This is a genomic window from Rheinheimera texasensis (assembly GCF_964031785.1).
Classification (GTDB): Bacteria; Pseudomonadota; Gammaproteobacteria; order Enterobacterales; family Alteromonadaceae; genus Pararheinheimera; species Pararheinheimera texasensis_A.
In genome coordinates this window covers 230,687-666,000 of record NZ_CAXIRE010000019.1, presented here as the reverse complement: position 1 = coordinate 666,000, position 435,314 = coordinate 230,687, and the positions used below count along the sequence as shown (strand labels likewise).

The following is a 435,314-nucleotide window of genomic DNA, read 5'->3' as shown; positions in this document are numbered from 1 at the left end:
CGGCATAGTTCACTCCGGATGTTGGTTTATTCATCCAGAGAAGTGTTACCTATGTCTTTGAACTAATGTGTCACCTATGAGTGTGAACCTTACCGTCGGCTTTTCTTTGGTTACTTTCTTTTGCTGAAACAAAAGAAAGTGACTCACCGTTAGGTGAACTCTTTGCTAGACGGACTTTCCGTCAAATCAAGAACATGGGTTAACGCCAATAAAGAAGGGGTCGCAGGGGCAATGCCCCTGCTAAACAAAAGCTTATGCCAGCCCTAAATCCCTCGTCATATTCTCATTGCGCTCGCGATGCACAATGACGTTGTCCTCGATACGAATACCACCAAACTGACGAAAGGCATCGACTTTGTGCCAATTGATGTATTTGCCTTGATCAGTGCCTTTCAGGTCCGCCAGCAGCGAATCGATAAAATACAGACCAGGTTCGATTGTAAAGACCTGACGCGGCTCGATTAAACGGGTGCAGCGCAGAAATGGGTGTTCTGCAGGTGCCGCGACGTGCGTGCCACGCTCATCCGCCATAAAGCCACCGACGTCATGCACCTGCAGGCCGAGGTGATGGCCGATGCCATGCGGATAGAAAGTCCGGCTGATGCCGGTTTCGACTATCGCTTGTGGCGACAGCTGCACAAAATCAAAGTCCGCCAGCACCTGCGCAATCAGTTCATGCGACTTTAAATGCACTTCCGTGTATTTAATGCCGGGTTTTAACGTATCCACTAACGCCAGCTGCACGGCATTCATGCTGGTGATTAAGGCCTGAAATTCGTCATCGCGTGCGCTGTAAGTGCGGGTGATATCCGCGGCGTAACCGTGGAAAGACGCGCCGGCGTCGATTAAAAACGCATGATGTTGTGCCGGCTTTTTCCGCTCCAGCACTGTGTAATGCAAAATAGCGGCGTTTTCATTCAGCGCAATGATGTTGCCATACGGCACTTCATTTTCGCCTTGTTGTACCGCTGCTAAATAAGCCAGCTGAATGTCAAATTCGCTGCCGCCACTGCGAAAACAGGCTTCAGCCGCGCGATGGCCTTGTACTGCGATGCGATTGGCTTCACGCATACAGGCGAGCTCATAATCGGTTTTGTAACCACGGAAATAATGCAGATAACTTAATACCCCTTCCGGATTGAGCTGGCTAAAACCGAGCGCCTGCGCCAGCTCCAGTTGCTCACCCAGATATGCCACATTGGCTTTGTCGTATGGCAATAAACTTTCTACTTTGGTCGGTTTATCAATCAGTTGAATATCAAAAAAGCCAGACCAGAAGTCATTTGGCGCATCCGGCACTTTGTGCCAGAAATCGACCGGCAGATAAAACACCAGTTTGGGTTTGTTCACACCATCGACAATCAGCCAGCAATGCGGGTTGTCCACCACCGGCAACCAGGCTTTGAATAGCGGATTAACCTTAAACGGATAATCCATATCGTCGAGGAACTGCCGTTTGGCCTGACCTGAGTGGATCACCAGCGCGTCCAGGCTCTCGCGCGCCAATACGGCTTTGGTGCGTTGTTGCAGTTCAAACAAATGGGCGGCGTACAGAGCCTGATATGCTGGGCGCATGAGTGTGTCCTGTGCTGATATTTTTCAGTAGCTTAACATAATTATGGTCTGGTCCGGCTTAACCGGTCTGGCCGACTTTCATCGTTGCCAGCGGCGCAAACACATCTTGTTCCTGATTCATCCGGATATTGTAAATCTGATAATAGGCCAGTACCGCTTTGACGTATTCGCGAGTTTCTTTAAACGGAATAGTCTCAATCCAGACATCCAGTTCCATCTCGCGGTTTTTCGGGATCCAGCGCTGCACATTGCTGTAACCGGCGTTATAGCTCGCCGTCGCAAATACCAGATTATTGTCATTGGCGCGCAGCAAATACCGCAGATAGTCGGTACCCATATCAATGTTGGTATTGGGATTATACAGCGCTTCCACTTTGACATTACGCCCGGCGATATGTTTGGCGGTGCGTGGCATGATTTGCATCAGACCATGGGCGCCTACCGGAGATTTTGCCGTCGGAATAAAAGTACTTTCCCGCCGGGTGATCGCCATGGCCCAGGCCGGATCAACATGCGCCGCTTTGGCATGTTTCTGAATTTCTTTGTTGTAGACCATCGGGAAACGCATCTCAACATCGTCCCAGTAACCGGCGTCCGCCAAGGCAAAAATCGCTCTGTCATACCAGCCATTGTCGTACGCCAGCTTGGCGGCGCTTAACTGCTGCTGCGGTGTACCGTATTTTTGCAAAAAGGTCAGTTCACGTTTAGCGGCATTGGGCCGGCCTAACTGTTCCCATTCCCGCATCCGCTGCATGCTGTCGCTGTTGCGAAAGGCCTGATATTGCTCTTTGCTGACCGGCACCGGTTTATGCGCCAGACTCGGTGGTAACCCCAATTTTGCCGCTGCCATAAAACCGTAATAACCGCGCGTCGCGGCCAGAGCTGTCAGTATTTGCTTGCTTTGCTCATGGTTGCCGCTTTGCTCGTAAGCGCGCGCCAGCCAATATTGCCAGCTGTCGTCCTTACGGGTGGCTTCCGGCAGCTCGTTCAGCACTTCGATGACGCGCGGCCATTGTTGCTGCCTTAGATACCAGGTAATTTGCCATTGCAGGAACAAATCGTCTTTCAGTTCGACCGGCACCATCGCCAGAAATTTTGCCGCGCGGCTGTCGTCTTTACTGGCGAGCGCGATAGCGAAATTGCGCGCCACATCAATACGTTGTGACTTGGTAAAATGCGGGTCCATTTCGTAACGTGCCCAAACCGCTAAAGCCTGATCCGGTTTTTTCCACACCAGCTTTTTCAGGCCGAAGGTCAGGATCTCGCGCTCCCACGGGTGTTTCAGTGGCAGGAATTTCTGCCGGCTGACTAAGGCCGGCTCTTCCAGTACTTGTTTCCATTTGTCGCCGAGGTACTGCAGTTTGGCCGGCATCAGCGTGCGCAGATACGGAATAATACGGTCATCGCCACCATCGGCGGCTTTGACTAAACGCGCCCACACCACTTCAGGTGTACGCTGACCGGCTTTTTGCCAGCGTTTAAACAGCGGGTCACATTCTTTGGGTAAAGATTCACCGTCCAGCCATAAATGCGTGACCTGAGGCCAGACTTGCGCCGGCGGTTCATTCAGCAGACGCAATTGCAGCGCCGTGCAGTCGAGCACTGTGTCAGTGCCCATTTGGTAGTGTTTCAGGAATGGCTGGGTCAGCTGCACTCCGGCCAGATACAACAGCCAGCGTTTTTTCAGCGGCCATTCCAGCGGTGTGCCTTTGTATTGTTGCAGGAATTTTTGCACCGCCTCAGTATTGCCTAAGGTGCGGCTGACATATTCCAGTTCAATATAAGGTTTCAGCGGATACGCATGTAAATCGCGCAGCATTTTTTCCGCCTGCGCCAGCGGCACTTTGTGAATTTTTTTCTCGGCCTGCAGAAAACGTTCGCGCAATACGGCGTCTGACGGCGCGGCCAATGCGGGGGCCAACACAGCACCGCACCACAAAACCACCACTGCCAACCCGGACTTCAATTGCCCCATGTTTCGAAAATCCACCTATAGTTAGTTGGTTGTCGCCGGCCGATTCAAACGCTCGTTTAAATAACGGTTGAATTTTTTCCTGAACCGCGACACACTGCTTGCGCACAAGACTCATCTGACCTGTTGCGACGATCTCAAAAAAGTATCTGTCACCTACGCGACGAAGGAGAACATCCATGATCTACCAGAGTTCCAGCATTACCGTGCAATACATTGCTGACGGTATTGCCGAGTTTACCTTTAACGCGGCCGGCTCGGTCAATAAATTCGACCAGCAGACGCTGGCGGACTGCCGTGCGGCCCTCGACCTTCTGCATAAAGACAGCGCCTTAAAAGGCCTGATTTACAGCAGCGGCAAAGACGCCTTTATTGTCGGCGCTGATATCACTGAATTCCTTGGCACCTTCCAACAAGCAGAAGAACAACTGGTGCCCTGGATTAAACAAGCGTCAGATGTGTTTGACCTGGCGGAAGATTTACCGGTTCCAACCGTTTGCGCTATTAAAGGCTTTGCCTTAGGCGGCGGCTGTGAATGGACTTTAACCGCTGACTACCGTGTTGCTGACACTACCACCAAAATCGGTTTGCCGGAAGTGAAGCTGGGCCTGATGCCAGGCTTTGGCGGCACGGCCCGTCTGCCGCGCATCGTCGGTGCCGACACCGCGATGGAGTGGATCACCACCGGCAAAGAGCGCGGTGCTGAACAAGCGTTAAAAGAAGGTGCAGTCGACGCTGTCGTCGCGCCGGACAAGTTAAAAGCCGCAGCGCTGTCGATGGTACAAGACGCCATCGCCGGCAAACTGAACTGGCGCAAAAAGCGTCAGGCCAAATTAGAGCCGCTGAAACTAAATAAAACTGAAGCCATCATGAGCTTCAGTACCGCCAAAGGCATGGTCTTTGCCCAAGCCGGCAAACACTACCCGGCACCAATGCTGGCGGTAGAAACGATTGAAAAAGCCGCCCGCCTCGACCGCGCCGGCGCTGTGGCGCTGGAAAATGCCGGTTTTGCCAAGCTGGCAAAAACCACAGCAGCCACTGCACAAATTGGTTTATTCCTGAACGACCAGCTGATTAAAGCCAAAGCCAAACAAGCGGCCAAAACTGCGAAAAAAGCCATCAATAAAGCGGCAGTACTGGGTGCCGGCATTATGGGCGGTGGCATTTGTTATCAAAGCGCGTCCAAAGGCGTGCCGGTCGTGATGAAAGACATCAACGACAAAGCGCTGGAACTCGGCATGGGCGAAGCCATTAAGCTGCTCGGCAAGCAAGTGGAGCGGAAAAAGCTCGATGCTGCCGGCATGGCCAAAGTCGTCGCTTCAATTCAGCCAACGCTGTCGCTGGAACCGGTCAAAACTGTCGATATCGTCGTTGAAGCCGTGGTGGAAAACCCGAAAATCAAAGGCGCAGTGCTGAAAGAAATCGAAACTGTAGTGGCAGCTGATGCCATTATCACGTCGAACACCTCCACTATTTCGATCAACGCGCTGGCGGCGAATCTGAACGACCCAAGCCGGTTCTGTGGTATGCACTTCTTTAACCCGGTGCATCAGATGCCACTGGTCGAAGTCATTCGTGGCCAAAACACCTCAGATGAAACTGTGGCGGCTGTCGTCGCTTACGCCGCCAAAATGGGCAAATCGCCGATTGTGGTCAACGATTGTCCTGGTTTCTACGTCAATCGCGTGTTGTTCCCGTATTTTGCCGGTTTCTCAAAATTACTGCTTGATGGCGCCAGTTTCGCGCAAATCGACAAAGTGATGGAAAAACAATTCGGCTGGCCGATGGGCCCGGCCTATCTGCTGGACGTGGTGGGCCTCGATACCGCGCATCACTGTACCGACGTGATGGCTGACGGCTTCCCGACCCGGATGGCGAAACTCGCCAACGACCCGGTCAGCGTGATGTATGCCGCTAACCGTTATGGCCAGAAAAATGGTCTGGGCTTCTATGCGTACAGCAAAGACGCCAAAGGCAAACCGAAAAAAGACCTGGACCCGGCTTCCACTGCGCTGCTGGCCAGTGTTGCAGCCGCGCCGCGTGAATTCAGCGCCGATGAAATCATCGCCCGCACCATGATCCCGATGATTAACGAAGCCATCCGTTGTCTGGAAGAAGGTATTGTGGCGACTGCAGCCGAAGCCGACATGGGCCTGATTTATGGCTTAGGTTTCCCGCCGTTCCGCGGTGGCCCACTGCGTTATGCCGATACCATGGGCCTCGCCAACTTCGTGGCACTGGCCGACCAATACGCCGACCTCGGTGAAATCTATCAGGTCACAGACAAAACCCGCGCCATGGCTCAAAGCGGCCAGGTGTTTTATCCGGTTTAATGGCGGAGAACTTAAAAATGAAACAAGCCGTTATTGTTGATTGTATTCGTACGCCGATGGGCCGCTCCAAGGCCGGCATTTTCCGTAACGTACGGGCAGAAGAACTGTCTGCTTATGTAATGCGTGGCATTCTGGAGCGCAATCCGGGCCTGCCACCGGAAGCCATTGACGACGTGATCTGGGGTTGTGTGCAGCAAACGCTGGAACAGGGTTTTAACGTGGCACGTAACGCCGCATTATTAGCCGGTATTCCGCATTCGGTGCCAGCGGTCACTGTGAACCGCCTCTGTGGCTCGTCAATGCAGGCGCTGCACGATGCTGTGCGCTCGATTCAGTGTGGCATGGGTGAAGTGTATTTAATCGGTGGTGTCGAGCATATGGGCCACGTGCCGATGACGCACGGCGTTGATTTCCATCCGGGCCTCGGTGTGTCTGTGGCGAAAGCCGCCGGCATGATGGGCTTAACCGCGGAGCTCTTGGGTAAAATGCATGGCATCAGCCGCCAGCAACAAGATGAGTTTGGCGCCCGTTCGCATCGTCTCGCGCATGAAGCCACGCTGCAAGGCCGTTTTAAAGCCGAAATTCTGCCGGTGCTTGGCCATGATGCCGACGGCGTGCTGAAGCAGTTTGATTATGACGAAGTGATCCGGCCGGAAACCACAGTCGAAAGCCTGGCCGCACTGCGCCCGGTGTTTGACCCGGCCAACGGTACTGTTACCGCCGGTACTTCTTCGGCACTGTCGGATGGCGCTTCGGCTATGCTGGTAATGAGTGAAGACAAAGCCAAAGCTTTAGGCCTTAAAATCCGCGCCCGCGTCATTGGTATGGGTGTGGCCGGTTGTGACCCGTCGATCATGGGTTATGGCCCGGTGCCGGCGTCGAAAAAAGCGTTAAAAGCCGCTGGCCTCGACATCAGCCAAATTGACTTCTTTGAGCTGAACGAAGCTTTTGCTGCGCAGGCGCTGCCGGTGATGAAAGACTTAGGTCTGCTTGAAGTGATGGACACTAAAGTGAACCTCAATGGCGGTGCTATTGCACTGGGCCACCCATTGGGCTGTTCCGGCTCACGCATTTCCACCACGCTGATTAACGTGCTGGAAAGCAAAGACGCCCGCTATGGCCTCGCAACTATGTGTATTGGTCTGGGTCAGGGTATCGCCACTGTGTTTGAGCGCGTCGAATAACACCTGCATCGGTATTGGCTTAAAGGCAGCTACGGCTGCCTTTATTTTTGTCCGGGCTGATATTTGAAATCAGCCGGCCGCGCCGTTACGATACCGCTTTTGGACCTGAACCGGAGTTTTGCTGATGTCCCCTGCTGCTGATTTGTTTGCCGATGCTGACCAGCAACTCGACGCTTTGGGCCTGCGTTGCCCTGAACCTGTGATGATGACCCGACTGACTATCCGTAAAATGCAGGCCGGTGAAACTTTGCTGATCATTGCCGACGACCCGGCCACCACCCGCGATATTCCGGCGTTCTGCCGTTTTATGGATCACGAATTAATTGCCAGTGATACCAGTACCTTGCCTTATCGTTATCTGCTGAAAAAAAACACAGCCTGACATTGTGTTTTCCTGCCGCTTGACTCAATACTGGGGCATTCTCAGCGGAAGGAAACTGCATGGTGCCTATTTCCCGCGCCGGTCTGGCCGAAGCCTTGTCTGTTGAACAGAATCGTCGTCGCTACATTCTGTTGTTTGTCAGCTACATCACCTCGGCCATTATGCTGGTGCTGGGCTTACGGCATTTGTTCAGCGAAGACTACCTGCTGCAATTTATTCTGTTTGGCTGCGCCTTTAGTTTTTTACTCAATGCCGCCTGGTTTCATGCCAGTCAACAGCTGGAAACGGCTTGTCTGATTGAAGGTATCTTGGTGTCCGCCTTTGTAGTTGGGCTGGTGGTCCACGGCGGTTTTGAACAGACGGCGCTGTTTTGGGTATTTCCGTTCCCGCCGATTTTATACGGTTTATTGGGCCGCAAACGCGGCACTATCCTGAATCTGACCTTGCTGGCGATTTTGGCGTTAGTGCTTTATGGCCCGGCATTGGGACAGGCACAATACCGGGTGGCTGAAAGCAGCCGTTTTCTGGCGTCTTTGCTGACCTTGATCCTGGCCTGCGGCATTAACGAACATTTCCGCGAGCGCAGCCACCACAGTATGGATTTACTGCAGCGCAGCAAAGACAATCAGGCCAATACCGATGCGCTGACGGGCCTCGCCAACCGGCGTTTTCTCGACCAGAGCATGCCGCAATATCTGCAGCAACAACCGGAATTGTTGTTGCCGATGGCGCTGATTCTGGTCGATTTGGACCACTTCAAACACATCAACGACAGCTTTGGTCATGCCGAAGGTGACAAAGTGCTGCAGCAAATCGCCAGGTTGTTTCGCGGCAAATTACGCCAGCCCGATATCGCCTGCCGGTATGGGGGTGAAGAATTTTTATTGCTGTTGCCGCATACGCAGCTGACTGATGCCGCCCGGGTCGCGGAAAAAATCCGCCATGCGGTGGCGCAGCAACGCTTTTTGCCGCAACACCCGGAGCTGGTGATCACCTGTAGTTTTGGCGTGGCCGTGCTAAGCAGCAGCCACGATTTTGACGAAGCCTTACGTCAGGCCGACCAACTGCTGTATCAGGCCAAAGCAGACGGCCGCAATCTGGTGCGTTGCTAAATGGCGCCCTTACAACGCTGTCTGGCGAAAACGATGCTGAAAACTGCGGCTGACCGGTAACGGCTCTGGCACGCCATGCAGATAAGCCCACATTTGTTCGGCATCACCGGTGCGCACATGGTCGAGCTGAGCCACGTTGATAATCAGGCTGCGGTGAATTTGCCAGAATAAGGCCGGGTCGAGCTGACGCAGCAGCAGGTGCATCGGCTGACGTAATAACGCCGTCCGGTCCGCCAGCACTACTTCGATATAACGGCCGCAGGCACGGAAATAACGAATTTGATCAACAGGTTGCAGCCAGATTTTATAGCCGGTCTGTAACTTCAGCCGCTGCACCGGCGCTTCGCTGGCCGTACTGGTCTGGGTCAGCTGCAACTGCTGCTGTAACCGACTGATGCATTGCTGCAACCGCGCATCTGAATAAGGCTTCAGCAGATAATCCACCGCGCCTTTATCAAAGGCTTTGACTGCGTATTGATCATAAGCCGTGACAAATACCAGCTGACAAGGTTGCACCGTCAGAAAGGCCACATCAATGCCGCTGAGCGCGCCCATCTGAATATCAAGGAAAGCCACGTCCGGCTGTAACTGCTCCATGGCCTGCAAAGCGCTGTGACCGTCGCGGCATAAGGCGACAATTTCCGCTTCCGGCCAGAATTTCTGTAATTTCAGCTGCAGGCTCTGCAGCAAAATTTCTTCGTCTTCAGCGATGAGGACCCTGACCACGCGCCACCTCCGCTGCTGTCATCACCCGCCAGGGGCACCGAACTGTGGCACAGGTTTGTTGGCCGACCTGCGTTTCCAGACAAAATTGTGCTTCAGCCCCATAAGCCGCCGCCAGCCGCGCCCGCAAATTACGCAGGCCGGTACCAGCCGTATGATGGCTCGGCTGCGCCGCGCTGTCACAGACCTGCAGCACCAGTTGCTGTTGTTCACGATATGCCCGCAGCGTCAAAAGGCCGGTGCCACTGGTTTTCTCCAGCCCGTGTTTAATGGCGTTTTCCACCAGCGACAATAACGCCATCGGCAACACCGCCACGTGGCGACACTCAGCATCGATCTCCAGCTGATACTGAAATCGGCCGGCAAAACGGATTTGCTGAATTTGCAGATAACGTTCAATGATGCCAAGCTCCGCCTCCAGCGCGATAAAGGTCTGGCGAAACTGCGGGATACTGTCACGTAAATACGCAGTCAGCTGCTCCAGCAATAATTTGGCTTTGGCCGGGTCCAGATCAATCAGATTGTGCAGATTGGCCAGCGTATTAAAGAAAAAATGCGGTTCGAGCTGCGCCTGTAACAGATGCAGCTCGGCCTCCAGCCGGTCTCGGGCGGCCGCTGTGGCGTCCACCGCCGCGGTCAGCGCTTGTAGTCTGGGGCTGATCACCCGCTGTTTCAGATAAAACGCCAGCAATAACAACCAGCTGGCCGACACCATAAAGTTCAGCATGTACAACAGGCCTTCGGCGACTTTATCGCGCTGATACCAGTCAAACACCCCGGCACAAAGCACAAAAGCCAGCAGATAAGTGCCCAGCACCAGACAGAGCAGGCGGCGGCCGGACACACTGGCCGTCTGTGGCTCCATCAGTAGCAGATACAGGCCCAACATGCTCAACGTGAGGCTGTTGTACAACAGCGCATATTCGCGCCAGTGCAGCAGCAACACGGCCATATCCCCAGCCTGATGGTTAGTCGTGGCCAGGCTGTTGAGCAGCGCACAGACAGTGTTAAAACCGCAGATCAGCAGCAGGTCACTGAGCCGCACCAGCTGCAGGCGCTGCCGCAACGCCTGCAGCCATGGGATATTGGTCAGGGTGGCCGTGGTCATCGGCCACCTCCGGCGCTGTGGCGCCATTGCTGCTTAGAACTGATAGCTAAATTGCAACGCATAATAACGTCCAATGGTATCAAACAGACCTGCAGTGTACCCCATTTCCCAGCTGGCGCCGCCGGTACTGGCCCCCGGCACTTGTGGCGTGCCGCGGTCAGTCAGATTCGACACCAGCAGGTCTATGCTGGCCGCATCACTGATGGCGTAACTGACGCCGGCATCGAGATACCACAAAGCATCAGTCTGCGACACCTGATACTCCTCGGCTTTGCGGCTTGGATTGGGTTGCTGCGCGCCAACATAATGCCCGGTCAGACGCAGCGATACCGGTGCCAAATCCAGCGTCAGCGTGTTCCGGCCGCGCCAGGTCGGATAGGCCATGCCGCCCAGCGTTTCCAGCACTTTGGCCGATGGATCGGACTGCAGCTTACGTTCCAGTAACCGGCCCCAATTGGCGGCAAACTTCAGCACGGCGCCTTGCGGTAAATAACTACTGCCAAGCGGCAACTGATAATCCAGCGCATAGTCCACCCCACGCGTGCTATGCCGCGCCAGATTTAAGTAACTCAGGTTCAGCTGCATATAACCGTCTTTGCGTTCAATCAACTGGCAGAACACGGAGTCGAGTGACGAACCGTCAATACAATTCGGATACACCTGGTCCCAGGGTAAAGTGCCGATTTTATCCTGCAGATTAATGTCCCAGAAATCGACGGTCAGATTGAGGTTCTCAGCAAACTGCGGCGACCAGACCAGTCCGCCGGTGAAGGTGTAAGCGCGCTCCACCTCCAGCGCCGGATTGCCCTGGGTCAGAATCAACGCGTCGTTGTAGTAATTCGGTGGGTTGCTCAGGCCGAGTTTGTTGCAGTTATCCTGACGGTACTGCGAGCCTTTATCCCGGTACGCGCTGTAACAAAGCTCGTAAACATAATTCCAGGCCTGGCTTTGTGGCTGGAAAATTTCATTGATATTCGGTGCCCGCACCGCTTTGGCGCGTGACGCGCGTAGCTTCAGGCCATCCACTGGTGTCCAGTCTATACCTGCAGTCCAGCTGTGATTGGTGCCGGCCAGATTATATTTGGCGGTGCGCCAGGCGGTATTGAGGTCCAGCTGTTGCGCTAAAGGTAAGTCGCTGAGTATTGGCACCCGCAGTTCGGCAAACAGTTCCGACACATGATAACGGCCGGTTTGCGGCAGGGCGCGGTAATTCATCGCGCCAATCCCGGCCAGCTGCACGCCGGATGGCGTGGAGTCGCTGCGCTCACGGCGGTGCTCAAGACCAGCGGCCAGCGCCACGTTACCGGCCGGCAAGCTGAATAAATCGCCGTCTAAGCTGGCACTCAGCACAGTTTGCGTCATTTTTTCCTGCGCGCGGTGTGGGTCCAGTTTCAGGTAACGAATGGCCTCTGCACTTAACGGCTGGAACACATTGATCGGTACACAACCGCTGCCGCAGACCCGGGTCTGGTAGGTTTCCGGATCGGTGTAACTGCCCCACACTGCTTTTTGCCAGTGTTCTTCGTTGTAATCATTGAGGATAGTATTGTCGAGTCGCGTCTCACCCTGTTGCGCAGACACTTGCCAGCGATAATCACCGGCCAGCGTGCCTTCCAGGCTCAGCACTGCCTGATACAAATCATAAGCATAATCGCTGCCCTGACGGCCCATTTCCGGGAAATGACCAGCGAAAAACAGCCCTTGCCCGGTGCGCGCCACTTCAGCTTTTTGTGCCACATTGTAAAACGCATAATCCGCAGGCAAACGGGTGACGCCATATTCGACCAGCGGCGCCACCCGGCTTTCGGAGTCGGTGTGCACATATTTAACATCGGCCGACATGATCAGGTCTGGCCGCACTTCTTGCTGATACAGCAAATTTGCGCTGAGTTTATCTTCAGGCACCGCCAGCCGCGCCCATTCGTAACGCGAATAAAACTGGCCATAATCATCGCGCAGGCCAATACCCGCCAGCGAATAACTGCTATCGTCGGCCACCCGCACGCCGTCAGGTAACATCGCCACCGAATTACCTTGAGCGTCCTGGCGGAAAATGCGGTCGCCCTGCAGGTAACTACGTTGGTTGCTGTTATACATCGAGACAAAACGGCCCAGCAGATACTTCCGGCTGGCGGTTTTATCCGGATTGGTCAGATAAGACAAATCATTGGCGACATAGTCGCGGTCGCGCCCTTCAATGGCTTTGCTGCTGTGATAACTCAGGTGATAGACCAGATTGCCATCCTCAATGTCCTGGCCATGTGTCAGGCTCAGATAAGCACGCTGACCATCACCGGCAGCAGCGCCTGAGTAGGAACTGGTCAGGCTGGTGCCGTGATATTGTTTTTTCAGGATGATGTTGACGACGCCGGACACCGCATCAGCGCCATAGATGGCAGAAGCACCGCCGGTCAGCACGTCGACCCGCTCAATTAAAGCGGTCGGAATGGACGACACATCGACAATACTGGTGCCCGGTATTGCCGGCACATGGCGTTTGCCATTAACCAGTACCAGCGTGCGGGTCGCGCCGAGGCCGCGTAAATCCTGCGTACTGGTGCCGGCGTAACCACCGGTATTTGACGTTTGCGGGCCGTTGGCCGGGATCATCGCTGGCAGCTGATTCAGCAACTGGTTGACGTTGACGGCACCGGATTTGACGATATCTTCGCTGCTGATACTGACCACTGGTGTATGGGTTTCCAAATCGGTGCGGCGAATACGGCTGCCGGTCACGGCGATCCGCTCCACGCCAGGCTTAGTCGCGTCGCTGGCTTGGGATGGATTTTGTGGTTGTGCCTGCAGCTGCGGCGACAGCGCGATCAGCAGCGTACAGAAAGCAAAACCCGGCGTTATGCCGGAGACAGAGGACTTTGACTGTTGCATGGGATGTTCCTGGAGTTGTTATTATCAGGCGCCGGGCAGAAACCCGGCACAGGCTGTTTTTTCAGCAACTCTGTGATAACAAAGGACCAGCAGACACAACAGCAGCAAGGACATGAACGGTGGTTTGCGGGGCATCAGCCGCGATGCCTTAGCCAGGACATCGCGGCGATAAGCAGATTTCAGCGCAGCGGTGACGCGTTGGCGGCACCACGGAACACTGCATTGATATAAAGCAGATGCATGCCGTCGACCGCAGCGCGGAAATTTGGCTCCTGGGTAAAGGCAATGATTTGACCACGCCCCAGCTCCTGCACCATCACCACGGCTTTATGGCCGATTTGCTGGCGGTTTTCGTCCCAGACAAAACCACCGGCCAGCACTTTATCGGCGCTGTCGAAAGTCACGACATTGCGGCCCTGGTCAATCGACAGCGGCGTGTAGATTTGATTGCCGACATAAATGGTTTTGACCTGCGGCGGCACCGCCGCGCTTAACCAGTGATTCTGGTCGACACGGGCATTGGCTAAAAAGCCCGGCACCCAGTCCGGGTCCGCCTGCCAGGGTTCCAGCAATTTCTGATAATCGGATTCGGCTTTTAGCACAGTGCCGGGTACTTGCGTGTCGTCCTGTGGTTTTTCGCGTTCGCTGGTTTTAAATTCCTGTTTGCTGGCCAGTAGCGGTTCTTTGCCCTGTAGCAGCCATTCATTAGCATTGCCAAGCGCAATCAGCACACCACCACGCTGGACAAACTGGCGCAGTAACTGCTGACCGCGTTCGCCCAAAGCGTTTTGGTAGCCGCTACGCGTCGACGGCAGAATGAGCACGTCATAACCCTGCAGCGCCGATTGCAGCATTTGCGCCGGCCGCAGCGCCGTCACCGGATAACCAACAAAACGCTCCAGCACAAAACGGGCACTGCCGGCGCTTAGCGGGTCAGTCGGCTCATCCCAGGCCATGGCAATCTTTACTTTAGGGATCAGCTTGACCTGATCTGAACCAAAATTTGGCCCGTCGGTTACCCAGCTGCTGTTGACGCCTTCCACCAAAGCACCGGAATTTGCCGCCAGCGCGCCAATTTTGTCGGCAAGACCAGGGTTATCGGCCTTGCTCAAAATCAGCGTGCCGGCCGGATATTGTTTGCCATTCTGGTGGGTGAAAGCCAGATCGGTACTTTTGACCTTAAACCCCTGCTGTAACGCCGCACTCATCAGCCGCGCCGCCGCCATGTCGCCCCAGGGTACCAGATAACCATAACTGGCGTCCGGTGTACTGACCTGGCCCGGCAAAATGGTTTCAGGGCCAACCAGCTGGCTTTGCACTTCCACCGCGTTGCTGCAACGGTTGACCTGCAGGTTATACATTTGTGGCAAGGACCAGGCGGTCACGTCATAAATCTGGTCCGGCAGATTATTGGCACGGCGCTCTTCCTGCTGTTTGATAAATTTTGCATCCATCGGCACAGTGTCATCCAGCACAGCGCGAATGAGCTGATAAGTCGGCTGCGCGGTATTGACCAGATAAGCGCCTTGTTGATACGACTGACCACAGGCGCGGAAGTCCTCTGTTGCCTGTTCCACTCGGATCCCATGCTGGCTTAACACGCCCATCAGCTTCTGATGACCGGCTTTGTCGCGACTGGCCGGGAAAATGTAACTGCCGATGCCGTCTCTGGTGCCCTGTTTCAGTGCCTGTTGCCGGTACTGATAAAAACGTTGCAGCAGCTCTTTGCGTTTAGTCGCTGCGGTTTCCAGTGTGGCGGTATAAGCAATAAAGTTACGCTGCACGCCGTCGGCAAAAGTCACCACAGAACCATCTTGTTTGCGATAAGCGTGACCCCGTGCCGAGCCCATCTCATAGGTCATCGCAATGCTGCCGTGATATAGCGGCCAGCTGGCGCCATAGCCCGGGAAAAACGCATCAAAAATTTCGCGGGTAAAGTAGTCATAACCAAGCGCGTCAAACTGTTTGGCATTGTTCTGACCGAACCACTGCAACGTTTCGCGTTGTGATGGCAGGATAAATGGATTGTAAGGTTCCGCTTCCGGGCTGAAGTAATAACTCTGGTCGCCACTCATCTCGTGTGAATCAACATACACCAGCGGAAACATCTGCTGCAGCGCCTTCACCCGTTGCTTAATTTCCGGTTGGGTCAGCGCCACCCAGTCGCGGTTCATATCAAACAGATAATGGTTGGTACGGCCATTGGGCCAGGGTTCGTTATGTTCGGCGGAAAAACGGTCGGCGGAATGCTCAAGGCCAGCGGTGGCGTAATAACGGCTGACAAAACGATGATGGCCGTCCGGGTTTTGCAGCGGTTCGATATACACCAGCGTGTTATCAAGGATTTGCGCCGCTTTGCCACTTTGTTCGGCGAGCAGGAAATACGCCAACGCCATCGCCGCATCGACCGGGCTGATTTCATTGCCATGTAAAGTGCTGGACACCCAGACACTGGACGGCAGCTGTTGCAGCAGTTGTTCGGCGCTATCCCCATTTAAGGTCCGAGGGTCAGCCAGACGACGCATATCGGCTTCGATTTGATCTAAGGCACTTAAATGCGCCGGCTTGCCAATCACCACATAAAACAGCGGCCGTCCCTGGGCACTTTTGCCATATTGCACCAGCTTCAGCCGGTCCGGTGCCGCCTGTTGCAGCTGGCGAAAATAATCCAGCACTGCGGCCGGTTCTGTGATGCGGCTGCCCAGCGCATAGCCCAGCGCCTGTTGCACCGTCGGCACAGCGCTGTTGTATTGGCTACCCGGAAAATACGGCAAGGTGGGCGTATTGTCGTTGGCAATTGCCTGTCCGGCGAACAATTGGCCAGCAAAGAGACATAAAACAGGGAGGATCCGGCGCATCAGCGAGAACTCAATCTGGTTAAAAAATACCAAGCTAAGGGGTCAGTGCTGCGCCGGCAAGCACCGCACAAAGTTTCTGCGACCAGCCGGAGTTTTGTTGCGATGGCGGTTTTGTCTTGCGATCAGTGAAGACGTGAATGGAGAACGCAGACTCGCCGTGAACCCATCCATGGGGGCTCCTCTGCGACATCCATGCCGCAGAGGGTCTGCTTATCCCCATCCACACTCTCACCTCACAGGCAACACGGGTCATGGCTTGCTTAAAACAACAGTTCTATTTTTCGTTGCCTAAAAAAATCCCCGCAACGCGGGGATTTTATAGATTGCATGTGAAATTAACGCTTATTGCAGCACAGCAATATCCGCCACCTGCAGGAACAATGCACGCAATTGCGCCAGCAATGCCTGACGGTTCAGGCGCACTTTGGCGTCATCGGCGTTGACCATCACCTGGTCGAAGAACTGATCGACGACGTCGCGCAGCTGCGCCAAGTGAGCAAGGCCTTCGCTGTAGCTGCTGAGGCTTTGCTGATAAGCCTGCTCTGCGACAATCGCCGTATACAGCGCTTTTTCGGCCGCTTCGGTTAATAACGCTGCATCGACAGTCGCCGGAATAGCTTCAGTCACTTTGGCCAGAATATTCGCCACGCGTTTGTTCGCCGCAGCCAGCGCCAGTGCAGCGTCCAGTTTACGGAACTCTGCTACGGCTTTGACACGACGGTCAAAGTCGGCCGGATTGGTTGGCCGACGCGCTAACACCGCCTGGATCACGTCGACGCCATAACCTTCGCCTTCATACCAGGCGCGGAAGCGGCCCAGCATAAAGTCCAGCACTTCATCAGCGACTTGCGCATTAGAAAGCTTGTCGCCAAAAGTGGTTTGGGCAAAGCCAATCACGTCGAGTAAATCCAGCGGCAGCTGTTTCTCAACCATAATGCGCAGCGCGCCAATGGCGGCACGACGCAGCGCAAACGGGTCTTTGTCGCCCTTCGGTGCCTGGCCGATACCAAAAATCCCGACTAACGAGTCAAGCTTGTCGGCAATAGCCACGGCGCAGCTGACTAACTGGCCCGGCAATGCATCACCGGCAAAACGTGGCATATATTGCTCGTTCAGCGCCAGCGCGACCGCTTCGGCTTCGCCGTCGATGCGCGCATAGTGCATGCCCATAATGCCCTGAGTTTCCGGGAATTCACCGACCATGTTGCTCATCAGGTCAGTTTTCGACAATAAACCCGCGCGTTTGGCGTGTTCAACATCAGCACCGATTTTGCCGGCAATGTAACCGGCCAGTTCGCTGATACGCTGTGATTTCTCCAGCAGCGTGCCGAGTTTTTGCTGGAACAACACAGTGCCGAGGCTTTCCAGCCGGTCGGCCAGTTTGGTCTTTTTATCCACACCAAAGAAGAACTGGGCGTCGGTTAAACGCGGCCGTACCACTTTTTCGTTACCCGAAATGATTTGTTGTGGGTCTTTGCTGGCGATGTTGGCAACAAAAATGAATTTATTCAAAAGCTTACCAGCTGCATCTTTCAGCGGGAAATACTTCTGGTTGTCTTTCATTGTCGACATCAGCGGCTCTGGCGGCACTTCAAGGAAACGCTCTTCAAAAGAACCGACCAGCACCACTGGCCACTCGACCAATGACGACACTTCTTCCAGCAGAGCATCGTCCATCTGGGCGATACCTTTTAAGCTTTCAGCAGTTTTCTCGACTTCAGCTTTGATAAAGGCTTTGCGTTTGTCGTAATCTGCCACGACATAAGCCTGTTCCAGCGTGGCCAAGTAAGCATCGGCATTAGCGATTTCGACTTTGCCCGGCGCATGGAAACGATGACCATGCGTGACGCGGCCAGCCGCTTTACCCAGAATGGTCGCCGGCACCACGTCGTTGCCATACAGCATGATGATGGTGTGCACCGGACGGATAAACTCAGCGTCATTGGCGCCCCAGCGCATTGGTTTGGCGATTGGCAGTTTTGCCAGTGCTGTAGCTACCACTTGTTCCAGCAGCGCGACTGTCGCCACACCTGTAACTTTGGCTTTGTGAATCAACCAGACGCCTTTATCTGTTTCCAGCCGCTCCGCTTCTGCCACTGTGATGCCATTCGACGCCGCCCAGGCTTGCGCTGCTTTGGTCGGCTCGCCATTGGCATCAAAAGCACCAGCGATAGCCGGGCCACGTTTTTCCACGACTTTATCGGCTTGTTGCGCCGCTAAAGCGTTGACGCGCACCGCCAGTCGGCGTGGCGCGGCGTACCATTGGCTGTCTGTGAAACTCAGACCTAATTTGGTCAGCTCATCCAGGATGTTTTGCTGCAACGCCGTTGCTAAGGTTTTTAACGACTTCGGTGGCAGCTCTTCAGTGCCAATCTCGACAAAAAAATCTTGTGCCACGATCAGGCCTCCTGCTTAGTGTTGCGGCATAACGGGAAGCCCAGCTTCTCCCGTGCGGCGTAATAAGCTTCCGCACAGGCTTTGGCCAGCGTGCGGACCCGCAGAATGTAACGCTGACGCTCAGTCACCGAAATGGCGTGACGGGCATCCAGCAGGTTAAAGGCGTGTGAGGCTTTCATCACTTTTTCATAGGCCGGCAGCGGCAGGCCCAGTTCAATCAGCTTGTGGCTTTCGGCTTCATGCTGATCAAAAGCGGCGAACAGCGCCGGTACATCAGCATGTTCGAAGTTATAAGTAGATTGCTCGACTTCGTTCTGGTGGAACACGTCGCCATAAGTGACGCGGCCCATTGGGCCATCGGTCCAGACCAAATCAAAAATACTGTCTACGCCCTGAATGTACATGGCGAGGCGCTCTAAACCGTAAGTGATTTCACCAGTGACCGGGCGGCACTCGAGGCCACCCACTTGCTGGAAGTAGGTGAACTGCGTCACTTCCATGCCATTCAGCCAGACTTCCCAGCCAAGGCCCCAGGCACCTAAAGTCGGCGATTCCCAGTTATCTTCAACAAAACGGATGTCGTGCACCAGTGTGTCGATACCGAGTTCACGCAGCGAGCCTAAATACAGCTCCTGAATGTCGGATGGTGACGGCTTCAGAATGACCTGGAATTGATAATAATGTTGCAACCGGTTTGGGTTTTCGCCGTAACGACCATCAGTCGGGCGACGGCATGGCTGCACGTAAGCGACGTTGCTTGGCTCCGGGCCCAGCGAACGTAAGAAGGTCATTGGGTGGAAAGTACCGGCACCCACTTCCATATCCAGCGGCTGCACAATCACACAGCCCTGACGCGCCCAATAATCCTGCAATGCCAGGATCAGGCCCTGAAAGGTTTTAATATCGTATTTGTGCATAGAAAGCGCACCTGCTCAGCTATTTCGGCAATAAAGACCGGAAAGTATACCGATTTGTGCGGCTTTTCTGTAGCGCAATGGCGCGGTTTTTCCGCGCTTTTTCTGATCAGGCCCCTCGCAAACGCAGGCTCCAGACAAAACAGCAAAAGAGCCGGCGGCCCCTTTGCTGTTTTGACTGTGAATCGCAGGTATTAATGCGTTGGTGAGACCTCCACCCGCTCAATGTCGCTGGACACCGGGTCCATCGCAAAATCGAGTTGTACTTTGGCTTGCTTCAGTCCGGTCGCGGATGGGCTATAGGCCCATTGCTGCAACGCGGTGACGGCTACTTTATCAAACACCTGCGCCGGCACAGATTTGATAATTTGCACATTCCGCACAGTACCATCAGGCTGAATATCAAACTCGGCCACGATATAACCCTCTGTTTTAGCTTGTGCTGCGGCGACAGGATATCGCGGCTCGACGCGCATAATTGGTTTCATGTCTGCAGCCGTGTCCGCCGCCTGTACTGGCTGTTGCAGCCATAACGTGGCACCGACTAAAGCTATCAGGGTCAGCGCCAGCGCTGTTTTGCTAAAACCCTGTTGGCGCTGTAACAATTGCAGCCGTTGTTGCATCATTTTTTTATCTCCATAGTGGTTTCTGAGCAGTTGCCAATGGGCAGTACTGCTTTGAGCATGGCTTTGTACATTACTTAGCAGCGCATAGCTGTAAGCAATCTTTTGCTGAGAACTGGCGGACGCTAATACCAATGCATCACAAGCCAGCTCCTGGTCTTGCCGGTAAGCGCGATAGGCCAACCAACATAAAGGGTGAAACCAGAACAACGTCAGTACCAGCAACGCCACCAGATTGACGTGCAGGTCACCACGGCGCCAATGCGTCAATTCATGCTGCAGGATTAACTGCTGTTGTTCGGGGTCAAAACGCTGTAGAAAGTCGACGGGAAGTAATACTGTGGGCTGTATGAAACCAGTCACATAAGGCCCTTCGAGTCCTTGACTTTGTTTGCAGTGCAGCGCAAAGCCGGGAGTCCTAACCACGGTAGCAGTCTTAAGCGCCTGGGTGATATCTCGTTGTTGCTGCCATACACCAAGCGCCATCACGCCGCCGCCCAATAGCCAGACGGTCAGCAACCCGGTCATCCAAATGCTGTCAGAGGGTAATTCCGTACTGATTTGTTGTATATCCAGCTGCACCCGATATACCGCAAAGTCGGTTGCTGGCATCCACTGCAGCGGTAACAGGGACCACAACAGCAGTAGCGGCACGGCCAGCCATAGACTGTATTGCAGGCGTGCTCCCAGGTAATGCAACAGCAGCGGCCTCAGGCTCAGCAAAACCATAAGCAGCAGTGTTAACGGCAGCGTTTGTGTCAGTAGCCAGTTCAGCATTATTTCTGCTCCTGTTCCCATTTTGCGATGAGCTGTTTGAGCTCGGCCACATCTTCAGCTTTTAGTTGCTGCTGCTCAGCAAAACCTGCCAGCAACGGCGCAATGCGACCAGATAACACCCGTTGGATAAAACTCTGGCTTTCCCGCAGCTGATACTCGGTTTGTTGCAGAACCGGGCTATATAAATAAGCGCGGCCATCTTTTTCAAAACTGACAGCGCCTTTGCCGACTAAGCGGTTCAACAAGGTTTTGACGGTCTTTTCGTGCCATTGACTGGCATCGGCCAATTGCTCCACCACCTGATTGGCGGTTTGTGGCGCTTGCTGCCACAGCACTTTCATCACTTCCAGTTCTGCCTGACTGATTTCTTTCATTGTTTGCCCCCGATAGTCCTGACCTTCGCCAGATTCTGCAGCATCGATTACGCTTGTAATATATTTACTATTACAGATGTAATCTTTGATATCAAGGCAAAGTTTGGCTTTTTTTTCAGCGTTTTTTTTCTGAGGCTTGGATCTGGTTTTTGCTTTGTGTTATCTTGCGCCGGTCATCAAAGCTGCCGGGGACGACCCCGGTCAGTCCATTCATTCAGGGACGGCCCTGCAAACCTGTATCAGGAGCCGTGCTTATGTCAGTCCCCTATTTTGCTTATCTGTGTTTAATTGCCGCTGCAGCCTTTGAAGTGCTGTGGGTATTGTGTGTGCGTTTGTCCGATGGGTTTACCAAGTTGCTGCCCGCAGGCCTTGCCGCGCTGTCGATGTTACTCAGTGTGCTGTTATTGGCCAAAGCCAGCCAGCAGCTACCGGTCGCGTTGGCCTACTGTGGCTGGGTCGGTCTCGGCGCAATAGGCAGTGCTTTGTTGCAGCAGTTCTACTTTCAGCAACCGCTGTCTCTCGCTGCCTGGTTCAGTCTGCTGCTGCTGTTGCTTGGCATTATCGGTCTGCAACTGACCTTAGCGCCCCAGCATTAGCGCTGTTGGCAGCACTCACCGATACTGGGTTTATTTGCTGCCGCAGCAAGACAATCGACCGCTTCTGGGTAATGCTTAGCAAGCGATTGATCTGAGGCTAAATGATGAACACGGCGAAGTTCCGGTATTATCTGCGATGGACTTTCGGCTGGCTGCTGTTGCAGCCAGTACTTTACCTGCCATCTACCAGCGAGGCTGCAGCCACAGAACCTGTGACTCTTGTCTATGCCAAGCCCATTCAGCAAGGCGACAGCAGCAAGTTGTACCAGGTCAGATTGTTGTCAGCGGCGCTGCAGCATGCCGGTATTGCACATCAGCTGGTTGAAGCGGAGGTACCGATGGTGCAGGACCGCTCTTTACGAACAGTCGCAGTTGAAAACGGGATTGACGTATTTTGGAGCGTCACCACTATAGAACGAGAACAGCTATTGACCCCAGTGCGATTTCCGATCGACAAAGGGTTATTCGGCTGGCGCTTGTTGCTACTGTCACCACAGACCGCAGCAAGGGCACCAGACTTTGATTCCCTGACAAACCTGAGGAAGCTGGTATTCACGCAGGGTCATGACTGGCCCGATACCGAGATTTTACGAGCCAACAAACTCAAGGTGCTGGTGTCAAATCAATACCACTCGATGTTTGAAATGCTGGCAACAAACCGGGTCGACGCTTTCCCCAGGTCCGTGCTGGAGATCTGGCGCGAACGAGCTGAGACCTCACAGCCGCTGCCGGTCGAACCGGCTGTTGTATTGCATTATCCCACAGCCCTTTACTACTTTTTCTCACCGCGCCAACAGCAGCTGGCGCAGCAGGTAGAACTGGGGCTGGAACGGATGTTGAAAAATGGTGAGTTTGAACGGATGTTTCAGCAAGAGTTCGCTGAGGCGCTGGCGCTGTCAAAGCTGGATAAACGCCAGGTGATTGAACTGAGGAACCCTTTGTTGCCGGCAGCAACCCCTTTGCAAAGGGCCGAGTTATGGTACCAACTGCCACACTAGTTAATTGCGGAGTTAAACCGGCAGCATAAACTGGTATATAAGACAGATATAAAAAAAGCAGACCGAAGTCTGCTTTTTGTCATTCTGGCGTTATTAAACGTCCAGGTTTGCCACCCGTAAGGCGTTCTCTTCAATGAAGGCACGACGTGGTTCTACCTCATCGCCCATCAGAGTATTAAACAGCTGGTCGGCGCCAATAGCGTCTTCGATAGTAACACGCAGCATACGGCGGGTATTTGGGTCCATCGTTGTTTCCCACAGCTGCTCTGGGTTCATTTCGCCCAGACCTTTATAGCGTTGGATATACAGACCTTTTTTCGATTCCGTGATCAGCCATTCCAATGCGTCAGAGAATTTCTCGACTGGCTTCACTTTTTCGCCGCGACGCACAAAACCACCTTCTTCAATCAGATCACGGATCGCATCACCAAGTGCAGCAATCCGGGTGTAATCGACTGAATTGATAAAGTCGTAGTGCAACACGTATTCGTTGTCGATACCATGCTGGCGGATGGTGATTTTTGGCAGTGTCAGATGACGTTCGCGGTCTTCGGCGACACCAAAGATGTAGCTGGAACCATCACCTTCCTGGTCTTGCAGACGTTTTGCTAACTGCGCGACCCAAGCCTCAACTTTAGCTGCATCTTTGCAAAGCTCAGCTGTAATACCTGGCACATAGATTAACTGAGTCAGCAAATTCTGCGGGATCTTGCGGCTCAGCCGTTCAATAGTCGCCATCCCTTTATGATACTGATTCACCAGAGCTTCTAGGCCGGCACCACTGATGCCGGGCGCCTCGGCGTTGACATGCAAAGATGCCTCATCCAGTGCCAGGGTCGTCAGATATTCAGTCATCGCCGAATCGTCTTTGATGTACTGCTCTTGCTTGCCTTTTTTCACTTTGTACAGCGGTGGCTGCGCAATGTAGATGTAACCGCGTTCGATCAATTCTGGCATTTGACGATAGAAGAAGGTCAACAGCAAGGTGCGAATGTGCGAGCCGTCGACGTCCGCATCGGTCATCAGAATGATGCTGTGATAACGCGTTTTATCTGGGTTGTACTCTTCGCGACCGATACCACAACCTAAAGCGGTGATCAGCGTGCCTACTTCCTGTGAGGAAATCATCTTGTCAAAACGGGCTTTTTCAACGTTGAGGATTTTACCTTTCAACGGCAGAATTGCCTGATTTTTGCGGTTGCGGCCCTGCTTGGCTGAGCCACCCGCAGAATCACCCTCGACCAGGTAGAGTTCAGATAACGCCGGATCTTTTTCCTGACAATCCGCTAATTTACCTGGTAAACCGGCGATATCTAATGCGCCTTTACGGCGTGTCATTTCACGGGCTTTACGCGCCGCTTCACGGGCACGGGCGGCATCGACAATTTTTGTAACGATGATTTTCGCATCGTTCGGGCTTTCCAGCAGGTACTCATTGAGTTTTTCATGCATGGTACTTTCAACGGCCGATTTCACTTCACTCGACACTAACTTGTCTTTGGTCTGTGAACTGAATTTCGGGTCCGGTACTTTGACCGAAATGACCGCAGTTAAACCTTCGCGTGCATCGTCACCGGTTGCCTGCACTTTCATTTTTTTAGCGTAACCTTCCGCCTCAATGTAAGTGTTTAGTACCCGGGTTAATGCCGAGCGGAAACCGGCTAAGTGTGTGCCACCGTCGCGCTGCGGAATATTATTGGTAAAGCAATAAATGCCTTCCTGAAATGAATCGTTCCACTGCATCGCGACTTCAACTGAAATACCGTCTTCACGTGTACTGCTGAAATAAAACGCTTTTGGGTGGATCGCAGTTTTAGTGCGGTTCAGGTATTGCACGAAGGCTTCAATACCGCCTTCATACTTAAAGTGATCAGACTTATCAGTCCGCTCGTCGGTCAGGATAATGCTAACACCAGAGTTCAGGAATGACAGTTCACGCAGGCGCTTCGCCAGAATATCGTAATGGAAATTGATGTCGGTGAAGATGGTATCGCTTGGCCAGAAACGAATTTCCGTGCCGGTACTGTCGGTTTCACCAATCACTTTTAATGGCTCGTCCGGTACACCCAAACGGTAGATTTGATTGTGAACCTGATTTTTCCGCCGAATCGTCAGCTCCAGCTTGTCTGACAGCGCGTTAACGACGGAGACACCTACACCGTGCAGACCGCCAGAAACTTTATAGGAGTTATCGTCAAACTTACCACCGGCGTGTAAAACGGTCATGATCACTTCGGCAGCCGACACGCCTTCTTCATGCATGTCGGTTGGAATGCCACGGCCGTTGTCGCGCACTGAAACAGAGTTATCACTGTGGATAGTGACAAAAACGTCACTACAATATCCTGCTAACGCTTCGTCGATTGAGTTGTCGACGACTTCAAACACCATGTGGTGTAAACCTGAGCCATCGTCGGTGTCCCCGATGTACATACCCGGTCTTTTGCGTACCGCATCCAAACCTTTCAGTACTTTAATACTCGAGGAATCGTAGTTATGTTCTTCGGCCATCTTTATCCGTCCGTTTAATCTGACCATGTTCCACGTGGAACATTGCCGCAGGCTGATTCAGCTGCGGCAATATTTGGTCAGGTTCAATTGCAGTGACAAACACCTGCGATTGAAGTTGAGCTAAAAAATTGAAAATCTGGCGTTTGGATTGGTCATCCAACTCAGACGCCAGATCATCGATTAACAACAAAGGCTGCTTATGGCCTCGTTTGGCAATGACGTTGCTTTGAGCAACCTTCAGCGCAAATAACAAAACTTTCAACTGGCCGCGGGATAACACTTCATCCACGAACTCACCAGCTATTTTGAGCCGCAGGTCAGCCTTTTGCGGCCCAAGCTGGCTATAACCAAACTTTAAATCAGTGGCAAAACTGTCTTGCAGTTGTTGCTGTAATTCTGCAGCATCCTGACGCCGGTATTGCCAACCTGCACTGAGTTCCAGTTGCAGATGTTGCAAACTCGGGACTTCGTTCGTCAGCTCTGTCAATTCCGCTGACAAGCTGTTGAGGTAGCAAAGTCTAAGTTGCTGCAGCTGCAATGCCAACTCAACAAACTGCTGATCCCAAAACTGATACTGCGGGCCATAGGCCTGCCTGCTCTTTAATAAAGCGTTGCGCTGTTTCAACACTTTATTAAAACGCAGCCATACATCATAAAAAGAAGGTTCCACGTGGAACAATCCCAAATCAAAAAACTGCCGGCGCTCTTTTGGACCACCGAAAAACAAGCGGAAGCTTTCAGGTTGCAGCAGCTGCACCGGTAATAAACTGGCGCAATCCGCTAAGCGCTGAACGGTTTCACCGTTTAGCCGAACTTGCCATTCGCCCTGCCGGTCGCGCTGCATGCCGAGGCCAACTTGTTGCATCGACCAATCCACCCGGGCGAACAAGGTATATTGATTCTGTTCATGCCGAATCACTTTATGTGGCTTGGCGGTACGAAAAGACCGCCCGTGTGCCAACAAATAAATCGCCTCAAGCAAACTGGTTTTGCCACTGCCGTTGGCACCGTATATCAGGTTCCATTGCGGATCAAACTCCAACTGCGCCTGCTGGATATTGCGAAATTCCAGCAGTTGCAATGACGCCAGCGCCATCGCTTACAACCGCATCGGCATCACAACGTACAAAGCGCCGGCGTTGCCAACCCCTTCAACCAAAGAACTGGAATTAGCGTCACTTAAATGCATCACGACTAAATCAGTATTCAATGTATTCAGTACATCCAGCACATAGCCGACGTTAAAGCCGATCTCCAGCGTGTCGCCGTTGTACTCAACTTCAATGACTTCTTCGGCCTGCTCATGTTCAGGATTATTCGCCACGATCTGCAATTCTTGTGGATTCAAAGTAAAACGTACGCCACGATACTTTTCATTGGACAAAATCGACGCACGCACGCAGGCGTCTTTTAACACGGCACGATGCGCAGTCAGCTGGCGAGAGCTATTTCGCGGCAACACCCGGCGGTAATCCGGAAAACGACCATCGATTAATTTGCTGCTGAAACTAAACTGGCTATCGGTCAGGCGAATATGATTTTGGCCAATACTGAGGCGGATTAGCTGATCATCAGCCACCAATAAACGCATCAGCTCAAGTACGCCCTTACGCGGAATAATCACTTGCTTCTGCTGTGTTGCCGTAACCGGAAGTTCCATTGAACTCAGCGCCAGACGATGGCCATCGGTCGCAACAGTACGTAAGGTGCCATTATCGACTTCAAATAACAGACCATTCAGATAATAGCGCACGTCCTGATTGGCCATGGAAAAGGCGGTATCGTCTAACAATTTGCGCAGCTGTAAACGGCTCAGCTCAAACTCAACCTCACCTTGCCAGCTCTCCAGATTCGGATAGTCGTTCGCACTTAAGGTCGCCAGTGTGAATTTGCTTTTACCGGTGCTGACGACACAATTTTCGCCTTGTAAATGCAGCGTCAGCACAGAAGAATCCGGCAGAGAACGGCAAATATCCAGCAACTTTTTGGCGGGGATAGTAACGCGTCCCGGCGTGATGACCTGCTGCGGAAACGCATGCGCGACCAACTCAATTTCCAGATCTGTACCGGTCAGCGCTATTTGATCCGCAGTAACATCCAGCAGCACGTTCGACAGGATTGGCAAAGTGTGCCGGCGTTCAATGGCACCAGACACCATTTGCAGCGGTTTTAATAAAGCGTCACGCTCAATAATAAAATGCATAACAAGTCCCTATTAAGACGACAAAGTACGGATCAAATTCTGGAAATCTTCTTTGATTTCGTGTGTTTCTTCTTTTAATGATTCAATTTTGCGACAAGCATGTAACACAGTGGTATGGTCCCGGCCGCCAAAAGCATCACCAATTTCCGGCAGACTGTGGTTGGTCAGTTCTTTCGATAAAGCCATCGCCATTTGCCGCGGTCTGGCAACAGAACGGGAACGCCGCTTTGATAAGAGATCAGCTACGCGAATTTTGTAGTACTCGGCGACGGTTTTCTGAATGTTCTCAATAGTGACCAGTTTGTCCTGCAGCGCCAGCAGATCACGCAGTGATTCACGCACAAAGTCGATGGTAATAGGCCGGCCGGTGAAATTCGCATTGGCGGTGATGCGGTTTAATGCACCTTCAAGCTCACGCACATTAGAGCGCAGACGTTTGGCGACAAAAAAAGCAACTTCTTCCGGCAGACGAATATTATTTTCCTGTGCCTTACGCATCAGAATGGCAACCCGCGTTTCAAGCTCAGGCGGCTCAATCGCAATAGTCAGACCCCACCCAAACCGGCTTTTCAGCCGTTCTTCAACACCGTCGATCTCTTTCGGATAACGGTCTGATGTCAAAATAATCTGTTGATTACCTTCAAGTAAGGCATTGAATGTATGAAAGAATTCTTCTTGAGAGCGGTCTTTTTTGGCGAAAAACTGAATGTCATCGATGAGCAGAGCGTCTACTGAGCGGTAATAACGCTTGAACTCTTCGATCGCATTATTTTGCAGTGCCTTGACCATATCCTGCACAAAACGCTCAGAATGCATATATATCACTTTGGCATCGGGCTTTTTCGCCAGAATGCCATTGCCAACCGCATGCAACAGGTGAGTTTTACCCAGACCAGTCCCGCCATAGAGAAACAGCGGGTTATAAGCAGAGCCTGGATTATCCGCTACCTGACTGGCAGCAGCACGAGCAAGCTGATTCGATTTACCTTCGACAAAATTATCAAAGGTATAATTAGTTCTGACATTGCTGCGCACAATAGTTTTTGGTGCAGGCTCGGCAACTACCGCCGGCGCAGCGACAACCGCAACAGGGGCGGCGCGACTTGGCACCGCAGCCACCGCTTTGGTAACTTTTTGACTGCTACCGACTTCGAAGCGCAGACGCGGCGAATGATCACCACAATAATCGTGGATCAGCTCATTGATCCGATTTAGATATTTGTCGCGAACCCAATCCAGCACAAAGCGATTCGGCGCATATAACGTTAAAGCGTCATGTGAACTATCAGCCTGCAGCGGACGGATCCACATACTGAATTGTTGTGCCGGCAGTTCGGACTGCAGCGCTTCCAGGCAATTTTGCCAAACAGACTGATACACCATATCTCCAGCAGCCCCGAATAATTGGTATTTGACAAGGCAGGTGTTGAGGAAAGACCCGCATTATGGGCTGATCTTATCCACAACTGCAATATTGACTTTCTGAAAAAGGCTTTAACCAGGGAGGTTTATAAATAAGACTTTGTTTTTTATTATTTTTTATCTTTTATACAATTTCATAATACCGCTAAAAACCCTAGGCATTTTCTGGCATATAGCTCGGCAAAAATTGAATTCATACACATTTTATCCCAGATTTTTAACCTGCCTGTGGACAACTGCAAAAGATCTGGGATCTGAACGGGAAATAACCAAGGATCAGATTGACAAGTAGTGGCAGAGTACTTAAAATTCGCGCTCTTTTTTAAATCGCTGCGTTTTGGTACTTACTAAAACTCAGATTCAGTTAGTAATTATCGACCGGACGGACGAAGAAAATGAGCAAAAGAACCTTTCAACCAAGCGTTTTAAAACAGAAACGCAACCACGGCTTCCGTGCACGTATGGCGGACAAAAACGGTCGTGCAGTATTAGCACGTCGTCGCGCTAAAGGCCGTAAGCGCTTAACTGTCTAGTCAGTTATTTAAAGCGCTGCGTGGTCAGCTATACCTTCAGCAGGGAGTTACGTCTGTTAACTCCCGGCGAATTCGATAATGTGTTCCAGAACCCGTTCCGGGTCGCTTCCCCACTCTTCACTATCCTCTGTAAAGCCAATCATACCGAACATCCGCGGATTGGTCTGACGATCGCAAAAAAACGTGCTAAATTGGCCGTCCATCGGAATCGCATCAAACGTTGTGCCCGTGACAGTTTTCGTCTGCATCAGCACGAACTGCCGCCGGTTGATATGGTGCTGATGGTGAAAGGTGATATCAGTAATACTGACAACGCCGAATTACACCAGCAACTGGAGCGCTTATGGAGCAAAATCGCCCGCCAGTACAAAGCTATCCAGCCAAAATCCTGATCACAGCGATTTATGGCTATCAGCGTTGTATCAGCCCGCTGTTTCCACCAAGCTGCCGCTTTACCCCCAGTTGTTCGCATTATGCCGTTGAAGCACTGCGACGTTTTGGTGCGATAAAAGGCAGTTGGTTAACCACCCAACGTCTATTAAAATGTCACCCTTTACATCCGGGTGGTGAAGACCCCGTTCCCGAAAAGCAAAAGAGATAAGCGCACACATGGAATCCCAACGCAGTTTATTAGTAATTGCCTTTTTGTTTGTCAGTTTTCTGCTGTGGCAAGACTGGCAAAAAGACTATGGCCCAAAACCTGTTGTTCCGGCAGCAACTGAAGTCAGCACTGCCACCGGCAATGCTGAACCGCAATTATCGGCATCAGGCCCGTTAAGCAGCGCCGCCCCTGCTGCCGCAATAGTCGCCACCGGCAAAGTCATCGAAGTCAAAACTGACGTCCTTGACGTCAAAATTGACACCCGCGGTGGTGATATCATTGGCCTGACGTTGCCGAAATACACACTGAGCCTGGAAGACAGCACACCTTACCCGTTAATGCGCCAGTTAAACGGTTTCAACTACACAGCCCAAAGCGGTTTACTGGGTGACGGTCCGGACGAAAAACGTACCGCCAAGCCGGTTTACAGCGTAACTCAGGATAAATTCAGCCTGACGGACGGCCAGACTGAACTGCAGGTCAGCCTGCAGCTGGAACACAATGGCCTGCAAATTGAGAAACGCTACACCTTCAGCGCTGGCAAATACGATGTCCGGGTTGATTACCTGGTGACCAATACCAGTACCGGCAGCAAAGTCATTCAGCCCTACCATTATCTGGCACAGACCTTCGATAACGGTAAAGAAGGCAATATGATGATGCCGATTTATCGCGGTGGTGCCTATTCAACAACTGAACAACGCTACGAAAAATTCGCCTTTGAAGATATGCAGGACCAGAACCTGGATCAGTCTACTAAAGGTGGTTGGGTCAGTATGCTGGAACATTATTTCGTTTCCGCCTGGGTACCGCAGGCAGAAGAACAAAACCAACTGTTTAGCCTGGTCAATAATAACGAGGGCATCATTGGTGTGCGCGGCCCGCAAAGCAGCATTGCTGCCGGTGAAAGCAAAACGCTGTCTGCAACTTTCTATGCGGGTCCAAAAGATCAAGCCAGCCTGGCGAAGATTGCACATGGCCTGGACCTGACTGTGGATTACGGCTGGTTATGGTTTATCTCGCAGCCACTGTTCTGGTTATTGCAACAAATTCATCATCTGGTCGGAAACTGGGGTCTGGCAATTATCGCCATCACTCTGCTGATCAAACTAGCAATGTTTCCACTGACCAAAGCGCAGTATGAAGGCATGGCGAAGATGCGTAATCTGAAACCGAAGATTGATGAACTGCAGGCACGTTACAAAGACGACAAGCAGAAAATGGGCCCTGCAATGATGGAGCTGTATCGCAAAGAAAAAGTGAACCCTATGGGTGGCTGTTTACCTATGCTGATCCAGATGCCAATTTTTCTGGCACTGTACTTTGTATTTGTTGAAAGTATTGAGTTACGCCAGGCTCCATTTATCTTCTGGATCAAAGATTTATCCGTGATGGACCCGTATCTGGTGCTGCCAATCATGTACATCATCAGTATGTATGCGATGCAAAAACTGACACCAGTGACAGTAACAGACCCGATGCAGCAAAAGATTATGCTGTGGATGCCGGTCGTGTTTGGTTTGTTCTTTATCATCTTCCCAAGTGGCCTGGTGCTGTATTGGGTCGTCAGCAACCTGATTTCGCTGGCGCAGATGTTGTTTATCTATAAAGGTATGGAGAAAAAAGGCTTACACGTTCGTAACGCCTGATTGCTCTGATAGAACTGATAATGGCCGTTACACTTGTAATGGCCATTTTTTTATATACAAAAACGAGGACTTTGGTATGTATGCAAATGATACGATCGTAGCGCAGGCAACAGCGCCGGGACGCGCCGGTGTCGGTATCATCCGGGTGTCCGGCCCACAGGCAGCCTCGATTGCGCAGGCCGTACTGGGGCGTGTACCAAAGGCCCGTGTTGCAGAATATCTGCCTTTTCGCGCCGCAGACCAATCGGTACTCGATCAGGGCATTGCACTGTACTTCCCGGGCCCTAATTCCTTTACCGGTGAAGACGTATTAGAACTGCAGGGCCATGGCGGTCCCGTACTGCTGGATATGCTGCTACGCCGCATCCTGCAGGAAGCCAATGTCCGTATTGCCCGCCCCGGTGAGTTTTCAGAACGGGCATTTTTGAACGATAAACTGGACTTGACCCAGGCTGAAGCTATCGCCGACCTGATTGACGCCAGCAGCGAACAGGCTGCCCGTAGTGCCATGCAATCACTGCAAGGCGAGTTTTCACGGCAAATCCATGCGCTGGTGGAGAAAGTTATCTATCTGCGGATGTATGTCGAAGCTGCGATTGATTTTCCCGACGAAGAAATCGACTTTTTATCCGATGGCAAAGTCGCCGGCGACCTTGCTGAGATCCGCACTGATCTGACCAAAATCCAAAAACAAGCAACCCAGGGCAGCATTCTGCGCGAAGGCATGAAAGTGGTGATCGCCGGCCGGCCAAACGCCGGGAAATCGAGTTTACTCAATGCATTAGCCGGCCGCGAAGCCGCTATTGTCACTGAAATCGCCGGCACCACACGCGATGTGCTGCGTGAACATATCCACATCGATGGTATGCCGCTACATATCATCGACACCGCGGGCCTGCGCGAAGCCACAGATAAAGTCGAGCAAATTGGTATTGAGCGCGCCTGGCAGGAAATTCTGCAGGCCGACCGGGTGCTGTTTATGGTCGACAGCACGACCACGGCAGCGACAGATCCGGCGGAGATCTGGCCAGACTTTATCGCACATCTGCCGGCAGAACTGGGCATCACCGTGATCCGCAATAAAGCCGATTTAACCGGCGAAACCGTTGGTTCAGACCAAAGCAGCAAGTACCCGCTGTTCAGATTATCCGCCAAGGATAAAACTGGTCTGGATGCGTTACGCGAACATTTAAAAGCCTGTATGGGTTTTGAAGCCAGTAACGAGGGCAGCTTTATTGCCAGACGCCGACATTTAGATGCACTGGCACGGGCGTCAGAACACTTAAGTATTGGCGAACAGCAGCTGCACGATCATTTAGCTGGCGAGTTACTGGCTGAAGAACTGCGACTGACGCAACAGCAACTGAATGAAATTACCGGTGAATTTAGTTCTGACGATCTGCTCGGCCGGATTTTCTCCAGCTTTTGTATCGGCAAATAACAAAAAAAGCCGGCATATCAGCCGGCTCGATCATGCCCCCTAACGCGCATAAGTCGCTGTCAGGGTCGCCTTTGCCAGCGCATTGGCATTGAGCATAAAACCAACCACTGCAGCGCTGGCGCCATCTGGTACACCCAAGGTCGGCGTAGGTAAAGCCCAGACCGTAAACTGATAACGATGCATACCATGGCCTTCTGGTGGGCAGGCACCGCCAAACTCTTTAATACCGTAGTCGTTATTAAAAGACCGGCAACCAGCCGGTAAAGCACCATTACCCGCACCTTGCGCCAGTTCGTTCACTTCAGCAGGAATATCCAGTACCAGCCAATGCCAAAAACCAGACCCGGTCGGTGCATCCGGGTCATATACAGTCACAGCAAAACTCTGTGTGCCATCAGGCGCATGCTGCCAGCAGAGCGCGGGGGATAAGTTAGGACCATCGCAACCAAAACCATTGAATTCAAAGGTTTTTGCCATGAAATGCCCTTCCTGAATATCTGGACTGGTAACAGTGAATTTGCGATTTTCCATAAAGTCTCCGGCAGCTTCTAAGTTGCATTATACGTTGATAGGCATCCAGCTGAATTACCTGGTCATAACCTGTCTGGGGTAAAAATCAGCACAAATGAAACCCGGGCATCGTTATTAGACTACCCGGTTGTGTTTCCTCACTCTGCCTGCTGTAACTGAGCACTGTATTGCTGCAGCCACTGATAAAACTGCGCTTTTGGCAATGCCCCGGATAACTGGGCTATAACCTTGCCGCGCTGTATTAGCATCAGAGTCGGAATAGATCTGATTTGAAACTGTGCTGCCAATTCCTGCTCAGATTCTGTATTGACTTTACCAAAGCGAAAAGCTGGTTCCAATTCAGCCGCGGCCTGCGCAAAGGTTGGTGCAAAACTCTGACAGGGTCCACACCAGCTGGCCCAAAAATCCAATACCAGTGGTAAATCAGATTTTTGGCTCAAATTGGCAAAGTTCGCCATGGTTATGTCAACCGGCTTACCAGTGAACAGACCTTGTTTACACAAGCCGCATTTCGGCTGCTGAGTTAAGCGCTGCTGCGGCAGTCGGTTTAAACCGGCGCAGTGGGGGCACGCAATAATCATTACAGGTTCCTCTGGCTATTTCAGCAGGATTTGTGGGTCGAGCAATGAAACATCAAGGCCGGCGCTGTGTTTCGTGCAATAAAAAACCCGCCGGAATGCGGCGGGTTTACTCAAATCAACACTAACGGGCTGTTACGAGCCTTCGCGGGTGCGTGGTTTTTTCGGTGCGGCGCCTGGACGCGGGCCTGTGCCACGATCGGTGCGCTCTGGGCGATCTGCGCGATCGGCACCGCTGCGCTGGTAACGCTCTGGCCGATCAGCACGCTCTGGGCCTGGACCGCCAGTATCCACACTGATATTCAGTTTCTGTTTGCGTACATACACTTTTTTCAGATGCTGGAACACTTCAGTCGGCATATCACCTGGCAGCTCAACTGTGGAGAAATGATCAAATAGTTTGATATTGCCGATAAACTGACTGTCAATGTTGGCTTCATTGGCGATAGCGCCAACGATGTCACCGGCACGCACACCGTGCTCTTTGCCGACTTCAATCCGGTAATTGATGTAGTTACCTTGCAGCTCACGACGTGGTGGACGTGGACCACGCTCTGGACGATCACCTGAACGTTCCGGACGGTCACCACGTTCAAAACGGGCCGGACGATCACCACGCTCTGGCCGTTCACCGCGGGCATGAGGCTCACGGATCTCAGGGAATTGGCTGGCAACGTTTAACGGCTGGTCTTTTTGCGCCATAAACAACAACGCTGCGGCCAAATCTGCATCTGTCGTTTCCAGCTTTTCGCGCCAGTCATTGATCAGATCCTGGAAGAAACTCAGGTTTTTCGCTTCAATGGTGTTGGCCAGCGTTTCACGGAACGATTCAATGCGACGCTGTTCAATCACTTCACCGGTTGGCAGCGACATCTTTTCAATCGGCTGACGGGTGGCATGTTCGATAGTGCGCAGCAGGCGGCGTTCGCGTGGTGACACGAACAAAATCGCTTTGCCTTCGCGGCCGGCGCGACCGGTCCGGCCAATACGGTGCACGTAGGCTTCACTGTCATACGGAATGTCGTAGTTAATCACCAGACTGATGCGTTCCACATCCAGACCACGCGCTGCAACGTCGGTTGCAACAATCACGTCAATCTGGCTGGCTTTTAAGCGGCGAATAGTTTGTTCGCGGTTGGCCTGGTTCATATCGCCATTGAGGCAAGCGACTGCATAACCGCGAGCACCTAATTTTTCGGCGATTTCCTCAGTGGCACTTTTGGTCCGGACGAAAATGATGCTGGCATCATATTCTTCACCTTCCAGTACCCGGGTCAGAGCGTCCAGCTTCTGATTGCCATCCAGCATTACGTAACGTTGAGTGATCCGCTCAACCGTGCTGGTTTTTGATTCAATTTTGATTTCCTGTGCGTTGTTCAAATGTTTCTGAGCAATAGCACGGATTTGTGACGGCATAGTTGCCGAGAACATCGCAACCTGACGACCCGGTGGGGTGGCATCCATGATCGTTTGTACGTCATCGATGAAACCCATGCGCAGCATTTCGTCGGCTTCGTCCAGCACGATGGCGCGTAATTTGTCCAACACTAAAGTGCCACGATCAAGGTGATCCATGATACGGCCTGGCGTACCCACGATGACCTGAGAGCCGCGTTTTAACGAACGTAATTGCGTGGTGTAATTCTGGCCGCCGTATAAAGGCAGGACATGGAATGTTGGCATAAAGCGAGCGTAAGCCTGGAATGCTTCTGCAACCTGGATCGCCAGTTCGCGCGTCGGCGCCAGCACCAGGATTTGCGGTTCATTTTGCGTCGGATCTAACCGCGCTAATAATGGCAGTGCAAAGGCAGCGGTTTTACCGGTACCGGTTTGCGCCTGGCCTAATAAGTCCTCACCAGCTAACAGTTTTGGGATTGCGGCCGCCTGGATAGGAGACGGAGTTTCGTAACCCAATTCTGTGACCGCGCGCAGTATTGGTTCTGGCAGATCAAGCTGGGAAAAAGTCAGGGACTCGGACATAAGTTGTATTAACCTCAATAACACGCAGGCGCTTTAAAGGTATGTGCTATTGTAGTTTTACTGAGCCTGCATTGCAGTAAAAATACCCGGTGCCTGTTAAGAGCGATGCTCAACAGCCACAAATTCCAGTAGTATAGCCAATCATTTAACTGACCAGAGACGTACAGATGATTGAGATCCTCGTGGGCAGCCAAATGGGCGCTGCTGAATACACAGCAGAACAAGTGGCTGAAACACTGGTACAAGCGGGATTTCCTGTCAGACTGCATCTGACGCCCGTATTAGAACAACTGACCAGAAACTCAACCTGGTTAGTGATCACCTCGACCTACGGTGCGGGTGACCTGCCCGATAATATCCAACCCTTTGCGGATCAATTAGCACAAGATCAAACAGATCTTACCACAGTTTCTTATGCGGTGATCACTTTAGGTGACTCCAGCTACGATACTTTTTGTCTGGCTGGCGCTAAGCTCGCTGATTTACTGACGAAAAATTCAGCAAAAAATTTAGGGATCAGCCTGAATATTGATGCGCAATGTGCCGAATTACCGGAAGATCTTGCTTTAGCCTGGCTACCACAATTTATCGCCACGCAGTCGCAGACAAATATCACCGATAAAATTTGAATCAAAAAAAGGGGGAACATCTGTTCCCCCACAAATACACAAGTCACTGTCCAGAAACTGGATATCTAACGGTGGTGTTGGTTATCACGCCAACAGGTTCATCATCTGCCTGTATCAGCTCAATTACTTAATAACCTTTTGATAAATCCCTGATAAAACACCGTTCGAGCTATACAGGGTTGTCCACAAGCTGATCCCAACTTGATCACATCTGTGGATAAAATACGAATAACCAAGTGTATAAGCTGATGTTATCCTCTGAATGAATTTAATCGAATCTCGCCTTGTGGATAAGTATGCAAGTTGATCACAGGTTGATCGTCAACAGATCCATGACAGATCACAGCTTAGATCTTCTGTAAGATCTTGATCCTCATTTGAAAAAAGCGGTTATCAACCTAAAAACTCTTGCTTAGTAGTAAGAATAATAAAAAAGATCTCTTTAAAGATCTTCTTTATATATGGATCGCTTGAGATCCGAAGCCCGTTTAAATCATTCCGTTTCGATCAGGATCTGAGGTACAATGCGTGCCCTTTTTTAGGCTGTTGCAAAGGCGATGAGGCAGATATGTTGTTTCAACAAAACTACGATGTGATTGTGGTCGGCGGTGGACATGCCGGTACTGAAGCCGCGCTGGCTGCTGCACGGATGGGTATGCAAACGCTGTTGTTAACCCACAATGTTGAAACACTGGGTATGATGTCTTGTAATCCTGCAATCGGTGGTATAGGTAAAGGCCATCTGGTCAAAGAAATCGATGCACTGGGTGGCGCTATGGCGGTCGCAACAGATCACGCCGGGATCCAGTTTCGCACGCTGAACAGTTCAAAAGGCCCTGCCGTACGGGCAACCCGCGCCCAAGCCGACCGCCAGTTATATCGCGCAGCGATCCGGACTATCCTGGAAAACCAGCCAAACCTGCAGATCTTTCAACAAGCTTGTGATGATCTGATCGTGGAAAATGATCAGGTTGTTGGGGCTGTCACCCAGATGGGTCTGCAATTTAGAGCTAAAGCGGTTGTGCTGACCGTAGGTACTTTTCTGGCAGGCCAGATCCATATCGGTTTACAGAATTACAGCGGTGGCCGTGCTGGTGATCCGCCATCAGTAGCTCTGGCACGTCGGTTACGTGAACTGCCGTTTCGGGTGGGCCGGCTGAAAACCGGTACTCCACCACGCATTGATGCGCGCAGCGTTGATTTCAGCAAAATGCAGCCACAGCCTGGTGATACACCACTGCCGGTGATGTCGTTTATTGGTAAACAAAGTGACCACCCGCGTCAGGTGCCTTGTTATATCACTTACACCAACGAACAAACGCATGAAATTATCCGCAATGGCCTGGACCGCTCGCCAATGTATACCGGCGTTATTGAAGGTGTTGGACCACGTTATTGCCCTTCGATTGAAGATAAAATCAATCGCTTTGCCGACAAAGACAAACACCAGATTTTTATCGAGCCTGAGGGTTTAACCACTCACGAGCTTTATCCAAACGGCATTTCCACCAGTTTACCTTTTGATGTGCAGCTTGCTCTGGTTCACTCGATCCCGGGTCTGGAAAATGCGCATATCACAAGGCCAGGTTATGCCATCGAATATGATTTCTTTGATCCACGCGATCTGAAAACCTCGCTGGAAACCAAATTTATCAAGGGCTTGTTTTTTGCCGGCCAGATCAATGGGACTACCGGCTATGAAGAGGCCGGTGCTCAGGGGCTTTTGGCAGGTCTGAATGCGGCCTTGCTGGTCAAAGAACAGGATGCTTTTGTGCCAAGCCGTGACCAGGCCTATGTCGGGGTATTGGTTGACGATTTGACCACGCTGGGCACGAAAGAACCCTACCGTATGTTCACCAGCCGGGCTGAATATCGTCTGATGCTACGTGAAGACAATGCCGATCTGCGTTTGACAGCCAAAGGCCGCGAATTAGGTCTGGTTGACGATGTACGCTGGGCGGCCTTTAACGAAAAAATCGAGCAGATTGAACTGGAACGTCAGCGGCTGAAACAAAGCTGGATCCATCCGCAACACAGTGCATTGGAGCCTGTCAACGCGTTGCTGAAAACGCCATTGAGCCGTGAAGCCAGCCTGGAAGATCTGATCCGCCGGCCGGAAGTCACCTACAAAGATCTGATGCAGATCGAAGGTGTAGGCCCTGGTCTTGCGCTGCAGGATGCGGCAGAACAGGTCGAGATCCAGATCAAATACGAAGGTTACATCAACCGGCAACAAGACGAGATCGCTAAGCAGGAACGCAATGAAAACACCCGTTTGCCAGCCGGTTTTGACTATTCAGTAGTCAAAGGTCTGTCGAACGAAGTGGTGCTAAAACTGAACCAGGCACAGCCTGAAACTATGGGGCAGGCGTCCAGGATCTCTGGCATAACGCCAGCGGCTATTTCATTGCTGTTGGTCTACCTGAAGAAACAGGGACTATTACGAAAATCGGCCTGAGTCAGGAAAAAACATGCTTGAAAAATTGAAAAAGCTGGTCGCACAAACCAGCCTGCAGCTGTCAGATCTTCAGCTGCAGCAGTTGGTTCAATACGTGCAGTTGCTGGACAAATGGAACAGTGCTTACAATCTGACATCAGTGCGTGACCCTAATGAAATGCTGGTGAAACACATCATGGACAGCCTGGTCGTCGCGCCTTATTTGCACGGCCAGTGCATCATTGACGTCGGCACTGGTCCTGGTTTGCCTGGGGTGCCGCTGGCCATTTGTTGCCCGGATAAAGAATTCACTTTGCTCGACAGCCTCGGCAAGCGTGTACGTTTTTTAAATCAGGTCAAACTGCAATTGGGACTGAAAAACATCAGGCCTGTGCAAAGCCGGGTCGAAGAACACCATGAAAAATACGACAGCGTGATCAGCCGTGCTTTTGCGTCGCTCAGCGATATGCTGCACTGGTGCCAGCATTTGCCGGTCGCGAATGGCCAGTTTCTCGCCATGAAAGGTGCATTGGCGCAGGAAGAAATTGCAGCTTTGCCTGATTTTGTTAAAGTTGTCGGCAATGTCGAACTGACAGTGCCAGAGTTGGTCGGCCAACGTTATCTGCTGGTGCTGGAAAAAACAGCAGTCTGAACACGGACTAGGGACTTTTGTGGGAAAAATCATCGCGATAGCCAATCAGAAAGGTGGCGTCGGCAAGACGACAACTGCAGTGAATCTGGCGGCGTCTATGGCCGCGACCAAACGCAAAGTCCTGCTTATCGATTTGGACCCACAGGGCAACGCGACCATGGGCAGTGGTGTCGACAAATATGAAGTGCATGCCACGGCATATGAATTGTTGGTCGACGAAAAGCCGCTACCTGAAGTGGTAGTTAAAGAAACTGCCGGTGGCTATCACCTGATTGCCGGTAACTCCGATGTTACTGCCGCGGAAGTCCGGTTATTGGATGTGTTTGCCCGTGAACTGCGGCTGCGCAACGCTCTGAAGAATTACCGCGACCAGTATGATTTTATTTTTATCGATTGCCCGCCTTCGCTGAACATGCTGACGGTCAATGCGATGGCTGCAGCCGATTCTGTGCTGGTGCCGATGCAATGCGAATATTACGCGCTGGAAGGGCTGACGGCGCTGGTGGACACCATCAATAAACTGGCGGCTGTGGTCAATGCCGACCTGAAAATCGAAGGCATTCTGCGCACCATGTATGACCCGCGCAACCGGCTGGCCAATGACGTTTCTGAGCAGCTGAAGCGACATTTTGGCGAAAAAGTCTACCGTGCGGTGATCCCGCGTAACGTGCGTCTGGCCGAAGCGCCCAGTTTCGGTACACCGGTGATGTATTACGATAAAAGTTCAACCGGTGCCAAAGCCTACCTGGCATTGGCTGGTGAAATTCTGCGCCGCGCAGACAAAAAACAACCCAAAAGCACCCCAGCGGTGTGACGTGAAGGAATAAGCTGCGAATGTCTTTGAAAAAAAGAGGCCTGGGCCGGGGTTTAGATGCGTTATTGACCACGGGGAAGCCTGCCGCGCCGGCCGAAAGTCAGGCTGAAAACCGCCAGACTGAGTTACAAAAGCTGCCGGTGGAGTGGCTGCAGCCTGGTAAGTATCAGCCACGCAAAGACATGTCGCAGGATGCGCTGGAAGAGCTGGCAAGCTCCATTCGCGCTCAGGGCGTGATTCAGCCGATTGTCGTACGCCCGGTTGGCACCGACCGCTATGAAATCATCGCCGGTGAACGGCGTTGGCGCGCGTCACAGCTGGCGGGCCTCGCCGAAGTACCTTGCATTTTAAAAGACGTGCCGGACGAAGCTGCTGTCGCGATTGCGCTGATCGAGAACATTCAGCGCGAAGATCTGAATGCGATGGAAGAAGCGGTAGCCTTGCAGCGCCTGCTCAGCGAATTTGAACTGACGCATCAGCAAGTGGCTGATGCTGTTGGCAAATCACGCGCGACAGTGACTAATTTATTGCGGTTGAATCAGCTGGCGGATGAAGTCAAAACGCTGCTGGAACATGGTGACATCGAGATGGGCCATGCCCGCGCCATTTTAGCCTTGCCGGCTGAGCAACAACCGGATACCGGCCGTATTATTGCCGCGAAGCAGCTGACGGTGCGTGAAGCGGAAAGCCTGATCCGGCGTTTACTGGAGCCGGCTCCGGTCAAAGAAATCAAAGTTAAAGATCCGGATGTTGCCGCGTTGGAATCGAAACTCAGTGAACGTTTTGGTGCGCCGGTCAGTATTAGTTACAACCGCAAAGGCAAAGGCGAATTAGTCATCAATTACAGCAGTTTGCCGGAATTAGACGGTATCTTGCATAAATTGGGCCTGTCTGAGTCTGAAAATTAACCGGTCAGGTTTCAGAAAGTTCGACATTCGTAGTATTGGCGCGGCTTTTGGTTGCAAAAATAAGGCAGATAAGTATACTTGCGCGAGCTTTTTATCCCGTTGTTTTGCGTATTTTCGGGTGGTATTCAGTGCCTTTAACCACAACAAAACATCGTTATAAATTGATTTTACAGACCTTTTTGTGGCAGTCGCTGGCGGGATTCGCTGTGGCGGCGCTCTGTCTGGCAGCTTGGGATAAGCTGGCCGCAAAATCTGTATTGCTTGGCGTTTATTGTGTTGTTGTGCCGCACTGTCTTTTTACGTGGTATGTGTTTCGCTTTCGGGCAGACCTGCAGCCAGATTTGGTGCTTAAATCGGTCTACCGCGGCGAATCACTAAAATTTTTATTGTTGGCGTTGTTGGTGGCAACAGCGCTGAAACACGCGCTGTTGATCCCTTGGCTGTTTTTTGGCGGACTGGTGTTCGCCCTGATCTTACAGGCGTTGTTACCGATTTTGATTAACTACGATAATTGGGACTAACGATGGCATCTGGTGAGCTTACGAGCAAAGACTATATTACCCACCACCTGACCAACTGGAGCGTCGGCGAAGGTTTTTGGACCGTTCACGTTGACACCTTAGGCTGGTCAATCTTTATGGGATTGATTTTCCTGTTCTCTTTCCGCGCAGTGGCGAAAACCGCCAATGCCGGTGTACCTGGTAAATGGCAATGCGCCGTTGAAATGGTTGTCGAATTTATCGACAGTACGGTCAAAAGCACTTTTCACGGTAAAAACCCAATCATTGCCCCACTGGCGCTGACGATTTTTGTCTGGATCCTGCTGATGAACCTGCTGGACTTAGTGCCGGTTGATTTCATTCCATGGACTGCCCAACAGATTGGTGCTGCCATGGGTTATGACCCGCATCACGTCTACATGAAAGCTGTGCCAACCACAGACCTGAACATGACCATCGCGCTGGCGCTGGGTGTGTTTATCCTGATGATTTACTACTCAATCAAAATGAAAGGCATTGGCGGTTTTATTAAGGAACTGACCACTCAGCCATTCAACACGCCTTGGTTATACTGGTTCAACTTCATTCTGGAAGTGGTAGCCCTGCTGGCCAAGCCTCTGTCACTGGCGCTGCGGTTATTCGGTAACCTGTACGCCGGCGAGCTGATTTTCATCCTGATCGCGATGACAGGTTTATATCAGCTGCCAATGCACTTCGTCTGGGCTGTGTTCCACTTGCTGGTTATCCCGCTGCAGGCGTTTATTTTCACCATCCTGACGGTGGTGTACCTGAGCATGGCGCACGAGCACCACTAATAAAGATTTCTTTTTAACTTTAACTTTAACATTAGTAACTTTGGAGAACGTTATGGAACTCGTTATCGGTTTAAAATACATCGCAGTAGCTCTGTTAATCGGTTTAGGTGCGTTAGGTACTGCAATCGGTTTCGGTACTCTGGGCGGTAAATTCCTCGAGTCTGCAGCTCGTCAGCCAGAACTGGCTCCTAGCCTGCAAGGTAAAATGTTCGTAGTAGCGGGTCTTATCGACGCCATCGCGATGATCGGTGTTGCTATCGCGCTGTACATGCTGTTCGCTCTGTAATCGGACGCGAACCAGAACATTTACTTATGTCATTTAAGGAGAAGCGGTCGTGAATATTAACGCCACTCTCATTGGTGAGTTAATCGCGTTCCTGGTGTTCGTACTCTTCTGTATGAAGTATGTATGGCCACCAATTATCGGCGCAATTGAAGCTCGTCAGCAAAAAATCGCAGATGGTCTGGCAGCGAGTGATCGCGCCGAACAAGACCTGCGGTTGGCGCAAGAGAAAGCAAAACAACAGCTAGTCGATGCAAAAGCGCAAGCTTCTGCGGTGATTGACCAGGCGAAAAAACGCGAAGCGCAGATCATCGAAGAAGCTGCGGTTAAAGCGCAGGCTGAGCGGGACAAAATCCTGGCTCAGGCTAAAGCTGAAGTCGAAGCTGAACGCATCCGGGCGAAAGAAGAACTGCGTAAGCAGGTCGCTGCCCTCGCCGTTGCCGGCGCAGAGCGGATCCTTCAACGTTCAATTGATGAAGCTGCTCACAGCGACATCCTGGATAAACTGGTTGCAGAACTGTAAAGAGGAAGAGCCATGTCTGAACTGACGAATGTCGCTCGTCCTTATGCCAAAGCGGCGTTTGACTTTGCTGTCGAACAAAACGCTTTGGCGGCCTGGGCTGATATGCTGTTTTTCGCTGCTGAAGTAGTGAAAAATCCAGTGGTCGCCGAGCGCCTGCAAAGCAACAGTGCTGCCGACGCACAGGCAGCCTTTTTTATCCAGGTTTGTGGTGAACAGCTGAATAGCCACGGTCAGAACCTGATTAAGGTCATGGCAGAAAACCAGCGTCTGGCGGCACTTCCTGCCGTGTTAGCCGGTTATCTGCTGTTAAAAGCTGAGTACGAAAAAGAAGCCACTGTTGATGTGGTTTCTGCAACTGTACTGAGCTCTGCTCAGCAGGACAAACTGATCGCGGCGTTATCACAGCGTTTAGCCCGCAAAGTTAAGTTGAACTGTAGCGTAGACCCGGCGGTTGTCGGGGGTATGTTAATCAAAGCCGGTGATATGGTTATTGATGGCTCAGTTCGCGGTAAATTAGACCGTTTAGCCACTGCGCTGCAGTCATAATTGGGGATTAGAGCATGCAACTGAATTCCACTGAAATCTCTGAACTGATCAAACAACGTATTGCTCAGTTTGAAGTTGTCAGTGAAGCTCGCAACGAAGGTACTATCGTCTCTGTAACAGACGGTATCATCCGCATCAACGGTCTGGCTGACTGTATGCAGGGTGAGATGATCGAGCTTCCTGGTAACCGTTACGCTATCGCACTGAACTTAGAGCGCAGCTCAGTTGGTGCAGTAGTGATGGGTCCATATGCGGACCTGCGCGAAGGTATCAAAGTAAAAGCCACTGGCCGTATTCTGGAAGTTCCGGTCGGTCCTGGTCTGTTAGGTCGTGTGGTAAACACTCTGGGTGAACCAATCGATGGTAAAGGTCCGGTGGATGCTGCTGGTTTTGCACCAGTAGAAAAAATCGCACCAGGCGTTATCGACCGTCAATCAGTCGACCAGCCACTGCAAACTGGCTATAAGTCAGTCGACGCGATGATCCCAATCGGTCGTGGTCAGCGTGAGCTGATCATCGGTGACCGTCAGACTGGTAAAACAGCGCTGGCCATCGACGCCATCATCAACCAGAAAACCACTGGTGTGAAATGTATTTATGTTTGTGTGGGTCAGAAAGCTTCGACCATCGCTAACGTGGTACGTAAGCTGGAAGAGCACAACGCCCTCGCCCACACTATCGTGGTCGTGGCTTCTGCTTCTGAAGCTGCTGCACTGCAGTTCCTGGCGCCATATTCTGGTTGTACCATGGGTGAATACTTCCGTGACCGCGGTGAAGATGCGCTGATCGTATACGATGACCTGTCAAAACAGGCTGTTGCTTACCGTCAAATCTCTCTGCTGCTGCGCCGTCCACCAGGACGTGAAGCTTACCCAGGCGACGTATTCTATCTGCACAGCCGTCTGCTGGAGCGTGCATCACGCGTCAACGAACACTATGTAGAGCGTCTGACCAATGGCGAAGTGAAAGGCAAAACAGGTTCTCTGACCGCCCTGCCAATCATTGAAACCCAGGCTGGTGACGTTTCAGCATTCGTTCCGACCAACGTGATTTCAATCACAGACGGTCAGATCTTCCTGGAATCAGGCCTGTTCAACGCCGGTATCCGTCCAGCCGTTAACGCTGGTATCTCGGTATCGCGGGTTGGTGGTGCTGCTCAGACCAAGATCATCAAAAAGCTCGGCGGTGGTACCCGTCTGGCGTTGGCACAATATTCAGAACTGGCTGCGTTCGCGCAGTTCGCTTCAGACCTGGACGATGCGACCCGTGCGCAGTTGGACCACGGTCAGAAAGTGACAGAACTGATGAAACAGCTGCAGTACGCGCCAATGGGCGTGGCTGATATGGGTGTTTCCATTTTTGCCATCGAAAAAGGTTTCATGAAAGACGTCGAAGTTGCCAAGATCCTGGACTTCGAAGCGGCCCTGCTGGCTTATATGCACGCAGAGCACGGCGCGTTCATGGCTGATCTGAACAAAACCGGTAACTACAACGACCAGATCGAAGCGACCATCAAAGGCGCGATTGAGAAGTTTAAAGCGACTCAGACCTGGTAACCAATTCGGGTGGTGGCAACATCACCCGGTTCGTTGAAATTTTCGGAGATTAGTCATGGCCGGCGCAAAAGAGATAAAAAGTAAGATCGGGAGTATTAACAATACTCGTAAGATCACCAGCGCTATGGAAAAAGTGGCAGTCAGCAAAATGCGCAGAGCGCAGGAGCGGGTTGCCCACAGTCGTCCATACGCTGAAGCTATGCGCAAAGTGATCGGTAATATCGCCAATGGCACCATCGAATACCGTCATCCGTTCTTAACAGAACGCGACGTGAAATCCGTGGGTTACATTGTGATATCTACAGACCGTGGTCTTTGCGGCGGCCTGAATACCAACGAATTTAAGCGTGTATCACAAGACCTCAAAGCGTGGAAAGACAAAGGCGTTAAGGCTGAGTTTGCCGTCATTGGTAACAAAGCAACGGCTTTCTTCAAACGCTTCGGTGGCAAGGTGCTGGCGCAGCAATCGGGTTCAGGCGATAACCCACGTTTGGCTGATGTCATTGGTTCGGTCCGGGTCATGCTGAATGCATATTCAGAAGGCAAGATTGACCGTTTATATGTGGTTTACAACAAGTTTGTGAACACGATGAAACAAGAACCAGTGATCGAGCAACTCTTACCTTTGCCAAAAGCAGAGCTTTCAGCCAGAAAACACAGCTGGGACTACATTTACGAACCAGATCCGAAGGTTATCCTGGATAAATTACTGGATCGTTTTATTGAGTCTCAGGTCTATCAGGGCGTTGTAGAAAACGCAGCGAGCGAGCAGGCAGCGCGGATGGTGGCAATGAAAGCCGCTACCGACAACGCCGGCAGCCTGATGGACGAACTGAAACTGGTTTACAACAAGGCACGACAGGCAGCCATTACGCAGGAACTGAGCGAAATCGTCGGCGGTGCTGCAGCTGTTTAATGCTTGGTTAACAGGTTTGAGAAATTAGAGGAATTAACATGAGTCAAGGTAAGGTAGTCCAAATCATTGGCGCCGTTGTGGATATCGATTTTCCACAAGATGCGGTACCTGGTATCTATGACGCGTTAAACGTAACAAGCGGCGATCTGGCTGGTCTGGTACTTGAAGTACAACAACAGCTGGGTGGCGGTACTGTACGTGCCATCGCGTTAGGCTCCACTGACGGTCTGCGTCGTGGTGCTGAAGTTGCCAACACTGGCAAAGCTATTCACGTGCCTGTGGGTAAAGCCACACTGGGCCGTATCATGAACGTACTGGGCGAGCCAATCGACGAAGCCGGCCCAATCGGTGAAGAAGAGCGTATGCCAATTCACCGCGCAGCACCAAGCTACGAAGACCAGGCCGCTTCTAACGCCCTGTTAGAAACCGGTATCAAGGTTATCGACTTAGTCTGCCCGTTCGCAAAAGGCGGTAAAGTAGGTCTGTTCGGTGGTGCCGGTGTAGGTAAAACCGTAAACATGATGGAACTGATCCGGAACATCGCGATCGAGCACAGTGGCTACTCAGTATTCGCCGGTGTTGGTGAGCGGACCCGTGAAGGTAACGACTTCTACCACGAAATGAACGACTCAAACGTTCTGGACAAAGTATCACTGGTGTATGGCCAGATGAACGAGCCGCCAGGAAACCGTCTGCGCGTGGCACTGACCGGTCTGACGATGGCTGAGAAGTTCCGTGACGAAGGCCGTGACGTACTGTTCTTCGTTGACAACATCTACCGTTACACGCTGGCCGGTACTGAAGTATCTGCACTGTTAGGCCGTATGCCTTCAGCGGTAGGTTACCAGCCAACACTGGCGGAAGAGATGGGCGTTCTGCAGGAACGTATCACTTCAACCAAAACTGGTTCTATCACTTCTATTCAGGCCGTTTACGTACCTGCGGACGACTTAACTGACCCGTCACCAGCTACTACGTTCTCTCACCTGGACGCAACAGTCGTACTGAGCCGTAACATCGCATCTCTGGGTATCTACCCGGCGATCGATCCACTGGACTCAACTTCACGTCAGCTGGACCCACTGGTGATCGGTAAAGAACACTATGAAGTGGCCCGTGGCGTACAGTCAGTGCTGCAGCGTTACAAAGAGCTGAAAGACATCATCGCGATCCTCGGTATGGACGAACTGTCAGATGCAGACCGCACTACAGTATTCCGTGCTCGTAAGATCCAGCGTTTCCTGTCACAGCCATTCTTCGTTGCTGAAGTATTCACTGGCTCTCCAGGTAAATACGTTTCTCTGAAAGACACTATCCGTGGCTTCAAAGGCATCCTGGAAGGTGAATTCGATCACATGCCAGAACAAGCCTTCTACATGGTTGGTTCTATCGACGAAGCGATCGAAAAAGCGAAGAAGCTGTAATTTTACAGCTTTAGGAGAGCGAAATGGCGATGACAGTACAGTTGGACGTGGTAAGTGCTGAAGAGCGTATCTTCTCCGGCCTTGTTGAGTCCATTCAGGTTACTGGTAGCGAAGGTGAGCTGGGTATTTTACCTGGCCACATTCCACTGCTGACTGGCATCAAGCCAGGCATGGTGCGGATCGTAAAACAGTTCGGTGAAGAGCATCTGATTTATGTGGCGGGTGGCGTACTTGAAGTACAACCGCACACAGTGACAGTGCTGGCCGATGTGGCGATCCGTGCGGAAGACCTGGACGAGCAGGCAGCATTGGCGGCTCAGAAAAAAGCCGAAGAAGCGATGCAACATGCCGGCGCTGACTTCAACTATGCAGAAGCTGCGGCCCAGCTGGCCGAAGCGATTGCTCAGTTGCGTCTGATCCAGAAACTGCGCAAAAAGTAAGTTGTTTCTTGCTGAAAAAGCCACCTGCGGGTGGCTTTTTTTTTTGCCATTTATCTATGTTAATCTGAGGTATCCAACAACATTCTGTGGCAGGAAACACGACTGTTTTTCCTGATACTAAACAAACGGGTCGACAGATGGACCAAGACAATAAAAAGACTATTCATTGGGAAAAATGGACGGCGATCAGCACGGTAATCATGGCTTTATGTGCGCTGATCACATCGATATGGCAGGGCTATTCATTCCAGCAACATAACAAATTGTCGCTGCGGCCTTATCTCGAATTTGAAGCCAATATGGACCCGGCCGCTGAGGGCCGAACGGCTTTTGTATTGTTGGTCAATAACAATGGCCTTGGACCTGCTGAAGTGACGCAGGTGGACTTTGAAGTCGCGGGTAAAAAGCCGGACAGTGCTCACGGCATCTGGCCGGCGCTGGGCATCGATAACTCGAAGTTGTGTTTTGGTGCCGGTAATGTCGCCCGGTTTTATAAAGTTGGCGATCGGCAAATGGTGATCCGTGCTGCGGATGAACCTTGTACCTTAACACCGGTGCAGTTTGATCAGCTGCTAAAAACCCTGAAAATCACTTTGCACTACAAATCCTTGTACGGAGAAGAGTTTGTCGCATTCTGGCGGGGTGAATAGCTGCGGTGGTGTCTCGTTTACCGGCACTCAACACCGGCCCCTGTAATTTCAGTGCTGTTCGGTTAGAATGGCCTCATCATTATTAAAAGGATTGGCTCAGATGGCATTAAACGTCGTGATCCTGGCAGCCGGCAAAGGCACCCGGATGAAATCAGCTTTACCAAAAGTGTTGCACAAGGTCGCTGAGCGGCCGATGGTGCAGCATGTGATTGATACCGCGCGTCAGCTCAATGCAGCACAAATTAATCTGGTCTATGGCTATGGTGCTGAGCAGCTGAAAACCGGTTTAGGCGAGCAGCCACTGAACTGGGTGCTACAGGCCGAGCAACTGGGTACCGGCCATGCGGTGCAACAAGCGCTGCCTCATGTAGCGGATGAAGACGTCGTGCTGGTGCTTTACGGCGATGTGCCACTGACCCGCTTGGAAACGCTGCAGCAACTGCTGGCGGCGCGCAGCGAAAACGGCCTGGCAGTGCTGACGGTCCACCTGCAAAACCCAACTGGTTATGGCCGGATGGTGCGGCAAAACGGTAAAGTCGTCGGTATTGTCGAACAAAAAGATGCCAACGCTGAGCAGCTGAAAATCACTGAAGTAAACAGCGGCATCATGGCGGTGCCGGGCAAACAGCTGAAACAATGGTTGGGCAAATTGCAAAACAATAACGCCCAGGGCGAATTTTATTTAACCGATATCATTGCGATGGCGCATGCCGATGGCGTCGATATCGCCACGGCGCACCCTGCCAATCCGATTGAAACTGAAGGCGCCAACAACCGTGTGCAGCTGGCCCAGCTGGAACGTGCTTATCAGGCACGCAAAGCCGAAGAGCTGATGCTAAACGGTGCGAACTTACGCGATCCGGCACGCATCGATGTGCGTGGCGAAGTGAGCGTTGGTTCGGACGTGATGATCGACGTCAACGTCATTTTTGAAGGCAAAGTGGTGCTTGGCAATGGTGTAGTGATTGGCGCCAACTGTATCCTGAAAGATTGTACTGTTGGCGATAATACCGAGATCAAAGCCAATACCATGGTCGAAGCATCAACCATTGGTGCCGATTGTTCGGTCGGGCCTTTTGCCCGCATCCGGCCTGATTCAGTGCTGGCAGACGACAGCCATGTCGGTAACTTTGTCGAGCTGAAAAAAACCCGGCTCGGTAAAGGCTCGAAGGCCAATCACCTGACTTATTTAGGCGATGCGGTGATAGGCAGTAAAGTGAACGTCGGTGCCGGCACTATCACCTGTAACTACGACGGTGCCAACAAGTTCCAGACCACCATTGAAGATGGTGTTTTTGTTGGCTCTAACAGTTCCTTGGTGGCCCCGCTGACGCTTGGTAAAAACAGCACTGTCGGTGCCGGTTCTGTGGTGACGCATGATGTGGCGGCTGATGAGCTGGTGGTTGCGCGCACCAAGCAGCGTCATATCAGTGGCTGGCAACGACCGCAGAAAATCAAGAAATAAACAAAAGGCCGGTATCACCGGCCTTTTCTATCGGGAACAACAAGGAAATCACCGATGCAGGCATGGATATTAAGCGTCATTTTGTTGTTATGCAGCGCACTGGCGCAGGCTGACACTGCCGTCTGGCGGATCAGTAAAGTCTCTGATCAGCTGCTGATTGGTGGTACTGTGCATTTGTTGCCGCCGGCACAATATCCGTTACCGGCGGAATTTGATGCGGCCTTTCAACACAGCGATGTGCTGGTGTTGGAGACGGATTTGGCACCGATGCAGGATCAGGCCCGCGCCGCTTCGCTACAGCAACAGTTGCTGTATCCGGCAGGCACCACGCTGAGCAGTAAGCTGGCGGAAAAGACCCGCCAGCAGTTGCAGGATATCTTGCAACGGCACCGATTGAGCTTGCCGCAGGTTGAACAATTTAGACCAGGCATGCTGGTGACTCAGCTGACGCTGTTGGAACTGCAGCAACACAATTTCAGTGCACCTGGTGTTGATCAGCATTATCTGACGTTGGCGCAGCAGCAGAAAAAAACGCTGAAATATCTGGAACCGATTGAATTTCAACTGAGTTTATTGGCTGGTTTAGGTGAAGGGCGCGAAGATCTGTTTTTGCAGCATGCTCTGAGTGATGTCAGTGAAACTGCAAAAATGATGGCCAAAGCACTCAGCGCCTGGCGCAGTGGCGATTTGGCGGCGGTGGAGCAGTTGGTGTTGGCTCCGGTGAAAACTGCCGATGCGCAGACTTATCAGCAGATGTTTGTAGCTCGGAATCAGGCCTGGTTACCGCAAATTCAGGCTCTGTTCGGCAACAAAGAGCAAGAGTTCGTGTTGGTGGGATTGGGCCATTTAGCCGGTACTGAAGGGGTGTTGGCGTTATTGCAACAAGCCGGCTATCAGGTGGAGCCTTTTAAGTCAGGATCTGACAAAACCACTGAATAGGCTGCGTCAGCAGCTGCAGTTGTGGTGCGGCGAAGTAGCTATAAAGGCCAAGTTTGCTTTCCAGTAACAGCAATAGGGTATTGGCAAACAGCATCGCCAGCATAAACAGCAGAAAAACCTGACCGGCCTGACGCCAGCCGGGGGACTGGATAAGATCTGATTGGACAGAACTTTGGGCCATGATGCATATCCTTGTTGATGTTGAATCTGAACTTTGGTCGTACAGGTACGCAAAAAAGTTTAGGTCGGATGCGAAAATAAATCGTTTTTGTTGTGACCATCGCGCATTAGAGCGGGATGACAGGGGAAATTATGCGTTGGTTACCTGCGCTTGCGTTGTTTGGACTGTTAGCCTGGGTGATCCTGGAAGCAGACCTCGGCAAGCCAAATTATTTTATTCAACTTGGCGCTTCAATGCCTTACGGCGACAAAATCGGCCATCTATTGCTATTTGGCGTTTTGGCGTTGTTGCTGAACTTTGCCACCAAAGCGCGGCAAGTGGCCGTCGGGCCGCTGCGGCTTTATCTCGGCGTGGTGCTGACTTTGGGTTTTGCTTTGTTAGAAGAAGGCAGTCAGTTGTTGTTCCCATCACGCAGTTTTGAGCTGCTGGATATTTTGGCCGATTTACTCGGTGTCACGCTGGCAACCTTGCTGACCAGCGGGTTTTATCAGCTGCGAGCCCGCTATCGTCGTCGCGCTGCTCTACCAACGCAGCAAGGTGACGACGAGCCCTCAGCCAGTTAAGCCAAACTTTTCCAGCCGGTATAAAAACGCCTTATAGGGTAACTGCAGCAGTCGTGCTGCCTGCGCTTTATTGCCATCACAGCGCTGCAGCGCTTGCTGCAGGCAGCTTTTCTCCAATGCTTCAAAGGCCAGGCCTTCTGGTGGTAGCACAAAGCCGGTGGCTGGGGCTGGTCCGGCATCTGGCTGCAACCCCGCCAGCAGCTCCTGTTCGTCCTGTAACAGCACATAACGTTCAATCCGGTTGGCCAGTTCGCGTACATTGCCGGGCCAGCGATAACCAAGTAGTTGTTTGAGCGTCTGTTTACTTAAGTTCGGTGCCTGCTGCTGATAACGTTGTTGATGTAATTGCAGAAAATGCTCCAGCAGGCGCGGAATATCTTCACAACGCTCCCGCAGTGCCGGCATATGCAGCGGGACTACATTGAGCCGGTAAAACAAATCTTCGCGAAAACGGCCTTCGCGCACTGCCACGGCCAAATCCTGATGGCTGGCGGCAATGATCCGCACATTGAGCTTTATTTCCTGATGGCTGCCGAGACGGGTGACTGTGCCTTGTTGTAATAGCCGCAATAATTTGGCCTGCAGGCTCAGCGGCAATTCGGCGATTTCATCGAGAAACAGCGTGCCGCCTTCTGCCGCTTCAAACTTGCCAGCTTTGGCGGCATGTGCGCCGGTAAATGCACCTTTTTCGGCACCAAATAACTCGGCCTCGGCCAGGCTTTCCGGAATTGCGCCGCAGTTCAGTGCGATAAATGGCCCGTGCCGGCGCGGCGATAACTGATGCAGTGCGCGCGCCGCCAGCTCTTTGCCGGTGCCGCTTTCGCCACTGATGAGCACAGTCACATCAGTACCGGAAATGCGCTGAATGCGTTGAAACAACTGCTGCATACAAGGCGCATGACCGATGATATCGACCAGCTGTTGTTGTTCGCTGAGTGCGGCGCTCAATTGTTGGTTCTGTTTACGCAGGCTTCGGGCGCGCAGGCCTTTACGCACCGCCAGCAACAGTTCCTGTCGCTTAAACGGCTTGGCCAGATAGTCGTCGGCACCGGCCTGAATGGCTTCCACCGCATGGCTGACCGAGCCGTAGGCGGTGGCGATAACAAAACCGGCGGTCGGATAATGTGTTTTGCAGTAATCCAGCAGTTCTAAGCCGCTGAGGCTGCCGAGTTTCCAGTCGCTGAACACCAGCGCAATGTCTGGTTGTTGCTGCAATTGCAGAATGGCTGCCGGCACGCTGTCAGCATTGCAGACGCGATAGCCCTCGGCCTGCAATAACTCAGTGACCAATTGGCGCTGGCTCTGGTCATCTTCCACCACCAGCAGCTGCGGTTGCTGCAATGACAAGGGTTGATGTGGCTGTTCTGATGCTTGTGAGAGGGTCATTGGTTAATCTCCGTGCCCAGCCTTACCTGCGCCAATACGCCGCCTTCCGGTCTGTTTTGCAGCTGAATATCGCCCCGGTAATACATCTGCAGCAGGCGCTGCGCCAGATACAGCCCCATACCAGCGCCTTCGGCTTTGCTGCTGATATGCGGCTGGAACAGGCTAGCGGCAACTTGTGGATTGAGACCTGCGCCCTGGTCTGTGACCTGGAAATAAATGCCGTCAGGTGCCTGCCATAACTTCAGGCAAACCGTGCCCGGTTCTGGGCTGGCCTCGACTGCATTGCTGACCAGCACATGCAGAATAAAGCGTAATTCAGCTTCAGCACCCCGGCAACACAGTGCGGGTGCGTCCAACTGCAGCTGCTGCGCCGAGAATTCCAGGCAAAGGTCCTGCAGCACGGCTTTGAGCGCCACTGGCGTGCTACGGTCAACGCCCTGGCAGCTCAGTGTCAATAAGGTGCTCAGCGTGCGGTTGATATGCTGCATTTTTTGCTCAATCAGCTGCTGTAACGCAAGGTCGCTGCCGGATAGCTGCTCCAGCGCCAGTGCCATGGTGTGAATCGGGTTTCGCAGTGCGTGCACCAGACCGCGGCTCATTTCGCCCAGTTCCACCAGTTGCTGCTGGCGGGCCAACTCGGCTTTTTGCTGCTGCAAAGCGGCAAGCTCAGTGCTGGCCTGATTAAATTGCTGCAGCGCCTGGCGATATTCTGCCAATGGGGCCTGCGTATCGAGCTGAATACCGGCTTCGCCCTGACCTAAGGCGCGAAACCCCTGCACCAGCCGCTGTAGCGGCTGCAACAAACGCGAGCCAAACCAAAGCAGCAGCAACAGCGCCAAGGCGGTGGAGAGCGCCAGTGCCAGCATTTGATAGCCCAGATATTGGCTGATCAGCTGCTGGCTGGAACCAGTGGTTTTTAATTTAAACTGGCTGACCCAATGCTGCGGCGCTGCGCCTGGTTGTTTTAATTCAGACAGGGTTTGTTCCAGCTGCAGGTTTAAATCGAGGTCAACCGCTGCTGCGGCTTTGCCATTGCCGCCATGCTGCTGTTTCATCTGGACTATGGTGATGCCGTTGTCCAATTTACGCACTTCGACCTTTCGCTCTGTTGCTGCCAGTGCTGGTTGCGGCGCTGTCAGGGCTGCTGTCGGTACAGTGGCCTCTTTGCTGAACACCTGCACTGTGGCGTCGGACGAAAACACAAACTGATGCTGCAGTTTCTCTGCGGTGCGGGCCAGAATAAGCCGGCTCAGCGCCTGACTCTGTTCACTGAGCTCTTGTTGCAACTGCTGCTGAAACCACCATAGCGTCAGCGCCTGGCTGAACCCCATCAGGATAAACAGACTACAGACGCCGAGGATCAGGGCCTTGGGCAAACTAAATGACATGGTTATTCCTGTTACTGAGACCCGGAGCGAGCCGCTGTTGGGATTAAATGGCAAATTCGGTGCCAGTACGGCTGAATGCTGTCTGCAATTAACATACTGAAATCAATCACCTTTATTAAATGACATCAGTGCCTGCCGCAGCGGCTGGCGCATATCAGCACTTTGATCTCCTCATTTCGGGATATTTTTCCGGCGTTCGCAAGCTTAGAATTTTAAGTGTATGAAAATAAACAACAAAAATTCTGGCATCAAACTTCCTATGACAAAGGGGCAGAGTCCGCTGCCGGGCTCTTAATCCCAAGGAGTGAAATGATGAAAAAATCTGGCCAGTGTTTACCGAAGCTACTGTTCCCGCTGCTGTTGTTGTCGCTGACCGCTTGCGCGCAGGCTGGTGCCGTGCCGGCACCGACCGACAAAAGCCCGGACAAAGTCACCGAGAAAAAACAAACCAAAGTGCTGGTACTGAATGACGCCGACGGCAAAAGTTTTAAATGGGACAGCAGCCAAAGCCCGGCTGAACTGGATAAAGCGCTGGCGGAATTACCGGCAGAAAAACGCGATAAAATTCGCAACATTGTCGAACAAATGAAATCGACGGCACCGGGGGAACCTCAGGTGCTGGTGAACACTCTGGATGGCGATGATCTCAATGTGGATGTCAAAGTGATCACCGACAAGATGGTGATTCATAAAATGGTCGCTGGTGAAGGCCATGAATTTGAGCTGATAAAAAAGTTGTTGGCCAAAGGCAAATTCAGCAAAGAACAGCTGCAGGAGTTACAAAAGCAACTCGATAGTAAATTCTGAGCGGCCCTGCAGCAACGTCTGGAAAACCTGGACCTGGCGTTGCGCTGGTTGAATGCTTGTTTGATGGCATAACGTTGATAAAAAAGGGCAGCCGGCGCTGCCCTTTATCTTTGTTACTGAATCAACTCAAATCACCAGCCACACTGGCGGCCTTTGTTTTGCTCGTCCAGGTATGCCTGCAGCGGCGCAAAATAAGCCTGAATGGCTGAAGCGTCCATTTCCGGTTTGCCGGTTAAAGTGGCTAAAGCGTCCTGCCAGGGTTTGCTGGCGCCCATTTCCAGCATGGCATTCAGCGCAGTGCCCGCTTCTTTGCTGTTATAAATTGAACAGCGGTGGATAGGGCCGGCGTCTTTAGCAATTTCACACAGCGCTTTGTGGAACTGGAACTGCAGAATATGCGCGAGGAAATACCGGGTATAAGGCGTATTGGCCGGCACGTGGAACTTGGCGCCGGCATCAAAATCGGCTTCAGACCGGGCGACAGGCGCGGATACACCCTGATATTTTTCCCGTAATTTCCACCAGGCGTCGTTATATTGCTCTGGTTTCACCTGACCGGAAAATACCTGCCAGCGCCACTGATCAACAAGCAAACCAAAGGGCAGAAACGCCACTTTATCCAGCGCCATTTTCATTAACAGGCCAATGTCTTTGGATTCGTCCGGCACTTGCTCCAGCAGGCCAATTTGCTGCAGATATTTTGGCGTGACCGATAAAGCGATGGTGTCGCCAATGGCTTCGTGGAAACCGTCGTTGGCGCTGTCCTGATAAAACACCGGCTGATGTTTGTAGGCGCGCTGATAGAAGTTGTGTCCTAATTCGTGGTGAATGACCGCAAATTCTTCACCGGTTTTTTCGATACACATCTTAATGCGTAAATCGTCTTTGGCGTCCAAATCCCAGGCCGAGGCATGGCAAATCACGTCGCGATCGCGCGGTTTGGTGAACTGTGAGCGGCTCCAGAAGGTTTCCGGCAGCGGTGCAAAACCTAATGAGGTAAAGAAGCCTTCCGCGCCTTTTACCATTTTCAGCTCGTCATAACCTTTGTCTGCCAGTAACTTTGTCACGTCATAACCCGGATCTGAATTTTCCGGCGCTACGACATCATAAATATTTCCCCAGGTTTGTGCCCACATATTGCCGAGCAAATGCGCCGGGATCGGTTTGTCCTGTGGCACTTTGTCGGTGCCGTATTTTTCGCCGAGTTTGGCGCGGACATGGCAATGCAGCGCCTGATACAGCGGTTTGACTGCGCCCCATTGTTTGTCCAGCTCTGCGGCAAAGGCGTCGGCATTCATATCATATTTAGAGCGCCACATGGCGCCGGTATCGGCGTAACCCAGTTCCCGCGCACCTTCATTGGCAAGCTCTACCTGGCGTACATACAAAGGTTTCATCGGCGCTGCGGTGTCGTGCCAGCCTTTCCACATCTCGAGCTGTTCGTCGTAACTGCGCGAACTGGCCATCACGGCCGACATTTCACCCAGCGCCATTTCTTTACCGGCGGCGTTGGTGTATTTGCCTTTGCCATACATGGCATTGAGTTTGGCGACTATACCGGCTAACTCTTCAGTTTTGGCCGGATCTTTGGGTGCGGCTAACGTCAGTGCCAGTTTCAGTTTATCCAGCTGGCGGCGGGTGTCGGCGTCAACCTGAGTGTCGTTAAAACGCGCCGCTTCGTTGGCGAGCGCGACCACAGCTTCAGTCAGTTTTTTGTTGTAATCGGCCGACAACGCTTCAGTATCTTCAGTGATATAGGTATTGGCTATCCAGTCGGCGCGGTTGACTTCCAGCAACAACTTACGGGTTTGCTCCGAAGCTTTAGCGACAAAAGCTTTAGCTTCTTCTGCGGTCGGCGCTGCGGCTTGTGCCGGAGCAACAGTGGTTGGTTCTGCGGGTTTACTGGCGGGCTGGCAACCGAGCAAAGCGCCGGTAACCAACACTGCGATGAGCGTAGGTTGGAAAGATGTTTTCATATTTGTTCCTGAGTTTTTATTATCGTGGGTTTGAGCCCTGCCAGTATTGGCCTGCGGGGCGGTGAAAGCAAATCTGATCAGTCGGGCTTTCGTGAAAAATGTGACTACAGGGTAAAAAAAGACCGGGCGTTAGCCCGGTCTGTCATTTGGTGCTGTGTTCTGCCCAAGGGCAAACTGTCAGACCTTCGCCAGCGCCTGGGCTAAATCCGCCAGCAAATCTTCGATATCTTCCACGCCGATACTTAAGCGCACCAGCTTGTCGGTGACATTGGCGCGGGCACGGTCGTCCGGCGTCATCGCGGCGTGCGTGGTGCTGGCCGGGTGACAGGCCAGGCTTTCTAAATCGCCTAAACTCACCGCCTGGGCGAATAATGTCAGGTTATCAAGCAGACGGGCGCAGGCGTCAAAACCACCGTGTAATTCCAGTGCCACCATGCCGCCAAAGCCGCTGGCGGTGTCGGCAATGGCCTGATGGCCCGGATGAGCCGGTAAACCGGGGAAATACACCGCCGCGACTTTTTCTTGCGTGGCTAAAAACTCCGCCACCGCTTTGGCATTGTCACAATGCGCCCGCATCCGCAGCGGCAGGGTTTTTACGCCGCGTTGTAATAAATATGCTTCCTGTGGTCCCATCGGCACGCCGATATGTTTCAGCGCCACAGTGCGTACGCGCTGGATCAGCGGGCCGTTGCCGGCAATGACTCCGGCGATAATGTCGCCGTGGCCACAAAGATATTTAGTGCCGCTGTGCATGACTAAATCAGCACCTATGCTGAGCGGCTGAAACAGCGCCGGCGTCAGGAAAGTGTTGTCACAGACTGTGATAGCGCCAATCTGTTTGGCCACTGCGATGATTTTGCGGCTGTCGACAACTTTAAGCGTCGGGTTGGTGACCGGTTCCCACAACACCAAACGGGTATTGGGGTTGTGACGGCTGACAAAATCATCGTCCGAGCTGTAGCTGACCACTTTAACGCCGGCACGTACTAAGGTATTGCGTAAAAACGCGTCGGTGCCGCCGTACACCGGGTCGATAAAGGCCACTTCGTCGCCTTGTTGCGTCAGGGCATAAACGATAGAGCTGAAGGCTGCCATGCCGCTCGCGACTACCACTGCTTCGTCAGCGCCTTCTAAGGCCGCCAGTTTTTGCTCCAGCGCGCTGGAAGTCGGGTTGGCAAACCGGCTGTAGATATAACCCGGGTTTTTGCCGGCGAAACGGTCTTTGCCTTCCTGTGCCGTGCCGTAGCTGTAAGTGCTGGTCAGATACACCGGGGTATTTAAGGCGCCGGTGCTTGGGTCTGGTTGTTGGCCGGCATGGACCGCGAGCGTTTGCGTTTTCATTGGATTTACCTTGTAGACGAAGACCGGGCCAGCCGGTGTTGTTGCCGGCCAGCCTAACGAATCTGTGGAAAAAAACCGAGCCATCCGGACGCGCAGCTTGCTTGGTGGCTGGATCCGGATGGCTTGTCAGATGGGCTAACTTGCTTGCGACAGTTCCGGATAATGCCGGGCTGCGACGTCACGATGCGAGCGCAAGCGGCCTTTGAGCGTATTATCGCCAACCTGGCGTAATAACGGGTTGGCAGGATCTGTCGCAGGCCCTTGTGCTTCAGCGGCTAGTTCGGCCTTGAGTGGCAGTACTGGCACTGTCGCGTCCAGCTGGGCCGCCATAAAAAACGCCACTGAGTAGCGGTCCTGTTGCTGCGGGCTGGTGACGCGGTGTGTGGTAGCTTTCAAATAACCGTTGGAGGCCATTTCCAGCAGCTCACCGATATTGACCACAAAAGCACCGGGAACCGGTTCGGCCAACACCCAGCCGTCTGCGGTTTCCACTTCAAGACCGGCTTGTTGGTCCTGCACCACCAGTGTCAGATAACCTGGGTCTTTGTGTGCGCCAACGCCTTGTTTGCTGGCGTTTGGCGCTGCCACAGGATAACGGACAATTTTCATATGCTGGTAAGGGCCTTCCTGACCATTCAGGCCGGCAATGGTGTGGTCCAGTGCTTCGGCGGGCAATTCCAGCGCTTCTAACATAGCGCGTAACAAAGTGACAGTGACATCGGTCAGCTGCTGCTGAAAAGCCAGCAAAGCCGGTTTTAACGCCGGTAAAGCGGTTGGCCATTGATTTGGCCCGACTAAACGGCGCCACAAAGCATTGCTGGTGGGCAGGCCGACCACTTCGTCTTCACGCATGATGTCAAACTGTTCGCGCTGATCCGGCTGGCCACGCGTCAGCTCGCCGTTTAAGCGGGTGTAACCGCGAAAGTGTGGCGAGTTCAGCATCTGCACCTGAGTTTTCTCCGCCAGCGGCAAAGCAAAAAACTCGCGGCCAAGCGCCAGCATTTGTTGCTGCGATTCAAGGCTGATGCCATGACCGCTCAGGTAGAAAAAGCCGACATCCCGCGATGCCACACGCAGCTGGCGTAAAAACTCAGCCCGGTTTGCACCGTGATATTGCGCTAAATCCAGCATGGGTAAAGTGGCTGTGGCCATGATCAACTCCGCATCTTTAGTCTGCCGTCGTAACAGTACGGCGGTAATTGCGGCGCATTTAATCAGCAGATGAAGTGTTGAAAAAGCAGCAATTGATGCTTTATCAGAAGATTTTGTTATAACTGGATGTCTGGGTGTTTAGCAGTGTTCTTCATTGTGTGGTTATAAGCGGGTTTTAGCGGAAACACCTGGCTAAGACGCACAATTATGGAATATAAGATATTGATTTTTATGCAAATAAATGTGTGCTGTTTGATGTTCTGGATTGCCGGATGGCCAGACTTTCAGGTTTCCCGATACAACAGGAAGGTATTTATCAGAACAAAGTGGCATAAGTCGACGTAACGTAAATCCGATAGCGAATATGCCGATTGTTGGCATCGTCTAAAGTCACTGCAAGATTGGATCATGCTGCAGAGCTTGAGCAGGACTACTGTATCACAGTGATAAGCGGCACCAATCCATCAGCCAGATTGTACTGAAGCGTCATCTGAACATTGATTTCTGTCTGATCCGGAAATACCACCCAGGTTTCAACCGCTATTGGCGATTGCAAGGATGCTGACGCTACAAAATCGACATATTCGACCGGAACCATAGTGGCGAGATGTCGAAGGCTGGCATTTAGTGTGGCTATATTCTGCTGCAACGCTTGGTGTTGGCTTCTTACAACATGAGTGGTGTATGTGGCAAAAGCAGTTTTTTCTGCCTTTGCAACTGCTGCATCAGGATAAGGTGAGTGTGCAGGCAATACTATTTTTTCAGCAGCTGTTTTTTGCAATGCATGGATTGCCAGCTGAAAATCTGTTGCTGCCGCTTCAATCTGTGCTTCTTTCGCTGACGTTTGCTGTGATATTGCAATAAGCGGTGCTCCCGGTTGTCCGCCAGCCGCAACAGTGGCTTTATATGCGCTATAGTCTGCACCGGTGAGATTCAACACATCAATTGTATACACCCCGGGCATCCGCCTAGCGGCCTGTACTTTCGCAGATTCGAGCATCGCTGCCGTATTACAGCCATCACATAAAATGGTTGTGGCTGATACACGGATGGACTGAATGGCGGCAAACAGGGAAATGGCAAAAATGAGACGGAAATTCATCATAGTGACGTATTTACAATGCGGTAATTAATTGTAAATATTGTATTTTTTTATCTATTTAAAGTAAGTGGTGCGGGTGGAGTTCACCCGCACCACTTCAGGTCTTACATCTTGTAAGACACTGTGGTGTAGAAGAACTGGCCGATATTGTCGTAGCTGGCTGAACCAGTACCTGTACCGGTGGTGACACCTGGCAGGTTGCGGTCAAACAGGTTGTCGATACCGACGCTCCAGTTCACGCCGTTTTCAAACTGGTAACCCAGGCTGATATCGGTGATGAAGTAGCTGCCGTAGCCCATGATGTCGACCGGATCCGGGTTGGTTACCAGGTCCTGGTCTGAATACAGGCTAACCGCGCTTAAGTGACGGGTTTTCCAGGTCGCAATCCAGGCATCACGCGCATAAGATACCGAGAAGTTTTCCTGCCATACCGCTTCGCCTTCTGTACCGGCGTTCTCTTCATAGACTGAAGGATTGTCCTGGAATGAGAAGGTTTTGCGTGAATCCAGGTAAGTACCGATCACTTTGGTTTTGACCAGGCCGCCCATGACGTCAAAGTCATAACCAATTTCAAAATCGACGCCTTCAGCAGTTTGTGCAGCGACGTTCTGAGTGATAGAGGTGATCAGCTTCAGCTCACGGCTGGTGGCATCCCGTTTGATCAGGGCACAGAACTGGTTGTTGATACCGTTCGGGTTATCCACACACTTGTTCAGGATATCCTGCGCTGCCACAGAAGAAATAGCGTCGTCGATATCAATTGACCAATAGTCGACGGTGAAAGTCAGGTTCTCAATCAGCTCAGGCTGGTAAACAGCACCAACTGTGTAAGATTTTGACTCTTCCGGCTGCAGGTTCGGGTTGCCGCCAGACAGACCTTCGATGGTTGAAGCTGTCGCTGTTGGGTCAAATGTCGCAGGAATACCCAGTGCCTGACAGTTTTTCACCCGCAGTGCGCTTTGGTTGTACTCTTTGCCACATGGGTCATAAACACTGAAATAGGTCTGGTTTTGCGGGCCATACAGTTCGCCGATATTCGGTGCGCGCAGCGCGACTGAATAGGTCGAACGCATGCGCAATTCGTCAGTGATGGTCCAGTCTAAACCGGTTTTCCAGCTGGTGGCGTTGCCGATCGAGCTGTAATCAGCGACCCGTACTGCGGCATCAAAGGTCAGGTCCTGGATCAGGAAAACGTCAGCAACCAATGGTGCCGTGATTTCAGCAAAAGCTTCTTTGACGTTGAACTTGCCGTGTTCTTCCTGCAGCGCGTTTAAGAAAGTTGCGCCTGTGGCAGCAAATGCATCTGGTACTGAGTCACTTTGTTCATGACGGTATTCAGTACCGGCAGCAAAACCAACCATACCGGCCGGTAATTCAAACAAGGCGCTGTTGGCAACGCTGGCGTTGACGACTTGTTGCTTGATGGTGCTGGTTGACATTGAATTGGTGTTAAACCAGGCGCTGGCGGCCGGGTTCACTGCACCATTGCCAAATACGCTGGTTGGTACACAACCGGCGGCGCGGGCAGCAACGTCACGACAAACGATTTTACCGTCGGCATCTTTGATAGCATCAATCGACTGCGCGAAGTTTTTCCGGATCAGGTTATTGAAGTTTTGCTGTTCCAGTTTGGTCTCGCCGTACACTGCGTAGCTTTCATAGCTCCAGTCGTCGCTTAAATTACCATCCAGGCCAACCACAGCGCGGTTAGTGATCCGGGTGTTGTTTTCCATGCGGCGGCCGGCGTCTTTATTAAACCGGTGCAGATAAACCGCATCCAGATCGTTTTTCGCCATCAGCGCTGCCAGCGTCGGGTGGATATAAGCGTTGTCGGCAGTGATTTCCAGCGCGGTGTCATATTCAAAGAATGACGGTTGGCCGGCGCTGTCGCCTTTGCTCACCACATGTTTCACTTCGGCACTTAACAGGTGGTCGTCGTTCAGTTCGAAGTTGGTTTTGGCGTTGAAGTTGTAACGCTTAAATTCTGGCTGTAAGTCCTGATATTCTTTCAGGTCTAACAAATCACAGTTGCTGCAGCGGCCCCATTCACCGTAAGTGGTGCCGAGGTTTTGCAGACGGACTGAACCGTCCGGGTTAAAGGTGTACCAGTTCAGTGCGTCACCTTCTTCCAGATAGAAGTTGCCGTTGACTGATGAGTCATACCAGCCGGTATTTGGCAGCGTGATGCGATCCGGAATACCGTCATGGATAGTGGCGCCGGTCAGCGGGTCTTTTTTGTCTTTGCTGGCGGCGTTACGCACGTTCATGTACGGCGTACGGGTTAAAGAACGCTCTGTGGCATTCAGTACGCGTTGACCTGAAACTTCAGCGGCAAATGCGGCGTTACCACGACCACCAGCATAATCAGTGCCGTAAGAGAAGTTAAATTTGTGGTTGTTATAAGGGTTGTCGTTGGCTTTACCGCCAGTCGCGCTGACTTCCAGACCCTGGATGTTTTTCTTCAGTTTGAAGTTCACTACGCCGGTTACAGCGTCGGCACCGTAGACTGCAGAAGCGCCACCAGTGATGATTTCAACAGATTCGATCCAGGCTGTCGGGATGGTGTTGGTGTCCACAGAGGCTGAGCCTGCACTGGATGACACATGACGTTTGCCATCGACCAGTACCAGAGTACGGTCAGCACCCATGCCACGTAAATCCAGCAGGTTCAGGCCGGCAGTGCCGATGTAGTTGCCTGAGTTGGCCATCGAGTAGGTAGAGGCCAGCGCTGGTAATTCGTTTAACACTTCACCGATGTTCAGGGCGCCGGTTTCCATCAGTTCAGTACCGGAAATGGATGTGACCGGCGATGGTGCGATGGCGCCTTCACGCATAATACGTGAACCAGTCACCTGTACGCGTTCAACAGGTTCTGCGGTGTTGGTTTGCTGAGCGATGGCTGCAGTGCTTAATAATGCGGCTGAAGTGGCGGCGGCGCTCAGACTCAGTCTGATGGCCTGGGTTAATAATGGACGACGGAACATGTGTACCTCTGAATGCCTGCCGTGCCCGTTCCTTTGCAGGACCAGTAGCCGGCGAATGCTGTTTTGACTAAATTGCCCTGATTCGGGGCGGCGGATTCTATAGAAAAATTGGCTAAAGACCAGACCGGATGCGGTCAATGGCGTGAAACCAAACATCAATTGCACAGTAAATGCACTGCGGTAGCATTTACTGGCAACTTTTGGATTATTGTATTCACATTTTATTTATTAAAGATTTCATTTGTAACATTTGTTTTCATCGGTTACACAGTCCTGGCTGGCGGGTTCAGCGCCCACGTCTGCTGCAGGTTTGGCCGCAGTGACCTGATAACCGTCCATCTCCAACAAGCCCTTAACCACCGCGTATAAAATCTGCAGAAACATGGTTTTTTCCTCCGCTGAACAAATTCTGCACAATGATACGCAGGACATTTCGCGCTGATTAGCTGGTTATTTCAGGACAGATTGTTTCCAACAAGAAACAATCAGGCTATTTTGCTTTTGATACACTAGCTGAAATGTTCTGGTTGGAGGTTCTGATGTCATTACTACAGCGTTTAAGTGATATGGCGATTTTTGCCCGGGTGGCCGAAACCGGCAGTTTTACTCAGGCGGCGCTGGCACTGCAAATGTCCAAAGGCGCGGTCAGTAAAGCCATCAGCCGGCTGGAGCAACATTTGTCGGTGCGACTGCTGCAACGCACCACCCGGCAAATCCGTTTAACGGCCGAAGGCCAGGCGTTTTTTGCTTATTGCCAGCAGGTGGTGCGCCAGGCTGATCAGGCGGAACATCATCTGGACGAAATGCGTGACGAACCGGCGGGCACCATCCGCATCAGTGTGGCAGTGACTTATGGCAGCAAAATTATCGCGCCTTTGTTGCCGGAACTGTTGCAGCGTTATCCCAAGTTAAGGGTCGAACTGGATTTAACTGACCGGCTGGTTGATTTGGTCGGTGAAGAAGTTGATGTGGCGATCCGCTTCGGTCGTTTGGCCAGCTCAAGCCTGATCGCCAGGCCACTCACCAAATTGCCGATTGTGCTGGTTGGCGCACCGTCTTATCTGGCGCAGGCCGGCATTCCGCAACACCCGCGGGATTTGACCCAACATAGTTGTCTCAGCACGGATAACAGCCCACAGGAAAGATACTGGCGTTTTTCAGATCAGGGCCAGCCGCTGGAAGTGCTGACGCAAGGCCCCTTGCATGCCAACAGCAACAGAGCATTAAAGCCGGCGGTACTGGCCGGTGTCGGTCTGATGTATGTCACCCGATATCAGGTGGCTGATGAAATTGATGCCGGCCGGTTAGTGCCCATCCTGACCGAATACATGCCGGAGCCGCTGCCGGTGCATCTGGTGTATCCGCACCGGGTCCACATGAAAGCCGGGGTGAAAGTGATTCTGCAGTATCTGCAATGCCGGCTGAATCCACAGACCTATTGCCAGACCAGCACTGCGGCGGTGGCGGCTACGCCTGAAGTGCTCACCGCATTGGCTGGTTAGCAATAAAATACCGCGCATAAATATCCATTGTAAGCGCTTGCATAGATGCAGGCGCTCTGTCATATTGAAACTTCATGTAACCGCTTACATTTGTTGTTTTTCAGTCGTTGTTGGATAACAAATGCGGGTTCCACGTGAAACGGTGTGATGTGTTGTCTGTATCGCTGATATAGATCTTGGCCACTGAGCAGTGCAGCTGTTGCGCCCGGTTCAGCTTCCGGCTCTCCCGCAGTTTCCTCTGCCTGCCGTTTGTCATCCCGGCAAACAGAGGAAACTGTTTTTTCAGTCTGCAGCAGCGTGCGCCAACCGCAAAATCATCTCGGCGGCATCGCAATGACAATCAAAGCCACAGCGCACACATTCATAGCCATTCAGACTGTCTTCCCGCCATTTATCCGGATGGATTTTTACCAGCTCGCCACCATGTTTGCTGAAATACCGCACCGCCGCATTGCCCGGGCTTTGCACCCACAGATGCGCCACGCCGGCGACAGCGCCTTGTGCGATAAAAGCCTGCATCGATAATTTCAGCAGCGCGCCGCCAATGCCGCTGCCTTGCAGGTCTGGCCGCACTGTGTTGCATTTAAAATAACCGACCTGCGCCAAAGGCACGCGCCATAGCTCTGGGCTGCACCATTGATCCGGCTGCCATTGTCCAGGCGCAAACGCCAGTCGGAAACCGGCTAAACCTTTGCAGTCCAGCGCGACCACGCCGGCGTTGTGACCATCTTTGTGGCCTTGCTGATAATAAGTGCTGATCAGTTCTGCGCTGAGATAACCCTCGCCATGCACCTGATTGCCGAGCGCAATGACGGCAGCAAAGTGCGCCGGTGATAACGGCTGATAGTCGATGGCGCTGGGACTGCGCTGAGCCTCTGACATAACACATCCGGATGGCTTGGAAATTGTGTTTTATCTTGCCATGATGCGCTCTGAATTGCAGTAATCAGGATGTCCTATGTACGATCCGCTTCACGACCGCTCACCAGGCCAGAGCCAACCTTACCCATCCAGTTATTGGGCCGCACATTCCGGCGCTGCACCGGCCGATGATGGCGCTCTGACACATGACCTTGATGTTGATGTTGCGATCATCGGCGCCGGTTATACCGGGTTGTCCGCGGCTTATCATCTGGCGACTGAACATGGCGTCAAAGCGTTGGTGTTGGAAGCGAATCAGACCGCCTGGGGCTGCAGTGGCCGCAATGCCGGTTTTGTATTGAAATCCAGTGGCCGCAAACCTTATGCCCAGATGCAAAAGCAATGGGGTGAAGCGGTGATGCGCGGCGTCTATCATGAGTTTCAGGCTGGGTTAGATCGGGTCCGGCAGCTGATTAGCCTGGGGATTGATTGTGATCAGCAGGAACCTGGTTATCTGCGGATGGCCCATAAAGCCTCGATGGTGCCGACATTAGAAGCGCAGGCGCGGTTACTGGAAAAAACTTTTGGTGCTGAAGTTGAATTGTTAAGCCGCAGCCAGGTGCATCAGCGTTATGTCGCCGACGAACAGAGTTTTGGCGCCTTACGTTTTGCCGATGCTTTTGGTGTCAATCCGCTGAAACTGGCCTGGGGTTATCAGCGTCTGGCGCGCAGTGCCGGTGCATCAGTGCACACGGGCAGTCCGGTGCTGCATTGGCAGACCGATGGCCGCACGCAACTGTTGCAAACACCACAGGCGCTGGTGCGGGCCCGCAAAGTCATCCTGGCTACCAATGGTTATACGCCCAAACAGCTGCACCCTGGTGTGCAGGCGCGTACCTTACCTGTGTTATCGCAAATTATTGTCACCGAACCGCTAAGTGCTGAACAGCTCGCCGCCTGTAACCTGCTGACCTCTCAAGTGGTGATGGATACCCGCGCGCTGAAATATTACTACCGCAAACTGCCGGACAACCGAATCTTGTTTGGTGGCCGTGGGGCCATCACCGGTAGTGACGCCGAAAATCCATATTATGCCCAGCGGTTGCTTGAGGTGCTGAAACTGAGTTTCCCGGCACTGCGTGAGTTGAAATACGACTATCAGTGGTCGGGCTGGATTTGTATGGCGCTGGATGACATTCCGCATTTGTATCAGGCCGATGCGTACGGTGATGTGGTGTATAGCATGGGTTATTGCGGCAGTGGCCTGTCATTTTCGGTGCAGGCCGGCAAACGGCTGGCGGATAAAGTGATGGGGTTGTCGCAGCCAGATTTACCGCTGTATCAGTCGGCACTGCCAAAGTTCCCGCTGGCGCCGTTGCGCCGGGTTGGTCAATGGGGTTATTTCCACTATGGCAAATTGAAGGATCAGTGGTGGTGATGCAAGGGATACAGGTAATTTGGTAAATTAATTGTTGCAAATAATTTCTTGTAACGTTAGTGTGTTAACACTTCGCGGATTGGAGTGTTGAAATGGATTTGTTGACCATGGATTGGTCAGGCCTGGTCCTGACGTTTTTTTTGATCTACGGCATTTATGCCCCTTGCCTGTTAACGTTGCTGGACCAGCAGCACCGGCTGCCGATGCGTTTATTGGCGTTAATTCCTTGCCTGTTGCTGTCCTGGTTTGGTTATTGGCTGAGTCAGCGTCATCTGAAATACAGTGATTGAGCCTGAGTTTTTCCGATACACCTTTGCCAAAATGGCTAATATTTAGCGGTTTCGACACATTTAGCTGCTGCCGCATACTATAAATTTGTTTGATTTCATTTAGTTAGATATTGGTACTATCTTTGCCAGCACAGTTTATCTGAACTGCAAAAAAGGAAGTGCCAATGCCAGCCGCAATATCTTTGTTTGGTCGCCAGACCTGGCTTTACAGCCGCTTTGAATTACAACGTTTGTTTTTAACCCCGCGCGGCTGGTTTGCACTGGCGGCCTTTACCACTATCTGGTACTTCCTGTTGCGTTATCCGATTTATCAGGCCAGCGTGCAGCTGCAGGAACCGGAAATTCAGCAGATGCTGAGCAGCATGCTGGGGATGGTGGGGATGTATAACCTGCTGAACTGGTCCTTGCCGGAATTGTCGGTGTATTGGGCATTGACGGTGTTTTTTATGCCGCTGGCGGTGTTGTTTGCCACCGCAGATCAAACCTGTTCTGACCGCTCGCGCGGTACCTTACGTTTCCTCACTTTACGTTCCAGTCGCGATAGTATTTTCTTCGGCCGTTTTATCGGACAAATTCTGGTGCAGGCCCTGCTGATAGGTTTGTCGTTATTGGCAACGCTGGGTCTGGCGGTCTGGCGCGTCGGCGAACTGCCGCTGTCTGCTGTCAATGCTACTTTGGTGATTTGGCTGAATCTGCTGATTGTGCTGCTGCCATTTACTGCGCTGATGGCGCTGTGTTCGGCACTGGTCCGTTCCAGCCGGCTGGCGATTAGTCTGGCGATTGTCAGTATTGGTGTTATCACCGGTTCTTTGGGTTATTTGGTCTGGCATTTCCCGGATCTGCGGGTGGTGCTGGAGTATCTGCCGGGCGCACAATTGCCGATGTTACTGGGTGCACAAGGCTGGGATACGCTGAAACACTGTGGCTTGCCATTATTACAAACTGCGGTGCTGCTGCTGATTGGCCGTATCGTGATGCAGGAGAAAGCATTATGAGTTATCTGATTGAAGCCCGGAACTTAAGCAAATCTTTTGGCCAAAAAGCGGTATTGCAAGACCTGACTTTCAGCCTTCCGGCTGGTGAACCTATCGCGCTGATCGGCCCCAACGGCGCCGGTAAAACCACCTTGTTCAGTTTGTTATGCGGTTATCTGCCAGCCAGCAGTGGTGAGTTAAAAGTGTTAGGCCATAAACCCGGCAGCAGTGCTTTGTTTGGTCGGGTCAGTGCCTTGCCGCAGGATGCGATGCTGGACCCGAATTTTTCGCTACTGACCCAACTGAGTTTTTTCGGTCAGTTACAGGGCATGAGCAAAACCACTGCGCTGGCGGAAAGCCGTCGGGTGCTGAGTCTGGTCGATTTAGCCGGCAGCGCCGATTTAAAAGCCACGGCGCTTAGCCATGGTATGCGCAAAAGAGTGGCCATCTCCCAGGCGCTGATGGGCAGCCCGGAACTGGTGATGCTGGATGAACCGACCGCAGGTCTTGATCCGGTCAACGCCTTGCAAGTGCGTCAGCTCATCGCAACTTTGTCCGGCGAAGCCAGTTTTATCATCAGTTCGCATAACATTTTTGAACTGGAACGGCTGTGCGGCACCGTGTTGTACCTGGAGCACGGCAAACTGGTGCAACAAAGTGCGGTGCAAAGTGCGGCGACGCAGGGTTATGTCACCCTGACGCTGGAACCTGGTGCTTATACCGATGTATTGCCGCAACTGCGGGCGCTGCCGGGCGTGATTGCCGTCAGTGACAGCCAGAAATATGAGTATGTGCTGCAATTCGACGCTGAACTGGCGCCGGATTTTGATTTAACTTTGTTGATGGCATTGCGTCAGTTTGGCTGGCGTTATCGCCAGTTAACCAAAGGCCAGACGCTGGAGCAGCAATTGTTTGCGGTGACGGCGAAACAAGCCTGAATTTATTGGGCGCTCAGGTTTGCAGATACTTCAGTTTGTCGGCAACGCCATTCCAGGCGTCGGCATCGTCCGGCGCCGGTTGTACTTCGGTGATATTGGGCCAGATCTCACTGAGTTCGGCATTCAGTTCAATAAAGGCTTCTTGCCCCGGCGGCACCGCATCTTGCTGATAAATCGCCTGAGCCGGGCATTCCGGCTCACACAGCCCGCAATCAATACAAGCGGTTGGGCTAATCACCAGAAAATTGGGGCCGGCAAAAAAGGCGTCGGCCGGACAGACAGCGACACAATCTGTGTATTTGCATTTGATGCAGTTGTCAGTCACTACAAAAGCCATGACAGCAATTCCTGAAATGAAGGCCGGGAAATTCCGGCGAATTGTAATGCAGCTGCCTGAAATTACAAGGCTGGCCGCGGCTGGATAAAACCGGACAAAAGTGCCGGTTTCACGTAAAATAGCGGTTTTATTTCTGCTTTGTGAGCCAGCGCCACAGCGCTTTCGCCATGACACCAACAGGAAAGCCCGATGATCCGTATCAACGAATTAAAATTACCGCTGAATCACAGCGACGCTGACTTACCCGCCGCTATCTGTGCCCGGTTGAAATTAAAGCCTGAACAACTCCTTGAATTTACCGTGTTTAAACGCGGCGTTGATGCGCGGAAAAAATCCGATATTCAGCTGACTTACACGCTGGATGTGCAAACCGATCACAATGCCCGCGTGTTGGCGGCCTTTAGTAAAGATGACCAGATCCGGCCGGCACCGGATACCAGTTACCAGTTTGTTGCCAAAGCGCCGGCACAGCTGACCGAGCGCCCGTTGGTGATTGGTCTTGGCCCTTGTGGCCTGTTCGCTGGTTTATTGCTGGCCGAAATGGGCTTTAAACCAATTATTCTGGAACGCGGCAAAGAAGTGCGCGAGCGCACCAAAGACACCTTTGGTTTCTGGCGCAAAAAGCCACTGAATACTGAATCCAATGTGCAATTTGGCGAGGGCGGCGCAGGGACTTTCTCCGACGGTAAACTCTACAGTCAGGTCAAAGATCCGAAACATTATGGTCGTAAAGTACTGACTGAATTTGTCAAAGCCGGTGCGCCGGAAGAAATCATGTATGTCAGCAAACCGCATATCGGCACTTTTAAGCTGGTGACCATGGTGGAAAAAATGCGTGCGCGTATTATCGAACTTGGCGGTGAGATCCGGTTCAGTACCCGCGTCGACGATATTCTGCGTGACGGCGAGCAACTGACCGGCGTGCGGCTGAATGATGGCAGCGAGCTGCATAGCCGTTATGTGGTGCTGTCGGTAGGCCACAGTGCGCGTGACACTTTTGAAATGCTCTATAAACAAGGTGTTTATATCGAAGCCAAGCCGTTTTCAGTTGGTTTTCGCATCGAACACCGTCAGTCGATGATCGACGAATGCCGTTATGGCGCCAGTGCCGGCCATCCGTTATTGGGGGCGGCCGATTACAAGCTGGTGCACCATGGTAGTAACAACCGCACTGTTTACAGTTTCTGTATGTGCCCAGGCGGCACTGTGGTGGCTGCAGCCTCAGAAGAAGGCCGGGTCGTCACCAATGGCATGAGCCAGTATTCGCGTAATGAACGCAATGCCAACAGTGCTATTGTGGTCGGCATAGACCCGGAACGCGACTATCCGGGCCATCCGCTGGCGGGCATTGAGCTGCAGCGCAAGCTGGAAGCGCAGGCTTATGTGCTCGGCGGCAGCAATTACGATGCGCCGGCACAGCGGGTCGGTGATTTCCTCGCTGGCGTGCCATCGACTGAGCTTGGCGATGTGCAGCCAAGTTATACCCCAGGGGTGAAACTGACCGATTTGTCGCAGGTGCTGCCAGATTATGTGATTGCCGCTATTCGCGAAGCTATTCCGGCTTTTGATAGACAAATCAAAGGCTTTGCCCGTGCTGATGGCCTGCTGACCGGTGTAGAAACCCGTACTTCGTCCCCTATCTGTATCAAACGGGGCGCCGATTATCAAAGTCTGAATACCAAGGGGTTATTCCCAGCCGGTGAAGGCGCAGGGTATGCTGGCGGTATCCTGTCTGCCGGTATTGATGGCATTAAAGTAGCTGAAGCTGTGGCTTTGGCGATGACCGGCCAGACCATCACGGTCAGCCGGCGTTAACTGTATCTGATGCGTGACCGGCGCAATTTCCGGTCAGTAACCAAGGAGTAAGGAATGCGGAAAAGTCTGATCGCTGCAGCGCTGATTGCAGCTGGGGTATTTGCCTGGTACAAGTTTGGCGCCAATCAAAGCGCTGGCCAGCTGGGCGCGCTGGAATATGTACCGGCGGATACAGCGGTATTTTCCGCACAATTAGAACCGGTTGATTTGCCGAGTTATTTAAGCAGTATTGGCATGGGACCACAGTATTACAATGCGGCCGCACTGGCGCAGCTCGACGAGCAGCTACAGGCCGCGCAAAGCGGCAGTGAAAAATTCGTGCTGGCGCTTGGTAAACAATATTTATCAGCCCTGGCGACGCCGGCTGAGATCAGCAGCAAAACCGGCATCAAAGCGCAAATGCGCAGCCTGGTGTACATGGTGGGGTTAGCGCCGGTATTAAAAGTGGAGCTGGGTGACGATAAAGCCTTCTGGGCCATGTTTGATGCGATTGAGCAACAAAGTGGCCTGAGTCACAGCCCGCAGCAGCTCGGTGAGCAAAAGTACCGCCAGTACAAACTGAATTACGAAGAGCTGGCGCTGGATTTATTAGTCAGTGTCAAAGATGGCTGGGCGACGCTGACCTTCACCTCAGACAAACTGGATCCGTCGCACTTAGCCATCGCGCTTGGTACGCAAAAGCCGGAGCAGAACCTGCAAAACAGTGGTTATCTGCAGAAAGTCAGTAAAAAATATGAGTTAGATCAGGGCTCTGTTGGCTATCTGAGCAGTGTAGAGCTGAGCAAAGTGCTGACCAGCAAAGACGGCAACCGGCTGGCAAAAGACGTCGAGCTGTTGTTTGGCACTGAGTTAGGCGTGGCGTTGGCGCCGTGGCGTGAAGCCAGCTGTCAGACTGATGTGGCTGCAATTGCGACCAGCTGGCCGGGTTTATTTGCCTCTAATCGTTTCGAGATTGGCAATGGCGCCACCAAAGTTCACAGCAAAATGCTGATCCCAACCGAAAACAGCAAAACAGTCGAAGCCTTACAGCAGTTGCAGGGTTTTATTCCGGCCGGCTTTGCTGAGCTGAAAGGCCCTTCTGCGATGTTGTCTTTGGGTTTAGGTCTGGATGTTGGCCAGCTGTCAGGTGCAGTTGGCAAAATCTGGGAAAACCTGACCACGACGCAATATCAGTGCGCACCATTAGTTGAATGGCAAACTGCGCTGAAACAAAACAACCCGATGCCGATGTTGATGATGGCGGGTATGGCGGCCGGCGTGCAGGGCGTGTCGCTGCAGGTTAATCAGCTGGAATTTGATGCGGTACAACAAGTGCCAAAAACCGCTGATGCGCTGTTTGTATTAAGCGCCAGCAATGTGAAGCAGCTGTTTGACAGTGTCAAAGCGCTGCAACCTGAGCTGGCGACTGTCGAGCTGCCGGCGCCAGGAGAAACTTTGCCGCTGACTGACAAAATCCCGCAGCTGGCGATGCTTGGTGTCAAACCAAGCCTGATGGCGTCTGAACATCATCTGATGATTTTCAGTGGTGATAAAGCCCAGCAACAGGCCAAAACACTCAGCACAGAGCAGCTGAATAAATCAGGTTTGCTGGCATTTAGCCTGGACTATCAGCAGTTCTTCAGTGTGCTGAAAGGTACATTGGAAAGCACCGGCGAGCCGGTCCCGGCTGAACTGGCGCAGCTGATGCAAACCAATATGCAGGTCGGCATGCAGATGAAAGCAGTGCCGCAGGGCATTTTGCTGCAGTCGACGATGCAAATGGCCAAATAAGTTAGTTTCATTGTGGACGCTGATTATTATGTGCTGAAAGCTGCCTGAAATGGCAGCTTTTTCGTTTCCAGTGTTTAAGCTGCCCGCTCCTGCCAATTTTCCGACTACTTATCGTTAAATTCTCCGCTTGGTCGCTTTCCTCACAATTATCAAATGTTCATCAGTTCCGACGCTGGTTATCCGGCCATTTTTAACTGGCCTGGCAGCCTTACCGTAAGGAGTTTCAGGCATAAATTGAACCCTAACAAATCTAGATACATGGAGTTATCAATGAATTTTATCCGTCAGCTATTGATCATAAGTTGCTGTATTTGGCAAACAGACATGGTGTATGCCGCCAACCACGTCAAAACTTGCCTGGACTCGCCGATGCATCTGAAAGAAACGCCACGGCAAAACAGTTACTTTCACCTACAACTGAACGCGGGACAATACTGCTATTCGAACCAGTTTAAGTACACAAACGATGCTGATTATTCGCGATTAAATAGGATTGTCGGCGCTGTGCTGACTCCCGTAGCTGCAAAAAGGTTGACGCTGGAATCGCAGCTGAATCAAACCTGGCAAGCAGCAGTAGCTGAGCTTGCACAAGCAGAAAATCTGACAGTGACGGATTCATCTATGAATTTAGATGGCCCTCTTGAATTCAGAATCCAGGGCAACCCTGACGGTGCGGGGGAAATCATAGCTTCAGTAGGTGGGTTCACGCTGACAGCATTTGCCAGTGTAAAAAAAAACAGCCTGCTCAGGGCTTCGATTCGTGTCACTGTTGATCCTATTTTATTGAGCGGTAAATATCAGGTGTCGACAGGACTGTTCAGTCAATTGCAGTTTCAGCGATTGAATGTAAATGTTCGTTTGGATGTGGACAGCGTATTGGACTTAATCCCCGGAGTGAATGCGAAAGTGACACAAAAAATAGAGTCAAAGGTGGCGCAAGCGCTTAGTTTTGGCCTCACTACGCAATTGCAGATGCAGGCCGGGAATTATTCCAAAGTGCTTTTGGGTTTGGATCAGCAGCTGCCTTCGGGGACATTTATGCTAAACGGTCAGGATTACGGTGTCGTAGTAAAAGATGCTTTGAATACTGCAATTTCAGGCTTGGATATAAAGGTGTCGGTTGGCAATGCCAGCACCGCCGATGCTGTCCTGGCATTGAGTTTACCAAGGCAAGGGATAGTGTTGACAGCTGGCTACAAAGTATTTCCAGGTTGGAATTCATGTCGGGTCAAATTTGAGGATCTAATAAAAGACACGAATACCAGCATTCATGCACCGTTATGTAATTAGGTCTTTTACCAGGTTCTGACCAAGGTATACCTTCTTGTTTGTGCACTGCATCTTGTACAGAGCATTAATCTTTATAAGGTGCATGCACTAGTTTCCAGACTATATGCAAGTCGTCAAAACCTGCGGTTTGTCATGTAGAACATTCGATTGCTGTCATAGATAAATAGCCTAATGCGTTCGTTCTTGGCTAGGAAAACCACTGGCTCATCACCATATGGGTTTTGATGCGGACGATATCCGGATGGGCGTCAATCTGTTCACGAATTTGATGGATCCGTGCCATGCTGTCGGCTTCAACAAACAACATCAAATCAACTTCGCCGCTAATACCGTGGCAAGATTTAAGTTCAGCAAAACTGCGCAGAAAGGGAATGAGTTCCTGACAACGCGCTGCTTTGTGCTGCAGTTCAAAATAAGCCCGGACTTTCACCTCGCTGGGCGAACGCAGCACCACCTGATAACCCAGAATGACTTTTTGCTGTTCGAGTTTACGGATCCGCTCAGTCACGGCACTGCGGGACAGATGCACAGCCGCAGCAATATCCGAGACGCTTTGCCGGGCGTTTTGTCTTAACAGTTGCAGGATTTGCTGGTCAAATTTGTCCACGTGAGACTACTCCGGTGAAATTGCCGGCGGCACCGTCATTTTGCCGGTCAAAGCGGGCAAACTGGCGGTGTTGGCTGCGATACAATGTATTTTTCAGCTATTTGAACGGAAGCGTCAAATGAAAGCAACAGGCCAGATTGGTCGTTATCAGGGCGCAGCATTGCTGGCGACGACCCTATTGGGCACCGGTGTCTTTATTCTGCCGCAGGTGTCACTGGAACAAGCTGGCGGCGCGGCGATTGGTGTCTGGCTGCTGCTGACATTGCTGGCGGTACCTATCACAGTGATTTTTGGTGCTTTGGCCGGCGCTATTCCAAACGCGGCCGGGCCGGCGCATTTTGTCGGCGAAGCTTTTGGCGCCGTCGCCGGGCGAGTGATGGGGCTGATGTTTTTGCTGGTTGTGCCGGTCGGCGGTTCTGCCGCTTTGCTGATGACCTGGTCTTTTATTGAACCCTGGTTTGGTGCTCAGTATCAGCTGGCGGGGCAATTAGGGTTTTTGCTGGTGTTATTTCTGCTGAACCGGATTGGTTTTCAGCTGTCTGCGCGGCTGCAACTGGGCCTGACGTTGGCTATAGTCGCTGTGGTCGTGCTGCTGATTGGACTATTTCTCTGGCATGGCGCGCCGGCGCCGGCTATGGCGCTGACAGTGCCGGCCTGGAGCGGTATCAGCGCCGCGCTGGCATTAGGCTTCTGGAGTTTTTTGGGTGTCGAGGCGATGACACATCTGGCGCAGGATTTCCGCGATCCGGCGCGGGATATGGTGCCGGCTTTACTGATTGGGTTGTTGCTGGTCGGCTTGATTTATCTTGGCTGTAGCGCGCTGTTGTGGGCATTGGCCGGTCCCGGTGAATCGCTGACGATGGCGCAGGCCTTTGACCGGCTTTGTGGCGGTTATGGCCAATGGGTGATTGGCATTCTCGGTCTTTGTAGCGGTCTGGCGACGGTCAATGTGTATACCGCCAGCGTGGCCCGGCTGACCTGGAGTTTCAGTCAACAAGGTGTGTTGCCGGCCTGGTTTCAGGTGCTGAACCGGCATCAGGTGCCAGAGCGGGCGCTGTATCTGATCATCGGGCTGATGGCGCTGGTGATTCTGGGTTCGTCGCCGTTTAGTCAGCAGCTTGAAGCGCTGATTGGTTGGGTCAATGGTGTCTTTGCGGTGATTTATTTGATGTCGATGCTGGCGGCACTGAAATTATTGCCGGCACGCTTTCGGCTGACTGCCGCCATCAGCGCTTTGTTATGTTTGGGTTTGATGGCAACGCTGGGCGCTTTGTTGTGGTATGCCTTGCTGATTATCCTGCTCAGTACGCCGTTTTTATGGTGGCAACTGCAGCGAAAACATGCAGCAATTGTTGCAAAATGAAACAAAATACACACACATATACATATAAATTTATTTCATTCATTTTCTGTTTATATTTCTTTTGGTAGTTTCCGCTACGGGTCGCATGCTGCGGCCACGCAAATAAACAGATCATGAAGGGAATTACCATGTTCAAACCAATCGTACTCGCCTCTTTATTACTGACCGCCGCTGCACAAGCTGCCGACACTGGTGCTTATGCCGGCCTCGCTTTACATCGTCCAACCATCGAATTGGACGCAGGTCCGGTCGACGTAAACTGGAATCTGAGCAGTTTCAGTGTGTTAGGTGGTTACCAGTTCCATCAGAACTTTGCACTGGAAGGCCGTATTGCGGTAGGCGCCAATGACGATAAAGTCGGCGTACAGGGCAACAGTTTGACCGTCGGCATCGACCGCAGTTACGCGCTGTTTGCCAAAGCCAGTTATCCGGTTGCCGACGGGATGGCGCTGTACGGTCTGGCTGGTTACGACTACACCAAATTTAATGCCGATGCCGTAGTGGATGGTGAAATTGAAAACGCCGACAGCAGCGAAAATGGCTTGGCTTATGGTGTCGGTTTTCAGTACGACGTCAATGACAAGCTGACTGTGGCGCTGGAATATCTGGTGCGTCCGGATATCGAAGATGAAGAACTCAAAGCCAGCAACCGTGGTTTTGGCCTGACCGCCAGCTTTAAATTCTAAGTACTTTGCAATGCTGAAAAAACCGCCATCTGGCGGTTTTTTCTTAGGTGAAATATCGGTTTATGGCATTGTGTCTGCTGTTTTTTTACTCTAGTTTGGCTCTGTCGGCAGTGCTTGCCGCAGTCTCTTTGCGCTGAACATTTCAATAAGGGAATACAATGAAAACTATCACTTATCCGCTGCTGGCGTTAAGCGCGGCTTTATTGCTGGCGTGTGGTAAAGCGCCGGAAGCTCCGGCCAGCACTTCAACCACTGCAGCAGCTGCTGCGCCAGCCAAATTAAGTCAGTACACCCCTGAACAGTTTTATGCCACCAAATCTTATATCGGTAACGACATCAATGCTGCCGGCGACGCCATGCTGGTAGCGTCAGACGAAACCGGCGTCTTTAACCTGTACAAAGTCAGTATGAATGGCAAAAGCTGGCAAGCGCTGACCCAATCCACGACGGATGCAATGATGCCGGTCAGCTGGTTTCCGCAGGACGACCGGGTATTGTACAGCGCCGATCAGGGTGGCAACGAGCTACATCACTTGTATGTGCGCGAAATCGATGGTGCAGTCAAAGACCTGACGCCGGGCGACAAACTCAAAGCGATGTTTGTTGATTGGGCCGCCGACGGCAGTTTTTATGTGCTGACCAATGAGCGCGACGCCAAGTTTTTTGACCTGTACAAATACGACGGCAAAACCTATCAGCGCAGTTTGGTCTATCAAAACGATGCCGGTTATGACGTCGCCGGCATCAGTCCGGATGGTCGGTATCTCGCCGCGATTAAATCGCGCACCAATGCTGACAATAATTTGCATTTAATTGATATCTCTGCAGAAAAACCAACGGAAACTTTGGTCACACCACATCAGGGCAATATCAATCATCAGGTGTACAGCTTTAGCCGCGACAGCAAAACGCTGATTTTTGGCACCGACGAGCAGTCCGAATTCAGTCAGGCCATGGCCTTTGATATCGCGTCCGGCAAAGCCACGTTATTCAGCAAAGCCGATTGGGACATCATGTATATCGGCTTTAGCAAAGACAATAAATTCCGTGTCGAAGGTGTCAACGCTGATGCCGCCACCAAAGTCACTATTGTCGACCAGCAAAGCGGGCAGCCACTGATGCTGCCGGATTTACCGGCTGGTGATCTGCGCAGTGTCGAGTTTTCCGATGACGGCAAAACACTGAGTTTTTATTTAAATGCCGACAACAGCCCGTCGAACTTATATGTCTGGCCTGTTGGCAGTCCCAAAGCCGAACGTTTAACTCAGGCGCTGGATAAAGCCATCGATGAATCTGTGCTGGTCGTCAGCGAAGTGGTGCGTTTCCCAAGCTTTGACGGCCTGCAAATTCCGGCGCTGCTGTACAAACCGAAACAAGCCAGCGGTACTGCTCAGGTGCCGGCGCTGCTGTGGATCCACGGCGGGCCTGGTGGTCAGTCACGTACCGGTTATAGTGCGTCTATTCAGCATCTGGTGAATCAGGGATATGCAGTGCTGGCGGTAAATAACCGCGGCAGCAGTGGTTATGGCAAAACCTTTTTCCACCTCGATGATTTAAAACACGGTGAACATGACTTACAGGATATCGTTTACGGCAAAAAATACCTGCAGTCGCTGGACTGGATTGCCGACGATCGCATTGGTGTGATGGGTGGCAGTTATGGTGGTTATCTGACGATGGCGGCCATGGCGTTTACCGACGAATTTAAAGTCGGCATTAATATTTTTGGCGTCACCAACTGGGTGCGTACGCTGGAGAGTATTCCGCCCTGGTGGGAATCGTTCCGTGAATCTTTGTATGCTGAGCTTGGCGATCCGGCCAAAGATGGCGAACGCTTACGTCGCATTTCGCCGGTGTTTCACGGCGACAAAGTGAAAAAGCCGGTGTTGGTGGTGCAGGGCGCCAACGACCCGCGGGTGCTGCAGGTTGAAAGTGATGAAATGGTCGCGGCAATCAAGAAAAACGGCGTACCGGTCGAGTACGTGCTGTTCCCGGATGAAGGCCATGGCTTCGTGAAAAAAGCAAACCGTATCAGTGCGCAGCAAGCTTATCTGAAGTTTTTACAGACGCATTTGTAAAAGCACAAACGGCGGGCCAGACTTTAATCTGCAGCGCCGTGCAGCTACCAGCTTGATCTCAACAAAAGGCCTGCAGTCATCAGACGGCGGGCCTTTTTATTCGCAGGGCGCCGTCAACAGCACAAGATCACAACAGGAGTCGCCGCCGATGGATATGATTTTGCGGAAGATTATCGAAGGGGTCGCCAATACCCGTGGTGAGGCATTTTTTCAGGCGATCGCCTTGCAGCTCAATCAGGTGATCGCCGCCGATTTTACTTTTATCGCCCGGCTGGACCGCGAGGCCTACACCTCAAAAACTCAGGCGCTGGTGGTTGATGGGGTGTTGACCGACAATCTGGAATATTCGCTGGCCCACACGCCTTGTGCCAATGCGGCCGATGACAGTTATTGTATTTATCCCTGCGGCATTCAGCAGTTGTTTCCACAGGACCAGCTTTTAGTCGACCTTGGTGTGGAAGGGTATGTCGGCACGCCGCTGCATGATTTGCATGGCGGCGTGCTGGGTATAGTTGTCGCGATGTATCGCAGGCCTATTGAAAATCCCGAGCTTATCACTACTTTGTTCAGCATTTTCAGTGGCCGCATCGAAGCGGAAATGGAGCGGCAGGATTACGAAAAACAGCTGCAGCAGCTGAACAGCAAACTGGAAGAAAAAGTGACCCGGCGCACCGCCGAGTTATCGAAGGCGCTGACGGACCTGCAGCAAATGCAAAGCCAGCTGGTGGAAGCAGAAAAAATGGCGGCGTTGGGTAATCTGGTGGCCGGTATTGCCCACGAAGTCAATTCGCCGCTTGGCGTGGCCGTCACCACACAAGGCGTGATCGAGCGTCAGTTTCATCAGTTGGAACAGCAACTGGCGGCCAACCAGCTAAGCCGGACCCAATTAGAGCAATTCTGCAGTGCCATGCACCAGGCGCTGCCGCTGATGCAGCATAACTTGCAACGGGCGGCAGATTTGATCCAAAACTTTAAACGCACCGCCGCCGACCAGCATTCCAGTGAACAGCATCAGATAGATGTGTTGCAATACTACCGGCAAATTCTGACGACTTTGTCACCGCTGACGCGAAAAGCCGGTATCCAGATTGAACTGGACGCCGAGCCCGGTGTGCTGGTGACAACAATTCCCGGCAGCCATATGCAAATTCTCAGCAATCTGGTGATGAACAGTATTCAACACGGCTTTGCCCGACAGCAACAGGTGCAGGCGCTGATCCGGTTGGAAATTCGTCAGCAGGACAGCGGGTTTGTGGTGGATTATCAGGATAACGGTGGTGGTCTTAGTGCGGAAAGCCGGAAGCGGCTGTTTGAGCCGTTTTACACCACAGCCCGCGCCGATGGCTGCACCGGTTTGGGCATGTCGATTTTATACAATCTGGTGACAGCGCAGCTCGGCGGCAAAGTCAGTTTGCCGCCGGTGACACAAGGTTTTGCTCTGCAGTACAGCTTTGTTGATTTAAAGACTTCAGGGCATGCTCAACACCAGCTTCAGGCCGAGTAAAGCCATCACAGTGCCGGCGGTGCGGTCAATGCCGGCTTTAAATTTCAGATAGGCCTGACGTGGCGCTTCGGCCGACAGCACATAAGCCACCAGAATGTACCAGCCGCCGTCGATCAGCAAAGCCAGCAGTGGTAAAACAACATAAAACCACAGCGGTATAGTGGCCGGTAACAAGGCCGAAAACACGCTGGCAAACACAATGGCCGTTTTTGGATTACTGAGCTGGGTGAATAAACCGCCTAAAAAAGCACGCTTGAGGCTAATCATCGCCACCGGCGTGTCGGTCTGGACCTGCAACGGCGCTTTGGCCCCGCGGAAAATCAGATAGCCCAGATACAGCAGATACAAACCCCCTGCGACTTTTAAGGCCCAAAACGCCATCGGTACGGCGGTCAGCACCGCATGCACGCCGAGCAGCGCCAGCACAGCAAAAGTACCGGCCCCAAGCCCCATGCCACAGGCGGTGGCCAGACCGTGTCGGCGCGACAGCGCGATGGCATTACGTGCCACCACGATAAAACTCGGGCCTGGGCTCACGGCCCCGACCGCTAAAGCACTGGCAATCGCCACTGCAGACCAGATCGCATCCATTGGTGTCCCCAAAAACTTAGGTTGGGCAAAGCAGAAAACACAAATTACCCTGCGTTGTGGCGTGCCGCAAGCAACCATTCAACGACTGTCGCTTGAAATTGCCGGATTGCGCGCCCATGTCTGTGCGACAGGCATCGGGCCTTCCAAGGAGAGACAGATGATTTACCAACTGACAGTGCCACAATTTCACAAAATGCTGGATAACCTCAGCGCCATTTTGCAAAAAGCGGCAGCTTATGCCGACAGTAAAAAATTTGATGTGTCCGTGCTGTTAAACAGCCGGCTGGCACCAGACCAGTTTGCGCTCATTCGTCAGGTACAAATCGCCTGTGATACCGCCAAGCTGGGTGTTGCCCGCTTAACCGGCACTGTGGATCAAGCGCCAAAACATGCCGACGACGAAGCTACGCTGGAGCAGTTACAGCAGCGCATCCGCGACACCCAGGCTTATCTCGCGACTTTTAGCGCCGCAGATTTTGCCAACGCTGCCACGCAGGTGATCACGCAGCCACGTTGGGAAGGCAAAACCCTGAGCGGCGAAGAATTCCTGGTGCAACATGTGCTGCCGAATTTCTATTTCCACATCACTACCACTTACGCCATTTTGCGTCACAACGGCGTGGACGTTGGTAAAAAAGACTATCTGGGCCCTATGCCTTACCGTGCGGCCTGATTAGACTTAACTCCAGATTGAACCTGTTGCGGCCTGTTTTGGTCGCAGCGGGTCTTTCCGCGCTTGCGCCGTGTCGCGCTGGCGTTTTAGCATAACCACCCCCAGTCCGGAGTTGTTATGTCCTCATCTGCTGTGTCTGTTCGTTACGCCCACCCGCAGGCTGTGCTGTGGGTGGTATGCCTGATTGGTCTGATTGCTGTTGCCGGCATCGCGTTACCCTACCCGATTTTAGCGCCGCTGTTTGCCGCGACGACACACAACGACTTTAACCACTGGCTGGGCATCGCGCCGCAGATCTTGCTGGGTATTGCGCTGGCGGCTAATCCGCTTGGCATGTTGTTTGGCAGTGCCACGCTCGGGGCTTTGTCGGACCATTATGGCCGGCGCCGGGTGCTGGCCTTGTCGCTAACGCTGGCGGTCGCAGGTTATCTGGGGTCTGCCTGGGCGCTGGCGGCGGACTGGTATCCGGGTTTTGTGCTATTCCGTTTTCTGACTGGTTTATGCGAAGGTTCGGTCAGTATCTGCCGGGCTATTGCCGCCGATTTACATCCGCAAATTGAGCGCACCAAGGCTATCAGCTGGATGAACAGCGCTTTGTATGCCGCCTGGCTGGTCGGGCCGTTGCTTGGCGGTTTGACCATGCATTTAGGCAATCATGTGCCGTTTTTGATTGCAGCGCTGGCGATGTTGCCTTGTTTGTTGTTGTTATATTTCCTGCTGCCGCCGGATTTGCCGCTGTCGCAGCCTCAGCCGTTCTGGCGGCAATTGCGTCAGCATAATTCACTGAATTTAGTCCGGCTGCCACTGTTGCGGTTGGTGGTCGCGGCGCAATTGCTGTACACCATCGGCCTCAATGCTTTTTACGAATATTACCCGTTGTGGCTGGTTGAGCAGCAACAATTCAGCGGGCTGCAGATTGGTCTGATCACGGCGGTGTTGTGCGCGGTGATGACCACCGTCAGTGCGGTCGGTATGGCGCGGCTTGGCACCCGCTGGCCAGCGCTGCGCAGTGCCAAATGTGCGGCTGCCGGCGTTGCACTGATGTTAGTGCTGTTGCCTTTTACCAGCGGCCAGCTGGCCTGGGTCTGGCTGGTGCTGTGTGGCGTGCCAAACGCGATGTTCAGTGCCTGGTTTCAGGTTTATTGCACCGAACAATATGGTGAGCTTGGCCTTGGCCGGGTGATGGGATTGCTGACGCTGTTGATGTGCTGCGGTAACGTCATTATTGCGCTGGCCGGCGGTGTGATTGCCTTGCTGGGCGCCAGCTGGATCTTATGGACCGGCGCTTTGTTTATCGCTGCCGCCGCCTGGGCGCTGCGGCAACAGGAATTAAAGCCGGCCGGCTGAGTGCGGATCAATCATGCTGTTTTTGTTGCGCTGCGCTGGCTTTGCGCTCAGCTTCGCGTTTCATCAGCAGCAACGTCAGATAAATCTTGGTCGGCAGCGACAAAATCAGTCCCAAAGCACAGCATAAACCAATCAGGATAATGCCGTTCACGCCCATAGTTTCATGCAGTTTTAAACCCGACCACAGATAGTGGCCGAAGATCAGCAAGCTGATACCGCACAGCATGATAATTTTCAACAGGCGCAGGGTTTGTGCTTCGGTCATGACAAATCTCCCATCAGTTGTTTCTAATGTAGTTCCTTTCGGCTAAGGTTGAATTGATATGTATCAGTAAATCAGGTCATAGCATGGTTGCCACCGGCGTGGTGGCGCGGCTGTTTCCTGTGGCGTCTTAGTTTCTGAGTTGCGGGGTCTGTGATGAGCCGCTGTTGGTGTTTACTCCTGCTGATCCTGTGGTGCTGTGCGCAGGCAGAGCCGATGGCCCTGACTGATGCACAGCGTCAATACCTGCAGACGAAACAGAAACTTCGCTATTGCATAGACCCGGCGTGGCCGCCGTTTGAAAGTATTGACACACAAGGCCGGCACAGCGGGATGTCGGCCGACTATGCCCGGTTTTTTCAGAGTCAGTTGCCGGTGCCGCTGGAACTGCTGCCAACAACCAGCTGGCCGGATTCTGTTGCTGCAGTTGAACAGCGGCGCTGTGACCTGTTATTGCTGGCGATGGAAACCCCAAGCCGGAAAAAATACTTAAATTTCACCCGGCCTTATCTGGTGATCCCCAGTGTCATTGTCACCAAAACTGAGCATCGCCGGGTCAAAAGTGTCGCTGAGCTGGGGGATGCGCCTTATGGCATCCGTCGTGGTTTTGGCTTTGCCGAGCTGTATCGTCAACTGCACCCAACACTGAAATTTGTTGAAGTACAAAGTTACGAAGAAGGTTTGCTGATGGTGCAAAGCGGTCAGTTGGCCGGCATGTTTGGCAACATGGGCAGCCTCGGATATCTGCTGCAGCAATACAAAATCACCAATCTGAAAATTGCCGGTCGCTTGCCCGGCGACAGCGAACTCAGTATTGCCAGCCGGAACGACGAACCTTTATTAAATGAAATCAGCCAGTTATTAATTGAACGGATAGACCCGGCGCTGCAGCAGCAGATCAACAATCAGTGGCTGTCGGTGCGGATGGAGACTGAACCGGATTATCAGTTGCTGGCGCTGGTCAGTCTTGGCGCTGTGCTGATCCTGGCAGTGCTGACCTGGGCTTATCTGAAAGTGCGGCGGCTGAACCGGCAGTTATTGCAGGCCAATGTGCGGCTGGCACAGCAAAGCCAGCGCGATAGCCTGACCGGTTTATATAACCGCAAATTCCTCGATGAAAAACTGCCGGCCTGCCTGTCATTGTGTCAACGCGAACAAATCCCGCTGACGTTAGCCCTGATGGATCTGGATCACTTCAAACAACTGAACGACGTGCACGGGCATTTGTTTGGTGATGAGTGCCTGCGCCAGTTTGCCCGTTTGCTGCAGCAACATTTTGAGCGGCCCACAGATGTGCTGGTGCGGTTTGGCGGCGAAGAATTTATTTTACTTAGTGTTGGTGTGGAAGCGTCGGCCATGCAACAACTGTTGCAGCAGTTTATCCAGGATGTAGAATTTAAATCGGTACAGCTTGGCGCGCAGCAAAGCCAATATACCGTCAGTATTGGCTGGCTCTGTGCGATACCACAGCGCGGCCAGACCACGGCGCACTGGTTGGCACAGGCGGATGTGGCTTTGTATCAGGCCAAAGCCAATGGCCGAAACGGTGCTGTGCAGGCGCAGGCTGTTGCATAGTGTTCATATTCCAGAGGTTTTCCCGCTGCATTGGCTAAAAATCAGACTTAACTCGACAAGTCGTAACCCTCCTGCTTTGCTGTAATGCAGCAACAGTGTGTTGAATGATCAGTGTTTCTTGATATAGAGGGCTTTTATGAGCATTAGACAATTAAATATCCGCAATCGCTTGCTGACCGGTTTTTTGCTGTTAGGCCTGATGGTGATGTTACTGGGTCTGACCGCACTGCGAACTATGGCTGACTTACGCAGTGTGACCACCGAGATTGAAGAAAACACTATTCCGAGCCTGGAAACACTGGCTGGCCTGAATCTGGCAGCCAGCCGTTTACGTATTTATTCCTTGCGGTTATTACTGACTGAAAATGCAGCGGATCTGGCCGATTCCAAACAGAAAATTATCGACGCCCGCAGCGAAGCGACAACCATGCACAGTAAATATGAGAAATTAGTGTCGGTGCCTGGTGAGCGGGAAGAATTTCAACGCTTTGACCAGGCGATGGACAGTTACATCAGCTATCAGGACCGGGTGATTGCACTGGTTGAAGGCGGAAAAATGGCTGAGGCCAGAGAAGTGCAAGGCAAGGAAATGGTGGTGTTTGCCGACCAGATGACCAGTTCGTTATTAAAACTGGCAAAATTAAATCAGGATTTTGCCAAGCAACAGGCAGCAAATTCCGCCTCATCTTACGACAACAGTCGGATCACGACCTGGTTGGTGATTGCGGTGGCCCTGTTGGCGGCAGTCATTATCGCGGTACTGTTCACCCGCAGCATCACCAACCCCTTACAAAGTGCTGTGCAGCTGGCGGGCCGGATCGCCGACAACGACCTGACGTCGAAAATTGACAGTTCAGGCAGCGATGAACCGGCGCAACTGATGCAGGCGTTAGCCCGGATGCAGAAAAATCTGCGTGACACCGTAGCGCATATCGCAAACTCCTCGAATCAGCTGGCCTCGGCGGCAGAAGAACTGAATTCAGTGACCGAAGACAATTCCCGTGGTCTGCAACAGCAAAATGATGAAATTCAGCAGGCGGCGACGGCTATTACCGAAATGAGCTCAGCGGTGGATGAAGTGGCGGAAACCGCGTTACGTGCCTCGGAAAGCTCCACCGAATCAGCCCGCAATACTGAACTGGGCAAAACCCAGGTGCAGCAAACAGTGAATGCCATTATTCATATGAATGAAGATGTGGCGCAAAGTGCCAAAGTGGTGCAGGAACTGGCGCTGCAGGCGCAGGACATCGGCAAAGTATTAGACGTGATCCGGGCCATTGCGGAGCAAACCAACCTGCTGGCGCTGAACGCGGCCATTGAAGCGGCGCGGGCCGGGGATGCCGGTCGCGGTTTTGCTGTCGTTGCTGACGAAGTGCGGGCCTTGGCGGCGCGCACTCAGTTGTCGACCCGTGAAATCGAAGAGATGATCAAAAAAATCCGCGAAGGCACCAGCACTGCAGTGCAGGCGATGCAACAAAGTGGTGAAAAAGCCAGTCAGGCGTTAACAGTGGCCGAGTCGGCCGGCAAAGCGCTGGAGACTATCAACAGCCAGATTGGCAGTATCAGCGACAATAACCTGGTGATCGCCAGCGCCGCCGAAGAACAGGCCAAAGTGGCGCGCGAAATCGACCGCAATATTGTCAATATCAGCGATCTGGCAGCGCAAACTGCAGCCGGCGCCAATCAGACCAGCGCGTCAGCACATGAATTGTCGCGGCTGGCGGTGGAACTGAATTCACTGGTCAATAGCTTCAAAACCTGAGGGGACACGACTAAAACGGTGGTGTGCTGACTTGCTGGCACGCCGGGACTTGCTGTTGTTTAACCTGCTGCCAGGCCTTGCGGAGTTTTTCCAGCAAGGCCGGGTTGGTGGCAGGATGGGCGGCGAGATACAGGTATTTTTCCAGCGCATGTGCGGTAAATACCCGGCGTAAACGGGCGCCCCGGTCCGGTAATTACTGCACATAAATATCAGACACTAACATCAAATCAATGCGCCCCAACTCCAGCATCTGTTGCAGCTGGTGGTTGTGGCCGACCACCACCAGATTGCGGCTTTCGCGAAAACCCTGCTCGCGCAGATAGTGATAATTAGCCTGGCCGTTTTCCACACCCACCACATATTTCAGTGCGCTGTTCAAGCCGTCCGCCTGTACTTCAGGCCGCTGGCTGCTGGCATAAAATGACACCCGCATCGGGCACAAAGGAGCGATCCAGACAAACTGGCTTTCACGTTCTGCGGTGCGTAATAAAGAAAAAATCAGTGTATCCGGTGTGGAACTCGCGGTTTTAAAAGCGCGCGCCCAGGGCATCACGTCAATCTGGTAGGACTGCTGTGCTGTCGTCAGAATCTGCCTGACTATATCAACCGACCAGCCGGCAATTGTTGATTCCTGCATCTGCTGATAAGGCGGAAACACTTCGGTCACCAGCTGCACTGGTGCTGCCGTTGTTGTGCTGTGATGTAACAGCCATCCCCAGAGAAAAATCTGCCAGCGCATGCGTCTGTTCTTCCGCCAACCTGAATTTTTTTAGCATAGGTGTCGATGGCTTGAGGCGCCAGCTAGTCGACAGTTGTACCTATTTCCTCCTGACTGCTGGGGCTATATTTGGTATGATGGTTGCGTTTTTGTTAGCAAAAGGTCGTTGCGTGATGTGGAAATGGATGTCGATGTTGGTGTTGTTGGTGGTCGCCATATTGTGGTTTTGGCCTGAGGATCAGCCTCTGCCTGCTAAACAGCGGAACTTCGCCGCTGACAGTCAAAATCTGATGTCATCCCCCGCATCACCGGCAGCCGTGGAAGCAGAACAGCAGGAAGTTGCAGCCACCGCCACCAGTGCTTTATCGGCAGTGCAGAGCTGCCCGGCGCCCAAACAGCTGGCGGAGCAACTGACGACGCTGCGTGCCTCCCGTCAACACCAGAGTGAAGAACTAAAACGCCTGATGCAGGAAGCCCAGCTGCGGCCTGAGTTGCAGCTGCAATATTTACGTGAGCTTGGCGGCGATATTGCCGTGCTGCGGCCGCAGGGCCGGCAAACTCAGGATGGTTCGGGCCTCCTGATACAGCAGCACCAGCAGCTGGTCACAATCGCCGCCAGTGATTTGGCCCAGGTCAAACTGGCTACTCAGCAACATGATTACCGGGCGCTGCAAGACTGGTTGCAACAATATCCGCAACCGGCGGACATTGCCAAACTGGGTTATCTGGAGCTCACCTTGCTGCAGATTATTTTACAAAAAGACCCAGAACTGCAGCCGGTCCAGTTACAGCAACTGCTCGACAGCGGTTTCAGGGCCGGTTTTCTCGATTTATTGCTGGTCAGTCGGGCTGGCCGCGACCTGCAAATCGTCGATATGTTGCAGCAGTCTTATGGTGGCGAGTTGGCCATCAGCTGGCTGGAAAACCAAAGACTAATGAATCTGACGCTGCTGGCAGCAGAGCGCGCCGACACCACCTTGTTTGATTATTGGCTGGCGCAGGGCGTGCCCGCCGGATTTGGGCCGCCCGATGACAATGCGTTTGATTTGCTGCCGTTACCGGCCAGTCAGGCAGAACTGCAACAGCAATTGCCCTTAGTGCGCACTTTGCTGCGCCTGCAACTGGCGCCGGGATCGGCCGAGCGGCAATGGTTTTGGCTGCAACAGCTGCCAGAGGCGGAAGCAACACAACTGCGGACCTTGTTACAACATGAGCCGCTCGGCGCGGACCCGCTAGGGACTACTGCAAGTGCCACCGTCAGTCGCGAGTTAAGGCAGACCAGCCAGCAAATCAGCCAGACGCTGATGCAACTATGGCAATGTCAGGGTCAAAGCCAGTTACCCGCTATCATCACCGAATCAGCGCCGGACAGCGCTTTGCAGCAGATATTGCAGGTCAATGACAAAATACTGAACCGAGTCAGAACAGACGCGGACGAAGTGGCTCTGGTCAGAAAGTTTGAACAGACCACAACGCAGATGCAGCAATACATCCGCCAGGCAAACTGGCAGGGGCTGGATGCCTTTATGCAGACACAGGTGAAAGACCGCAACAGTGTGTATTTCAACAACCGCAGCTTTGCCCAGGAATTTATGCTGCATCAAATGCTGCAGCTGCAGGCGCCACCGGCGGAAATTGTCAAACGACTCAAATTCTTTGGCGACAAATTACCCCCTGCAGTGATCACACTGATTCAGTACAGCCAGGACCCCGAGCTTGCGCCTGCACTGCAAAAAGCGGGTTATCGCATCCCGGCTTTAGTGGTGCCAAGGCAAAAAGCTAAGGAGTAAGCAGCATGTGTTGCCAGTCCCGCAGCACCCGGCCGCGTTCTGTTTCGGCAAAACTTTGCAGCAGCAGTTGCTGATAATCTTTGCTTGTGGCCTGGTGACGAATGCTCTGGTTGAGTAAGGCGACGATTTTTTCGCCTTGTGGTGTACGCGAACAGGCAAAATGGACAGGGTTGTAAGGCTCAGCTTCTGCAAGCGGCCAGTAACGTAGCGCGCTGCCGCTGCGCGCCGCAATTTTCGGATATTCCAGCATCAGGTCAACAAAACCTTTGTGCAGCATCGGTAGCATACTGCCGACAAATTCACCGGCAGTGCTGCGGGTGTAAATGGCTGGGTGGCCCTGATTTTGTTGTAAAACCGCATCCAGCCTGTCGCCATAACTGCGGTTCAACTCAATACCAATCAACGGCGGTCGTTTGAGTTGCAACAGCTGCGCCAGACTAATGTTTCCGTTGGCATCCTGCAGCTGTTCCAGCTGGGTGTGCCAGCGCGATTGTGGCAATGACACCAGCGTGATCGCGCTTTCCAGCATATAGGGTAAGGTGAACAGGTAATCACGCTCGCGTGCCGCTGTTTTGCGCAGCCACGGAATACAGGCGTTGCCGGCGGTTTTGGTCCATTCACGGGCACGGTTGCGGCTGATGTCGACGAGTGTGTAAGGAGACGGGTATTGGCGCAGAACACGCAGTACCAGTTGGGCCTCGACCGATGGTGCAGCAGCTTGCGGTTGCAGGCTGGCCAATGTATCAACCAGTTGCAGCGGTTCGGCGGTGATATCCTGCCAGGGCAGCAGCAACCACAGACAACAAACACGCAACCACTGCATACAGGACCTCCGACAGAGCTTCGGCGTCCCGCCCGACCGGCCGCATCAGTTCCGGGATTGATGCTGCTTTTTCAGTTTGAAAAGCTGCTGAATACATAGCAGATAAGCGATGAGATATCCCAGATTCATGCCACCAACAGCACGTTCACTGATGGGCCAGCCATAGAGTTGCGTAAAAAGCTTCACCAGCGTGGCCAACATCACCGCGAACACCACACTGAGCATAGTTTGGCTTTGGACAAACTGCACCAGATAGGCGAGGCCGAGGCTCATCAGCATATATTGCAGATGCAGCGGATCCTGATACACAGTGCCTTTGGTTACAGCGACATAGAGCAGGCAAAACAGAAAACTTAATACAAAACAATAAGCAAGGTAGCGGGTGGCGTTTAGCATGATGCAATCCGTCAGCGAAAAACCGCAGTATGCCAAAAAACCGCTGGTGCTGCGCCGTTTTTGTCGCAGCACCAGCGCTGTGTATTCAACGGCTCAGCAGCCAGGTCAGCACGGTGCCGGCGGTCAGACCGAGCGTAAAAGCCGCAGCCACCCATAACGGCTGACGCGGCGAAGATCCGGTTTGGCCGCTCTCTGCCGGGCTGTCGGACAGGCTCAGTAATTGTTCGCGATCGACGGCAAAAGCGGCCGCCAGTGCTTTGCAGGTTTCCAGTGAGCCCAGCCCCTGTAATTCGACCCGTTGTATCGTGCGCAGGCTGAGTGCGCAAATATCGGCCAGTTGCTGTTGTGTCCAGCCGCGGTCGGTCCTGAGTTGTTTGATCAGTTGAGGATTCAGTTGCATGGCCGGCCTCAGTGCTTAAACAACATGGCGATTGCCGTGCCAAACACAAAACCCGCCGCCATGCAAAAGGCGATGAATAACAAACCCCCTTTGCGTTTTTTCGGGTCTTTGACCATCAGTTGGCTGTAGTTAAATTCATCGCTGTCGACTAAAGCGCCGCCGACATAAAGCTCTACACCATAGTGGCCAGTCAAAGCGCCTGCCAGACCTTTGGATTGCAGGCGGACCTCGGCGTTTTGCCCATCCAGCGCAAACTGAAAGGTGCTGCGACAGGAGGTCAGATTGAGTTTTTTCTCCAGTAACAGGTCGTCCAGATACAGCCATTCGCGACCACTGAACATACTGACTTCTAAACGGATTTCATGACCGGCATAATCAAACACACTGGCGACTCGGCTATTGGCGGTTGTTGTCATCTTCACAGTTCCTTTTGGTTAAACAGCACGGCTGCTGCAGTTGCTGTCTTTTGTATCCTGCCGGGATGCCTGGCGTGACGACAGTACAGCGTCATGGCGCCTAAATGTCATGTTTTGGCCGGCGCTGTCATGTCATTTAATGTGCTGATTAATAACAAAAAACATCAGGCGTTGCCAGCACTGGTGACGTTTGGTCTGTTTTCGGGTCCGGCTGCAATGTTATAGTACGGCTTTGCTTTTTCCTGCTTTGGAGCACCCGCAATGACTGAATCTGTGCAACGTATTTACCCTATCGGCACCCTTGGCACCCCCTGGGGCGCTGCGGAAAAAGCGTTGTGGCTCAGTCAGCAACCGGTCAAACGCAGTTATCAGGCTGAAGTGGTCAGCCCATTGCAGCAGATAATGTCTGCCCCGGCGCTGTCAGCGTGCGCTGAATTACTAAGCTATGGCACGCTGGATTACAGAACGCATCAATTAGGCACTTATCCGCTGTATGCCGTGAAAAGCCGTCAGTTTGATGCGACCAAACCGTTGTTATTAGTCACCGGTGGCGTGCACGGTTATGAAACCAGCGGGGTGCAGGGCGCGCTGCTGTTTATCCGCGAGCATTTTGCCCGTTATGCCAGCATCGCCAATGTGCTGGTGCTGCCGTGCATCAGCCCCTGGGGCTATGAAACCATCAATCGCTGGAACCCGGACGCCGTGGACCCGAACCGCTCTTTTGTCGCTGACGGCCCGTCGCAGGAAGCCAATGCGGTGCTGGCACTGCTGCAGCAGTTCCCGACGCCTTTGGTGCATATCGATTTACACGAAACCACAGATTCAGATAACAGCGAATTCCGCCCGGCCAAAGCGGCGCGCGACGGCACTGTGAACAATAACTGGAATATTCCGGATGGGTTTTATCTGGTCGGCGACACCGAAAAGCCTGCCGCTGAGTTTCAGCGCGTGATGATCGAAGCCGTCAGTAAAGTCACCCATGTGGCAGAAGCGGATGACAATGGTTGCCTGATTGGCGAAGCTTTACAGCAGTTTGGTGTGGTGAACTACGCGAAAAAATCACTGGCGCTTTGTGGTGGCATGACAGACGCGTTGTATGTCACGACGACAGAAGTGTATCCAGACAGCCCGCGCGCGACGCCAGAACAGTGCAATCAGGCACAGGTTGCGGTGATTTGCGCCGGTTTTGATTACGCCTTAGCGGCAACAGGAGTTTCGCTATGACCTTGCTGCGCATTGATTTAGTGTCTGATGTGGCTTGCCCCTGGTGCGCCATTGGTTATGCCCGTCTGCAGCAGGCGCTGCAGAGTTTACAAGGCGCCATTGCAGTGGATTTGCACTGGCGTGCTTTTGAACTGAATCCCGATCCGGCGTTAAAACCGGAGCCAATTTTGCCGGCGCTATGCCGCAAATATGGCGTGTCAGCGGCCCAAATGCAGCAATCGCAGCAGATGCTGATGCAGCTGGCGGCGGGGCTTGGCGTGAATTTCAGTGGCATGGAGCAGCGGCTGACCTGCAATACCTTTGACGCGCACCGGCTGCTGAAATGGGCGGGGGCTACTTATCCGGTGCCATCAGCGCAAAGCGACTCTGCACAACAAGCATCGGCACAAACCCAGCTGAAGCTGGCCTTGTTTGATGCTTATTTTGGCCGTGCCGAACAGGTCAGCGAACCGCAGGTGCTGCTGCGTTGTGTTGAAGCGGCCGGGTTGAACGCAGATGCTGCGGCGCAAGTGCTGGCATCAACGCAGTTTGCCGATGAAGTGCGCGCTGAAGAGGCCGCCTATCAGCAGGCTGGCATCAGTTCAGTGCCGGCTTTTGTTATCAATCAGCGGTACCTCATTTCCGGTGCGCAGGAGCCGGCGCAACTGGCCGAGACGCTGCGGCAAATTGCAGCCGAAATGAACTCTCCTGCCTGAACATCGCATTATCGTTTTATGCCCACCTCAGCGTGATTTCACCGCAGCCGGCTTGCCATTAAGCGCAGCCGGCGGCATTGCGGAAAAAAATAAGTGACCTCACATTTATTTTTCATTATGTTAACTCTGCTCAATAACCCGAGGGCGTGTTGATGTTTGGTGGTTAAGTTTTGTTCGAGTTGGCGGCGTTTTGGGTGCGAAACGAGGCGCGTGGCATAGTTATTCTATGTGAGCAACGAGTGACAAAGCCCAAAACGTCGCCAAACGAACCCTTCGGGCAGCGTTTGGCAGCTCTTTCTGCGGCGTTAGTGCTCGTTTGTGTAGAATAACTACACGGCTCTCGCACTGCCTTGCACAAAAAGCTGCCAAACTGCTGCAAAAACAAACACCAAACGTCAACACGCCCTCGTCATTCAAAGGTTGCTACAGCAACCCTCTGACCCAGCATGGAATTTTGACTTTATGTCCGCATTATTTTTAAAAACACCACTGGCGCTCGCTGTCAGCGCATCTTTGTTTTGCTCTGCTTTCGCGATGGCTGCAGCTGTTCCGGCAGACCGTGATGTATTACCCGCCGGCGCCAGCCCGCAGCAGTATCAGCTGACCATAGATCCGGATTTACAGAAACTGAGCTTTCAGGGCGAACTGACACTGGATTTTACCGCCAGCCAAACGCTGAACGAGCTGGTGCTGAACGCACTGGATTTAGCCATTATCGATGCCAGCATTGACGGTAAAAAGGTCGAAACCGAAGTGGTCGCCGCCACGCAGCGTGTGCATTTCAAAGCGCCGGTAAGCATTGGCAAACACCAGCTGCGCGTGCGTTATCAGGGCAAAATTTACGAGCAGTCAGCCGGTTTATTTGTCACTGACTACAGCAAGCCCGATGGCAGCACAGGCCGCATGTTGTCCAGCCAGTTTGAGCCGGGTGATGCGCGCAAATTAGCGCCGATGTGGGATGAACCTTCACACAAAGCCATCTTTAAAATCAGCATCATCGAACCCAAAGGCCAGCTGGCTTTATCCAATATGCCCGAGCAACGCCGCCAGCCGCTGCCGGATGGCCGCAACCGCGTTGATTTTGCGCCCAGCGTAAAAATGAGCAGCTACCTGCTGTATGTCGGCGCTGGCGATTATGAGCGTATTTCCGGCCGCTCTGGTGGCATTGAACATGGTGTGGTGGCGAAAAAAGGTGACGCCGTCAAAGGCGCTTTTGCCTTAAATGCCTCGTATCAGCTGCTGGATTATTACAACGACTACTTTGGCGTGCAGTATCCGTTGCCGAAGCTTGACCACATCGCAGTACCGGGCGCTGGTGGTTTTGGTGCGATGGAAAACTGGGGCGCCGTGATGTATTTCGAAGGCACTTTATTGCTCGACCCGCAATTCTCCAACACCAGCGACAAACAAGAAGTCTTTGCCGTAGTAGGCCACGAAATGGCGCACCAGTGGTTTGGCAATATTGTCACTATGCAGTGGTGGGATGATCTGTGGTTAAACGAAGGCTTTGCCTCCTGGATGGAATCCAAAGCCAGCCAGCATTTTTACCCGCAGTGGCATGCTGAATTAGGCGCGGTCGGTTCACGTAATTACGCCATGTTCCAGGATGCGCAGGAAACTACACACCCGATAGTGCAGCCAGTGCGTAACCTCGAGGAAGCCAACGCAGCCTTTGACGGCATTACTTATTCGAAAGGCTTGTCAGTCATCACCATGCTGGAAGCTTATCTCGGTGAAGAAGCTTTCCGTGCCGGTGTGCGCGCTTATATGCAAAAACACCAGTATGGCAATACGGTGACCAGCAACCTGTGGCAGGCGTTAGCGCAAGCTTCTGGCCGGCCGGTTGAAACTATTGCCAACGATTTTACCAACCAGATTGGCGTGCCTTTAATCACCGCAGTGAAAGCAGAATGTCAGCAGGGCAATACCAGGCTGACTTTAACGCAAGGCCGCTTTGGTCTTGATGCGGCGTCAAAACAAACGCAGCAGTGGACAGTGCCGGTCACAGCGCAAGTGGCCGGGCAAGCCGTCGCCCGCGCCGAAATTCGCGGTGATGCCGAGCAGACCATGACGCTGCCGGGTTGTGGTGCTGTCACTGTCAACGCCGGCCAGACTGGTTATTACCGGGTGGATTACAGCGACGCGCTGTTTGCCGAATTGGTGAAAGGCTTTGCACAATTACCAGCCGTGGACCAGCTGGGTTTACTGAAAGACAGCGTGTCACTGGGCTACGCCGGTTACAGCGACATCAGCCGTTATCTGGCACTGACGCAGCAACTGCCGGCTGATGCCAATCCGATCATCGCCACCGATGTGGTGCAGCAGTTAGAAGGCTTCACCGATTTATACCGGGGCTTGCCGGGTGAGCAGGCTTATAAAGCTTTTGCGCTGAAACAGGCGCAGGCGCTGTTTGCCAAAGTCGGCTGGGAAAAACAAGCCGGTGAATCCGACAATACCAGTATTTTGCGCAGCAGCCTGATTGGCGTGCTGGCGGAACTGGGCGATGCCGCGGTGATTGGCGAAGCGCGCAAAAGATTTGCCGCCAGTCAGACCGATAAAACCGTGTTGCCGGGCGATTTATACGGTGTAGTGCTGAAAATTGTCGGCACTGAAGCCACAGCTGCAGATTTTAACCAGCTGAAAACTTTGGCCGCCAACACCAGCAACAGCACCGAAAAACGCCGGTTATTGGGCGCGCTGGCGTCGGGCAAAGATGTGACACTGGCAAAACAAGCGCTGGCATTGTTACTGACTGATTTGACGCCAAAACAATTTGCGCCGGGTTTGTTAAACCGCGTGGCGCTGGAACACAGCCAGCTGGCCTACGATTTTTATCTGGCCAATCAGGCAGCGTTTGACGAGCGTTTAGATCCGCTGCGTCGCGACGGTTTTGATGCGTCGCTGTTAGGCGCGGCCCGCGATGCTGCCACTGCAACTTTGTTACGACAAAAAGCAGCGGCGGCGAAAACCAAGCCAGTGAAAACCGCCTATCTGGAAGCGGCCGCCGGCATCGACCGCCGGTTAGATCGGGTCAAGCGCATTCCGGCGCAGGTTGACGCCTGGCTGAAATCGCAACAGCTGTGACCTTGTTACTTCAGCCTGGTTTAGGCGATTCAGAGGCGCGACTGCGCCTCTACGTCGCCAAAGCACCGCCGATGGCCGAGTTTGCCGGGCTTAATACCTGTCTGGCGCTGTTGCCCGGCCAAATCGATCAGATTTACCAGCACTGCGGCAACGGCTGGCGCAAGGTGTTTAACGTCTATGCCAAGCTGGTGTGGGCTTTGCCGGCGCCGTGGCAGCCAGATCTGCAAGGCGCCCAAAGCTGGCAGCAATGGCGCGACCGGGTTTTATTGCAGGCCGGCTCCGGTACCGCGCTGCTGTTTGGTGCGAATGGCTTTGATCAGGATTGGTTTGGCGCAGATGCTGACATACAGACTTTACATATCATTGCCGGTCGTCAGCATGCGCGTGATTTATTAGCGCAAGGGCTATTACCGGAAACGCTGACTGGCGGTTTAGTCTGGCTGGATGAGGAGTTTGCCGTAGCGAAAAAATTGCGGCTGCTGGTTTGCCCTTATCTGGACTATCGCCAACTCAGTGACATAAAAATAGCGCGATTAGTACAGTTGGTGCGGCAGTGGCCGGATGGTGTTGATTTGCTCTAAAAACTGGCAAAAAACAGCCAACAAAAAGGGGCGGAATCTTGCGATTGTCGCCCCTTTTTATCGTGCCGGTTATACGAACCTTTGCCTTTTTTCGCTTTGACCACCCGGGTTCTGAACAGCGGGCTGGTGATAACGGCTTTAAGCATATTGTCCTGAATGTCGCCGCGTTGGTGTTCATGCGGCAGCGGTTTTTTCATCGTCAGACTCCTTTTTGATGTTGACGCGCTGGTTAAAAAACCAGCGCAGTATATCAGCTTGTCGGGTGTTGTATTTATGCTTCGTTTAGTAGTGGCCTGATGTCTGTCCCTAGTAGCAACTGCTCTATCAACGGCAACTTGCTGGCCGGACTGTGCGCCTGCAACGCCCGGACAAAATCCATCGCGCTGGCCGGCGGTAACGGATAACGGTGTTGTTGCCAAAGCTCACGCAGCGCTTTGAGGATCATGGCATCCCCCAGTTCAGCTCTGAGTCTGGCAAACACCAGCGTGGCGCGGGAATATTGGTCGTATGACTCTTCCGCATCAATCAGGCTGCTGGCCGCGGCCAGACTACCGGCCTGGGCGCGGGCAAACCGTTGTTGTTCAAAATCAACTAAGCCCTGCATTGCGGCCACGCCAAACTGCTGCTCGAGCAAGACCAGCTCAGCATATTTGGTCACAGACTCCACCAAAAAAGCACTGTCGCCGGCGACACCATTGCCGATGCCATGACCAAACCACTGATGCGCTGTTTCATGCGCGGCGCGCCGGTATACCTGGCTAAAAGGTGCATCGTCGGTTGGCATTGCGCGCAGGCCAACCCGGTGATTAATCAGCACCAGCTGCGGCAGTGCATAGCCGGTTGGGCCTATGTCCGGCATGATCACCAGTCGCAGTGCATCGCCCGGATAAGCGCCGATGTTCTGGCTGAACCATTGCACCGTATTTTGCATCGCCTGCATGGTTAAGTCGGTGGCGGCGTTAAATTCGGGACTGTAAATTTCCAGCGGCAGGCCCGCCGCTTCGCTGCTTTGTTTTTGCCACGGCACTGCGATTAAAGCCGGCAAATTGCGCACCGGCGCCTTAGTGCGGTAGTGGAAAAACTGCTGGTTATCCGCCTGCCAGCTGTTTAACAAAGCCCCGGCGGCAATACCCTGATAGCCAACCGGCACAGCGATGGTGGTATCCAGCATGGCCCAGTCATAATGCGCTGTGACTGGCGTGTGGCTGGCGGCCAGTACAGACGGCTGAGTTTCAGCCGCCGGCAGCGGCGCCAGGCCAAAGCGCGCACGTTCGGCATCGTCACGCAGACGCAATTCCGGCACAAAGCCAATTTGCGGCAGCAGTTGTAACAAGCGCAGGTAACTGAATGCTGGCCTGATGATTTGGTGGTCGGGGGCTGGCGTGATGCCCTGTTGCTGAACCCAATAATCCAATGTCAGCTCAGTCTGTGCGCCTGGAGCCAGTTGCATGCTGAGGACCTGCTGACCCAGCTCAGCGTTAATTTCCCCGACCACAGGTCCGTCTCGCAGCTGCTGTAACTCCGCAGGGATCTGCAAGCCGGGGAACCCCAGCAATAACTGTGTAATTGGCTGTGGATGTGGATTATGCAGCGTTAAGGTTGCGCTGATTTTGGCTTGCTGCAGCTGTGGGTCTAAGCTCGCCTGCAAGGTCACTTGTTGCACCACCGGCTGCGGCACTGCCCGCCAGTGTTGATATTGCTGTTCATAGGCAGCCCGTTTTGCCTGCCGTTCGTCACGGCTTTGCAAGGCGCCGGCCGCGTCGAGTTGTTGGTGAATATGCAGGCCCTGCAGCAGCGCTAATGCAGCAAATAGCCCGGCAGCGGCGGTCAGTGGCGTGAAGCTCGTAGCAAGACTCGGCCGGCTAAAACCAGTGCCGCGATGATAAAACTGCAATGCCAGCGCGCCCAAACTGGTTGCGAGCAAAGCCCAGAACCACAAATACGGCCAAAAGCCGCCGTGATAAACATCGCCGGCAAAACTTTGCGCTGTGCTGCCCAAAGCGCCCTGATAACCCCACAGACTATCCGGCAACTGCAACTGGCTTTGGCCGATGCGCCACAGCGGATGTTGCAGTTGTAGTAAATCCGGCAGCGGCGACAAACCAAATGCCAGTAAGGCTGCCACCGCCAGATTGGCCCACAACGGTTGGCGCAACAACGCATGGCAGACCAGTAATAACAGCGCCCAGCACCAAAGTGGTAGCAGGATCAACAGGCCCTGCCGGCCATATTCAGCAAGGTCTAACGGCACCTGCGACAGCATTTGTGCCACAGCGACTGCGGCCAGGCTCAACAACACCAGCAGCAACACCAGACCGGATAAAGCGATAAACTGGCTCATTAATAGCAGCGCAGCAGGCAGCGGCGTGGCGGCAATCAGCCCGTCGATGCGCTGCTGGCGGTTCAGCCAGCTGAGCTGATGCGCCCAGAAGGCAGCGAGTAACAGGCCGAATCTTGGGATCACATCACCACTGACCCGGTTGAGCGCATCCATGCTTCCCGGTACCAGCTGACTAAAAGCTTCGGCATAACCCAGGCCGCTATAGACTTCGCTAAACACCAACAAGCACAGCGCCAGCAGCGCCAATAAAGTGCTGTATTGATAACAAAGTTGCTGCCACTGCAGACGCAGCAATGCAGTCAACACTGCAACCGGGCGCAGTATATCCGGCGGGCAAGGCTGATACTCCAACGCTGCTGTGGTGCGCGGGACGTCGGTGCTTGTCGGTGGTTTGCTCTGGCCCGCGGCGACCGGACGGCGTTGCAATGCGCGCCAGCATAACAACGCCGCCAGCGTGATGATCAACAGCCGGTTCAGCCAGAAGTGGCTATCAAGCTCACTCACTCCGGCAGGCATCTCGCCGCTTTGGCGTAGCTGCGTGAGCACCGGCGTCAGCGCATAAGGGTCCAGATACACCATCAGCTGGCTGAGCAGCGGCGATATCGACTGACTGTTGGCCATCAGCGGCGAACCGGTGGCAGCAGCGAGCAGCATATAACCCAGCCAGACCGCCGCACCTTGCAGATATAACACCACAGGCGAAGCGCAACGACAGCTGCACCACAAGGCCAGCGCGGTCAACAAAGCCAGCGCTGGCAATTGCTGCACCAGCCATAACTGCCAGGACCAGCGCCAGATGTCGGTCACGTCGGCATAGGTTGTTGAAAACACCAGTGCCACTAACAACACAAAACAAAGCTGTAACAGCGCCGCACATAGCCAAAGTCCGAGCGCGCGCACCACCAGCCGCTGTTGGCGGCTTTGTGCGGTGACGTCAATCAACGCGCTGATGCCATGCTGGCTGTCACGGAGCAACAGCAGCGGCGCCAACACGCCAATCAGCAGCGGCTGAATCGTCATCAGCAGCATGCTATGGCGCAGCAGCAGCGCTTTGATTGGCTGCGCATCAACGGTGCCCGGATTCAGATGAACCAGCGTGGCAAAGGCCAGCGCGACGAATAAACTCAGCCAGAACAGCGGCTGCACCCGGTAAAACCGCCATTCGTTGTAAAGCAGAGACCAAAGCTTCATTGCGTCGCCTCCTGCTTTGTCAGCGCCAGAAAATAACGGTCCTGCAAAGTGGCGGCGACCGGTGAAAAATCCGGGCCAGGGCATTGCGGTGCAAAAACCCGTAGTAGCGGAATGCCACGCTGATAACTGCGCTGCAGCAGTTGCGCCTGTGGTGGCAGCGTGACAGAGGCGCCAAAAGCCTGCCAAATCTGGCCGTTGAGTGGGCGGATTAAATCCTGGGTGTCACCCTGCAGCACAATTTCACCTTGCAACAGGATGGCGACATTCGGACAGAGCTGCTCGATGTCATCAACAATATGGCTCGACAACAGCACCAACCGGTCGCGGCTGATTTCACACAAGACGTTATGCAGCTGCGCGCGCTCCTGCGGGTCCAGCCCGGCGCTCGGTTCATCAAGGATCAACAGTTTTGGGTCACCGAGCAGCGCCTGCGCGATACCAAAACGCTGGCGCATACCGCCGGAAAAATGCGCCACGGTTTTACCGGCCACATTGCTCAGGTTAGTCATTGCCAGTAACTGCGCTATTTGTTCGCGTCGTGCTGTGGCCTGATGCAGGCCTTTTAATACGGCGATATGTTCCAGCAAAGCGTGGCAGGACAGATGCGGATAAACGCCAAATTCCTGTGGCAAATAACCCAGCTGCGCGCGCAGCCGCTGTGGTTCATGTTGTACATCGATACCGTCAAAATGCAGCGTGCCGCTGTCGGCGCTTTGCAGCGTGGCAATAGTGCGTAACAAACTGGATTTACCGGCACCGTTGGGCCCGAGCAGGCCAAACAGGCCGTTGCCGGCCTTGAGGCTCAGCTTACGCAGCGCCTGGGTGCCGTCGGCGTAGGTTTTAGAGAGTTGCTGGATCTGTAACATGGTGATGCTTCTTGCTGTGGTTCATGCGCTTGAGGCTAAAACCACTGCACCTATGGCTCAAGCCGGCAATGACCAAGCCGCCTGTGGCGATGACCAAGCTGTGAAAATAGCCTGCAAGGGGTTCGTCAGGCCAAAAGCGGTTTTTGTCAGCGCACAGATGACAATCGCGCTTACGGCAGGCAGCATAAGGTCATCACTCTTGGACTATTATCTGTGCTGATGAAATTTGCTGATCGAATAAAAACGGACCATTTGCTGGCGCTGTTACCGGTGTTGTTGGCCTGGTTGTGGGTGCTGCTGTCGCCGCAGATGTTACCGGCCGATGTGGCCGCCTACAGTCCAATCGCACCGTTCTGGACATCCCTCTGGCTGTCAGCGCTGTTGTATCTGCCCTTGCTGCTGGCCCAGTGGGGCATCAGTGTCTGGGGGCAGACAGCACAGGCTGGGCAACAGTCGGCACGGCTTGGTCTGCTGTGGCTGGCCGCCTTTGCGTTCTACCCGGCGTGTTGGTGGTATTGGGGCCAAAGTGACACCATGGCGTATCAGTTCGGCAGCACAGACTGGCTGCTGGTAAGTGGTTTGTCGTTGTTGTATTGGTGCCAGCTGGCCTGGCAGCGCCGGCAACGCAGCGGGCCTTTAACCGGCTGGTCGCGGCTATGGTCGCTTGATGCGGTGCTGTTGCTGTTACTCGCGCTCTGGACGCTGGCCTGGGCTTGCTTATTAACCTCGCACCCGCCCGGTTTTGCTCAGCAGCCAATCCCGGTACATGTTAACTGGTCGCGCATCGCGGCGGAGCCGGGGCTGTGGCTGTGGTATTTGTGGCAATTTGCCGTGCTGGCCGCGGCGATGTTCGGCTGTTATTGGCTGACGCGGTATTATTTAATCCGCCAGGTGCTGGCGCAGCGGGGTCTGCTGACTTTTGTGCTGCTGAGTTTAGTGCTGATTTTATTAAGCTACGCGCCGCTGAGCTGGCTGTTATTACAATTGCCGATGAATCAGGGCGTTGCCGTGCCAGCTGTGCCGGGCGGCAGCCAGAACCCGTTTGACTGGTACAACTTTAATTTTATGCTGCTGCAATGGCTGCTTTCCACACCGATTATTCTGGCCTTTGAGCGCCAACAGCAGGACAGCGCGCTGGCGCAGCTGCGTCATCAACAGGTCCGCACTGAACTGCAATTGCTGCAGCAACAAATCAATCCGCATTTTTTGTTTAATACCTTAAATAATCTGTATGCCTTGTGCTTGCTGAAGTCCGACGCGGCGCCGCAGCTGGTGTTAAAGCTGGCGGATTTACTGCGTTATGTGGTGTATCAGGGCCAGCAGGAGCGCGTCCCACTTCACGCTGAACTGGATTATCTGCAGCATTATCTCGACCTGCAGCAGCTGCGGGTCAGCAATAAAACCACAGTGACTGTGGAGTTCCCGGCAGAAACCGGCAGCTGGCAATTACCGCCTTTGCTGCTGCCACCGCTGTTACTGATCATGTTGCTGGAAAATGCCTATAAACACGGTGTGGACACCAGCGCCGCTGCCAGTCAGATTTGGCTGTCGGCTACAGTCAGCCAAAAGAGGCTGGTGTTTATTTGCCGCAATACATGGCCGGCGCAGACTGCAAACACGACAGATACCGGCATGGGCCTGGATAATCTGCGCCGCCGTCTGCAATTGCTGTATGGCACTGATTTTATGCTAAAAAGCGGCCCGGATGCTGCCGGCTACTGGCATGCCGAATTACAACTGCCGCTCTGGCCGGAGTCGCCATGACCTTCAAACTGTTGATTGTCGATGACGAGCCGCTGGCGCATCAGGTGCTTTTGCATCATCTGCAGGCACACCCGGATCTGCAGCTGGTGGCGCAGTGTTACAGCGCCGCCGAGGCGATGGCTGTGCTGGCGCAACAACCGATAGATTTGATTTTGCTGGATATTCAGCTGCCGGTGCTGACCGGTCTGCAGATGCTGAAGTTACTGGCAAAGCCGCCGCAGGTCATACTGGTGACGGCTTATGCCGAATATGCCCTGGATGGTTTTGCGCTTGATGTGACTGACTATCTGCTCAAGCCGGTCAGTGGCGAACGACTGGCGTTGGCACTGGACAAAGTGCGCCGCCGCGCCGGTCTGCCTGCGCCTGTGACCACGCCGGCAGCTGCGGGGGGGAATGAGCATATTGTACTGAAGGTCGACCGCGAATTACGCCGTTTTGATCTAGCGTCAATTTGCTGTTTTGAAGGTTACGGCAATTACGTCAAAGTCTGGCAAGGCCAGCAAATGACGCTGGCCAGCAGCACGTTAAAAGCGCTGATGGAACAAACGGCGGCGGCTGGTTTTATCCAGGTGCATAAATCTTTTTTGGTTAATCCAAGCCATGTGCTTAGCCTCGACAGTCAGCTGTTAAAACTAAGCAATCTGCAGCAGATCCGTATCGGCGAAGCCTTTAAAGCACAAGCGCGGCGTATCTTCACGCCGCGCTGAGTGTTTATTTACAACCAGACCGCCAATAAACCCTGACGCCAGAACACCCAAACCGCAACCACAATCACCACTAAAATCAGCCACAAACCGGCGCTGCTTTTGTGCTCATAGGGGTCGGTCAGCGAACGACTGGAACCCGATGGCAAACTGGCCAAAGCGGTTAAACGAGTACCAAAGGCGATACTGAGTTTGGCGTTGGTATTAACCGCCCAGCCGTTGGCATCGAGCAGCGGTGCCAGATTACGCGCCCGCAGTTTAAACCAGGCCATCAGCATTGACGGGCCGGAGATAAACAGCACCACACCCAACAGTGCCAGCGGCATTTGCCACCAGACCAGGCCGAGGAAGCCGGTCACGACAGCAGCCAGCGCGGTGCCAATGGCGCCGATAGCCAAACCGATGGCAGCAAAAATACCGGCAAATTTGGCCACATCAAAAGGTGCGGCCGGTTTGGCGGGGGCGGGTGCGGCAGCGGTTTTCGCCGCATCACCGACGCCAGCGGCGCTTTGTGCTTCAATTTCTTTATCTTTGGCGGCAGCAAATTTCTGGATTTGATCGGAAATCATCCGGCCAATGCGCTGGTACGGCGTAAAAAAGGCTTCGCGGATACTGATGGGGTTGCTGACAATTTGCGTCACTGTCGCATCCCAGTCGATGCCGGCGCGGTCATAAAACACGCCGTTGCGGCCGACCATCAGGTTACCGGCATCACCGGCAGTCATCGCGGCAACCACGGATTTCTTCTCGCCGTTGCTACGCACACAATCCAGATATAACAGATACATCCCGCTTAATGCCGCCAGTTTGGCGTGTTTGCCGGCGTCGTTGACGTTCAGGCATAAATCGCAGCTGCGGCCGTCAATATACAAGCGGCCGTTCTGGAAAATCGCCGGTTTTTCTAAGCTGTAAAAGCTTTCAAAACTGACAAAGTTACGCAGTAAATCGCGCAGACTTAGCTGATAACGCACCAGCTGGTCGACGTCGAGCACCGACTCGGCTTCGGCTTGTTGCGCCAAATCGGCGTCGATTAACGCGATGGCGGCCGCTACTGTGTCGCTGTGCAGACAAGCGCTCAGCACTTCCGGCGCGAGGGTCGCCACCACAGTAGCCGGCTGCGCCGCTTTCCAGTCGGCATAAGGTTGTAAGGTGTTGCTCAGCAGCTGCCAGTCGGCGCTGCTGATGGCGTCAACATTGCCCCACAGGTTGCCGGCCAGCGACGCCAGACAGGCCAGAGCGTCGGCCCATTGCGGATGCACACCTTTTGTCAGCGGTAACATACCGCTGCTGTTCACAGTGGCGAGCGGCAGGTGGCTGTCCGCGCTGTTGCTGGCGTTCAGCAGCTGGCGCGACAGCGCAGCATAATCTTCGGCACTGCCGTTCAGCGCCGCCGTGGCATTGGCGTCATAAGCGGCCAGCTGGCAGCGGATAAAATAGTCAGTCACTTTGGCGTGCAGGCTGCTGTGCAGCTGCCAGGCTTCGTCGGTCGCGTCCCCGAGCACTTTGCTGACGGCTTCGCCTTGTTGTTGCCATTGGCAGAATTCCTGACCGGCGCTGACAAACTGGTCCAGTTGTTCGCGGTTAATGCCCGGCGCACCGCTGCGGTCTGGCGTCTGTATGCCCAGCTCCAGCAGGGTATTGATCAGTTGTTTCAGCGCGTCGGTGTTTGCCAGTTCGACGGTGATCACGCCGTCACCATTGAGCTGGTCGGCCGGAAAAATCAGCGCTAAATCAGCGGTGTCGGCCGTGGACAACGCGGTCGCATCGGGTTTACCGAGGTTTTGTAAAATCCGTTTGGCCGAGGCCAGCAGTTTTTGCCCGGCTTCACTTTGCGTGCAAATGGCGCTTAATGGCAGCTCTGTGCCGGTTAACAGCACTTCCGGCCGCTGCAGCACCGACAGTGCCCAGGCCACTGCCGCTTTGACTTCATCAATCCGCACCCGGCCATCATGATCGTCGTCCAAATAAGCCATCATCCGCGGGTCCAGCTCGAGCCCTTTGACCGGGCAACTCAGTGCCGCCCAAAGTTTTGGGTCCAGCGTCGCCAGCTGCTGCCAGTCTTCGATTTTATCCAGCCGGACCTGATCAAAACCGCCGGAGCGGAAAAAACGCCATTGATGTGCCATGTAACTTTCCTTATGAAATGACGCGCCGAAGCCAAACCCACGCGGCGCCTGAAGCGGAGCTATCAATATTTCATTGTTTGGGCAGACCTGCAACTGATGCGGCAACAGATCTGTACTTTGACATGGTGAAACGGGTCGGCCGGTGCAATGGTTCCTGCAGGGCCGGACCGGTATTGTAACGCCTCAGCGGCACTGCGTCGGCAATCGATAGCCAGCGGGGTTCGACGGATCAAAGCCATCGGTGAGGGTACAAAGAAATTGAATCAAATCAGCGATGTCGTTATCACTCAGTCTGTCACTACCATTGGCTTGCGGGCTGAATGGCGCATGCTGCAGCGGTTGTCGCCACAGTGCCGGCGAATCATGGTATGGCACATCCGGTTTATTCGCCACGGTCCGGTAAATTCGCGCCGGTTGTGTGTCGCGCCAGCGGTAAAAGTCCAGCACCTGACGGAGTTGCCTGTAAACGCCATTGTGAAAATAAGCCTGACGGATCGCCACATTGCGCAGGCCCGGTACCCTAAAGGCGCCGCAATGTTCAGCAAACTCGGCCGTTTTACGCATCGGGCCACATAGACCGAGATCATAAAACCGGTGCTCTGTGCTGTCGCCCTGATAGGCCCAGCCGCTTTGACCTGCAGCGGCTAAAGCGCTGTCAGTTTTAGCGTCTTCGTTGTAGGGAATTTGCCAGTTCCGTGGTACCGCATGGCGGACATAACTATGGTTGGTGAAAAGCTCCGGCTGGCCCGGTTGAGTGGCCGCAGAGCTGTGGCAGGCCGTGCAATTGCCGCGTTGTGGGTCGCGGAACAAGGCCAGACCACGGCTTTCAGCAGCGCTGAATTGCGCTTGTCCTTGTGCCACCGCATCAAACTTACTGTTGAATAACCGGAATGAAGAGTCTTGTTGTTCAAATGCGGCGATAGCCTGACTGACTTGTTGCACCAACACAGTCGCATCTGTGGACGGGGGAAATTGCTGCAGGAATGCCGATCCGATGGGCTGCTGCAAAATACGCTGCATCAACTGTGCGGCATCAGCGTTGGCCATTTCGTGCTTTGAAAATAAAGGTCCGGCAACCTGTGCGCTCAGATCTGCGGCCCTGCCATCGGCGAATTGTCCGCCAATGGGTGTGCCGCGCGCTGAGCTGCTGGCAAGCGGTAGCGCCAGTGCAGACCAGGAAAAGGTTGGGGTGAATGCCTGATAACCAAGTGCGGGGCTGCGACGAAATCCAGGCAGAGCCCGGTTCATTCCTCCAGGTTGGGTCGGCGCTGATTCCGCAGGGCTGTAGCCAAAGGCCGGATGATGACAGTCGGCACAAGTCTGCGCGTTCGCTGCAAGATCAGCACTGAAAAACAATATTTTGCCGAGCTGCGCCAGTTTACTCAGTTGCGGCGGCAGCAGTGGCAGCGTGATTTGTTGCTGCACCTGTTGGCCCTGATCGGGGTAGAACAGGGTCAGCCGGTCGCTGCCCTGACATCCTGTCGCCGAATAACTTTGTAGCCACTGTGGGCCGTCCGCTATCGGCGCTCCCCCCAGTGTGGCCAGATTTTGCCCGGCGCATTGTGAACTGATGCGCGGCGCCGGCACTGGCACGGGCCAGGGTTGGCCACGGCCATCGACTGGGGTCAAAACCAGCGTGGTCACGCTGTCTGCCGGGAGTGGCGACTGACTGAAGCTCACCAGAAACCGGAGTTCGGCGACTGCAGGTGGGCGCACATCATTTGTGGTATTGGTTGTTTCGCCGCCACCGCAACCGATCAGCTGTGTGATGATGAAGATAAACCCTGCCATTGGCCACTGTCGCATCGGCGGTCCCTGCACTCTCTGTGGTTGGTGAAAAAACATGCTATTGTCTAGCGCTGTCATTTGCAAATAAATTGTTGCATTATTTGGTTTTAAATGCGTGTTGTCGCCTGCTGCCATAGATGCCCCTGCATTTGCAGGTCAAGCAAGTTTTGCCGCAATAATCTATAGAGCAGCGGACCAGTCATCAGGCTGATTTAATCTTGCGCAGCTGATTAATTTGGTGCTTTGATCCCAAGGATTTGGCAGAACTGGAAGGTGAAAGATGGGGCTGGCGCGGTATTTGTTTTCTTGGATGATAAGCAGCTGCATAGTGGCGGGCGCGAATGCTAGCGCTGAACCCAGTCAGTCGACTGACTGGCGTTATCTGCAGCAACACAGCCTGTCGGAGTTGCAAAGCCAGCAGCAAGCGCTGCAACAGCGTTTTGCCCGGCTGAGTGCTGCAGAAGCCGAGCAGCTGCTGGCGCTGGAGTTAGCTTTTCAGTCGGCGGATCAGGCGGACTATCAGGCGAACCTGCAGCAGGTGCAGCAAGCCGTCGCAGCTTATCAGGCGCTGGTACAGCAGGTGGAAGCGGGCTGGGTGCAGGCGGCGTGGCTCGGCAATCGCTGGCTGCGTTTGCGGGCTGATGCAAAAACCGCAGCGGAACAGCAATTATTTATGCGGACTTTTCTGGAGCAATTTGAGCCAGAGCCAGACTTAGCCGCCAAACTACACAAAGCCTTTGCGGTGGCGTTACAACCGATCAAACAGCAGATATACCTGCAAAATCAACGCTGGTTACAACAGCAACTGCAAGCAGCCGGTTGGTTTGATATTTCGAAAACCTCAGCGGACGCGTCGCAGGCGGCCTGGCTGATGGTGCAACATGCCGATTGGGACCCACAATGGCAGCAGCAAGTGCTGCAGTTATTGCAACCCAAGGTAAAACAAGGCGAATTTCAGCCGCGTTATTTCGCGTATCTGGCTGACCGGGTCGCGATCAACACCGGGCAACCACAGCATTATGGCACTCAGGGGGCCTGTGATAATCAGTCTGGACAATGGCAACCTTTTGCGGTGGAAAATGTGGCGCAACTTGATTCAAAAAGGCAAGAGATGGAACTGGAGCCTATCGAGCAGTATCGGAAGAAGTTTCGTTGTACCAGTACCAAGCTGAAGCCGCAGTCTGGCGCAGCAGTCCCTCAAAGTAGAAAGTAATCGCAAAGGGTGAGCGCAGCGAGGTGCGCGGATGTTGTTGCTCATTACATCGCTGGCAACAGAGCCACTGCAGTGAGCGCCTCGTTCAATCCACTCGATGATATAGCGGCTGTCGTGCCAGCCGCCATACTCTGCCGATTATCCCCGCGCCAGCAACGGCCTCAGATACTGCCCCGTATAAGATTTTTCAAAAGCTGCCACTTGTTCCGGCGTGCCGGCGATGAGGATTTCGCCGCCACCGCTGCCGCCTTCCGGGCCTAAGTCGACTATCCAGTCTGCGGTTTTAACCACATCTAAATTGTGTTCAATGACTACCACTGTATTGCCGGCGTCGCGCAGTTTATGCAGCACGTTCAGCAGTTGCTGAATATCGTAGAAGTGCAGGCCTGTGGTCGGCTCGTCGAGGATATACAGCGTTTTGCCGGTGTCGCGTTTACTCAGTTCGCGCGCCAGTTTCACCCGCTGCGCTTCGCCGCCCGACAAGGTGGTGGCGGACTGGCCGAGCGTGATATAGGTCAGGCCGACGTCCATCAGGGTTTGCAGTTTGCGCGAAATCGCCGGGATGCTGTCGAAGAAAGCCCGCGCATCTTCCACCGTCATTTCCAGCACTTCGTGGATGTTTTTGCCTTTGTATTTCACTTCCAGTGTTTCGCGGTTGTAGCGTTTACCTTTACAGACATCACAAGGCACGTAGACGTCCGGCAGGAAATGCATTTCGACCTTTAATACGCCATCGCCCTGACAGGCTTCGCAGCGCCCGCCTTTGACGTTAAAACTGAACCTGCCCACCTGATAACCGCGTGACCGCGCTTCCTGGGTGCCGGCGAATAAATCGCGTACTGCGGTGAAAATGCCGGTGTAAGTGGCCGGGTTCGAGCGTGGCGTGCGGCCAATCGGGCTCTGATCGATGTCGACGCATTTATCAAAATGCTCCAGACCTTCAATAGCGCGGTGCGGCGCCGGGTCGTCGCCCTCGCCTTTGTTCAGCACTTTGTGTGCAACGCGGAACAGCGTGTCGTTGATCAGCGTTGACTTGCCGGAGCCGGACACGCCGGTGATACAGGTCAGTACGCCAAAAGGAATGCTTAAATCGACGTTTTTCAGGTTATTGCCGGTCGCGCCCAATACTTTGAGTTCTTTGCCTTTTTTACCTTTGTGCCGCGTTTCTGGCACAGCGATTTTGCGGGTACCAGACAGATACTGGCCTGTCAGTGAATCAGGCGCCGCTTCGATATCGGCCAGCGTGCCCTGCGCGACTATATTGCCGCCATGCACACCGGCGCCCGGGCCTATGTCGATGATATGGTCGGCGAGGCGCACCGCGTCTTCGTCGTGTTCGACCACAATCACGGTATTACCCAAATCGCGCAGGTGCGTCAGGGTGCCGAGTAGCCGGTCGTTATCACGTTGGTGCAAACCAATCGATGGTTCGTCCAACACATACATCACGCCGACTAAACCGGCGCCGATTTGACTGGCCAGGCGAATCCGCTGCGCTTCGCCGCCGGATAAGGTCTCGGCGCTGCGCGATAAATTGAGATAATTCAGGCCCACATTGACCAGAAACATCAGCCGGTCCTGAATTTCTTTGAGTACTTTTTCGGCGATTTTGGCTTTTTGCCCGGTTAGCGTCAGCTCAGTGAAAAACTGATGGCAGTCGCCAATCGACAACTCGACGATTTTCGGCAAATTGGTTTTACCGATAAACACATGGCGCGCTTCTTCGCGCAGGCGTGAACCGTCACAGACCGGGCAAGTGGTGGTGGCGAGATATTTCGCCAGCTCTTCACGCACCGCATTGGATTCGGTTTCGTGATAACGCCGCTCCATATTCGGCAAAATGCCTTCAAACGGATGTTTGCGCAGCACGATGTCGCCACGGTCATTTAAGTATTTGAATTCAATCTCTTTGCGCCCGCTGCCGCTCAATATCGCTTGTTGTTGCTCGGGCTTCAGGCTTTGAAACGGCGCGTCAACGTCAAAACCATAATGTTCGGCTAAGGATTTCAACATCTGGAAATAATAAAAATTGCGTTTGTCCCAGCCGCGAATAGCACCGCCGGCCAGGCTTAACGCCGCATCAACAATGACTTTATTGGCGTCGAAATATTGTTTGACGCCCAAGCCATCACAGGCGGTACAGGCACCGGCCGGGTTGTTGAAGGAAAATAACCGCGGCTCCAGTTCGGCCATCGAATAACCGCAGGTTGGGCAGGCGAAGTTGGCGGAGAAAATCAGCTCTTCAGCCGATGGGTCATCCATCGAGGCCACTTTGGCGATACCGCCGGATAACTCCAGCGCAGTTTCAAAACTCTCGGCCAGCCGCTGTTTGATGTCGTCGCGTACTTTGATCCGGTCAATCACCACTTCGATGGTGTGTTTTTTGTGCAAGTCGAGCTTTGGCGGATCAGACAAATCACAGACTTCGCCGTTGATACGGGCGCGGATATACCCTTGGGCCGCTAGGTTTTCCAGCGTTTTGACGTGTTCGCCTTTGCGGTCCTGCACCACAGGCGCCAGCACCATTAATTTACTGCCTTCCGGGAAGGACACTACTTTGTCGACCATTTCGCTGATGGTTTGCGCCGCCAGCGGTAGGTTGTGCGTCGGGCAGCGTGGCTCCCCAACGCGGGCAAATAACAGCCGCAGATAGTCGTAAATTTCGGTGATAGTGCCGACGGTGGAACGCGGATTGTGTGACGTAGATTTTTGTTCAATCGAAATCGCCGGCGACAGACCTTCGATATGGTCCACGTCCGGTTTTTCCATCAGGCTCAAAAACTGGCGGGCGTAGGCCGACAAGGATTCGACATAACGACGCTGGCCTTCGGCGTACAGCGTATCAAAGGCCAGCGAAGATTTGCCTGAGCCAGATAAACCGGTGATCACAATCAGTTTGTCGCGCGGAATTTCCAGCGAAATATTCTTCAGGTTGTGAGTACGGGCGCCGCGGATATCGATTTTATTCATCACAGTCTCTGTTTATGGCCTTGGGATCGGGCGGGAGCTATATGGCTGAGGATGCTGCCCGGATCAATGCTGCAGAAGGATAAGCAGGAACTGTATATAAATACAGATGTTTTCGCAAGTCTCAGGCCGGTGAAAAACCAGCCTGAGCCAGATGACAGTTATTGCAACAGGCGCGACATATCAACCAGTTCAAGGTCGCTGCTAACGCTAAGATAACGTTCGTAATAGGATTTATGTGCCGAACCGACAATCGCCAGCACTTTGCTGTGGGCACCGGTGATTTCGCGGATATTGGCCACCATCCGCATGTTGCGGGTTTCCCAGTAGGCCAGATATTTGCGGCCGGACTGGCCGCTTTGGTTATCGCCTGCCGCTGCGCCAAAATCGCCGGCCACCGCCAGCTGGCTTTCCAGCGGCGCATTTAGTTCGCGGTACCAGTCGAGTAAACTCACTGCCGGGTCGCTGCCAATTTGCTGCAGACGTTGTTCAAAGCCGTTTTTACGTTGGGTGGCGGCAGCGTTGTTCCAGATTTTTGTCATCTCAGCACCAAAGACTTTTTCATCCATTACGCCGATAGCGCGGTCGCCGGTATGGTCGTCGACCGGATAGACCCGCTCGTGGCCGAGTTTGACGGCGAGCGCAGCGCCAATGCTGATATTTTCATTATTGGACAACCGGCGTTTTTCCAGCGCCTGCACCAGATCCGGCGTCAGGCCATCGGCGGCTTTTTGTTCCGAAGGCGGCAGCCGTAACCATTGCACCAGCGCGGACACCGGGTCGCCGGCTGCCATCATCAGTGCTGAAAGCCGGCGACGCTCGGCGGCCGGGCGCTGTGCTTGTGGGGTTGCCAAAATTTTTTCCAGTTCAGCACTGGCCTGCGCCCCGGTTAGATTCAGCGCTTTGCGGGCGCCGCTTGGGTCATAACAATATTGTTCGGCGCTGTCCGGATATAAAAAGACATAGTCGCGCAGCAAATCACATTGCGGCCCGGCCAAACTCTCAATGGCGATTTTATCCGGCGCAAAAGTCTGCAGCTTCGCCAATAAAGGAGCTAAGCGCTGCTGGTTAAAATCAGCTGGTAATGCGCTTAGGTGTGCGGTGGCCAGCACGGCAATCTGGCTGAGCTGACCGCGTTTGGCTGCCGCCTGGTCGGCTTGCAATACTGCGCGGGCATGGTCGGTCAGCGGCCTTTCTTGCAACGGCTCTGCTGCAACTGCTGCGGTTTGCCACAGCAACAGGGTACTGAATAAGCAGCGTCTGAACATAAATTCTCCGGAAAATAGTCATGAAATCAACGACAAAATAAGCAGCTGCCACTATCTGTACAACGTGACAGAGGCGCCGGATTTGTAACAAAGTCTGCTGATGCATGCCCGCAGTCACAGCTTGTAGCCAGTGGTCGAATCGGTTTGCAATTGTTGCAGGCAAAGCCTAAGGTGAATTGTTAACGCTTTTTCTGCAGGCAGTATGACCACAGAACAAATTTACACTTTAGCGATGATGCAACTGGCACTGGTGATCCTGATTGCCAGCACCCGGGTGCATCCGCCTAAACCAGATGTGCCGAGCCTGCGTTTGTTTCAGATCTCCATCGCCTGTGATGCTATCAGCTGGTTGTTTTATTTGTGGCCGGTACAACCGGTGTTGCTGTTGATCTCCAGCATCGCTGCAGCGTTTAACTTTTGGTTATTACTGGCCTTCGCGTTAAAACGCTGCCAACGCAGTGTGCCCTGGTGGTTGCTGACGGTGATGATTCCGCTGCAGGCGGGGGGCTATACCTGGTTCAACCTGCATGAACAGCAACAAGCCTCAATGCATTTTATGACCTTCGTGACTGCACTGGTCACGCTACCAATTGCCTGGTTATTCTGGTTTCGCAAAGCAGGCCGCACAGTATCGGACCAGAGTTTTGCTATCGTGATGTTGTGCTGGTTTGGTGTCTGCGTGCTGCGCACTGTGACGGTGGAGGTGCAGCAGGACTGGATTTTGTCTGGTTATCTGGTATCGCAGGTGCTGTGGCCCGGCATCATGGCGGCTTATGGCCTTTTTGTGATCACTGGTTATCTGGAAGAAACGCAGCAACGGCTCAGGGCTGAAGCGGTGCTGGACCCGTTGACCGGGCAGCTGAACCGGCGCGGTCTGCATGAAGTGGTGGCCGGCAGCGTCAGCTACCTGCAGCGCAATCAGCAGCCGGCGGCATTATTGATGATAGATTTGGACCACTTTAAGCGCGTCAACGACCAGTTTGGCCATGATGGCGGCGATTTGGTTCTGGAACAAACCGCCAAAGCCATCAAAACCATGCTGCGGCAAAGTGATGTGCTGGCGCGCTTTGGTGGAGAAGAATTTCTGGTATTTCTACCGGCGGCCAATCGTGACATGGCCCAGCGCACTGCGGAACGTTTACTGGAAGGTGTCCGGCAGCTGGAGTGGCCGGCGTCGATGCCGGAAGATTATCAGCTGACGATCAGTATCGGTGTCAGTGTGTTTGGCCCGGATTATGACTTTGGCCGCACGCTGCGTCTGGCTGATCAGGCGCTGTACCGCGCCAAACAAAATGGCCGCGATCGCATTGAATTCGCCGGGACAGCTGCCGACTATTAAAGGCCTGTGGTACAATCCGCCGCTCTTTTGCTGCCCGCCTTTTTCTGCTGCGGGTACTGCCTGAATCGACTTGAGATCCATCAGATATGCAACATTTAACCGCACTGGAACGGCGGGCCGCGATTTCGCTGGCGCTGGTTTTTGCGTTCCGTATGCTGGGCCTGTTTATGCTGATCCCGGTTTTTGCCATCTACGGCAAAGACTTAGTTGGTTTTTCCCCGGTCTGGATTGGTCTGGCTATTGGTGCTTATGGCCTGACGCAGGCTGTGTTGCAAATCCCGATGGGCTGGTTGTCGGACCGGATTGGCCGCATGCCGGTGATGCTGCTGGGCTTGACCTTGTTTGCGGTGGGCTCTGTGGTCGCGGCGCTGGCGGAATCGGTATATGGCGTGACCTTTGGCCGAATTTTACAGGGCATGGGTGCTATTTCCGGCGCCGTGCTGGCACTGGCCGCCGATGTGACGCGCGAAGAACAACGTCCGAAAGTGATGGCAGTGATTGGCGCAACCATTGGTTTATCTTTCGCCGTGTCGATGGTTGCCGGCCCGGCGCTGGCCGCCTTTGGTGGCTTAAGTGCCATTTTCTGGTTTACCGCCGCGCTGGCGCTGGTCGGCATTGTCATAGTGCTGACGCTGGTGCCAAAAACGCAGCAGCAGGCCATCGACAGTGAAGCTTTAGCCCGGCCCGGTTTTATCTGGCAATTATTTTGTCACCCGCAGCTGCGGTTATTAAATCTGGGTGTGCTGGTGCTGCACCTGCTGCTGACGGCGATTTTTGTCGTGATCCCAACGCAATTGCTGGCTGATGGCTTAGCCGCGCCGCAGCACTGGCAGGTGTATCTGCCGGTGTTTGTCGCCGCTTTTGTGCTGATGGTGCCGCTGATGGTGTTGTCGATGCGTCGCCAGCAGGAAAAAGGCTATTTTTTATTCGCCATCGGCTTGCTGATTGTAAGTTTATTGTTAATGATGAATGGCGGGCTCTGGCCATTAGCCATAGCACTGCTGGTGTTTTTCACCGGATTTAACTATTTAGAAGCCAGTATGCCGGCGCTGGTGTCGCGTATTGCACCGGCTGGCCAGAAAGGCACAGCGATGGGCATTTATGCCAGCCTGCAGTTTTTTGGTGCCTTTTTAGGCGGGGTGTTGGGTGGCAGTATTTCCGGTCAGTTTGGTGCTGCCAGCCTGTTTGCCCTTGCCGGCGGAATTGGTTTAATATGGCTTTTTCTGGCCACGCGCATGCAAGTCCCGCAGCGGGCCCAACGCTTGTCTTATAAGGTTTCCGGCGTTGATGACGCTGCAGCCAAAACGCTGGTCCGCCAGCTCAGCAGCCTCGATGGCGTGCTGGAAGCGACAGTTGTCGTCAACGAACAACGCTGTTATTTAAAAGTCAGCTCTGCCGGTTTTGACCCACAACAGGTTGAAGCTTTGCTGAGTCGTCACAGTTAATCAGGAGAATGCGCATGGCGCGTGGAATTAATAAAGTCATTTTGATCGGTAACTTAGGTGCAGATCCTGAAGTTCGTTACATGCCAACCGGCGGTGCTGTGGCCAATATCACCATTGCAACTTCAGAATCCTGGACTGACAAACAGACCAATGAGAAAAAAGAACAGACCGAATGGCACCGTGTGGTGATCTATCAGCGTCTGGCCGAGATCGCCGGTGAATACCTGCGTAAAGGCAGCAAAGTCTATATCGAAGGTCGTCTGCGTACGCGCAAATGGCAGGATCAGCAAGGTGTCGAGCGTTTCACCACTGAAATCATCGCCAACGAACTGCAGATGTTAGACGGTCGTGGTGAAGGCCAAAGTGCTCAAATGGGTGGCGCACCAGGCGCCGGTGCTGCAATGGGCGGTGCCGCTATGGGTGGCATGGCCGCACCGGCACAAGCCTATCAGGCACCACAAAACCGCGCACCACAAGCCGCGCCTGCTGCACAGCAGAATTACAACCGCGCACCGGCTGCAGCACAACAAGGCTTTAACCAGCCGGCACCAGCAGCGCCAGCTTACAATCAGGCACCAGCCCAACCGGCCTACAATCAGCCACAGCAAGGTTTTAACCAACCACAACAAGGCGGTTTTGGCCAGCAACGCGGCCCGATGGAACCACCAATCGATTTTGATGACGATATTCCGTTCTGACTTAAACCTTTATAATAATATAACGTAAAAGTATAATATTTAACGCAGGTAATGAGTGAATTCAAACACTTACCTGCGTTTTTTACTTTGAAAAAGTGTAATCAAACAAATCATTAACATCTGCCGATTCTACACCTTTTATTTTATAACGTAAAAATTTGACTGCTTTGGCGGGGATTTTTTCGTCAAAAAGTCATGCATTATTATAAAAGTTTTATTTACTTTTCCCCCCTTCAATGTCGCCCCTCATGACGTGCTTGTTTGGCCTGCTTTTCAGGTTTTCCAATAAATACTTGTAACATAATAAAAGTATGTTCATGTTTTAACTTAGTTTTTTGACTTTTCAAAAGACAGTGCTACAGTCCTGGCAAGCACACCAGGAGGTATCAAGATGACGTATGCTTTAGGTCAGATAGTATTGGTCAATGGAGAGCGGCAAGTCCTCATCGATGATGAGCATGATCTTCCTCCGATCCTACCCAATCATTACTTCGCACAGATAATCAATCAGGCCTTTAGCACAAAGCAGCGTCGGGCCAGGACCGTCATACTGATTTTGAATTGGGCACGGGAATTAAAAATTGATTTGTTTGACCGGATCCGGTCGGGCGAAGGCTTCACATATGCTGAGCAGAATTCACTGGTGTTCAAACTCCGCTTACGGGCGGAACCTGATGAATACGATCCGTATGTCGGTGCTGATACTTATAAGGACCGATGCCGGGAGCTCCGGACTTTTTTTCGCTTTCTTGCGCGAACATACGGTGACACCCGTCTTGAGGCGGAACCCTATCTGATACGAGTGCTTTCCTGGATTGAAGATTTGTTCGATTTTTTAGCAGCTCATTACGTGGTGATTCCTCCTGCCAAACGTGAAGGATTCTCACATACTGAACGACAAGCCATGCTAGAATTGGTCCACCCATTGAATGAAAAAAATCCGTTCCAGTTGCGGGTTCGTGAACGAAACTGGTTAATCATCAATCTGCTCTTCGAAACAGGGATCCGAGTCGGCGAATTGCTGTCCCTCCGTTGTGACGCTGTTGTGACAGAGATGGACGTGAGTTACGGCATGTTGCACTTTCTGGTGGTCAATCAAAACGTATACCTCAATGAAGATCCCCGCAGCATACCGCCAGATGCCAAGACGACCTCAAGAAAGTTGCCTATTTCAGAAAAGCTGGCGATGAGGATTGATCACTATATCAAAACGGGCCGACGATATCGGGGGCGTAATGCGCAGCGGGCTGCGGCCTTTCTGTTTCTCAATTCTGATAATCGACCTGCACCGCTGAGTATCGGTGGGTTTTATAAAATTTTGTCTCGTATTGAATCCGTCGGAAATGCGGACAAGCCGGTGTTTTCGGATATTCAGGCGCACCGTTTCCGTTATACAACGATAGAGGATTTAATGCGGCTCTTGGACGTCAAGCAAGACAACGAAGAAGAGTGCAAGAAGATCCTGCGTTATATGGGGGGCTGGTCATCAACCAGTGATCAGTATGAACATTACGCAGCGAAACAAATCATATTTTCAGCACACTTGGCCTTGCTAAAACTTCACGATGAGCTTATTGTTAAATTCGACCGGTGAGTTCCCTCACTTGCTGGTGTTACTGGAGCTACCAAAAAATCCTCCAGAAACCATTTGTCGCTATCAGGCAAATGCAAAAAGGGCGGTGTATTTCACAATACACTCACTGTAACGGACAGAAGGTAAAAAATTCTCAAAGGGCTGACCGACAAAGCGGTAACCTTGAAAGCGCCTAATCAGTACAACAGTGTGATTAGGGTAAGGCATCAACCATTTTAAATTGGGTACGTTAGTTAATTACATCTTGGCAGACGCGCGAACCTTAAAGGTTCACGAGGGTCGCTAAACCGGAGTTTGGTCTGGTGAAGCGAAAAATAGCCGATGAGCCTTTGGTTCGTCTGGCGATTCCTAGGCTACCTGGTCGTTAGAGCAGTCACAAACATGCTCAATGACTGGATGATGTTCTATTGAATGTCATGAGTAGTCTATTTGCCGAGAGAAATGACTATGATGCAGTTTGATCGTTTTGCTCGCTCTTCTGAGCGTGAAGCCCGCAGTCTGCCGTTCATTGAACGCCGTCCTTACACTCCATTTAACATCCCTGTTGTTCAAGCAAGACTCCGGTCGGTTGATACATCTCGCGACGTTTGGAGAATCGGGGAAACAGCGTCTGAAGTGCTCAATTTTGAGCGACTCACGACCAAAGTTAATCCTCCAAAAAATCTGCAACGTGACTTTTTTGATGTCGATGTTGAGGACGAACACGAGGTAAGTGCTCAAACGGCAACTCCACTACCGGATGAGTTGCTCAACAACCTGAAGTATTTTCTTGCACGCCAGTTACCTGGCAAGTCCCCGCTTACGGTGGGCAGTATGTTCTCTGCTATTGTTCATTTCCTCTCTCAATGCGATTGGGAAGATGTGGGGGAAGCGTCTCTCACCGATGTATTGAGTGAGCAGCTTATTGATTACATTTATGTCAATCGCTCTCAATCAAATGAATATGCGCTCAACGCACTGCGGTACTGGTATCGGCGCAGCTACCGGATGGGTCTCTCGACATTTGAATACCAGACAGCCCAAGCGCTGGGTGTATTCAAATTCCGGGGAAACCTGAAAGGCGCCGATGTCCTCAGCTATTTCCCCCATCGAAGTCCGCTGACTGCACAAGAGTTGGATGCGTTGCACCAGGTCTTGAGGGAGGCTCAAATCGATGTCTCCCATGACAGTTACCGAGGGCTTCTGAGCGCATGGCTATTGATCAGTCTCGGACTTCGGAGCAAGCAATTAGTGCTGCTCATGAACTCGGACTTTTTAATTAATGTCGACCAGCACAGCGGCGAGAAGACCTACGTTCTGAACGTTCCTTCAGTGAAGAAACGACATGAATTACCTCGGTCGCGGTTCAAATCCCGGCAACTGCCCACGTTTCTTGGTGAAATGCTGGAAAAATACATGCATCACAAGGAATCAGAAATGGCGCAGCTTTCTGCGATGTTTGCGGACATTGGTGGAGACATCCCGCCATTCGCTAAGCAGCCAATTTTTGCAATTTCGCGTTGGAAAATAAAAAAGCGGTACGAGGAACGTCGCGTGCATCTGCCTTACCTCCAAAACCTTCCATCAGATTCTGTCTTAAACATGTTGCAGAAGATGTTTGGTGTGATTAACACGGTTCGAGTCCGGGACGGCAAAATGCCTTTTGATCTCAAAATAACGCCGCGGCGGTTACGTAAAACATTCGCAACCCGCGCAGCAGCGACCGGCGTCCCTATTATCGAGTTAGCGGAACTGTTGGACCATGAGGATCTCCAGCATGTCATGGTGTATTACCAGCTGGGATTGTCCTTTGCTCAGAAGCTTGACCGAGTGTTTCAGGAGCAATTCAAAGACATTTTGTCTTACTTCAAAGGTCAGATCAACCTCACGACGTTGATCAGCCAAACGGTACCCAATACTGTTTTTGGGCCTGACAAATTGCGTCGTTTGGTTGGTATTGGCATGTGTGCTAAAGGGGCGCCATGTGATTTGACTCCACCTAACGCCTGCTATGTGTGTCCGAAGTTCGAAGCCTGTAATGACCCAACGCGCCATCGTGAGGTGCTGGACAGTATGAAAGCAGATGTCAAAGTCTGCTTTGGCGAAGATGCGCCTCCAGAGCTACTCAATGCCCCACACATCAAAGCATGCGAAGAATTAGTCAACACATTGGAGGCGTGCCATGAGTAAGTCAAATGCACTGTTAAAACTTGACGTCATTCCCGCAGAGTTGAAGCAACTTTGGGCGCACGATGACTCTAAGGTGGAACACTATGAGAAATTTGTGTTCTATTGCCAGAAACAAATTCGCCACGTTTTTCCATCGGTCGACTGGTCGACGAATGTGTGGGAGATCTCTGAATACGAGTCAACACAATCGGCTCGGCGAGTCTCACACGATAGCAATGTTCTTTTCACCCGTTTTAACGGCTTGGGGAAACAGAAGAAAATAGCTGCGGAGGCGCAGGAGCCTTTTACGCAGCCGTTTCGAGATCTCGTGAAAGGGATCATCGTGTTAAACCATCTTGGTCGCGCAATAACACATGATGCGCACATGGTATGGATCCGTGCATTCCGATATCTGTATCACGTGTTTACAGAGCATCAGCTTCAGGCGATCCACCAGATCAATGGGCTTCACTTTGATCTCGCGATGAAAATGGCTATGGATCGGAATGAAGCCGAGTCCACACTATATCGGACCGGTGAGCATCTGAGCGCTATTGCCGACAAACTGAACCTGTTTGGTCTTTGCATGGTGTTTGAATGGCACAATCCAATCCCCAGGCCCGATAAAACTGGTGGGACAGAGCAACGTCATGTCCGCCAAAAGACGTCGCTTCAAGAAGCCGAGCAGCTCCCTAAATCCGCCTACCTGACTCATTTAGCAGCGCTGTGGAAACATTACGACGAACTGCAACCATCGGACAAAATACATGTCTGTATGGGGATCGTTTCACTGTGCACCGGTCTTCGGATGGACGAATTCTGCGGTTTACATGTGGGATGTATCCCGAGTAAAGAGGAATACGAATCGGCACCTCTTGAACTTACCTTTGACGGTCGGGTCGGGAAAATGTTGCGCATGAGCGTATTGGCTCGAAAGCGGTTTGTATGGGATTCAAAAATTATCCCCAATAGTCTTACCGACACCGTGTTTCTCGCGGTTGATCGTTTGAAGGCTCTGAGTACTGAAGCCCGGTATTATGCATTAATGCTACTCAATGAGTCGTACTGGCCTGCGTTGGATGGATTTGACGAAGATGAGATTGTTCTCGCCACAGATCTCGCCGCACATTTCAAATTAGAGAAAACGTCTAATTTGATCACACAGCTCGGGCGCCTTGGCATTACCCGACACATCAGCTCGGCCCCCAAACGCACAACCTTCTGTATTCGGGATATTCATCAGGGAGTATCCCGTGCGTATCGAGAGGAGTTGAAATCGGTCGCTGATGGCTTTGGTCCACAGGCGAGGATGATTAATTATTGGGACCTCTTGACGCTGCAGTTCAAGTTTGAGCACAGCAGAGGCTCAATCAAAATGTTCCCCATTCCGGTGTCAGGTACGCAGATCCAGGACGCTTTCCGGGGGCGTAACTATATCAGCCGGCTGTCAAAAGAAGAAAAGCGGATCGAGACTTTATTTGAACGCTATCAATTTGATGGGTTGGTCCTCGAACCAGGCGGTATTCGAACACATCAATTCAGGCACCTGCTAAATACCGTCTTACAGCAATCAGCCCAGTTTGATCAGGAAGATATCGCCAAATTTTTTCTGCGTGCAGGCGTTCGCGATAACGAATGGTATGACCACTCATCATCAGAGCATCTCGCTGTTCAGGGGGCGAGGAAGCTGCATGAATTCCAGGCGAAATTTGCACCGAAATTTGAATCGAAAAATAACGAGCTGGATGCCAGTCAGGTCGTTGGGTTGATCAGTCGGTTTCCGTTGCTTGGGCCTGAGGAATTGATGGCGGAGCTCGAATCCAGAGGCTCAAGCCATGTAATGCGTATTGGCCGCTGCAGGCATGACTACACGCAAGAGCCTTGCGGCAAACACTATGCCTGCCTCAACAAATGCAAACATTACCGTAGGCAAAAAGGCAATCCGCTAGAAATTGCACGACTCCATGAGATGAAGGCTGAAGCAGAGTTGCAAGTTGCGGCAGCGCAGTTTGATACGGACGACGGTCTGACGAACGCCCATGTGTGGTTAGCACACCATCAGCGACTCCTTGCGGGATGCGATGCAGCATTGTCGATTGAACAGGATGACCGGTACGAAGTAGGGCAAATCGTGGCGATTTTCCCCAATGGCCGCGATAGCTGTGAAGCCTTTTAAACCAACTTAAGCTGTTGCCGGCGCTTTGCGCCGGTATTAAGGAGTATTGATGCCAACCGTGAAATTAACTGATGCTGTGGTCGACAAGCTTGTGCATCTTTGCAACACCTATGCAAGCGGGGTGCTGGGCGAACGATTCGGCTGGCAGGATTTGGAGCGTGTCTGCGGTCTTCCTTATCAAACCCTGGGTAAGAATCCCCGTATTTTCCAAGCGTATCACGAGGCGAAGCAGGCGTTACGAAAGCTTCGGGGTGCTCAAGTAGCCATCGATCCTGTCAGCAAAATGAAACCTACCGAGCTGGAAAAAAGGTGTGCTCAATTAGAAGAGCAGAATGCCGCACTTGAAAAGAAGTTGAGACTGTATGAGCTGAGGTTTGCGACGTTCCTGCATAACATCGCCAAACAGGGGCTACAACCTGATGCTTTTGAGAAACCCATTCAAGAGAGCCTCAAATATGCAGCAAGGAAGAAGAATAACATAAAATCGATAAAATAATGTCGATTAAAATTGACATATGTCAATCATTGTCTACAATCTTAGTGAGGTGACCTGCCAAGAGACCTCAAACCCAATAGCATTGAACGCCATGGATGGCCCCACTAGGAGCGCCATTCATGAGACCCAGAGCCCCCCCACATCAAATCAACCATCTGCATTTGTGACGAAATGCCGGCATCCGCGACCACTTTGAATAGTATGGTTTTCGCAGGAGCCAGGGATACTGTCACGTGATGCGGCGTACGTGTTTATCAAGGTATTGCATTTGTAAAAGGCTCTGAGGGGAGCAGCCAAATGACAGAAATCACGACCATGAGCATGTTCATCAACATGCAAGAACGTCAAAAACTCTCGCGGCGTATTCAGAACGTTGTCGAGTCACTGTTAGCTGCACTGAACATTGACCCGTGTGGGCGGCAGCTGATTATGGCCTGCGGCACAGGTGAAGAGCGCACTAACCGCGAGGCCCTGATTGCCTGGATGAGGAAATCCATTTGTTGTGAACAGCGATTGGATTCGTTTTCAACGGAGCAGATCGCTCACGAGCTGCGGCATCACTTGGAGCGCTGTATTGGTTCTTGGTGTGATTAATGGTCCTGCTCGGATGGAACATGCTCCATCAGCTGCTGGACTGTAACGTCGAAAAATGTGCACAGCCGGTCGATGACATCTGTCGTCAGGTTACTGCCACGCTCGTGCAACATTTTTGACAGAGTGGCTCTGTGGATCCCTGTCGCCTCTGCCAGTTGGATGATCGTGAGTGTTGTGTCGTTTTTGAACTCGTAATCGTCCATGCAGCGACGTAGGTAGTAACGGATCATATTGTTCTCCTGTGATGAACGGATGATACACAAAACTACAGAGTAGGAAAATCGAACAAAGTACGATGTGGTGGATAGAATCATGGAATTAAACACGCAGCTATGCTGGCTCGGAAATCTGGTGTCAGAAGACCAGTTGAACGAAATCGCTCGGGGGATTAAACAAGATCGGTCCCACAACCGGTTTCTGTACCCATATACAAAACAAGGTGAGATCGGTTTTTTCCCACTCGAAACCGTTGAACAGCAGGCATTCTGTCAGCATTTGGCTCACCTTGGGTGTATTCCGTCCATGCTATTGGTCGGGTACTCGCTGTCGCTCGATTACATAGGAACGCCTAGGGTCATCTGCCCACTCGCAAGCGCGGAATATTTGTTTGCTGGGATCAGTGCGTTTTTAATACATCACCGTGATCCTGGGTTCGAACGCGAATTTAAATACTTTTGGGGCAACTATTGGTTCCATGAGATCTGCCGGCATGTGTTGGCGTGGTTTTTGGTGAATGCGCCGGACGACTATACGCACCCAGTGCGTGAGTTTTGCGAGTGGTGGGTAGCTAATACCGGTGGCACAATTCATCGCTTGGATTCGTGAGGACTTCACATGGATACCTACACAGCGGTTCCTGCGCATGAACGTAGGGGGTTAAACGGACTGGTGTTGATTGATATCAGCCGACTGGCATATTCATATGGTGTGGCAAACGATCGACCTGTGGTAGTGGCCAAAACGTCATTGCGCGGTGATTTCTCCGACGGATGGTGTTGCTACCTGGAGGAGTTCGGGACTAGAACCATTCTCCTTAAATCAGCAGACTCCGACATTTCGCCAGAGTCAGAAAACATTGACCTTATTGAATTACTTGGTCACGGACTGACGGTTATGCCGCAGCAGAAGTTGATTTTTGTGTGTCCCAGGTGCTGCGCGGGACTTACGTATGTTGACTTGAAATTGGCCTCTTCTTGTAGTTAATCCGTTTATCAATAAGCTGACCACGATTCATGGCGTTATCGGATCTATTAGTGGTGAGTTCGATAAATGAACGAAAAGCGATAGCAGTTATATCCTGCAACAGCTTTAAACCAGCGCAAGAAGCGGTCCTTACCAGTAGGCTAAGCAATCTTACCGTCAGCCCACCATAGGCGGCTAAGTGCCAATCGCTGACGATGGTAATAGAGATGGTCGAATCGCAGCTTTTCACTGAAAGTGGACATGACTTAGTCTGAATGTGAACTGCAACCTTCGAAAAATTTGAGAGATCAGCGTATTACCAGAACGTTAAAACAGCGAGCATCTTGTATTTATAAAGTCAGACATGAAAAAAAGGCCTGAATTAGTAGACCACTACACTCCCACCACTCGTCAACTAAACGACATTTTCAGGGATTTCTAACACAACGCTGAAGCAATTATCATCACTGATATGCCATGCCAAATGCATTCGATGGAGTTCTACTACTTTTCGTACTATAGATAACCCAAGGCCAGACCCAGCGATATCCTGATGAGCTGCATGCCGGAAAAAACGCTCTCCCAATCTCTTGATTTCCGGCTTCGAATTATCGAGGAACTGATTTGTAATGGTCAGTCTGTTTTGTGTGATCATTGCAGAATATACCACCCGGACCACGCTATTTGGACGGGCATATTTTGCTGCATTGTCCAGCAAATTACGTAAGACGCACTGAAATAGGGCGGGTTCAACAAACAACATGACTTCCGAGCCGACGTTAATATCCCAGCAGACATTATCCAGATGTTTGCCCTCGATTTGCGCCATCGCATCGGAAATCAATCCTAACAATGGTATATGTCTTTTTTCCAGATGATTGAAATGTTCTAGTTTATGCATTTCCATTAGTTGAAAAACCAAATGGGAGAGTCGTTTTGTGCTTTTTTGGATGGCTTCGTTTGCTAGCAGGATCTCGTCACTGGATTGCGCTTTGGCTAAGTTATCGGTGTGTAGCTGAAGGATACTTAGAGGCGTCCTCAGTTCATGGGATGCATCGGCGATAAACCGTTTTTCTTGAGTTATGTAAGATTTGAGTTCACCGAGCAAAGTATTCACCGCATTCTGAAAAGGCTGCAGCTCTCTGGGTAGCTCCATTAGTAAGGGTTTTAGGTCGGCAGGGTCGCTGCCTGCAAGTCTTGCTGACAATTCGCTGATAGGCCTGGTACCCCAATAGACTGTCAGCCATACCAATACAAAAATGGGAATTACAGCAAAACTAAGTGGTACTAACTGATCGACTGTGAGATGAAAGCTTAGCTCGTCGCGTACATCCTCACGTTGCGCAGTGAATATCCAGACCTTCAAATCCTTCGCAAATAAGCTAAAGCCAATCCACTCATAACCATCAAAATTCACGACATGGTAGCCGGCTTCCATCGGTTGCAGCGGGTGTGTGCCTGCGTTCGCAGAACGCAGCAGTAACTGCCCATCCTGGCTCCACACCTGTACGGCAATTTTACTCTCATATTTGTGACCTTCTGGATGGCGTTCTTGTGCGGAAGTACGTTCGACGCCATCTTCAATAATCCGCGGCACTTCAATCACGGTATCTAACGTGGTTCTTTCCGATGTCCTCTCGAACAACAGGTGCCGCACAAGTCGGCCGTACTGGGCGAGTTGCGCATCAAATAACTCATCTAATTCATGATGAGTACTATAAAAGGTACTGATACCAGTCACGCTCATCAAAAGCAAAATGACCCCATTAATACTGAGAAGTAGCATGCGCCGTAGACTTTTAATTTTCATCGTGGCTCTTCAGTGTATAACCAAAACCACGGATAGTTTTTATCACATAAGTAGCTGTTTTTTTTCGAATATTATGAATATGCACTTCCAGGGAATTCCCCTCATTATCACCATTCCAGCCGGTGTTAATTTCCTCAAGACGCTGTTTGGAGAGAATTTTCCCGGGATGCAACATCAATTCTTTCAGTAGTAAAAACTCACGGCTGGTCAGATGAACCGATTTATTTTGATAGTTGCAAGTATGCTGTTGGAGGTCCAAAACGAGTTCATTACTGATCAGAACGTCTTGCTGTCGCTGTTGATGCCTTCTGAGAATGACTCGCAGACGCGCTTCAATTTCCCTGACATCGCAAGGTTTGAGCACATAATCATCAGCTCCGGCATCCAGTGCTTCTATTTTGGTGTCCAGGTGGTCCCAGGCGGTCAGCACCAGCACAGGAAGTGCCTGTTGTGAAGCCCTGAGAGTTCTAATCACTGGTAATGCCACACCATCAGGTAAACCAAGATCGAGGATCATCACATCAAATGTGCTGCTTTGAGCAGCCTGTAATGCCTGTTTACCTGATACACAATGCTCTACGCGGTAGTGCAAACGCTCAAGCGCAACGATCAGTCCTTGCGCCAGCAACTGATCATCTTCCACCAACAAAATACGCATAAAGCAGACTCCGATTTAAAACAGGACAATGACCCAAACCGATGCCGCGGCCACAAGCATGGTAAGTACAGCAGCCGAACCTATATCCTTTGCCTTGCCACTAAGCTCGTGATACTCAGAACCGATCCGGTCAACAACGGTTTCTATCCCAGTGTTCAGGAGTTCAACAACCAACACTAATAGCAGACTCAAAATTAATAATGCTCTTTCAGCTTTGCTGACATCAACCCAAAGAGCCAATGGTAATAACACAAGCAGCGCCATCAACTCTTGTCTGATTGCAGCCTCAGAATGCCAACTGCTGACAAAACCCTGCTTTGAATAATTCGCGGCACTGATGAGTCTGCGCCAGCCTTGGTGATGATTCTTCATGTAACCTCCTTAAAGTGAATCATCATAAACAGTGAGTCTTAAGGGAATCTTAAGTTTGTCTGTTTAGGCTGCATTTAGTTTTTACAAAAGGACGAAATGAATGCAGCATGGTGTTTTCGAAAAACTGATGGCGGCTTCGGTCTGGGGACCTTATGTGCACCTGGTCAGAATGTTATGGATTGGACTGCTCACGCTAAGTCTGAGCCGGCTGGCCCTGTGTCTGTGGCAATATGAACGGGTGGAGCCGACACAGTCATTCGGTATGATCATGTTACAAGGGGTGCGTGCAGACTTTATTCTGCTTTGCTTATTTGCCGCCATTCCGGTGCTACTGTCCTTATTCCTTGCCTGGCCACCTTTCAAACGCGGCTGGTTCCGTTTTACCTATAGCTGGAGTTTGCTGGCATTAATTGCCATCGTCTTTCTTGAACTTTCAACCCCGTCTTTTTTACTGCAATACGATATCCGGCCCAATCGGCTGTATGTGGAGTACCTGAAATACCCCAAAGAAGTCTTCTCGACCTTATGGTATGGCTTTAGGTTGCAATTAGTGCTTGGGATTGTATTCACTGCGGGCCTCGCATTGCTGTTTCGGCGATTACTGCAGGTTGCTGATGAAGAGCTACAACTATGGTCAGTCAAGCTGCATAGTTTAGTGTGGCCGTTGGCTGTCTTTATCGTGTTTGCTGGGATCCGTTCGACCACCCAACATCGTCCTGCCAATCCAGCATTGTTTGCCATTACCGCTGATGCGATGGTGAATTCACTTGTGATCAATTCAGGCTATTCGGTTCTATACGCCATCTATAGCCTGAAGCATGAAGCAAGAAGTACTGAAGTGTACGGTAAGCTGGCAGATCCAGTGATGATTGCACATACCCGTGACTGGCCTTGGTTAAAATCCTATCAATATACCAATCCAGATTTTCCGACATTGCACTGGCAACAAGCACCGATCACCCGTACAAAACCACTGAATATTGTGATTGTGCTGCAAGAAAGCTTAGGTGCGACTTTTGTTCAGTCGTTGGGCGGAGCCCCAGTGACGCCAAATCTTGAAAAACTGAAAACGGAAGGGATTTGGTTTAACAATTTATACGCCACCGGCACCCGCTCAGTCAGAGGGATTGAAGCCGTGCTGGCAGGCTTTATGCCAACACCGGCGCAGAGTGTTGTGAAACTATCCAATAGTCAACAGGGCTTTACCACGCTGGCATCGATTTTACAGCAACAAGGTTACCAGACTCAGTTCGTCTATGGTGGGGAGGCGCATTTTGACAATATGCGCAGTTTCTTTACCGGGAATGGATTTGCCGATGTCGTTGACTTGCCTCGAATCAAAGCGCCGCAGTTTGTCGGAAGTTGGGGCGCCAGTGACGAAGATTTATTCAATACGGCACACCAACAGTTAATGCAGATGCATGCCAAAGGCCAACCCTTTTTCAGTCTGATCTTTACCTCAACCAACCATGAACCTTTTGAGTTTCCGGATGGACGTATTGTATTGCACGAGGAACCCAAATCAACTGCAAACAACGCCGTCAAATACGCAGATTGGGCGATGGGGCAATTTTTTGACCAAGCCAAAGCAAGCGATTATTGGCAGGATACGGTATTTTTGATCGTTGCCGACCATGACAACAGAGTCTATGGCAGTAATTTGATCCCGGTAGAAAAATTTCATATTCCGGGGCTAATCCTCGGCGGCCAAGTGAGCCCGGGGGTTATAGAACCACTTGCCAGTCAAGTCGATTTGGCGCCCACTTTGCTGAGTTTGGCTGGTGTTTCTGCTTGCCACTCCATGGATGGCAGAGACTTTATCGCTGACCCAGTCAGCCCCGGACGTGCCTTAATCCAGTTTGATAATTTATTTGCGCTGATGACCGAGCAGGAATTAACCATTTTGCGGCCGAACGACACTGCGCTAAGTGCTCAATACAGCAAGACGACACGTCAGTTAAACCTTAAAGAAGGTGTGGCGCCTGAGGCTCAGCAACAAAAAGCTTTGGCCCATGTACAACTGCCGTCTTATTTGTATCGGGAGCGCAAGTACAGCAGCGCGGCTAAGTGTAAGCCCGCTCAGTGGTAAACCCGGACATTATTTTGTTTGCGATAGAAAGAAGCAAAAATAATGTTCAACTTAAGTTGTTCTTAAGTATCAATGATTAGGCTGCATGTATCTGGTCACCATCAATTGTCAGGATATGCAGCAAATACACTCTCAGGACTTGTTAAAACTCGTGCTCATTCCGACGGCTCTGTTCGTGATCGGATTTGGAATTTTTTACGGCGCTGAACTCGATTTCGTTGTGGCTACAACCATCTTCGAGTTGGAAGGCGGACAGTGGCGATTGACCAACCATTGGCTATTCAGTGACGTCCTGCACAGTGGTAGTCGGCTACTGAACAACATCATGCTTGCGAACTTGTTGGGTTACTGGCTCTATCAAAAATTCACGGGCAAAGGAAACATTGAGCGCACAACGGCGCTGACAAAGTTGGTAATTAGTCTTCTACTAAGTTTTGCTGTTGTCGCGCTGTTAAAACGCGTTTTACCTGCTGAGTGTCCGTGGGATCTTCAGCAATTTGGCGGCGATCTGCCATTTATCGGCATTTTCTCACAGCGGCCAGCAACGATGCCTGCAACTCAATGTTTTCCGGCTGGACACGCCAGTGTCGGCTACGCTTGGGTCGCGTTGTACTTTTACTTTTTGCCTCTGTGCTTTAGGAAAGCCCGTATTGGTTTGGCTGTCGGTTTGTTGCTGGGCTTATTACTCGGTATCACACAGCAACTGCGGGGGGCTCATTTTTTCTCACACGACCTGACCACGCTCTGGCTTTGCTGGGTCGTCAGTAGCTTGGTGTATCTGACTTACCCCAATCGCTTGAACTCATCGCCCAAACCCACTGTGGAACAGTATTATGTTTAAATACGTGCGTCGTTATTACCCGCTTTTGCTGGTGCCAGATGTACAACGCCCTGCACACAGCTGGCATCCATTTCTACTTATGTTGATAGCTGCTGCCAGCATGACATTAATGCTTAATGGGCCTTTTTATGCCGCATTGCAGACACAAATCCCTGGTCAAACAGGTTTGCAACTGACATTGATTCTGCTGGTGTTTATACTCAATCTAACCTTATTGCTGCTGTTTGCGCATGGCCGCATGCTAAAGCCGATAGTCTTGTTGCTGTTTCTGGCGGGTAGTCTGAGCCTTTATTTCAACCAGACATTTGGCGTCCTGATCGACAAAGATATGCTGCAAAATGCCATAGAGACAGATCCGGCGGAAGCACGTGGTCTGATGAGCGGCGGATTGACCCTTCATCTATTGCAGTGGATGTTGTTTCCCTTGCTGCTGGTCACCTTGGTGCGTGTGCAACGTTTATCCCGCAAGTTGTATTGGCAACAACTGCTGGCTGCCTTCACACTCGTCCTCATCACGCTGTCGGCGGTTGGCTTCACCCAGTACGCTGAGCTGGCTTCTTTTTTCCGTAACTTCAAGTCGGTGAAACATCTAGCCTTGCCAGTCAGCCCTGTGATTGCCGGTATGACGCTTGCGGCCAAATCAGTCAAAGCACAGGTGCCACGGGAGTTCCATGTATTGGCCACTGATGCGAGTCGTCCTCAATCTTCGGGGCGGCCTAAGTTATTAGTTTTGGTTGTTGGTGAGACAGCTAGGGCCGATCATTTTCAGCTCAATGGTTATCCGCGTCCAACCAACCCATTACTGAGTAAACTCCCTGTAGTAAGTTTCAGCCAGGTAAGTTCTTGCGGTACCGCAACAGCGCATTCTTTGCCTTGTATGTTTTCAGCAATGACCCGCGATAACTACGACGAGGCGACAGCAAAAACCAGCAGCAATATATTAGATATCTTACAAGCTACCGGTGTTGATACCCGCTGGTTTGATAACAATTCAGGCTGCAAAGGTGTATGTGACCGGGTTCAGTCTGAGTTTTTATTTCAACAACCTGACGCCCGCTGTAAAGAGGGTCAATGTCTTGATGATGTTTTGCTCGACGGGCTTGCTCGCGCTCTAAAAACTAAAACGGACACAGACCGCATCATTGTTTTGCATCAGTTGGGGAGTCATGGCCCCGAATACTTCAAACGTAGTGCTGGTCCAGATAAAGTTTTTGGCCCGGAATGTCAGGACAAACAACTCCAACTGTGTGACCGTTCAGGAATCATCAACGCCTACGATAACAGCATTGTTGCAACCGACCGTTTGCTGGCGTCCATCATTGCACAACTTCAGCAGCAGGAAGATTACAACGCCGCCATGCTTTACATGTCCGATCACGGTGAATCCTTGGGTGAAAATGGGGTGTATTTGCATGGGCTCCCTTATTTCATGGCGCCTCAGGCACAAACCCACATCCCGCTGATTTTGTGGATGAGCAGTAGCTATGAGGCTATTGCAAAATTGAGCACTGGCTGTTTAGCGCAATCCCAGGATAAACCATTAAGTCACGATCATTTGTTCCACAGCTTGTTGGGAGCTTTTGATGTGCGGACCAGCATTTATCAGCAATCACTTGACATGTTCAACGGCTGTAAAGTCGCCGATTAGCACACACAGATGGCAGGCCTCTATACAATCAACAGCGGTGGAACATGACAAACAGACAGACAACAACAGCAATAACAAAAACCAATAGCCAATCACACCGGGCAATGGTGGTTTGTCTGATATTGAGTCTACCAAGCGCTGTTTTGGGCGCAGAGCCAACGGATGTTCTTGTACCTGTTGATGTTGTTGACGACAGCGCTCAACCTGGCAAAGGCCAACAGGAAGTGACTCTGGAAGACTTGTGCGGGATGGCCGCGCCATCCGCTGATGCAGATGATGAAGTCGCTTCTCGCCCCGACTGGCCTCAGACACTGCAGGTGGGACAAATTTACTTTCGGGTCAATCCGATTTTTGACGAGACCGACCCTGACACTTTTTGGCTGCACCGCTTTGCCAACTGGATACATATCAATTCAAAACCTTGGGCGCTGGCTCGGGAATTATCTTTTACCAGCGGCGAGCAAGTCAGTGCAACTGATCTACTCGAAGCAGAGCGGTTATTGCGACATAAAAGCTATCTGCGCGATAGCCGGATCAAGGTTCTGCCGGAATGTAATGCCGATGGCAGTCGCAATGTGCAGGTTGAGACCTGGGACACCTGGAGCTTGTTGCCGACCTTAGGATTTGGTCGAAGTGGTGGTAGCAATAAATACTCTTTCGGTTTTAAAGAAGAAAATCTGTTGGGCCTTGGCGTCAGAACCAGCTTGAAGTATCAGTCAAATTACCTACGTACCGGCTATGAGTTCAGGAATGAAATTCCATTGTCTTTATTTGAGATCAACGGCCTTGAACATAGTTATGCCTGGCTTGAATGGGTGGATAATGATGATGGTTCAAAACAGGCGTTCCAGCTTGAACATCCGTTTTATAAGGATGACACCGAACTGATGTGGCGTTTAGGCTGGATGCGTGACGACCGGCTTGAACAAATTTTTCATAATAATGCACTGGAAAATCAGTTCCGCACGGAGCAAAAACAAACCGAGTTGTCTTACGGCCGGCTGCTGTCCTTTAACGATGAGACCAGCTGGCGTTTATTGCTCGGGTATACCGAAGATAGTCATCGTTTTATGGAAGATCCTTTGCATCAGAGTGCGGCATTACCGCAAAACCGGATCTATCAATATCCATGGGTTGGCTTTGAATACATGGAGCATCAATACAAAACGCTGTCGGATGTATTCCTGATTAATCACACTGAAGATATTCATCTGGGTTGGCGCCATCAGATTCGTTTGGGTGTACAAGGCTCTGACCTTGCACCTGAAAAGCAACTTGGTTACCACTTTGAGTGGCAGAGCAGTAAAGGTTTTGGCGATCAGGAGCACCTGACTTTATTCAGTAGCCGGCTGTCGCTGCAAACTGGTGCGAGCATTGGTGATCAGACCGAGGTCCGTCTGGAAATGGAGGATGTTTATCGCTTGACCCAACGCTGGGCACTATACAGTCACCTAAGATATGACCAGCGCAAGCAGAACTATTTTGACGACCCATTGGCCCTCGGTAGTGAAGATGGTGTACGCACCGATGGCGGCATTCGGGGCTATCCGGTGCAGTACCAGCATGGCTTACGCAGAGCGTTGGCCACCGCCGAACTGCGCTGGTATCCGCAAATAACTCTTTATCAACTGGTAGATGTTGGCTTTGTGGCTTTTGCCGATGCTGGACGGATTTCAGGAGGCAAAGTCAGTAACCCATTTGTCCCGATTGATACAACCATTGCACAACATCGTTTTGATTTAATAACCCCAAACAGTCAGCAATCCTGGTTGGGCTCTATTGGTTTGGGGGCTCGTTTTTATTCCGTGCGCTCTGCTAATGACAACGTAATCCACCTGGATTTGGCCAAACCCATTGGTGCTGCTAATGATGTCAACTCATACGAATTGCAGCTAAAAGTGGAGCAACGATTCTGATACATTACATCAAGTGATGGCAGCTTGCTTGTTCGATAGTGATGGTGACTGCTTCGAGTTTAAATCAGCGGTATCCTGAAAGTAAAATCTAACGACCAAGAGGGTCCATTATGTGGTGGCTACTTACAAAATATGCAATCACCGCATTGTTGGTGATTGTTATCTCAGAAGTCGCCAAGCGTAGTGACCGGCTCGGGAGCCTGGTCGCTGCGTTACCTATAGTCACTGTATTGACGCTTATTTGGTTGCATCTGGAAAAACAATCACCGGAGAAAATCAATAACCACGCTTGGTTCACCTTTTGGTATGTGCTCCCAACATTACCGATGTTCTTGGTTTTTCCTTGGCTTAATCGGCAATTTGGTTTCTGGATGGCTTTGTTATTTAGTTGTCTGATAACCATAGCGCTGTTCGCCGCTCTGGTTTGGGTGTTAAACAAATTCGGTGTGAGGCTTTGGTAAAATCGCAACTTTGAGGCAAATACAAATTGTTGTCATCAAGCTGCTAAAGCTTTAAACTATAAATGTCTGATTATGTTTGGTGTTTGCATTTGACTCGTCTCCTGCTCATTTTAGTATTCTTATGCCAGCATATTGCTATGGCATCAGAGCCTATTGTGTTGCATTTACCGGATGAGTCGCATGAAATGCTGGTGTCGGTGGCACAACCGCACAGCCATGGATCTCATGAACACCACGACGATGACGAAGGCCATGGCTCTGAAACTGAAAACAAAGTCTCACTTACGCCAAGCTCCATTGAATCACATGACGCATCCTCTCATGATCATGCAAAGCATCTTCATGGCCATGCTGATGTACCATCACAACAATTCATGTTTGTCACCGTGTTGGCGGGCAATGAATGTTATCTGCATCAAAGCCAGCTGACTGGCATTACTCACACCCCCCCAGTCCCACCGCCAAACGCCTGATCCTGTTTAATTTATTTTAATTTTTTGAATATTAATCAGGAGCATACCTATGCGTATGAACAAAACCGCGCCTTTGAGCGTGGTATTGCTGTGCTTTGCATCTGTGGCAGTTGCACAAACAACCACACTAAGCTTGGCACAAGCACTTGAAAAAACCGTTAAACAAAGCCCTGTGCTACAGGAATATCCTTATCAGCTTCGAATGATTGATGCACAGCGATTACAGGCTGGTGTCCGGCCCAATCCAGAGATAGGTGTAGATCTGGAAAATATTGCCGGAACCGGCAGTAGTCAGGGATTAGAGAATGCCGAACTGACGCTGACGTTAAGCCAACTGATTGAAATGGGCGATAAGCGTACTTATCGGTTGGAAAAAACACAGTGGCAACAGCAACTGTTGCAGCAGCAATTTGAAATCAGCAGAGTTGATGTGTTAGCCGCAACCGCGCGAAGCTATATCCGGCAGGTCGAATTACAACAACTGTCCCTGCTGGTTCAGCAGCGCATCGTTCGCGAGCAGCGTTTACTCGATATCGCCAGGCAACGCGCAGCGGCCAGCAGCTTAAGTGATGCCGATGTAACCAGATTGGAACTCAGATTGGTGCGCAGTCAGCTTGAACTGACCGCTGCGCAAAATGCAATTGCGCTTGGCAAAGCGCAATTGTCAGCACATTGGGCGTCTGAGCCTGATTTTTCTGGCGTCCAAGGCGGTTTAGCACAGCTCCCGTTGTTACCGACGTTGCCTGAATTACAAACCAGTTTGATGCAATCTCCTCAGCTCACCCGATTTGTGACTCAAACGCGGTTACATGAGACTGAGTTGCAACTGGCTAAGGCGGAACAATCGGCTGATATTCGCCTCAGTGCAGGTGTACGTCGTATTGAAAGTCAAAATGACAATGCGCTGGTGTTGGGATTCTCAATGCCATGGCAACTCAATGACCCAAGCGCAGGCCAAAGGCTGGCTGCGCAAACCCAGATTGAACTGAGTAGTGTGCAGCAACAACAACTGCACACGACTTTGCGTTTGTTGGTGCAGCAGACGTATCTGGAACTGGAGCAACTTCGCCAATACAGCAAGGTGTTGCAATCTACCTTATTGCCTAAAACCCTCCAATTGCAGCAACAAAGTGAACAAGGTTATCAGCAAGGCCAAGTGGATTTGTTCAGCCTGCTTGCCGCTGAGCAAGAGCTGCGTCAGGCCGAAGTGGATCTCGTCAGCGCACGAAGCCGTTTTCATTTGCAATTACTTGAACTTGAACGACTGACCGGCCATGCCCTGACCCTAATGGGCCCGGTTCGTTTATCGACAATGGAGCCATAACATGACTATTTTTTCCCGGATTATTCAGCTTAGTCTGATACTGATGAGTTTAACTAACCCTCTGGTTTACGCAGCTTCCGAAGCCCCAGAAGTGGCAGAGCCCGCAAAAGGTCCGCATGGCGGACGTCTGCTGGAGCAAGATGGTTTTGCTGTGGAAATCAGCATTTTCGAATCAGGGATACCGCCGGAGATGCGGGTATTTACTTATTTAGGTAACCAACCGCTTGCGGCAAAAGATGTCCAAGTAAACGTTACTCTGTCTCGCCTTGATGGGGAGCAAAATCAGCTGGTGTTTGCGCCGGAAGCTGATTATTTGCTGGGTAATGCCACTATTGTCGAACCCCATTCTTATGCGGTTGCGGTAAAAGCGGTTCATCAAGGAAAAACATATCAGTGGCAATACGATTCCTTTGAAGGCCGCGTCGAACTCAATGACCGGATGCTTGCTCTGACAGGTGTCAAAACTGAACGTGCCAGCAAGAGAATATTGACGCAAAAGTTGCACTTATTCGGTGTGATTGCGGTCGATCCAAGCCGCTCTTTCCTTATTCAGTCACCTTATAACGCTGAGGTTCAACAAGTGTTGGTCGAACCTGGCCAACAAGTGAGCGCTGGCCAACCAATGGCAAAATTGATGAATACCAACACATTAAAAACCTTTGTGGTGAAATCGCCTGCCAGTGGCGTGGTCACCCGCCGTTTGATCAATCAAGGCCAGGTAGTGTCAAGTGATCCGATGTTTGAAGTGGTGGATTACAGTCAGGTTTTTGTTGAATTGTCAGCTTTCCCAAATGCCGTCAAACAGTTAAAAACCGGTCAGCGTGTTGACGTGTTTGACATGCATCAGTCAGAGCAAACCCAAAGCAGTATCAGCTTTATCGCGCCAGCGATGACGGATGGTCATATCGCAAGAGCCCGAGCGGTGATTGACAATAAAAACGGCTATTGGCGACCAGGCATGCATGTGAATGCCGACATCGTGGTGGCTGAGCGTGAAGTGGCGATTGCCGTGCGTAAAAACGCCGTGCAATCGTTCCGCGATATGGCCGTGGTGTTTGCTAAATATGGCAACACCTTTGAGGTGCGCATGCTGGAATTTGGGGTGGAGGATGATGAATACCTTGAAGTGCTCAGCGGCTTAAAACCCGATACTGAATATGCCACTGAAAACAGCTTCTTGTTAAAAGCCGATGTTGAAAAAGACGGTGCTAGCCATGACCACTAAGCATCATTACTTGGCCTTGAGCCGCAGGAGTTGCCGTCATGATTGATTTTATTCTGAAATTAGCCCTATCCAGGCGATATCTGGTGATAGGACTGACACTGTTAATGGCGGCTGCGGGTATTTGGAACGCACAGCGACTGCCGATGGATGCCGTACCGGATATCACCAATGTTCAGGTACAAATTAACACTGAAGCACCGGGCTATTCACCGCTGGAAACTGAGCAGCGTTTAACTTTGCTGATTGAAAACGCCATGGCAGGTTTACCTAAGCTCGAATACACCCGCTCAGTATCACGTTATGCAATATCGCAAGTCACCGTGGTATTCAAAGATGGCACTGACATTTTTTGGGCAAGACAACTGGTGAGTGAGCGCCTGCAAGGCGTGCGGGCGCAATTGCCACTTGATGCAAATGCATCATTGGGCCCTATTGCGACCGGACTTGGTGAAATTTTTATGTACACCGTGAGCGCCAGCGCGGATGCACGCAAGGATGATGGCACGCCTTATAACGCAGAAGACTTGCGCACGCTACAGGATTTTACTATCAAACCTCAGCTGGTGAAGGTATCTGGTGTGACAGAAGTGAACTCGATCGGCGGTTATGTGCGCCAGTATCAGGTGGCACCAAACCCCGGCAAGTTACTTGCATTTAAGCTGACCATGGACGACCTTGCCAGTGCATTAAGCCGCAATAATAGTAATGTCGGCGCGGGTTATATCGAACGTTTTGGTGCACAGTGGTTAGTGCGCTCGCCAGGCCAGCTCAGTGGTCTTGAGGATATCGCCAGCCTGGTAGTTGCCAAGCGTGACGATGCGCCTGTGCGGTTAAGCGATGTTGCGGATGTTTTTATTGGTAAAGAGTTGCGTACCGGTGCGTCGTTGCAAAACGGCGAAGAAACGGTGCTAGGTACAGTATTTATGCTGGTTGGCGAAAACAGCAGAACCGTAGCCAAACGGGTGAGTGAACGGTTGGCTCAAATTAACCAAACTTTACCGGACGGTGTGCAGGCTACTGCAGTCTATAACCGCAGCACTTTGGTAGACAAAACCATTGAAACCGTGCAAAAAAATCTGTTTGAAGGCGCTGTGCTGGTTATCGTGGTGTTGTTTGTATTTTTGGGCAATTTGCGCGCGGCTTTTATTACGGCGCTGGTCATTCCACTTAGTATGCTGTTTGCCATCAGCGGCATGGCGATGAACCGAGTTAGTGGCAACCTGATGAGTCTTGGAGCAATTGACTTTGGTTTGATGGTCGATGGCGCTGTGATTGTTGTGGAAAATTGCCTGCGACGTTTAGGCATGGCACAACATCACCATCAGCGTTTACTGTCCACGACTGAGCGACTTGAAGTTGTCTATCAGGCGACTCGTGAAGTGTTTACGCCGGCAGTATTTGGTGTGCTTATCATCATGCTGGTGTTTATGCCAATTTTTGCGCTCTCAGGGGTCGAAGGCAAAATGTTCCACCCCATGGCTTTTACAGTCATCGCTGCTTTGCTTGGCGCTTTAATTCTGGCGGTTACCTTTGTACCAGCGGCTATTGCCTTAATGGTCAGGGGGAAGGTTTCAGAACAGGACACCCGCCTGATGCGTGTGTTGAAATCGGGTTATCAACGGGTACTGCAATTGGGTTTACGTTATGCCGCCCTTGCGGTCGTCATTGCGTTTTCACTGGTGGGCTTAAGTGCTTATCAGGCAACAAAGATGGGTAGCGAGTTTATGCCACAACTTGATGAAGGCGATGTGGCGCTCCATGCTTTGCGGGTGCCGGGGACTGGTCTTGAGCAATCGATACGGATGCAAAGTCTTTTGGAAAAAGAAATAGCCACTTTGCCTCAGGTAGAACGGGTGTTTTCAAAAATTGGCACTGCTGAAATCGCTACAGACCCGATGCCACCGAGTGTCGCAGACACCTTTCTCATCATCAAACCACAAACGCAGTGGCCGGATCCATCGATGTCCAAAGCTGAGTTTGTCGAACAGTTGCGGCAAAAAGTGGCGTCGGTACCTGGCAATAAATATGAGTTCACCCAGCCTATCGAAATGCGTTTTAACGAGTTAATTGCTGGAGTGCGCACTGATGTTGCCGTCCGTATTTATGGTGATGATTTGGAAGTGCTGAATACGCTTGGCGACAAAGCTGCGACTATTCTGTCGCAAGTGCCTGGTGCCGTGGATGTGCGTATGGAGCAGGCAACCGGCTTGCCATTGTTATCGGTAGAGCCGGAGCGTGACCATCTGGCGCTATTAGGAATTGATGTCGCGACCATTCAGCAAACAGTACAAACCGCTGTGGGTGGCCAGCAACTGGGGCTGATTTTTGAGGGCGACAAACGGTTCCCACTGGTCATGCGGCTGAAAGAATCGCAGCGTACCGACTTGGCTGCGTTGGCACGTCTGCCGGTGGCACTGCCGACCGATTCGTTTAATGAAATGACCTACGTTCCTCTTGGCGAAGTCGCTGAACTGGTGCAACTGACTGGCCCCAATCAAATCAACCGCGAAAGTGGCAAACGCAACGTAGTGGTAACTGCGAACGTGGCCGAAAGGGATTTAGGCAGTTTTATCCTGGACGCACAAAATGCACTTAATGCCGAACTTACATTGCCGACCGGTTATTGGCTTGGTTATGGCGGCACCTTTGAGCAGTTGCAATCTGCCAGCAACCGGTTGCAATGGCTGGTGCCGCTGACACTCTTGTTGATTTTTGGTTTGTTGTTCAGTGCGCTCAATTCCGCCAAAGATGCCTTCATTGTATTCAGCGGTGTGCCGCTGGCGCTAACCGGCGGTATCGCCGCTTTGCTGCTGCGTGATATGCCGTTGTCGATTTCCGCTGCGGTGGGGTTTATCGCGTTATCTGGTATTGCCGTATTAAACGGCGTGGTGATGATGGCGATGATTAAGCAATTGCGCGAGCAAGGCATGTCGCTGCTGACGGCCATTGAGCAAGGTGCCGTACAGCGGTTACGACCTGTGCTGATGACCGCGTTGGTGGCTAGTCTTGGTTTTGTGCCGATGGCGATCAACACCGGAACCGGTGCTGAAATTCAACGACCATTGGCGACCGTAGTCATTGGTGGCATTTTGACTTCGACGTTACTAACACTCGTGATCTTACCGGCGCTATATCGTCTGGTGCACGGTCGCAAGAACACAAACCAACTGGCGCATAGTTAAGCAACTGATTTGAACAATAAGCCCTTGCAATGGCAGGGGTTTTTACAAGGAAAACAACATGTGTTTTAGAATTTCAACTTTCAAGAACAGAACGTTGTGGCTTTTAGGCATTTTGTGGCTTGGTATATTTGCCACTTCTGCCTACGCTCACGGCGTGGCGGCTGGAGATCAGGCTTTTATTGAGCAAGCCAAAGGTGTACAGCTGTTACCGTTTATTTACCTGGGGGCGAAACACATGGTCACCGGCTACGACCACCTGCTATTTTTGGCTGGCGTGATCTTCTTTTTATACCGGATGAAAGATATCGCAGTGTATGTGACTTTGTTTGCTGTTGGTCACAGCGTGACGCTGCTTGGCGGTGTGTTGAGTGGTTTTCACGTCAATCCGTATCTGGTTGATGCACTGATTGGCCTGTCAATTGTGTACAAAGCGCTGGATAACATGCAGGCGTTTGACAGCTGGTTTGGCAAAAGGCCGGATCCAAAATTAATGGTGGCTTTATTTGGCCTTATCCATGGTTTTGGCCTTGCCAGTAAAGTGCAGGATTTTGCTCTGGATCCAGATGGGTTGGTTGGCAACATGCTGGCCTTTAACATCGGTGTTGAATTGGGGCAATTGCTGGCACTGGGGCTTATTTTAATCCTGATGAATTTCTGGCGTTTGAGCCCTTCATTTCATCGTCATGCTTTTCGTTCAAATCAAGTGCTGATGGGCGCTGGTTTTGTTTTCTTTTTTTATCAGTTAACTGGCCTGTTTGTGGTTGTATAAGGAACTGTTATGAACTCATTGATTGAAAAAAACACACCAAGTAAAAGATCATTGTTTAAAGCGACTGCTTTGGCAGCTATGGTTGCTGCGGTACTCACTGTCAGCTTTATTCTGCCAGCCGAATACGGCATCGATCCAACAGGTATCGGTAAACTAACAGGTCTGACAATAATTGCCGAAGCAGGCAATACTGAAGCTGATGTACAAGAAGTGCAACCCGAGCAAGCGACCGAAGGCAATCTGCTTGCCGGTGCTGGTGTTAGCCCGGTCAGCAAACAAAAGACTGAGCTGAAAAGTAAAACCATGGAGTTAACTTTAGCGCCTGGCAAAGGTGCAGAGCTCAAAGCCAAAATGCTAAAAGGTCAGACGATAGTGTTCAGCTGGACATCGCAAGCACAACCTCTATTGGTAGATATGCATGGCGAAGAAGTGAATGCGAAAGCCGATGAATACACCAGTTACTGGCTGGAACGCGCGCAAAGCGCTGGTAGTGGCAGTTTTGTCGCTCCATTTGAGGGCACCCATGGCTGGTACTGGAAAAACAAAGGTACCGAGCCTGTCACTGTGACCGTCACAATCCATGGCTTTTTTGCCGATTTTTATAAACCTTAACCCTCCATAAAGAGACAATGAAGATGAAAAAACTCACTGCTTTAATTCTTGGTTTTGGCCTGACTCTGGCATCACAACAAGTGCTGGCGCACAGTAACCATGCGGATGTAGAACCTATTGACCACGCTGAAGCCTCGGCAAAAGCACATCAGGTACTGGAAAAACTAGTTGTCGGTAAAAAACTTGGTGATAGCTGGAAAACTGCAAAATCCACAGACGTCAGCCCGAAAAAATCGCATCACGGCGATACCGTCTGGGTGGTCAGCTACCTGAATGGCGAAGAAAAAGACACGAACAAACAGAAGCTTTATATCGTGCTCGATGAAGTCGGAAATGTTTTATCAGCTGAGCACAGCGAAAAACTGTAAGTAGCACAAGCGATCTGGAAGAGAGGCTGACTTACTAGTTCGCCTCTCATTTTATTGGGTATCCGGAATATCTGGTTGATCTCTGGGCATCATGGGGAGGTAACAACTCCCCACTTCATCGGATTTCTTGGTTGATATCTCACTCAGGCCATTAAGGTGCCTACAAAGCCTGGAACGTTTATAGACAATGGCAATTACATGGCTTGGAGAGAGTGCGAGACCAAGCTAAATGCATAGCTACTTTCTCGCCCGTACCAAAACCGACTATTTCGGCCCAGCCCGCTCAATCGGCTAATCTTATACTGGAGTCAGTATTCTCCGGACCAGTGCGACAGCGCTGTGGCTCGACTGTAATGTGTACCAAGGTCGGACACTGAGCCTGAATACGCTGCTTATAGAAGGCTGGCGACTCGGGAGCATGCGAAACGATCGAGACAATGGCGGCGTGAATATTTGGACCAATGGCCCAGAGGTGCAGATCGCTGATTCGTGCATCGTCATTCTCGATGGATTGCCTGACGTCGTGCTCCAAGTCGCTGCACTGTTGATCAAGCAGCACGCGAGAGGTGTCTTTCAATAGATGCCATGACCAGCGAGTGATGAGTAACGCACCGACGATCCCCATGATCGGATCCATCCAGTTCCAGCCTGCATACTTTCCGGCCAGCAAGGCAGCAATCGCCAACACCGAGGTTAAGGCATCGGCGAGTACGTGGAAGTAGGCCGCTCGACGGTTATGGTCATGATGCTCATGCTCATGCTCATGCCCATGGGCGTCGCCGTGGTCGTGGTCTTCCCCACCTAGTATCCATGCCGATACTCCATTGACGATCAAGCCGATGACGGCGACAAAAATAGCTCCATTGAACGAAATGTCGACCGGGTGGATAAATCGGTCAATACTTTCGATCACCATATACAGGGCGAAACCTGCCAGTAGGACCGCGCCAGTGAAACCGCCTAGCGCATTGACCTTACCAGTGCCAAATGAGAATTGTGTATTGCCTGCATTGCGGCGAGCGTATGCATAGGCGAAGGCTGCAATACATAGAGCCACAGCATGAGATCCCATGTGAAGGCCATCGGCCAAGAGGGCCATCGAACCGTATAGGAGGCCGGCCAGAATTTCCCACGCCATCATAACGACAGTTAGAGCGACGACGATCAGTGAGCGCATTTCACCGGATTTTTTAAGATCTTGACCAAAAACATGATTGTGTTGCCATTCTTCGAGTCTGTGACCATGCATTCTAAACTACTCCTAGTTAATAAAAATTAAGGTCAGCAAGACCAATGAAATGAGAACGGTTGATGACGAAGCCCTACCACGAGCACCCTATGCTTTAGTTCGGGACGGCTAACCATATTCACACAAGCAACCTGACCAAGAGGGCAGCAGAGAGGATCCAGATGGTGATAAATACGCCTGCCGCCATACGGCTTACTGGATATTCGGTTGCATTAGCGGCAGTTTTTCGGAGCTCGTTCATTACCTCTGGAGGGATAAGCTTCACGACCAGCATGATTCCCAGCGGCACAATGATGATGTCATCCAAGTAGCCAAGCACGGGAATGAAGTCAGGGATCAGATCGATGGGCGAGACCGCGTAAGCCGCCACAACCAGCGCCAGGGCTTTTGCAATCCATGGAGTGCGCGGGTCACGTGCGGCTAACCAGACTGCGTGCACGTCTCGTTTGATCGCTCTTGCCCAGTGCTTGGTACTCGAAAGATTAGTCTTCATAGTGATCACTTCCTAACTCTACTCGTTCCCGACGCAGATCAAGGCCAACGTCCTGTCATCATCAGCAAAGCCGCCAAGCCAACCCCGAGCGCTGGTATCTTCTTTATTTCCTTTCATTTGTTATCAGCTTCTACGTGAAAAGCTTCGCTATGACCTACTTGAGGTAGGATTTGATTACCTGCAATACCGCTTCCAAGTCTTGTTGCCGCTGCTCCAACTCGGGTTCCCTGACGACGTGATCAGTCAAGTGCCCCTCAATGATCGCTGCCATCAGTCCATTCACCGCCCCACGAATCGCGGCAATCTGTTGCAGAACAGCCGTGCAATCGCCTTCCTCGTCGAGCTGCCTTTCCAATGCCGCTGCCTGCCCCTGAATACGACGAACGCGGGTTAATAGCTTCGCTTTGTCTTTGATCGTATGCATGCGGCTTTCCCTCTAAGTAGCTTGAACTATACTGGTGTATAGTATCAACCTATGATAGGGGATAGTATTCTTGTTTGCAAGAGAGGAGAGGTGGATGAAGCTCGCCAATGTGACACTCGGCAGCCGTAAGGAGTGTGCCGCATGACCGAAATGCCCGACAACATCCTACACCTGCCTGAGTACCAGGTGCTGGGCAGCAAATACACCGACGACGAAATGCACTTCCAGGTGTAGACGCGCCCGATCCCATCGCCTGCAAGGAATGCGGCGCTCAAGGTAAGTTCGTGCGGTTCGGCAAGCGTGACGTTCCCTATCGTGATCTGCCCATCCACGGCAAGCGGGTTACCCTCTGGGTGGCACGGCGCCGGTACACCTGCCGGGCCTGCAAGACGACCTTCAGGCCCCAGCTATCTGAAATGGTGGACGGCTTCCGTATGACGCTGCGGCTGCATGAATACGTGAAGAAGGAATCCTTCAACCACCCCTACACCTTCGTGGCGGCCCAGACCGGCCTGGACGAGAAGGCGGTGCGCGACAACTTCAACGCCCGCGCCGAATTCCTGAGGCGCTGCCACCGCTTCGAGATGCCCCGCATTCTGGGCATCGACGAGCTGTACTTGAACAAGCGTCTTGACCAACATTCAGGAGCGAACCCTGCTCGACCTGCTGCCCACCCGCCGTCAGGACGTAGTGACTGCAATCAATATCAGTCACTTCCCCAATTAATTGTCTATTAATTCATAAATTAGTGGACGCTTCAAAATTCCCCTCCTATACTGTCTATTAAATCGTCAATCATGTAGTTAGTAGACACTTTGTCTACTATTCGATTTAGGAGACATCCTGATGCGTCTTTTTGGCTATGCCCGCGTTTCAACTAGTCAGCAATCCCTCGATATTCAACTGAAGGCTTTAGCCGAGCATGGTGTTGAACCACACCGGATCTTCAGTGATAAGGAGTCTGGCAGTCACCTCGATCGTGCAGGATTAAAAACGCTGTTGATGAAGGTGGAGAAAGGCGACCTGGTAATCGTCAAAAAACTCGACCGGTTGGGACGTGACACCGCAGACATGATCAACCTCATCAAGGAATTCGACAACATGGGGGTATCTGTTCGTTTCATTGATGACGGGATCAACACAGAAGGCGAAATGGGCAGAATGGTTGTCACGATTCTGTCAGCTGTTGCCCAGGCAGAGCGACATCGTATTTTGGAACGGACAAATGAAGGGCGGCAGGAGGCGAAAGCCCGTGGGGTTAAGTTTGGCCGGAAGCCAAAGATTGATCGGGCAAAGGTGTTGCAGCTGAAAGCTCAAGGAAAGTCACCGACACTGATTGCTAAAGAGCTAAAAATTGGCCGTTCAACAGTGTATAAAATTATTGGGAATACGTAGCGTTTTGATTGAGTCGGTAGCCTGAAAGGCTAAGCATCCTCCCAGAACATATAGGATGTTCGGTCTAAACAAAGGCCATATTCAGCGAGTCTCTGCTGCTTTTCTTCCCGCTCTTTTTCAGCTCGTATGGCGACTAGCCACTGAGCATTGGCAACCGCAGGCTCTTCAAGTAATGCGTGAAAATACGCTGCATCGACGGATGATAGTGAATGCCCTAGCACAACGACCTTTTCAACTGAAGTAAGTGCGTCAAATGACGAGCTGTATCTCGCTATGATGTCTGCAGAATTTTTGAACGTGGACGAGAAGTAGTCGTCGATGATGTTGTTTGCCTCGACCTGCCTGGTATCGACCTCTTCAATGTCTGGACGATCATTCAAAGACTGGCGGGACTGCGGGTCCCACGCATGTCCCAAGACCAGTTCGTCATTGGGTTGTGCAGCGCGGCCGTGAATAAACAAAATGTGACTTGGATTGACGCCGTAGACGCTGCTCAGGGTGTCGGTGTAATTGAATGTTAGAAACAGCGCCTGCGTATCCACGTGCGACAGCAGTTTGGGGGCATTATACCGTGTTGGTATCGGAAGTTTCCTTACCCAATCAGCGAACAATGCGTGGAGGTTGGTTGAAAGTCTCTCCACTACATTTGTTACTTCATACTGGAAGTCATGGTGTCCTGAGTCACTCCAATCATCATTGCTGTACGACGTCATGTAATGGCCTAAGTTCTCTGTTAGCTGCTCTGCGTCCAGCTCAGCGAGTGCAAGCTCCAAATCACCCCAGTTCTCATCCACTGGCAGATATTCTTCGACTTCTCGGTAAACTTCCTGAGCCATCTGTGCTGCATACTTCTTGAAGTCTCCTAGGCTGGACGGGATTCCGTGCCAGAGGTCAAAACCGTTGCCGATAATGTAAAGTTTGGTTTGATTCATAAGCGTTTTTAGCCTGAGAAATGTCGATTTTTTTTGAGGCAAACACTTTAGCAGTTTTAGTTCGTTCCTTTTTTATATGCACAACAACTTTTGGGTGATTTTTTAACCTCATTGTGGTTGTATTGTATACAGGGAACTGAAGGTGGTTGTATGGAAAGAGAAATTGACCTGAAAGCTGCGATAAACGCTATTTCTGATGTTGTGCAAAATCGGCCACGACCGCTCCGGGAGCTTGACCAGATCTACATGAAAACTGGAGATATGGTCTTACAAAGCGAGCTAATTGCATACTGGGCACGTGATAAAAAGCTTGCATTTATAGGTGATGGCGACGCTATAAGTATCAGTATTGCTTATTTGAAGGCCCGTGGCATCCTCGATTACGGCCCGAGCGAGATAACAGTTTTCGATTTCGATGAGCGGATCTGCAATGCGGTCCGCAGATTTGCAGATAACGAGCAGATTGATTTTCTGCATTCTCGTTTGTACAACTGTATAGATCCATTTCCTGCTTGTGGTCAATTTGATTGCTTTTATACAAATCCCCCATGGGGAGCCAGCAATGGCGGTGAGAGTGTGAATGTGTTTGTTGGGCGTGGCATGGAAGCTGTGGGATATCGTGGCGAAGGTGTGATTGTCATTGCAGATGACGAAGCGCTCAGTTGGCCACAGCAAGTGCTTGCGTCAGTTCAGATGTCAGCTCTGAACAATGGCTTTTTCGTACAGCAAATGACCCCGAGGCTGCATTCCTACCATTTGGACGATGCTCCCGATCTGAAGTCCTGCAATCTTTTCATAAGAAACATTCCTGGAGTTTTGGGCCGAGAAGGCGAATCTCTGCCAGTCACAGATGAAGCTAAATTGGCGAATTTCTATGGCAGTAATCAACCGCCCACGATCCACTACGTGAGGGAAAAAAATCGTGTTGATTATGGTAAGGCAAATAACGACGAGTATAGCTTTGAGTTGATTGAGAAGGACCGATAAGTATGGGGATCGAGTTGTCGCCTGGTCAGGGTGTATTGTTCATGAAAGTTGGAGTACATGCACAAGAGAGCCTTGAAGAGATCATCAAAAGAAAAAAGAAAGAGATCGATGATACTGGAATGGCTCTATGGGGGTATGGAGGTAACACTTGCCACCCAAGGACCATGGTGCAACCGTTTGCAGAGGCGTTTGCGTTAAAAGGCCAGCCGATTCATTTAGTCATGCAAAAAATGAAATCCAAACACAATGCTGCACCTGCCAGAGCGCAACAGTTTTCAGTTGATGGGAAGAGCTGGCAAGACATTCCTGAAAAGATAAACGCCTTAGGCTCTCACTATGCACTAGTGCTTTCTTCGTTGTATGCACAAGAACTGATTTTGCCACCGAGGAGAACTGTGATCGCGCTCGGGCCAAGTCAAGGGAAGGTAGGTGCTGATTACATCAGAGGACAAGTTGATAAAGGGTGTTTTGAGCTTTCAAGGGATGTTGATATCCCTCCTGAACCAGATGAGCCAGTCATCCAGATTAGTTTAGTTGCTGAGCTGGCCAAGCCTTACGCCGTATTTCTGAAATGACCACCGGCATATAGCAGCACATCACTTGTTTCAACACAGAGCTAATTGGGCATGTGTTGGAGCACGATGGTTGACGGATTCTGTCGCTTGTTTTCGAATCAGTTTAGCCAGTTGTAGCCAGGTATCGGTGCTTTCGGCTTTATTTAGTCGAGAGTACATCAACATCATTTCGGTTGTCATGACGACCGGGTGTGCCAGTTTAACAAATCCGTCCGCATAGAATTTGGCGCGAAATTTCACATTGTAGTCTGGCACAGTAGTTTGTGGCTGCTCTGCAACTTTGACCAATGAGGTTACTTGTGAAGCGCCAACAGGGTTGCCTGTGGTGAAATTGCAAACATGCTTGGCACTAAATGCCAGCTCAACTTGTTGATCCAACAGGCTGTGCTCCGAGTAACAAATCAAAGCGTAATGAGCCTTTTTACCTACACCGCCACGACTTGTAATTACGATATGGTTTGGTAGGTTTTTGAGCGTTCCTGAAGCATCATAATAACTTGTCCAAATCAGCACTTCGGATGGCGCGGCATCAATCTCTTTTGCAGCGCTTTTCATCGGGGTAAAGAACACCTCAACTTCATGATTGGAAGTTTGTCTTGCAATGGTTGGCGCTTTACCGAGTGAGCTGCCTATACCCCAAGCAAACACTCCTTCACCTGCAATGCGCTCCAGTTCTTTACGCTTGATGATGACGTCAAGTTCCTGCCCCGCCTCAGCTCCCATTTTTGTCCAACAGAACACATTTGGTAGCAATGTTGGCTGACCTGCACTTTGCGATTGTTTACATGTTGAGTTTAACACCTTAAACTCCATTTGCGAATTTGCGGTTTATGATATCAGGGTAAATGCAAAAATACAAAAATGGATGGGTATTAATTCGACCCATATTGGAAAAAAAATTACGGGAGTCTGAAGAGAGTGCTGCTGTTATCTCGAAGAACAGCGGCGTTAGCTATTGGGCTGTCAGTCGTGCATTACGGGATGGTGTAAAGAACTACAGTCATCGAGCGGAATCGCTGTGTGATTATTTTGGAGTTTTAGTCGATAATTCCGCAAAACCGCAAAATGATGTGTTGCTGGAGCTGCATCAGGTTATTGCCTCTGTTTGGGATGGTACTGATGCACATGCGAAGCTACTGATGAACTTGATCAAGACCACAGGTTCATACAAGATTGAGCAGCGATGAATGTGCTGACATGCCATAGTTTATGAATATTGCTGGGAGAGGCTTTTGAGCCAAAAAAGTTACACGCAGTCACTTGCCAAATCGACTGGTTTATCGGAATCAGTGATCAATGCTGCTTGGCCAACATGGTGGAGTGATGAAGCCCAGCACTCTCCGTCAGCTCAAGCCGAATTGAAGTTCTCACTTGCTCGTAAATTAGGACTGGATCCGATGTCATTAATATCGGATAAGCCTAAGTTCATGTGGAGCAAAAATGCCAAATTCAAATCGTTTTCGGGAGATACCCTGAACGAATCTCCTGCGATTTCTTCGTTTGGGGTGTCATTGAGCAAACTGCTGTTCCAAGCGACGCCCGATAGCCGCAGTTTGAGGGGATATTCAGCAGCAGCGATCCGAGAGGCTCTTTTAGCCAACACAGAATATAACTTCATTCAGCTTCCTGACTTATTGAGTTTACTGTGGGGTGTTGGTATCCCTGTTGTACATCTTCGCCTATTTCCGTTAGCTGCAAAGCGAATGTCAGCAATGTGTGTAGGCGCAAATGGGCGTTCTGCAATTTTATTGGCTAAAGATGCGAGTTACCCAGCTTCCATTACGTTCTTCTTGGCGCATGAATTGGGGCACATCATCCTTGGACATTTACCTGATGAAGGTGTTGTTATCGATATCGATGACACGGATCAGCAACAAATGTTTTTAAAAGACGAGGAAGAGCGAGAGGCAGATCGGTTTGCCTTGGAATTATTGACCGGCGATCCTGACTTTGAGGTGCTGAAAGTAGGTCATGGGGATAATGCAAAGGAACTTGCTGAAAAGGCGTTAACGGCAAGTCAATCAAGGGCTGTTGAGCCAGGGGCTATTTTGATGAGTTATGGCTATTCAACGGGAGAGTGGGCCGTGGTCAATTCAGCGATGAAGTATGTATATCAACAAGGACGTCCTGTCTGGCAGGTTATCAATACGCTTGCCATGTCTCAGTTGGATAGTGAAGCCTTGTCGGATGACAACAATGCTTATTTGATGGCGGTTCTCGGGAGTGGTTCTTGAGCCGTGCTGCAGTAGACAACGATGTATTGCTTAAGCTGTGTATATACAGTCTTCACGGCTTGCTTAGGTCTGACCCCATATGCGGCATTCAGGATATGGCTTGCCTTGGTGTAGCACGATACCTTCTGCCGAAAATAGTTGGCAAAAAGTCCACATCACCCTCCAAAGAAGTTGTTTTACAAAACATTGATGAACTGTTAGCACAAATGGCCATTATTGAGCCGACTCAAGAAGAGCTGGAGCTTGCTGCGAGCTTTGAGTCGTCTGCAAATGAACAGAATCTGCCATTGGATATTGGGGAAAGTCAGCTGTGTGCAATAGTCATGAATCGTTCCTGGGATTATTTACTGACAGGCGATAAGAGAGCAATTTCAGCCATCGGGGCGTTACACAATACTAATAAACTGCAAGGACTGGCTGGAAAGCTGATTTGCCTTGAGCAAATTTTCTTGTATTGGTTGAAGTCGAATGATGCGTTCATCCCAATACGTGAGTGCGTTTGTGCTGCTCCTGAATGTGATAAGGCGCTGTCGTTATCCTTCTCATGCCGTTCGCAAGCTCTAACGCTCGACAGTTGCACTGAAGGACTTAAAAGTTACGTTAGGGACGTGAGGCGAACAGCTAATGGGCTGTTGTTACTACAAGGGATTAGTGTTGACTGAGCAAGAAAGTATTATCCGCTATTGGCACGCTGTAGAGTTGTTGCAGCCGCAAGCAGCTCCAAAATTGACGAAACGCAGCGGTCCTTATGCAGCCTTTCTTCACGATATCCCTATTGGGCAACCTATCTCTCCATGGTCAGCCGCAAGTATTTTGTCAAAGCAGCACTTGCCCAATAATCGTGTCTGGAGTCACACACTTTTCGCTCATATCTACGATAGCTGTCGTGTTGCTGAACAGCTTAATGCAGTGTTCGGGGCTGAACAGGGCTATAGTGAGCCACAGTACCGAGAGTCCGCTCTGTTCGCTGTGAAATTCAATATGGCGGGTCGGTTGGTTGATGATAGTTTCGTCCTCTCCAGCGAAGCATGGTTTCTGGGACGAGTCTTGACTGGTAAGGACTGGACGAGGGGATTCGAGGACGATCAAAAAGCCATAAGCGATCGGGCAAAAGAGCTGCTCGATGGACAGGTATCCGGCGAGTTGTTGCGTGAACTGAACCGTTGGATTCTCCAATACATCGGCATCGATGATTTCTTTGGGGACATGGACGGCAAGATGTTTCGTTTTCGCTCCCAGCCAGTCAACCCTAATAAACCAGAGTCAGAAGACGATCCTCTCAATAGCTTCCTGCTTGGCGATCTTGCTGCGGTCGCCGATAGCATCAGAAACGGCGAGAAAAGTGACCCATTAAGTCGCTATCTACACTTGCATGATCCCAAGCTGCGCTTGAATGTAGATCATGACAACGAATCGCAATCGTTAATTGAACGCCTGATGCCTGACGCTTACGCTTTGGGCTGTTGGCCCTCAGAGCGGCACTTGGGGCTTGTCCATTCCCAACAACTTGCAGTCAACACAATCCTCGACACACGCAGCGATTCCCAAGGGTTGTTAGGGATCAATGGTCCACCAGGCACTGGTAAAACGACCCTGCTTCGCGACTTAATTGCCGCAATTGTAACTAGTCGGGCTGATGCTTTATCCAAGCTTCGCCGTGCATCCGACGGTTTTGACGGTGGCGGACGCGAGGTGGCCAACAATGCTGGTAAGCAAATAGCTTGCTTCAAGCTCAATCCTGCATTGTATGGTTTTGAGGTCGTCGTAGCGTCTTCCAACAATGGCGCGGTGGAAAATGTCACACTTGAATTACCCCAGCGCGACAAGATCGACGAGAGCTGGTTGCCCGAGGCAGAGTATTTTGCGGAGTTAGGCGAACTCGTAAGTGAGAAGCCCGCGTGGGGATTGATATCGGGAGCTCTCGGGAGCAAGTCGAATCGAACCAAATTTGTACAAAGCTATTTTTATGGCCAGCGTCCCTCAGGGAGCGAAAAGAAGTCCGACACTGAAGCTGGCGATGAATCCTCATTGGGAGTTGAAAATGGCGACGTCACAAACGTGTTGGGTATTGCCCCTTCCAATATAGAGAACAATGTTGATGCAAGCGTGAAGTCCTCTGATGCATCGTCATCCAAAGACGTTCTGACAAAAGGGTTTCTTGGGTGGCTGAATGCATGCGCGGATATCAATAAAACTCGTTCACCAGAACAGCGGCAAGGCTTGTGGCAGCAAGCCATCGACGATTATGAAGCCGCAAAAGCTGATGTTCAAAAGCGGAGTGCCTCTGCCTGTCGAATACGCGAAATGCTAGCGGCCTTGTACGATGTCAGAATACAAATTGCGGAACAATCTAACGCACTGTGTCTTCTCGAAAAAAAGCTGGTTGATGTATGCGATCAACTCTCTCGATTGGATGCTGAAGAGCAGCGTCCTGCCATAATGGCATTCCAAAAGTGCTTGTCTGCACTGAAGGCGCATCAAGCATGTAAACCGGGATTTTGGACGAATGTTTTCAGTTTGTGGGGCGTGCAGCGAAAATGGAATTCTGAGCTGATACTACTGGAAACTCAGCATCATATTGCAAAATCTGAGTTCGGGCGGATAGAACGACTCATTCAGCGGCTGAGCCCATCTCAGCAGATTTTGGAAAAACAAATTGCCGAAAAACGATCTGCACTCGATCAGTTGCGCAATCAGTGCGAAGTACTAACAAAAGCTGCGATTGACTTAGCGAGGGCTAGCCAAGCCAAACACCTGCTTACCTGGCTTGAAAGTGGTGCTATTGGTCGGGGTGATGACATTGAATTGGCGGAACCCTGGTTGATTGAAGGCTGGCGCCAAGCACGAGCCAAGGTTTTCATTCAGGCACTAAAACTTCATCGGATATTCTTTGAGCTTGAAGCTGCCCGCATGCGTTCCAACTTGTTTCTAATTAATGGCATGTTGACAGGCTCCAGCTTTAAGGGGTTTTCCCGGGAGGCAATCCGTTCGGCATGGGCTTCGTTGTTCATGGTAGTTCCGGTGTTGAGTAGTACTTTCGCTTCGTTCTCACGTTCATTTGGCTCATTACAGGCGGGTGATATCGGATGGCTGCTTGTGGATGAGGCTGGGCAGGCAACACCTCAGGCAGCCATTGGTGCGTTGTGGCGGTCTCGGCGTGCTTTGTTGGTAGGCGACCCTCTGCAACTCAAACCTATTGTCACGGTTTCCGACGCCGCGCTCGAACACATGCGCACGCGCTATCAGGTTGATGCTCACTGGCTTCCTAATCGACAATCCGCACAGACATTGGCCGATGAAGCAACCCGTTGGGGGCGTATGGCGGGACCTGCAGAGAGTAAATGCTGGGTAGGTTTACCACTGGTTGTACACCGCCGCTGCGACAGACCGATGTACACGTTAGCGAACCGTATCGCCTATGACGGAGCTATGGTCTATGGAACTCTTGCTCCACGCCCGGACAAGGAAACGCCAGCGAGCCTCCCATCAGGGTGGATCCAGGCTAGCGGGACGTCAGAAGGCAACTGGGTGCCGGCCGAAGGCAAAGCTCTGGAAGAGCTGCTTGAGCTGCTTAAACAGGATGGCGTACATGAAAAGGATATCTCGGTCATCACCCCTTTCAAAGCCGTTCAGGAGAACCTCAAGCGTTTGCTCCCCGACAAGATGATTTCCGGTACTATCCATACCATGCAGGGAAAGGAAGCGTCCGTAGTTATTATGGTGTTGGGCGGGAACTCGGAAAGTTCAGGTGCCCGTAACTGGGCGGTGTCGGAACCGAATCTCCTTAACGTCGCGGCGACGCGAGCTAAGCGACGCTTTTATGTGATTGGTGATAGGAACGACTGGGAGAACCGGGCGTTATTTTGTGACGTTATGGATCTGCTGCCATTACAGGCCGTTCAGATACCGGAGCAGGAAATAATACCTTTTTCACAGGAACCATCTACTGAGCTCGTTGAGGCTGTTGTGAGGTATAATTGAGCCGTTGAAATAGGAAACCCCATGCTGCAGTGCTAAATTAATTTTGGATATGCTCAAAATAAGGTGTAATAAAATAAAACTTTTTACATGAAATTGATTCGGGCATCGCTGCCAATATCGGCGGCCATTTCATGACTTGCTGCTTTTCAGTATGATATATTCTTGATCTAAAAATGGAGTTGATTTTGGGTATAGATGTATCAGGGCAAAAAGTGGTTACCTTCAACCCTAATCATGAATATCGTCTGGTGACGTCGCCAGGGAGAAATCCCAAAATATCCTCAAGCCACGGTTTGAAAATACAAAGTATATATAGACGAACAAAAGATGGCGACTCTGCTCGGGATGGTAACCCATTTATTTATGCTCTCAAGTCAATAAACGGATTTTCCATTTCTCTCAATGAGCTACGTAAATTTAAACCAAGTTTTGATACGATTCTTCACTCCGTTCTGCAAGGGAGCCAATTTACAGCGGTTGTGCCTATGCCGTCATCTCATCCAATAGCTGTGATTCTTGCCAGACGGATAGCAAGGAAAGCTGGTTGCCAATTGGTCCCTCAATTGTTCATGAAAAATACAGTTGGAAATATCGTTCGGTCGTTTAATTTGGCTAATGTCAAACCTAAGGACTTGAAGGGTGTGAAGAGTCAGCTTGCAACTTACAATAAGTTGTCGCCTCAGATTCCAGTGACCTTAAAAGAGATTGATGTCAAAATAAGACCCTATTTTGCACCTCTGGTCATAAATCCGCAGGTCACACATATCCCTAACGGTAATGTTCTAATTGTTGATGACCTAATTTCATCGGGGACTACATTACGGCATGCTCAGTCATTACTTTTGTCGTCGGGTGGGCAATGCAGTATGGCCGTGTGTCTACTGAGTTCGTTATAAAATAATGGTTGACGACACACCGGTTAGTTACTAAGATCACATCAGACCAAGCATACGTCCCTTGGTCTTTAAATATGAGGCACTGGGTTACTGGTGTGGACCTGCGCAAGCACTTAGCCAAAGTCAGCTCGTAAGGAGCAAATTAATGGCTTGAGATGGCAGCAGCTTCTCCAACTAAGCAGTTGTAAAATGCGTTATGGGGACTCGAAAGAGTCCCCTCCTTATTTATAGCAATCCCACTTTTAGCTGTTACTTAGCCTCATTTCATTCATTCTTTCCATTAAAGAAACGAGTTGCTGAACCACTCCCTCATCGAAGTCTTCACGGTCTTGCTCTTCATGAGTACCTTTATTCAGATACTGCCACACGGAATCTGTGAGAATCTGATCCAATGCATCTACTAATGGTTGCTTATCCACATGCTCGAAAGCTGGTGACTTTTTCAATTTTGCCCTGAGGCCTTCGCACAAATTTCGCAGCGAGGGTTGGTCTCCCACACCTGCAAGCTTTACGCTGATTACGCTTAGCTCATTCTTCCCCAACCATCTCCAGATTTTGTTCGCTAGCATTTCTAACGCCTGTCTGCATGGCTGTAAAGCGCCACGATGATCTCCTCTATCAACAGCGGCTCTGGCGTTTAAAAGATAGGCTTGCGGTGGTAAATCCCTTAATACCCGTGGGTGATGATTCCCAGTGTGATGCCGGAATGTGTAGGATACCCAGTCAGCTCTATCAACATGGTTCTGTATGTCTTTTATGAATTCATTACTGTGGCAGGTCACAATAATCTGCGTATTGGCAAAGCGCTCGCTCTGGAACAGAGCCTCTCTTATTCCCTGGCGATGCTCATGATCGATAGCATTAATCGCATCATCGAAGATCACTGTGGGAGCCTGAATGTTACAAGCTTTTGCTAACAGTATAGCCAGCCCCAAACACCTGACGTGTCCTTCACTGAGAACCTGTAATGCATCAACCCTTACTTGAGGGGCGCCTTGGAAGCTCAACTCGATACGACCTTCCCCTGTAACAGGAAGATGTAGTGAAGCCAGTTTGTCCTCCATGGCATCACGGACGTTAAATTCGTTGTATAGGTCCATGGCTAAGTTGTTCAGGCCTGCCATCAACGTACCCGGCAACTCCGAGCGGTAATGGCGCAGTAGGCGCAAGAATTCATTGTAGGCGATCTGAATCCTTGTATCTGCAGCAATGCGTTCCTGTTCCTCAGCAACCGCAGCAATCAGTGCGGCGTTCTGGGTTTCAAAGGTTTCGATGCGTTGGCGAGCACTTGCAGTGGCTTCGATAAATTGTTGACGTTGAGTCGCATGTTGAACCAATTGGATGCGGGCTTCAGAAAGACGATCACGTTCAGCAATCAGTTGGTCACGCTGAGCAAGGTTTTGCTGAGCAACGACATCCTCATTTTCCAACTGACGGGCGTAATTGACCGCCTGCTGTGCCAGTGACACCCCACCAGCAACAGGTGCGTATCCTGCCTTCCACCATGCTATTCCATGTTGAACTCCCGGATTTGCAATATAGCGCAAAACTTCAGATTCACTATCGACCGTTGCTCCAACACGTTGAGCAAAATTGGCGAAGTAAGCGCGCAAAGCATCTGCTGCGATCTGCCTCTGAGTAGTTGCGACTTGGTGCCGCTGCTTGAGCTGGGTCAGTTCACGGAGCTGTTCCAGGCCATTGGCAGCTTTTGCAAACGGATCGACATGAACATGCTGTTCTCCAACAATTGCAGTTTCACAAGCCGGACAATGGTCTGGAGACAATGCCTGTAGTTCAAGAACTGCAGTATAAAGTTCTTGGTATGCGGCACTATCCTGCTGCAGTGCAAGTTGACCCGCCAGGTCCTCGACTAACTTTTGAGCCTCATCAGCTTCGTGAAATAACGCAAGTAGATCCTGCGCCCGGATACCGTACAAGGCTGGTGCAGGTTGATTCAATATTTCTATCAATTCCTGTAATCGACCCGGAGCTTCGACAGAACCGACCTTTTGCTGCAACTGAACATATGTCAATCTGGGTTGAAAAGTCTCGGCGTATGTCTGTTCAGCTTGATCAAATGCAGCAATACCGGCAGCCTCACCTGTAAGTAGCTCTGTGTCATTTGCGATAGCTTGGCGTCTGCGCGCAAGCTCTGGGCCATGCAGAGGCTGAAGCGATAATTGCGTATCAATGGACTCATTAAAGTGGCCTACAAAATCATTGAAGTCGTCCATACCGAATAGCGCTGCTATCAGCTCTGTCTTTTGGCCTGCCGGTTTAGCCGCTATCCTGGAGAAGGCGTCAATACGGTTCTTCTCAATGAAGCAGAACCGATACGCATCGGCATCCGCTTGTACGGTAACTCTCTGTCCTTGCGAATCCAACGCAGTCAGCCGAGGTGGAACAAACCGACCTTCATGGATGTTGCGTAGGTACTGGGCGGCATCAATACGCTTTTGTGCACCCTCGTCTACAGCGCCGAGAAGGGCAAACTCAAGCGCCTCGCAAAGACTCGTCTTGCCGCTGCCATTGGGGCCATAAAACAAAACGATGCGTCGTGTAAGATCAAAGTCCTCGGCACTCCGAAAGCCTCGGAATGGTCCAAGGGATAGGTGGCACAAGTTCTGCCACATCCATCCATCGCCCATTGCTGTGTCGTCAAGCTGAGGTAGGCTTGGATCCGTTACCGTGAGGTGCTGACGCGCTAACTCAACTAAGTGTACAGAACGCTGACTTCGATGTCGGCTAGTCGCGCTGACACTCTCAAAGTTGTCCAGGACTAGCCGTCCAAATCGGCGAACATCCTCAGCTATTCCATTGTCTTCCTGATGAAGCCATCGAATAAAATGTTGATAATCGTGTTCTGCTGATGCCACTTTTACCTCCGTTGTATAACGCTCTTCAGTCCACTTCTACAGCGCAAGATGGCTTTGACCCTATAAATTGTACACTCACTACCTTATCACCAATCAGAACATTCTCAAGGCACAATAAACATGAGTTCCCCATAGGCTCGCTTATGGTATTTTGCAGCCTTAAGAGGTTTAAATGGTTTGCTTGCATATTCAGTAGCGACGCCAAAAGTGAGCCTGAAGGTGACCGACTTGCAATAAACCCATGTAACATAATAAAAGTTTTGTTTTCTTGCGGCGTTTTCGTTGCTGGGAGGCTTGAGTGTGTACTTACACTACTTCCCAGACATGTATATGAATCACACCCTAGATCTGACCCTCTCCATGATGGCGATTGGGAGGATGATCATGGCAATACTTACTTCAAAAACATCGATGGCAACCATTATGACCAAGCGGGCAAAAAGTGGAATGAGTAAGTACCACTCTTTGCATCGCTCTGAAGCATAATTCAAGCAGTCGACTATCTACCCGCGGCTGACCCGATGTGTTATCAAAACGTTTGGTCGATTCATTGAGCCAACAGCTCCATGGAGAACTGCCAACTAGTAGACTTGTAGCATTAAAACGGGCCACAGAAGCAATTGAGGAAAGCTACCTTCACGATAGCTTTTATCAGCAGCGCATCTTATTTTTTTGATGATTTGCTAGGTTTTAAGTCAGGGTTATTCCCCGGTGTATTTTTGTTGTCACGTCGACGTTGATCTGGTTTACCTGTTGAATCAGCAATTGGTTTTGGGCCAGGTTTTAGAGCCATGATAGATATCCTTCAATGTTAAGAGCAAATTGCTCATATGGAGATATGTTGACTCTGTTGCAGAATATCAATGGCTGAAAGCAGCTTGATTTGTATAAAACATGATCAAATTCTGATTTGGATGGTCAGCGTTTGTGCTTGTTCGTGCCACTACACCTCAACTCTCGGGCGGACTCAGAAAGTACTCCTGTGGCAAACGAAACCAATTGCAGTATGCTTGTTCTGATCCGAGACGCTGAACTCGCATGCGTTTTACATTTGTATTAAGTCTATAAGGTTAAGCCGTGGCACGTATAGGAAGCTTATTCATTGCAGGCACTGACGAGTTTGATGGCCTCTACAAGTGTGGCATTTCCTACACGTTGTCGCAAAAGGCGCCGGTCTCGTACATTTACAATACTCAGGATGAAAATTGGCATGTCGAATTTGCAGCGGGTTCAAACGACGTCGTAGCGCGCACGAAGCACTCGATATCATATAACAATACCCAATCTGGTGGTTTTGCTGCCATCCAGGAAGCGCTCGATGTGTTCGCAGTAAAAGGAATTGTCTCCGCAAGTCTTGTAGACCCCGCGAGTTCCAGTGCTTGTGTTTATAGCGACAACGGAAAGTCCGTGCTTTCAGTTTATGGATTGTGCGACTTCCCAATGGCAGTCAGTTTAAAGGTTACTCAAACGGATGCATCCGGCAAAGTGATATACCCCGCGCCTCCTCCTGAGCCTGTTTGGAATGAGTCGTTCCGATATTACCGTCTATCGCAATGCTCAAATGACTTGTTTGACGCCTATCGGAATCTCTTTTTAGCTCTTGAAGCACTACTCAACTCTATTTGTAAACATAAGAGCTCGGAAAAGGAAGGTGCTTGGTTACATCGTGCACTGACAGAAGTCAATGCAAGAGCATCGCTCTCTCAATTGACCCCAACGGGTAAAGAAGATCCTGTCTCTTACATCATTCGATCCCAATACAAAGATGTTCGTTGCAAATTGCAGCATGCAAAGTTTCCGAAAGCGCAGCTTCCACATGCACAACCCACACCACAGGACGTGAAGCAAGCATATTCCGAGCTGGTTCTAATATGGCGGCATATTGCCGGGGCATATTTCTCGGTACCTACAAGTGGTGGCGTAATAACGTATGTCGGCTTCTCGAAGATGATGGCAAATGTATTTCATGGGAATGCCATAGTTTACTACACCATGGACAACACCGCTCCGGATAAAGATAGTACGGAAGTTAGTCCTAGTGGGGATCCTTCGTGGGAGTTTGGCTTATCAAGGTATACAGGGCAGGTGAAGCCAGGAGTCGTTCGCATCATTGGAAAAGAAGCGGTAGCCGATAACCTGGAGCACTACAGCAAGCCAATACATAAGGTTTGTTTCACAGACAGCACGACGTTGTTCGGTATCGCACACATTGAATCAGGGCTGATGGTTTCGGGCGTGGATGAATGGGAATCTATTCACGACATCCGCCTGATCAATTCAACTCAACCACGGATTGAATTCAAGACCTGATCCAATAAACCTATGTAACATAATAAAAGTTTTGTTTTTTGCTGCGTTTTCGTTGCTCGGAGGCGTGAGTGTATACTCGCAAGGAGCAAGGGCGTTCAGTGTAAAAGTTAACTGGAACAACTCACGTGAGCGTAAAAATAGGTCATAATGAAAAACGGCTCGATTTGGACCGCTGAAACAAAAAAATAACATTTTAATTTTTTGTTTCAAACCAATCACTTAACAAGTATTCGTTGTGTGGCTACAATCGGTTGAGCCAATTTATAACGTAAAACCGTGTTAAAGCCCGATAGGTGATACTTTTGGTGAGGTGAGCCCTCAAAAGTGGCCAAAACCCAGTATTGACGGTGCTTCTAACGTTATATTTATCGGAAAGGTTAGTACTACCCTTCTAGGGATTTGCCCGGTCAGGAACGACCAATCAAAAGCCCGGCAATCGCCGGGCTTTTGTGCGTACAGAAAGTACGGTTTGGCGGAGCAGGGATTTCGCAACGGCCATCTATTGGCATTGCGCCTGATGAACGCAATGAACTCAGCGAATGGCCGGCGGGAAATGTGGTGTCCTGTACGTGGCAGCCAGTACGTGCTGCCCAGTACTTTTCTGCGATTTTGGCACGGAAAAAACATCGTGTCAGGCAACTCCGGGACGGATAATGTCAGATCAGTCACATTGGGAAGCGGTCTATAGCCGCAATGCCGCAGATGCGGTGAGTTGGTATCAGCAACAGGCCACGCGGTCGGGTTTGTTGATCACTAAATACTGTCAGTTGAATCAAAGTGACGTCATCGATATTGGCGCTGGTGCTTCGGTGCTGGCCGACACCTTGCTGGCGACGGGCGTGAAAGCGTTAACGCTGACCGATCTGGCCGAAGCCGCCCTTGCAGTCACCAAAAAACGCCTCGGTGATGCAGCACAGCGGGTGCATTGGCTGCATGGCGACATTCTGCAGACTGAACTTGCCGCTGATACTTATGATGTGTGGCATGACCGGGCGGTGTTTCATTTTATGATCAGCACCGCTCAGCGTCAGGCGTACCTGACGCAATTACACAAAGCGCTAAAACCGGGTGGCCTGGTTGTCATCGCGACATTTGCCACTGATGGCCCAGAGCGTTGCAGTGGGCTGCCGGTTTGTCGGTATGATGCTCAGAGCCTGGCTGCCGAATTCGGCCTTGAATTTGAAATACTCGAAACCGACTTTGAAATGCATCAGACGCCGTCCGGGAAACCGCAATCATTTTTGTATATGTGCTTTCGTAAAAGGTTGCGCTGAACCAGCAAAATAGCCGGCAACTGCAGCGCGAAGCGAAGCTGATTACCGGCACAAAACAATTAAGAACCAAATTTCAACCGGACTCCGGCGTTAACAATAAAGCCGTCATTGCGTGACCAGATATCAGTGGTCCACTGCCCGCTGGCCGCTCGGTTTGGCAGCAGCATCGGGTGCTCATCAGTTTGCCGGACATCCAACAGGTTTTCCAGGTTGATAAACCAGCTGAATTGACCCAGCGTAATTTCGCCCATCAGCCCCAGATGCCAATAAGGTTTGGAGTAGTCCATAAACGGGTTGTCGTTTAAGCGTTGTTTGCCGGTGTAATAGGCTTCAAAACCAGCCCTGAAGTTGCCATGTTGTTCCCACATCGCCACAAAACCGGCGGAATGCTGCGGTGTCAGCGCAATGTCACGCCGTTTGGCATTCGATTGACTGGCGTCAGCTGCTTGCTCTGTCGCATCCAGATACAGATAACTGGCGGTGAGTTTCACGTCTTGCCAGTAATAACGCAGCAGCATTTCTGAGCCGCGAATTTTACTTTTCCCCGCAGCATTCACCAGCCGCACCCGGTCTGGCAGACCACTACCACCAACCGTAAAAGCTTCAAGCTCGGTGACATTGTCGACGTCGGAGCCAAATAAAGTCACACTAGTTTCGATGACATCCACGGTATAGGTGATGTCCAGAGATGCAGTCTGCGCCGATTCCTCTGCCAGCTCGCCAAGCGCTTCGAGGCGGGATAAACCAGCCGCTTCGATTTCTTCGACAAAAGGTGTCGGGGCAAAATAACCACGGCCATAAGAGGCTCTGACGGTGACATCGCCCGGACGATACAACAAGGAAATTCTGGGGCTAAATTGGCGGCCAAATTCATTATGTTGCTCTAAACGTGCGCTGAGCGATGCGGTCAGCTCCGGGGTTAACACATAATCCAGCGCAGAAAATAACCCCGGCACTTTGTACGCGTAATCAAACAGGGGAAAGGTGTCAGAAGTAAACTCGTCCGCCTGATAGGCCGCACCTATCACCCAGTCGGTGTTGGTGCTGTAACCGGCCATGCTCGATTCGAACAGGTAACTTTGATGCTGGTCGTCTTCGATGAGCGTCCCGTAGCCATGCAGATGCTGTTGTTGCATGGCCGAGGCCCGGCTGTTGAAGGTGAGCGTTTCCGACAGCGGCATGTTAAATACCAGGCCGGCGTCAAACCGGTCAGAATCCTGAGTTTGCGAAAATGCCGTACCGTCTGACACTGTGCGCCCGGGCAGGGTGCCGCCACTACGCTGCTCGGTCATCACACCGACCGTGCTGTACAGGGTTTGGCCGTTGTCGCCTTGCCAATACACACGTGGCCGCAGGGTGTAACGCTCGGCACCGGCCAAATCAATCCAGCCATCCTGATCAATGTCCGTTACCGCCTGATGATGTGCGCCGACGGTGACAGAACCCTGTAAGTCGTCGGTCAGCGGGCTTTCAAGATAACTGGTGAAATCCTGGCCATCGCGGCTGGTTGCGTTCAGGAGTGCTTCGCCTTTCAAGCTATCGCCGGGTTTTCGTGATACTAAATTGATCACTCCACCAAGCGCTGAGCCACCATACAACGAAGAGGCAGAGCCTTTGATAATTTCAACACGCCCCAAATCGGTGGGAGGAATTTGCAGCAGGCCAATTGAAGACGCCTGATTGCCATAAAGCGGCAGGCCATCCGCCAGCAACTGGGTATAACGACCTGATAAACCTTGCAACCGGATATTGGCACTGCCTAACGCCGGTGAGGTGGTTTGTACTCTGACACCTCCGGTTTCTGCCACCAGCATCGAAATGTTGCCCGGACGCATTGCGGCCTTTTCTTCAATTTCTTCGTGATTGATAAGTTCAACCCGGATCGGTTGTTCATCGGCAATCCGGCCAGAACGGCTGGCTTGTACCACTATCCGTTCAACGTCTTCTTCGTGCTCATGTTCATGCTCATGTTGATCATCATGATGCGCTTGCTCGTTCGCATGATGCTCGTCTTCATTGGGGTTGTGGCTGGAATTAGCCACTGGCTTAGTCTGACCCGGCGTTGTCACTGATGAATGATGTTGCTCAGATGCGGTTGTCGCCGGTAAAGCCGCGGCTTGTACATCTGCCGCCTGCATTACTGAAGCGAGACCAAGCGTGCACAGTAAGGTGGTGGCCTCAGCAGTTTTTGACTTTTTTTGCATGTGATTGGGCTCTCGTGCAGTAGCGCCGCAACTTTTTTGAGCAGTGCTTGAGCGCGCTGTTTTAAGGTAAAGTTAAGCCTAAAGGTTCCAGCCACAGGAAGGTCAAGGTGAAAATAAGCGAACTGGCACAAACCGCGCACATTCCGGCGAAGACCATTCGCTATTATGAGAGTGTCGGTCTGATAAAGCCCCCGCAACGCGAAACCAACGGGTATCGCTACTACCAATTGCGCGATGTCGAAACGCTGATATTTATCCGGCGTTGCCGCGAGCTGAATATCCCGATTGAGGATATAAAACAGTTAGTTGCGGTAAAGCAAAACCCTGAAGCGTCCTGTGCAACCGTCGACAACATTATTGTTGAGCAGCTGGCCAGAGTCCGGCAATTGCAGCAGGAACTGGCATTGCTGGAGCACACGCTGTCACTTTTAGTGACTTCATGTAGCAGTGATACCATCCAGGATTGTTGTATTTTGCAAAGCCTCCAAAGCAGTAAATAAAAAAACCAGATAAAGCTCTGTGCACTTAGCGGGCCTGGTTTTCCATTTTGGCAAAGAAGCCGCTTGCCCGCCGCTATCCAGTCCCAGGCACTCGTTGTTGCACTGTACTTTGATGTTCAGATCAAGCTGACGGTTTTCGCCGTGACAGCGCTGGCAATGGCGCGGCATAAGGCGTTAAAGCTGTCGGCTTTCAGGCTGCCGCTGCCGACTAACACGCCGTCAATGTCGGGATATCGCAGGTATTCAGCCGCGTTGTTGCTGTTGACACTGCCGCCGTACAGGATGCGAATTTGCTGACAGTCTGCCGCGCTGTACCAGTGCTGCAGCAACTGGCGCAGCTGTTGATGCACCTGTTGTGCGTCCGGCGCCGATAACGGCTGGCCAGAACCAATGGCAAAGACCGGTTCATACGCCAGCACTAAAGGCCCGGGCGCGGGCTGAGGGTCCAGCACTTCCGCCAGTTGTTGCCACAGCACGGCAAAAGTCTGGCCTTGTTGGTGCTGTGCGGCGGTTTCGCCGACACAAAGCACCGGCGTGATGCCTTGCTGCCATAATGCCGCCAGCTGAGCGCGTCGCGAGTCGGCCGTTTCCAGCAGCCACTGCCGGCGCTCGGAATGCCCAACCAGCGTATAAGTCACGCCGAATTCACTGAGCATCGCCGCAGACACTTCACCGGTATAAGCGCCGCCGGTCCAGGCCGACACCAGCTGCGCGCCTGCCAGTACCGGGCTTTGCAATGCGGCGCGTTGCTGCCTGAGTGTTGCCAGATACGGCAGCGGCACGCATAACACGCGGCTGATAGCGGTCAGTTCAGGCACGTTGACCTCGCTCAACCACTGCTTCAACGTCTGTTCACTACCCTGCTGTTTCCAGTTTGCCATGACCAATTGAGTTCTGGTCATCATAAAATCCTTGTCAGTCACCTAATTATCGTATAAATACTATATAACGAATTAACACGACACAAGCATGCCCGGAGACGTTTTTGTTTGAGATCAGCACAGCAGCAGGATTGGTGGTAAACATCAGCGCTACCGGCGCCACGGTTTGCTCTATCCGCTTGGACGGCCAGGAACTGACGTTGGGCTATGACAGCGAAGCTGCTTATGCATCAGACCCTTATTATCTCGGCAGTACCGTCGGGCCTTATGCTAACCGCATCGACAACGCCGGCTTTCAGCTCGGTCAACAACAGATCAGGCTGACCGCCAATGACGGCGCGCATTGCCTGCATGGCGGCAAGGCTGGCCTGAACCAAAGACAGTGGCAGCTCGAAGCGCAGCAGGCAGACCAGCTGACCTTGAGTTGCCGTGCTGCAGCGGGTGAAGGTGGTTTTCCGGGCAATCGCGAGTTTCGCTGCCAGTTTCGCGTCACTGCGACTGAACTGCAGTTGCAGTTCGAAGCGACAACCGACGCGCCCACAGTGCTGAACCTGACCAACCACTGTTATTTCAATCTGGACCCTAAGGCCGGGCCGGTTGATCAGCACTCTCTGCAATCGCCGCTGTTACAGCTGTTGGAGAAAGACGGCTGCGGTATTCCGACCGGGCGTTTGTTGTCTTGTGCCGAACAATACCCGCAGCTGGCGACAGGCCAGCTGTTGCAGGAATTGTTTCGCCAGCATGGCGCGCTGGACCATTGTTTTGTTGTGCCGCACGGCGAACAGCAGCTGCAAACCCTTGCCACGCTGACATCGCCAGATCAGCAACTGAGCCTGACCGTACTCAGCGATTTACCCGGCCTGCAGATTTATAGCGGCGACGGTTTAGGCGCGCCTTTTTTGCCGCGCCAGGGCATTTGTCTGGAAGCGCAGTATTGGCCAGACGCACCGAACCAGCCGGATTTTCCAGCAACATTGCTGCTGCCGGGGCAAATCTACCGACAGCAGATTATTTACCGTTTTGCCCGCCAAAACGGCGCAGATTCGAATGATTAATCAGATAAAAAAGTTGCAGTCACCGTAACTTTGCAGTATTTATATGATAAATATTCTAATAAGAAGTTTTTTTTAAAAACACAACACAAAGACAGGGGAGTTCGATGATGACCAGAGCGAATCCATTCGCGTTTAAACATTCGGCGGTTTGCCTCGCCGTGGCCGGTGTGCTCAGCACCTATTCGGCAGCGGCACAAACCACCACGGCAGATGCGGCCAAAGCCCAGCAAACTGAAGTTGAAGTGATTGAAGTCCGCGGCATCCGCAGCAGTCTGAAAGCGTCGATGCAGGACAAAAAAGAATCCAGTCTGGTGTCAGACGGTATCGCGGCAGAAGACTTAGGCAAATTTCCGGATTTGAACGTGGCGGAGTCGCTGCAACGCATCACCGGCGTGTCGATTGACCGCAGCGGTGGTGAAGGTCAGGCGGTGACTATTCGTGGTTTTGGCCCACAGTTCAACACCGTGTTAGTCAATAACCGTCAGATCGCGACCGACAGCAATGGCCGTGAATTTAACTTCGACATTCTGGCGGCTGACCAAATCACCGGCGCTGATGTATTCAAAAGTAACAGTGCCCGCCTGCAGGAAGGCGGTATCGGCGGTACAATCAATGTCAAAACGGCACGGCCGTTTGATTATGATGATTTCCGCGTTGCCGGCTCTGTTAAAGGCATGTACGAAAGCCTGTCTGAAAAAACCTCGCCAGCAGCCTCTTTATTAGTGACCCGTAACTGGGATGATAAATTTGGTGCTTTGTTAGCCATCAGCCATCAGAAACGTGATGTGCAGATCAACCAAATCGCCACCGCCGGCTGGCGCGGCGGTCAGACTATTTCCAACAAACGCGATGGCGTGTTGTTTACCAATGCTTATATCCCGCGCAACTGGGACCAGATTATTGACCAGCAGGAACGGACCCGCGACAACGCCAGTCTGGTGCTGCAATATGCGCCGTCAGAAGATGTCACTGTGACAATGGATGGTTTGGTGTCCCGTTTTGAAGTGGATTCAACTGTGACAGATTTGGCGTCCTGGTTTGAACCGGACCGCGTCGGCAGTGCGACTATCGACCCAACGACCGGCACTTTATTGACCTTCTCGCAAGATGTGGGCTTGCATCAGGGCAGCGGCGACCCGGCGACAGATTTTGTGTCACATACCCGCAACTCACGGGATATCAGCACCAATGCCTTTGGTCTGAATGTCGAGTGGAAAATCAACGACCAACTGAAAGCGAATTTTGACGCCTCAACGTCAAACGCTGAAAACGACCGCGCCGGCCGCGACCGTTTTAACGTGGTCGGCATGATCAACAGCTATGCATTTGACGGCACCGGCTCTGTACCAACCGTGAAACACAATGGTTTTGGCGGCAGCACTTTGCCTTCGACCAGCCTGGCGCGGATGCACTATAACGAAAAAGGCAATCAGTTCAGTGATGAAGACGAAGTCACTGAATTAAAAGCTGATTTTGAATACGTGGCTGAGAAAGGCGTGTTCCAGAAAGCCAACTTTGGTGCTTATCGTCAGGAGCGGGAAAAATCCAGCTTCCAGATTTACGGCGGCCAGTGCTTCTACTGCGGCTATGCGTTACCTGCGCCGGTCGATACCATTAAATTCCAGCCATTCACTGCGAAGAACTTCTTCCCGGGCCTGATCAATACCTTCTACAGCTATGACGGCGATGCCGTAGTGAAATACCTGGCTGACACTGGTCATCCAATCACCACCACGCTGCAGAACAACCGTTACACCATCAACGAAGACGTGACCAGTCTGTACATGGACTTCACGCTGGCGTATGACCTCGGTGATATGCCGCTCACGGTGAACCTCGGTGCGCGTTATGCCGAAACGTCGGTGGATGTCGCGGCTGTGCAAAGCTTTGTGGTCGACATAGTACCGACCGCTGATGCGACCTTGTTCCAAAACGTGTTAGGCGCTGCGACCAACATCAATCAGGGCACTAAATATGCCAACCTGCTGCCAAGCCTGAATATCAAGCTGGAAGTGCAGGACGACATGATTGTGCGTTTTGCCTCTTACGATTCACTGACCCGTCCGACTATGGGCCAGATGTCACCAGCGACCACATTCAACGAACCGCGCCGGCAAAACCTGACGGCTAATGGCGGCAACCCGGCACTGAAACCGTTCCGGGCTGAGAACTGGGACCTGGCTTACGAATGGTATTACCAGGACGCCAACATGTTCAGCTTCACGGTATTCAACAAAGAGGTTGAAGATTTTATCGTGACGCTGACCGGTCAGGAAACTTACAACATGACTGCGCGCAAAGGCCCATCTTACAACTGCGTCAGCTCACCACTGTGTAGCAGCAGTGTGGTGCCAACGACAGCAGAACTGAACGGCTCGAGCGAAGTTTATACCGTCAGCCGGCCACAAAATGGTGAGTCGGCCCGCATCACCGGTTATGAAGCTGCGCTGACGCACATGTTTGACAATGGCTTTGGTGTCACGGTCAACGCCACTGTGGTCGACAGCAACCTGAACGTTGGTGCTGACACCACGCAGAGTTTTGCACTGGAAGGTTTAGGTGATTCGCAGAACTTTATCCTGTTCTACGAACAGGGTGACTATCAGGCCCGTATCGCGTTTAACAACCGTGAAGCCTTCCTGCGTCAGCTCGACAACGGCTTTAACGGCGAACCGATTAACACTGAGCGTTTTGGTCAGTGGGACATCAGCGCCAGCTATGACGTGAACGAGTATCTGACCGTGTTCTTCGAAGGGATCAACATCACCGAAGAAGAACTGGTGCAGACCGGTCGCTTCAAAAACCAGATTTACTCTGTTGAGGATAACGGCTCCCGCTATGCGGTAGGTGTGCGAGGGGCATTCTAAGTCCCGTTCCTGTGGCTGGGTCCTGGTGACCCAGCCTTTTTTTGATTGTGAGACTACAGTAATTTCACTGTTGGCTCGTGGTCAGGATCGCGCAATACTGCTGTACTCGCGTTTAAATCGGGTTCCTTATGACACAAGCTATCACCAAAATTGTGGTGGTGGGGGGCGGCACCGCCGGTTGGCTGGCGGCCGCACTCATTGCCTCTTACCATCAGCAACCGGATGGCCCGGCGTTATCAATCACGTTGATTGAATCGGCCGATATTCCGACCATTGGCGTCGGTGAAGGCACCTGGCCGACGATGAAAAACACCCTGCAGCAAATCGGGTTGTCCGAGAAGGACTTTTTCCGCAGCTGCCATGCCGCTTTTAAACAAGGTGGCAAGTTTGTGAACTGGTGCGAAGGCACCGGCGATTTTTATTACCATCCTTTTACCGTACCGCTCGGTTATGGCCGGCTTGATGTGGCGCCTTATCTGGCAGATATCCGCGACTATGCCCGCCAGTCCAATATGCAACATGAACTATGCGAAGCCGGCAAAGCGCCGCGCCCGGTCAGCGAAGGCGAGTATCAGGGCCCGCTGAATTATGCTTATCACCTCGACGCCGGCGCTTTCGCCGACGTGTTAAAACAACATGCCAAAACCAAACTCGGTGTGTTGCACCGCGTTGCCACCGTCGAGCAGGTGCTGCTGACCGACGATGCGCAGATCGCCGGTTTAAAACTCAATGATGCTGCGTTGCCTGTCACCGCAGATTTGTATATCGACTGTACCGGCATGGCGTCTTTGCTACTGGGCAAAACGCTGCAGGTGCCGTTTTTGTCGGTCGAACATCAGCTGTTTAACAACAGAGCGCTGGCGCTGCAGGTGCCTTACGACAGACCCGACGCACCGGTTGCCAGCCACACCATTGCCACCGCACAAAACGCCGGCTGGATTTGGGACATTGGATTGTCGCACCGGCGCGGCACAGGTCATGTCTATGCCAGTCAATTTTTAAGTGATGACGAAGCGGCCGCCAATTTACGGCGTTATGTCGGCGCGGCAGCTGCAGATTTAGAACCGCGTTTAATCAAATATCAGACCGGCTATCGCGAACGCTTCTGGCAAGGCAATTGTGTCGCCATTGGTTTGTCGGCCGGTTTTGTCGAGCCGCTGGAAGCCACCGCCATTATGCTGGTCGAAGTGTCGGCGCGTTATGTCGCGGAAAATCTGCCGGCAGATCAAAGCCTGATGCCGCTGGTGGCAAAACGTTTTAATACGCAGATGCGTTATCGCTGGCAACGCATTATTGATTTCCTCAAGCTGCACTACATGCTGACCAAACGCCCCGAACCTTATTGGCAGGCGCATTTGGATCAGGACACCTGGCCTGAGTCTTTGCAGGAAGATTTGGCGGTCTGGCGTTATCGTGGCCCGGCGGTCAGTGATTTCCAGGGCCCGCTGGAGTTGTTTCCGGCCGCCAGTTACCAGTATGTGATGTATGGCATGGGCTTTAAGCCGGATTTTTCCCGCCAGGCACATCTGTACCGGCAACAGGCGCAGGCAGAGCAAATTCTGCGGCGTAATCAGCAGCTGACGCAGCAATTGCAGCAAAGCCTGCCTTCAAACCGGGAATACCTGCAGCGCTGGCTGGCGCAAGAGAGCATGGTTCAAGGACGCATGCCTCAAGGGAGCATGTCATGAGCCGTTTTCTCACACCGCCGCAACTGGCCGCGCAACAACTGGGTGTAGTGCCGGACGCGGGCTTTGTTTACGCCGCGCGCGCGCATTTATTGCCGCTGACCGTCGCCGATGTCAGCAGTATGGTCTGTGATTTCCCGGTACTGCTCAGCCGCAACAGCGAGGATGGCACGCTGATGCTGTCTGCGCTGTGCAGCTTTGTTCCGGGGCAGAATTTACTGGCGGATGCACAGGGTTGGCATGCGGTGTACCGGCCTATGGTGCTGCAGTCCTACCCCTGTTATTGCCTGTTGCAGGACGGCCAACGCCAGTTTGTGTTTGCCGCCGATCCACAGGTATTGCAACCGACAGCAACGCCACTTTTCGCGCAGGACGGTACGGCCAATGCCAGAGCACAGCGGCTGATGCACAGTGCGCAGGAGCTGTATGAGCAAGAACGGCGCACTTATCTATGTTTGCAGCAATTACAGGCGCTGAAGTTACTGAGAGCTATTGAACTGCAATTACAGCCGGAACAAGGCGAATTGCAGCGCATCCGTGGCCTGATGACCCTTGATGAAGACCAGCTGCATAGCCTCGATGCCACCACGTTAAAAACGCTGCAGCAAAGCGGCAGTCTGCAACTGGCGCAGAGTCTGCTTAATTCGTTGTTGCAACTGAACCGGCTGATCCAGCGTCACAACCAAAAAGCAGCGCTTGGCCAACCTGGTTTCCAGCGAATTCAGCAGCTAAAAATCGAAATCGACCGCGATAGTGGATTTATGTGATACCGCGCCTGCTGGCCGGTATTTTTTGCGAGTTTTCCCGGAGAGATGTTATGTCAGATAGTGTGTTGCAGACTGCGGTCTTTGTGTTGGTGTCTGCACTGATAGGGTTGTTGACCTACCTGAAATGCCGAGGTAAGTCAGACCGTAGTGGCTCGCAGAACCGCGAGTATTTTCTGGCCGGCAGTGGTCTCAGTTGGGTGTTTGTGGCGGGTTCCATCACACTGACCAACTTAAGTACTGACCAGCTGGTCGGCATGAATGGCAACCAGATGGCGCTGCTGGCGGTGTGGGAATTCTCCGCCATTATCGGTCTGATTATTCTGGCCAAAGTATTTATCCCGGTGTACTACCGTTACGGCTGCACTACGACCACCGAGTTGCTGGAACGGCGTTATCACAATAAACATATCCGTGCGGTGATTGGCGGTTTGTTTTTCCTTGGGAACGCGTTGATCTACATGCCTGCGGTGATTTATTCCGGTTCGCTGCTGATGCAAACGATGTTTAAAGTGGATATTCCGCTGATCCAAATCGCGGCAGTGTTTGCCTTAGTCGGTGCAGCTTACGCATTTTTTGGTGGGCTGCGCGCGGTGGCTGTGTCGGACACTTATAACGGCGTGCTGGTGCTGGGCATGGCGTTACTCATTACCTTCCTGGCGCTGTATGCCATCAATTTTGACTTCAGCGGTATTCCGGCCGAGCGGCTGACGTTAATCGGCGATGAGAATTCGCCGGTGCCATGGCCGACTTTGCTGACCGGGATGATTTTTATCCAGATGTATTATTGGGGCACCAATCAAACTATTACCCAACGTGCGATGGCCGCTCCCACAGTGCAGGAAGCGCAAAAAGGCGTGTATGCCGCCGCCATCATCCGCTTTTTGATTGTGCCGGCCATTGTAGTGTTACCGGGCATTGTGTCGTACAAACTCTATGGCGATATCGGCGACAGCGCTTATGGCCGCCTGGTCGGCGACCTGTTACCACCAGTGCTGATTGGTTTATTCGCAGCAGCAATGGCCGCTGCAGTACTGTCGACCTATAACAGCCTGCTGAATTCTGCCACTGCACTGTATGTCTGTGATATTCACGAAGCTTATGTCAGCGGCAAGCCGGATGTGGTGAAACTGAGCGCATGGGTGACGCTGTTATTAAGCGCGCTGACGCTGATTTTAGTGCCGGTGTATCAGCAGGCCGACAGCATCATCAATTTACTGCAGCAGCTCAACGGCCTGCTCAGCATGCCAATTTTGTCGATTTTTATTGTTGGTCTGCTGTTTAAAGATGTGGATGCGCGCGCGGCTATTATCGCCGTGATTTTTGGTGTGTTGTTCTACGGCAGCCTGACCTTTGAATTCTCCCCATTCTACAGCACTGTGCATTATATCCATCTGATGGCGGTGACGTTGTTCAGCTGTGTAGCGGTGGCCCTGCTGAGCAACAGATTTATCTTCGGCAAGCAACACCGCTGGGCCGGCAAAACCCTGGAACTGCCTGCATCGTCGTAGGCAGATGGCTCCGTTAGCCGGCTTAGGCCGGCTTTTTTTATGCTGAAAACAGCTGTTAGCTGGTTCATGCTGCGGGCGTCTGCTTATGTACAGAAATCACCGGTACGGCGACGTCGCACAAAAAATTTTGTATCCTGCCTACACTGCCTAAATGTTATTGGTGCGTAGATTGTTTGTGTATTTCTTTGCGTAAGCAGATAGCATGGCAGTTATCAGTACGATGTGTGCGTGCGGTTTGTGGCCAGCCCAAATTGATAGCGAATGATGATACGACGGTGGGGCCAAACTTATGCTTTTGGCAATGCAATCGGTAACAGCATCGTAGGCCATATCAAACAGGAACAGGACCTGAGCGAATATATGCGCAAGCAGGGCTTGGATCCAAATGACAAATCTGCCCGTGATGTGCTGAAGCACTATCAAAAGACTGTCACTAATCCAAATGCTACAGATGAGCAGTATGATGCGGCTGAAAGTGCATATGAGGACCTGATGTGGTCAAGTGGGGCGAATGGTTCACCATTGCAGGCATCAACCGGGGTTGCCGCTTACCTGACCGACTCACGCCGGATGGACCCGTTGTTCCAAGGTGAGGGTGTGCTGGATGCCTCCGGTTTACCGCTTAGTTTAACTGGCCCGGGTCAGCGCGACAGTTTGCTGGATTTGGCCACCGGTCCAACCAAGTATTGGGTCAAAGGTGTGAACAGCACGAATGAGGCAGACCGTTATGAGAACGGCGTGCCGGTGTACAATGTCACTGGTCGTTATCAAGACTGGGGTACACCGCTTGACCCGAATACGATGGTCGCAGCCAAGGCTGTTGCTCAAGGCGTTGCCGCACAGGCACGAGCTTCAAAACCAGCTACGACAGCCGTAGTTGGTGCCAATACGCCAATGACTTCGGTAAATTATCAGCAGAACTACATCAATAACAGGAAATATGACCCAATTATTGCCAAAGCCGCTGCTGAAAATGGGATAGCGCCGGAAGTGCTGAAAGCTAAGTTAGCACTGGAATCGAGGTTCGATCCTGAAGCGACAAAGGGAGCTTATGTAGGGATTGCGCAGTTTGATAAAGATACTGCAATCGGCCAAGGCCTAGTTGTCAATGGGAAGATCGATGAACGTTTAAATCCTGAGCTAGCAATACCAGCGGCAGCCCGTTATTTAGGTGATCTTAAAAATATGTATAGCCCTAATGCACTAACGGATAATGATGCGACTCGTTTTGCGTTAGCTGCATATAACATCGGTTTTACTAAAGTAGACCTTCAGTTAGAACTCGCCAAGCCGTTTATGGTGAATGGCAAGGTTCCATACAATCACCAGAGCATGTCATTCCACAAAGGCACTTATGTTCCAAAAATCATGGGTTTACAAGGTGATATTGGCGCGTTGGCAGGCATGTATAAAAATGACTTTTTACGAGGAAAATAATGATTAAACCATTCATTGTTCTTGTCTCTGTTTTTGGTTTTTCCGCCAATGCGTTGGAGATCAAACGTTTTGGCAATCAGGGTCAAATCAAAGCTGACTTTTTACAGCGAACAGCAGACATGTCGCCTAGAGCGGCGGGAATGATAAAAAACAATACATATCGTATTAACCATGAAGAATTGGATACCAATGGTGATGGAAAAGCTGATGTGCAGATGTGGGGCATGGCTGATTTAGGCCGCCCCAGCCAAAGGAGAGTATACCTCTGTGCCAGCACTGAAAAAGATTGCAGCAAAGGTGGTTATTGTTATGCCGGTTATTTTCCGGGGCCTGAGATAGATAAAGGCATCCCGGATTTAAAGTGCAAAGAATAACCTGTTCTTCGAATGTGAAGTGAGCAAAGCCCCTCCGTGAAAACAGGGGCTTTGTTTTACCCGATGCCTTTGGCAATGCAATCGGTACTCGCTCGGACACCTTCGGATTGAAACCCGATTAAACAGGATAGGGCACAAGCCAGTCTGGCCGCATTCCAAAGCAAAAGGGAAGCGAGGTTGATCAGCAAGGTGTGACGAACACAAAGATGCAATCTATGCCACTCGGTGGTATAGTTTCGGCATAAAACGAGGGCGCCATGCACGTCTATAAATCAAAGTGGTTTAGCAAATGGGCCGACAAAGAGGATTTAACTGACAGAGACTTAGCCTTGGCGGTGCAGGAAATGGCGAATGGGCTGATTGATGCCGATTTAGGTGGCCATGTGATGAAAAAGCGTGTGGCACTGCATGGTCAGGGAAAAAGTGGCGGTGCCCAGACCTTGCTGGCGTTTAAGCTTGGTGATAAAGCTTTTTTTATCTTCGGTTTTGCGAAAAACCAACAAGACAATATCAGCCCTAAAGAGCTAAAAGCTTTAAAGGCGTTGGCAAAACAAATACTGAATTACACGTCTGCGCAGTTAAAAGTGGCGCTAAATGCGGGTGAGTTTATTGAGGTGAAATGTGATGAGTAACAGTATCTTAGATGCAGTTCATCAGACCGCACAGGGGCTTGCAAAAGCGGGTGTGATGGACGTAAGAACTATGCGCGAATTTGATGCTTTGTGCCTGCCCGAAGTCGAGCACTATGATGCCGCCGCTATCAAAGCGATTCGTGAAAAGGCCCGGGTCAGCCAAGCGGTGTTTGCGGCCTATTTAAATACCAGCCCATCGACGGTCCGGGCCTGGGAGCAAGGTGGCAAAAGCCCGAAAGGCGCGTCATTGAAGCTGCTGAACTTAGTGGCTCACAAAGGATTAGAGGCGCTGGCTTACTGAGCAAACTCTGAAAGTAAGACCGCGTAGATGAACAGATAACAGGCGGAGCCTGACCACTGATACACAGGGACAGTCACACATGATAAAAACGGTTTTTGCAGCAACGCTTGCTGCATTTTTGACTTTTAGCGCACCCACATCAGCACAATTTAGTTATGCACCAACTTCCAGAGATGATGTTGGTTTATATCTCGGCGGCCAAATCTGGCGGAGTGAAGCAAGTGGCGTGTTGGGAGCAGAACATACGCGCGTTGATTTTAATTTAAAAAAACAACAGCAAATCAACTACTTTATTGACGTTAAACACCCTGTTTCTGCGCTGCCTCATCTGCGTATTTCCACTACCCAACTGGATACTTCAGGTCAAACCACGTTGACGCAACAGTTTGGCTTCAACGACAAGACTTTTCCTGCTGCGGCTAAAGTGGAAACCAGCTTCCACGTCAGTTATATCGATTACACCTTGTATTATGCATTGTTTGATAGCGAAGACTTTTCCTTGGAGTTGGGCTTCAGCGCCAGAGATTTGAATGGGAATGTGACGGTCGCCGGGACTACAAAAAGTTCTGATGATACTTGTAATGACCCTAACCCTTCGCCTGACAGTCCTTGTACAGATACGGGAAATAATGCGATTTCCAGTGGGACAATAAAAACAGACGACATCAATCCGATGTTGTTTGTAGCGACCAGTGTCGGCTTGTCGTCCACTCAGTTAAATCTATTTGCCCAAGCGGATGTTTCATTGCTCAATGACCATCGACTTGCGGATTATCAACTGGGCTTCAGTTACGATCTCCACAAACTGATGCGGGTAGATCTGCAGGTGACCTTCGGTTATCGGGTCGTGAACATGGCATTCGACAATTTAAACAGCTTATATACCGACCTTGAGTTTAAAGGTGCTTTTGTTGGCATGATTGCCCACTTTTAAACGCGAACCCGCGAAAAAAACCGGCGCTTTGGCGCCGGTTTTGTTGGGTAAACTGCCGTGTCAGCGGTAAATCGCGACGCCGTAGCCGTCCAGTGTGGCGTTGCCGAGCAGCCATTGCGCGCTCGCCGGTGCCGTAACTTTGCTGGGCTTGGCGCTGTAATTAAACAGGAAGGTTAAGCCGCCCCGGCGTGCCAGCCGCACGTCGTGCGGCAATACCACAGTCTCGACACCGGCCTGTTTCAGTACATCGGCAAACAGCGTTTTGAGGAAGTCGTCACAGCTGACAGTGGCGACATAGACGGCGCGTTGATGCTGCGCGGCGGCCGGCAGACCATCGTGATAATGCGCCAGTACCTGGCAAGATGGCGGCACTTCCAGTTCTTCGCGCCAGCACTGGCTCTGATATTGTTTTTGGCCGATAAACAGCGGCTCGGCGCAGTCGGGCCGGATGGTTTCCACCGACAGCACTTTGACCGGGATCAGCGCCTGTAACAAACCCGGCGCTAATTGTGGCACCAGCTGGAACTCGGTGGTTTTGCTGCCGGTGCGCGGGCCAAACACCAGCCAGGCGCCGCTATCCTGACACCGTTTGACAAACTCAGGCCGTACCACTGGCATACAAGGCACCAGCACCAGTTTGTAGCCGGTTAAATCCTGCTCCGGCGAGACAAAATCGACATCCACGCCCAGCTGGCGCAGCGCCGAATACCAGGCAAATTCAACTTCCTGCTGATTAAAACTATCGCCCTGACGTTCGATTTCACAGACCCACTGGTTTTCGGTGGTGCTGACCATTGCCACGCTGGCTTTCACCTGCTGCTGCAGCAAGTCCGGGCACAGTGCCAGTTCGCGCACCAGCTGCTCAATTTCCGGCCAGGCGGCGGCTTTGGAATTGTCGATACGTTTGAGGCCGGCATGCATTTGTTCCTGGGCAAAAGGTGCCTGACGCCAGCGGAAGTAACTGACCACATCGGCGCCGTGGGCAAAAGACACCCAGGACCACAACCGCACCATGCCAGGTTCAGGCCGCGGATTGTGTTTGGCCCAGTTCACCGGGCCTGGTTGTTGTTCCATGATCCAGAAGTGTTTGCCGGTCAGGCCACGCGTCTGGTCAAAGTAGTAACTGGAAAAATCCGGGTGACCGGTGCGCATATAAGGTTTAAACATCGCCGCGCCGCGCTTGGCAAAAAACAAATCTGAGCGGCCGAGCGGGTAGTTGTCGAAGCTGGCAAAATCGAGCGGCTTCGCCAGTGCATAGTTGTCGGTCTGGGTGTCGACCATCGGAATAAAGTTGTGGGTGACAAAACGGCCTGGCGCATGGGCGCGAATGATCCGCACCATCTCGTCGTGAAACCGGACCACCTGATCAGAACTGAAGCGGCGGTAGGCCAGCTGATGGGCCGGATTGGTTTCAGTGACGGCGAGGATTGGCAGCTCGATTTCACCAAAATGACGATATTCCATCGACCAGAACACATTGCCCCAGGCGCTGTTCAGTGCGTCGATGTCGGCGTAGTGCTGCTGGCACCAGGCGCGAAACGCGATGAGTGCGGCTTCGGACCCACTGTGCGTGGTGTCGTGGCAGGCCAGCTCGTTGTCGGTTTGCCAGCCAACGACCGCCGGATGTGCGCCATAACGTTCGGCCAGCACAGTGGAGATGCGCATCGCTTCGCGGAAATAATCCGGGCTGGAGAAATCATAATGGCGGCGGGAACCAAAACCGCGGCTGTGGCCGGTTTTGACGTCAACCGGCAGGATCGACGGATACAAATCAATTAACCATTTCGGCGGCGTGGCGGTTGGTGTACACATCACCACTTTTAAACCGGCGTCGGCCAAAGTGCTGATGGCGCGGTCCAGCCAGTCAAAGCGGTACTGACCCGGGCTTGGTTCCAGCCGGGACCAGGCGAATTCGGCGATCCGCACATAACGAATGCCAAGGCCATACATTTCTGCCGCATCCTGCGCCCAGATAGATTCCGGCCAATGTTCCGGGTAATAACAGATTCCTAACATCATATGCTCCTGCCAGATAGTTGCTGTGCGGTGCCCTGTGGCAGCGTGGCGGCATGGCCAGACCAGCATGACCGAACTGCGTTGCAGCGGGCGATAAAATTGTTTTGTATGATATATAGTATTTGTTGGCGATTCTATAGTTTAATGTACGCTATCTTTGCTTTCTTTTTGCCCTGAAGGAATTGTTATGCCGGCTCTACCCTCATTTGTTCGTCTGGACAGCTCCCGCCTGACGGTGATCCTCGACTGCCGTGGCCGCACTCCGGCGTTGCTCTATGTTGGCAGCTGCTTAAGCAGCACGACGACAGCGCAGATGCTGGCATTATTGCGCACACGTCAGGAAGCGAAAAACTCAGTGGTCGACGAGGCCCCGATTGGCCTGACGCCATTGTCGGCTGAAGGCTTTACCGGTGCGCCGGGGCTGGAGTTATCCGACAGCAGCGACGGCTGGGCGTTTGGCCCGACGCTGGTTGAGGTCGAACAAACTCAAACGGCGGATGCGCAGCAGCAAGTGCGTCTGGTCAGTGTCGATGAAAAACGTCAGCTGCAGCTGACGCACCTGCTGACGCTGGACCCGCACAGCCATGTGCTGAGCCTGCAAACTGCCGTACAAAACCTTGGCAGCGTGCCAAGAGCATTACAGTGGTGCGCGGCCGGCACCTTGTTATTACCAGATCACCTGCAGGAACTGACCAGCTTTGAAGGCCGTTGGTCGAATGAATTTCAGCGCCGGCGCCAGTCGCTGGCGCTCGGCAGTTTTGTCCGGCAAAACCGCAAAGGCAAAACCTCGCACGACACTTATCCGGCCTTGCTGGTGCACAGTGATACCACCACAGAACAAAGTGGTGAAGTCTATGGCTTTCATCTGGGCTGGAGCGGCAACCACAGTCTGCGCGCAGAGCTGACTTCGGAGGGCCGCAGTTATGTGCAGTTTGGCGAATTGTTGCTGCCGGGCGAAGTGGTGCTCGGTGCCGGCGACAGTTACCAAAGCCCGCAGTTGTATTTTAGTTATGCTGCCTCGGGTTTTAGCCAGTTGTCGCAGCAATTTCATCAGTTTGTCCGTAGCCGGCTATTGAGTCCGGCGCAGCAGCAAAAAGCCCGGCCTGTGCACTACAACACCTGGGAAGGTATTTATTTTAATCATGACACCGACACCTTGATGCAGCTGGCCAGCCGCGTCTCGACGCTGGGTGTTGAGCGTTTTGTGCTCGACGATGGTTGGTTTATCGGGCGGCGCGGTGATTTTGCCGGTTTAGGCGACTGGCAGGTCGACCCGGCGGTGTATCCGGACGGGCTGGGCCCACTGATCAGTCACGTCAATGCGCTCGGGATGGAATTTGGTATCTGGTTTGAACCTGAGATGGTCAATCCGGACAGCGCTTTATATCGCCAGCATCCGGACTGGGTGCTTGGCACTGCGAATAATCCGCAGATGCGCTTTCGCAATCAGCTGGTGCTGGATTTAAGCCGGCCGGAAGTCAGCGCTTATCTGTACCAGCAAATCCACAGCCTGCTGCTGCAGCACCCGCAGATCCGCTATATCAAATGGGATATGAACCGGGACCTGAATCATCCGGGTGGTGCGGATGGCAAGCCGGCAGTGCATCGCCAGGTGCAGGCGGTGTATCAGCTGATCTCAAGGTTAAAAGCAGCGCATCCGGGTCTGGAAATTGAGAGCTGCTGCTCCGGTGGCGGCCGCGCTGATTATGGCATTCTGGCGCATACCGACCGGATTTGGACCTCGGATTCCAACGACGCACTGGACCGGCTGAATATTCAGCGTGGCTGCTCGTTTTTCCTGCCAAACGATGTGATGGGTGCTCATGTCGGGCCGCGCGATTGCCATATTACCGGCCGGCGCGTCAGCATTGAGATGCGCTGTGCCGTGGCGCTGTTTGGCCATTTTGGCATTGAAATGGACCCGCGGGAGCTGACCGATGCCGAAGCGCAAACGTTGAGCCAGGCCATTGCATTTTATAAAGCAGAGCGCAGCTTTTTGCGCAGCGCTTTGTTGCAGCGGCTGGATTCTGACGGCGACAGCATCAACTTTGGCTTGGTCGCAACGGACCAGTCGCGGGCGATTTTTGCCTATAACTCGGTGAAAGAAACCGCCCGCACTATGCCACCACGGCTGCGGTTTGCCGGCCTGAATCCTCAGGCTCAATATCGTCTGACGCTGGCGTGGCCGTCGCAGCTGAAAGAATATTCGCCATCTGTGCTGCAAGTGGTGCCCGGTGAAATTTTCAGTGGTGATGCCCTGATGCGGTTTGGTATGCAAATGCCGATTTTGCATCCGCAGTCGTCGCTGATTTTTGTGCTGGAACAGCAAGGCGACTAAATAGCGGCGCAGGCGACGCCCAATAAAAAAGCCCGCTGCGGCAGGCTTGTTGAATATGAGGTTTGTTCGATTATTCGAGCTTGGATTCAATCAGCTGAATGGCTTCTTCCAGCAACACTTCGACGGTGTGGCGCGCTTGTTTCGGGTCGCGTGCCTGAATAGCGCGTAGGATGTCGCCGTGTTTTTGCACGTCGGCACCGGGTACGCCTTTGATGCGGTTGGTGTAGCGGATACTGACTCGCAGTGCGGTGCTGATAAATTCGGTTAATTGCAGTAGGAATCTGTTGTTGCTGGCGGCCAGCACGGCACTGTGAAAGGCAATGTCGGCGTCCAGCGGGTCATCCAGGCCTTCGTCGGCGTCAGCCATACGTTTTAAGGCTTTTTCGATGTCGCGGATTTGCGCGTCAGAGGCCGAAGTAGCGGCCAGCGCGGCGGCCTGAGGTTCCAGCACGACGCGGACCTGGGTGAACTCGAGCAGCAAGGACAACGAAGGTTTGCTGCTTAAGATCCAGCGCAGCACATCAGTATCAAACATATTCCAGTTGCTTTCCGGCAAGACACGGATGCCCTGTTTCGGTCTGGATGTCAGCAAGCCTTTGGCGGATAACATTTTCACCGCTTCACGCGTCGCGCTGCGGCTGACATTGTGCCGGATGCAGAGTTCGGCTTCCGACGGCATGCCGCTGCCGACCGGATAAACACCCTGAACTATGGCCAGACCCAGGTCATGTGTCAGTTGATGGGTCAGGTTTTGAATAGGTTCGTTTTTCATCGGTATGGTCCGTCCGGCTATGTGGGATATATCATATTAAAATACACCAGACTGTGATATAACTTTTTGCAATGTTTCTGGTAGCCGCTGCAATCCTGGCTTTTGTCTGTTCTGGCCTGTGCCGCGTGCGACTTCCCGATTGGCTGAATTTCAGATTGAACACAACAGCATGACAGCTCTGTATTCTTGTTTACGCGATAAAGCCGTGTTTATCACCGGCGGCGCGACCGGCATCGGCGCGACTATGGTGCGCACTTTTGTGCGCCAGGGCTGCCACGTCGCTTTTATTGATTTAAATGCCGAAGCCGGTGCTGCGCTGATTGCTGAGTTGCCGGCTGAACGCGTGAGCTTTGCGGCGGTCGACGTTACAGACGTGCAGGCGTTACAGCAAGCGATTGAAGCAGCGGCGCAGCGTTTTAGCCGGCTCGATGTGCTGGTTAACAATGTCGCCAATGATCAGCGCATGCCAACCGCGCAAGTGACGCCGGCGAACTGGCGGCAATGCCATGCAGTGAATCTCGATGCCGCATTTTTTGCCACTCAGGTGGCTTTGCCGTTTTTGCAGCAGCAGACTTCGGCTTCGGTCATTAATTTCAGCTCTGTAGTCGCGGTCACCGGCAAAGTGGATATGGCGGGTTACGTCACGGCCAAAGCTGGTTTAATTGGCCTGACCAAGGCCTTGGCGCGCGAAGCTGGTGCTCATGGTGTGCGCGTCAATGCAGTGTTGCCGGGTTGGGTCCGTACCGAGCGGCAGCTCAATAGCTGGTTCACGCCTGAACAACAGCAACGCTGGCTTGAAGACAGTGCGCTGAAACGGTTTATCCAGCCGGAAGATGTCGCCAATCTGGCGTTATTTTTGGCATCGGAGCAAAGCGTGATGATCACCGGGCAGGCGATTCAAATTGACGGCGGGATTAGTCTCAGTGACTGAACCAGCATTCATAGCCATCGACTGGGGCGCCAGCCAGTTAAAAGCCTTTTTATGCCAGCCCGGCGCTGTGTTGCCGCAGGTGCTGGCGAGTGCCAGCGGCCCCGGTGTTGCTGCCGCGCGCGGACAATTCCGCCAGACTTTATTAACGGCGGTCGGCGATTGGTTGCGACAGGACCCGACACTGCAGGTTTATATGGCGGGCCACATCACTTCGTCATTAGGCTGGTATCAAACCCGTTATTTGCCAACGCCTTGTTTGCCGCAAGCTCTATTACCTGCGTTGGTGCAAGGCCAATGCCCGGATATGGCGTTGTGGCTCTCGACCGGCTTACGTTGTGCGTTGCCGGAAGGCGGTGACGATGTGATGCGGGGCGAAGAAGTGCAGCTGCTTGGCCTGTTGCAACTGGCACCGGAACTCAACAGTGGCCGGCGGCTGGTGTGTTTGCCTGGCACACACACCAAATGGGTCTGGCTGGAAGACGGGCAGATCAGGCATTTTCGCACCAGTATGACCGGCGAACTCTATGCCTTGCTGACAGAGCACAGTGTTTTGCTGCAACAGGCGGAAAACGCAGAGGAGTTCTGTAACGACAGCTTTATCCGCGGTTGTCAGCAGATGCAGGGCACGGCCGGCCAGCATTGGCTGCATCAGCTGTTCACCGTACGCACCGGCCAGCTCTTTAGCGGGCTGAGCCCGGCCCAGGCCAGCGCTTATCTGTCTGGTTTGCTGGTTGGCGCCGACGTGCGCGGCTGGCAGCTGAATGAACCTTGTGCCAGCGCCGATTGTGACGTGGTGTTGGCCGGCAATCCGCGGCTGAATTTGTGTTACCGCGAAGCCTTACAGCTGGCCGGTTTTCGCGTGCAAACTTTTGATATCACCGACGCGACGCTGGCTGGCTTTGGCTGGTTAGCCCGCGAGCAACACCGCGCCGGTATTGTGGCCAGTCCTGTGGTCAAATCCGGCAGCTGTCAAGCCGGCTCAGCGGTCAGCGGCTAAAACACCGCTTCGGCTGGCCAGCCTTGACCTCATCGCTTTGCTCCGAAATAGTCAGGCAACTTTGCCCTGTTGACGGCGTCTTTCGATAAACTCCGCTAAGCGCTGTTGTTGCGCCTGATCCAGCCGCAGCCCGAGTTTGCTGCGCCGCCACAGAATATCAGCCGCAGTCTGCGCCCATTCGTGGTTCAGCAGATAACTGACCTCGGCCTGATACAAACCATGACCAAAATCTTCGCCTAAATCCGCCAGACTATGACAGCCAACCAGCAGCTGATGACTCAATGTGCCGTAACTGCGAGCGTAACGCTGCAGCACTGCGGCCGGCACATAACTGTGGCTCTGGCTGAGTTCCCGCAGCAACTGGGCCTGATTGGCAAAATCGCCGCCCGGCAGAGGTTGTTGTGCTGTGACACAGGGGCCGATGTGCGCAAAGACGCTGGCGAGCTTGTCGACCGCCGCCTGGGCTAATTTACGGTAGGTGGTGATTTTGCCACCAAATATCGACAGCAGTGGCGCGGCGTCCGCCGGCTCGTCCCATTCCAGCTTGTAATCGCGGGTCACGGCCTGCGCGCTGTCCGCTTCATCATCCAGCAGCGGCCGCACACCAGCGTAACTGTGGCGGATATCCTGTCGGGTCAGCTGCTGGCGGAAATAACTGTTGCTGATCTGCAGCAGATAATCAGTTTCGGCATCGCTGATGGCGACCTTTGCCGGGTCGCCCTGATACTCCACGTCTGTGGTGCCAATCAGGCTGAAATCGTCCTCATACGGAATGACAAACACAATGCGCTGGTCGACGTTTTGCAGGATATAAGCCTGTGGGTCATTGTGCAGTTTTGGCACCACGATATGGCTGCCCTTAACCAGGCGGATTTTTTGCGGCGTCGGGCCCGGAATAGTCTGTTCAAATAAACTGGCAACCCAGGGCCCGGCGGCGTTGACGACTGCGCGGGCCTGATACTGGCTGAGCTGCCCGCTGCGCTGCTCGGACAACTCTACCTGCCACAGCTTGCCTTGGCGGCTCACCGACTGACATCGGCTGCGGGTCAGTATTGTCGCGCCATGTTGCCGGGCTGCCATCGCGTTCAGCACCACCAGGCGGGAATCATCGACCCAGGCATCCGAGTATTCAAAGCCTTTTTGGATAGTGCTGGCCAGCGGGTCGGTTGCACCAAAGTGAATGCCGGTTGATGCCGGCAAAGTGACACGGCGTGCCAGATGGTCGTATAAAAACAAACCAAGCCGGATCAACAGTGCGGGTCGCAAATGCGGCTGGTGTGGCAAGCGAAAGCGCAGTGGCCAGATGATATGCGGCGCGATTTTTAGCAGTACTTCACGCTCGGCCAGCGCTTCACGCACCAGGCGGAATTCATAGTGCTCCAGATAACGCAGGCCACCATGGATCAGTTTGCTGCTGTTTGAGGACGTCGCGGCGGCCAGGTCCTGCTGTTCACACAGCAGCACTTTGAGGCCCCGACTGGCGGCATCCGCTGCAATGCCGCAGCCGTTAATACCACCACCGATGACCAGCAGGTCATAAAGTTCTGCGCTGGGATTGTTGTTCATCATTACTTTTCTTATTTATAAGATAAATACCATAATAAACAGTCAAGACGCCGCTCGCAAGGCGTTAGATCGGTTTAACTGCTCGGATTAGTTCAGGAAAAATCAGCAGTGCGGCTTAAAGCCGCACTTTGGCCACGGCATGTAGCCATTGATGGTACAAATGATTGCGCTGCCCGGCGCAAATCGACGGCTGGAAGCGCCGTTCACAGTGCCACATGCTGGCCAGCTGTGTGGTCGACTGGTAGATACCGGCCTGCAAGCCGGCCAGATAAGCCACGCCAAGCGCGGTGGTTTCGGTGATTTGTGGCCGCTCCACCACAGCGCCCAGAATGTCAGCGAGGAAACTCAGCACCCAGTTGTTTTTCACCATACCACCGTCGACCCGCAGCACATTGGGCCGGATGCCGTCACGTTCCATGGCTTTTTGTAAGTCTTTGGTTTGATAACCCACCGATTGCAGCGCTGCGGCGACGATGGAGCTGATGCCGGAATCCCGCGTCAGGCCCAAAATGGCGCCGCGTGCATTCGGGTCCCAGTACGGCGCGCCGAGACCGGTAAAAGACGGCACCAGAAACACCCCGTGATCGAGCGGCACGTCTTTGACCATGGCTTCACTTTCACCGGCGTGGCGCAGCAGTTTCAGGCCTTCGACTATCCATTGCATAGTCGCACCGGCCATAAAAATGCTGCCTTCGATGGCGTAAGTGGCTTTGCCGTTCAGCTGATAGGCGATAGTGGTCAGCAACCGGTTTTCGGATCTGAGTGCTTTGTCGCCGGTATTCAGCATCAGAAAACAGCCGGTGCCATAAGTGCTTTTCGCCATGCCGGTATCAAAACAGGCGTGCCCAAATAAGGCAGCCTGCTGGTCGCCGGCGATGCCGTAGACCGGGATCGGTTTGCCAAAGATCTCTGGCGCGGTCAGACCAAAATCGGCGGACGAATCCATCACTTCAGGCAACATCGCGGCCGGAATGCCAAACAGACTCAGCAGTTCATCGTCCCAGCGATGCTGATGAATGTTGTACAACATGGTGCGGGATGCATTGGTGGCGTCCGTGCGGTGCACGGTGCCGCCGCTTAAACGCCACAGCAAAAAACTGTCGACAGTGCCAAATAACAAATCGCCGGCGGCGGCTCGTTCTGCGGCGCCCGGCACCTGGTCTAAAATCCAGCGGATTTTGGTAGCGGAGAAATACGGGTCCAGCAATAAGCCGGTTTTGGCGGCAATCAGTTCATTGACCGCGTCACTTTGCAGTGCTTCACAATAAGCTGTGGTGCGGCGGTCTTGCCAGACGATGGCCTGATATACGGGCTCGCCTGTGTGTTTGTCCCAGACCAGCGTGGTTTCGCGTTGGTTGGTGATGCCAATGGCGACCACTTGTTCGGGGTCAATCTGCTGCCTGGCCAGTACCTGCCGGCTGCAATGCAACACGGTCTGCCAGATATCCTGCGGGTCATGTTCAACCCAGCCATTCTGCGGATAATGCTGGGTAAAACTTTGTTGTTCGCTGGCAACCGGCTGGCCTTCCAGATTAAACAGAATGGCTCTGCTGCTGGTCGTGCCCTGATCTATCGATAAAATGTAGTTCTGCATTGTGGTAAATCATATTTATAATATAATAAAGGCTAGATTGCCGATTGTCAGAGTTGTTGGCAACTGTTTTTTGCTGTGATGGCCTGCATTCTTTTAGGGCGCTAAGCCAATTTCTGGTGCAATGCTTGCTATGTTCGGCGGCGTTTTCTTGATATTCTCCGGCACTGAAACGTTTCAGGGATATTGAGATGAATTCAGTCACAACGAGATTGCTGCAGCGCATCCCGGTACAAAATGTACTGGGAGAAAACGCTTTATGGCATCCGCTGTTACAACGCTTTTACTGGGTGGATATCGAAGCAGGTCTATTGCACTGGTTAAGTGCAGATCTGCATCAGGTGCACCAGCTGGCGCTGCCGGAACGGATTGGCAGCTTTGGTGTGCTGAACGTTGGCGCGGACGCGCCTTATCAGTTGGTACTAGCGTTAGAAAGTGGTTTTGCGCTGTTTCACCCTCATACCGGCGCTTTGCGTTGGTTAGCTAAACCGGAACGCCACATACGCGGAAACCGGTTTAACGACGGTCGCACCGACCGCCAGGGCCGGTTTTGGGCCGGCACTATGGTCGAAACCCCGTCGCAGCCTGCACAGGCCGGCGCTTTGTATCAGCTCAATCGACAGGGCCAGGCGGTATGTCATTTACGCCATATTCAGATTTCCAATGGCCTGTGCTGGAGCCTCGATGGCCGGCGCATGTATCACGCCGATTCGCCCCGTCATCAGATTTGGCAGTATGAGTTTGGGAGCGAACCTGCATCGCTTAGTCAGCCGCGTTTGTTTGCCGAATTTGCTGACAATGCTTCGCCGGATGGCGCAACAGTTGATGCTGAAGACCACGTCTGGACTGCGCTTTGGGGTACCAGCACTGTAGTGCGGCTCGATCCACAAGGACAGGTGTGTCTGACGCTGACCTTACCGGTGTCGCAGCCGTCCAGCGTCGCGCTTGGCGGCGAACATGGCGATTTATTATTTGTCACCACGTCCCGGCTCGGCCTCGATGCCCGGCAACTGGCGGAACAGCCAGCCGCCGGCGATGTGTTTATTTATCAGTTATCCCGGCCACTGGCGGTGGCGGAATCCCTCTGTCATTTCGAACCAGATTGGTTAGCAGAACCGGTTTGCCACGACATGCCGGTGTTATAACGCGGCGCAAAGCTGGGCCAGCCTTTGCCTTCATCTGAGCGACTGTTGCCAGTCGGTAACAGTTGGCAGGCGTCGGTTTTTTGCTTCAGCTGACAATCCAGCATCGCTAACACCATATGTTGATTGACCCGGTTGATCTGCTGCATATCCCAGGTAGGTTCCGCATAGTGACCATAATCGCCTTCGCTGCCGCGCGCGGCTGCAGGCGCCGGATGCGCGGCAATATTGTGGCGGGCACCGTGGTAAGTTAGCAGATAACGCGTTTTACTGCCGCTGTGCTGAAATAATTGGGTGATGCCCTGATAACCGGAAATATCGTCCTGATCGCCGGCGACATAAAGCAGTGGAGTCTGGATTTTTGCCAGCGACTGCGGCTCAAACAGCTGATATTGCCCACCCCAGGGCGCAAATAAAATACCGGCTTGCCAACGTGGATCTGCCTTCGCCTGACCGGCATTACAGCTGTTCAGCTGTTTGCGCAGCGCTTCGATTTGCGCCGGTTGTGAAGCGCCGGTCAGTTGCTTGATCATCGCTTGCGGAAATTGATAACAGGCGCCTAAAGTGCTGAGCGCACCAAAGCCCCCCATTGAATAACCAATCAGGCCGGCTTTATCCGGCTGGGTCAACGCCGCCAACGGGCTTTGCGCCGACATCAGGTAATTTAATGTGGCCTGCTGGTCGCGTGCCCGGTGATATAAAGTACTGAAAAAACCGGCAAAAGGCGCTTTGGCAAAGTCGACTTCGGCATTGGTGGAATCGGTGTGGTCAATGCCGGCGACGATATAACCGTGACTGGCCAAGTGTTCGCCCAGATAAAACATCAGGCTGCGATAACCAGTGTAACCATGCGAAATCACCACGACCGGCAACTTTCCGCTGCCGCTGGCCGGTGCCGCATCGCGAAACGCGCTGCCGGCAATACTAAAGCTTTTGCCACTGCGGGTCTGGTTTTGATATTCCGCCTGTTGCGCCTGACCGGCGCTGGCCGGATACCACAGTTCTAAGGTCAAAGGTCTGTCGTAAGTCTGACCGGTACTGACCTGCAAACTAGCCGGTACCTCAAACTTCACAGTTCTGACGCCGACCTGAAACTTGCCGGGCTGGCTCAATGCCGGTGCGGCATCGGCCGGAATGGGCTTATATAACTGTTCCGCAGCCTGCAGGGCTGCACTGCCGAGTAAACTGCACAACAAGGCAAACCGGATAGACACTGGCAACATAACAACTCCCGTTATTAAAGTAATACCGGGCCGGGGCCCGGTCTGTTTTTCAGCTGTGTTGTCATAGCAGCTGCACGCTGAGGCCGGTGCCGGCCTGGCAGACATAAACATCTGCTGTTAAACCAAAACGCGCCTGATAATGCGCTGCCACAGCCTGCTCCACCAGTGCCACATCCTGCTCTGCACAGAGGCAGATAATAGCGCCGCCAAAACCGCCGCCGGTCATCCGCACTGCGCCTTTAGTGCCTAATGCTGCCTGACAAATCTCAACCAGTCCGTCAGTCGCCGGCACTGTGACGGCAAAATCATCGCGCAGCGACTGATGCGACGCCCGCATCAACTGGCGTAATTGCGCCATATCGCTGTTTTGCAGCGCATCGACTGTGGCCAGCACCCGGGCATTTTCACTGATGACATGGTGCGCCCGTTTAAATTGTTGCGCCGTCATGGCGGTTTTATGTTGCAGCAACAGGTCCATCGTTGCATCGCGCAACGTCGCCACTTTCATGATTGCCGCTGCTTGTTCACAATCCTGCCGCCGGCCGTTGTATTCGCTGTCGACCAGTTTGCGCGGGTAATTGGAATTGACAATGACCAGCGCCAAATCCGCCGGAATGGGCACTGCCTGGGTCGCCAGCGTTTTGCAGTCGAGCAGCAAGGCGTGGCCGGCGCTGGCCTGGGCAGAAATCATCTGGTCCATAATGCCGCACTGGCAATTCATAAACTGGTTTTCCGCCTGCTGGCCAAATAGCGCAATTTGCGCCGGTGTTAAGGCTAAATCGGCTAACTGATTCAAAGCGCCGCCGATCGCCACTTCCAGCGCAGCGGACGACGATAAGCCGGCGCCTTGTGGCACGTCGCTGTCGATCAGCAGGTCGGCGCCGCACAAAGTAAAACCGGCTTGTTGCAACACATAAGCCATAGCGCGGATGTAATTACCCCATTGCGACGGCCCCGGCTCGATAGGCGCCCGCAGCGAAAAACTATCAGATTCGCCGGGATAATTTTGCGAATGCACCACAATCTGTTGGTCAGAACGGGCGCGGAACAGCACCTGGGTGCGAAAATTCAGCGCGGCCGGAAAAACATAACCGAGGTTGTAGTCGGTGAATTCACCAATCAGGTTAACCCGGCCCGGCGCACTGGCCAGACCGTCCGGTTTCGCGGCGTAAATTTGTTGAAATGTGGTGATGAATGCTTGGCTCATAATGTTGGGCTCATAAAAAGGGGCTATGCCTAAAAACTGCGGCTGGCAGGGACATTACGCAGGATGGCTGCGGCGGTTTCCGGCGTCAGATCACGTTGGCTTTCCGCCATCATCTCGTAGCCGACCATGTGTTTTTTCACTGTGGCTGAGCGCAGCAACGGCGGATAAAAGTGGGCGTGCAGGCGCCAGTGTGGCTGCGGCTCACCATCGGCCGGCGCATTGTGCCAGCCCATCGAATACGGAAAGCTGCACTGAAACACGTTGTCGTACCGGCTGGTCAGCTCTTTTAAGATCTGCGCCAGCGCGTCCACCTGCGCCGGGTTTAGCGCATCGATATGTTGCACATCGTCTTTGCACAGCAGCAGGGTTTCAAAAGGCCAGGCCGCCCAATATGGCACCACCACCAGCCAGTGCGCGTTCTGACAGACAATGCGTTCCGGTTGCTGCTGTTCTCTGACAACATAATCAGCCAGCAATGCACGGCCATGGCTGGCGAGATAAGCCGCCTGATGCTGGTCTTCCAGCTCAATCTCGGTCGACAAATGCTGGTGCGCCCAAATCTGGCCGTGCGGATGTGGCTGCGAGCAGCCCATGATGGCGCCTTTATTTTCAAAAATATGCACACAGGCAAAACGCTGGCGCAACTCGCGATAATGCTGCTGCCAGGTCTGCACTACTGCGACCAGCGCCGGTACCGACATTTCCGGCAGCGTCAGATGATGCTCAGGTGAAAAACACACGACGCGGCATTCGCCGTCAGTGACCTGGTGCTGAAACAGCGCATCTGCCGGTTCCGCGGCTTGGCTGGCCGCCGGCATCAGCGCGCCGAAGTCGTTGGCAAACACATGAGTGGTGTCATACAGCGGATTGGTTTCGCCATTAGCTCTGGTATTGCCGGGGCATAGCGGGCAATTGGCGTCAAAAGCCGGCAGCTGGTCTGCGGTTGCGGCTTCAGTGGCGCCGAGCCATGGCCTGTTGTTGCGGTGTGGTGACACCAGCACCCAGCGGCCGGTTAACGGGTTCTTTCGCCGGTGTGGCTTGTCAAATTTTGTCATCGGAAGGCTCCAGACCTTGAGGGTATTGGGTTTGCCAGCGCCAGCTGTCTTGTGCCATGTGCTGCAGGTCGTAACGGGTTTGCCAGCCAAGTTGCTGCAAGGCTTTGGCGGCGTCGGCATAACTGGCGGCGATATCACCGGGGCGGCGCGCGCTGAACTGATAAGGGATGGGCTTGCCGGCGGCGGCACTAAAAGCAGCAATTAGCTGCAGTACCGAATCGCCTTTGCCGGTGCCGAGGTTAAACACCTGGTAACCGGTTTGTGTGGCGAGGTGTTGATACGCCGCGACATGGCCTTCGGCCAAATCCATCACGTGGATATAGTCGCGCACACCGGTGCCGTCTGGCGTTGGATAGTCATCACCAAAAATGCTGACAAAAGGCCGGCGACCTACGGCCGTCTGCGCCACATAAGGCATCAGGTTATTTGGAATACCGCGAGGATCTTCGCCAATCAGGCCACTGGGATGGGCGCCGGCCGGATTAAAATACCTGAGCGCAATAGCTAAAAAACCAGCTTGTGCCTGACAGTGGTCCTGCAGCATTTGCTCGGCCATCACTTTGGTCCAGCCATAAGGATTGGTGGCGCCGAGCGGATGCTGTTCGGTCAGCGGTAAAAACTGCGGGTCGCCGTAAACAGTGGCGGAAGAGCTGAAAATCAGGCGCTGACAACCCGCCTGCAGCATCTGCTGCAACAGATTGAGCGTGCCCGCGACGTTGTTCTGATAATAACGCAGCGGTTGTTGCACAGATTCGCCCACCGCTTTGAGTGCCGCAAAATGAAACACCGCTTCGGGCTGATATTGGGCAAATGTCTGCTGCAATGCTGTGTTATCCAGCAGATCAGCTTCAACAAAATCAAAACGTTGGCCGCAGATCTTTTCCAATTGATCCAGCACCCGCCGGCTGCTGTTACTCAGATTGTCATAAATCACCGGCGTGAAACCCGCCTGATGTAACGCAATACAGCAGTGGCTACCGATATAACCCAAGCCCCCGGTCACCAGAATTCGCATCTGACACATCTCTTAAAAACACTTTAAAAGATTATATGTATTATAAATACTATATATCAATAGCGGCTGGCAGATTTGTCAGTTGCAGCGCTGTCTGGCTGACCCAGTGGTTTGTTCCTGTGAGTTATCCACAGCCTCGTGTTGTAGTGTCACTGTCTCGCCTTGTCGAATCTGTCTATCTCTCACTTCTGTCGCCGCTTTAAGGTACCGCCTGTGGCAACAGCCAGCAGTCCGGTTTGCCATCACAACAAAAGCAAAAAAACACACAGACAGGGGTAGATCATGTTCAAACGTAACGCACTTTCGCTTGCGGTGGCGCTGGCGTGTACATTTCCGGCTATGGCGCAGGACGCAGCCGCCAACGCTCAACAAAACAATGCCAAACCAGCCCATGCAGCAGACAGCGCCGCGGCAGCAAAAACCAGCAGCAATGACGTCGCGCTGGAAGTGATTTCAGTCACGGCTACCAAACGTAAAACCAAACTGATGGAAACGCCGGTGGCGATTTCGGCCATCAGCGACACCCAGCTGCAGCAGCATGGCGTCAACAATGTGGTGGATATTGCCGACCTCGTGCCGGGGCTGGATATTTCGGTGGCCTCCGAGCAGGCGGCGCCGGTGATCACGATGCGCGGCATTCGTTCGACCAATATTACTGAGCTTGGCGATCCGGCCGTTGGTGTGCATCTGGATGGGATTTATTCGCCACGGATGCAGGGCGCGCTGGCGCTGATGTATGACGTCGAGCGGGTGGAAGCCTTGCGCGGCCCGCAAGGTACGCTGTTTGGCCGCAATTCGACGGTGGGTAGCATCAATGTGCTGTCGGCCAAACCGGAAATCGGCAGCACTTATGGCAACGCCAATACTGAACTCGGTAAATTTAATGCCAAAAGTTTTGGCGGCATGTTGAACCTGGGGCTGACCGATGATTTTGCCGTGCGTTTTTCCGGTAAAACGCTCCAGCGCGACTCTTATGTCGAAGGCTACTGGGACCCGAATCAGTATGACACCCGTTATTTACCGGCTGGTGTGCTGGATGCGGAAGTCATTGCTGAAAATTCCTATTCGGGCGTTGGCCAGACCTTAACCCAACGCGAAAACTGGTGGATTGATGCCGCCGGCACCAACCCGAATGCACAAAAAGTACGGGCCTTAACACCGGCCAACAAAAGCGATTTTTACAATAACGCCAACGAACATTCGTTCCGTGTCAGTACCTTATGGCAGCCGTCAGCGGGTCGTTTCACTAACCATACGGTTTTCCAGTATTACCGCAATGGCAGCGCTGGCTCGGTCGACATGGTGAACTGCGACAAACTACGTGGCAGACCGGCGGAACTTGGCGGCGACTGCGCCAGCTTTTTACCCAGTGACAACACTTATCAGGCCGTGGTGAACGTGCCGGGTAAACTGGAACTGGATATCACTTACCTGCGCAACACACTGAATTATGAACTGAGCGACGAACTGGATCTGGTCTGGCTGGCCGGTTATGAAGATATGCAACGTCAGTCGGCGCAGGATACTGAAGTTGGGCTGGATGTGTGGGACGGCGCGATGTTTTTCCTCGACGGCACCGGCGCGCGGTCTTATTCGACTGAACTACAGCTGCAGTCAGATGAACGTGGCGATTTAGTCTGGATAGCTGGTGTTAACCTGTTCCATGAAAAAACCGTCACCTTCGGCTATTACGATAACCCGATGGACGATAAAGCCTTTTGGGACCAGCCGGACCGGTCGACCGACGCGCTGGCCGCTTTTGGACAGGCGACTTACAACCTGACACCGGCCACGCACCTGACGCTGGGGTATCGTTTCAGTGACGAAACCAAGCAGGACAAAGGCGGCCGCACGCTACGCTGCTCCAATGCCGACGGCTGCGCACCGGGCTGGTTTAACCGCACGCTGTTATCGGACCTGCCAACCAATGCCTTTGAAGACCCGGCCATTTATAAATCGTCTTTTGCCAATGACAACAAAGGCAGCTGGCGCAACCACGATTTCCGCCTCGGGCTGGATTACGACCTGAGCGCTGACACTATGTTGTACGGTTACGTCGCGTCCGGTTTTAAAGCCGGTGGTATCGGTGACGTGTTTGAAGTGGTCAACGACAGAACCGGCCAGAAGCAGCGCTTTGAAACCCAGTTTGACCCGGAAAAAGTGCTGACTTATGAGCTGGGCGCCAAAACCAGTCTGCTGAATAACTCACTGAATTTACAGGCAGTATTCTTTTATACCGACTACACCGACATGCAATATGCTTCTGTTGGGTCTATCGGTAATGTGGAGCGGCTGGCCGCGGTGGAAAACCCGGACGGCAGCCCGGTTTTGGGGCCTGACGGCAAGCCACTGCTGGATTATCGCAATATGCCGGTCATTGCCTACTACACACAAAATGTGCCGGCTTCGACCATCAAAGGCATTGAGCTGGAGTTTGACTGGAAACCGTACCCAAGTGGCCGCATTAACGGCTACGTCACCTGGACCGATGCCCGCATCACTGAAGACTGGATCACCAAGTGGGATTACGACCCGGAGTATCTGTTTAAGCTGTCGTATGAGCAGTCGATGGACCCGAATAACAGTCTGCTGAGCACCAACCTCAAAGGCAATCAACTGGCGATGGTGCCGGAGATCACCGCCAACTTAAGTTACACCCACAGCGTGGATTTGGGCCGTTTCGGCTTTATCCATGGCTGGTTTAACCTGAGCTGGAAAGACAAATCCTACAATACCATCTGGAACGTCGACCGCCACCTGGACGACATGCAGTTTGCAGTGTCGGCGGACGCAACGCGTTATATCGATGACCGTCGTGATGCTTATACCTCGGCCAATGCCTCTCTCAAATACGAGCCTGTGGGTCAGGCCTGGTATGCCGAAGTGTTTATCAGCAATGCCACCGACGAATTGGTGCAGCACTGGAGTAACACCGGTAAAGGCTTCCCGAAAGGCAGCTTTGGCATGCCACGTTATTATGGCGTGCGGGCCGGTTTTAACTTCTGACACAGGTCATTGCTGACGCTTGCCGTGTTTGAAACTGACCACTTCTAAAGCTGACTGTTCTGGCTGTTAACCGCTCATGCTTGCCCGAATGAGCGGTTTCTTTTTATCTGCCAGCGATTGATGTTGTGATCACCAAGGATTTTTGTATGCGTTGTATCCCATTTCCCCGAATCTCTTTCGACACAGCCAGCCTGGTGCTGTTGGCTGCGGCTGTCTCCACGGCGGCAGTTGCTGCCGACTTTCAGGCTGGTTTGGCGGCCAGCAGCGACAACGCTGGTAAAAACGCTGCCGGCTCAGCAAAAGTTGCGTGGCCTTATGTCAACACCGGCCTGCCACGTGACCCACAGTTGGAGCAGTTACTGGACCAAATCCTGGCGCGGATGACGTTGGGACAAAAAGTGGCGCAGATGATCCAACCGGAAATTGGCTATCTGTCAGTAGCGCAGATGCGCAAATATGGTTTTGGCTCTTACCTCAATGGCGGCAACACCGCGCCCTATGGCAAAAAACGCGCGCCGGTGTCGGTTTGGCTGAAATACGCCGATGAAATGTACGAAGCCTCCGTCGACGCCAGCCAGGATGGCAGCCGTATTCCGGCCATCTGGGGCACTGATGCCATGCATGGTCACAGCAACGTGTTTGGCGCGACGTTATTCCCGCACAATATTGGCCTGGGCGCTGCCCGCGACCCTGAGCTCATTCATCGCATTGGCGTGGCAACCGCCAAAGAAGTGGCTGCGTCCGGCATTGAATGGAGCTTTGCGCCCACGGTTGCCGTGGTGCGGGACGACCGCTGGGGCCGCACTTACGAGAGTTACTCCGAAGAGCCGGCCATAGTGCAGGCTTATGCCGGCCCCATGGTGTCTGGCCTGCAGGGTTCTTTGGCGCAAGATTTTTTACAGGGCGCCGGCCGTATCGCCACCGCCAAACATTTTGTCGGTGACGGCGGCACGGAAAAAGGCGTTGATCGGGGCGACACGCTGATTGACGAGCAAGGCCTGCGCGACATTCATGCTGCCGGTTACAAAACCGCCATCGCTGCCGGCGTGCAGTCCGTGATGGTGTCGTTTAACAGCTGGAACGGCAAACGCTTGCATGGCCATCAGTATCTGCTTACCGACGTACTGAAAACACAAATGGGGTTTGACGGTTTTGTCGTCAGCGACTGGAACGGCCACACTTTTGTTGAGGGCTGTGATTTAACCCAATGTGCCGGTGCTATTAATGCCGGTGTCGACGTACTGATGGTACCGGAGCACTTTGAAGCTTTTTACCACAATACCATCCGTCAGGTGGAACAGGGTCTGATCCCACAAAGCCGGATTGACGACGCGGTGCGGCGCTTCTTACGCGCCAAAATTCGCTGGGGCCTGCTGCAACGTGGCAAGCCGTCCAGTCGCGCTGAGTCAAAGCAAACCGACTTTAACAGCGCAGCACACCAGGCACTGGCGCGGGAAGCGGTGCGTAAGTCACTGGTGTTGCTGAAAAATAACCAGCAATTACTGCCGTTATCGCCGAAAAGCCGCATCCTGGTGGCTGGTGATGGCGCCGACAATATCGCCAAACAAGCCGGCGGCTGGAGTGTGTCCTGGCAGGGCACCGACAACAGCAACGCCGATTTCCCCAATGCCACCTCGGTGTATCAGGGCATTCGTCAGCAGGTGGAAGCAGCCGGTGGCAAAGTCGAGCTGGCGGTTGATGGCGATTACCGGCACAAGCCCGATGTGGCAGTGGTGGTCATCGGTGAAAACCCTTATGCCGAGTGGTTTGGTGATATTCAGCAACTGGCATATCAGCAGGGTGATAAACGGGACCTTGCCTTGCTGCGTAAGCTAAAACAACAAGGTATTCCGGTGGTGACGGTGTTTTTAAGCGGCCGGCCGCTGTGGGTTAATCCGGAACTGAATGCCTCCGACGCTTTTGTCGCGGCCTGGTTGCCGGGCTCGGAAGGTCAGGGCGTGGCCGATGTGCTGCTGCGGGACGCGAAGGGCAAAGTGCAATATGACTTTCATGGCAAACTGAGTTTTTCCTGGCCACGCAGCGATCAACAGTTTGTGCTGAATCATGGCGATACCGCTTACGCCCCTTTGTTTGCCTATGGCTATGGGTTAACCTACCTTGACCGCAGCGAACTGGCGCTATTGCCTGAACAAAGCGCGGCTGCAGCCACGCCGCCGAACAATACCGGCGGACAAATCCCGTTGTTTTTGCGTAATCTGGCACCGGGTCTGGCCTTTGCTCTGACCGACAGCAGCGGCAGTGCCGTGACGGTCACTACGCCATTTGGCGTCAGTACTGATGGCAAAAGCCTGACGATGCAGTCGGTTAATTTGTCTTATCAGGAAGATGCGCGGCAATTACGCTGGAACGCGGCGCAAAACGCCAGGGCCAGCCTGCGTTTTCGCAAAGCTGCAGCCGCCAAAGATTATGTTGCTGCAAAAGTGCTGCGTTTGAATATACGGCTGGACCAGCAGGTGCCGGCCAATCTGCAGCTGGCGGTGCTGTGTGATGCTGCTGGTCTTTGTCAGCGCCAGTTGAATCTGAGCGAGACGCTGGCGGCATTCAGCCCCGGAGTCTGGCAACAGCTCGAAGTGGCCCTGGGTTGTGCGGCACAGCCTGCGCTCACCCAGCCGTTGCGGGATGCTGTGGTATTCAGCGCCAGTGGCCGTCTGAGTCTGGCGGTCGCGGACGTAGTACTTGCCGGGCGCAGTAACGCTGACGGTAAAGTGATCCGGCTGGGCTGCGACATGCCAGTCCGGTCTTAAGGCTGCGGCTTTGCAATAGCTTGATCAATCCGGGGTAACAGGTGGTGAAAAACTTCAGCCGTCAGCAATTATTCTGGCTCTGCCAATGCGGTGGCTGGGCTGTGTATGCCGTGCTGACCGAGCTGATGATTAAAATCCCCAGCCAGGAACCCTGGTCAGTGAATTTGCCACATTTGCTGTTAGACACTTGCTTTGGCTTTGGCCTGACCTTGCTGCTGCGGCGCTGCTACAAACGCTTCAGCCAGCGAAGTACCCGACAGAAAATCTACTCGCATTTGGCTGTGTTGTTGCTCGGCTGTCTGGTCTGGACCCAGTGGAAGTGGCTGACGTTACAATGGTTGTATGGGCAAGTCTGGCAGCCGATGACCTGGTTTGACGTTGGCACCTGGCACTCGGCGTCTTTAACGATTTTGCTGACCTGGACCGCATTATATTTCGCCTACAAAGCGACGTTTGAAACCATGGAGCAGCGGCAAAAAGCCGCCGAAGCGCTTGATCTTGCTAAAGAAGCGCAGCTGAAAATGCTGCGTTATCAGCTCAATCCGCATTTTATGTTCAATAGCATCAACGCGATCTGCACGCTGATTTTGCGGCAGGACAATCAGCACGCGGTATCGATGCTGGAAAAACTCTGTGATTTGCTGCGTTACAGTCTCTATACCGACCCGCTCGCCAAGGTCACTGTGGCGGAGGAAATCGATATTTTGCAAACCTATTTCGCCGTGGAGCAGTGTCGGTTTCGCGACAAACTGACCGTCACTATCAGTGCCGATGATGACGTCAAACCGCTGCTGATGCCGTCGTTGCTGTTACAGCCGCTGGCAGAAAATGCGCTGAAACATGGCATGCAGCAAGCGCAGCAGCATTATGCTGTCAGCGTCAGTTTCAGCCGGCAGGATGATTTTCTGGTGATTGCGATGCTGGACAATGGCTGTGGATTCAGCGCCGGATCTGCGCCTGGCATCGGCCTGCAGAACTGTGAGGCCCGGCTGGCACTGCTGTATCCCGGCCAAAGTCTGTTTCAGTTTGGCAACAGGCCGCAACAAGGTGCCTGGATCCATATCCGCATCCCGCTGCAGCCTATGCAAGCACCAGTTCCGGAGGCCGGATGAATAAATTACGCACCCTGATTGTTGATGACGAACCGGCCGCCATCGAAGGGCTGCGGCTGCGTTTGCAAGGTTTTGCCGATATCGAGGTGGTTGCTGAAGCCGGTTCAGTGCAGACTGCGCTGGCATTAGTCACACAGCATCAGCCGGAACTGATTTTTCTTGATATTGAGATGCCGGGCGAAACTGGCTTCGACCTGATCCGCCAGCTGCAACCGGAACTCTGTCCGGCCATCGTGTTTGTCACGGCTTTTCACCAGCATGCGGTGCAGGCCTTTGAAGTCCAGGCACTGGACTACCTGTTAAAACCGGTCAAGCTGGAGCGGCTGGCGGACGCCATTGCCCGGGTACGGGCCCGCGCCGGCACGGCCAGTAAAGCGCAGTTGCTGGACGCTGTGACGCAGATAGCGGCCGGCCCCGCCGCCACCGCCGGCGATACGGCTGAAACTGAGACCCGCTATTGTATTGAAAGGCAAAAACTGGTGATCCAGGACGGTCGCAGCCCAATCCAGCTCATCTCCTACCAGGACATTCTGTGGATTGACGCGGCCGGTGACTATATGTGTGTACATACCCGCACTGAAACCCACGTGATGCGGACCCGATTAAAAAACCTGATTAACGAGCGGCTGCCGGATTTGTTTGTACGTATTCACAAATCAACTGTGGTGAACCTCACTTACATTGAACAGCTGCAACCGCTCGGCAATTCCGAATACAAGGCGGTGCTTGCCAACGGCAAAGTGCTGAAAGTCAGCCGCACTTTTGCCCGTGCACTGAAACAACGCCTGCTGCCTTAATTGCGTCAGTCCGGTATGCAGCCAGCACGTCAGCGCTGCGCCGGCCAGGGGTCGGCATAGGCCGGGTTGCTGACAAAATGGGTATCGGTCAGGCTGTGTAAAAATGCCAGCACGGCGGCGCGCTCTTCTGCGGTTAAATCAAAGCCTTTGACGAAGTTACTTTTGGCCGGATGCAAACGGCCATCACCCTGCCATGGCCCTTGTGTGTTGTTGCGGCCGCCTTGTTGATACAAATCCAGCACTTGCTCCAGCGTTGCGACACTGCCGTCATGCATGTACGGCGCGGTCAGCACGATGTTGCGCAGCGTCGGCGCGCGGAAGCGGCCATCGTCGCCGGCTTGCATGCTGAGTTCCGCCAGACCACGGTCTTTATCCGGGTAACCCTGCCCTTCAACTTGCTGGCGGGCGGTGAAATACAAGCCGGTGTTGTGAAAAGGCCGGCGGTCCAGTGGTTGTTTTTCATGGCTGGTCGACTGAGTGAAATTAAAACCACCGTGGCAATGGTGGCATTCCAGCCGCTCAGAGAAAAACAGGTTCATGCCGTTAATTTGCTCTGGCGTTAAGGCGCTGTCATCACCCTGATAGGCGTAACGGTCAAATGGCGATTGCAGTGAAATTAAGCTTCTGACAAAGCTGGCCAGGGCCTGCGTCACGCGCTGAAAACTCACCTCTTCATCACCAAATGCAGCTTCGAACAACGCCGGATAAGGCCCGCGCTGCAACTGTTGTAACACTTGCGCTTCGTGGCCGCTGATGCCGAGTTCAACCGGTTGCTCACCAAACATTGGAATTAACAGCTGCTGTTCAATTTGTTGCAGCTCCGGATGGGCCCAGGTCAGGGTTTTGTTATAGGCCACATTGATGAGCGCCAGGGCGTTACGCCTGTGCTTGTCACCGGTGCTGCCGGTGGAAACAGCGCTTGATTCGGCAAATGCAGTGGCCTGCTGATGGCAGCTGGCACAGCTTTGTTGGCCATTACCAGATAATGCTTTGTCATAAAACAGATAACGGCCCAGTTCGGCTTTGGCGGTGGACATTGGACTGTCAGCCGGCACTGCGGGTTTGGGGAAACCTTCCGGCAATGCCCACTGATAAGGTTGCGGCGCCGGCGTGCAGCTGCCAAGTAGCATCAGTAAGGCTGCTGCTGTGATCAGCGCAGCTGGTTTCAACACAAGCTGCCTTAGCGTAATTGCCATAAACCCGCCACGGCAGAAGCATCAACACCCAGCCGCGGCAATAACTGCTGACAGCTGCGGGTTTGCCGGTCCGCCATACAGGAATTATCCCCGCTGGCCCCAAAATCCTGCAGCAGCGGTGCCAGGTCCAAAACCAGTTGCTGCTGGCCGCTATACTGCAGTTGGACTTGCAGCTGATTGGGTTGCTGGCAAGGGCTCTGCGGCGCCCGCATCACACTGGGGCCTTTGCAGCCGGTTGAACCCAGATGCAACGACCAGCTGGCATGGCCGGTTAAATCCAGCCGCAGGAATTTGTAGCCCTGTTGCCAGCTCCAGTGCATATCGGTTTGTTGCAGTGGCGCGGTAGCCACCAGCGGATTTTGATGATTCAGCTCTGCCGGGACGCCTACGGTGAAACTCAGCGGGCCCGTTGTTAAAGCGCTGGCCAGTGGAATTTGCCACTGACCGGCATCGTTGCTCTGGCAATCGATACCGAGTAATACCAGCCGGTCATTGCTGTAAGGGCCTGGTGTCAGAGCGACAGGCTGGTTTTGGCGGAAGTCGCTTAAAAACAGCTGCAACTGAGCCAGCCGAAAAGTCTGGCCGGCCAGCGTCAGGTCGGAATCGCAGCGCAGCGGCTGGCCTTGCCATTGCAGTTGCAATTGCAGCGGCGCCTGGTGTTGCGGTTGGCATCCGCTCAGCGCGAAAAGCAGAAAAATTGCGCAATAATTAATAACTTGTTTACTGTTTTGCATTTTCGTATTTATATATGGTGGTCAGAATCACCTTAACAAAACCCGGGCAAAACGCAATCTGTTTGCCCGCTTTGCCGGAGTCCGCATTATGTCGCAGCTCACTGTTATCCGCCGGTCCGCTATCAGCCGGGGCACGCTGGTCGCCAGTCTGTTATTCAGCGCTGCTGTGTATAGCCATGCCGAACATGACCGTGCCCGTTTTGTCGCGCCGACCGGCAAAGACAGCGGTCGTTGCGACAGCCCGGTACGAGCCTGTCAGAGCATCAGCTACGCGGTGCAGCAGGCCAGTAAAGGCGATCGGGTGCTGGTCGCTGAAGGCAGCTATGCCATTCAAAATGCCGATGATTTATTTTATCTGACCAGCAAATTAGTACCGGTGCTGGGTGGGTACAACAAGTTTGACCATTTCCTCGATCAGGCGCCGGGGATTAACCCAACCGTCCTGACCGGAGTACCGGATGCTTATATCGGCCAGTTGCAATTACAGGGTTTTGTGGTGGTCAACGACGGTTTTTCCCAGCGTTTTGCCGACAGTGCCGCGCTGGAACAAACTCAGCAACAATTACAACAAAGCCAGGGCCCAACGCCTTGTGTGAACGGTAAAGCCGGTATTTACCCTTGTAAAAACATCGATTTAGTCAGTCATATTGCTTTGACGGATATCAGTTTAAAACCGGGCGCTGCCAATGATATCTGGGGCCATACCGACCTCAATACCGGCACTGAATACGCCATTATTGGCCTGGATATAGGCACTGCAGTTTTTAGTCTGGCCGACCCGGCCGCACCAAAAGAAGTCGGCGCTATTGCCGGTAGTAAGACGGCCTGGCGCGATATCAAAGTGCTGCAGTATTACGACAACAGTCTGGCGCGCTGGCGGGCTTATGCGTACGTCAGTTCCGAAGGTTCGGACAATATTCAAATTCTCGATTTAAACCAGTTACCGGGCTCAGTGCGGCTGGTTGCGGCGGACAAAGCTGTCACTTCGGCACATAACGTTTATATCAGCCATGTCGACTACACCACGAACACCGCGCTGGATGGCTTAGAGCCGGCGCTGCATATTGTCGGGCAAAAAACGGTTGGTGGCGCTTTTACCACTTATGGCCTGAAAAACCCGGAAACGCTGACGCCTTATTATCCGCACACCAACGGGGTGCGCAGCGACTACACCCATGACGCGGCATCGATGGTGGTTGACGATAACCGTGCCTTGCAGGGCTGCCAGCGCAACAGTTGTACTGTGCTGATGGACTTTAACGAGCAGTCGGTGCGGTTGTGGGATATCACCACTTTAACCGGTGCCGGTGCGCTGGCTGATTTAACTTATCCGCAGGCAAGTTATGTCCATTCCGGCTGGTGGAGCGAAGACAAACGTTTTGTGTTTATTCACGATGAGCTGGATGAGCGCGACCACGGCCTCAATACCACAGTGCGGGTGATGAACGTCGACAATTTGAAGCAGCCAGTGATTGTCAAAGAATGGACCGGACCGACCGGTGCCATCGACCACAACGGCTATACCCGTGGCAACCGTTATTACATTTCGAATTATCAGCGCGGCACCACCATTCTCGATATCACCAATCCGGCCAATCCGGTGGAAGCAGGCTTTTTTGATTCGTTCCCATCAAGCGACAGCGCGGCTTTTAACGGCGTCTGGGGCACTTATCCGTATCTGCCATCAGGTCTGGTAATTTCCGCAGATATCAACAGTGGTTTGTTTGTATTGCGCGATCAGACCAAACAAAGTGCGGCTGGCCAGGTCAGTTTTGCCACGTCAGCCAGCAGCCTGAAACCGGGCGAGACGGCCGTGCTGAAAGTGCGCCGGCCTTCTGGCAGCGGTGCCGTCAGTGTGGGCTGGGAAACCCTGAACGGATTTGGTATCGGTCAGAACACGCAACTTGGCAAAGGCCGGCTGAACTGGGCGGCGGACGACTTCGCCGACAAAGAAGTGCGCATCACCACAAGCAGCCAATGGGCCAGCTACGGCAGTTTTTTTGTGCGGTTGTTTGACCCGCAAAATGGCCTGACTTTAGCCTCACCTTCTTATCATCAGGTGACGGTCGGCAGTGCTGCAGTGCAACAAGGCGCTGCAGGCTTTCAGCTCAGCACTGTCACGCTGGAAGAAAACGGCGGCCCGGTCAGCGTTAAAATTGGCCGCTTTGCCGGTAGCAGCGGCGCTTTAACTATCAGCTATCAACTGAAAGATGACAGCGGCAAAGCCGGTATCGACATCCAGCAAAGCAGCGGTGAACTGAGCTGGGCCGCTGGCGATACCGCAGATAAAACCATCACTTTGACGCCAATCGATGACAACCTGCTGGAAAACGAAGAACAGCTGACCTTGCAACTGAGCGGCCCTGTGGTGACGGAGCGCGCCAACCTTATCGTGAAAATCCGCGACAACGAACAAAACCGTAAACCTGAAGTACAGGTTGGTTTTCCGGCAGAAGTAAACGCCGGCGCTCAGGTCAGCTTAAAAGCGCAGGCGACAGATCCGGATGGTGATGCACTGACTTACAGCTGGACGCAAGTCAGCGGCGACACAGTGAGCCTCAGCAATGCAACGACTGACAGCGCCAGCTTTATCGCGCCTAACCGCGACGCTGACTTGCAATTCAGTGTCAGCGTGATGGACAGCCGCGGCCTGGGCACATCTGTCACCTTTTCCATCAAAGTGAAAGGCACTGTCACCACCACGCCGGTGAATAATGGCAGTTCCGGTGGCTCTGGCGGTGTGGTTGGTTTCACGCTGCTGGGCTTGTTATTGCTGCGACGCCGGCCTTAAGTCGCTATAGCCAAACCTGCCGCTGTCAGTCGCTGTTTTCCGGTGACTGAGCGCGGCAGCTTCTGTGGCATCCCTCAAGCCACTGCGGTAAACCAACGGCTATGATAAGCTCGTTGTTTTTTGCCGGAGCGCCATCCCTTGTCTCATTCTACCCAACCGCAGGACCATCCAATCAAAGGCATTCTGGCGATGTTGCTGGCGGTGCTGATGTTTTCCGGCATGGATGCGGCGATGAAGACGCTGACCGAACACTACAGCGCCATGCAAATTACCTTTTTCCGTGCCGCCTGCGCCTGGCCTTTTATCGTGGTCTGGCTGGCTACCACAGGCCGGTTACAACACCTGTTGCAGGCGCGCTGGTCCTTGCATCTGCTGCGTGCAGTGCTCGGCATTGTGATGCTGGCGTCGTTTATTTATGCGGTCAGCGTGCTGTCGCTGGCAGACACTTACAGTATTTTCTTTGCAGCGCCTTTGCTTATCACGCTGTTGTCGGTCTGGTGGTTAAAAGATCATGTCAACAGCCGGCAATGGGTGGCGATTGTGGTGGGCCTCGCCGCAGTGATTTATATGCTCAAACCCTCCGGCGACGGGCTGTTAAGCTTAGGCGCCCTGATGGCACTGCTGTCGGCACTCTGTTATGCCATTTCTGCTATCACAGTACGGGTGCTGGCGAAATCGGACTATGCCGGCAATATGGTGTTCTGGCTGATGACAATGATTGGTATTGGCGCCGGTTTACTGGCACTGCCGGACTGGCAACCGCTGCAATGGGCGCTCTGGCCGTATTTTCTGGCGATTGGTATCACCGGCGCTATCGGTCAGGTGTTTATCACTGAAGCTTTCCGGCTGGCGCCGCCTTCGGTGATCGCACCATTTGAATATACTGCGCTGGTCTGGGGCTTAGGTTTTGATATTGTGCTGTGGCAGGTCTGGCCAACCGCCAGCATGTTGCTGGGGGCGGCCGTGATCATGTTAAGCGGGCTTTATCTGATTTGGCAGCAACAGCGCAGTTAAACGGCGGGCGCGCGCAAATCTGCCGTTAAAACACCATGATTGAGTGGTGCTGCTTCATGTGACGGCTCGCGGTAAGGGTCTGCCAATGCCGCCTGTTGCCAGGCCAACATACCCGGCAGACTCAGTAACAGGTCAACATAAGCGCGGGCTGCGGCTGGCAACGGCAAACCATAACTTTGCACCCGAAAGGCCACAGGCGCAAAAAAGGCATCCACTGCGCTGAACTTAGCTCCGGCCAAAAAAGGCCCGCCAAAACGGTTTAAACCCTGTTGCCAAAGCTCGCTGAGCCGGTCCAAATCGGCCTGCAGCGCCGGACTGATTTGATGTAGTTGCACCCGGATGCCGACACTCATCGGGCAAGTACCACGTAAGGTGGTGAAACCGGCATGCATCTCGCTGGCGGCACAGCGGGCAAAAGCCCGGGCTTTGGCATCCGCCGGCCAGACGCCGGGATGTTGTTCTGCCAGATATTCGATAATCGCCAGCGATTCCCAAATCACTTCGCCAGCATGATGCAAACAAGGCACTTTGCCGTTTGGCGCAAAGCTGCGAAATTTTTGCCGGTTATCCGGGCCGTCAAAACGGCTGTGTTGCTCAGTAAAGGGGATGCCAAGCTCTGTCAGCAGCAGCCAGGGCCGCAGGCTCCAGGAAGAGTAGTTTTTGTCGGCGATAAAGAGTTGATACATAACGCTGTCCTGCAGATGTTATTGTGTTGTAACAGAACATACGCGCCGGCCCGGCCAGATTCAAGAGTGTACGCTGATTTAAAACACCGGATCCGGTCGTTGCAAGGCCGGATGACGCTGATAAAAATCCTGCATTTGACCATTTTGCCAAAGCAGAATAACTCGTTGATCCCAATATGCTTTTAACTGTTTTCCTTGTGCGTTTGGGCTAAAGCCGGCATAGACCGGCACATCAGCCAGCCATTGTTGTTGTAAGCCGGCAGCCTGCAACTGTTTTGCCACGGCGATTAAATCACTGGATTCAGCCAGATAAACGCTGATGCGGCCTGCCAGCAGCAACTGAATGGCATGGGCCGGGTTTTGCACTTCAAAACCCTGCGCCTCGATACCAAGCGCTGCCGCGTAGTTATAGGATTTTTCCCAGCCAAGTTGTTGTGATGGGATACGCGGCAGGGTCAGATCTGCCCGTTGTACCCGGTCTGGCCGGTACACCGCGACAATAGTATCGGTATCATAAGCCAGGGCTGAGGCTTCAAGTCCAAAGCTGCGGATATCAGCCTGGGTCAGGCCAAAAGTTAAATCGGCCTGGCCACGTTTTACCGCGAGCCAGGCGCGACCCAATTCGTTGGATTTAATCACCAGCGGATATTGTTCCTGTGGCAACACCAACCGGGCCAGCGCAAAATAAGCGCCGGTGCCATCGGCATTGGTAAAACCCGGCCACAGACTGGTTTCGATGGTGACCGGGTGAGCTGCTAAAAAGCTGCTCAGGTATAGCAATAAAGCACTACAAATCAATTTCATCGCCGGCTCCGGCTGTGCAGAAGGAGCAATGAAACAAGCATAGCCGGCCGTGCATGACCACGGCCGTTTTATCGGGGATTACTGCGAGTTTTTTTGTTGGGCGGCTTTGCGTGCGGCACGTTGTTTTTCGCTGAGCGCTTTGATTTTTGGCATCAGAGTTTGCATCTGTTCCTGCATCATCACCATAGTACCCTGAATCAATTCTGGCTGGCGTTTCAGCATTTTCTGGCCGGCGTCAGATTGATAAAACGCAATAATGTCCTGCAGTTCGGCTTCACTGAATACACTGCCATATAAGGCGATCAGCGGCTCTTCCATCTTGTCCCAGGACAACTCAGCGCGCACCAGCGCATTCATTTCCTGCATATCTTGCTGAATCTGTTTATCTCTTTTGGTATCAAGACCAGAGCTGGCAAGCATCTGTGCAGTCATTTGGTCCATATTCTGATACGCCTGATCCATCATGTTGGCGGCTTCAGTGACCTGCAGGAATTTTTCAATAGTGGCGCGGGTGGCTGGCTCTGCTTGTGCCTGCAGACTGAATAACAGCGCTGCGGCGCAGCTGAGTAGTTTGATACGCATGTCGACATCTCCTTATCTGTGGGTTGCAGCAGCCACTCTGGTGGAAAATAAACAAATTTGCAACCACTTGTCAGCACTGTAACCGTTTTTGTAACAGTTCGACAAAACGCCGCACTTTTAATGGCCGGTGTGAGCCGGGTGGATAGACGGCGTAGATACCACCGGCCGGCAGCTGCCACTGCGGCAACAGATGCACCAGCTGACCGCTGGCGAGTAATGGCCGCGCTGTGTAGTCGGTCAGAATGCCGAGCCCGGCATGTTGCAACAGCAATGCCTGAATACTGGCGGTAGAGCTGACGGTAAAACGACTGCGAAATTGCAGATCGAGCTGTTGATCAGCATGGCTGAAGCGCCAGTTTAGCGGCGTGCGTAGCTGATTAAATGCAATCAGCGGATGCGCAGTTAAATCAGCTGGCTCTGTGATTGGCGCATGCTGTGCCAGATATTGTGGTGTCGCCAGCAGCCACTGGCCAAAGTCGCCGAGTTTATGCGCTTTTAAGCTGGAATCGCGTAACCAGCCGCCGCGAATGGCGAGGTCAATGCCTTCGCGGACTAAATCACGCACCTGATCGCTGCTGCGCAGCTCGATATCAAGCGCCGGATGTAACTGACTGAATTCTAATAAAACCGGCAGCAAAATCTGATTGGCGTAGTCCTCCGGCGCGGTCAGCACCAGTTTGCCGCTCAGCACACTGTCCTGTTGTTGCAGCTGCAACAGTTCGCGCTGCAGCTGGGTATACAACGGCAGGCACTGTGCTACCAGCTGCTCGCCGGCGCTGGTCAGGCTGACTTGTCGCGTGGTGCGGCGAAACAACGCCACCCCAAGCTGTTGCTCCAGTTCTTTAATTTGCAGGCTGATTTTAGTTTTGCTGCAACCGAGCCGTTCCGCCGCAGCGGTGAAACTGCCGCTGTGCGCCAATGCCTGCACCAGTTGCAGACTATTTAAATCCAGCATGCTCATGTCCGCTTTATTGTTTTAAATATCATGACAGTGAATTACAGATTGGGCTATTTTTCAATACTAATCACAGGCCGATAATAACCTCCATTCCGGCCGGCATCGACGCGATGTCAGCCGACCTTGCAGACCATTATCGGAGTGAAACTATGCAAATCGTCATTATTGGTGCCAGTGGTTTTATCGGCAGTGCGTTAACAACAGAAGCATTACAGCGCGGCCATCAGGTGCGGGCGCTGGTGCGGGATGCCGGCAAACTGGCCGCCTTGCAGCAACAATATCCGCAGCAGCTGGAAGTGGTCAGCGTGGACGTGCTGGACAGTGCGGCTTTGGTACCGGCGCTGGCGGAACCACAGGTAGTCATCAGCGCTTTTAGCGGCCACAGCGACAGCGACGTTTCCGGTTATTACCAGCGTGGTTTTGCCAGCATCCTGGCTGCGGTGAAACAAAGTGCAGTCGAACGTTTTCTGCTGGTGGGCGGCGCCGCGTCTTTGTTGTTACCGGATGGCAGCAAGTTGCTGGACAGCCCGGATTTCCCGGCGGCGTACCGCGGTTCGGCCGAAGGCGCTTATGCCGCCCTGCAGCAGCTGCGCGGCGAAACCAGCTTAAACTGGAGCTATTTATCGCCAGCAGCCGAGATTTTCCCCGGCGCTGCCACAGGGCAGTTCCGCATTGGTGGTGACCTGCTGCTGACCGATGCCGCAGGCCGCAGCCGGATCTCCACCGGTGATTATGCCGTCGCGCTGCTCAATGAAGCAGAGCAACCGTTGCACAGCCGTCAACGTTTCAGCGTGGCGTATTGACGGTTGAACCTATTGTCGGTTGGATGGACCGATTCCGGAAAAGCAGAATTGATCCAGTCTGCTAGGATCAGAGTAATGCTTATCCTTGATCAGCGGCCCCGTGTTAGTGCGGGGCTGCGTTTTCCGGAGTTTGTATGCAATATCACTTCCGCGCCGAAGCTTTTCAGATCGCCAATTACGTCAACACCGGGCTTTTTGTACTGAGCCTGGTGTTTAGTTTTATCTTCGCCAGCTGGTTGCCGACTTTGCTTATTGGTATACCTGCAGTGCTGATGCCCTGGTTTTTGCTGCAGTCGCTGGGTGATCAGCCGCTGACCCGTATCTCTTATGGCATCAGCTATATGCTGTTTGCGGCACTGCAAATTCATTTGTCCCAAGGCATGCTGGAAATGCATTTTGGCATTTTTGTGCTGCTGGCGATCCTCATCTGCCTGCGGGACTATCTGGTGGTGCTGGTCGCTGCTGGCTTTATCGCGGTGCATCATTTGTTGTTTATGTGGCTGCAGGCCGGTGGTAGTGCGGTCTTTGTCTTACCGCCGAATGAACTTCGTTTTGAGATTGTGCTGGTGCATGCCGCTTATGTGGTGGCAGAAACTGTGGTGTTGGTGATCATCTGCCGCAACAGCTTAAAAGAAGCGCAACAGGCCGAGTTTTTCTTGCAAACCACGGAACAGATGCTGGACGACGATGGCCGTATTTGGCTGCATAACAGCACGCCAGAGGTGGAAACACGGCTGACCCGAAATTTTGCCAAGGTGATGATGACGCTACAAGGCACGGTCAAGACCATCGATTCTGCCGTCAGCAGTCTGACCAAAGAAACCGAAGTGCTGGTATATGAAGGCAATACTTTATCCAACCGCATCAGCAATAAACTGCAGGAAGTGGAACGGATTGCCACGGCCACGGAACAAATGTCGATGTCGATTCAGGAGTTAGGCGAATCTGCCCGCGAGGTGTTGGTGCTGGCGCAGGACTCATCCGGTGCCGCCAATGACGGCAAATCGGTGGTTGATAAAACCATCAACAATATCAATAGCTTGTCTGGCACGTTGGAGCAAACCAAAGTGAAGGTCAACAGCATGGCCAGCTCGACTTCAGAGATTAAAGGCGTGCTGGACGTGATCCAGTCGATTGCTGAACAAACCAATTTGCTGGCGCTCAATGCGGCGATTGAAGCGGCGCGGGCCGGTGAACAAGGCCGTGGTTTTGCCGTGGTGGCAGACGAAGTGCGCAATCTGGCGTCGAAAACCCACAAATCCACTGACGAAATTAAGCAGATGATCGCCCGGCTGGTGCAAAGCAGTAATGAGTCGGTGTCCGCGGTGGAGCAATCGCTGCAGGAATTGCAGGCGACCGTCAACACGGCCGGCGAAAGTCATCAGGTACTGAGCGGTATTCAACAGCGCGTCGAACAAGTGCTGGGGTCGGCCGATTTGATGTCCAGAACGCTGGAACAACAAGGCCTGGCCAGTGCCGAAATCGCCCGTTCCACTGCTGAGTTAATTACCTTAGCGAGCGAACAACAGGTGCAGGGCGCTAAAGTCACTGATATTGCTCATCATGTTGAAGCCATCACCGGTGAACTCAGTGAAAAAGCCGAGCGTTTTGTTGTTAAACATTAAGCAGAAGTGGCTGTTTGGCCTGGGTGTTGTGGCCTGGGCGCTGCTGTCTTTGCTGTTGTTGGCGCGCTTTGAGCAGCAACGCTATGGTGTGTTTGACCCCGGCGGCCAGCTGACGCAACTGCAGCTGCGGCCATATACCCCGGATGCTGGCGCTGCAATGCTGATAGCGGTGATAGATCCGGCTTGTGGCTGCGCGCGAGCGGCGCGGGCCCATCTGCAACAACTGCAACAGCAACAACCCGGATTACAATTGCAGGAAATGACACCAGCGCAGTGGCGTGAATATGGTCCGGCATTACCGGCCACACCGGCTGTGTTGTGGTACCAGCAGCATCAGCTTCGCTACGCCGGGCCTTTGGCGCAAGGCCCACTCTGTAGCAGCAATACCGATTTATTATTGCCGTTGTTGCAAGGCCGGCAACGTCTGGCCGGAGTCTGGCTGAATTCAGAAACTGTTGCTTGTCGTTGTCTGTCGTGACAGGGCGAAAATTGTCACAGCCTGACGGTTCCCGCTCTGTTTTTTTGGCGCTTGCTGCGGCATGCTGCTCCTGACAATCAACAGGAGTGACTGATGCGCTACCCACAACTGAAATTATTTCATAACCCACAAAGCCGCTCTGCCGGTGTACGGATTTTGCTGGAAGAGCTGGCAATTCCCGCCGAGTTTGAACTGGTCGATTTTAAAGCGCCGGAAAAAAGCCCGGCGTTAATGGCTGCCAATCCGCTTGGCAAAGTGCCGACGCTGATCGCCGATGATGCAGTGGTGACAGAACAAGTAGCGATTTATCAGTTTCTGGCCGAACTGAACCCGGCAGCAGGTTTAAGTCCGGCGGTCGGTGACCCGTTGCGGGGTCCTTATCTGCGTGCGCTGGCGTTTTATGGCAGCAGTTTTGAACCGGCAATGATCGACAAAGCGCTGAAACGCGACAGCGGTCAGCACGGTATGAGCCCTTATGGCAGTCAGGCGGCGGTCGAGCAGTGGGTGCGTAGCCAGTTACAGGCCGGCTCCTGGTTTTTGGGTGAACGATTCACTGCGGTGGATTGCTTGTGGGGTACGGCGTTGGGTTGGATGACCCGCTTCGGTTTAATTGAAGCCACGCCGGAAATTGCCGCTTATCTGGAAAGATTCGCTGCCCGGCCGGCGGTGCAACGCGCCAGGGCTTTAGACCAGGCGCTGCTTGCCGGCTAAGCAGGCGGATGCGCCGGATTTATAATACCGGCGCATCAAACTGTTCTGGCTCGTCGCTATAGACACAGACATTCCAGTCGGCGGCCAGACCATCTTCTGCTAAGCAGTAGGTCTGGAAAAACTGTTGGATCTCCGCGCGCTGACAATGCGCCTCAAACGCTGCCATGTCGGCCCAGATCTCATTAAACACAATCGGGAAGCTGTTGCCTGGCGCAAAGTCAGACTGAATGTGCCGGGTCACCCGATACTGCAGGCAGCCATCTTCGCGCAAAGTATTCGGTTCCAGGCCCTGTAACACACGAAATAACTCGGCGGCTTTGCCTGGTTTGGGCTGAAATTGAGCGATGCAATAGACTTTTTTTGACATGACGGGTTCCTTATCGGGACGAAATTCGGCAGGCTAATGGCCGATTAAACTGGTATGGCCAGCGGATGGTTCTGCGTATTTGGTGGAAAGTGGAGAAATTTAGCATGAAGTTTCAGCATGTGATGCAACAATTCGTCGCCACTGCGGCCGATGAACGGCTGATTGAGGTGCCGGCGCATTGGGGGCAAGGCCGTGCCGTGTTTGGCGGCATGGCTGCGGCGTTGGCCATGGCGCATCTGCAGGGCGTTATTCCGGCCGGCATTCCGTTGCGTTCGGTGTCGGTGTCATTTGTTGCGCCACTGAACAGTGGCGAAGCTGTGGTACGGCGGCGGATCTTGCGTCAGGGCAAGTCGGTGTTGCAGGCGCTGGTGGAAATTGAGCAAGCCGGTCAGGTGGCCTTAGCGGCGCTGGCCAGCTTTGGTGCGCCGCGGCCGTCACAGCTTAGTGTCAGTGCCGTGCCGGCGCCGGCCTGGACAACAGCAGGCATCCGCTTGCCAGACAGTGAGATGGCGCCGGAATTTACCCGGCATTTTGATTATCAAATTCAGCAAGGCAACGCGCCGTTCAGCGGTGGCAAAAGCCGCACTTTGGGTGGCGCCATTCGCTTTCGCGGCGAATTTGCTGAACAAGTGGGCGTGCCGGAACTGCTGGCACTGGTTGATGCCTGGCCGCCGGTTAGTCTGGGGTTGATGTCAGGCCCGGCACCGGCCAGCTCCCTGACCTGGACGCTGGAATTATTGCCGCAGGCCCAGACTTTCAGTGGCAGCGACTGGTGGAGTTATCTGGCCAATATCGAACATGGCGCCGACGGTTATCATCATATCGAAGCCAAATGCTGGGCACCGGACGGTTCGTTAATCGCCATTAGTCGACAGACTGTGACGGTATTTGCCTGACCTGTTAGGAAAGCAGGGTCGCTAAGACGCTGAATTTGTTATGCTTGGCAGCGTTTTCATGGAGGATGTTATGACGCTGTTTGCATTTATCGCGCTGGCACTGGCGCTGCTGACACCCGGATTGCAGTGGCGGAGTCAATCTGTGTCGCTGCCACTGTTCTCTTTGGGCCTTGCTTTGCTGGCTTTAGGGCTGGCCTGGCAGGCCAATCTGGTCGGCCTGGTTGCCGCAGCGCTGCTGTTGTTGCAACTGGCGCTGGCGCTTTGGCTGACGACCGGCCCTGCGCCCCGCTGGTTAAGAAGTTCCGGCTGGGTGCTGCTGGTATTGCTGGCGCTGGCAACCGCTTTGCATTGGCTGCCTGGTATGCAGAATCCATTATTGGTGGATGCGCAGCAACTGACGCCGGACGCGATTCCGTACAGGCTCTACGCCAATTTCGACAAAGGCTGGGCCGGCTTGTGCCTGTTGCTGGCGCTGTGGCCTGCACAGCAACAAGGCGATTTATGGCAGCGTTACCGGCGTGGTTTTTGGCCGCTGTTGCCGCTGACTGTGCTTGCCGCAATGGGATTGGCGCTTGGTTTGGGTCTGGTGCAGCTGGCACCGAAATGGCCGGAGTTCTGGTTGTGTTTTATCGCCTGTAATTTGCTGCTGACTTGTATCGCGGAAGAAGCGTTGTTTCGCGGTGTGTTGCAACGACCACTGCGGGATTGGCTGACACAGCGCGGCAGCTCGGCACAAAGCGCGGCCTGGCTGGCGATCGGACTGGTCAGTGGGTTATTTGGTCTCGCCCACCTCGCGGGCGGTTGGGCTTATGCTTGTGTCGCCGCCGTCGCCAGTATCGGTTATGGCTGGGCTTATCAGCGTAGTGGCCGGCTTGAAGTGGCGGTGCTGACGCATTTTGCGGTTAACTTATTGCATTTTGGCCTGCTGACTTATCCGATGCTGCGCTGATCCACAGGCATCAGGTATCATCGGGGTTTTACCCCGCTTCTGACAGGGAATCTCCGGCTGATGTTGCGCATTCTGCATACTTCCGACTGGCATTTAGGCCAGTTTTTTATCGGTAAAAGCCGTGAGGCGGAACATCGGGCGTTTTTCCGCTGGCTTTGCGATACCGTCACAGCACAGCAGATTGATGTGGTACTGGTGGCCGGCGATATTTTTGATACCACCACGCCGCCGAGTTATGCCCGTGAGCTTTACCATCAGCTGATTGTCGATTTGCAGCCGCTGGCTGTACAGCTGGTGCTGTTAGGCGGCAATCATGACTCAGTCGCGGTGCTGCACGAAAGCGCCGAATTGCTGCGCTGTCTCAATACCGTTGTGGTGCCGGGATATGTCACTGATATTTCAAAACATCTGCTGACTTTACACAACAAAGCCGGTGAGCCGGCAGCTGTGCTGGCGGCTGTACCTTTTTTACGGCCGCGTGATTTGTCGCAGCGTGCTGATTTTCGCAGCAGCAGCGGTGTGGAAGCGGCCGACAAACAGCTGCAGTTACAGCAGCAAATCAGCCAGGTCTATCAGGAACTGTATCAGGCGGCGCTGCAGCAGGCCGAAACCTTATCGCCTGGTGCGCAGTTACCAGTGATTGCTACCGGCCATTTAACCACAGTCGGTGTCAGCAGCACTGAGTCGGTGCGGGAGATTTACATCGGCACGCTGGATGCTTTGCCAGCCAGTGCTTTTCCACCTTTTGCCTATGTGGCGCTTGGTCATATTCATCAGGCGCAAAAAGTCGGCGGCAGCGAATTTATCCGCTATAGCGGCTCGCCTTTGGCGCTCAGTTTTGATGAAGCGCGGCAGCAAAAATATTGTCTGCAGGTGAGCTTTGAAGCAGATGCTGTGCAGGTCGAAGCCTTGCCGTTGCCGCGTTTTCAGCCGCTGTGTTCGGTTAAATCGGATCTGGCGAGCTTGCCAGCGTTGTTGGCTCCGGAATTACACAACTTAGCCGACGGCCAGCGTTTATGGCTGGAGCTGGTGCTGAGCGGCGACAGCGCTTTATTGTCTGACGTACAACTGCAACTGGAACAATTGCTGGCGCCTTTGCCGGTTGACTTGCTCCGGCTGCGCCGTGAAAGACCGGCAACCGCCGCCGGCATCACCGACAGTGGCCTCAGTCTGCAGGAACTGACACCAGCCGATGTGTTCGCCGCCCGGCTGGCGCAGGAAGAGTTGTCTGACGAACTGCAGCAGCGGATGGTGCAGCTGCATCAGCAAGCGCTGGATTTGCTGCAACAGGCCGAAGCGCAGGAGCAACACTGATGCGGATTTTGTCGGTACGGCTACAAAACCTCAATTCCTTACGCGGCGAATGGAAAATCGATTTCCGAGACCCGGCTTTTGCCCAAAGTAACTTGTTTGCCATCACAGGCCCAACCGGCGCCGGCAAAAGCACCTTGCTGGATGCAATTTGTCTGGCGTTATATCACCAGACGCCGCGGCTAAAAGTCCTGAGCCAGACCAGCAATGAACTGATGAGCCGGCACAGCGCTGAATGTCTGGCGGAGGTGGAATTTTCGGTGCGCGACCAACAATACCGCGCCTTCTGGAGTCAGCGCCGCTCGCGTGGTGCCGTCGATGGCAATTTGCAGGCGGCGAAAGTTGAACTGGCGCGGGCGGACGGCGAGATCCTCACCGATAAATCCAATGAAAAACTTAAATTAACTGAGCAGCTGACCGGCCTCGACTTCGCCCGGTTTACCCGCTCGATGCTGTTGTCGCAGGGCAATTTCGCCGCTTTTTTAAATGCCAGCGCCAACGAACGCGCGGAGCTGTTAGAAGAGCTGACCGGCACCGAAATCTATGGCCAGCTGTCGGTGCTGGTGTTTGAACAATGTCGCACGCTGAAACAACAACAAGAGTTGCTGCAGGCGCAGTTGCAGGGTATCAGCCTGTTGTCGGCTGAGCAGCTGGCATTACTGGAGGAGCAGCAACAACAGCTGCAGGCGGAGAGTGGCCAAGGCCAGCAGGCGCTGGAGCAGCTGCGCCAGGCACAGCAATGGCAACAGCAGCTGGCGCAGAGTCAGGCACAACAGCAACAAGCCCGTGCGCAGCTACAGGCGGCAGATACGCAGGCCGAAGCCGGTAAAGTTGGCCTCGCCAAGCTGGCGCTGCATCAGCAGGTGTTGCAACTGCGCCCGCTTTATCAACAGCTGTTACAGCTGCGCGAGCAGCGCGGTCAGGCTGAGCAGGAGCTGCAGACCACACAAAGCCAGTTGCAACAGCTGTATCCGTTGTTTGCTGCCGGCCGCGCTATAGGTCTTAACGACAGTCAGCAACAAGTTCAGACGCTGCAACAACAGCTGCAGCAACAGGACCGCAGCCTGCAGCAGGTCAGCGCGCAGCTCAGTACCTTGCCAGATCCGACAGTGCTCGCGGCACAGCTGGCGCAGCAGCAGGCGGGCATCGACACAGTGCAGCGTCAGCAGCAGGAATTACAGGCGCTGCATCAACAGCAACCGGCGTTGGAACAACAACTACAAGATTGTGTTGTTCAGGCCGAACAGCTGAAAACCACCTTGCCGCAGGCCGAAGCCCGGCTGACACAGGCGCAGCAGCAGGCAAAACAGCTGGCCGTGCAATTGCAGGTCTTAGCGCCGGCACAGATCCAGCAACAACTGCAGACACTGCACCCGCAGGTGCAGCAACTGCAAAAAGCTGCCCATCAGGCAGCGCAGGGCTGGCAACTGCAACAGTCGTTGGCAGCGCTTGGCAGTGAACAGTCGGCATTACAGCCACAACTGGCAGAAAAGCGTCTGCAATACAAATCACTGCAGGCGGTGTTGCAGGACAAAGAAACCATTCTGGCACAGCAACAACTGATCAAAGAACTCAGCGAATACCGTGCGGCATTAAAAGCCGGCGAAGCCTGCCCTTTGTGTGGCAGTGCGGACCATCCGGCGGTGAGCCATTATCAGCAGCTGGAACCCACAGCGCAGCAACAACAGGTGCAGCAGCTGCGGCAGCAACTGGAACAACTCAGTAACGATGGCGCCGCATTAAGCGCCCGGCTGCAGGTGCTGACACAGCAGCAACAGCAATTTGAGCTGCAGCTGAGCAGCGTGCTCGACAGCCTGACACCGCAGCAGCAACAGTGGTTTGTCCAAGGCTCAGATGCCCAAGACGCAAGTAAAGAGTTCAGTCGTGCGTTAAGCCAGTTAGAGCAACAGATCCAGGCCTTACAACAGCAAGCCGACGCGGCACAGCAACTGCAGGCGCAGCAGCTTGTGAAGCAAACGGACGTGCAGCAGGCGCAGCACCAGTTCCAGCAAGGCGAGGCCGCGCTGGAATTACAGCGTCAGCTGTATAAACAACTGCAACAACAGCAAAAGCAACTACAGACGCAGGTCAGTCAGCTGCAGCACAGTTTGACTGAGGGGCTGCAACAACTGGCGACGGCGCTGGGCTGTGCAGCAGACGTGATTTTGTGCATGCAGGCGCTTGAGGCCGGACGCGTCAAACTGCAGCATATTCAGCAGCTGCAACAGCAACAACATCAAACGCAGCAGCACTTGCAGCAACTTCAGCAGCAGGGGCAACAGGCCAGTCTGCAACTGACGCAGTGGCAGCAATTGCAGCAGTTGCCGTTGCCAGAGCTAGCAACTTTGACAGAACGGCCGCAGCCGCAAAGCCTGCAGCTTTGTCAGCAACAGGCGCAGCAGATTGAACGCTTGCAGGCAAATGCCCTGTTACAACAGCAGCAGCTCAGTAAATGGCAACAACAAAGTGCCGCGCTGCAGCAGGACTGGCTGACACAGGCGCAGCAAGCCGGCTTTGCCAGCGAAACCGCCTATTTAATGGCGCAGCTCAGCGAGGCGCAAAAAGCTGAATTAGAACTGCAGCAGCAAAAAATCCTGCAGGCGCGTACTGAAGCCAACGCCTTGCTGGCGCAGGCGCAGCAGCAGGAGCAGCAATTGCGGGCGCAGCCTCCGGTGGAAGCTGATACCACGGATTTGGCCAGCCGGATTGAGCAGGCGCAGCAACTGCAACAGCAACAACAGCAGCAACTCGGCGAGCTGAATCAGCAACTCAAACAACAGCAACAACTGGCGCAGCAACAGGCCGGTTTGTATCAGCAAATTCAGGCGCAGCAGGCGCTCTATCAGGACTGGCAGCAGCTCAATAGTCTGATTGGCTCTGCCGATGGTGCCAAGTACCGCCGTTTTGCCCAGAGCCTGACGCTGGCGCAACTGGTACAGCTTGCCAACCGGCAGTTACAGCAGCTGCACAGCCGTTATCAGCTGGCGCGCAAAACCGACAGCGAGCTGGAATTGCAGGTGCTCGACAGCTGGCAGGCCGACAGCGCACGCGATACCAAAACTTTATCCGGCGGTGAGAGTTTTCTGGTGAGTCTGGCGTTGGCGCTGGCATTATCGGAGCTGGTCAGCCACAAGACCCGGCTGGAGTCGTTATTTCTCGATGAAGGTTTTGGTACTTTGGATCCGGACACGCTGGAAAGCGCGCTGGCGGCGCTGGACCAGCTGCAATCCGGTGGCAAAATGATTGGCATCATCAGCCATGTCGAAGCGCTGAAAGAACGCATTCCGGTGCAGATTAAAGTGCATAAACAAGCGGGCGCCGGCTGGAGTACGCTGGAGTTGCCGCAGGTCTGGTAGCTCAAACCTGCGCTGTGGGACCTGCACTGTCGGGCATGTGGGCAGTCTTATTCTTGAAAGCGGTTTTGATAACGCAGCCGCCAAATCAACAAGCCACAGAGACAAAAGATAAAAGCCGACGGATACAGATATTCGTTGTCGAAGCGCAAAAACAGGATACTGCCGACACAGACATACAGGAACGGCTGCAGTTCATATAACCAGAACGGCATATGCCACAGCCCATCGCCGCCGGATTTCTGGTTCAGCCGGCGTCGCTCCGCCCGCATGATCCAGACCATAGCGCCGGCATTAAATAACAGCACACCAGCCCAGCCACCGAGCGGATGTGCCAACAATGCAAAGCAGGCAATGCCTGCGACAAGGTACAGATAAGGTAAACTTTCGTAGAGCTGCGACGGTAACATCCTAATACCCAAAGCTGCAGAACAAGGTACCGGTGTTGTACTGCAATTAGTTATAAAAGTAAAATCTGTTAACAATTCAATGGTTTTTGTCTCTTGAACATCCTGGCAGCCGGCCTCAGATCCAGAGCAATCAGGTTTTTCACTCTGTCTTGCAAAGGAAATCTTTTATGTTGAAACAACTGCTGGCTTCGGCGGGTATCGGTGCGTGCAAAATTGATACGCAGCTGCAATCGAATCAATGTGAGCCGGGTGGCTGCCTGAAAGGTCAGATCCTGATCCAGGGCGGCGCTGTGGCGCAGCAAATCAATGGCTTCAGTCTGGCGCTGATGACCCGGGTCAAAGTCAGTACTGACAATGGCGAGCACTATCAGAACTTCTGCCTGCAACGTTTTCGCCTCAGCGACGCGATGCAGGTAGCGCCTGGTAGTCAGCAACAGATCCCGTTTGAGCTGCGCCTGAGCGCCGAATTACCGGTGACGCATTTGCCGCATCATACCGTTGGCAAAGTCTGGCTTTGTACTGAAGCCGATATAACCATGGCGCTGGACCCGTCCGACAACGATTTATTGCGCATCGATGCCTCGCCACTAGTGCTGAATAGTATCAGCGCCATGCTGGAGCTTGGCTATCAGCTGCAAAAAGTCGACGTGGAAAAAGGTTATCTGCAGGTGCCGGGCAAACGCAGTCAAAGTGGCTGCTATCAGGAATTTGAGTTCCGGCCGCGCCAGTGGTTGTCCGGCGTCAAAGAAGTTGAGTTGTCGTTTATTCCGGACGGGGCCGACACATTATTGCTGGTCGAAGTAGACCGGGCCTTTCGCGGTGACAGTTACCGCACGGTGCGGTTATCGCCACAAACCAGCAGCGCACAAATCCAGCAGGCGCTGCGCGGTATCCTGGGCTAAGCCTTCGAACGGCCTGACGCTTGCACCGCAGCCTTTTCACCGGTACAACTAACAGCATGATCTGTTTTGCTGCCGGTGGAAACGCGGATGCGCTACCTGTTGCTGTTTGTCCTGTTATTGCCTGCTGTTGGCGGCGCCGCAGAGTTTGTGCTGACGCCGCTGATTTGCGTGCAGCAAAAATACCATAGCTGCGCCATCACCCTCAAAGTGCGCTGGCAGCAAAGCGCGCCGGCCTGCCTGTTTTTACCGCCGAATACGGAACCGTTGCTGTGCGGCCCGGCCGGGCTGCAACAAGAGTTGGCGCTGGTGCTGGATAAAGACAGCAAGTTTGAACTGCGCGCGGCCGACAGCCAACAAATGCTGGCCGAGCGCACCATCAAAGTCCTGACCATTGATTTTAATGCCGGCGACAAATTACTGAAACGCAGCCGCTGGGGCAGCCAATGAGCCGGCAACATATTTTGCTGGTTGAAGATGACCAGGAACTGGCAAAGCTGGTGGCAGATTATCTGCAAAGCGAAGACTACACCGTCATGGTGTGCAGCAATACGCTCAAAGCGAAAAAACTGCTGGCAACCCAAGGCTTTGACTTGCTGATTTGCGATGTGATGTTGCCAGGCAGCAGCGGTTTTGTGTTGGTGCAGCAAATCCGCAGCCAGTTTAAAGGCCCGATTCTGTTTATGACCGCGCAGACCACAGTGACAGCCCAGTTGCATGGCCTCGAGCTCGGCGCGCAGGATTATCTGCTCAAACCGATAGACCCGCGGTTGCTGCTGGCAAAAATCCGCGTGTTTTTACCCTTGCCGCAACAACAGGCTGTGGCCAATCCGCTGTTGCAACAAGACAACCTGCGGATAGACCGGCTGTCCGGTCAGGTCAGCCTCGCCGGGTTCCCGCTGAATCTGACCAACGCCGAATTGCAGTTGTTGATCACACTGCTGGAGCATTTTCCGCTGGCAGTATGCCGGGAACGGCTGTTTCGCGAACAGCTGAACCGCGAATATGACGGCACCGACCGCACTATCGACGGCCGGGCCTCTCGCTTACGCAAAAAACTGCAGGCGGTGGACCCGCGTTGGAATATCCGCAATGTCTGGGGCCAGGGTTACAGCATCAGCGTAAGCACAGCCGGAGATGCCGGATGAGCGCCACCTTATTGCGGTTTTATCTGGCGGTAGTGCTGATGGTGCTGCTGCTGTTTTTCAGCCTGAATCAGCTGTATAGCTGGGTGTATCAGGGCGATCAGATGACCGTGGCCGCCCGCACTATGCTGCACAATGTGTATCAGCATAGTCAGGCTGAGCATCAGCTCAGTTGCCGCCTGAGTATCGACAACGATTGCGCTGGCAGTCTTTACGTACTGATCGCCAAAGATTTATGGCAGCCGCAGCCTGGTGTCAGTTATGGCATTGAAGTATTACGCGACGGTGCCGGCAATGCGTCGATGTGTGCCGAAATGGCTAACGGCGACCTGATGTGTTTAAGCGAGTTAAACCTGCCACAAGGTGCGGATTTCACCATTGATTTGGTGCATGTCTTTTTGGTATTGCTGCTGTTGGCGTTATTTTGGTTCAGCCGCAATGTGTTTAAAGATGTGGAAACCTTGCGGGTCAGTGCACTGCAGGAAGTGCGGCAGGGCCGTTTACCGGATTTCCGCCTCAGTAAACAATCTTATCTGCAACCGCTGGCCCGCTCGTTAACGCGAATGAACCAGACCATCACCAATCTTAATCAGCTGCAGCGCGAAATGGCGGATACGGTCTGCCATGACATCAAAACCCCGCTGGCGCGGCTGCGCTTTATTCTGCACGGTATGGAAAGCCGGATGAGCGATGGTCAATATGCGCAGGTTGAGCGCAATCTGCAGGAAATTGAACACAATGTATACGATTATCTGCGCCTGGCGCAGCAGGATTTTCGCGCCGATTTGGAGCTGAGTCAGGTGCAACTCAGTGTTGTGGTGGCGGAATTGCTGGAAAAATTCCGCGCCAATACCGAACACGACCTGAGCTGGCACGGCGACAGCAGCCTGATCATTCAGGCCGATGCCAAATTGTTAGCCCGCGCTTTGTCTAATCTGCTCAGTAATGCGCTGCGTCATTGTGCGCATCAGGTGCATGTGGAGCTGAGCCGGCAGGGCAACGACTGCCGCATTGATGTCAGTGACGACGGCGCCGGCTGGCAGCAGGCGGTGCGGCGCGACGATCAGGTGCCGCATCATGGCATTGGCCTGGCGATAGTGCGGCGGGTTGCACACCAGCATGGCGGCGAACTGCTGCAGCTGGAACGGCCCGGCGGCGGTGCTATCGCCCGCTTGCAACTGCCGGTGGGCAATGCTGACACTGGTGCTGCTGTGGCCGCTGCGACATAATAACGCCGGTGGCATCGGTCTGGTCCCTGTCGCAGGACAAACCAGCAGGAGACAATGTTGTTGAGGAATTATCTGGGGCGGTGGGCGCTGCTGTGGCTGTTATTGGCTGTGCTGCCGGCCCTGTCAGCGCATGCATCACAGGTCAAGACATCGCGGCCAGGCGACCTGCAACCAGACGCTACGCAGCCAAACGCCACGCAGCCAAACCAGCGGCAAACCGTGTATTACGGCGGTTATCAGCGGCAGGATTATTACATTGAATTATTGCAACTGGCGCTGAGTTATCCCAGCGGCAAAGATTATCAACTGAAAGCGTCCGGGCTGGATTTACCCAAACAACGCGCTTTTGACCTGATGAACGCCGGCGGTGGTATTGATGTGTTATTCGGCAGTGTCAACGCCGACCGGCTGACACGTTACCGCGGCGTGGCATTTCCATTGCTGCGTGGCTACAACGGCTGGCGGGTGGCACTGGTGAACCGCAACACACCGGATATGCTGCGGGGTATTCACAGTAAACAACATCTGCGGCGGTTAACCGCCGGCCAGTTCCTGACCTGGAGCGACACTCAAATTCTGCGCAGCAATGGCCTGACCGTCGCCACCAGCACCAACATCAACGGCTTGTACGGCATGCTGCAACGCGGTCGCATCGACTATTTTCCGCTCTCGGTGTTGGAAGTGGCTGAAGAGCTGGCCAAATATCCGCATCCGCAACTGATGATAGACCCGCATCTGCTGCTGATTTATCCCACCGCCACCTGGTTTTATGTCGCCAAAGACAACGAAACTTTGGCAACGGCGTTACTGCAGGGCCTGCAACAGGCCGAACGCGACGGCAGTTTTGACCGGCTGTTCCAGCGTTATTTCGGCGCTGCCCTGAAGCAGCTGAAACTGGAAAGCCGCAGCCGTATTCTGCTGGATAATCCGCAGTTGCCGGCGGCGACTGAGCTGAAGTAGCCGTTAGCGTTGATGCTGACGATGTTGGGTATCTGTAGGCGCTGCAGCAAAATGACAGCCCTGCTGGTGAGCACTGATCACTTCTGCTGGAAATGACTGACCAGGCATCTGGTGATTTTGAACGGATTGGGGTAGAAAAAAGGACACCGGTTATGGGTGTCCTTTTGTTTCTGATTAGTAGTGTTACGTCCTATTCATCATCTTCGTTTTCTTCAATCTTCTTTTTTTTACTCAGCTCTGGAGGGTTGAATATTAAGTACACATATGCACAGCACACACACAACAGTCCACTTGTATAAAGAATCATATAAAAATAATACTTTACTGGCGTTTCATCTCTTACCGCATCTTGACCTGTTCTACCACCTGTTACACCTGTAGTGTAAAACAGATAAAGGCATCCAGATAATATTAGTATCAATACCAACAATGTGATGCCTGCTCTAGATAAAACAAATTTCATTTATTTTTATCCCCTTCAGGTGTGCTTCCACCTTTTTTCACTTCATTTTTCTCGTGTTTTTCTTTTACATACCATTCCATGCCTTTGGACATGGCAAATTTACCTAATTCTTTACCAGCATTGATCGCCATCGCAACCTTTCCACCTTTTAGGTCTTCAATATCCTTTATGTCAACATTAGCTTCAACGGTTTTCCCAACCATTTCACCTGCTACTACGCCGGTCAGAGTCGCCACGCTTCCATCAGTTACTAGTTCTTTTACACCAGCGACTGCCGTTGCTGCTAAGCCGCCGATGCCAGGTACGAGGCCACCAGCTTCCAAATAACCGTCAACCAACATTTCGCCTGCTTGCTCCATGCCAGCCACAAACATATCACCACCTTCTTTAAAGCTCTCTCGTGTCAACGTCGCATTATCCGAGTCACCTTGAACAATGAAAGGGTTTCGTCCATCAGGGTCCGTAAACTTATACGGATTATTATTCGCATAAGCATACCGGTTAAACATCATCGGGTTACCAGCACTAAACCCCACCGGATCATTCGAGTAGAACCTGCCAATCACTGGGTCATAATACCGCTGCTGCATATAAAATAATCCGAATCACGATCCAGATTATTTTCTTTTCAAAAGAAGGGATTAGATAGTTAAGGAGAGAGTTGTGCGTCCGTGGCAGCTTTTAAAAGAGCATCCCAATCATCCGGGGGATTACCTGACTTTAGCATCTTTGCAAACACTTTGTAAGCATCCGACTTACTGTCGTAGGCTCGTTTGCTGTCGTCATCATTGACCCACGCATAAACAATAATTTTCGATTCAAGATGATAACGAAAGAATAGCCGATACTGCTGAAAAAATTTGGCACGAAACCAATGTTTATTATTATCGCCTAAGGTCGTCCCTTGACGATAGTCTGGCAACGTTGGGTCTTGAGGGATAATCTCAAAGGCCAGCTTATAAATAGCCGCTAACCGCTTCGTGTCGTTTTTCTTAATGTACCCTTGTGGATCTTTTGCTTTTAATGCCTCTACTTTGTCTTTCAACGTTTGGTACTGCTGTGCAAAAAGAGGATGGGTAAATAGCGTCCAACCATTGACCACCATCGGAACATTGTCTGGCAAAGTTATTCATCCTCATCAGACAATGCTGCATCCAAATCCACTTCTACCCCAGTGACCAGCGATGCCACGCTCTGACGCATACTCGCTGATAATGGTTGTAACTTTTCAGGATGCTTTTGCATATCAACAGCCAAAAAGGATAAAAACTGGTCCAGCACAGGATCAGTTTCCGCCGTATCAGCTCGTTGCATCAGCACGCTGCCATCGGATTGGATGATGTATTTAATCTTGTCTTTCTTATCCAGATGCAATGCCTGACGCACAGGACTTGGTACTGTTGTCTGGAAACGATCTGTCAATGTTGATTCTGCTTCCAAAGCCATTTGTGCAAACATGATGTTCTCCGCAGGTTGAAGCTGGCTAATAACGGCTAGTTTAGTCTCAAAGCGGAGGTAATGCAAATGCATTACCTTCGTACAAGTAGTTAAAATAGCCGCTGCTTGCTCAGCGCTGACGGATGAGATTTCCCGTAAACTTCTGCCAGCTTAGAACGAGAGACATGGGTATAGATTTGTGTTGTTGAGATATCGGCGTGCCCCAGCATTTCCTGCACATGCCTTAAGTCTGCGCCGTTATTCAGCATGGTTGTGGCCGTTGCGTGCCGAAACAGGTAACAAGACCCCGCCCGTTTGATACCTGCTAACTTTACATAGCGGGATACCATATCTGACAGTTTGTGGGGCTCGTAGCGTTTACCATTGTTTGCAAGAAATAAGGTGCTACCTGAAGCCAAGAATGCAATACGTGGCCTGACTTTACTCAGATAAAGCGCTATCCATTCGCAACCTCGCTCACTGATGGGCACAATGCGTTCCCGGCCTCCCTTGCCTTTTCTGATCCTGACCAGTTGCTCGTTCAGATCAATGTCTTCAATATCCAAATTTGCCAATTCGGTACGGCGAATACCAGTCGCAAAAAAGGTTTCCAAAATAGCTCGGTCCCGCAGCCCGGTAAAACCAAATAGCAGAGATTGATCTAAGACCTTCTGGATCTCATTCTCAGTAAAAATAGCTTTTGGCAGAGGACGTCCGATCTTGGGTAACTCGATGTGTTCCAGTGCGTTCGTACTCAAAACCCCTTTGATATAGAGTTTTTCAACGAAAGTTTTCACAAACGTGAGATAACCGCGTTTGACGGCAACAGTCATCGGTTTGCCATCCAGCGGTTTACGATAGCTGTTAAGGCAATGCATATAGTCGTCCATCAGGTCGAGACTAATTTGATCAACAAAATAGACCGACCGCGCCAAACACCATTTGAAAAACTTGGCTAGTCCGGCACGTTTGTTGATAATAGTGTCAGGCGCATCTCCCTTCGCCTGACACAGCTGTAGATAGTAGCGAACACAACGCCAGATCCGTTTAGTGGTGGGTTTTTCCATAGATCACCTCCTTAACGAAGGACCAACCGTCTTGAACATGGGCTCCCAGTTCTGGCTTCTGCCAGTGGATCACTGGCGAATGCCAATGGCGAAGTCTGTGGCAGAAGCGATATCCCACCGCTGAAATGACGTTTCCGAGATCATCAACAGAAGGAAAAACGACACAACCGCGAAACCGCTCACTGCCGGTCGAATGGATTAGGCCGACCGTTTGCAACATGCCCCTCATCGCTCCCCCTGCCAAAGTTTTTGTTTTTGGGATCTTTGTTCCTAACGTCCGATCACAGACTCCAATAAATTTATGATCACGAAGTGCATCGGGAATACGAGCAGAATGCTGCACAAAGTACTGCATATCTTCCCGCTCCCCATAGCGCTGAAAGTAATATTCGAAGGTTTGCTGGATGTAAATATCTTCAAGGTTTAGTTGCCCCAACAAATGCTTGTAGGAGCGTTGAGTAGCTTGGCTCATTGCGCACCTCCATTAACACCGAGTTTGCTGCGAATTGAACCACCTTGTTTGCGATCAATATGATGAGCATTATGAATAATTCGGTCTAAGACAGAATCAGCAATAGTCGGATCACCAAATGCTTCGTGCCAGTCAGACATTGGGTACTGCGAAGTAATGATCAGTGATGCGTTTTGGTCGCGTGATTCAATGAATTCAAACAACAAATGCCGTTGTGACGCACTTAACGGCGCAACGCCCCAATCATCGATCACTACTACCGGAGCACGATTGAGCTTTTTACAGTACTGCGTAAAGCGCTCTCCCTTGTCTGCGGCAATAAGTTGCAGCAGCAATTCGTTGTAACGAAAAAACAATACAGCGTAACCTGCCATGATCACCTGATTGGCCAAACAACAGGCTAAATACGTTTTACCTGATCCAGTTGGGCCGCAAATAACAACATGCTGGTTGTTATACAACCAGTGCAGCTCAGCGAGATCCGCAATCTTGGCGGGGCTCAGGCCGGGATGATACCCGTAATCTATCATGGCGACAGCTGCATTAGGCCAGCGCAGTCTCGCTTGTTTTTGCAGTCTGTTAATGCTCCGATTGATGCTGGACGTCTCTTCAGCCAGCAGCAAGTGATCGAGCCGAACCAGAAAACTTTGTGTGTCGTAGGCTTTCGAAGACAACTGATTCTGCAACGCTACCAAGAATCCGTTAAGTTTTAACTTCTTACATCTTGTTTCAATATTTTCCCTAAGCTTCATGATGATCTCCGTAGTATCCACGGCCACGCACATTTTCATGTGATGCAATGTAAGCTGGCAGGTTCTGAATACCATCTTGCTCACCTTGCGCACGCACAATCAACTCGATATCAGAAACACTGGTCATACCTTGGCGCAAGCCATAACCGCAGGCATCATCAAGTACACGAATGCCGTTTTTAGTACTGATGTTCATCAGTGCGCGGCAACGTTTTCCAATGCTACGAGAGTAAGGATTTGATACTTTCGAGTACCACAGCGCTACGAGTTCGCCAATATGTGCGCCTGACGCCGCAGCCCAACCCATATTTTTCTGCATATCATTGCTTTCCAAATCAGCCCGGTGGTCTGGATGCATGTGTTCTATGAGCATGGTTGCACCAAGTGGCTCATCAACTAATGCGTGCTCGGCAACTAGCTGATGCAAATGAACGACACGTAGATGCGTCAGCGTGATATACACTTCCACAACTTCCCCAACGATACTGAAAGGTACAGAGTACTGATGTTTCTTATGTTCAACGGTGTACTCTGGTGACACCTGTTGCAGTTTCTTATCGATGATGAGGTCGAAATCGGTGGACGGGAGTGGTTTTAACAGCGGCTTCTCGTTTTTGTTAAACAGGTCATTACGAGAAAAATTCAGGCCTTGGAAATTGAGATTGTTTAACATCTCTACTTGATTCATCAAGTGCAGATTAACTTCCTGCAAACTAAAAAAATCCCTGTCCTTGTTCATTGGAATGAGAATACGCTGGGTGACAAATTTGACGGCAAGCTCCACCAAAGATTTGTCCTGCGGATGGCCGACACGACAGGAATCCAAAAGACACTTGTAATGTTCGGCGAAGCTGTTTATGTTTTCTACAAAGGTAGGGATCAACCCCGGATGTGAAACTAGCGCTTTTGCATTGTCCATTACGACGACGTCGGTAACACCACCGTAGTAGATAAACATTTGACGCATCGCTTCAATCCAATCGGCTGTCGTTTCGCCGGGGGTCGCAAAGGAAAATATTTTCTGACTAGCCCCCAGCAAAGCAACGAATACTTTTACCCAAATCTTTTCCCCTTCTAAATTGTAATAAACTCTCGTGCCCGCATAATCAATAAAGACGCTCTCTCCCGCCGCATGCAACTGTTTCATGCTCAATTTGCAACGTTTGAGAGCTTTTTGCACCTTCCGACAAAACTGAGAATAGCTCATCGCAGTAACGGGGTCTTCAACTTGGTACTCAAGATAAAGAACCGTCAGCGATTTGCGCTTTGATTTCGATTGAATACGCTCCTCGACAATGTAGGGTAAATTGATCTGTCGTTTTTTACTGTCATGTTCGAGATTTGGGAATAAGGACGCTACCAGTTGTTTGTCACTCAACTGCTCGGCCAACAAATGATCAATTTGATGTTTTTCACAACGTTTGTTCAATCGCACCATCGATGATGGTGATGCTAGTGCCAATCCCGCCTGTTGGCGAATGCTAATGTACGGCAGCACGAATTTCGCTCGAATGCCTGCCCTGATTTGGTTCGGTGATAACATTTGTTTTTACCTTTATTCTGCTAAAATAAAGGCACAGAGTGGCCTACAAGAAAAATACAATCTTTCTTGACATACGGCCCACTTACAACGACACTTAATCTCGATATCTATACCAAAGATGTTTTAAAAAAGCCCTAGAGTTGCCGCTCTATTGGGCTTTTGTCGTTTCTGCGCCAGATAAAATTGTTTATTACAACGATTGTTTAGTCTGTTCAGTTAGCTAATCATCGTTTTTCTCCTCTTCAAATGCTTGCTCTGCTAAAAATTTCGCAACGTCTTTTACTAATGCAAATTTCCCACGACGATGTGGCATTTCAAATGTGTGTACAGGAAACACGTCTCTTAATATTGCCTGCTTGAGCGCATCCACCGACCGAAAGTTTAATACTCGATGTAATTGCTTCAGCGTGAGAATTGGAGCGCCATGAAGTTTCAACAAATCTTCCTCTAGGGCTTTTGCCAGTTCCTGCTTTTCAGTTTCACTCAAGTAAGTCCTCCTCCTTTTGCTTATGAACGGAACATTTAGGCTAGACTTAGGATTCTCCCAAATCATTGTTTTCTTAAAAACCAAACCTGAGCTTCCGAAGAAATAGAAAATAAATATCAAACAAGTGGTTAGCTCGTTCCCAGTTGAGCCAAACAAATGAAAATGGTCAGTGAACTCAATATTTGTGTAGAAAATAATCGACATTTATTCTCAAGCAGGTTGGCATTTTCTAGCTATCAACAGTTGCGGTATGACTTGAGGAAAGCTTTTACACAGGTGGCTTTTAGTGACTATCTGGAAAGAAATAGCTTTAATTCTGTACGAGACCTAACGAATTACTTGGGGTCAAAGGAAAGGCATTGCTACAACGCCCCAAATGAAATTGACACCACAAGGTTTAATAGCGAGCTAGCGAGCAATTATTGGTACAAGCTTGAGAAAGGGCAGCCAATTCGTAATCGCAAAACGATTTTCTCCGTTGATGACGCTATTGGCCTACTTAACTTGCTTGGTTTACGTCATCAGTTTTGGATGTTGCTAAATAGAAGCATAAGCGTTTGTCTGAGCGCATATCGCCTACCAATAGAGCTAAGAAAGCAAATTTTTATCCGGCACAATTTTCATAGAAATCTTTCGGCTGAAGCATTCAGTCGCAACATTAAACGTCAATACACATGTCAACTTGAAAAATTATATGCAAACAAGTCAATTGATTCTCTGCATGCATTAACATTACTGTACATCGGATATGAATACCGAGATGGTTTTCAACAAAGCAGAAAGGCCGAAAAATATTTGTATGCCTTATTTCTATATTTGATGGCGTACAAGTATAAAATCTTAAATGCATTTGAAATATTCATTTATTTGGCATTTCTACTCGAATGTAACTCTCTTTATAAAAGAAAATCAAGCCAACTCTTGAATGTCACACAATTTGAAGTCGATTTATCTGTGGTAAAAGGTATTGTTCACTCAACCAGTTCACTTCCCAAAGCCGACAAAGAAAAATTTATTAGCGATAAAATTATCAATTACCTTAACAGTCAGCCATGCCACCGTTACTTTGCCAGTTACGAAAGTAAATAGTGGGCAAGGAATTAATATGAGAAAAATTATTTCCGTTTCACCATCAAGCGAATTGTGTTTCACGTTAGTAAATGTAGATGCGTCACGACACTGAAGTTATCTCGGTCATTCTGAAAGAATATGCAATTGCATAATGACGTTTAAATGGCACATGATTACCAAAATTCTGAAACATAAAAACTTATCAGGCTAACACTAAAATTGCTTGGTTATGAAACATGCATCAATATCAACGGACAAATATTATCTATAAAAATAATTACACACAATCTACTCACCTAACGTATGCCTGATAAAATACCCTCAGGAATACGATTACCGGTAGCATAGCGATGAGTGGCATCATAATTTTTCAAACTGAATTACCTAGACAGCAGTAAAATAGCTAAATAATTAGCCCTCAAAGCCCACCAAGGTGGATTATTGCAAAGTGTACAATAAATCACCTCGCAGAAAATGAATTTCATTGAAAATATACTCAAGCAGTTATATTGAAAACACCAAAAATACACTATAGAAAATAGCAGGGATTCCATTAAGCGTCTTTAAGGCTCCAACAAATCTTAATATTATTCCACTAAACACTTCACAGAAAATAGACTAGTCTTTCAACATAGTCATCGTTGACATTTGCACACTCATAAGTATGAAAAGAAAACTGATCAGACGTAATAAAATCAAAATTTCTGAACTGTTAAAACAGTCTGCCACAAAAATGCTTCCAGCCCTCATCGAAGTAAGTAATGCGACTTTCGAATCGATCACCAGAAGCAAACAACGAGGACAGAAATGCTACCAAGCGCGACTTCGCAGACAGGAAAAACTTAATCCACGCCAGCTCAAAAAGCTGCGAAAAAAACAACAACGCTCCGGCCTGATTGGCAGCAAATTCGCGGGTATGTGTAAAACTCAACTCAAGCCTGCGGCTGCAATTTTCAAGTCAAGCCCGCCAAATGGTTGATATAATTGAGTTTGCATTTGCTATGAATATTGACAGCTAACTGTCTGAAATCTACCAGAGCGATATCGGCAACACGAAGAATTCTTTAGCCATGATGTTTCGCGTTGTAACTCAACTCAAGTTGTTCGATCAGCGCGGCATCACCAAAGCTGTAAATGTCGGGAATATCTAAGTTTATGATTTTATTTAAGAAGCGCCGACCTGTGTATTGCTCAATTCTGCTTATATGCAGCAACTCCATTACGCAAATAAGATCTGCCCATTCCAGAAGATCTTCAGTGCATAAAGTAGTCCCATGACGACGGCACTCTTTTTGGGAAAGGCCTGCCGATTTATACACATTCACCGGATCTTTTGCTGCAAAATGCAGCTCCGCTGTTTTGCTGCGATTAAGATTTGCGGTACACAAAAACAGAATATTCATAATGAAGCCTCCTAACGGGATCAGGTTAGCACCCCACTGCAAAGTACTCCAATTGATGAGTGGTCTGTTCTTGTTGGCAGCACATTTGACGATATGTGTAAAACATCACTGAAGTTTGTGGCAGCTATTCAGATCAACACTGGCAACTAGTTATCGACTTTCAATTGACCACCTCATTAAAAATTCGTTTTACCACTTGTTGTGAATCGATCTGACCAGCAGTTGCAACAACCTAAAACTCAAGAAATCGCGACTGCGTGCAAGAATACCATGTTAAGTATTTGAGTTATAAGCAGCATGAAAACAACTTAAGAGTAAGCAATAAGTTTATTTCCGCAACTTACGAGCATAGAACCGACTTTCGAGTTCCTTGAACCACTACTAATGTTTATATCTTGTTGAATCTTGACGCAAAAGCAGATAGCTTAAACTAACAATTTCGATAAAAGACAGTCCAAGTTAAGGTATCTATATCGCGCAATTGACATCTCAGTTGCGCAGTTCAGCAGCTACATAAGGTATTCATATGAATAATGATCAAGAATTAGCACACAGAATAAAAATCAAGTTTGGCACTGCCCCAAGCGAACCTACGACTTACCAGTTGGACAGAATAAAGCAGGAGATACAGGCTTTAGTAGCAAAAGGAATTACTCCTACCGACAAAGACTGGGCAGATATAGTTAAAAAATACTGCCCTGATGCCGGACGTTACATTTACAAAGGTGCTGATACTTCTGACCTTATCACCCTGATGCAACTAGCAACAAAAAAATAGGACGTTTGACATGAGTATGAAAGGCCTTAAGAAGGAACTTGAAGCTGCTCTGTTAATTACTGATTGGTCTCCCACTGAAAGCGATCTTAGAGAGATTGCATTACAGATTAAGGGGCTCAAAGGTAAAGCTTCGAAATTAGATATTGAGAAAATAGTCTCTGCGGTGGTTGGTCCATACGAATACATGATCTTAGGTGGCGTCGATAATACCGATCTGACAACTTTGCTTCTTTTAGCAACGAAAACGACTGATTAATGATGACTAATGAGCAAGCGGTTCTCCTAGCTGAGGCAGAAATTGAAAAGTTGAAGCAAGCTTACATGGCACATCTCAACCCTGTTGTTCTTAAAATTCATATGAATGGAGAAAATCCTTCTCTACAAGATTTACTTTTATGCCAGAAATTAGGTGCGCAGTATTTTAACTTCATTGAAAACTTTGTTGGCAACAGTGGGTTATTAGGTGCTCATGCAAATGGGAAATGGGTTACGGGTTTTGCTGAGTCCTGCCATAGTTACTTAGGAGCCTTTGTAGTTCATGTGAACTTTCTTCGAAGTCATTCTGACACTCTTAAAGGTGCTTTAGAGAGTCCCAATGTTGGGGCCTATGCGAACATGCAAAGAATGACAAAAGAGTATCTTCCAAAAAAACAGTGGCAGCAATTAGAATCGCTTTTCAAAACAAATAGTCTTCCAACAGCAGGATTCGAATACGCAGGAGCAAATGATTTGAATGACACACCTAAATGGCAATTATTACTAGGTTTAGCTGTTGGCCTATTGTTTGCATTTATAGTGCTCGTTTCAGCTATATTGATTCCAAACCCAACTGCTACGCAGTTTTTTATTTTCAGAGGCGTGTTTGCTATTTCTCTTGCTGCAATCGCAGCTATTATTCCCGGCCTACTTAATGTGGAGTCAAGATTTCAAAAATTCTCCATAAAAGCGACTGGTGCAATTGCTGTGTTTGTCATTGTTTGGCTGTTAAATCCTCCAGCTTTGGTAGGCGGTTAACAATGTGCGTGTCCTGACAATCAATCTTTAAGAATTTTATTCTACCGTGTGTTCGGTGCTGTGTACTATAAACTAAATCGTATTAACATAAGGAATAAATAAATGGCCGATCCTAGAGCATTCATTAGTTTCGACTTTGACCATAATCTTACAGAAAAAAACCTATTCGTAGGTCAATCTAAACATTCAAAAACACCATTCTCCATTCAAGACTGGTCATCAAAGGCATCTCTACCGCAATCCCAATGGGAAGCTTTAATAAAAAGTAAGATTGGCAAATGTAATATGCTCATTGTCCTGTGCGGAAAAACTATGGCAAGTGCTACTGGGGTTTCAAAAGAAATTGCTATGGCGAAGGAACAAGACGTCCCTATTTTTGGAGTTTATATTGGCGGGGCAAATACAACTAGCAACCTCCCAAGTGGTTTGCAGCGTAATCGAACCATTACATGGGATTGGGACAATATTGCAGCAGCTATAGATCAAATGATGACCGAAGGAAAAAATAAATAGGTACTCTCATGAAAAAGGCACTCATTGTGGGGATAAACGACTACCCATCATCCCCTTTGGGCGGTTGTGTAAATGACGCTAGCGCCTTAGCTACGGTATTAGAATCGAATGGTGATGGATCTCCCAACTTTGGTGTGCGCAAGATCACATGCCCTAGCACGAACATAACTAGGCCGATGTTACGTGAAGCAATTGAGCAGTTATTTGCAGGTGATTGCGATATGGTTTTGCTCTATTTTTCCGGGCATGGCTATATCAAAAGCACGGGAGGATACCTAGTTACTACTGACGCAAGAAAGTATGATGAAGGCGTCTCTATGGATGAGATATTAGCTTTAGCAAACAACTCAAAAGCTAGGAACAAGGTCATAATTTTCGATTGTTGCCACTCTGGTGCAATGGGCTCGCCAAGTATTTCTGGTAATGGAACTGCACAATTAGCAGAAGGAATGTCGGTATTAACAGCAAGTAGAGACATCGAGTATGCATTAGAGGCAAATGGTGCTGGCATATTTACATCACTTCTTATCGATGCTTTAAAAGGTGGCGCAGCAGATATTCGAGGCAATATAACACCGGGATCGCTTTACGCCTATGTTGACGAAGCCCTTGGGGCATGGGACCAGCGTCCAATTTTTAAGACAAATGTTACAAGCTTTTCGCCATTGCGAGTGATTCATCCTAAAGTACCATTTGAAACATTGCGTAAAATTAAACAGTACTTTCCAACGGCGGACTCTGAACATAAATTAGATCCTTCGTATGAAGATACAGATCCCAGTGCAAACCCAATAAATGTAAAAATTTTTAAAGATTTACAAAAATATCAAAGTGTCGGCTTGGTAGTACCAGTAAATGCAGAGTTTATGTATTTTGCAGCAATTAACTCTACGTCTTGTAGGCTAACTGCCTTAGGGTATCAATATTGGCGTCTCGTTAATGAAAAACGGCTGTAAATTGCATAATCAACGCATGTTGACGGGCAGGTATCCCACATATCTCTCTACTCCGGTCTATATACAGATGGATGCTTTAGCAGTTGGGTGCTTGAATTGGATACAATATCGGTGATGATGAAGCCAGCTAGGCAAATACTCATGAAAAACGATCACAGGGTCGTCCGAAAGAACACAATAATTCATAAGATTGCTTTAATGAGGATTTAAAAAATCAACCAAAAATTTCTTAAATGATTGTACGGCTTCAGGTTTTAGCGTTTCGATATACCTAAAAGTATCAGGCTCTGACATTATTGGGCCTGTCTTGAAATGTTTCTTCGTTATCTGTTTATAAAAGTTCTTAGCCCTATCACCCTCCTTTTTATTGGTAATTTGCTCGATACCAGAGACCACTAAATTTCCAGCGATATATTGACGATACAATTTTATTTCAATATTTTGAAACGGTAAAAAAATCACGTTATCAAGTCCATTTAGATAATCTTTCCCTTCTTGATCTCCATCCAGAACAGCAAGTACATTTTTTTGTTCCGAAAGGAAATTTTCTGTAGAATTTCTTTTCATTAGATCGATAACTTGAGTTGCCCCACCTATGTATATTATATGATACTGATAGAACATTTCAGCCCCAGATAATTTAATTAAAAATTCTAAGTAGTTAGCAAGACATAAATCCTCTGTAATTATATACTTATCAAAATCAACAAAACCATACATTATGCTTTTGATGAAGTTATAAGATCTTGGTGAAATTGATATTAGATCCTCTCCGATATTTTTCTCCATGTAATAGAGCTCATTGTCTTCAAGTGTCTTCATCAACGCTAAAGAATGAGTTGTGAATAATATATTTGTTTCATATCTATGGCAGTACTCTCTCAGAGCTTTGACCAGATTGACTTGAGCGCTTGCATCAAGAGAAATATCTATCTCATCAATTACAATTAATTTTTTTCCTTGCTGTATCTGCTTGAACAGATTAATAACAAAATATTCGCCAGAGCTAAAATAATCTTCCCTAATGTAAAATCTATCATCCTGATCTTTCAGAATAAAATAATAAATTGTCTTTTTGATTTCAGCCTGTTTTAACCCAGAAAAACGGTTATCGCCGTAAATTTTTTCTAGAAAAGATGCCAACTCAATTGAGGCTTCGTAGTCTCCAATCGCTATTTTCGCTCTAAGCTCTTCATCTATACCTGATAAACGACTAAAATGATTAAATCTTTCACCATGAGGTATTGGCAATTCCACCTTTATTTTAGACTTTAAATCTTCAGGAATATCCTGCTTGCTATCAATGCTTTTAATAAATCTATTGTAGGTGAAATTAATTTCATGAATTTCGTCAATAGAGTAACTGATGGAGCTATCTTCATTAAAGATATAAGGTGCAGCTGTTTCTTGAAAAGTATTGTTTACTGCGAAATTACGAATTGCACGTATCAACGTGGTCTTACCAACACCATTTTTTCCTGCAATGCAAATTAACTTGTTTTCCGACAAATCAAAAAAAACATATTGCTTTTTTATGTGCTGAACATTTTGCACGGTAATTGTAATTTTCAAACTACTTCACCGACTTTCGAATGAACATATCAATTACTGTATTCCCATACTTTCTACGCAATTTTGATATGTAACTCTTATCCATGGCGTTAAAAGCGATCAGCTTCCCTGATAGCGTACCGGTAGCATATTCCTGCAACGATTTTTCATTTAAATCTAGATTCTTATTGTTAGCTAACACTTGGAAATAATTTTCAAATTTATCCCTATTAGTAAGATAAAAATAGAGCAGTGATTCTACTTCCTTTTTATCTGTACTCGGTATCGTAACTATGCCGTTCGGTAATATATTAAACCCTAATATTTTAAAGTCATGCCCTTTTTTATTAAATTTTGTTTTTAACTTATTTAATTTTATGTCGTTATTTACATAAGTAGCCAGATGATTATTTATAGTGTTTTCAATATCATGAGCAAAGTCAACATCGCTCCCTGATATTATAATGTCATCAGAGTATCTAGTATAGGTTAGATTATTTTCTTCACAATTCTTTAAAAGAGCATTATCGAAATCAAAAAGACATATATTACTAAGTAATGGTGAGGTTGAAAAACCTGCTGGGATATGGTTATCAATAACAGTTAACTCTTCTATTCTGCCTACATAGCAATCAATATCTGAAATAAGAACATTTGATAGTTGTTTACTCAAGCATGACTTAACATTATCTGAGTGAATGTTGCCATAAAAATTTGAAAGATCAGTTTGAAAGAAAAAATCATTTTTAGCGTGCTTCTCAACCGCATCTCGAATACTTACACCTTTTCGGTATGAATAAACAACATCTAAGTTGTAATCAGCAAACTCTAGAATAGTTTTGTTTATAAAGCGGTGAATTTGTTTAAGTTTCGGGGAGGGGGCATAGATAGTTCGCTTGGATTTCACTATTTTGTGAAACTCACTTTTAACATCCAGCTTTAAAAATTCTGCGAACGACATTTTTTCATGAAAAGTCGAAATGAAGATTTCTTCCAAGCTGCGTTTAACCCCGTCATTTTTCAACTCGTAATATCCTCACGCACCAGTACCGATAAAACATTAAACGACAAAATAGCATTTTACCAATTAGCTTTAAAGCACTTGGCAAGCATTCAAACCATTTAATAATTTTAATGTACAGCAAAAAATTGCTAGATGTGACAAACGGTATTAACTTCAAAGTAGAACGGATTGGTTACATTCTTACGTCAAATGTCCGTTTTCACGGTATACATTTGACGTAAGGGTAACATGGCTCATAGCCTGTAGGGACCTTGCATAATGACTGGAGATGCTCCTAGTCGCACGGTATGCTTAAAACTTACAGGAGATCGGTCAAAAATTCAAGCCCAATACTTCAATTCACACAAATAAAGGCGTGACAAGTTGACCGGTTAAGGCGCTGCAAGCTCGTTGATGTTCGCTTCATCCCGAGGGGCTTTATCTACAAATGTTACAAACTCAGAGAGAATTAGTTATGTCGTACCTTAATTGTCAACTAGAAACTCAGGTGTGACGTTAATAATTGATGTCAACAACGAGCACTGCGTGGCCCATGGATCAGGGCGTTATTGTCGTGGTTGGGCTCTGGTGTTGGTAACAAAAACAACCTAGAACACTTGCGGTTGCAGGTGTTCTAGGTTTGATTCGAGCACCCTAAGGTAATTTGCCCCAATCGCTGTGCTCGAACGGTAATGGCAGACAACGTGGTAATTCCGACAATCAGACAACTTCACATTTTGAATTCAACGCATTTTCGAGATTAATTAACTGCGAATGATCCGTTTTCCAAACGTCAAGCTCATACGGTTCACCACGTTGGTCCAGATTCAAAGTGATTATCACTTCAATACCATCATCATCAAAAAATGAACACTGGGAGGCTGCTTTTCCAAAAGTTCTGTCATCGTTCTGTGACGCGAACTCCAAACTCCCCATGCCTCCGTCGTCCAGAACTTTAACAAGAATTTCAGCTTGGCTATGGAAATTTTCAGCCTTCAACCCTGCGACGATTAAGAGCGATGTCGTGATTGTTCGCTCGCATTCAGTTAATGATCTAATCATTTTATTTACTCTTTAGGAGGCGTTATCCGGCCTATGTTGATTGATCCATCTTCATGTTTGTAGGCGTTGAAATCAACCTTGACGCCACCGACGTCAGCGGACATTTTATTTAAGCCGGGGGTTAATTTGTCACCTGCTTCATTGACTGCTCCGGTGACTGCTTCAGCCACATTTTCCCTCACCAGCCCTGCTTTATCAGTATGCCTAAAAGCATGTGAGACTTGGTTTGCATTGTTGCCAATGGTTACTGACGCTTTTATACCAGCAGCTGCCGCGTCTCCGACGACAGGAATAACTCCGACAGCTGCTGCTGCTATATTAGCCATTGTGGGATTACTAACGGCCTCAGCAGCAGCTTTAATATCACCAACGACAGGCATCACGTCAACCAATGTACTTACGCCTGCCGCCTGTTGCGCAGGAGTTAAGGTTTGCATTCCAGTCGGGCCACTCCCAGTGTCCATAGGGGTCAATGGGAATGGTATAGCCGTCCTACCATCAGGATCTGTGTACTTATATGGATTATTATTTGCGTAGGCATACCGATTAAACATCATCGGATTAGAAGCTTTAAATCCAGCCGGATCATTTGAGTAGAACCGCCCGATCACTGGATCATAGTATCGTGCCTGCATATAAGTTAAGCCGATATCTTTATCTTCCATGTGACCCGTATATCCCGACTTATCTTTATACTCCGCATTTGGTGAGATTTTGGCAATCAATTGTTTACCAAGGTAAATATAATGGGTTGCGCCTTCTGGACTACTAATATGAACCAACAGTCCTTGCAGGTTATACATATTGTATATCTGGTCGTTGCTAACAAACTTTTTGGTTCTCCGACCAAGACCATCATAGAGATATCAGACATCATCCGATGTTTTCCGTTGTTGTGCACAGTTACAGGTTAGGGCACTTTTTATATGACAAATGTCATCCTGCTTTGCTGACAACACAGGCTATTCCCGGCGTCCGGGCTCGGTTAAGCTGTGACCTGTAGCGCAATTCCAGATTCAGCGCGGAGGCAATAATGACAGTGCAGTTAGACGGCAAGTGGAGCTGGGTTTATCTGGTGAATCTGGTGTTTTATCTGTTGCCGCTGTTTTATCTGCCGCTGGCGCTGTGGCAAATCGCCGTGGCGGTGATGGTGTTAGTGGCTTTTGTCTGGTGTTATTTCTGGGCCTACCGGGTGCCGACGGCGCGCATGCAGTGGCCGGTGTTGTGTATGCTGGTGCTGGCGGTTGGTGTGACGCCGCTTAATCCCGGCAGTATTTCGTTATTTGCCTATATCGGTTTTTTCCTCGGCTTCGCCTGGCCGTTACGTCAGGCCGTTGCTGCCGTGAGTGCTGTGCTGTTGATTATGGTGGCACTGAATAGCTGGCTGGGTTTTAAGGGGCCGTATTTCCTGCTTTACGGTGGTTTATTGCTGGTGGCGGTTGCAAGTTTTGGTCTGTTAGAGCGGCAGCGGCAAATTCGGTTACGCCAGCAACAACGCAGTCAGGAAGAAATTGCCCAGTTGGCACAAATGGTTGAGCGCGAGCGTATTGCGCGGGATTTACACGACATTATGGGTCACAGCTTATCGAGCATTGTGCTCAAGGCGGATCTGGCCAAAGCCTTGCTGAAAGCCGGCAACAGCGAAGAGGCTGCTTTGCATTTGACTGAATTGGCCCAGGTGGCGCGCGATTCGTTGTCGCAGGTCCGTCAGACAGTTTCAGGCTATAAGCACAAAGGGCTGCTGGCCGAAGTCAGCACTCTGGCGCAGCGCCTGCGCGAACACGGTTTTGCCGTGACACTGGAAGGTGAAGTACCGAAGCTGGCGGCGCGCGAAGAATCGGCCTTGATCCTGGTGCTGACCGAACTGGTCACCAACATTTTACGCCACAGCAAAGGTGACAGCTGCCGCATTAGTTTTCGTGAACAGGATCAGGGTGTTTTGATGGAAGTGGCCGACAACGGTGAAGTGAAAAACTTCGGCTTTGGCAACGGTCTGACCGGGGTCACTGAACGGCTGCACGCGCTGCAGGCCAAACTGGATTATCAATTGGATGCCGGCTGTCAGTTAAAAATCTGGCTGCCAAACGCCAACAGCCGCTAAAGGAACTGAACATGCGAATTTTACTGGCTGAAGATCAGGCCATGGTGCGCGGGGCTCTGGCTTCGTTGTTAAAACTGTCCAGCAATCACCAACTGGTGGAAGCGGCCGACGGCGACAGTGCGCTGAAGTTACTCAAAGCTGAACACTTTGACGTGTTACTGACCGACATTGAAATGCCGGGCCGCAGCGGACTAGAGCTGGCCGCCTGGCTGCAGCAACAACAGAGTAAAACCAAGGTGATCGTCATTACCACTTTTGGCCGCAGCGGTTATGTCCGTCGCGCTTTGGATTGCGGCGTCAGCGGGTTTTTGCTCAAAGACGCGCCGGTCGACGATTTACTGGCGGCCATCGATAAAGTGCTGGCCGGTAAACGCGTGATCGACAGTGAACTGGCGCTGTTAGCCCTGGGTGAACAGGACCCGCTCAGCGACAAAGAACGCCGTGCGCTGCGGCTGGCCGGAGAAGGCAAATCTACCGCCGAAATTGCCGGTTTGCTGTTTATTGCTGAAGGCACAGTGCGCAATTATTTGTCCGAAGCGATGGCCAAACTGAACGCAGTGAACCGGGTGGAAGCCGCCCGTATCGCTCAGCAAAAAGGCTGGCTCTGAGTAGTCAAATGGCATGCTCCGTGTTAACTTAAAGTTAATTTAACGCAGGGAGTAAGCTATGTTGATTTCTTCATTGGCAGCCGTCTGGCTGAATAACGCGCTGGCTGGCGCACCACATCAGTCCGCCGCACAGCTGCAGCAATTACAACAACTGAGCAGCGACAACGCCCGTATCGTTCGTTTTGCCAGCCCGGAACAAGCCCGGATGGCGGCGATCAGCCTGCATGACGCGCTGCTTGGTGGCCGCTGGCAGGACAGCAGCCTGGTGCTGCAACTGGACGCCGCGGCGGAGGCCAGATTAGCACCTTATGCCGAATCGATTAGCCCTGCTTATATCTGGCAACAGCAGCAGGCGGCCATAGCGCCGCAACCGCTGACAGAGAACGCCCAGAGCATTCCGGGTTACGCTTGTTATCCAACAGTGGAAGAAACCTACAGCCAGGCTGAACAGTTGGTACGCGATTATCCCGGCTACGCCAGCTGGCACAAAATCGGCAGCGGCTGGGCGAAAACTAAAAACGGCACTGGTTATGATCTGTATGTGCTGAAAATCACCAACCGCAACGCTGGCGCGGTCAACAGAGCGAAATTACTGGTCAACAGCGCTATACATGCCAGGGAATATGCCACCGCCGGCCTGACGCTGGAATTTGCCAAAGACTTGCTGAGTAAAGCCGGCAAAGATGCTGATGTCGACTGGATGCTGCAGCAAAACGAAGTGCATCTGGTGCTGCAAACCAACCCGGAAGGGCGGAAAATCGCCGAAACCGGTGTGTCCTGGCGCAAGAACATCAATGACAGCGCCTGTAACAGCGGCACCTTTGGCGTGGACCTGAACCGCAATTTCAGTTTTGGCTGGTTCGCTATCCCGAACGGCAGCAGTGGCAACAGCTGTGATTTGACCTACCGCGGCGTCAGTGCCGGTTCTGAGCCTGAAGTGCAGGCGCTGGAGCAATATGCCCGCAGTCTGTACCCGGATAAACGTGGACCGGCCCGTACCGACGCAGCACCCGACAATACTGCCGGTATCCATATCGACGTGCATAGTTTCAGTGAACTGGTGTTGTGGCCCTGGGGCGATACCACTACCCCTGCGCCCAATGACACCGCATTAAAAGCTTTGGGGCACAAGCTCGCCTGGTTTAATAACTATGTACCGACCCAGTCGATTGGTTTATATCCGACCGACGGCACCAGCGATGGCGTCAGCTATGGTGAGCTTGGTGTGGCCGCTATTACTTTTGAAATTGGTACGGCGTTTTTTGAGTCTTGCGCCAATTATCAGGCCAATGTGCTGCCCGACAATCTGCGCGCGCTGTATTACGCGCTGCGTGTCAATACAGCGCCTTATTTGTTACCGGCCGGGCCTGATGTCAGTCAGCTCAGTCTCAATACCACAGCAAACCAGATCCCGCGCAACCTGCCCCTGCAGCTCAAAGCACTGGTCAGCGACAGTCAGAGCAGCGGATATAACGGCGGCGTGGCGAGTCAGGTTATCCAGAGTGTCGAACTGACGCTGGACCAGTGGCCGGATCTGGCCGGCAGCAGTATCAGCATCAATGCCACCGACGGCAAGTTTGATTCTGCCAATGAAACGATCAGCCACACGTTAGATGTCTCCGGGCTCAGTGAAGGCCGTCACACGCTGTACCTGCGCGCCAAAGACAGTGCCGGCAACAATGGCCCGGTGTATGCCCGTTATATCGAGGTCACCGCGCCGGCGGTGGTGGTCACTCGGCCGTTGCCGGATTTCAGCGTCGAATGTGAGTTCCTGCGCTGCCAGTTCCGCAATACCACACTCATCGATGCCAGTGTGCCTGTGGAATTCAGCTGGATCTTCGCTGCAGGGGTGACCAGCACGGCGAAAGACCCAGTGTACACCTACAGTGCGGCTGGTACTTATCAGCCCACTTTGCAGGTGACTGTGGCCGGTCAAATCGAACAGCGTAGCAAAACTCTGCAGGTATTTGCTGAGCCGCAGTTACAGCTCAGCAGCAATTGCCAGAACCTGAGTTGTACCCTGACTGCCAGTGCCAGCAGCGCCAATGGTGCAGTGGGGACTGTGCAGTGGACAGTAAATAATCAGACGCTCAGTGGCCAAAGTGTCAACGTGACTTTTGCCGCGGCCGGCACTTATCAGGCGCTGGCGGAAGTCAGCGACAGCGCCGGGCAAAAAGTGCAGAAGACACTGAGTGTGACCGTCACAGCGCCGGTGACGCCGGCCGAACCTGCGGCGCCATCGTCGTCCGGTGGCAGTGTTGGTTTTGTGAGTTTGCTGTTGTTGTGCTTTTTGCGGCGGCGGCTGATTTAACAGAGTGTTAGGGCAGCCTGTGTGGGGCTGCCCTGTTCTCGTTAGTTCAGGGCACCAGTTGCAGCTGCAGCGCCCGCTGTTGCTGCTCCAGTAACTGCTGGAATTTGTCGGCCGGGATCGGCGGGCTGCACAAATAACCCTGATAGCGGTCGCAACGCTGCAACTTGAGGAATTCCAGCTGTTGCGCCGTTTCAACGCCTTCGGCCAGCACTTTAAAGCCCAGGGTATGGGCGATGCCGATAATCGCGGTGGCGATCGCCATATCATCCTGACTGTGTGGGATGTCATCGATAAATTTTTTGTCGATTTTCAGCACATCTAACGGGAAACGTTTCAGGTAAGCCAAAGACGAATAGCCGGTGCCAAAATCGTCGATGGCCAACCGGATGCCGAGCCGGCGTAAATCATCCAGCACCTGTACCACAACCTCCTGATTTTCCATCAGCGCACTTTCGGTTAGTTCCAGTTCCAGACAATGCGGCGGAAAACCGGTGTCGTTCAGCACCTGGGTCACCTGCTTACGCATGTCATAACGTTTAAACTGTGCCGGTGACACATTGACCGCCAGCGTCAGGCGGGGCAGACCGGCTTCCAGCCACTGTTGGCCCTGCCGGCAAGTTTCAGTCAGTACAAATTCACCGATATCGTTGATGAGACCACATGCTTCGGCGATCGGAATAAAACGCATTGGTGAGATCATGCCCTGTTCAGGATCAAACCAACGTACTAAGGCTTCAGCGCCAATGATACGACCGCTGAAAATATCAATTTGCGGCTGGTAATACACCCGTAAGTGATTGGCTTTAATCGCTTTACGCAGTTGGGCCTCAATGGTCAGCCGATCGCGGGCTGCCTGAGTGTAAGCATCTGAGTAAAAAGTAAAAGTATTGCGACCGGCCGCCTTGGCTTTATACAAAGCCGCGTCAGCACCTTGCAGCAGCGCCGTGGTGTTATCGCCGTGATCCGGGAACAGCGCGATCCCAATGCTGGCACCCAGCGACACTTCAACATGATCGCTCAGGCTCCAGGGTTGCCCCATATGGTGCAAAAGCTTGTTGGCGACAACAGCGGCGTCGCCGGTCTCCGGCAGCGCCGTCAGCAGAATGGCAAATTCGTCGCCGCCAAGCCGTGCCACCACATCGGTGTCCCGCACTTTTTGTTTTAGCCGGCTGGCGACCTGCAGCAATAACTCATCGCCATATTGGTGACCATAGGAGTCATTGACATCTTTAAAGTGGTCCAGATCCAGTACCAGCACTGCGGCGTGCAGGTGATCCCGCCGCGCGGTTTTGATTGCCTGTTCAGCAATTTGCAAAAACAGTTGCCGGTTTGGCAGATGGGTCAGCTCGTCGTGTTCACTGAGGAACATCATTTCCGCTTCAGTGGCGCGGATCTCGGATAAATCAGTAAACACAGCGGCATAATGGCTGATTTGCCGGGCTTCGTTAAATACCGCACTGATGCTCAGTTGTACCGGCAGCACAGTGCCATTTTTGTGTTTATTGATGACTTCGCCTTGCCAGTAATTTTGTTCGGTCAGCTGTTGCCACATCTGCTGATAAAATTCATCGCTGTGTTGGCCGGAGCGCAGTATCGAAGGTGTTTGACCCAGCAATTCAGCTTCACTGTAGCCAAACAGACTCACCAACGCCGGATTGACTGAAATAATGACTTTTTCGGTGTCGGTGATCAGAATGCCTTCGCGGCTGCTGTTAAACACCGCGTCTGCCAGTCGCAGGTTGGCTTCCTGTTGTTTGCGAACCGACAGGTCGATGTCCATACAGAAAATTTGCGACGGCCGCCCCGGCAACTGCACGACGGCATGACCGGAGAACACATGGACGGGTTCGCCGCCTTTGCGCTGCAATATCAGCTCGCCGGCCGGGAGCGGCACGCCGCTGTCGGCCATCTGTTGCACAGCAGCCTGCACATCGGTGTGCATCGGTGGCGGAATAATCAAATCCAGCAGGCTTTTGCCGACGGCTTCTTCTTTGCTGTAGCCGTATAGCACTTCACTGGCTTTGTTCCAGTAAAAGGTGGTGCCGTCGGCTTCGTAGCCCTGCACCGAAATTTCCGGCGTGTTATCCAGTAAGGTGCGAAAACGCAGCTCGCTTTCCATCCAATGCTGCTCGGCCTGTTTCTGCATCGTGATATCTTCGAGTTCAAGCAGAACATGGCTGATTTGGTTGTTGCGATCGACAATGCCATACACCGAACTCTCCAGCCATTGCTGCACTGCAGGTTGTGTTGTCAGTATTCTTTGGTCCTGCCGGCTGACTTTATGCTGGCCACTTTTTAATTGCACGAACACAGTATCCAGCCATTCCTGCTGCTCGACAGGTAACACATCTTTGAGCTGCGGCAGCTCGTCGAGCTGGCTGGCCGGGATTTGGCTGAGCTGGACAAAACGCTGATTAAAATACTGCACATCGCCTTGAATGCCACAGATCAGCACACCCACCGGACTTTGTTCAATGGCCTTGGAAAACAGTTCCAGCCGGCCTTTTGCATCACTGCGTTCGACTAAAAATGCTGCCAGACTGGCGGTAAACTGGATGAGATCGCGCTCTTCCGGCGTCGGGTCACGCTTTTCCGCCAGATAGATGGCAAAAGTACCGAGCAATTGGCGATCGGTGTCGAAAAACGGTGTCGACCAGCAGGCCTGCAGCCAGTCATAAGGGGCAATCAGCTCCTGAAAATTCAGCCACAGCATATCGTTGTGGACATCCGACACATAAACCGGTTGCCCGGTAGCTGCTGCGGTACCACAGGAACCATTGCCATAACGGATGGGTAATTTGTCGACTCTTTCATTGTAATCGGCTGGCAGGCTGGGCCCGGCGGCAACCCGCATCACCTGATTTTGCAGATCGGCCAGTAAAATGGATCCACGCAGATGAGGCAGTTGCTGCTCAATAAACTTCACCAGTTCAGTCAGCAGATCAGGTAACGCCGCATCGTCGAGCAGCCGGTGCATCAGGTAACTTTGCGCCTGCTGTTTCATCTGTTGATGCTTACGTTCACGGATGTTTTGCCAGCAAATCACCAGCACTGTACCGTCCTGCGATTTTGGCACCGGAATGGCCCGATATGCGGTCGGCAGGGTTTCGCCATGCAGATTGATAAACAAATCGGCCTCGCCGCTGATTTGTTGCGGCTGTTCCAGCGCTTTGTGGATCTCCCGCCAAAGCGCCAGTGCTGCTTTTTGTTTGCTGACCAGCGTCTGCACCGGCAATCCGATCAACTGACTGGGAGTGGCGTAGCCCAGTTGCTGCTGTGCGGCCTGATTGACGAAGGTGATCTCGGCTTGCTGATTAACGCCGATAATGGCGTCACCGGTTGAATCCAACAACAGTTGCACTTGCGCCATACTGGCCTGCAGCGCAAGCAGCGCCTGCTTGCGGGCATGAATATCTTCAATCACCGAGACAAAATAACACTGGGAGCTGTCGCTGCTGCGATGGTAAGACACCGACAAATGTGCCCAGACAAACTGACCGTCCCGGCGGCGGTAGCGTTTCTCCATCTCAAAGCTGTCACGTTCGCCGCGGATCAGTTCATTACACATTTGTAAGTCGTCAGCCAGATCGTCCGGATGCGTCAAATCCTGAAAGGTACTGCCAGCCAAGTCGGCGGGTTCGTACTGCAACATATGTGCAAAGCACTGATTAATTTGAATAAAATGCCCTGACAGCGCGACGTGGGCAATACCGACAGCAGCTTCATCGAAGGTACTGGCCAGTTTTTGCTGCATCAGCCGGGCGAAGCGGCTTTTGGCGCGCAGCATGGTGTAAAGCAGCAGAGGAAACAGCACGGCACAGCTGCCGAGCAACAAGGTAAGCGTCTGGTGTAAGGTTGCATGCTGACTGGCAGATAACCAGGCGGCAGTAGATTCAGGTTGTTGTGTCAGCCACCACAGCAAGGTGATGACGGCATATATGACGAGCAGAGGCGGCAGCATGGGCTCGGCGCGGCGCAAAAAGGGTTCAGTGTGCGGTGCAGTCAACGGCATCTGTCATCTTCCCTGTTGTATTCACCCGCACGGCCTGAGCAGTGGTTGGTACCTTGTCCGGCGTCCAATCCAGCGCGATTGAACCGGGTGTTACATGTATCGATTAAGCATAGACGAAGCGAATAGAAGGGCAAATCGGGACAACACCGGCGGGCGGCGCTGTCCCGCCTGGATCAAAACGAATAAACCAGCGTCAGTGAAGTCTGGGTGTCGGTGTTCTTTTTACCGACCGGTACTTCAGAGTCATGCTGCACCGTAAAAGCCGCTTTCATTTGCATGCTGCCGTTAATACGGGCACTGACCGAAGTTTCTGACTGAGTTCTTTTATTGTCTGAGCTGGCTTCGAGGCTCAGTAACTGGCGAAACGTCGCGCTGTCGGAAATCACCCAGTCCAGGCTGCCGGCGGTGCGGACCAAAGCGCCTTTTTCCGTGACATCTCCGGCAGTTTTGCCGGTGTAATAACCTGGACCGATTTCGGCGTCAATGCTGATGCCATCGCCCTGATACAAACGGTCGCCGTAACCGGCGGAGATCAGGCTGTAGCGGGTGTAAGCACCAAAGTCATCTTCAGTGTGTGAGCCAAAAATGAACAGCTTGGCGTGGTCAGTGTCGAGTTTATAACCGGCTTTACCGGAAGCAAAATAGCGTTCGGCAGATTTTTCGCTGTAGCGATTGCCGTTGGCGTCAGTTTTTTCATCTTCTTTAAAAAATGCACTGAGCACATATTCATTGCTCCACTTTACCATCTCCTGTTTGGCGTCAATTTTGCCGGTCACAGAAGTACCTTTGGTATTGCCTGAGGTGGTAATAGCACCGAGTTCCGCCGAAGTTGCCCAGCCGAGTTTGGTGTCGTCCGCAGCCTGAGCAGACAAAGAGCTGGCAGCGAGTGCAACCAGCAGCATTGGATATTTCATACATCATCCTTGTGAGGTTTCATGTGTAAAGACATTTGTGGAAACGGAATTTCGATACCAGCGGCATCAAACTGCAATTTAACCTGTTCCAGCGTATCCCAGTACACCGCCCAATAATCGGCGGCTTCGACCCAGGGCCGCAGTACCAATTGCACTGACGAATCGGCCAGAGCGCCCACGGCAATCACCGGTGCCGGCTCTTTCAGCACGCGGCTGTCGGCCTGCAGAATGTCGTGCAGAATTTGTTTGGCTTTTCGTAAATCTGAGTCGTAGCTGATGCCAATCGTCAAATCGATACGGCGGCGTTTTTCTGCCGAATAATTGATGATGGCGCCGCCGGTAATTTGTGAATTTGGCACGATGATTTTTTTATTATCACCGGTTTTAAAAATGGTCTGGAAGATATCAATCCGCTCCACCACGCCGCTGATGCCGGCGACCTCAACCAAATCACCTGATTTAAACGGCCGGAACACGATAATCAACACGCCGGAGGCAAAATTGGATAATGAGCCCTGTAACGCCAACGCCACCGCTAAACCGGCGGCGCCGAGAATAGCCAGGAACGACGCGGTCTGGATGCCCAGGTGCGATAGCGCGATGAGCGCAAAAGCAATCAGCACGGCGGCATAGACGATGCTTGACAGGAAAGACACCACAGCGCGGTCGACATGGCGCAATAACAAGGCTTTGCCAATCAACCTCGATACACCCAGCGCAACCCAGCGGCCGATGTAAAAAATGATGATGGCAACCACCAGTTTCAGACAAAAACTGACGATTAAATCCTGATTTTTCTGTAAAAAAGTGAGACTTTGTTCGATGACCTGTACTTCAGGTTGCATGGGAAACCTCCGGCAGGGTAAAAAATTGGCTTCGTACAATATGCTAACATCATTAACCCGATTTCGCCGGTGCAATTTAGGTAAAGCATGGATCTGTTTTCGTTACAACGTCAGCTCGGTGGCCTCACTGAATATCCGCTGGAGCAATGGCAGCCGGCGTTTTGTGGCCCTGTGCCCATCCGGATTGACCGCGACGGCAGCTGGTATTTTCACGGCAGCCCTATTCAGCGGCCCGAGTTAGTGCGGTTGTTTGCGGCTGTGCTGAGTTGCGTTGATGGACGATATTTGCTGACGACGCCGGCCGAGCAGGTACAGATTGAGGTCGACGATGCGCCTTTTGTGTTGGTGGAAGCGGTATGGCTCGATGATGGTCGTTTGCAGCTGACCACCAACCTGCAGCAGAGTTTTATCGCCGGGCCGGATTTTCCGTTGTTGCTGCAGCCGGAAGCCGGCAGCGGCCAGTTGTTACCTTATCTGCAGTTAAAACGCGGTTTACGCGCCAAATTCAGCCGGACTTTGTATTACCAGCTGGCCGAACAGGCGCAGGAGCAAATCGTGGCCGGCGAGCGTCACTATATGTTGTATAGCGGCGACTATTGCTGCCGGCTTGGCTGACGTTTTTTAGCGACAAGGCCGGTTAAATCACTTTCGAATAACTCTGCTGTTGCGCCACTAAATAGGCGTCAAAAGCCGCTGCAATGATCCGCACCCAAGGCCGGCCGCGCTCTGTCACTGCCAGTTTATCGCCGTGCCAACGCACCAGGTCGTCGTCGAGGCATGGCTGCAGCTGTGCCAGTGATGTCGCAAAATATTGGTGGAAGTCAATCTGCCATTGCTGCGCCAGTGCTTTGGTATCCAGCACGAAATTGCACATGATGCGGGCGATTAAGTCAGCGCGGATTTGGTCGTCGCGGCTTAAGGTCAGGCCTTTATCAATGGCGAGCACCTGCTGTTGTTCCAGCGTCTGATAATAGTGCTTCAGCTCTTTATGTTGTTGCCAGATCAAATTACCCACCTGACTGATGGCTGAAACACCAAGGCCCAGTAACGTATCACAGGCATCGACACTGTAACCCTGAAAATTGCGGGTCAGCCGTTGGGCTTGCTGTGCCTGGCAAAGTGGGTCTGTGGCTTTGGCAAAATGGTCCATGCCAATGGCAACAAAACCGGCCTGTTGCAGTGTTTCCAGCGCCAGCGCCAGCAGCGCGAGTTTTTCGCTGGCACCCGGTAAAGCCGCATCGGGGATTTTGCGCTGGGCGGCGAAACGTTCCGGCAGATGCGCGTAGCTGAACAACGAAATCCGGTCTGGATCGAGGCTGATGACCTGCGCCAATGTCTGACTGAAGCTCGCCACGGCCTGATGCGGCAATCCGTAGACTAAATCCAGATTCACTGAGCGAAAATTTAACTCCCGCGCTGCTTTGACCAGCGTTTCCACCATGCTGTAAGGCTGAATACGGTTAATTGCCTGCTGCACCTGCAGGTCAAAATCCTGCACACCAAAACTGACGCGGCTAAAACCCAGCTCGCGTAACAACCGCAGTTTTTCGATATCACAACTGCGCGGGTCAATTTCGATACTGAGTTCAGCGTCCGGCAGAAACTGAAAATGCTGCTGCAGCAGCTGCATCAGCCGGCGCAGCTGGGGTTCATCCAGATAAGTTGGCGTGCCGCCACCAAAATGCAGCTGGTGCACTTGTTTTGCTGCACAGGCGTCTTGGTACAACGCCATTTCGGTCGCGAGTGCGTCGAGGTAACGGTCGGCTTTGCTCTGGTCACGGCTGATGACTTTGTTACAACCGCAGTAATAACAAAGTTCACGGCAAAACGGCACATGTAAGTAAAGGCTGAGCGCAGGCCCGGTGTCGTGCAGTGCATGTAAAGCGCGTTCTGGCGCAAAACCGCTGCGCAGCAACAACGCGGTCGGGTAAGAGGTATAACGGGGGCCTTTGACGTTATATTTTTTAATCAGGGCTTCGTCCCAAAATGTCGTCATCATATCGCATCTGCCACAGCGGAAATGGCGTCAGTATAAAGACTGTGTTGAAGTGCATATTGATCCAACACAACAGATTGGACTTTCAATAAGAGGCTAAGCCTCATAACCCGGGAACAACAATGAACAAAATTACCACTGCGATGCTGCTGACCGGTTTGTTACCGCTGGCCGGTCAGGCGGCCACTTTGATCCACGCCGGTACCGTAATCACCGCCGAAGGCGAACAAATCCTGCAAAAACAAACGCTGGTGATTGAAAACGACCAGATCAAAGCTATTGAAGCCGGTTTTCGTCAGCCTTCGTCAACGGACACCCTGATTGACTTATCCAAGCAAACAGTACTGCCGGGCCTGATGGATATGCATACGCATTTTTCCTACCAGAGCAGCCCGGGCGCCTATAGCGAAGGTTTCACGATGAATGAAGCCGACGTGGCCCTGCGCGGGGCCACTTATGCCGAAAAAACGCTGCTGGCTGGTTTTACTACAGTGCGGGAATTGGGTGACAGCCATCTGATCAGCACGGCGCTGCGCAAAGCCATCAACGCCGGTTACACCAAAGGTCCGCGTATTTTCACGGCGGGTAAATCTATTGCGACTACCGGCGGTCATGCCGACCCGACCAATGGCGTGGCTTATCTGCGGATGGGTGACCCGGGGCCGGATGATGGTGTCATTAATGGCCCGGATGATGCGCGTAAAGCCGTGCGGCAGCGTTATAAAGAAGGTGCCGACCTGATTAAAATCACTGCCACCGGTGGTGTACTCAGCGTCGCCAAAAGTGGCATGAACGCGCAGTTCAGCGACGAAGAGCTGGCGGCTATCGTCAGTACCGCTAAGGACTATGGCTTTACTATTGCCGTGCATGCGCACGGTAAAGAAGGTATGGAGCGCGCCATTAAAGCCGGTGTTACCTCGATTGAGCACGGCACTTTTATGGACGACAACACCATCAAGCTGATGAAACAGCATGGGACTTATTTTGTGCCGACCATCAGTGCTGGTAAGTTTGTCGCGGAAAAAGCCAAAGAGCCGGGTTATTTCCCGGAAATGGTGCGGTTAAAAGCTGCGACTATCGGGCCTTTAATTCAGGCTACTTTTACCAAAGCGCAAAAAGCCGGGGTGAAAATCGCCTTTGGTACTGATGCCGGCGTTGGTATGCATGGCGACAACTGGCGTGAATTTGTTTATATGACTGAAGGCGGCATGTCCGCGCATCAGGCGATTTTAAGTGCGACCATTGAAGCGGCGAAACTGCTGCAGATGGAGCAAAGTCTGGGCAGTCTGAAAGCCGGCAAAATCGCCGATGTCGTTGCGGTCCCTGGCAACCCGCTGCAGGATATCAGTGTGATGGGTAAAGTCAGTTTTGTTATGAAGGCCGGTAAGGTTTATAAGCAGTAAAAGATGAGAACCAAAAAGCCGCAGTGATGCGGCTTTTTGTTTTAGTGGACTGGCTTTAGAATTTCCAACAGCTGGCGGATATCTTGTTTGATCGAAGCGGCCAGCTGAATTTCGGTTTGCTGGCGGATATGATCTAAATGGCGCAGCTCTTTTTTGTCCAGCGCTTTGCGGGCTTCGTGTGTGGGCATGGCTTTTACACAGTCATACATCGCAAACAAACCGGGATACCGGCAGGCTTGTGCCAGTTCAGGTTGCAGGTTTTCCAGCAACACCCAGATGCGCAGACCGGCTTCTGACAGCTCACACTGGTCTTCCAGCGTGGCCTGACCAATTAACACAATACTATCCAGCAGATACTGCTGATGTTCGGCCTGTTTGCGTTGCTGCTCGGCCTGTGCCTGTTGCTGCTGCAGTTTTTGCTTTTGCAGTTGCGACAATAAGCGGCCCAGATAAAAAGCCAAAGCGCAGACAATCAACAGACCCAGCGCCAGCAATCCCCACCAAATCGTCATGAAGTTATTCGCCTAATAAGTCTTTACGCCAGTCGGTACGTTCGAATTGTGCCAATGGATCTAACTCTTCATCATGCTGTTCGGTCTCGTCCGACACTTCGGCATCATCGAGGCCCAACAAGGTCAGTAATTCCGCATGACGGGCGGTTTTGCTGTTGAAATATTTTGCATCTTTGCCAGTCAGAATTTCGCCGTTTTCGACGCGTTCAACCAGAGCCAGCAGTTTTTCATCCTGCTCCAGCGCGGCGAGTTCCTGCTCCGGCGCTAATGGGGCGATTTTGACTTTAGCCAGCTGTGCTTTAGGTTTGAAATCGGCCATTTGTTGCAGCAGTTGCTGCTCAGTCTCATTGCCATGCAGAGCGATAGGCTTTTTGCTGCCATGGCGCGGGTCTTTATTGGCCTGACCGCTATGCTGCGGTTTTTCCTGCTGTGGTGCGTTGCGGCTGCCGGATTTTAAACCAGCACCTTTTTTCTTGGTCTCGACCGGACGCTCGCGCGTTTGCCGTGCTTCGGCTGCGGGTTTGTGGCGGCTGCCGATTGGGCCTGTTGTGCGGGACTTTTTGATGCGTGTCATGGTCTGTACCTGTAGAAAAGGGCGCGTATTTTAACCAGATTTTGCCAGAAAGCCCAAGGCTTTCTCCGCAACAGTCGATTGAAGTGCGCAATGGAGCGCGCAGAAAAACAAAACGGCGATAACCTGAAGCTATCGCCGTCTGAAAGTTTGTGCAAGCAGCACTGAATTTTGTTATGTCATCCTAACTGTGGCAGACACCCTGTCTGAGCAGTTTCCGTATATTGTTGCGTCGCTTCCGTGCAGAAATTGTTATTCGCGATCGTCCTAATACTTTTTTCGTCTTCCGTGGAGCTTGCGTTAAAAACGCCGACACCAGTGATGATGTCATTTCAAATGTACTAAAGCACTGCTGCTTTCCATGCAAAACTTCCGTTTTGTCGAGTTGTTACTAAAAGTAACGGGGTTTAATTTACTCTGATTGGCCGGAATGGCAATACTGTGATTAAAAAAAAATCAGAAAAAAAATGAACCAAAAATTAATGTCAAATAAATTCAGTTATTTGTTCGGCTAAATACGACCAACTGTCGGTTATTTCTGATTTGTTTTGGGTTTATTTCTCACGCAGTTTGTGAGACATATCTCACAAATTCAGATGGTAGAAAATAAAAAAACCGGAGCGGACTCCGGTTTTTTCCTGATGCTGACTGGGATTAGTGTAAGCCACCCAGATATTTTGACAGCACTTCGATGTCTTTATCGGTCAGTTTGTGCGCGGTGTCGCGCATCATACCGTTCAGGTCATTGGCGCGAGTGCCGGCGCGGAAGGCTTCCAGCTGCGTTTTGATATAAGCGGCGTGCTGGAACGAAATTTTCGGGAAACCTGCCAGGCTGTGACCAACACCACGTGGACCGTGGCAGGCAATACAGGCTGGAATGCCACGTTGCATATCACCGGCGCGGAATAATTTCTGACCGGCTTCCACCACATCTTCCGGTGTAGTGCCAGATTTCATCGTTTGGCTGGAGAAATAAACTGCCAGATCTTTCATGTCCTGATCAGACAATGCTGCAACCATCCCGGCCATCACCGCATTGCTACGGCCTTCTTTACCGCCTGTTGCGGCGCCTTGTTTGAAGTCTTTTAACTGTTTATAGATATAACCGGCGTGTTGGCCAGCGATCTTTGGATACATATCGGTCGGGCTGTTACCATCTGGTCCGTGGCAGGCGGCACAGGTGGCAGATTTCGCTTTACCTGCTTCAGCATTGCCCTCAACCGCAGCTGCCTGACCGGCCAGCCCTAATAAAAGCATGAATGGAATTGCAATTTTTCTCATGTTTAATTGTCTCTGTTCTGCGTGACCCTGCCCAACTTGCAACAGGCTTAGAAGATAATAACCCTATTTTTTATGCCTATTTTACACGAAACCTGCTGATAGAAAATCCCAATACTTATGCAGATTATTGATTTCCGCTAAACTATAGCCAAATTTGAGTCCGGAGTATGACGTGTACAAAGCAATATTTAACTACCAGCAAACGAGATTTCTGACCAGCGCCCCCGATATCCGGGCTTTGCCGGATGATTCTGGCATTGAAGTGGCGTTCGCCGGACGCTCTAATGCCGGCAAGTCCAGTGCACTAAATACGCTGACCCGGCAAAATAGTTTAGCCCGCACTAGTAAAACGCCGGGCCGCACCCAGCTGATCAACACCTTCCACCTTGCGGAAAATAAAAGACTGATCGATTTACCAGGCTATGGTTTTGCCAAAGTGCCGCTGGAAGTCAAAGAAAAGTGGCAGAAGTCGCTCAGTGAATATCTGATGAAGCGGCAGAGCCTGAAAGGCATCGTGGTGCTGATGGATATCCGCCATCCACTGAAAGATTTGGATCAGCAATTGGTGCATTGGGCGGTTCAATCCGGCTTGTCTGTGCTTATTTTGCTGACCAAGGCGGATAAACTAAGCCCGGGCCCGCGTAAAAAGACTGTGCTGGAAGTGCGCGAAGCATCTTTGGCCTTTATGGGGGATGTGACTGTCGAAGCATTCAGCTCATTAAACAAAATTGGGCTGGCTGAGCTGGAGCAAGTGCTGGATCGTTGGTTTAGCGGCGAAACTAATCCGGCAATTGACGCCGAATAAACGCAAACAACTGAGTTGCGGCGGGGTCTGGTTGCGTTGACCAGATCCTGAGTCCACTTTTTCACCCCGTTCAAAATCCATTCACTGATACACAGTGTTGTCTTCTTTGCTGTCAGCGGTGCCCCAAAAAGAAAAAACCGGCAGTTCAGAGAACTGCCGGCATAGCAAACGGGGAGAAGCTATTCAATAAATTTCAAATCAACAGGGTGTCTTACGAAGAAGACAGGGCCATTATACAGCAATTTTTGATTGTTTGAAGTATTTGCTCTAAAAAATCTAATTAATTTTCAGAAAAAGACAAAAAAAAACGCCCCACTGCAAGCAGTGGGGCGGCTAAATAAGCCTACTTTCTATGTAGAATCAACGACTAACGTCTGAAACTACTGAAAGATAGAACATCTTACCTCTGTACCCTACGTTTTCGATTCTACGCATCGCGGATTAAAAAGCAAGCTGTTTCCGTAATAAAACTACAATTTTTGTTCTTTTTTTCGCCTTGATGATTAATTTCGTAATAAAACAACCTTTTACCGTAAAAATGCCTGAGTGGCGCAACAGTTTATGGTGAAAATCTGGCTGAACGCGGCAGAACTGGCAGTGCAGGTGGTAGTCTTTGCGATTGTGACACAATGAAAAAAGGTAAAAAAAACCCCGGCAAATTGCCAGGGTTAAATGGGTGTCGTACCAGGAACGGGACATGTTCACAGTTACTCTGAGTCATCATCCCGTGGAAAGTTCAGCAGCTCTCTGAAATATTTCATAAATTCCACTACCTGCGGCCATTCTGCTTATCGCTGTTGCCGCTTTTTTAAACGTTATGGTGCACTAATGCGCCTGATCCCAGTTATCACCGGAGCCTGCTTCAACCAGCAGTGGCACGTCCAGTTGCACAGCATCTTGCATCAGCTGCACCAGCGCGGCTTGATGTCGGGCCAATTCGGTTTCGCTGACTTCAAATACCAATTCATCGTGCACCTGCATAATCATCAGGATCCCGGCCGGATCCTGTTGTTGCAGGTAAGTGTCGACGCTGAGCATGGCGCGTTTGATAATATCTGCTGCGGTGCCCTGCATCGGCGCGTTAATGGCGGCGCGCTCAGCGCCCTTGCGCCGCCCCATGTTTTTACTCTGGATCTCCGGCAAATAGAGCCTGCGGCCAAACAACGTCTCTACATAGCCCAGTTCATGCGCCTGCTGCCGTGTCCGCTCCATGTAGGCGAGCACGCCGGGGAAACGGGCAAAATAGGTATCAACATAATGTTGCGCTTCACCGCGGCTGATATCGAGCTGTTGCGCCAGACCAAAGGCTGACATGCCGTAAATCAGACCAAAGTTGACCGCTTTGGCACGTCGGCGTTGTTCGCTGCTGACTTCCGCCAGCGGCACGCCAAACACTTCTGCCGCAGTCGCACGGTGGATATCGCGGCCTTGCGCGAACGCATCCAACAGCGCTTTGTCCTGCGACAAATGAGCCATGATCCTGAGTTCAATTTGCGAGTAATCCAGCGCGAGGATTTTTTTGCCGGCCGGTGCAATAAACGCCTGCCGAATGCGCCGCCCTTCTTCGGTGCGAATGGGAATATTCTGTAAATTCGGCTCGGTCGAACTTAAACGCCCGGTCGCTGCAACCGCCTGGTGATAAGAGGTATGTACCCGGCCGGTGTGCGGGTTGATGCTTTGCGGTAACTTATCGGTGTAAGTCGATTTGAGCTTGGTCAGGCTACGGTGCTCAATGATCACTCGGGGCAATTCATATTGTTGCGCCAGCTCTACCAACACATCTTCAGCGGTCGATGGCACGCCGGTCGGCGTTTTTTTCAGCACTGGCAGTTTTTGTTCATCGAACAAAATTTCCTGCAGCTGTTTAGGTGATGACAGATTAAACACTTTACCGGCAACCTGATGTGCCTGCGTCTCCAGCTCGCTGATGCGCCCGGCCAGATATTCGCTTTGTTTACCGAGCAGTGCCGCATCGATCAATACGCCGTTGCGCTCCAAACGCGATAACACGCTTAGCAGCGGCATTTCAATATCACGGAACACTTGTGCCGGCCCCGTTGCCTGTTGTAGCTGCGGCCACATCGCCAGATGCAGTTGCAAAGTCACATCGGCATCTTCTGCCGCATATTCGGCGGCTTTTTCCAGCTCAATCTGATTAAACGTCAGTTGTTTACTGCCTTTACCGGCGATGTCTTCAAAGGCGATCGGCTGATGCTGCAGATGGCGCTCGGACAAACTGTCCATATCATGCCGTCCGGCCACACTATTCAGGGTGTAGGATTCCAGCATCGTATCAAAGGCAATGCCGTTTAACTCGATGTCATACCGGGCCAGTACACTTTTATCGTATTTGAGGTTTTGCCCGACTTTGGCTGACTGGCTATCTTCCAGCCAGGGCTTTAATGCGCTCAACACTTGCTGGAGCGGCAGTTGCTCGGGCGCGCCCAGATAATCATGGCCGACCGGCAAATACCAGGCTTGACCCGGCGCGATAGCAAATGACATGCCGACCAGTTCAGCCTGCATATAATCCAGGCTGGTGGTTTCGGTATCAAAGGCAACCAGTGTGGCTTGTTGCAGTATGCTCAGCAGTTGTTGGAAATCAGCCTCAGTCAATACCGTTTGATATTGACTGCGGTCAAGCGCTGAAGCTGGTACCGCCGCATCGTCCGGTGCTGGATTGGCCTCAGGCTGTGCTGATGGTGGCTCTGCGGTTGTGTCCACAGCGCTATGTTTTTGTTGTGTCAGGACTTCGCTGTGCCAGCGTTTAAATTCACACAAAGCAAAGAGTTCGGCCAATTTAGGCAGCGTCGCCGGTTGGATTTGTAACTGGTGAAAGGCCTGCGGCAAATCGACATCAATTTTGATGGTAGCCAGCTGATAGGACAGTTCGAGCTGGTCACGATGCTCCCGCAGTTTGTCGGCAATGGTTTTACTGCCGCGGAAATTCAGTGCAGCAATATCGTCCAGTCGCTGGTACAGTTCGGCAATACTGCCAATACCCTGCAACAACGCCTGCGCGGTTTTTTCGCCAACGCCGGGTAAGCCCGGGATATTGTCGGCTTTGTCGCCCATCAGGGCGAGAAAATCGATAATGAGTTCGGGTCCGACGCCAAATTTTTCCTTCACCCCTTCCGGGTCCAGGATGGTATCCGTCATGGTGTTGATCAAGGTGACATGGGCATTGACCAGCTGTGCCATGTCTTTATCGCCGGTTGAAATTAATACATGGCGGCCTTCTGCGCTGGCCGACGCGGCCAGCGTGCCGATGACATCGTCCGCTTCTACACCTGATACACATAACAGCGGCAGACCCATCGCCTGAATAATTTGATGCAACGGCTCAATCTGACTACGCAAATCATCCGGCATCGGCGGCCGGTGCGCTTTATATTCCGCATACATTTCATTGCGGAAAGTTGGGCCTTTGGCGTCAAACACCACGGCCATTTCAGTCGGGTTGTATTGGCGCAACAGGCTTTTCAGCATGTTGACCACGCCATAAATAGCGCCTGTGGCTTCACCCCGTGAGTTAGTCAGGTGTGGTGGCGAATGATAAGCGCGAAATAAATAAGAAGAACCATCAACCAGGATCAGGGGATCAGCAGGGATCTGCGGCATAGCAGGAGCTCCGGAGAAATTTTAGCAAGAATGCCACAAGCGCAGGCAGACAACCAGAGATACAGGTTGGTCCGAGCTGTGGATATCTTGTTAATATGTCTGTGAAGAAATTTTTTGCGCACGTAAGCGAACCGTCGATAAAAAACGACAGTTTGAAGCTAAGGTGATGTTTATTAAGAAAAAACGAAGGGGGAAACCGCCAGGCCCTTGTTATTATTCTTTACTTCCTGTGTGTGGAAAACAGTTTTTCCACGCCATTGGCTGTTGAATACGGTGTATCGAAATTTGCGACACAAACCAGACAACGGGAAAACAGACTACCACAACCACAGCGAATGCAAAGCAGAAAAAACAAAAATAATTCGCTTGATCCGCAGTGCAAATTTCGATGTGTTCGATTAGGGATCCACCTCGATCCACGGAAAGATCCGCTTTTTTGTTTAAGATCACGATGATGCGACAGATGTTCGATCGCAGGGCTTTCACAATTTGCTGGCGCGACGCTATAATGCCCTGAATTTTGTAAGGCATTTAATCCCCGGGGACCCCGACCAATGAAAAAAATCACTGTTGCTGTGGCCATGCTGAGTTTTGCAGTGCTGGCGCAAACACCGGCTGAAGACAAAAGCCTGGAAGAGTTAAAAGCGCGCATCGCCCCAGTCGGGCAGGTTTATCTGGCAGGTTCTGAGCCTGTGGCGGCAAAACCAACGGGTCCTCGTACCGGTGAGCAGGTTTATCAGGGCGCTTGTTTTGCTTGTCACGCGACCGGCGCACTGGATGCACCGAAGAAAGGTGATGCCGCAGCCTGGAAACCGCGTTTAGCACAAGGTTTGGAAACGCTGCACAAGCATGCAATTGAAGGGATCCGTTCCATGCCACCACGCGGTACCTGTGGTGATTGTTCTGATGATGATATCTTAAATGCCATTAAGTTTATGACTGACGGCATCTAAGCTGTGGTGTTGATAAATGGGCTGCCCGCGGGCGGCCTTTTTTATTGTTGCTATCACGCCGTTGTCATCTATTTACCGCAGATTGCGTCGCAATCCACTTCGAGCTGCTTGCAATCGGTTTACTGAAAACCATGTTATTGCCAACATGTCGTCAACAATAACTAAAACGTCTAAAAATCCAGCCGTAAAATGCCCGGCCGCTCTTTCCTCTGTTTAATCTTTGTGCATAATAGGACCGGTTCTGTATAAAGATCCGACCACCGGGTCAATAACGAAAATAAGAGCGTCCGTTGAAGGAATTAACTGCACACGCCACGAACCGGCAGCAATCCGGCCAAATTCGTCGCCTGACATCATTACTGAAAAAGTATCAGCTCGCTTACGCTGTGCAGCAGGCGTTGCTGAAGCTGTCAGAGCTGGCCAGCACGTTGACGGACATGGCGCAGTTTTATCCGCAAATCCACCAGCTGGTTAACCAGCACCTTGCCGCTGACAACTTCTTTGTGGTGTTACTTGACCCACCGACAGGCCGTTTCCAGCTTGAATATTATGCCGATGAAAAAGATTGTCTGGATGACTCAGATCTGGATCCGGCCGATTTTGCCCGGGGCATGACTGGTTATGTCTGTCGTACCGGCCAGCCGTTATTGTGTGACGCAGCAAAATTCCGTCAATTGATTGCTGCCGGCGACATTGAAGCGCAGGGCACTCCAAGTCATCACTGGTTAGGGGTACCACTGCGCCGGGGTCAGCTGGTTATTGGCGTGATGGCGGTACAGCTTTACGAAGAAGGTCGTTTATACACGCAGCACGATGTCGATTTACTCACTGAAATCGCGGTGCATACCGTGACCGCGATTGACCGGGTGAAAAGCCGTGAATTGCTGGAACAAACGGTCCGCGAACGTACCCGTCAGCTGCAAAATACTAATCAGTCGCTGCAGCGCGAAATACGTGAACGCAGCAATGCCGAAAAACTACAGGCTGCGCTGTATAAAATCTCCGAGCTGACGGCCACCGAGCTTGATATGGCGGCGTTTTACCGTCAGGTGCATCAAATCCTCAGCAGCCTGATGCCAGCAGAAAACTGCTACATCGCTTTACTCGATGAAAGCGGCAAAACGCTGAGTTTCCCGTTTTACGTTGATCAATATTGTCCGCCAGCAACTGAACGGCCACTGCGCAAAGGCTTTACCGAATATGTGTTACGGGTGGGCGAAGCCCGGTTAATTAACAAAGAACTGTCAGATTTGTTAGTGACACAAGGCGAAGTGATCCGGCTGGTACAGGATAACGCCGGCAGTCCGTTGCCGCACTCCACCAGCTGGTTGGGCGCACCGTTGTTAATCGAGCAACAGGCGCTGGGAGTTATCGCCGTCCAGTCATATCATCAGGACTATATCTACGGTGATAACGAACTGAATATACTGCGTTTTGTCTCGCAACATATCGCCGTCGCTATTCAGCGCCGACTCAATTTCGAACAGCAAAAACTGCATCAGGAAGATTTAGAGCGGAAAATTTTTGAGCGTACCCGCGAATTACGTCAGACCAATTTGTTTTTGCGTCTGCAGGTTGAAGAACGGAAAAAAGCCGAAGAAAAGCTGTTTCATGAAGCCAACCATGATGCACTGACCGGTCTTGCTAACCGGCAGATGTTTATGCTGCAGCTGAAACAAAAATTTGCGCTGCGTAATCGCGAAGCCAACCTGAAGTTTGCGCTGTTATTTATCGATTTAGACCGCTTTAAACTGATCAATGACACCATGGGTCACCATGCTGGTGACGCTTTTCTGATAGAGATCAGCCAACGTCTGCTGCTGACGGTACGTGAACATGATTTAGTGGCGCGTCTTGGTGGTGACGAATTTGTGGTGCTGCTGACCCAGTTACAGCAGGACGCCGATGCTGAAGATGTGGCGGATCGGATCATCGAAGCGGTGCGTCAACCAATGGAATTGCAGGGCCAAAGCCTATATTCCGGCGCCTCGGTCGGTATCGCCCATTATGATGCCAGTTACGCTAATGCTGACGGTATGTTACGGGATGCGGACGCAGCGATGTATCAGGCCAAAGCGCTGGGCCGCAACCGCTTTGTGATTTTTACTGAATCTATGCGTCAGCAACTGTTGCAAGAATTGTCGCTGGAACAGGCGCTGCATCAGGCGGTGACTGAACAGCAGTTCTCGGTCGCCTACGATCCGATTATCTGCAGCGAAAAACATCATACGCTTGGTTACGCCGCGCGTATGCAATGGCAGCATCCACAGTTAGGCCTGCAACAGGATTTCTGTCAGCAGGCGGCGCAGGCAGGTGTGCTGCCGCAAATTGAATTACAGCTGCTGCAACAAATTCTGGATTTACTCAGTAGCCAGTCACAACCGGCGGTGATTTGCTTGCCGCTTTGTGTCCAGCACCTGACCCATCCACAGCATTTTGACCGCCTGTACAAACTGCTCAGCAGTAAACCGCAGCTGCTGCACCGCCTAAGCCTGGGTTTTGCCGAATTCGAGTTGATGAAACTCAGCAATACTGCACTCAGCTATCTGCATAACCTGAAACGGCTCGGCGTGCGGCTGACGCTGGAAAATTTTGGTGCCGAGATGATGCCGCTGGGCCTGCTGACCAGCTATCCATTTGATTTTGTTCGCTTAGAAGCCAGCTTCTGTCGCAGTTTACTGCGTCAGAACCAAAAACGTCAGCTGTTGGATTTGCTAATCACTTTGGCGCAAAACTACAAATTCCGCATCATTGCGGATGGCATTGATGAGCAGGCCGTGCGGGTTTTATTAGTTGAAGCCGGTTGTTGTTATCTGCAAGGTGAACTGGTGAAACAGTTACAACCGGCGGCCGAAGAATCAGTCTTTCTTCAGCAACTGGCGTAACCGGTCTAAGTGCGCGAGGCCGGTTTGCTGGCGCTGTTCTTCGGTTTTCACCGGCGCCGCTTTGGCCCATTCCAAATCATCTTGTGGTAATTCATCGAGAAAACGGCTCGGCTCCGGTTTGATCACTTCGCCATACTGCCGGCGTTCGCGGGCATAAGTAAAAATCAGTTCACGCTGCGCCCGGGTAATACCGACATACGCCAGCCGACGTTCTTCTTCGACATTGTCTTCGTCAATGCTGGTCTGATGCGGCAAAATGCCCTCTTCCATGCCGACCATAAAGACATAAGGAAATTCGAGGCCTTTGGAGGCGTGTAAGGTCAGCAGTTGCACCTGATCGGCGTCGTCCTGTTGTTCCTGCCGCTCCATCATGTCGCGCAGCGTTAATTTGGTCACGACTTCAGAGAGCGTCATCGGTTCATGCTCTTCGTCGCCCTTGAGCATTTCCGTGATCCAGCGGAACAGTTCGTTGACGTTTTTTAGTGCCATTTCAGCGGCTTTGGTGCTGGCGCTGGTTTCAAACAAATAGGCTTCGTATTGACTCTGCCGGATCAGATCCCGCACCGCTTCGGCCGGTTCTGCCCGCACCGCGTTGTCAGCCAGCGCGACAATCCAGTTGGCAAAATGCCGCACTGCCGCGAGACTTTTTGCTGATAGTTCGTCCGACAATTCCGGTGCGCAGCAGGCGTCAAATAAGCTGATATGCAGCTGATTGGCCAGACTACCGATTTTCTCCAGCGTCGCCGCGCCGATTTCGCGTTTGGGGGTATTGATGATGCGCAGCAGCGCGTTGTCGTCATCCTGATTCACCAGCAGGCGCAAGTAAGCCATGATGTCTTTGATTTCACTGCGCGAAAAAAACGAGGTGCCACCGGAAATTTTGTACGGAATACGGTTGGTCATCAGCGCCTTTTCAAACACCCGCGCCTGGTGGTTGCCGCGATATAAAATGGCATAGTCGCGGTATTGGCTGCGGTTTAAAAAGCGGTGCGAGATGATTTCGGCCACCACTTTTTCTGCTTCGTCTTCTTCGTTGCGGGTCGGCAGCACTTTAAGCGGTACACCATAACCCAGCTCACTGAACAGCGCTTTGTCATATTCATGTGGGTTGTTAGCGATCAGAATATTGGCCGCCTTCAGAATACGTTCGCAGGAGCGGTAATTCTGTTCCAGTTTAATCACCCGCAAATTGGGGAAATCTTTGCCAAGTAACACCAGATTTTGCGGTTTGGCGCCGCGCCAGGAATAAATCGACTGGTCGTCGTCACCAACCACAGTAAAACGCTGGCGCTCGCCGACCAGCCATTTCACCAGTTCGTACTGACTGGTGTTGGTGTCCTGATATTCGTCAACGAGTAAATAGTGGATTTTCTGCTGCCAGCGCGTGCGTACTTCGACATTGGAGGCAAACAACAACGTCGGCACCATGATGAGGTCATCAAAATCCAGCGCATTGTAGGCACGCAGTTGCTGGGCATACTGCGCATAAATGTTGGCAAAGCTGATGGACTGAGCGTCAGTGGCGCGCGCCAGTGCTTGCTGCGGCAGCATTAAGTCATTCTTCCAGCTGGAGATTTTGCTTTGCAGCGCGCGGAGTAAATCTTTGTCGCCGAGCAGTTCGTTTTCGGTCAGCTCTTTGAGCAGCGCCATGCTGTCCTGATCGTCAAACAAAGTGAAATTGGCTTTATAACCAATGGCTTTGTGTTCTTTTTTGATGATCTCAAGGCCCAGTGTGTGGAAGGTCGACACCGTCAGGCCACGTAATTTGGTCCGGTCGAGGGTATGCCCAATCCGCTCTTTCATTTCGCGGGCAGCTTTGTTGGTAAACGTCACCGCCGCGATATGCCGCGCCGGCATCTCGCACTCTTCAATCAGATAAGCAATTTTATTGGTGATCACCCGGGTTTTGCCTGAGCCAGCGCCAGCCAGTACCAGGCAAGGTCCGGCAATATATTTCACCGCGTCATTTTGTTGCGTATTCAGTTTCATCAGAGTTTTCAGTCACTAAAAGCCGGCTGGTCCGGTCAGGCGCCGCTTGCAGCAGGCAGAGGTCGCGCAGGTGGTCGCGCACCTTGTCGCCCACCTTGTCTCGCAATAGGGCGCTAGTGTAGCCCAAAGCAGACAGCACCAGAAGATCCGCCATTTTAATTCAGCGGCCCAACCTTGAAAAAATAGTCGCCAGCGCCAAATACAGTCCTTACACTTGAGGTTGAATCTCGACCTCCGACTGAGGACCCCGACATGTTAGATCCGAAAAAAATTGAAGATATCGCCCGCCAAATCGGTGCTTCTATCCCACCAAAATTCCGTGAAGTTGCCGATGATGTTGAAGCCAAAGTCAAAGCAGTGTTGCAGGCCAAACTGAGCGCGCTGGATTTTGTCTCGCGGGAAGAATTTGACGTGCAGCGCCAGGTGTTGCTGCGCACCCGCGAAAAACTCGAAGCGCTGGAACTGCAGGTCCAACAACTGCTGGCTGCGCAAGCCGCTGAAAAAACTGAATAAGGAGCTGTCGTGGACGATTTTGACCTGGATTTAGATCATTTGGATTTTGACGCTGCAGCCCAAAACAATGCAGCGAAACTGGCCGCAGCAGATGCCGCCGCAGCGGCCGCAGAAGCCTTACCGGATGAAGATGATTGCGCCGGTGGTGCCTGTAAAATCTGACACCGGCCTGCGCCATCAGCCAAGGCACAGTCGTCTGCCGGATATTTGCCTGCACTTCAGTGCTCTGATGGCTGTGCTGGCCGCATCATGCAATGCACTGGCGGCAGACTGGCAGCGCATTCATAGCCCGCAGCTGCAATATGACTTGCAGTATAAAGTGTTGCCAAGTCCGGGCTACCAGCCCGGCGCCCCGGTGCTGTATGCCACTGACGGTACCTGGTATGCCGACCAGGGCCAGTTACCGGCACTCATCAACCAGCTGCGTGCTGAAGGCAAGATCCGGCCTTTGTTGCTGGTCTTGGTGGATGCACGCGACCCGGCTGATTTATCCGTCAACCGGCGGCATCAGCAGTTTATGTGTAATCGGCAGTACGCGGCGTTTTTTCGCGACACTTTGCTACCTGCCGTACAACAGCAATATCAGCCATCGACAGCACGCACCGATCGGGTGATCCTTGGTCTGTCCTTTGGCGCCATTAATGCCGCCTGTTTTGGTCTGTTATTGCCCAATCAGTTTGGTAACCTCGCGATGCAATCGCCCGGCAATAAAGACCATCTTGCCGTTCTGACCAAACTTTATCAGCAGCAGCCGTTGTTGCCGCTGAAGATGTCGCTGTCTTTTGGCACTCTGAACGACAACCTTGGCGCCGGCCGTAAATTTCATCAGCTATTGCAGAAAAAGGGCTATGACGTCGCTTATCAGGAAGTACGTTTTGGCCATAACTGGCACAACTGGCAGCCACTGCTGGACGATGTGCTGCTGCATTTTTTCCCGCCGGCAAATACCTCAAACAATTAATCGTTTTTAGCGATTGCATATATTCATTTATATCATTTTTTAAATTCATATGGCGCCCCTAAGCTGATCAGGCAGGAAAGAGCTGACTCAGACAGAGGACAATCAAATGAACAAAAAAACAGTCGTCGCGTTAGCGGTGTTGGCGCACTTCACGGGCAGTTTTGCGGTACAGGCGCAAACGCTGACCAAAGACAACGGTGCCGCTGTTGGTGATAACCAAAACTCCATCACTGCAGGTCCAAATGGCAGCACCTTGCTGCAAGACGTGCATTTAATTCAGAAATTACAACGTTTTGCCCGTGAGCGTATTCCTGAACGGGTGGTACATGCCCGTGGCACCGGTGCACATGGTGAGTTTGTCGTAACTCAGGCCATCCCGGACTTAACCATCGCCAGTCTGTTTGCTGAATCAGGCAAAAAGACCCCGGTGTTTGTGCGCTTCTCGACCGTGATCCACGGCAATCACAGCCCGGAAACGCTGCGTGACCCACGCGGTTTTGCCACCAAGTTTTATACCGACCAAGGCAACTGGGACCTGGTTGGAAATAACCTGCCGGTATTTTTTATCCGCGATGCGATCAAGTTTCCAGACATGGTGCATTCGCTGAAGCCATCACCGATAAACAATATGCAGGACCCAAACCGGGTGTTTGATTTTATGTCACAAGATCCGGCATCCACCCACATGCTGACGCAGGTTTATTCCGACCTCGGTACCCCGGCCAGCTACCGGGAAATGGATGGTTTTGGTGTCCATGCTTTTAAGTTCATCAATGCCAAAGGCGAGACAACTTATGTGAAGTTCCACTGGAAATCGCAACAAGGTATTAAGAGTCTTGATGCTGAGCAGGTCGCCAAAGTACAAAGCATGGACTTTAACCATCTGACGCGGGATTTATACAAAGAAATCAATGCCGGCAATTTGCCGAAATGGGATTTGTATGTACAAACATTAAAGCCGGAACAGCTGGATGACTTTAGTTTTAACCCGCTGGACGCGACGAAAGTCTGGCCCGGTGTGGCTGAAGTGAAAGTCGGTACTATGACGCTGAACCGGATGCCGGATAACTTCTTCCAGGAAACCGAACAGTCGGCTTTTGCCCCAGCCAACTTAGTGCCGGGCATTGAACCGTCAGAAGATCGTCTGTTGCAGGGCCGGATTTTTAGCTACAGCGATACACAAATGTACCGCCTTGGTGCCAACCATCAACAATTGCCGATTAACCGCCCTCTGGTTGCTGTGAACAGCAACAATCAGGATGGTGCGATGAACTATGGCAACACCAAATCGAATGTGAACTACGAACCAAGCAGTATCGAGCCAAAACCAGCGCTGGCGGCCGCCCGGGCTGTGGCTACGCCACTGTCAGGCACAGTGCAGCAGCAAATTATCGCCAAAACTGACAACTTCAGTCAGGCCGGTGAGTTCTACCGCGCTTTGGATAAAACCGCCAAGCAGAATCTGGTGCGCAATCTGGCTGGTGATTTGGCAGCCGTCCAAGATAGCGCCACCAAACACAAGATGCTGGCACATTTTTATAAAGCGGATGCCGATTACGGCACTGCGCTGACTAAAGCGGTCAAAGGCGATATCAAGACTGTGAAAGCGGTGGCAGCAAAGCTTTAAGCGCCAAAGGTTCCGGCTTGGGCAGGCGTGCCGGAACCTGCTGAGGGTTAAAGTCCTGCGAGGCTCTTTGGCTCCTTCCTGCAACAAGGGTTGAGCTTCGCAGGCATTTAACTGGATTGGGAGGATAGGGTGATGAAAAAATATCGTCAGATGGTCGCAGTGACGCTGGTATTGCTGTTTGCTGATGTGGCGGCAGACCCGCTACAGCCGGCCCCGCAAACTTCCGCCGCCGATACGCCGGTATCTGCAGCGCAACAGCCAGCAACGCTGACGGCGCTGAGCCCGTATTTTTTTGCGGCTGCCCGTAGTGGCGAAACGGCCGTGTTGCAGGAGTTTGTACAGGCCGGTTTCCCGGTTGATTTAAAAAATGAGGCCAGTTACACGGCGCTGATGATTGCTGCTTATCAGGGACAGGTCAGCGCCGTGGATCTATTACTGAAAGCCGGCGCAGACGCCTGTATCCGTGACAAAAGAGGTCATACCGCGTTAATGGGCGCGATGATTAAAGCCGAGTGGCAGATTGCCAGGCAGCTGTACGCCATTGATTGTGACCAGGACAATAGCGCCAAAGCGACAGACACCATCACGGACAAAAGTCAGATGACGGCGGCGCAGTTTGCGGAAAAGTTCGGCCAGACGGAGAAGTTTAAAGCACTGGCAACTCAGCTGCAGGACAGCGCAGCGGCACAGGCATCGACGACTGCAGTTCAGCCTTAGTGATTAACCGCGAAATGCCGTGACTTTGATTTCTATTTTCCAGGCCGGATCAGCCAGACGCGCTTCAACTGTGGCGCGGGCCGGCGCCTGACCTGCGGCCACCCAGGCATCCCAGGCCTGATTCATGCCAGCGTAATCGGCCATATCGGCCAGATAAATAGTGGCATCGACGATGTCTGCTTTGCTCGCGCCACAGTCGGCCAACAAGGCATCGATTTGCGCCAGCACATCGGCGGTCTGGCCCTGAATGTCGAGGCTGGTGTCGTTTGGCACCATGCCGGCACAAAAAATAAAACCGCCGGCGATCACGGCTTCGGAATAACGCGTTCCCGGTAAAATACGCTGAATCATCAGTTGTTCTCCATTGAAGTTGCGCTGTTTTAGCAGGCAGAGATTTACTTGGCAAGCGTGGCAACACGGCTGGTTTCAGCAACATCTGAAACCACAAAGCCAAAAAAACAGCTGCCAGACAGTTGTCACCCAACGTCTGCCACAACAAAATACGTGGTTTTTTACTCGCTGGATGAAGTGTGGATATGACGAACAATACAGTGCCGAAGTTTACGCTGAATAAATGGTTGTTGTTGTTGCTGGCAACACTGGCTTTTAGCATCAGCGGCTATCAACGCTGGTTACAACAAGACTGGTTGGCTTTGGGGGCAGTGCTCGCTGCCTGGTTGATAGTGATTTGGTTGATCCAGCGCCACCGCCGGGAAGGGGCCGCAGTGTTAGCGACGCAGATCACATCGCTGCAATCACAACTGCAGCTGGACGGCGGGAAGCTGCACATTGGCGGTGAAAGTTGGCCACAGCAAGCCATCACGCAAGTTGAAATGGGCGTGATTGACCAGCAGCGAGCTTATGTCTATCTGACGATTGAGAACGGAGCACCAGTACCTGCCGAAACAAGGCAGTTTTTGATCCCGTACGCGGAATATCAGCCCGTCCGGCAGCAACTCACTGCTGCATTACCGCAAGCCCGCTGGTTGTTGCCGCAAGACTGATCAGTTTGCACGCTATGGTTTGCTAACCGATAAAAAAGCCCCGCTAAAAGCGGGGCAACGGGTGTTGAGAGGTTTCAGCAAACTCTCGTGGGAAATAAACCTTATTCAGCGCTGCTGGCGGTGTCGCCGGCAGCTTTGTTTTCAGAAACCTGAATCAAATCAAATTTTTGCATTGCTGGTACTTTGGCCTGAATTTGTGCTTCCAGACCGTCCAGCTGCTGCAGTGAGCTGCAGATCTGCTGACCACGCGCTTCCAGCTGGTCGCCACGGGCGTTCATATCAGCTTCCAGCTCGTTACCAAATTGGTCCATTTTTTTGCCGAATGCTTCCATCCGTTGTTCAAAATTACCTTCGCCGCTGCTCATGGCTTTACCAACCAGCATCAGTGCATTGCCGGTGATTTCGGCGACGGATTCTTCAATCGCTTTAGACATTTCGTCATCAAAGCCGTTGTCGATACCGGCCAGTTTGCTGCCGTTAATCCGGATACTGTTGTCACTGCGCAGCAGGATTTGGTCGAGATTGGTACGCATTTTGTTCAGCGCGCGGTCGATATTGGCCTGCGCTTCGCCGTTATCGACTTCAAACTGCGCCATCACACGGGTCAGCGCTTCAGAAGCCATCGACACGGCGTCGGCGACCAGTGTCACTGTGTCTTCGGCGTTGGTGCGAAGACCAGCCTGATATTTTTGTAACAACACTGCGGTGTCTGCATCGGTATCGACGGCTTGATTATTGATCCACAGCTGACCCTGATCGCTGATACGCCATAACGGCGCGTCGTTCCGCAGCAACTGCACATCGGCGCGTTGCACCAGTAAATCGTCATGTAATTCCAGTGAGCAGTTGTGGTCCGATTCGTGAGCCATGGCAATAGAGCTGAATAAAGTGGCGGCAATTAACAGTTTCATAAGTCCATTCCTTCGTCGTAGTGAGTGATGATGTCAGGCCTGGTCCGGCTGAACCTATGCTGACTGTTTCAGATAATTTGCTATCGCAAAGGCTGTGCCAATCTATATGTTATTGATTTTTATTGCTCATTATTGGTTTGGCAGAAAGGGGTAAAATGAATGCTTAGTCTTTTCCACTAACAATTAGTCAAAAAATCACTATCGCCAGACAATCTTGGTATATAACCAATTCGAATAAGTGGTGCCGATCAATTCTTTCTGGTTTAGCCGTCTATATGGATAAAATAACGACAATTTTGACAGTACAGGTGTCGTTATGCCGTTTACTTCACTGATCGCACCAGCCAGCCCGCTTAGTGCGCAGCAAGTTCAGGACTTACAGAAATTGGTCAGCCAGCTCAATCCCATCCAGCAAGCCTGGGTCAGTGGTTATCTGGCGGCTGCGGCCCAGCTGGCTTCCGGCGCAAACGCTGTTAGCGTTGCGTCGGCGTCACAACAAGCCGCTGTGCTGACCATTTTGTATGCATCGCAAACCGGTAACGCCAAAGGCGTTGCGGCAAAAATCAAAGCGGCGGCCGAAGCGCAGGGTGTGGCGGTACAGTTGCAGGACATCGCGTCGTATAAAACCAATGCCTTAGCCAAAGAAAAATTCCTGATCATTGTCACCTCGACTTATGGCGAAGGTGAGCCGCCGGAATCAGCGGTCAGCTTCCATAAATTCCTGTTTGGTAAAAAAGCGCCAAAACTGCCGGAGCTGCAATACGCCGTGTTGGGCCTCGGTGACACCAGCTATGAATTTTTCTGTAAAACCGCTGTGGATTTCGATGAGCAGCTCGAAGCGCTTGGCGCCAAACGGCTGTTTGCCCGCGCCGATCTGGATGTCGACTATGCGGATGCCGCAGCCAGCTGGCAGCAAGGTGCATTGGATGTATTCAGCCCGCTGTTAAAAGCCGCCGGCGCTGGAAGTGCTCAGGTCATCGCCTGGCCGGGCAGCACGGCTACTGCCGGCAGCCATAGCCCTTACGACAAACAACATCCGGCCACGGCGGAACTTGCGGCCAACCAAAAAATCACTGCGCGTAATTCCACCAAAGATGTGCGTCACATTGAAATTTCGTTAGCCGACACCGGCCTGACCTATCAGCCGGGTGATGCACTGGGTGTGTTTTTTGACAATGATCCGGCGCTGGTCGATGCCGTGCTGCAAGCAACCGGCACTTCAGGTGACACCGAAGTCAGCCTGGGCGGTCAGGCTCTGACGCTGCGCGATGCGCTGTTACGTGAATTAGAACTGACCCAGTCTTACCCGTCTTTTGTTGAGAAATATGCTACCGCTACCGGCAACAGCGAACTGCAGCAACTGGCCGCAGATAAAACCGCGCTGCGCGCTTATCTGGCCGAACGCCAGACGGCTGATGTGATTCTGCAGCATCCGGCCCAATTACAGGCGCAAGCTTTAGTCGATTGTCTGCGTAAAGTGCAGCCGCGCTTGTATTCGATAGCTTCGAGCCAGGCCGAAGTCGGTGAAGAAGTGCATTTAACAGTCGGCGTGGTGCGGTTTGATACTTTTGGTCAGACCCATTTAGGCGGCGCTTCAGGCTTTTTGGCCGAGCGGCTGGCAGAAGGTGGCAAGGTCAGAGTTTTTGTCGAACACAATGACAACTTCCGCCTGCCGGATAACGATACGCCGGTCATTATGATTGGCCCAGGCACTGGTATTGCACCATTCCGTGCCTTTTTACAGGAACGTGACAACGCCGGCGCGACTGGCCAGAACTGGTTATTCTTCGGGAATCCGCATTTCACCCGCGATTTCCTCTATCAGGTGGAACTGCAGGATTACTTAAAACGCGGTGTGTTGAGCAAACTGGACGTGGCTTTTAGCCGCGATCAGGCGCAGAAAATCTATGTGCAGGATAAACTCAAAGCCAAAGGGGTTGAAGTCTGGTCCTGGTTGCAACAAGGCGCGCACCTGTATATTTGTGGGGACGGCAACCGCATGGCCAAAGACGTGCATCAGGCGCTGTTGGACATCGCCGCAGAGCACGGTGGCCTGAACGCAGAAGCCGCGACTGAATACTTTGAACAACTGCGTGAAACCAAACGTTATCAGAAGGATGTGTATTAATGAGCCAATATCCGATTAACCCTGAGCTGCAGGTGCAGGGCGCGCTGTCTGATAACGAGCGGTTAAAAGCCGAAAGCCATCATTTACGCGGCACTATTACCACAGATTTAAAAGACGAAATTACCGGCGGTTTCACCGGTGATAACTACTTAATGGTGCGTTTTCACGGCATGTATCAGCAAGATGACCGCGATATCCGCGCCGAACGCGCCGAACAAAAACTGGAGCCGCTGCATAACGTGATGCTGCGGGCGCGGATGCCGGGCGGCATTATTAAGCCGGAGCAGTGGCTGGCTATCGACAAATTCGCCAGCGAAAAAACCCTGTACGGCAGTATCCGCTTAACGACGCGCCAGACCTTCCAGTTCCACGGTGTGTTTAAGCCAGACATTAAACCTATGCACCAGATGCTGAACAGTATCGGCATCGATTCGATTGCGACTGCTGGCGATGTGAACCGTAACGTGCTTTGCACCTCGAACCCGGTGGAATCGGTGCTGCATCAGCAAGCCTATGAATGGGCTGTGAAAATTTCTGAGCATCTGCTGCCGAAAACCCGCGCTTATGCCGAAATCTGGCTCGATGAAGAAAAAGTCGAAACCACTGAAACCGAACCGGTTTTAGGTGATACCTATTTACCGCGTAAGTTTAAAACCACGGTCGTCATCCCACCGCATAACGACATCGACGTGCATGCCAACGACTTAAACTTTGTCGCTATTGCCGAAAACGGCCAGTTAGTCGGCTTTAACGTGCTGGTCGGTGGTGGTCTTGCCATGACACACGGCGATAAAGGCACTTACCCACGCCGCGCCGAAGATTTTGGTTTTATTGGCCTTGAACATGTGCTGAAAGTGGCGGAACACGTAGTCACAGTACAACGTGATTATGGTGACCGGGTGAACCGCAAAAATGCCAAAACCAAATACACCATCGACCGCATCGGCGTGGAGACTTTTAAGCAAGAAGTGGAAAAACGCGTCGGTGTACAGTTCCAGCCAAGCCGGCCTTATACCTTTACCCATCGCGGCGACCGCTTTGGTTGGGTCGAGGGTATTGATGGCAAACACCATTTAACGCTGTTTATCGAAAACGGCCGTTTGCTGGATTACCCGGGCAAGCCGCTGAAAACCGGTGTGTCGGAAATTGCCAAAATCCACCAAGGCGATTTCCGCATGACGGCGAATCAGAATCTGATCATCGCTGGTGTTGCTGCTGCAGATAAAGCACAGATTGAAGCCATTGCCCGCGCCCATGGCCTGATTGAAGACACAGTCACAGAACAGCGCAAAAACTCGATGGCTTGTGTGTCGCTGCCGACGTGCCCGCTGGCTATGGCGGAAGCTGAGCGTTATTTGCCGACGTTAGTCACCCATGTCGAAGGCATTCTGGCCAAGCACGGCGTGGCAAACGATCACATCATCTTACGTGTGGTTGGTTGTCCGAACGGTTGTGGCCGCGCCATGTTGGCGGAAGCCGGTTTAGTTGGCCGTGGCCCCGGCAAATACAATCTGTATCTGGGCGGCAACACTGCCGGCACCCGCATTCCGAAGCTGTATTTAGACAACGTGGCTGAGGCTGAAATTCTGGCGGCGCTCGACACATTAATTGGCCGCTGGGCGCTGGAACGTCAGGCCGGTGAATGTTTTGGTGATTTTGTCATTCGGGTGGGCGTGGTCGCTGAAGTGAAAGTCAGCAAAACCGACTTCCACGCGTAATTAAGCCGTAGGGGTAACCCTTGGGGTTACCCGCCAAAAACACGAAGAAACAGGTAAATAAATGAGTTATCAGCAGATTTTACAGCTGGATCCGGCCGCACAGCAGCAAGCGTTAGCGGAAATCAACCAAAGGCTGGCGGCACTGTCACCGGCCGAACGGGTGGCTTTTGCCCTGCAGGAATTACCGGGCCAGCATATGCTGAGTTCTAGCTTTGGCATCCAGGCGGCGGTGATGTTGCATCTGGTGACTCAGGCCAAAGCCGATATTCCGGTGGTGCTGACCGATACCGGTTATCTGTTTCCGGAAACTTATCGTTTTATCGATGAACTGACCGCCCGTTTACAGCTCAATCTTAAGGTCTACCACGCCGACATCACGCCAGCCTGGCAGGAAGCGCGGTTTGGTCAGCTCTGGACTACTCCCGAGGGCCTGAAGCAATATAACCAGCTGAACAAAGTCGAGCCGATGCATCGTGCGCTGCAGGAATTACAGGTCAGCAGCTGGTTCACCGGCCTGCGTCGTAGTCAAAGCAGCAGCCGCGCCGATACGCCGATTGTTGGTATTCAGCGCGGCGTGCTGAAGATTAATCCGCTTGTCGAATGGACCAACAAAGATATTCACTATTATCTGCAAGCGCATGGTCTGCCCTATCATCCGTTATGGGAGCAGGGTTATATGTCGGTCGGCGACACCCATTCCAGTGCGCCGCTGTCGCTTGGTATGAGCGAAGAAGACACCCGCTTTAATGGCATGGGCCGCGAATGTGGTTTGCATGTCGCCGGAGACGGCATCTGAACGAGAAACGCCTGTTGTTGCAGGCGTTTTGCTATCAAACCCAATCACAAGGTTATATCGCCTGCACAGTACTGAGCGCCTGCGGATTAAATAAGCGTGCCGGTAAGGCTTGTGGCGTCACCACATCGTAGTGCAGCACCGTCACATTTTTACTCTGCATCCGGTCCAACAGTTCCATCGCCACAACGCGCGGGGCTTCACCGGCTTGGCTACGAACAAATCGCGCTGATTTCGCTTGTTTACCGGAGGGTAGGTAAAACTCAGCCCGTTGCGGGAATTGGTCGCTAAGGCTTACCCACAGCTCAATGCGCTGATAACTCAGGCCTTCGCGCTTGGCCTGCAGGCTGAGCTGAATACCGTCTTTTTGCTCATCGGCAGCGACCAGCTGATAATCCTGTTGCCAGTTCAGTGTCGCCACATCGCCGCTGGACGCTTCGCCCATCAGCTTTTGCAGCGGCGTGATGCGCAGCGCGCGGCGGCTGCCCGGCAGTTGCAGCCAGAATTGCTGGTCCTGCAATAACACTTTTTGCCCCTGGCTGGTACCGCCGATGAAAATCACCAGTGACTTGCGATCTTCGCCGGACAGCAGCTGATACGGCTGCATTTTTTCGCTGCGGCCGGCTTTGATGGTTTCAATCCGGCCCTGCAGCACAAAACTTTGTTGCGGCCCGCGAAACTGTTCGGCGGTTGCCAGATATTGCTGTGCCTGTGGTAGTGGTAATTCCGCCGCCATGACACTTGGCAGCAACAGGGCGCCGCACAGATATGCGGCGAAAAAAGTCAGAGTTTTTTGCATGATCAAATCCTTTGTTTTGGGCGACAGGATGTAGCTTAAGGGCTTCATTGCGCTGACGCAGAGCGGGCTGACCAAGGGGCAATTGGCGCGCCAGACTGCTGCCCGTTGCGCCAGACTGTGAGTCCCAGACTGTGAGTCCCAGACTGTGAGTCCCAGACTGTCTGTGACGACATCGACTCAAACAAACCCCAGCGCATCGACCAGTGGCTTGCGTGCCGCGCTCAGGCTGGCTTTCAGCGCGAACAACATACAGACCGCCATCAACACCAGGCCAGCATAGAAGGTCAGTTCAGCGCTGAAACTTATCATCAGCGGATAGCCCTGACTGGAGCCTGGTGGCGGGGGCATCATTACTTCAAACTGGCGTAGCAATTCGCAGCACAACAACGTAGACAGCGTGGCGGCGACAGCGCTGAAGGCACCTAACAGCAAGGCCTCCAGTACGAAGTTACCGACGATGCGGTGGCGGCGCTCGCCAAGCGCTGCCATAGTGCCAATCTCGCGGGTGCGCTCAGTCACTACTTGTGAAATACCATGGCCGACGGCGAATAACACCAGCAATAACATCAGGATACCGAGCGTGCCGAAGATGCGGTTGTACAGGTCACGCACGGCTTTAAACACAAAGGCGCGGTCTTGCCAGGGCGTCACTTTGCTATCCGGTAATTCGTTCTGCAGCGCGGCTGCCAGTTCGGCTTGTTGTTGGTCGTGCAGCAGATAGATATTCAGTTCGCTGATTTTGTCGCTTTGCAGCAATTGCTGGCCGGCTTGGATGGGCAGATATAACTGGCGTTTATCCAGATCAGGTACGCCGGTGGAGAAGATGCCAACGACCACTACATCCAACGCATTGAGCGCACCCGTGCTGGTGGCGGACATCAGGCTCAGTTCACTGCCGACTTTAGCTTTTAAAATGGCCGCCAGGCCTTCACCAATCAGCAGCGGGATGTTGTCGTCCACTTTATTGAGGTAAGCCGGTGGCAACACGCCGCCGGCTTTGACCTTCAGGAACGGGCCTTTTAGCTGGAACTCGCTGCCATCGACGCCACTGCCGAGGAAAATCGTCGATTTTTCACCGTTGGACACCAGACCGGAAAACTGTAAGCGCGGTAACACGGCTTTGACGTCGTCGCGCGCCAGCAATCTTTTTTCCAGCGCCGGGTCGCGCTGGATGCCGTGTTGCAGCGGCACATCTTCATTGTCGAGGAAATAATCCGGGTGGCTCAGGGTCAGATGGCCCAAATCGCGCGCAGCTTTTTCGGCCAGTGACTGATAAGTAAACAGGGCAAAACCAGCACCCAACAATACCGCGGTCATCGCAGCACTGCAAACCAGACCGGTGAACAAGGTGCGGCGGCGGTGGCGCCATAAATTTAAACAGGCAGCATGCAATATAATGATTCTCCTCGGATCTGTCGACGTTAAGTGATTTAACTGGCGCGGCGCGCTGGGTTCAGGCTTTGCGGTTGATTCTCCACCAGCACGCCGTCTTTGAGGGTTAATAACCGTGAGCAGCGCTCATACAGCCGTGGGTCGTGGCTGGCAATTAAAAAAGTGGTGTTGGCATCCCGGCCAAGTTGCTGCATTAAATCAATCACTTGGGCAGCACTAACGCCATCGAGGTTGGCAGTCGGTTCGTCTGCAATCACCAGTGGGGGTGCTTTGACCAAAGCCCGGGCAATTGCCACCCGTTGTTGCTGGCCGCCAGAGAGTTGATCCGGCCGTTGACTGGCAAATTTGCCGACGCCAACCGCCTCCAGCAGGGCCATGGCCCGCGCCCGGCGTTCGGCTTTGGCGACACCCAGCAGCTGCAGTGGATATTCCACGTTTTCCAGCGCCGTCAGCACCGGCAATAAGTTATAGCGCTGAAAAATGAACCCAATGGCCCGGCAGCGCAGATGGGCTAGTGCCGCCGCATCAGCAGGCACAGACTGCTGATTGAGCCAAATCTGGCCCTGGCTTGGCGTGTCGAGCAGGCCGAGTAAATTCAATAAGGTCGATTTGCCGCTGCCGGACGGGCCGCATAAAGCGACCATCTCGCCGGCGCAAATGTCGGCGCTGACATCTTTTAACGCGGTGTTTTGTGACAAACCGCTGCCGTAGGTTTTGCTCAAGTGTTCGAATTTCAACATGGCCCGCTCCTTGTTATCGCTTTCTTACTGCGCGCTTTGCTGTTGCCAGGTTTTCGCCAGTGCTTCGTCACCGGCTTTACCGGCCGCTTTGGCGCCGCAGCTGTACAGGGCTTGTTTTGCGCCTGTAGGTGCGTAAGCGAAGGCCGGGCTTTCTATCTGGTTTTTCAGCAGCGCATACCCTTCGTTAAAGCGGTTAAACAGGTCGGGCATATTGATAAAAGTGCAGCCGGCGATGGTATGAACCTGCATGGTCACAGCAGCCTGCGCGCGGTCCTGCGGGTTGAGCTGGCGCAGCGTTTTATCCAGTTTGCTCAGGCCCTGTTCGGCCGCTTTCATTTTGTTCCACGGCAGCATGGCGTGTTTGGCTGACGCGGTTTCTACCGCGCCTAACATGGCCTGCAACTGCAGATCGTCCGGAGCTGCAGCACTGGCGGTGGTGAGTCTCTCAATGGCTTGTTCGTTGGCGGTCGCATCGCCCTGTACACCTTGCTGATAAACAGACAGCCAGTTATCTGCCAGCGCCGGCGCGGCCAGCATCAGCGCTGAAGTCAGTAACAGCGGGCGGAAGATGTGAGTTGTATTCATGTAGTCTCTCCTGAGTTGAGGCCGGTTGGGCTTAGTGGCCTGATGGAGTGACTTTAAGGGCTCAGCGAACAAGTCGCAGACTGAGCTGACAGACGGGCAAAAATGGCGCTGAACGGTAAAAACTTGCGCTGAATGACATGATGAATTGCGGACTGCCAAACCGATTTTTTGAAAAATTGCTAAAAAATTGCAACGGCAGACAACTTTTTTCTATAGCAATACGACCAAGCCGGCAACACTTACAGACGTCATCCAAGGACTAATAAAATGACCGTGCGCCCTCTGCTTCATGTCTCCACTGCTTCATGGCTGAAAAAAAATCACGCCTTAGGGCGATCCCTTGTGTTGTGTTGCAGTCTGCTGGCGTTCACCACGTCGATGCAAACGCATGCCAATGCTGAGCCGACGACCCAAGTGACAACAAAGACCGAGCTGCTAAGCCCGGCACAACTGCAAGCCGATTTGGCCAGTCTGCAGGAATTTATCGCAGCGACTCATCCTGATATCCGCCACTCGGCCGACCCAGCGCAACTGCAGCAGATGTTTGCGCAGATTAAAGCGCAGCTGACCACGCCAAAAAGTGCTGCTGAATTCTGGCTGCTTGCCGCCCGGTTAAATCCTTTATTTAACGATGCCCACTGGTCAGTCAACTTGCCGGGCGCTGCAGCAGATTTAACCCGGCTGGCGAAAACCACAGGCCTGTTTCCACTGGAACTGCAATTAAGACCAGATGGTGAAATGCGGGTGCTGGCGCAGGCTGGTGGCAAACAATCGCCCTGGCTGGGCGCGGTAATTCAACAGATTAATGGTGTCCCGGCTGCGCAGATTGGCCGGGAGTTGCTGGCCCTGCGGCATGGCGACACGCCGCTGAACCGCGCCAATTTACTGGGGCCGGCATTTCAGCTGTTTTATGCCAGTAAATATGGCACGCCGGCACAATACGAATTGCAGCTGGAGCAGCAGGGCAAAGTGCAGACTGTGACTGTAGCGGCCAGTCGTGAGGTTGCGGTCATTGGCAAAACCGCTGACAGCTTTGCCGCTAATTTCCACTACAAAACACTGAGCCCACAAGCTGCTTATATGAAAATCGGCAGTTTTGACTGGGAAGACGATAAGGCCGTTGCGGCATTTACTAAAGAGACTTTCAGTGAAATCAAAGCGTCCGGCGCCAATACCCTGATCATCGATGTACGGGAAAACCGCGGTGGCAATGATTCAGTCTGGATTGAGCATCTGTTGCCATACCTGGCTGATCAGGCGTTCCGGGTGGGCTCCTTCAGCCGGAAGAAAGTCATTGCCAGCCGCGCATCACAAGCTGAGCCGGCTGGGTTAGTGATCGACAGTGAGTTTAAAACCTGGTATCCGGCCGATTTAGACAATCCGTTGCGTTTTCACGGCCAGGTGTTTGTGCTGATTGGCCGGCGTACCTATTCGTCTGCTGTGCAGTTTAGTAACGTGATGCAGGATTTTGGTTTTGCCACCCTGGTGGGCGAAGGCAGCTATGTGCGTTCCCGCAGTACCGGTGGTATTCAGTTTTACCAGTTGCCCCACAGCAAGCTGCAAATCATAGTGCCACGATTCTGGGCAGCGCGGCCAGCCGGCGGCAGCACCGAACAATTACTGACACCAGACTGGCTGCTACCGGATGATGTCACAGACCCGGATGCACTGATTGAGGCCGTGGTTGACGCAGTAGCGGCGAAACAACAGCGCCTGAACAGCCGGCTTTAGTGCTGCCGAAACAAATGCTGATAAGCCCGGCTGACAGCCAGTTCCGTCGGGTTGTTTTTCAGTACCAGCGTCATATGGCCAAATTCGTCGCGTTCGACTTTCAGGATGCTTTTCACCTGTACGATGCAGCCGCGGTGAATGCGCCAGTACAGCTGCGGGTCGAGCTGTTGTTCCAAAGTGGCGATTGAGGTGCGGATCAGGTATTGCTGGCCGGTGCTGTCGACCGTGGTGTATTTGTCTTCGGCGAGGAAAAAGTCGATATCGCCCACATCCAGCAGATGAATGGTGTCGCGTTGACTGGCTTTAATCCAGCGCAGTGATTCGGTCGTTGGCGCTGGCGGGGCGTCGTGTTGTGCCTCCGTTGCTGCAGCGGGCGGCAAAAGCTGACTCAGTAGCTGTTGTAAATGCAACAAATTTGCCTGGGGTTTTTGCTGCTGGCTCAGTCTTTGTTGCAGACGTGTGATGCACTGCTGCAGCCGCGCTTCTTCTAACGGTTTGAGCAAATAATCCACCGCTTCCAGCTCAAAAGCGCTGACGGCATGCTGGTTATAGGCGGTGCTGAACACCACCAAAGGCGGCGCTGGTAACCGGCGTAACTCGCGTAATAACTGCAGTCCATCTAAGCCCGGCATCTGAATATCCAGAAAAGCGACGTCAAAGGGTTGTTGCTGACACAGGGCCAAAGCAACGGCACCGTCTTCGGCCAATGTGGTCTGTGCTTCTGGCCAGAACTCTGCCAGCAGTGCTTGTAAATGACGGCGTAACAAAGGTTCGTCATCAACAATCAGCAGGCGGGGAGCTGAGGTACTCACACTAGTATTCATATCAGTATTCAAAGCGGGATCTCCAGACGGACAATGGCCTGATGGTCGGCCAGCGTTAAAGTTAAACCGGCCAAACCGCCATAACGTTGCTGCAGCCGCGCGCGGGTATTGCTGAGGCCAATGCCGTGGTTCTGTCGGCCCTCGGGAGCTTGAGCCGTGGCCACTGACGGCAAGGAATTGCGCAGCTCACAACACAGTTTCTGCTGTTCGACAAACAGTCGAATCTGCAGCTGACCGCCACTGCGGACCGGTTCAATGCCGTGCTGCAAGGCGTTTTCCAACAAAGGTTGCAACAGCACCGACGGCACCGGTAGTTGCAGCGGCAGGTCGTCGCTTTGTTGCCAGTCCAGCTGCAAACGCTCACCGAGGCGAATTTGCTGAATTTGCAGATAAGCCCGGCTGAAGCTGAGTTCATCGGCCAGCGGCACCAGCTGAGCGCGGGTCTGGTCGAGGCTTTGGCGTAATAAAGTGGTTAACGCGGCCAGCATCTGACTGGCCTGTTGCGGTTCAAGCCGGATCAACGCCTGCACATTGGCCAGGGTGTTAAACAAAAAATGCGGCTCGATCTGTGACTGCAGTAGTTTCAGTTGTTGTTCCAGCAGCTGTTTTTCCTGTTCAGATTGTTTCAGTGCGGTTTGCATTAACTGTTGTTGTAGTTGATGTTTCTGGTCGAGCAGATAATAAAACGCCGTCATCGCGACGCTGACCACCGCGACAATACCGAGCAACGACAAGTCAAAACCCGGGTTGAATGCTTTGCCAGCTGCACTGAACTGCCAGTAAGTCCAGCCCATTGGTAAGCCGAACCAGAGGAGTGCGGCCAGCGTCAGCGCAAGCACGGTGTGCAAGGTCATTGATTGTGCGGGGAAACGACGCTGCAACCAGCGAATAGTGCTGCGCATCGTCAATCCAATCCCATTTGAATATAACAATTGCAGCCACCAGGGCCCCATACCAAACAAGGTGAACAGTAACGCCAGCAAAGAACAGGGCACAATCAGGTTCAGCTGGTCACGCCAGAACGGCGGATGGCTCTGCGCTATGGGTGTAGCGGCATCAGAAGGCATATTGGGCTCCGGCCACAACTTCGTGTTTTTTGCCAAGCAGACGGAAACTGCTGTCGGCTGGTCCAGCGAAGTGTTTGATCCCTAAGTTAATTTTGAGTTTGTCGCTGACACTATAACTGACTGCGCCAGAAATTAACAATCCTGTTACCGCTGGTTGATACAGCAGCGTCAGGGACGGCTGCCAGTCCCCTTCCGCGCGCAGATGCAGCAGCCATTGTTGCCGCGTCAGCTGGCGACCGCTGAACAGTTGCAGACTGCTTTGCCGCTCCAGGGGTTGTAGCACCGGGCCTTGCAGCCGGTGTTGCAGTGCCTGCCAGTGCTGATCGGCGCTGGCCTGGCCGTCATAGCTATATTCCAGCAACAGATTCCAGCCATCAGCATGGGTGTAATTCAGGCCGGTACTAAGCTGCCAGGCCGCTTGTTGCTGCACGGCATCGGCCAGAGGACGATCGATGCCGGCTCTGATTCCGGCGCCAGCCGGCTTTAGAGGCGCGGGCCACTGGACCCACTGATTGGTCCAGTAATGCTGTTGCCACAGCAAACTGCCTTGTAGCGCGAGCCCTTCATTCAGCACCCAGACCTGACTGGCGCCAAAGCGCCAACCGATGTCCTCGTCATAATGAGCCAGCACCTGCCACTCCAGGTCGCCGGCCTGCTGATAATAGCGCGCGCCACAGCCGGTGCTGGCGGGCAAGGTTTGGCCATAGCGGCGAAACACTTGTACCGTCTGATTGCACAGCAAAGTCCAGGCATTGTCGGCGCCAAACCAGTCGGCAGCCGCTTGCCAGACGCCGGGTGCGACGACGGTATAAAGCGCCAGTGTGTCGTTTGGCGAAAATAAATCCAGCGGGCGCAGGCCATAATTCACGTCAAAATCGCGTTTGCGTTTACCGGCGCTAAAACTCCAGTTACCTGCGTCAATGCTCCAGTAAGCTTCGGAAAATTCCAGCTTTTGTTCGGACGTTACACTGGCCGGCTGCTGCGGATCTGTGCGCCACAAAGTTCCGGCGAGCTGCCATTGCTGGTGGGCGCCAGGCTGGCCTTGCCATTGTAAATCCAGGGTCTGGAGCAGCAACTGCTGGCGCTGTGGCCCACGCAACAGGCTGTCGCCTTTGGCGACACTGCCAAGGACACGGTATTGCACATCTGGCTGAGCCTGTACGCTCAGGCTAAAACTCAGGCCGCAGCTCAGCGCAACAGCCGTCATCAGATACCACAGGGACATGGAGCACTCCTTTTTCGCTCAGTCCGGGAAAGGACTGTCACGGCAGAATAAAAGGAGTGAGTCGTTGCTGCCCGGCGCGCTGACCAAAGGTCAAAAACGCCGACCAGCTGTCGCAATGGCCGGTTACATAGTGCGCAGTACCGCTAGTTTATGCTGCAGCAAGGAGCGTTTTTCCGGCTCGTAACTGTATTCCAGCGCTTCTTCGAGCAGTTGTCGCGCCGCCTGATACTGATGATGTTTCAGATAATGCCGCACCAGCGCCTGGTTGGCCTGCAGCAGGTAAGGGACTTTTTTCTGCAGACGCTGATAGAAGCTGATTGCCAGTGCGTCACGCCCGGCCTGCTCCGCCTGCACAGCCTGAATGTACAGTTCAAAAGGGTCATCACTGTCGGCCTGCGCCAGCTGCTGTTCTATCTGTTGGACCAGCGGTTGGTTATCCAGCTGAGTTGCCAACACCTGATAGTTATGTAGCAGGGCCAGTTGCTGTGGTGCCACCGCCAGGCCATATTGATACCACTGCTGGGCCAACTCAGGCTGTTGCTGGCGGCGTAACAAGACCGCCATCAGATTAATCGCCGGGATAAACTGGTCGTCCTGTTGCAGGCTGGTCTGGACCAGGGCATAGGCCTGGTTCAGCTCACCGCGTAACAAGGCTTCAGCCGCCAGATTGTTGTAAACCATGGCTTTGAAGCGGGCATCGCTGAGAAAATCCCCCTGATAAGTCAATGGGCCGCGAAAATAGTCGATGTAGAGCTGGCGAAATTGTATCGAATTGTCACTGACTGCGGAGTCCAGATAACTGCGCACATGGGTCGCCTGTAATAACAAATCGCCGCGAATATCGATGACAGGTTCACGGTAAGTGGCGCGAAAACGGACGTTGATACCGGCGACATCGGCCAGTGCCTTGGTCAGCAATGCCAGGCTGACGCAATTGGCGGAACCGCTGCGCATCACTTCGCTGGCGGCCGTAGTGCTGCCACTGAACTGAAACACTGCCAACACGTTTTGCATATAGCTATAGAGCCGGTAAGCAGAGGTTTGATCGGCATAACGCGGGTGATGGAAATAATTGAGGAAATCCCGTTTTTGCTCTGCGGTCAGTGCCAGCAAGTCTTGTATCTGTGGTATTGGCGCTGCAGGGGCAAAGGTCTGCGCCGGTATCTGAGGTGCAACCAGCTGCACTGCAGCAGGTTTCGCGATAGCTGCGGGCTGTGGTGTGACAGCAAGCTGCTGCGCGCAACCGGTCAGGCTCAGGGTCAGGCATAACAAAATCCGGTGCATTGTTATTCTCTATAAATATTTTTTCATATTGTTAACACAACAGTGTTGATGAATTCCAGCGGAAAATGACCGGTGTCTGCCGCATTCGCCGCAGAGTTTCGCTCCGGCGATGCTGGTCAGCCTTGCTCCAGCCGCCCGGACACGGCAGAATCAGGCAGCAACTCAAGCGGAAATTCCTATAATGACAACAAAAACAACAGTATCAGGCGCTGAATTACCGAAAAAAGGCTTTTTTGCCCATTTTGGTTTAGTGCCACAAATTTTATTGGGCATGATTTTAGGTGTGGCGCTGGCAAGCTGGTCGACTGAGGCTGGTCAATCCGTTGCGATGCTGGGCGCTTTGTTTGTTAAAGCACTGAAAGCGGTCGCGCCTATCCTGGTATTTGTACTGGTGGCATCGGCTATTGCTAACCGCAAAATCGGTGGTCAGGCGAAGATGAAACCGGTACTGGTGCTGTATTTACTCGGCACCTTTTTGGCGGCGCTGACCGCTGTCGGCGCCAGTTTTCTGTTCCCGAGTAGTCTGGTGTTGACTGACGCCCAACAAGCGGTGACAGCCCCGGAGGGCATTGGTCAGGTATTAAAAGGCATTCTGTTTCAGGCAGTAGATAATCCGGTGAATGCATTACTGACCGGCAACTTTATCGGCGTGTTAACCTGGTCCATTGGTTTTGGTCTTGGCCTGCATCACGCCAACAGTACCACGAAAAAAGTCTTCAGCGATATTTCGCACGGTGTCTCGCATCTGGTGACCTTAATTATCCGCTTGGCACCTGTTGGTATTTTTGGTCTGGTGGCCGAAACCGTGGCCACAACCGGTTTTGCTGGCCTCGCCAGTTATGGCCATTTGTTGCTGGTGCTGGTCGGGTCTATGGCGGTGATTGCCTTTGTGGTCAATCCACTGCTGGTATTTATCACCACACGGCGTAATCCTTATCCGCTGGTGCTGACCTGTTTACGCGAAAGTGGCATTCCCGCGTTTTTTACCCGCAGTTCTGCGGCCAATATCCCGGTCAATATGATGCTGTGTGAAAAGCTGAAACTGGATGAAGATACTTATTCTGTGTCCATTCCGCTTGGCGCTACCATCAATATGGCCGGTGCGGCCATCACCATCACAGTATTGACGCTGGCGGCGGTGAATACGCTGGGTATTCCGGTTGATTTTGCCACCGCGATGTTATTAAGCGTGGTTGCTTCTGTGTGTGCCTGTGGTGCTTCCGGCGTGGCTGGTGGTTCTTTGCTGCTGATCCCGCTGGCCTGTGGCCTGTTTGGTATTCCGGCAGAAGTGGCGATGCAAGTGGTGGCCGTTGGATTTATCATCGGGGTGGTGCAGGATTCCTGTGAAACCGCGCTGAACAGTTCGACCGATGTGGTCTTTACCGCCGCAGTTAGTCAGCGCGCGGGTCACTGATTAGGATACCAGGGCCGGCACCCAACATGCCGGCCCTGTTTTATTACCCGTCTACGCATCTGCTTAAAGTCCGAAAACCAAGCCGCTAATTCCTTTTCGTTATATCTGAGCCGATTTGCTTCTTGGATTCAGGACGTTTAGACGTCTAATATCGCAACCAGATAAAATCATCACACTGCTTTTTGCTAAAAATGCAGTATGGTGAGTCGACGATCTGAGCCTGACCAAGGCAGGAGCCCGTGGGGATATTAACGTGCAGTATTTACCGATTTTCACTGATTTAACCGGCAAAGCCGTGCTGCTGGTCGGCGGCGGTCATGTCGCGCTGCGCAAAGCGCGGGCGCTGCTGGATGCCGGCGCTGTGCTTACAGTGGTGTCACATCAGTTTGAAACGGATTTCCAGCACTGGGCCACACTAGGCAAAGCCAGGTTGCTGCCAGGCGACTTTCAGCCTGAGCACATTGCCGGGCATTGGCTGGTGATCGCCGCCACCGACGATGATGTGGTCAACGCCGCGGTGCATCAGGCCGCCACCGCACGCCAGGTTTGGGTCAATACCGTCGACGACCAGGACAAATGCGAATTTATTTTCCCGTCCATTATTAACCGCGCACCCATTCAAATAGCGATTTCCAGTGGTGGCGCCGCGCCGGTGCTGGTACGCCGGCTGCGCGAACAGTTAGAAACTTTATTGCCGCAGCACCTCGGGCCTTTGGCGACGCTGGTCGGCAAGTTCCGTAAACAGGTGCAGCAGAAACTGGACAATTTCGCTGCCCGCCGCCAGTTTTACGAGCAGGTGTTCAGCTCCAAAGTCGTCAGCCTGCTGCAAAGCGGTCAGCCGCAGGCCGCAGAAGACACGCTGGAACAAATGCTGGACGGCCATCAGCCGCTGCGCGGTGAAGTTTTTGTCGTCGGTGCTGGTCCCGGCGACCCGGAGTTATTAACGCTGAAAGCGTTGCAGCTGATGCAACAGGCCGACGTGGTGGTGTACGACTACTTGGTCTCAGAACCCATTATGGCGCTGGTGCGCCGCGACGCTGAGCTTATCTGTGTGGGCAAAAAAGCCGGCGCCCACTCGGTCGCGCAGGAAGAGACCAATGAGCTGCTGGTACGGCTTGCACTGGAAGGCAAAAAAGTCTGCCGGTTAAAAGGCGGCGACCCCTTTATTTTTGGCCGCGGCGCGGAAGAAATTGAAGTCTTGTTGCCGCATCAAATCCCATTTCAGGTGGTGCCGGGCATCACAGCAGCCGCCGGCTGTGCCGCTTATGCCGGTATTCCGCTGACGCACCGCGATTATGCCCAGGCCGTGCAGTTTGTCACCGGTCATTGTCAGAAAGACGGCAAAGAACCGGACTGGCATAGCCTGAGCCGGCCGAATCAAACCTTAGTGATTTATATGGGGCTGATGAAGTCGGCACATATTCAGGCGCAGCTGTTGGCTGCGGGCCGCGCCGCGGATACGCCGGTGGCGATACTGGAAAACGGCACCCGGCCTGAGCAGCGAGTCTTTACCGGTACGCTCGGCCAACTGGCGGAACTCATTGACACCCAGCAGGTGCAATCACCGGCCTTGCTGGTGATTGGCGAAGTGGTGGCGCTGCAAAGCAAATTAGCCTGGTACGGTGCACAGGCGCCGCGGGCGCAGTTGACGCCGCTACACGGATAACAACTTAAACAGATTGAATTTAATAAGTTTTATAGCAAGGTAACTGATATGCCGACCTTAACGCACTTACAACAGCTCGAAGCGGAAAGTATTCAGATCTTCCGCGAAGTAGCGGCCGAATTTGATAATCCGGTAATGCTGTATTCGATTGGCAAAGACTCGTCGGTGCTGCTGCATCTGGCGCGCAAAGCCTTTTATCCGGGTAAGATCCCGTTCCCGCTGCTGCATGTCGACACTGACTGGAAATTCCGCGAAATGATTGAGTTTCGCGACAAAGTGGCGAAGGAATACGGCTTTGACCTGCTGGTGCATAAAAACCCGGAAGGCATCGCCATGGGCATGAACCCGTTCACCTTCGGCAGCGCCAAGCATACCGACGTGATGAAAACCGAAGGCCTGAAACAGGCGCTGAACAAATATGGCTTTGACGCCGCTTTTGGTGGTGCCCGTCGTGACGAAGAAAAATCCCGCGCCAAAGAGCGGATTTATTCGTTCCGCGACCAGTATCACCGCTGGGACCCGAAAAATCAGCGGCCTGAGCTGTGGCATACCTACAACGGTCAGGTCAATAAAGGCGAAAGTATCCGGGTGTTCCCGCTGTCGAACTGGACCGAACTGGATATCTGGCAATACATCTATCAGGAAAATATCGACATAGTGCCGCTATATTTTGCCGCTTACCGCCCTGTGGTGGAACGCAATGGCACGCTGATTATGGTCGACGACGACCGCATGCCACTTAACCCTGGCGAACAGCCGGAGCAAAAACTGGTGCGCTTCCGCACCCTGGGCTGTTATCCGCTGACCGGCGCCATTGAATCCGACGCCGACAGCCTGACCGGCATTATTGAAGAGATGTTGTTATCGCGCTCCAGCGAACGCCAGGGCCGCGTCATTGACCACGATTCCAGTGGTTCGATGGAAAAGAAAAAACGTGAGGGGTATTTCTGATGTCAGTCGCAATTGAACTGGAACAACTGGGGATTGAAGAGTACCTCAGACAACAACAGCATAAATCGCTGCTGAAATTCCTGACCTGTGGCTCGGTCGACGACGGCAAAAGTACGCTGATCGGCCGTTTGCTGCACGACAGCCAGCAGATTTATGAAGATCAGCTGGCCGCATTGCACAAAGACAGTAAAACCCATGGCACCACCGGCGAAACTGTCGATTTGGCGCTGCTGGTCGACGGTTTACAGGCAGAGCGCGAGCAAGGCATCACCATTGACGTGGCCTACCGGTATTTCTCCACGGCTAAACGCAAATTTATCATCGCCGACACGCCGGGTCATGAGCAGTACACCCGCAATATGGCGACCGGCGCCTCGAACTGCGACCTGGCGATTATTCTGGTCGACGCGCGCTATGGTGTGCAGGTGCAGACGCGCCGCCACAGCTTTATCTGTGCGCTGTTGGGTATTAAGCAGTTTGTCGTCGCCATCAACAAAATGGATTTGGTTGGCTTCTCCGAAGCGCGTTATGACGAAATTCGCCGCGACTACTTAGCTTTTGCCGAGCAGCTGCATGTGCCGGATGTTCAGTTTGTGCCGCTGTCAGCGTTAAACGGCGACAACGTGGTGAACCCGTCGGCACAAGCACCTTGGTATCAGGGGCCGACTCTGCTGGCGCTGTTAGAAGATGCGCCGGTCACTGGTTTTAATCACGCCTTTGAAGCGCGTTTGCCAGTGCAATATGTCAACAGACCGAATCTGGACTTCCGCGGTTTTGCCGGCACCGTCGCATCTGGCAGTTTTCAGGTTGGTGATGCGGTCGTCGCGTTGCCGTCTGGTAAAAGCTCTGTGGTGAAATCTATTGTGACTTTTGACGGCGATTTGCCGGAAGCTTTTGCCGGTCAGGCCGTGACGTTAACGCTGGCCGACGAGATTGATATCAGCCGCGGCGACGTGATAGCCAAAGCCCAGCACCATGCCTGCGTGTCAAACCGTATTCTGGCCAAAGTGGTTTGGATGCACGAAGATCCGCTTGTTATCGGTAAACAATACAACATTAAACTCGGCACGAAAAAAGTGCCGGGCACTGTGACTGCTATTGCGCACAGCATTGATGTCAATACGCTGGAAGAGCATGCGGCGACCGAACTGGCGCTTAACAGTATCGCGCTGGTCGAGCTGGAGCTGACTGAAGCTGTGGTATTTGACCCGTACAGCAAAAACCGCGACACCGGTGGCTTTATTTTTATCGACCGCTTAAGCAATATCACAGTCGGTGCCGGTATGGTCGACAGCGCGCTGGCGTCCAGCAGCAACAAAACTGAATTCAGTGCTTTTGAGCTGGAGTTTAACGCTTTAGTGCGGAAACATTTCCCGCACTGGCAGGCGCTGGATATCAGTAAGTTGTGATGGATGGCTGCTGACTTTATTTTATGTAAGTCAGTCCGTGTAGACGGCATCGTCATTGTGTAAGTCGGTCCGCAGCAACGGTGCCGCCCGTTTTTCGAACGCAGACACGCCGTGAATACGTCCATGTAGGCTCCTCTGCGGCATCCCTGCCGCAGAGGGTCTGCTAAACGAAAAAACGATCGCCACCTTCTGGCCGGTGAAGTTCTTTTATCAGCATAAATGCAGGCAACAGTAGATGACCCAAACCAACAACATCGTCTGGCAACAACATGCGGTGAGCCGCACCGACCGCGAGGCGCAGAAACAGCAGCAGGCGGTGGTGTTGTGGTTCACTGGTTTAAGCGGTGCCGGTAAATCGACCGTCGCCGGCGCGCTGGAGCAGGCGTTGCTCAAGCGTGGTGCTCATACCTATCTGCTGGATGGCGACAACGTGCGCCATGGTTTATGCGCCGGTTTAGGTTTCAGCGAAGCCGACCGCAATGAAAACCTGCGCCGCGTTGGCGCTGTCGCCGGTCTGATGCTGGATGCTGGCCTGATTGTGTTAAGTGCTTTTGTCTCGCCGCTGCGTAGCCAGCGCGATGCGATTCGCGCCAGTTTGCCTGAAGGCCGTTTTATTGAAGTCCATGTGGCAACCTCTTTGGATGTTTGTGAGCAGCGCGACGTCAAAGGCTTGTACCAAAAAGCCCGGCGGGGCGAGATTGCTAACTTCACCGGGATTTCAGATCCATACGAGGCTCCGTTACAGCCTGAAATCAGCCTGGATACCGGCGTGTTGTCACTCGATGACAGCGTGCAGCAGCTGCTGCAATTGCTGGAGCAACGTGGCATCATCCGGCCACAAGCCTGACAGAGACCTTTGTAAATGCTAACCACGCCCGCTGAACTCAGCCAATGGCTGCCACAAATCCGCCGTATCAGTATTGCTGCCGGCGACGCTATTTTGGCGATTTACAACCAGCCCCAAGCCATTGATGTGCAACATAAAGCTGACGACAGCCCGCTGACTGCGGCCGATTTGGCGGCGCATCAGCTGATTATGCGCGAACTGCAATTACTTACGCCGGAGATCCCGGTGTTGTCCGAAGAAGCTGCTGATATCCCCTGGAGCGAGCGCCAGCACTGGCAACGCTTCTGGCTGGTGGATCCGCTGGATGGCACTAAAGAATTTATCAAAAGAAACGGCGAATTCACCGTCAATATCGCGTTGATTGATGGCGGTGAACCGGTACTCGGTGTGATCCATGCACCGGCACTCAGCAAAACCTACAGCGGCGCACAAGGGCTGGGGGCTTTTGTCGCTGATAACAACGGCGAGCGGGCAATCCAGGCCACTGCACCCAAAGCCGGCGAAACAGTGCGGCTGGTTGGCAGTAAAAGCCATTACCAGCCGGAAGTGGAGCCATACTTGGCACAGTTCCCGTTGCATGAACTGGTCGCGGTCGGCAGCTCGTTAAAATTCTGTCTGGTGGCCGAAGGCGCGGCGCACATCTATCCGCGCTTTGGCCCGACCATGTTATGGGACACCGGCGCTGGCCATATCATCGCCACTGCCGCCGGGGCCAGCGTCGTGTATGACGGCATTGAAGGCCCGGCTTATCAGCGCGAAAACCTGCGTAACGGCAATTTTGTGGTGCGGGTTTAAGCCGCTGCGGTTGGTTTTGTTGCCCACGCTGTGCTTTGATACCAGCCTTGCTGTTATCCGACAGCAGCCGTACAGTGACTCTGCGAATTCATTATTGTGGAGTCTGTATGCGAGCTGCCACCTGGTATTCCCGTTTTGCCAAAGCGGCCGCCCATTTTTGTGGCCGTCCCCGTGTATTCAGCCTGGCCGTTGGCCTGATAGTGGTTTGGCTGGCGACAGGGCCGTTGTTTGACTACAGCGATACCTGGCAGCTGGTGATTAACACCGGCACCACGATCATCACCTTTTTAATGGTGTTCCTCATCCAAAACACACAAAATCGCGACACTGAAGCCATCCAGGTCAAACTGGACGAACTGATCCGCGTCACGCAGGGTGCGCACAATGCCTTGCTCGACCTTGAGGAACTGGAAGAAGAAAACCTCGATGCCTTTAAGCGCAAATATCAGGATTTAGCCGCGATGGCGCGTAAACAACTGGCCAGTGGTGCTGCGGATACTGACACGCCGGATCTGTGATGTGGCCATACTCTGGCCACCTGAGGTTTATTTTTGCCATTGCCTGAAAGAAAAAGGCGTGTATGCCAGTCTGTATATTGTTCAATCCGACTACCGCAGCTGCAGGAAGGTGTGTTTTGGCTCGTTCAGGTTCAGTGAAAAGTCGTATTTTTATCGGTTATGCCGCCATTTTTATCGTCACTTTGGTCGCTGCACTATTACTGATCCAAAGTAATCGCCAGCTGATGCACGAAGTAAGCGGTTTTGTCGACCGCTCCGTGCCGGCATTGCAAGCCGTGTCGGCCCTGCAGAATGCCTCGCGGCAACAAGTACTGACCGGCTATGAGTTGTATGGCACTGTGACCAAAAGTGCTGAGTTCAGCGAGCAACAGCAGAAAACAGCACAAAGCCTGCAACCGCATCTGACTGTATTAAATGCCGTCGGCGGGCAGGCACTGCAGCAACAGCAACAAAAACTGCAGCAAGCCCTGCAGCAACTGTTGCAGGTCATGCAGGCCGAACAGGTCGATTGGGACCAGGCCCGTGTCCGGCTCAGCGACCTTAATCAGATCGCGAATACATTAAATCAACAGCTTGAAAGCCTCGCCGCCAAAATTACCAAAGATGCGCAGACCAGTACCGACAATATCAGCGGCGCCTTGTCGCAAAACAGCAGCACTGTGGTGGTGCTGTTGTTGTTGATTAGTATGGTGGCTGTCGGTTTTTTCCTGCTGGCGCAAAAACAAATTGCCAATCCGATCATCCGTTTATCCGACGATTTACAGCAAGTCGCCGACAGCCGTGATTTAACCAGGAGCCTTGGCACCGACACGGTTGCAGAGGTAAATAGTGTGGCCGCCAGTATCAATCAGTTGCTGCGGGTGTTTAAAAGCGGCATCTCAGATATTTACCAGGCTATCTCCGGCATTAACCAGGCGGTCAGCGCGCTGGCCGGCAGTTCGGCGCAGTCTTCCAGCGCAGTACAGCAGCTGGAACAAACCTTGTTGGTTTTAGTGCACAGCATGGCGCAGCTGGAACAACAGATGGAAGCCAGTGTCGGCCGGTCGGTGCATGCTGCGCGGTCCGCCCATGAAGGGGCGGCGGCGATGTCACAAAGCCAGCGTGAAGTCAGGCAGACGGCGGACAGTATCAGTCAGTTGTCCGGGGATATCGAAACGACCGGGCAGATGTTGTTGACGCTGCAAGTGACCGGGACCGAAGTGTCCGGAGTGGTGAAAACCATCGCAGAGATCGCTTCCCAGACCAACCTGCTGGCGCTGAACGCTGCCATTGAGGCCGCGTGGGCCGGTGAATCCGGTCGGGGTTTTGACGTGGTTGCCGATGAAGTCCGCACACTGGCGGTACGAACGCAGCAATCGACCGCTGAAATCAACAATATGCTGGCCAAAATTGTCGACTCGATCCAGGCGGCGGTGACCAATATGCAATCAAACCGTGAAACCGCTCAGCATTCAGTGGAACTGGCCGGACAGTTGGTGCAGACGCTGGAAGAGGGCCGGCAGGTGATCCTGACTTTGGCCGGGGTGAGTCAGGAAGCGGCGGATTTAGCCAACCAGTCTCAGCAAAAAGCCAGTGCGCTGAAGCATGAAATTACGGCTTTTGAACAAAATGGTCAGTCGGTGAGTGCGGCAAATCAGGCGGTGGCATCGACCAGCCAAGCGTTAACCGGATTGGCCGGACAACTGAGTAAAACGGCGGCCTTATTTAAACTGTGACCCGGTCGTCCGGATAAAAGCCGCAGGCGCAGTGAAAGAATTCGGCTACTGCGCCGGTCCGTTGCCCGTCGTCATTTTATTCAGGTTGCCTGCTATGCTGCCCATCGTGTTACTCCTTATTGCCGTTTCTGCTGCGTTGATCGCTGAGTCTGTGCAGGCAGGTCAATATGGCTCCTTCAGCGCCATCGTCGCGTTTTATGCCCCGGTATCGCCCGGGTTGCTGGCGCAGGTGGCGCAACCGCAAATTTGGGGGTTATCGGCGCTGGTCGTTCTCGCGTTACTGAGCCTGCGCTGGCGGCTGGCCCAGCAACTGCTGGCGCTGAGCCTTATCCTGTTCAGTGCGCTGCCGCTCATCAGTTTATTTGGTACGCAGCATTATATCGCCAGCCTCGGCGGCTTCCCGATGCTGGGCTCAGGCCAAGGCGTGATTAAATATCTGGCGCTACTCGCTTTAGGGATCACGTTATTGCGCTGGCCGGTTGCCACTGCCGCCGAGCGTTTCTGGCTGAATTTTGTGCCGGTTGGTCTGGTCTTGCTGTGGATCGGCGGGATGAAGTTTTTTCCGTTTGAAGCCAAAGGCATTGTTGATTTAGTCAGCAGTTCGCCGTTGTTGAGCTGGCTCTATCTGGTTGCTGATGAGCAAATGGCCTCGGATTTGATTGGCTTATTTGACTGGCTGGCGCTGCTACTGTTAGCCGCCGGTTATCGCTGGCCGCGGCTGTTTATCCCGGGGTTTCTGATGTGTGGGTCTGTGTTTATCACGACGCAGACGTTTTTAATCAGCTTTCCGCCATCTTGGTCGTCGCCCGGTGTGCTCAGCAGCAGCGGCGTTTTTATCATCAAAGATCTGTGGTTTATCGCCAATATGCTGCTGTTGGCACAGGCATGGTGGCAACGCTCTGGCTCGCGGCTGGCTTAACCGCGCAGCTGCAGAGTCAGTACCAGGTTCAGCACCAGGTAATGCAGTGTCATAGCTGCGACCAAAGCAGGGGTAAAAAATCAGCAAATAATACTGTTTTTCTTTACAGCAGAAGACGATAATAGCAGGTACACCCGGCCACATTTTTGATGTATCGCCTGAGGGTGTGTTGCGACCCCCGAGGATCGGAATGAGACTGTTACGTCACCTGCATAAAGCGCCTGTGCGTGTGCTCCGGTTACAACGTCGCAAAAGTATGATGCGGATCCGCTTTGGCATGATCCGTCTGCAATGTGCGTTGTCGCAGGAAAAAGCTGAAACCAAGCAGATGCTGCGCATTTATCAGCAATATGTGACTGGCCAGGTCAGTAAAGCTGAGCTGCAGCAAGCCAATTCTCAGCTGGCTGACGTATTGCGCGCCACTGGCCTCGGTGTATTTGCCATTTTGCCTTTCGCCCCTATTACTATTCCGCTTATCGTCAAACTCGGCCGGAAGCTGGGCATTGAAGTGATGCCAAGCGCTTTTGCGCCGAAAGACAAATACCTGCATCCGGGTAAATCGAGCAAAGCCCTGTCGGCCCCTTCGGCTGCGAAGCCGGTGAAAAAGACCGACAGTTAAGCAGATTGGTGTATGACCAGCGCAGAAATAACAAAGCCAGCATTTGCTGGCTTTGTGTCAGTCAGGGCTATAGCGCCCGGTATCAGCCTTTAATCGTCATATAAGCCACAATCGCAATCAGCAGCGGTGCTACGACTGCAGCCAGCAGGCGGTAGCCGGTCAGCACGTGTTTGTGCATCTCGTCTTCCAGGATTGGCTTAATTTTGTGCCAGATAGTCCAGCCGACAAAGACTGCGGCAAACATACCGCCCAGTGGCATCAGCAGGTTAGAGGCGACAAAATCCATCAGGTCAAACGGCGTTTTGCCAAAGACTTTCATGCTCTCAGCCATGCTGCCAAACGACAGGGCCGCGGGGACACAGAGGATCAGGAAGTTACTGATACTGACCCACAGCGTCGCAGCCAGACGGCCCATGCTGTATTCGTCGATCAGGAAGGCCACCGCCGGTTCCAGAATAGAAATTGACGAGGTCACAGCGGCAAACAGCAATAACGAGAAAAACACCAGAGCCAGTAACTGGCCACCGGCCATCTGTGCAAACAGTGCCGGCATGGTGATAAAGGTCAGGCCCGGGCCTGCAGCCGGGTCTACGTGGAAGGCAAATACCGCCGGCAGAATCATCAGGCCAGCCAATACAGACGCCATAGTGGCGAGGCCGGCAATCCACAAACCGGCGTTCACAATCTTGGTTTCTTCGCTTAAATAAGAACCGTAAGCGATCATCAGACCGGCGCCGACCGACAGCGAGAACACCGCAAGACCTAAGGCGTCCAGCACCATTTTAATCGACAGTTTGCTCCAGTCCGGCGTAATAAAATACATCACGCCTTCAATGGCGCCCGGTAGGCTCAGGCTGCGGTAGACCAGGAATAACATCAGAATAAACAGGCCTGGCATCAGTACCTTACAGATCCGCTCGATGCCTGCCTGCACGCCGGCGACGACAATCAGCGCGGTGATTGCCATAAAACCAGCGGTGTAAATCAGCGCAGCAGTGGGGTCGGCAATAAAGTTGGTAAAGGTATCACTGAGCACTTTCGCGTCTGTGGTCAGAATATCGCCTTTGATGGCCTCGACTATGTAGGCAATGGTCCAGCCACCGACCACACAATAAAATCCGAGGATTAAATAGACACAGAGTACCGAGATCCAGCCGGCCCAGTGCCATTTCCCTTTGCCGAGCGCCCGGTAGGCCGAAGTGGCTGATTTTTTCGCGCTGCGGCCAATCATCATCTCGGCCAGCATCATCACGACACCGACAGAGAACACACAAGCCAGGTACACCAGCAAAAACACGCCGCCGCCATTGGCGCCTGCGACATAAGGGAATTTCCAGATTGCACCCAGACCTACTGCTGAGCCAGCGGCGGCCAGGATAAAGCCGATGCGTGAGCCCCAGTTGCCCCGGGAGGTTAATTGATCAGTCATGATGTTCTCGTCGGTGAATCATTCGTTTTAATAATTATGTGGGTTGGCGGGCAACCTCGGACCTGCTGTTGCACAGAAGACAAACAGCGGCAGCAGCAATGTAGAGGAAAGCAGCAGGTAAATGCAACCAAAAAACGCTGAGCCCGGCGCTATTGCGGTTAGCAACAGGTTAGCAAAGCCCGCTTGCTGCTGTTGCTAGCGCAGCGTGCGTCCGGACAGGTTTCATTGCCCGCTGACTTTTATGTTATTAAACAAAAAAGCAACATTTTTCCGGTTGGCGTAACGCAGCGATGACGGCTAAGGTTAGATCTAACAACGAGGCGGAGTTCTGCGGTATGCGGTTTGGCTTTTTGCTGGTTTTATCTCTTTGGCTGCAAAGCGCCACCGCAAGCACTGTGGTGACTTTGTTTGCGTATCACCAGGCGCCGCCTTTTGTCATTAACGCTGATACTGAGACTGGCTTAAATTACGATGTACTGCGGGCTTTGCAGCAGGAAATGGGTGACCAGGTGCAGCTGCGGCTGCAGCTGTTAAGCCGGCCTGAACTGAATCAACGGCTGGCGGCACAGTTGCCGGTGATCGCACTCTGGACCAATCCGGCCTGGTTTACCGCGCAAGACCCGCCTTATTTATGGTCCGGTACTTTGTTTTCTGATCGCGAAGTATTTGTCTCCCCGCAGCACAGCCAGAAAATTCAGCAGCTGAGTGAACTGACCGGCAGCCGCATTGGCGCTGTCCGCGGTTACAGTTATCCGGGCCTGAACGAATTAATCGCCGAAGGCAAAATCCAGCGCATTGACGCTGATTCCGATAAAGAAAATCTGGCGTTATTGCTGGAAAAACAGCTGGAGCATGTGGTGATCACCCGCTCCAGCTTTTTATATTATGGCCGCCAGACGCAATATCTCGGCAAACTGAAAATCACCGGCCAGCCATATCCGGCCTATCGCCGGCAAATCCTGTTTACCCGCCATTATCAGGACCTGTATCCGCAATTTGAGCAGGCGCTGCAGCAACTCAGTCAACAAAAATATTGGCTGGACCGGCTGGCCTTGTATGGCTTAAAACCACTTTAATCCCCTTGCTTGCAGCCAGTGCGGTGGCTCAGTAGACTGGCGCCCTGTTTCAAACGGATGGCCTTTTATGCGTTTAGATAAATTTGTCTGCGATTGCACCGGACTGACCCGCAGCCAGGCTGGCAAGCTGATCCGGCAAGGTGAAATTCTGCTCAATGGCTTGCTGTGCAAACAGCCGGCGCAGCAAATCAAAGACTCTGATGTTGTGTTGCTGGATGACGAACCGCTGCGGCTGACCGGCCCGCGTTACATTCTGCTGCATAAACCCGCCGGTTATGTTTGCTCGACTGACGACCCGGACCACAACACGGTGTTTGTGCTGCTGGATGAACCCAATCCCGATAAGCTGCATACCGTAGGCCGGCTGGACCTGGATACCACAGGCTTGCTGCTCATCACCGATGACGGCCAGTGGTCACATAAAATCAGCAGCCCGAAACATGAATGCGCCAAAACCTACCGTGCCTGGCTGGCAGATCCGGTCGAAGACAGCGCCATCGCTCAGTTTGCTGAAGGCGTGATGTTGCGCGGGGAAAAAACGCTGACCAAACCGGCGCAGCTGGAAATCATCAGCCCGACCGAATGCCTGCTGACCATTCACGAAGGCCGTTATCACCAGGTGAAACGCATGTTTGCCGCCCTTGGCAATAAAGTTATCCGCTTACACCGCGAACGCGTCGGCCCGCTGACGCTGGACAGCAGCCTGGCTGAGGGCGAATACCGTCAGCTGACTGCCGAAGAAATTTCTCTATTTAATTGATCTGATTTAAGTATCTAACCCTGACTAAGCGTCAGGGTTAAATACTTTGCGCTTTCCCCTGTTGTTCTCTCATCATCTGCCTTTGATATACATCCTGTGTTGACCTGCACGCCACTGCGACGTCTGATTGTCAGCACTTTCTAATTAGGATCTTCTAATATATACTTATATTAAATTTATCTAATGCAAGTTGTGGTCACTATACGGTCGCTGGCATCTGGAACTCTTCACGGGACTGTCGCCCAGCAGCACCACACCAAATTGGAGGCACTATGCAGAGGAAAAAACTGGGACGGCCGCTGAGCGCATCAGTCGCCGCACTTTTCAAAACGCTGGTCAAAACGCTGGTCAAAACGCTGGTCACCACGCTGATTATCGGCATGCAGCCTGTGACAGCGGCCAGTGCAACTGAGTGGTTCAAGCTCACGCCACAACCGCAGCCGGTCTGGCTGGAATTGCCGGCGCTGGTCGAAGCGGTGGCGCAATCGACTATTTCAGCGCAAACCTCGGGCCGGATCATCGAATTACCTTTTGATGTCAATGACCTGGTGCCGCAGGGCGCGGTGGTGGTGCGTTTTACCGACACCGAACAAAAAGCCCGGCTGGCGCAGGCTGACGCAGCACTCAGTGAAGCGCAGGTGCGTTTTACCGAGCAGGACAAAGAACTTAAACGCGTGCAGCAAATCCATCAGCAGGGTTTAGTTGCCAAAGCCGCGCTGGATTTGGCACAGGCCAACTTCAACGCCGCCAAAGCGCGGCAGCAACAAGCCAGTGCCGCCGTCAGTGCCGCCCGTGAGCAGTTAGAACAAACCGTGGTGCGTGCGCCTTATAGCGGCATTTTGCAACAGCGGCTGGTTGAACTCGGTGAGCTGGCGACGCCGGGCAAACCCTTGTTAACTGGCCTCAGCCTCGAACATCTGCGGGTAAGTGCTCAGCTGCCACAACAATTAACGGCGGCCCGGCAAAGCAATGCGGCTGAGCTGCAACTGGCAGGCGGCAGCAGCCTGAGCTTAGGTGCGCCGGATTTGACCATAGCACCGCAGGGCCATGCCCAAAGCCATAGCTTTTTACTGCGGCTGAAATTGCCGGTCGCGGATTACAGCGCGCAGCAGCTGTATCCAGGCAGCTGGACCAAGCTAAAGCTGCAAACCGGCACTGAGCCGCAGTTGGTGGTCCCGGCCAGTGCGGTGTTATGGCGCGGTGAAGTGGCGATGGTGTATCTGCAGCAAGCAGCTCAACCCAGCTTGCAGCCGGTCAGGTTGCAGAAGCTACAGAATGACCAGTATCAGGTGTTATCAGGCTTAAGCGCCGGGCAACACATCGCGCTGGATGCCAAAGCGTTGTTGCAGCAAGTCAGCACAGCGCAGGAGCCACAATAATGCAGCTTGGCATCTCTGGCCGTTTAGCCGCAGCCTTTAAGCAAAATCAGATCACGCCGCTGCTGGCGCTGGTCAGTTTGTTGCTGGGGCTGTTTGCGGTGCTGGTCACGCCGCGTGAAGAAGAACCGCAGATTGAAGTGACTTTTGCCAACGTTTTTATCGCATATCCGGGCGCTTCGGCTGCGATGGTCGAGCAGCAGGTGGCGGTGCCAGCCGAGAAAATCATCGCCGAAATTGCCGGCGTTAAACATGTGTATTCAGTGTCAGAACCGGGTCGCTCAGTGCTCACCGTACAGTTTGAAGTCGGCGAAAAACGCACTGATGCTTTAGTGCGCCTCTATAACGCGTTTTATGCCAAAGCCGACTGGCAGCCGGCCGCGGCCAATATCGGTCCTGTACTGATCAAACCCAAAGGCATCGACGATGTGCCGGTGTTTGCGGTGACGCTGTGGAGTAAAAACCCGCAGCTGGGCCGCGCGGAACTTCAGGCCGCCGCCAATCTGCTGGAGGAACAGCTGCAGCAGGTACCGGGCAGCCGCGATATTTACAGCATCGGCCGCCAGGCCGAACAGGTCAGCGTACGGCTGGACCCGGCGCGCTTAAGCGCCTATCAGTTGTCGTTGCCGCAATTAAGTCAGGCGCTGCAACAAGCCGGCACTGTGCGCAGCAGTCAGGCGATGTTGGCGCCGCAGCAATTAGTGCAGCTGGAAAGCGGCAGCTTTTTAACCAATGCCGATGAAGTCGCTCAGCTGGTAGTTGCAGTACGCAACGGCGCAAAAGGTGAATTGTTGCCGGTGTATTTGCGCGACGTCGCCGACATCAGCCGTGGTGTGGCTGAGCCTGACACTTATGTGCAGCATTTGCAGCCAACGGGTTCTGCGGGCACTGCGCTGAGCTCGGCCGCCGTCACTGTGGTTGTGGCGAAACAACCGGGGTTTAATGCGGTCGATGTCACGGCCGCCTTGCAGGACAAGCTGACCCAGCTGCAGCAAAGTTATTTAAGCCGCGATATCGAACTCAGTATCAGCCGCGATTATGGCGTCACGGCCAAAGACAAAGCCGATACGCTTATTCATAAACTGATTTTTGCCACCGCCTCTGTGGTGTTACTGGTGGGCCTGGCGCTGGGTAAACGCGAAGCCATAGTGGTTGGTGCAGCTGTGGTGATCACGCTGGCGCTGACGTTGTTTGCCTCCTGGGCTTATGGTTTTACCTTAAACCGCGTGTCGCTATTTGCACTGATTTTCTCTATTGGCATCTTGGTCGACGACGCTATTGTCGTGGTGGAAAACCTGCATCGGCATTGGTTACTGGGCGGCAAACCGTTGGCCGACGCAGTACCGCTGGCCGTGGAAGAGGTCGGCAGCCCGACTATTCTGGCGACTTTCACAGTCATCGCCGCTTTATTGCCGATGGCTTTTGTCAGCGGGCTGATGGGGCCTTATATGAGCCCGATACCACTCAATGCCAGTATGGGCATGCTGCTGAGTTTGCTGGTGGCCTTTATTTTTACGCCCTGGTTGTTCCTGAAAATGTTCGCGCATCGCACGCCGGCGGCCGGCGCGCATCACACGCAAGACGAAAAACTCGAGCAGTTCTTCCGCCGCCTGATGCAGCCGATGCTGCGGGCCCGCGCTGGCCGTAATAACCGGGTCAAATTACTGGTCGGTTTACTGGCGGCTATCATCATGTCGGTACTGCTGGTCACCAGTCAGCAGGTGGTGCTGAAAATGCTGCCGTTTGATAATAAATCTGAGTTTCAGGTGGTGGTGGATTTACCTGAAGGCAGCACGCTGGAGCAGACTCAAGCCGTGCTGAATCAGGTCAGCAGCGCGCTTCTGACCTTACCGGAAGTCACCCATTTACAGACTTATGCCGGCACCGCCGCGCCGATGAATTTTAATGGTCTGGTGCGGCAATATTATTTGCGCCAGCTCCCCTGGCAGGGCGATGTACAGGTGAATCTGCAGGACCGTCATCAAAGGGACGAGCAAAGCCATGCTATTGCACTGCGGGTGCGGCCGCTATTAAGCCAACTCGAACAAAGCACCGGTGCCAGCATCAAGCTGGTGGAAGTGCCGCCCGGCCCGCCAGTGTTGGCGCCGCTGGTGGCTGAAGTCTATGGCCCGGATTATCCGGCGCAGCTCAAAGCGGCCAGTGCATTACAACAGCAGTTCGCCAAAACCCCTCTGCTGGTCGATATCGACAGCACGGTTGAAGCGCCGCAACCGCGCTGGCAGCTGGTTGCTGACCAGCAAAAAGCCGCCTTGCTTGGTGTGTCGGTTGAAGCGATTAATCAGACTTTGCAAATGGCGGTGGCCGGTCATACCGCGACTTTTGTCCGCGACGAGCATAAGCGCCAGCTGACGCCGGTCGAGCTGCAATTGGGCGAAGGCGTGCTGGCCAGCTGGACTACACTCGGGCAGTTGCCGGTTGTGAGTCAAACCGGTCAGCTGATTGCGTTGTCGGAGCTGACCCGCAAAGTCGAAACCACAAGAGAAAATACGATTTATCGTAAAGACTTACGGCCTGTGGTCTTTGTCACCGCTGATTTGGCCGGTGGCCCGGACAGCCCGCTGTACGGCATGCTGGATGTAAAAGCTGCACTGGCTGATCAGCAAGCCGCGCTGCCACAACAACTATTCAGTGTGCCCACAAATACCGACCAAATCAGCATCAAGTGGGACGGTGAATGGCAAATCACCTTTGAAACCTTCCGCGACATGGGCATTGCTTATGGCGTCGGACTTATCATGATTTACCTGCTGGTGGTGGCGCAGTTTAAATCCTATGGTGTGCCGCTGATGATCATGGCGCCGATTCCGCTCACCATTATCGGCATTATGCCGGGCCATTGGTTGCTCGGCGTGCAGTTCACGGCCACTTCAATGATTGGCATGATAGCGCTGGCCGGGATTATCGTGCGGAACTCGATTTTGCTGGTGGATGCGATTCAGCAACAAACCGCGGCAGGTGTCGCGCTGGATCAGGCAGTAGTGCACGCCTCTGCGATACGGGCGCGGCCTATTATTCTGACTGCGCTGGCAGCGATGTTGGGCGCGATGTTTATCCTGGACGACCCGATTTTTGGAGGTCTGGCAGTGGCACTGATTGCCGGGTTAGGCGTATCGACTGTGTTAACACTCGTCGTGATCCCGGTGGTGTATTACGCCTATCACTATCAGCGTGTGGCCCCTCACAGCTAATCAGAAAAACTCATACTGCATCACCGCGACCCAATGGTTCTCATAGAACTCGCGGTGATGCAGCTCCCAGCCTAACTTTTCATAAAAAGCCTGCTGGTCTTCGGTAAACAGATAAATGGTGGTGAGGCCGCGCTGGCGCGCCTCATTCATTACATGCTGCACCACTTTTTTGCCTAAACCTTTGCCGCGCTGCAGCGGATGGATATAAATATTGGCTAGCCAAGGGCTTAAATCCTGATTGGTGGTCATATCCGACAACAGTAAAGACGCAGTGCCGGCCGGCTGATTTTGTTCGTCCAGCAACAGCCATGTTTGCGGCAGTCCATCTTGCTGCAGCGATTCGCGCAGGTCGGCGGCGAAGTCTTCCACCGATTTGTGCGGAAACAACGCATGCCACTCGCCAAAATGCCATTGCGCTATGGTGGGGATCAGGTCAGGACAGGTCGTCAGATTTTGCAGTTGCATCGGGCTTCATGATTGAGTGAACACAGCAATGGCAGTTTATCAGACTTGCCCGCAGATGTGTCTTTGGTCGAAACAGACCGGCCGCGACACGGTTATTTGCGCCAGTGCCAAACAGTTAAGTTTGGCAATTTTATGCAAAATAGTTATCATTTCGCCAGATTTGCTTACTGTTTTGGCGAAAATATGCACGAAGTGTTGTCGTTATTTCCCAGTCAGGTTTTACGGGTGACCTGGTCTGATGCCGCAGAATTTGCGCCCGGTTTAATTGCAGAAGTGCTGCAGCTGCGTCAGCAGTTACCGTCTGCCAGTAAAACCAATGTCGGCGGCTGGCATTCGCCTTCGGTGCTGCAACTCCGCAGCGAACCGGTAATAAGCTGCTTTATCAGTCAAATTCCGGCACATTTAAATGTTTGGGCACAACACTATTTTGCCATTGAGACGCCACTGGACCCAGCATTGTGGCAACTGGAAGTCTGGGCCAACTGCAATGAAACCGGCCATTTTAATAAAGCGCATGATCATTTCCGCAGTGGCGTGGTCGTCAGCGGTTTTTATTATCTGCGTTGTGGCGGTGACGATGTGGGCGGCGAAACGGTGTTTATCAATCAGCAAAGCTGTCCGTTAAACATCCATAGCCCGTTGCCACTGCGCGAGCAGAGTTTTTCGGTGACGCCCAAAGACGGCGACATGTACATTTTCCCAAGCTGGCTCGGGCATCGCGTCAATCCATATCGCGGCAGCGCCACCCGCATCAGTCTGGCGTTTAATGCCTCGCATCCGGCGCTGCAGGTCGTGAAAAAAACCGACAAACCGCGTTTTGCCAAGATCCGCAAAATCTTGCGAAAAATCAGCTAAGCGGCACTGCTTCCCGGCAATTAACCGGAAAATCGGCGTTTTCATCGTGATCGCTGCACAAAAAAAGCAGCAATACAGGTCCAGAGCGGCAACACTATTGTTTCCAACCGCGATGAGGACAAACCGATGCGCCCAGTTCCATTTATTGCCGCCGTCATGGCTATATGCAGTGCAGCCACTGTTGGGGCTGCAGAACCGGCCACAGCGCCGGAATTTATTGATACTTTTGCCAAGATCTTCGGTGAACACCCAGGCATACGTAAAGGCCACGCCAAAGGTTTTTGTGTCGCCGGTGACTTTAAAGGCGACACGGTCGCGCAGGCTTTTAGCAGCTCGATGCTGTTTAGTGGCGACACTTATCCGCTGCTCGGACGTTTTTCGATGGCCGGTGGCAACCCCAAAGCCGCTGAAAACAGCCGCTCTCCGCGCGGGCTGGCGCTGCAAATTAAACTCAATAACGGCGAGCTGCAGCATTTCGCGCTGCTGTCGACACCGATGTTTGGCGCCAAAGATCCGGAGTCATTTCTCGGTTTATTAAAAACCCTCATTCCGGGGCCGGACGGTAAACCGGATCTGACGAAAGTGGCGGCCTACCGCGCTGCTCATCCGGATACCCAGCCGCAGGCGAAATATCTGGCCGACACGGCACCACCTGCCAGTTATGCCAGCACGCCTTATTTTGGTTTGCATAGTTTTATGCTGAGCAACAAAACCGGCCAGCAACAGGCCGTGCGCTGGCAGCTGCAACCGGTTGATGGCATCAAAGGCTTAACTGCCGCCGAAATCGCCGCCAAACCCACCGAATTCCTGCAACAGCGGCTGGCGGAACGGCTGCAACAAGGCCCGGTGCAGTTTAAATTAGAGCTGGTGCTGGCTGAAGCCGGTGATAATTTGCCGGACCCGTCGGTGCAGTGGCCGGCGTCGCGCAAAACGCTGCAGGTTGGTGTGGTGACGCTGCGCAGTCAGGGCGACAATGCCTGCGATAACATCAATTTTGACCCCAATGTGCTGAGCGCGGGTATCAGCCCAAGTGCCGACCCAATCCTGGCCATGCGTTCGGCCGCTTATGCCATTTCCTTTGGTAAACGCCTGACCGGCCATTGATGTTGTTGTCTTGATACCGGTGCAAATGCACGGCTGCAATCGTATGCAGTGTTTTTGCACCAAAGCGGTGCTGTTCGGCGCCGCTGTTCTTCGTCTAAGCTGAGGCGGTCTTTCTTCACCGGAGCCGCCGATGGCCACTACAAATTTGCGTACTGCCTTATCTCCTGTAGCTGCGAAGTGTCGCCGCGCTTTGCCTTCACTGGCACTGGCGGCATTGTTGTCAGCGTTATTGTCGGCGTGTAATCCGGCGCCTGAGACCAGCAAAGCCATAACTGCACCTGTTATCAGCCAGAGTGCCAGCCCGGCAACTACGGCTGTCAGTGCAACCAAACCCTGGTGGCAGGACGCGGTGTTTTATCAGATTTGGCCACGCAGTTTTGCCGACAGCAACGGCGATGGCACCGGCGACTTTAACGGCATCGCGCAAAAACTACCGTATTTAGCCGATTTAGGCGTCAATGCGCTGTGGCTGACGCCGATGTTCGAAGCGCCGAGTTATCACGGCTATGACTTCACTGAGTTTTATCAGGTCGAAAAAGATTATGGCAGCCAGCAGGAATTTAAAGCGCTGATCGATGCTGCTAAAGCCAAAAATATCCGCATTATCCTCGACTTAGTGATTAACCATATCTCAGACCAACACGACTGGTTTAAACGCTCTGCCGCCGGTGAAGCCCCTTATAAAGACTATTTTATCTGGCGCAAAGACCTGCCGACCGACGGCTGGGGCCCGGCCTGGGACGCCAGCAAAACCGACCCGAAAGTGGTCTGGCATTATCACGAAGGCCGCAAAGAATATTATTACGCCGCTTTTGGCGCCTCGCAGCCGGATTTAAATCTGACCCATCCGGATGTGGTCGCTGAAATGAAAAAGATGGCCAAATACTGGCTGGATTTAGGCGTGGCCGGTTTTCGCTTAGATGCGGTGCGTTACGCCATTGAAACCGGGCCGGACGGCCAGGCCGATACTGCGGAAACTATTGAATACTGGAAAGATTTCACTCAATACGTCAAGTCGGTACAACCGGATGCGATGCTGGTCGGCGAAGCCTGGGCCGATTTACCGGTCGCCGCCAAATACGCCGGTGATGGCAAGGCGCTGGACGCTGGTTTTGATTTTGAATTTGGCTACAAAGTGCTGGAATTGCTCCAAGGCAACGGCGGCGTTAAAGCTGAATTCGGCACTATGAATACGGCCGGTGCTGCCGCGAGCGAACAGTTATTACAAGTCAATTTCAATGCCCGTAAAGCTGCCGGTGTACCGATGGGTTATTTCAGCCCGTTTTTAACTAATCATGACCAGCCGCGTATCGGCTGGCAGCTACAGGGCGATCTGAACAAAGCCAAGCTGGCGGCGGCGATGTTACTGACATCTCCTGGCAGCACTTATCTGTATTACGGCGAAGAAATTGGCCTGAGCCAGGCGTCGGACGCCGAGCATATTCAGCGCCGCGCGCCGATGCTGTGGGACCAAAGCCCGCAGGCCGGTTTCACCACTGCTGCAAATGCCTGGGTGCAATCAGACAAGCTGTTCCCGCCGCAGCGTGAAACCAGCTGGTGGACGCCGTTCCTGCAAGCGCAGCTGGCCGCCAAAGTGACGGTGGCAGACCAACAACAGGACGCCAAATCGCTGTGGTCTTTGTACAAATTCCTGATCAGACAAAAACAGCAACGGGCGGAATTTGGTGTGGCCGGCAGCTATGAAGCAAAAACACTGAATGATGGCAAATTGCTGCAAATCAGCCGCGAACTGGCAGGGAAAAAGTCGGTGTTTGTGCTGAACCTGTCGGCAGCGCCGCAAGCGTTGCCGGCTGAACTGCTGCAGGACAGCAGCCTGCAAAACGGCTGGAATGAAGCTGAAGCAAACTCCACGCAACTGGCGGGCTGGCAATTACGTAGCTGGTCGAATTGATCATCCGGCAGCGGTTTGCATGCACCGCTGCCACTTCCTGTGTCTGGCGCCCTGGTTCCGAGTTTGACCCCGGTCCCCTGTGACTGATGTTTGTCGCACCCTATTTTGTGTGGTTGTGCAGTGACAGCGGACTTTTTAAAGGGCCGGGCGCCCCTTCGACTGCGTTTAAAAACCGAAAAGATCTGGCGTGGAAGGTGGCTGATCAGCTTCGAGGTTGCTGTCGGGTTTGCCGGCCAGTCGTGCGGCGTCACGGCGGATCCGGCGTTGCTCCAGTAATTTCAGAATGCGGGCGCGTTCGGCCACCGGTTTGTTGTGCCAGTCGAATCGTTCATCCCGCGAGCGCAGACAACCCACGCAATAACCGCGGTTATTGCTGGTGCAGACCCCGATACAGGGGTTGGGTAAGTCAAACAGCTCGAGTTGGTCCATAAGCCGCTGGCGGAAAAAAGGCGATATGGCCTGAGTCTACTCAATCCGTGCCGACAGCGCCACCGGCAACATCGTGCTGAAGATTTGGCGAACTTCTGTTAAATCAGCTGGTTACTTGCTGAGCGCTAGCCGTATGGCCGTCTTTTTTTACGAAAAGCAAAAATAACTGTTGACTCAGGCCGTGCAGACGGCTATTTCTAATAGCGTTTTGCTGTGGCCAAAGCGCCATTGCCGTTTTTTGACATATAACCAACAGAGTTATTGCTACAAACATTATGCGTAAAACAACCATCCTGAACATTATTGTGGTCCTCGTGAACGTGGTGATTATTAGTCGCCGCGGGGGCTGCTGTTTGGGACTGAAACCGTAAAATAATCAGATTCCGACAAAACCCCCGCACCGCAAGGTCCGGGGGTTTTGTACTTTCTGGGCCCTGAAAAAACCGCGCGGGATTGGCGGGTGAACAGACAAAAGCCAAATTGGCAAAGCGACCGGCACAAGCCGGACAGACAGAGGATACGGGCATGACAGGCGCAGAATTGGTAGTGAAATTATTAACCGAGCACGGCGTGCATTCCGTGTTCGGTTATCCGGGGGGGGCTATCATGCCGATTTACGACGCGCTGTACCAAAGCCCGGTCAAACACTACCTCTGCCGTCATGAACAAGGCGGCGGTTTCAGCGCCATCGGTTATGCCCGCGCCAGCGGTCAGACCGGCGTGTGTCTGGCCACTTCCGGCCCCGGCGCCACCAACCTCATCACTGCTTTAGCCGATGCACTGCTGGATTCTGTACCAGTCGTTGCCATCACTGGCCAGGTGTCGCAAGCCGTGGCCGGCACCGACGCTTTCCAGGAAGTTGACGTATTGGGCATGAGCCTGACCTGCACCAAACACAGTTTTTATGTGCGCGACGTCGCCGATTTGGCCGACACGTTACGCGAAGCCTTTGTGCTGGCCCAAAGCGGCCGCCCCGGCCCGGTGCTGGTCGATATCCCCAAGGACGTGCAGCTGGCGCAAGTGGATTATCAACCGCTGCATCTGACCGCCACCAGCGCCGCGCCTGAACTGAGCCAATTCGCCGAACAAATCGCCAGTGCCCGCACTTTGCTGCAGCAGGCGAAAAAACCTATGGCTTACATCGGCGGTGGTGTGCATATGGCTGACGCCTTGCCGGAATTAAACGCCTTTTTAACCGCGACCGGCATGCCGTCGGTCACCACGTTAAAAGCCATGGGCTCGGTAGAAAAAGCCAACCCGCTGTATTTAGGCATGTTGGGTATGCACGGCACCCAGGCCGCCAATATTGCCGTGCAACAAACGGATTTACTGGTTTGTTTAGGCGCGCGTTTTGATGACCGGGTGACCGGCAATTTAAAGAAATTCGCGCCGGAAGCCAAGGTCATCCATATCGACATCGACCCAGCCGAAATCAACAAACTACGGTTTGCTGAAGTGGCTATGTTAGGTGATTTAAAAGCGCTTTTGCCGGCACTGACCGTTGCTGGTGATTACAGTGCCTGGCAGACGCACTGCGCCACGCTGAAAGCCCAGCACGGCTGGCGCTACGACCATCCGGGCGAGCGTATCTACGCGCCATTATTGCTGAAGCAACTGAGCGAACGCATGCCGGACAATTCTGTCGTCAGCTGCGACGTTGGCCAGCACCAGATGTGGGTGGCGCAGCATATGCGCTTTAACTCACCGCGCAATCATTTATCGAGCGGCGGCCTCGGCACTATGGGCTTTGGCTTGCCGGCGGCGATTGGCGCCAAAATCTCACGGCCGCAGGACACCAGCGTGCTGGTCACCGGCGACGGCTCTTTTATGATGAACGTGCAGGAACTGGCCACCATCAAACGCTTCCGCCTGCCGGTCAAAATCGTCGTGATCGACAACCAGCGCCTTGGCATGGTGAAACAATGGCAACAGCTGTTTTTCGCCGGCCGCTATAGCGAAACCGATTTGTCCGACAACCCGGATTTTGTCTCGCTGGCTGCCGCTTTTGCCATCCCAGGCCACAGCATCAGCCATAAAGACGAAGTGGAATCGGCCTTAGACGCCATGTTCAGCTGGCCGGGGCCTTATTTGTTACACGTACGCATCGACGAAACGGACAACGTCTGGCCATTAGTACCACCAGGTGCCGCCAACCACGACATGATGACCGACTTACCGCAGTGGGAGGAATAACCATGAGCAACGCAGCCAACAGCCACCAGCATACTTTGACTATCCAAACCCGCCACGAAGCCGTCGCGGTCGAACGTTTACTGCAGGTCACCCGCTACCGTGGTTTTACTTTAGCCGGGCTTGAACTAAAGCCGCTGGCTGATGTGAGTGGTTTACTGATAACCTTAAGCGTGGTCAGCGACAAGCCGATCAGCCTGCTGGTCAATCAGCTGAATAAGCTGTACGACGTGCTGGATCTGGAGCTGCACCAGGCCGAAGCCGGTGCGCTTAGGGCGTGATGAGAACCTGTAAAGATAGTTAGCGTTTCGCTGGAATCTGACAGAGGTTGGTATTCACGCGGAGCAGACCCTCTGCGGCAGGGAAGCCGCAGAGGAGCCCCCATGGATGGGTTCACGGCGTGTCTGCGTAGTGTGAATACCAATCTCTGAGCCTGACGGTGAATGCTGTCAGAGTTTGATGAATAAACGGTGCCGGACCGAAATCCGGCAACATAAAAAAGCACGGGCACCGATAACAGCCCGGCATGATCACCGCCACAGGCGGTGACGTTACAACCAAGTGGCCCTGAACCCAAAACCCGATGCTGGCGCATGCATCTTTCAGATAATTAACAGATTGGCGCCGCATCACTAAATTTGCCTATGCAGGAGTAAATTGCATGCCTAAATTACGTTCAGCCACGACCACCGAAGGCCGCAATATGGCGGGTGCCCGTGCCTTGTGGCGCGCCACGGGTGTCAAAGACACCGACTTCGGGAAGCCGATCATCGCCGTGGTGAACTCGTTCACCGAATTCGTGCCGGGCCATGTGCACCTGCGCGACCTCGGGAAACTGGTGGCAGAAGCCATTGAAGCGGCCGGCGGTATCGCCAAAGAATTCAACACCATCGCCATCGACGACGGCATCGCCATGGGCCACGGCGGCATGTTGTACAGCCTGCCGTCCCGCGAAATCATCGCCGACTCGGTCGAATATGTGGTGAACGGCCACTGCGCCGATGCGATGGTCTGTATCTCCAACTGCGACAAAATCACGCCGGGCATGTTAATGGCCGCGCTGCGCCTGAACATTCCGGCAATTTTTGTCTCCGGTGGCCCGATGGAAGCCGGCAAAACCAAGCTTTCAGATCAAATCATCAAACTTGATTTAGTCGATGCGATGGTGTCGGCCGCCAATCCAAACGTGTCAGACGAAGACAGCGAAAAAATCGAACGCAGCGCCTGCCCGACGTGCGGTTCTTGCTCCGGCATGTTCACCGCCAACTCGATGAACTGTTTAGTGGAAGCCTTAGGTTTAGGCCAGCCGGGCAATGGCTCGATGCTGGCGACCCACGCCGACCGCCGCGAGCTGTTTGTCAGCGCCGGTACACGCATTATGGAACTGACGCGCCGCTGGTATCAAAACGATGACGTAAGCGCTTTGCCGCGTTCTATCGCCAATAAAACCGCTTTTGAAAACGCCATGATGCTGGACATCGCGATGGGCGGCTCCACCAACACAGTGCTGCATTTACTGGCCGCCGCCATTGAAGCTGAAGTCGATTTTGGCATGGCCGACATCGACCGGCTGTCGCGCATCGTGCCGCATTTGTCCAAAGTGGCGCCGTCGACGCAGAAATACCATATGGAAGATGTGCACCGCGCCGGTGGTGTGGTCGCCATTCTGGCCGAGTTACAGCGCGCCGGTTTGGTCAACCCGGACACGCCGCACGTGGCCGGCAGTTCACTCGGTGATGTATTAAGCCGTTTTGACATCATGACGACGCAAGACCAAGCAGTGAAAGACTTCTACCGCGCCGGCCCGGCCGGCATCCGCACTACGCAGGCGTTTTCACAAAACTGCCGTTACCCGACGCTGGACGATGACCGCGAAAACGGCTGTATCCGCAGTAAAGAACATGCGTATTCGCAGGACGGCGGTTTAGCGGTGCTGTACGGCAACCTGGCGCCAAACGGCTGTATCGTCAAAACCGCCGGTGTGGACAAAGACAACCTGGTGTTTAACGGTGTGGCGCGGGTATTTGAATCGCAGGACGACGCCGTGACCGCCATTTTAGGCGGCGTGGTCAAAGCCGGTGATGTCGTAGTGATCCGCTACGAAGGGCCAAAAGGCGGCCCGGGTATGCAGGAAATGTTGTATCCAACCAGCTACTTAAAATCAATGGGCCTGGGCAAAGCCTGTGCTTTAGTTACCGACGGCCGTTTCTCCGGCGGCACTTCCGGTTTATCGATTGGCCACGTTTCGCCGGAAGCAGCCAGCGGCGGCGCTATTGCGCTGGTCGAAGATGGCGACGGCATCGACATCGACATTCCAAACCGCAGTATTAATATTCGAATTTCTGACGAAACTCTGGCGGCGCGCCGCGCTGCCATGGACGCCAAAGGCAAACAAGGCTGGAAACCGGTTGACCGTACCCGTTACGTCAGCCCGGCACTCAAAGCCTATGCCTTATTGGCAAGCTCAGCCGACAAAGGCGCCGTGCGCGATTTGTCCAAGCTGGGAGACTAATAGTTTCAGGCCGGCGCTGTGGGTAAAAAGCCATAGCCCGGCCAATCAGAAAGGCGAGACCTTATGACTGCGTTACAACAAGTGGCTGCTCCTGGTACGGGTAGTGCTGCGTTACAAGCCCATCCGGCAGACCAGGCGAAGCCGCATGATGAAAAAGCGGCGCTGCAACAACATTATCTGCGCGAAATTTTATTATCGCCGGTGTATCAGGCAGCGGTGGAAACCCCGCTGCAGGCAATGCCTAAACTAAGCAAACGCCTCGGTTGCCAGGTGGAACTTAAACGCGAAGACCATCAGCCGGTATATTCCTTTAAGCTGCGGGGCGCTTTTCATAAGCTGCATAAGGTGGCGGCGAAGGCCACAGCAGCCGGCACTTTAGACAGCACCCGTGTCATTTGTGCGTCTGCCGGCAACCACGCCCAAGGCGTGGCTTTGTCAGCCAGCAAACTCGGCCTGCACGCCACTATTGTGATGCCGATCACTACGCCAGAAATCAAAGTCAGCGCAGTGCGCGGTTTTGGCGGCAATGTGCTGCTGCACGGCACCGCCTTTGACGAAGCCAACCGCCACGCCATTGAGCTGGCGAAAAGCACCGGTGCTACTTATATTCCGCCGTTTGACGATGTTGATGTGATCGCCGGCCAAGGCACTGTGGCGAAAGAACTCCTGACGCAAAACAACCAGCTCAACGCGGTATTTATTCCGGTCGGTGGTGGTGGTTTGTTGGCCGGTATGGCGGTTTATATCAAAGCTGTGCTGCCAAATGTGCGGGTGATTGGCGTAGAGCCAGACGACGCCGCCTGTTTAGACGCCGCACTGAAAGCCGGTGAACCTGTGACGTTGGACCGAGTTGGTTTATTCGCCGACGGCGTCGCAGTGAAACGCATCGGTACTGAGACTTTTAAACTGGCCCAGCTGTTTTGCGACGAAGTGGTGACAGTCACGAGCGACGAGATCTGCGCGGCGATCAAAGACATTTTTGAAGACCTACGCGCCGTGGCCGAACCAGCCGGAGCTTTGGCTTTAGCTGGCCTGAAAAAATACGCGCAGCAACATAGCCAGACCGGCGACGTGAATGAACAGACGCAGCTGGCGGCGGTATTAAGTGGTGCCAACTTAAACTTTGACACGCTGCGGTATGTATCCGAGCGCTGTGAACTGGGTGAGAAAAAAGAAGCCGTATTCGCGGTGACTATTCCGGAAGAAAAAGGCAGCTTCCGCCGCTTCTGCCAGACACTCGGCGGCCGCGCCATCACCGAATTTAACTACCGCTACGCCAGTGACAACAAAGCGCATATTTTTGTTGGCATCAAACTTCGAAACGGCGCACAGGAACTGGCTCAAGTCACGCAAGCGCTGACCGACGCCGGTTACCAGTTCCAGGATTTATCCGACGACGAACTGGCCAAACTCCACGTCCGCCATATGGTCGGCGGCATGCCACCGCGTCTGGTCAACGAACAAGTCTACCAGTTCAACTTCCCGGAATACCCCGGCGCGCTGATGAACTTCCTCAATACCTTGGGCGAGAAATGGAATATCACCTTGTTCCATTACCGCAACCACGGTGCCGCCACTGGCGATGTATTGGCAGGCTTTGAGATTGCTGATCCTGCTGAAATTGAAGGGCATTTAGAGGCTTTGGGGTATCCGTATCAGCTGGTCAGCGGCAATAGTTCTTATCGGACGTTTTTGACGGGTGAAGTCGGGGTTTCGAAGCGCAACTAATGTTGCGCTTCGCCGACTGAACGCCCTGAGCTCTGCGAAGGGCCGGAGGGGCGAGGCCTGACCTCGCCCAATTACATGTGTCACTACGTTTAAACGAACTTTTTTCACACATCCTAATTGAGGCACCCTAGATTGCGCCTCAAATTTTTGTTTTCATATTATATTTTTACTCTTTTAGAGCGGGCTAGCTCTACTGTCCATATATATATTTGAGTAATGCATCCCGACGTCGTGCGCGTTGAGTTTGCATTTTTGTACCAGAGCTCATGCTAAGTTTGTACTCTCTTATATAATCATCTGTTATTGGCTGCGTTCTTAGTTTTTCGAAAAACACTGAAAGTTCAGTTGATATATTTGAATCATCGCGGCTCTTGTATTTTTCAATTGATAATAGCCACAGGCCATAAAGGTGGCTTACGCCAGATATTCTGAACTCATCATAGTTTATGTTGAAATTCTCCATTAAGTTAGTGACTTCATTAAATTTTTCAGTGATTTCTGACGCCCAGTTGTCATCAAATTTACTATATTCCTCATATTTTTTGTCTATTATTTCTGGTGATGAGCTATATATTTTATCTTCATTCAAGGCGAATATTAATTCAGAAACAAATTCTTGATCTTCCATGCGGGAAAGGTCTGTGGCGACTGATAGTCTGCTTTTCCAAAAGATGTGAGTTTCACAAATATTGTTAACTACCTTTAACAGTGGTGAGTTATAGTAGTTTGATTTCCTCAGTTCTTGCCCATTTAGTTTCTCGCCATTTCTATTTAGTCTGTCAAATAGTTTGTCTAATGTTTTTTCATCTTCAATATCGATTAATTCTACAGGTAATCTATACTTCCAAAACTCTGATTTTACATCATTAGGTATTTCTGAAAATAACATGCCAGCTAATTTTAAGTTTTCGTCTTCCAATTCGTTAGCTATGTAAAGTCTATCTTCTATGAATGATATTATTGACATTAACCTCTGTTTTCCATCGATTACATCATAATTAGTCTTTCCAGTCTGAGCGTCTATGATTTGATGTAAAAAAACTGGAGGAATAGGGTAGTTGTTCAGCATGCTATCTACAAGGTAAGCCTGCTTTTCTTCAGACCATACTGACTTTCTTTGATACTTTGGATCAAAGTTATACTTTTTCAGAATGTGATTTTCGTAGAAGTCAGAAACAGTAATGGTCGTTGAATTCCTTGTTATCTTAGCCATAAAAATTTCTCAGTATTGATGATGTTCTATGATGCTCAAACTTTTCGAATCGACTTTGGAGAATTGCATTCAAAAGAGAGCTTGGATTTGGATTTATGTTTAAAATCTCAGAGTTTTTGTTGGCAGCTAATAATACACTGTCAAGTTCTTTTCTATCCACATGCCAGTAGGAAACTCCACATATTAAAACTTTCTCGCAGTCTTTGATGTTGTTGGCGAAGATGCTAGTCATTTGTGCCGACCACGAAGCATTTGTTCTGTCCTTATCACCATATGGAGGTATTATGGTATTTATAATTCTATTATTAATTAAGGATTCGTACTCAACATTAATGTCGCTAGATTGTATGGAGTCCCTAAAGTTGAGAGGTATGCTGTAAGGTGTTTCGACTTTGCTTTTTGCTGTCGAAGTAAAACTGATTGAGCCATGAGGTTTGTATATTTCAAACTTGTGGTCGCCGGATTTTTCTACTTCAACTATTCTATATGAAGCTTTGATTTCATCTAAGCATTTTTCTAGAAATGTGTCGTAATTAAGTGTGTAGATATGGATTTTATCATATTTATCTATAGATTCCTTGAGAAATTTGAACCACTGCCATGTTTCAATTTCTGAGCGCCAATTCATATTGGAAAATAGCTCGTCATACCATATAAATAGAAATTTGAGATATTCTACTATTTCAAAGTAGGCCTTTACATATAAGCTAGTTTCTTTTGAGCTGATAAAATGCTCGCCGTAGTGGAAAAAATTTGCACACGTTATTATTTTTTCGAATACTTCATTAGCTTTATCTTTGCTAACGCCCGGATATATACCAAGTGCAATAAGAGATGGACAATTTCTACTGGTCAGAAATCCAGAGTTCTCTCGGCCGGGAAATTTAAGCTCTGAACCTTTAGCGAAAAGATCAATTACATCAATATAGGTAGAGTATTTTAGGTGGTTTATTAAATCTATAGTAAAACCATTTCCAAGTATTATTGCTAGTTCTTTCATAAAACTCTTATTTTGTTACTAACTGAATTAGTGAGTCATATTTGTTTCGTATACAGATACAAGGTCAAATGCGTTTAACGCACATTATATTCACCATAAAATGATCATCTTCTTTATCGTGGATAATCAGGTATTTATCTAGTTAAGTACAGACTTCATGTTTATCAAAGTTATTCCACAACCAATGTTCGGTGACATCAAACTGCAAAACTCCAGACTCAGTTGCCGAACTTTTACAGCATCCGGGTTATGCAGCCGGTTAATGGCGTCGGTGAATTTCTTCTGGATATAGTCACCGGCAAAGCTACCTTTTAGCGCGGCCAGTTTTTGACACATTTGTGTTCTGAGCCAGCTTTCAATAAAGGTTTCCCAGGTAGTTAATGTCATCACTAAAGCAGAGCGTTTTAACACTTCATTGGCTTGTTGCTCGGGTTTGGATAGTTTGTCGAATAGCTCAAGCAGCCGTTCCCCGCTTTGAATAAAAAGCGCAATGGCAGTATCAAAAATAGCAGTAGGGTTTTCCGACACGGCAGTGGGTGCCGTTGCAGTCTGAACCATCCATGTCCTCCTGGTTGCCAAACCCGTTGTTGTGGCGGGTGGCTTGTCACAATAGTTCCAAGTTAAAACAATCGGTTGGTACTGACAAGGTGTAATAGGTACAAAAGTAACTATTTGGTCAATGGAAGGCGGGACGCATTCGTTCAGATGTGTTAGAAAAAAACAGCGCTTTGCAGCGCTGTTATCTACATGGATTACTTCACCAGCACTTTCACCACAGCGCGGCTGCCATTTTCTGCGACCACTGTGACATGGGCAGTGCCGAACATCTTCGGCTGAATAGTCATGGCGTTGCCGCTGCAGGCAGTGACTACGGCAACACTGGGTGAGTCGGACGTGCATTGGGCTAATTTGCCGCCCCGCACCACACTGACCACCCGTGTGTAGTAGTTTTGCCCGGCCTCGGTCAGCGCGGTTGGAAGACCTACGGTTGCAGTCAATAGTCCCGCCGGGCCGTTCTTGGCAAGCTCGATGTTCACTTCTGTGGTATCGAGGCTAAACAAGCTGTATTTGCCGGTGGCTTTGGCCAAGTCTTCTTCTGACGGTAAGGTTTGTAATAACGCATTGCGCATCACTTTGAGCGTCGACATCACACTGACAAATAACGCCGCGCCTTCTGGCGTCAGTTTGTTCGGGATTAAAGCACCGCCACCGGCAATAGCGCTGCTGCGGGCGCTGATATACGCCGCATTGGCTGCTTCAATCAGTTCCAACCCTTGTGAATAAGCCTTGGCTTTGTCGCCGGCGTTGATGATATCGGCAATATCGGGTGTTAAGGCACTGAGACCTGCCAATGTGGTGACTACATCCGGATGCACGCCGGTGGTGGCGGAAAAGGCGGAAGCAAAAGCCGCCAGAATGACCTGCATCGCAGAAAGCCCTTCTTCCCAGGTCCGGCCGTGGTCAACGCGTTTACGCATGGTGTCTTCCACCAGATAGGTGAACTTGTAGACCCGTTGATCGGTGATGTTGTAGTCGAGGTTCAGGTTTTGATTCAGATTAGGATCTGAGTTTTTCGCATTACTGACTTCCAGCAAATGCAAAGGTGGCGTGGTTTTTACATCATAAAAGTCGGCATCTTTATGCTGGTAAACGTTCGAACAGCCGGCAAGGATGCTGGCGGCTGCACACAGGGGAATTAGTTTCATAGTTTTCATAACATGTCCTTGTTAGAGCACAAAACACTGCGGCAGAGAGGCGTACTGACCTAAGGGCTCATTTTCAAGTTGAATCAATATGTTGCGGATGAAACTGCAGCCCGGCGGGATACAACGCGACGCGTGCTTGACATCCATGTAGTTCTTTCGTCCGGTATCCGGACAACAACAGGTATAGCCGCTTCATCTTAGATGGCAAGGTGAAGGCTTTTGCCAGCGGCCGCTAACGGCCGGGACGATATACCTGCAATTTCATCAAACCGGCAGATTTTTCCGGTCATGTCAGTGATGCTTGAATTTCGTAGCCCATAAAGCTACATTCGTAGCAAATAAAGCTTCATTTATGCAAAGGCAAACCATGAATGCACTGGCCGAATTACTCTTTAGCAAATACCGCCGTCAGGTGTTGATGTTATTACTGCAGCAACCTGAGCAGGCCTGGCATGTGCGCGAGATTGCGCGTTTGACTGGTACACATCCTGGTACTTTGCATAAGGAACTGAGCAAGCTGGCAGATGCCGGTATTTTAAACCGGCGTGAGCAGGGCAATCAGTTGTGGTATCAGGCCAACCGGTTGTGTCCAATCTTTGACGAGTTGGCCAGTATTCTGCGTAAAACCAGTGATTTAACTGACCAGCTGCGGCAGGCACTGTTACCGGTAGCTGCGCAGTTAAGGTTTGTTGCTGTGTTTGGTTCTGTGGCCAGCGGGAAAGCCAATCCGCACAGTGATATAGATGTATTGCTGGTTGGGGCGCTGACCTTTTCCGAAGCGGTACACCTGCTTTATCCGCTGCAACATCAGCTTGGCCGCGACATTAATCCGCAACTATATTCAGAGTCTGAATGGATGCAGGCACTGGCGGGCAACTCGGGTTTTATCCGGGAGTTGCTACAGAGCCCGTTATTGATGGTGCAAGGAGACAAGGATGACCTTAGACAACCTGATAGGCACAACACTGGAGCGGATTGATCCAGACCCTGCGCAAATTGCGCGATTATTGCAGGCCGCAGCACGCAATATTCAGGACGCAGAGCTGCCGGACTTAAGTAACGAAAACCGCTTTGATGTTGCCTATAAAGCCATTATGCAACTGGCCAACGCGGCGCTACAGCAGGCTGGTTTTCGTACCCTGACCAGTAAACCCGGTCACCATCAGACGATGCTGCAATCGCTGGTAAAAACGGTGGGGATCAGCACAGACCGTTTGATTGTGCTGGATGCGCTGCGAAAACAACGCAACATTACCGACTATTCCGGTGATTTAGTCACAGCCGCAGCTGTGTCGGAATGCCTGCAGCAGGCGAAAGAGTTGCTGCAGATAGTCGAGCAATGGTTGTTTGGAACTAGCATCCCTGCACCTGACAAGTAGCCTGCGCCGTTACGCTGAGTTATGCTTTGTGGTATTCCTGTTTTAGCTTTATCGCCAATTCATAAGGACTTGTTATGTCGCTGGATCTCAGCCCTCTGCTGAAAGCCGTCACTCGTTTGCAGGAAGGTTGGCAACGTTATCAACAAGATGTCTCTGATACGCAAATCCGTGATGGGTTAGTGCAGCGCTTTGAGTTTACCTATGAAATCAGCCACAAAATGCTCAAGCGCTTTCTTGAACAAACGGCAGCCAACCCTGAGCTTTTTGATGCGATGTCTTTTGCTGATTTGATTCGCAGCGGCAATGAAAAAGGGCTGTTGTTGGGAGACTGGCCGGCGTGGCGTTTGTATCGTGATATGCGCAGCAAAACCAGCCGTACCTATGATGAGGACGTGGCGCTACAAGTCGTGGCGGGCATTCCGGCATTTTTGCACGAAGCGGAATACCTGGCTGCGCAGTTACAACAACGGGCGCAGCATGACTAAAGCGCTGATTCAGCCGGTAGACGAGCCGGCAATGGACCCATCAGCCATTCCGCCGGCCGGTTTGCAGTTAAGCGTCGGGCAGTGGCAACAAGTGCAGCGTATTTTGCAGCGCCTGCTGGCCGGTTATCCGGTCTGGGCTTTTGGCAGCAGGGCAGCAGGCCGTGGTAAAACCTATTCAGATCTGGATTTGGTGATTGTAAGTACCGAGCCATTGCCATTGGCGTTGCTGGCCGAAGTCTCAGAAGCTTTCAGTGAATCTGATTTACCCTGGAAAGTCGATGTGGTGGACTGGGCTACGACGTCGGAGACGTTCCGGCAGCGGATTTTGGCCTGCAAAGTGGAGTTGCAGTAAAAGCTGATTGATTTACCAGGCCAGCCTTGCCAGACCATTCCGGAAAACCGCTTCCTTTATTCAAACTGTTGTTCCTGGTCTTACTGCCTGGTTGCACGCTTCCAGTTCAGATATCATTCATTCTCAAGCGGTTAGTTTCATATTTTTTACCATATGGACATGTCATGACTACATTTTTCCGCTGTTGTCTTTTGTTAACTCCGTTGTGTTTCAGCGCCTGCACTATCCACAGCGTGGGTAAACACAAAGCTATCACCTTGGATACCGGTAATGAGGTGGTGGATGCCGCGTCTTATGTGGTGGCTGGCGCGAAGTTGCAGCAGAAAATCCGCGCAGAAAAGCTGCAAAATGGCGAATTAAATAATCCGAATGACCCGGTGGTGAAGCAAATGGACGAAGCCATCGAAAAGGCCAAAGACCGCAAACACGGCATGGAACCCACTAAAACCGACCGCGCTGCGGATGCCAGCAGCCTGGTGATCAAAAAGTCGGGCGGCGGTTGATAGTCACCGCCGCGCTGCACCTTTTAAAACTATTCAGCGGCGTGCTGAAGCTCCCGCCGCAACTCTTGCCGTACCAGCTCAGCCCCCGCCTGCAGCGCTTTGAGTTTGCCGCTGGCCACTGCGCGTGGCAGCGGCGCCATGCCGCAGTTGGTGCAGGGATATAACTTGTCGGCGTCAACATACTGCAGTGCTTGTCTGAGTGTCGCCGCGACTTCTTCCGGCGTTTCAATGGCGTGGTTTGCTACATCAATAGCGCCGACCATCACTTTTTTACCGCGTAAGAGCGCCAGCAATTCCAGCGGCACCCTCGAGTTGTGGCATTCCAGCGACACGATATCGATGTTGGATTGCTGTAGTTTCGGGAAAATTGCTTCGTATTGGCGCCATTCACTGCCAAGTGTTTGTTTCCAGTCAGTGTTGGCTTTGATGCCGTAGCCGTAACAGATATGCACCGCGGTTTGGCACGGCAAGCCTTCGATAGCGCGCTCCAGCGCGGCGATGCCCCAGTCGTTCACTTCGTCGAAAAACACGTTAAAGGCTGGTTCATCAAACTGGATGATATCGACACCGGCAGCGGCCAGTTCATGTGCTTCGGCATTCAGAATGGCGGCGAACTCAAAGGCTAATTCCTTGCGGCTTTGATAATGCGCGTCGTACAGCGTGTCGATCATCGTCATTGGGCCGGGCAGCGCCCATTTGATTGGCTTGCTGGTCTGGCTGCGCAAAAACTTGGCGTCTTCGACAAACACCGGTTTGATGCGGGCAACAGGGCCGACAACAGTCGGTACGCTGGCGTCATAACGGTTGCGGATGCGCACGGTCTGGCGCTTCTCGAAATCGACGCCGGCTAAATGCTCAATAAAAGTGGTGACAAAATGCTGGCGGCTTTGTTCGCCGTCACTGACGATATCAATACCGGCTTGTTGTTGCTCGTGCAGCGCCAGCCGCAGCGCGTCCTGTTTGCCGGCATGCAGCTGGTCGCCTTCAAGCTTCCACGGCGACCACAAAGTTTCGGGTTCGGCCAGCCAGGTTGGTTTCGGTAAGCTGCCGGCGGTGGAGGTAGGTAATAAAATGCTCATGATCAATGCCTTTAATTATTAAAACCGGAAGTTAAGCGCAGCTGGCAGCCCATTGTTCCAGCAGGGTTTTATAGGGTTTTACAAAATACTCTTCAGCAAATTTGCCTTGTTTCACGGCCAGCTGGCTGCGCTCTTCGCGGTCATAACGGATCCGGGTTAACGAATGCGCCTGGCTGTTAAGCTTCGGCTGATAACTTTGCCCGGCCACGGCGTGGGCGTTGTAAATCTCCGGCCGGTAAATCTTCTGAAAGGTTTCCATCGTGCTGATGGTGGCGATGAGCTCCAGATTGCTGTAGTCGTTCAGCAGGTCGCCAAAGAAATAAAACGCCAGCGGCGCGACGCTGTTGTGCGGCATGAAATAACGCACATTGAGGCCCATTTTTTTAAAATATTGCTCGGTTAACGAGGTGTCATTCGGCAGATATTCCACCCCCAGCACCGGGTGACAATTGGCGCTGCGCTGATAAATTTTGTTGTCCGACACGCTTAAACAAATCACCGGCAGCTTATGAAAATGCTGCTGATACACGCTGGAGCGGACAAACTGGCGGAACAGCCGGCCGTGCAAATCACCAAAATCCGCCGGAATGCTGAACTGTGGCTGGTTTTTATTGTGTTCGGGCAGCAAGACACTGAAATCATAATCGCGCACATAAGACGAAAAATTATTGCCGACCAGGCCGTTGATCCGCTCACCCGTGTGGTGGTCCAGAATGCTGGTTTGCAGCACTTCAATCGACGGAAAGGCGCTGGTGGCGCCGGCGAGATGAATATCCACCGACACAATGTCCAGCTCGACGCTGTAACGGTCGCCGGCCGGGTTGTCCCAATGCGCCAGCGAATTAAAGCGGTGATTGATCATCGCCAGCGTGTTGCGCAAATTCTGCTGCCGCGCGTCACCCCGCGCCAGATTGGCGAAGTTGGTGGTCAGCCGCGTATGGTCTGCCGGCTGATAATCTTCATTAAACGGCTGGCGTTCAATGCTAAAGGTTAAGTCGGTTGCGGTGTGGATCTGCGCGGCCATCAGTGGTTCTCCTGTTTGCTGCAGCACTGCTGCATTTTATTTGGACGGCTAAGCGTCTAAATTGCTATTGAGAGAACTGTATACGGCGAACGCCGGAATGAATAATGAAAAATCAGCCATTGTGCTTGAGAGAAATTCAAGCAGTCTGGTTGGGCCGGCTGTTTGCCGGGCTGTAGTATCGGCGTTACTGCAACCCGTTGATTAATGTGGGGCCTACGCTGTTCTACGAGTGCCTGAATGTGCGGCGGTACCGAATTTCATCGTCGCACCATATCCCAGTCGACGGCAGCGTTGCCGGCGTCTGCGCTGTGCGATTAGCAATAAACCGCCGCATATACTTAACCAAGATACAGCGCCGCCGGAACTGCTTTCAGTGACTGGCTTCGATGGCTGTGTCGGTTCTGTAGGTCCTGTGCCAGGGCTGCTGACTTGATTGCTGTGTTTGGATGCATCGTGTGGATAAGAATCCAGCCAATCTGAGACGCCGTCGTTGTCATCGTCGGTGTCCGCATTGTCGCCGATTTTGTCTTGATCCTGATCACGCCATTCCAGTGCATTTTTCGGGAACAAATCAACGTTATCAGGTGCTTCATCATTGTCGTCATCCGGATCGGCATTGTCGCCGATCCGGTCAGCGTCAAAATCGGCAAATTCATCCGGATGCAACGGGAAGATGTCGTCTTTATTCAGCACACCGTCTTTATCGAAATCGCCGTCGTCGAGATTGGCTGTGACATAAGGTCCGCCAAAACTAGGTAATTGCAGCTTACTGCCAATAAAGAGGCGATCTTGGGCAGCAACAACCGGTAACGGGTTATTGAGATCGGCAACATGATGGGTAAAGACGGGCTCGGCCGAGGCAGCATTCAGAGAAAAACGGCTGAGTTGTTCCACAAAGTCTAATTCTGACGAGTGCTGGTAGGTCGTGATATAGAGGTCCTGACCGATTTGGTTATTGAAGTTAAAACTGTACCCAGTCTGAGCCTCACCTACGGCAACAGTCCCAGCGCTGCTACCATCGGATCGCCATAAGCGGATTTTCCCGAAGTCGTCTTTGCCGGTAAACAATAAATGGCGGAAATCACTGCTGACCTGCAGGTGGCTAAAGCCATCAATCTGACTGGGTGGCGGAGGTAATTTCAGCACAGGAACAGTCCCTTGTGGTGTGCCATTACTGCGCATAATGATGTTATTTATGACATAGGCAATCCCATCCTGAAAACGGACAACATCATAAGGATTGTTGGCTTCTGCCAAATCAGTCAGCTGGTTTTGGTCCCAATACCATAAGCGTGTAGCCGGAGTTTCTGTGGTAACAAAGATCCCGGTCGCGCCGGCCTGTAACCGGCCCAGTGTGACGCGTGACTGGTCGGCTGCGACTGGCAGCGAAAACGCTATTTTCGTACCAGCAACTGTGCCATCCGTTTTGAACACTTGTGCTGACTGCTCCTGCGTCGTCACTGCGAATAAATCGAGAGTAAAATACAGCTCGTTGTTTAATTGGGTGGTTTGGCTGATCAGGCCCGATGTCAGCATTGATTTGGCAAAATTGGTGATGGGTATGGTACCTGCTGTGGTGCCATCACTGACCCATAGTTGGCAGCTGACTGCAGTTTCAGTCCCGGCCGGTGCCTGGAAATAGTAATTAGCGCCGATACTTTGCGCACGGAAACCATAGTTGCCATTGCTTTGGCAGCTTTTGGGCACTGCATCCAACACTTTGTGTAATGTGGCGTTTTGCTTATGGTAAAACATCAAATCATAAGCAAACGGCTGTGTTTTGTTGCGCACCCAGAGATAGAGACCATGACTGGCGAGGACCATGGGTAACTCCGAATCCAATTCACTATCTGGCCACTCCGCGATAAAGCTGCTGCGTAGCGTGATGGCGTCAGTTTTCCATAATTGCACGTCGGACATATTGCCTTCGACGCCACCACCGGTTTTGTACCATTTATGGTCCTGCAGGCGAAACACTGTGCTGCCGTCAGTAACCATTTGGCCGACATGGGCGTTGGGCAAGCCAAAAGCTACATCTTTACTCAGTGCAGTGCCCGCGACAGTGCCGTCGGTGCGCCACAGCTCCATCCCGGCCGCTTCGTTGTATGCCGTATAATAAAAATCGTCTTTGCCAAAGGCCCAGGCGTGGCGTGTCCACAGCGAGTATGGCAAGCCAGTATTGTCAGATATTTTGATTGTACCGGCCTTGGTACCGTCACTGACCCAAAGTTCAGAGGTTTGGACTTTGCTGGAAGGTTGATCATGTTGATAGCGCATTAACAGCATCTTGTTGCCTTTGCTTGCGACAATTTTTTGGTCAAAAAAGCGTGCAAATTCAAAGACGAAAATTTCTTTTGGGCTGTTACTGCCATCCAGTTCCATTAGCTTGGCGTTTAAACGCTGATTATCCGTGACCAGCGTGGCGGTAAAATAGATTTTGTTTTGTAAGGCTGTCAGGTTTCTGGGTTCGGTTAACATCCCCATTTCGACTTTTTTTGCGTCACCTTTACCGTGTTGTGCGATGACATAAAGGTCTTTGCCGGCGAGAACCAGATTATCACCAAGACTGATTGCTTCGAGGCCGCTGAATTGGCTATTGATGGCGTAGGAGCCTGCATCTGTACCATCGCTGTACCAAAGCCCTTTTTCAGTATTCAGAATGACGCCATCCCGATACGGGAGAAAGGCGATATCAGCGTTGATTTTTGCCGTTATAGCTTTTAACAGCACGGCTTTGTGTTGTTCAGTGATAGTCCAAAGCGCACTGGTGCCATCCGGAGATTTGGCAATCAAAAACAATTTGTTAGCGGTCTGACTAAAGTTTTGCGGTGAGGAATAACATATGCTTCCTTCACACAATGGGACTTCTTCGGTGCCTTCTATCGAACCGTTACTGCGCCATAACCCGGCTTTTTTTGTTGTGTTGTTGACTCCGGGAAAGTACGCATAGTTACCCAACTGGCTCATTTTCTGGCTTTCTCGTGTCATGGTGCTTTCCTGCAGCAGGGCTTTTTGCCCCAAAATGTTGCCGTTCAGGTCTGCAACGGTGAAGCCTTTGAAGTGTTTAAAATACATTAGTCGGTCGTTCAGCACATAATAGGAGCGATTCCAATAGTCTGAAGTGATGCGGTCTGTTGCCACTCTGGCGACCCGATTGGTTTTAGTATCGAGCCGCCAGATATCATTGCCTTGAACAGCTTTGCGTTCAGAATGTGGAGCCTGTTGGGTCATCGTTCCGTCGGAGAAGAACAGATAGTCCCCATATCTTTGAAAGTATTCCGGGGCGCTGGAATCGCTTTTCACCAGTTTTCGGCTGGGGTCCAGTTCAAATACTTGTTGTGGCGCGGCATGGAGACAAAAGCTGTAGCCAATAGAGAATAAAGCAAAAAGTAGTTTACGCATTCAAAGTTCCTTTTTCAGGCTGACTGCGGCAGTGCTGTTTATTGCAGTCTGAACCGGCAATTAGCTTTCCTGATGTATTGTTGCTACCACGATGCCGTGAACTTAAATTACTCAATTGATAGAATCAAGCTATTTTGGGTACAAAACGTCGGGTTTCTCAAGCTTACTACCAGCGGCTTTACGCTTTAAATCAAAAAGTTATTGTTTTTTCACTCCCGGAGTGTTTGCTGCTTCTTGTCCATTAGAGGCGGTAATGGCTACTGGCACCGGCTGCGGCAGCAGCCCTGCCACATTAGCATGTGGGATCACTTTGATTTGGTTTTCGTGATACACAAACAGATAACTGACGCTGCGGGCGATGATTTGGATTTGTTCCATTCGCATGGTTTTGTTGTCGTCGAACACCGGGTAAATCAGGCTCAGGTTAAACCGTGGTGTGGTGCCGGCTTTAATGGCTCTGGACTGACTTATTGCTTCCATCAGCGCGACATCCATCAGAAACAACACTGGCAAACTGGCAAACATATACAGGCTCAGGCGCTGGTAACGTGGTTTATAAAAGCGGTCCGACAGCCGGGCATAACCGCGAAAACGTTGCCGCGCAATACGGTCCAGCCACAGTAGCAGATAGACACCGAGCGTCCAGAAGACAAACTGCAGAATGGTCCAGGGATTGCTCAACGCAGCCAGCAAGAAATCGGAGATCTCCAGATAAGGCAACACAGCAAAATCAAATTTGTCGAACAACGACACGACAAAAATCATCCCAAGCAAGCTACAAAACAAATAACTGCCGGTCAGCAGCAGGGCGGGTTGTGACAACAGATATTGGCCGGTGCGCCGGGCGAACGAATCGACTTTCTGGTCATAAACATCGCCATGCAGTAACGGTGTTGCCGGTTGCGCGGCAGTTTCTGTCTGCGCCAGCGCGCCGGTCTGGCCCTGTTCTGTGTTCATTTACAACTAACCTGCAACAAAGACATGGTTGGATAACATCATATTCAACAGCGAAACTCAAGGTGGTGAGGGATTTGGCCATGCCGCCAACTTCTTACCGATAAAGTGGCAGGCGCTGCCGCTATTCCGTTATATCCATATTGACTAATGCACCTGGCATCTATATAAATGCGAACGATTTTTATTAACGCTGAGAATTGTGATGAAACTGGCAAAGCTGTTACTGGCGCTGACAAGCGCGGGCATGTGTGCACAATGGGCTGTGGCTGAAACAACCGGCGATACGGCGGAAATTGAACGTATTCAGGTGTCGTCGATTCGGGCGGCTTATCCGGTCAGCACAGTGCCGGCCACTATCACGGTGATTGAGCAGGAGCAGCTGAAGTCGCAATTAGCTGTGACGCAGGACTTATCACAAATTCTGGGCAATTTAATCCCAGCCTTTTCACCCAGCCGGCAGAAACTGACCGCCAATGGCGAGACGCTGCGGGGCCGTGAGCCGCTGTATATGATTGACGGCGTGCCGCAATCGACGCCGCTGCGCAATGGCTCACGTGACGGCAATACCATTGACCCGGCGATGATTGAACGCATTGAAATTATCCGTGGCGCCAACGCCATTCAGGGCATGGGCGCCAGCGGCGGCATTATTAATATCATCACTAAAACACCGGGCGAACAAAGCCATCAGCTGAAACTGGCCGGTTCAGTGCCAACCGCCGGCGGCTCTGATACTCAGAGTTATCGCGGCAGCTATTTGTTTTCTAAGCAATTTGACGAAGTGTCGTTGGTCAGCGGCATCGCTTATAACAAAACCGGTTTGTATCTGGATGGCAACGGTACGCCGATTGGTGTCGACACCACGCAGGGCGATACGATGGATTCGGATAGTGTCGATTTGTTTTTAAAGACCAAATGGCAATTCAGCGACGTGCAAAGCATTCAGCTGATGGTCAATCACTTTGACCTCGAAGGCAACAACGACTACAAACCGGTCGACGGCAAACCGGCGGACGGCATTCCGACTACGTCAGTGCCGGGCAAAACGCCGGGTTATGGTGCGCAGAATAAAGTGACATCGGCGTCGCTGGATTATCAGCATCAGCAAGTATTCGGTGGCAGCCTCAGCCTGCAGTTGTTCGCGCAGGATTTCAGTTCGATGTTTGGCGGCAGCAGCGCGGCTACTTTCCAGGACCCAAAATACGGCGCCAATTTATTTGATCAGTCGCAGAACGTGTCAGAAAAAGTGGGCGCCCGCGCCACCTGGTTTGGCACTGATTTGCTCGGTACCGACATTGATTTAAGTACCGGTCTCGACTGGCTGCAGGATCTGACCTATCAGGAACTGGTGATGACCGGCCGTAACTGGGTGCCGGAAACCGAATTTACCAACTATGCGCCTTTTGCCCAGCTGCGTTACGACGGCCTGGCCGGCTGGACTTTCAGCGCCGGTGCGCGTTATGAATACGGTCAGCTGCAAGTGGATGATTTCACTACTTTATATTCCAGCAAAAGTTCTTTTGTTAAAGGCGGTCAGCCGAGCTTTAACGAATTGCTGCATAACTTTGGTGTGGTGCATCAGCTGACGCCGGAACTGCGGCTGTACGCCAGCTACAACGAAGGTTTTGGCATGCCGGACGTTGGCCGGGTGCTGCGTGCTATTAACAAACCAAATCAGTCAGTGGCGCAGTTCCTGAACCTGCAGCCGGTGGTGTCAGACAACGCCGAGTTGGGTCTGGAATACAGCACAGACGACTACCGCCTGCAGCTGAGTTATTTCACTTCGGATTCGGACTTAGGTTCACGCCTGCAAGCCGACAAAGACGGCATCTACAGCGTGATGCGGGAGAAAACCGAAATCGCCGGTTTTGAAGCCGACGGTGAATGGAACTACAGCAACGCCGGCAGTCTGGGTTTCAGTTATGCCCGCAGCCAAGGTCAATACGACAGCAACAATGACGGCCGCACCGACCGCGATTTAGGTGGCGTCAATATCGCGCCGGAACGCGTCAACCTGTATTGGTTGCAGGAGTGGACCGATGGTGTGTCGAGCCGCCTGCAGGTCAGCCGTTATTCCGACTTAAGTTTTAACGACGGTACGTCTTTTGACGGTTATCAGACGCTGGACGGCTCGGTACGGTTTGACTCTGGCGCCAACGGCGTCTGGACCTTAGGCATCGAGAACCTGCTCGATAAGCAGTACATCACTTATTACGCCCAGACCACACCAGCCAACAGCACTTATTTTGCAGGCCTTGGCCGTATGTTACAGCTGAGCTGGCAATATGGTTTTTAATTGGGCGCTGTGCTGCTTATGAACCTGCTGCGTAGCCGGTTCTGGCATCGCTTGCTCGGGCTTTGGCTCGGCGCTGTGTTGCTGCTGGTCTGTCTGACCGGCAGCATTTTGTTATTTAAAAATCCGCTGCTGCAATGGCTTTATCCGCAGCTGCAAATCAGTTTGGTCGACGACCCGCAGGCGCAAGGCCGGGTGCTGGATAGCCTGGACCAAAGCCAATATGGTTTTGCCCGGTTGCCGCATACAGAACGGCCCTGGCTGGAGTTGTCGCGCCACGACGGCACGCTGGAATACTGGGCCGTACCAGCTAATGCAGCCGAAACACCGCAGCTGCTGCTAAGCCGTGCGCCATACAGCGATGTGCTGGACTGGTGTTATCAGCTGCATTTATATCTGTTGGTCAAATCCTGGAAACATCAGCTGACTGGTATCGTCGGGATCGCTGCTTTGTTGTTGCTCATCGCCGGGCTGAAAACCCAATGGCCACGGCGCTGGCGGATGCTGAAATGGCCGCTGCGCAGTCGTGCCTTACCAGGCTGGCAACGGGACCGGCAATGGCATTATCTGATTGGGGTATTCAGCCTGCCGTTGTTACTGTTGGTAATTCTCACCGGCACTGCGATGGCCTACAACGCGCAGACTCAGCAATTTATCAGCTGGTTGCTGCAAGACCCGCCGCAGCCAAAGGCGGCGCCGGAGCCGGCGTTCCAGGCCACAACTTTGACCGCTGCCAACTGGGGGCTATGGCTGAGTACTGCCCGTAAGGTTTTGCCGGACGCGCAGCTGCGCCTGGCCAGTTTTCGCAAATCCCCGACCGATGCAGTGCAATTCCGTGCTCAGCTGCCCGAAGAATGGCATCCGAATGGCCGGACTGTGCTGCGGCTGGCGCCGGATGGCAGTCTGTTATCGCTGCAACGGGCTACAGAGCTGGCGCCGGGGCGCCAGCTCAGTCAGCTGATTTATCCGCTGCATGTCGCCGCTGTTGGCGGGCCGCTGTATCTATGGTTGTTATGCGTGAGCGGCTTGTTGCCTGCGCTGCTGTGGTGGTTCGGCTGGCGCTGGCGCCAGGGCCGGTTGCAAAAAGAATCCGCTCCGGCCGCGCAGCGCTGAGTCTGGCGCTGATTTCACGGCGCCTTACCATCATTTAAAACGCATACCGCACTTTGGCCGTCCACAGGCTTTGGTTTGGGCTTTGCCACAGGTCAGCGACCGCCGGCAGCCAGGCTTCTTGCGGCTGCTGCCCCGGCGTATACAATGCACCGCCGCGGTTGTACACCAGATACAGGTCGGAATAAGCGCCGATTTTGTAACGCAGTTTAAACTGCGCGGTCAGGCGCTGGTCGTTGAAGCTGTTGTCCGGCGCGCCTGGGTCGGCAAATAACTGGCGCTGGCGGATTTGCCAAATCTGCTGGCTGCGCGCGTCCAATAAGGCCCATTGTAACTGCAGGCCAAATTCCAGCTGGTCGGTCAGCAAGCCGGCGATTTTAAAGTTGCTGGCGAATAATTCACTGTCGTAACTACTGAACTGATTCAGCCGGTTGCCTATCAGCCAGCCGTCGCCTTCGCGGTAAAAGTTATTAAAATTCAGCGTCCAGTTGGCGTGTGGTAACCAGGTCAGGTCCAGGCCAAACTGCCGTGCCAGGCCGTCAAAGCCTTGTTCATCCAGCTGGATACTGGCAGCCCAGGTCAGCTGACCGACATATGGGCTGATATACATCAGGCGCTGGCTCCAGGCGGAGGGCAGCGCAAAAGCCTCGCTGGCATAACCGATATTGTCCTGCCAGCCGCCGGTTTGATATACCAGCTGCAGTTCGGTCTGGGCGCCGTTGCCATGCAGCAGCGCCAGCAGATAGTCCTGTTTGGCGGCAAGTTTTAAACCGGTATCGTCGGTTTGGTAGCTCAGTCGTACTTTGTGCTTCAACCGGCTCAGGCCGGCAAAATCCGGGCTGATGGCATAACTGCCAAGCAGCGCCTGCTCACGCCAATTATTGCGCTGCATATAACCTAAGTCGTTGTTATCAAATGTATCGTCCAGCCGTTGCAGCTCAAAGCCAAGGTCAAACAGCGGCGTAAACTGATATTTACCGCTGGCAAACAGGGCTAAACCGCGCTGGTTTTCATCCATTGCCTGTGGCTGTCCGGCGGGTTGTTGCTGGCGGATAAAACTTTGCGCCAGCGCGCTTTGAAAGGACCAGCTGCTGCTTTGATATTGGCTGTCCCAGGTTAGCGTGTCGGCTTCGCGTTGCAGGCCCGGTCTTTCGGTGCGGGTCGCCAGCAGGCCACTTTGCCAGTGCTCATCCCGCCAGGTGGTGCGGGCGGCATAAAAGGCTTTGCCGGCGCCTGATGCCAACGAATCTTCGTGTACGGCAAAAGCGCCGACATTGATGGATTCGCCCTGATGGGTGGCACGCAGGGCCGCGTCAATCGGCGTGATAAAAGTGCTGCCGTCGTCGCTGCCGGCACCGATGCGCCGGGTGTGGATCATCTGGCTGTCATTGAGCGATAAGGTACTGAACAGGCTGAGATCCTGAGTAAAAAACGGCCTTTTGTCGGTGTACAGCGTTTCGACATTGCTGTAATTGAGCACCAGCTCGTCGCTGTCGACCTGACCAAAATCCGGGTTCAGTGCCAGGCTGATTTGCTGGTGATGGGCCGGTTGGTAAATCAAATCGAGGCCGGCTTCAGTGTTGCTTTGCCGCGCCAGCGCATCATATTGTTGGGTCAGATACGGCAGCACCTGCCAGTGCGCCTGTGCCGGCACTTCAGCGGCCAGTTTCGGCATGCCGAGGTAAAAATCGCTGTGAGCCAGGCTTTGGGCCTGAGTGCCGTACACATGATTTTTCGCTAAATCATAGAGTTGTACCGAGACGCCAATCTTTGACTGACCGTCGGCCTGCACTCGGTGGCGAAACGACACCGAACTCCAGGGTAAAAAGAATTCGCTGGTCCAATATTGCTCGGTCTCGACATGCGCCACTTGCCAGATGCCGTCCCAGTCTTCGTCTGTGGTCAGTTGCGGCGTCATCGCCGAATCCTGAATACCGCCGCCAAGTGTCATCGAAAACAAATAGGCGGCGCTGCCATCGCCGGCGAAATCGACGATGATGTTGTTAAAGTCGGCCTGCATAAAAGCGTCCTGCAGGTTGTATTGTTTTTGTCGCGCACCTTTGGCCTGTAAATTGGTAATGCCGACATAAATCCCCTCCGCGTTACTGAACACACGAACCTGCGCTTTATCCTGATGCGCGCTGCGGCTGGCCGGCACCACCTGATAAAAAGTGTTGAACTGCTGCGCCTGTTGCCACTGCGGTTCGTCAAAACGGCCGTCGATGACGATATCCGGCGCGCTATTCGGAGTAGTGGCGGCGCTGGTGCCGGGCAGGCTCAGCAGGGTGGTTACAATAAACAACAAAGGGTGGCGCGTTTTTCGTGGTGATGGTGTGAACAGCTGCATAAGGGCTCAGCAAAAAATGAAAACAGACCGGCATTGCAGCAGGTTGGCGGGCTGATTTTTCTGAATTTTTCCTGAAGAATGCTGTGTAAAGCCTTTGTTGCATTGACTTTCAGCGGTGGCAGCCTGAGGATCAGCTACATCGTCAGTCTGGTACCTTGGGTACTGCAAACACACAGCAGAGCGTGATTTGTCAGCAGCTTTTTTACCGCCAAATTCAGCTTCGGTCAGCACAGCGCCTGCTGTGATCTGGCGTTTTGCGGATTTTGAATTTCAGCCGGCGCAGGATCTGTTGCTGTATGTACCGGACGGCACGACGAGCAAACTGGAGCCGAAGGTCGCTGAGTTATTGCTGTTATTCCTGCAACAGCCGGGCGAGGTGCTGAGCCAGGACTTCTTACAACAAAGTCTGTGGCCGTATTTAGTGGTTGAGCAGAACAGCCTGTATCAGCTGTTGACCAAACTCAGAAAACTGCTAGACGACGCCAGCCGGCAGCCGCGTTATATCAAGACGATTCCGAAAAAAGGCTATTGTTTTATCGCGCCAGTGACAGCGCTGACGAAGGCAGAACCCGCTGCAGCGGCTTCGCCTGTTATCAGTGCTGCGCCCGTCCTGACACCCGACCCCGTCAACTCAATCACGCGCCGGTGGCAGCTTTCGGCCTGGCCACGCTGGCAGCTGTATGGCTCCGCCTTGGTATTGCTGGCGGCCATTGCCGGCTTTCGCGCTGTGGCGTCTTTTGGCACTGATAAACCGGCCGCGCCGCCACAATATGAAGTGCAGGAGGTCAGTTATGCACTTGGCACTGAGTTTGATGTCGACGCGCACCCGCTCGCCGACTTGCTGGCTTATGTCAAAGATGTGTATAGCCTTGAAATCACCGACAAAACGGGCCAGGTGTTGTATCAGCAGCGTTTTAGTGAGCGCATCGTTAAACCGGCCTGGCACGACAGCCAGAAGCTGCTGGCGTTCTGGCATTTCCGCGAAGACAGCTGTGAATTACAGATCCGCTCCGCCACTGGTGCCGTCAGTCATATCGCCGACCCTGTTGCTTGTTTGCAGGTGCAAAAGCCGGTCTGGCAGCAGTCTGTAACAAATGCGGCGGAGGAGCTGGTGCTGGTGTTGCAGCAAAAACAGCAGCAACAAAAACAATGGCTGGCTTATTTGTACCGCACTGCGACCCGTGAATGGGTGCCGATCCCGGTGCCACTAAAGCCCGGGCAACAGCTGGTCAGTGCGGTCAAAGGCTGGCAGGGCGAAGTGTTTTATCTGCTCAAAGATGCCCAGCATCAGAGCCTGCTCATCGACATCAGCGGTCAGGTCAAACTGCGCTGGTCTTATCCGGTCTGGCTGATTGCCTTTGACCCGACGCAAGGCGTGATGGTCACCAACGACAATGCCAAACACACGTCTTTATTGGCCAAAGCGCCGGACGGCCGGCAATATGCAGTATTTAATACGGCGCAGGGGCTGTTTACCAGCCTTGGCATCGACCAGCGCGGCCGGCTTTTTACCGGCCTTGAGGCCTGGCAAGTGGATATCCGTGACAAAGACAATCTGCCGGTGTTTTCCACCTCCAGCATCGATTATCTGCCGGTCAGCAACAGCCTTGGCGAAACCGCCTTTATGTCCAGACGCAGCGGCGTTTGCGAGGTGTATTTGCATAGCCAGGGCCGGGTGCAGCAATTGTCGCAGTATCAGGGTTACGACTTTGTCAATTTCCTCGAATGGCGGCCTGACTTGTCGATGCTGCTGTCCAATCGCGATTTGGATATCGTGTTATACGACCGGCAAAATACGCTGCTGCAATTTGCCAGTCAGGCGCAGAGCACGCTGTTGAACCTCGGCTGGGTCGACAATGAGCGGTTATTTTCCTTTGATGGTAAGACGTTACGGCTGTATAACCTGCAGGGCCGGCTGCTGCAGCAACAGGCGCTGGCTGCTGACAATGTGTATTTTGATACGGCGCAGCAGCGCTGGCTGGTGCACCGGGACCTCGGCTGGTATCAGACGCGCAGCGCTGACATCGACGTCAAAAAGCTGCAGTTATTGCAGCAGCTGCAACCGCAGCAAGCGCATCAGATGCAGAATATCCGTATCCGCGGCAATCAGCTGTACTGGCAGTCGGATTGGTCAAAACATGACTATATCTGGCGGCTGGCGCTCACTGACATGGCGAGCGGTTCGCAACACAAAGCAGCTGAAGCGGTGCAGCTGGTGAAAAGCGGCAATCTGATTTGGCATTTTGATGTGACGCCTTATGGCGACCTGACCATCGCGCAAATGGATGCCATGCAGGGTGACATTAAAATGCTAAAACCTGTTGCGACAAAGCCGCAATAACCGGATGATTCAATAACGCTTTTTGTCCCGCACGGCACAGGACTGGCCATGTTACACGACCATCTGTTGTTTTTTTTCTCGGCGCTCGGCGCTTTTAATGGCGTGACGCTGGCGCTTTATCTGTGGCTGACCGGCACATCTGCTTTGGCGCAACGGGCGCTGGCGGTGCTGATCCTGATGGTCAGTGTGCGCACCGGCAAATCGGTGGCGTTTTATTTTCTGCCGGATACGCCGGCACCGGTGATGCAGGCAGGTTTAACTGCCTGTTTGCTGATTGGCCCGGCGTTGTATTTTTATACCCGCGCCAGTCTGACACCAACACTTGGCCGCATTGAAGTCTGGCACGCCAGCGCGCTGGGGGTGATTGCGCTGGCGCTGAATCTGCTGTGGCCATATGCCGCCCACGCATCTGTCTGGCATGGCCCTATTGTCAGCACGGTAAACTGGCTGTGGCTGGGCTATCTGCTCGCCAGCACGGCTTTGTTGTTGCAACAGCGCCGCTGTTTGCCTTCTGGCAATGCGCGCTGGTTGTTGTTTGCAGTGCACGGTGGTTTGTGGCTGATTTGGCTGGCTTATTTCACTTCCGGTTTCACCTCTTATATCGTCGGCGCTTTGTCGTTTTCCTTTGTGCTGTACCTGTGTGTGGCCATCGGCTGGGCCTGGCGGCAAGGGCAGGCTCCGGTGGAGCCTTATCAGGACCGGCGTATTCCAGGCGCTGAAGCTGAGGCCGAGCTGCAGGCTTTGGCTGATTTGATGGCGCGCGAAAAGCTTTATCTGGACCCGGCCCTGACGCTGGCGCGCTTAGCCCGCCGTTGTGGCTTGCCGCAGGCGCGGCTGTCGCAGTTACTGAATGACAATAACGGCACTTCGTTTAAGCAGTACATCGCGTTGTTACGGGTGGGCGAAACTCAACGCCTCCTGCTGGAACAACCTGGCCAGACGCTGGAAGCCATCGCTGAAGCGGCCGGCTTTCAGTCGCTGTCAACCTTCTACGCCGCGTTCAAAAAGGCCAATGCATGCACCCCCGCTGCGTTTCGCGAGCGTCATCTGACTACTAAAACAGCTTTCAGTAGTACGGAAACCGCTGACAAGACAGTAGGTTAACTAACTTCTGTTTAAGGTAAAGGCTCCTTTAACCAATGGAGCTTTACCCGATGATTTGGAGAAAATGTTATCCACTGCTGCTGTGTGCACTGTGGTTTCTGCTGGGAACTTTACAGCCGGTCAGCGCACAAACCCCAGCCGCCACCACAATACAGCCGCCGGCTGGCCGGGTGTTATTTGTGCTGTCCAGCCAGCAATTCCACGGCAATTCAACGCTGCCTGCTGTGATTAGTTTTGGTGAAGTGGTGCATGCCTGGGATACCTTTCACAGCGCAGGTTTCACCGTTGATTTTGTCTCGCCGGCCGGTGGTGCTGTGCCCATCGACCCCAAAGTGCTGGGACCACGTCTGACCGAACGCCTGCAGGACCAACGCATCATGGCGGGCCTGACCCACACCCAAAAACCAACACAGATTGATGCCAGCCGTTATCGCGCTGTCTATTACGTCGGTGGCAGCAATGCGATGTATCAGGTGCCAGAGGATGCCAGCCTGCAACGGATCACCCGGCAGATCTATGAAGAACACAACGGCGTGGTCTCTGCGGTTTGTCACGGCACCGCCGGCATAGTCCGCATCAAACTCAGTAATGGTCAGTATCTGCTGGCCGGTAAAAAAGTCACCGGTTATCCGGAAGACTATGAAGACAAAACCGCTGCATATTTCCCGTACCTGCCCTTTGCCATGCGCCAGACCATCGAAGCCCATGGTGGTTTGTTTAAAGCACCGGATCCGGAAAAACCTTATATCGAAGTCGATGGCCGTTTAGTCACAGGCCAGAACTATCCATCGGCCCCGCTGGTGGCGCGGGCTGTTGTGCAGATCCTGCAACAGCAGCAAGCCACAGCCAAAAATTAAACGTTGATTTTACTCATAAAAGGAAAATACCTATGAACACATTCTCTACCCTTTGTGCCGCTGCTGTCCTGAGCCTGAGTTTTGCCGCTGCGGCCAACCCGGCGCTCAAGCAACACGCTGAATACGCCGCCATCGACCAACAGATGCAAACGATGATGCAGGCATTTGAGCAAGGTGATGCGGCCAAAGCACACCGGGTGATCCTGCAGGATACTGTGGTGGTCGGTTATTCGAAGAAACAACAAAAAGTGGTCAATGTCTCCGGCGCCGAATGGTCCAAAGGCTTTCAGGTGTCCCCGGATGAAGCAGAGCGGCACCGCCAATACCAAATCCTTGATATCACCGACACCGGCGCAGTGGTCAAAGTGATGCTGGATTATCCGCAATGGCTGGGGGTGGACTATCTGGCGATGACTAAAGTCGATGGCCAGTGGCGGGTGGTCAGTAAATCCTGGAGCGGTACGATGAAGCCGGCGAAATAATCGCAGCTAAATGACGCCGGCCCGTGGCATTGGGCCGGCGTCTGGCATTATTCAATGGCCAGCAGTTCAACATCAAAAATCAGCACTGAACCTGGTGGGATTTTACCGGCGCTGCGATTGCCGTAACCGAGATCGGCTGGGATATAAAAACGGAATTTATCGCCTTTTTTCATCAGCTGTACGCCTTCGGTCCAGCCTTTAATCACCCGGTTCAGCGGAAAGCTGATGGGTTCACCACGCTCCACTGAGGAGTCAAATACGCTGCCGTCGGTCAGGGTGCCGTGGTAATGCACGTTGACGGTGGACGTTTCGGTAGGGTGTTTGTCGCCGTCGCCACTATTCAGTACTTCATACTGCAGGCCCGAGGCGGTGGTTGTCACGCCATCCCGTTTGGCGTTATTGGCCAGAAAAACTTCACCCAACTCGATATTCTGCGCGGCAATTTTCTGGTTATTGATGTTGTTGTAGAAGTAATACAAAACCGCCGCAGCGACTATCACGATCAGAGCTATTTTCATGGTTATCCTTGTCTGTTTTCCAGACGATTGATAATAAGTTCAACAAGTTGGCGCTATCATAGGGGCAAAAACGATACCGGTCAAAGCGCTGTTTGCTGCCACTGATTTTTTGGCCGCTGGTTTTACTTCAGCGCTGTTTGCTGAAGGTCATGCCGCTGAGTGTTAGTTGCTGCACCTTGCCTTGGTTGACCGTAAATTTGACCACTTCGCCGGAATTGGGCACCAGTTCCAGTCGTAGTTCGTCCGTTGTATCAAAACCGCTGGCGATGGCCTGCAGTGCGCCCCAGCGAAACTCCAGCTGTTGTTGGGCATTCAGGCTCACAATCATCTCGCCAAGCTGTGGATGCAGATAACGGCCGACATAACCGGCCGGCGGCAGGCTGAGCAGCGTTTTGCGGCCCTCGATTTTTTGCTGTTGCGCTTGTTTCATTGCCGGTAGCTGGGCCAGTTTTTGCTGTAGCTTGACAAAACCGGCTTTGACTCTGGCTTTAGTGCCGCTGTCACCAAGTAACAGGCCGTAGCAATAATCGGCAATCAGATTATTCAGATCGCGACTGAGCACGTCTTCATTATGTAAAATCACCAGACCTATTTGCCGTGCAGGTATAAACGACAGATGCGCGCTGTAACCCGGAAAACCGCCAAAATGATGCAGCATCACCTCGCCTTTGTAAGGCCCGGTGTACCAGCCGAAGGCGTAGCCGGAACGCTTAAAATCGCCGTAGCTGCTGTCGGTGGTGACCTGGGTTTGCTGCGATTGGCTGATCACGTTGGCCGGCAGCAGGCTTTTCGTGCCTGGTAATTGCGCTGCGACAAATGTGGCTAGATCGCCCGCCGTAGCAAACATGCCGCCGGCGGCATGCATAGTGGCATCAGTTTTTTGCAGATAAAGCGGCAGCTGGTTCTTCATCAGCGAATAAGGCAACGCCAGTGGCCACTTTGCCGCTTTGCTCTGACGCGCGCTGCTGTGCTGCATACCAAGCGGTTTCAAAATCAGCTGCTGCAAATGATCCTGCCAGGCGGTGCCGCTCCGCTCATCCAGCCACAGACTGGCGATGTTGTATCCAACATTGCTGTAGCGGAATTCGCCCCATTTCGCCTCCGGGTCGGGCACCGACTGGCTGGTCAGTGCCTTGAGCGTCTCTGGCGTATGAATGCCGCTGTATGCCGTGGCCCAGACCAGCGGCTGATTGTCTAAACCAGACTGATGGCTCAGCAGCTGGCGCAGCGTGACGCGGCTGGCGTCGATGTTGGGAAACTTCTGCAGCGGCCACATCTGTTGCAGGCTTTGCTTGAGGTCGACTTTGCCTTGTTGTGCCAGCAGTAAAAAAGCCAATGCAGTGAAGGGCTTGGTGGCCGAAGCAATATAAAAGGCCGTATCGCCGTTGACCGGCAGCTTGTGCTGAATATCGGCATAACCGTTGTGATGCTGATAAATCAGTTTGCCATTGTGCACCAGCGCGATGGCGCTGCCAAAGGGCAAACCGGCCTGGGTTTTAAGCGCGGCGATGGCTTGCTCTAATTCAGCAAAATCTTGTGGTGTAAGCGGCTGCGCTGTTGCCGGCATGCATAAGCTGGCGCAGAGGAGACACAGGGCTGAGAGCGGCTTTAATTGGTTCAGCAAAGGTTTCATACGGGTTCTCCTTGATCTGGCTGGCTGGAACTGGCATCAAGCCGTGCGACGCTATAGCGTTGATTAAATTGGTGAAATACCTGATTCTCCGTACTAAATGGATGTAAGTGCGCAGTTTGGGCCAGGATTTGCTGCGAGCGCGCCAAATCGTTGTTGGTCAGGCTTTGTTTGAGTTCCGTCAGAACTAGTTCGTACACCAGGCCGCAAAACAGGCTCATATTCAGCAGCGCGCTACGGCTTTTGAAGGCCTGAATGACCCGGCTAAGATCGCTACTGAGCAGGCCCAAAACAAAGTTATTGCCATCGGCCACCAGCTTCAGACTGACGTCGGCAGTTTTGCCGTATACGTCGCGGCCATTGGCGCGCAGCGTCAGCTGTACACCGGGCAAGTCGGCCGGCTCGTAGATTTTCACCCGCACTTCGACACCACGCGCCGCTGCGGCGATGAGTTCCTCAGCCAGTAACGGCACCGCTGCCGGTTGTAGGTCGGCCAACAGCAGGCCTTGCGCTTCGCGGCAAAGCTGCCGGCAGTCATACAACAACTGGTCAGGGTTTTTCAGCTGGTACACCGCTTCCTGCGTATCCGCCGCCGGTAGCTGCTCCAGCTCGGTCGCCAGCTCAGTGAGTGTCTGGCTGAATTTACGCTGCTCATGGTCCAGTAACTGGCGCCACGGCACTGCCGCATAGCGTTTTTGCTCCTGCTGCAGCTGTAACACCGCGCCTTTTTGATGCAAAGATTCCAGTGCTTTATAGACGTTGGCGACCACTTTGCCGACCTGCTTGGCGACGGCATAACCGGTCATCTCGCCATGGCGTAGCAGTGCCAGATAAATATCGGTTTCCAGGGCAGTAAACCCCAGCTGTTGCAGGCGGACTGTGCTCATTTTTGGCTCTATAAATAATTGGTAGTATTTAAAGCTACTACTAATGAGTCGTCCGCACAACAGATCGATTTGTAAGCGGATTTAACCGGGGCGCGATGATGGTTCGAAGCTCGCTGGTTGCTGCAAGCGTCCCAGTTTCGCCTGGTTGGCGTCGGGCGTGTCAGACCCGGCACTGAGATGCCGGGTCTGAGGTCTGTGTTATTCAGGCTGGTTAAAATAGTTGTAAGGGACTTCTTCGTAGATCATCAGGCTTGGGCCAGACAAATACCGCAGCGGATCTTGCGGATCAAAACGCGAACGTGCAATTTCCTCCAGATACAGCCTTTTGCCAATCAAGCCCTGGGTCGTCTTGAGTAAACGCCATTCGCGTTGGTAACAGAACGCTTCGGGCGAACAAAACACGTTGCCTTCAGCGGTTATTACTGAGCCCGCGTTGTCTGAGCTGAGCAACCAGCGATGTTTGTGTTTTAGCAATGGACTGAATAGCGGCAGTTTTGAGGTATCAGCGCGAACAAAATAGCCGGTATGGTCTGCACTGATTTGATAGCCCTGGGCATTCACTGTCATATCCGCCGCTTGTAAGCGTATTTTGTTGCCTGTCCAGGCTTGTGGTGATCTCAGTGCATTCATCTCTTGCCAATAATGCTGTGGCGCATTGAGTATGAGCTTGTCAGCCTCTCCGGACAGGTTAATGGCAAAAGTCGAATGCATAGTGCCAAGCTGCACTGTGCCGTCAGCGGCAAAGTGCCGTTGATAGATTTGCCAGATCTCACCCAGTTGGCGGATTTTGTGCAGTTGCATGGCACTGTTGTCGGCAAAAATGATATGCAGCGCACCGTCAGCGTTGATTTGCCAGCGAAATGACTGGGATTGGTTGTGGCTGCGTCCGGTGCCGTCCGGATTAAAACTGAACCGGTCGCGATAGAAGTTCTGAAAATCTGTGTAAGCCTTTGGTAAATAACGAGATACAGACCAATCTGTATTTAGTTCTGCCGCGACAAAAGGCTGAGGTTGCTCCGGTGTCTGCACGATACGGACGATACGGCTTTTCGTGACTTGCTGATCTGGCGGAGCAATAAGCTGGCCAAAGAAGCTAAAAGGTTGCATCTGCTTTAGCACAGTGTCGGTCACACGAAAAATACTGCCGTCTACTCCTGTTGCCAATAACTGCAGTGTACTGTGTTGATAGGTGTTAGTGATCGGCAGGCTGGTGTAGTTCCAGCGTCGTAACTGTTCAGCCAGCTCTGCGCTGAGCCCCATCAGGCCAGCCTGGACAGATTCAAAGCTGTCGTAGCGAAAATCTGGCCAGGTAAGTGTCATGACATTATGTTGCTGTTGCCACTGAAATGCCTTAGCCCAACCCAAATCCAGGTATTGACCAGTGCCATTGTCAGCCAGCTGATAACTCCGGCTACCTGGTGCCGAAAATCCTTTGATCACCGGTTCCACTTCGTATAACGGGCGTGTCAGCGCCGGCCACTGTTCAGCAGATGGCGTCTGTTGTGGATCTGCCAGCAATGTAGTTTCGGTGGTGACAATCAAGCCGGGTTTGTTGGCTTGAAGGTCGTCCAGCACGCTGAGATAAACTTGCTGGTCTGTGAGCACCTTGTATAGGCTACTGGCGTCAGGCAGTGTGCTCTGATCTGTCATCAACAGCGTTGCGACAGCAGCCTGCTCAGTCATTTTTTCCACGATGGCACTGGATTCTGCGTCGCGCAGCTCAGTCAGGCTTGAAGGTGATTTACCGTGGTTTGCTCCAACCAGCGCCGCATACCAAGCGGTTGAAAATGCATTGATCAGCACTGGTTCTGTTGCTTTCCGACTGGCGAGATCCGGCACCAGCGCGTAGTAACTCAGCTTGTTGTTGTCGGCTTTTATGGCCTGTAAAATCGTGAGTAAATTGGTTTCGTCATCGTCCGCGCTGACTGTCAGGTTGAACACACCGTTGCTGTCAGCTTTTGTCACGATAGGCAGAGGGCCAGAATGCGCCACCACAGTTGCGCCTGCCAGCGCAGCATCGGTCAGCCGCCCGGTCAGTTTAAATTCCCGCATGTTTTGTTCGATATAGCTGTCGTAGATGTGTTTGGTTTCTTCGCCGTCATCATCAGTCACCAGAACTGATATCGTGACAAACTGATAAGGGGCACTAACCGCCGGCACTGTGTAATGGACAGTGGCAGTGTCAGTGCCGGTCATCTTTAAATCTGGTCCTCTGTGTTGCTTCCACTCATAGCTTTTGATTGTGCCATCCGGGTCTGTCGCTTCAACAGTAAAACTGCCGCTGGTTTTTTCCTGATATGGCTTAAAATTGACGCTGATTTTCGGCGGCTGATTGTTTTTAATGAATACAGTGACTTGTTTCGAGACTGTTTGATTATCGGCATTGGTCAGGCTGACTTGTAATATCGCATTGCTATCTGTTGAAACGGACGGAGCCTGGATATTAACAGTGGCGGTGTTTGCTGAAGTCAGCAGAAGGTCAGGCCCGGAGACCTGCTTCCAGTTGAAAGTACCGCTACTGCCGGCCGCGGTCAGTGTTGCGCTTCGACGTTCTTTTAGTGTGATATCCGCGCCAACACTGAGTTGTGGCGCGACAGGTTGTGGTGGTGTTTCATTGGAGTCTGAGCCACAGCCATGCAGTAATAAAGTGCTGAGCAGCAGCGTGACCAATCCGGATTGGCGAAGTGTAGTCATAAGCATTCCTTTGATAAGCATTCCTTTGATAAGCAGAAGACCCTGCAAGAAATAGTTGAATAAGACGCTTTTATGCTACATGTAAAACATATTGTTCACAATTATTCTAAACCCTTGCCGCCGCCCGGAATTTTCCGCAAGATGCAGCTACACCTTCACAACGTTGCCTGACCCCAATGCCCAACAAACTGCTCGACGCCACATTTTTACAAAACGAATGCCTGAGTGCGCCGCTGCCGCAGGACTGGCAACAGCTGCCGGAACAGGCGCTCGGCAAAAGGCGCTGGTTGTGGCTTGGGCTGACGTTGCTGCCGCTGGCCGTGTTGACACTGCTGATTGTGCTCAGTGACGGCGAGCTGGCGCTGTATGCGATGTTGGGGTTGGTGTTACTGGTGGGTTTTTTATTGCAGCTGTGGCTGCCGTTTCAGCTGGCCCGCACCAGGTATTTGCTGCGCCGGCAGGATTTTTTATTGGAATCCGGCGTCTGGTGGCGACAGGCGGTGCTGATCCCGCTGACGCGGGTACAGCATGTCACGGTTAGCCAGGGGCCGTTGCAAAAGCACTATGGTCTTGCCACGTTAAAAGTCTTTACCGCCGGCGGTGTGCATGCCGAAGCTGCGCTTGTAGACATTGAATATGACGAGGCACAGCGGTTGTGTCAGTTACTGAGCCAGCTGATCCCACAGGAGACGTTGTCTGATGTTGCCTGAAACCACGCCGCCAACCAGCGCCTGGCAGCGGGTGTCGGCCTGGGCGCTGCTGCCGTTACTGGGGAAATCGGCCTGGGAATTTTTTGGTTTTATCCTCGGTGGTGCGGTGTTGTCCTCGCGCGACAAATATGCTGCTTATATGCCTTATGCGCTGACGCTGCTCGGCCTGTTGATTGTGGCGCGGGCATTAGTCGCCTGGCGCTGCAGCCGGTTTCGCGTCACGGCGCAGGGCATCGAACTGGAAAAAGGCCTGCTGCACAAAGAGAAGCTGTTGCTGCCGCAGGCGCGCGTACAAGAGCTGCAGGTTAAACAACCGTTTTATTTCCGCCCGCTGGCGCTTTATGCCGCCAGTCTTGACAGTGCCGGCAGCAAAAAGCAGGAATTTGCCCTGACCGGCTTGTCCGGGGCGCAGCTGATGTTGCTACAGGGCCACGCCACGAATACATCGGCCAGCGCGTCGACACCGTTTTACCGGATTTGGCTCGCCACTTTGTACAATGCTTATTTGTGGCTGCCGCTGGCGGCAGTGTTTGGTATGAGCCAGCAGTTTAAGGATGCGCAGGTTATTGATTGGTTGTCAGGCGTTATTAAAGCGCTGCTACAGCAATATGATATTCAGCACAATTTGTTGTTACAGCTGCTGAGTGTGCTGATGTTGCTGGCACTGATTGCCATTGTGCTAACGCTGATGAGCCTGATTTGGCTGTATCCGCAGCATTTTCAAAGGGATGGCAGAAAACTGCAGCTGACGCAGGGTTCAGTACTGAAAAAATCGCTGCGGATCTCAGCGCAACGGGTACAACTGGTACTGGTCAATCAGCCCTGGCTGGCGCGGTTTTTTGGTCATTATTCGTTGATTTTTCGTGGTTTTGCTGCTGACAAGCAACAAGGTAAGTTTGTCGTGCTGGGGCAAACAGCTTCAGAACTGGATGTGCAGCTACGAGCCCAGCAATTATTGCCGCTGCCTGAAGTGCAAAACGAGGATTTACAGAAGTTTGTGCCGGTGTATTTTCGCCGTCAGGCTTTATGGTCTGGCCTTGGGGTGCTGCTGGTCACCGCACTTCTCTGGCAATCCAATATACCGCCACTGTGGCTGAAAGGGCTGGTGTCGTTGGGCTTAAGCTGCTGGTGGCTGCTGGAAACCTGGCTGAATTACCGCTGGCATGGCTACCGGGTACAAGGCGATGTGATCTATCTGTGGCAAGGTGGCCTGAGCCGGCGCTGGTACATGTTGCCGCTTAAGCAAGTGCAGCAGGTGCGCTTACAACAAACGCCGTTTTTCCAGCAGCACCGGATGGTGAATGTGCAGTTGCACACTGCCAACGGCAAGCTGACGCTGGCGGCTATTCCGAACGCTGCAGCGCAGCAACTCTATACACAGGTGCTGGCGCTGCAGTTTGAAGATTAACCCTCTGACTTAAAACTCCTGCACTGTCGGGCGCAGCACAATTTCGTTGATATCAACATTGTCTGGCTGCTCGATGGCGTAAGCCACGGCGCGGGCGACGGCGTCGGCCGGAATTTGGTTTTGCTGGTAAAACGCATTAACAAATTCCGCACTGGCACCGTGACTGCTGCCGTGTTTCAGTTCAGATTCGACTGCGCCCGGTAAAATGGTGGTGGTACGAATGTGGCCACCGACTTCATGGCGTAAGCCTTCGCTGATGGCGCGCACCGCAAACTTGGTACCGCTGTACACAGTGCCGCCCGGGCTGAAAACTTTAGTGCCGGCCACCGACGAAATATTAATAAAGTGGCCGCTTTGCTGCGCTTCAAATACCGGCAGTGCCGCGGCGATGCCGTACAACACACCTTTGATATTAATGTCGATCATCCGGTCCCATTCGTCGGTACGGACTTCACTCATCGGCGCAATCGCCATAAAACCGGCGTTATTAATAATCACATCTAAGCGGCCATAGCTTTGTTGCGCCAGCTGCACCGCGGCCTGCAAATCTGCGGCGTTAGTGACATCGACCACCTGATAGACGGCGTCGCCACCGGCGGCCTGAATTTCACTGACCAGCTGGGCCAGCCGATCGGCGCGGCGCGCCACTAATACCAGTTTTGCACCGCGGCTGGCCAAAAGCCGGGCGGTACTTTCGCCTAAACCACTGCTGGCACCGGTGATTAACACCACTTTCTGACTGATACCGTTTTGTTGTTTGTTCATCTGTTGCTGCTCCGTTATGAAGGATTCTGTTTGACTGCAGCGGCAGTTTAATTGGCCTGAACTTGCGTTAGAATGGAATAGTTAAGCTTTCAGAATTCCAAAATAAGGAATAATAAAGATGGCGCTGAATAAACTCGAATTACTGCGGATTTTTTGTGGCGCGGCGGAGCTGGGGAATTTTAAAGCCTGTGCCGTCAAGCTGGCGTTATCGCCGCAGGCTGTGACACGGGCCGTGCAGCAGCTGGAGCAACTGACCGGTGAAGTGCTGTTTCATCGCAACACCCGCCAGGTGCGGCTGACGCAATTTGGTGAACAGCTGTATCAGGATGGCCAGTTACAGCTGGCGCAGCTGGAGCAACTATTCAGCCCGCGCCTCGCGACGCAGGACGCACAAGGGCTGGTTCGCCTGGCGGCGCCAGCGGCGTTTCGGCCGGTATTAAGCCCGTTATTGCTGGAGTTTGCCACGCTGCATCCACAAATTCGGCTTGATGTGCGGCTGTCGGATCAGCACAGCGATGTGGTCGATGAACAAATTGATTTAGGTATCCGCGCCGGTTTATTACGTGACCAGAGTTTTGTCGCGTTACAGGTGTCGGAGGTGGCGCTCTATCTGGTGGCGAACCCGGCTTATCTGGCGGCACATGGTGCGCCTTTGGACCTTGCTGCACTGCACGAGCATCAGCAGGTCAGTTTACTGGATGCCGGTACTGGCCGGCCCTGGGCCTGGTTTTTTCGCGATGGCGAGATTTATCAGCCGCGGCAGGTAAGACTGCTGGTCAATGATGCGCAACAGGAACTGGCGGCAGTAGCCGCAGGCCTTGGCATTGGGCAAATCGCTGATTTTCTGGCAAAAAAATTGCTGGCACGTGGCGAGCTGGTGCGCCTGCTGCCGGAGCAGGAACCCACACCCTGGCCGTTGTCGCTCTACCGGCCACAACGTGGACCGGTGCCAGCCCGGGTGCGGTTGTTGTTTGATTTTCTGCGCGAAGGGCTGCGGAACTGAGCGTTTTTCGCTATTCGCGGATGATCTCAATCTGCGCAGCATACTGACGAATAAACTGTTCGACCTGCGGCAATTCAGCTAGTGGGAATAACCATAACTGGCCGCCGTTCCAGGCCAGGTGTAAAAACGCCGGGCCTTGTTTGTCTTGCTTGCCCAGCACCAGTTTTCGCACTGTGTCCGGAAAGATAAACCCAGCGATGCAAATGCGGTTTTGTTGCAGGCTCAGATCATCCAGTAGGCTACGGGCCATCAGTTGCGGTAACACCCGTGCGCGCAGGTAATTTCCGGCGGCAATCAGAATGGCCAAAAGGTACAAGCAGATGGTGAAGGGTTGTCGCTCTGGCCATTGACTGTAAATACAGGCAGTGAAGAGCAAGCCACAGAGCAAAGTAAACAGCCATTTGCCTGTAGCACTCAGTGAGCGCCAACCGGCAGATACCGCGCTTAGCCCTGGCGTTTTGGTGTCACCACGAAAGTCTTTTTCTCTATAATTCAATATGTTCAATGTCAAAAATCCATTTATGCCAACATCCTGTTTACCATATCGAAGACTATACAGTGCCGCAAGATCCTCAAGCCAGCCCCTGCAACCCGGTTAATTTACTGCGCAGTTGCCAGCGCACCAGATAACAACTGCACAGGCCTTGCAGCAAAACGCTGGCCGCCGAGCAATACCACACCATCGCCGGTGAAAAATCACTGCGTCCGGATAACCAAAATACCGGCAGGATAAATATAAATACCCGCAAGCATGAGCTGGCCAAGGAGGGCCAGGTATTGCCAAGTCCCTGAAACAGACCGGAGCAACTAAATACCAGTACTGCACTGAGGCAGTTCAGGCTGATGATCCGCATAAAAAGTTCACCTTCGGCCAATACCCGCGGATCGTCACTAAAAAGTGCTATTAGCGAATGCGCCATCAGCTGACTCAGGATAAATAACAGCACCATCACCCATGCCATTTGCTGCATACCAATCCGGAAGCTCTGCCGGACCCTTGCCGCTTGTCCGGCGCCAAAGTTCTGCCCAACGATAGCCGGCAGCGCAAATGAAATGGCCATCGCCGGCATCATGAACGCCTGCAAAATCCGGTTACCAATACCAAAGGCGGCCTGGGTTGCGGTGCCGAAGTCTTTGATCACCCAATAGACAAATGCAGTAAAGATAAAAATCAGCGCAAATTCGCCGCCAGCTGGTACGCCGATAGCCGCGATTTGTCGCCAGACTTTGTCGTCAAAGCGCCACTGCTTGGGAATCTGCAATACCGAATGGTCACTATTCAGGAAGTATCGCCAGAGCAACAGCACACCAACCGTCACTGACAGACTGCTGGCCAGGCCCGCACCAAATACCCCCAGTGGAAAACCTGTGCCCCAACCGGCGATCAACACCGGTGCCAGCACAATATTCAGCAGCACTGTGATGAGTTGCACCTGCATGGCTGGTTTGACGATGCCAACCGCGCGCAGTGCAGCGGCAATGGCGGTGGACACAAACATCAACGCCAAACCCGGCAAATAGGCCAGCAGAAATTGCTGCGCTTGTTGTACAGCAGGATCTGCGGTCAGCAGATGCATATAAAGGCCGCTCAGGCTAAAACCCAACACTAAAGTCAGCAGTGCCAGGGCCATGCCCATCAGCATGGCCTGCTGGAACACAATATTGGCATTCTGGTGCTCTCGGGCGCCGGTATAGCGGGCGATGAGCGCGACACAGCCCACGTTCAGCATCTGGGTTAAAGCCATAATCAGCAGCATCAGATTGCCCGCAGCACTGACGGCGGCGATGGCTTCTGCGCCTAAATCAGAGACGAAATACAGATCCACAAACAAATACAGCGACTGCACAAACATGCCAATCATCATGGGTAGCGCCATAGTCCAGACGTGGCGGCGCAGCGAGCCCTGGGTTAAATCGGTCATCATATTCCTGTCGATATTAAGAGTTACAACCTGGCTAACAATTCGGCCAAAGTTTCCTGCTGGCGGGACGTCAGCGGGGCGATAAACTGGCTGGCAAAAAAGCCAAAGGTCTGGTGCGCATCCCGGTAAATCTGCTGGCCGCTGTCAGATAGTTTCACCAGGCTGACTCTGGCATCGCGGGCGTTTTGTTCTTTTTCCACCAGCAGCATTTTCTCCAGAGGCTGAAGTAACCGGGTGACGCCTGAAGCACTGAGGCCAACAGCATTTGCCAGTTCAATCCGGCTCAGTCGCTGCTGCGGCGCCTGAGCTAACCGGTGCAAAATACAATATTCACTGAAGCTGATGCCATGCACACTGAGTTGCGCATCGGCTTTTTTAATCATGCCAGACCAGAGTAAGGCGCTTTGCAGCACCAGATCGACGGCGGGGTTTTGAGTATCCATAACTTGACCTTTGTCAGTGTGAAACCTTTTTTGTCATAAAACGCTGCACCAAAGGTTGATTGATGCTTGATTGTGCAAGTATATTATTGCTTCTTTCTGCTGTGCGCAAGGTTTTTTGCGGATGGATTTGCAGGGGCAATGTTGCTGGGATAATGGTGAATATGCGGCATAAAAAAAAGCAGGCATGTTGCCTGCTTTTTAGTGGGAAACGTCGGGAAGGATGACGTTAGATTTTCGTCAGCCAGCCGTGTTTATCTTCGGCTTTGCCCCACTGAATGTCGTTCAGTGCCTGACGCAGACGGGCTGTGGTTGGGCCTGGTTCGCCACTGCCGACTTTGTATTCTTTGCCCTGGTGGATCAGCGTACCGACTGGTGCCAGTACTGCTGCGGTGCCAGACAAAGCGGCTTCAGTGCCAGGTTTGGCGACGCGTTCCAGCAATTCGTCGACTGTCAGGTCGCGCTCAGACACTGTCATGCCTAAATCACGCGCCAGCGTCAGGATGGAGTCGCGGGTCACGCCGTGCAGGAAAGATGCGTCCAGCGCTTTGGTGATAATTTCGTTGCCGTCAATCAACAGGAAGTTGGCAGCGCCGGTCTCCTGCACATCGCCATTCGGGCAGAACAGCACCTGGTCGGCCTGATATTTGGCTTTGGCCTGCATCGTTGGCTGCAGCGCGCTGGCGTAGTTACCACCGCTTTTGATCATGCCCATGTGCGGCGCGCAGCGGGCGTTATCTTCCACCAGCAGACGCAGCGCGCGGTGACCACCGGCAAAATAGTCACCGACCGGGGACAACAAGACATACAGCATGGAAGTCAGTGTTGGCGTGGCAGCTTTGCCGATGGCCGGTTCAGTGCCGATATGCGTCGGGCGGATATACATAGAACCCGGTGGTGTTGGTACGTCGGCAGCGAAGTGACGGACGGCGTCGACAATCATCTGGCTCAGCAGCGCCGGGTCAAACTTCGGCAGTGATAACAGTTCTGTGCTTTGCAGCATGCGGGCGACGTTTTTATCCATACGGAAAATCGCGATAGTGCCATCTTCATGGCGGAAAGCTTTTAAGCCTTCAAAACAGGTACTTGCATAGTGCAGCACATGGGCGCCCGGGTGCAGACTGATGCTGTTCGCCGGGACAATGGCCGCCGGCCCCCAGCTGTTACCATCAAATTGGGCCATTGCCATTTCAGGCATAAAAACACTACCAAAAGCTGCCATCTTGTTATTCCTGTAAGGTTCTGTCGGGCCGGTGTGGCCCTTTACTGATTGTCATCCGTGTTGCCGGTAACACTGCAATACAGCTGCGAACAGCCACTGCGAGGCAGGTTACGCGAGGAGGCAAACTGGCGGATATTTTCTGTGCATTGTAACCAGCCTTGTTGGTTTCGGCATCAACTATCTGAGCGTCGGGACGGCTGAATTGCCAGTCTTTATCGCAGTCAGTGTTTTGCCATCACCACGATTTCCTGCCGGAGCTGCTGCCAAACTCTTGCCGCACCGGTCGCGGATAAATGGTTGGTATCAAAATACAACAAGGTACCTTTGTCTCTGGTTTGGCAGCGAGTGGTATCACAAAAAAGTCGCTTAGTATCCAGCACTTTGGTTTGAGGTAAAACTGCCAGCTGCTGCATCATGGTGATTTCCGTTTGATGCCAGCGTTCCATTTCCGAATGAGGTAAATAAAACTCTCCCCGTTCCATCGGTCTGAAGCCTGTATTGGCATAGTCCGGCTGCTGACTGATCAGCAGCACCGGTGCATTCTGGCTGAACAGACTGATGGTGTGCTGTAATTGTTGCTGCAACATCAAAGTGCGTGCTGCAACTGGCAGCACTTCACCGCCCTGTGGCTTTGTGGTGACAAAATGATGAGCTGGGAGCAGTTCTCCCTGACGTTGCCAGCCCTGCAGATATAAAGTCCAGCGCGCCGATAAAATCACCAGATCCGGTTTTAACGTTTCAATGTAATCGGCATAACTTTGCAGCATCTCGAGTTTGTCGCAACTACCCGCGTTACCCTCGCCATCAAAGCGCCGTACGCCAACGATAGGTGGACAGCCACCATGCGCAATCACATAGAATTCAGTATCGGCAAGTCCGGGAAAATTGGCTGCTAACACGCCGGCATGTGAATCTCCCCATAACACCACGCGGCGACTGCCCTGGCCAAACACTTTGCAGCTGGCCGTACCGTGTAGCGTGATATTTGGACAAGTTCTGAAGGGCTGTGCCGCGACCGCCGGATCAATATTGATGAATTCAGGGTGTTGCTGTTGCCAGCGGCCGACGACCAGCTGTTGCTGGCCAAGTATCGCCACGACAATAAATAACAGGCTACCTGTGCCAGCAACTCCAAAAATCTGCCGGCGGCTAAACAGTTGTTTTTGCCGAAATGGTGCCTCGATAAATTTACAGCTGAACCATGCAAGCACCAGCGTCAACACAGACAACCCGGTCATCAGTGAGATGGATGGAGTGTCCAGAGAACCATGACGGGCAAAAGCAAACAGCGGCTGGTGCCACAGATAAGCGCTGTAACTGACCAGGCCAATTGACGTCAGAACGCTGTGGGACAACAGTCGGCCGGTTAGCGTCTGCGGTGTGGTAAACAACAGGATGAGGACAGTTCCGCCCACTGGCAGCAGTGCGTTAACACCAGGGAATCGTGTGGTTTTATCAATGAGAACTAAAGCGCCAGACAGCATCAGCAAACCCAACAGGCTACCCACCTGATTGCCCCATGCGGGAAACTGGCGCGGATTTTGGTGCAGCCACCAGGCGACCAGCGCTCCGGCCAATAGCTCCCAAGCGCGGGTTGGCAGCATATAAAAAGTAAAAGCGGGTCTGTGTTGCGCCCCCCATTCTGCCAGCAGCAAGCTTACCAGCAATGCCAGTGTCAGCAGAACCGGTAACCAGGATTTGCACCAGCGCCACAACAGCAACATCAACAGCGGGAAACACAGATAAAACTGTTCTTCAACCGCCAAACTCCAGGTATGGAGCAAGGGCTTGAATTCAGCGGCTGCATCAAAATAACCACTGGTCAGCCAGAACCAGATGTTGGAACAAAATAATGCGACTGCCAGCAGACTGTCCGCATAGTTCAGCAAGTCTTGTGGGCTCAACCAGAACCAAGCCAGCGGTAAGCTGACCAATAAAACGAAGTACAAAGCAGGTAAAATCCTGCGGGCGCGGCGTTCCCAGAAGTGCAGCAGACTGAAAGTGCCGGCGCTCAGCTCATTGAGGATGATTGAAGTGATGAGATAGCCGCTGATCACAAAAAAAACATCAACACCGACAAAGCCGCCGCTGAAGGCGGAAAAACCGGCATGAAACAAAATCACGGGGAGCACGGCCAAAGCGCGCAGGCCATCAACTTCTGGTCTGTAAATCATGTTGCAACAGAGTGAATGCAAAGCGCCCAGTATACCCGCCTGATGACTCAGGTGCTACCTTCAGCGCTTTGCCATGACTTGGTCCACCCGCTGCATCAGCCGGTCGGCGTCTGGGTGTTGCCGGGATAACACCAGATAGACCGGCAGTTGTTCGAAGCGGTCAAAAGTCAGCAGTGGATTATTCAGCGCTACCTCGCTGGCGTGGTAACAGAGGTAGTAGTCGTAACGGCCGCTCAGCAGCAGACGGTAGGCGTCCTGTTGATTGCCGATGTCGTAACGTTTCACGGCTAAGGCGGCGAGTTCGGGTCTTTGTTGCAGATAAGCGAAGCGGGTTTCACTGAGTGCCAGATACGGATAATGCTGCAGCTGTTCCAGCGAACTGAGCCTTTTACTGCTACGCAGCCGCACCACGCCTAACTCAGTCAGATAAACCGGCGCGGCACTGATTCTGAACTCACGGCGCTGAGTCAAAGTGGGCGCTACTACAGCACTGAAATCAATATGATTTTCTAAAGCCTGTAAGCCTCGTGACAGCGAATAAAACTGAAACTGTGGCTGAAAGCCGGCCTGGCGCAGCAACTTATCGACATGACTGATGCCAAGGCCCTCTGCCGCACCGTCGCTGTTGGTGTATTCATAAGGCGGCAAGTCGGAGTAAAAATAAGACACCGGCTCTGCCAGCGCGGGCAGGCTCATTAGCCAGGCGACAGCAAACAGCCAGGCGGCAGCAAGCAAAAATGCTGGCCGCATTATGGCAATACAGGCGCGGAAAACTGGGGCCAAAGGACACCTCCGGGCAGGTTACTTCAGCCTTTAACCTTAGCACAGCGCAGCGGCGGCGAATGATCGGGTCAGGCGCTGTTTGGCGGCGCCGGCTGTGACGTCAGCAACCCCCGCACCAGCGCATACTGCGCGGCGTAATAGCTCAGCATTATCCACAGGCCGGCGCCGGGCAGCGGTTGCCAGAACCGGTTCAGGCCAATCAGGCAATCCGAGCTGATAAACAGCAGACCGCCGCCAACCAGCCAGATATTGCGCCGGCTGCTACACCAGGTGCCGTAAGACATGGTCAGGATCACGCCGATATAACCCAGTACCGGCACTGCCATGGCGCCAAGCCCTGGCCACATCAGTGAGAGGACACCTGCCGCAAAAGCGGCATACGGCAACAACAACAGCGGCCTGTGGCCGGCAAAAGGCCGCATCGCCACTAAATAACTCAGGTGCGCCAGCAAAAAGGCGCCAAGACCAAATACAAACAGCCGTTGCCCGTCTAAGGCCAGCAACACATCCCCCAGCATTGAAAATGCCAGAGCCGCTAATAACGACAGATGTGACCGGACCGGCGCAGCGCGCAGTACCCAGCCGCTTAACAGCAAAAGCGGCAGGATTTTCAGCAGAAAACTCAGCGGAAAGTCGCCGTGGGCGTCGAGCCACAGATACAGGCAGGACAACCCCAGATACAAGGCAGAAAGTTGTAATGGCATAGGCTAAGTATTTGTATTGGAAAGAACAATCATACTGCTCTTTCCGTAATCAAATCACAAGGCCAGTCATGCTGCTCTGGCGTGCCCGCCTTCTCACGGTAGCTGCACCTGCTGAAGTTCGCTTACCACAACGCCATCATCCTGGGGCCCCACATCATCATTGCTGCCGCCACCACGCCGACGGCCGTCAGCAGCGCGCCACCGCACATCAGCACGGCGCCAGACCACAATAACCAAGGCTGCTGGCTGCGCCGGCAATGCCACCACAGCTCAGCGACCGCCATCGGCAACAGATAACAGGCAAATGACAGGATCAAATCAGCCGGGCCATCCAGGGTGTCGTTGTTGCCGTTGGGTCCCTGATTCAGCAGATACCAGCCCATCAGAAACAAGCGGAAGGTCCAGACGCCGTTAATCAATAAAAAACTATGCAAAGCAAAGCGCTGATGCAGGACAAAGTTGCGCTGGCGGGCATAAAACCAGGCGAGGCCCACCGCCAGCGGGATCAACAAGCCATTTAGTGTGATACCGATGGCGCCAAGGTCACTGAGCCGCGAGCCACGCACCCAGGTCAGATACAGGCCGGTGACCGCGCCGCATAAGCCTAACGTCAGAAACAACCGGCCATTCCAGCGGTGCAGTTGTGGCCAGCGTTGCCGCAGTTGTGGCAGCAGCTGTAACAGGCCACAGCTACTGAGCACGGCTGCCGGTAACAAATGGGCAAACAGCATCAGATTGCCGCTGAAGTCTCCGGCAACAAACCCGGTGATAGGCCGCGCCTGATTGGCATTCAGATACTGACCGGTGAACACCGGCCACAGATACAACAAGGCGATATAACAGGCGAACAGCCACTGACCCGCTAAGGCCACGGCAAACCAGGCCACACTGCTGCCGTGTAACAGCTTGCGGGCAATGGCGGCAGAGTGCCCGTTAGCAGCCGCGTTGCTGCGCTCGAGCCAGGGAAGGTAAATCGACATCAATCATCTCCAGTGTGCAGAACATTCGCTGCAGCATGACGCGCAGCAGGCTGGATTTCGCGCCGGATTTGAAACTCGGCGCACAAAAACGATGGGTTCGTGCTGCCGGTAATAATTGCTGACAGACTGGTTTTGCTGTGAAGTAGTGGCTGGTGCTAGCATCACCTGAGGATCTGGCTGGCGGAGTCTGCTGATGTGGCATCAATATCTGCAAATAAGCTTATTTGGGTTGAGTCTGTTGCTGCTGTGTGCCCAAGTTGCGGTGAAACAGAAACATGCGGTACATCTGTGGTTTGCGCTGTTTTGTGGCTCAATTGCCATTCTGGCGTTACAGCGGCTGAAAGGCGCGGACTGGGGCGTCTGGCAATATCTGATAGGCCTTGGTGCTTGCCTGACCTGTAACGGTTATTGGCTGGTGGCGCGGGCGCTGTTCCGGCCGGCTGCTGCGGTTGACCGCCGGCACATGCTGGTGGCGGCCTTTGTAGCCCTGCTGGTGATTGGCCAGCAATTGTTGCAGCTGCTGCAAACGCAGTGGCAGGGCGCTGCAACTGTGTGGGGCCCGGTCAGTACCGCAACCGGTGAGCTGCTGACGTTATTGTCGTCGACGATGCTGATGCTGACGTTATGGGAAGGCTGCCGCGGTTTACGTCAGGCCCGCGGCGCAGAGCTGCGTCAGCGGCTGTTGTTTCTCGGCAGTTTTGCCGGTGCATTGTTTTTATGCCTGATAGTGGCAAAAATCTGGCCCGCAGCGGTGGCGGACTCTTTGCTGCGACAAAATCTGGCAGCAGTGTCGGCCATGTGGATGCTGGTTTTGACCCAAGGACTTATCTTGTGGCGCTTGCCGCGGCTGTCCAGTCAGACAGCTGAAGATACTGCGGCTGGACCGCCTGCGGCAGCGGTGTTATCGGCCAGCGAGCAACAGCTGTTGACGGCAATCACCACAGCCTTGCAGCAAGAACAGTTATTTTTGCAACCGAACCTGAAAGTCGCCGATCTGGCGCGGCGCTTTGCGTTGCCGGAATACCGCATCAGCCGCTTGCTCAGGCAGCAGTATCCGCAATGGAATTTTAATCAGCTGATCAATGATTTGCGGATTAAACATGCCAGCGGGCTGCTGGCTGATCCGCAAAAACAACACTGGCCAGTATTAGTGGTGGGGCTGGAAAGCGGTTTTGCCTCAGTTGGCCCCTTCAGCCGGGCTTTTAAAAGCGCAATGGGAACCACACCCCATGAATACCGGCAACAACGGCTTAATGCGCTGCTTTAGTCTGCGGCAATAGTGGTAACAAACAGGCTTTGTCGGCTGGAGATACGGTGACCGGCTGCTGCTGGCGGGCGGTGATAAACTGGTCGACCCGGGCGATAAAAGCCGCCGGGACCTGCGCGGAGAAGGCAATATACACATCACCCTCGACGACAGTCAGCGCCAGTTGCTGATAGTTTTTCTGCTGCTGCGCTGGCAAGGCCGCCAGATGCCGTTCGGCCGAGATCAATAAATCGGCGCGGCCTTTGTCCAGCATGTCAAAAGGCCGGGCTGTGCTGTGATTCACCGGTACCAGGCCTCTGCTGCAATTCGGATACTGCCGGAGCTGCTGCATTGGCTCGCCAAAATAGCCTTGCGCCGGTATCAGGATGCGCGCCTGTTGCATCACCGGGTCACACCAGGTTTTGATCTGGTCCCAGCGGTTATCTTGCAGCCGGCGGTAAAAATACACATTATTGCGGCCAATCGGCAGGCTGAAACGGAACGATCGGGACGTTGTTTTGGCGAGGCCGGTGATGACTTCAATCTCGCCTGCCTTTAGTTTTTCTTCGCGCACGGCAAGGTTGGGATTACCTTCAATAAATTGCAGCGGACAACCTAACTCGCGGAAAAATGCCTGCTGCCACTGGTCGATACAAGACGGTGCCGTGCTCTGGCGTTCGAACAGCTGGAAGGTACGCAGCTGCGGCGGGCATTCAGCAGCGGCAACCTGTAAGCTGAATAAAATCGAACTCTGGACCAGTCTTTTTACCATCGAAGTCACTCAAAGTCTGCGACCGGCCTGCGCCGGCCAATGTCAGTTAGGGGGTGCTGAACAGCGATAACGAATAGCCCACTAAAGCGCCATCGGCGATATCGCCATGGCCAGGCACCAGGATTTTAAGCTGCGGATAGGCGGCTTTTAAGCGTTTGAGACTATCCGGCCAGGCCTTCACGTCGGCATCGGCAATATTCCCCAGGCCAGGATAACGTGGTGCTTTGACAAAACAGCCGCCGTGTAACAACTGATATTGCGACAGGTACAGCACTATGTTGTCGCTGGTGTGGCCTGGTCCCGGGTAAAACCACTGCACCGGCCCATCCTGATAACTGGCACCAACGGCCAGATCGGTCACGGTCTGTAGCGGGCTGATGCCGGCTTTGGCTGCCAGTGCTGCGGTCTGTGCTGTGACCTGCAGCGGAATACCCCGTTCGGCCAGCGCGACGACGCCGCCGGTGCGGTCTTCATGCGCATGGGTGGCAATGGCTTTGACTACAGGGCGTTTAAGCACCACATCAATCCAGTGCAATAAATCCCGGGTCGGATAAAAACCCCAGGCAGTGTCGAGCAGCCAGATACCTTCTGGCGTGTCGAGCAGCAAACCGTTTGAGGTAAAGACAGCGCCATTGCTGAGGGTTTGTTCAGTGCGGTGCAACCAGAGCCCGGTAGCCAGTTGTTGTACCTGCAGCTGCGGCGACAATTGCTGCACCGGATAGCTGACTGCTGGTTGCGCCGCCCATGCCGGTATGCTGGCGGCCAATAATAAAGCGGCGACGGACAGAAACAATTTGCGCATCTGGAGTTCCCTGGTGGTGCCGGGTTGAGATCGGGTCTGCTGATTATGCAGATTTTAGCCAAGGTCTGTCACGGCTCCGGTGGTTTTTGTTCCTGTTTATGCCAAATTTATCAGATCTTTATATCGTGATGAGGGCGCCTGAAGCCTAAAATGTGCCTGTCCGCGCCAGGTATCACTGCAGGGGCAGGCCGGGTTGCCCCGGCCGTTATTGTTCGGAGCCATCAGGCAGAAAAACGGTCAATGCTCTGATGCAGCGATTTGGCTTGTTGCGAGACTTCTTCACTGATTTCGGCGTTGTAGCGGCTGGTGTCGAGTGTTTCCAGTGCCAGGTCGCGGATACGGACCACATTCTGATTCACTTCGGCTGCGACCAGGCTTTGTTCTTCAATGGCGGCGGCGATAGTGGTGGTCATATCTAAGACGTTGCCAATATCCTGCGTCATATTGCCGAGTAATTGCAGGGTTAATTCCGCCTGTTCGACACTGTGAGCGCCTTGATCGCGGCAGACACTGATTTGCTGCACTATGTCACCGGTGCGTTGCTGCAGACCCTGAATAATGCTTTCAATCTGTTTGGTCGATTGCTGGGTTTTCATCGCCAGCATCCGCACTTCATCGGCGACCACAGCAAAACCCCGGCCTTGTTCACCGGCACGGGCTGCTTCAATGGCGGCATTAAGCGCCAGTAAATTGGTTTGATCGGCGAGGCTGCGGATCACTTCCAGCACTGAACCAATGGTCTGGCTGTCCTGCGCCAGGCTATGCACAGTAGTAGTGGCCTGCTGCAGACCGGCGGATAACTGCCGGATGCCGCTGGCACTGTCCTGCACCTGTTGTTGACCGCGCAGCGCGTGCTGATTGGTGGCTTGGGCTTTGCTGGCCGCCATTTCGGTGTTGGCAGCAATTTCCTGAATAGTTGCACCCATCTCGGTGACGGCGGTGGCGACCAGATCGGTTTCTGACTGTTGTTGTGCCATGCCAAGCCGGGTTTGTTCGGTGGCAGAACTGAGGCCGGTGGCGGCTTGATCCAGCATGCTCAGGGCGCCATTGACCGATTGGATCAGTTGCTGCACCTCGGCGAGCATATCGTTGAAATCCTGGCCTAATAACGACATTTCATCGCGGCCCAGTACGGTCAGACGTAAGCGGAAATCGCGCTGCGAGCGCACTGCCGCAATGGTTTGCTGCACGGCCCGCACCGGTTGGATCACCGAGCGGCTTAACGCCACAATCAAAGTGCCGAGCACCAACAAGGTCAGCATAAACACTGCAATGGCGAAATTGCGGCTGTCGCTGAGTTCATCAGCAATGGCCGCACTGGTGTGGTCGGTCAGTTGCTGCAGGTCGGTTTCGGTGCTTTGGATTTGTTTACGCAGCTGGCCTTGCAGGCCGTCAGTCGGGGTCAGACCGGCGTCTACTTCCGCATCAGTCAGGGCCAGAAAACTTTGCTGATAACTGGCCAGCGTCTGTTGCTGCGCGCTGTTCAGCAGCGGCTGCAGGGCTGTGGCGATCTTCTCAAAATGAGTGCGGTATTTCAGATCGCGATTTAAGCGGAAGTCTTTTTCATAACGGCGAAGTTGCAACAACAAGATAGTTTGCTGTGGGTTTTGGCTGTCCGCCAGACTATTTTCAATCTGATGGGCGGCTGCACGCATAGTACCGGTCAGGCCGTCTTTGTCATGCAGGCCAATGTCGCGGCGTTTTTGTACCAGCGCAGCAAAGCTTTGCTGATAGGCGCCGGCTTGTTGTTCGAAGGTATCGAGCGCAGCGCTCTGCAGCTGATATTCTTTCAGAATCGCGCGTAGCGCCGCACTGTGTTCGCTGATACGCTGAAAACTATCCTGATGCAGCTGCTGATGTTTTAAGTCCAGCCGCAGTAAAAAATCTTTTTCATGACGGCGCAGCATCAACACATCGGTTTTCAACATTTCGACCAGTTTGTCGGCGTGTTCCAGCTGTTTCAGGTCGTGGTTTTGCTGCAGCATCGTCAGCAACAACAGCGTCATCGCCACAGCCATCGCCAGGCCCATCCCCATCAGCCGCTGAGCGATGGTAAATTGTCGTAAAAATTGCCACATCAGAATTGCGCCCGCTTTGTCATACATTGGAAATAATATTGTAATGAAAAAGCAGTTCTAAATCAGAAACAGCTGATTATATTCAAGGTGTTAGCTTAATTTGTGTGCAGCAGGCCCTGCCTGTGGCAGGGCATTTTACCGCTTACAGACCCAAACCATGCCGGTACAGCCTGGCGGCAATTTGTAACATGGCTTGCTGCCAGGCCTGTGATTTAGCCTCGTCCGGCGCCACCCAGTATTGACCATCACCGTTCAGTAACAGGACAAAGCCGGTTTCGGTCGCTTTGTTGTAATACATCATGCTGCTGGCGCCGACAAACAAACCATTGTGACCGACATAATCACCGCTGCGCTGCCAAAACCAGCCGGGAAAATCATGGCCCGGTGTAAAAGGCTGGTCCCAACCGAGTAGCTGTTGGCGACGGGGCTGGCTCAGTCCCGGCAAAGACAGTGCAGGGGTGTCACTGGCAATGGCGGCCAGATAAGTGCCAAGGTCCCGTGCCGAGCTGTGCAGCATACCGTCGTAATAATCAGACGAGGCATAACGCGGCAGCGGCATCAGCCCGCCATCAGGCGTCGGCAGATATAAAGTCGCGGCGTTGCGAAAATCTTTAGTCGGCCAGAAAGTGTTTTGCAGCTGCAGCGGTGTCAGAATTTCACGACCTGACCAGTCTGCAAAAGGTTCTGCGGTGTGTTGTTCCAGCGCCAGGCTGGCCAGTTCAGCGCCGACGTTACTGTAGTTTTCAACACCGGCGGCACCGAAGTTGGCGCTTTGGTACCAGCGGCCACCCGGTTGCAGATAACCGGCTAAAAAGTGCAGATGCGACGGTTCCGGTGTGCCGCATTGGTCAGTGCCGCGCAATTGGTCGAGCAATGAAGAGCCGTCTGCTGTGCTGTAGATGGCGCAAAACAAAGTGCTGTCCTGATCGACAATGCCGGATCGATGCTGTGCCAGCTGCAGCCAGCTTGGATTGAAGTTCTGTCCATCCGGTCTTTGCGGCAAAAACGGTAATGCAGGCAATGGGTTGTCAACGGCAATATTCAGTTTAGCGATGGCAGTGCCAAGCAAAGTTTTACTGATTGATGCGACCAGCGTCGGGGTATCCGCGGTCATCACGGTGTTGCTGGCGACATCGGCCAGGCCTTCGGCAAAAGTCGCCATGACTTTGCCCTGGCGCACCACAGCTGCGGAGATGCCGGGCTGGTTAAATTGCTGGCGGAACCGGCGCATGCTGTTTTGCACTTCGGCGGCTGAAGCTGTCTGCGCGGCCGGTGCCTGCAGCAATTGCAATGCGCGGTCCAGCGCAGTGTCGCTTTGCAGCGCCGCATCCAGGCTCAGGTATGGATACACCGGCACGTCGGGTAATACGCCCTGCACTTCCTGTAATTGGCCCGCCGGGTCCTGATAGCGCTCGTTGCTGAGTGTCAGGGTCCAGCCATTGGGTAGCTGGTGCAGCAAGGCATCAGACAAAGAGCCGTGCGTCGGTTCGCCGATAATAGTGGCCTGTGGCAGACTTTTGAGTGCCAAAGTCATCACTTCGCCGGCGCTGATGGTGGAGCCACCGGCCAGTACCTGCAGCGGCTTCAGGTAAGGCGTATTCGCAGCCGCCAGTTTAATGAGCTGCTGGCTGCCAGTGCGCAGGCCTTTGCTGCCGATGACCCGGGCCTCTGCATTAAACTGACTGACAATCTGCAATGCCACTGCATCAAAGCCGCCCTGATTAAAGCGCAGGTCGATGACCAGACCTTTGGTTTGTGCCAGCCAGGGCTGCAGTTCGAGCATTGCCGCTGTTGCTGTTTCAACATCGTTTTTGACAAATTGCAGCCAGACGCTTGGGGTTAAAGAGGTCGGATCAGCCTGGTTCAGCCCGGACAGCTGGTTAATCCGCAGATAACCGATACCGCCCGGTAACAAACCATATTGCAGTGCCGCCGTTGCTTTGGTCGCTTGTAAACCCGGCGCCAGCAACAGGGCATCGGTCTGTTGCTGCAACAGTTGCTGGTATAGTTCCAGCTGGCTGAATAAGGCCTCGCTGTCGCCGGCAGCACCATCGGCCTCAATCTGCGCGAACAAACCTCTTCGGGCATAACCCTGTAGCGCCGGGCCTTCGGTGCTACCCAATACCACATGCGCATCGCCGAAACGGGCAATAATTTCCTGATAATACTGTTGTTGCTGCTCCAAACTGGCATTGGCAAATTTCGGCTGATAGTCGCGGTACAGCTGTTCCCAGTTGAGCTGGCGCTCTGCCGTAAAGGCGTAATACTGCTGAATGTCCTGCCAGAAAAATTCGAAGTTTTTTGCGCTGTCTTGTTCGCCATTCATTGGCTGCAGGCAACTGGCCGGTAATTGTGACAAGCGCTGAAACTGACCAAATAAACCGGCGTCCTGCGCCAGACTGAGTGTGTTGCCATCAGCCGTTAATTGCAGCTGGGGCCTGATCGTCTGAACTTCTGCGGCCGGGTGGTCGGCCTGACGCACGCAACCAAATTTATTCAGATTAAAGATTTGCAGCCGGTTCTGCTCAATCTGCCAGACAGTGCCATAACCGGTTTTTTGCCAGATACCGTGCACAGTGGTTTGGTTGGGTTTGCTGGTGTTGTTCGCGTCATCATGGCAGCCACTCAGGGCCAGCAATAAACCGCTTAAGAGAGTCCATGGATACAGTTGCCGTCTTTTCATCAGAAATCCTCCGGTTAAGATGGCAGCAGTGTAAATAAAATGTTTATGCTGGGTTGTCGTGGTTTTGCTGCAGAACTGTCAGTCTTTGTCAGGATGTTGGTTAAAGCTGAAAGAGGTCTGATCAGTGAAAAATAAACCGGCCGGTTGTCGAATCCCCCTGCTGGCAACCGACCAGCTGCGTTACTTAACTCAAAAGCCAAGGAGCTGAACGATGTTACATGCCAATCCCACACTGTCACAATTACACAATCAGATTGATCAATGGCAGCAAGCCATCAAACGCGGCGATATGCACGGCATCCGCAGCAACTACGCCGACGATATCCGGGCTTTTGATGCGGTGAAACAACTGCAGTTTTTAAAGGCCGACTACTTCACACATTGGCAGCAATGTCTGGAATTTTGCCAAAGTCATGTCGCGTTTGAGCTGCGTGATATCCAAATCCGCCACAGCGGTGATCTGGCGCTGCTTAGTGCCATGTTGTATTGCGCCGGCACCAACGACAAAGGCGAAGTGCAGGGCTGCTGGATGCGCTTAACCCAAGGTTGGCAGCAACAACAGGGCCAATGGCGGATTTTTCATGACCATTTTTCGGTGCCTTTTGATATGGTAAGTGGCGCCGCTTTGTTTAATTTGCAGCCTGATGGGGCGTGAGGAACATACCGATGAAATATCTATGTCTGGTCTATAGCGACGAAAAGCTGCTGCATTCGTTGCCGGAAAGCCCAAAGGACCCGGAGTGTTTTGCCTACGCCGCAGCGGTGCAGCAAAGCGGCCGTATGCTGGCAGCTGAGGCTCTGCAGCCGGTATCCAGCGCCACCACAGTGCGGGTGCGCGCCGGTAAAACGCTGTTAACTGACGGTCCTTTTGCCGAAACCAAAGAACAGCTGGCCGGCTTTTATTTGGTCGAAGCGCGAGATTTAAACGAAGCCATCACGCTGGCGGCCGGTATTCCTGCGGCGCGCGTCGGTTCGGTGGAAGTGCGGCCGGTCCGTGAGCTGGATGTCTGAGCCGGATGTCTGAACTGAATGTCTGAAGCCGTCACGCCGGCCGCGATAGCGGCGTTATATCAGCAGCACTCGCGCCGCGTGCTGGCAACGCTCATCCGCTTACTCGGCGACTTCACGTTGGCGGAAGAAGGCCTGCAGGACGCTTTTACCGCCGCGCTGCAGCAATGGCCGGCGCAAGGCCTGCCGGACAATCCGCTGAGCTGGCTGGTGTCGGCCGGCCGCTTTAAGGTCATCGACAAACTGCGCAGCCAGCAGCGGCAACGTGCCACGGCTGACGCCTGGTTGCTGGAGCAGGGTGACGACGCAGGCCTGGTGACTGAATCTGAATCGCCGGACGACATGACGATATTGCAGGATGACGAACTACGGCTGATTTTTATCTGTTGCCACCCGGCACTCTCGCCCGAAGCGCGTCTGGCGCTGACACTGCGTGAAGTCTGTGGCCTCACTACCGAACAAATCGCCCGGGCTTTTTTGCAAAGCCCGGTCACTATTGCCCAGCGTATCGTCCGTGCCAAACAAAAAATCCGCGACGCTGCTATTCCGTATGAAGTGCCGCAAGCAGACCAATTGCCGGAGCGGCTCGATACGGTTTTGAAAGTGATTTATCTGCTGTTTAACGAAGGCTACAGCCAAAGCAGCGGTGACAAACTGCTGTGTACTGAGTTATCGGCGCAGGCCATCCGGCTGGCCCGGTTGCTCCAGCAGTTAATGCCGGCTGACGGCGAGATCAAAGCGCTGCTGGCACTGTTGCTGTTGCAGGAAAGCCGGCGCGCGGCACGGCTGGATGTGGCCGGTGACCTGATTACACTGGCTGAGCAGGACCGGACTTTATGGGATGCAGCGCTGATTATCGAAGGTGTCCGGCTCACCGAGCAGGCGTTGTCCGGGCCGCGTTTTGGCCCTTATGCATTGCAGGCTGCGATTGCGGCGCTGCATGCTGAAAGCGCTGCGGCGGCCGACACTGACTGGCCGCAAATCGTCGCGCTGTATGATGTGTTATTGCGGCTGGAACCGGGCCCGGTGGTGGCATTAAACCGCGCTGTGGCCATTGGCCAACGGGACGACGCTGCCGCCGCATTGCCGCTGTTGCAGGCGTTGGAACAACAAGGCGAACTTGCCAGTTACCATCTGCTCGATGCCGCGCTGGCCGACTGCTACCGGCAGCTACAGCAGAGTACACTGGCCCGGCAGTATTATCAGCAGGCGCTTGGCAAAACCAGCCAGGCGGCAGAACAACGTTTCTTACAAAAAATGTTGAAAATGTGTCAATAAGGTAAATCCACCACTTCATCATCCGGGGGCAGCCTGTTACTCTAAGGCCGGAATTAAATAGGGCGTTATCCTGATGAAGTTAAAGCAGTTATTACCGCTGTTGTTTAGTTCTGTTTATCTTCTTTCTGTCAGCGTCGCGCAGGCAGCTACGGCAGCCGCCAGTACTCCGGCCGCTGATTTTCAGCCGCAATTGCGTGAACAGCTGGACCAGTTTATCCGCCAGCAGCTGCGCTAAATCGCAGCTGATTATTTTCCATAAAAATCAAAAAAACAGGGGTTGTGATGCGTAAAGTGGTTTGTTTTCATCTCGCTGTGGTGGCCGGCACTTTGCTGAGCTTAAGTGCCTGCAGTCAGACGCCGGTTGCAGCGCAAGCGGCACCAGCAACAGCAGCGCCTGCTGCGGCTTCTACCGCATTTGCCATCCAGCCTGGAGCTGTGTTGCCTTGGCAGACGCTGCGCAGTATCGACGGCAACGACATCAGCCTGACGCCGGGCAAACGCCAGCTGCTGGTGTTTTTTGCCACCTGGTGCGGCGATTCCAAACGCGCCATGACGCAATTAATGGCTTCTGATCTGGTGCGGCAACAAGACCTGCAAATCATCGGGATTGGCCGCGAGGAACAAATCCCGTCGCTGCAGAAGTTTCGCAGCGACTATCGGCTGAATTTCGCTTTAGTGGCCGACCCGGACCGGGCGCTATATCACAAAGTCGCCAGCAAAGGCATTCCGCAGCTGGTGACGGTCGGTGCTGATGGTTCGATCCGGCAGGTGCTGCTGGGTGAAGTGCCGGATGCGGTCGCGCAGCTTCGCTGGTAATACTGCGGCGTTGGTTATGAGGCGGCTATTGATTCACCGCGGATTCAGGCCCGGCTGCAGACACTGGGCCTGAAGTTTGTCCGTTATCCAACCCGGAGGGAGCCATGTCCAGTTTATCAACATCATTATTTATTTCGTCCGCCGGCCTGCTGTTGCTGGCGTTAACCGCCTGCTCACCAGCGCCGCAACAGGAAACCACAGCGGCTACGACAGAAACTGCGACTGCAGCTGAACCGGTCAGCACAAGCGAAACGCCCGACACCGCTGCAGCCAACCAACTGACCTTACATGCCCGGCTTTATGTCAAAGACCAGACCACGACTGCCGCCATCGGCAGCAGTAATCAACTGCAGGCGGCGTTTTATCTGCAAACGCCGGTACAAGTCGAAGGCAGTGGGCTCAGTGCCCGTTTCACTGACGTCTATGATCAGGATTTAGTGCGTGGCCAACTGCTGGCCAGTGGCGATACCGCTTTTAAATCGGACCCGGCACTGACCGAACACTATCAGATGCAGGCTAGTTGGCCGACACCTGTGCCGGTCACCCAAGGTCGGTTTCGCATCTGGGCTCCGGAGCCTTCTTCGGTTGGCGAAGGTTACAGCGTCAAGGTCGAATTAGAAGTACCGGTCAGCGGTGACAAAAAAGCCCAAATCAGCAGTGCAGGCGCCTTGTTAGACACCGAAATTACCCACGCCCGCCCGATGGCTTGTGGCACCGAGGCCGGTCAGGAGATTTGTAAACTCAGTTACACCGTCGATGCGGTGCCGACTGTGGCGCAGGATGAAGCCGGCAAATTGCTGCTCGACAGCGCCAAAACGCTGTATGCCAGCCAGGGCAAAATTAACAGTGATGGCGGTTTAATCATGTATAGCAGTCTGGTGCCGGTGTACGGCGCAGTCACCAGTCTGGAAGATGGTCATCTGGTGATCCGCTCCAGCCAGCAATACAGTCTGAAGTTTAAAGAAGCCGACATGGCACAGCAGCTCGAGCTGGTGGTCTGGACCACAGCGCCGGGCGATCACTGGCAACCGGCTAATCTGCCGCCGCTGACATTCTGATCAGCGTCATTATCCAGTCCGTCATTATTCAGTCCGCCAACATCCAGTCCGCCGCTGCGCGGGCGTGGATGGCGGTGGTGTCAAACAGCGGCACTGCCGCATCGTCCGGCTGCACCAGCAAACCAATCTCAGTACAGCCCAGAATCACGCCTTCTGCGCCTTGCGCCACTAAACCGGCGATGATCTGCTGATAGGCAAGACGAGATTCCGGGTTGATTTGCCCGAGGCAAAGTTCGTCGTAAATCACCTGATGCACCAGGTCGCGTCCGGGCTGATCGGGGATGATGACTTCAATCCCTTGCGCCAACAGCCGGGCTTTGTAGAAATCCTGCTCCATGGTAAAGCGGGTGCCTAACAGGCCAATACGATTCAGGCCCCGGGCCTTAATCTGCTGCGCTGTGGCATCGGCGATATGCAACAGCGGCAGCGGTGTGGCGTCGTTGATAGCTGCCGCTACTTTGTGCATGGTATTGGTACAAAGCACTAAGCCGTCAGCGCCGGCGCGCTGTAAGGCCTGCGCCGCTTCTGCCAATAATTGGCCAGCCTGTTGCCAGTCGCCACTGCGTTGCAGCGCCTCAATTTGTTGAAAATCCACGCTGTACAGGATGATTTTCGCGCTGTGTAAGCCGCCTAAACGCTGGTTGATTTGTTGATTAATCTGCCGGTAATACGGCACTGTGGATTCCCAGCTCATGCCGCCAATCAGTCCAAGCGTTTTCATCGGTTTGCCTTTGTTAAATTGCAGTGGCTGTATTGGTATCACAGCCGCTGTGGCTTGTCACAGGCCGGTTTGTAACAAGGGGTGCCTACGCCGCATCCAGCATCTGCTTTAGGATATACTGCGGTTTTTTCTATAGAAGGCGACTGGCGATGGCCCTGACCGAACTTATTATTGAAGACCTGATCCCAGGCAGCGGCAACACCATTAAAAAAGGTGGGGCGCTGATTAAAGCGCATTATCGCGGATATCTGGCGGACGGCACTGAGTTTGATTCTTCCTACCGCCACGGCGCACCTTTTGACACAGTCCTGAGTAAAAACCGTGTGATCCAGGGCTGGGTGCAGGGCCTGATTGGCATGCAGGTTGGCGGTACCCGCAAGTTGCAGGTGCCGGCCGCTTTGGCTTATGGTGAACGTCAAATTGGCAGCATGATCCCGCCCAATTCAGACCTGTTTTTTGTCATTGAGCTGTTGGAAGCGCTCAATCGGGACGACTAGCGGTGCCTATCCCCACAAACTGTGGCCGCTCACAAACTGAGAAACAACAATGACTGATTTAACCCAAGGCTCTGTCCGCCGCCATCTGGTGAACATGGCGACGCCGATGATGATTGGCATGCTGGTGCAGGGCCTGTATTTATTTGTTGATATGTATTTTGTTGCCAGTATTGGCCCGGCTGCAGTGGCTGCGGTCGGTGCCGGTTCTGCGCTGATGTTTCTGGTGCTGGCGCTGACGCAGATGCTGAGTGTCGGTACTGTCAGTCTGATCGCGCGCGCTACCGGCGCGGCGGACCATATTTATGCCAATCAGGTGTTTCGCCAGTCGATGTTACTGGCGGGTTTTCTCACCGCGTTGACGCTGCTCGCCGGGTTTTTATTGCAGGATTTTTATCTGCAAACCGTCAGTACCGATGCTGCTGTACGCGAGGCCGGTGCTGAGTTTTTGCAGTGGTATCTGCCCGGTCTTGCGCTGGCTTTTGTGTCCACTGCTATAGGCTCGGCGCTGCGCGCAGTGGGTGTGGTGAAACCGGCGATGGCCGTGCAGCTACTGACAGTGTTGCTGAATTTAATGCTGGCACCGGTGCTGATCTCGGGCTGGGGCACTGGCCTGGCGCTTGGGGTGGCCGGCGCAGGCCTCGCCAGCACATTGGCATCTGCGGTCGGTGTGCTGCTGCTTTGGGTCTATTTCCGTCGTTGTCAGCATCAGGTGCTGGACACCAGCGCCGGCTGGTCCTTGCAGTTGCCGGTGTGGCGGCGCTTGCTGGCGATTGGTCTGCCAGCCGGCGGCGAATATGCGCTGATGTTTTTGTTTACCGCTTTTGTTTATTGGGTGATTCGTGATTTAGGCACTGAAGTGCAGGCGGCTTTTGGTATCGGCATGCGCATTATTCAGGCTGTGTCGTTGCCGGTGGTGGCACTGTCGTTTGCTATTCCGGCCATTGCCGGGCAAAACCTCGGCGCCGGCTTACATGACAGGGTGCATCAGACACTGCGCGCCGCGCTGCAACTCAGTTTTGGCCTGATGTTACTGATTTTCCTGTTCAGCCAGTTTGAAGCCGAAATGCTGATGCGCTGGTTCACAGCCGACGCCGCTGTGGTACTGGCCGGAGTGGTGTTTATCAAAATTATCTCATGGAATTATCTGACATCGGCCGTGGTGCTGACCTGCTCGGGCATGTTTCAGGCGCTGGGTAATACCTGGCCGTCGTTGCTGAGTTCTGCCGTGCGGCTGACTTTGTTTGTAGTGCCTGTGCTGTGGCTCAGTCAACAGCCGGCTTTTACCCCGACCCAGGTCTGGTGGTGTTCTGCACTGAGTGTGCTGGTGCAGGGGCTGCTCAGTTTCAGCCTGCTGCAGTGGCAACTGAAAAAAATGCCGACGCCAGCGCTGATGCAGCAGTAAGGAACAGGAAACAGTCTGATTGCCGGGCCGCACTCGTGTTGTGTGGCGGGTTTCATTACACTGCAATCAGGTTTTTACTGCTGCCTGGTGGCGATAAACAATGTCAGAACAATGGCTTAGCTTTACAGTGGTGGCACTGTTGACGACATTAACACCAGGCCCTGCGGTGTTATTTACCCTACAAAATGCGCTGAGTGCCGGCAGCAAACCGGCTTTGGCTGGCGCGCTCGGCAACGCCACGGGCCTTGCCCTGGTATCGCTGCTGGCTTTTGCCGGAGTCAGTCTGTTGCTAATGCAATCGGCACTGGCCTTCAGTGTGTTAAAAATTTGTGGCGCGGCTTATCTGATGTATCTGGCCTGGGGGCAATGGCAACAGAACGGCGGGTCTTTCCCCCTGAACACGGCGGTGGTGACTAGCCGTGGCTGGTTTCAGCGGGGGGTTGGCGTCGCACTGACCAATCCCAAAGCCTGGTTGTTTATCAGCGCTTTATTCCCGCAATTTATCAGCCTGCAGCAGCCGGCGGCGCCTCAGTTTGCCGGCCTGACGCTGATCTTTGTTTGCTGTTCTGTGCTCGCCCATACCTTCTGGCTCAGCCTGGCCCGCTTTGGCATGGGCTCCAATCCGAACCCGGCGGTGCGCCGCTGGTTAGGTCGGGGACAGGCATTGTTGCTGGCGCTGATTGGCATCAGTCTATGGTGGACGCCATTCCCTTCCTAAATAGTTAGCCTTAGCCTCCGTGCCGCAATATGGCTGGTATAGGGGGCTTTTTTCCAGCCACCCTAGCTTGCCGGCAGTCGCCAACTCCGTTACCTTTTGCGGTCAGTATGTTTACCGGACCAGCAGGGAGTGATATGTATCAGGGCAGTTGTTTATGTGGTGCGGTGCGCATTGAAATCCATGGTGGTATCAGTGCAATCATTCATTGCCATTGTTCGTTGTGCCGGAAAAGCAGCGGTACTGCATATGCGACCAATGGTTTTGTGGCGCTCAGCGATTTTGTCATCTGCAGTGGCCAGGACACGCTGAGCTTTTTTGAGACAGCGCCGGGCAAAAAGAAGCATTTTTGCCGCATTTGCGCGTCGCCGGTGTATAGCAGTAATACACAAGTACCGGACAAAATCCGCCTGCGGTTGGGGATTTTAGATTCCGAGATCAGCGAACGGCCACTGTCACATAACTTTGTCTCGTCCCGCGCCTGCTGGGATGATTTGGATGCGCAGTTACCGCGGTATGACGGCTATGAGCCAGAGCGGGCTTTGCGCAGCTAAAGTCTTTTGTCACGCTGGCGAAGCACAGCAACAAACCCCGCTGCGTTTGTCCACAGCGGGGCTGACTCAGGACGGAGCGCCGGCGACTGATGCCGCCGTCATCGTACGTCGAGCGTCAGACCACTGAAGGCCTGAAAAGCCCGCAAGCCAATATGCACCACGTCGCCGGCTTTGACGCTGATACTGCAGCTTTCATTGTTGCCTTGTTTGTAAGGCCGGCAGTCGTACAGCGTGGTGCTGGGCGCGCTGCCTTTTTGCACATACAAATCGGCATCGCCGCTGCCACCACTGCTGCTGATAATCAATTTGCTGTTGTCGGCCATCACCTGATATTCGTACCTTAACCAACTGCCTTTGGCGGCGCTTTGATTCAGCTTCGGATAACCACTGGGTGGCATAGTCTGGCTGGTGGCCAGCAAGCTCACATCGCTGAATGGGGTTTGCCCGAGCAGCCGTACATACAAGGTCGCTGGTTGCGCCAGAAACAGACTGCAGCTTTCGGCATTGCCGCTTTGGGCAGATTTGCAGTCATATTGGCTCAGATCCGGTGGTGTGCCGGTACGGACATACAGCTGCACATCGCCGCTGCCGCCGCTGGTGTCGAACTGCACCCGTTGGTTGTTGCCGCTGCTTTGCAACACAAAATTCAGCAGCTGGTCTTTATCACCGCCCAGTCCGGTTTTGGTTTCGCCGGCGCTCAGCGGCACAAAGTTTGGATCTGAAATCACCAGTTCGCGGCTTATGCCGGCACTGGCGCCTTCCGGATCTGTCACCGTCAGGTCAACTTTAACCCGGCCGGTGCGCTGATACTGATGGCTGCTCAAAAGGCCTGACGCGACAATGCCATCGCCAAAGTGCCAGTGATAACCGCTGATTGGGCCTTCCGGATCGCTCGATGCTTTGGCCGAAAACTGACAGGAAAAGCCCTCGCAATTGGCACTGAATTCAGCAACGGGTGGCTGATTGCCACCAGTTTGCTGATCTCCGGTCGGCACCTGCTGATTAAACACATCGGCGATTTGTGGCCAGATTTTGCTGATCAACACCCCCTGATTCGTGCAGCCACCAAAGTGGTGTAAGGCAATGGCATTGTTGGTTTGTGCGGCAATCACCGGCGAGCCGGATGAGCCGCCGATGGTGTCGCAATAATAACCAGTGTCGGTACCGGCTGCGCGCCCGGCAGTGACCGCGACGTCGATTTCACAGACGCCACTGTTGTTCTGATCACTGAACATCGCCAGTTCTTTCGGATTACCAGCGCCGTGCTGGGGAATAAAAATGCTTTCGCCTTGCTGTGGCTGGCGGACGGTCAGGCCCAAATGACCGAAGCTGCTGATGCGGGCAAAATCATTGACGCTGAATAAGGTGTAATCGAGGTTGTAGTCGGTGCGGAACAGCTGATTACCGGTCACTTTGACCACAGTAGCGCCCGAGCTTTTGCCGCACTGGGTATTCTGATAGTTAAACCAGACTTCGGTGCTGCTCAGCTCACCGGCTGTGCCCACACAATGGTTGTTGGTCAGCAGATGGTTGTTTTTGCCAACCCGCCAGCCGGTGCATAAGCCGGAGCCACCAATCAGCAGGCGGGCCACCGGCCGGCTGCGGTCAAAAGCGCTGGCGTGGCTGCTGGCATAACACACCGCGTCGCGTCGTTCGTTGATGCCACAGGTCGACTGAGTGCCGGGGTTTTGCTCTGGGGCCAGTGCGTCTGCAAGATGGCGACCGGCAAAAAATTTATCGATCAGCAGTTGATGCTGATCCAGCCAGACGACACCGGCCGGCAGCACCAACGTCACCAGCGCGGCGTCGCCACTGATCGACATGGCGGCAAACTGCTGACGGCCATCCTCACCGGTGGCCGGATTAAAAGTGGCGTGCGCCGTGCCGCGGCCATCGTAGCGGTATTGTTCACTGCCATCGGTGGAGCTGACCTGCACATAAGCGCCGGCCGGTAGTTTCAGCTGCTGAAAATGTACTTTGATAAAACTGGCGCCCGCCTGCTGCAACCGGTGTTCGACGCGACGTTCAGTACTGAGCAACTGACGCTGTTGTGGATCTGGTGCCAGTTGCGCCGGATGGCGCACGGTATCGGCGATTTGCAATGGCGCCGGGGCACTGGCGCTGGCCAGTGTGCTGAATAGCAAAGTCAGGGACAAAAATGGTTTTAGCATAACAAGCTCCTGTTAATAAAACGGGCTGGCAATGCGCATCGCCAGTCAGACCAGACCCAAAACAGCCCGGGTGCTGCGCTGACACTAGCGTCGGTGACAAGAATGTGAATGACAGGAATTAAATAAGTTAATGATATCTGTTGTCACTGCCGGCTGATGGCTGGCAGTGCGGACCGGCTCCACTGCAGGGCTGCAGCGGAGCCGGTCATGTTCAGAACTGATAACTGGCGGTCAGGCTGACTTGCCGGCCACGCAGATTGTATTGCGTGGTGTCGGTGTAATCGCTGCCGGCGCTTGGGTCAAACGGCGGGTCGCGGTCCAGCAGGTTTTGCACTGCAAAGCTGATTTGCGTATTGGCAAAACCACGGTAACTCAGCTGACTGTCCCACTGCGTGAAGCTGCTGATGTCACTGCGAAGCCCCGGGTTACTGGCCGTCGTCGCGACTTTTTGCTGATAGCCGCTGGTAAAGGCCGCCGTCAGACTGGCCTGCCAGTCACTGTGTTGCCAAATCAGGCTGTTGTTACTCTTCCAGGCTGGCAAAGCACCAAACTGATTATTACCGGCGCCTTCCAGCACCGGCTGGCCAGCGACCAGCGCCTGTTTATAGTCCAGCAGATGAGACCAGACTGTTTTCAGACTCAGGCTATGGCCGTTGCTGAGCTCAAAGCGGTAGTTAAAGTCGATATCGACACCACGGGTGTCGCGGCTACCCTGATTGGTGTACTGGTTTTTCAAAATCTGTAAGCGGCCCTGCGCATCACGCAGAATGCGGTCTGCATACAGCTCCGGGTGATCGACCACATATTGCGCGCTGTCGCCGGCGATTATGTCTTGTTGTTCAATGCTGAACACATCAATGCCCACGCTGCCTTGTTTACTGAACGACCAGATCACCCCGGCGTTGCTGTTGGTTGAGCGTTCCGGTTGCAGCAGCGGGTTACCGCCGCGCAGCTGGGTGTAACCGCGGCGGCTGCCTGGTTCCAGCGGGTCGTTCGGGTCAATTACAGTGCCGTAACTGATGGTGTTGCTGTCGGCAATTTCCGGCAAAGACGGCGCGCGAAAGCCGCGTGACCAGGACGCGCGCAGCAGCCAGTCTTCGGCCAGCACATAATGCACGCCGGCTTTGGGCGAAAAAGCGCGGCCGAAATCGTCGTAGTGATCCAGCCGGCCGGCGATGCTGGCGGTCAGGTCGGTATAGAGCGGCAGGCTCAGCTCGGCAAAAGCGGCGCTGACGGTACGCTCGCCTTTAACCAGGTTAATCGCCGGGCGCAGTTCAGTACCGGACAACACCTGCGGCGAGGTGCCGGCGTCCATCCGTTCTTTGCGTAAATCAAACCCTGTGGCGATGGCGACTGTGCCATAGTCGTTGTCCCACAAATCGCGGCTGGCACTGCCGTTCAGCGAATTGATTTCATATTCACCGGGCCGGCGTGTTTGCAGGCGCAGCCGGTTCAGTACTTCAGCGCTGTTCTGGCGGCCGTCAAAACGATAGCTGCCGTCTTTTAATACTTTTTCAAATTCAAAGCGATTGACGAAGTTGTCCACATATTCGCGCTGATGGCTGAATGATTGCAGCAGTTGCAGCTGGGCATCCCAAACCTCACCCTGATACTTTAAGCCGGTCAGCAGGCGGCTGAACTGCTGGCTGTTGGCCTTGGTGCGTGGGCCTAAGTCAAACAAGGTGTATTCAATCGCCAGCGGTTTGCCGGAGCTATTGTCAGGATGGCCAACAGGTAACAGCACCGGAATATCGGTCAGCGTGCCGTTCTGCGGATTATAAGCGCGCAAGCCGGCGCCGACGGTCAGCGGCGCGCCAAACAACATGGCCGAATCATTGTCGCTGTACAGCCACTCCGCAAAGCCTGTTAAGTTCTCGCCAAGCGCGACAGTGCCTTGCAGCGATAATTGCCGGCGTGTCACTTCCGGCTGCAGTGTATTAAACGGCTGAGCGTTAAAAGCACAGACTTCGCCTTTGCGGCCTGGAGTGAAATCACTCCACGGCCGTTTTTCGCTGCCGCTCGGGCAGTTCGCCAGCGCCTGTGGCAGGGACGGATTGGCCAATGAATTCGCGCCTTGTGCGCTCCAACCGGCTAGTTTGCCGCCCGGCAGATGGCGGAAATCACCGCTTTGTAATAAATCGCGCTCGCTGGCGTCTAAGCGGGCGCGGTCAAACCAATCCAGTGTCAGACTCAGGTTATAACCATCCTGCGCGACTTCGCCGATACCGGTCGCCAGGCCGAGGCCAAATTGTTCCAGGCCGCCCTGGGTAGCACGGCCTGTGCTGAGCGACAGTTCAGTGTCGGTGATTTGTTCTTTTAAAATGATGTTGACCACGCCGGCAATGGCGTCTGAACCATACACCGACGAAGCGCCGTCTTTGAGTACTTCAATGCGTTTGACCGCACTTAACGGCAAGGCGTTGAGGTCAACAAAAGTGTCCTGAGTATTAAGCGCAAAACCATAGTTTGACAGGCGCTGACCGTTGACCAGCACCAGGGTATTTTTTGGGCTTAAGCCACGCAGGCCAATGGACGCCGAACCTGCGGAGAAACTGCCGGTATATTGCTCGTCAAAGCTGTTACCGGAATTGACCGACAGGTCACGCAGTACGTCGGTCAGCGTCACTTTGCCGCTGGCGGCAATCGCATCGGCGTCGATTTGCAGCAGCGGTGTGGCATCTTCCTGCTGGCTGCGTTTGATAAAACTACCGGTGACCTGAATACGTTCAACGGCTCTTTCAGTTGCCGGATTTTCAGCGGCTGTGTTGGCAAAAACAGGCGTAGCAACAGCGATGGCGCTGGCGAGCAGCGTCAGAGAATGTGGGGTAAAGCGCATGATAAACCTCAATAAAATTCAGTGCCGAGTGCATTCGCAGCAAGGCTGCAAATGTCAGCGAATGGGACCGCAGCAGCAGTCAGTCACAAAGGTAAAAAACAGGCTGGCCAAACGCGGCGCTTGAATATGCAGCGCGGTTCAGGCCGGACAGATGATCAGCAACACATTCGTGCTGGTTGCAGGCAACAGGCTGAGGTTGGTGTGACTGTGGCGCTATCGGCGCTGATATAGATGTTCGGTAACTGTTGAACTGGCAACATGGTCGGAATCCTTCTTACTACGATTTCCAGGCTTCCGGTTGACCGGTGAGCATGTGCAGGGTGAATATTACATCTGACGCCAATTAGATGTTTAGCCGTCCAGATGTCGCGCATTGTAGCGATTTTTTATAACATGACAACCGCTGTCATGCGGTTTTTATATATCTAAATGGAATAAAAAATAAAAGTTAAACAGCATTTGTTGTTTAACGTGTGTGGAAATGCAGCAGATCTGCATGGTCGGCTTGCCGGAAGTCGTTGATCCGGCGACACTGTTTGGCATATCAGCCCTGCTGCACCAAAAATGCTGGCGGGTGACGCCCCAAACACAGATGCCGACCCAAAGTTGGCCGGGAACAACCTTTATGTTTTTATTGTTGCAACAGCGTCGGCTGTCTGGCGTAGGACTGCTGCTGGGCTGGCTCCTGCTGCTGGCAGGCTGTGCCAGTGCGCCGCCGGACACGCCTCCGCCCGTGGCAGAAAAAACTGTGGCACGGCAGCAGTCTGGGCCTGTGACTTTTGTCCATCCGCTGCCCGGTGCGCGCATCAGCGCTTCTTTTGCCCGTTACATCATTAAAAGCCGTAATCGTCAGCATCATGGCGTCGATTTTGCCGCACCCAGTGGCACACCGGTATTGGCGGCAAGCAGTGGCGTAGTATTAAGCGCTGACAACAGCAGTCTCAGCGAAGCTTTTGGCAATGCCGTGCTGATTGAACATGGCGACCAGCTGACCAGCTTGTCGGCGCATTTGTCGAGGCTTGATGTCCAAATTGGCCAGTGGGTCGAAGCCGGCCAGCAGATTGGTCTGGTTGGCCAGACCGGCCGCGCCACCGGGCCACATCTGCACTTTGAACTCTGGCGCGGCAGTGTGCCGCAGGACCCGATTGCGCTATTGCCATTAAATCCGCAGGAACGTAAACAGGCTTTGGCTGAAATGCAGCGTCAGGCGGCGGCCAGCCAGGCGCCGGCGAAAAAACGTGTTGCGACGGCAAAAAGCCGCACTGTGACGACTAAAGTCGCCAAAGCGACTCCCGCCAAAAAAAACACGTCGGTGAAAAAAGCACAACAGTCAAAAGTAACCGCCAAAGCAAAAGTGCCAGTCAGCAAAGTCGCAGTGACGACCAGCAAGACCGGCAAAGCCGGAGCGTCGGCGAAATCGACAAAAGCCAACCCAGCTAAAACAAGCACAACCAGCACAGCCAAAGCCAGCCGTGCCAAAGCCAGTGCCGGCGAGTAGCGCGGCTTAATCGGCAAATTGCTGGCGAAACGGGCTACTGCGCAGCGCCGACCAGGCGAGCTGCAGGTTGATGGTCAGGCTTGCCGCCTGCGTGCTGCTGAAGTTTTGCAATGCCTGCAGCTGCGGTTTGTCATACCAATGCCCAGCCAACACTAACCCTTCCACCTGACGCAGCGCCTGAATTTGCTGCAGCGGATTGGCGCTGAGTAACAGTAAATTCGCGTCTTTGCCGGCTTCTATGGTGCCGGCAGTTGCCTCCACCCCGGCATATTGTGCCGGCCATAAGGTCGCACTTTGCAGTGCCTGCAGTGGGGTGAGTCCGGCCTGGGTATAAAGCGCCAGCTCGTCAATCAAACCGCTGCCGGCAAAGACAAAACTGTCCGGATTGTCGGTGCCGGCTATTATCGGCACACCAAGCGCGACCGCTTGTTTGAGCTGTTGCTGCGCCAGTTTCAGCAGCTCGGCATGCACAGGCCGGCCTTGTTGGTCAGCGCCGCGGTTTTGCATAGCGTCAGCGTCGGCTTGCCACAGTGTTCGAAGCAGCCAGGGCACCTGAGAAAGCCTGGGATCCTGCCGAAAAGCCGGATCTGCCGCTTTGGCTCCAAGTTGCAGCGTTAACAAAGTCGGGCTCCACCAGACGCGGGCTGCGGCCATCGCGCGCATTTTCTGCTGGCATAACGCTGGGTCCTGGCTTTGCAGAATCTCGCGCCAGACGTCGCTGTTAATCAGCCCCTCTCGCATCGGCTGCTGTTTGAGCTGCATGGCCACGGTGGAACATTCAAATAAAAACAGCCGGCCGTGTTCGATACTGCGCTGGCGAGCCTGAATGAGGTCGACCAGCGTGACACGCCAGGGCTGGTGTCCGGCCAGTTGCAGGCCGGCGTTGGCTGCAGCCGTACTCAGCCACTGATATTGCGCTGGGTTTAACAATTCGTAAGTTTTCAGCGTATCGACGCCAAGTGTCTGATAATGCCGGACCAGCGCTATGGCATCGGCCGCAGTTTGCAGGCGTAAAAAGGCTGGAAAATCCGCCGGCACTTCAGCGCCGCCATTAATGGCAAAACTGCTTTGTTGCAGATACAGCGGGCTGCTGCGCTGACCGCTGCGGGCTTGTTGGCTCCAGCGTTGTCGGTCAGCGGCGCAGGCGATCAAACTGTCATCGAGGGTCATACAGCCGGACATATCACGCAAATAAGTAACGCCATGCGCCAGATAAAGCGGGTGGTGCAATTGTGGCGACAGTTTCAGGCTATGGCTGTGGTTGTCCCACAGGCCCGGCACCACATAACTGCCCTGGCCCGAAACATAATGATAATCCGCTGCCGGCTTGACGCCTGCCGCCGTGATTTGTTCGATGCGACCTTGTTTGAGCCAAATGGCGCGGTTTTGCAGCACTTCGCCGCTGCGGGTATCAACGATATGTACATTGTCCAGTACTAAAGCGTCACCCGACCACGCCGGCCCCGGCGGTTCTGCCAGCGGAATCAACAGCATCACGCCCAGCAAAAACAAGCCCGTGATCACGCTGCAAAGCCCTAACCACAACGCTTTTTGTACACCAGCCCTCAACATCACCACTCCGCTACAGTATCGTCAAAACCGTACTGTACCTGTGTCTTGGTGAAATTTTTGTCAAAGTTGGTCCGGCTGACGGGGTTGTAAACGGGTGCACCAATATTGCGCTTCAGCCTGGCTGTCAAAATGCAGCGCACAGGCCTGGGCCAGCCTTGCAGCAATACTCTGGCCAAAACCACTGGCCCCAGGGGCTGCGGCCTTTTGTATTGGATTTTTCAGGCTCAGCCCTTGCGGGAACAGCTGGATTTCAATAATACCGCCAGCGCTGTGCCGCCAGATATTCTGCAGCAGATTAGCAAATAGCAGCCGCAGTACCGGCGTCGGGGCTTGCCACTGCAAATCTGCCGGCAATTGCAGATCGAGCTGTAAATCCGGCCTTGGCTGCCATTGTTGTTGCTGTTGCCACAGTTGCTGTAGCAGCGGCACCACAGCGATTGGCACCGGCGCGTGCTGGCTGTCACTTTCGCGTGCCAACAACAATAAACTGTCGATCAGTTGCTGCATCTGGCCGCAAGCACTGGCGATTTGCAGCAGGCGGCGCTGTGCCGCCGCCTCAATGGGCGGTTGTAATAACAGCAGCTCACAACTGCTTTGGATCACGGCCAATGGCGTGCGTAGTTCATGGCTGGCGTCGCGGCTGAACAGGCGTTCGCGCTCGGCAAATGCTTGTAATCGCAGCAGGCTGGATTCGAGCTTGTGCGCCAGTACGCTGATTTCTTTATCGCGGAACTGACTGGCAAAACCCGCTGCGACCGGTTCCTGACTGACCAGCAGCGCCAGTTGCTGCAGCGGTGCCACAGCGCGCCGTGCCAGATACCAGCCCAGCGTCAGTGCCAGCAGCAGAAACAGCGCAAACAAGCTGCCATAGACCGCCAGCATCGTCTGGCGGACCGGCCGCACCACCAATTGCTGGCTGACTTCAGTCACCAGAAACAGCGGTTGGGATGTCGCAGGATGGACCCAACGCCTTAAGTGATAATGCCGGCCCGCAGTGCCGGCCAACTCCGATGCTTTGGGTTCGGCCTGATAAGCCGCCGCTAAATCCGCCGGGAACTCAGCCACTGTCTGATAGATGTGTAAATGGCTGTCGAGTGGCGTAGTCGGCGCTGGCAGCAGCTGCTGGCGGGTAATTTCCTGATCCAGCCGCTGATAAAACAGCGCATCTTCGGTGGTGTAAACAAACACCAGCGTCAGCAGGCCAAACAACAAACCACAGGCCAGCACCAGCAACAAAAATGCGGCGCGGATGCGCAGACTCAGCGAGGTTTTATCGTGATTCATGCGGCCGGCTCCGTGACCCGCAGCACAAAACCGACGCCGTGAACTGTGTGCAATAACGGCCAGGCAAAAGGTTTATCCAGCTGCTGGCGCAGCAAATAAATATGACTGCGCAGCGCATCCGAATCTGGCGGTTCATCGGGCCACAGTTGGCTGGTTAATTGTTGGCGGCTTAACACCGCCGGATAGGCTTCGGCTAAAAGCTGCAGGAGTTGAAAGCCAAGCGGATGCAGCTGCAGCAGTTGATCGCCGCGCCAGGCCTGCAGGGTGCGCCGGTCCAGTCTGAGCGGGCCAATCTCCAGACAATATTGCGCAGGTTGGTTGCGCCTGGCTAGCGCCTGACAGCGCAGCGCCAGTTCAGCCAACGCAAAAGGTTTGGTCAGATAATCGTCGGCACCGGCGGCAAAACCATCGGTTTTCTCGGCCAGCGTATCGCGGGCGGTGAGCATCAGCACCGGCGTATGCCGGCTGGCCTGACTGCGCAGCTGACGGCACAGGCTCAGGCCATCCAGCCGCGGTAACATCAAATCGAGCAAAATCACATCAAACTGCTGTTGCAACGCCAGCTGCAGGCCGAGTTTACCGTCGGCCGCATAATCGGTCTGATGCCCCAATAGCTGCAGATAATCAACAATATTACGCGCCAGCGCCGGTTCGTCTTCGACCAGCAAAATACGTAAAGACCGGCCGGGAAAAGCAGTTTGTGGCGCAGCAGGCTGTGGCATGAAAGGTTCCGGCATGTCGGGTTCTGCGCAGCATAATGCCGGCACTGTGAAAAATCTGTCAAATACCGCTGTTGCCGGCGAATATCCTGACTGGGCTGCCGGCTTTTTCGCCATTCAAACCCGACCTGCGACAACTGTCGCATTTTTTGCTTGCCAATCTGCGACAGTTGTCGCAGCATGTGGGAAAAACAACGGCGAGGCGTGGCTGATGCAACCGACAGCACCTGAACTGGAAATACTGAAACTGCTTTGGCAACAGCAGCCACAAACCGGCCGCGAGCTGCATGACCAGCTGGCGGATGTACTGGACTGGAGTTATTCGTCAACCCGCAAAACGCTGGAGCGCATGGTCGACAAAGGTCTGCTGCAGCTGGTGCTACAGGGTAATCAGAACAGCTACGCTGCGCTTGTGGCCAAAGTGCCGACTCTGGCCGCACTGGCACAGGATTTCGCCAGCCGGGTGCTGGAGCTGAAACAACCGCTGCCAGTGGCGATGTTTGCCGACAGTGCTTTATTAAGTGCTGAGGATTTGCAGGCGCTGGAGCAACAACTACAGCAACTGGAGCGCGGAGACGAACCATGCTGAATCTGTTATTGCTGCTGCTTGGCTGGGTGTTGTGGACCACGCTGCTCGCCGGCTTGTTACAGCTGGGCCGGCGTTACTCGCCGCGGCTGATAACGGCGACGACGCTGGCGCCGCTGTTGTTACTGGTGTCCGTGTTGCCATTTTTGCCCTGGCCTGAACAAGGTGCAGTATTGCCGGCGTTGTGGCTGACGCCGCATGATCATGGCGTCAGCCCGTTGCTGGCGTTGCCGGCACATCCGGGCTGGCTGGAACAACAACCACTGCAGGCCTGGTTGCCGGAGCTGGCTTTTTGGCTGCTACTGGCCGGTTGTGCATTGTCTGGCTTGTTGATGGCGCGGCAATGGCAGTTATGGCGACGTCTGCATCAATGGTCGTTGCCGTTACCGACGCAGCGTCTGGCAGCGGTTGTTGCAGCGGATCCGGCATTGCAGGCGGCGCTTCAACGTCAGCCACTGCAACTGCGGCAATTGCCGCATGGCGGCAGCCCTTTTGTCAGCGGTATCACTGATGGCACTTTGTGGCTGCCGGACTGGTTCTGGCATTTGCCAGCAGATCAGCAGCGGCTGTTGTTATGGCATGAGCTGAAACATCTGCAACGGCGTGACCCGTTATGGCTGTTGAGCTGGCGGCTGCTCTGCGCCTTATGCTGGTTTAATCCGGCGCTGCGGCTGCTGGAGCGGCATTATCAGTCGGCGATGGAGCATGCCGTCGACCACTGGGTACTGCAGCAACACCCCGCTCAGCGCAGCATCTATGCCCGTACTTTGCTCGCGGTGATCCGCGCCCAGCAGCAGGCGTTTCAGTCCGGGCTGTGGCTGCAGGCCAACGCTGGTACTGGCCCGGCACAAGTGTTACAACAACGGCTGCAGCAGATTTTGCAGCCGGCGCCGCGCTTGTCTGCCCGGCAGTTTTGCCTGTTAGCTCTGGCGCTGGTGAGCCTGAGTGTGCCGGCGCTGGCGCTGAAAACTGAACTGACCGGTCTGGCGCCACAGCAATGGCAGGCGCCGCTGCTGAGGGGCCACGTCGGTTCCTGGTTTGGTGAAGTGCATAGTTTCCGTCAGGGCAAACCCCATGGTGGCCTCGATTTTGTTGCACCACGTGGTACGCCGGTGCTGGCTATCGCCGCCGGCAAAGTGCTGCTTAGTGGCAGCAACAGTCTGCATCCAAATCTCGGGAATGTGGTGCTGGTCGACCACGGTGGTGGTTATCAGTCGATGTACGCCCATCTGGATGCAGTGACAGTGCAACCGGGTCAGCAGCTGCAGCCAGGCCAGCCAGTCGGTACTTTAGGCAACAGCGGCCGCACCACCGGGCCACATTTACATCTGGAACTCATTCAGGCAGGCGACCGGGTGGATCCGGCGACCTTGCTGCCTTTAAATACGATGCTAGGAGCCACGGGTGAATAAGCTGTACCGTTTTTTTCGATTCTTGCCGCTGGCGGCACTTTATGGTGTTGGCATAGCCGGTCAGGCGCAGGCTGGCGCAGATCGGGCGCTCTCGGCGCAATTTCAGCAGCAGTTTAATGCGCAGTTGCAACAGGCTAAGGTGCCGGGTGGGGCTTATGCCATCGTGTATCAGGACCAGGTGCTGGCGCTTGGCAGTTATGGCGTGCGCGCTGTCGGTGAGCAAGCCCGGGTCAATCCGGACACTGTGTTTCGTCTCGCCTCTGTATCCAAAACTTTTGCCGGCAATTTGCTGGTGCAGCTGTCGCAGCAGGGCAGGCTCGATTTACAACAACCGCTGAAAGCTTATGTGCCTGAATTACATTTGAAAAATGCGCAAATCGAGCGGCAGGTCAATGTCGAAAGTGTGTTGTCGCAAGGTTCAGGCTTCTGGGCCCATGCGTTTGAAGATTTGATTGAAGCCAACAAAACGCCGGCAGAAATTTTGCCGCGACTGGCAGAACTGGCGCCGGTCTGCCCACCGCGCCGCTGTTACAGCTATCAAAATGTGCTGTTTGGCCTGCTTGGGCGTGCGGCCGAGCAGTCCACCGGTAAATCTTACGAAAGCCTGGTGACAGAGCGGGTGTTCAGCCCGCTGCAGATGCATACCGCATCTTATGGTCTGACCGGTCTGCTGGCCAGTCGCAACAAAGCGCTGCCACATCAGCGCGGCGGTAAAGGCTGGCGGACAGTGAAACCCAAAGCGAATTTTTATCGTTTTCCGGCCGCGGCCGGGGTGAATGCCAGCGCCCGTGATTTATCGCAGTACCTGATCGCAATGCTGGGGCACAGGCCCGAAGTGTTTTCGCCGGCGCTGCTCAGTCAATTACAACAACCGCTGGTGAAAATGCCGGGCAAACCGCGCTGGCCGGTCTGGCAGCAATACCGTAACGCCAGCGCCTGGTACGGGCGCGGCTGGCGTATGGTGCAGTATGGCGACGACCGGTTGTATTACCACGCCGGTGTGGTCGACGGTTACCGGCCTTATATCGCCTATTCACCATCGACCGGTTATGGTCTGGTGCTGCTGACCAATGCCGAAGCCGATGTCACCGGCAAGCTGGCCGGCTGGTTCTGGCAGCAGGTATTGCCGGGGCCACAGCTGGCAAAACAAAAGCAGGGCACGGCAAAAAAAGGCGCTAAATAATGCTGATGCAAATGCTGGGACGCAGTTTAGCTGGCTTCACAGTGCTGCTGTTGCTGGTCTGTGGCTTTCCCTCGCTGGCAGCACAGGCAGCGCAGACACCGCAAGTGTCTCTTAGTGGTACTGCTGTTTATGAGCTGAGTTTTCAGGGCCGCACTTATCCGCTGTGGGTGGATGTGCCGAAGTCGTATAGCAATAACAAACAAGATTATCCGCTGCTGCTGGTGACCGACGCGCCTTATGCCTTTCCGCTGATCCGCAGTATCCGCAACCGGGTTGGCCAGCAGGGCCGGAATATCGAAGATTTTATTCTGGTTGGACTGGCCTATCCGCCAACGGATACCGCCGCCGCCAGCCGCAGCCGCGATTACACCACGTCAAATGTGAAGGCGCGAGCGGCCAAAGCTGGAGAAAGCTACAACGCGCCGGTTTATGGCAATGCGCCGGCCTTTGCCGGTTTTATTGCGCAGCAGGTATTACCGATGTTGCAGCAACAATACCGCATAGATCAGCAACGCCGGATTTATCTCGGTCATTCGTATGGTGCATTGCTGGGGACTTATCTGTTACTGCACCAGCCAAAACTTTTCAGTCATTATGTGCTGAGCAGTCCGTCGTTGTGGTTTGATCAACACCGCTTGCTTGGTGAGGCGCCGGCCCTGCTGCAGGCATTACCGACCGGTACTCAGGCTAAAATCTGGTTATACAGCGGTGGTTTTGAACAACCGGGGCCGAGCGCACGGCATAACAAAGAGACTGATCTGGTCGGCGATATGCAGCGTTTTGCCAAGATGTTAAGCCCGGTCAAAGGCTTACAGGTTAAATCGCAGGTGCTGGACGGCGAAGACCATTTGACGGTGTTTCCGCCGATGGTGACGCGCGCCATGTTGGATATTTTACCGGGGACTGGGCCTTACAACGGCGGCTGATCGCGTTTGTTGGCTTGGGGTCTTTACATAAAAAATGCAGTGTTGCCACTGCATTTTTTATTGCATCGCCAGTTCGCAAGTAACATGGAGTGGGTAGCTTAGTGCCCCAGATGAATACGCCGGCGCGCCAGCGCTTCCTGCTCATAGTCTTCCATATACTGCGCCAAATCGTTTTTCCAGCGTTCGTTCTCATCCGCCAAATCCAAATGAGTCCGAGCCTCAATATGGTCTTTACGCACCAACAAATCATGCGCCCGCTGCTGTAATTCGCTGGCAACTTCGGCATAGATTTGGGGTTCGCCCGCAAGCATGCGTAGCTTTTGATGCGCCATAATTGCAAGTACAACTAGGCTAATGCTTGCTAATATCAAAACAAAGCTCATTTATTTGTCCCTGTTGTGCGAGGCTATTTTGCGAAAATCCTGTAGCCAGAAATAACAAATAAGTGGGATCAATCCAATGCTTATCGTTGGGATGCTTATTTGATAAGCCGTTGCAAAGAATCCATTGTCTATTGTTGCTCTGTCAATAAAATCTATGGCTTGAATTATTGTAAGAGCAACATATGCCAACGACACCGTCAGAGCCACTTTTGATGCGCGAATTTTGTTCGATATATGAAACTTCAGAATCAACGCAATACAAATGACGTCCAAAAGCATCCATGACCCATACCAAGCAAACTTATTATGTATTCCAGATGCTGAAGCTATCTCTAATAAATAAGGAAGGAGTAAGATAGCAATACCTTTTGTTAGACAAAGAACTAAAAGCGCCACCGTAGCGGAACTCATTTTCTTTTCAAAGAAAAATGCGAGCAAAAAAAGGGCAGCATAAACCACACTTGTAGCATCACCTATGTCTTTGAGCGATTCATACAAATTTTCACTCAGCATTCTTTAGTGTCTCAGATATCATTATTTCAAATTGCATTAGCGGTTTGGTAGCCAGGGGAATTCAAACCGGAGGCCTAATGCCTTCGCCATTAAACGGGGTTGTCACTGGTGGGGTTGGTGGTGGCGGAGGTGTATTGGTTCCTGGTTGTGTGTCAGTGCTTCCACTACCAGAAACGACAGCCTCTTGGCTGCTTGATGAGTTGACCGATGACGGAAAATTTACTTCGTTCTGAAACTTGTTTAATGCTTCAGCACTAATCGTGACCACATCACCAGAAGCATTCATTGCAGATTTTGTGGTATCAGCCACAGCCTGAGACGAGGATTGTACTTTTAGTTCATTCGATGCATAAGCAGTCGCATAGGCCCTGCTGCCTTGAATACTCAGATCGTTCATGGTTGGTCACCCGGTTTCTCAGTGATTGGAATTGCTGCGCAGTACGCAGACATGTTTTTGTGAACTATAAGTGAGCAAAAGTGAAGAAAACAATCAATTTGCAGAAGGTTTGGACCGGGAAAAATTGATAAAGATCTGATATTTTCTTGTAAAAGCAAAAAAGCAGCGATTGGCTGCTTTTCCTGCGTAATTATAGCCCCGAGCACCAGTTATTGCTGTTTGGATCCAGAATATAAGCAATTTGCAGTTTTACTGCCTGCTTCACCAGATAATCTTTGATGGGTTCTGCTTTGCTGTCTTGCTGTTCACGTCTGAAATCACCGGTCTGGTATATCAGGGTCTGTTGATATTGTTGATTACCGGAAGGTTGGAACAGCAGATAACTGTAGTTTCCCGCATCACGGCAGATGCTCTGTTCTTTACCAAGTGTATCGTTGCTGAGTTTTTCGCTTTGTTGCCACAGGCTATTGAGTTGGTCAGTAGCGATGGTCTGGACGTATTCAAAGCGGGCCGCTTCAAAAAAACGTGTCAGTTCGGCTTCGCTGGCACTAGTAGTGTCGGGGAGCGCTGCATTGGTCGCAGAAACATCAAAGTAATACAAATCACCATTGCCCTTGATCACAAAACCTCGGGTCGTTTTTGCCCAGGCATAGTTTTGATAAACCGCGGCAAACAGGTATTTGCCAGGTTGAGCCTGCTGGACGGGCGTTTCAGTGATAGCAACTTTTGCAATGTCACTGCCGCAGGCACTCAACAACCCGATAATAAACACAGACGTAAACCAAACCCTCATTTCGCAACCCCCGTTGTTTTGTTGTCTGAGATAACTTAAACGGCCTCGGCTGCCAGCACTGTGATAATTTGTAAATAAACTGCTGCTATTTTCCCGATAAAAAAAGCCGGTTAAAAACCGGCTTCTTCCAAATAAAAACTGCGTATTTATTTCTTGGTGGCCAGATATGCCAACAAATCAATCAGTTCCTGCTCCACGTTGTCCTGATTAAGACCGTCGAATTTCACTTTGTATTTGCCGTTGACCAACAGCATCGGCACTCCGGTCAGCACCTTTTTCTCAGACCAGTAGCTTTGTTGTTCTTTCATTTTGCTGGCTTCTGCCAATACCGGCATGCTGTTAAAACCGTTGTCAAAAGTCGCAGCGTCAAAATTATTGACCAGCAATAACGAGCGGATATCGCTGTCTGAGCCGAAGTTCGCGCGTTGTTTATGGATATAGTTAAAAATCATCCCGGCGACTTCTTCGCCCTTGCCGGCGTTGCGGCCAACCAGATAAGCCCGAGCCATGCTGTTTTGCACTTCAGGCGAACTGGCCTGCAGGAAATCAACGTGGTTTTTTTCGAACTTAACGCCTTTAGGCAGGCTTTTTGCCAGCTTGTTGGCCAAAGGTTCAAATGCAAAACAATGACCGCAGTAAAACGAGAAAAACTCGGTGACTACTGGTGTTGCAGTGGCTTTTTCAGCCACGACTTCATAATGTTTGCCTTCGGTGAAAGTCGAGGCCGCCTGGCTGAAAGCAGCTGCAGTAAGACCAACACAGAAAAAAACGGATTTGACGATCTGACGGTACATAACAAGACTCCGTGTGCTTATGGTTTGCTCAGCAGGTGTTGGACTAAAGCCTTGAAATCCTGCTCAGTATTGGCTTGATCCAGCCCCTGATTAATGATTTTGTAACGGCCGTTGACGATAAAAGTTGGTACTGAATCCAGAACTTTAGCTTTTGCCGAATCAGCCTGGCTTTTTTGCATTTGTTTGTTTTGTGACTTCACTGCAAAGCTATTGATATCTTTGTCATACATGGCGGCGTCCAGGCCTGCCGCAACGACTACAGCTTTAATATCTGCAGCTGAGGCAAATGGCTGATGCTTCACATGAATATGTTCAAAGATTGCTTTGCTGACTTCGTCACCTTTGCCTTTGGCTTTCGCCAGAATCATCGCTTTGGTCAGACCCTCCTGAATTTCCTGACTGGCCTGGCCCATAAAATCAACATGATACTTCTTAAATGCGGTGCCCTCCGGCAAAGACTTTTCCAGACTCTTGACGATCGGATCAAAGGCAAAACAATGTGGGCAATAAAATGAGAAATACTCTTTAACTTCAGGTTTTGCAGTGCCTTGTTCGGCGACAACCTGATAGTGCTTACCCTCTTCATAGGGGCCGCCTACCGCCATGGCTGATGGCACCAGACAAAACGCGAATAAAAACGACAACAGTTTTTTCATAGCAAGTTCCAGTTAATCCGTTGAAAAGTCTTTGATGGCGCACAGCTTACACTGAAGCAATTTCCGCTGTATAGCCTCTGTGGGCAGCGGGTTTCAGTAATAATCCGGATAAAGACTTATTGCTGGTTGCTGCAGGCGTTGTTGTTGCAGTTTTAACTGCTCCAGCTGTTGTCGCCAGTAATCTTCCGTCGCAAACCAGGGGAAATGCAGCGGAAACGCCGGATCTGCCCAGCGTTTGGCCAGCCACAACATATACAATACTTGCCGGCGGCAGCGCAGCGGTTCAATCAGCGCCAATTCAGACTGGTTAAAATCAGTAAAGTTCTGATATTGCTCAGCAAGAATTTCAAGCTGGATGCGTTGCTCCATCTCATCACCGCTTAACAACATCCACCAGTCCTGCACGGCAGGCCCTTGCAGACAATCATCAAAATCCAGCAGAAATAAGCGCTGATCGGTCAGAATGTTACCGGCGTGACAATCACCGTGCAGCCGTATAGCTTTGAATTCCGGCAGCCTGAGTTGCCGGATGCTCTGCAATAACTCAGCCGTCACCAAAGCGAAAGATTCATACAGGCTGGCCGGCAATAGCGGGCTGCGCAGCAATTCCGGGATCGCCTGTTGCAGGTCAGCGGCAATATTCAGCTGAGGTCTGTGCCGGAACGCCTGACCGGCGCCGGTTTGATGAATTTGTCCCAGCAAATTGCCAAGCTGCTCCCAGTGTTCATCCTGCTCTGCGCTGAACGCGCGCCCGCCTTTACTCGGAAATACAGCAAAAGAGTAGTGCTGATATTGCAGCAGGCTCTGACCATCAAACTGCAAGGGCGCAATGATATCGAGCCCGGCTTGCTGTAAATCCCGGCAAAACTGATGTTCTTCATCGATTTGTGCTGCCGTCCAGCGCTCTGGCCGGTAGAACTTCACCACATATTTTTGCTGGTCGTCTGCCCTGAATTGATACACGCGGTTTTCATAGCTATTTAGCGCCAGCAAGCCGCTGTCTGGCAAGATACGATAGCTTTGCAGCGCATCGAGTAAAGTTTCGGGTTGTAACTGAGCGAAGTGAAAATGAGCAGACATCAGTGTGCACCGGCGGCAGAAGGTATTGTTGGCCTATGATAACGCGTCGTATCACACAGCGTAAAAACAAAAAGCCGCCCACAGGCGGCTTTGGTCAATAGCAAGGCTTAGCGGGCCGAGAAGAAATTGCTGCGTTGTGACAGTTTTACTTCGGCATCTGCAACGTTTTCGATACTGAATTCAATATCGGTCATCGGCTTAGACAAATCCGCCGGATCCGCCGCCAGACTGATCGGCACACTGGCGGTGTCGCCGCCTTTGATGGTGACTTCAGTGATGCCGAGCCAGTTCACTTTGTCCATGCCGGTGAAACTGAGCTTAAAGGTTTGTTCCTGCTGAGATTTATTGATAATTTTCAGCGTGTAGGTGTTTTCGATGAGGCCTTCGTCAGTTTCACGGAACAGACTGCCGCGGTCGCGGACCACGTCCATTTCTGCCGGCATCCGCGTCCATAAAGTCCAGCCAAAGGCGCTGCAGACTACCAGCAACACGACAAAGTAACCGAGCAGTTTTGGCCGTACCACTTTGGTCGGTTTACCGTTCAGACTGTGTTCTGTGGTGTAACTGATTAAGCCTTTGGCATAACCCATTTTATCCATAGTGTCGTCACAGGCATCGATACAGGCGCCGCAGTTAATACATTCATATTGCAGGCCATTACGGATATCAATCCCGGTCGGGCAAACATGGACACAGAGGTTACAGTCAATGCAGTCACCCAGTCCTTTTGCCTTGTACTCGGTGTCTTTACGTGAACGTGGACCGCGATTTTCGCCCCGAGCCGCATCATAGGTCACTGTAAAAGTGTCTTTGTCGAACATCGCCGACTGGAAGCGCGCGTATGGGCAAATGTGGGTACACATGATTTCACGCATCCAGCCGGCATTGCCATAAGTACAGAACATAAAAATCAGCACAAACACCACGGACCAAAAACTGGCCTGCGCCGTGAAGAAATCAATAAACAGCTGGTCAATCGGGGTGAAATAACCAACGAAAATCAACGAGGTCAGTAGCGAAAATGCCAGCCAGGCCAGATGGGTCAGGCCTTTTTTCATTAGCTTCTGGCCGCTCCATGGGTCTTTGTCCAGTTTCATCCGGTTATTCCGGCTGCCCTGAATTTTCTCTTCAAACCAGATAAAAATAAAAGTCCAGACAGTCTGCGGGCACATGTAGCCACACCAGACCCGGCCGTAAAAAGTGGTGACAAAAAACAAAGCATAAGCGCCAATCACGAAGATCCACGCCATGATAGTGAAATCCTGGGGCCACAGCGTCATCGCAAAGATATTGAATTTCTGCTCGTCCAGATCAAACAACACCGCCTGATGTCCTTCAAACTGTAGCCACGGCAACAGGAAAAACATTGCCATAAAGACAAAACCCATATTGCGACGCAGCCGTTGGTGCAAACCTTTGACCGCCCGGACATAAATCCGGTCACGCGACGGATAGTGCTCCGGCGCTTTGGGGTTGTGCATGTCGACTTTGACCGGAATTCGTTGTTGTTGGTCCAAGGGGTACCTCGTTAATGCTGAATATGCTGCAGTGACAGACGGGCAGGACTGCGAGTATAGCAGTTCCCATCCGCGGCTTGTCCAAAGCCCATGCTGTTTTTATGGTTTCTACAGCGATGACTTGAAGATGTATCATGCCTGAAGCAATATGCAGACCAATTGATATAGCTCAGTATTTCAATAACCTGCAGCAAATTTCAGGATTAGGTGTCGCCAGCGTTGATATTCGATGATGGCTAAAGTGTCAACGATGTTGACGATTTTGCTTTGCCTGTTGTCAGCCTTATTGATCTGCGTAGAATAGTGATAGAACAAAGCGGAGGTAGTATGAAAAAAACCTTGTGGCTGATTGTCGCGATTATGTTGTTGGCGACTTTTTCTGATCACCCGACAATTAAGCCTTACAAAGAACAGCTGTATGCGCTGTTTTCCGAGAGTGCCGGTCAGGCAAGCCAGGTGCATGGTGAACAGGTGTTGCGGACTATCAGTGCGCGCTTTGCGGCTTTTTCCGGCGAGCTGGGGCAAAAACAGCAAGAAGAACTAAAACGGATCACCAGTGATAAAACTGAGTTATTGGCGTTTTATCAGGCGTATTGCGTGGAAAAACAATTTAACCCATTGTTTTTTGGGCACACACAGGGCCGGATCTGTGATGTGATTGCAGAATTCGAACGCGGGATGCGCTGACCTAGTGCGGGGAAGATAAAAGATCAGCGGCCGCAGCCGCTGATCTTTCTGCTTATTCGACTTTTTTTACCACCACGGCATGTCCGCTTTGCAGCACCGCACTCTGATTATGCGCATCAACATTCAAAATCAACTGACGGATTAACTTGGATTTGGAGACTCCGGTCTCCTGACTCAGCTGATTCAGAATTTCGATCGCTTCTTCACTCAAAGTAAAAGTGGCATGTCGCATCGGGCCTTTATTAATTAAAGGCTCCAGTTCATCGCCGGCAACCTGACGGACACTGACGATTTGCGGTTTGCCCATCGCATAGTTTTCAGCGTCGGCAATAAATTCATCGACTGAAAAAGCGAGCTTATTCGATCGTGTTGAATTTTTTTTCAGATCGGTCAATGCCATCTTCTTGTATCGCCTTCATTGCCATTAATTCTTGAATGATGTCTTTGATTTCAGTGGCGGCCTTTCCATCTGGCTCTGTATCCATCACCGACATGCCTTTTTCTTCGCTGTCGTCGTAGATGTTGCGGCTGAAAGTGACGGAATTCAGTACCCGCAGATTAAACGATCGTACGACGTCTTTGGCTTCGAGAATTCGGTTGCTTTGATTGGGTAACGACGGGCATTGGGTCAGCACACAAGCAACAATCATGTCCGGGTTGACCACATTACAGTTGCTGACCAGGTCTTCCAAATGCTCCAGCGTCTTCAGGTCGCGGCGTTTTGGTCGCAGCGGCAGCAACACATGTGAGGCGACTGACATCGCTGAGCGTAACGCGACGCTGTCCTGACCACCACAATCGACGATCACATAATCGTAATGATGTTCCAGACTTTTTAATTCGTAGCGGATTTTTCCGTACATCTGCACGCAGTTGATCCACTGGACCTGGGGCGACAAGTGGCGCTCCTGAACCCAGTCAGATGTGGTGCGTTGGGGGTCACAATCGACCAGGATGACATTGGCATTTTTCATACTGGAAAAATACACCGCGATATTCTGCGCCAGACAGCTTTTGCCACTGCCGCCTTTTTCACCACCAACTAACAAAATCATGGAGCTTCCCTCTTAGTCGCGACCAAAACAATTCAGCACTGCTTTTGCAGAACTGCAGGTTGTGCAGACCACCCCGAAACAGGCAGTCCATTTATAGTGTAGGAGACTTCAGCACAATCAGCCACAGCCTGATGATCAGAGACTGACTTTGACTTGTGCAATCGCCAACAAAGCTTTATCCACGGCCTGTTGCACTGAATCGCCCAGTGCCAGCGCCACGCCGAGCCGGCGCTCGCCTTGTACTTCTGGTTTGCCAAACAAACGAATTTCAGTGTCCGGTTGGGTTAACGCTGCTGCCAGATTGCCGTATTGCATTTGTTGCGAATGCCCGGCCACCAGCAAAACTGCAGAAGCCGCAGGCCCATATTGGCGAATAACTGGTACAGGCAGGCCAAGAATGGCCCGTGCGTGCAAAGCAAATTCGGACAAATTTTGCGAAATTAACGTCACCATGCCGGTATCGTGTGGCCTTGGTGAGACTTCACTGAACCAGACATCGTCGCCTTTAACAAACAATTCGACACCAAACAATCCGCGGCCACCTAATGCTGCAGTAATGCGTCCGGCATAGTCGCGAGCTTTTGCTAAAGCTGCATCTGACATGGCCTGCGGCTGCCAGGACTCGCGATAATCGCCGCGCTCTTGCCGGTGACCGATAGGGTCACAGAACTGAGTCTGGCCGTCGGCTGTACGGACGGTCAGCAGGGTGATTTCATAGTCAAAATCAACAAAACCTTCAACGATGACCCGGCCTTTGCCGGCGCGACCACCTTCTTGTGCGTATTGCCAGGCATGAGCCAAATCGGCCGGACTTTTCAGCACAGACTGGCCTTTACCGGAGGATGACATGATAGGTTTGACCACACAGGGATAACCAATTTCTGTTACTGCCGCCAGATAGCTGGGATGATCATCAGCAAAGCGATACCGCGATGTTGGCAGGGCAAGCTCTTCGGCGGCCAGCCGGCGAATACCTTCACGGTTCATCGTCAGGTGGGCGGCGCGGGCACTGGGGATCACACAAAAACCTTCCTGCTCGAGTTCCAGCAAGGTCGCTGTGGCGATAGCTTCGATTTCCGGTACGATAAAATCCGGTTTTTCTCTGATCACCAATTGACGTAAGGCGGCACCATCGAGCATCGAAATCACATAATGGCGGTCAGCGACCTGCATCGCGGGAGCGTTAGGGTAGCGGTCAGCAGCAATCACTTCACAGCCATAACGTTTTAATTCCAGACAAACTTCTTTTCCAAGTTCACCACAGCCCAGCAGCAGTACTTTCGTGCTGCTGGCGCTGCCAGGAGTTCCAATTGTGGGCATCAGTGCTCTCTTTTTCCGGGGACGGCAATTCGCCGTAGTTCATCGCTTCAGATTACTGATCAGATTGGCTTTTTCAACCATTATTCCGGTGAATAGCGTTATTTTGCTGAGAGTTCGCCAAAATACAGAATTTCTGCTGAAAACTCATGCGCGGGACGGGCAACAAGCAGGAAATGGCAGGCTTTGGGACAGGACAACGTAGATAAAAAACGGACCCGCGGGTCCGTTTCTGAGGGTATATAAAAAATCAGGCAACCTGTAGCTGTGGCATCGCCCGCGCTGTCGAACGGCGGCGCATCCAGAATAATGCCGGAACTAATAACAACAGGGCGACCGGGCTAGGTGCATTGACGCTGTTATTGCCGCCTGGTGGGATGTCCAGTGGTGCCCAGTTGACTTGCTGATTGCCGCTCCAGGACTTCGCCATCACCTGGCCCCAAATCACGCCCCATTCCGTTGAAATGGCCGCTTTCGGCGCCAGGATAGAACCGTAGACTGAAGAGGAAATACGCAGGTCATTGATGCCGTTGAAGTTAAACAATACGTGGTTGGCGATGGCCGCGCTGTTGCTGTTCAGGTCGCCAACTTCATACCGTACTTGGGTCAGTGACAGACAGTCAGTTTGGCCAACAGCGCATTTCGCTTGTGGTGTCCAGTTTTTCGCCTGCGTGCCGTTTGGGTTACTGACGTTAAACACCACCAGTGCATCTTTACTGATGTTGCTGTTATCCACACGAATGGTGTGGAAAGTATTCAGGTCGTCCTGTGTGATGTTAAATACATAGACATTGTCTGCAGTGACCTTTGCCGGCGTAAACACCAGCACACCGTCCTGGGTATTACGGTTGATTCCGACTGCAGGGGTGGTTTTGGCCGCCAGTTGATCGGACAACGCATTAAGCTGGGTAAAGGCACTGTTGAAGTCTACTGTACCCGGCGTTTTGTTTGTGCTGGCGGCACCGACACCGCCGCCGGTCACGCTATAACTACCTCCGTACACCAGGTCGCCCAGGCGGGTATTCCCAGCGCCATCATAGACGTTCAGATGCCCAGAACCGGTTTTTACCACGTTGCCGCCGACTGTGACTGTTGCAGCGGCACTGCTGTTGACGTAGCCAAAATCATAACCGCCATTGACCTGCAGATTACCGCCGATGGCCGCCGCACCTTCGGTGTCTGACGAGCTGGCGCTGAAGTTTTCTTTAACGAATACGTTGTAATTGGCGGCCTGACCCAGGCTGATACTACCGGCCTGACTGGCCACACTGAACAGGCTGGCCGCAACCAATCCCAAAACTAACGCTAACTTCATTGCAGGCTCCTGCAGATGCTGAAAATTTGCGCAATAATAGCGGATTCGCTTATTTTTGACAACGCTGTCTTTTTTGAATTTTTCATGAAGGGCAGATATATAGAATTTATCTGGAAATAATTATTGTTAATCAGAATGATAGAGATTGAATGCGCTGAGTAAAACTCAAAATTATTTGCAGGTTTTTCAGGTCTGAATGAGTAAAAACAGAGTTCCTGAAGCAGAAACTCTGTATCTGAGTGATTTTTCTAATATTTCGATAATTGCTGCAATAGTTGCCGTTCGGCTGTATTGAGTTCGCGGCTGCTCACGGCACTGAGGATCACCTTAGCCTCTGCAGTTCGTTTGAGCTGCAGTAAAGCGGCGGCGATATGCAGCTGCAGTAAGGTCGCTTGTGGCTGGCGGATTTCTGCTTCGCGCAGTATACCCAGGCCCTTTTCTGCCTGTCCGGCTTTGACCAGAGCATAGCCGTACGTATCGAGGATATCGGCTTGTTCCGGCATCGACAGATGCGCTTTTTCCGCCCATTGCAGCGCTTGTTGTGGCTCTGTGTCAAACAGCAACACCGCCAGATTATTTTGTAAAATAGCCTGGGTCGCTAATAACGGACTTTGCTGATATACAGCGCGGGCTTGCTCAGGAGCACCGGTTTGCTCAAGTTGTTCAGCCAATGCCAGAGTGGCACTGAGATCTGTCGGGTGCTGCTGCAACCAATCTTGTAACAACTGCTGCACCACGGCCGGCTGGTCGCGCTGCGCCTGCAGCAACAGCAATAAATGTTGTTGCGCGGCGGATTGGCGGAACAGCGGCGTCAGGACTTCGGCTGCGGCCTGATTCTGGCCTTGTGCCAGATAAAAGTGAGCTTTGAGCTCAGCCACTGCCGGTTGATTCGCCTGTCGGCTTTCGAGCTTTTGTAACAGACGCAAGCCGTCGGCATAACGTTGTTCCAACAGCGCCAACCGGGCCTGCAGCAGACTGAGCTGGACTTCATCGCTATCCAGTGCCTGTAGCCGGCTCAGGGTTTTCTTCGCGCCGTTGCCGTCTTTGGCGCTTAACTGCAGGTCGGCCAGGTCGCGCAGCCGCCACGGCTGATCGTACCAAAGCCCATAGAGGATTTCGCTCAGACGTTTTGTTTCCGCTTGGTCCTGTTGTTTCAGCGCCAGCCGCGCTTTGGCAAAATACAATTCTGCGCTGATATCGGTTTGTGCCGTCAGTTGTTCGGCTAGTGCTTTGGCTTCAGCTAATGCGTTGGTTTGTAAATACAATTCCATTAAAGCCATGCGGGCTGGTACCAGCTTTTGGTCCTGCGGGTCCAGCTGTTGTAAATAATGAATTGCCTCGCTGGCTTTCCCCAACCGCAGCGCGGCGTCAGCCATCAGTTGCAGCACCAGCGGGTCGGCAGCATCTTTTTGCAGCAAGGTCTGGTAAGACTGCATGGCTCCGTTCCAATCCTGTTGCTGCAGCGCCAGACTGGCCATAGATAACAGGCTGGGTTTGTAGGACGCGTCCAAAGTCAGCGCCTGTTGATAAAACTGCCGGGCCAGGGCTGCATCACCGGATTTAGCGGCGACATCACCGGCCAGCTGGAAAATCTCCACTTTGGACTGATCAGCTTTTAACAAATCCGCCGCCGTCTGACGGGCATCGCCAAGTAAGCCCTGTTCCAGCTGCAAATAACCCAACACTATTAAATCTGCTTGTTGATTTTGTCCGGCTTGCGCGCTCAGCAGTTGGCGGGCTTTGGCACTTTGTTCGTTGCGCAGCAGGCTTTGGATATAAGCTTTACGCACCTCAATTTGTTGTGGAAAAGCCTCGAAGGCCTTCTGCAGCACGGATTGTTCTGCTGCGGCGTCCTGCTGGGCGCGGGCAATGGCTGCGGCGAGTAAATACAGCTGGAAATCAGCCGGGTTGAGCTTCAGCGCCTGCTGACTGAAACCCGCGGCCGTTTTGGCATCATTCAGTTGCAGGTAACTTTGGGCCAGCAGCTGGTGTACCTGATAATTGGCCGGATAAAGTTTCAGCGCCCGGCGCAGTTTTAAAATGGCCTGTTCAAATTTTTCCTGACTAAAATCCATGGTCGCGGCCAGCAACAACACATCTTCCTGCTCTTTGGCGTCTTCCGGCAGGTTGTTCAGCTGCATTTGCACCTGACGCAGCATGCGGTTTTGTTCTTTGTCATCGCCCTGCAGACCAATCAGGGCGGCATGGATCAGCTGGCCATAAGGGTTATAGGGGAATTTCTCCCGGTACAATACAATGCTTTGCAGCGCCTCGGCTAATTTGCCCTGTTGCTGCAACACACGGGCTTTGCCGAGCAAAGCGATAGGGTCATTTGGGTCTTTGCTCAGCAGTTGCTGATAAATGCGCAGTGCCTGCTCCGGTTGCTGTTGCACCAGATGTAATTGCGCCTGCAGATACTGTGCTTTGGTGGCAAAGCCTCCATCCGGGCGAATAGCCTGCAGCAGCGGCGGGATTTGGGAGAACTGCTGCTGATTTAAGCGTAATTCGGCGAACTGAAAGCGGATCTCATCGGCAAGGTCGTGGTCAGCCTGACTCAGCGCCTGTTGATACAGGACGGCAGCTTCATCGTATTTATATTGGATTTTCAGTAAGTTCGCCTGCATCAGCTGATAAGCCGGCCGGGCTTTCAGTGCTGGATGCTGATCGAGAAGAAATGCTGCTTCAGTAGTTTTTTGCTGTGCCAGTAAAGCCCGCAACAGGTCATAAATCAGCGGTTCGATCGCAGCACCGCCATCGAGCGCCAGCTGTAGTTCTTTCTCGGCACTGCTCCAGTTACCGGCTTTAAGCAGGACCTGACCCAGCATCAGCCGGGCCGGCAAGTACGCTGGGTTTTGCTGCAGACTGTTGCGCAGCTCTAGTTCTGCCTCACGCCATTGTGCCTGCTGACTATATTGCCGGGCTTTTTCGTAATAAGCTGACGCGGTATCCGCCGCGAACACCGGTTGCGCGCCTATAGCAGCGAACACAGCAACCAACACAGAGAGCACAGGCAGTTTCATCATTTATCCTTCAGGGCCGGCGTGGATGGAGCCAGCGCGGTCAGAGAGCGGTCAGAATGCGGCCACTTTAAATGATAGCGTTGTCATGCGTAAAGCTTGTATGAATTTCAGTAACAGAGATAAAGAACCGGGAGAGCCAGTGATGCAGGTGCAACACCAAATACCACAATGTTGTTTTCTTTATCAGGCCGATGGTGCAGAAGCACGGCTGGAATACCGGCTGTTTCAGGCGCAAGGGCAGCCAGCGGTCGATTTTTATCATACTTTTGTGCCGCCGGAATTCAGGGGGCAGGGCATTGCGGCATTGTTAACCACTGCCGCGCTCGAATGGGCCCGTCAGCAACAACTGCAGATCCATGCCAGTTGCAGTTATGTCGCCCGTCAGCTGGAGACAACAGAAAAAAACTAAAAAATGTATACAAATTTATTTTGTGTATACATTTAATGCTATGCTGTTGATAAATTAAACGGAACAGGTGGAGCAGCATGACAGCATCGGCACAGCAGAGCGGTGGAGATACCGCCGGGTGGAGCAGTTCGCATTGGGTCGCAGGTTTTGTCGCTGTGCTGGTTGGTTTTGCCAGCTCAGTCGCCATAGTGTTTCAGGCGGCGGAAGCTGCAGGGGCCAATGCCGCGCAAATCGCCAGCTGGATTGGGATCCTTGGTTTTGCCATGGGGGTGACTTGCATTGGCTTTTCCTGGTACTTCAAAGCGCCGGTACTGACGGCCTGGTCAACGCCCGGCGCGGCGCTGCTGGCCACCAGCCTCAGCGGCTACAGCCTGGCTGAAGCGGTCGGCGTTTTTATGTTCAGCGCCTTGCTGACGTTGCTGCTTGGGCTGTCCGGCTGGTTTGACCGGCTGAGTAAAGTGCTGCCGCTGCCTTTGGCCAATGCCATGCTGGCAGGGATTTTGTTGCAGTTTGGCCTGGGGATTTTCCGTCATTTGCCACAAGCACCTGTACTGGTGATTGGGTTGGTGCTGCTGTTTGTACTGAGCCGGCGTTTTATCGCCAGATACAGTATTCCGCTGGTGTTGCTGGCTGGAGTAATTTTCACTTTGCTGCGCGGCGAATGGTCAGTACAGCAGTTGCAGCCCTCCCTGGTGCAACTGGAATGGGTTTGGCCTGAGTTTCACTGGCAAGCGATATTAGGTGTGGGATTGCCGCTTTTTATCGTGACAATGTCGTCACAAAACCTGCCGGGGCTGGCGGTGCTGCGTAGTCAGGGTTATCAGACGCCGGTATCGCCTTTGTTAACTGTGACGGGTTTGCTGACGCTGGTGACTGCGCCTTTTGGCAACTTCTCGATTAACCTCGCGGCTATTACCGCCGCGATTTGCAGCGGGCCAGAAGCGCACCCGGAGCCGGCATCACGTTACCGCGCCGGCATCGCCGCCGGGGTGTTTTATCTGCTGACTGGTCTCGCCGGTTCAACCATAGTGGCGTTATTTGTGGCCTTCCCGCCGGCATTGGTGGCGGTGGTCGCAGGACTGGCGTTATTGGTCACTATCGCCGGCAACTTGTCGGTAGTCACGGCTGAAGGACCATACCGCGAAGCGGCGATGCTGACCTTTTTGCTGACCGCATCCGGCGTCAGCTTTTTTGGTATCGCATCGGCTTTCTGGGGTCTGGTGTTGGGATTGGTGGTGTTATTACTGCAAAAATGGCGGGCCTGATGCAAAAAGCCGATCTGTATCTGCAGCTGCGGGATGACATTCGCCGCCGGCGCTGGCCGGCAGGCCGGGCGCTGAAACAACAGGAACTGGCGGACTTTTATCAGACCAGTCGCATTCCGGTGCGCGATGCGCTGGCACGGCTGTTGGCTGAAGGCTGGCTGGTCAGTGCCGGCAAAGCCAGTCTGATGGTGCCGCCTTTATCGGCTGCCGAAGCGCTGGAACTTTGTTTGATCCGCAGCCAGCTGGAGCCTTTAGCGCTGCGTCAGGCCTTGCCGCAGCTGAATCTGGCGATTTTGGGCGCGGCTGAAGATTGTCTGAATGCCGCCGACGCTGCAGCGCATGATCCACTGCTACAGGGTGAACTGAACTGGCAGTTTCATCAGCTGCTGTATCAGCCTTGCGGCATGCCAACTTTGTTGCAGTTGCTGCAGCAGCTGCATCTGAAAGTGGCGATGTATCTGGGGTTTCAACAAGTGCAGCTGGGCTACGCTGACCAAAGTGCGGCGGAACATCGCGCGTTGCTACAGCATTTGCGGCAGGGGCGCCATGACGTGGCGCTTGAACTGTTGCAACAGCATATCGGCGATGCCGCTGCTGCTTTGCAGCAACATCTGCAACACAACGGGGGTTAACAGATGATATTGCCAGGATCAGTCAATGTGTTGCAGTGTCCGCGTTGTGGTGCAAACAACAATTGCGGTTTTGCGCAGGGGCAGGCAGCTTGTTGGTGTATGCAACTGCCGGTGCTGAGAAAAGAACAGACCGCTGCGCCCGCAGCGGTCTGTTATTGCCAGAATTGTCTGACCGAATTAACGGCGGCGGGCCAGGCCGAGCAAAGCGGCGAAGCCCAGCAATACAAACCCGAAAGCACCACCTGAACTGCTGCCACCGCTGTTTTGCTGTTGCAAAATCGCGGTATTGGCTTTTGGATTCAGACTGGCGGCGCTGTTAACTTCGCTATTAACGACGCTGATGCTTTCAATCAGCACCAGATTATCCTGCGTCACCGCGCGCTGCGCTGTCGCATCGGCACTGGTGTAATTGCGCAGTGGCACACCGTTGAAACTGGCGTTGAGCTTATTCGGCAGTGCGGCGATGGCATCAATCACTTCCATACCAGTGCCGGTCACCTGACCAAACACGGTAAATCCGGCGTTTTGTAAATCGAGCTGTGGATTGCCGCCGCTGTTATCCGCCAAATTAATAAACCATTGATTGGTAGCGCTATTTGGGTCGCCGGCCACTTTTGCCATCGCAATAGTTGCCCGCACGTTCGACCATTTTGGTTCGTTGCGGATTGGCGCTTGTTGTGCCACCGCGCTAAATGGTGCGGCATTGTTGCCGCTGTATTTAAAACCGCCGCCCTGGATGACAAAACCGGGTTCACTGCGGTGGATAAAGGTGCCGTTGTAGCTGCCGGCTTTGACATAGCTGAGGAAGTTCGTGACGGTCACCGGCGTGGACTGGTCGTACAAATTGACTTCAAAGTTACCAAGACTGGTTTTCACCAGCACCACTGTGGCCAGCGCCGGCTGGGCAATGAACACAGAACTCAACAGTGCTGCGATTGGCAGCGGGCGATAAATCTTTGACATGAGGGGTCTCCGGAATGAATTAAGCAAAAGCTTAACTGAGCCGGGATTGCCACCGCGAGCAGCATTACATTTAGTGACGAATTGACTACAGAATATTGTAAAACGCCGGGTGGTTAAACCCGGCATTATTTGGTTGGCTGTGCCGTCAGTTGTTGCCAGTTTTCCAGATAATAGCGGGCTTTTGGATGTTCCTGCGCCTGTTCAAAATGCTGTCGGGCTTTGGTCAGATCACGGCTGACGACTTTGCCTTCAAAATATAACAAACCCAGGTAATAACTGGCACTGACACTGCCTTTGCTGGCGGCCTGTTGCAGCAATTGCAGCGCTTTGACCGGATCTGCTTTGGTGCCTTTGCCAAACAGATATAACAAACCCAGCCGGTTCATCGCCGGCGCATAACCCTGTTCTGCACCAAAGCTATAAAACCGCAGCGCGGCGGCAGGGTCGGCACTGATGCCTTCACCGTCATCCAGCATCACACCAACATGGAAAGCGCAGGCGGCAATGCCCTGACGGGTGCACAAATACAACCAGCGGCTGGCTTGCAGCGGGTCGGCTTTAACGAATTCCCCATCGCGGTACATGTTGCCAAGGCGCAGCATGGCGCGGGCAAAAAACCGTTCTGCAGCTTGCTGGTAATAGTAGTTGGCCGGCTGGCTGTCTTCCGCGAACCAGCGGCGTTCCAGGCCGTAACCATACAGATAATAGGCTTCCGGGTGATAGGACAGCATCGCCTGCCGCAACAACTGCTGCGCCTGCTGCCGTTCTGTGGCACTGAGTTCTGGTTGTTGCATCAAATCTGACACATACAAATAAGCGGCGGTGGTGCTGCCTTGTTCTGCGAGCTGTTTCAGCTGTGCGGTGCCGGTGGCTGCCGCAAGCTGTTGATGTTCAAGCTGCGCCAGAATGGCAAAGCTGGCGGCATCCGGGTGGCCGGCTTTCGCCGCCGCTTGTAACTGAGTGATCGCAGCTGCGGCATCGCGTGGCGTCAGTTTGCCCTGCAGCAGATAGCGGGCCAGCTGTACTTCAGCCATGCCAGGCCCCGCTCGTTCGTTAATATAAGCCTGCAGCTCGGTGATTGCCGCCTGATGTTTGCCGGCGATCAGCGTTTTAAAATGTAGAAAATGCAGCAGTTGCAAGGCCGGGATATAGTCCTGGTCTGCGGCATCAGTCAGCCAGCCCAGGCACTGTGCTTTGCTGGTTTTTATCTGCAACGCTGGTTGAAAACACCATTCCGCCAGCGTAACTTTGGCCTGTAACGAGCCTTGCGCCACCGCTTTGAGTATCAACGCTTCGGCTTCTGCCGGTTTGTTTTCTTCCATCAGCGCCAGCGCCAGCGGCACCATCATCGCCGGATTATTGTTGGCGCCTTCGGGTAACAGTTCTTTACGCCAGCCATCAACCAGGCCGACAAAGGGAAATGGCAGGCCGTCGATGGCGTGCAGATAACGCTGATTGTCGAAAAACACTGTTTTCAGCCGATTGTCGGCCGGGTCGTACACCTGCACTTCATAGTGCAGGCTGTTGCCGGATGCTGCCAGCACTGCATGGTAATCCTGCATTTGCATACCCAGCAGGCCAAGCAGTTCGTGGGCGTCGGCAAAGGTATTAATGCGCCAGGCGGAATAACTGGCGTTGCCGTTGCCGCTACGCAAGATACCGTCGCGCAGATAACTCTGGTAAGCCTGTAGTGCTTTGAGCTCGTTCTGTTGCTGATGCTCCTGATAACAGTTCATCGCCAGCCGGTAAAATGCCAGATTCAGCAGGTTTTGTTGTTGCCATTGCCGCCAGGGCAGGGTCAGACACTGACTGATATCAGTCTGCATCAGTTGTTGTTGCATGGCGCGCCAGTCTTTCGCGCTTTGTTGGGCCAGGCCTGATGCTAAAAAGCTCTGATATAAAGCCTCATAGTTAGGTAACGCAGTCGCCGGAGGTAACTGTGCTGCAGTCTGGACATACAGCTGACCAGCGGCCGGCACTGCACTGGCCGGTTGGCCGGACTTGTTCGGCGTCTGCTGACAGGCTGTCAGTAATGAGCAGAGACAACATAACAGGGCAATGGATTGCCAGCGGATGATATTCAACAGGGCAGGCTCAGTCTTGTTCAATCCATGGGGTTTGCGGTAACAAATCCAGATGTGCTTCATAACGCGGCAAATTAAATTCCTGCGCCAGTTCGACCACCGCAAACATTTCCGGTGCTAAGGCACAGGCAATGAGTTCTAAGGCGTCTTCGCGGCTATGACCGGTCATACACAGCCGCATCAGCGTCGCTTTGACTTTCAGCGGATATCCATCTGCCAGCTGATTCTCGATGACTTCAAATAACAGTTGTTGATCGAGCTGATCACCATGGTCCTGACTCATTGTTCCCGGTTTCCTGCCACAGAATGAAGATGTCCAGCATGCCAGATTTCCCTTGCCCTGCCCAGTCTATATTCTGCAAAGGCCGCGGGCTTTGGCTTTCGTTGAGCAGTGGTTTGTGCTGAGATGGAGCCCAATACTTTTGTTTAAATGAAAATCAATTAGTTGTTGTGAAGCCGACATTGACGGCTTGCGCCGCACAAAACGCTTCTGTATGTTGGTAACAAAACTACAGCTGGTACTAAAATCAGCGAACAAACCGACAACATCACTCACGCTACCATTTCATCAACAGTTTCAATAAAAGAGATAATAAACAATGGGTTATGTCGATTTGGCTTTGGCATTTCTGCCACAGTTGGCGCTGATTATTGTCGCCGCGCAAGTATTTGGTTATCTGGCTAAATTTGTTGGTCAACCCAAAGTGGTCGGCGAAATGATCGCCGGTGTGGTGTTAGGCCCCTCTCTATTCGGCCTGTTCTGGCCAGAACTGCAGCAAAGTATTTTTGTCGCTGAAACCATGCCGATTTTGTATTTCGGTGCTCAGCTTGGCGTCGGCTTGTACATGTTTCTGGTGGGCCTGGAGTTTAATACTCAGCTGTTTCGCAAAAATGCCCGCAGCGCCATCGGGGTCAGCCTGGCTGGCATGATAGTGCCTTTTGGCGTCGGCGCACTGTTGTGCTTGTGGTTACTGGAAACGCCCGGCTTGTTCGCCGCCAATATTTCTTTTGCCAACGCAGCGATGTTTATGGGCGCCGCTATTGCCATCACGGCATTTCCGATGCTGGCACGGATTATTTATGAGCGTGGCCTGGCAGGTACTGCTGTTGGCACGCTGGCATTGGCGGCCGGTGCCATTGACGACGCCTCGGCCTGGGTGGTGCTGGCGGTGGTGTTAGCCAGTTTCGGCGGTGGTTCGATTCTGGCGATTAAAGCCGTAGTCGGCGGTGTGTTGTACGCCAGCCTGATGCTGACCAAAGTGCGCGGCTGGCTGCAGCCGCTGGCTGATAAAGTCGAGAAAACCGGTGTATTGACCGCTGCACAGTTGCTGTTAGTGTTTGTGTTGTTCTCCATTTCCGCTTACGCGATGGAATGGGTCGGTTTACATGCTGTGTTTGGCGGCTTCCTGCTCGGTATTGCCATGCCGCGTGGCAAGCTGACTGAGCTGGTGACAGCACGGCTGCAAAAAATCACAGTCTTTGTGTTGCTGCCGATGTTTTTCACTTATTCCGGCCTGAAAACCCAGTTAAACGTGCTTGCTTCTTTTGATGTGATGTTTATCGCACTGGCTATTCTGGTGGCTTCGATTTTTGCCAAAGGCGTGGCCTGTTGGGCTGCAGCCCGAATGGGCGGCGCGGATAATCGTACCGCCATGGCCGTTGGTGCGCTGATGAATGCCCGTGGTCTGATGGAGCTCATTATCATCAACATCGCGCTGAAGTTCGGCGTGATTGAACAAGGCCTGTTCTCGATCATGGTGCTGATGGCGATTGTCACTACACTGATGGCGTCACCGCTGTTCCATTTGGTCTATGGCCGGCATATGAGCAAACCGGATGACCAGCCGCCGGTACCGCCATTAAATGCGGCGATGAAGGTGTAACGCTTTGCAGAGATGAAAAAGCCGGCGAGTTCGCCGGCTTTTTTATTGGAGATAGTTCTATTCGCGCTAGCTTAGAGCGATAACGCTTTTTCGCCGCGGGAAATGCCCGAGACACCGCTGCGCACAGTTTCCAGAATTTGCGTGCCTTCCAGCGCTTCAATAAAAGCTTCCAGCTTCTCCGAGGTGCCGACAACCTGAATGGTGTAAGTGGTTGGTGACACATCGATAATCTGGCCGCGGAAGATGTCGGCGTTGCGTTTGACCTCTTCGCGTTGCGCGCCGCTGGCTTTGACTTTCACCATCATCAGCTCGCGTTCGATGTGCGCGCTTTCACTCAGGTCAGTCAGCTTCACCACTTCAATCAGCTTATGCAGCTGTTTGGTGATTTGTTCAATGACCTGATCATCACCGCGCGTCACCAGCGTCAGCCGTGACATGGTTGGATCTTCAGTCGCAGCAACCGTCAGCGAATCAATGTTGTAACCGCGCTGGGCAAATAAACCCACGACACGGGCTAAGGCGCCGGATTCGTTTTCCAGCAATACCGCAATAATATGCCGCATGTTAAGTCCGCTCCGTTTTGCTCAGGAACATGTCATTCATGGCACCACCAGGTACCTGCATCGGGTAAACGTGTTCTTTCGGATCGACGTGAATGTCGAGAAACACCAGTTTATCTTTCAGCGCGAATGCCCGTTCCAGCGCCGGTTCCAGTTCTTCCGGGCTGGTGACACGGATGCCGACATGACCATAAGCTTCCGCCAGTTTGACGAAATCTGGCAGTGAATCCATATAAGAGCTGGAGTAGCGCGAGTCATAGTTCATGTCCTGCCACTGCTTCACCATGCCCAAATAGCCGTTATTGAGGTTGATGATTTTGACGCCCAAACCATATTGTTTGCAGGTCGACAGCTCCTGAATATTCATCTGAATGGAACCTTCGCCGGTGACACAGACCACTTCGGCGTCCGGGTAATGTAATTTCACGCCCATCGCCGCCGGCAGGCCAAAACCCATAGTGCCGAGGCCACCGGAGTTGATCCAGCGGTTGGGTTTGTCGAATTTGTAATATTGTGCGGCAAACATCTGGTGCTGGCCCACATCTGAGGTGACGTAAGCGTCGCCTTTGGTGTGGCGCCAGACCGCTTCAATCACCGCCTGCGGTTTTAACAGGTCAGTACGGTGTTCAAAACGACCGCCGTGCACTTCGCGCCATTGATTAATTTGATTCCACCACTGGCCCAGCGCCGCCTGGTCCAGTGTATTGCCGTGTTTTTCCAGCTGATGCAGCATTTCCTGCAGCACAGGTTTTACGAGACCGACAATAGGCACATGCGCCGTGATGGTTTTGGAGATACTGGCCGGGTCTATGTCGATATGGATAATGGTCGCATTCGGACAGAATTTTTTCGTCGCGTTAGTGACGCGGTCATCAAAACGCGCACCGACAGCAAATATCACGTCGGCATTGTGCATGGCCTGGTTGGCTTCATAGGTGCCGTGCATGCCGAGCATACCGATAAATTGCGGGTCTGTGGCCGGATAAGCGCCAAGGCCCATCAAGGTATTGGTTACAGGTAAATTCAGTTTACGCGCCAGCTCCGTCAGCTCTGCCGAGGCCTGACCTAAAATCACGCCACCGCCGGAATACAGCACAGGTTTTTTCGCAGCCAATAAAGTCTGCAGTGCTTTTTTGATTTGGCCCGGATGGCCTTTGGCGTTCGGATTGTAGGAGCGTAGTTTGATGTCTTTCGGATATTCGTATGGGAACTTCTGGTTCGGCATCGTCATATCTTTCGGAATATCCAGCACCACAGGGCCTGGCCGGCCGCTTTGGGCGATATAAAAGGCTTTTTTCACCATGGCCGGAATATCGGCCGGGTTACGCACCGACATATTGTGTTTGACGATGGGGCGCGAGATACCGAGCATGTCGGTTTCCTGGAAAGCGTCATCGCCAATCAGATGGCTCATGACCTGACCACAGATCACCACCATCGGAATCGAATCCATATAAGCAGTGGCAATGCCGGTGACGGCATTAGTAGCGCCGGGGCCTGAGGTGACGAGCACCACGCCGGCTTTTCCGCTGGCACGGGCATAGGCATCCGCCATGTGGGTGGCGGCTTGCTCATGACGGACCAGCACATGTTTTACCTCGGTTTGCTGAAACAGCGCATCGTAGATATGTAACACGGCGCCGCCGGGGTAACCATAAACGAATTCGACTCCTTCATCACGAAGGGCCCGAATCAGCATGGCGCCGCCAGACAGCAGTTCTGGTTGGTGTTGTTGGCTCATTTTTACTCAGGTCTCATAGTTTGCGTAGGCACAGGTGTACCGGTCAGCCTTTGGGCATGCCGGTTGGGTTCTTGTCTGAAGACAAGCAATTCTGCTTACGTGGAGAATTCACAGGGGTAAGACTGTGAAAAAATCAAACTACGGCCTTTATCGTTGGATCCGCCTCCGCTGCAGCGCAGTCAGGGCGGGTTTATAGGCAGGCTCGCTACGCCGTACTTTACGGGATCTGGTCCGGCCTTGCCAGCTCTTTTTTAGCGGAGCAGGCAGCGTTTTTTTGCCGGTTTTCAGGGTATAAAATCAGCACAACGCCTTGCAAATCAAGGGGCGCAGCCACATAGTAGGCAGAGTTTCATTCGCACAGAGATTTTATCGGTGTTAAGCAATCAGATTGATGTCAGTTTTGACAACGTACGTGAATTACTGGAGCTGTCGCAGCAAAAGCTGGTGATTTTCGATTTTTGGGTTCAGCAGCATGAGCCTTGTCAGCAGATTTTATTGGTGCTGGAAAAAATCGCTGGTGATTATCCAGAGCATTTAGTGCTGGCCAGAGTCAATTGCGACACTGAGCAACAACTGGCGATGCAGTTTGGCGTGCGCTCTCTGCCCACAGTGCTGTTTATCCGCAACGGTCAGCCGGTCGATGGTTTTGCCGGCGTGGAAACTGAAAGCCAAATCCGTAGCCGGCTGGAGCCATTTTTACCCAAGCCGGAAGATTTATTGCTGCAACAGGCCTTGCCATTGTTAGAGGCGCAGCAATGGCAAGAAGCCTATCCACTGCTGAAAAACGCCCATCAGCTGGCACCGCAGCGCACCGATGCGCGGCTGCAGCTGGCTTATTGTGCGGCGTCGCTTGGGCAAATCGCTTTGGCGGAAGAGTTGATAGCCCCGGTGCTGCTGGCCGACCAGGATGCCTTGTATCATCAGGTCAAAGCGCTGATCGAACTGGCCCAGCAAGCGGCAGAAAGCCCGGAGATCCGTGCGCTGGAACAACAGCTGGCGGCTGACCCAACCAATCTGCAGCTGAAGCAGCAATTAGCGGTGCAATATCAGCAGGTGCAGCGCTTTGCCGACGCTTTGGCGTTATTATTCAGCATTCTGCAGCAGGATTTAAACTTTGGTGACAGTAAGAAGCTAATGTTAGATATGCTGGCGGTGTTACCAAAAGGTGACGCACTGGCCGGTGAGTACCGGCGCAAACTCTATAGTTTGTTGTATTAATAGTTCAGACGCTGGAGTCTGAGCATTCAAATCCCGGTGAAAGCCGGGTGAAATCACAAGGAAATTCAATGCGCTTGCAGACTTATTACTGCGCTTTGTTGTCAGTGCTGTTGTTCAGCAGTGCCCAGGGCCGGGCCGATTCCGCTGAACAGTTATTTGCCCGCTTTGAGCCGGCGTTATTGCAGGTGCGGGTGCTGGAACAGGCTTCAGGTGCCAAAGCGGCAATAGGCACCGGCTTTGTGCTGGAAGATCCGGCGCTGGTGGTGACCAATTATCATGTGGTGTCCGAAGCGGTGTTATCGCCGGAAAAGTACCAGCTGGAATACCTCAATGCCAGAGCGCAAAAAGGTGCCTTGCAGGTGCTGGCGGTGGATGTGATCAACGATTTGGCGCTGGTCAGCACCGATTACCGCGCGCCGCAGCCATTTAAAATTCAGACGACCAAACCGGTGCAGGGCGCCACGATTTATTCGCTCGGCAACCCGCATGACCTTGGCATGATCCTGGTGCCCGGTACCTACAATGGTCTGCAGAAATACAGTTATTACCCACGAATTCATTTTACCGGCGCGGTCAATTCAGGCATGAGCGGTGGCCCTGCTGTTGATGCCAGTGGTCAGGTGGTTGGCATTAATGTCGCCTCGGCCGGTAATCAGCTGGGGTTTCTGGTGCCGGCGGATGCATTGCAACAGTTGCTGGCGCGTTATCAGCGCGAAGGCCAAAGCAAAGACTTAAAAGCCGATATCGAACGCCAGCTGCTCAGCAGCCAGCAGGCGATGTTCAGCCAAATTCTGAATGCCGACTGGAAACTCAAAGACTTCGGCACCGGCAAAGTGCCGGATGAAGTGGTGCCTTTTGTGCGCTGCTGGGGCGAGTCGAATGTGGAAAAAGACAAAGAAACGCTGAAAAAAGTCACAGCTTTTTGTAGCCAGAGTGAAGAGATTTTTCTGTCGCAGCATTTCACCTCGGGCCGGGTGGAAATGCAGTTTGAGTGGCTCGAAGCCAAAGACTTACATCCGCTGCAGTTTTTCAGTCTGTACGAGCAAAACATTTCCCGCGCCAATGCCGACAATCAGGCGTTAAAAGAGGACGTGACTGCGTTTGAATGCCAGCACCGCGTAGTGCGTCAGGCGGGGGGTCATCACGCCAAAATGATCTATTGCGTGCGGGCTTATCGCGATTATGCCGGTTTGTACGATGTGTTGTATCTGGCGGCCTCGCTGGATCAGCAACAACAAGGACTGGTCAGCCATTACACCTTGTCGGGCGTCAGTCAGGAAACCGCCCGGGCCTTTAGTCAGAAATTCAATGGGGCTGTGTCATGGCAATAATTATTGAAGTGCTGAATAAACAGCACAAAGTGACAGAGCGTCATCGTTTTACCCAGCCGCGGATTGCGCTGGGCCGCGCCTATAACAATGATTTGATCCTGTACGACAAACATGTCAGCCCGCACCATGCAGAACTGGTGCTGGCCGAAGACGGCCGCTGGCAGCTGGTTGATTTGGCCTCGCTCAATGGCAGTTTTGTCGAGCCGTCGGTGGCTGTCACGACCAGTACCGAGCTGCAAAGCGGTCAGTTATGTTGGCTGGGCGAGCAGGCCATTCGGGTTTATGACGAACACCATCCGGTGCCGCCGGCTTTGCCTTTTAATAATATTGAGCAGCGCTTACGCCGGTTTGGTCATCCGGCACTGATTGTCCTGCTGGCGCTGTTTTTAGTTGCCGAAGAATTATTCGGCCTCTGGCTGACGGCGCCGGAGCCTGGCCAGGGGCGATGGTCGCGCAATCTGCTGAATCTGCCATTGTTGATGCTGGGGCTGGCGTTATGGCCGGCATTGCTGGCGCTCTGGGCCAAAATCAATCAGCACGAAGCACGGTTTTTGCCACAGCTTGGTATCACCTTCAGCGTGGTCGTGTTGATGGAATGCTGGCAGGCTTTGATGACAGTGCTGAATTTTAGTCTGGACGGTGCTGCCGCTGTGGTCTGGTTGGGGGATATTGGCCAGACTGCACTGGTGATTTTGTTGTTGTCGGCCAACTTTTATCTGGCGCTGCAGCTGTCGGTCATGAAAAAAGTGGCATTAGCCACCGGCCTTGGTTTGTTGCTGAGTCTGCAGGGTGTGGCTGTGTCGGTGTTGTTTGAAGAGCAGGGCCAGCTGGCTCCAAAGTTTGATAACAGCCTGATGCCACTGACGTTTTATCTGAATAAGCCGATGGACAGTGCAGGATTTGACAAGGAAAGCGCCGAGTTATTCCGGCAGACGGATGAAGCCCGGCTGGAGCCGGAGGAATAATAAAGCGCGCAGGCGGGGGCTTTAGCCCTGCCGGCGCTGCCAGATTTGGCGGATTTGGCTCGGTAAGGTCATGGGGTCAAAGGGTTTAACCACCACATCACTGGCTCCCAACGCTTTGTAAGATTCGATTTCGCTGGATTGGACCTTGGCGGTCATAAAGACCACAGGCACGTCGCTTAAATCGAATTGTTGCTGTAACTGTTTCAGTGTGCTGGGTCCGTCCATGCCGGGCATCATCACATCCAGCAGGATCAGCTGAGGCAGAAATTGCGGATACTGTTCCAGTGCTTGTGCGCCGCCATTACAGGTACAGACTTCAAAGTGGCCAACGGCTTCGAGTGCCACCCGCGCAACCATCTGGATCGAAGGATCATCTTCCACATGCATGATTTTTTTCAGTTCTGTCATCTTTTATCCTTCAATCTCAGCTGCTCGTTCAGTCTGTCACAAGCCCGTCGGGATTGCCAGTTTTCACCAGAAGGCTTGTCTTGATGTCATTGTTTTCACAGTTATTTATAACCTTGGATGTTTTGTTGCAGCAACACCGGCCTCTGTGGCAGTTTCAACCGATGCAGGCGGACTGGCCGGCAGAACTGGACCCGGCTTTAAGCGCCTTGCTGCAGAGTTTCAGTCTCGAAGATTGTGCCAGGATTGATGCCAGTCCAGCGTTGCAACAACAGTATTTTAGTGCCTGGTTTCCGCAGTTGTTTGCGGCCTTACCACAGTTACCAATGGAAGTGGCGGAACCTCAGAAAGCCCTGCCATTTTGGCTCAGTACCGATATCAATGGCCGCAAATGGCAGCAAATCACCCGACTGGCGGCTTGTGTCGGCCAATCCGGCCAGCCGGTGTTGGAGTGGTGCGCCGGCAAAGGTCATCTTGGCAAAGTGATGAGTTATCTGTATCAGGCTGACGTCACCAGCCTCGAGTGGCAACAAAGCTTGTGTGACAGTGGCCAGCTGCGCGCCGGCCAGCTCGGTCTGACACAGCAGTTTGTTTGTGTCGATGTGCTAAAGCAACCGGTAGCGGCATATCTGCAGCCACAGCAACAGCTGCTTGCTTTACACGCTTGTGGAGATTTACACCGGGTGGCGGCGCGCGAAGCTGTGGTTGCCGGTTGTCAGGCGTTGGCTTTAGTGCCTTGTTGTTACCATTTACAGCAGGCAACGCTGTATCAGCCGTTGTCTGGTTTGGGGCAGCAAAGCCTGCTTCAGCTCAGTAAACCCGACTTGCGGCTGGCAGTGCAACAAAGTTGTACCGGCGGTGAGCGGGTGGCGAGGCTGTCTCAGACTGAAATGTTATGGCGGCAACTGTGGTGGGTCTGGCGGCGGCAACAGGGCTTTGCTTATCAGCCGCTGCGCTCGGTCAGCAAACATTGGTTTAGTGGCGATTTAACCGATTTTCTGGCTTTTGCCGGTGCTGAACATCAACTGGCACCGCCGGATCTGGGCCTGCTGCCGGGTTTACTTGAGCAGGCTGAACAAGCGCTGTTGCAACAACGTCAATTAGAGCTGGTGCAGCATCTGTTTCGCCGGCCGCTGGAATTATGGCTGGTGGCAGATTTGGCGCTCTATCTGCAGGCGCAAGGCTATCAGGTGCAGCTCAGCGAACTTTGTGCTGCCAGCCTGACGCCGCGTAACCTGCTATTGCAGGCAGTGAAAAACACTTAAGAAGTGCTGGTGCAATCCAGCTGCTGTTTCAGCTCATTGTCCGGCGCAGCCAGGTAGGTAGCGATACGCAGATCTTTGTCGACCCAACGCTGGTTCAGCCACAGTTGGAACTGCTGGCGGAACGCTTCATTCTGGAAATAATCGCCGATGATTTGCGCGTCGACCGGCAACACATCGACCTGGATCACCACGCGTTTTAACCGGCCAAGTAACATCGCGACCAGCACATGGCGCGGGTTGTCGGGGTAAATCAGCGTCACATCCAGCACTGCATCAAACAACGAGCCCATGCTGGCCAGCGTAAAAGCAATACCACCGGCTTTGGCTGGTAGCAAAAAGCGGAACGGACTGTTTTTTAACCGGTGTTTGGCTGCGGTAAAACGGGTGCCTTCAACAAAGTTGATAATAGTCGTTGGCTGCTCGCGGAATTTTTCACAAGATTGGCGTGTGGTTTCAATATCTTTGCCTTGCAGCGCCGGATTGCGGCGGATCTGTGCCTGGCTGTAGCGCTTCATAAACGGCATATCCAGCGCCCAGGACGCCGAGCCGATAAAAGGCACCCACTTTAACTCTTCTTTTAAAAAGAACTTGGGCTCCGGGATTCGGTCCAGTGCAAACTGACTCAGCACCGGGATATCCAGCCAGCTGCGATGATTTGAAATCAGCAGATACCAACGCTGTGGCGACAAACGCGCTTCGCCTTCGATTTGCCATTCCACTTTGTTAAACAGTTCAATCAGCTGGCGATTATGCAAAGACCAGTGACGGTAGGCCCAATGCGCAATTTTAGATACCCGTTGCCGGGCGGACGGCATCGGCAGCAGCAATTTCACCACACCGCAGATGGTAACAATCAGCCCCCACACCGTCAGGTTCAGCGTAAACAACGGCAGCGACAACAGCAAAATCAACGGTGCGGGAAGAAAAGCCAGCATCAGCGGGACTCCTGTTGTAATAAAGCGATTTGCCGGTCTTTATCCAGCCATAACTGGTTGACCCAGTGCTGGAATTGCTGGCGGTATTGTGCGTCTTCGTAGTCACCAATCAGCGCTGGATCTATCGGTAACACGCGGACCCGCACTTTGATGTCATGCACTTTACCACTGATATAGTCCCAAAAACTCGGTGAGCCTTTCGGGTAATAAATGGTCACATCCAGTAATTTGTGCAGATGCTCGCCCATGGCGTTCAGCACAAAAGAAATACCACCGGCTTTGGGTTTGAGTAAATGAGCAAAAGGTGCCTGTTGTTTGGTGTGTTTTTCCGGCGTAAACCGCGTGCCTTCGAGGAAATTCATCACCGACACTGGTTTATAACGAAATTTTTCACAGGCTTTGCGCGTCGTTTCAACGTCTTTGCCTTTGAGCTCTGGATGTTTGGCCAGAAACGCAGCGCTGTAGCGTTTCATAAAAGGAAAATCCAGCGCCCACCAGCACAGGCCAATCACCGGCACATAAATCAGCTCTTTTTTCAGAAAGAATTTCAGGAACGGGATCTGGCGATTAAAGACTTTTTGTAGCACCAGAATATCGACCCAGCTCTGATGATTAGCGACAACCAGATACCAGTCTTTCAGGCTCAGTGTTTCCAGACCTTTAACGTCCCAGCGAATACGGGTAAACAGTGCCGTGGTGCAGTTATTAATGGAGATCCAGGCGCTGGCACAAGCATCTAACAGCCAGGTGATCCAGGTTTGCCAACGTTGCACCGGCGGCAATTTTAAAATGGCGAGGCACAGAATAGGGACGGCCCAGAATAAGGTATTGCCGATATACAACAAGAAAGAAACCAAGCCAATCAGTGGTTTAGGCAAGAAATGCAGCATCAGTTCTCTCCGTGTTGTGCGGTGTCTGTCGGCGCAGTCAAAAAAAAGAGCAAGTCTGGCCTGCTCTTTGATATACGTTAGTCGGAGCCACTAAACTGCTCCGACCTCTGCAGTCTACCTTAATCTTCGAAGTAGGTGTAGCCGTAGACGCCTGCTTTCAGTTCCTCCAGCATGGCTTGCTGTGTTTCAGTACTGAAGCTGCTGCGACCTAACTGATTGGAGTAGGAGTTAATCAGTTTTTCCGCATCAAAGGCGACGTAGCGCAGCACGTCGGCGACGGTATCACCTTTAATGGCGTTGGCCAGTGAATAAGTACCATCGGGGTTCAGCTCGACATGAACTGAATCGGTGTCGCCAAACAGGTTGTGTAAGTCACCAAGAATTTCCTGATAAGCGCCGACCATGAACATACCAATCAGGTACTGCTCGTCTTCTTTATACTCCGGCAGCGGCAGGCTGCTTTCGATGCCGTTGCCGTCGGCATAGCTCTTCAGCGCGCCGTCTGAGTCACAGGTGATGTCCTGAATAATAGCGCGGCGGTCCAGCGCTTCATTCATCCGCTCCAGCGGCATCACCGGGAACAGCTGGTCAATACCCCAGGCGTCTGGCATCGACTGGAACAACGAGAAGTTGACGAACAGTTTGTCGGCCAGTTTTTCGTTCAGTTCGTCGTGAATTTCACGGTGCGAACGTGAACTTAAGTCCAGCATGTCCTTCACTTTGTTGATGGTGGCAAAGTAGATTTGCTCCAGCAACGACCAGTCTTTTAACGTCAACAAGCCATGCACATACTGCGCATGCGCGTCAGTGAAGTAATGCACGGCATCGTGATAGGCTTCAACGGCGGAGCGTGGCGTGACGTTCTGATAAGAATCCCACAGCGCCCACACCACTTGTGGCGAATCTTCTGAAGGTTCCGGCAGGTAACGCAGGCCCGGCGCGCGTTCCACGTCGATTGCATCGGTTACCAGCACGGCGTGGTGTGCAGTCATGGCACGGCCGGATTCGGTGATGATGTTTGGATGCGGCAAGTCGTATTCGTCACAGACTTCTTTTAAGCCAAACACCACGTTGCGGGCATATTCATACATGGTGTAGTTCATCGAACAGGCGGAACGTGAGTTCGAGCCTTCGTAATCCACACCTAAACCACCACCAACGTCGACTGTGGTGATAGGCACGCCCAGCGTGCGCAGTTCGGCATAATGCCGGGCACATTCGCGGATAGCGTTGTGAATATCGCGGATATTGGCAATTTGTGAGCCGATATGGAAATGTACCAGCTGTAACAGGTCCAGCTTGCCCGCTTCTTTTAAGATATCAATGGCTTGCAGCACTTGCGTTGCGGTTAAGCCAAATTTACCTTTTTCACCACCGGTGTTTTGCCATTTGCCTTTGCCGACTGAGTTCAGCTTGATACGGATACCGATTAATGGCGCCGCGCCTAAGCTGTCGATTTCGCGCAGCAAGGTTTTTAATTCAGTCAGTTTTTCTACGACCACGTAAACCGTGTGGCCCATCATCTGGCCGATAGTCGCCAGGCGCAGGAATTCGCTGTCTTTATAACCGTTACAAACTATTTTCAGTGGTTTTTCGGTGACGCCGAGAATGGCCATCAGTTCAGGTTTTGAACCGGCTTCCAGACCGACTTTATTGCTGGAATGCACCAGCTTTTTCACCACAGAATATTGCTGGTTTACTTTGATTGGGTAAACGGCGGTGTATTCGCCCTGATATTCGCGCTCGGCTTTGGCCTTGGCGAAAGAGCTGATTAAGGTTTCAACCCGGTGCTGCAGGATGTCGGTAAACCGCACCAGCACTGGTAAAGTCAGACCTTCTTGTTTAAAACGTGCTGTCAGTTCCGGGAAACTAATGCCCGGTTTGCTGTGATCCTGATCCGGATAAGCAACGAGATCGCCATTGGCGTTGACGTCAAAGTAGCCTTCGCTCCAGACTGCAACGTTATAAATAGATCTTGCTTTGTCGATACCCCATTCTGCCATTGTCGTGCCCTTAGAAAAAATAGGCCGCCATTTTATTCGTATCGGCGGCAAAAAAACATGAAAAGTTTGTCTCAGGCAGGCTTCACTGGCAAAATATTTGGCCCCTGAATCAGTACCCGGAGTGATACTATGTCAGAACTCAATTCACAACAGTGGTTTACCGAGATCTTCGCGCCAAGTGGCAGTGCGTTTTCCTTAAGAACCGAGCAAAAATTAGCTGAAGTTCAGTCGCCTTTCCAGCACATCGAAATCTATAAAACCACTGATTTTGGCAATCTGATGGTGATCGACGGCGTGATTATGCTCAGTACCCGTGACAATTTTCTGTATCACGAGATGCTGAGCCATCCGGTGCTGTTCACCCATCCAAATCCGCAAAACGTCATCATCATCGGCGGCGGTGATTGCGGCACATTACGGGAAGTGCTGAAACACAGATCAATTCAGCAAGTGACGCAGATTGATATCGATGAACAAGTGACCCGGATGGCTGAGCGTTATTTCCCGGAACTCTGTGCATCGAATCAGGACCCACGCGCCACGTTGTTGTTTGCTGACGGCATTCAGTTTATGCGGGATGCCGCGCCAGCCAGCGTTGATGTGGTGATTGTCGACTCGACTGACCCGATAGGCCCTGGCGAAGGTTTATTTAACCGGGCTTTTTACCAAAGCTGTTTTGCCGCGTTAAAACCGGGTGGCATTCTGGTGCAGCAAAGCGAATCGCCACTGATCCACCTGGAACTGCTGAATGACATGCGGGTAGCAATGAAAGACGCCGGTTTTGCCGAGCTGCAAACACTGCAGTTCCCGCAAATGGTCTATCCGAGCGGCTGGTGGACTTGTACTCTGGCCCTCAAAGAACAAGGCTTTGACGGCTTCCGCCGTGACGCCGCAGCCAACCCGGGTTTTGACACTGAATACTACAACGCCGACATTCATCAGGCATCGATGGCGCTGCCAAACTTTATGCGCCGGCAGTTAAAGCCCTGAGACTGAGTCAGAAAAACGGCCGCCAGACATTGGTAATGCCAGTCAGATAAGCTGACTGGCATTATTTTTAAATAAAAAAGGGATGCATAAAACCACCTGCACCCCTGGGGACAAAAGCTTAGCCGTGCTTATTGGCTAATCAGCGGCTCAATCTGGATTTCCACCCGACGGTTTTTCGCCCGGTTCGCTTCTGAAGTATTGGCCACCAGCGGCTGGTCCGGGCCTGCGCCTTGCGTGACTAACCGGCGATCGTCGATGCGCTGTGCACTTAAGTAATTTTTCACTGTGTCGGCGCGTTGTTGCGACAGCCGCATATTCAGTTCACGACCGCCGGTGTCGTCGGTATGGCCGGTGATCACCAGCAGGGTTTTGTCATATTCAGCCAGCACTTTGGCAATGTCGTTCAGTACCGGATACAGCTCAGCGCGAATGTCACTGCGACCGGAAGCAAAAGTAATTTGCGACGGAATTTCCAGTTTCAGCACGTCGCCTTCGCGTTTGACCTGGACGCCAGAGCCGGCCAGCTGTTCTTCCAGCGCCTGCTCCTGGTTGTCCATATAACGACCAATGGCCGCGCCACTGAGCGCGCCTAATACCGCACCTAAGGCCACGCGTTTATTTTTGTGATTGCCGGTGGCTTTGCCGGCGACACCGCCAACCACTGCACCAATAGCGGCGCCACGGGTGGTATTGTCTTGTGGGAACTGAGCACAACCGGCCAGCGTCAGGCTGGCAGCGGCGGCAAGTGCCGTCAGGCGGGATGCAGTCTGGCGAAATGAAGTCATTAGAAAAATCCTGTGTTTCTGGATAAGAGAAAATGCATATGCGACCGAGTCTGGCGTCGCCGGGCTGAATTATGGCTGAATCAGCAGCAAACCGGCAGCCGTTTAACCTGTGGTCGGTGCTGTTGGTCGCTAGACATTTATACGGCTAAACAGTTAAGCTGCCGCTTAATTAATCAAAGGCGGAGATGTGGGCAAATGGCGGGGTTGAGCTGGAAACGGATCGTGATCAAAGTCGGTAGTGCTTTGATTGCACCGGCAGGGAAAGGCACGTCAACCCGATATCTGCTGGCCATTGCCCGCTTTATCAGCGAATGTAAATTACGCGGGATTGAAGTGGTGTTGGTCTCAAGCGGCAGCGTGGCGGCGGGACGCTCGGCCATTGAATTTACCCATCAGCCGTTACCGATCAACGTGAAACAAGCTTTAGCGGCCATTGGTCAGGCACAGATGATGGCGACCTGGAGCCAGTTGCTCGACTGGCCCTGCGCACAAATTTTACTGACCCACGCCGATTTGGCCGACCGGCGCCGTTACCTCAATATCGACAACACCTTACGTACGCTGCTGAGTCACGGCGCGCTGCCGATCGTCAATGAAAACGATACCGTCGCGACCAAAGAATTGCGGGTTGGCGATAACGACAATCTGGCGGCAATGGTGGCGTCTGTGGTCGAAGCTGATGCGCTGATTATCTGCTCCGACGTCGACGGATTATTTACTGCCAATCCGCGCACCGATACCAGCGCTTGCTTAATCCCCCGCGTTGACGCGCTGACGCCGCAGATTTACGCCATGGCTGGTGGCAGCCATCACAGCACCGGCACCGGCGGCATGGTGACCAAGTTACAGGCTGCCGACAAAGCCACAGCGGTAGGCATCGATACGCTGATCATCAATGGCCAAAAAGCGCAGAGCTTTGAAGATTTATTGGCCGGCAAGCCGGTCGGCACGCTGTTTGCTGCGCGGCAAAGCACCTTGAGTGCGAAAAAACACTGGTTGTTACACTCCAGCAAAGCCAGTGCCGAAGTCTGGCTGGATGCGGGCGCCGCACAGGCGGTGCAACACAAAGGCGCGTCATTGCTGGCTAAAGGTGTGGCCAAAGTGCAGGGCGAATTTGATAAAGGTGATGCGGTCTGGTTAGTGGCGCCAGACGGCAGCAAAATTGCCAAAGGTGTCAGTCAGTACAATGCCGCTGAACTGAATAAAATCAAAGGCATCCATAGCGAGCAAATCGCTGCTGTATTGGGCTACTGTCCAAGCGAAGTGGCGGTGCACCGGGATGATTTGGTCGTATTAAATGGAGTTTGAGATGCAATCTGAAGCCAAAAACAACAAATTTGATGTGGTCGCTTTGTGTCAGGCGGCGCGGGTTGCCAGCCGGCAACTGGCGCAGTTATCTGAAGCACAGAAAAACCATATTCTGACCGACATGGCTGATGCACTGATCACCGCGACGCCGGCTATTCTGGCCGCCAATAAGCTGGACATGGCCGCAGCGCGGGAAAAAGATCTGGCGCCAGCGATGCAGGACCGGCTGCTGTTGACCGCCGAGCGGCTGCAAAGCCTCGCTGGCGCCGTGCGGCAAATCTCCGCGTTGCCAGACCCGGTCGGTCAAATCCGTCACTTGGCGCCACGACCCAACGGCATTCAGGTTGGCCGGATGCGCATTCCGCTGGGTGTCATCGCGATGATTTATGAAGCGCGGCCTAACGTGACGGCGGATGCCGGTGCTTTGTGCCTGAAATCCGGCAATGCGGTGATTTTGCGCGGCGGCCGCGAAGCCTTGCAGTCGAGCCTGGCCATCGCGGCTGTGCTGCAGCAAGTGCTGGAAAAACATCAGATTAATCCGGCGGCTATTGCCGTATTACCGGACCCGGACCGGGCGATATTACTCGAATTATTGCAGCAAAAAGCTTATGTCGATTTGGTGATCCCACGCGGTGGTGAGGGGCTTATTCATTTTGTCAGCGACAACAGCCGCATTCCGGTGATCCAGCATTACAAAGGCATTTGCCATTTGTTTGTCGACAAAGCGGCAGATCCGGACAAAGCCTTAGCACTGCTGCTAAATGGCAAAACCCAGCGGCCAGGCGTCTGCAACGCACTGGAAACTTTGTTAGTGCATCAGGATATCGCAGCCAGCTTTCTGCCGCTGGCTGGTGCTGCTTTGGCGGAACAAGGCGTGCAGGTCTTTGCTTGTCCGCACAGCCTTGGCTATTTCAGCAATGCCCAGCCGGCCGGCCCGGCGCAATTTGATACTGAATATCTGGCGCTGGCGTTATCAGTGCGCGTGGTGGACAGCTTTGCTGCAGCAACAGCGCATATAGAACAACACAGCTCCGGCCATACCGAAGTGATTTGTACTCAGGACATCAGCCGGGCGCAGCGTTTCCTGAAGCAAATCAATTCTGCGGTGGTGATGGTCAATGCATCTTCGCGATTTTCCGATGGTGGCGAGCTCGGGCTTGGCGCTGAAATTGGTATCTCTACCAGTAAGTTACATGCTTATGGCCCTATGGGGTTAGAGTCGTTGACGACAGAAAAGTATATTGTGATTGGTGACGGACAAGTCCGGCAATAACGGCTTGACCCGCTGCTCTTGGGCGGCAGCGGGCGCTGCAATCTGTTGGGTTAATTGCGAATGGTGTCGTTGCGGTTCCACAAATTCTGATGTTTCAGGTAACTGAAAAATTCATCCGGGTTCCAGCACTTCGGGATCAAGTCTGTATTGACCCTTTCCTCAAAATTCGACACCAGCTTGCTCAGAATTTCGCGCAGCCGCTCTTCACTGATGCGCTCCAGTTTTTGTTGTGCGACCGGAAAGTACAGATTGTTTTCGGCGCTGACCACCACGTTGATGCCAAAAGTGTTAAAGGTCAGATTCCGGGTGACTTGGCGGCATATCGGTTGCTCTGGCTCGAGTGGATACAAGCCGTTGACGATGGCATATTCATAGCGATCTAAGTCGCGTTTATCTGAGTCTTTTGGGATATAAGTGATGCCGTAACCTTGCGGGAAATAACCGGTGATGGTCAGCAGGCTTTGTACGACAGCTGCCGGATACCAGCCTTTTTCTACACCGGCTTTAAGTAAAGGCCCGACTTTGGGCAGGCTGTCGTAGCTGTAATTCTGTTTCGACGGCAACACCACTGAGGTGTAGACCTGTGGGATCTTCAGCAGATTACCAATACCGTCTTCCGGCGTGATCGCCGAGCGCAGCAAATGAAGGGTAAACGCCTGTTTGTCTTCCTCTACCATCATAAACAATTCACGCTCAGCCCTGGAGTTGCCAATATATTGGTCCAGCCCCAGCCCTTCCTGCAGATACAACTGGCTTTGTTCAAAACTGATTTGCAGTAACTGTTGGCGCTGCTCAGCCGGTAACAGCCGGTATGGGTCCTGATCACCTTCCGGCCCATATAACAGGCTTTGAACCTGCGGGTGTTGCAGGCCAATATCCTGAATCAGGCAAGCCATCACCAAAGGGATCTGCACTTCTTCGAGGAATGCAGACGCGGTATCGGCGGCGGTATTCAGCGAGTCGGCAACTTTGGCCAGCACAAAACGGTTTTTAATCTGCTTGTCGGTTAATAACTGTTGCAGCAGGAGCAGCGCCAGGATGGCTTTGTACAAATGTTTATGACGCTGGTTAGTCACGGCGATGTTCTTGCCATAGGTCGGCGACAGCAGCTGAATAGTGCCGAGCGCGCGGGCGGCCAGCTGGCGTGATTCTTCTTTAGTATCACCCTGGATCAGTTCAACAATATGCCGCGCCACACCTTTGAGCTGGCGAATGCGGTCAATCCGGTTATCTTGTTGTTGTTTCAGACTTTCTTTCAGTTGCTGACTGACTTCGGTCAGTTTAAGTTCCAGTTTATGCCGGGCGCCTTTACTGGCATCGTCGAGCCGGCGTTGCAGCTCGGTTTTTTGCTGTTGCAGCAGGTTTATTTCGCGTTGTTCGTGACCTTGAAAATACCAGGCGGCCTGCTCATAAATTGACTGGCGTTGACTGCTGTTGTCATAAATTTTACTCAGCAATTCTTTGATGATTTTGGTGGCTGCGTTTGCACCGTACAACGCCTGATTCATGCCCCAGGTTCCTTTGCCTTTTCAGGTACAGTAGAGATCCATGATGACACAACTGTAGCTGTTTTTTCAGCTCGTGCCAGCGCAGCTGCATGGTGTTCTGTCCGGAAAATTAGACAAGCGCGAGTTAATTTGCTTTTCTTAAACAATTAGTTAGCAAAGGAAGTTGCCTGTGTACATTGCAGTGATCGGGGGCGGTATCAACGGCGTGACCTCAGCCTGGCAGCTGGCGTTGGCGGGGCATCAGGTCGAATTATTTGAACGCGATGGTCTGATGCAGGCGACCAGTGCCGCGTCCAGCAAGTTATTGCACGGTGGCCTGCGTTATCTGGAACAAGGCGAGTTCCGGCTAGTGCATGAAGCGCTGCAAGAACGGCGCTGGTGGATCAAAAAAGCGCCGCATTTGACCCGGCGTTTACCCATTCTTTATCCGATTTACCAGAGTGGCCGCCGGCCGCGCTGGCAGCTGAAAATTGGCCTGTGGCTTTATGATCTGCTGTCTGGCCGCAAAGGCATTGGCCGGCATCGCTGGCTTAATACCCGGCAAACGCTGCGCTGCAGTCCGGATCTACAGCCGGATGGTTTACTCGGTGCCTTTTTGTTTTTTGACGGCCAGATGGACGACCAGCAGCTCGGGCTTTGGGTCGCTGAGCAGGCACGCCAGCATGGCGTGCTGCTGCATGACCATCAGCCGGTGCAGGCATTGCAGGCCGATGGTCAGTTGCAACTGGCCAGCGGTGAATGGCGCCGCTTTGACCGCGTGATTAATGTGGCCGGTCCCTGGGCCAATCAGTTGCTGCAGCAGTCGGGTTTAGCTGTGCGACAGCCATTGGATTTAGTGCGTGGCAGTCATCTGTTATTACCGCCGCTGTGCCGTTATGGCCATATGCTGGAAGTGCCGGGCGAAGCGCGTATCGTGTTTGTGCTGCCGTTTCAGGGGCAGACCTTGCTTGGCACTACTGAAGTGCGGCAGCAACTGAGCGAGCCTATCCGCTGCAGCAGTGCGGAGCGTCAATATTTGTTAAAGCTGTATAACCATTATTTTGTCACCAAGCGTTTTGATACTGATATTCAGCGCGAGTTTGCCGGCGTGCGGCCATTACTTGGCGGCGCCGATGATGCCAGTAAAGCCAGCCGCGAATATGCGATGCATTGGCAGCAGGCGGTGCTGACGGTCAACGGCGGCAAGTGGACGACAGCGCGGGCGTTGGCGAAACAAGTGGTGGCGCAGGTGCAAAGCAGCCATTGATATTTGCTCTGACCCCATGCTCATTGCAAAAACCTCCGGCGTGCCGGAGGTTTTCTCGTCAGGAAGGCTTTAAATCAGGTTAAATCCAGTGCCAGGATTTTCGAGCGCCGCTGATAGTTGTACAGCTGCTGTTTTTTCGCCGGTAAATCGGCGACGTCTTTCAGTTCAAAGCCGTGCTCAAGGAACCAGTGAATGCTGCGGGTGGTCAGCGCAAACAAGGTGTAGTACTTGCGTTGACGGGCAAGGCCAATAATGTGTTTCAGCAGCAAGCTGCCGCGGTCAGCGTCGCGATAATTCGGGTGTACCGCCAGACAGGCAAATTCACCGACATTTTCTTCCGGGAACGGATACAGCGCAGCACAACCAATCACCAGGCCGTCGCGTTCAATCACCACAAACTGGTCGATTTCCATTTCCAGCTGCTCGCGGGAGCGGCGCACCAGCAGGCCTTGTTGCTCCAGCGGCCGGATCAGATCCAGAATACCGCCGATATCATTAATAGTGGCGAGGCGCAGCCGTTCGGCCGCTTCGGTGACAATCTGCGTACCGATACCATCGCGCGAGAACAGCTCCTGCAGCAAAGCGCCGTTCATGGTGCTGCTGACCAAATGGCAACGTGACACGCCGGCGCGACTGGCAGTAATAGCGGCATGCAGGAAGGCCAAAGTTGAGGTGCAGGCGCGTTGGCCCTGTTCCAGCTGTAGCAACATAGATTCGGCGAAGTTTGGCATTAATTCGGCAATAATCTCGCCATCTTCGTCGATGATGCCGCCATCATCGCTAAAACCAATCATTTTGTCGGCTTTGAGTTTAATCGCGACCTGGGTGGCAATTTCTTCGGCTGTCAGGTTAAAGCTTTCGCCGGTGACGGACGCAGCAATAGGGCCCATCAGCACGATGCAGTTCTGGTCGAGCTGGCGGCGGATACCGGCGACGTCAATGCGACGCACTTTGCCGCTGTGGAAATAATCGACGCCTTCATCAACCCCCAGTGGCTGGGCAATAACAAAGTTGCCGCTGACCACGTTGATTTGCGCATTATGCATCGGTGTATTGGACAAACTCATCGACAGCCGGGCCGTGATATCAAGCTGCAGCGCGCCGGCGACTTGTTTAATCAGCTGGAAAGAATCGTCGTCAGTGACGCGAATGCGGTTGTGATACTGCGCGGTTAAGCCGGCCTGTGTCAGCGCATTGTTGATTTGTGGCCTTGCGCCGTACACCAGCACAATTTTGATGCCTAGTGTATTTAGCAGAGCGATGTCATTGATAATACTGCGAAAACCAGGTTGCGTAATGGCTTCACCGCCCAGCATCACCACAAAGGTTTTGCCACGGTGTGCATTGACATAAGGGGCCGACTGGCGGAATCCATCAACAAGTTCAGTAGTACGCACGCTCTGTTTGTGTCCTTCTGTGTTCGCGGCTCGGTAAAAATGAGCCTGATGATATTTAGCACAGCAATCTTTAGCTTAGTCATAAGTGCTTGGTATGACAGCAGTATGACCGGTTGCTGCTTAACCGCCAGCCTGTGGTTTGCCGCAGGCAACTTACAGGGACAAAGCGGGACGGCGAATTGGCGCGTACTTTAATGGAAAAGTGGATAAATATCCAACAATTATTTGGCTGGGTTTTAGCGGTGTTAAGGCTGTCAGGTTAAGGCTTTGATTAACTGATGGTTGCATTTTTGCGACGTTGACTTTATTGACTTTTTTGCAAATATATCCAATAAAATAGCATATAAATCTAAAAATGGCAGGCGCGTCCGTGCGCCCGCACCACATCAACACGCTACTTAGCCGCCGCTACTAAAACTACAGACAAATTGCCAGCTGCCGTCGCTGCCGGGTTTGCTCTGAGTCCACCATTTGGCCTGATACAATTTGCCTGCATCAGACATGTAATCGCCGCTGTTGGCGTAACTTGGTCTGTTAGCTTCGTCTTTGCGCGGCCAGTTCGGGTAAGCGAAGATTTTCGCCGGGTCGACGCCGCCGCAGCTCTGGCCGTTTTGAGCTGGTTTTAAGTCGAGGTTGACGTAACCAGTGGCGTTTTTCAGGTAAAACCTGTTACTACCAATTGGTTGCTGCAGGCTGATTTGACCGTTGTTCAGCACACCGATTTGCAGCACATCACTGTGCAGCGTGTTCACCTGTTGCGCCAGCTCCAGCGCCCACTGCTGGCCTGTCTGATTGCTTTGGCTTATCAGCAACGATTTTTGCAGCTGTTCAGCGCCATTGGCATCAAACACCCGCAACAATGCCGTTTCACCGGCTTTGCCGAGCTGCGTCGCGGTTAAATAAGCGCCTTTGTCATGCCAACTGCCACTGTTGCTGTCGCCATTGCTGAACTGCAAATCTGAGCAATTATAAAAACCTTCGCCGACCACATCCTGACGTTGCCAGCGCGTATACAACACGGCATTGCCACTGCGGTTTTTCGGCAACGGAATATCGATTTCATAATAACCACTGACCGCCGGCACATCAGCTTGTTGATGAATCAGCGTCAGCTGCTCCCAGCTGAGCGGCGCTGTGGCCGCATCAAAACCCGGATTGGACAGATAAAACTGCCAGAAACTGGGGTTATGCGGCGTGGTGGCGCGAAAACGCAGCCGCAGCTGCGGTGTGGTTTGCAGGTCAATTACAGTGCGTTGCCAGTGGGCGGAAGGCTGGTCCATACCGGCTTTGCGGCTGTCGCCACCGGCACAGAGCAGGCCATTTTTCACTGCCGCCCGTACTGCGGTCTGATTGTGATAATCCGGCACATTAATCGAATATTCATGATGTTGCGTCAGGGCGTAGCCGCCGGATTGTTGGTAAGCGGCACGACAGGCCAGATTCGGAATGCCGGAGCCATCAGCCGGCCACCAGTAGCCACCGTCGTCTTTACAAATTTGCTGGCGGGCTTTGGGGTAATCGACATAACCGTGCGCCTGCACTGTCTGGGCGGCCAGCAACAGCAGCAGCGTGCTGGTGGCGGATAATAATTTATGCATCAAAGGTTCTCCTGTTGCGACAGACCGCGTGGGCGGTCTGTCTGTGATGGGGCAAAGGGTTCAGGCTTTATTGCAGACAAAAGTCCAGCTGCTGTCGGAGCCGGGCACTGACTGCGTCCACCAGTTGGCTTTGTATACTTTGCCCTGATAACGCAGATAGTCGCCTGCGGCGGCATAAGTGCCGCGTGGCCAGTTCGGATAGTCATTGACAGTGGCGGGCACACCGGCACAACTGCCGCCAGTATCGCCACCACCTGCATCGATAGTGCCGGCCGGCAACTGCGGATATTCCTGCTTCAGTGCAAAATTCTGGCTGCCGACACTAACCCGCCAGTTCGACGGCATCGGAATGGGCAGGTAATAGTTCAGCGTAATGCTGGTGCTGGTATTTGCTGCGAGCGGGCTGTGTGAAGGTAAGGTCAGTTCAACGCGGTGGAAGTCGTTTTGGATACCGCCGATGTTATTACCACTGCTGTTGCGGCCGCTTTGTGTGACCTTAGTGCCGTAGCCGCTTTGATCGGTGAAGTTGTCGCCGCTGGCGGTGGGCACGTCAAAGCTGATTTTGGCGCCGCCTGGGATGGTCTGGCCGGATTTGTTGGTCAGCGTCAGTTTAGGATTGATCGGATAGTTGGCATCACCGAGTTTAAAACCATCGATTTTGACCTGCAGATCCAGGCTTTGCGCCGGCACTGGTTTCGGGTCGCGTTTATTGCCATAAGGCGCAGCAGTTTTAAAGGTCTGATAAAAAATGCTGGTGAGGTCAGCACCCATGCCGTATTCGGCTTTGCCGGCATCGTAGCTGTAGTCACCGGCCAGTTCCCAGAACATCACACCACCAATGCCTTTATCAACGATGTAATTGGCTTTTTGCTGGATACTGACTTCGTCTTCGACTGACAAAAACACTTTTTTCGTGTCGTTCCACAGCCAGGTTGCGACCAGCGTCGGGTCGTATTGCAGCTGATATACGCCAGTCAGGCGGTCGGTTGGATCTGTGACCGGATCCAGGCCATAAGCAGCGGCATAAGAGCCAGCTTTGCCCAGTTGCAGGTTGCGGGTGTGCCACAACGGGTTTGAGCCGGCCGGCACTTCTGCGCCCAGGCTGTTTTTGTCATGCCACAGATTGTCGATGCCGACTGCGCCAGCGCCACATTGATTTTGTGGTGAGCCACCGGTGCCGGGCGGACACTGGTTTTGATTCGCTTGTGCCGCTTTGCCCCACAAACCTTTAGTGCCGCCTGTGACATTTTGCCAGCCGCGACTGTAATAAGGCACACCGATATTGACGCGGCCGGCTTGCATCGCACCGCGGAAATAATGATAGGCCCAGTCTGTATTGAGGTAACCCAAGCCCTGATATTGCGCGCTTTGGTAGTAATTCCACACCAGCAATTCGCTGTCACGGCCATCGTCAAACAAAGCGGCATTGGGGCCAACATGCTGGTTCCAGGCGCCATGCAGGTCGTAACTCATGATGTTGACGTAATCCAGATACTGCGTGACCGGAAACACTTCCATACCGCGCAGCAGATAACCGCTCGACGGCGAGGCGATGGTCAGTAAGTAGTGTTTACCGTCGGCCACAGAAGCCGCATCCAGTTTTTCCCGCAGCGTTTTCATCAGCACCTGATAAGACGCCATCAGACCGGCGCGGCGGGCGTTGGAGATGGCAAAATCATCCGGATTGCCGGAGTCTTTCATGCTGGACGGGTATTCGTAGTCGATGTCTGCGCCGTCAAAACCGTAAGTGCGCAAAAAGGTGACGACTGAGTCGGCAAAAGTATTGATACCGGTCACATTGATGGAGTTATCGGCGTTGGTGGTCATGGTATAAAAACCGCCACTGGCGACGCGATTGCCCTGGTCGTCAAAATAACCACCGGTTTCGGCCCAGCCGCCAATCGATACCAGTGTCTTCACGTCCGGATGTTGTTTTTTGAATTTATTCAGCTGGTTAAAGTGGCCTTTGTAGCTGAACTGCGGGTCCATTTCAGCGCCGGTCACGCCTGGCCATTCCATATTGGTGGCCGCGTTATCGGGTGCCTGCGGATTGCCAATCGACACTTTGTGCTGTGCGTCGACATGGGCAAAGGCGTAGTTCAGATGGGTGACTTTGTCCCACGGAATGTTATGGGCAAGGTAGGACGGCTGGCCGTTTTTACCGGTGCGCCAGCTGGTGAAATAACCAATGATACGGCGCGGATGGTCGGCGCCCATTTTCTCCCGGCCTTGTTGGTCATAGATGGTGCAATAAGGCACATCCAGCCCAGGCGTCTGATACAGACCGTCCGGGCGGCAGGCGGCATGGCCGGTCGGGTTGTTGGTTACACTGAACTGAATACTGGCTTCGTTTTGGCCACCGAGATTATCAATCACCCGCACCGTCAGTTGCTGATTGCCGGCGACTGCGGTCCAGCTGCTGCTGTAAGGCGCGGCAGTTTTTTCCGCAATCACAGTGCCGTTTAACACAAACTGCACTTTGGCGACGCTGCCATCGGCGTCGCTGGCATTGGCGCTCAGCAATACTGTTTCACCGGCGTTCAGGCTGGCATTGTTGGCAGGTGCCGTGATGCTGACGCTGGGCAGCTGATTATTGCCGGCGCTGACCGTGAAGCTGACTGCCGCGGTCTGGCTGGTCGCGGCTTTGTCGTCGGTGGCTTTGGCGTAGACACTATGATTGCCGGTAACTGCGGTCCAGTTCAGGCTGTAGGGCGCGCTGCTGTCGCTGCCAGCCAGTTGATTATCGACAAAAAACTCGACTTTACCGACGCTGCCGTCCACATCGCTGGCATTGGCGCTGAATGTAACGGCGGCACCGGTGTTATAGCTGCTGCCGGCGGTGGGGGCGGTTAAACTGATTTGCGGCGGTTTGTTGGCAACCACGCCGTCGCAGTCACCTTGTAGGGTCCATTCCTGATAGGGGTTGGAATACTGCGCCGGATTTTTATTCTGGTTCCACCAGTTGGCTTTGTAAGCCTTTTGCTCATGCTGCACAGTGGCGCCGCCACTATAAGCTTTACTGGCGAGCCAGCTGTCCAGATTGTTGCAGCTGACCGTGGCGGCCTGCAGCTGAGCGCCATAAAGCGCGGTGCACAGCCAGCCGAGCCGGCGTGCCGTGATAAATTGAATGTGCATAAAAAGTCCTGCCTGTTGATTTCGATTTATTTTGTTTTCAATAGCAAGACGGGCGCCGGGGTACTTTTTCACTGCCTCCCTGTGCTGCACTTGTCCATGTGTGAGCTGTCCATCGAAGAGTGCCTGTGTT

The 435,314-nt window shown here is 52.6% G+C and carries 378 protein-coding genes and 1 pseudogene; 211 read left to right on the top strand and 168 right to left on the bottom strand.

From position 1 onward, the window contains the following. Nucleotides 1-252: 252 nt before the first annotated feature. The gene (gene pepQ, locus ABNT34_RS11415) at nucleotides 253-1,575 is read right to left on the bottom strand and encodes a Xaa-Pro dipeptidase (protein WP_348731700.1); all 1,323 of its coding nucleotides are present in this window, start codon (nucleotides 1,573-1,575) and stop codon (nucleotides 253-255) included. Nucleotides 1,576-1,633: 58 nt separating this feature from the next. Continuing rightward, a complete protein-coding gene (locus ABNT34_RS11410) occupies nucleotides 1,634-3,550 on the bottom strand; it encodes a transglycosylase SLT domain-containing protein (protein ID WP_348731698.1) in 1,917 nt (638 codons plus the stop codon). A gap of 176 nt (nucleotides 3,551-3,726) precedes the next feature. Here ABNT34_RS11410 and fadB point away from each other — a divergent pair, with 176 nt between their 5' ends. The 4 genes from fadB to ABNT34_RS11390 all read left to right on the top strand — a co-directional run bounded on the left by fadB (nucleotide 3,727) and on the right by ABNT34_RS11390 (nucleotide 8,558). Beyond that, nucleotides 3,727-5,880: a fatty acid oxidation complex subunit alpha FadB gene (gene fadB / locus ABNT34_RS11405; RefSeq protein WP_348731696.1), complete on the top strand. Its 2,154-nt coding sequence runs from the start codon at nucleotides 3,727-3,729 to the stop codon at nucleotides 5,878-5,880. A 17-nt stretch (nucleotides 5,881-5,897) separates the two neighbouring features. Next, nucleotides 5,898-7,064: an acetyl-CoA C-acyltransferase FadA gene (fadA, locus tag ABNT34_RS11400; RefSeq protein ID WP_348731694.1), complete on the top strand. Its 1,167-nt coding sequence runs from the start codon at nucleotides 5,898-5,900 to the stop codon at nucleotides 7,062-7,064. 124 nt (nucleotides 7,065-7,188) lie between these two features. Then, on the top strand, nucleotides 7,189-7,446 hold the full coding sequence (gene tusA / locus ABNT34_RS11395; RefSeq protein WP_348731692.1) for a sulfurtransferase TusA: 258 nt from the start codon (nucleotides 7,189-7,191) through the stop codon (nucleotides 7,444-7,446). A 59-nt stretch (nucleotides 7,447-7,505) separates the two neighbouring features. Then, nucleotides 7,506-8,558 carry a GGDEF domain-containing protein gene (locus ABNT34_RS11390; protein WP_348731690.1) on the top strand — a complete coding sequence of 351 codons (1,053 nt, stop codon included), beginning with the start codon at nucleotides 7,506-7,508 and terminating at the stop codon, nucleotides 8,556-8,558. A gap of 9 nt (nucleotides 8,559-8,567) precedes the next feature. Here ABNT34_RS11390 and ABNT34_RS11385 read toward each other — a convergent pair whose 3' ends face one another. From ABNT34_RS11385 to ABNT34_RS11350, 8 genes are all read right to left on the bottom strand, one after another. Then, nucleotides 8,568-9,284 carry a LytTR family DNA-binding domain-containing protein gene (locus ABNT34_RS11385; protein WP_348731689.1) on the bottom strand — a complete coding sequence of 239 codons (717 nt, stop codon included), beginning with the start codon at nucleotides 9,282-9,284 and terminating at the stop codon, nucleotides 8,568-8,570. Further along, nucleotides 9,262-10,389 (bottom strand): histidine kinase, encoded by a 1,128-nt coding sequence (locus tag ABNT34_RS11380; RefSeq protein WP_348731687.1) that lies wholly within the window; start codon nucleotides 10,387-10,389, stop codon nucleotides 9,262-9,264. The genes ABNT34_RS11385 and ABNT34_RS11380 overlap by 23 nt, the downstream gene beginning before the upstream one ends. Nucleotides 10,390-10,422: 33 nt before the next feature. Then, on the bottom strand, nucleotides 10,423-13,275 hold the full coding sequence (locus tag ABNT34_RS11375; protein WP_348731685.1) for a TonB-dependent receptor: 2,853 nt from the start codon (nucleotides 13,273-13,275) through the stop codon (nucleotides 10,423-10,425). A gap of 179 nt (nucleotides 13,276-13,454) precedes the next feature. Next, the gene (locus tag ABNT34_RS11370) at nucleotides 13,455-16,133 is read right to left on the bottom strand and encodes a M14 family zinc carboxypeptidase (RefSeq protein ID WP_348731683.1); all 2,679 of its coding nucleotides are present in this window, start codon (nucleotides 16,131-16,133) and stop codon (nucleotides 13,455-13,457) included. 342 nt (nucleotides 16,134-16,475) lie between these two features. Further along, nucleotides 16,476-18,530 (bottom strand): glycine--tRNA ligase subunit beta, encoded by a 2,055-nt coding sequence (gene glyS, locus ABNT34_RS11365; protein ID WP_348731681.1) that lies wholly within the window; start codon nucleotides 18,528-18,530, stop codon nucleotides 16,476-16,478. Between the two features lie 2 nt (nucleotides 18,531-18,532). Next, on the bottom strand, nucleotides 18,533-19,447 hold the full coding sequence (gene glyQ, locus ABNT34_RS11360; protein ID WP_031567959.1) for a glycine--tRNA ligase subunit alpha: 915 nt from the start codon (nucleotides 19,445-19,447) through the stop codon (nucleotides 18,533-18,535). A gap of 191 nt (nucleotides 19,448-19,638) precedes the next feature. Further along, nucleotides 19,639-20,844 (bottom strand): M56 family metallopeptidase, encoded by a 1,206-nt coding sequence (locus ABNT34_RS11355; protein ID WP_348731679.1) that lies wholly within the window; start codon nucleotides 20,842-20,844, stop codon nucleotides 19,639-19,641. Next, complete coding sequence (locus tag ABNT34_RS11350) at nucleotides 20,844-21,218, bottom strand: BlaI/MecI/CopY family transcriptional regulator (RefSeq protein WP_348731677.1); 375 nt, start codon at nucleotides 21,216-21,218, stop codon at nucleotides 20,844-20,846. Before ABNT34_RS11350 ends, ABNT34_RS11355 begins: the two co-directional genes overlap by 1 nt. Before the next feature lie 254 nt (nucleotides 21,219-21,472). Between ABNT34_RS11350 and ABNT34_RS11345 the strand changes: the two genes are divergently transcribed. Then, complete coding sequence (locus ABNT34_RS11345) at nucleotides 21,473-21,814, top strand: SMR family transporter (protein WP_031567966.1); 342 nt, start codon at nucleotides 21,473-21,475, stop codon at nucleotides 21,812-21,814. Nucleotides 21,815-21,915: 101 nt separating this feature from the next. Next, entirely contained in the window at nucleotides 21,916-22,812 is an 897-nt protein-coding gene (locus ABNT34_RS11340; RefSeq protein WP_348731675.1) for a hypothetical protein, read from the top strand. Nucleotides 22,813-22,905: 93 nt separating this feature from the next. Here the strand turns inward: ABNT34_RS11340 and gyrB are convergent, their stop codons facing one another. From gyrB to dnaA, 4 genes are read right to left on the bottom strand one after another with little or no spacing between them, the layout of a single operon-like run. Continuing rightward, complete coding sequence (gyrB, locus tag ABNT34_RS11335) at nucleotides 22,906-25,323, bottom strand: DNA topoisomerase (ATP-hydrolyzing) subunit B (protein WP_348731673.1); 2,418 nt, start codon at nucleotides 25,321-25,323, stop codon at nucleotides 22,906-22,908. Then, nucleotides 25,307-26,419, bottom strand: a complete 1,113-nt coding sequence (gene recF / locus ABNT34_RS11330; protein ID WP_348731671.1) for a DNA replication/repair protein RecF — start codon at nucleotides 26,417-26,419, stop codon at nucleotides 25,307-25,309. Before recF ends, gyrB begins: the two co-directional genes overlap by 17 nt. Nucleotides 26,420-26,422: 3 nt before the next feature. Then, nucleotides 26,423-27,526, bottom strand: a complete 1,104-nt coding sequence (gene dnaN / locus ABNT34_RS11325; RefSeq protein WP_348731669.1) for a DNA polymerase III subunit beta — start codon at nucleotides 27,524-27,526, stop codon at nucleotides 26,423-26,425. Between the two features lie 12 nt (nucleotides 27,527-27,538). Beyond that, nucleotides 27,539-28,906 carry a chromosomal replication initiator protein DnaA gene (gene dnaA / locus ABNT34_RS11320; RefSeq protein ID WP_348731667.1) on the bottom strand — a complete coding sequence of 456 codons (1,368 nt, stop codon included), beginning with the start codon at nucleotides 28,904-28,906 and terminating at the stop codon, nucleotides 27,539-27,541. 437 nt (nucleotides 28,907-29,343) lie between these two features. Between dnaA and rpmH the strand changes: the two genes are divergently transcribed. From rpmH to mnmE, 5 genes are all read left to right on the top strand, one after another. Beyond that, nucleotides 29,344-29,481, top strand: a complete 138-nt coding sequence (gene rpmH / locus ABNT34_RS11315) for a 50S ribosomal protein L34 (protein WP_084164225.1) — start codon at nucleotides 29,344-29,346, stop codon at nucleotides 29,479-29,481. 20 nt (nucleotides 29,482-29,501) lie between these two features. Further along, nucleotides 29,502-29,873, top strand: a complete 372-nt coding sequence (gene rnpA, locus ABNT34_RS11310) for a ribonuclease P protein component (RefSeq protein ID WP_348731665.1) — start codon at nucleotides 29,502-29,504, stop codon at nucleotides 29,871-29,873. Beyond that, on the top strand, nucleotides 29,825-30,082 hold the full coding sequence (yidD, locus tag ABNT34_RS11305) for a membrane protein insertion efficiency factor YidD (RefSeq protein ID WP_348731663.1): 258 nt from the start codon (nucleotides 29,825-29,827) through the stop codon (nucleotides 30,080-30,082). The genes rnpA and yidD overlap by 49 nt, the downstream gene beginning before the upstream one ends. 8 nt (nucleotides 30,083-30,090) lie before the next feature. Beyond that, complete coding sequence (gene yidC / locus ABNT34_RS11300; protein WP_348731661.1) at nucleotides 30,091-31,731, top strand: membrane protein insertase YidC; 1,641 nt, start codon at nucleotides 30,091-30,093, stop codon at nucleotides 31,729-31,731. Nucleotides 31,732-31,807: 76 nt separating this feature from the next. Further along, entirely contained in the window at nucleotides 31,808-33,172 is a 1,365-nt protein-coding gene (gene mnmE, locus ABNT34_RS11295) for a tRNA uridine-5-carboxymethylaminomethyl(34) synthesis GTPase MnmE (protein ID WP_348731659.1), read from the top strand. Between the two features lie 39 nt (nucleotides 33,173-33,211). Here mnmE and ABNT34_RS11290 read toward each other — a convergent pair whose 3' ends face one another. From ABNT34_RS11290 to ABNT34_RS11280, 3 genes are all read right to left on the bottom strand, one after another. After that, a complete protein-coding gene (locus ABNT34_RS11290; protein ID WP_348731657.1) occupies nucleotides 33,212-33,703 on the bottom strand; it encodes a YbhB/YbcL family Raf kinase inhibitor-like protein in 492 nt (163 codons plus the stop codon). 137 nt (nucleotides 33,704-33,840) lie between these two features. Next, nucleotides 33,841-34,284 (bottom strand): thioredoxin TrxC, encoded by a 444-nt coding sequence (trxC, locus tag ABNT34_RS11285; protein WP_348731655.1) that lies wholly within the window; start codon nucleotides 34,282-34,284, stop codon nucleotides 33,841-33,843. 132 nt (nucleotides 34,285-34,416) lie between these two features. Next, entirely contained in the window at nucleotides 34,417-36,261 is a 1,845-nt protein-coding gene (locus ABNT34_RS11280; RefSeq protein ID WP_348731653.1) for a DEAD/DEAH box helicase, read from the bottom strand. Nucleotides 36,262-36,428: 167 nt separating this feature from the next. On the opposite strand from ABNT34_RS11280, the gene mioC reads away from it, so the two are divergent. The 17 genes from mioC to ABNT34_RS11195 all read left to right on the top strand — a co-directional run bounded on the left by mioC (nucleotide 36,429) and on the right by ABNT34_RS11195 (nucleotide 51,758). Continuing rightward, nucleotides 36,429-36,890 carry an FMN-binding protein MioC gene (gene mioC / locus ABNT34_RS11275; RefSeq protein ID WP_348731651.1) on the top strand — a complete coding sequence of 154 codons (462 nt, stop codon included), beginning with the start codon at nucleotides 36,429-36,431 and terminating at the stop codon, nucleotides 36,888-36,890. A gap of 568 nt (nucleotides 36,891-37,458) precedes the next feature. Continuing rightward, complete coding sequence (gene mnmG / locus ABNT34_RS11270; RefSeq protein WP_348731649.1) at nucleotides 37,459-39,348, top strand: tRNA uridine-5-carboxymethylaminomethyl(34) synthesis enzyme MnmG; 1,890 nt, start codon at nucleotides 37,459-37,461, stop codon at nucleotides 39,346-39,348. Nucleotides 39,349-39,361: 13 nt separating this feature from the next. Beyond that, complete coding sequence (gene rsmG / locus ABNT34_RS11265; RefSeq protein ID WP_348731647.1) at nucleotides 39,362-39,979, top strand: 16S rRNA (guanine(527)-N(7))-methyltransferase RsmG; 618 nt, start codon at nucleotides 39,362-39,364, stop codon at nucleotides 39,977-39,979. 19 nt (nucleotides 39,980-39,998) lie between these two features. Beyond that, the gene (locus tag ABNT34_RS11260) at nucleotides 39,999-40,793 is read left to right on the top strand and encodes a ParA family protein (protein ID WP_348731645.1); all 795 of its coding nucleotides are present in this window, start codon (nucleotides 39,999-40,001) and stop codon (nucleotides 40,791-40,793) included. Nucleotides 40,794-40,813: 20 nt separating this feature from the next. Beyond that, nucleotides 40,814-41,701, top strand: coding sequence for a ParB/RepB/Spo0J family partition protein (locus tag ABNT34_RS11255; protein ID WP_348731643.1), 888 nt, complete (start codon nucleotides 40,814-40,816; stop codon nucleotides 41,699-41,701). 47 nt (nucleotides 41,702-41,748) lie between these two features. After that, nucleotides 41,749-42,222, top strand: coding sequence for an ATP synthase subunit I (locus tag ABNT34_RS11250; RefSeq protein WP_348731641.1), 474 nt, complete (start codon nucleotides 41,749-41,751; stop codon nucleotides 42,220-42,222). 2 nt (nucleotides 42,223-42,224) lie between these two features. Further along, the gene (gene atpB / locus ABNT34_RS11245) at nucleotides 42,225-43,016 is read left to right on the top strand and encodes a F0F1 ATP synthase subunit A (protein WP_348731639.1); all 792 of its coding nucleotides are present in this window, start codon (nucleotides 42,225-42,227) and stop codon (nucleotides 43,014-43,016) included. Between the two features lie 52 nt (nucleotides 43,017-43,068). Continuing rightward, nucleotides 43,069-43,302: a F0F1 ATP synthase subunit C gene (gene atpE, locus ABNT34_RS11240; RefSeq protein ID WP_348731637.1), complete on the top strand. Its 234-nt coding sequence runs from the start codon at nucleotides 43,069-43,071 to the stop codon at nucleotides 43,300-43,302. A gap of 49 nt (nucleotides 43,303-43,351) precedes the next feature. Further along, nucleotides 43,352-43,822: a F0F1 ATP synthase subunit B gene (gene atpF / locus ABNT34_RS11235; protein WP_348731635.1), complete on the top strand. Its 471-nt coding sequence runs from the start codon at nucleotides 43,352-43,354 to the stop codon at nucleotides 43,820-43,822. Nucleotides 43,823-43,834: 12 nt separating this feature from the next. Further along, nucleotides 43,835-44,368 carry a F0F1 ATP synthase subunit delta gene (gene atpH / locus ABNT34_RS11230; protein WP_348731633.1) on the top strand — a complete coding sequence of 178 codons (534 nt, stop codon included), beginning with the start codon at nucleotides 43,835-43,837 and terminating at the stop codon, nucleotides 44,366-44,368. Between the two features lie 14 nt (nucleotides 44,369-44,382). Beyond that, nucleotides 44,383-45,924, top strand: coding sequence for a F0F1 ATP synthase subunit alpha (gene atpA / locus ABNT34_RS11225; RefSeq protein WP_348731631.1), 1,542 nt, complete (start codon nucleotides 44,383-44,385; stop codon nucleotides 45,922-45,924). Nucleotides 45,925-45,979: 55 nt separating this feature from the next. After that, on the top strand, nucleotides 45,980-46,840 hold the full coding sequence (gene atpG, locus ABNT34_RS11220) for a F0F1 ATP synthase subunit gamma (RefSeq protein ID WP_348731629.1): 861 nt from the start codon (nucleotides 45,980-45,982) through the stop codon (nucleotides 46,838-46,840). A gap of 38 nt (nucleotides 46,841-46,878) precedes the next feature. Further along, nucleotides 46,879-48,264: a F0F1 ATP synthase subunit beta gene (gene atpD, locus ABNT34_RS11215; RefSeq protein WP_031568019.1), complete on the top strand. Its 1,386-nt coding sequence runs from the start codon at nucleotides 46,879-46,881 to the stop codon at nucleotides 48,262-48,264. A 23-nt stretch (nucleotides 48,265-48,287) separates the two neighbouring features. Then, complete coding sequence (locus ABNT34_RS11210) at nucleotides 48,288-48,704, top strand: F0F1 ATP synthase subunit epsilon (RefSeq protein ID WP_031568021.1); 417 nt, start codon at nucleotides 48,288-48,290, stop codon at nucleotides 48,702-48,704. 137 nt (nucleotides 48,705-48,841) lie between these two features. Next, nucleotides 48,842-49,354, top strand: a complete 513-nt coding sequence (locus ABNT34_RS11205) for a hypothetical protein (protein ID WP_348731626.1) — start codon at nucleotides 48,842-48,844, stop codon at nucleotides 49,352-49,354. Nucleotides 49,355-49,454: 100 nt separating this feature from the next. Further along, nucleotides 49,455-50,819, top strand: a complete 1,365-nt coding sequence (gene glmU, locus ABNT34_RS11200; protein ID WP_348731624.1) for a bifunctional UDP-N-acetylglucosamine diphosphorylase/glucosamine-1-phosphate N-acetyltransferase GlmU — start codon at nucleotides 49,455-49,457, stop codon at nucleotides 50,817-50,819. Nucleotides 50,820-50,873: 54 nt separating this feature from the next. After that, nucleotides 50,874-51,758 (top strand): TraB/GumN family protein, encoded by an 885-nt coding sequence (locus ABNT34_RS11195; protein ID WP_348731622.1) that lies wholly within the window; start codon nucleotides 50,874-50,876, stop codon nucleotides 51,756-51,758. On the opposite strand, the gene ABNT34_RS11190 is transcribed toward ABNT34_RS11195, so the two are convergent. Next, complete coding sequence (locus ABNT34_RS11190; RefSeq protein WP_348731620.1) at nucleotides 51,727-51,939, bottom strand: hypothetical protein; 213 nt, start codon at nucleotides 51,937-51,939, stop codon at nucleotides 51,727-51,729. The genes ABNT34_RS11195 and ABNT34_RS11190 overlap by 32 nt on opposite strands. A 131-nt stretch (nucleotides 51,940-52,070) precedes the next feature. On the opposite strand from ABNT34_RS11190, the gene ABNT34_RS11185 reads away from it, so the two are divergent. After that, nucleotides 52,071-52,502, top strand: coding sequence for a VanZ family protein (locus ABNT34_RS11185; protein WP_348731618.1), 432 nt, complete (start codon nucleotides 52,071-52,073; stop codon nucleotides 52,500-52,502). Here ABNT34_RS11185 and ABNT34_RS11180 read toward each other — a convergent pair. Together ABNT34_RS11180 and ABNT34_RS11175 are read right to left on the bottom strand one after the other, a co-directional pair. Then, on the bottom strand, nucleotides 52,491-53,888 hold the full coding sequence (locus ABNT34_RS11180) for a sigma-54 dependent transcriptional regulator (protein ID WP_348731616.1): 1,398 nt from the start codon (nucleotides 53,886-53,888) through the stop codon (nucleotides 52,491-52,493). The genes ABNT34_RS11185 and ABNT34_RS11180 overlap by 12 nt on opposite strands. Next, entirely contained in the window at nucleotides 53,885-55,276 is a 1,392-nt protein-coding gene (locus ABNT34_RS11175) for a HAMP domain-containing sensor histidine kinase (RefSeq protein ID WP_348731614.1), read from the bottom strand. The genes ABNT34_RS11180 and ABNT34_RS11175 overlap by 4 nt, the downstream gene beginning before the upstream one ends. Nucleotides 55,277-55,588: 312 nt before the next feature. Between ABNT34_RS11175 and ABNT34_RS11170 the strand changes: the two genes are divergently transcribed. Beyond that, the gene (locus ABNT34_RS11170) at nucleotides 55,589-56,083 is read left to right on the top strand and encodes a hypothetical protein (protein WP_348731612.1); all 495 of its coding nucleotides are present in this window, start codon (nucleotides 55,589-55,591) and stop codon (nucleotides 56,081-56,083) included. Between the two features lie 131 nt (nucleotides 56,084-56,214). Here the strand turns inward: ABNT34_RS11170 and ABNT34_RS11165 are convergent, their stop codons facing one another. The 6 genes from ABNT34_RS11165 to ABNT34_RS11140 form a co-directional block, all read right to left on the bottom strand. Further along, nucleotides 56,215-58,059 (bottom strand): M2 family metallopeptidase, encoded by a 1,845-nt coding sequence (locus ABNT34_RS11165; protein ID WP_348731610.1) that lies wholly within the window; start codon nucleotides 58,057-58,059, stop codon nucleotides 56,215-56,217. 177 nt (nucleotides 58,060-58,236) lie between these two features. Beyond that, a complete protein-coding gene (locus tag ABNT34_RS11160) occupies nucleotides 58,237-59,400 on the bottom strand; it encodes a PLP-dependent aspartate aminotransferase family protein (protein ID WP_348731608.1) in 1,164 nt (387 codons plus the stop codon). A 135-nt stretch (nucleotides 59,401-59,535) separates the two neighbouring features. After that, on the bottom strand, nucleotides 59,536-60,552 hold the full coding sequence (locus tag ABNT34_RS11155) for a 2-oxoglutarate and iron-dependent oxygenase domain-containing protein (protein WP_348731607.1): 1,017 nt from the start codon (nucleotides 60,550-60,552) through the stop codon (nucleotides 59,536-59,538). A gap of 430 nt (nucleotides 60,553-60,982) precedes the next feature. Then, nucleotides 60,983-61,657 (bottom strand): hypothetical protein, encoded by a 675-nt coding sequence (locus ABNT34_RS11150; RefSeq protein ID WP_348731605.1) that lies wholly within the window; start codon nucleotides 61,655-61,657, stop codon nucleotides 60,983-60,985. 101 nt (nucleotides 61,658-61,758) lie between these two features. Then, nucleotides 61,759-64,638, bottom strand: coding sequence for a TonB-dependent receptor (locus ABNT34_RS11145; RefSeq protein WP_348731603.1), 2,880 nt, complete (start codon nucleotides 64,636-64,638; stop codon nucleotides 61,759-61,761). A gap of 237 nt (nucleotides 64,639-64,875) precedes the next feature. After that, entirely contained in the window at nucleotides 64,876-65,022 is a 147-nt protein-coding gene (locus ABNT34_RS11140) for a hypothetical protein (RefSeq protein ID WP_348731601.1), read from the bottom strand. A gap of 155 nt (nucleotides 65,023-65,177) precedes the next feature. Between ABNT34_RS11140 and ABNT34_RS11135 the strand changes: the two genes are divergently transcribed. Further along, nucleotides 65,178-66,140, top strand: coding sequence for a LysR family transcriptional regulator (locus tag ABNT34_RS11135; RefSeq protein ID WP_348731599.1), 963 nt, complete (start codon nucleotides 65,178-65,180; stop codon nucleotides 66,138-66,140). Between the two features lie 282 nt (nucleotides 66,141-66,422). Here ABNT34_RS11135 and ABNT34_RS11130 read toward each other — a convergent pair whose 3' ends face one another. Beyond that, complete coding sequence (locus tag ABNT34_RS11130; RefSeq protein ID WP_348731597.1) at nucleotides 66,423-67,022, bottom strand: GNAT family N-acetyltransferase; 600 nt, start codon at nucleotides 67,020-67,022, stop codon at nucleotides 66,423-66,425. A 76-nt stretch (nucleotides 67,023-67,098) separates the two neighbouring features. Between ABNT34_RS11130 and ABNT34_RS11125 the strand changes: the two genes are divergently transcribed. The 4 genes from ABNT34_RS11125 (at nucleotide 67,099) to ABNT34_RS11110 (ending at nucleotide 70,641) form a co-directional block, all read left to right on the top strand. Beyond that, a complete protein-coding gene (locus tag ABNT34_RS11125) occupies nucleotides 67,099-68,439 on the top strand; it encodes an FAD-dependent oxidoreductase (RefSeq protein ID WP_348731595.1) in 1,341 nt (446 codons plus the stop codon). Nucleotides 68,440-68,531: 92 nt separating this feature from the next. Next, nucleotides 68,532-68,729 carry a hypothetical protein gene (locus ABNT34_RS11120; protein ID WP_348731593.1) on the top strand — a complete coding sequence of 66 codons (198 nt, stop codon included), beginning with the start codon at nucleotides 68,532-68,534 and terminating at the stop codon, nucleotides 68,727-68,729. Nucleotides 68,730-68,893: 164 nt separating this feature from the next. After that, on the top strand, nucleotides 68,894-69,724 hold the full coding sequence (locus ABNT34_RS11115; protein WP_348731591.1) for an ABC transporter permease subunit: 831 nt from the start codon (nucleotides 68,894-68,896) through the stop codon (nucleotides 69,722-69,724). Next, complete coding sequence (locus ABNT34_RS11110) at nucleotides 69,721-70,641, top strand: ABC transporter ATP-binding protein (protein WP_348731589.1); 921 nt, start codon at nucleotides 69,721-69,723, stop codon at nucleotides 70,639-70,641. The genes ABNT34_RS11115 and ABNT34_RS11110 overlap by 4 nt, the downstream gene beginning before the upstream one ends. A gap of 13 nt (nucleotides 70,642-70,654) precedes the next feature. Here the strand turns inward: ABNT34_RS11110 and fdxA are convergent, their stop codons facing one another. Continuing rightward, nucleotides 70,655-70,978, bottom strand: coding sequence for a ferredoxin FdxA (gene fdxA, locus ABNT34_RS11105; protein WP_348731587.1), 324 nt, complete (start codon nucleotides 70,976-70,978; stop codon nucleotides 70,655-70,657). A 189-nt stretch (nucleotides 70,979-71,167) separates the two neighbouring features. Between fdxA and ABNT34_RS11100 the strand changes: the two genes are divergently transcribed. The 3 genes from ABNT34_RS11100 (at nucleotide 71,168) to ABNT34_RS11090 (ending at nucleotide 75,853) form a co-directional block, all read left to right on the top strand. Continuing rightward, entirely contained in the window at nucleotides 71,168-72,793 is a 1,626-nt protein-coding gene (locus ABNT34_RS11100) for an NAD(P)/FAD-dependent oxidoreductase (RefSeq protein ID WP_348731585.1), read from the top strand. A 54-nt stretch (nucleotides 72,794-72,847) separates the two neighbouring features. Next, nucleotides 72,848-74,563 carry a hypothetical protein gene (locus tag ABNT34_RS11095; protein WP_348731583.1) on the top strand — a complete coding sequence of 572 codons (1,716 nt, stop codon included), beginning with the start codon at nucleotides 72,848-72,850 and terminating at the stop codon, nucleotides 74,561-74,563. A gap of 270 nt (nucleotides 74,564-74,833) precedes the next feature. Beyond that, nucleotides 74,834-75,853 carry a hypothetical protein gene (locus ABNT34_RS11090; RefSeq protein WP_348731581.1) on the top strand — a complete coding sequence of 340 codons (1,020 nt, stop codon included), beginning with the start codon at nucleotides 74,834-74,836 and terminating at the stop codon, nucleotides 75,851-75,853. Nucleotides 75,854-76,040: 187 nt separating this feature from the next. Here ABNT34_RS11090 and ABNT34_RS11085 read toward each other — a convergent pair whose 3' ends face one another. After that, nucleotides 76,041-76,460 (bottom strand): Lrp/AsnC family transcriptional regulator, encoded by a 420-nt coding sequence (locus ABNT34_RS11085; RefSeq protein WP_348731579.1) that lies wholly within the window; start codon nucleotides 76,458-76,460, stop codon nucleotides 76,041-76,043. Nucleotides 76,461-76,578: 118 nt separating this feature from the next. On the opposite strand from ABNT34_RS11085, the gene yjeH reads away from it, so the two are divergent. From yjeH to ABNT34_RS11065, 4 genes are all read left to right on the top strand, one after another. Then, nucleotides 76,579-77,823, top strand: coding sequence for an L-methionine/branched-chain amino acid transporter (gene yjeH, locus ABNT34_RS11080; RefSeq protein ID WP_348731577.1), 1,245 nt, complete (start codon nucleotides 76,579-76,581; stop codon nucleotides 77,821-77,823). 128 nt (nucleotides 77,824-77,951) lie between these two features. Beyond that, the gene (locus tag ABNT34_RS11075) at nucleotides 77,952-78,509 is read left to right on the top strand and encodes a porin family protein (RefSeq protein WP_348731575.1); all 558 of its coding nucleotides are present in this window, start codon (nucleotides 77,952-77,954) and stop codon (nucleotides 78,507-78,509) included. Nucleotides 78,510-78,667: 158 nt separating this feature from the next. Beyond that, entirely contained in the window at nucleotides 78,668-80,587 is a 1,920-nt protein-coding gene (locus ABNT34_RS11070; protein WP_348731573.1) for a S9 family peptidase, read from the top strand. A 148-nt stretch (nucleotides 80,588-80,735) separates the two neighbouring features. Then, nucleotides 80,736-82,091 (top strand): ATP-binding protein, encoded by a 1,356-nt coding sequence (locus ABNT34_RS11065; RefSeq protein WP_348731571.1) that lies wholly within the window; start codon nucleotides 80,736-80,738, stop codon nucleotides 82,089-82,091. Here ABNT34_RS11065 and ABNT34_RS11060 read toward each other — a convergent pair. After that, the gene (locus tag ABNT34_RS11060; protein WP_348731569.1) at nucleotides 82,056-82,682 is read right to left on the bottom strand and encodes a LysE family transporter; all 627 of its coding nucleotides are present in this window, start codon (nucleotides 82,680-82,682) and stop codon (nucleotides 82,056-82,058) included. The genes ABNT34_RS11065 and ABNT34_RS11060 overlap by 36 nt on opposite strands. Nucleotides 82,683-82,839: 157 nt before the next feature. Here ABNT34_RS11060 and ABNT34_RS11055 point away from each other — a divergent pair, with 157 nt between their 5' ends. Together ABNT34_RS11055 and ABNT34_RS11050 are read left to right on the top strand one after the other, a co-directional pair. Beyond that, nucleotides 82,840-83,355 carry a DUF1993 domain-containing protein gene (locus ABNT34_RS11055; protein WP_348731567.1) on the top strand — a complete coding sequence of 172 codons (516 nt, stop codon included), beginning with the start codon at nucleotides 82,840-82,842 and terminating at the stop codon, nucleotides 83,353-83,355. Nucleotides 83,356-83,472: 117 nt separating this feature from the next. Further along, nucleotides 83,473-84,702, top strand: coding sequence for an MFS transporter (locus tag ABNT34_RS11050; protein WP_348731565.1), 1,230 nt, complete (start codon nucleotides 83,473-83,475; stop codon nucleotides 84,700-84,702). A 7-nt stretch (nucleotides 84,703-84,709) separates the two neighbouring features. On the opposite strand, the gene ABNT34_RS11045 is transcribed toward ABNT34_RS11050, so the two are convergent. Further along, the gene (locus ABNT34_RS11045; protein ID WP_348731563.1) at nucleotides 84,710-84,967 is read right to left on the bottom strand and encodes a hypothetical protein; all 258 of its coding nucleotides are present in this window, start codon (nucleotides 84,965-84,967) and stop codon (nucleotides 84,710-84,712) included. A 213-nt stretch (nucleotides 84,968-85,180) separates the two neighbouring features. Between ABNT34_RS11045 and ABNT34_RS11040 the strand changes: the two genes are divergently transcribed. The 3 genes from ABNT34_RS11040 to ABNT34_RS11030 all read left to right on the top strand — a co-directional run bounded on the left by ABNT34_RS11040 (nucleotide 85,181) and on the right by ABNT34_RS11030 (nucleotide 88,473). Continuing rightward, complete coding sequence (locus ABNT34_RS11040) at nucleotides 85,181-86,539, top strand: diguanylate cyclase (RefSeq protein ID WP_348731561.1); 1,359 nt, start codon at nucleotides 85,181-85,183, stop codon at nucleotides 86,537-86,539. A gap of 136 nt (nucleotides 86,540-86,675) precedes the next feature. Then, nucleotides 86,676-88,301 (top strand): methyl-accepting chemotaxis protein, encoded by a 1,626-nt coding sequence (locus tag ABNT34_RS11035; RefSeq protein WP_348731559.1) that lies wholly within the window; start codon nucleotides 86,676-86,678, stop codon nucleotides 88,299-88,301. Nucleotides 88,302-88,332: 31 nt separating this feature from the next. Next, nucleotides 88,333-88,473 (top strand): hypothetical protein, encoded by a 141-nt coding sequence (locus ABNT34_RS11030; protein WP_348731557.1) that lies wholly within the window; start codon nucleotides 88,333-88,335, stop codon nucleotides 88,471-88,473. A 21-nt stretch (nucleotides 88,474-88,494) separates the two neighbouring features. Here ABNT34_RS11030 and ABNT34_RS11025 read toward each other — a convergent pair whose 3' ends face one another. Further along, entirely contained in the window at nucleotides 88,495-89,040 is a 546-nt protein-coding gene (locus ABNT34_RS11025) for a transporter substrate-binding domain-containing protein (RefSeq protein WP_348731555.1), read from the bottom strand. Nucleotides 89,041-89,192: 152 nt separating this feature from the next. Here ABNT34_RS11025 and ABNT34_RS11020 point away from each other — a divergent pair, with 152 nt between their 5' ends. Then, nucleotides 89,193-90,809 carry a hypothetical protein gene (locus tag ABNT34_RS11020; protein ID WP_348731553.1) on the top strand — a complete coding sequence of 539 codons (1,617 nt, stop codon included), beginning with the start codon at nucleotides 89,193-89,195 and terminating at the stop codon, nucleotides 90,807-90,809. Here ABNT34_RS11020 and ABNT34_RS11015 read toward each other — a convergent pair. The 4 genes from ABNT34_RS11015 to ABNT34_RS11000 form a co-directional block, all read right to left on the bottom strand. Further along, entirely contained in the window at nucleotides 90,799-91,632 is an 834-nt protein-coding gene (locus tag ABNT34_RS11015) for a hypothetical protein (protein WP_348731551.1), read from the bottom strand. The two genes, ABNT34_RS11020 and ABNT34_RS11015, sit on opposite strands and share 11 nt — an antisense overlap. 45 nt (nucleotides 91,633-91,677) lie before the next feature. Next, the gene (locus ABNT34_RS11010; protein ID WP_348731549.1) at nucleotides 91,678-92,028 is read right to left on the bottom strand and encodes a hypothetical protein; all 351 of its coding nucleotides are present in this window, start codon (nucleotides 92,026-92,028) and stop codon (nucleotides 91,678-91,680) included. Nucleotides 92,029-92,113: 85 nt separating this feature from the next. Continuing rightward, on the bottom strand, nucleotides 92,114-92,428 hold the full coding sequence (locus tag ABNT34_RS11005; RefSeq protein WP_348731547.1) for a helix-turn-helix transcriptional regulator: 315 nt from the start codon (nucleotides 92,426-92,428) through the stop codon (nucleotides 92,114-92,116). A gap of 8 nt (nucleotides 92,429-92,436) precedes the next feature. Further along, on the bottom strand, nucleotides 92,437-92,844 hold the full coding sequence (locus ABNT34_RS11000; protein ID WP_348731545.1) for a hypothetical protein: 408 nt from the start codon (nucleotides 92,842-92,844) through the stop codon (nucleotides 92,437-92,439). 261 nt (nucleotides 92,845-93,105) lie between these two features. Between ABNT34_RS11000 and ABNT34_RS10995 the strand changes: the two genes are divergently transcribed. The 4 genes from ABNT34_RS10995 to ABNT34_RS10980 all read left to right on the top strand — a co-directional run bounded on the left by ABNT34_RS10995 (nucleotide 93,106) and on the right by ABNT34_RS10980 (nucleotide 98,428). Continuing rightward, the gene (locus ABNT34_RS10995; protein ID WP_348731543.1) at nucleotides 93,106-94,068 is read left to right on the top strand and encodes a M14 family metallocarboxypeptidase; all 963 of its coding nucleotides are present in this window, start codon (nucleotides 93,106-93,108) and stop codon (nucleotides 94,066-94,068) included. Further along, nucleotides 94,065-94,763 (top strand): DsbA family oxidoreductase, encoded by a 699-nt coding sequence (locus ABNT34_RS10990; protein WP_348731541.1) that lies wholly within the window; start codon nucleotides 94,065-94,067, stop codon nucleotides 94,761-94,763. Before ABNT34_RS10995 ends, ABNT34_RS10990 begins: the two co-directional genes overlap by 4 nt. Before the next feature lie 462 nt (nucleotides 94,764-95,225). Beyond that, nucleotides 95,226-97,847, top strand: coding sequence for a M1 family metallopeptidase (locus tag ABNT34_RS10985; RefSeq protein WP_348731539.1), 2,622 nt, complete (start codon nucleotides 95,226-95,228; stop codon nucleotides 97,845-97,847). Continuing rightward, complete coding sequence (locus ABNT34_RS10980; RefSeq protein ID WP_348731537.1) at nucleotides 97,844-98,428, top strand: hypothetical protein; 585 nt, start codon at nucleotides 97,844-97,846, stop codon at nucleotides 98,426-98,428. The genes ABNT34_RS10985 and ABNT34_RS10980 overlap by 4 nt, the downstream gene beginning before the upstream one ends. Here ABNT34_RS10980 and ABNT34_RS10975 read toward each other — a convergent pair. The 3 genes from ABNT34_RS10975 to ABNT34_RS10965 all read right to left on the bottom strand — a co-directional run bounded on the left by ABNT34_RS10975 (nucleotide 98,425) and on the right by ABNT34_RS10965 (nucleotide 102,826). Continuing rightward, entirely contained in the window at nucleotides 98,425-98,625 is a 201-nt protein-coding gene (locus ABNT34_RS10975; protein ID WP_348731535.1) for a ribosome alternative rescue factor ArfA, read from the bottom strand. The two genes, ABNT34_RS10980 and ABNT34_RS10975, sit on opposite strands and share 4 nt — an antisense overlap. Nucleotides 98,626-98,699: 74 nt before the next feature. Then, nucleotides 98,700-101,960 carry a M1 family aminopeptidase gene (locus ABNT34_RS10970; protein ID WP_348731533.1) on the bottom strand — a complete coding sequence of 1,087 codons (3,261 nt, stop codon included), beginning with the start codon at nucleotides 101,958-101,960 and terminating at the stop codon, nucleotides 98,700-98,702. Further along, a complete protein-coding gene (locus ABNT34_RS10965; protein WP_348731531.1) occupies nucleotides 101,957-102,826 on the bottom strand; it encodes an ATP-binding cassette domain-containing protein in 870 nt (289 codons plus the stop codon). The genes ABNT34_RS10970 and ABNT34_RS10965 overlap by 4 nt, the downstream gene beginning before the upstream one ends. On the opposite strand from ABNT34_RS10965, the gene ABNT34_RS10960 reads away from it, so the two are divergent. From ABNT34_RS10960 to ABNT34_RS10950, 3 genes are read left to right on the top strand one after another with little or no spacing between them, the layout of a single operon-like run. Further along, nucleotides 102,825-103,046 carry a hypothetical protein gene (locus ABNT34_RS10960; RefSeq protein WP_348731529.1) on the top strand — a complete coding sequence of 74 codons (222 nt, stop codon included), beginning with the start codon at nucleotides 102,825-102,827 and terminating at the stop codon, nucleotides 103,044-103,046. The genes ABNT34_RS10965 and ABNT34_RS10960 overlap by 2 nt on opposite strands. Next, nucleotides 103,046-104,590, top strand: a complete 1,545-nt coding sequence (locus ABNT34_RS10955; RefSeq protein ID WP_348731527.1) for a sensor histidine kinase — start codon at nucleotides 103,046-103,048, stop codon at nucleotides 104,588-104,590. The genes ABNT34_RS10960 and ABNT34_RS10955 overlap by 1 nt, the downstream gene beginning before the upstream one ends. Beyond that, a complete protein-coding gene (locus ABNT34_RS10950) occupies nucleotides 104,587-105,297 on the top strand; it encodes a response regulator (protein ID WP_348731525.1) in 711 nt (236 codons plus the stop codon). The genes ABNT34_RS10955 and ABNT34_RS10950 overlap by 4 nt, the downstream gene beginning before the upstream one ends. Nucleotides 105,298-105,305: 8 nt before the next feature. On the opposite strand, the gene ABNT34_RS10945 is transcribed toward ABNT34_RS10950, so the two are convergent. Both ABNT34_RS10945 and ABNT34_RS10940 read right to left on the bottom strand, forming a co-directional pair. Beyond that, on the bottom strand, nucleotides 105,306-107,420 hold the full coding sequence (locus ABNT34_RS10945; RefSeq protein WP_348731523.1) for a hypothetical protein: 2,115 nt from the start codon (nucleotides 107,418-107,420) through the stop codon (nucleotides 105,306-105,308). Nucleotides 107,421-107,603: 183 nt separating this feature from the next. Continuing rightward, nucleotides 107,604-109,226 carry a cytochrome c peroxidase gene (locus ABNT34_RS10940; protein ID WP_348731521.1) on the bottom strand — a complete coding sequence of 541 codons (1,623 nt, stop codon included), beginning with the start codon at nucleotides 109,224-109,226 and terminating at the stop codon, nucleotides 107,604-107,606. A 310-nt stretch (nucleotides 109,227-109,536) separates the two neighbouring features. Between ABNT34_RS10940 and ABNT34_RS10935 the strand changes: the two genes are divergently transcribed. Next, entirely contained in the window at nucleotides 109,537-110,421 is an 885-nt protein-coding gene (locus ABNT34_RS10935; protein ID WP_348731519.1) for a DUF6624 domain-containing protein, read from the top strand. A gap of 138 nt (nucleotides 110,422-110,559) precedes the next feature. Here the strand turns inward: ABNT34_RS10935 and uvrA are convergent, their stop codons facing one another. Both uvrA and ABNT34_RS10925 read right to left on the bottom strand, forming a co-directional pair. Next, a complete protein-coding gene (gene uvrA, locus ABNT34_RS10930; protein WP_348731517.1) occupies nucleotides 110,560-113,391 on the bottom strand; it encodes an excinuclease ABC subunit UvrA in 2,832 nt (943 codons plus the stop codon). Nucleotides 113,392-113,549: 158 nt separating this feature from the next. Continuing rightward, nucleotides 113,550-114,656, bottom strand: a complete 1,107-nt coding sequence (locus tag ABNT34_RS10925) for a DUF5694 domain-containing protein (protein ID WP_348731515.1) — start codon at nucleotides 114,654-114,656, stop codon at nucleotides 113,550-113,552. Nucleotides 114,657-114,858: 202 nt separating this feature from the next. Between ABNT34_RS10925 and ABNT34_RS10920 the strand changes: the two genes are divergently transcribed. The 8 genes from ABNT34_RS10920 to ABNT34_RS10885 all read left to right on the top strand — a co-directional run bounded on the left by ABNT34_RS10920 (nucleotide 114,859) and on the right by ABNT34_RS10885 (nucleotide 125,146). Beyond that, on the top strand, nucleotides 114,859-115,995 hold the full coding sequence (locus ABNT34_RS10920) for a GGDEF domain-containing protein (protein ID WP_348731513.1): 1,137 nt from the start codon (nucleotides 114,859-114,861) through the stop codon (nucleotides 115,993-115,995). Between the two features lie 86 nt (nucleotides 115,996-116,081). Beyond that, a complete protein-coding gene (locus tag ABNT34_RS10915; RefSeq protein WP_348731511.1) occupies nucleotides 116,082-117,440 on the top strand; it encodes an MFS transporter in 1,359 nt (452 codons plus the stop codon). Nucleotides 117,441-117,454: 14 nt separating this feature from the next. Continuing rightward, nucleotides 117,455-118,138 carry a single-stranded DNA-binding protein gene (gene ssb / locus ABNT34_RS10910; protein ID WP_348731509.1) on the top strand — a complete coding sequence of 228 codons (684 nt, stop codon included), beginning with the start codon at nucleotides 117,455-117,457 and terminating at the stop codon, nucleotides 118,136-118,138. Nucleotides 118,139-118,529: 391 nt separating this feature from the next. Then, on the top strand, nucleotides 118,530-119,732 hold the full coding sequence (locus tag ABNT34_RS10905; protein ID WP_306518598.1) for a site-specific integrase: 1,203 nt from the start codon (nucleotides 118,530-118,532) through the stop codon (nucleotides 119,730-119,732). 447 nt (nucleotides 119,733-120,179) lie between these two features. Next, entirely contained in the window at nucleotides 120,180-121,901 is a 1,722-nt protein-coding gene (locus ABNT34_RS10900) for a tyrosine-type recombinase/integrase (protein ID WP_306518600.1), read from the top strand. Beyond that, a complete protein-coding gene (locus tag ABNT34_RS10895; RefSeq protein ID WP_306518602.1) occupies nucleotides 121,894-124,056 on the top strand; it encodes a hypothetical protein in 2,163 nt (720 codons plus the stop codon). Before ABNT34_RS10900 ends, ABNT34_RS10895 begins: the two co-directional genes overlap by 8 nt. A gap of 49 nt (nucleotides 124,057-124,105) precedes the next feature. Continuing rightward, complete coding sequence (locus ABNT34_RS10890; RefSeq protein WP_306518604.1) at nucleotides 124,106-124,552, top strand: hypothetical protein; 447 nt, start codon at nucleotides 124,106-124,108, stop codon at nucleotides 124,550-124,552. Nucleotides 124,553-124,849: 297 nt separating this feature from the next. Continuing rightward, nucleotides 124,850-125,146: a hypothetical protein gene (locus ABNT34_RS10885; protein WP_208932608.1), complete on the top strand. Its 297-nt coding sequence runs from the start codon at nucleotides 124,850-124,852 to the stop codon at nucleotides 125,144-125,146. Here the strand turns inward: ABNT34_RS10885 and ABNT34_RS10880 are convergent. Then, nucleotides 125,143-125,376, bottom strand: coding sequence for a helix-turn-helix transcriptional regulator (locus ABNT34_RS10880; RefSeq protein ID WP_348731505.1), 234 nt, complete (start codon nucleotides 125,374-125,376; stop codon nucleotides 125,143-125,145). The two genes, ABNT34_RS10885 and ABNT34_RS10880, sit on opposite strands and share 4 nt — an antisense overlap. Before the next feature lie 82 nt (nucleotides 125,377-125,458). Between ABNT34_RS10880 and ABNT34_RS10875 the strand changes: the two genes are divergently transcribed. Next, the gene (locus ABNT34_RS10875; protein WP_306518608.1) at nucleotides 125,459-125,971 is read left to right on the top strand and encodes a hypothetical protein; all 513 of its coding nucleotides are present in this window, start codon (nucleotides 125,459-125,461) and stop codon (nucleotides 125,969-125,971) included. Nucleotides 125,972-126,743: 772 nt separating this feature from the next. Here the strand turns inward: ABNT34_RS10875 and ABNT34_RS10870 are convergent. From ABNT34_RS10870 to ABNT34_RS10860, 3 genes are read right to left on the bottom strand one after another with little or no spacing between them, the layout of a single operon-like run. After that, nucleotides 126,744-128,138 (bottom strand): ATP-binding protein, encoded by a 1,395-nt coding sequence (locus tag ABNT34_RS10870; protein ID WP_348731503.1) that lies wholly within the window; start codon nucleotides 128,136-128,138, stop codon nucleotides 126,744-126,746. Next, nucleotides 128,128-128,796, bottom strand: coding sequence for a response regulator transcription factor (locus ABNT34_RS10865; protein WP_348731501.1), 669 nt, complete (start codon nucleotides 128,794-128,796; stop codon nucleotides 128,128-128,130). Before ABNT34_RS10865 ends, ABNT34_RS10870 begins: the two co-directional genes overlap by 11 nt. A 15-nt stretch (nucleotides 128,797-128,811) precedes the next feature. Then, the gene (locus ABNT34_RS10860) at nucleotides 128,812-129,168 is read right to left on the bottom strand and encodes a diacylglycerol kinase (protein ID WP_348731499.1); all 357 of its coding nucleotides are present in this window, start codon (nucleotides 129,166-129,168) and stop codon (nucleotides 128,812-128,814) included. A gap of 397 nt (nucleotides 129,169-129,565) precedes the next feature. On the opposite strand from ABNT34_RS10860, the gene ABNT34_RS10855 reads away from it, so the two are divergent. The 12 genes from ABNT34_RS10855 (at nucleotide 129,566) to ABNT34_RS10800 (ending at nucleotide 144,076) form a co-directional block, all read left to right on the top strand. Further along, the gene (locus ABNT34_RS10855) at nucleotides 129,566-131,257 is read left to right on the top strand and encodes an LTA synthase family protein (protein WP_348731497.1); all 1,692 of its coding nucleotides are present in this window, start codon (nucleotides 129,566-129,568) and stop codon (nucleotides 131,255-131,257) included. Between the two features lie 85 nt (nucleotides 131,258-131,342). Next, the gene (locus ABNT34_RS10850; protein ID WP_348731495.1) at nucleotides 131,343-132,098 is read left to right on the top strand and encodes a phosphatase PAP2 family protein; all 756 of its coding nucleotides are present in this window, start codon (nucleotides 131,343-131,345) and stop codon (nucleotides 132,096-132,098) included. Beyond that, nucleotides 132,091-133,746: a phosphoethanolamine--lipid A transferase gene (locus ABNT34_RS10845; protein ID WP_348731493.1), complete on the top strand. Its 1,656-nt coding sequence runs from the start codon at nucleotides 132,091-132,093 to the stop codon at nucleotides 133,744-133,746. The genes ABNT34_RS10850 and ABNT34_RS10845 overlap by 8 nt, the downstream gene beginning before the upstream one ends. 248 nt (nucleotides 133,747-133,994) lie before the next feature. After that, nucleotides 133,995-135,662, top strand: a complete 1,668-nt coding sequence (locus ABNT34_RS10840) for a hypothetical protein (RefSeq protein WP_348731491.1) — start codon at nucleotides 133,995-133,997, stop codon at nucleotides 135,660-135,662. 110 nt (nucleotides 135,663-135,772) lie between these two features. Beyond that, nucleotides 135,773-136,123, top strand: a complete 351-nt coding sequence (locus ABNT34_RS10835; RefSeq protein ID WP_348731489.1) for a DUF3147 family protein — start codon at nucleotides 135,773-135,775, stop codon at nucleotides 136,121-136,123. Between the two features lie 137 nt (nucleotides 136,124-136,260). Further along, nucleotides 136,261-136,596, top strand: a complete 336-nt coding sequence (locus tag ABNT34_RS10830; RefSeq protein ID WP_348731487.1) for a hypothetical protein — start codon at nucleotides 136,261-136,263, stop codon at nucleotides 136,594-136,596. A 49-nt stretch (nucleotides 136,597-136,645) separates the two neighbouring features. Further along, complete coding sequence (locus ABNT34_RS10825; RefSeq protein WP_348731485.1) at nucleotides 136,646-137,920, top strand: TolC family protein; 1,275 nt, start codon at nucleotides 136,646-136,648, stop codon at nucleotides 137,918-137,920. 1 nt (nucleotide 137,921) lies between these two features. Continuing rightward, entirely contained in the window at nucleotides 137,922-139,145 is a 1,224-nt protein-coding gene (locus ABNT34_RS10820) for an efflux RND transporter periplasmic adaptor subunit (RefSeq protein WP_348731483.1), read from the top strand. Nucleotides 139,146-139,183: 38 nt separating this feature from the next. Next, a complete protein-coding gene (locus ABNT34_RS10815) occupies nucleotides 139,184-142,327 on the top strand; it encodes a CusA/CzcA family heavy metal efflux RND transporter (protein WP_348731481.1) in 3,144 nt (1,047 codons plus the stop codon). 58 nt (nucleotides 142,328-142,385) lie between these two features. Further along, entirely contained in the window at nucleotides 142,386-143,096 is a 711-nt protein-coding gene (locus tag ABNT34_RS10810; protein ID WP_348731479.1) for a HupE/UreJ family protein, read from the top strand. A gap of 9 nt (nucleotides 143,097-143,105) precedes the next feature. Beyond that, a complete protein-coding gene (locus ABNT34_RS10805) occupies nucleotides 143,106-143,708 on the top strand; it encodes a hypothetical protein (RefSeq protein WP_348731477.1) in 603 nt (200 codons plus the stop codon). A gap of 23 nt (nucleotides 143,709-143,731) precedes the next feature. Then, nucleotides 143,732-144,076, top strand: coding sequence for a DUF6488 family protein (locus ABNT34_RS10800; protein ID WP_348731475.1), 345 nt, complete (start codon nucleotides 143,732-143,734; stop codon nucleotides 144,074-144,076). 283 nt (nucleotides 144,077-144,359) lie between these two features. Here the strand turns inward: ABNT34_RS10800 and dmeF are convergent, their stop codons facing one another. The 3 genes from dmeF to ABNT34_RS10785 all read right to left on the bottom strand — a co-directional run bounded on the left by dmeF (nucleotide 144,360) and on the right by ABNT34_RS10785 (nucleotide 146,242). Then, nucleotides 144,360-145,325, bottom strand: a complete 966-nt coding sequence (dmeF, locus tag ABNT34_RS10795) for a CDF family Co(II)/Ni(II) efflux transporter DmeF (RefSeq protein WP_348731473.1) — start codon at nucleotides 145,323-145,325, stop codon at nucleotides 144,360-144,362. Between the two features lie 118 nt (nucleotides 145,326-145,443). Next, on the bottom strand, nucleotides 145,444-145,818 hold the full coding sequence (locus ABNT34_RS10790) for a YkvA family protein (RefSeq protein ID WP_348731471.1): 375 nt from the start codon (nucleotides 145,816-145,818) through the stop codon (nucleotides 145,444-145,446). Nucleotides 145,819-145,972: 154 nt separating this feature from the next. Continuing rightward, complete coding sequence (locus tag ABNT34_RS10785) at nucleotides 145,973-146,242, bottom strand: metal/formaldehyde-sensitive transcriptional repressor (RefSeq protein ID WP_348731469.1); 270 nt, start codon at nucleotides 146,240-146,242, stop codon at nucleotides 145,973-145,975. A gap of 141 nt (nucleotides 146,243-146,383) precedes the next feature. Here ABNT34_RS10785 and ABNT34_RS10780 point away from each other — a divergent pair. Next, nucleotides 146,384-146,938 (top strand): annotated as a pseudogene (locus ABNT34_RS10780) (transposase family protein); the annotation flags it as partial. Nucleotides 146,939-147,088: 150 nt separating this feature from the next. Then, entirely contained in the window at nucleotides 147,089-147,637 is a 549-nt protein-coding gene (locus ABNT34_RS10775; RefSeq protein WP_348731467.1) for a recombinase family protein, read from the top strand. 29 nt (nucleotides 147,638-147,666) lie between these two features. Here the strand turns inward: ABNT34_RS10775 and ABNT34_RS10770 are convergent, their stop codons facing one another. Next, complete coding sequence (locus ABNT34_RS10770) at nucleotides 147,667-148,569, bottom strand: bacteriophage abortive infection AbiH family protein (protein ID WP_348731465.1); 903 nt, start codon at nucleotides 148,567-148,569, stop codon at nucleotides 147,667-147,669. Between the two features lie 150 nt (nucleotides 148,570-148,719). On the opposite strand from ABNT34_RS10770, the gene ABNT34_RS10765 reads away from it, so the two are divergent. Beyond that, nucleotides 148,720-149,556, top strand: coding sequence for a bis-aminopropyl spermidine synthase family protein (locus ABNT34_RS10765; RefSeq protein ID WP_348731463.1), 837 nt, complete (start codon nucleotides 148,720-148,722; stop codon nucleotides 149,554-149,556). Between the two features lie 2 nt (nucleotides 149,557-149,558). Continuing rightward, on the top strand, nucleotides 149,559-150,131 hold the full coding sequence (locus tag ABNT34_RS10760) for a hypothetical protein (RefSeq protein WP_348731461.1): 573 nt from the start codon (nucleotides 149,559-149,561) through the stop codon (nucleotides 150,129-150,131). A gap of 30 nt (nucleotides 150,132-150,161) precedes the next feature. Here the strand turns inward: ABNT34_RS10760 and ABNT34_RS10755 are convergent, their stop codons facing one another. After that, nucleotides 150,162-150,932 carry a hypothetical protein gene (locus ABNT34_RS10755; protein WP_348731459.1) on the bottom strand — a complete coding sequence of 257 codons (771 nt, stop codon included), beginning with the start codon at nucleotides 150,930-150,932 and terminating at the stop codon, nucleotides 150,162-150,164. A 44-nt stretch (nucleotides 150,933-150,976) separates the two neighbouring features. On the opposite strand from ABNT34_RS10755, the gene ABNT34_RS10750 reads away from it, so the two are divergent. From ABNT34_RS10750 to ABNT34_RS10730, 5 genes are all read left to right on the top strand, one after another. Then, nucleotides 150,977-151,318, top strand: coding sequence for a hypothetical protein (locus tag ABNT34_RS10750; protein ID WP_348731457.1), 342 nt, complete (start codon nucleotides 150,977-150,979; stop codon nucleotides 151,316-151,318). 45 nt (nucleotides 151,319-151,363) lie between these two features. Further along, a complete protein-coding gene (locus tag ABNT34_RS10745) occupies nucleotides 151,364-152,365 on the top strand; it encodes an ImmA/IrrE family metallo-endopeptidase (RefSeq protein ID WP_348731455.1) in 1,002 nt (333 codons plus the stop codon). Then, entirely contained in the window at nucleotides 152,362-153,027 is a 666-nt protein-coding gene (locus ABNT34_RS10740) for a hypothetical protein (protein WP_348731453.1), read from the top strand. The genes ABNT34_RS10745 and ABNT34_RS10740 overlap by 4 nt, the downstream gene beginning before the upstream one ends. Next, nucleotides 153,020-156,346, top strand: a complete 3,327-nt coding sequence (locus ABNT34_RS10735) for an AAA domain-containing protein (protein WP_348731451.1) — start codon at nucleotides 153,020-153,022, stop codon at nucleotides 156,344-156,346. The genes ABNT34_RS10740 and ABNT34_RS10735 overlap by 8 nt, the downstream gene beginning before the upstream one ends. 173 nt (nucleotides 156,347-156,519) lie before the next feature. Continuing rightward, the gene (locus ABNT34_RS10730; RefSeq protein ID WP_348731449.1) at nucleotides 156,520-157,242 is read left to right on the top strand and encodes a phosphoribosyltransferase; all 723 of its coding nucleotides are present in this window, start codon (nucleotides 156,520-156,522) and stop codon (nucleotides 157,240-157,242) included. Between the two features lie 242 nt (nucleotides 157,243-157,484). Here the strand turns inward: ABNT34_RS10730 and ABNT34_RS10725 are convergent, their stop codons facing one another. Beyond that, entirely contained in the window at nucleotides 157,485-159,875 is a 2,391-nt protein-coding gene (locus tag ABNT34_RS10725) for an AAA family ATPase (protein ID WP_348731708.1), read from the bottom strand. Between the two features lie 907 nt (nucleotides 159,876-160,782). Continuing rightward, nucleotides 160,783-160,911, bottom strand: coding sequence for a hypothetical protein (locus ABNT34_RS10720; protein ID WP_348731448.1), 129 nt, complete (start codon nucleotides 160,909-160,911; stop codon nucleotides 160,783-160,785). A 284-nt stretch (nucleotides 160,912-161,195) separates the two neighbouring features. Here ABNT34_RS10720 and ABNT34_RS10715 point away from each other — a divergent pair, with 284 nt between their 5' ends. Together ABNT34_RS10715 and ABNT34_RS10710 are read left to right on the top strand one after the other, a co-directional pair. Further along, nucleotides 161,196-162,428 carry a hypothetical protein gene (locus tag ABNT34_RS10715; RefSeq protein WP_296295361.1) on the top strand — a complete coding sequence of 411 codons (1,233 nt, stop codon included), beginning with the start codon at nucleotides 161,196-161,198 and terminating at the stop codon, nucleotides 162,426-162,428. Between the two features lie 653 nt (nucleotides 162,429-163,081). Continuing rightward, nucleotides 163,082-163,702, top strand: a complete 621-nt coding sequence (locus ABNT34_RS10710) for a class I SAM-dependent methyltransferase (protein ID WP_348731445.1) — start codon at nucleotides 163,082-163,084, stop codon at nucleotides 163,700-163,702. Between the two features lie 59 nt (nucleotides 163,703-163,761). Here the strand turns inward: ABNT34_RS10710 and ABNT34_RS10705 are convergent, their stop codons facing one another. Next, nucleotides 163,762-165,906: a TonB-dependent receptor gene (locus ABNT34_RS10705; protein WP_348731443.1), complete on the bottom strand. Its 2,145-nt coding sequence runs from the start codon at nucleotides 165,904-165,906 to the stop codon at nucleotides 163,762-163,764. A 107-nt stretch (nucleotides 165,907-166,013) separates the two neighbouring features. Between ABNT34_RS10705 and ABNT34_RS10700 the strand changes: the two genes are divergently transcribed. Then, a complete protein-coding gene (locus ABNT34_RS10700; protein ID WP_348731441.1) occupies nucleotides 166,014-166,406 on the top strand; it encodes a MerR family transcriptional regulator in 393 nt (130 codons plus the stop codon). A gap of 116 nt (nucleotides 166,407-166,522) precedes the next feature. Here the strand turns inward: ABNT34_RS10700 and tpiA are convergent, their stop codons facing one another. Then, nucleotides 166,523-167,308, bottom strand: coding sequence for a triose-phosphate isomerase (gene tpiA / locus ABNT34_RS10695; protein WP_348731439.1), 786 nt, complete (start codon nucleotides 167,306-167,308; stop codon nucleotides 166,523-166,525). A gap of 83 nt (nucleotides 167,309-167,391) precedes the next feature. Between tpiA and ABNT34_RS10690 the strand changes: the two genes are divergently transcribed. The 10 genes from ABNT34_RS10690 (at nucleotide 167,392) to ABNT34_RS10645 (ending at nucleotide 178,847) form a co-directional block, all read left to right on the top strand. After that, nucleotides 167,392-168,342, top strand: a complete 951-nt coding sequence (locus ABNT34_RS10690) for an aldose epimerase family protein (RefSeq protein ID WP_348731437.1) — start codon at nucleotides 167,392-167,394, stop codon at nucleotides 168,340-168,342. Between the two features lie 104 nt (nucleotides 168,343-168,446). Continuing rightward, nucleotides 168,447-171,209, top strand: a complete 2,763-nt coding sequence (locus tag ABNT34_RS10685; RefSeq protein WP_348731435.1) for a TonB-dependent receptor — start codon at nucleotides 168,447-168,449, stop codon at nucleotides 171,207-171,209. A 128-nt stretch (nucleotides 171,210-171,337) separates the two neighbouring features. Continuing rightward, complete coding sequence (locus ABNT34_RS10680) at nucleotides 171,338-172,897, top strand: tryptophan halogenase family protein (RefSeq protein WP_348731433.1); 1,560 nt, start codon at nucleotides 171,338-171,340, stop codon at nucleotides 172,895-172,897. After that, nucleotides 172,894-173,661 carry a SapC family protein gene (locus ABNT34_RS10675; RefSeq protein ID WP_348731431.1) on the top strand — a complete coding sequence of 256 codons (768 nt, stop codon included), beginning with the start codon at nucleotides 172,894-172,896 and terminating at the stop codon, nucleotides 173,659-173,661. Before ABNT34_RS10680 ends, ABNT34_RS10675 begins: the two co-directional genes overlap by 4 nt. Before the next feature lie 50 nt (nucleotides 173,662-173,711). Next, on the top strand, nucleotides 173,712-175,169 hold the full coding sequence (locus tag ABNT34_RS10670; protein ID WP_348731429.1) for an SLC5 family protein: 1,458 nt from the start codon (nucleotides 173,712-173,714) through the stop codon (nucleotides 175,167-175,169). A gap of 261 nt (nucleotides 175,170-175,430) precedes the next feature. After that, nucleotides 175,431-176,606, top strand: a complete 1,176-nt coding sequence (locus ABNT34_RS10665; RefSeq protein WP_348731427.1) for a transglycosylase SLT domain-containing protein — start codon at nucleotides 175,431-175,433, stop codon at nucleotides 176,604-176,606. Next, nucleotides 176,606-176,980 carry a hypothetical protein gene (locus ABNT34_RS10660; RefSeq protein WP_348731425.1) on the top strand — a complete coding sequence of 125 codons (375 nt, stop codon included), beginning with the start codon at nucleotides 176,606-176,608 and terminating at the stop codon, nucleotides 176,978-176,980. Before ABNT34_RS10665 ends, ABNT34_RS10660 begins: the two co-directional genes overlap by 1 nt. 257 nt (nucleotides 176,981-177,237) lie before the next feature. Beyond that, a complete protein-coding gene (locus ABNT34_RS10655) occupies nucleotides 177,238-177,612 on the top strand; it encodes a type II toxin-antitoxin system RelE/ParE family toxin (RefSeq protein WP_348731423.1) in 375 nt (124 codons plus the stop codon). After that, nucleotides 177,605-177,913 (top strand): DNA-binding transcriptional regulator, encoded by a 309-nt coding sequence (locus ABNT34_RS10650; RefSeq protein ID WP_348731421.1) that lies wholly within the window; start codon nucleotides 177,605-177,607, stop codon nucleotides 177,911-177,913. The genes ABNT34_RS10655 and ABNT34_RS10650 overlap by 8 nt, the downstream gene beginning before the upstream one ends. A gap of 79 nt (nucleotides 177,914-177,992) precedes the next feature. Then, the gene (locus ABNT34_RS10645) at nucleotides 177,993-178,847 is read left to right on the top strand and encodes a hypothetical protein (RefSeq protein WP_348731419.1); all 855 of its coding nucleotides are present in this window, start codon (nucleotides 177,993-177,995) and stop codon (nucleotides 178,845-178,847) included. 60 nt (nucleotides 178,848-178,907) lie between these two features. Here the strand turns inward: ABNT34_RS10645 and ABNT34_RS10640 are convergent, their stop codons facing one another. Then, nucleotides 178,908-180,863 (bottom strand): beta-galactosidase, encoded by a 1,956-nt coding sequence (locus tag ABNT34_RS10640; protein ID WP_348731417.1) that lies wholly within the window; start codon nucleotides 180,861-180,863, stop codon nucleotides 178,908-178,910. A 187-nt stretch (nucleotides 180,864-181,050) separates the two neighbouring features. Here ABNT34_RS10640 and ABNT34_RS10635 point away from each other — a divergent pair, with 187 nt between their 5' ends. Then, nucleotides 181,051-183,201, top strand: coding sequence for an alpha-galactosidase (locus ABNT34_RS10635; protein ID WP_348731415.1), 2,151 nt, complete (start codon nucleotides 181,051-181,053; stop codon nucleotides 183,199-183,201). Between the two features lie 70 nt (nucleotides 183,202-183,271). On the opposite strand, the gene ABNT34_RS10630 is transcribed toward ABNT34_RS10635, so the two are convergent. Next, nucleotides 183,272-183,973, bottom strand: a complete 702-nt coding sequence (locus ABNT34_RS10630) for a FadR/GntR family transcriptional regulator (protein ID WP_031568107.1) — start codon at nucleotides 183,971-183,973, stop codon at nucleotides 183,272-183,274. A gap of 169 nt (nucleotides 183,974-184,142) precedes the next feature. On the opposite strand from ABNT34_RS10630, the gene ABNT34_RS10625 reads away from it, so the two are divergent. Beyond that, nucleotides 184,143-184,904: an SDR family NAD(P)-dependent oxidoreductase gene (locus ABNT34_RS10625; RefSeq protein WP_348731413.1), complete on the top strand. Its 762-nt coding sequence runs from the start codon at nucleotides 184,143-184,145 to the stop codon at nucleotides 184,902-184,904. Further along, a complete protein-coding gene (locus tag ABNT34_RS10620; RefSeq protein WP_348731411.1) occupies nucleotides 184,897-185,901 on the top strand; it encodes a 2-dehydro-3-deoxygalactonokinase in 1,005 nt (334 codons plus the stop codon). The genes ABNT34_RS10625 and ABNT34_RS10620 overlap by 8 nt, the downstream gene beginning before the upstream one ends. A 51-nt stretch (nucleotides 185,902-185,952) precedes the next feature. On the opposite strand, the gene glpD is transcribed toward ABNT34_RS10620, so the two are convergent. Further along, nucleotides 185,953-187,467: a glycerol-3-phosphate dehydrogenase gene (gene glpD, locus ABNT34_RS10615; RefSeq protein WP_348731409.1), complete on the bottom strand. Its 1,515-nt coding sequence runs from the start codon at nucleotides 187,465-187,467 to the stop codon at nucleotides 185,953-185,955. 115 nt (nucleotides 187,468-187,582) lie between these two features. Next, a complete protein-coding gene (glpK, locus tag ABNT34_RS10610) occupies nucleotides 187,583-189,061 on the bottom strand; it encodes a glycerol kinase GlpK (RefSeq protein ID WP_348731407.1) in 1,479 nt (492 codons plus the stop codon). Between the two features lie 188 nt (nucleotides 189,062-189,249). On the opposite strand from glpK, the gene ABNT34_RS10605 reads away from it, so the two are divergent. After that, nucleotides 189,250-190,203, top strand: coding sequence for an SMP-30/gluconolactonase/LRE family protein (locus ABNT34_RS10605; protein ID WP_348731405.1), 954 nt, complete (start codon nucleotides 189,250-189,252; stop codon nucleotides 190,201-190,203). Here ABNT34_RS10605 and ABNT34_RS10600 read toward each other — a convergent pair. From ABNT34_RS10600 to galE, 4 genes are all read right to left on the bottom strand, one after another. After that, nucleotides 190,146-191,423: a hypothetical protein gene (locus ABNT34_RS10600; RefSeq protein ID WP_348731403.1), complete on the bottom strand. Its 1,278-nt coding sequence runs from the start codon at nucleotides 191,421-191,423 to the stop codon at nucleotides 190,146-190,148. The two genes, ABNT34_RS10605 and ABNT34_RS10600, sit on opposite strands and share 58 nt — an antisense overlap. Nucleotides 191,424-191,484: 61 nt before the next feature. Beyond that, a complete protein-coding gene (gene galK, locus ABNT34_RS10595; protein WP_348731401.1) occupies nucleotides 191,485-192,630 on the bottom strand; it encodes a galactokinase in 1,146 nt (381 codons plus the stop codon). Between the two features lie 29 nt (nucleotides 192,631-192,659). Continuing rightward, the gene (locus tag ABNT34_RS10590) at nucleotides 192,660-193,685 is read right to left on the bottom strand and encodes a UDP-glucose--hexose-1-phosphate uridylyltransferase (RefSeq protein WP_348731400.1); all 1,026 of its coding nucleotides are present in this window, start codon (nucleotides 193,683-193,685) and stop codon (nucleotides 192,660-192,662) included. Beyond that, the gene (galE, locus tag ABNT34_RS10585; protein WP_348731398.1) at nucleotides 193,672-194,700 is read right to left on the bottom strand and encodes a UDP-glucose 4-epimerase GalE; all 1,029 of its coding nucleotides are present in this window, start codon (nucleotides 194,698-194,700) and stop codon (nucleotides 193,672-193,674) included. Before galE ends, ABNT34_RS10590 begins: the two co-directional genes overlap by 14 nt. A gap of 282 nt (nucleotides 194,701-194,982) precedes the next feature. Between galE and ABNT34_RS10580 the strand changes: the two genes are divergently transcribed. From ABNT34_RS10580 to ABNT34_RS10565, 4 genes are all read left to right on the top strand, one after another. Then, a complete protein-coding gene (locus tag ABNT34_RS10580) occupies nucleotides 194,983-197,706 on the top strand; it encodes a TonB-dependent receptor (protein ID WP_348731396.1) in 2,724 nt (907 codons plus the stop codon). Between the two features lie 146 nt (nucleotides 197,707-197,852). Continuing rightward, the gene (locus ABNT34_RS10575) at nucleotides 197,853-200,471 is read left to right on the top strand and encodes a glycoside hydrolase family 3 N-terminal domain-containing protein (protein WP_348731394.1); all 2,619 of its coding nucleotides are present in this window, start codon (nucleotides 197,853-197,855) and stop codon (nucleotides 200,469-200,471) included. 44 nt (nucleotides 200,472-200,515) lie between these two features. Further along, nucleotides 200,516-201,583, top strand: coding sequence for a histidine kinase (locus tag ABNT34_RS10570; RefSeq protein ID WP_348731392.1), 1,068 nt, complete (start codon nucleotides 200,516-200,518; stop codon nucleotides 201,581-201,583). Further along, on the top strand, nucleotides 201,580-202,380 hold the full coding sequence (locus tag ABNT34_RS10565; protein WP_348731390.1) for a response regulator: 801 nt from the start codon (nucleotides 201,580-201,582) through the stop codon (nucleotides 202,378-202,380). Before ABNT34_RS10570 ends, ABNT34_RS10565 begins: the two co-directional genes overlap by 4 nt. Before the next feature lie 29 nt (nucleotides 202,381-202,409). On the opposite strand, the gene ABNT34_RS10560 is transcribed toward ABNT34_RS10565, so the two are convergent. Together ABNT34_RS10560 and ABNT34_RS10555 are read right to left on the bottom strand one after the other, a co-directional pair. Beyond that, nucleotides 202,410-203,549 carry an MbnH family di-heme enzyme gene (locus tag ABNT34_RS10560; protein ID WP_348731388.1) on the bottom strand — a complete coding sequence of 380 codons (1,140 nt, stop codon included), beginning with the start codon at nucleotides 203,547-203,549 and terminating at the stop codon, nucleotides 202,410-202,412. A gap of 11 nt (nucleotides 203,550-203,560) precedes the next feature. Then, entirely contained in the window at nucleotides 203,561-204,217 is a 657-nt protein-coding gene (locus tag ABNT34_RS10555; protein WP_348731386.1) for an MbnP family copper-binding protein, read from the bottom strand. 181 nt (nucleotides 204,218-204,398) lie between these two features. Between ABNT34_RS10555 and ABNT34_RS10550 the strand changes: the two genes are divergently transcribed. Both ABNT34_RS10550 and ABNT34_RS10545 read left to right on the top strand, forming a co-directional pair. Then, a complete protein-coding gene (locus tag ABNT34_RS10550) occupies nucleotides 204,399-207,101 on the top strand; it encodes a choice-of-anchor B family protein (protein ID WP_348731384.1) in 2,703 nt (900 codons plus the stop codon). 138 nt (nucleotides 207,102-207,239) lie between these two features. Next, nucleotides 207,240-208,115, top strand: a complete 876-nt coding sequence (locus ABNT34_RS10545; protein ID WP_348731382.1) for a DMT family transporter — start codon at nucleotides 207,240-207,242, stop codon at nucleotides 208,113-208,115. Here ABNT34_RS10545 and ABNT34_RS10540 read toward each other — a convergent pair. The 4 genes from ABNT34_RS10540 to ABNT34_RS10525 all read right to left on the bottom strand — a co-directional run bounded on the left by ABNT34_RS10540 (nucleotide 208,112) and on the right by ABNT34_RS10525 (nucleotide 211,142). After that, on the bottom strand, nucleotides 208,112-208,801 hold the full coding sequence (locus ABNT34_RS10540) for a glutathione S-transferase family protein (protein ID WP_348731380.1): 690 nt from the start codon (nucleotides 208,799-208,801) through the stop codon (nucleotides 208,112-208,114). The genes ABNT34_RS10545 and ABNT34_RS10540 overlap by 4 nt on opposite strands. A 78-nt stretch (nucleotides 208,802-208,879) precedes the next feature. Beyond that, the gene (locus tag ABNT34_RS10535; protein ID WP_348731378.1) at nucleotides 208,880-209,605 is read right to left on the bottom strand and encodes a hypothetical protein; all 726 of its coding nucleotides are present in this window, start codon (nucleotides 209,603-209,605) and stop codon (nucleotides 208,880-208,882) included. Between the two features lie 78 nt (nucleotides 209,606-209,683). Continuing rightward, on the bottom strand, nucleotides 209,684-210,187 hold the full coding sequence (locus tag ABNT34_RS10530; RefSeq protein WP_348731376.1) for a DUF2059 domain-containing protein: 504 nt from the start codon (nucleotides 210,185-210,187) through the stop codon (nucleotides 209,684-209,686). A gap of 70 nt (nucleotides 210,188-210,257) precedes the next feature. Continuing rightward, nucleotides 210,258-211,142, bottom strand: a complete 885-nt coding sequence (locus ABNT34_RS10525; protein WP_348731374.1) for a LysR family transcriptional regulator — start codon at nucleotides 211,140-211,142, stop codon at nucleotides 210,258-210,260. A 152-nt stretch (nucleotides 211,143-211,294) separates the two neighbouring features. Here ABNT34_RS10525 and ABNT34_RS10520 point away from each other — a divergent pair, with 152 nt between their 5' ends. The 4 genes from ABNT34_RS10520 to ABNT34_RS10505 all read left to right on the top strand — a co-directional run bounded on the left by ABNT34_RS10520 (nucleotide 211,295) and on the right by ABNT34_RS10505 (nucleotide 214,762). Then, nucleotides 211,295-211,948 (top strand): NAD(P)H-binding protein, encoded by a 654-nt coding sequence (locus tag ABNT34_RS10520; RefSeq protein ID WP_348731372.1) that lies wholly within the window; start codon nucleotides 211,295-211,297, stop codon nucleotides 211,946-211,948. A gap of 134 nt (nucleotides 211,949-212,082) precedes the next feature. After that, nucleotides 212,083-213,573 (top strand): methyl-accepting chemotaxis protein, encoded by a 1,491-nt coding sequence (locus tag ABNT34_RS10515; protein ID WP_348731370.1) that lies wholly within the window; start codon nucleotides 212,083-212,085, stop codon nucleotides 213,571-213,573. Then, nucleotides 213,560-214,051 (top strand): DUF6436 domain-containing protein, encoded by a 492-nt coding sequence (locus ABNT34_RS10510; protein WP_348731368.1) that lies wholly within the window; start codon nucleotides 213,560-213,562, stop codon nucleotides 214,049-214,051. Before ABNT34_RS10515 ends, ABNT34_RS10510 begins: the two co-directional genes overlap by 14 nt. A 93-nt stretch (nucleotides 214,052-214,144) precedes the next feature. After that, entirely contained in the window at nucleotides 214,145-214,762 is a 618-nt protein-coding gene (locus ABNT34_RS10505; protein ID WP_348731366.1) for a glutathione S-transferase family protein, read from the top strand. Nucleotides 214,763-214,781: 19 nt separating this feature from the next. Here the strand turns inward: ABNT34_RS10505 and ABNT34_RS10500 are convergent, their stop codons facing one another. Then, entirely contained in the window at nucleotides 214,782-215,129 is a 348-nt protein-coding gene (locus ABNT34_RS10500; protein ID WP_348731364.1) for a putative quinol monooxygenase, read from the bottom strand. Nucleotides 215,130-215,233: 104 nt separating this feature from the next. Here ABNT34_RS10500 and ABNT34_RS10495 point away from each other — a divergent pair, with 104 nt between their 5' ends. From ABNT34_RS10495 to sbcC, 4 genes are all read left to right on the top strand, one after another. After that, nucleotides 215,234-216,025: a thioesterase family protein gene (locus ABNT34_RS10495; RefSeq protein ID WP_348731362.1), complete on the top strand. Its 792-nt coding sequence runs from the start codon at nucleotides 215,234-215,236 to the stop codon at nucleotides 216,023-216,025. Between the two features lie 70 nt (nucleotides 216,026-216,095). Then, nucleotides 216,096-216,974, top strand: coding sequence for a CPBP family intramembrane glutamic endopeptidase (locus ABNT34_RS10490; protein ID WP_348731360.1), 879 nt, complete (start codon nucleotides 216,096-216,098; stop codon nucleotides 216,972-216,974). A 60-nt stretch (nucleotides 216,975-217,034) separates the two neighbouring features. After that, a complete protein-coding gene (sbcD, locus tag ABNT34_RS10485; protein ID WP_348731358.1) occupies nucleotides 217,035-218,288 on the top strand; it encodes an exonuclease subunit SbcD in 1,254 nt (417 codons plus the stop codon). Then, nucleotides 218,288-221,641, top strand: coding sequence for an exonuclease subunit SbcC (gene sbcC / locus ABNT34_RS10480; protein ID WP_348731356.1), 3,354 nt, complete (start codon nucleotides 218,288-218,290; stop codon nucleotides 221,639-221,641). Before sbcD ends, sbcC begins: the two co-directional genes overlap by 1 nt. A 47-nt stretch (nucleotides 221,642-221,688) precedes the next feature. Here the strand turns inward: sbcC and ABNT34_RS10475 are convergent, their stop codons facing one another. Beyond that, complete coding sequence (locus ABNT34_RS10475; RefSeq protein WP_348731354.1) at nucleotides 221,689-222,048, bottom strand: hypothetical protein; 360 nt, start codon at nucleotides 222,046-222,048, stop codon at nucleotides 221,689-221,691. 167 nt (nucleotides 222,049-222,215) lie between these two features. Here ABNT34_RS10475 and ABNT34_RS10470 point away from each other — a divergent pair, with 167 nt between their 5' ends. The 5 genes from ABNT34_RS10470 to ABNT34_RS10450 all read left to right on the top strand — a co-directional run bounded on the left by ABNT34_RS10470 (nucleotide 222,216) and on the right by ABNT34_RS10450 (nucleotide 226,281). After that, nucleotides 222,216-222,950: a sporulation protein gene (locus tag ABNT34_RS10470; protein ID WP_348731352.1), complete on the top strand. Its 735-nt coding sequence runs from the start codon at nucleotides 222,216-222,218 to the stop codon at nucleotides 222,948-222,950. 87 nt (nucleotides 222,951-223,037) lie between these two features. Further along, nucleotides 223,038-223,397 carry a DUF3019 domain-containing protein gene (locus ABNT34_RS10465; protein ID WP_348731350.1) on the top strand — a complete coding sequence of 120 codons (360 nt, stop codon included), beginning with the start codon at nucleotides 223,038-223,040 and terminating at the stop codon, nucleotides 223,395-223,397. Continuing rightward, on the top strand, nucleotides 223,394-224,095 hold the full coding sequence (locus tag ABNT34_RS10460) for a response regulator transcription factor (protein ID WP_348731349.1): 702 nt from the start codon (nucleotides 223,394-223,396) through the stop codon (nucleotides 224,093-224,095). Before ABNT34_RS10465 ends, ABNT34_RS10460 begins: the two co-directional genes overlap by 4 nt. Continuing rightward, nucleotides 224,092-225,321, top strand: a complete 1,230-nt coding sequence (locus tag ABNT34_RS10455; protein ID WP_348731347.1) for an ATP-binding protein — start codon at nucleotides 224,092-224,094, stop codon at nucleotides 225,319-225,321. The genes ABNT34_RS10460 and ABNT34_RS10455 overlap by 4 nt, the downstream gene beginning before the upstream one ends. 57 nt (nucleotides 225,322-225,378) lie before the next feature. Next, complete coding sequence (locus tag ABNT34_RS10450) at nucleotides 225,379-226,281, top strand: transporter substrate-binding domain-containing protein (RefSeq protein WP_348731345.1); 903 nt, start codon at nucleotides 225,379-225,381, stop codon at nucleotides 226,279-226,281. Nucleotides 226,282-226,471: 190 nt separating this feature from the next. Here ABNT34_RS10450 and ABNT34_RS10445 read toward each other — a convergent pair whose 3' ends face one another. The 9 genes from ABNT34_RS10445 to ABNT34_RS10405 form a co-directional block, all read right to left on the bottom strand. Beyond that, nucleotides 226,472-226,744 carry a hypothetical protein gene (locus ABNT34_RS10445; protein ID WP_348731343.1) on the bottom strand — a complete coding sequence of 91 codons (273 nt, stop codon included), beginning with the start codon at nucleotides 226,742-226,744 and terminating at the stop codon, nucleotides 226,472-226,474. After that, a complete protein-coding gene (locus ABNT34_RS10440; RefSeq protein ID WP_348731341.1) occupies nucleotides 226,741-227,334 on the bottom strand; it encodes an RHS repeat-associated core domain-containing protein in 594 nt (197 codons plus the stop codon). The genes ABNT34_RS10445 and ABNT34_RS10440 overlap by 4 nt, the downstream gene beginning before the upstream one ends. Before the next feature lie 59 nt (nucleotides 227,335-227,393). After that, nucleotides 227,394-227,867 (bottom strand): type II toxin-antitoxin system YhaV family toxin, encoded by a 474-nt coding sequence (locus ABNT34_RS10435; protein WP_348731339.1) that lies wholly within the window; start codon nucleotides 227,865-227,867, stop codon nucleotides 227,394-227,396. A gap of 2 nt (nucleotides 227,868-227,869) precedes the next feature. Then, nucleotides 227,870-228,202: a type II toxin-antitoxin system PrlF family antitoxin gene (locus ABNT34_RS10430; protein WP_348731337.1), complete on the bottom strand. Its 333-nt coding sequence runs from the start codon at nucleotides 228,200-228,202 to the stop codon at nucleotides 227,870-227,872. A gap of 89 nt (nucleotides 228,203-228,291) precedes the next feature. Beyond that, nucleotides 228,292-229,248, bottom strand: a complete 957-nt coding sequence (locus tag ABNT34_RS10425; protein WP_348731335.1) for a tyrosine-type recombinase/integrase — start codon at nucleotides 229,246-229,248, stop codon at nucleotides 228,292-228,294. Next, entirely contained in the window at nucleotides 229,229-229,720 is a 492-nt protein-coding gene (locus tag ABNT34_RS10420) for a hypothetical protein (protein WP_348731333.1), read from the bottom strand. Before ABNT34_RS10420 ends, ABNT34_RS10425 begins: the two co-directional genes overlap by 20 nt. Then, nucleotides 229,717-230,472, bottom strand: coding sequence for an IS21-like element helper ATPase IstB (gene istB, locus ABNT34_RS10415; protein WP_348731331.1), 756 nt, complete (start codon nucleotides 230,470-230,472; stop codon nucleotides 229,717-229,719). Before istB ends, ABNT34_RS10420 begins: the two co-directional genes overlap by 4 nt. Further along, nucleotides 230,462-232,015 (bottom strand): IS21 family transposase, encoded by a 1,554-nt coding sequence (gene istA / locus ABNT34_RS10410; protein ID WP_348731330.1) that lies wholly within the window; start codon nucleotides 232,013-232,015, stop codon nucleotides 230,462-230,464. Before istA ends, istB begins: the two co-directional genes overlap by 11 nt. Nucleotides 232,016-232,235: 220 nt before the next feature. Next, nucleotides 232,236-232,502 (bottom strand): hypothetical protein, encoded by a 267-nt coding sequence (locus tag ABNT34_RS10405; protein WP_348731329.1) that lies wholly within the window; start codon nucleotides 232,500-232,502, stop codon nucleotides 232,236-232,238. A gap of 156 nt (nucleotides 232,503-232,658) precedes the next feature. On the opposite strand from ABNT34_RS10405, the gene ABNT34_RS10400 reads away from it, so the two are divergent. Then, on the top strand, nucleotides 232,659-233,591 hold the full coding sequence (locus tag ABNT34_RS10400) for a hypothetical protein (RefSeq protein ID WP_348731327.1): 933 nt from the start codon (nucleotides 232,659-232,661) through the stop codon (nucleotides 233,589-233,591). A 646-nt stretch (nucleotides 233,592-234,237) separates the two neighbouring features. Then, nucleotides 234,238-234,552, top strand: a complete 315-nt coding sequence (locus tag ABNT34_RS10395; protein WP_348731326.1) for a hypothetical protein — start codon at nucleotides 234,238-234,240, stop codon at nucleotides 234,550-234,552. 85 nt (nucleotides 234,553-234,637) lie between these two features. On the opposite strand, the gene ABNT34_RS10390 is transcribed toward ABNT34_RS10395, so the two are convergent. Further along, complete coding sequence (locus tag ABNT34_RS10390; protein WP_348731324.1) at nucleotides 234,638-234,976, bottom strand: hypothetical protein; 339 nt, start codon at nucleotides 234,974-234,976, stop codon at nucleotides 234,638-234,640. Nucleotides 234,977-235,502: 526 nt separating this feature from the next. On the opposite strand from ABNT34_RS10390, the gene ABNT34_RS10385 reads away from it, so the two are divergent. The 5 genes from ABNT34_RS10385 (at nucleotide 235,503) to ABNT34_RS10365 (ending at nucleotide 238,237) form a co-directional block, all read left to right on the top strand. Further along, on the top strand, nucleotides 235,503-235,754 hold the full coding sequence (locus tag ABNT34_RS10385; RefSeq protein WP_348731322.1) for a hypothetical protein: 252 nt from the start codon (nucleotides 235,503-235,505) through the stop codon (nucleotides 235,752-235,754). A 10-nt stretch (nucleotides 235,755-235,764) separates the two neighbouring features. Then, nucleotides 235,765-236,010 (top strand): hypothetical protein, encoded by a 246-nt coding sequence (locus ABNT34_RS10380; RefSeq protein ID WP_348731320.1) that lies wholly within the window; start codon nucleotides 235,765-235,767, stop codon nucleotides 236,008-236,010. Next, nucleotides 236,010-236,768: a hypothetical protein gene (locus tag ABNT34_RS10375; RefSeq protein ID WP_348731318.1), complete on the top strand. Its 759-nt coding sequence runs from the start codon at nucleotides 236,010-236,012 to the stop codon at nucleotides 236,766-236,768. The genes ABNT34_RS10380 and ABNT34_RS10375 overlap by 1 nt, the downstream gene beginning before the upstream one ends. Before the next feature lie 102 nt (nucleotides 236,769-236,870). Continuing rightward, nucleotides 236,871-237,281, top strand: coding sequence for a TIR domain-containing protein (locus tag ABNT34_RS10370; RefSeq protein WP_348731317.1), 411 nt, complete (start codon nucleotides 236,871-236,873; stop codon nucleotides 237,279-237,281). A gap of 8 nt (nucleotides 237,282-237,289) precedes the next feature. Further along, the gene (locus ABNT34_RS10365; protein WP_348731315.1) at nucleotides 237,290-238,237 is read left to right on the top strand and encodes a caspase family protein; all 948 of its coding nucleotides are present in this window, start codon (nucleotides 237,290-237,292) and stop codon (nucleotides 238,235-238,237) included. A 195-nt stretch (nucleotides 238,238-238,432) separates the two neighbouring features. On the opposite strand, the gene ABNT34_RS10360 is transcribed toward ABNT34_RS10365, so the two are convergent. From ABNT34_RS10360 to ABNT34_RS10345, 4 genes are all read right to left on the bottom strand, one after another. Further along, complete coding sequence (locus ABNT34_RS10360) at nucleotides 238,433-239,809, bottom strand: AAA family ATPase (RefSeq protein ID WP_348731313.1); 1,377 nt, start codon at nucleotides 239,807-239,809, stop codon at nucleotides 238,433-238,435. A gap of 1 nt (nucleotide 239,810) precedes the next feature. Then, a complete protein-coding gene (locus tag ABNT34_RS10355; RefSeq protein WP_348731311.1) occupies nucleotides 239,811-240,812 on the bottom strand; it encodes a reverse transcriptase family protein in 1,002 nt (333 codons plus the stop codon). Nucleotides 240,813-241,511: 699 nt separating this feature from the next. Beyond that, a complete protein-coding gene (locus tag ABNT34_RS10350; RefSeq protein ID WP_348731309.1) occupies nucleotides 241,512-241,853 on the bottom strand; it encodes a hypothetical protein in 342 nt (113 codons plus the stop codon). 5 nt (nucleotides 241,854-241,858) lie between these two features. Further along, the gene (locus ABNT34_RS10345) at nucleotides 241,859-242,656 is read right to left on the bottom strand and encodes an RHS repeat-associated core domain-containing protein (RefSeq protein ID WP_348731307.1); all 798 of its coding nucleotides are present in this window, start codon (nucleotides 242,654-242,656) and stop codon (nucleotides 241,859-241,861) included. Nucleotides 242,657-242,886: 230 nt separating this feature from the next. On the opposite strand from ABNT34_RS10345, the gene ABNT34_RS10340 reads away from it, so the two are divergent. The 3 genes from ABNT34_RS10340 to ABNT34_RS10330 are packed head-to-tail and all read left to right on the top strand — an operon-like array spanning nucleotide 242,887 to nucleotide 246,873. Continuing rightward, a complete protein-coding gene (locus ABNT34_RS10340) occupies nucleotides 242,887-243,954 on the top strand; it encodes a histidine kinase (RefSeq protein WP_348731305.1) in 1,068 nt (355 codons plus the stop codon). Between the two features lie 11 nt (nucleotides 243,955-243,965). Further along, nucleotides 243,966-244,562, top strand: a complete 597-nt coding sequence (locus ABNT34_RS10335; protein ID WP_348731303.1) for a response regulator transcription factor — start codon at nucleotides 243,966-243,968, stop codon at nucleotides 244,560-244,562. 58 nt (nucleotides 244,563-244,620) lie between these two features. After that, nucleotides 244,621-246,873 carry a M14 family zinc carboxypeptidase gene (locus ABNT34_RS10330; RefSeq protein ID WP_348731301.1) on the top strand — a complete coding sequence of 751 codons (2,253 nt, stop codon included), beginning with the start codon at nucleotides 244,621-244,623 and terminating at the stop codon, nucleotides 246,871-246,873. Between the two features lie 46 nt (nucleotides 246,874-246,919). Here the strand turns inward: ABNT34_RS10330 and ABNT34_RS10325 are convergent, their stop codons facing one another. The 3 genes from ABNT34_RS10325 to ABNT34_RS10315 form a co-directional block, all read right to left on the bottom strand. Then, the gene (locus ABNT34_RS10325) at nucleotides 246,920-250,885 is read right to left on the bottom strand and encodes a PAS domain S-box protein (protein WP_348731299.1); all 3,966 of its coding nucleotides are present in this window, start codon (nucleotides 250,883-250,885) and stop codon (nucleotides 246,920-246,922) included. A 173-nt stretch (nucleotides 250,886-251,058) separates the two neighbouring features. After that, nucleotides 251,059-251,799, bottom strand: coding sequence for a DUF481 domain-containing protein (locus tag ABNT34_RS10320; RefSeq protein WP_348731297.1), 741 nt, complete (start codon nucleotides 251,797-251,799; stop codon nucleotides 251,059-251,061). After that, on the bottom strand, nucleotides 251,796-252,644 hold the full coding sequence (locus ABNT34_RS10315; RefSeq protein ID WP_348731295.1) for a mechanosensitive ion channel domain-containing protein: 849 nt from the start codon (nucleotides 252,642-252,644) through the stop codon (nucleotides 251,796-251,798). The genes ABNT34_RS10320 and ABNT34_RS10315 overlap by 4 nt, the downstream gene beginning before the upstream one ends. A gap of 87 nt (nucleotides 252,645-252,731) precedes the next feature. Here ABNT34_RS10315 and ABNT34_RS10310 point away from each other — a divergent pair, with 87 nt between their 5' ends. Next, on the top strand, nucleotides 252,732-253,259 hold the full coding sequence (locus tag ABNT34_RS10310) for a DUF1285 domain-containing protein (protein ID WP_348731293.1): 528 nt from the start codon (nucleotides 252,732-252,734) through the stop codon (nucleotides 253,257-253,259). A gap of 22 nt (nucleotides 253,260-253,281) precedes the next feature. On the opposite strand, the gene hemN is transcribed toward ABNT34_RS10310, so the two are convergent. Continuing rightward, nucleotides 253,282-254,643: an oxygen-independent coproporphyrinogen III oxidase gene (hemN, locus tag ABNT34_RS10305; RefSeq protein ID WP_348731291.1), complete on the bottom strand. Its 1,362-nt coding sequence runs from the start codon at nucleotides 254,641-254,643 to the stop codon at nucleotides 253,282-253,284. 119 nt (nucleotides 254,644-254,762) lie between these two features. Between hemN and ABNT34_RS10300 the strand changes: the two genes are divergently transcribed. After that, nucleotides 254,763-256,043, top strand: coding sequence for an amidohydrolase family protein (locus ABNT34_RS10300; protein WP_348731289.1), 1,281 nt, complete (start codon nucleotides 254,763-254,765; stop codon nucleotides 256,041-256,043). Nucleotides 256,044-256,084: 41 nt separating this feature from the next. Here the strand turns inward: ABNT34_RS10300 and ABNT34_RS10295 are convergent, their stop codons facing one another. From ABNT34_RS10295 to ABNT34_RS10285, 3 genes are all read right to left on the bottom strand, one after another. Then, entirely contained in the window at nucleotides 256,085-256,555 is a 471-nt protein-coding gene (locus tag ABNT34_RS10295; protein ID WP_348731287.1) for a DUF2489 domain-containing protein, read from the bottom strand. Nucleotides 256,556-256,559: 4 nt separating this feature from the next. Continuing rightward, on the bottom strand, nucleotides 256,560-257,129 hold the full coding sequence (yihI, locus tag ABNT34_RS10290) for a Der GTPase-activating protein YihI (RefSeq protein WP_348731285.1): 570 nt from the start codon (nucleotides 257,127-257,129) through the stop codon (nucleotides 256,560-256,562). A 651-nt stretch (nucleotides 257,130-257,780) separates the two neighbouring features. Then, entirely contained in the window at nucleotides 257,781-258,407 is a 627-nt protein-coding gene (locus tag ABNT34_RS10285) for a c-type cytochrome (protein ID WP_348731283.1), read from the bottom strand. A gap of 172 nt (nucleotides 258,408-258,579) precedes the next feature. On the opposite strand from ABNT34_RS10285, the gene yihA reads away from it, so the two are divergent. After that, complete coding sequence (yihA, locus tag ABNT34_RS10280) at nucleotides 258,580-259,212, top strand: ribosome biogenesis GTP-binding protein YihA/YsxC (RefSeq protein ID WP_348731281.1); 633 nt, start codon at nucleotides 258,580-258,582, stop codon at nucleotides 259,210-259,212. A gap of 825 nt (nucleotides 259,213-260,037) precedes the next feature. On the opposite strand, the gene polA is transcribed toward yihA, so the two are convergent. Then, complete coding sequence (polA, locus tag ABNT34_RS10275; RefSeq protein WP_348731279.1) at nucleotides 260,038-262,833, bottom strand: DNA polymerase I; 2,796 nt, start codon at nucleotides 262,831-262,833, stop codon at nucleotides 260,038-260,040. A 554-nt stretch (nucleotides 262,834-263,387) separates the two neighbouring features. On the opposite strand from polA, the gene ABNT34_RS10270 reads away from it, so the two are divergent. Both ABNT34_RS10270 and ABNT34_RS10265 read left to right on the top strand, forming a co-directional pair. Further along, nucleotides 263,388-263,786, top strand: a complete 399-nt coding sequence (locus tag ABNT34_RS10270) for a cytochrome c5 family protein (protein ID WP_348731277.1) — start codon at nucleotides 263,388-263,390, stop codon at nucleotides 263,784-263,786. 290 nt (nucleotides 263,787-264,076) lie between these two features. Then, the gene (locus ABNT34_RS10265) at nucleotides 264,077-266,671 is read left to right on the top strand and encodes a diguanylate cyclase (protein WP_348731275.1); all 2,595 of its coding nucleotides are present in this window, start codon (nucleotides 264,077-264,079) and stop codon (nucleotides 266,669-266,671) included. On the opposite strand, the gene rep is transcribed toward ABNT34_RS10265, so the two are convergent. Together rep and ABNT34_RS10255 are read right to left on the bottom strand one after the other, a co-directional pair. Beyond that, nucleotides 266,645-268,660, bottom strand: a complete 2,016-nt coding sequence (rep, locus tag ABNT34_RS10260; protein WP_348731273.1) for a DNA helicase Rep — start codon at nucleotides 268,658-268,660, stop codon at nucleotides 266,645-266,647. The genes ABNT34_RS10265 and rep overlap by 27 nt on opposite strands. Then, nucleotides 268,635-268,814, bottom strand: a complete 180-nt coding sequence (locus ABNT34_RS10255) for a hypothetical protein (protein WP_348731271.1) — start codon at nucleotides 268,812-268,814, stop codon at nucleotides 268,635-268,637. The genes rep and ABNT34_RS10255 overlap by 26 nt, the downstream gene beginning before the upstream one ends. Nucleotides 268,815-268,912: 98 nt before the next feature. Here ABNT34_RS10255 and ABNT34_RS10250 point away from each other — a divergent pair, with 98 nt between their 5' ends. The 5 genes from ABNT34_RS10250 (at nucleotide 268,913) to ABNT34_RS10230 (ending at nucleotide 272,478) form a co-directional block, all read left to right on the top strand. Continuing rightward, on the top strand, nucleotides 268,913-269,173 hold the full coding sequence (locus tag ABNT34_RS10250; protein WP_348731270.1) for an accessory factor UbiK family protein: 261 nt from the start codon (nucleotides 268,913-268,915) through the stop codon (nucleotides 269,171-269,173). A gap of 9 nt (nucleotides 269,174-269,182) precedes the next feature. After that, nucleotides 269,183-269,335, top strand: a complete 153-nt coding sequence (locus ABNT34_RS10245; RefSeq protein ID WP_157836230.1) for a hypothetical protein — start codon at nucleotides 269,183-269,185, stop codon at nucleotides 269,333-269,335. After that, a complete protein-coding gene (locus ABNT34_RS10240) occupies nucleotides 269,298-270,134 on the top strand; it encodes an alpha/beta hydrolase-fold protein (protein WP_348731267.1) in 837 nt (278 codons plus the stop codon). Before ABNT34_RS10245 ends, ABNT34_RS10240 begins: the two co-directional genes overlap by 38 nt. A 106-nt stretch (nucleotides 270,135-270,240) precedes the next feature. After that, entirely contained in the window at nucleotides 270,241-271,761 is a 1,521-nt protein-coding gene (locus ABNT34_RS10235; RefSeq protein ID WP_348731265.1) for a catalase, read from the top strand. Nucleotides 271,762-271,893: 132 nt separating this feature from the next. Continuing rightward, nucleotides 271,894-272,478, top strand: coding sequence for an ankyrin repeat domain-containing protein (locus tag ABNT34_RS10230; RefSeq protein ID WP_348731264.1), 585 nt, complete (start codon nucleotides 271,894-271,896; stop codon nucleotides 272,476-272,478). A gap of 3 nt (nucleotides 272,479-272,481) precedes the next feature. Here ABNT34_RS10230 and ABNT34_RS10225 read toward each other — a convergent pair whose 3' ends face one another. Beyond that, entirely contained in the window at nucleotides 272,482-272,829 is a 348-nt protein-coding gene (locus ABNT34_RS10225) for a RidA family protein (protein ID WP_348731262.1), read from the bottom strand. Between the two features lie 185 nt (nucleotides 272,830-273,014). On the opposite strand from ABNT34_RS10225, the gene ABNT34_RS10220 reads away from it, so the two are divergent. Next, nucleotides 273,015-273,482, top strand: a complete 468-nt coding sequence (locus ABNT34_RS10220; protein ID WP_348731260.1) for a hypothetical protein — start codon at nucleotides 273,015-273,017, stop codon at nucleotides 273,480-273,482. A 101-nt stretch (nucleotides 273,483-273,583) separates the two neighbouring features. Here the strand turns inward: ABNT34_RS10220 and ABNT34_RS10215 are convergent, their stop codons facing one another. Next, complete coding sequence (locus ABNT34_RS10215; protein WP_348731258.1) at nucleotides 273,584-274,393, bottom strand: DUF2884 family protein; 810 nt, start codon at nucleotides 274,391-274,393, stop codon at nucleotides 273,584-273,586. A 316-nt stretch (nucleotides 274,394-274,709) separates the two neighbouring features. Here ABNT34_RS10215 and ABNT34_RS10210 point away from each other — a divergent pair, with 316 nt between their 5' ends. The 3 genes from ABNT34_RS10210 (at nucleotide 274,710) to ABNT34_RS10200 (ending at nucleotide 279,035) form a co-directional block, all read left to right on the top strand. Further along, a complete protein-coding gene (locus tag ABNT34_RS10210; RefSeq protein WP_348731256.1) occupies nucleotides 274,710-276,521 on the top strand; it encodes an assimilatory sulfite reductase (NADPH) flavoprotein subunit in 1,812 nt (603 codons plus the stop codon). Further along, complete coding sequence (gene cysI, locus ABNT34_RS10205) at nucleotides 276,521-278,239, top strand: assimilatory sulfite reductase (NADPH) hemoprotein subunit (protein ID WP_348731255.1); 1,719 nt, start codon at nucleotides 276,521-276,523, stop codon at nucleotides 278,237-278,239. The genes ABNT34_RS10210 and cysI overlap by 1 nt, the downstream gene beginning before the upstream one ends. A 61-nt stretch (nucleotides 278,240-278,300) precedes the next feature. After that, on the top strand, nucleotides 278,301-279,035 hold the full coding sequence (locus tag ABNT34_RS10200; RefSeq protein WP_348731253.1) for a phosphoadenylyl-sulfate reductase: 735 nt from the start codon (nucleotides 278,301-278,303) through the stop codon (nucleotides 279,033-279,035). A 52-nt stretch (nucleotides 279,036-279,087) separates the two neighbouring features. Here ABNT34_RS10200 and ABNT34_RS10195 read toward each other — a convergent pair whose 3' ends face one another. From ABNT34_RS10195 to ABNT34_RS10180, 4 genes are all read right to left on the bottom strand, one after another. After that, complete coding sequence (locus ABNT34_RS10195; protein ID WP_348731251.1) at nucleotides 279,088-279,831, bottom strand: outer membrane lipoprotein-sorting protein; 744 nt, start codon at nucleotides 279,829-279,831, stop codon at nucleotides 279,088-279,090. A gap of 177 nt (nucleotides 279,832-280,008) precedes the next feature. Beyond that, nucleotides 280,009-281,148, bottom strand: a complete 1,140-nt coding sequence (locus ABNT34_RS10190) for an FtsX-like permease family protein (protein ID WP_348731249.1) — start codon at nucleotides 281,146-281,148, stop codon at nucleotides 280,009-280,011. Nucleotides 281,149-281,261: 113 nt separating this feature from the next. Next, complete coding sequence (locus ABNT34_RS10185) at nucleotides 281,262-281,963, bottom strand: ABC transporter ATP-binding protein (RefSeq protein ID WP_348731247.1); 702 nt, start codon at nucleotides 281,961-281,963, stop codon at nucleotides 281,262-281,264. Nucleotides 281,964-281,987: 24 nt separating this feature from the next. Then, nucleotides 281,988-282,548, bottom strand: a complete 561-nt coding sequence (locus ABNT34_RS10180) for a hypothetical protein (protein WP_348731245.1) — start codon at nucleotides 282,546-282,548, stop codon at nucleotides 281,988-281,990. Between the two features lie 342 nt (nucleotides 282,549-282,890). Between ABNT34_RS10180 and ABNT34_RS10175 the strand changes: the two genes are divergently transcribed. Continuing rightward, complete coding sequence (locus tag ABNT34_RS10175; RefSeq protein ID WP_348731243.1) at nucleotides 282,891-284,279, top strand: S41 family peptidase; 1,389 nt, start codon at nucleotides 282,891-282,893, stop codon at nucleotides 284,277-284,279. Here ABNT34_RS10175 and ABNT34_RS10170 read toward each other — a convergent pair. The 4 genes from ABNT34_RS10170 to ABNT34_RS10155 form a co-directional block, all read right to left on the bottom strand. Continuing rightward, nucleotides 284,276-285,103, bottom strand: a complete 828-nt coding sequence (locus ABNT34_RS10170) for a LytTR family DNA-binding domain-containing protein (protein WP_348731241.1) — start codon at nucleotides 285,101-285,103, stop codon at nucleotides 284,276-284,278. The genes ABNT34_RS10175 and ABNT34_RS10170 overlap by 4 nt on opposite strands. 8 nt (nucleotides 285,104-285,111) lie before the next feature. Next, complete coding sequence (locus ABNT34_RS10165; protein WP_348731239.1) at nucleotides 285,112-286,170, bottom strand: histidine kinase; 1,059 nt, start codon at nucleotides 286,168-286,170, stop codon at nucleotides 285,112-285,114. Beyond that, nucleotides 286,160-287,395, bottom strand: coding sequence for a hypothetical protein (locus ABNT34_RS10160; RefSeq protein WP_348731237.1), 1,236 nt, complete (start codon nucleotides 287,393-287,395; stop codon nucleotides 286,160-286,162). Before ABNT34_RS10160 ends, ABNT34_RS10165 begins: the two co-directional genes overlap by 11 nt. 123 nt (nucleotides 287,396-287,518) lie before the next feature. Beyond that, the gene (locus ABNT34_RS10155) at nucleotides 287,519-288,679 is read right to left on the bottom strand and encodes a hypothetical protein (protein WP_348731235.1); all 1,161 of its coding nucleotides are present in this window, start codon (nucleotides 288,677-288,679) and stop codon (nucleotides 287,519-287,521) included. Between the two features lie 181 nt (nucleotides 288,680-288,860). On the opposite strand from ABNT34_RS10155, the gene sstT reads away from it, so the two are divergent. The 10 genes from sstT (at nucleotide 288,861) to ABNT34_RS10105 (ending at nucleotide 299,532) form a co-directional block, all read left to right on the top strand. Further along, nucleotides 288,861-290,093, top strand: a complete 1,233-nt coding sequence (gene sstT, locus ABNT34_RS10150) for a serine/threonine transporter SstT (protein WP_348731233.1) — start codon at nucleotides 288,861-288,863, stop codon at nucleotides 290,091-290,093. Between the two features lie 253 nt (nucleotides 290,094-290,346). After that, the gene (cysG, locus tag ABNT34_RS10145) at nucleotides 290,347-291,759 is read left to right on the top strand and encodes a siroheme synthase CysG (RefSeq protein ID WP_348731231.1); all 1,413 of its coding nucleotides are present in this window, start codon (nucleotides 290,347-290,349) and stop codon (nucleotides 291,757-291,759) included. Nucleotides 291,760-291,807: 48 nt separating this feature from the next. Then, on the top strand, nucleotides 291,808-292,710 hold the full coding sequence (gene cysD / locus ABNT34_RS10140; protein WP_348731229.1) for a sulfate adenylyltransferase subunit CysD: 903 nt from the start codon (nucleotides 291,808-291,810) through the stop codon (nucleotides 292,708-292,710). Further along, nucleotides 292,710-294,119 carry a sulfate adenylyltransferase subunit CysN gene (gene cysN, locus ABNT34_RS10135; protein WP_348731227.1) on the top strand — a complete coding sequence of 470 codons (1,410 nt, stop codon included), beginning with the start codon at nucleotides 292,710-292,712 and terminating at the stop codon, nucleotides 294,117-294,119. The genes cysD and cysN overlap by 1 nt, the downstream gene beginning before the upstream one ends. A 235-nt stretch (nucleotides 294,120-294,354) precedes the next feature. Then, nucleotides 294,355-294,966 (top strand): adenylyl-sulfate kinase, encoded by a 612-nt coding sequence (cysC, locus tag ABNT34_RS10130; RefSeq protein ID WP_348731225.1) that lies wholly within the window; start codon nucleotides 294,355-294,357, stop codon nucleotides 294,964-294,966. A gap of 15 nt (nucleotides 294,967-294,981) precedes the next feature. Further along, the gene (cysQ, locus tag ABNT34_RS10125; protein ID WP_348731223.1) at nucleotides 294,982-295,761 is read left to right on the top strand and encodes a 3'(2'),5'-bisphosphate nucleotidase CysQ; all 780 of its coding nucleotides are present in this window, start codon (nucleotides 294,982-294,984) and stop codon (nucleotides 295,759-295,761) included. Nucleotides 295,762-295,868: 107 nt separating this feature from the next. Next, nucleotides 295,869-296,279 carry a low affinity iron permease family protein gene (locus ABNT34_RS10120; RefSeq protein WP_348731221.1) on the top strand — a complete coding sequence of 137 codons (411 nt, stop codon included), beginning with the start codon at nucleotides 295,869-295,871 and terminating at the stop codon, nucleotides 296,277-296,279. Between the two features lie 116 nt (nucleotides 296,280-296,395). Continuing rightward, a complete protein-coding gene (locus tag ABNT34_RS10115) occupies nucleotides 296,396-297,994 on the top strand; it encodes a methyl-accepting chemotaxis protein (protein ID WP_348731219.1) in 1,599 nt (532 codons plus the stop codon). A 94-nt stretch (nucleotides 297,995-298,088) separates the two neighbouring features. Then, complete coding sequence (locus tag ABNT34_RS10110) at nucleotides 298,089-298,913, top strand: DUF417 family protein (RefSeq protein ID WP_348731217.1); 825 nt, start codon at nucleotides 298,089-298,091, stop codon at nucleotides 298,911-298,913. Between the two features lie 190 nt (nucleotides 298,914-299,103). Further along, nucleotides 299,104-299,532, top strand: a complete 429-nt coding sequence (locus ABNT34_RS10105) for a hypothetical protein (protein ID WP_348731215.1) — start codon at nucleotides 299,104-299,106, stop codon at nucleotides 299,530-299,532. Nucleotides 299,533-299,614: 82 nt separating this feature from the next. Here the strand turns inward: ABNT34_RS10105 and ABNT34_RS10100 are convergent, their stop codons facing one another. Continuing rightward, nucleotides 299,615-300,961, bottom strand: coding sequence for a sodium-dependent transporter (locus ABNT34_RS10100; protein WP_348731213.1), 1,347 nt, complete (start codon nucleotides 300,959-300,961; stop codon nucleotides 299,615-299,617). A gap of 335 nt (nucleotides 300,962-301,296) precedes the next feature. Here ABNT34_RS10100 and ABNT34_RS10095 point away from each other — a divergent pair, with 335 nt between their 5' ends. From ABNT34_RS10095 to ABNT34_RS10080, 4 genes are all read left to right on the top strand, one after another. Beyond that, entirely contained in the window at nucleotides 301,297-302,037 is a 741-nt protein-coding gene (locus tag ABNT34_RS10095; protein ID WP_348731212.1) for a transporter substrate-binding domain-containing protein, read from the top strand. A gap of 67 nt (nucleotides 302,038-302,104) precedes the next feature. After that, nucleotides 302,105-302,797: a 16S rRNA pseudouridine(516) synthase RsuA gene (gene rsuA / locus ABNT34_RS10090; RefSeq protein WP_348731210.1), complete on the top strand. Its 693-nt coding sequence runs from the start codon at nucleotides 302,105-302,107 to the stop codon at nucleotides 302,795-302,797. Between the two features lie 272 nt (nucleotides 302,798-303,069). Further along, on the top strand, nucleotides 303,070-304,176 hold the full coding sequence (locus ABNT34_RS10085; protein ID WP_348731208.1) for an efflux RND transporter periplasmic adaptor subunit: 1,107 nt from the start codon (nucleotides 303,070-303,072) through the stop codon (nucleotides 304,174-304,176). After that, nucleotides 304,176-307,382: an efflux RND transporter permease subunit gene (locus tag ABNT34_RS10080; RefSeq protein WP_348731206.1), complete on the top strand. Its 3,207-nt coding sequence runs from the start codon at nucleotides 304,176-304,178 to the stop codon at nucleotides 307,380-307,382. Before ABNT34_RS10085 ends, ABNT34_RS10080 begins: the two co-directional genes overlap by 1 nt. On the opposite strand, the gene ABNT34_RS10075 is transcribed toward ABNT34_RS10080, so the two are convergent. Continuing rightward, nucleotides 307,383-307,847 carry a GNAT family N-acetyltransferase gene (locus tag ABNT34_RS10075; RefSeq protein ID WP_348731204.1) on the bottom strand — a complete coding sequence of 155 codons (465 nt, stop codon included), beginning with the start codon at nucleotides 307,845-307,847 and terminating at the stop codon, nucleotides 307,383-307,385. It lies immediately after the preceding gene. Between the two features lie 132 nt (nucleotides 307,848-307,979). On the opposite strand from ABNT34_RS10075, the gene ABNT34_RS10070 reads away from it, so the two are divergent. From ABNT34_RS10070 to ABNT34_RS10060, 3 genes are all read left to right on the top strand, one after another. Further along, the gene (locus ABNT34_RS10070) at nucleotides 307,980-308,702 is read left to right on the top strand and encodes a putative 2OG-Fe(II) oxygenase (protein WP_348731203.1); all 723 of its coding nucleotides are present in this window, start codon (nucleotides 307,980-307,982) and stop codon (nucleotides 308,700-308,702) included. A 126-nt stretch (nucleotides 308,703-308,828) separates the two neighbouring features. Continuing rightward, complete coding sequence (locus ABNT34_RS10065) at nucleotides 308,829-309,806, top strand: catalase family peroxidase (protein ID WP_348731201.1); 978 nt, start codon at nucleotides 308,829-308,831, stop codon at nucleotides 309,804-309,806. 130 nt (nucleotides 309,807-309,936) lie between these two features. Beyond that, a complete protein-coding gene (locus ABNT34_RS10060) occupies nucleotides 309,937-311,718 on the top strand; it encodes an alpha-amylase family glycosyl hydrolase (RefSeq protein ID WP_348731199.1) in 1,782 nt (593 codons plus the stop codon). A gap of 165 nt (nucleotides 311,719-311,883) precedes the next feature. Here the strand turns inward: ABNT34_RS10060 and ABNT34_RS10055 are convergent, their stop codons facing one another. Further along, nucleotides 311,884-312,147, bottom strand: coding sequence for a DUF1289 domain-containing protein (locus ABNT34_RS10055; RefSeq protein ID WP_348731197.1), 264 nt, complete (start codon nucleotides 312,145-312,147; stop codon nucleotides 311,884-311,886). 525 nt (nucleotides 312,148-312,672) lie between these two features. On the opposite strand from ABNT34_RS10055, the gene ilvG reads away from it, so the two are divergent. The 4 genes from ilvG to ilvA all read left to right on the top strand — a co-directional run bounded on the left by ilvG (nucleotide 312,673) and on the right by ilvA (nucleotide 318,577). Next, nucleotides 312,673-314,340 carry an acetolactate synthase 2 catalytic subunit gene (gene ilvG / locus ABNT34_RS10050; protein ID WP_348731195.1) on the top strand — a complete coding sequence of 556 codons (1,668 nt, stop codon included), beginning with the start codon at nucleotides 312,673-312,675 and terminating at the stop codon, nucleotides 314,338-314,340. A gap of 2 nt (nucleotides 314,341-314,342) precedes the next feature. Next, entirely contained in the window at nucleotides 314,343-314,618 is a 276-nt protein-coding gene (gene ilvM, locus ABNT34_RS10045; protein WP_348731194.1) for an acetolactate synthase 2 small subunit, read from the top strand. 380 nt (nucleotides 314,619-314,998) lie between these two features. Then, nucleotides 314,999-316,849, top strand: coding sequence for a dihydroxy-acid dehydratase (gene ilvD, locus ABNT34_RS10040; protein WP_348731193.1), 1,851 nt, complete (start codon nucleotides 314,999-315,001; stop codon nucleotides 316,847-316,849). A gap of 162 nt (nucleotides 316,850-317,011) precedes the next feature. Then, nucleotides 317,012-318,577 (top strand): threonine ammonia-lyase, biosynthetic, encoded by a 1,566-nt coding sequence (gene ilvA / locus ABNT34_RS10035; RefSeq protein ID WP_348731706.1) that lies wholly within the window; start codon nucleotides 317,012-317,014, stop codon nucleotides 318,575-318,577. 190 nt (nucleotides 318,578-318,767) lie between these two features. On the opposite strand, the gene ABNT34_RS10030 is transcribed toward ilvA, so the two are convergent. The 4 genes from ABNT34_RS10030 to ABNT34_RS10015 all read right to left on the bottom strand — a co-directional run bounded on the left by ABNT34_RS10030 (nucleotide 318,768) and on the right by ABNT34_RS10015 (nucleotide 322,505). Further along, a complete protein-coding gene (locus ABNT34_RS10030) occupies nucleotides 318,768-319,790 on the bottom strand; it encodes a DUF262 domain-containing protein (RefSeq protein ID WP_348731192.1) in 1,023 nt (340 codons plus the stop codon). After that, a complete protein-coding gene (locus ABNT34_RS10025; protein WP_348731190.1) occupies nucleotides 319,783-320,790 on the bottom strand; it encodes an SIR2 family protein in 1,008 nt (335 codons plus the stop codon). Before ABNT34_RS10025 ends, ABNT34_RS10030 begins: the two co-directional genes overlap by 8 nt. Nucleotides 320,791-320,928: 138 nt before the next feature. Further along, nucleotides 320,929-321,348, bottom strand: coding sequence for a HEPN domain-containing protein (locus tag ABNT34_RS10020; RefSeq protein ID WP_348731188.1), 420 nt, complete (start codon nucleotides 321,346-321,348; stop codon nucleotides 320,929-320,931). Nucleotides 321,349-321,542: 194 nt separating this feature from the next. Next, entirely contained in the window at nucleotides 321,543-322,505 is a 963-nt protein-coding gene (locus tag ABNT34_RS10015; RefSeq protein WP_348731186.1) for a hypothetical protein, read from the bottom strand. Between the two features lie 343 nt (nucleotides 322,506-322,848). Between ABNT34_RS10015 and ABNT34_RS10010 the strand changes: the two genes are divergently transcribed. The 5 genes from ABNT34_RS10010 to ABNT34_RS09990 all read left to right on the top strand — a co-directional run bounded on the left by ABNT34_RS10010 (nucleotide 322,849) and on the right by ABNT34_RS09990 (nucleotide 325,215). Next, nucleotides 322,849-323,475: a nucleotidyltransferase domain-containing protein gene (locus tag ABNT34_RS10010; RefSeq protein WP_348731184.1), complete on the top strand. Its 627-nt coding sequence runs from the start codon at nucleotides 322,849-322,851 to the stop codon at nucleotides 323,473-323,475. Continuing rightward, nucleotides 323,432-323,875 carry a HEPN domain-containing protein gene (locus ABNT34_RS10005; protein WP_348731182.1) on the top strand — a complete coding sequence of 148 codons (444 nt, stop codon included), beginning with the start codon at nucleotides 323,432-323,434 and terminating at the stop codon, nucleotides 323,873-323,875. The genes ABNT34_RS10010 and ABNT34_RS10005 overlap by 44 nt, the downstream gene beginning before the upstream one ends. 74 nt (nucleotides 323,876-323,949) lie before the next feature. Then, a complete protein-coding gene (locus tag ABNT34_RS10000; protein ID WP_348731180.1) occupies nucleotides 323,950-324,360 on the top strand; it encodes a nucleotidyltransferase substrate binding protein in 411 nt (136 codons plus the stop codon). Next, nucleotides 324,353-324,712: a nucleotidyltransferase domain-containing protein gene (locus ABNT34_RS09995; RefSeq protein WP_348731178.1), complete on the top strand. Its 360-nt coding sequence runs from the start codon at nucleotides 324,353-324,355 to the stop codon at nucleotides 324,710-324,712. Before ABNT34_RS10000 ends, ABNT34_RS09995 begins: the two co-directional genes overlap by 8 nt. Before the next feature lie 164 nt (nucleotides 324,713-324,876). Then, nucleotides 324,877-325,215, top strand: a complete 339-nt coding sequence (locus ABNT34_RS09990; protein ID WP_348731176.1) for a hypothetical protein — start codon at nucleotides 324,877-324,879, stop codon at nucleotides 325,213-325,215. 29 nt (nucleotides 325,216-325,244) lie between these two features. Here ABNT34_RS09990 and ABNT34_RS09985 read toward each other — a convergent pair whose 3' ends face one another. The 4 genes from ABNT34_RS09985 to ABNT34_RS09970 form a co-directional block, all read right to left on the bottom strand. Continuing rightward, complete coding sequence (locus tag ABNT34_RS09985) at nucleotides 325,245-326,294, bottom strand: methionine synthase (RefSeq protein ID WP_348731175.1); 1,050 nt, start codon at nucleotides 326,292-326,294, stop codon at nucleotides 325,245-325,247. Nucleotides 326,295-326,325: 31 nt separating this feature from the next. Then, on the bottom strand, nucleotides 326,326-327,318 hold the full coding sequence (locus tag ABNT34_RS09980; protein WP_348731173.1) for a DUF1852 domain-containing protein: 993 nt from the start codon (nucleotides 327,316-327,318) through the stop codon (nucleotides 326,326-326,328). A 213-nt stretch (nucleotides 327,319-327,531) separates the two neighbouring features. Further along, a complete protein-coding gene (locus ABNT34_RS09975) occupies nucleotides 327,532-330,720 on the bottom strand; it encodes a thrombospondin type 3 repeat-containing protein (protein WP_348731171.1) in 3,189 nt (1,062 codons plus the stop codon). Between the two features lie 198 nt (nucleotides 330,721-330,918). Then, nucleotides 330,919-331,677 (bottom strand): hypothetical protein, encoded by a 759-nt coding sequence (locus ABNT34_RS09970; protein ID WP_348731169.1) that lies wholly within the window; start codon nucleotides 331,675-331,677, stop codon nucleotides 330,919-330,921. 202 nt (nucleotides 331,678-331,879) lie between these two features. On the opposite strand from ABNT34_RS09970, the gene ABNT34_RS09965 reads away from it, so the two are divergent. Further along, nucleotides 331,880-333,973, top strand: a complete 2,094-nt coding sequence (locus tag ABNT34_RS09965; protein WP_348731167.1) for a TonB-dependent receptor — start codon at nucleotides 331,880-331,882, stop codon at nucleotides 333,971-333,973. An 18-nt stretch (nucleotides 333,974-333,991) separates the two neighbouring features. Next, on the top strand, nucleotides 333,992-335,083 hold the full coding sequence (locus tag ABNT34_RS09960; RefSeq protein WP_348731165.1) for a PepSY-associated TM helix domain-containing protein: 1,092 nt from the start codon (nucleotides 333,992-333,994) through the stop codon (nucleotides 335,081-335,083). Between the two features lie 34 nt (nucleotides 335,084-335,117). Here the strand turns inward: ABNT34_RS09960 and ABNT34_RS09955 are convergent, their stop codons facing one another. Next, nucleotides 335,118-337,427, bottom strand: a complete 2,310-nt coding sequence (locus ABNT34_RS09955; protein ID WP_348731163.1) for a DUF5916 domain-containing protein — start codon at nucleotides 337,425-337,427, stop codon at nucleotides 335,118-335,120. A gap of 187 nt (nucleotides 337,428-337,614) precedes the next feature. Between ABNT34_RS09955 and ABNT34_RS09950 the strand changes: the two genes are divergently transcribed. Genes ABNT34_RS09950 through ABNT34_RS09935 form a run of 4 tightly spaced genes read left to right on the top strand, consistent with a single transcriptional unit; the run spans nucleotide 337,615 to nucleotide 342,211 of the window. After that, nucleotides 337,615-339,768 (top strand): winged helix-turn-helix domain-containing protein, encoded by a 2,154-nt coding sequence (locus tag ABNT34_RS09950; protein ID WP_348731161.1) that lies wholly within the window; start codon nucleotides 337,615-337,617, stop codon nucleotides 339,766-339,768. A 48-nt stretch (nucleotides 339,769-339,816) separates the two neighbouring features. Then, nucleotides 339,817-340,872, top strand: a complete 1,056-nt coding sequence (locus tag ABNT34_RS09945; RefSeq protein ID WP_348731159.1) for a helix-turn-helix domain-containing protein — start codon at nucleotides 339,817-339,819, stop codon at nucleotides 340,870-340,872. Nucleotides 340,873-340,922: 50 nt separating this feature from the next. Further along, a complete protein-coding gene (locus ABNT34_RS09940) occupies nucleotides 340,923-341,729 on the top strand; it encodes a type 1 glutamine amidotransferase domain-containing protein (protein ID WP_348731157.1) in 807 nt (268 codons plus the stop codon). 32 nt (nucleotides 341,730-341,761) lie between these two features. After that, nucleotides 341,762-342,211 (top strand): nuclear transport factor 2 family protein, encoded by a 450-nt coding sequence (locus tag ABNT34_RS09935; protein ID WP_348731155.1) that lies wholly within the window; start codon nucleotides 341,762-341,764, stop codon nucleotides 342,209-342,211. A 47-nt stretch (nucleotides 342,212-342,258) separates the two neighbouring features. Here the strand turns inward: ABNT34_RS09935 and ABNT34_RS09930 are convergent, their stop codons facing one another. From ABNT34_RS09930 to ABNT34_RS09915, 4 genes are all read right to left on the bottom strand, one after another. Further along, complete coding sequence (locus ABNT34_RS09930; protein WP_348731153.1) at nucleotides 342,259-342,729, bottom strand: FKBP-type peptidyl-prolyl cis-trans isomerase; 471 nt, start codon at nucleotides 342,727-342,729, stop codon at nucleotides 342,259-342,261. Nucleotides 342,730-342,856: 127 nt separating this feature from the next. Beyond that, complete coding sequence (locus tag ABNT34_RS09925; protein WP_348731152.1) at nucleotides 342,857-344,362, bottom strand: serine hydrolase domain-containing protein; 1,506 nt, start codon at nucleotides 344,360-344,362, stop codon at nucleotides 342,857-342,859. Further along, nucleotides 344,359-345,246, bottom strand: a complete 888-nt coding sequence (locus tag ABNT34_RS09920; RefSeq protein ID WP_348731151.1) for a helix-turn-helix domain-containing protein — start codon at nucleotides 345,244-345,246, stop codon at nucleotides 344,359-344,361. Before ABNT34_RS09920 ends, ABNT34_RS09925 begins: the two co-directional genes overlap by 4 nt. A 198-nt stretch (nucleotides 345,247-345,444) precedes the next feature. Beyond that, a complete protein-coding gene (locus ABNT34_RS09915; RefSeq protein ID WP_348731149.1) occupies nucleotides 345,445-347,940 on the bottom strand; it encodes a hypothetical protein in 2,496 nt (831 codons plus the stop codon). Nucleotides 347,941-348,116: 176 nt separating this feature from the next. Here ABNT34_RS09915 and ABNT34_RS09910 point away from each other — a divergent pair, with 176 nt between their 5' ends. Beyond that, entirely contained in the window at nucleotides 348,117-348,650 is a 534-nt protein-coding gene (locus ABNT34_RS09910) for a PH domain-containing protein (protein WP_348731147.1), read from the top strand. After that, nucleotides 348,640-350,058, top strand: coding sequence for a PH domain-containing protein (locus ABNT34_RS09905; RefSeq protein WP_348731145.1), 1,419 nt, complete (start codon nucleotides 348,640-348,642; stop codon nucleotides 350,056-350,058). The genes ABNT34_RS09910 and ABNT34_RS09905 overlap by 11 nt, the downstream gene beginning before the upstream one ends. A 9-nt stretch (nucleotides 350,059-350,067) precedes the next feature. On the opposite strand, the gene ABNT34_RS09900 is transcribed toward ABNT34_RS09905, so the two are convergent. After that, nucleotides 350,068-350,823 (bottom strand): SDR family oxidoreductase, encoded by a 756-nt coding sequence (locus ABNT34_RS09900; RefSeq protein ID WP_348731143.1) that lies wholly within the window; start codon nucleotides 350,821-350,823, stop codon nucleotides 350,068-350,070. A 118-nt stretch (nucleotides 350,824-350,941) separates the two neighbouring features. Between ABNT34_RS09900 and ABNT34_RS09895 the strand changes: the two genes are divergently transcribed. Next, nucleotides 350,942-351,826 (top strand): LysR family transcriptional regulator, encoded by an 885-nt coding sequence (locus tag ABNT34_RS09895; RefSeq protein ID WP_348731141.1) that lies wholly within the window; start codon nucleotides 350,942-350,944, stop codon nucleotides 351,824-351,826. 10 nt (nucleotides 351,827-351,836) lie between these two features. Here the strand turns inward: ABNT34_RS09895 and ABNT34_RS09890 are convergent, their stop codons facing one another. The 8 genes from ABNT34_RS09890 to ABNT34_RS09855 form a co-directional block, all read right to left on the bottom strand. Beyond that, entirely contained in the window at nucleotides 351,837-352,076 is a 240-nt protein-coding gene (locus ABNT34_RS09890; protein ID WP_348731139.1) for a hypothetical protein, read from the bottom strand. A 322-nt stretch (nucleotides 352,077-352,398) separates the two neighbouring features. Then, nucleotides 352,399-353,748 carry an MATE family efflux transporter gene (locus tag ABNT34_RS09885; protein ID WP_348731137.1) on the bottom strand — a complete coding sequence of 450 codons (1,350 nt, stop codon included), beginning with the start codon at nucleotides 353,746-353,748 and terminating at the stop codon, nucleotides 352,399-352,401. A 23-nt stretch (nucleotides 353,749-353,771) separates the two neighbouring features. Next, the gene (locus ABNT34_RS09880) at nucleotides 353,772-354,191 is read right to left on the bottom strand and encodes a MarR family transcriptional regulator (protein ID WP_348731135.1); all 420 of its coding nucleotides are present in this window, start codon (nucleotides 354,189-354,191) and stop codon (nucleotides 353,772-353,774) included. Between the two features lie 226 nt (nucleotides 354,192-354,417). Continuing rightward, entirely contained in the window at nucleotides 354,418-355,410 is a 993-nt protein-coding gene (locus ABNT34_RS09875) for a branched-chain amino acid aminotransferase (RefSeq protein WP_348731133.1), read from the bottom strand. Between the two features lie 221 nt (nucleotides 355,411-355,631). Then, complete coding sequence (locus ABNT34_RS09870; RefSeq protein ID WP_348731131.1) at nucleotides 355,632-357,584, bottom strand: acyltransferase family protein; 1,953 nt, start codon at nucleotides 357,582-357,584, stop codon at nucleotides 355,632-355,634. Between the two features lie 60 nt (nucleotides 357,585-357,644). Continuing rightward, on the bottom strand, nucleotides 357,645-358,367 hold the full coding sequence (locus ABNT34_RS09865) for a transporter substrate-binding domain-containing protein (RefSeq protein ID WP_348731129.1): 723 nt from the start codon (nucleotides 358,365-358,367) through the stop codon (nucleotides 357,645-357,647). 68 nt (nucleotides 358,368-358,435) lie between these two features. After that, nucleotides 358,436-359,071 (bottom strand): lysoplasmalogenase, encoded by a 636-nt coding sequence (locus ABNT34_RS09860; RefSeq protein WP_348731127.1) that lies wholly within the window; start codon nucleotides 359,069-359,071, stop codon nucleotides 358,436-358,438. 122 nt (nucleotides 359,072-359,193) lie between these two features. Further along, a complete protein-coding gene (locus tag ABNT34_RS09855; RefSeq protein WP_348731125.1) occupies nucleotides 359,194-360,051 on the bottom strand; it encodes a DUF2306 domain-containing protein in 858 nt (285 codons plus the stop codon). 193 nt (nucleotides 360,052-360,244) lie between these two features. Here ABNT34_RS09855 and ABNT34_RS09850 point away from each other — a divergent pair, with 193 nt between their 5' ends. Next, nucleotides 360,245-361,318, top strand: coding sequence for a helix-turn-helix transcriptional regulator (locus ABNT34_RS09850; RefSeq protein WP_348731123.1), 1,074 nt, complete (start codon nucleotides 360,245-360,247; stop codon nucleotides 361,316-361,318). Here the strand turns inward: ABNT34_RS09850 and ABNT34_RS09845 are convergent. The 4 genes from ABNT34_RS09845 to ABNT34_RS09830 all read right to left on the bottom strand — a co-directional run bounded on the left by ABNT34_RS09845 (nucleotide 361,302) and on the right by ABNT34_RS09830 (nucleotide 367,632). Beyond that, the gene (locus ABNT34_RS09845) at nucleotides 361,302-362,069 is read right to left on the bottom strand and encodes a transporter substrate-binding domain-containing protein (protein WP_348731121.1); all 768 of its coding nucleotides are present in this window, start codon (nucleotides 362,067-362,069) and stop codon (nucleotides 361,302-361,304) included. The two genes, ABNT34_RS09850 and ABNT34_RS09845, sit on opposite strands and share 17 nt — an antisense overlap. A 46-nt stretch (nucleotides 362,070-362,115) precedes the next feature. Beyond that, a complete protein-coding gene (gene bla / locus ABNT34_RS09840; protein ID WP_348731119.1) occupies nucleotides 362,116-362,871 on the bottom strand; it encodes a subclass B1 metallo-beta-lactamase in 756 nt (251 codons plus the stop codon). A gap of 221 nt (nucleotides 362,872-363,092) precedes the next feature. After that, complete coding sequence (locus ABNT34_RS09835; protein WP_348731117.1) at nucleotides 363,093-364,949, bottom strand: methyl-accepting chemotaxis protein; 1,857 nt, start codon at nucleotides 364,947-364,949, stop codon at nucleotides 363,093-363,095. Between the two features lie 142 nt (nucleotides 364,950-365,091). Then, a complete protein-coding gene (locus ABNT34_RS09830; RefSeq protein WP_348731115.1) occupies nucleotides 365,092-367,632 on the bottom strand; it encodes a serine hydrolase in 2,541 nt (846 codons plus the stop codon). Between the two features lie 211 nt (nucleotides 367,633-367,843). Here ABNT34_RS09830 and ABNT34_RS09825 point away from each other — a divergent pair, with 211 nt between their 5' ends. The 6 genes from ABNT34_RS09825 (at nucleotide 367,844) to ABNT34_RS09800 (ending at nucleotide 371,792) form a co-directional block, all read left to right on the top strand. Next, the gene (locus ABNT34_RS09825) at nucleotides 367,844-368,287 is read left to right on the top strand and encodes a nuclear transport factor 2 family protein (protein ID WP_348731113.1); all 444 of its coding nucleotides are present in this window, start codon (nucleotides 367,844-367,846) and stop codon (nucleotides 368,285-368,287) included. 11 nt (nucleotides 368,288-368,298) lie between these two features. Then, on the top strand, nucleotides 368,299-368,643 hold the full coding sequence (locus ABNT34_RS09820; RefSeq protein WP_348731111.1) for a YciI family protein: 345 nt from the start codon (nucleotides 368,299-368,301) through the stop codon (nucleotides 368,641-368,643). Between the two features lie 18 nt (nucleotides 368,644-368,661). Continuing rightward, complete coding sequence (locus tag ABNT34_RS09815; RefSeq protein WP_348731109.1) at nucleotides 368,662-369,918, top strand: RNA polymerase sigma factor; 1,257 nt, start codon at nucleotides 368,662-368,664, stop codon at nucleotides 369,916-369,918. A 73-nt stretch (nucleotides 369,919-369,991) separates the two neighbouring features. Continuing rightward, a complete protein-coding gene (locus ABNT34_RS09810; protein WP_348731107.1) occupies nucleotides 369,992-370,153 on the top strand; it encodes a hypothetical protein in 162 nt (53 codons plus the stop codon). A gap of 47 nt (nucleotides 370,154-370,200) precedes the next feature. Next, entirely contained in the window at nucleotides 370,201-370,734 is a 534-nt protein-coding gene (locus tag ABNT34_RS09805) for a TlpA disulfide reductase family protein (RefSeq protein ID WP_348731105.1), read from the top strand. 104 nt (nucleotides 370,735-370,838) lie between these two features. Next, a complete protein-coding gene (locus ABNT34_RS09800) occupies nucleotides 370,839-371,792 on the top strand; it encodes a hypothetical protein (protein WP_348731103.1) in 954 nt (317 codons plus the stop codon). Between the two features lie 28 nt (nucleotides 371,793-371,820). On the opposite strand, the gene ABNT34_RS09795 is transcribed toward ABNT34_RS09800, so the two are convergent. Continuing rightward, nucleotides 371,821-372,513, bottom strand: a complete 693-nt coding sequence (locus ABNT34_RS09795) for an aspartate/glutamate racemase family protein (protein WP_348731102.1) — start codon at nucleotides 372,511-372,513, stop codon at nucleotides 371,821-371,823. A gap of 149 nt (nucleotides 372,514-372,662) precedes the next feature. Between ABNT34_RS09795 and ABNT34_RS09790 the strand changes: the two genes are divergently transcribed. The 4 genes from ABNT34_RS09790 (at nucleotide 372,663) to ABNT34_RS09775 (ending at nucleotide 375,681) form a co-directional block, all read left to right on the top strand. Beyond that, entirely contained in the window at nucleotides 372,663-373,010 is a 348-nt protein-coding gene (locus ABNT34_RS09790) for an FKBP-type peptidyl-prolyl cis-trans isomerase (protein WP_348731100.1), read from the top strand. Between the two features lie 49 nt (nucleotides 373,011-373,059). Continuing rightward, the gene (locus tag ABNT34_RS09785) at nucleotides 373,060-374,412 is read left to right on the top strand and encodes an MATE family efflux transporter (protein ID WP_348731098.1); all 1,353 of its coding nucleotides are present in this window, start codon (nucleotides 373,060-373,062) and stop codon (nucleotides 374,410-374,412) included. Nucleotides 374,413-374,512: 100 nt separating this feature from the next. Then, nucleotides 374,513-375,130 (top strand): LysE family translocator, encoded by a 618-nt coding sequence (locus ABNT34_RS09780; protein WP_348731097.1) that lies wholly within the window; start codon nucleotides 374,513-374,515, stop codon nucleotides 375,128-375,130. A 134-nt stretch (nucleotides 375,131-375,264) separates the two neighbouring features. Further along, a complete protein-coding gene (locus tag ABNT34_RS09775; protein ID WP_348731095.1) occupies nucleotides 375,265-375,681 on the top strand; it encodes a GFA family protein in 417 nt (138 codons plus the stop codon). Between the two features lie 98 nt (nucleotides 375,682-375,779). Here ABNT34_RS09775 and ABNT34_RS09770 read toward each other — a convergent pair whose 3' ends face one another. Further along, complete coding sequence (locus ABNT34_RS09770; protein WP_348731093.1) at nucleotides 375,780-377,852, bottom strand: pre-peptidase C-terminal domain-containing protein; 2,073 nt, start codon at nucleotides 377,850-377,852, stop codon at nucleotides 375,780-375,782. A 211-nt stretch (nucleotides 377,853-378,063) separates the two neighbouring features. Further along, on the bottom strand, nucleotides 378,064-380,688 hold the full coding sequence (locus ABNT34_RS09765; protein ID WP_348731091.1) for a TonB-dependent receptor: 2,625 nt from the start codon (nucleotides 380,686-380,688) through the stop codon (nucleotides 378,064-378,066). A gap of 625 nt (nucleotides 380,689-381,313) precedes the next feature. On the opposite strand from ABNT34_RS09765, the gene ABNT34_RS09760 reads away from it, so the two are divergent. Further along, nucleotides 381,314-382,186: a peptidoglycan DD-metalloendopeptidase family protein gene (locus tag ABNT34_RS09760; RefSeq protein WP_348731089.1), complete on the top strand. Its 873-nt coding sequence runs from the start codon at nucleotides 381,314-381,316 to the stop codon at nucleotides 382,184-382,186. 6 nt (nucleotides 382,187-382,192) lie between these two features. Here the strand turns inward: ABNT34_RS09760 and ABNT34_RS09755 are convergent, their stop codons facing one another. The 3 genes from ABNT34_RS09755 to ABNT34_RS09745 are packed head-to-tail and all read right to left on the bottom strand — an operon-like array spanning nucleotide 382,193 to nucleotide 385,764. Next, on the bottom strand, nucleotides 382,193-383,758 hold the full coding sequence (locus tag ABNT34_RS09755) for an amidohydrolase family protein (protein WP_348731087.1): 1,566 nt from the start codon (nucleotides 383,756-383,758) through the stop codon (nucleotides 382,193-382,195). Nucleotides 383,759-383,818: 60 nt separating this feature from the next. Beyond that, entirely contained in the window at nucleotides 383,819-385,042 is a 1,224-nt protein-coding gene (locus ABNT34_RS09750; protein ID WP_348731085.1) for a HAMP domain-containing sensor histidine kinase, read from the bottom strand. Then, on the bottom strand, nucleotides 385,039-385,764 hold the full coding sequence (locus tag ABNT34_RS09745; protein WP_348731083.1) for a response regulator transcription factor: 726 nt from the start codon (nucleotides 385,762-385,764) through the stop codon (nucleotides 385,039-385,041). Before ABNT34_RS09745 ends, ABNT34_RS09750 begins: the two co-directional genes overlap by 4 nt. Before the next feature lie 13 nt (nucleotides 385,765-385,777). Between ABNT34_RS09745 and ABNT34_RS09740 the strand changes: the two genes are divergently transcribed. Genes ABNT34_RS09740 through ABNT34_RS09725 form a run of 4 tightly spaced genes read left to right on the top strand, consistent with a single transcriptional unit; the run spans nucleotide 385,778 to nucleotide 389,868 of the window. Beyond that, complete coding sequence (locus tag ABNT34_RS09740; protein ID WP_348731081.1) at nucleotides 385,778-386,350, top strand: BlaI/MecI/CopY family transcriptional regulator; 573 nt, start codon at nucleotides 385,778-385,780, stop codon at nucleotides 386,348-386,350. After that, entirely contained in the window at nucleotides 386,344-387,759 is a 1,416-nt protein-coding gene (locus ABNT34_RS09735) for a M23/M56 family metallopeptidase (RefSeq protein WP_348731079.1), read from the top strand. Before ABNT34_RS09740 ends, ABNT34_RS09735 begins: the two co-directional genes overlap by 7 nt. Further along, a complete protein-coding gene (locus ABNT34_RS09730) occupies nucleotides 387,752-388,942 on the top strand; it encodes a serine hydrolase domain-containing protein (RefSeq protein ID WP_348731077.1) in 1,191 nt (396 codons plus the stop codon). The genes ABNT34_RS09735 and ABNT34_RS09730 overlap by 8 nt, the downstream gene beginning before the upstream one ends. Continuing rightward, on the top strand, nucleotides 388,942-389,868 hold the full coding sequence (locus ABNT34_RS09725) for an alpha/beta hydrolase-fold protein (RefSeq protein ID WP_348731075.1): 927 nt from the start codon (nucleotides 388,942-388,944) through the stop codon (nucleotides 389,866-389,868). The genes ABNT34_RS09730 and ABNT34_RS09725 overlap by 1 nt, the downstream gene beginning before the upstream one ends. A gap of 98 nt (nucleotides 389,869-389,966) precedes the next feature. Here ABNT34_RS09725 and ABNT34_RS09720 read toward each other — a convergent pair whose 3' ends face one another. From ABNT34_RS09720 to ccoG, 8 genes are all read right to left on the bottom strand, one after another. Then, entirely contained in the window at nucleotides 389,967-390,251 is a 285-nt protein-coding gene (locus ABNT34_RS09720) for a hypothetical protein (protein WP_348731073.1), read from the bottom strand. Then, nucleotides 390,252-390,764 carry a hypothetical protein gene (locus ABNT34_RS09715; protein WP_348731072.1) on the bottom strand — a complete coding sequence of 171 codons (513 nt, stop codon included), beginning with the start codon at nucleotides 390,762-390,764 and terminating at the stop codon, nucleotides 390,252-390,254. A gap of 61 nt (nucleotides 390,765-390,825) precedes the next feature. Further along, nucleotides 390,826-391,161: a hypothetical protein gene (locus ABNT34_RS09710; RefSeq protein WP_348731070.1), complete on the bottom strand. Its 336-nt coding sequence runs from the start codon at nucleotides 391,159-391,161 to the stop codon at nucleotides 390,826-390,828. A gap of 190 nt (nucleotides 391,162-391,351) precedes the next feature. Beyond that, nucleotides 391,352-391,954: a hypothetical protein gene (locus ABNT34_RS09705; protein ID WP_348731069.1), complete on the bottom strand. Its 603-nt coding sequence runs from the start codon at nucleotides 391,952-391,954 to the stop codon at nucleotides 391,352-391,354. A 146-nt stretch (nucleotides 391,955-392,100) separates the two neighbouring features. Further along, nucleotides 392,101-392,748 carry a thiol:disulfide interchange protein DsbA/DsbL gene (locus tag ABNT34_RS09700; RefSeq protein WP_348731067.1) on the bottom strand — a complete coding sequence of 216 codons (648 nt, stop codon included), beginning with the start codon at nucleotides 392,746-392,748 and terminating at the stop codon, nucleotides 392,101-392,103. Between the two features lie 17 nt (nucleotides 392,749-392,765). Beyond that, the gene (locus ABNT34_RS09695) at nucleotides 392,766-393,404 is read right to left on the bottom strand and encodes a thiol:disulfide interchange protein DsbA/DsbL (RefSeq protein WP_348731065.1); all 639 of its coding nucleotides are present in this window, start codon (nucleotides 393,402-393,404) and stop codon (nucleotides 392,766-392,768) included. 93 nt (nucleotides 393,405-393,497) lie between these two features. After that, nucleotides 393,498-394,484, bottom strand: coding sequence for a serine/threonine protein kinase (locus tag ABNT34_RS09690; RefSeq protein ID WP_348731063.1), 987 nt, complete (start codon nucleotides 394,482-394,484; stop codon nucleotides 393,498-393,500). Nucleotides 394,485-394,591: 107 nt separating this feature from the next. After that, a complete protein-coding gene (gene ccoG, locus ABNT34_RS09685; protein ID WP_348731061.1) occupies nucleotides 394,592-396,001 on the bottom strand; it encodes a cytochrome c oxidase accessory protein CcoG in 1,410 nt (469 codons plus the stop codon). Between the two features lie 327 nt (nucleotides 396,002-396,328). Between ccoG and ABNT34_RS09680 the strand changes: the two genes are divergently transcribed. Further along, complete coding sequence (locus ABNT34_RS09680) at nucleotides 396,329-396,688, top strand: hypothetical protein (protein WP_348731059.1); 360 nt, start codon at nucleotides 396,329-396,331, stop codon at nucleotides 396,686-396,688. A gap of 52 nt (nucleotides 396,689-396,740) precedes the next feature. On the opposite strand, the gene ABNT34_RS09675 is transcribed toward ABNT34_RS09680, so the two are convergent. The 5 genes from ABNT34_RS09675 to prsT form a co-directional block, all read right to left on the bottom strand. Beyond that, complete coding sequence (locus tag ABNT34_RS09675; protein ID WP_348731057.1) at nucleotides 396,741-397,088, bottom strand: ribbon-helix-helix protein, CopG family; 348 nt, start codon at nucleotides 397,086-397,088, stop codon at nucleotides 396,741-396,743. Beyond that, complete coding sequence (locus tag ABNT34_RS09670) at nucleotides 397,045-397,743, bottom strand: AAA family ATPase (protein WP_348731055.1); 699 nt, start codon at nucleotides 397,741-397,743, stop codon at nucleotides 397,045-397,047. Before ABNT34_RS09670 ends, ABNT34_RS09675 begins: the two co-directional genes overlap by 44 nt. A 135-nt stretch (nucleotides 397,744-397,878) precedes the next feature. Continuing rightward, nucleotides 397,879-399,063 (bottom strand): formate-dependent phosphoribosylglycinamide formyltransferase, encoded by a 1,185-nt coding sequence (purT, locus tag ABNT34_RS09665; RefSeq protein WP_348731053.1) that lies wholly within the window; start codon nucleotides 399,061-399,063, stop codon nucleotides 397,879-397,881. Between the two features lie 247 nt (nucleotides 399,064-399,310). Then, a complete protein-coding gene (locus ABNT34_RS09660) occupies nucleotides 399,311-400,375 on the bottom strand; it encodes a choice-of-anchor A family protein (protein ID WP_348731051.1) in 1,065 nt (354 codons plus the stop codon). Nucleotides 400,376-400,623: 248 nt separating this feature from the next. Continuing rightward, entirely contained in the window at nucleotides 400,624-403,398 is a 2,775-nt protein-coding gene (prsT, locus tag ABNT34_RS09655) for an XrtA/PEP-CTERM system TPR-repeat protein PrsT (protein WP_348731049.1), read from the bottom strand. An 82-nt stretch (nucleotides 403,399-403,480) separates the two neighbouring features. Here prsT and ABNT34_RS09650 point away from each other — a divergent pair, with 82 nt between their 5' ends. From ABNT34_RS09650 to ABNT34_RS09640, 3 genes are all read left to right on the top strand, one after another. Beyond that, on the top strand, nucleotides 403,481-403,804 hold the full coding sequence (locus ABNT34_RS09650; RefSeq protein WP_348731047.1) for a GNAT family N-acetyltransferase: 324 nt from the start codon (nucleotides 403,481-403,483) through the stop codon (nucleotides 403,802-403,804). Nucleotides 403,805-403,881: 77 nt separating this feature from the next. Then, on the top strand, nucleotides 403,882-405,069 hold the full coding sequence (locus tag ABNT34_RS09645) for a benzoate/H(+) symporter BenE family transporter (protein WP_348731045.1): 1,188 nt from the start codon (nucleotides 403,882-403,884) through the stop codon (nucleotides 405,067-405,069). Then, nucleotides 405,069-405,701 (top strand): GntR family transcriptional regulator, encoded by a 633-nt coding sequence (locus tag ABNT34_RS09640; protein ID WP_348731043.1) that lies wholly within the window; start codon nucleotides 405,069-405,071, stop codon nucleotides 405,699-405,701. The genes ABNT34_RS09645 and ABNT34_RS09640 overlap by 1 nt, the downstream gene beginning before the upstream one ends. Before the next feature lie 177 nt (nucleotides 405,702-405,878). On the opposite strand, the gene ABNT34_RS09635 is transcribed toward ABNT34_RS09640, so the two are convergent. The 3 genes from ABNT34_RS09635 to ABNT34_RS09625 all read right to left on the bottom strand — a co-directional run bounded on the left by ABNT34_RS09635 (nucleotide 405,879) and on the right by ABNT34_RS09625 (nucleotide 409,031). Beyond that, nucleotides 405,879-406,664 (bottom strand): peptidylprolyl isomerase, encoded by a 786-nt coding sequence (locus tag ABNT34_RS09635; RefSeq protein ID WP_348731041.1) that lies wholly within the window; start codon nucleotides 406,662-406,664, stop codon nucleotides 405,879-405,881. A gap of 125 nt (nucleotides 406,665-406,789) precedes the next feature. After that, on the bottom strand, nucleotides 406,790-408,748 hold the full coding sequence (locus tag ABNT34_RS09630; RefSeq protein WP_348731039.1) for a tetratricopeptide repeat protein: 1,959 nt from the start codon (nucleotides 408,746-408,748) through the stop codon (nucleotides 406,790-406,792). Nucleotides 408,749-408,758: 10 nt separating this feature from the next. Further along, nucleotides 408,759-409,031, bottom strand: coding sequence for a hypothetical protein (locus tag ABNT34_RS09625; protein WP_348731037.1), 273 nt, complete (start codon nucleotides 409,029-409,031; stop codon nucleotides 408,759-408,761). Between the two features lie 316 nt (nucleotides 409,032-409,347). On the opposite strand from ABNT34_RS09625, the gene ABNT34_RS09620 reads away from it, so the two are divergent. Next, nucleotides 409,348-410,631 (top strand): cation:proton antiporter, encoded by a 1,284-nt coding sequence (locus ABNT34_RS09620; protein ID WP_348731035.1) that lies wholly within the window; start codon nucleotides 409,348-409,350, stop codon nucleotides 410,629-410,631. A gap of 71 nt (nucleotides 410,632-410,702) precedes the next feature. Here ABNT34_RS09620 and ilvN read toward each other — a convergent pair whose 3' ends face one another. Together ilvN and ABNT34_RS09610 are read right to left on the bottom strand one after the other, a co-directional pair. Then, complete coding sequence (gene ilvN, locus ABNT34_RS09615) at nucleotides 410,703-411,194, bottom strand: acetolactate synthase small subunit (protein WP_348731034.1); 492 nt, start codon at nucleotides 411,192-411,194, stop codon at nucleotides 410,703-410,705. A gap of 1 nt (nucleotide 411,195) precedes the next feature. Further along, nucleotides 411,196-412,932 (bottom strand): acetolactate synthase 3 large subunit, encoded by a 1,737-nt coding sequence (locus ABNT34_RS09610; protein ID WP_348731033.1) that lies wholly within the window; start codon nucleotides 412,930-412,932, stop codon nucleotides 411,196-411,198. Nucleotides 412,933-413,304: 372 nt separating this feature from the next. On the opposite strand from ABNT34_RS09610, the gene ABNT34_RS09605 reads away from it, so the two are divergent. The 3 genes from ABNT34_RS09605 to ABNT34_RS09595 all read left to right on the top strand — a co-directional run bounded on the left by ABNT34_RS09605 (nucleotide 413,305) and on the right by ABNT34_RS09595 (nucleotide 416,446). Continuing rightward, nucleotides 413,305-414,150, top strand: coding sequence for a tetratricopeptide repeat protein (locus ABNT34_RS09605; protein WP_348731031.1), 846 nt, complete (start codon nucleotides 413,305-413,307; stop codon nucleotides 414,148-414,150). 68 nt (nucleotides 414,151-414,218) lie between these two features. Beyond that, a complete protein-coding gene (locus ABNT34_RS09600) occupies nucleotides 414,219-415,481 on the top strand; it encodes a serine protease (RefSeq protein ID WP_348731029.1) in 1,263 nt (420 codons plus the stop codon). Continuing rightward, nucleotides 415,472-416,446 (top strand): FHA domain-containing protein, encoded by a 975-nt coding sequence (locus ABNT34_RS09595; protein WP_348731027.1) that lies wholly within the window; start codon nucleotides 415,472-415,474, stop codon nucleotides 416,444-416,446. Before ABNT34_RS09600 ends, ABNT34_RS09595 begins: the two co-directional genes overlap by 10 nt. 21 nt (nucleotides 416,447-416,467) lie before the next feature. Here ABNT34_RS09595 and ABNT34_RS09590 read toward each other — a convergent pair whose 3' ends face one another. After that, entirely contained in the window at nucleotides 416,468-416,854 is a 387-nt protein-coding gene (locus ABNT34_RS09590) for a response regulator (RefSeq protein WP_348731025.1), read from the bottom strand. Between the two features lie 83 nt (nucleotides 416,855-416,937). Between ABNT34_RS09590 and ABNT34_RS09585 the strand changes: the two genes are divergently transcribed. Then, nucleotides 416,938-418,116: a methyltransferase gene (locus ABNT34_RS09585; RefSeq protein WP_348731023.1), complete on the top strand. Its 1,179-nt coding sequence runs from the start codon at nucleotides 416,938-416,940 to the stop codon at nucleotides 418,114-418,116. Here ABNT34_RS09585 and ABNT34_RS09580 read toward each other — a convergent pair. The 3 genes from ABNT34_RS09580 to speA form a co-directional block, all read right to left on the bottom strand. Continuing rightward, the gene (locus ABNT34_RS09580; RefSeq protein ID WP_348731022.1) at nucleotides 418,113-419,051 is read right to left on the bottom strand and encodes an acyltransferase; all 939 of its coding nucleotides are present in this window, start codon (nucleotides 419,049-419,051) and stop codon (nucleotides 418,113-418,115) included. The genes ABNT34_RS09585 and ABNT34_RS09580 overlap by 4 nt on opposite strands. Then, nucleotides 419,051-419,941, bottom strand: a complete 891-nt coding sequence (locus ABNT34_RS09575; RefSeq protein WP_348731020.1) for an acyltransferase — start codon at nucleotides 419,939-419,941, stop codon at nucleotides 419,051-419,053. The genes ABNT34_RS09580 and ABNT34_RS09575 overlap by 1 nt, the downstream gene beginning before the upstream one ends. A 119-nt stretch (nucleotides 419,942-420,060) precedes the next feature. Beyond that, entirely contained in the window at nucleotides 420,061-421,944 is a 1,884-nt protein-coding gene (gene speA / locus ABNT34_RS09570) for a biosynthetic arginine decarboxylase (protein WP_348731019.1), read from the bottom strand. Nucleotides 421,945-422,073: 129 nt separating this feature from the next. Between speA and speE the strand changes: the two genes are divergently transcribed. Continuing rightward, nucleotides 422,074-422,934 carry a polyamine aminopropyltransferase gene (gene speE, locus ABNT34_RS09565; RefSeq protein WP_348731017.1) on the top strand — a complete coding sequence of 287 codons (861 nt, stop codon included), beginning with the start codon at nucleotides 422,074-422,076 and terminating at the stop codon, nucleotides 422,932-422,934. A 128-nt stretch (nucleotides 422,935-423,062) separates the two neighbouring features. Here speE and ABNT34_RS09560 read toward each other — a convergent pair whose 3' ends face one another. Continuing rightward, nucleotides 423,063-423,719 (bottom strand): OmpA family protein, encoded by a 657-nt coding sequence (locus ABNT34_RS09560; protein ID WP_031570154.1) that lies wholly within the window; start codon nucleotides 423,717-423,719, stop codon nucleotides 423,063-423,065. A gap of 195 nt (nucleotides 423,720-423,914) precedes the next feature. Between ABNT34_RS09560 and proB the strand changes: the two genes are divergently transcribed. Next, complete coding sequence (gene proB / locus ABNT34_RS09555; protein WP_348731014.1) at nucleotides 423,915-425,027, top strand: glutamate 5-kinase; 1,113 nt, start codon at nucleotides 423,915-423,917, stop codon at nucleotides 425,025-425,027. A gap of 1 nt (nucleotide 425,028) precedes the next feature. Further along, on the top strand, nucleotides 425,029-426,300 hold the full coding sequence (locus ABNT34_RS09550) for a glutamate-5-semialdehyde dehydrogenase (protein ID WP_348731012.1): 1,272 nt from the start codon (nucleotides 425,029-425,031) through the stop codon (nucleotides 426,298-426,300). Nucleotides 426,301-426,350: 50 nt separating this feature from the next. On the opposite strand, the gene ABNT34_RS09545 is transcribed toward ABNT34_RS09550, so the two are convergent. Beyond that, the gene (locus ABNT34_RS09545; RefSeq protein WP_348731010.1) at nucleotides 426,351-427,808 is read right to left on the bottom strand and encodes a hypothetical protein; all 1,458 of its coding nucleotides are present in this window, start codon (nucleotides 427,806-427,808) and stop codon (nucleotides 426,351-426,353) included. Nucleotides 427,809-427,977: 169 nt separating this feature from the next. Between ABNT34_RS09545 and ABNT34_RS09540 the strand changes: the two genes are divergently transcribed. Beyond that, entirely contained in the window at nucleotides 427,978-429,054 is a 1,077-nt protein-coding gene (locus ABNT34_RS09540) for a glycerol-3-phosphate dehydrogenase/oxidase (protein ID WP_348731009.1), read from the top strand. Nucleotides 429,055-429,128: 74 nt separating this feature from the next. Here the strand turns inward: ABNT34_RS09540 and argA are convergent, their stop codons facing one another. The 3 genes from argA to ABNT34_RS09525 all read right to left on the bottom strand — a co-directional run bounded on the left by argA (nucleotide 429,129) and on the right by ABNT34_RS09525 (nucleotide 435,184). Continuing rightward, the gene (gene argA / locus ABNT34_RS09535; RefSeq protein ID WP_348731007.1) at nucleotides 429,129-430,451 is read right to left on the bottom strand and encodes an amino-acid N-acetyltransferase; all 1,323 of its coding nucleotides are present in this window, start codon (nucleotides 430,449-430,451) and stop codon (nucleotides 429,129-429,131) included. Between the two features lie 398 nt (nucleotides 430,452-430,849). Then, on the bottom strand, nucleotides 430,850-432,049 hold the full coding sequence (locus ABNT34_RS09530; RefSeq protein ID WP_348731005.1) for a lytic polysaccharide monooxygenase: 1,200 nt from the start codon (nucleotides 432,047-432,049) through the stop codon (nucleotides 430,850-430,852). A 60-nt stretch (nucleotides 432,050-432,109) separates the two neighbouring features. After that, the gene (locus ABNT34_RS09525) at nucleotides 432,110-435,184 is read right to left on the bottom strand and encodes a glycosyl hydrolase family 18 protein (RefSeq protein WP_348731003.1); all 3,075 of its coding nucleotides are present in this window, start codon (nucleotides 435,182-435,184) and stop codon (nucleotides 432,110-432,112) included. Nucleotides 435,185-435,314 lie beyond the last annotated feature (130 nt).

Coding starts and splice junctions, on each gene's coding strand:
- ABNT34_RS10530 (WP_348731376.1), bottom strand. CDS start 210,187: ATGCGTATCAAACTACTCAGCTGCGCCGCAGCGCTGTTATTCAGTCTG.
- ABNT34_RS09790 (WP_348731100.1), top strand. CDS start 372,663: ATGGCCCTGACCGAACTTATTATTGAAGACCTGATCCCAGGCAGCGGC.
- ABNT34_RS10990 (WP_348731541.1), top strand. CDS start 94,065: ATGACCTTGCTGCGCATTGATTTAGTGTCTGATGTGGCTTGCCCCTGG.
- ABNT34_RS09910 (WP_348731147.1), top strand. CDS start 348,117: ATGCCCAACAAACTGCTCGACGCCACATTTTTACAAAACGAATGCCTG.
- ABNT34_RS09580 (WP_348731022.1), bottom strand. CDS start 419,051: ATGCTGGCTTTTCTTCCCGCACCGTTGATTTTGCTGTTGTCGCTGCCG.
- ABNT34_RS11115 (WP_348731591.1), top strand. CDS start 68,894: ATGCCAGCCGCAATATCTTTGTTTGGTCGCCAGACCTGGCTTTACAGC.
- ABNT34_RS10945 (WP_348731523.1), bottom strand. CDS start 107,420: ATGGCACATCAATGGCGTTTTTTCCGCTCCGGCGGTTTTGATCAGGTC.
- speE (WP_348731017.1), top strand. CDS start 422,074: ATGTCAGAACTCAATTCACAACAGTGGTTTACCGAGATCTTCGCGCCA.
- ABNT34_RS09620 (WP_348731035.1), top strand. CDS start 409,348: ATGGGTTATGTCGATTTGGCTTTGGCATTTCTGCCACAGTTGGCGCTG.
- ABNT34_RS09745 (WP_348731083.1), bottom strand. CDS start 385,764: ATGCCACAGCCTGCTGCGCCACAAACTGCTTTTCCCGGCCGGTCTTTA.
- ABNT34_RS10195 (WP_348731251.1), bottom strand. CDS start 279,831: ATGCAAAAAACTCTGACTTTTTTCGCCGCATATCTGTGCGGCGCCCTG.
- ABNT34_RS10380 (WP_348731320.1), top strand. CDS start 235,765: ATGAGTATGAAAGGCCTTAAGAAGGAACTTGAAGCTGCTCTGTTAATT.
- uvrA (WP_348731517.1), bottom strand. CDS start 113,391: ATGAATAAAATCGATATCCGCGGCGCCCGTACTCACAACCTGAAGAAT.
- ABNT34_RS11100 (WP_348731585.1), top strand. CDS start 71,168: ATGATCCGTATCAACGAATTAAAATTACCGCTGAATCACAGCGACGCT.
- ABNT34_RS10400 (WP_348731327.1), top strand. CDS start 232,659: ATGAAAATGGTCAGTGAACTCAATATTTGTGTAGAAAATAATCGACAT.
- ABNT34_RS09795 (WP_348731102.1), bottom strand. CDS start 372,513: ATGAAAACGCTTGGACTGATTGGCGGCATGAGCTGGGAATCCACAGTG.
- ABNT34_RS10685 (WP_348731435.1), top strand. CDS start 168,447: ATGATGACCAGAGCGAATCCATTCGCGTTTAAACATTCGGCGGTTTGC.
- ABNT34_RS10880 (WP_348731505.1), bottom strand. CDS start 125,376: ATGATCCGTTACTACCTACGTCGCTGCATGGACGATTACGAGTTCAAA.
- ABNT34_RS09940 (WP_348731157.1), top strand. CDS start 340,923: ATGATTTGGAGAAAATGTTATCCACTGCTGCTGTGTGCACTGTGGTTT.
- ABNT34_RS10515 (WP_348731370.1), top strand. CDS start 212,083: ATGCAATATCACTTCCGCGCCGAAGCTTTTCAGATCGCCAATTACGTC.
- mnmG (WP_348731649.1), top strand. CDS start 37,459: ATGTTGTTTCAACAAAACTACGATGTGATTGTGGTCGGCGGTGGACAT.
- ilvM (WP_348731194.1), top strand. CDS start 314,343: ATGAGCAACGCAGCCAACAGCCACCAGCATACTTTGACTATCCAAACC.
- ABNT34_RS10800 (WP_348731475.1), top strand. CDS start 143,732: ATGAAAAAACTCACTGCTTTAATTCTTGGTTTTGGCCTGACTCTGGCA.
- ABNT34_RS10215 (WP_348731258.1), bottom strand. CDS start 274,393: ATGAAACTGTTAATTGCCGCCACTTTATTCAGCTCTATTGCCATGGCT.
- ABNT34_RS11410 (WP_348731698.1), bottom strand. CDS start 3,550: ATGGGGCAATTGAAGTCCGGGTTGGCAGTGGTGGTTTTGTGGTGCGGT.
- ABNT34_RS09610 (WP_348731033.1), bottom strand. CDS start 412,932: ATGAGCCAACAACACCAACCAGAACTGCTGTCTGGCGGCGCCATGCTG.
- ABNT34_RS09700 (WP_348731067.1), bottom strand. CDS start 392,748: ATGTACCGTCAGATCGTCAAATCCGTTTTTTTCTGTGTTGGTCTTACT.
- ABNT34_RS09855 (WP_348731125.1), bottom strand. CDS start 360,051: ATGTCGATTTACCTTCCCTGGCTCGAGCGCAGCAACGCGGCTGCTAAC.
- ABNT34_RS11170 (WP_348731612.1), top strand. CDS start 55,589: ATGAAAAAATCTGGCCAGTGTTTACCGAAGCTACTGTTCCCGCTGCTG.
- ABNT34_RS10060 (WP_348731199.1), top strand. CDS start 309,937: ATGGCCACTACAAATTTGCGTACTGCCTTATCTCCTGTAGCTGCGAAG.
- ABNT34_RS11070 (WP_348731573.1), top strand. CDS start 78,668: ATGAAAACTATCACTTATCCGCTGCTGGCGTTAAGCGCGGCTTTATTG.
- ABNT34_RS10235 (WP_348731265.1), top strand. CDS start 270,241: ATGAACAAAAAAACAGTCGTCGCGTTAGCGGTGTTGGCGCACTTCACG.
- ABNT34_RS11370 (WP_348731683.1), bottom strand. CDS start 16,133: ATGCGCCGGATCCTCCCTGTTTTATGTCTCTTTGCTGGCCAATTGTTC.
- ABNT34_RS09775 (WP_348731095.1), top strand. CDS start 375,265: ATGTATCAGGGCAGTTGTTTATGTGGTGCGGTGCGCATTGAAATCCAT.
- cysN (WP_348731227.1), top strand. CDS start 292,710: ATGTCAGTCGCAATTGAACTGGAACAACTGGGGATTGAAGAGTACCTC.
- ABNT34_RS11020 (WP_348731553.1), top strand. CDS start 89,193: ATGTGGAAATGGATGTCGATGTTGGTGTTGTTGGTGGTCGCCATATTG.
- ABNT34_RS11135 (WP_348731599.1), top strand. CDS start 65,178: ATGTCATTACTACAGCGTTTAAGTGATATGGCGATTTTTGCCCGGGTG.
- hemN (WP_348731291.1), bottom strand. CDS start 254,643: ATGATGACGACATTTTGGGACGAAGCCCTGATTAAAAAATATAACGTC.
- ABNT34_RS10550 (WP_348731384.1), top strand. CDS start 204,399: ATGTCGCAGCTCACTGTTATCCGCCGGTCCGCTATCAGCCGGGGCACG.
- ABNT34_RS11125 (WP_348731595.1), top strand. CDS start 67,099: ATGTACGATCCGCTTCACGACCGCTCACCAGGCCAGAGCCAACCTTAC.
- ABNT34_RS09820 (WP_348731111.1), top strand. CDS start 368,299: ATGAAATATCTATGTCTGGTCTATAGCGACGAAAAGCTGCTGCATTCG.
- recF (WP_348731671.1), bottom strand. CDS start 26,419: ATGGCGCTGGCGTCATTGCAACTGCTGGAATTTCGCAATATCCAGCAG.
- cysD (WP_348731229.1), top strand. CDS start 291,808: ATGCCGACCTTAACGCACTTACAACAGCTCGAAGCGGAAAGTATTCAG.
- ABNT34_RS11290 (WP_348731657.1), bottom strand. CDS start 33,703: ATGGAAAATCGCAAATTCACTGTTACCAGTCCAGATATTCAGGAAGGG.
- ABNT34_RS10085 (WP_348731208.1), top strand. CDS start 303,070: ATGCAGAGGAAAAAACTGGGACGGCCGCTGAGCGCATCAGTCGCCGCA.
- ABNT34_RS09975 (WP_348731171.1), bottom strand. CDS start 330,720: ATGCGTAAACTACTTTTTGCTTTATTCTCTATTGGCTACAGCTTTTGT.
- ABNT34_RS10295 (WP_348731287.1), bottom strand. CDS start 256,555: ATGACGATTTGGTGGGGATTGCTGGCGCTGGGTCTGTTGATTGTCTGC.
- cysI (WP_348731255.1), top strand. CDS start 276,521: ATGAGCCAATATCCGATTAACCCTGAGCTGCAGGTGCAGGGCGCGCTG.
- ABNT34_RS10815 (WP_348731481.1), top strand. CDS start 139,184: ATGATTGATTTTATTCTGAAATTAGCCCTATCCAGGCGATATCTGGTG.
- ABNT34_RS10460 (WP_348731349.1), top strand. CDS start 223,394: ATGAGCCGGCAACATATTTTGCTGGTTGAAGATGACCAGGAACTGGCA.
- speA (WP_348731019.1), bottom strand. CDS start 421,944: ATGGCAGAATGGGGTATCGACAAAGCAAGATCTATTTATAACGTTGCA.
- ABNT34_RS10375 (WP_348731318.1), top strand. CDS start 236,010: ATGATGACTAATGAGCAAGCGGTTCTCCTAGCTGAGGCAGAAATTGAA.
- ABNT34_RS10660 (WP_348731425.1), top strand. CDS start 176,606: ATGATTAAACCATTCATTGTTCTTGTCTCTGTTTTTGGTTTTTCCGCC.
- ABNT34_RS10330 (WP_348731301.1), top strand. CDS start 244,621: ATGTTGATTTCTTCATTGGCAGCCGTCTGGCTGAATAACGCGCTGGCT.
- rsuA (WP_348731210.1), top strand. CDS start 302,105: ATGCGTTTAGATAAATTTGTCTGCGATTGCACCGGACTGACCCGCAGC.
- ABNT34_RS10055 (WP_348731197.1), bottom strand. CDS start 312,147: ATGGACCAACTCGAGCTGTTTGACTTACCCAACCCCTGTATCGGGGTC.
- ABNT34_RS11180 (WP_348731616.1), bottom strand. CDS start 53,888: ATGACCCTCTCACAAGCATCAGAACAGCCACATCAACCCTTGTCATTG.
- istB (WP_348731331.1), bottom strand. CDS start 230,472: ATGAAGCTTAGGGAAAATATTGAAACAAGATGTAAGAAGTTAAAACTT.
- fadA (WP_348731694.1), top strand. CDS start 5,898: ATGAAACAAGCCGTTATTGTTGATTGTATTCGTACGCCGATGGGCCGC.
- ABNT34_RS09925 (WP_348731152.1), bottom strand. CDS start 344,362: ATGAAACCTTTGCTGAACCAATTAAAGCCGCTCTCAGCCCTGTGTCTC.
- ABNT34_RS10385 (WP_348731322.1), top strand. CDS start 235,503: ATGAATAATGATCAAGAATTAGCACACAGAATAAAAATCAAGTTTGGC.
- ABNT34_RS10730 (WP_348731449.1), top strand. CDS start 156,520: ATGGAGTTGATTTTGGGTATAGATGTATCAGGGCAAAAAGTGGTTACC.
- dmeF (WP_348731473.1), bottom strand. CDS start 145,325: ATGCATGGTCACAGACTCGAAGAATGGCAACACAATCATGTTTTTGGT.
- pepQ (WP_348731700.1), bottom strand. CDS start 1,575: ATGCGCCCAGCATATCAGGCTCTGTACGCCGCCCATTTGTTTGAACTG.
- ABNT34_RS11350 (WP_348731677.1), bottom strand. CDS start 21,218: ATGAAAGAAATCAGTCAGGCAGAACTGGAAGTGATGAAAGTGCTGTGG.
- ABNT34_RS10390 (WP_348731324.1), bottom strand. CDS start 234,976: ATGAATATTCTGTTTTTGTGTACCGCAAATCTTAATCGCAGCAAAACA.
- ABNT34_RS09675 (WP_348731057.1), bottom strand. CDS start 397,088: ATGGCATTGACCGATCTGAAAAAAAATTCAACACGATCGAATAAGCTC.
- ABNT34_RS10630 (WP_031568107.1), bottom strand. CDS start 183,973: ATGAAAAACGAACCTATTCAAAACCTGACCCATCAACTGACACATGAC.
- ABNT34_RS11375 (WP_348731685.1), bottom strand. CDS start 13,275: ATGCAACAGTCAAAGTCCTCTGTCTCCGGCATAACGCCGGGTTTTGCT.
- ABNT34_RS10590 (WP_348731400.1), bottom strand. CDS start 193,685: ATGACAAAATTTGACAAGCCACACCGGCGAAAGAACCCGTTAACCGGC.
- ABNT34_RS09945 (WP_348731159.1), top strand. CDS start 339,817: ATGTTACACGACCATCTGTTGTTTTTTTTCTCGGCGCTCGGCGCTTTT.
- ABNT34_RS11195 (WP_348731622.1), top strand. CDS start 50,874: ATGCAGGCATGGATATTAAGCGTCATTTTGTTGTTATGCAGCGCACTG.
- ABNT34_RS10285 (WP_348731283.1), bottom strand. CDS start 258,407: ATGAGAAAAATTGCAATTCCATTCATGCTTTTATTAGGGCTGGCCGGT.
- ABNT34_RS11175 (WP_348731614.1), bottom strand. CDS start 55,276: ATGTCATTTAGTTTGCCCAAGGCCCTGATCCTCGGCGTCTGTAGTCTG.
- ABNT34_RS10170 (WP_348731241.1), bottom strand. CDS start 285,103: ATGAATACTAGTGTGAGTACCTCAGCTCCCCGCCTGCTGATTGTTGAT.
- ABNT34_RS09955 (WP_348731163.1), bottom strand. CDS start 337,427: ATGCAGCTGTTCACACCATCACCACGAAAAACGCGCCACCCTTTGTTG.
- ABNT34_RS10895 (WP_306518602.1), top strand. CDS start 121,894: ATGAGTAAGTCAAATGCACTGTTAAAACTTGACGTCATTCCCGCAGAG.
- ABNT34_RS10270 (WP_348731277.1), top strand. CDS start 263,388: ATGAAAAAAATCACTGTTGCTGTGGCCATGCTGAGTTTTGCAGTGCTG.
- ABNT34_RS10185 (WP_348731247.1), bottom strand. CDS start 281,963: ATGTTGAAATTCGAACACTTGAGCAAAACCTACGGCAGCGGTTTGTCA.
- sstT (WP_348731233.1), top strand. CDS start 288,861: ATGACAACAAAAACAACAGTATCAGGCGCTGAATTACCGAAAAAAGGC.
- ABNT34_RS10180 (WP_348731245.1), bottom strand. CDS start 282,548: ATGAATACAACTCACATCTTCCGCCCGCTGTTACTGACTTCAGCGCTG.
- yidC (WP_348731661.1), top strand. CDS start 30,091: ATGGAATCCCAACGCAGTTTATTAGTAATTGCCTTTTTGTTTGTCAGT.
- glyQ (WP_031567959.1), bottom strand. CDS start 19,447: ATGCACAAATACGATATTAAAACCTTTCAGGGCCTGATCCTGGCATTG.
- ABNT34_RS10645 (WP_348731419.1), top strand. CDS start 177,993: ATGATAAAAACGGTTTTTGCAGCAACGCTTGCTGCATTTTTGACTTTT.
- ABNT34_RS11005 (WP_348731547.1), bottom strand. CDS start 92,428: ATGCAACTGAATCCTCAACTGATCAAACAACTCAGGACCGACCGCGGC.
- ABNT34_RS10080 (WP_348731206.1), top strand. CDS start 304,176: ATGCAGCTTGGCATCTCTGGCCGTTTAGCCGCAGCCTTTAAGCAAAAT.
- ABNT34_RS09905 (WP_348731145.1), top strand. CDS start 348,640: ATGTTGCCTGAAACCACGCCGCCAACCAGCGCCTGGCAGCGGGTGTCG.
- ABNT34_RS09810 (WP_348731107.1), top strand. CDS start 369,992: ATGAAGTTAAAGCAGTTATTACCGCTGTTGTTTAGTTCTGTTTATCTT.
- ABNT34_RS09760 (WP_348731089.1), top strand. CDS start 381,314: ATGTTTTTATTGTTGCAACAGCGTCGGCTGTCTGGCGTAGGACTGCTG.
- ABNT34_RS10725 (WP_348731708.1), bottom strand. CDS start 159,875: ATGTGGCAGAACTTGTGCCACCTATCCCTTGGACCATTCCGAGGCTTT.
- ABNT34_RS10075 (WP_348731204.1), bottom strand. CDS start 307,847: ATGCAACTGCAAAATCTGACGACCTGTCCTGACCTGATCCCCACCATA.
- ABNT34_RS10000 (WP_348731180.1), top strand. CDS start 323,950: ATGTCGCTGGATCTCAGCCCTCTGCTGAAAGCCGTCACTCGTTTGCAG.
- ABNT34_RS09985 (WP_348731175.1), bottom strand. CDS start 326,294: ATGAGCATTTTATTACCTACCTCCACCGCCGGCAGCTTACCGAAACCA.
- ABNT34_RS10445 (WP_348731343.1), bottom strand. CDS start 226,744: ATGAAATTTGTTTTATCTAGAGCAGGCATCACATTGTTGGTATTGATA.
- ABNT34_RS11050 (WP_348731565.1), top strand. CDS start 83,473: ATGTCCTCATCTGCTGTGTCTGTTCGTTACGCCCACCCGCAGGCTGTG.
- ABNT34_RS10010 (WP_348731184.1), top strand. CDS start 322,849: ATGCAAAGGCAAACCATGAATGCACTGGCCGAATTACTCTTTAGCAAA.
- ABNT34_RS10825 (WP_348731485.1), top strand. CDS start 136,646: ATGCGTATGAACAAAACCGCGCCTTTGAGCGTGGTATTGCTGTGCTTT.
- ABNT34_RS10955 (WP_348731527.1), top strand. CDS start 103,046: ATGAAATTTGCTGATCGAATAAAAACGGACCATTTGCTGGCGCTGTTA.
- ABNT34_RS09920 (WP_348731151.1), bottom strand. CDS start 345,246: ATGAGCACAGTCCGCCTGCAACAGCTGGGGTTTACTGCCCTGGAAACC.
- ABNT34_RS10110 (WP_348731217.1), top strand. CDS start 298,089: ATGCTGCCCATCGTGTTACTCCTTATTGCCGTTTCTGCTGCGTTGATC.
- ABNT34_RS10300 (WP_348731289.1), top strand. CDS start 254,763: ATGAACAAAATTACCACTGCGATGCTGCTGACCGGTTTGTTACCGCTG.
- mnmE (WP_348731659.1), top strand. CDS start 31,808: ATGTATGCAAATGATACGATCGTAGCGCAGGCAACAGCGCCGGGACGC.
- ABNT34_RS10025 (WP_348731190.1), bottom strand. CDS start 320,790: ATGAAAGAACTAGCAATAATACTTGGAAATGGTTTTACTATAGATTTA.
- ABNT34_RS10885 (WP_208932608.1), top strand. CDS start 124,850: ATGACAGAAATCACGACCATGAGCATGTTCATCAACATGCAAGAACGT.
- ABNT34_RS10030 (WP_348731192.1), bottom strand. CDS start 319,790: ATGGCTAAGATAACAAGGAATTCAACGACCATTACTGTTTCTGACTTC.
- ABNT34_RS09550 (WP_348731012.1), top strand. CDS start 425,029: ATGCAATCTGAAGCCAAAAACAACAAATTTGATGTGGTCGCTTTGTGT.
- ABNT34_RS09560 (WP_031570154.1), bottom strand. CDS start 423,719: ATGACTTCATTTCGCCAGACTGCATCCCGCCTGACGGCACTTGCCGCC.
- ABNT34_RS09990 (WP_348731176.1), top strand. CDS start 324,877: ATGACTACATTTTTCCGCTGTTGTCTTTTGTTAACTCCGTTGTGTTTC.
- ABNT34_RS09755 (WP_348731087.1), bottom strand. CDS start 383,758: ATGTTGAGGGCTGGTGTACAAAAAGCGTTGTGGTTAGGGCTTTGCAGC.
- ABNT34_RS11380 (WP_348731687.1), bottom strand. CDS start 10,389: ATGACCACGGCCACCCTGACCAATATCCCATGGCTGCAGGCGTTGCGG.
- ABNT34_RS11010 (WP_348731549.1), bottom strand. CDS start 92,028: ATGCTAAACGCCACCCGCTACCTTGCTTATTGTTTTGTATTAAGTTTT.
- tusA (WP_348731692.1), top strand. CDS start 7,189: ATGTCCCCTGCTGCTGATTTGTTTGCCGATGCTGACCAGCAACTCGAC.
- atpG (WP_348731629.1), top strand. CDS start 45,980: ATGGCCGGCGCAAAAGAGATAAAAAGTAAGATCGGGAGTATTAACAAT.
- ABNT34_RS09835 (WP_348731117.1), bottom strand. CDS start 364,949: ATGTGGCAATTTTTACGACAATTTACCATCGCTCAGCGGCTGATGGGG.
- yihI (WP_348731285.1), bottom strand. CDS start 257,129: ATGACACGCATCAAAAAGTCCCGCACAACAGGCCCAATCGGCAGCCGC.
- ABNT34_RS10890 (WP_306518604.1), top strand. CDS start 124,106: ATGCCAACCGTGAAATTAACTGATGCTGTGGTCGACAAGCTTGTGCAT.
- ABNT34_RS10495 (WP_348731362.1), top strand. CDS start 215,234: ATGAAGTTTCAGCATGTGATGCAACAATTCGTCGCCACTGCGGCCGAT.
- ABNT34_RS10940 (WP_348731521.1), bottom strand. CDS start 109,226: ATGCGACAGTGGCCAATGGCAGGGTTTATCTTCATCATCACACAGCTG.
- ABNT34_RS11190 (WP_348731620.1), bottom strand. CDS start 51,939: ATGGCCCAAAGTTCTGTCCAATCAGATCTTATCCAGTCCCCCGGCTGG.
- ABNT34_RS10565 (WP_348731390.1), top strand. CDS start 201,580: ATGAATAAATTACGCACCCTGATTGTTGATGACGAACCGGCCGCCATC.
- ABNT34_RS10250 (WP_348731270.1), top strand. CDS start 268,913: ATGTTAGATCCGAAAAAAATTGAAGATATCGCCCGCCAAATCGGTGCT.
- ABNT34_RS09695 (WP_348731065.1), bottom strand. CDS start 393,404: ATGAAAAAACTGTTGTCGTTTTTATTCGCGTTTTGTCTGGTGCCATCA.
- atpD (WP_031568019.1), top strand. CDS start 46,879: ATGAGTCAAGGTAAGGTAGTCCAAATCATTGGCGCCGTTGTGGATATC.
- prsT (WP_348731049.1), bottom strand. CDS start 403,398: ATGATGAAACTGCCTGTGCTCTCTGTGTTGGTTGCTGTGTTCGCTGCT.
- ABNT34_RS10785 (WP_348731469.1), bottom strand. CDS start 146,242: ATGCATACGATCAAAGACAAAGCGAAGCTATTAACCCGCGTTCGTCGT.
- mioC (WP_348731651.1), top strand. CDS start 36,429: ATGATTGAGATCCTCGTGGGCAGCCAAATGGGCGCTGCTGAATACACA.
- ABNT34_RS09720 (WP_348731073.1), bottom strand. CDS start 390,251: ATGAGCTTTGTTTTGATATTAGCAAGCATTAGCCTAGTTGTACTTGCA.
- ABNT34_RS11255 (WP_348731643.1), top strand. CDS start 40,814: ATGTCTTTGAAAAAAAGAGGCCTGGGCCGGGGTTTAGATGCGTTATTG.
- ABNT34_RS10335 (WP_348731303.1), top strand. CDS start 243,966: ATGCGAATTTTACTGGCTGAAGATCAGGCCATGGTGCGCGGGGCTCTG.
- ABNT34_RS09770 (WP_348731093.1), bottom strand. CDS start 377,852: ATGCTAAAACCATTTTTGTCCCTGACTTTGCTATTCAGCACACTGGCC.
- atpE (WP_348731637.1), top strand. CDS start 43,069: ATGGAACTCGTTATCGGTTTAAAATACATCGCAGTAGCTCTGTTAATC.
- ABNT34_RS11045 (WP_348731563.1), bottom strand. CDS start 84,967: ATGACCGAAGCACAAACCCTGCGCCTGTTGAAAATTATCATGCTGTGC.
- ABNT34_RS09915 (WP_348731149.1), bottom strand. CDS start 347,940: ATGACTACACTTCGCCAATCCGGATTGGTCACGCTGCTGCTCAGCACT.
- ABNT34_RS10020 (WP_348731188.1), bottom strand. CDS start 321,348: ATGGTTCAGACTGCAACGGCACCCACTGCCGTGTCGGAAAACCCTACT.
- ABNT34_RS10650 (WP_348731421.1), top strand. CDS start 177,605: ATGAGTAACAGTATCTTAGATGCAGTTCATCAGACCGCACAGGGGCTT.
- ABNT34_RS10900 (WP_306518600.1), top strand. CDS start 120,180: ATGATGCAGTTTGATCGTTTTGCTCGCTCTTCTGAGCGTGAAGCCCGC.
- ABNT34_RS10860 (WP_348731499.1), bottom strand. CDS start 129,168: ATGAAGAATCATCACCAAGGCTGGCGCAGACTCATCAGTGCCGCGAAT.
- ABNT34_RS10960 (WP_348731529.1), top strand. CDS start 102,825: ATGGTGATGCTTCTTGCTGTGGTTCATGCGCTTGAGGCTAAAACCACT.
- ABNT34_RS10015 (WP_348731186.1), bottom strand. CDS start 322,505: ATGAAAACTATGAAACTAATTCCCCTGTGTGCAGCCGCCAGCATCCTT.
- ABNT34_RS11150 (WP_348731605.1), bottom strand. CDS start 61,657: ATGATGAATTTCCGTCTCATTTTTGCCATTTCCCTGTTTGCCGCCATT.
- ABNT34_RS09890 (WP_348731139.1), bottom strand. CDS start 352,076: ATGGCCCGTAGCCTACTGGATGATCTGAGCCTGCAACAAAACCGCATT.
- ABNT34_RS11095 (WP_348731583.1), top strand. CDS start 72,848: ATGCGGAAAAGTCTGATCGCTGCAGCGCTGATTGCAGCTGGGGTATTT.
- ABNT34_RS10925 (WP_348731515.1), bottom strand. CDS start 114,656: ATGTTCAGACGCTGCTTATTCAGTACCCTGTTGCTGTGGCAAACCGCA.
- ABNT34_RS10600 (WP_348731403.1), bottom strand. CDS start 191,423: ATGTTGCCAGTGTCTATCCGGTTTGCCTTGTTGTGCAGTTTACTCGGC.
- ABNT34_RS09900 (WP_348731143.1), bottom strand. CDS start 350,823: ATGAACAAACAACAAAACGGTATCAGTCAGAAAGTGGTGTTAATCACC.
- ABNT34_RS09525 (WP_348731003.1), bottom strand. CDS start 435,184: ATGCACATTCAATTTATCACGGCACGCCGGCTCGGCTGGCTGTGCACC.
- atpA (WP_348731631.1), top strand. CDS start 44,383: ATGCAACTGAATTCCACTGAAATCTCTGAACTGATCAAACAACGTATT.
- gyrB (WP_348731673.1), bottom strand. CDS start 25,323: ATGGCCGAAGAACATAACTACGATTCCTCGAGTATTAAAGTACTGAAA.
- ABNT34_RS10230 (WP_348731264.1), top strand. CDS start 271,894: ATGAAAAAATATCGTCAGATGGTCGCAGTGACGCTGGTATTGCTGTTT.
- ABNT34_RS11110 (WP_348731589.1), top strand. CDS start 69,721: ATGAGTTATCTGATTGAAGCCCGGAACTTAAGCAAATCTTTTGGCCAA.
- ABNT34_RS11155 (WP_348731607.1), bottom strand. CDS start 60,552: ATGGCCACAGCCACTTTACCCATGCTGGATTTAGCGCAATATCACGGT.
- ABNT34_RS09995 (WP_348731178.1), top strand. CDS start 324,353: ATGACTAAAGCGCTGATTCAGCCGGTAGACGAGCCGGCAATGGACCCA.
- ABNT34_RS10775 (WP_348731467.1), top strand. CDS start 147,089: ATGCGTCTTTTTGGCTATGCCCGCGTTTCAACTAGTCAGCAATCCCTC.
- ABNT34_RS09590 (WP_348731025.1), bottom strand. CDS start 416,854: ATGACAGAACTGAAAAAAATCATGCATGTGGAAGATGATCCTTCGATC.
- ABNT34_RS11145 (WP_348731603.1), bottom strand. CDS start 64,638: ATGTTCCGTCGTCCATTATTAACCCAGGCCATCAGACTGAGTCTGAGC.
- fdxA (WP_348731587.1), bottom strand. CDS start 70,978: ATGGCTTTTGTAGTGACTGACAACTGCATCAAATGCAAATACACAGAT.
- rsmG (WP_348731647.1), top strand. CDS start 39,362: ATGCTTGAAAAATTGAAAAAGCTGGTCGCACAAACCAGCCTGCAGCTG.
- ABNT34_RS10525 (WP_348731374.1), bottom strand. CDS start 211,142: ATGCTGGATTTAAATAGTCTGCAACTGGTGCAGGCATTGGCGCACAGC.
- ABNT34_RS09960 (WP_348731165.1), top strand. CDS start 333,992: ATGAACCTGCTGCGTAGCCGGTTCTGGCATCGCTTGCTCGGGCTTTGG.
- ABNT34_RS10325 (WP_348731299.1), bottom strand. CDS start 250,885: ATGCCGTTGACTGCACCGCACACTGAACCCTTTTTGCGCCGCGCCGAG.
- ABNT34_RS10210 (WP_348731256.1), top strand. CDS start 274,710: ATGCCGTTTACTTCACTGATCGCACCAGCCAGCCCGCTTAGTGCGCAG.
- ABNT34_RS10805 (WP_348731477.1), top strand. CDS start 143,106: ATGAACTCATTGATTGAAAAAAACACACCAAGTAAAAGATCATTGTTT.
- ABNT34_RS09650 (WP_348731047.1), top strand. CDS start 403,481: ATGCGTAAAGCTTGTATGAATTTCAGTAACAGAGATAAAGAACCGGGA.
- ABNT34_RS10670 (WP_348731429.1), top strand. CDS start 173,712: ATGTCAGATAGTGTGTTGCAGACTGCGGTCTTTGTGTTGGTGTCTGCA.
- ABNT34_RS09670 (WP_348731055.1), bottom strand. CDS start 397,743: ATGATTTTGTTAGTTGGTGGTGAAAAAGGCGGCAGTGGCAAAAGCTGT.
- cysQ (WP_348731223.1), top strand. CDS start 294,982: ATGCTAACCACGCCCGCTGAACTCAGCCAATGGCTGCCACAAATCCGC.
- ABNT34_RS09750 (WP_348731085.1), bottom strand. CDS start 385,042: ATGAATCACGATAAAACCTCGCTGAGTCTGCGCATCCGCGCCGCATTT.
- ABNT34_RS10455 (WP_348731347.1), top strand. CDS start 224,092: ATGAGCGCCACCTTATTGCGGTTTTATCTGGCGGTAGTGCTGATGGTG.
- ABNT34_RS09595 (WP_348731027.1), top strand. CDS start 415,472: ATGGCAATAATTATTGAAGTGCTGAATAAACAGCACAAAGTGACAGAG.
- glpK (WP_348731407.1), bottom strand. CDS start 189,061: ATGCAGAACTACATTTTATCGATAGATCAGGGCACGACCAGCAGCAGA.
- ABNT34_RS10835 (WP_348731489.1), top strand. CDS start 135,773: ATGTGGTGGCTACTTACAAAATATGCAATCACCGCATTGTTGGTGATT.
- ABNT34_RS11355 (WP_348731679.1), bottom strand. CDS start 20,844: ATGCTGAACTGGCTACTGACACAAACGCTGCCGTTAACACTGCTGCTT.
- sbcC (WP_348731356.1), top strand. CDS start 218,288: ATGCGGATTTTGTCGGTACGGCTACAAAACCTCAATTCCTTACGCGGC.
- galK (WP_348731401.1), bottom strand. CDS start 192,630: ATGAGCCAAGCATTCATCACCACATTTCAACAAATTTACGCCGCGAAA.
- ABNT34_RS10345 (WP_348731307.1), bottom strand. CDS start 242,656: ATGTATAACCTGCAAGGACTGTTGGTTCATATTAGTAGTCCAGAAGGC.
- sbcD (WP_348731358.1), top strand. CDS start 217,035: ATGTTGCGCATTCTGCATACTTCCGACTGGCATTTAGGCCAGTTTTTT.
- cysC (WP_348731225.1), top strand. CDS start 294,355: ATGACCCAAACCAACAACATCGTCTGGCAACAACATGCGGTGAGCCGC.
- ABNT34_RS11090 (WP_348731581.1), top strand. CDS start 74,834: ATGAATTTTATCCGTCAGCTATTGATCATAAGTTGCTGTATTTGGCAA.
- ABNT34_RS10320 (WP_348731297.1), bottom strand. CDS start 251,799: ATGAAATATCCAATGCTGCTGGTTGCACTCGCTGCCAGCTCTTTGTCT.
- ABNT34_RS10395 (WP_348731326.1), top strand. CDS start 234,238: ATGAAAAGAAAACTGATCAGACGTAATAAAATCAAAATTTCTGAACTG.
- ABNT34_RS10720 (WP_348731448.1), bottom strand. CDS start 160,911: ATGGCTCTAAAACCTGGCCCAAAACCAATTGCTGATTCAACAGGTAAA.
- ABNT34_RS10255 (WP_348731271.1), bottom strand. CDS start 268,814: ATGGCGGATCTTCTGGTGCTGTCTGCTTTGGGCTACACTAGCGCCCTA.
- ABNT34_RS10845 (WP_348731493.1), top strand. CDS start 132,091: ATGTTTAAATACGTGCGTCGTTATTACCCGCTTTTGCTGGTGCCAGAT.
- tpiA (WP_348731439.1), bottom strand. CDS start 167,308: ATGACCAGAACTCAATTGGTCATGGCAAACTGGAAACAGCAGGGTAGT.
- ABNT34_RS10810 (WP_348731479.1), top strand. CDS start 142,386: ATGTGTTTTAGAATTTCAACTTTCAAGAACAGAACGTTGTGGCTTTTA.
- ABNT34_RS10770 (WP_348731465.1), bottom strand. CDS start 148,569: ATGAATCAAACCAAACTTTACATTATCGGCAACGGTTTTGACCTCTGG.
- ABNT34_RS09980 (WP_348731173.1), bottom strand. CDS start 327,318: ATGGCCGCGCAGATCCACACCGCAACCGACTTAACCTTTAGCATTGAA.
- ABNT34_RS11160 (WP_348731608.1), bottom strand. CDS start 59,400: ATGAAAACGCAAACGCTCGCGGTCCATGCCGGCCAACAACCAGACCCA.
- ABNT34_RS10520 (WP_348731372.1), top strand. CDS start 211,295: ATGCAAATCGTCATTATTGGTGCCAGTGGTTTTATCGGCAGTGCGTTA.
- ABNT34_RS09825 (WP_348731113.1), top strand. CDS start 367,844: ATGTTACATGCCAATCCCACACTGTCACAATTACACAATCAGATTGAT.
- ABNT34_RS10370 (WP_348731317.1), top strand. CDS start 236,871: ATGGCCGATCCTAGAGCATTCATTAGTTTCGACTTTGACCATAATCTT.
- ABNT34_RS09660 (WP_348731051.1), bottom strand. CDS start 400,375: ATGAAGTTAGCGTTAGTTTTGGGATTGGTTGCGGCCAGCCTGTTCAGT.
- ABNT34_RS10310 (WP_348731293.1), top strand. CDS start 252,732: ATGGATCTGTTTTCGTTACAACGTCAGCTCGGTGGCCTCACTGAATAT.
- rep (WP_348731273.1), bottom strand. CDS start 268,660: ATGAAACTGAATACGCAACAAAATGACGCGGTGAAATATATTGCCGGA.
- atpB (WP_348731639.1), top strand. CDS start 42,225: ATGGCATCTGGTGAGCTTACGAGCAAAGACTATATTACCCACCACCTG.
- ABNT34_RS11075 (WP_348731575.1), top strand. CDS start 77,952: ATGTTCAAACCAATCGTACTCGCCTCTTTATTACTGACCGCCGCTGCA.
- ABNT34_RS09780 (WP_348731097.1), top strand. CDS start 374,513: ATGTCAGAACAATGGCTTAGCTTTACAGTGGTGGCACTGTTGACGACA.
- ABNT34_RS10505 (WP_348731366.1), top strand. CDS start 214,145: ATGCGCTACCCACAACTGAAATTATTTCATAACCCACAAAGCCGCTCT.
- ABNT34_RS11040 (WP_348731561.1), top strand. CDS start 85,181: ATGGCCCTGACTGATGCACAGCGTCAATACCTGCAGACGAAACAGAAA.
- ABNT34_RS10465 (WP_348731350.1), top strand. CDS start 223,038: ATGCGCTACCTGTTGCTGTTTGTCCTGTTATTGCCTGCTGTTGGCGGC.
- ABNT34_RS10665 (WP_348731427.1), top strand. CDS start 175,431: ATGATGATACGACGGTGGGGCCAAACTTATGCTTTTGGCAATGCAATC.
- ABNT34_RS10100 (WP_348731213.1), bottom strand. CDS start 300,961: ATGACTGATCAATTAACCTCCCGGGGCAACTGGGGCTCACGCATCGGC.
- ABNT34_RS11120 (WP_348731593.1), top strand. CDS start 68,532: ATGGATTTGTTGACCATGGATTGGTCAGGCCTGGTCCTGACGTTTTTT.
- ABNT34_RS10970 (WP_348731533.1), bottom strand. CDS start 101,960: ATGAAGCTTTGGTCTCTGCTTTACAACGAATGGCGGTTTTACCGGGTG.
- ABNT34_RS09705 (WP_348731069.1), bottom strand. CDS start 391,954: ATGAGGGTTTGGTTTACGTCTGTGTTTATTATCGGGTTGTTGAGTGCC.
- ABNT34_RS10865 (WP_348731501.1), bottom strand. CDS start 128,796: ATGCGTATTTTGTTGGTGGAAGATGATCAGTTGCTGGCGCAAGGACTG.
- ABNT34_RS11280 (WP_348731653.1), bottom strand. CDS start 36,261: ATGTCCGAGTCCCTGACTTTTTCCCAGCTTGATCTGCCAGAACCAATA.
- ABNT34_RS09645 (WP_348731045.1), top strand. CDS start 403,882: ATGACAGCATCGGCACAGCAGAGCGGTGGAGATACCGCCGGGTGGAGC.
- ABNT34_RS10200 (WP_348731253.1), top strand. CDS start 278,301: ATGAGTTATCAGCAGATTTTACAGCTGGATCCGGCCGCACAGCAGCAA.
- ABNT34_RS10710 (WP_348731445.1), top strand. CDS start 163,082: ATGTCAGATCAGTCACATTGGGAAGCGGTCTATAGCCGCAATGCCGCA.
- ABNT34_RS09600 (WP_348731029.1), top strand. CDS start 414,219: ATGCGCTTGCAGACTTATTACTGCGCTTTGTTGTCAGTGCTGTTGTTC.
- ABNT34_RS09735 (WP_348731079.1), top strand. CDS start 386,344: ATGCTGAATCTGTTATTGCTGCTGCTTGGCTGGGTGTTGTGGACCACG.
- yidD (WP_348731663.1), top strand. CDS start 29,825: ATGGAGCAAAATCGCCCGCCAGTACAAAGCTATCCAGCCAAAATCCTG.
- ABNT34_RS10975 (WP_348731535.1), bottom strand. CDS start 98,625: ATGAAAAAACCGCTGCCGCATGAACACCAACGCGGCGACATTCAGGAC.
- ABNT34_RS09895 (WP_348731141.1), top strand. CDS start 350,942: ATGGCGCTGAATAAACTCGAATTACTGCGGATTTTTTGTGGCGCGGCG.
- ABNT34_RS11140 (WP_348731601.1), bottom strand. CDS start 65,022: ATGTTTCTGCAGATTTTATACGCGGTGGTTAAGGGCTTGTTGGAGATG.
- bla (WP_348731119.1), bottom strand. CDS start 362,871: ATGCGCAAATTGTTTCTGTCCGTCGCCGCTTTATTATTGGCCGCCAGC.
- ABNT34_RS10790 (WP_348731471.1), bottom strand. CDS start 145,818: ATGAAGACTAATCTTTCGAGTACCAAGCACTGGGCAAGAGCGATCAAA.
- ABNT34_RS09930 (WP_348731153.1), bottom strand. CDS start 342,729: ATGAAAATAGCTCTGATCGTGATAGTCGCTGCGGCGGTTTTGTATTAC.
- ABNT34_RS10475 (WP_348731354.1), bottom strand. CDS start 222,048: ATGTTACCGTCGCAGCTCTACGAAAGTTTACCTTATCTGTACCTTGTC.
- ABNT34_RS09880 (WP_348731135.1), bottom strand. CDS start 354,191: ATGGATACTCAAAACCCCGCCGTCGATCTGGTGCTGCAAAGCGCCTTA.
- ABNT34_RS10640 (WP_348731417.1), bottom strand. CDS start 180,863: ATGTTAGGAATCTGTTATTACCCGGAACATTGGCCGGAATCTATCTGG.
- ilvN (WP_348731034.1), bottom strand. CDS start 411,194: ATGCGGCATATTATTGCGGTATTGCTGGAAAACGAATCCGGCGCCTTA.
- dnaN (WP_348731669.1), bottom strand. CDS start 27,526: ATGCATTTTATTATTGAGCGTGACGCTTTATTAAAACCGCTGCAAATG.
- ABNT34_RS09970 (WP_348731169.1), bottom strand. CDS start 331,677: ATGAACACAGAACAGGGCCAGACCGGCGCGCTGGCGCAGACAGAAACT.
- ABNT34_RS10580 (WP_348731396.1), top strand. CDS start 194,983: ATGTTCAAACGTAACGCACTTTCGCTTGCGGTGGCGCTGGCGTGTACA.
- ABNT34_RS10535 (WP_348731378.1), bottom strand. CDS start 209,605: ATGAAATTGATTTGTAGTGCTTTATTGCTATACCTGAGCAGCTTTTTA.
- ABNT34_RS11015 (WP_348731551.1), bottom strand. CDS start 91,632: ATGCAGTGGTTGCGTGTTTGTTGTCTGTGGTTGCTGCTGCCCTGGCAG.
- ABNT34_RS09870 (WP_348731131.1), bottom strand. CDS start 357,584: ATGATTTACAGACCAGAAGTTGATGGCCTGCGCGCTTTGGCCGTGCTC.
- ABNT34_RS10655 (WP_348731423.1), top strand. CDS start 177,238: ATGCACGTCTATAAATCAAAGTGGTTTAGCAAATGGGCCGACAAAGAG.
- ABNT34_RS09640 (WP_348731043.1), top strand. CDS start 405,069: ATGCAAAAAGCCGATCTGTATCTGCAGCTGCGGGATGACATTCGCCGC.
- ABNT34_RS11065 (WP_348731571.1), top strand. CDS start 80,736: ATGGATATGATTTTGCGGAAGATTATCGAAGGGGTCGCCAATACCCGT.
- ABNT34_RS10950 (WP_348731525.1), top strand. CDS start 104,587: ATGACCTTCAAACTGTTGATTGTCGATGACGAGCCGCTGGCGCATCAG.
- ABNT34_RS11345 (WP_031567966.1), top strand. CDS start 21,473: ATGTCAGTCCCCTATTTTGCTTATCTGTGTTTAATTGCCGCTGCAGCC.
- ABNT34_RS10160 (WP_348731237.1), bottom strand. CDS start 287,395: ATGTCCCTGTGGTATCTGATGACGGCTGTTGCGCTGAGCTGCGGCCTG.
- ABNT34_RS11035 (WP_348731559.1), top strand. CDS start 86,676: ATGAGCATTAGACAATTAAATATCCGCAATCGCTTGCTGACCGGTTTT.
- trxC (WP_348731655.1), bottom strand. CDS start 34,284: ATGATTATTGCGTGCCCCCACTGCGCCGGTTTAAACCGACTGCCGCAG.
- purT (WP_348731053.1), bottom strand. CDS start 399,063: ATGCCCACAATTGGAACTCCTGGCAGCGCCAGCAGCACGAAAGTACTG.
- ABNT34_RS10575 (WP_348731394.1), top strand. CDS start 197,853: ATGCGTTGTATCCCATTTCCCCGAATCTCTTTCGACACAGCCAGCCTG.
- ABNT34_RS10220 (WP_348731260.1), top strand. CDS start 273,015: ATGACGAACAATACAGTGCCGAAGTTTACGCTGAATAAATGGTTGTTG.
- ABNT34_RS09715 (WP_348731072.1), bottom strand. CDS start 390,764: ATGCTGAGTGAAAATTTGTATGAATCGCTCAAAGACATAGGTGATGCT.
- ABNT34_RS10095 (WP_348731212.1), top strand. CDS start 301,297: ATGCGGTTTGGCTTTTTGCTGGTTTTATCTCTTTGGCTGCAAAGCGCC.
- ABNT34_RS10680 (WP_348731433.1), top strand. CDS start 171,338: ATGACACAAGCTATCACCAAAATTGTGGTGGTGGGGGGCGGCACCGCC.
- ABNT34_RS11130 (WP_348731597.1), bottom strand. CDS start 67,022: ATGTCAGAGGCTCAGCGCAGTCCCAGCGCCATCGACTATCAGCCGTTA.
- galE (WP_348731398.1), bottom strand. CDS start 194,700: ATGCGAATTCTGGTGACCGGGGGCTTGGGTTATATCGGTAGCCACTGC.
- ABNT34_RS10120 (WP_348731221.1), top strand. CDS start 295,869: ATGCGAGCTGCCACCTGGTATTCCCGTTTTGCCAAAGCGGCCGCCCAT.
- ABNT34_RS10830 (WP_348731487.1), top strand. CDS start 136,261: ATGGCATCAGAGCCTATTGTGTTGCATTTACCGGATGAGTCGCATGAA.
- ABNT34_RS10760 (WP_348731461.1), top strand. CDS start 149,559: ATGGGGATCGAGTTGTCGCCTGGTCAGGGTGTATTGTTCATGAAAGTT.
- ABNT34_RS10705 (WP_348731443.1), bottom strand. CDS start 165,906: ATGCAAAAAAAGTCAAAAACTGCTGAGGCCACCACCTTACTGTGCACG.
- ABNT34_RS10190 (WP_348731249.1), bottom strand. CDS start 281,148: ATGACCGCGGTATTGTTGGGTGCTGGTTTTGCCCTGTTTACTTATCAG.
- ABNT34_RS11340 (WP_348731675.1), top strand. CDS start 21,916: ATGATGAACACGGCGAAGTTCCGGTATTATCTGCGATGGACTTTCGGC.
- ABNT34_RS11390 (WP_348731690.1), top strand. CDS start 7,506: ATGGTGCCTATTTCCCGCGCCGGTCTGGCCGAAGCCTTGTCTGTTGAA.
- ABNT34_RS09725 (WP_348731075.1), top strand. CDS start 388,942: ATGCTGATGCAAATGCTGGGACGCAGTTTAGCTGGCTTCACAGTGCTG.
- ABNT34_RS10315 (WP_348731295.1), bottom strand. CDS start 252,644: ATGCAACCTGAAGTACAGGTCATCGAACAAAGTCTCACTTTTTTACAG.
- polA (WP_348731279.1), bottom strand. CDS start 262,833: ATGCCGCAGATCCCTGCTGATCCCCTGATCCTGGTTGATGGTTCTTCT.
- ABNT34_RS10920 (WP_348731513.1), top strand. CDS start 114,859: ATGACCACAGAACAAATTTACACTTTAGCGATGATGCAACTGGCACTG.
- ABNT34_RS09710 (WP_348731070.1), bottom strand. CDS start 391,161: ATGAACGATCTGAGTATTCAAGGCAGCAGGGCCTATGCGACTGCTTAT.
- ABNT34_RS10820 (WP_348731483.1), top strand. CDS start 137,922: ATGACTATTTTTTCCCGGATTATTCAGCTTAGTCTGATACTGATGAGT.
- ABNT34_RS10005 (WP_348731182.1), top strand. CDS start 323,432: ATGACCTTAGACAACCTGATAGGCACAACACTGGAGCGGATTGATCCA.
- atpH (WP_348731633.1), top strand. CDS start 43,835: ATGTCTGAACTGACGAATGTCGCTCGTCCTTATGCCAAAGCGGCGTTT.
- ABNT34_RS10420 (WP_348731333.1), bottom strand. CDS start 229,720: ATGAGCCAAGCTACTCAACGCTCCTACAAGCATTTGTTGGGGCAACTA.
- ABNT34_RS09800 (WP_348731103.1), top strand. CDS start 370,839: ATGTCCAGTTTATCAACATCATTATTTATTTCGTCCGCCGGCCTGCTG.
- ABNT34_RS10070 (WP_348731203.1), top strand. CDS start 307,980: ATGCAAAATAGTTATCATTTCGCCAGATTTGCTTACTGTTTTGGCGAA.
- ABNT34_RS10065 (WP_348731201.1), top strand. CDS start 308,829: ATGCGCCCAGTTCCATTTATTGCCGCCGTCATGGCTATATGCAGTGCA.
- ABNT34_RS10240 (WP_348731267.1), top strand. CDS start 269,298: ATGAAGATGATTGCGCCGGTGGTGCCTGTAAAATCTGACACCGGCCTG.
- ABNT34_RS10870 (WP_348731503.1), bottom strand. CDS start 128,138: ATGAAAATTAAAAGTCTACGGCGCATGCTACTTCTCAGTATTAATGGG.
- glmU (WP_348731624.1), top strand. CDS start 49,455: ATGGCATTAAACGTCGTGATCCTGGCAGCCGGCAAAGGCACCCGGATG.
- ABNT34_RS09845 (WP_348731121.1), bottom strand. CDS start 362,069: ATGGTAAAAAGACTGGTCCAGAGTTCGATTTTATTCAGCTTACAGGTT.
- ABNT34_RS10155 (WP_348731235.1), bottom strand. CDS start 288,679: ATGCACCGGATTTTGTTATGCCTGACCCTGAGCCTGACCGGTTGCGCG.
- ABNT34_RS10840 (WP_348731491.1), top strand. CDS start 133,995: ATGGCCGCGCCATCCGCTGATGCAGATGATGAAGTCGCTTCTCGCCCC.
- ABNT34_RS10225 (WP_348731262.1), bottom strand. CDS start 272,829: ATGATTCAGCGTATTTTACCGGGAACGCGTTATTCCGAAGCCGTGATC.
- ilvD (WP_348731193.1), top strand. CDS start 314,999: ATGCCTAAATTACGTTCAGCCACGACCACCGAAGGCCGCAATATGGCG.
- ABNT34_RS10675 (WP_348731431.1), top strand. CDS start 172,894: ATGAGCCGTTTTCTCACACCGCCGCAACTGGCCGCGCAACAACTGGGT.
- ilvG (WP_348731195.1), top strand. CDS start 312,673: ATGACAGGCGCAGAATTGGTAGTGAAATTATTAACCGAGCACGGCGTG.
- ABNT34_RS10430 (WP_348731337.1), bottom strand. CDS start 228,202: ATGTTTGCACAAATGGCTTTGGAAGCAGAATCAACATTGACAGATCGT.
- ABNT34_RS10915 (WP_348731511.1), top strand. CDS start 116,082: ATGCAACATTTAACCGCACTGGAACGGCGGGCCGCGATTTCGCTGGCG.
- ABNT34_RS09625 (WP_348731037.1), bottom strand. CDS start 409,031: ATGAGTCAGGACCATGGTGATCAGCTCGATCAACAACTGTTATTTGAA.
- ABNT34_RS11060 (WP_348731569.1), bottom strand. CDS start 82,682: ATGGATGCGATCTGGTCTGCAGTGGCGATTGCCAGTGCTTTAGCGGTC.
- ABNT34_RS09530 (WP_348731005.1), bottom strand. CDS start 432,049: ATGCATAAATTATTATCCGCCACCAGCACGCTGCTGCTGTTGCTGGCC.
- ABNT34_RS10540 (WP_348731380.1), bottom strand. CDS start 208,801: ATGTATCAACTCTTTATCGCCGACAAAAACTACTCTTCCTGGAGCCTG.
- ABNT34_RS11210 (WP_031568021.1), top strand. CDS start 48,288: ATGGCGATGACAGTACAGTTGGACGTGGTAAGTGCTGAAGAGCGTATC.
- ABNT34_RS10750 (WP_348731457.1), top strand. CDS start 150,977: ATGCAAAAATACAAAAATGGATGGGTATTAATTCGACCCATATTGGAA.
- ABNT34_RS10490 (WP_348731360.1), top strand. CDS start 216,096: ATGACGCTGTTTGCATTTATCGCGCTGGCACTGGCGCTGCTGACACCC.
- ABNT34_RS10350 (WP_348731309.1), bottom strand. CDS start 241,853: ATGATTAGATCATTAACTGAATGCGAGCGAACAATCACGACATCGCTC.
- fadB (WP_348731696.1), top strand. CDS start 3,727: ATGATCTACCAGAGTTCCAGCATTACCGTGCAATACATTGCTGACGGT.
- ABNT34_RS09575 (WP_348731020.1), bottom strand. CDS start 419,941: ATGCTGCATTTCTTGCCTAAACCACTGATTGGCTTGGTTTCTTTCTTG.
- ABNT34_RS09680 (WP_348731059.1), top strand. CDS start 396,329: ATGAAAAAAACCTTGTGGCTGATTGTCGCGATTATGTTGTTGGCGACT.
- ABNT34_RS09935 (WP_348731155.1), top strand. CDS start 341,762: ATGAACACATTCTCTACCCTTTGTGCCGCTGCTGTCCTGAGCCTGAGT.
- ABNT34_RS09740 (WP_348731081.1), top strand. CDS start 385,778: ATGTCGGGTTCTGCGCAGCATAATGCCGGCACTGTGAAAAATCTGTCA.
- ABNT34_RS10985 (WP_348731539.1), top strand. CDS start 95,226: ATGTCCGCATTATTTTTAAAAACACCACTGGCGCTCGCTGTCAGCGCA.
- ABNT34_RS10440 (WP_348731341.1), bottom strand. CDS start 227,334: ATGCAGCAGCGGTATTATGACCCAGTGATTGGCAGGTTCTACTCGAAT.
- ABNT34_RS09785 (WP_348731098.1), top strand. CDS start 373,060: ATGACTGATTTAACCCAAGGCTCTGTCCGCCGCCATCTGGTGAACATG.
- ABNT34_RS10500 (WP_348731364.1), bottom strand. CDS start 215,129: ATGTCAAAAAAAGTCTATTGCATCGCTCAATTTCAGCCCAAACCAGGC.
- ABNT34_RS11165 (WP_348731610.1), bottom strand. CDS start 58,059: ATGAAAACATCTTTCCAACCTACGCTCATCGCAGTGTTGGTTACCGGC.
- istA (WP_348731330.1), bottom strand. CDS start 232,015: ATGTTATCACCGAACCAAATCAGGGCAGGCATTCGAGCGAAATTCGTG.
- ABNT34_RS09545 (WP_348731010.1), bottom strand. CDS start 427,808: ATGAATCAGGCGTTGTACGGTGCAAACGCAGCCACCAAAATCATCAAA.
- ABNT34_RS10105 (WP_348731215.1), top strand. CDS start 299,104: ATGAGACTGTTACGTCACCTGCATAAAGCGCCTGTGCGTGTGCTCCGG.
- ABNT34_RS09830 (WP_348731115.1), bottom strand. CDS start 367,632: ATGAAAAGACGGCAACTGTATCCATGGACTCTCTTAAGCGGTTTATTG.
- ABNT34_RS10340 (WP_348731305.1), top strand. CDS start 242,887: ATGACAGTGCAGTTAGACGGCAAGTGGAGCTGGGTTTATCTGGTGAAT.
- ABNT34_RS10850 (WP_348731495.1), top strand. CDS start 131,343: ATGTATCTGGTCACCATCAATTGTCAGGATATGCAGCAAATACACTCT.
- ABNT34_RS10365 (WP_348731315.1), top strand. CDS start 237,290: ATGAAAAAGGCACTCATTGTGGGGATAAACGACTACCCATCATCCCCT.
- ABNT34_RS09585 (WP_348731023.1), top strand. CDS start 416,938: ATGTCATTGTTTTCACAGTTATTTATAACCTTGGATGTTTTGTTGCAG.
- ABNT34_RS10165 (WP_348731239.1), bottom strand. CDS start 286,170: ATGCCTTCTGATGCCGCTACACCCATAGCGCAGAGCCATCCGCCGTTC.
- ABNT34_RS11205 (WP_348731626.1), top strand. CDS start 48,842: ATGGACCAAGACAATAAAAAGACTATTCATTGGGAAAAATGGACGGCG.
- ABNT34_RS10965 (WP_348731531.1), bottom strand. CDS start 102,826: ATGTTACAGATCCAGCAACTCTCTAAAACCTACGCCGACGGCACCCAG.
- ABNT34_RS09875 (WP_348731133.1), bottom strand. CDS start 355,410: ATGGCAGCTTTTGGTAGTGTTTTTATGCCTGAAATGGCAATGGCCCAA.
- yjeH (WP_348731577.1), top strand. CDS start 76,579: ATGAAAGCAACAGGCCAGATTGGTCGTTATCAGGGCGCAGCATTGCTG.
- ABNT34_RS10470 (WP_348731352.1), top strand. CDS start 222,216: ATGTTGAAACAACTGCTGGCTTCGGCGGGTATCGGTGCGTGCAAAATT.
- ABNT34_RS09815 (WP_348731109.1), top strand. CDS start 368,662: ATGTCTGAAGCCGTCACGCCGGCCGCGATAGCGGCGTTATATCAGCAG.
- ABNT34_RS10875 (WP_306518608.1), top strand. CDS start 125,459: ATGGAATTAAACACGCAGCTATGCTGGCTCGGAAATCTGGTGTCAGAA.
- ABNT34_RS09850 (WP_348731123.1), top strand. CDS start 360,245: ATGTGGCATCAATATCTGCAAATAAGCTTATTTGGGTTGAGTCTGTTG.
- ABNT34_RS09805 (WP_348731105.1), top strand. CDS start 370,201: ATGCGTAAAGTGGTTTGTTTTCATCTCGCTGTGGTGGCCGGCACTTTG.
- ABNT34_RS10605 (WP_348731405.1), top strand. CDS start 189,250: ATGAATTCAGTCACAACGAGATTGCTGCAGCGCATCCCGGTACAAAAT.
- ABNT34_RS10635 (WP_348731415.1), top strand. CDS start 181,051: ATGCCGGCTCTACCCTCATTTGTTCGTCTGGACAGCTCCCGCCTGACG.
- ABNT34_RS09885 (WP_348731137.1), bottom strand. CDS start 353,748: ATGACCGATTTAACCCAGGGCTCGCTGCGCCGCCACGTCTGGACTATG.
- ssb (WP_348731509.1), top strand. CDS start 117,455: ATGGCGCGTGGAATTAATAAAGTCATTTTGATCGGTAACTTAGGTGCA.
- rpmH (WP_084164225.1), top strand. CDS start 29,344: ATGAGCAAAAGAACCTTTCAACCAAGCGTTTTAAAACAGAAACGCAAC.
- ABNT34_RS10905 (WP_306518598.1), top strand. CDS start 118,530: ATGACGTATGCTTTAGGTCAGATAGTATTGGTCAATGGAGAGCGGCAA.
- ABNT34_RS11055 (WP_348731567.1), top strand. CDS start 82,840: ATGATTTACCAACTGACAGTGCCACAATTTCACAAAATGCTGGATAAC.
- proB (WP_348731014.1), top strand. CDS start 423,915: ATGGCGGGGTTGAGCTGGAAACGGATCGTGATCAAAGTCGGTAGTGCT.
- ABNT34_RS10765 (WP_348731463.1), top strand. CDS start 148,720: ATGGAAAGAGAAATTGACCTGAAAGCTGCGATAAACGCTATTTCTGAT.
- ABNT34_RS09965 (WP_348731167.1), top strand. CDS start 331,880: ATGAAACTGGCAAAGCTGTTACTGGCGCTGACAAGCGCGGGCATGTGT.
- ABNT34_RS10625 (WP_348731413.1), top strand. CDS start 184,143: ATGACAGCTCTGTATTCTTGTTTACGCGATAAAGCCGTGTTTATCACC.
- ABNT34_RS11025 (WP_348731555.1), bottom strand. CDS start 89,040: ATGCGCTGGCAGATTTTTCTCTGGGGATGGCTGTTACATCACAGCACA.
- ABNT34_RS10995 (WP_348731543.1), top strand. CDS start 93,106: ATGACTGAATCTGTGCAACGTATTTACCCTATCGGCACCCTTGGCACC.
- ABNT34_RS11185 (WP_348731618.1), top strand. CDS start 52,071: ATGCGTTGGTTACCTGCGCTTGCGTTGTTTGGACTGTTAGCCTGGGTG.
- glpD (WP_348731409.1), bottom strand. CDS start 187,467: ATGAACAACAATCCCAGCGCAGAACTTTATGACCTGCTGGTCATCGGT.
- ABNT34_RS09765 (WP_348731091.1), bottom strand. CDS start 380,688: ATGCGCTTTACCCCACATTCTCTGACGCTGCTCGCCAGCGCCATCGCT.
- ABNT34_RS09635 (WP_348731041.1), bottom strand. CDS start 406,664: ATGTCAAAGATTTATCGCCCGCTGCCAATCGCAGCACTGTTGAGTTCT.
- ABNT34_RS11000 (WP_348731545.1), bottom strand. CDS start 92,844: ATGACAACAACCGCCAATAGCCGAGTCGCCAGTGTGTTTGATTATGCC.
- ABNT34_RS09690 (WP_348731063.1), bottom strand. CDS start 394,484: ATGTCTGCTCATTTTCACTTCGCTCAGTTACAACCCGAAACTTTACTC.
- ABNT34_RS10425 (WP_348731335.1), bottom strand. CDS start 229,248: ATGGAAAAACCCACCACTAAACGGATCTGGCGTTGTGTTCGCTACTAT.
- ABNT34_RS09860 (WP_348731127.1), bottom strand. CDS start 359,071: ATGCCATTACAACTTTCTGCCTTGTATCTGGGGTTGTCCTGCCTGTAT.